Below are 461,373 nucleotides of genomic sequence, written 5' to 3'. Positions count from 1 at the left end.
CCGCCTGCTCCAGGACGACCTCGGCGGTGTTCGAGTAGCGGACGAGCGAGATCCGATCGGTCGGCCCGAGCGCGTCGATCATCTCGACCAGCCCCGCCTTCAGGTAGGCGATGGGGGCGCCCTGCATCGAGGCGCTCGTGTCGACCGCGATGACGAGGTGGAGCGGCGGCCGCTCGAGCGCGCCGAGATCCACGGGCGAGTTCATCCCGATCTGGATGAGCGTGCAGGGCGACCCGCTGATCATGTTGCCCATGATCCCGAGCAGGCCGTGCATGCACACGTCGTCGCCGCAGGTCGGGGCCGGGTAGTCGAGCTTGTGCTCGGCGAAGAAGCCGACGTCGTCGAGCGTGTCCGGCCCGGGGATCTCGCCGTCCTCCAGGATCTGGCGGAACAGGCCGAAGTCCTGCGAGCCGCCCTGGGAGACACCCACGCTGCCCGGGGGCGCCTCGGGCGAGGCGAAGCCGCCGGAGTCGCCCTCGTCGGAGCTGCAGCCGATCGCGCCGAGCGCCGCGGCGGCGCCGAGCGCGAGGACATGATGGATTCGAAGCTTCATGGCGTGATCTCCTACGGCGCCGCGGTGGCGGCGATCCAGACCGACTCGAGCAGGCGGGGTTGATCGATGGGAGCGGTGAAGCACTCCGCGTTGCGGACGGGCATGTCCTCGGCGCGCACGACGAGGAGCGTCTCGGCGCCCTCGGCGAGCGCCGCGCTCTCTCCGGCGCGCAGGGAGACGACCCCGGAGACGCCGTCGCCGAGGAGCGACACCTCGAGCGGCGCGACGAGGCTGCCGCACGCGTCGTGGAACCCGCTGCAGCCCTTGAGCGGGGTGAGCTCGGCCAGGAAATCGGTGGACGCCTGCCGGCCGACCATCGAGCCGCGGGCGAGCACGTTGCCTTGCAGCACGAGCACGGCGTGCGTCTCGCTCTCGATGTGGATGCCGCGCGCGAGCGCCCGCTCGTTTTCCGGGCGCTCCGGATAGTCGCCGCCGTCGATCGCGACCCGGCTCACGTGGAGGAGCTCGCCTTCGCTGAACGGGATCGCCTCCGCGGGAGCGCAGAGGAAGAACGTATCACCGCGATCGCCGCGCTCGAGCGCGAGGGCGTGGCACCCGTCCGGAGACGACGTGATGCCGGTGAGGACCGCCGCCTCGGAGACGGGCAGGGTCCAGTCGAGGCGGCTCCCCTGGGTCGAGACGCCGCACGCGTCCGCCGGCGGCGGGGGCTCGGCGGGCGGCGCGTCGAACACCGCCGGGTGCTCGGCGAGCTCGAGCCTGGCCCCGGCGCGCTGCAGCGCGATCATCCGATCCGGCAGCGAGTTCTCCGTCGTGGTGACGAGGAGCTGCTCCGGGAACTGCTCCGCCGACCACGCGAGCAGCGTGAGCGGCAGCCCGTCGGCGTCGATCAGGTAGGCGTCGCACCCCGCGTTGCCCAGCGGGAGCGCGCGGCCTGGCGCGATGAGCCAGGTCTCGGCGTTCGCGAACAGATCGCGCGAGAGGGTGCCCGCCGGATCGGCGAGCATGGCGCTGCAGTCGACCCGCGCCGTCTCCCGGAGCCGGCGCACGCGGAAGAGCTGCTCGGTCTCGGTCGCATTGCCGATCACGAGCGACGCGAGCTCCTGCGGCTGCGGCGGCAAGCAGCCCTCGGCCTCGCCGCACGGAGGCGGCTCGTAGCTCGTGGCCACGCACGAGAGGCTGCCCGCCATCAGCGCCAGCCGGTGCGCGATCGGGCGCTGCGCGGGCTCGGGCCGCCGCGCGGCCTCGCCGAGCACGCGGTACGACACGAGGAGCACCGGCAGCGCGAGGAGGTCGGTCGGGTCGACGGTGATGCGCCACGGGAGCGGCGTGAGCGCCATGAGCCCCTCGACCGCGCGGGCGGCCTCCGGAGCGAGCTTGATGGCGGAGAAGACGGCCCCGGTGGCGACGTGCGCCCCGAGGAAGCCGCGGCGCGAGGAGACGCGGAGCAGCGAGGCGAGGACCGCGGGCGCGACAAGCATCCCGGCGAAGTCGCTGAGCTTTCCGGTCACCCATCCGGGGAGCAGGCCGGATCCCTTGAGGGCGTGATCGTTGAGGACGAGGAGCGCCAGGGCTCCTATCCATAGGGGGTGAAGGAGCGATCGATACGAGCGCAGATCTCGATGCATCAGAGCTGTCCTTCCGTGCGATGAGGGGCCAGCACGGTGGCCAAGCAAGCGAGCGAGTGGCTTGCCGAGGACCGCCCCAAAGCAAGGGACATACCCCGAAAAAATATTCACAAAATCAATAGGTTAGGTGACGACACCGCGGCGCGCCCCCTGACGCCGATGTCAGGCGGCCGGTCCGCGCGCCGCGCGCCGCGTGCGCCGGGGCGCGCGCTGGGCGCGCGGAGGGCGGTGGATCCGGGTCAGGGCGTGAGGACGACCTTGACGCAGTCCTCGAGCTTCTTGTTGAAGATCTCGTAGCCGTGCGGGGCGCGCGAGAGCGGCAGGCGGTGCGTGATGATGTCGTCCGCCCGGAGATGGCCCTCCTGGATGTGCTTCAGGATCGGGTCGACGAAGTTGTGCGCCGGCGCCTGGCCGGCCCTCATCCTGAGGCCCTTGTCGAAGAACTGGCCCAGCGGGAAGTTGTCGTAGGACACGCCGTAGACGCCCACGACCGGAACGACCCCGCCCCGGCGCACGGCGCTGAAGGCGAGCTTGAGGGCCGAGATCGTCCCGACCTGGCCGTGAAGCACGTTGGCGGCCTTCTCGAGGACGGTGCGATGCGCCTCCATCCCGACCGCGTCGACGCACACGTCCGCGCCGCGCCCGTGCGTCATCGAGCGGATCGCCTCGACGACATCGACCTTGTCGAGCTGGAGGGTCTCGGCCCGGGCGACCTCGCGGGCCTTCTTCAGGCGGTACTCCTCCCGATCGACGCCGATGACGCGCCCCGCGCCGCGCAGCCAGGCGCATTTCATTGTCGCGAGCCCGATCGGCCCACACCCGAACACCGCGACCGTCTCTCCGCCCTTGAGCTCGGCCCACTCGATCGCCGTCCACCCGGTGGGCAGGACGTCGGTGGCGAAGAGGACCTGCTCGTCGGTGAGCCCCTCGGGCACCTTCCGCGGCCCGAAGTCGGCGTACGGGACGCGCACGAGCTCGGCCTGGCCCCCGTCGTAGCCGCCGTAGAGGTCCGTATACCCGAAGAGGGCGGCGCCCTTGCTCTCGATCACGCCGCCTTCGGGGCCATAGTGCTTTGGATTCGATTGCTCGCAGTGGACGGGGAGCTCCGCCTGACAGAAGAAGCAACGTCCACACGCGATGGGGAACGGGACAATGACCCTGTCCCCCTTCCTCAGCTTCGTGACCAGCGGGCCTGTCTCTTCCACGATGCCCATGAACTCGTGGCCGAGCACCATGGGCCTCACCTGGGGGAAGAAGCCGTTGTAGATATGAAGATCGGAGCCGCAGATCGCGGTCGCGGTGACGCGCACGATGGCGTCGGTGGGCTCCTCGATCCTGGGATCCGGGACGTCTTCGACGCGGACGTCGGAGGGTTTGTGGAAAACAAGCGCCTTCACGATGCCTCCTCCTCTGGTGAACCACCGGTACAGGGCGATCGACGGCTCTGGCCGGTCGAGCCCACGCACGAACAGCTGGACCGCTGCGTGGCTCGCTGTGGCTGGCATAAAGCGAGCCACGGAGGGAAGGCGCGCCAGCGGACGAAACCTGGAGGGCCACGGCGAATCCAGATGTGGCGCCGCGCCCCAGGGTGACGGTTTGTCTCGGAGCCGGCGCGGCATCCGTGGGCCGGGCCCGCCCGCCGCCTCTCGCGGCGCGCGGGCAGCCGTTCCTCGGCGCGCGGGCGGCCGTTCCTCCGCAGCCCGCTGGCACCTCCGCCCGCGCCGAGGTCTACTCGTCTCCGGTGCTCCGCGCTTCTTCGTCCGATCCTTCCGATTCCGGTCCCGAGCCGCTCCTCGGCGCGAGCTTCGTCCGCGAGCTCGAGGTCCTGCAGCGGCGGCTCGAGATCCGCGCCCGCTCCGGGGGCGCCGGCGAGCACCTCGCGCGGCGCCGCGGCGGGTCGGCCGAGTTCAAGGAGCACCGGGCCTACGCGCCCGGCGACGACATGCGGCGCATCGACTGGGCGGCCTACGCGCGCACCGGCGAGCCGGTGCTCAAGCTGTTCCGCGCCGAGGAGGACGTCATCGCCCGGATCGTGTGCGACGCGTCGGCGTCGCTCGACTTCGGGGAGCCGACGAAGCTCGACGCCGCCCGGCGGCTCGCGGCCGCGATCGGCTACATGTCGCTCGCGCGCTCCGAGCGCGCGCAGCTCTTCGTGGCGGGCGACGGCATCGCCCGCAAGCACGCGCCGGTGCGCGGGCGCGCCGGGCTGGCCGCGCTCCTCCGCGCCCTCGACGGCGTGAAGGCGGCCGGCGGGACCCACCTCGCCCGGGCCATCGACGCCGTCGTGCGGCAGAGCGCCCGGCCGGGCCTCCTCTGCGTCGTCTCCGATTTCTTCGACCCCGGCCCCGTCACCGCCGCGCTCGGGCGCGCGGCGCAGGCGGGCCACGACGTCGCGGTCCTCCAGGTCGTCGCCGCCGAGGAGCTCGCGCCGAGCTTCGAGGGGGATCTGACGCTCGAGGACGCCGAGACCGGGGCGCTCGTCGACGTCACCCTGGACGCCGCGGCCCTGGCCGCCTACGCGGCGCGCTTCGCCGGCCTGTGCGAGGCGCTGCGCGGCTGGGCCCGCCGCCACGGGGCGACATACGTGCGGGCGCGAAGCGACGAGCCGCTCGAGGGCGCCGTCCGCCGCTTCGTCTCGAGGAGCGTCGACTGACGTGGCCGCGCCGCTCGCCCAGGCCTCCGCGGGGGCTCCGCTCGCGCTGCTCTCGCCCGGCGGCCTCTGGCTGCTCGCGCTGCTCGGCCCGCTCGTCCTGCTCTACATCCTCAAGATCAAGCGGAGCCGCCGCCGCGTCCCCTCGACGTGGCTCTGGGCCGCCGCGCAGCGCGACCTCATGGCGCGCGCGCCCTTCAGGAGGCTCATCGCCCAGCTGCCGCTCGTCCTGCAGGCGCTCGCCCTCGCGCTCCTCGCGCTCGCCCTCGCCCGCCCCGCCTCGCGCGGGCGCGAGCTCACCGGCGATCACGTGGCGATCGTCCTCGACGCGAGCGCCTCGATGTCCGCGGCCGCGCGGGGGCCGTCCGGCGAGCCGACGACGCGCATCGAGCTCGCCAAGCAGCTCGCCAGGGACCTCCTCGCCGGCCTCGCCCCGGGCAGCGACGCGCTGATCCTCGAGGCGGGGCGCGACGCGCGCCTCGTCGCGGCGCTCGATCGCGATCTCGTGCGGCTCAGGGCGGCGATCGACCCGATCGCCGCGCGCGACGTCGAGGGCGACCTCGGCGCCGCGGTCGCCCTCGGGGTCGACCGGCTCCGGCAGCTCGGCGGCGCCCGCCGGATCGTCGTGATCACCGACGGCAACCTGGCCCGCCCCGGCTCGCTGCGCGGGGTGTCAGTCCCGCTCGAGGTCATCACCGTCGGCGATCCGGTGGACAACGCGGCCATCGTCCGCGTCGACGTGCGCTCCGGGAGCGAGAGCGCGGGCGCGAGCGGCGCGGCCGGCGCGAACGGCGAGCGACCGGAGGGCCGCGAGGAGGTGCAGGCCTTCCTCGTTGTCGCGAACTTCGGGGCGCAGCCGCGCGACGTCTACGTGACGATGCGGCAGGACAGCGCCGTGGACGTGCTCAGCTCGCGGCGCGTGCTGGTGAAGCCGGGCGAGCGCCTGCCGGTCGTGCTCACGTTCCGCCCGTCGCCCGGCGACCACCGCAAGGGGCTCGTCTTCGAGCTCTCGCCGCCCGACGCGATGCCGCTCGACGACGTCGCCTACGGCCGCGTGCCGGCAGGCGACAGGCTCCCGGTGTTCCTCGCGTCGGGCGGCGCGGGTGAGGGCGATCCGGGCCGGGGCGGGCAGCCGGCGACGGCCTCGGGCAGCTCCGCGTGGCTCGAGCGGGCGCTCGCGTCGGACCCGATGACCTCGTTCACCTCGGGTGGGCTCGCGGATCTCCTGGGGGCGCCCGGGCTCGATCCCGACACGTTCGTCGTGATCGACGGCGCCTGTCCGCCCGATCCGCCGGGCGGCGATCTGCTGATCGTGAACCCGCCGCCCGGGCGCTGCTTCGGCACGCTCGTCGGGCAGACGCTCGAGCGCCCCACCCTCACGTCGTGGGACACGGCCGATCCGCGGCTGCGCTTCCTCACGCTGGACGGCGTGCACCTCCGCGCCGCCTCGTCCCTCACGCCGGAGGGCGCGGCGCAGGCGCTCATCCGCGCCCAGGAGGGCACGATCGCGACCGACATCTCCACCTCGTCGCGGACCGGCACGCTGCTCGGCTTCGACGTGGGCGAGAGCGACTGGCCGCTCAAGGCGTCGTTCGTGCTCTTCGTGCGCAACCTGCTCGAGCAGGCGCGGGCGCACCGCGCCCATGGCATCACCGGCCCGGCGCGCACCGGCGAGCCGCTGCGCGTGAGCGTCCCCGCGACGGCGCGGGATCTCCAGGCCACCGGCCCTGCCGGCGAGCGGCTCGACGTCGCGCAGCGCGCCGGCGTCGCGGTGATCGCCGAGACGCCGCGCGCCGGCCTCTACCGCCTCGCCTGGCAGGGACCGCAGGCCGGGTCGGTCGTCGTGCCGGCGAACCTCACGAGCGTCGCCGAGAGCGATCTTGCGCCGAGGCCGCTCGTCACGGAGGGCGGCGGCGAGGTCGCGGTCTCCAGCGCGGCGGGCGAGCCGGACGCCCACATCGAGTGGACCTGGCTCGTCGCCCTCGCGGCGCTCGCCTTCGTGCTCTTCGACGTCTGGTACTTCACGCGCATACCGCGGCCGGTGGGTGGTGGCCGGATTTGAACATGAAGGCGGAAGGCGGGAAGAAAGATCAAGGATCTTCCCGCCTTACCGCCTTCATGTGAACTCTCTCCGGGCAGATGTGAGCACTACCCACGGGGGTCCGAGGCGAAAAGGGCGCCTGACCAGGGGGCCACGGGGGGTCCGAGGCGAAAAGGGCGCCTGACCGGGGGGCCACGGGGGGTCCGAGGCGAAAAGGGCAGCCGTGGAGCCCTTCAGGGGAACCGTGGAGCGGTTCGGGGCAGCGAAGAGGCGGTTCAGGGCAGCGAAGAGGCGGTTCGGGGCAGCGAGGAGGCGGTTCAGGGCAGCGAAGAGGCGGCTCGGGGCGGTCGTGTCGAGGACGAGTGCGCCATGGCGGCCGGATGGGCTCTCAGCGCCGCCTCGCGCGCGCCGGGCACGCGAGTCCGCCCTGCGCGTTCGGCGCGGATGGGTGGTGGCTCTATTTGCCCCGGAGTGATTCACATGAAGGCGGGAAGACGGGAAGTTCATTGATCTTTTCTTCGCGCCTTCCCGCCTTCATGTTCAAATCCGGCCACCACCCGCGGATGGCTATCTGCCACCAGGAGCTGACCAATGGTCGCGCGTACACGCCTCCTCCGCCGCTGGCGGCCTGGATGCGGGCGAGCTCCTGTCCTCACCCATAGATCGTTGGACGGCCACGCGGGGTCCGGCGTCCGGGCAGCAACACGGAGGAGGTTCATTGCCACGCACCGAGAGGCGATGTAGGCTGAGCCCGGAAGGGCGCGCTCGAACACTTGCACGTCGCAGTCGAGCAACCCGGAGCCACCATGAGCCGCCCTCGCACACGCCGCCTGTTCGTCATCTCGGACCTGCACCTCGGCGGAAAGCCGCCGTGCATGATGTCTCGCCCGGACCGCCTCGCGACGTTCATCCGCTCCATCGCCGAGCCAGGCGCGGATGAGACCGTGGAGCTCGTCATCGCCGGTGATTTCGTCGATTACCTCGCAGTGGCTTTGCCCGGAGGCGCGGCTTCGCCGTGGACGCCGCGTCCCGCCGAGGCCGTCGCGAAGCTCGACGTGGTGATGAAGGACCGCTCGTTCGGCGACGTGTTCGACGCACTTGGAGCGTACGTGGCGCGGCGACACCCGCTGACGATCTTGCTCGGCAACCACGATGTGGAGCTCGCATTGCCGCAGGTGCAAGAGGCGCTCCTCCGGCGCCTCGGGGCCACGCCCCACGACGTCCTGTTCGTCGACGATGGCCGCGCCTACCGGGTCGGCGGCGTGCTCATCGAGCATGGCAACCGGTACGACGACGCCAACCAGAACGACCTCACGCACCTCCGCGCGATCGCGTCGGCGCTCTCGCGAGGCGAGGAGCCGATGGACGAGCTCGAGGTCTCTGCCGGCAGCCTCCTGGTCCATCGCCTCGTCAATCCGCTGAAGAAACACTATCCGTTCGTCGATCTCCTGAAGCCCGAGGGCGAGCTCCTCGTGCTCCTCTTGCTCGTGCTCGAGCCTGCCGTCGTCCGCTCGGCGCTGCCCCAGATGGCCCGCGTGGTTCACGCGCAGCGACTCGCCCGGAGGAACGTCGACGGCCGGCCCCCCGGAACCACGACGAACGTCGGAGCGCGCGACGAGGAGGAGGACGTGGAGCTCGCCGCGGCGTTTGGCGACGAATATCGAACGCTGCGCAGCCCACCGACGCAGGTCGGCATGGCGGACTTGATCCCGATCGTCCTCGACCTGCCCGTCGCTGACAGCATGAAGGTGCTCCTCGACCAGGGAAAAACGATCCCGAAGGCCCGGCTGCAGCGCATTCGCACGGCAATGCGGAGGATGCTCGCGATCGACCGCACGTTCGAGCGAGACTGGAATGACCCGAAGGACGCCTTGCTCGGCGCGGCAAAGCGAATGCTCACGGGCGACGTGGAGGTCGTCGTCATGGGACACACGCACCTCGCCCGCGAGATTCACGTGGGGGCGGGGCGGATGTACATCAATACGGGTACGTGGGCCGATCTCGTGTCCGTGCCGGCGGATGCGCTCGCGGAGGGCAAGGACGCGGAGCTCACCGATTTCTTGAAGAGGCTCTGCAAGGACGAGGCGAGGACCCAGATACTCACGTTCGCGGATATCACGCTCGGCGAGGACGGGCGCGTGCGCGAGGCGCGGCTGCGAGACCACGAATGAGGCCGAGCCTGCGGATCGTCGCGGCCTCGAAAGGGGGGCGTCGGGAGCACGGGACGGCCTGGGCGCTGTACCCGGATCTCATCGTGACGGCATTTCATGTCGTCGGAGGCACGGCGACGCGCCTCTGGAAACACGAGGACCCCCTCTGGTCCGGCTGCACGTACGTCCTCGAAGGTGTCTCCTCGGCGTCGCTCGAGCCCCTCCTGTACGATCCACGGGCGGACGTGGCGATCCTGCGCATGCCGGAGCCCTCGAAGCTCGGCGAGCCGTGTCTCCTCGTCCCGTCGCCGATCCCGCCGTCGCCGGGAGATCCATGGTTCGCCGAGGGATACCCCGATTTGCCGGGCCTGCGGCGAGAGCGGGGCGTGGGGCTCGGGGGCGTGGTCCAGCGGGCCTCCGCCGATCTCGACAGCAATGCATTCCAGCTCCACGTTCGTCAGGGCACGGTGGCGACCTGGGAGGGGATGTCGGGTTCGGCCGTGCGCAACCACAACGACGAGGTGCTCGGGATCATCACCCAGACGTCGAAAGACGTGGCGACCGTCCATGCGGCGCCCGTGGAGGCCGTCGAGCGATTGCTGCGCCTCCGCGATGGCGGCGATCTCGCGAGCCGCGTTCGAGAGCTCTTCCGCGGGGCCGAGGACGAGGAGGCGCTCGCGGCGGACCTCGCGGACGCGATGAGCTGGAGCGTCCTGGGCCATTCCCTCGACGGACTCGTGCGTCGGGCGGCGATGGAAGGCGGCGATGGCTGGCTCGACCTGCTCGCGAAGGCCGAAGAGCACCGCGGTACGGCGCTCCCGGGTGCGGAGGACCTCCGCCGTGAGATCCGCGATGCGTCGCGCGACGGCGCCTCGGAGGCGGAGATCCTGCAGGTGCTCCACGCATTCATGCCCGACAAATCGGAGGAGGAGGCAGCCCTCGTGGATCGAATGGGCGGCGTGGTCTCCTCGCCCATCGTGACGAACGCCGTCGCGCGGATGATCGAGCGCGGGTGGGTAGAGCGGCGGCGGGATGGGACGCTCACGCTGAAGCCGGAGGGGGCGAGGCGCGCGGCGAGGCGGGAGCATGTCCTGGCCGTGCTGCGGCAGCTCCGGGGCGGGCCGAGGCTCTCGCGCGAGGAACTCGCGGGGCGTTTGCCGCGGGTATCGCCTCTCGCGTTCGCGCGCGCTCTCGAGTGCGCCATCCAGGTGGGGTGGGTGGAGCGGCAGCCTGGAGGCGCCGTTCGCGGAACGAACGCGGGCGAGCAGCTCCTGGAGACGGCCGAGCGGGGCAGCCGCTTCATCGTGGGAATGGGGCCATGGCCATCGTGATTCTCGACGATCGTCCGGTCGACGCGGACGGTGATCTCCTGTGGAAGAGCCTGCCAATCCGGAGGGAGCTCGAGCGGATCGCGGAGACGATCGTCCGGTCGAAGGAAGATCCCCTGTCGTCGTCGATGACGTTCGCGGTGCACGGGAAATGGGGGACGGGCAAGAGCAGCGCGCTCAAGATGCTGCGCTCGTTCGTGCAGGAGAGGTCGGAGGCGGCGGGCAAGCGCCCGGTGTTCTGCGAGTACCAGGCGCCCGCGCTCCAGGCCTCGCGGCGGGACGCCCGGACGACCCTCGCGATGCGGATCCTGCAATCGATCGCGATGGCGGGCGACGCGCGGAAGATCTCGCAGCGGCTCGAGGATTACGCGCGGATCATCGATCGGGAGCGGACCGAGGGCATGACGAGCGCGGAGGGCGCGACCGCCGAGACGGTGTGGGACGCGGCGATGTTCGACCGGATCTCGGCGGTGCTCACGAGCATCCCGGATCTGTGCGGGATCATCATCCGGCAGGAGCTCGCTTCGTGCGAGAAGGGCCCGCGCCTGCTCGTGGTCCTGCTCGACGACCTGGATCGCTGTGGCTCCGATTTCGTGCTCTCGCTCTTGCAGGAGATCCAGTACCTCAGCGACATCGACAACCTGTTCTTCGTGATGGCGGTGGACGAGGAGATCCTGCGCAGCGCGGTGCGGTCGCAGGGCGGAGGGAAGTCGGTGATGGAGACGGACCGCGAGCTGGAGAAGTATCTGCAGCACGCGGTCTGGGTGCCGACGCTCGACGGGGCGCGGGCGAAGGAGTACGTGAAAGGCCTCGCGGAGAGGGCGCCGCGGGTCAAGAAGCTGGTCGAGCCGCTCTGGCCGCAGGACGATACGAGGGAGGCGTTCGATCTGCTGCTGGAAGGGCTGCACGAGATGACGCCTCGGTCGGTGAAGCGGTACCTGAACCTGCTCGCGCCGAAGATCGACGGGGCGCTGGAGGTGAGGGCGGTGCATCCGAGCGACGTGCTCGGGAAGCGGGCGATCTTCAAGGAGAAGATGATCGAAACGACGTGGCCGGATTTCCACCGGAACGTGCTCGCGAAGGCGGTAGGGGAGGCTTCGTCGAAGGGGGATCCGAAAGCGGTCAACCTCGTGGCGGAGCTCGAAGGAATCGGGCGGGACGCGCGGGAGAGGAACGCGCCTGACACGAAGGTGCTGCACGATCTGAAGTACGTCTGCGAGGAGTATCCGCACATGGGGCTCGGCGAGGTGCCGGTGAAGCTCGTGCGGTATCTGGCGATCGCGCCGCCATTGCCGTATTTGTGGTTGACCGAGATCGACCCCCTGAAATCGATTTCCCTTGAGGAGCCACGAACCCTGCCGGAGGTCGACCCCGGGTCGGGTCTCGCGGACGACGAGGAGGAGGAGGCGGCGGCGAAGTCGCTCGATCCGGCGGGGACCGAGAAGCCTGCTACACGCGGAGCACGAGCGCTTTCACTGGAACCTGCGGGGCCGCCTGTCAAGGAGGAGGACTCGGCGGACGACGGTACGGGGCCGCCGAACCCGCTGCGCCAATTCCAGGGCATTTATTTGTCTATCGGCAAAACGTTCGCTCGCGATCAGCAGCGGGCCTTGCAGAACGCGCAGCGTGCCTATGACCTCGTACAATCGAATCGAGTACGGTTCGACCGACGGCATGTCAACAGGCTCATTGAGATCGCAAACGCCATAGCATCAACAAATAATCACAGCATCGCGAGCAAGCTCTGTGAACTTGCACTCGAGCTGGGCCCCGAGATCATGGAGGCAGCGCAAAATTACCTCGACTTGATCGTGCGCCTGCAGATTGCGGAGTTGTATCCAAGGGCAGGTGAGCTCGTTCAGCGATTGCGGTCCAGCGGCACTGATCCCTGCCCCGAGCGCACGCTCTATTACGAGCTGAGGCTCGGCAATGCACAGGGGAGCCTGGCCGGGGTCGATGAAGAACGGCTGCGAAGTGCGATCAACGACTTCAAGCGGATGGCCGGGGACGGGCTTCGGTACCTGTGGCTCATGCGGGCGCTCGCTCAGGTCGGCGACAGGAAGCTGGCGCGGGAGGTCACAAAAGCTCACTACCACGCCGTGCTGGGTGCGGATGCGGTCACTGCGCTTTTTAGGATGGCGAGTCTCGACGCCGCGTCCCCCGACGTGAACGATGAACGCGAAGCCCTGGAGCTGTATCGGTACGCGTTTTGGACGCATCGAGCAAATCTCATTCGGGGAGGTACCGCGCCCGGGCGCGGTCTTCAGCGCGGTCTTCACGAGTACGCGGCCCTTCTGTTCAAGCATGAGTATGAGCAGGCGGCAGGAGAGGCATGGTTTCGGGCTTATCAGCGAGGTCGCGGAAGCGAGGACATCCGTCGCGAATACAGTGCCTACCTGATGCGGGCAAACGCGCCCGATCTCGCGCGCAAGGTCTCGAACGGCGAGCCCATCGACCGGATGGTCACCTTGGCCAAGCGGAAGGAGCTGCCTGCTTCGTTCGTCGGACCCGACGTGGAGCGGTGGTGGGAAAAGGAGCACACGGAGGGGGATGATCTCGAGGCTGGCCTGGAGGACGACTTCCCGCAGGGCAGCCGCTCCTGACTCTGGCGGCTCCGCCCCACCCCGGAGACCGCCAGCGCGCCAGCTCCGCCGCTTCCTGCTGCGGTGGGGCCGTCCTCGGATCGCGCCGAGCAGGAGCGAGAGGCGTCCGCTTCGGCCGCTGCGGGGGCACCTTCCCGTGCGGCTCAGGCCTCGTCGTCCAGGTCCTCGTCGAGCCCTTCCCACCACTCGGCCAGGTCGATCTCGACGTCCTCGAACGGCGCGGCGCGCACCTTCTCGTCTCGCCCGTGGAGACCCAGCTCCACCCACCGCCCGTTCTCCAGCTGGCTGACCAGCAACGTCCGTCGGGCGGGATCCACGTACCAGAGGTGCGGCACGCCGATCTCGGCGTAGAAGCGGCGCTTTACGAGGTTGTCGTAGCTCGCCGTGCGCGGCGAGAGGATCTCGCAGCACCAGTCGGGGACGAGCGCGATGGGCTCCTTGGGCTGCGGCGGCGCGGGCATGCGCGCCCGGCGCCAGCCTGCAACATCGGGCGAGATCTCGGGCGCGCGCTCGACCTGGATGCCCGGCTCGGAGAGGATCCACCATCCCCCCGGACCGCCCCTGCCCCGCTGGTAGGGGTTCTTCAGGTCGGCCGTGATCAGGTCCTCGATGTTCGCGTGGACGAAGCGCGGACGAGGAAAGGCGTACAGCGTGCCGTCGATGATCTCGCCCTGCCAGCCGGGCGGCAGGTCGTCGAGATCGGCGAGCGTGGCGGGCCGGACGAGCTTGTCAGCGAGGTTCATGCGCGACCGGCGCGAGCATACACCGCCGCCGGCTCCGGGGCCGGGGCTTCCCGGACCGCTCAGCGGCGCGTCCTCGTCCTCACTGGCAAACCACCTGCTCGGCAGACGACCGGCCCCGGTGCAGCCGGTGCCCCCGGCGGCGCGACGACCACCGGCGGCTCGGCCGGCCCCGCTCTTCCGCCCAGGAAAGGCGTGGCGCCATGCCACAGCTCACGGGCGCGCAGGTCTCTTCCGGCGGGAGCCACTCCCCCTCGAGCGACACGCCCCGCACATCCTCCCGGACGCCCCGCGACCGGAGCCACGCGGCGAGCGCCTCGCCGAGCTCGCGCATGCTCGACCAGCGCGAGGTCGCCTCCTTCTGCAGCCCGCGGTCCAGGATCGCCCAGAGATCCGCGTCGAGGCCGCGCGTATCGACCAGGGACGGCACCGCGTCCTGCAGGACCGCGCGCAGGCCGTCCAGCGCGTTCCTCGACGAGAACGGCGGGCGGCCCGACAGCAGCTCGTACAGCATCGCGCAGAACGACCAGATGTCGGCGCGGCGATCGAGGTCGGGGGCGGCGAGCACCTGCTCCGGCGGCATGTAGTCCGGGGTCCCGAAGACATCGAAGCTCCCCGACGCCTGGCTCTCCTCGCGCTCGGAGACGAGCTTCGCGACGCCGAAATCGACGACCTTCGGCTGCAGCCGGCCGCCGCCGCGGCGCACGAGCATCACGTTGTCCGGCTTGAGATCGCGGTGGACGACCCCCTTCTCGTGCACCGCATGCATCGCGCCCGCGACCGGCAACAGCAGCGCGATCGCCCGCTCCGGCGTCATCCTCCCCTCGCGCGACAGCACGCTCCTCAGCGACTCGCCCTCGATGAGCTCCATCACCAGGTAGGGATCGCCCTGGGCGTCCTCGCCGAAGTCGAACATCCGGACGACCTCCGCATGATTCAGCCGGCCGGCGGCGCGCGCCTCGCGGAGGAAATACTCGGCCAGCTCCGCCGACCGGAGCTCGGGCCGCATCAGCTTGATCGCGACCTCGGATCCGAGCACGACGTGGGCCCCGACCCAGACCGTGCCCATGGCGCCCTCGCCGAGCTTGCGGACCAGCCGGTACTTTCCCGCAACGAGATCCCCCTCCTGGTAGTGCACGCTGGACGGGGGCTCGCCGAACCCCTCGTCCAGGTCCCATGAGCCGTCGTCCGAGGTGCTCCAGGCGTCCGTGGTCTCGATGCGCGACATGATCTCTCCTGCCCCCTGCTGCGCGGCCTCGCCGCCCGTGCCCGCGCTCAAGCAGACAGCGTGCCATCTCGGACAAACATGGAAATGGGGACAGGAGGGGCCAAAATGCCGCCTGATTTCCGCTCTAAACCGACAGGGGCGCCGCACGGCTGCCTCGATGGGGCACTCGGCCACACCCCGCCGAAGCGGCATCCCCGGGCGCCGCAAAGATGATTTACTGCGCCTCCACCGCATGCGGATCGAACGGAGGCCTCCCTGATCCCGGCGGCCGCGCTGCGCGCCCTGCCCTACGCCGCCACGCTGGCCGGCGCGCTCCTCTTCGCCGCGCTGCTCCGCCTCGCCCTCCGACGCGGCGCGCTCCGCCGCCCGATCCTGCTCGCCTGGATGATCGCAGGCGTGTTTCCGGCGCTCTACGTGGGCCTTGTCTGGTGCGGGCTGCTCCCGGACGCCCATCTCCGGCTCGCGCGGCCCTGGGGCGCGCTGCTCGCGGCGGGCGCGACGTCGTTCATCGCGCTCCGGTACCTCGGGCTCGCGCTCGCCTCGGCGCGCGCCCGCGGGCAGGGGGCGTGGCGCGCGCGGCTCGGTGACCTCGTCACCCCCTTCGCGGCGTTCGCGGCGGCCATGGCCGTGGCCGGGCCGGAGATTGGCCGGCCACTCGACCGGCTCACCGTCCTGCTCGCGATCGATCGCAGCCGCTCGATCGACCTCGTGCCAAGCGCCGACAAGCGCGTCGCGCAGGAGCTCTCCGTCGCCGAGCTCGGCATGCGCGAGGACGACCGGATCGCCACCATCGTCTTCGCCGCCAGCGCGGCGACCGAGGATCCGCCGCGCCCGCGCTCGCAGCTCCCCGCCCCGCAGCGGGTCGCGCTCGGCCGCGACGGAACCGATCTCGCCGCTGGCATCCGGCGCGCCCTCGCCGAGGTGCCGCCCGACTCCGCGGCGCGCGTCGTGCTGCTCACCGACGGGGTCGCCACCCGCGGCGACACGATGGCCGCGGCCGCCGCCGCCGTCGCCGCCGGAACGCCGATCGACGTGCTCCCGCTGGAGCAGCGGAAAGTCCCCGACATCCGCGTGGTCGCCCTCCGCGCGCCCTCGCGGGCCGACGAGGGCGAGGCGCTCGATCTGCGGCTCGTCACGTCGTCGCCGTCCCCGGCCGAGGTCGAGATCCGCCTGCGCCGCGACGGCGAGCTCATCGCCCGCGCCGACGCCTCGATCGCCGCGGGGGAGGACGTGCTGCGCATCCGCGAGAAGGCGCCGGGGCCGGGGCTGCACCGCTACGACGTCGAGATCACCGCGAAGGATCCGAGGCTCGACGAGGCCGCCGAGGACAACGCGGGGAGCGCGTTCGTGCGCGTGCGCGGGGCCGCGGCCGCGCTCGTGCTCGAGGGCGACGCCGGGCAGGGCGCGTTCATCGCGCGGGCGCTCGCGGACGGCGCGTTCCGGGTGGACGAGGGAGGCCTGAGCCGCGTCCCGGCCGATCTCGGGACGCTCGCCGGCTACGACGTGGTGGTGCTCAGCGACCTCCGCGCGGCGGACCTGTCGCCGGGCCAGATCGACGCGCTCGCGAGCTACGTCCGCGACCTCGGCGGCGGCCTGCTCCTGATGGGCGGCGATCGGAGCATGGGGCCGGGCGGCTACGCGCGGACGCCGCTCGAGGACGTCTCCCCGGTCTCGTTCGACCTGAAGCAGGAGCGCCGCCGGGCGAGCCTGGCCGAGGTGATCGGCATCGACATCTCCGGCTCGATGGCGGCGACCGCCGGCGCCCAGACGAAGCTCGAGCTCGCCAACGAGGCCGCGTCCCGGTCGGCGTCGCTGCTCGGCCCCGGCGACCGGCTCGGCGTCGCGCACGTCGACACGGCGGTGCAATGGAGCGTGCCGCTCGGGCCGGTCGCGGACAAGGCCGCGATCGACAGGGCGATCCGCGCCGTGGGCCCGGGCGGCGGCGGGATCTACGTCGACATCACGCTCGAGGCGGCCTACCGCGCGCTCGACCGGGACGGCTCGAACCTGAAGCACGTGCTGCTCTTCGCCGACGGGTCGGACGCGGAGAACATGGGGCCTTGCCGCGCGATGGTGGAGGCGGCGATGCGCCGCGGGATCACGACGAGCGTCGTGGCGCTGGGCCAGGGCGACGACGTGCCGGAGCTGGAGACGCTGTCGCGCCTCGGCGGCGGCCGCTTCTACCTCGTCGAGGACGCCGGGCGGCTGCCCGCGGTGTTCACGCAGGAGACCATCCTCGCCGCGAGGAGCGCGATCGTGGAGGAGCCGTTCCACGTGGCGCTGGGCGCGCCGTCGTCGATCACGGCGGGCGTGCCGTTCGGCGAGGCGCCGCCGCTCGCGGGTTACGTGGTGACGGTCCCCAAGAGCCGGGCGACGGTGCTGCTGTCCGGGCCGGAGGGGGATCCGGTGCTCGCGGTGTGGTCGGCGGGGCTCGGCCGGGCCGCGGCGTTCACGAGCGATCTCAAGGACCGCTGGGGGGCGGCGTGGACGCGCTGGCCCGGCGCCGCGCGGATGATCGCGCAGGCGGCGCGCGACGTGACGCGCAAGGAGGAGGATCCGCGCGTGCGCCTCGAGGCCGACGCGTCGGGCGGCGAGCTGTCGGTGCGGGCGAGCGTGATCGGCGACGACGGGCGGGCGCAGTCGTTCCGCCGGCTTGTCGTGCACGTGGCGGGGCCCGACGGCTTCGCGCGCGAGCTCCCGCTCGAGGCGACGGGCGCGGGGGCGTACACGGCGACGCTGCCGCTTTCGCGGCCGGGGACGTACGTGGCGGTGGCCCGGGACGAGCTCACGGGGGAGGCCGTGGGGACCACGGGGGCGGCGATGACGGCCGGCGAGGAGCTGCGCCCGACGGGCAGCGATCTGTCGCTGCTCGGGCGGATCGCGGAGTTCACCGGGGGCAAGCGGCGCGACACGCTCGCGGGGATCTTCGAGGACCGGGCGTCGAAGCGCTTCGCGTACCGGGACGCGACGCCGGGGCTTGTCAGCTTCGCCGCGCTCGCGCTGCTGCTCGCGGTGGCGGCGCGGCGGCTCGCGCTGCCGGAGGCGGCGGCGGCGTGGGCCGCGCGGGCGGGAGAGCGGCTGCGGGCGAGGCGGTGGGGAGCCGCGGCGGAGGCGGCCAGCGCGGGGGCGACGGTGGGGGCGCTGCTGTCGGCGCGGGAGCGGGGACGCGCGCAGCGCGGGACCGCGCAGGGCGGGGCACAGCGCGGGACCGCGCAGGGGGCGCAGGGGGGGCCGGCGCCGCGCGATGACGGCCGCGGCGGGGGCGAGGGCCGCGACGGGGGCGGGCCGACGTGGACGGCGCCCCCGCCGAGGCCGGCGCAGACGGGATGGGGGACGCCGCCCGAGGGGCCCGCGCAGCCGGAATCGCCGGGGGAGCAGGCGGCCGCGCGGCCGGAGCAGCGCGGAGCGGCCGGAGCGCCGGCGGCGGGGCGAAGCACGCACGGGACAGCGGCCCCCGCGGGCGGCGAGGCGGCGCCCGAGGGGCGGCCGCTCAGCGCGGCGGAGAAGATCCTGGCGCGCCGCCGCGGGCGCCTGTGACATGGCCTGTCGGCCGCTCATCACCGGATCGGGGATGAACCACCCGACAGGTCACCTGGCCGGCACGAAGCGCAGCGACGCGAGGCGCAGCAGCTCGCCCGTGCCGCCCGTCACCTTCAAGTAGACCTCGTGGGTGCCCGCGGTGGGCTTCACGTCGCACGTGGTGGTCGCCCACTCCTCCCAGCCGCCGGTGCCGGGGATGTTGCACGTGCCGATCGCCGAGCCACCGGCCAGCGGATCGATCCAGACCTCGACGGCGCCGCCTTGCCCGGCGCTCGCGGCCTTCAGCTCGATGGCCTTCGAGCTGACTCCGCCGCTGCCGAGGTCGACGCTGCCATACATGGCCCAGTCGCCGTTCTCCAGCTCGCCCAGCACCGATCCCGCCGACTCGCTCGACACGACGCCGGCGCCGGACTCCTGGTTCGCCTCCGCGGCCGGGATCGGGGTGAAACCGTCGCGGTAAGTGAACAGGTCGAAGTCGGCGCTCCTGTTGGTCGCGAACATGCCAGCCTGGTTGCCAATCCAGGTGTGGGCCATGGCATAGAAGTGGTCGAGCGTGGAGAGGTCGATCTCGGTGCCTACCTGGGTCCAGTCGACGCCATCGGAGCTGAACCAGCCCGTGGCCATGTGGCCGGTGCGGACAAGCTTCAGCCAGACCGCCGCGCCGGAGGGGGCCGGGACCGAGGCGCCCACCACGACCGGCTCGGCGAGCTCGGTGTACGCTCCCCCCTCTTCGGTCGGGGGCATCACCGAGCGCGAGCGGAAGGAGAACCGGATCTTGTCGGCACTGTCCTCCATGACCCGCGCCACGGAGACCTCCATGATGGCGGGGAGCATGAACTTCTCGTCGCTGGCCATCCACGTCGGGGCAGAGAGCACCTGCTCGTCCTGCCAGTAGCCGTTGCCCAGCCGGACGCCCGCCGCGTCGCCGTCGGCCTCGGGCGTGAACTCCATCTTCACGGCCATGGTGCTCGAGCGCAGCGCGTCCTTCTGCACCACCCACGTGGTCTCCGCGGCACCCGGCTTGATCCGCAGCCACTCCGGGCGGTCGGTCACCGAGTACCTGTCCTCCGACTGGCCGTAGGAGGTCCAGGCAGGTCCGATCTTGTCCGACGAGAACTCGTCGTTCACGGGCAGCAGGAAGGGCGCGTCGCTCCGCGGCAGCTCGGGCGCCGGCAGATCGCGCACCTGGGTCACGAACCGCGGGACCGGGATGGTCTGCTCGCCGACTTCCTGCTCGACCCAGTCCACCGACAGGAGCAGCCCTTCACGGCCCAGCCCCATCCAGTCGCCGTTCTTCCAGTCCTGGGTACCCACCCCGCTGCAGTCGTACGAGTGGGCAAGGGTCCACCAGGTGCCATCCTCGAGCTCGAACGGAGCCGTGATGTGCTGCACGCCAGCGTACGGCTCCTCGCCGGTCAGGACATAGCCGAGCCATGACCAGTCCTCGGAGGTGCTGCCGACAAGCTTCTTCGAGGCCCAGGCGTGCAGCTGCCCGCCGCAGGCCGTGTGGGTCGACACGAAGTAGTAGTACCACTCGCCGCGCTTGGCCATGGTCGGCCCCTCGGCCCACTTGCTCCAGTCAGGATCGGTGAAGTCCCCGCAGCCGCCGGTCTCCTGGTCCCAGTTGATGAAGCTCAGATCGATGGTCGACTCCGGCACAAGCATCCCGGTGGCAGGATCGATCTCCGTGGCCAGGTTGATGCCAAAGTCATTGGGATGGTCTGCGTCCCATTTGCACAGTCCATTCTTGATGAGCATGAAGGTCTTGCCGCTGTCCGGGTCGACGAACACGGAGTTGTCGGAGCCGGTCCCTCGTTCGTACGAGGTCTCGCTGCCGGGCGGCGTGTAGGGGAAGACGTCGACCTTGGTGGGCTCTGACCATGGGCCCGCGAGGCTCGGCGCCGAAGAGAAGTGCTGGGTGGCCCCGATGGAGTAGTAGACCCGGTACACATCGTCGGCCTTGGTGATGAAGCCGCCCCAGGTGCCCTTGCCAGGGCCGATCTGCTCGTCCAGCGCGGCCGCGGTGGCGTGGACCACCCGGGTCACGCGCTCCCAGTGCACGAGATCCGTCGAGCGCAGGATCTCGAAGGCCGGCATCATGTGGAAGGTGGACCCGACCAGGTAGAAAGCGTCGCCTTCCCGGTAGATGTTCAGGTCCGGGTGATCCCCGGGCAGGACGGGGTTCTGGTAGGTCGTGGGCTCGAAGGCCGCGCCGAACGTGGCCGTCAGCGTCTTGTTCGCGTCCAGGGGGATGGACACGGGGTTGTCCAGCCCGGCGCCGGCTCCACTCCATCCCAGGAAGTTGCGGCCCGCGGCGGGCGTCGCGGTCACGGTGACCCAGCTGCCAGACGGGTATGTGTAGGTTCCAGGCGCGGGATCGGTCGTGCCCTCGCCGCCGGTCTCGATGGTGAGCGTGTAATCGCCGCCCTCTCCGCACGCCGCGACCAGAGACCCGACCAGGAGAATCGCCATGACAGGCGCGCTGTATCGTTTCATCGTCTGCTCCTCCACTGACGTCGTGCCGGCGCCATGGCTGTGCCTCGGGTACCGGCAGCGACAGTCCGCACCTCGAAGACCGTCACCCGGCAATAATCCGTCAGCACAACAATGTGAACGTTAACACGATCGACGGGATGGCTCTATGCACTCCTGATGGCGCGCGTCAACGGTTTATGGCCCGGATAGGTACCGTCGAGAAGCACGACGTGGAGATGGGGGTTCAATCGGAGGTCGCTCGACGTGCGTTGCCCCACCGTCATGACGACGGCAGTCCTGGGCAAAGCCGGAGCGGCCGGCAGGCGCGTTACGCGCTCGCTGCCCCGGCGTGCGCCGGCGCTCTCGGGTGCCCGGGCGGGAGCCCGAGGCGCTGCCGCACCTGCGCGAGGCCGACGCCGACGCCCCCCGCCGCGAGCGCGAGCGGCCAGGGCTTGCCGGTCGTCTGCTGGATGAACGCGCGCACCCGCCCCACGTCCTCGAGGACCGGCGTCAGCTGAGCCGGATCGTTGAAGTTGTTCACGAAGGCGTTCGCGAGCGCCTGCTGCCTGCTGGCGTTGTCCCCTCGCCCGTCGCTGCCGTACTGCGCGAAGAGGAGGTGGAAGATCCCTGCCGACGCTCCGGAGAGGAGGAGGTTGTTGAACCGGTCGGTGGGCCCGCCGTGCCGCGCATAGAAGCGATCGAAGGTGCGCGTCATCCACTCGGCGTCGAAGGGGCGGTCGCCGTGCTGAACGATGCACTCGACAAGGTTGCGCGCCATCTTGTTGCCGCTGTTGGCCCCCTGGCCGCCGATCGGGTCGAGCGACATCGCCGTGTCGCCCAGCGACGTCACGATCCGGCCGGAGGGCAGCCGCCCGACCGGCTTGCGCACCGCCGGGACGACCCGCCCTTTCTGCCATCCATGCTTGTCCGACAGCTCGGCTGTCCTGAACCACTCATGGTCCCAGGGGATGAGCTCCTTCACCAGCTCCTTCGTGATCGCGAGGATCTCTTCTCCCGACGTCGCGCCCTGGAACCGATCCATCCGCCCTCCGGGGATCGCCTCGACGATGCAGTTCCAGCTCGGTCCCACGTCCTTGTGGTGGTAAGGCACCCAGAACGCCTCCCCGAGGCCCCCGAACAGGTTGAACTTGACCGGGAGCAGCGGGACGCCGTCGAACCCGAGCCTCGGGCCCGTCACGCAGAGCATGACGAGGTTGCGCTGCGCTTCGGTGTGGACGCTGCGCGCAGGGTCGCGCTCGAACAAACTGCACAGGTCGCCTCGTCCAGCAGCGACGATGGTGAGATCGTGCTCCGCCGCGATCGCGTCGAGCCGCGGGACCGTGACGGACTCGATCGCGATCTTGCCTCCCCGCCGCTCCAGCTCGAGCATCCACCGGTGGCTCTGGAGCCGCAGGTCGATCGCCATGAAGGGCCGCTCCAGGCGGCCTGCCAGCGTCAGGAGGCGGTTGCCCGGGGCGGGGCACGCGGTCAGCTGAACGCCCTGGCCCGGGGGCGCGGCGTCCTCCCAGAAGGCCAGGCCGAGCTCGCGCTCGAACTCGAGCGCCCTGTCGAACCGGGCGGCGGTGCCGGTCGGCTTCGATTCGTTCAGCCACTGCTCTGGCGTGCGATCCGAGGTGAGCGTCACGTCGTAGCCGGCCTTCACGAGGGCGTGCGCCGCGAGCAGGCCAGCCTGTCCAGATCCCACGATAGCTATCTTCCGCATGAGGAACCCCCGGGTTGCGTTGGTCTTCGCTCGCCCCACGGACGACGCGCGCTGAGCCGTCCAAGTCGGTTCGCCGTCAGGGGCACCGGAGGCGTCGCGAGCAAGGGAAGCCCAGTCAAGAGAGACCGTATCACCTCGACCAGGAGCGCCGGAAGCCTCCCCCCGAGGGCTCCCCTGCAGCGCGCGGAGGCCGCCCCGCACCGAGGCCGCCCCGCGAGGCCACCCCGCGAGCCCACCCCGCACCGAGCCCGCCCGCCGGTTGCGAGGCGCAGCGCCTTGGAGTAGCGTCCGCGCCGCCGCAGGGCCGGGCGATGTCGCTCGCCCAGCTCCAGCGGACGAGCCGGGCCTCAGGTGCGCGCCCCGGCTCGCGCGGCCCCCACCGCGCACTGGAGACGAGAATGGCCCGAGGCTCGACAACCACGCACCGCGAATCCGACGCCGCCGAATCGCTCATCGGAAGGGGCGCCCGCATCCGCGGGCGCGTCCACGGCGACGGCGCGCTCCGGGTCGAGGGGAGCGTCGAGGGGAACATCCAGCTGACCGGCGATCTCGAGATCGAGGACGGAGCGTCGGTCACCGGCGACGTCGAGGCGAGCTCGCTCGTCGTCTCCGGACAGCTCACGGGCGACGTGACGTCGCGCGGCCCCGTCACCATCCGGGCGACCGCGCAGTACGCCGGGAACGTGGGCGGCAGCGAGGTGATCCTCGAGGAAGGCGCGGCGTTCGCCGGCCGCATCGAGGCGGAGTTCGACCTGCCGGCCGAGCTCTCGGAGCGGACCGGCGGGCGCGCACAGAGCCCCCGACGCGAATCGGCGGGGCGGTAGCGCGCGTAGACGGACGAAGAATCGCGCCGCCAAGGCGCGACGAGGAGCACGAACGTGGCGGGTACGATCATCGGAAACGGGCTCACGATCGAGGGCGAGATCACCTCCGACGAGGAGGTGATCGTCGCCGGGACGGTGCGCGGAAAGCTCACCGTCGAGGGGCCGCTGACCATCGACGCAGGGGCGCTGGTCGAAGCGGACATCGGGGCGGCGTCGCTCCAGGTGGGCGGCAACGTGACCGGCAACGTCACGGCAGCCGACCGCGTGGACCTCCTCGCGGGCGGTCGCCTCGTCGGCGACGTGAAAGCGTCGCGGCTGACCATCGCGGACGGAGCCTCGTTCAAGGGCAACGTCGACATGGACGTGTAGCCGATGGCCGCCCAGTCCTCGATCGGGCCGACGACGGCCATCCGCGGCAACGTGCAGGGCGACGGGGATCTCGAGATCCTCGGCCACGTCGAGGGGAGCGTCGTCATGACCGGCGACGTGACCATCGGCGAAGGCGCGCTCATCCAGAGCGACGTGCGGGGGCGGCGCGTGGTCGTCCGCGGCGCGGTCGCCGGGAACATCTCCGGCGAGGAGGCCGTGATCCTCGAGCCCGGCGCGCGCGTCGTCGGCGACCTCGGCGCGCCGCAGATCGGCATCCACGCCGGGGCGCTGGTGCGCGGCAACGTCACCACCGGCGCGCCGCTCGCCGCGGCGGCGCCCGCCCCGGTCCGGGCCGCCGCCGCCGCGGTCGCGCCGCGCGCAGCGGCCGCGCCTGCGGCCGCGCGGCCGGCGCGGGCCCCGGCGGAGCAGCGCGCGCCCGCGCCGGCCGCGCGGCCGGCGGCCCGCGTCGCGCCGGCGCCTGCGCGCCCCGCGCCTGCGCCCCGCCCCGCGCCGGTCGAGGCGAGGCCCGCGCCTGCGCCCGAGCCGCGCCTCGCGGCGGTGCACGACGACGAGGAGGCCGACCTGTCGGCCTCGGCCGCCGGCGAGGGCGACGAGCCCGACGCGGCGGAGGGCACCGGCGGGCCGCCGCCGCCCGTCGTCCCCGCGCTCCGGAAGGGGGCCGCGAAGGCGTCGCTCCGCAAGCGGGGCGGGCGGTGAGCGCCGCCGGCGCCTCGGAGCGGGAGCGGCTCGTCGCGCTGCTGCGCGAGCGCTCGTTCGAGCAGAAGCACGTCGTCCTCGCGTCCGGTCGCGAGAGCGACTTCTTCATCGACTGCAAGCAGTCGGTGCTGACGGCCGAGGGCCACGCCCTCGTCGGCTCGCTGATGTTCGAGGCGCTCGACGCGCTCCCCCGGTGCGAGGCGGTCGCCGGCGTCGAGCTCGGCGGGTGCCCCCTCGCGAGCGCGGTGTCGCTCACGAGCTTCCTGCGCGGCCGCCCCCTCCCCGCGCTGTACGTGCGCAAGGACGTCAAGGACCACGGCTCGCGCCGCCTCGTCGAGGGGGATCGCGGGCTCGTGCCCGGGATGCCCGTCGCGATCCTCGAGGACGTGATCACGACGGGCGGCTCGACGCTGAAGGCGGTCGAGAAGCTGCGCGCCGCGGGCGCCTCGGTGGTCGGCGTGATCGCCCTCGTCGACCGCCTCGAGGGCGGCGCCGAGGCCATCCGCGCCGCGGGGCTGCCGCTCGTCGCGCTCTGCACGCGCCGCGACTTCCTCCCGGACAGCCCGCTCGCCTGAGGCGGACGGCCGCCCGGCGAGGCGGCGCGCTGCTCCGTCGCCTCCGCCTGCGGCGCGCTACTCCGCCGCCTTCGCCTGCGGCTCGTCGAGGAGCGGAAAGCCGAGCGCCTCGCGCTGCGCGAGGTACGTCTCCGCGACCGCCCGCGCGAGCGCGCGGACCCGGCCGATGAAGCGCTGCCGCTCGGTCACGCTGATGGCGCCCCGCGCGTCGAGCACGTTGAAGCGGTGCGCCGCCTTCACCACGAAATCGTAGGCCGGGAGCACGAGCGCCTTCTTCGGATCGATCGCCGCCCCCTTCGCCGCCGGATCCGCGCCCCGGTAGAGGAGCCGCTTCACCTCGGCCTCGCACACGTCGAACGCCGCGAAGTGCTCGGGGATGTCGGCCTCCTCGAAGTTGTACGTCGACCACTCCCACTCGGCGCGCTGGTAGAGATCCCCGTAGCGCACGACCTTCCCGCCTCTGTCCGAGTAGACGACGTCGTAGATGCTGTCCTTGTCCTGCAGGTACATCGCGATCCGCTCGAGGCCGTACGTGAGCTCGCCGGAGACGGGGCGGCAGTCGATCCCGCCGATCTGCTGGAAGTAGGTGAACTGCGAGATCTCGAGCCCATCGATCCACACCTGCCAGCCAAGCCCCCACGCCCCGAGGGTCGGCGACTCCCAGTCGTCCTCGAGGAACCGGACGTCGTGATCGAGCGGGTTCGTGCCGATCGCGCGCAGCGACTCCAGGTAGAGGTCCTGGATGTCGAGCGGGCTCGGCTTGAGGATCACCTGGAACTGGTGAAACTGCTGCATACGGTTCGGGTTCTCCCCGTAACGACCGTCCGCGGGCCGCCGGGAAGGCTCGACGAAGGCCACATTCCAGGGCTCGGGGCCGAGCGCGCGCAGGAACGTCGCCGGGTTGAAGGTGCCAGCGCCGACCTCCGAGTTGTACGGCTGCACGATGAGACAGCCACGATCGGCCCAGAACTTCTGCAGGGTGAGAATGAGGTCTTGAAAGGTCATGGTGGGAGGGCCGGTTCTTAGCCTGGATCGCCCGCGCAGGCGACGCCCCGCGAAGGATCCCCCGCACGGTCCGCCCGATGGGCGGTCTTCCACGTGGACGCGCGGCGCGCGGCGCGCGCCCACGTGGAAGGCGCCGCACGCCCACGTGGAAGACCGCCTCTGCCGCCCGTCCCGGCGTACCCCGTCGAGGACGGCCCCGCCTCGGCCCCCGCGCCCCCGCGAGGCGCCGCACGCCGCTTGCGCCCGGTCGGCGCGCGGCGTAGCTTCCCGTCAAATATATGGGCTCCCATGCATCTCCACCAGCGCGCCGGAAGGTCGCCGAGCGGCAGGTCCCCGGCGGGCCGGACGCGCAGCGGGTCATGGACGCGATCCGCGCCATCGTGCAGCGCCTGCGCGTCTCCTCGCGGGCGTGCGAGCGGCGTCTCGGCCTGAGCAGCGCGCAGCTGTTCGTGCTGCAGCAGCTCGACCAGGCGGCCGCCGCGTCGGTCGCCGAGCTCGCGCGGCGCACGCTCACCCACCAGAGCTCGGTGTCGGTCGTGGTGACGCGCCTCGCCGAGCGCGGGCTGGTCACCCGGCGCCCCTCGCCGGAGGACGCGCGCCGGACCGAGATCTCGCTCACCCCCGCCGGTCGCGCGCTGCTCCGCCGCGCGCCGCGCACCGTGCAGGCCGAGCTCATCTCCGCCGTGGACCGCCTGCCGGAAGACGAGCGCCGCGGGCTCGCGCAGAGCCTCACCACCCTCGCCCGGGCGCTCGGCGCCGGCGACGAGGCCCCTCCCCTGTTCTTCGAGGGCGAAGAAGCCCTCGCCGCCACCGCCGGAGACGAGAGCTGACATGTCGAGCGTGAACGCCCCACACACCGCGGTCGCCGAGAGCATCCCGGTCGCCCCCTCGATGGGCCCGGCCCTCGAGGTCCTCCACGTCCCCGCCCCCAGGGCCGCCGTCGATCGGCGGGTCGTCCTCGTGAGCGGCCTCGCGATCGCGGTCGCCGGCGTCGCTTTCCTCGCGGCGGAGCTGCTCACCGCGCTCATCGCCGTCATCACGAACCTCGCGTTCTTCGGCCGGCTGTCCGCCGCGCCCGCGTCGCCCGCCGAGCACCACGTGGGCGCGCTCGTGCTCGTCGTGCCGATCGCCGGCGCGCTCGTCGTCGGCGTGATGGCGCGCTACGGCTCCCAGGCCATCCGCGGCCACGGGATCCCGGAGGCGATGGAGCAGGTGCTCTTCAACCAGAGCCGCATCCCGCCGCGGATGACGCTGCTCAAGCCGCTCTCCGCGGCGATCGCGATCGGCACCGGCGGGCCGTTCGGCGCGGAGGGGCCCATCATCGCGACCGGCGGGGCGCTCGGCTCGCTCGTCGGGCAGCTGCTCCGGATCACCGCGGACGAGCGCAAGACGCTGCTCGCCGCGGGCGCGGCGGCGGGCATGTCGGCGACCTTCGGGAGCCCGGTGGCGGCCGTGCTGCTCGCCATCGAGCTCCTGCTCTTCGAGTACCGCCCGCGCTCGGTGATCCCCGTCGCCCTCGCCGCCTCCACGGCCGCCGCGGCGCGCCTGGCCGCGGGCGAGACCGCGCCGGCGTTCGAGATGGCGGCCGTGGCGCCCTCGACCGGCCCGGCGCTCGTCTTCTACATCGCGCTCGGCGCGGCGCTCGGCCTCGCGGCGATGGGCGCGACCCGCGCGATCTACGCGATCGAGGAGGCGTTCGAGCGGCTGCCCCTCCACTGGATGTGGTGGCCGGCGATCGGCGCCATCGCGATCGGCGCGGTGGGCTACGTCGCGCCGCAGACGCTCGGCGTGGGGTACGACAACATCGACGACATCCTGAGCGGCCGCCTCGCGCTCGCCGCGCTCGTGTCGCTCTCGCTGCTGAAGTTCGTCTCCTGGTCGATCGCGCTCGGCAGCGGCACCTCGGGCGGGACGCTCGCGCCGCTCTTCACCATCGGCGGCGGGCTCGGCGCGATCCTCGGCCTCTCCGCCGCCGCGCTCTTTCCCTGGCTCGGCGTGGACGCGCGCGTCGCCGCGCTCGTCGGGATGGCGGCGATCTTCGCGGGCGCCTCCCGGGCGCTCCTCGCCTCGGTCGTCTTCGCGTTCGAGACGACCCGGCAGCCGATGGGGCTGCTGCCGCTGCTCGGCGGCTGCAGCGCGGCGTTCCTCGTCTCGAGCCTGCTGATGCGGCACTCCATCATGACCGAGAAGCTCGCCCGTCGCGGCGCGCGCGTGATGGCCGAGTACGCGGCCGATCACCTGGCGCAGATCACCGTGCGCGACGCCGCCTCCCGCCCCGCCGTGACGCTCGCCGCCGACGGCACGGTCGAGGCGGCCCGCGCCTTTCTGCTGTCGCAGGCGGAGGGCTCGCGCCACCAGGGCTTCCCGGTCGTCGACGGCGGAGGGGAGCTCGTCGGCGTGGTCACCCAGCGCGAGGTGCTCACCGAGCAGCCCGGCGCGCTCGCGATCCGCGACCTCATCCGGCGGCCGCCCGCCGTGGTGTTCGACGACAGCTCCCTCCGCGAGGCCGCCGATCACATGGTCACCGAGGGCGTGGGCAGGCTCCCGGTCGTGTCCAGGCAGGCGCCCCGCAAGGTGCTCGGGATGCTGACGCGCAGCGACCTGCTCGACGCGCACCGGAGCCGGATCGAGGCCGCGCAGCGCCGCGAGCCGGCGCTCACCGCCGCGACGCCTAGCGAGAGCCAGGTGATCCCTCCCCGGACCGCCGGTGGCGCCGGCGGGCGGAGCTAGCGGCGCCGGCGGGCGGAGCTAGTCGACGAAGTACTCGCGATCGCCCGCGAGCCCCTGCTCGAGCGCGGCCATGCCCTCGGAGACGTCGAGCTTCACGCCCTCGCGCTGGAAGCTCATGCCCATGGCGTAGAGCGTCTTGAACAGGTTGTGCGAGCGGCACTGCTCGCCCATCTGGCCGACGCGCACGATGTTCAGGCCGAAGGCGCCCGAGATCTCGACGCGGAAGGCCTTGGTCATGTACTCGCGGATCCGGGCGCTGTCGGCGCCGGCCGGCAGCTTGATGGCGAGCACGCTGTTGAGGCGCACGTCCTTCGAAGCGAACAGCTCGAGCCCCATCGCCTCGAGGCCCGCCTGCATCGCCAGGGAGCTCATCTCGTGGCGGCGGAACCGCCGCTCGAGCGTCTCCTCGCAGACGAGGCGCAGCGCCTCGTGCAGCGCGAGCACGCCGGGCACCGGCGCGGTGTAGTGGTACTGCTGGTAGCCCCAGAACCGCTGCGCGCGCGTGGCGTCGTAGCACCAGTGCGGCCGCGGCGAGGGGCGCTCCTCGACGACCTTCCACGCGTCCTGCGAGAACGCACAGGCCGACACGCCCGGGATCGACGACAGCGCCTTCTGCCCGCCGACGATGCCGACGTCGATGCCCCACTCGTCCATGTGCACCGGCATGGCCGTGAGCGTGACCACCGCGTCGACGATCGTGAGGGTGCCCTGCGCCTTCGCGAGCTTGCAGATCTCCGGCAGCTCCACCATGCGGACGCCGCAGGACGTCTCGCCGTGCGCCATCGTGACCACGTCGTAGCGCTGCTTCTTCATCGCCTCGCGCACGTCCGCGAGCGTCACGGGCCGGCCGGGCGGCCCCTCGAGGAAGGTCACGTCGGCGCCGACGCCGAGCGCCATCTCGCCGAGGCGCCCGCTGAACGTCCCCACCTTCAGGCAGAGGACCTTGCGCCCGGGCCAGCACAGGTTCGAGACGGCCATCTCCATCGCCGCCGACGCGGGCCCGGCGAGGCCGATGATCTTGTCGCTGCGCGTCTGGAACGCGTAGGCCGCCATGTACTTCACGTTCTGGATGACGCGATCCATGGTGGGGCCGAGGTGATTGATGATGACCCCGTTCGCCTGGGCGACCGCCTGCGGGATGGGCACCGGACCGGCGCCCATGAGGAGCAACGGCTCGGACGGCAGGATCGCGGCGAGGGGCGTGATCGGCGGGGGCAGAATGGAGAACGACATGGCCAGGACCTTGGGCGAGAGCGCGGAGCGCGCTAGCAAGCCCAAAGCATCCTGCCGCGTCAAGCTCTACCGGGCAAGCCGGCCAGAGGAGGTCCTGTTCGTCGCACGACCCTGGGGGGGATGAGCCATGCGACGAGCAGGGCCCCCTCCGGCCTACCGCGAGGGGGCGGAGAGCGCCGCGGCGCCTGAGCCCGAGATCGGGCTCATGAACAGCGACGCCTCATCCGCCGCTCGTCATGCGGTCGACCCGAGGCGATCCCGGGCGCCACAGGGCACTGCAGCGGAGCGAGAGCTCCTCCACGTCGCGCCCCGGGACCAGCTCGGGCGTAGCGCCTCATGAGAGGGTCAATCGACCCTTTCATACCACCGAACGGCGCCGCGCGATCGCCTGATACCCGGCGGTGAGCAGGATGGCGCCGATCAGGGACATGAAGAACCCCGCCGGCTCGCCCTCGCGGTACATGAAGAGCATGCGGCCGAGCAGCCCGCCGACGAACGAGCCGACGACGCCGATGATCATCGAGACGACCCACCCGCCAGGCTCACGCCCCGGGACAATAAGGCGCGCCAGAGCGCCGATGACGAGGCCAAACAGGAGAAAGAGAATGAACGACATGATGAACCTCCCGGATTGGAGCGAAGCGCTCCTGGTTGCTATGCAGCCTGTTCAGCAAGCGCCGCGCCATGCCGTGGAGTCCGGCCTCTCCACAGGCCCACAGGCGAGCTGAGCGCCGCGGACAGAGCGCCGGGGCACCTTTCCGTCGCGAAATCCGACCGCGGCGCAGAATGCGTTCTGGAGAGCCAGGACGGTCGGCTTGCGCTGTGCGACGGCTTGCCTGAGGGCAGCGTGGCGTATTGTCTCAGGCGAGCTGAAAAACAGAGGGCGAGCGAGGTAGCCTGCCCCAATCGCCTTCACGACCTCGACAAGACCCGGCGCGCCGCGGTGGCGCAGCGGTTGCTAGATGATGTGGCCAGGTGCCAGGTGCAGAGGCCATGGCGCACCGCAGACAGGTTCTGCGGGTGTCCACCCGGAGGAGGGTACAATGAGCAACGCGAGCGACCGTAATGAAGGGGCTGCCGACGAGCTGGGCGGCAAGATCAAGAAGGGCCTCGGCAAGCTGATGGGAGACGAGCAGATGGAAGCGGAGGGCCGCGCCAAGGAGCTCCGAGGAAAGGTCCAGCAGGAGGACGCCAAGGCGGATGAGCGCGCGCAGGGCGCGCTCGAGGAGGCCGCCGGCGCCATCAAGAACCGGATCGGAAAGCTTGTCGACAACGAGCAGATGGCCGCGGAAGGGAAGGCCAAGGAGCTCAAGGGAGAGAACCGGCAGAAGGCCAATCAGTAGACGGCGCCCCCTGCTCGCCCGCAGCAGCGGGCGGGCGCTGGCTCGCCCGACGGAGGTCCGGCCGGGGAAGGCCGGACTTCCGCGCAGCTTCGCGCCGTCACACCTCGGTCGCCGAGACGCTGTGTCGCTGGAGGAGCTCGCGCAGGTGGCTCCTGTCCATCCGCGCCGCGCGGGCGGCGCGCGAGAGGTTGCCGCCGTTCTCGCGCACGAGCGCCCTCAGATACATCCGCTCCCAGCGCGCCACGGCGCGCTCCTTCGCCTCTCGGAACGACAGGCTGAGATCGTCGTCCCGGAGCGCCTCGGGCGCCGGGGGGCCGCTCTCCCGCTCCCCCGAGCCCATCACCGCCTCGCGGAACAGCGCCGGATCGATCATCAGCACCGCGCGCTCCACCGCGCCGCGCAGCTCGCGGACGTTGCCCGGCCAGTCCTGGCGCATGAACGCATCGAGCAGGTCGCCTGGCGGGGTCTGGTCCGTCCCCTGCGCGAGCTGCCGGTAGAAGTGCGCCGTGAGCAGCGCGATGTCGTCGGGGCGCTCGCGCAGCGCGGGGACGCGGAGCCGAACGATGTTCAGCCGGTAATAGAGGTCCGACCGGAAATTCCCGCGGTTCACCTCCTGGCGAAGATCGCGGTTTGTCGTCGCGATGATCCGGATGTCGAGCTTGATCGGCTCGATCGTGCCGATGCGCCGGATCTGTCGCTCCTCGAGCACGCGCAGGAGCTTCGGCTGCATGTCCAGCGGGAGCTCGCCCATCTCGTCGAGCAGCACGGTGCCGCCCCGCGCGGCCTCGAACGCGCCGGCGCGCGCCGCCTGCGCGCCCGTGAACGCCCCCTTCGCGTGGCCGAAGAGCTCGGCCTCGATCAGCGTCGGCGGGATGGAGCCGCAGTCGATCACGACGAACGGCCCGCCCGCCCGCGGGCTGCTCTCGTGGATCGCCTCGGCGAGCAGGCCCTTGCCCGTGCCCGTCTCTCCCTCGATGAGCACCGTCGAGTCCGACGCGGCGATCCGCGGCAGCGCCGCGAAGATGCGGCGCATCGCGGTGCTCTGCCCGAGCACCCGGCCGTACCGCTCCTCGTCGCCGAGCGGCTCGCGGATCTCCTCGGCGAGCGGCTCGAAGCGGAGCGTCGATTGCCCGAGCCCGAGCGTGGCGCCCGGCTGGAGGTAGGCCGCCTCGACGCGGAAGCCGGAGAGGGTCGTGCCGTTCTTGCTGCCCAGATCGCGGAGCAGGAAGCCGCGCGGGGTGACGGTGATCACGCAATGGTGCCGCGACACCGCCCGGTCGGCCAGGATGAGCTGGTTGCCGGGCGCCGTGCCGATCACGAACTCCGTCGCGTCCGACACCTGGGACGCCCCGGCGTCGGGGCCGGCCGTCACCTGCACGCGGAAGCGGCTGAACGCGATCTCTCTGGAGCGGACCTTGAGGAGCGCCGTCTCGGCGCTCGGGTGAACCTTCGGCTCGGAGCCCATCTCGCCAGCCTACCACGACGGTGCGGCGCATGGCCGGGGCCGCCCGGCGATCTTCCCCGGGGCGCGCGGCGCCCTGCCCTCGCGAACGTGCTCCCGCAGGACCTCCGCGCGCCGCTCGGCGCCGCCCGGGCGCGCCGCCGCGGCTCGACCGGCCCGGGCGCGATCTCGTCCACCGCGTCGCGGCTGAACGCCTTGCTCGCCGCGTACCCGCGCGCGGCGGACCGGATCTCCTCGATCCGCGCCGCGTCGAAGGCGGCGGGCGCTCCGGTGCGCGTGGAGCTCATCACGTGGCGATCACGGCTCGGCGGGAGACCATGGATAAGACCCTGTACCCTCGCCGCCCGACGATCGCGAAAGCGCCCGTGACCGCCGCGCGCCGGGGCGCGAGAGGCGATGTAACGGGGCCCTCCGCGCCCGCTCGCTCCGCTTGTCGCTGCGGCGCGCGGCGGGTAGAGGTCTCTCCATGATGCGAGGCGCGCTCAGCGATATCACGAGAGCCGTCGGCAACACGCCGATCGTCAAGCTGAACCGGGTCACGGAGGGGATCGAGAGCGACATCTATGTCAAGTGCGAGTACCTGAACCCGGGCGGCAGCCACAAGGATCGGGTCGCGCTGAACATGATCCGCGACGCCGAGGCGAGCGGGCTCAGGCCGGGCGGGACGATCGTCGAGGCGACCAGCGGCAACACCGGCGCCGCCCTCGCCATGGTCGCCGCGATCCGAGGATACAAGTGCATCTTCGTCATGCCAGACAAGATGTCGCAGGAGAAGATCGCGACCCTGCGCGCCTACGGCGCCCGCGTCGTGGTCTGTCCGACCGCCGTCGAGCCCGACGACCCGCGCAGCTATTACCAGGTAGCGAAGCGCATCGCCGACGAGACGCCGAACTGCTTCTATGCGAACCAGTACCACAACCCGTCGAACCCCGACGCCCACGTCGGCTCCACCGGCCCCGAGATCTGGGAGCAGTGCGGCGACGAGCTCGACGTCTTCGTCGCCGGCATGGGGACGGGAGGCACCATCAGCGGCGTTGGCAAGTTCCTCAAGCAGCGCAAGCCGGACATCAAGATGGTCGGCGTCGACCCGGTGGGATCGCTCTATTACGATTACGTGAAGACCCAGCGGATCACGAAGCCTTTTGCCTACAAGGTCGAGGGGATCGGCGAGGATTTCTTTCCGAGCACGATGAACCTCGAGATCATCGACGAGATCGTCCGGGTCGACGACAAGGAGTGCTTCCTCATGACCCGGGATCTCGTGCGGCTCGAGGGCCTCTTCGTGGGCGGCTCCGCGGGCGCGGCGGTCGCCGGCGCGATCAAGTATGCGCGGCAGAGCGGGAGGAAGGAGAATCTCCTCGTCCTCTTGCCCGACGGCGCGTCCAAGTACATCTCGAAGATCTTCAACGACGACTGGATGCGAGAGAACGGCTTCCTCGAGGAGGACAAGGGCCTCGGGACGGTGCGCGATCTGCTCGCCGTCAAGCCGAGCGGGGCGGTGGTCACCGCCGACGCGAACGCCCGGGTCCGCGAGGTCATCGACATGATGAAATCGCACGGGATAAGCCAGCTCCCGGTCACCGAGGGCGGCAAGCTGCGCGGGATGGTCCACGAGGTCGACCTGCTGCGGCACCTCGTGAAGGGGAGCGGCACGCTCGACTCGAGCATCGGCGGGCTCGTCGAGAGCGACTATGCGACCGTGACGCCGGCGACGAAGGTCGAGCTCCTGAAGGGCGTCCTGAGCGACGCGAAGATCGCGCTCGTCGTCGACAAGGAGACGGTCCTCGGCGTCGTGTCCAAGATCGACCTCATCGACTATCTTGCCCGCAAGGCGACGCCGGCGCTCGGCTGAGCGCCCGGACAGGAAAGGGCTCATCGCGGTGACACAAGACCTCGAGGCGGTGCGGCGCGCGCTGCACGACCATATCGTGAACGAGATCCTCCTTCGCAAGGCGCCGCTCGCCCTGGACGAGGATCTCTTCGAGGGCGGGTCCGGGTTCGACTCCATGTCGCTGACGCGGGTGCTCGTGTTCATCGAGCAGCGCTTCGGCGTGAAGATCCCGGACGAGGAGGTGGACCTCGACGAGGTGTCGACCGTGGACCGCATGGCGCGCTTCGTCGCCGGCCGCATCGCGGCCGCGCAGGGCTAGCGAGGCCGCGGTGGCCGGCCCCTACCGGCTGCGCGTCGAGGACCTGGCCGCGCGCGGCGACGCCGTCGCGCTCGCGTCGCGCGGCGCCGCGGTCACGTACGCCGAGCTCGCGTCGCGCGCGGCGGCCGTCTCCGGGGCGCTCGCCGGGGCGGGCGTGCGCCCCGGAGACCGGGTGGCGCTGCTCTCCTCGGGCCGCGCGCACGACGAGCCGGTGGCGCTCGCCGCGGTGCTCACGGCCGGCGTCGTGGCGGTCCCGCTCGACGCGACCGCGCCGCCCGCGCGGCTCGGGCGGATCGCGCGGGCCCGGGGGTGCCGCGCGCTCGTGCTCGACGCCGCGGCCGCGGCCCTCGCCGACGGCATCGGCGCCGAGCTCGGCGGGGGCCTTGCCCGCGTGGAGCTCGACGCCGAGGGCCGGGTGCTGCGCGGGGCGGCGCCCGCCGGCGCGGGCGGCGAAGCCGGGGCGCAGGAGCTCGCGTGCATCCTGCACACCTCCGGCAGCACCGGCGAGCCGAAGCCGGTCCCCATCACGTGGGCCGGGCTCGACGCGTTCACCGCCTTCTGCATCGACCTCATCGGCCTCGCGCCGGCGGATCGGGTCCTCCGCGTGGCCGAGCTCGTCTTCGATCTCGCGTGGTTCGACCACCTCGCGACGCTCCGCGCCGGCGCGACGCTCGCGACGATGGCGCGGCGCGATCTCGCCTCGGGCCGCGCGCTGCGCGACGCGGTCTCCGCGCTCGCGCCGACGGTCATCTACGGCGTGCCGTCGATGTTCATGAAGCTCGCCGCGGCGCTCTCCGCGGCGGACGCGGGCGCGCCGGCCGGGGCGCTCTCCCCGCCGGTGCGCGCCCTCCTGTTCGCCGGCGAGGTGTTCCCGCCGCGCGAGCTCGCGGCGCTCGCGGCGCGCGTCCCCGGCGCGGCCCTCTACAACCTGTACGGCCCGACCGAGACGAACGTCTGCACATTCCACCGCGTCGACCGCGCGGCGCTCGACGGGGTGAGCGAGCTCCCGATCGGCGTCGCGTGCCCCTACGCCGCCTGCGCGCTGCTCGCCGAAGGCGAGGACGGCCGCGTCATCGAGGGCCCCGGCACCGGCGAGCTCATGGTCTCGGGGCCGACGACCGTCGGCGGCGGCCCGTACCGGACGCGCGACCGGGTGGAGCGCAAGGCCGACGGGCTCTTCTACTTCCGCGGCCGCATCGACCGGATGGTGAAGGTCCGGGGCTACCGGGTGGAGCCGGGCGAGGTCGAGGCGGCGCTCGCGTCGCACCCGGCCGTGCGCCAGGCCGCCGTGATCGCCGTCGAGGACGCGCGCCTCGGCAAGACGCTCCGCGGCTTCGTCGCCCTCGCAGGGGACGCGGACGACCGCGCGCTCAGGATGTACCTCGCCGAGCGGCTGCCTCCCTGCATGATCCCGGAGAAGATCGTCACGATGGACGAGCTGCCGCGGACCGCGACGGGGAAGATCGATTATCGCGCGCTGCCCGGGTGAGCGGCTCCTTCCGGAACACGGCCGCGCGACGCGCGATGCGCGTGATCTGGCCGATCCACGGCAGCGCAGCGCGCATGCGCAAGACTTCGCACAAGTGAGCGGGTCCTCGCGCAATTGACGGCCTCCAGCGCGCCACGACGCGCAACGCGGGACCGTCCCGTAGTGCAGATCAATCGACCGACGAGCGGCGCGCGCGGGCCGTGAAGGCTGCCGCGCGCTGCGCCCGAGCGCTGGCCCGAGGGTTGCTTTCCTCTCCGAGACGCCGCTTTGACCGGGCACGCAGAGACGAGCCTCCCTTCATCGAGGTCGAAGCGCGTGTTCGCGCGCAGCGCTGTTCATGACCAACACAGGGCATGACCCGTTCATAGCCAATCCGCTCAGGGAGACATCACATGAAATCGACTCATGCTTTCGCAGCCGCCTTCTCTTTCTCTGTGCTCGCCACGAGCGGCTGCGCGATGGATACCGAGGGCCCGACCAGCAGGAGCGAGCTGGAGATCGAGGGCGCCGGCGAGGTGGGCGAGGCGCCGCAGCCTCTCACCAGCTCGCCCGCGACCACCGCAGAGCCGTGGATCGTGAACCTGACGTTCACCGGCATCGGGGCCCGCTGCACGGCGTCCGTCCTCACCGCGCACTGGCTGCTCACCGCCGCTCACTGCGTCGACAGCCTGGCCCAGGGCGCGCTCACGACGGTCAGCGTCAGCACCCGCAACACCGCCGGCTCGGTCGTGAACGTCTACACCGGCAACGCGCGCACGTACCAGCACACGTTCTATGGCTCCGGGCTCTCGCCGGACGTTGATAATGACATCGCGATCGTCCGGCTCACGGGCGCGTCCGGCGTCAACCTCGGCGTCACCGGCACGGCCAGGCTCTTTGGCTACACGTCGCCCTGGACGTCGAACTCGACAAGCGACCGCGAGTTCTCGATCATCGGCTATGGCCTGTCGGACCCGGGCTGCGGCGGCTCCGACAGCACGAAGCGCATCGCCACCGGCTTCGTCATGGACAAAGAGTCGTTCGATGTCCGCACCATCAAGTCGTCCTACGGGAGCAAGCACACCTGCGGCGGAGATTCGGGTGCGCCCTGGCTCCTCACCCGCGACGGCGTGCGCGCGATCGTGGGCGTCCACTCGGGCCGTTACCTCGACGCGCCCTCGTTCTCGATGAAGCAGCAGGCCGCGCTCTTCCCGCCCAATCGGACCTGGATGTACGAGACCTCGAAGAACACGGGCCTCATGCTGAATTGCGGCACCGTGTGCACCGAGCGCGTGTACGACCCCGAGCCGCCCCCCGGCCCCGCGTGCCCCTCGGGATTCCACTGCTGCGAGCCCGGCGGCGGCACGACCTGCAACCAGTGCTTGCCGAACTCGGTCTCGTGCCCATGAGCGCCTGTTGACCCGCGGTGCGCTCTCCGACGTCTCGGAAAAACCGGCGGAAGGAATGGGAGGAAGGGCCCGCGCCGCGCGCCCCTCCCCCCGGGGCGCGCGTCAGTGCGCGCCCACCTTCGCCCCCGCGCTCGCGCGCGCCGAGGCCGGCGCTCGCCGACGGCATCGGCGCCGAGCTCGGCGGGGACCTGGCGCGCGTGGCGCTCGACGCCGAGGGGCGGGTGCTGCGCGGGGCGGCGCCCGCCGGCGCGGGCGGCGAAGCTTGCCATCATGGGCTCACGGCCTTGGCCTTCCCTTTGCATCCCACTTCGCCCTCGAGGGCGGTTCCCTCGCGCGTCCCATGGATCTGCGACGTGCGCGGTGAACATCGGCCATGAGGGAGCGACCGCAAAGTCGCAATGAGCAGCACGTGCCCCTCCCCCGCTTCCGTCCGTCCCCCGAAGGCACCAGGAGACCGTGATGGATGGAGAAGTGGAGGAGCAGGAGGGCGTTCACGCCCGAGCCCGCTGGAGGGCCCGACTCCCCGTCCAGGACGGCTCCGACCAGGCACCGCAGCGCTCGACCGGCACGCCGCCTTGCCGAGGTCCTCGTGCGCTGCGGGCGAGCAGCGGTGAGCGCCCCACAGGAGCGATGCGATGCGCGCGTTGACCGTACACCCCGGCGTTCCTGGCTCGGCCCGGATCGAGGAAATTGCCGAGCCGCACGCGTCCGCGGGATCGGTCCTGGTGAAGGTGCTGGCGGTCGGCGTATGCGGCACCGACCGCGAGATCATCGAGGGCAGCTACGGCGCGGCGCCAGCCGGCGAGGAGCGGCTCGTGCTGGGCCACGAGTCGCTCGGGCGCGTGCTCGAGGCGCCGCCCGGCGCCGAGCTCGCGGCAGGCGACCTCGTGGTGGGGATCGTGCGCCGCCCCGATCCCGTGCCGTGCGCGTGCTGCGCCATCGGGGAATGGGACATGTGCCGCAACGGACGTTACACCGAGCGGGGCATCAAGGCGCTCCACGGCTACTGCGCCGAGCGCGTCCGCATCGAGCCCGAGTTCGTTGTCTCGCTCCCGCCCCACCTCGACCGCATCGGGGTCCTGGTCGAGCCCACCAGCGTGGTCGCCAAGGCCTGGGAGCAGATCGAGCGGATCGGACGGCGCGCGGCCTGGTTCCCCCGGAGCGTGCTGGTCATCGGCGCCGGGCCGATCGGCCTGCTCGCGGCCCTGCTGGGCGTCCAGCGCGGCCTCTCGGTCCATGTGCTCGACCGCGTCACCAGCGGCCCGAAGCCGCAGCTGGTCCGCGACCTCGGCGCCACCTACCACGCCGGCGCGGTGAACGAGGCCTGTCCCGGGGTCGATATCATCCTGGAGTGCACCGGCGTCGGCCAGCTCGTCTTCGACGCGATGCGCTCCACATCGCCGGGGGGCATCGTCTGCCTCACGGGCATCTCGTCGGGCCAGCGGCTCCTCGAAGCCAACATCGCGGCCCTCAACCGCAGCCTCGTGCTCGAAAACGACGTGGTCTTCGGCACGGTGAACGCCAACCGCCGCCACTACGAGGAGGCCGTCGGCGCCCTCGCGCGGGCCGATTCCGCGTGGCTCGAGCGGCTGATCACCCGGCGCGCCCCCCTGGAGCGCTGGCGCGAGGCGATCGACCGCGGGCCGGAGGACGTCAAGACCGTGATCGACCTGTCGCCGCCGCCCTCCCCTGCGCCGCTCTCCCGCTGAGAGGAGCCGCCCCATGCCTTCCCGGATCGAGGACTACGCGCTGATCGGCGACCGTCAGACGGCGGCCCTCGTGGCCCGCGACGGGTCGATCGACTGGCTCTGCTTCCCGCGCTTCGACTCGGGCGCTTGCTTCGCGGCGCTGCTCGGCACGCCCGAGCACGGCCGCTGGCAGATCGCGCCGGCCGAGCCCACGCGCAGCGTGCGCCGGCGTTACTGGCCCGGCACGCTGATCCTCGAGACCGAGCACGAGACCGAGCGCGGCGTGGTCTCCGTCATCGACTGGATGCCGGCCCGCGACGCCGCCCCCGACGTGATGCGCCTCGTCGTCGGCCGCCGCGGCGTCGTGCCCCTGCGCATGGAGCTGATCATCCGCTTCGACTACGGCTGGGTGGTGCCGTGGGTCCAGCGCACCCCCGACGGCATCCGGGCCACGGCCGGGCCCGACACCCTCTTCCTGCACACGCCCGTCCCGCTGCACGGCGAAGATCTGCGGACGGTCGCGGAGTTCACCGTCGCCGCCGGGGACCGCGTGCCGTTCGCGCTCACCTGGTCGCCCACGTATGCGCCCGTGCCCTTCGCCCTCGACCCGGCGCACGAGCTCGACGCCACCGCGGCCTGGTGGCGCGTCTGGTCGGACCGCTGCACCTACGAGGGCGCCTATCGCGACGACGTCCTGCGCTCGCTCATCACGCTCAAGGCCCTCACCTACGCGCCGACCGGCGGGATCATCGCGGCGCCGACCACGTCGTTGCCCGAGCTGCTCGGGGGCGTGCGCAACTGGGATTACCGCTACTGCTGGCTGCGCGACGCGACCTTCACGCTCTACGCCCTGATGGCTGGCGGCTACCTCGACGAGGCGCAGGCCTTCCGCGCCTGGCTCGTCAACTCCGCGGCCGGCGAGCCGGCGAAGCTGCAGATCCTGTACGGCCTCTCGGGCGAGCGCCGCATCACCGAGCTCACGCTCGGCTGGCTGCCGGGCTACGAGGGCTCGGCGCCGGTGCGGATCGGCAACGCCGCCTACGATCAGCACCAGCTCGACGTCTACGGCGAGCTGATGGATGCGCTCCACCTCGCCCGGCGCTCCGGGCTGACCCGCAGCGACGAGGCCTGGCAGGTGCAGCGGGCGGTGATGGGCTTCCTCGAGACGGCGTGGCGCGAGCCCGACGAGGGGATCTGGGAGATCCGCGGGCCGCGCCGCCACTTCACCCACTCCAAGGTGATGGCCTGGGTGGCCATGGACCGGGCGGTGAGGGCGGTCGAGCGCTTCGGCCTGCCGGGCGATGCGGCCACGTGGCGAAGGCTGCGCGACGAGATCCACGCCGAGGTCTGCGCGCGGGGCTTCGACCGGGGGCTGAACAGCTTCGTGCAGCACTATGGCTCCACGGACGTGGACGCCAGCCTGCTGATGCTGCCGCTCGTCGGCTTCCTCCCCGCGACCGATCCCCGCATGGTCGGCACCGTGGCCGCCATCCAGGCGCGCCTGAGCCGCGACGGCTTCGTGGAGCGCTACCCGACCCACTCCGGCGTCGACGGGCTCCCGCCCGGCGAGGGCGCCTTCCTGCTCTGCTCCTTCTGGCTGGCCGACAACCTGGCGCTCCAGGGGCGGGTCGGCGAGGCGCGGGCGCTGTTCGAGCGGCTCCTCTCGCTGCGGAACGACGTGGGGCTGCTCGCCGAGGAGTACGACCCGAGCGCCGGCCGGCTGGTGGGCAACTTCCCCCAGGCCTTCTCGCACGTGGGGCTGATCAACACGGCGCGCAACCTCGACCACGCGGGCGGCCCCGCCGAGGACCGCCAGCACCCGTAGGCAGCCCGCGGGAGAGAGCTCGCCGGGCGGCCCGCGCCGCCCACCCCTCCCCCCGGGGCGCGCGTCAGTGCGTCCCCACCTTCGCCCCCGCGCTCGCGCGCGCCGAGGCCGACGCCTTGAAGCTCGGCTTGGGGATCGAGATGCTGGGCGCCTTGATCTTCACGTTCACGCTCGGCGGCGTCACCCGGACGCTCGGCGCCTTGACGTTCACGTGGGCCTTCGCGTTGGCCTTCGCGCCGGCCCCGGTGTGGACGTGGACCTTCGGATCGAGATCGGCCTTCGCCTTCAGGTCGGCGTGCGCGTGCGCGTGCGCGTGCCAGTCGGTCTTCATGCGCACCTTCACGCGCGGGGCGCGCGCGTGGACGGCGAACGCCGCCCCGGCCCGGTAGCCGCACAGGGCCACCGCCGAGCGACCCGCGTTCCGCACCGCGATGGTCACCTTCAGCGGATCGGCGGCGAGCGCGAGCTTGCCGGTCAGGTACGCCCCCGCGGCGACGCCCGCGGTCGCGGCCACCGGGGCGAGCACGACCACCTGCGGCGCCTCGGCCACCACGCCGAGCGTGACCTTGCGCTCGCCGATGTCGATGGGCTTCAGATCGACGTCGAGCGCGAAGACGCGGACCTCGCCGGTCACCTCGTCGACAAGGAGCTCGAGGCGGTCGTCGCCGACGATCTCGATGCGCCCGCCGTGCGGGCCGAGCTTCCCCTCCGGGAGCCCGAGATCCGCCGCCCCCTTGGCGTTGGCGTAGAGCTCGGCGGTGCCGCCGGCGGGGACGTGCAGCGTGCCGCTCCACGGCTTGCCGGCGACGCTGAGCGTGTAGCCGATCTCGGTGAGGTCGGCGTCGAGCTTGGGGCCCGCGGCGACCAGGACGCCGGCCTTCGCGTCGAACGTCAGGGGCACGCTCTTCTCCCCGGACGCATCCTTCCACAGCAGCGTGCCGCTCACGTCCTCGCGGATCGGCTTGCCGTCCGGCCCGGTGACCGCGGCCTTGACGTTCCCATCCGCGGCGACGTTGAAGGCGGCCTTGCCGCTCTCGTGCTCCTCGACGTAAGCGCCCTCGCCGATCGTCGACTCGGCGGTGGCGGTCGCCTCGACCGTCGCGCTCGCCTCGGCCGGCTGCTCGTCCTTGCCGCATGCGGGCGCAGCGGCGATCAGCAGCAGGGCGAACACTCCGGAAAGCTTGGTGATCTTCATGAAATCCTCCTCGGTTCGAGCGAGCCCCCGGCGGGAGCCGCGGCCTCGCTCGTGCCGGTGCGCCGGGGCCGAAAGCCCCCCGGACGCGCCGGCGTCGGCGCCCATCCTACGACGAGTTGCCCTCGAAGGCGCGGACGAGCGCGAATATCGGTGGGAATCAAAAGATCCACGAGAACGGAGGTGGGATAAGGGGGTTCACGGCCGCTGAGCGGCCGTGTCGGGCCTACCCGCAATTCGTTCAGGCAGCGAGGCGCGCGCGCCTCGGTCGGTCGGTCGGTCGGTCGGTCGGTCAGTCGATCGAGCGCCGACGATTGCCAATCACCCGCTCCGCGGCGCCGCGGTCAGGGGTCCTCGGCGCCCTGGCCTTCGCCCTCGGTCGCGACGAGCTGCGGGCACTTGCGCGCCACCGCATCACACTCGGTAGGAACGGCGTCCAGCGAGCTCAGGGCAGAGTCGCACGTGAGCGCCCGGACCAGCTGCGTCTGGGCGACCAGGCAGACCTCGTACTCCGCCACGGTGGCGGTGCAGCCCACGCGCTGGTCGGTCGGAGGCATGCAGTCCGCGTGGATGCTCGCATCCTCGGCCGGATCCGCCGCGGAGACGCACTCGTCCCTCAACGTGCCGCACGGCTTCTCGAGGGTGGGAGCCGCGAGGAGACCCATATATTCACACGCATCCTCCTTGGAGAGCTTCACCCTCGCCTGGAGCGAGTCGCAGGTGGACTGGACGTCATCGGCCGTCAGGTCCTTGAGCTGCTTGCTGCTCATGGCGGTGTCCGTCGGGGCGGTATCTGCACCTTCGCCGCCGCACGCGACGAGGGACAGGACGGTCAGAAAGGCCCCGATACGAGTCGTTCGATTCATTCGCTATCTTCCTTTCTAAGTGCGGCCGCGAGCGCGGCCGTGGCGCACCAGGGAGCAAGCCATGTACCGCGAGCACAGCTGTGCACGATTCGACCGCTCGGCGCGGCGACGGCCCGGCAAAAGAGGACATCGACCTCGGAGATGCGGAATGCACCGAGCGAGAAAAGAAAACCATTCTTGACAACCCGAGCGTCCGCCCGAGCGTTCAGAGGGGTCGAGACGTCCTGGCCCGAGCGCCGCCCCGGGAGGCTCTCCGCGACATCGCGAATCGACGCGCGACTCGACGTAGAAGCGCGGTAGACGCGCGCTCGGGTGTGGTTGCCTGTCGGTGCAACAGCCACAGAACGCGGCGCTCGTGCGATGATCGGGGCTCTACACGGACTTGTTGTAGGGTCGGCCGCCTCGTGACATCATTGCAGCCCCTCGGGTGGATGTACTCAGTCCCAGCGGCGATGTGGGGGGACCGCCTTTGGCCTGCCACCTGGAGCTCATCCCGGCCCAGGCCCCGAGGGCCTCGGTCCCCAGATGATCACGACGCCGAGCTCGGGACACGCCAGGCCCCCTCCGGATCTCCCCGTGTCCATCGGGCCGTGGCGGGTGCTCGCGCCCCTCGGCCGCGGCGGCATGGGGGTCGTCTACCGCGCCCAGCACGGCGGAACGGGCGCGCTCGCGGCGCTGAAGACCGTCTGCGTCGGCGACGCGAGCCTCGTCTCCAGCATCCGCCGCGAGATCCACGCGCTCCGGGGCGTCGAGCACCCGGGCGTCGTGCGGATCCTCGACGAGGGGGTGGAGGGGGGGATCCCGTGGTACGCGATGGAGCTGCTCGAGGGGCGCACGCTCCGGGATCACAACCAAGAGCGCTGGCGCGCCCGCGCGACCGTGAACAGCGAGGTGACCGTGAGCGTGTCCGCGAGCGTCGACGGGCACGCGCACGCGCAGACGAGCACCGCCACGGCCGAGATCGCGCCCGCCTCGGTCATCCCGCGCTCGTACCAGCCGTTCGCGCCGCGCCCGTTCCACCGCGCGGCCGGCGGCGCGCTCCGCCAGGCGCTGACGCTCCTCCGCGCGATCTGCCGGCCGCTCGCGTATGTCCACGGCCGGGGGCTCGTCCACCGCGACCTCAAGCCGGACAACGTGTTCATCCGCGCGGACGGGGCGCCGGTGCTCTTCGACTTCGGGCTCGCCTTCCGGTTCGAGGGCCAGAAGGGGCGCGACGAGCTCCAGGCCGGCGGCAGGCTGATGGGCAGCCCCGACTACATGTCTCCCGAGCAGATCCGCGGCGACCTCGTCGACGCGCGCGCGGACCTCTACGCGCTCGGCTGCATGCTCTACGAGGCCGTGACCGGGGCGGTCCCGTTCCTCGGCGACTCGAGCTCGGTCGTGCTGTCCATGCACCTCTACGCCGAGCCGCTCCCGGCCTCGGAGCTCGTCGCCGAGGTGCCCCCCGAGCTCGACGCCCTCATCGCGCGGCTCCTGAAGAAGCGCCCCGAGGACCGGATCGGCTACGCCGACGACGTGGCGACCGCGCTCGCCGAGCTCGGCGCCGACGACCCGCCGCCGCCGCGCGACGAGGCACCCGCGCCGCCGGCGCAGCCGTACCTGTACCGGCCGCGCCTCGCCGGGCGCGGGGAGGCGCTGCGGCAGATCAACGAGGCGATCGAGCGCGCGAACGAGCGCCGCCAGGGCAGCCTCGTCCTCGTCGGCGGCGAGAGCGGCGTCGGCAAGACGCGCCTCGCGGTCGAGGCGGTGCACCAGGCGGCGCTCGTCCACATGGCCGTGGTCACGGGCGCGTGCGCCGCCGTGTCCGCCGAGGGCGATCGCGAGGGCGCGGTCAAGGCCGCGCCGCTCCACCCGTTCCGGCCGCTCCTGCTCGCGGTGGCCGACCGGTGCAACGAGCTCGGGCCCGGGGGCTACGACGCGCTGCTCGGCCCGCGCGGCCAGATCCTCGCGCCATACGAGCCGTCGCTCGCCCAGCTCCGCGGCCACGAGCGCGCCCCGGAGCCGCCCGAGCTGCCGCCGGACGCGGCCCGCTACCGGCTGCGGACCGCGCTCGCCGACACGCTCGCCGCGTTCGCGGCGACGAGGCCCGTCCTGCTCGTGCTCGACGACCTCCAGTGGGCCGACGCGAGCTCGCGCGACGTCCTCGAGCACCTCGACGCCGCCTACTTCGCGGCCCACCCCGTGGTCCTGCTCGGCGCGTACCGGACCGAGGAGGCAGCGCCCGCGCTCGCCCCGCTGCTCGGCGCGCCCTGGGCGTCGCGGATCGAGCTCGGGCGGCTCGACCGCGGCTCGGTCGGGCGGATGGTGCGCGACATGCTCGCGCTCGACGAGCCGCCCGAGGCGTTCGTCCGCTATCTCTTCGAGCAGTCGGAGGGGAACCCGTTCTTCATCGCCGAGTACCTCCGGGCCGCGATCCAGGAGCGGATGATCTACCGGGACGAGGCCTACGTGTGGCGCATCCGCGCGAGCGCCGAGGGCGCCGCCGCGCAGGCGCTCGCCCGCGCCGCGCGCGCGAGCCAGCCGCCCGCGTCGCTGCCGCTGCCGGGCTCGCTGCGCGAGCTCGTGGCGCGCCGGCTGTCGGGCCTGAGCCGGAAGGCGCTCGCGCTCGCGCGGCTCGCCTCGGTGCTCGGCCGCGAGCTCGAGGAGCGCCTGCTCCTCGGCGCCGCCGGCCTCGCCGAGGTCGAGGCGATGGACGCGCTCGCGGAGCTCGCCGGCCGCCACGTGCTCGAGGAGACCGAGCCGGGGCAGCTCCGCTTCGTGCACGACAAGCTGCGCGAGGTCGTCTACGCCGGCACCCCCGAGCCGGAGCGGCGGGCCCTGCACGGCGCGGCGGCGCGCGCGATCGAGCAGCGGCACCGCGACGCGCCGGACCTCGCGCTGTCGTACCCGCTCCTCGCCCACCACTGCGCGATCGCGGGCGTCGTCCAGAAGACGCTCGAGTACCTCGACAAGGCGGGCGACCAGGCCCTCACGACCGGCGTGTCCGGCGACGCGGTGGATTTTTACAGGAGGGCTCTCACCCTGGACAGCGCGCTATCGGCGGAGGAGCGCGCGTCGCCGCTCCGGCGGGCGCGCTGGGAGCGGCGGCTCGGCCAGGCCCACTACAACGTCGGCCACCTGCTCGGCGCGGAGCGGCACTGCGCGGCGGCGCTCGAGCTGCTCTCGCAGGGCGAGGCGGCGTGGCTGCGCGCGGCGGGGGGTCGCGCGCCGCTCCGGGAGCGGCTCCCCGCCGCGACGGCCTCGATGAAGCAGCTCGGCCTGCAGCTCGCGCACGTCGCGGGCCTGCCGATCCCGGTCGCGCGCGGCGCGGCCGAGCGCGAGCGCCTCGCCGAGGCGTCGCTCGCGGCGGAGACGCTGTCCAAGACCTACCTGTTCCGCAACGAGCCGACGCTCGCCTTCCTGGCCGCGCTGGCCTCGACGAACGCCGCGGCGCGGCTCGGCCCGTCGCTCGCGCTCGCGCGCGGCTACGCGACCCTGAGCGTCGCGTTCGGGTACGTGCCGTGGAAGGCGGTCGTGGACGCCTACGCCGCGCGCGCGACGGAGGCCGCCGCGGCGCTCGACGATCCGCGGGGCGTCGCGTTCGTGTCGTTCCTGCGCGGGCTGACGGCGCTCGGCGAGGGCCGGTGCCGGGACGCGCGGGCGCTGCTCACCGAGGCGGAGCGGCTCGCGGAGGCGCTGCAGGACCGCCGCCGCAGGGAGGAGTGCATCACGCTGCTCGCCGGCGTGGCGCACACCGAGGGCCGCTGGATGGAGGCGCTCGATCGGTACAGCGCGCTCGCTGTGGCGTCGCGCGCGAGCGACAACGCGCAGGGCCACCTCTGGGCGGAGAGCGGGCGCGCGCAGTGCCGGCTGCTGCTCGGCGACGGCGAGGGCGCGACGGCCCTCTTCGACGCGCTGTCGGACGAGGTGCAGCGGCTCGGCGACCGCACGCAGCAGATCACGCACGGCCAGGTCGCGCTGGGGCACCTGCTCCGCGGCGCGCGCGGCGAGGCGCGCGCGGCCGCCGAGCGGACGCTCCCGATGATCCGCGACGGACAGCCGGCCGGCTATCACTGCCTGTACGGCTATGCGGCGACGAGCGAGGTGCTGCTCGCGCTGCTCGAGGAGGCCTCTGCCCCGTCGGAGCGGCGCGAGCTCGGGCGGCTCTCGGCGGAGGCGTGCCGCGCGCTCGACCGGTACGCGCGCGTCTTCCCGCTCGGGCGCTCGATCTCGCTCCGCCTGCGCGGCCTCGCCGCGTGGCTCGCCGGCGGCCGCGCGCGCGCGCGGCGGCTCTGGGCCGCGGCGATCGACGAGGCCCTGCGGCGCGGCCTGCCCGTCGACGAGGCGCGCGCCCGCTTCGAGCTCGCGCGGCACCTCGCGCGCAGCGATCCGCAGCGCGAGCGCCAGATCGCGCGCGCCGTCGCGCTCTTCTCGACGCTCGACCTGCAGTACTGGCGCGACCGGGTGGCCCGGCTGCGCGAGCGCTAGCGCGCAGGGCCGCGCCGGACATGTGTCTGGAGCGGAAGGTCCGACAGGCACGACAGGCACGGATGACCGCTTTGGGCCGTGATCACAACCACAGAATCGCCGCGTTCACCGCATCACGAGCGATGCGAAGACAAGCGCTGAATCATCAAGCTCACGAGAGCGTCTAGCACCGCGCAGGATCGCGTCTCCGATCCACCCGATCGCGCCGCGCGCCAAGGCAGACTGGGCAACAGGAAAAGTGGCTCGCCCCGCGGCGCACACGCGCCGTCGGGCCGCAGGACGTCATGTAGGCAGAGCCGCCATCCACCCGGAGCTCCGGAAAACCCATCTGACCAGGACGTCTCCAGGACCGCCGCGACGGAGCACAAAGGTGCGAGAACGTCGAGCCAATCCCTGCTTTGTCCGTTCGACAATGTATCAACCCAGGGTATACACCGACGATCATTGCCGGCGTGTCCCCAACACACGGGCAAAACACACAGGGAATCCATGCATTATCTCCGGAGCCCGTGCCCTGGACGACGAATTTCCGCGTCGACTGGGAGACTATAAGGTCTCATAAAGGAAGGCGAGCGGGCGTCATCCCGCATCTCGCGGAAGAGCGGAAAGTCCTGCAAGACAGAGGGCCACAAGCCATCATCGACACAGGTGATCCAAAGTAACCAGGATGGGCCACGTCCATAATCACCGACGACCGCGCGTGAGCCCAGGGCGACACCAGAAACAGGCACACTCAACGTGCGGCACGCGATCTCGTGAAACCTATTCAACCCATCTCCACCCGACTGCCTTGCCTGCCCGCTGCGGCGCCGGCGTCGGAGCGGACTGCTTACCAGACCATCTCGGCGGTCGTCGGCTCATCGCACTATCGCGCACTGTCCGACGACGCATTGAAGGACGAGGACAACGCCGCCTGGGTGCTCGGCCTCGAACCGGACGTGAAGCGGGCGTGGCTCGACCGCATCCGCTGGATCCGCATCGTCGACCGGCTCGCCGAGAACGAGCGCATCGAGCCTCACGAGCGGCGCTTCAGCCGGTTCATGGAGGCCTGGAGGCTGCTCCGTTCACGCGGTTTCGTCGATCCGAGCTGCGCCTTCGCCGGCGAGCTCTCGGCCATCCGCGCGCTGTGGCTCCGGGACGCGGCCTGCCCCGGGCACGATCCCGCGCGCGACCAGGACGACATGCAGGCGCGCTCGCTCGCCGCCTGGCACGCCTACCTGCTCGCCCTCGCCGACTACCACGCTCCCGACCTCCTCATCCGCACCATGAAGGAGCACGACATCATGCTGGGGCGGCTGTCGGGGCATATCTTCCAGCTGGTTCCGTTCCTGACGAAGGAGCACTGGGATGCAGCCGGGGAGTTCGGCCGGCTCGACCAGTTCTTCAACAACCTGAGGGACATGCAGGAGGACGCCGATCGCGGCCTCTGCTATCTGCCCGAGGAGGAGCTCGCGCGTCACGGCGTCACGCGCGCTCAGGTGATCTCCGGACGGTGCGTCGATACGCCCGGATACGAGCGCCTGATGCGGTCCTGGCTCGATGACGTGATGCCGTCGCTCTACGCGCGGGCAGCGCCGTTCATCGACGCGCGCGGGCTGCACCCCTCGCTCGAGATCATGAGGGAGTGGAGCCTGCGCCGTTATGCCCGCATCACCCGGGTGTTCCGCGCGATCGGCTTCGATCACCGCCGGTTCCCCGCGCGGTACTGGGCCGAGGTGCGGCGCGACCTCGCCGAGCGGCGGCAGCTCCCGCGCGCTCACCCGGTGTAACGCCTCACCGTCGAGAGCAGCGCGTCCGGGTCGAACGGCTTGCCCAGCCACGCGTCCGCGCCGACCTCGGCGGCCCGCCGGTGCGCGTCGGCCGCGGCGGTGAGCACGATGATGGGCGCCTGCCGCCCGTGCCGGACCTCGAGCTCGCGGGCGAACTCCGGGCCGTTCATCACCGGCATCTTCATGTCGAGCAGGATGAGATCCGGGAGGTCGTGCTCCAGCTTGGCCAGCGCCTCGCGGCCGTTGCACGCGATCCTGACCCGGTAACCGCCCTCCTGGAGCACGAGGGAGACGAGCGCCACGAGGTCCGCGTCGTCCTCCACGAGGAGCACCGTCTTTGCGTGTCTTTCGCTCATTGTCGGTCGACCGCGGGGGCCTCGCTGCTGAGTGGAACGGTGAAATAGAAGGTGCTGCCCTTGTCCTCCTCGCTCTCGAACCAGATGCGACCACCGTGACGGGTGATCATGTCCTTCGCAAGGAACAGCCCGATCCCCATCCCACCGTAATCATGTCGTGTGTCCGTGTGGGCGCGGAAGAAGCGCTCGAAGATGCGCTCCTGCTTGTGGCTCGGGATACCGACGCCCTGATCGCGCACCGACACGACCGCCTCGAAGCCCGGCGAAGGGCCGTGGCGCTGCGAGAAGAGCGCGGCGTCGCAGCGGGGCGAGGACACCGGCGCGCGCTCGGCCACGGCGACGCGGACGTCGATGTCGCCGCCGTCCGGCGAGTACTTCACCGCGTTGTCGAGCAGGCTCGCGAGCACCTGGCGCAGCCGCTCCGGATCGGCGCGCACGACGGGCGGCCGCGCGGCGTCGAGCGACAGCCGCACGCGGTGGCGGCTCGCCGACTTCGCGACGCGGTCGACCGTCTCGTTCAGGAGCGCCCTTAGGTCGACGTCCTCCTCCGAGACGTGGAGGACGTCGAGCGTGACCTGCGAGATGGCCAGGAGATCGTCGACGATGCGGTTGATCCTGTCCGCGCCGCGGTCGATGGCCTCGAGCATCTTGCGGCGGGGCGCCGGCAGATCGTTCGTGTTGCGCAGGAGCGCGAGCGCGTAGCCCTTCATGATCGCGACCGGCGTCTTGAGCTCGTGCGCGCCGACGCGGATGAACTGGTCCTTGACGAGATCGAGCTCCATGAGCTCGGTCACGTCGCGGGCGACCGTGACCGCGCCGAGGATCGCCCCGCCCTCGCTGCGGATCGGCGCCGCGCTGGTGCGCAGGAAGACGTCGCGGCCCGCGCGGCCGTTCGCGAGCACCTGCTCCTCCTGCACGATGGTCTCGCCGGCGAGCGCCCGCACCATGGGCAGCTCGTCGCGCGTGAAGGGGCGGCCGTCGCTGTGGCGCATCCGGCTGAGGTCCATGACCTCCTCGACCATCCGGCCGTCCTGCTCCGAGCGACCCGACAGCCCGAGCAGCCGGAGCCCCGAGGCGTTGATCATCGTCAGCCGGCCGTGGCGGTCGCACGCGAACACCCCCTCGACGAGGTTGTCCAGCACGGCCCCGAGCTGCGCCGCGCGCTGCGCCGCGTCCTGCAGCAGGCGCTCGCGCTCCGCCAGGTAGCTGCGCCTGCGCCGCGACGACTCCTCCAGGCGATCGACCATCGCGTTGACGCCGCCGGCCAGGGCGCCGATCTCGTCCTTGAAGTAGACAGGGATCCGCTCCAGCCGGTCGACCTCGCCGCGCTGGACGATCTTCTGGATGACGGCGGCGACCTGCTGGAGCGGGCCCGCCAGGGCGCCCGCGAGGAAGCCGGCGCAGACGGGCGCCCAGGTGACCGCGACCATCGAGAAGATCGCCAGCGTGAGCTTCAGGCCGGGCTTGGCCGGCCCCGCCGTCTCGCCGAGCACCATCGCCGCCATCCAGCTCGTCGGCGCGATGGCGAGGCAGGCGCCGAGGATCACGAGGCGGACGGCGAGCGAGTAGCCCCTGCCGGGTACGGAGAGGCCGCGCTCGCGGGCGATGAGCGAGATGACGCCGGCGGCGGGCGAGAGCAGGCGGCCGAGGATGCTGTAAGCGAGCGGCAGCGCGGCCGCGAAGAGGGCCAGCGCGAACAGGGCCAGCGCGACGGCGCGCTGGACGTCGAGCGGGCTCTGGGCCGGCGCGATGTAGTAGAACGCCGCGGTGACGGGCAGGTACAGGAGCGCCCACGAGACGGCCCAGACCGTCGCGAACGCGAGCGGCGTGTCATAGGCCGCGTTCGCCGCGGCGAGGATGAGCTCCTCCGGCGGCGCCGCGCCGCTGCCCGGCTCCTCGACGCCCGCGCCGCTCTGGAGGGGGTGGCCCACGGCGTACCGCCGCAGGTGCTCGATCGGGCGCAGCATGTGGACGAGCAGGGCAATGAGGCCCGCGGTCTTCACGATATACATGAGCCCGATCAGCCCGAGCATGCGCGCCTGGACCGACGAGTCCACGACGCCGAGGAGCCGCAGGTGAGCGACCGGGACGAGCAGGCTATACGGCAGCTCGATGCCGAACGCATAAGCCACGACCCGGGGCGTGAAGGACGGAGTCCGCACCCTCCCTGGATTCCAGATTCTAGACCAGGCGGCTCGGCTGATCGCCACGTCCGTCACCCCCCGTGTTGAAGCATGGCTGCGGGGCCCACGCCTGTGGGGGCACGCCGCGCCAAGCCGATGAGTCAGGTCGCCAGGCAGCTTTGCTATGGAACCAACGGGCGGATTGTCGACCTTTTTACGCGAGGGTTCCTGTCGATTCCGTCAACTTCGGTCAACTTCGGTCAACTTCGGTCAACTTCGGTCAACTTCGACTCACGCGTTCCGTCCTGGCCTGGGCGATCTGCGATTTCCCTGATGGGCTCAGGCGGTGCCTTATGGCGTTCCTGGCAATCAGGAGAAGGATGGTGAGCACGTGGCGCGCGCGCAAGCCGCTCGCCTCGCCGCGGTAGACGGGGCGCACGGTGACCTCGCGGACGCGGAGGCGGCGCGCCGCGAGGGCGGCGAGCAGGTCGTTCGGATAGCCGTAGCGAGGCCACAGGCCGTCGAGATCGAGCGCGTCGATCGCGCGGGCCGAGATGGCGGTGTATCCGCACTGGCTGTCGGAGAGGGCGTCGAGCCCCGCCGCGCGGCGGGTGAGCGCGGCGAGCGCTGCCGTCGCGGCGAGCCGCTGGAGGGGCATGACGCGAAAGACGTCGGGGTGCCGCAGCCGATCGCCCTTCACATAATCGGCTTCGCCCGAGGTGATCGGGGCGACGACGCGCGGGAGGTCGCGGGGGTCCATCTGCCCGTCGCCGGCCATGACGGCGACGGCGGCGGCGCCCAGGGCGCGAGCGCGCCGGTAGCCGCCGACGATCGCCGCGCCGACGCCGCGGCACTCCGGGTGCACGAGCACCTCGAGGCGCTCGTCCCCGGTCCCGCGAGCGATCTCGGCCGTGCTGTCCCGGCTGGCATCGTCCACGACGATCACGTGGTCGACGAAGGCGGGGACGGACCCCACCGCCTCGGCGATCCACCGCGCTTCGTCCCGCGCGGGGATGACCACTGCGACGCGCGCACCGTGGAGCACGCGGGTTCCTAGCGGAAGGCGCGGCCCCCGGCAAACCGCGGATCCGGAGCGGTCGAAGCGGCTCGCGCTGTACAGGGCGCACGACGAGGCGCCCGACGGCGCGGACGGCCGGGTCGCGATGCCGGCGCGGCTCGGCTGGATCGCCCGCCTGCGCCGGGATCTCTCGGCGGGGTCGTTACCTGCCGGCCTTCTGCTGGAGCTCGGCGTACGACGCGCCCGGCGTGGTCGTCTCGACGGGCAACCCGGCCGGCCCCCACCCCTTCTCGGTGAGCGCGCCGAACGCGTCGCGCGGCCCCTCGAAGCCGGCGCGCTGATCGATGACAGCCGTGTAGCCGGCCGACACCATGGCCTCGGCTGCGCGCATCGAGCGCTGTCCGGACCGGCAACCCACGATGATCTTCGCGTCCTTCGGGTAGAGGGAGCAGACCACGTCGAGGAAGTCCTGGTTGGGCTTCATGCCGCCGGCAGCGGCGTGCAGGAGCGGCACGTTGTGCGCGCCGCTCGGGTGCCCGGCGGCGTATTCGGGCTCGCTCCGGACATCGAGGTAGAGATACCCCTCCTCGTCGATGAGCTTCTTTGCCTGTTCGGGTGATACGCGCTTGATGTCCGCCATGGGCGCAGTCTACCCCCGGCGCGGCGCTTTCGTCAGAACGTATGGATGAAGAGCCCGCTGCGGAGCTTCGGCTCGAACCACGTGCTCTTCGGCGGCATGAGCAGCCCCGCGTCGCTGACCGCGAACAGCTCGCCGATCTGCGTCGGATGGAGGTGGATCGCCATCGTGAACGCGCCCGAGTCGACGCGCTGCTCGAGCTCGGCGATGCCGCGGATGCCGCCGACGAAATCGACGTGCTTGTCCCGGCGGGGGTCGCTGACGCCGAAGATCGGGCCGAGGATCTGGTCCTGGCAGATGGAGCAGTCGAGCGAGGCCACCGGGTCCTTCGCGTCGAACGACCCCGGGCGGGCCTTCGCGGTGTACCAGCGGCCGCCGAGGTAGAGCCCGAACGACCGCGGGCTGGCCGGGGTCGCGGCCGCGCCGTCGCTGGCCGGCGCCACGTCGAGCCGCTCGCCCAGGGCGCCGAGGAGCGCCTCGGCGCTGCGGCCGGCGAGGTCTCGCACGACGCGGTTGTACGGCATGATGTTCATCTGGTCGTGCGGGAAGACCACGGCGAGGAAGACGTCGTGCTCGCCGCCGTCGCCGCGCAGCGTCCTGTGGACGCGCGCCGCCGCGGCGCTGCGGTGGTGGCCGTCGGCGATGTAGAGCGTCGGGATCGCCTGGAAGTGCTCCTCGAGCTCCGCGGTCGCCTGGCGGCCGAGGACCCAGAGCTTGTGCTCGACCCCGTCGGCCGTCGTGAAATCGTAGATGGGCGGCGACTGCGTGGCCTGCGCGACCGCGCCGTCGATGCCCGTGTCGGCGCGGTACGTGAGGAACACCGGCTCGTCGTGGGCGCCGAGCTCCTCGATGTGGCGGGTGCGGTCGTCCTCCTTGTCGGGGCGCGTCTTCTCGTGCTTCTTGATGACCTCCTGCTCGTACTCCGCGACCGAGGCGCAGCCGACGACGCCGATCTGCCGGTGATTGCCCATCTTCTGGGCGTAGAGGTAGAGGTGCGGCTCCGGGTCCTGCGCGAGATCGCCGCTGGCGATGAGGTCGGCGAGGTTCTGCGCGCCGCGGGCGTAGACGGCGTCGTCGTGCTCGTCCGTCCCCTCGGGCAGGTCGATCTCGGGCCGGGAGACGCGGAGGAAGCTGTGCAGGCCTCCGGCCGCGAGGGAGCGCGCCTCGGCGGTGGAGATGACGTCGTACGGCGGGCTGGCGACGCGGGCCGCGTGCGCCTGGGGAGGTCGGTAAGCGCGGAAGGGTCGGACGGTGGCCACGGCGAGCGACTAGCCCAACGGCCGGGGCGCGTCGAGACGGCTCCGGCTGGGCCGGGCGGCGCGGGCAGACGGCGCGCGCGCCCGGGCCGAGCCCCGGCGACGGCGGCGCTGATGGCGGCGCGCGACGCGTGCTAGGAGGGACACGCGCGCTTCACGAGCAGCGCGCAGGTGGATCGACACCGCACGCCGCACGCCGCCCCCGCCCGTCGCACGAACCCGCCTGTCGCACGAAGAGGAACCTTGTCCAGCTCCGGTGAGTCCTACCCTCCGTCGCGCTTCTCGACCCTCCCGCCCGGCTCGTCGGACGACGACCTCGCCCTGCCGGGCGAGGCCCATTCGTTCTCCAGCTCGCGATCCCGCCGCGTCATCGCCGTCGGGGGCGGCCGCGGGGGCGTCGGGAAGGCGACGCTCGCGGTCAACCTGGGGGTGTACTTCGCGCAGCTCGGGCGCGACGTGGTCATCATCGACACCGACGCCTACAGCCCTGGGCTGCACGCGGCGCTGGGGATCCAGGCGCCGCCGCTCGTCACGCGCGAGGACATCGAGGAGGGCAAGGCCGAGCCGATCGCGACCACGGTGCCCGGGCTCCGGCTCGTCCCGACCGCGTACGACCCGATGACGGCCACGCCGCTCCGGCCGAGCCGCGCCGCCTACTGGATGAAGATGATCCAGGAGCTCGACGTCGACTACGTGATCGTCAGCCTCGGCGCGGCGACGGGCTCCTCGACGCTCGACCTCTTCCTGCACGCCGACGTCAGCATCTGCGTCACCACGCCCGAGCCGCTCGCGGTCGAGCACTCCTACCGCTTCTGCCGCGCGCTCTACCAGCGCACCCTGCGCCGGGCGCTCATGAAGGAGCGCTTCAAGATCCGGCTCGTCGAGAAGGTGGCCTCGTCGCTCCCGGCGCTCGCGACGCCGCGCGACTTCATCATGGAGGTGAAGCGGTTCGACGAGGGGGTCGCGTCGCTCGCGGCCGCCCAGCTGCCGCGGGTGACGCCGCACCTCGTGGTCAGCCAGACGCGGCACCGCTCGGACCTGGAGCTCGGCCCGGCGATGAGCGCCGTCTCGGAGCGCTTCCTCGGCATCTCCCTCGACTACCTCGGGCACATCGAGCACGACGACGCGGTGTGGCTGACCGCGCGGCGGCGCCAGCCGCTCCTCATCGACAGCCCGACCTCGAAGAGCGCGCGCAACCTCGAGCGCGTGGCCCGGCGCATCCTCGCGCTGCTCGCCGCGCGCGACTCGCGCCCGGCCGAGGCGCACGCGCGCGCCCTCGCCGCCGCCGCGAAGAGCGCCGCGCCGGCCACCCTGTACGAGGCGCTCGGCCTCGCCCGGACGGCCGCCGACGACGAGATCCGGCGCGCCTACAAGCGGCAGCGCGACACCTACCGCGAGGGCAGCCTGCCGGTCGTGAGCGTGCTGAGCCCCGCGGTGCTCCAGCGGGAGCAGGCGCGCATCGAGGAGGCGCACGACACCCTGCTCGATCCGGTGCGCCGCCGCGCGTACGACCTCTCGACCTACCCGGACGACCCGCGCACGCCGCTCGGCCCGGCGCGCGCCGAGAACGCCGCCGCCGCGGCCGAGCTCGCCATGCTCCAGGGCGAGCTCGCGCGCGAGATCAACGCCGAGACGCAGTTCAGCGGCGCGCTGCTGCGCAAGGTGCGCGAGTCGCAGGGGGTCGAGCTCACCGACATCTCGCAGCGGACGAAGATCTCCCTGGCGCACCTCCAGGCGATCGAGAACGAGTCGATGGGCGACCTGCCGGCGCCCGTCTATGTGCAGGGATTTATTCAGGAATTTGCAAAATTCCTGCGGCTCGATCCGGCCCAGGTGGTGAAGACGTACATGCGTCGCCTGCGCGAGATCTCCGCCGGAACGCGCGCCAGGCAGCATGGCTGAGGCGGCGCGCGCCGGCGCCGAGGCGGCGCGACCCGGCCGCGCGCCGCCTCGCGCCGGCGGGGATCTCGCGTTCTCGGCGCTCGCGTTCGTGCTCGCGCTGCTGCCGCGGCTCTACGTGGCGATCGCGTGGGCGCGCGAGCCGGTCTGGGACGGCCATTACTACGACTTCGGCGCGCGCCGGATCGCCGCCGGCCTCGGCTACTCGGACGATCTCATCGTCGGCGGCCAGCCGGTGTGGCACCCGTGGTGCCATTATCCGGTCGGCTACAGCGGGTTTCTGGGCCTCGTTTACCGGCTGTTCGGCGCCGGGCCGCACGTGGCGACCGTCGCGAACGCGGTGCTCGGCGCGCTGCTCGTCGTCGTGGTCCATCGCCTGGCCCGGTACGCGACCACGCCGGCGCGCGCCCGCGTGGCGGCGCTCCTCGCGGCGCTCTCGCCGGGGCTCGTCCTCTACGCGGCGCTCGTCATGACGGAGCCGCTCGCGGCGCTCGGCCTGGTGACGGCGCCGTGGCTGCTCGCGCGCGGCGTCGCGCGCGGGCGCCCCCTCCGCGGCGCGGTCCTCGCGGGCGTGGCGCTCGGGCTGGCGACGCTGGTGCGGCCGCAGAGCTTGCTCTGCGCGCCGGCGTTCGCGCTGCTCGCGCGGGGTGGCCCGGGCGCGGCGTCCGGCGGGGCGCGGGCCGGGTGGAGGCGCGGCGCGCTCGCGGCGGCGCTGTCGACCGCGACGGCCCTCGCCGTGGTGGCGCCGTGGACGATCCGGAACTGCCGCGTGATGGACGGCTGCGCGCTCGTCTCGACGAACGGCGGCTGGAACCTCGCCATCGGCGCGTTCCCGCGCGCCACGGGCCGCTTCGAGACGCTGCGCGCGGGCGACGGCTGCCCGATCGCCCGCGGGCAGGTGGCGCAGGACCGCTGCTGGATGGCCGAAGGGCTCAAGTGGATCAAAGAGGATCCAGTCCGCTGGCTGGGCCTGATCCCGAGGAAGCTGAGCTTCACGTTCGATCACGAGTCGTTCCCGATCGGCTACCTGGGCGAGGCGAACCCTGCGGCGTGGCCCGAGGAGCGTCGCGCGGCCGGGCGCCGCGTGCTCACGACGTCGCACCTCGCCTTGCTCGCCGTCGCGGGGCTCGGGGTCGTGGCGCGGCCGCGGTGGAGGCCGTGGCGGGGGCTCGTCGCGCAGCTCCTGGCGCTCGCGGCGGTGCTCGGGCTCATTGCGTGGGGGGTGCTCGGGGACGAGCACGCGTTCTGGCCGCTCGCGGTGGCGATCCCGCTCATCGCGGCGCTGCCGCTGCCGGGCCGGCCGGCGAACGGGGGAGTCGTCGGCTATCTCGCGTTCGCGGTCGCCTCGGTGGCGCTGACGCACGCGGTGTTCTTCGGCGAGGACCGGTATCACATGGTCGTGACCCCGGCGCTGTGCATCCTCGCGGCGTGCGCGCTGCGGCGCGGGGAGGCGGCGCCGGCTCCGGAGCGGGCGGCCCCACAAGAGGCGTTCACCATGCGGATCAGCCGCCTGCTACGGTAGCTCCCTGCGAGAACAAGGCCGGCTTGCGGCCGACGTACAGCGCTACGCAGACAGGTCGCGCGTCACGACGCCTTGCGATGTTGGGCCGCGGGATCCGTGGACCCGCCGCCGGCTCGGCACATGTCGAGCAGCGGCTCTCATGCCATCACGGCGCCGCCACAGCCCCCTTCGCGCCGGCGGCCTTCCCCGTCTCGCCAGGCGGCCCAGGCGGCCCAGTCTGTTCCGGTTCCGCCACCAAACCGATCTCGATCCGCCGGTTCTTCGCCCGCCCTGCCGCCGTGTCGTTCGGCCCGACCGGGCTGAACTCGCCATATCCGACGGCCGACAGGCTCCGCGACGACATCCCGCGCTCGACGAGCCGCTTGACCACCGCCGTCGCCCTCGCCGCCGAGAGATCCCAGCTCGACGAGAACCGCGCGCTCTTCATCTGCTTCCGGTCGTTGTCCGTGTGCGCGGCGACCTGGAATCGCCACTCCGGCATCGTCCGGAGCACCCCGGCGATCTCGTCGAGCACCGCTCGCCCTGCCGGCGTGAGCTCGGCCCTCGCGGCGCCGAACAGCACGTCGCCCGGCACCTCGATCAGCAGCTGCCCGGCGCGCAGCCCGACGCGGACCTTGCCGGCGTCGACCTGCTCCTTGAGCTGCTCCATGACGTCGCGCATCCGCGCCGCCCGCGCCTCGGCCGCCGCCTGATGGCGGCGCAGCTCGTCGACCTTGGCCCGCGTCTCGGCGAGCTCCGCCGACAGGCTGCCGCGCTCGTTCGCGAGCTGACCCACGCTCTGCCCCGCGTTCCGGAGCCGCGCCGACAGCTCCTCGTTCATGGCGGCGAGCTCGTCCAGCCGCCGCGCGAGCCCGGCCTCCGTCGTCGTCACCTCGGACAGCCTGAGATCGCGCGCCCGGAGGTCGTCCGCGAGGCGCGAGAGCTCGGCCTCGATCGCGGCGGCCTGCACCGACCGCTGCTCCGCCTCGGCGCGGGCGAGCTGGGCCTCGGCGCGCGCCTTCTCTCCCGCCTCGCGCTCTCTCTGGATCTCGGCGCGCGCCTGGTCGTACAGGTCCTGCCGGACGAGGCAGCCCGGCGTCGCCAGCCCGAGCAGACCGGCCGTGAGGAGCCGCGCCGCGGCGGGCGAGCGCCGCGACAGCCACGCCGGGATCTTGCCGGCCGTCGTCGTGGTTTTCATGCTTCGCGCGCACTCTGACACGAAACCGTCGGCGCGCCGAAATCGCGGCGAACATCCCGTCAGCGCCGCCGAACGAGCCGTCCCACGGCGGGCAAACCCCTGGTATCCTCGCCGGCGTGAGCTCTCGGCAAACTTGGTTTTCCGTGGGCGCCCTGGCCGCGACGATGCTCGCAGCCAGCGCCGCGGCGGCGTTCCCGCACGTCGTCCGTGAGGGCGAGACCCTCGCGCAGATCGCGGAGCGCACCTACGGGCGCGTGCAGATGGAGCAGGTGCTCGTCGCCGCGAACGCGCTCGACGCGGGCGCCGGCGTGCCGATCATGCCCGGCCTGCGGCTGGAGGTGCCCGCGCTCGGCCACCACCGCGTCACCGCCGGCGAGACCTGGGCGATCCTCGCGGAGCGGATGCTCGGCGCCGCCGACCGGAGCGACGTCCTCGCGCTCTCGAACGACACGATGCCCTGGATCGAGCCGAGCGACGGGCAGGAGATCATCGTCCCGTACAACCTGCGGTACGTCGTCGGCCAGAACGACACGCTGCTCACCATCGCCTATCGCTTCCTCGGCAAGCGGGACAAGGCGTGGATGCTCCACAAGTACAACCACTTCAAGAAGGACACGCTGCGCCGCGGCGCGGTGATCCTCGTGCCGCTCACGGATCTTCCGCTCACGACCCAGGGCAAGGCCGAGGCAGCGAACGCCGGCGCGCTTGTGCGCTCCGAGGGGGCGGGCCGCGCGCGCGAGGCCCAGCGCCGGGTCGACGCCGAGCTGCCGCAGCTCGCGAGCGACGTGCGGAGCGGCCGGTACATCGACGCGGTGGCGCGGGCGAGCCGCCTGCTCGGCTACGGCGAGCTCGCCCGGATGCAGATCGCCACGCTGCACCGGCACCTGCTGGAGGCCTACGTCGCGCTCGACGCCGCCGGGCTCGCCGAGACCGCCTGCGCCGCGTGGCGCGAGCACGATCCGACAGCCCGGCTCGACCCCATCGAGCTCAGCCCGAAGATCGTGAGCGCCTGCACCTCATCGACCGAGCTGCACCTCAGGCTGCCTCCGCCGGAGCCTGCCCCGCCGAACCCCGCGGACGCGGGTGGTGCGCGGTGACCTCGCAGCCCATCGCGCCCGAGCGCCTGCCTCCCGGGCACCGCGTCGCGTCGCAGTACACCGTGGAGTCGGTCGTCGGCGAGGGCGCATCCGGCGTCGTCTACCGCGCCGCGCGCGACGAGGACGACCGGCGCGTCGCGCTCAAGGTGATCCACAGACACCTCTCCGGCACACCGCAGATCTTCAGGCGCTACCACCGGGAAGCCGCCATCCTGAAGCGCATCGAGGGCCCCCACGTCGTCCGGATGCTCGACTTCGTCGAGGAGGGCGGGCTCCTCGTGATCGCCCTCGAGCACATCGACGGCAGCTCGCTCGAGGAGCTCCTGCAGGAGCGCGCGCCGATCGAGGTCGACCGGGCGATCGAGATCGCCCTCCAGATCTGCTCCGCGCTGGAGACCGCGCACGCGGCGGGCGTGGTCCATCGCGATCTCAAGCCGGCGAACGTGCTCGTCGAGCGCCCGGGCGCGCCGCCTTCGGGCGGGCATGCCGGCGGCGCGCCGTCGCCGCTCGCGGGCCGCGTCCGCGTGGTCGATTTCGGGCTCGCGAAGGTGGTGCACGGCGAGCAGATGACGACCGGGCTCACCGAGCAGGACATGATCTTCGGGACGCCGGAGTACATGGCGCCGGAGCAGGTGCGCGGCGAGGACGTCGATCCGCGCTGCGACATCTATGCGCTCGGCTGCATCCTCTACGAGATGGTGGTCGGCGCCGTGCCGTTCAGCAAGCGGACGCCCATCGCCGTGATGACAGCGCAGATCGCCGAGCAACCGCTGCCCCCGCGCTCCAGCAAGCGCGACGGGCTCATCTCGGCCGGGCTGGAGGCGGTCATCCTGAGGGCCCTCGCCAAGGACCCGGCCGAGCGGCACCGGAGCGCCCGGGCCTTCGCCGACGCCCTGCGCGCCTGCCGCGAACGGCGCGTCGTCGGCCACACGCCAGCGAACCTCGCGGACGCCATCTCGATCACCGAGCTGGAGCTCGAGCGGACCGGCCTGGATCACGCCGCGACGCCCCAGAACGACGCTTCCACCTCGGACGTCGGTCGTCCCGTTCCGCCCCGGGAGAGCGCGGTGGTTAAAGCGCTGCCCGCGGGCCGATCCGCGATGTTCGAGGCCCCGTCCGGCAACGGCGCGCTGGCGGCGGCGAGCCCCTCGCGCGAGCGGTTCCTGTGGACCGTGGTGGCCATTCTGTGTGCGGCCGCCGGAATCGTGGTCGGCACGCTGTTCGGGGCACGTTAGCGACGCCGTCATCGTGGAATGCGGCCATGGCGTGGAGCGCGCGGATCGTGGTAATCGTTATCATGCGCTCTCTGCTGCCCGGCGACGCTGCACTCACGGCCTCCCGCGCGGCTCGGCCCCGGCGCGCTCTCCCCTGCGCCGCCGCCGCGCTCACCCTCTTCGCCCCCGCGGCCGCGTCGGCCTACGACTCGCTCGCTGCGCCGTGCGTCGACAACCCGTTCTATTGTGAGCGGGGGGCGGTCGCCTTCGAGCGCAGCGAAGCCATCCCGCTCGAGCTCGACTTCGAGACGGGCTGGGTCCCACCGGGCTCACCGTTGCAACTGAACCTCCGGGCCGCGGTCTATGCGAACACGAAGGTCTCGCTGAGCGGAGCGCTCGAGGCGTCGTGGCCAGAGGCGCTCGCGCTCACGGCCCCCGGCGACCAGGACGGAGGCATGTTCAGCTGCGATTACGGGCTCGACGTCAGCGCACAGGGGCGTATCAGCGTTTCCATCCTGGGCCAGGACTTCGACTGGACAGGCGAACTCCCCTATGTGCCCCAGCTCGATTTCCAGGTGCACGCCAGCGCGCCGTTCGACGCCTGGGGCTGGGAGCCGGGCATTGCGCTGGCGAGCTCGACCGAGCCGCAGCGGCTCGCGTCCGTCGCCCTCGGCGACCTCATCGGCGGGTCGATCCCCGGTATCGAGGGGAGGTTCGAGCTCGACGTCGCCATGGATGTCGCTGCGCGGTACGTGACCCACCGCGTGGCCATCGAGACGCTCGATCAGGCGACGGTGAGCGGAGGCGACATCACCTCGGAGCGCAGCCCCTCCTCCACGGAGTACCTGGGCGGCCCGTCGGTCGAGCTCAACGTCCGTCCGGAGGGCTCGGTGCGCTACGAGGGCACGCTCCACCTCATCCCCGCGTTCAGCGTCAGCCTGCTCGGCCGCGAGTGGTCGATCCCGATCGTCGACCTCCCGCTCGCCTTCCCGCTCACCGAGCGGGAATGGCGCTTCGAGAGCGAGCGCGTCCATGTCCCGCTCCCGGATCTCGCGCTGGACACCCAGGAGATCGACTTCGGCGCGGTGGAGGTCGGGCAGGCCAACGTGGAGATCGTCCAGCTGTCGAACGCAGGGGAGGCGCTGCTCGACGTCGCCGTGACGACCGACGATCCGGCGAGCTTCGAGCTCGCGAACGCGGCGCTCGAGGTCGACCCCGAGACGGCGGTCGACTTCGCGATCCGCTTCGCGCCGAAGGCGAGCGGCGCGTTCGCGGCGACCGTCCTCGTCGAGTCGAACGACCCGAGCGATCCGGTCCAGGAGATCACGGTGAGGGGGATCGGCGTGGCGGCGCCGGACGACGGGCCGGACAGCGGTGAGCCGACGGATCAGGACGGCGGCTGCGCCTGCCGCGCGGCCGGAAGCGCGCCGCGCGGGGGCGCGGGCGGCGGGGCGTGGGCGGCCGCAGGGCTGTCGCTCGCCGCGCTCGCGGGCGGCCTCAGGCGCCGGCGCCGCGCGACCTGAGCCTCGTGCCTGGAACCGTACGGCCCTGGCCGCGAGCCCCGGCGCCGCGCGGCCCCGAGCTTCAGGCCGCGCTCGGCGACCCCACGGAGATCTTCCGGCGCGCCGACACGGCGGCGATCTGCTCCAGCTCCTCGCCGCGCAGGGTCTCCTTGAGCACGAGCGCCTCCGCGGCCGCCTCGAGGCCCTCGCGGCGATCGACGAGCAGCTGCTTGGCCTTCAGGTACATCTCGCCGAGCCGCTCCCTCACCTCCTCGTCGACCTCGCGCGCGGTCTCCTCGCTGCACATGCGCTCCTCCTGGATCACGCCGAGCATCGGCGCGCCGACGTGGCGCGAGAGCGCGGGCAGCCCGAGGCGCCGGCTCATTCCGAGGCGGGTCACCATCTCGCGGACGAGCGCCGTGGCCCGCCCGAGATCGTCGTGCGCGCCGCTCGAGACCTGGCCGAGCGCGATCTCCTCCGCCGCCCTGCCGCCGAGCATCACCGTGACGCGCGACTCGATCTCCTGCTCGGTGACCAGCTGGCGCTCGTCGCGGGGCACCTGGATCGTGACGCCGAGCGCGCCGATCGTGCGCGCGACGATGGACACCCGCTCCACCGGATCGGCGGCCGGCAGCGCGAGCGCGACGAGCGCGTGCCCGGCCTCGTGGTACGCCACGCGCCGCCGCTCCTCCGCGGTCATGATCTGCCCGCGGCGCCGGAGCCCGAGCTGCGACCGATCGAGCGCCTCGTCGAAGTCGGCCTGGCCGATCTCCCTGGCGCAGCGCCGCGCCCCGGCGAGCGCCGCCTCGTTGACGATCTTGGCGAGGTCGGCCCCGACCATGCCCGGCGTGCGGCGCGCCACGAGCCCGAGGTCGACGTCCTTCGCGAGCGGCACCCGCCGCGCGTGCACCGCGAGGATCGCCTCGCGGCCGCGCAGATCCGGCCGATCCACGATGACCTGGCGGTCGAAGCGCCCGGGCCGCATGAGGGCCGGATCGAGCACCTCGGGCCGGTTGGTGGCGGCCATCAGGATCACGGTGGTGCGCGCGTCGAAGCCGTCGAGCTCGGCGAGGAGCTGGTGGAGCGTCTGCTCGCGCTCGTCGTGGGTCGCGAGGGCGCTGAGGCCGCCCCGGGTCCTGCCCACGGCGTCGATCTCGTCGAGGAACACGATGCTGGGCGCGCTCTTGCGCGCCTCCTCGAAGAGCTCGCGCACGCGCGCGGCCCCGAGCCCCACGAACATCTCGACGAACTCGCTCGCGTTCAGCGAGAAGAACGGCACGTTCGCCTCGCCTGCCACGGCGCGCGCGAGCAGCGTCTTGCCGGTGCCGGGCGGCCCGACGAGCAGGAGGCCGCGCGGGATCCGCCCGCCCAGCGAGCGGTACCGCGACGGCTCCTTGAGGAAGTCGATCACCTCGACGAGCTCGTCCTTGGCCTCATCGACCCCCGCGACGTCGGAGAAGCGCACCGGATCCTGCCTGGATCGATCGTAGATCTTCGCCTTGCTGCGCAGGAACCCGAGCGGCCCGCCGGCCCCCTGCCCCACCCGGCGCAGCATCATGAAGAACACCGCGTTGATGAGCAGGAGCGGCAAGAGCCAGATCGCCACCTGCGTCCACGCCGCGGCCCGGGCGCTCTTCGCCTCGATGCGGACCTGCTGCTCGAGCAGCGCCCGCACGATCGGCTCGTCCTCGACGCCGGGCAGCCGCGTCACGCGGACGCGCTCCTCGGTTCGCTGCGCGCCGCCGCGGCGGACGAGCTCGATCTCGTCGGACTTCACGACCGCCGCGACGACCTCCCCGCGCCGCACCTCGGCGACCGCCTCGTCGTAGGGCACGAGCGGAGGCCCCGGCGGCTTGACGATCCCGGAAAAGGCCAGGACCGCGGCGGCGATCAGCAGGTACCCGAACCACGTGCGCGACGCCGGCCTTTTCTCGTCAGCCATCCCATGGAGCGGATGTGTGGCGGACGTCGCCTCGGCAAGCCCCGGGCCCCGGAAGAACCGGAAATCACACGGTAAAGCCGCGCGATGGAGGGAGCCCAGGGGTCTGGCCGGGAGCCGCCCGCCGCGGTTCTACAGTCCGGGACCGCGCGTCTACCGCCGCTCGGTTCCGCCGCTCTACCGCGCGCCTGCTGCCCGGTCGGCACGGGGTGATCGCCCCGTGGATCCAGGCTAAGAACCGCCCCTGTGCCGCTCGCTTCCGACCGCGCCTCGCTCGCCACGTTCCCCATCGACTGGGGCGGGCTCGCCCCGCTCCGGCTCAAGGCGCGCGCCGTCGCCGAGGGCGTCTACGCCGGGATGCACCGGAGCATCCGCAAGGGCGCCGGCGTCGAGTTCGGCGGGCAGCGGCCCTACGTGCCCGGCGACGATCTCCGCTTCTTCGATCGCCGCGCCCTGCTCCGCCACGATCGCCTCATGGTGCGCGAGTTCGAGACCGAGACCGATCGCGCCCTCTGGCTGTGCGTCGACGCGACCGCCTCGATGTCCTACCGAGGCCGGCGCGCGCCCGGCGCCAAGCTCGCGTACGCAGCGCTGATCGCCGCGGCCATGGCCCGCGTCGCGCTCGCCACCGGCGACCCGGTAGGGCTCGCGTGGCTCGGCGGCGCCGGCACCCACGGCCTGCCCGCCATGGCGGGACGCGAGGCGTTCGAGCGGATCGTGGGCGCCCTCGAGGCCACCTCCGCGGCCCAGGACTGGAGCGGCGACGCGGGCGCCATCGAGCGCGCCCTCGCGCCCATCGCGAAGAAGGCCCGCCGCGGCGCCGTCGTCCTGCTCATCTCGGATCTCCTCGATCTTGCTCATGAATCCGGCACGGACCGCGCGCTCTCCGCGTTCACGCCGCTCAGCACGGGCGGCCGCACGCTGATCGCCCTCCAGGTCCTCGATCCGAGCGAGGCGGAGCTCGACTTCGAGGGCAACGTGCGCCTCCGCGCGCTCGAGGGCGGCGCCGTCATCGAGGCCGACGCGGGCGCGGTCCGGGCGCAGTACAAGGCGCGCCTCGCCGCCCTGACCGAGGTCTGGTCGCGCGCGCTCGCGTCGCGCGGCGGCCGCCTGCTACGCGCGACGAGCGCCGATCCCCCGACCGACGTCGTCCGCTCCCTGGTGCAGGCGATCGCCGAGGTGCGGCGATGAGCTTCGTCACGCTGGGCGCGCTGCTCGTCGCGCTGCTCGTCGGCGCGCCGGTCGCCGCGCACCTCCTGCGCCGCCGCCGCGCCGAGGAGCGGCCGTTCCCGCCCGCGCGTCTGGTCCCGCCCACGCCGCCGACGGCGCGGCGCCGGAGCCTCCTCGAGGACCGCGCCCTCTTCGCCACCCGGGCCGTCTCGGTCCTCGCGCTCGCGGTGCTCGGCGCCACGCCGCTCCTGCGCTGCTCGCACCTGGCGCTCAGCCGCAGGGCCGGCGCGTCCGTCGCGCTCGCCATCGTCGTCGACGACTCGCTCAGCATGCGCGCGCGCCCTGGCGCCGGCGGCGTGGAGCGCGCCGGCCCCGCGCGGTTCGAGCGCGCGCTCACGGCCGCGCGCGAGCTCGCCGGCGGGCTCGCGCCCGGCGACGCCGCGGCGCTCGTCCTCGCGGGCGCCCCGGCCCGGGTCGCCCTCGCGTCGACGACCAACCTCACCGCCGTCACCGAGGCGCTCGCCGCGGTGACGCCGTCGGACCGCGCCACCGACCTCGACGGCGCCCTCGACCTCGCGCGCGATCTGCTCCGGGGGCTGCCCCAGAGCGACAAGCGCATCGTGCTCCTCAGCGACCTCGCGGACGGCGCGCCAGGCGCCCCGCCCATCTCGGGCACCCCCGACATCGCCACGTGGGTGCCGCTCGAGGAGCTCGAGGCGGCGGGAGAGGACTGCGGGATCGTGCGCGCGGATCGATCCAGCCAGAAGGCGCGCATCCGCGTCGTCTGCACCGCCGCGTCGACCGCCGCGCCCGGTCCCGACCCCGCCGCCGCGGAGCGCGACGGCGGCGCGGCGGCGCCTGCCGCCTCCGCCGCGGGCGCCTCCGCCGCCGCGGGGCGATCCCTCGAGGTGCGCGCCGGCGACGCGGTGCTCGGCAAGGTCGCGCTCGATCCGGCGCTGCGCGCCGAGGAGCTCACGATCGACCTGCCCTCCGGGGCGCCCGAGCTCCTGCTCGCCGTGCTCACCGGCGGCGACGCGATCGCCGAGGACGATCGCGCGCCGATCATCTCCGCCGGCGGCCCGCTCTCGATCGCAGTCGTGGTCGACCCCGCGACCACGCACGTCGAGACGGGCGGCCCGCCGCCGCTCGAGCAGGCGCTCTCTGCGCTGGATCTCGACGCGCAGATCAGGCCGCTGCCATCGGTCCCGGAGCACGCGGACGAGCTGGCCGCGCACGCGGGGCTCATCGTCGACGACGCGCCCGGCTTCACGCCGGAGGTGCGCCGCTCGCTCGCCGCGTGGGTCGAGCGCGGCGGCGTCGCGCTCCTGACGCTCGGCCAGCGCGCCGCCGCCGCGCCGCTCGGCGCCGGGTTCGAGCCGCTGGTGCCCGGCGTCGTCCGCTGGTCGGCGTCCCCGGCGCCCGGGTTGGACCCCGCCACGGCGGGCTGGCTCGGGCCGTCCGCGGCTGGCCTCGCCGACGTCGCCCCGCGCGGCCGGGCCACGCTGGGCGCGGAGGCCTCGGAGGGCGCCGAGGTGCTCGCCCGGTGGACCGACGGCGCCCCATTCCTCGTGCGCCGCCCGCTCGGGCGCGGCGTCGTGCTGTTCATGACGCTGCCGCTCAGCACGGAGGAGAGCGACGTCGCGCTGCGGCCGGCGTTCCTCTCGCTGCTCGACGGGTTCGTCGGCGCCGCGCGCGCCCGCGGCGGCGCGCGGCGCCTCGCCGCGGGCGAGGCGTGGACCTTCGACGGCTACCACGACGTCAAGGTCGAGCGCGTGCGGGTCGACCGCGGCCAGGGCCCCGTGGGGCGTGAGGCGCTCCCCGTCGTGGAGGTCGATCGGCGGCTGCGCGTCTCGCCCCCGCTCGCCGGGCTTTACGAGCTCACCCTGGACGGCGAGCGCTCGACGCGCGTCGTGTCGGTGCCGGAGCGCGAGATCGACCTTCGCCCCCGGCGCGTCGCCGAGAGCGCCCGCGCGGCGGAGCTGGGCGGCATGTCGGCATCCATCGACGGATCGCCCTACGTGGCGCTGCTGCTGCTCGCGCTGCTCGCGGCCGAGCTCCTGCTGCGCGCCCTCGGAGGCCGGCGGGAGCCGGCCGAGACCCAGGCGAGCTGAGGCCGGCGGGAGCCGGCCGAGGCCCAGGCGAGCTGAGGCCTGCGGGAGCCGGCCGAGGCCCAGGCGAGCTGAGGCCGGCGGGAGCCAGCTCCCGCCGCTACCGCGCTCAGTGCGTCTGCCAGTGCGGCGGGATCTCGTCGGCCGGCGCGAACTCGGGCTTGGCCGGCGAGGCGGGCACGGCGGCCGCCCGGCGAGGCCCGTTCGGCTTGAAGCTGTGCTCCGCGGCCGGGAACGTGCGCGACTGCACCTCGTCCACGTAGGCGCGCGTCGCCTCCACGATCTGGTCGCCGACCTCGGCGAAGCGCTTCGCGAACTTCGGCGTCAGCTCGCGGAACATCCCGAGCAGGTCGTAGCAGACGAGCACCTGCCCATCGCAGCCGGCCCCGGCGCCGATGCCGATCGTCGGCACGGAGACCGCCGCCGTCACCTCCTGCGCGAGGTCCGGCGGGATGGCCTCGAGCACGATGGCGTAGGCGCCCGCCTCCTCGAGGATGCGCGCGTCGGCGAGGAGGCGCTCGGCCGCCTCGTCCCCCTTGCCCTGCACCTTGAAGCCGCCCATCGCGTGCACGGACTGCGGCGTGAGCCCGAGGTGACCCATCACCGGGATGCCCGCGGCGACGATCCGGCGCACGTGCTCCGCGATCTCGGCGCCCCCCTCGAGCTTGATGCTCTCGAAGCTGCCCTCCTTCATCATCCGCCCGGCGTTCTCGAGCGCGTGCATCGGAGAGAGCTGGAAGCTCATGAACGGCATGTCGCCGACGACGTGGGCGCGCCGCGCGCCGCGCGTCACCGCGCGCCCGTGATAACAGATCTCCTCGACCGTGACGGGGAGGGTGGTCGGGTGCCCTTGCACGACCATCCCGAGCGAGTCGCCGACGAGCAGCAGATCGGCGCCGCCCTCGTCGAGCAGCCGCGCCATCGTGAAGTCGTAGGCCGTCACCATCGCGATCGGCGAGACCCCTTTGCGGGCGCGGATCTCGGGGACCATGACCTTCGTCGAGCGCTGCGCTGGTCTGCGCGCGCTGCCGCCACCATTGCCTTGCGGACCGTACATGTGCCTCCAGGTCGCGGCCGTACCTGCGGTCCACGCCTCCGGAAAGGCTAGAGCCGCGCCCGCTACAGAGCAAGACGCGGCGCGCGGCGGCCGCGGCCGATCTCGTCACAATCACCAAGGATCGTGGAAAGTTACCGACGGAAGCAGCCGCGGCAGGTAGGGGCCCCGGGCGCCGTTCGGCGGTCGCTGCAGCGCCGATCGATCATCCGCGGCGCTGGCCGGCGCCGCCGGAAGAGAGCGCCGCGGCAGGCGCCCGCGATGCGCCCGGGGGCGCCGGCCTGGGGTTCGTCAGCGCGGTCAGGATGTGGTCGCGCCAGGCGCCGTCGATGAACAGGTAATCGCGGGCGTACCCCTCGACGACGAAGCCGAGGCGCCGGAGCAACCGACCGCTGCGCTCGTTGTGCGGCAGGTAATTCGCCATCACCCGGTGGAAGCCGAGCGTGCCGAACATGTACGCGATCGCCGCCTCGATCGCCTCGAACATCACGCCCGAGCCCACGACGCGCTGGTCGAGCGAGTAGCCGAGGGTCGCGGCCTGGAAGACGCCGCGAACGAACTGGGTGAAGTTGCAGACCCCGATCACCTCGCCCGCGGGAGCGCCGCGCCACTGCAGCGCGAGCCGGAGCGCCCGGTCCGCGACGAAATCGTCGCGATCGCGGAGGAGGCGCTCGCGCCAGAACGCCTCGGTGTAGAAGCCCTCGGGTCGCGGCGGATCCCACCGGGCCAGGTGCTCGCGATTGCGCTCGAAATAGGCGAGGTAGCGGCCGGCGAAGTCGAGGGGCGGGATGAGGAGGCGCAGCCGCGGGGTCTCGATGCAGACGGAGCTCTTCAACCCGGCCTCCCCGCGCGCCGCTCCTACGACAGGGTCCCTTCATCGAGGCGGCGCATCCCCTCGAGGAGCAGGGCCTCGGGCGAGGCGGTGATGCTGCGGGTGCTGGGCGAGAAGCTCGGGTCGAGGCGGAAGTCGCCCTCCCGGAGCGTGAGCATTCTGTAGAACGCGTCCTCGCCCAGCGCGCCGGCCCAGAGCGCGTGGACGACCTGCCCGTCGGCGAAGTGAATCTCGCCGGCCATGGAGTTCGCCTGGATCTTGAGCGCGCACGTCTTCCGGCCGTGCCAGAGGATCTGGATCATGTCCGGCAGGCCCATCTCGGCGAGCGAGCCGGACACGCCGCGGGGGACGGCGGTCGCGGAGCGTCGCTCGATGAGCTGGCGGAGCTTGGCGGCCATGACGTCGGTCGACGCCGGCTTCGAGACGAAGTCGTCGACGCCGAGATCGAAGGCGCGCTGGGCGGTCTGCCGGTCGGTCTTCGCGGTGAGGATGACCCACGTCTTGTCGCGGCCGAAGCCGAGCTTCAGCGCGTCGGCGCGGAGCACGAGGCCGGCGTCGGGCTCCTCGAGGTCGATCTCGCTGACGACCACCTCGATGTCCTTCGTCTCGAGCTCGCGGCGCGCCTGCGCCACGTTGCGCGCGATCGAGACCTCGAACCCCTGCTCGAGGAGCCGCAGCTCGAGCACCGTCGTCTCCTCGGGATCCGGGTCGACGATGAGCGCCTGATGCCGGTCGGCGAGGAGCTTCGCGCGCATGTCGTCGCCGGTCATGACCTGGCGGAAGAGATCGACGATGTTCGGATCGAAGATGGTGCCGCGGTACTGGGCGAGCACGTCGCAGGCCTCGGGCGGGCGGAGCGCCTTGCGGTAGGGGTTGCGCGGGTTCTGGGTGAGGTCGGCGTAGGTGTCCGCGACCGCGAGGATGCGCGCGCCGAGCGGGATCTCCTTGCCGGACAGACCGTCGGGGAAGCCGCTGCCGTCGTAGCGCTCGTACATCAGGTTGATCGCCGAGACGACGTCCTGCGGCAGGCCCACCGACTCCATGAGGTGGGCCGGGAGGTCGACGCTCTTCGTCGCGGCGAGCCGGTGCCCCTCGTACTCGGCGACGTTGAGCGCCGTGAGGTGGTACGGGCCGTTCTTGCCGAGGTCGTGCAGGTAGGCCGAGGCCACGTAGCTCGCGACCGTCGGCGGCGGCAGGCCGATGCGCTCGCAGAGCTTGCGGACGATGCGCGCGACCGTGGAGGAGTGACCTCGGAGGTCCTGCCGCGCGTTCTCGAGCAGGCTCACGAGGACGTTCAGCGTCTCGACGTATGCGTGGCTCGTGGTCGGGTGCGGCGGCGGCGGCGCCGCTGCCACCGCGATCGGCACGGAGATCGGGGCGACCTGCGGCGGAGCGGGGGGCGAGGGCGGCACGGGCGTGGGCGGGGGCCCGGCCGGGGCCACGCGCGGCGGCGCGGAGGGCGCCCGCATCACCGCGGGAGCCTGCGGCGCCGTGACGAGCGCCGCAGGCATAGGCGCGAGCTGCGGCGTCGCGTGCGCCGGCTGCCCGTGCATCGTCGTCTGCCCGTGCATCGTCGTCTGCCCGTGCATCGTCGTCTGCCCGTGCATCGGCTGCGAATGCGTGGCCGGCGCGTGCACCGGCTGGCCGTGCATCGGCTGCGAATGCGCAGCCGGCACGTGCGTCATCGACGCGCGCTCGTGCGTCATCGACGTGCGCTCGAACGGGTTATTGCTGTTGCTGTAGAGGATCTCGTCGAACGAGCTGACCGGCCGCAGCAGCGAATTGAAGGCGGTCGTGTCGCCCCGGTAATGGAAGGCGATGGCCGCGCGCACTGCCGCCGGCCTGGCGACGATGGCGCGTACGTCCCGCACGCCCGCGGCCAGCCGGATCTCGTGCAGCGCGACGTCGTTGTCGGGATCTGCAGTCGCGACCGAGAGCGTCGTGTTCCGTTCGTCGAGCAGGACCGGGAAGACGCCGTGCAACGTCGCGGTGATCGCCGAGACCTTGGCGAGCACGCGGGGCTCGATGATCGCCTTCGAGAGCTTCTCGGTCGAGACGAAGCGGGTGTTGTGGACGGTCGCGATGAACTTCAGGAGCTCGGCCTCGTTGACGATATCGAGCTCGATGATGGCGTCCTCGATGCGGCCGCGGGTACGCATCGCGTACTCCACCGCACGACGATGATCGTCCGGGGTGATGCGCCCCTCGAGGACGAGGCGATCGGCAATCCGCTGGTTCAATCCGTGAACGGAAGCCATCGAAACCTGATTCTACTCGGAAATTGGAGGTAGGCGCGCCCAAGAACCCTCGCGGAACGAAAGCACGCGGGGAAAGCTGGCCAGCCGCTCGCGGCGTGTGCAGCCATGGGGTGCGCTCGATGGATGAGAGCAGAGCTCGGCTCGGTGCGCGAGCCCCGTGAGCATCCCGGCCAACGCCGGTTGACTCCCGAGACCCCGCTCGACCCGATGCGCTGCTACGTGTGGAGGTGAAGGCTGACCCCGGGTAGGCGCGCACGCCACGTCCGGCGCTGCTCGCCAGGCCGGCAAGCTCGAGGCTGTAAGAGGAAAGCCGCCCCCGGATTGGTGGGTATCCGGGGGACGGACGGCGCGCCCGGAGGCGGGGGTCGACCCCGCCCTGGGCGCGCCGGCGGCCGTTACTCCTCGTTCACCGCCGTGAGCGTCTCCTCGGGACGCGGCCGCGGGGCGACGTACGGCGCCTGCACCACCGGCTCGCCCTCGACCACGACCTGGAGACGCTTGTAGGCGGGCAGCCCCGTCCCGGCCGGGATCAGGCGGCCCATGATGACGTTCTCCTTGAGACCGCGGAGATCGTCCGTCTTGCCGTTGATCGCGGCCTCGGTGAGCACCTTGGTCGTCTCCTGGAACGACGAGGCGCTGATGAACGACTCGGTCGACAGGCTGGCCTTGGTGATGCCGAGGAGGAGCGCCTCGGCGATGGCGGGCTTGCCGCCGCGCTCGAGGACGGTCTCGTTCTCCTTCTCGAAGATGTGCTTCTCCACCTGCTCGTCGACCAGGAAGTTCGTATCGCCGACCTCGCGCACGCGGACCCGCCGGAGCATCTGCCGGACGATGACCTCGATGTGCTTGTCGTTGATGCCGACGCCCTGGAGCCGGTAGACCTGCTGGATCTCGTTCACGAGCCAGGCCGACAGCTCCTTCTCGCCCTTCACCCGGAGGATGTCGTGCGGGTTCGGCGGACCGTCCTGGAGCGGGTCACCCGCGCGCACCCGGTCGCCCGGCTGCACCTGGATGTGCTTGCCCTTGGGGATCAGGTACTCGCGCGCCTGATCGCCGAGCGCATGCCCGTCCGGCGAGTACGGCGTGATGATGACCTTCCGCTTGCCCTTCGTGTCCTTGCCGAACGTGACCTCGCCGTCGATCTCGCTGATGATCGCGTGATCCTTGGGCTTTCTGGCCTCGAACAGCTCGGCGACGCGGGGCAGACCGCCGGTGATGTCCTGCACCTTCGTCGTGTCGCGCGGGATCTTCGCGATGACCTCGCCGGCCTCGATGAGATCCCCCTCCTGCGCGACGATGTGCGCGCCGACGGGGAGCAGGTAGCGCGCCTCGAGCTCGCTGTTCGGCAGCTTCAGCGTCCTGCCGGTCTCGGGGTCCTTCAGCGAGATGCGCGGGCGGACGTCGGCCGCCTTCGACTCGATGACGACCTTTCGCGAGAGGCCCGTCACCTCGTCGAGGCGATCCTGCACGCTGACGCCCTCGATGAGGTCGCCGAACTTCACCACGCCGGAGACCTCGGTGAGGATCGGCGTCGCGAACTGGTCCCACTCGGCGAGCAGCTCGCCGGCCTTGGTGCGCTCGCCGTCGGCCTTCTTGAGGATGGCGCCGTAGACGAGGCGGTTGTGCTCGCGCTCGCGCCCCGTCTCGTCGACGACCACGATCTCGCCGTGGCGGTTCATGACCACCATGGTGCCGTCCTTCTTCTTCTGGACGACCGCGCGGCGGAGGCGGACCGTGCCCTCGGTGCGGGCCTCGAGGTAGCTCGCCTCGATCTTGCCGCGCGCCGCGGTGCCGCCGATGTGGAAGGTGCGCATCGTGAGCTGCGTGCCCGGCTCGCCGATCGACTGGGCGGCGATGATGCCCACCGCCTCGCCGATGTTGACCCGGTAGCCGCGCGCGAGGTCGCGGCCGTAGCAGAGCGCGCACACCCCGCGGCGGAGCTGGCACGTGAGCACCGACCGGATGACGACCTCCTCGATGCCGGCGTCCTCGATGGACCGCACCGCAGCCTCGTCGAGCTCGGTGTTCGCGGTGATGAGCACCTCGCCGGTGAGCGGGTCGACGACGTCCTCCAGCGCGACGCGGCCGAGGATGCGGTCGCCGAGCGGCTGGATGACCTCGCCGGCCTCCTCGAGCTTCGCCACGCGGATGCCGTCGAGCGTGCCGCAGTCGAACTCGGAGATGACCGCGTCCTGCGCCACGTCGACGAGCCGCCGGGTGAGGTAACCCGAGTTCGCCGTCTTGAGCGCGGTGTCGGCGAGGCCCTTGCGCGCGCCGTGCGTCGAGATGAAGTACTGGAGCACGCTGAGACCCTCGCGGAAGTTCGCGGTGATCGGCGTCTCGATGATCTCGCCGGACGGCTTGGCCATCAGGCCGCGCATCGCGGCCAGCTGCCGGATCTGCTGCGTGGAGCCGCGCGCGCCGGAGTCGGCCATGATGTAGATCGGGTTGAAGCTCGGCTCGATCGAGGACTTGCCCGTCTCGTGATCGACGATCGTCTCCTTGCCGATGCCGGCCATCATCTCGGTCGTGACCTGGTCGGCGATGCTCGCCCAGATATCGACGATCTTGTTGTACCGCTCGCCGTCGGTGATGAGCCCCTCCTGGTACTGCTCGACGACGCGCTCGACCTCCTTCTGGGCCTCGCCCAGGAGGACCTTCTTGGCCGCCGGGATCACCATGTGATCCATGCAGATCGAGATGCCCGCCCGCATCGCGTGGTCGAAGCCGAGCGTGCGGAGCCGGTCCGCGAGGAGGACGGTCTCCTTGTTGCGGTGGATGCGGTAGCAGACGTCGATGAGCGCCGAGAGCGCCTTCTTGTCGAGGGTCTTGTTCGCGTACTCGAACGCGACCCCCTTCGGGAGGACCTCGGAGATGATGACGCGGCCCACCGTGGTCTCGACGATGCGGCGCTTCACGTGGCCGAACTCGTCGAGCTGCGGATTCCCGTCGTCGTCGATGATCGGCACCCGGACGCGGACGCCGGCGTGCAGCGCGACCTCGCCGTTGTCGTAGGCCATCCGCACCTCCTCGGGGGAGGCGTAGATGCCCCGGAGGTAGCCCTGCGCCACGCCGTCCTCGCCGAAGGAGAGGGTGTCCGCGCGGTACGACCCCTTCTCGAACTTGCGCTCGCGGGTCGCATAGTAGAGCCCGAGCACGATGTCCTGGGTCGGGTTGATGATCGGCTTGCCGCTCGCGGGCGAGAGGATGTTGTTCGTGCTCATCATGAGCACGCGCGCCTCCATCTGCGCCTCGACCGACAGCGGCACGTGGACCGCCATCTGGTCGCCGTCGAAGTCGGCGTTGAACGCCGCGCAGACCAGCGGGTGCAGCTGGATCGCCTTGCCCTCGATGAGGACCGGCTCGAACGCCTGGATGCCGAGGCGGTGGAGCGTCGGGGCGCGGTTCAGGAGCACCGGGTGCTCGCTGATGACCTCCTCGAGGATGTCCCAGACCTCCGGGCGCTCCTTCTCCACCATCTTCTTCGCGCTCTTGATGGTGTTGACGTAGCCGCGCTCTTCCAGCTTGTTGTAGATGAACGGCTTGAAGAGCTCGAGCGCCATCTTCTTGGGCAGACCGCACTGGTGCAGGCGCAGCGTCGGGCCGACGACGATGACCGAGCGGCCCGAGTAGTCGACGCGCTTGCCGAGCAGGTTCTGGCGGAACCGGCCCTGCTTGCCCTTCAGCATGTCGGAGAGCGACTTGAGCGGGCGCTTGTTCGGGCCGGTGATCGTCTTGCCGCGGCGGCCGTTGTCGAACAGGGCGTCGACCGCCTCCTGCAGCATCCGGCGCTCGTTCCGGATGATGATCTCCGGCGCGTTCAGCTCGAGGAGCCGCTTCAGGCGGTTGTTGCGGTTGATGACGCGGCGGTAGAGGTCGTTGAGATCGCTGGTCGCGAAGCGGCCGCCGTCCAGGGGCACGAGCGGGCGCAGATCCGGCGGGAGCACCGGGATCACGGTCAGCATCATCCACTCCGGCCGATTGCCGCTCTCGCGGAAGGCCTCGACGACCTTGAGCCGCTTCGCCAGCTTCTTCCGCTTGGCCTCGCTGGTCGCCGCGCGCATCTCGGACCTGAGCAGCTCGGCAAGGCCGTGGACGTCGACCTGCTTGAGCATCTCGAGGACCGCCTCGCCGCCCATCCCGGCGCTGAACTTGTCGTCACCGTACTCGTCGAGCAGCTGCAGATAGCGCTCCTCGCTCAGGAGATCGCCCCTCATGAGGCCGGTCTCCTTCGGATCGATGACGATGTAGGCCTCGCAATAGAGCACCTTCTCCAGGTCCTTGAGCGTGATGTCGAGCATGTTGCCGATGCGCGACGGCAGGCTCTTCAGGAACCAGATGTGGGCGACCGGCGTGGCCAGCGAGATGTGCCCGAGCCGCTCGCGGCGGACCTTCGACTGGATGACCTCGACGCCGCACTTCTCGCACACGATGCCACGGTGCTTCATGCGCTTGTACTTGCCGCAATTGCACTCGTAGTCCTTCACCGGCCCGAAGATCTTGGCGCAGAACAGACCATCTCGCTCCGGCTTGAACGTCCGGTAGTTGATGGTCTCCGGCTTCTTCACCTCGCCGTGGGACCACTCGCGGATCTTCTCCGGGCTCGCGAGCGAGATGCGGATGGCGCTGAACGACAGCGGGTCTTTGGGCTTCTCGAAGAAGCTGAAGATGTCACGCATGGAGACCTCCGGAAACGAAACCGATGAACCTGTCCGCGCCCACCGTGTCGGCGTTCGGGAGCGCGCCGCCCGCGCGACGCGCCTCCCTCGCCATCACCGACCCGGCGCGCGGCGCTCGTGACGTGACGAACTGCATCACTCCTCTTCCTCCGCGGCCGAGGCCTCCACGCCTCCGGTCGACTCGACAAGCTCGACGTTCAGGCACAGCGACTGGAGCTCCTTGATGAGCACGTTGAAGCTCTCCGGCAGCCCCGCCTCCAGGGTGTAGTCCCCCTTCACGATGGCCTCGTACATCCGGGTGCGGCCCATCACGTCGTCGCTCTTCACGGTGAGGAACTCCTGCAGCGCGTAGGCCGCGCCGTAGGCCTCCATCGCCCAGACCTCCATCTCGCCGAGCCGCTGCCCGCCGAACTGCGCCTTGCCGCCGAGGGGCTGCTGCGTGACGAGGGAGTAGGGCCCGATCGAGCGCGCGTGGATCTTGTCGTCGACCAGGTGGTGGAGCTTCAGCATGTACATGATGCCCACCGTGACGTTCTGATCGAACGCCTCGCCCGTGCGCCCGTCGAAGAGGATCGCCTGGCCTGAGGTCGGGAGATCCGCGGTATCGAGAGCGCCCTTGATATCCGACTCGTGAGCGCCGTCGAACACCGGCGATCCCATGAACACGCCCTCGTCGACCGTCTTGACGAAGCGCTTGACGTCGCCGTCGTCGAGGTCATCGAAGAAGCCGTCCATCGACTCGTCGCCCGCATAGATGGCCTTCAGGTGCGCCTTGATCTCGGTGGTCGCCCGCTGCTGCTCGACCATGCGCTGCAGCTGGTTGCCGAGCTCGAAGGCGCCCCACCCGAGGTGGATCTCGAGGATCTGACCGACGTTCATGCGGCTCGGCACGCCGAGCGGGTTGAGCACGAGATCGACCGGCCTGCCGTCCTGCAGATACGGCATGTCCTCCTCGGGGAGGATGCGGCTGATGACACCCTTGTTGCCGTGACGGCCCGCCATCTTGTCGCCGACCTGGAGCTTGCGCTTGATGGCGATATAGACCTTCACCATCTTGATGACGCCCGGCGGCAGCTCGTCGCCCTTGGAGAGGCGATCGATCTTGTCGCGGAAGTGCTCCTCGCGCGTGCGGACGAGCTCCTCGAGGTCGCGCAGGATCTGCTGGACCCGCTCGGCGTCATCGACAGGGATCTCGCCCCAGTACTTGCGGGGGATCTCGGCGAGCGAGGCCTCGTCGATGATGGAGCCCTTCTGGAAGAGCACCTTGCCCTTGTCGTCGACGAGCTTGCCCGACGCCTCCCTGCCGACCAGGAGCTCGCGGATGCGGCGGAAGAACGAGTCGCGGAGGATCTTGATCTCCTCGTCGCGCGTCCGCTCGATCCTGGCGCGCTCCTGGTCCTCGATGTCCCGCGCGCGGTCGTCCTTCTCGGTCCCCTTGCGCGAGAACACGCGGGCGTTGATGACGATCCCGCCGACCCCGGGCGGCACCTTGAGCGAGCTGTCGCGGACGTCGCCCGCCTTCTCGCCGAAGATCGCCCGGAGCAGCTTCTCCTCGGGCGAGAGCTGGGTCTCGCCCTTCGGGGTGATCTTGCCGACCAGGATGTCGCCGGGACGCACCTCGGCCCCGATGCGGACGATGCCGGAGTCGTCGAGGTCCTTGAGCGCCTCCTCGCCGACGTTCGGGATGTCGCGGGTGATCTCCTCCTTGCCGAGCTTCGTGTCGCGGGCGACGCACTCGAACTCCTCGATGTGGATCGAGGTGAACACGTCGTCCTTGGCGATGCGCTCGGACACCAGGATGGAGTCCTCGAAGTTGTAGCCCTGCCACGGCATGAACGCGACGAGCACGTTCTGGCCGAGCGCGAGCTCGCCCATGTCCGTGGACGGGCCGTCGGCGAGCACGTCGCCCTTCTTCACCACCTCGCCCGTCCTGACGACCGGCTTCTGCGTGTAGCAGGTCGACTGGTTCGAGCGCTGGAACTTCATGAGGTGGTAGATATCGGGCACCTCGGCGCCCTCGCCCTCGGCCCGGACGACGATGCGCGTCGCGTCGACGCTCTCGACGACCCCGGGGCGCCGCGCGATGACGCAGACGCCGGAGTCGCGGGCGAGCCGCTCCTCCATGCCGGTGCCCACGAGCGGCGCGTGCGACTGGACCAGCGGCACGGCCTGGCGCTGCATGTTGGCGCCCATGAGCGCGCGGTTCGCGTCGTCGTGCTCGAGGAAGGGCACGAGCGCGGCGGCGACCGACACCATCTGGTTCGGCGCGACGTCCATCAGCTCCACCATCTCGGGCGTGACGATCTTGAACTCGCCGTTGTAGCGGGCCGAGACGAGCGACTCCTTGAAGCGCCCGCTCTCGTCGAGGTTCACGGTCGCCTGCGCGATGTACTTGCCCTCCTCCTCGAGCGCGGAGAACCAGATCACGTCCTCGGTCACGCGGCCGTTCTCGACCTTGCGGTACGGCGTCTCGACGAAGCCGAACTCGTTCACGCGGGCGAACGTCGACAGCGACGCGATGAGGCCGATGTTCGGCCCTTCGGGCGTCTCGATCGGGCAGATGCGGCCGTAGTGGGTCGCGTGGACGTCGCGCACCTCGAACCCGGCCCGCTCGCGCGTGAGGCCGCCCGGCCCGAGCGCCGAGAGGCGGCGCTTGTGGGTGACCTCGGAGAGCGGGTTGGTCTGGTCCATGAACTGCGAGAGCTGCGAGCTCCCGAAGTACTCCTTCACGACCGCGCTGACCGGCTTCGCGTTGATCAGATCGTGGGGCATGAGCGTGTCGATCTCCTGCGACATGCTCATGCGCTCCTTGATCGCGCGCTCCATGCGGACGAGGCCGATGCGATACTGGTTCTCCATCAGCTCGCCGACCGCGCGCACGCGGCGGTTGCCGAGGTGGTCGATGTCGTCGACCGAGCCGCGCCCGTTCTTCAGCTCGATCAGGTGCCGCACCGTCTCCAGGATGTCCTGCGGCGTGAGCACGGTGAGGTCGAGCCCCGGCCGCTCGTCCTCGGGGACGTCACGGTAGAACTTGTAGTTCAGCTTCAGCCGGCCGACCTTCGACAGGTCGTAGCGCTCGGCGTTGAAGAACAGGTTGTGGAACAGGGTCTTGGCGGTCTCGAGCGTCGGCGGATCCCCCGGACGCAGCCGCCGGTAGATCTCGAGGATCGAGTCCTCCATCGTCTTCACCTTGTCGGTGAGCAGCGTGTCGCGCAGGTACGATCCCACGTTCAGGCCGTCGATGAAGAGGATGCGGAACTGCTCGATGTTCGCGTCGCGCAGCCGCTCGAGCTTCGCCTCGGTGAGCTCCTCGTTCACCTCGACCACGACCTCGCCCGTCTCCGGGTCGACGATGTCGTGCGCCGCGACCTTCCCGACGAGCTCCTCCGGCTCGAGGCTGAGCCGCTCGAGCTTCGCCTCCTTCATCTTCCGGATGGCGGCGCGGGTGAACTTGGTGTTCTTCTTGACGATGACATCGCTGCCGATCTTGATGTCGCGCGTCGTCCGCTGGCCGGCCAGGAGGTCGTACTCGATGCTCTTCGAGTACTTGCCCCCCTGCTCGAGATACACGGTCTCGGTCGAGTAGAAGTAGTTGAGCAGGTCCTGCGTCGAGTACCCGAGCGCGCGCAGCAGCACGGTCGCGTGCATCTTCCGCCGGCGGTCGATGCGAACGTAGATGATGTCCTTCGGGTCGAACTCGAAGTCGAGCCACGAGCCGCGGTACGGGATGACGCGCGCGGAATAGAGCAGCTTGCCGCTCGAGTGCGTCTTGCCCTTGTCGTGGTCGAAGAAGACGCCGGGGCTGCGGTGCAGCTGGCTGACGACGACGCGCTCGGTCCCGTTGATGATGAACGTGCCCGTCTCGGTCATCAGCGGGAGCTCGCCGAAGTAGACCTCCTGCTCCTTGATGTCGCGGACGATCCGCTCCCCGCCGTCGCGGGTGTCGTAGATCATCAGCTGGTTCGTGACCTTGATCGGCGCCGAGTAGGTCATGCCGCGCTGGCGGCACTCATCGACGTCGTACTTCGGCGGCTCGAGGTTGTACGAGACGAAGACGAGCTCGCTCGTGCCGTTGAAGTCTTTGATCGGGAAAACCGAGCGGAACACCGCCTGCAGCCCGATCTCCTCCCGCTCGTTCGGCGGAACGCTCATCTGGAGGAATTTGTCGTAGCTCGACTTCTGGATGTCGATCAGGTTGGGGACGTCGATGATGCGACGAACGCGACCCAGGTTCTTACGGACGCGGAAGTTGGATTGGACGACCGACGGCATCGATTTCCTCCGGCTCACACGAGCCGTGCGGGGCGGGCGCACGACTCGAACCGAGCAACGAACACGAAGCTACGCACCAATGGCGAGCGAGCGTCCCCAGGGTGTGAGGACCCAAAACATCTTGGCTGTGGGGGCAGAGCGGACCGCGTGGCGACCCATTGAGCTCCGGCATTGGTCGAGGACCCGCACCCGCGGTCCTCGTCAGAATTGACCGAGGACCCGTAGCCGCGGTCCTCTACAGCAGCGTTGCGCAAGGACCCGCACCCGCGGTCCCTTTCTTCAGACAAAAGCGGGACGTGCGGCAGGGACGATCGCCCTGCCGCCGTCCTCCGGCGGATCCCGATTTCCCCTGGCAGGGAACGGTGATCGTTACTTGAGCTCGACCGTAGCACCTGCCTCGACGAGCTTCTTCTTCATCTCCTCCGCGTCCGCCTTGGAAACCTGCTCCTTGACGGTCTTCGGCGCGGCCTCGACCAGGTCCTTCGCCTCCTTCAGGCCCAGACCGGTGATCTCGCGGATCGCCTTGATGACGCCGATCTTGTTGCTGCCGGCGCTCGCAAGGATGACGTCGAACTCGGTCTGCTCCGGGGGCTTCTCGGCCGGAGCGGCGGTCGAGGGGCCGGCGGCCACGGCGACAGCCGCGGGGGCAGCCTTGACGCCCCACTTGTTCTCGAGGTCCTTGATGAGCTCGGCGATCTGGATGACAGGGAGGTTGGAGAGGTAATCGACGACCTGCTCGCGCGTGATCTCAGCCATTGCAAGACTCCTTCAAACTCTTCTGCGCGCCCCGGGGAGGGGGCGATGTAAACCAAAACCAGACGGGCGCAAGGCCCATTTGTTACGAAAGCGCCCTCTCAGGCCGACGTACCCGCCGCGTCTTCCTTCGCCTTCAGGAGATAGGCGAAATTCTGGAGAGGCGCGTTGAGCTGCTGTACGAACTGCTGGAGCGGCGCCTGGAGCGTCGCGAGCAGCGTGGCACGGAGCTCATCCTTGCCGGGCATCGTCGCGAGCTGCGTCTCGACGGCGTCGCCCGAGAGGATCTGCCCCTCGATGAGCCCCGCCTTGATCTGGAGCTTCTGGTTGTCCTTGCGGAACGCCTTGACGACCTTGGCTGCCGCGCTCGGATCCTCGTAGCTCCAGGCCACGCCGGTCATGCCGGTCAGGCTCTTCGCCAGCGTGTTCGCCCAGGGATGCTCCTTGACGGCGTGGCGGACGAGCGAGTTCTTCACGACCCGGTACTCGACGCCGGACTTCCGGAATTCATCGCGAAGCTTGGTGACCGCCTCGACGTTCATTCCCTTGAAATCCAGGAAGACCGCGGAAGACATCCGCTCGAATTTCTGCCGGACTGAGCCGACAACCGCTTCCTTCTGGGACCGTTCCATGGGCTACGCCTCCTCTGCCTTGCCGACGAAGTGGACCGGGTCAATGCGAACCCCCGGGCCCATCGTCGAGGACATCGTGATGCTCCGGAGGTAGATGCCCTTGGCTGTCGCCGGCTTGGCCCGGACGAGCGCCTGGATCAGCGCGTCTGCGTTGACCTGGAGCGCGTCCTCCGCGAAGGAGACCTTGCCGATCCGAGCGTGGACGATGCCCGCCTTCTCGACGCGGTACTCGACCTTGCCGGCCTTGGCCTCCGAGATGGCCGTCTTCACGTCAAACGTCACCGTCCCCACCTTGGGGTTCGGCATCAGGCCGCGCGGACCGAGGATACGGCCGAGCTTGCCCACCAGGCCCATCATGTCGGGCGTCGCGATCACGCGGTCAAAGTCCATGAAGCCTTCCTGGACCTTGTTCACGAGATCCGCCTCGCCGACGAAGTCGGCTCCGGCAGCCTCGGCCTCCCTGGCCTTCTCACCCTTCGCAAACACAAGCACACGGAGCGACTGCCCCGTGCCATGGGGGAGCACCACGGCGCCGCGGACCATCTGGTCTGCGTGCCGCGGGTTGACCCCCAGCCGGACCGCAACGTCCACCGTCTCGTCGAACTTGGCGGGCGCGGCTTGCTTCACGAGCGCGCACGCCTCCTGCAATGTGTACTTTCGCGCGCGATCGACGAATGTTCGCGCTGCGAGTTTCTTCTTGGCGACTTTCGGCATATGCCCTCCTTCGTAACGGCTCTCGCCTCCCACGGTGCGCCTAAAACTACCGTGGTAAGTCTTCTCTCAGTCCGCCGGAGCGCCCTCGATCGGAGCGCCGCCAGGGCGGCACGCATCCCCGACGGCGGGGAGCGCTGCGACCCACCTCAGTCGACGATGTCGATGCCCATCGAGCGGGCGGTGCCCGTCATGCTGCGCATCGCGGCGTCGAGGTTGGTCGTGTTCATGTCCTGCATCTTGAGCTGGGCAAGCTCCTGCACCTGCTGCTGCGTCACCTTGCCCACCTTGACCTTGTTGGGTTCCTTGGAACCCGCGCCCGGCTTCTTCTTTGTCTCGAGCCCCGCCGCCTTCTTCAGGAGCACGGAGGCCGGCGGCGTCTTCATGATGAACGTGAACGAGCGGTCCGAGTAGACCGTGATCACCACCGGGATGATCATGTCTCCCTGTGTTGCCGTCCGCGAGTTGAAGTCCTTGCAGAACGCCATGATGTTGACGCCGTGCTGGCCGAGCGCCGGACCGACGGGGGGCGACGGGTTGGCCTTGCCCGCCGGAAGCTGCAGCTTCACGTACCCAGTGATTTTCTTCGCCATGATGAATCTCGCACCCTATCGAACCGCCGCCCGACGGGCGGTCTACTATTCAGAGAAACAGCGATGCACCGCGGAGACGCGGTCCTCGCCCGCAGGTTTGCAGCCGTTCGCCCCCGACTAGCGCTTCTCCACGGCGGAGAAGTCGAGCTCCACGCTGGTGGGTCGGCCGAAGATGCTGACCTTCACCTTGAGCTTCTGCTTGTCCATCTTCACGTCGTCGACCGTGCCGGTGAAGTTCGCGAAGGCCCCATCCAGGACCCGCACTTCCTCACCCACCTCGAACGTGAGCCGGGGCTTCGGCTTGACTGCCCCCTCGACGATCCCCCGCCGCAGGCTGTCGATCTGTACCAGCGGGACTTCCTGCGGCGCCTGGTTGCCGATGAAGCCGGTCACCTTGGGCGTGTCCTTGACCAGGTGCCAGACCTGCTCGTTCATCTCCATCTCGACGAAGATGTAGCCGGGCAAGCTGAGCTTTTGACGAACGCGCGTCTTGCCGCCAGGACGGTTCTCCGTGACCGTCTCGCTCGGGATGAGGATCTCGCCGAACCGATCTTCCAGTCCGTATTGCTTCACGCGCTGCTGGAGCGCGTCGCGCACCTTCGCCTCGTATCCCGAGTAGGTATGGATGACGTACCACTTCTTGGCCATGGCGCTTGATTCCCTCAGGGTCTCCCTGCTTCAGCTTCCATCGCCGTAAACGATGTTGGTCACGAATGCCCAGAAGCGGTCGAGCAGCGCCAGATAGAGGGTCGCCACGGTGGTCGTGGCGATGACGACGAACGTCGAGTTCGTCACCTCTTTCTTGGTCGGCCACTTCACCTTCGCCAGCTCGGAGGCAACCTCGTCGCTCCAGGTGCGGAGCTCCGCGTTGCGGAACATTCGCAGCACGACGATGAGCGCGATGACGCCGCCGACGACCATGCCGTAGGTCACCTTGTCGTCGTCACCCACCGCGGAGACCGCCGGCAGCGCCCGGCTGAACCAGTCCTTGTTGGAGAGGGTCGCCCAGACGCCGTGGACGATCTTGCCGAGGAGGTAAGCGAGCAGCATCCCGGCGGCGAAGAAGCCGGCGAGCACATAGCGCTCCGTCCCGAGCTGGGTGGCCGCGATCTCTTCCTCGGCCTCCTCGGGCTCACCGACGCGGAGCGCCTCGGCATCTTCGTCGTCAGCGGCCGCCGGCTCTTCGCCCTGCGTCACGAGGGACGACGCTTCGGTGGGCTCGGCCGATCCAGATTCGTCCGGCTCCCCATCCTCCGCGACCTTCGGCGTTTGCTTGTCTTTTTGACCCTTCGCCATAACCACACCAAACGCGCCGGCCCGCGGCAGACAGAAGCCTGCTCGATGGGGCTTCGGAGGCGCCCCCTGGGCGCCCACATTCCCCGGCAGGGGCAGAGAGGCTCGAACTCCCGACCTGCGGATTTGGAATCCGCTGCTCTACCAACTGAGCTATACCCCTAGAATCGCTGCGCCTTCCTGAGCACCCGTTCACTTGGTTTCGTTGTGAACCGTGTGCTTCTTGCACTGCTTGCAGAACTTCTTGAGCGAAATCACCTGATCAGGCGCCTTCGTGGTCTTGTAGTTCCGCGACTTGCACTCGCAGCAGGCCAGTGAGACGGCGATGCGCGCCGCACGCCACCCACCGGCCTGCTCGCTCATGTCCGTCTCCTACGCGAGGATCTTGGTGACGACGCCGGCGCCCACCGTCTTGCCGCCCTCGCGGATGGCGAAGCGCATCTGCTCCTCCAGCGCGACCGGGGCGATGAGCTCGATCGTCATCGTGATGTTGTCGCCCGGCATCACCATCTTCACCCCCTCGGGGAGGTTCACCGTGCCGGTCACGTCCGTCGTCCGGATGTAGAACTGCGGCCGGTAGTTGGTGAAGAACGGCGTGTGGCGCCCGCCCTCCTCTTTCTTGAGGACGTACACCTCACCGGTGAACTTCGTGTGCGGCGTGATCGACCCGGGCTTCGCGAGCACCTGGCCGCGCTCGATCTCTTCCTTCTCCACGCCGCGGAGCAGACATCCGACGTTGTCGCCCGCCTGCCCCTGGTCGAGCAGCTTCCGGAACATCTCGACGCCGGTGACGATCGACTTCTTCGTGTCCTTGAAGCCGATGATCTGCACCTCGTCGCCGACCTTGATGATGCCGCGCTCGATGCGGCCCGTGGCCACGGTGCCGCGGCCCTTGATCGAGAACACGTCCTCGATCGCCATCAGGAACGGCTTGTCGATGTCGCGCACCGGCTCGGGGATGTAGGTGTCCAGCGCGCCGAGCAGCTGCTGGATCGTCTCCTCCCACTTGGGGTCGCCCTGCAGCGCCGGCAGCGACGCGCCCCGGATGACCGGCGCGTTGTCGCCGTCGAACTTGTACTTCGACAGGAGCTCGCGGACCTCCATCTCGACGAGGTCCAGCATCTCCGGGTCGTCCACGGCGTCGCACTTGTTGAGGAACACGACGATGTGGTTCAGGCCGACCTGCCGGGCGAGCAGCACGTGCTCGCGCGTCTGCGGCATCACGCTGTCGAGCGCCGACACGACGAGGATCGCCCCGTCCATCTGCGCCGCGCCGGTGATCATGTTCTTGATGTAGTCGGCGTGTCCGGGGCAGTCGACGTGCGCGTAGTGGCGATTCACCGACTCGTACTCGACGTGCGCCGCCGCGATGGTCACCGTCTTGGTGTCGTCACGGACCGTCCCGCCCTTCGCGATGTCGGCGTACGAGATCGCCTTCGCCAGGTTGCGCTTCGACTGCACCTTGACGAGCGCGGCCGTGAGCGTGGTCTTGCCGTGGTCGATGTGGCCGATGGTGCCCACGTTCACGTGCGGCTTCGTACGACTGAATTTCTCCTTGGCCATCGAGATGTCTCCTGCCGAAATGAAGTTCGCGGCTGCGTTGCGCTGTCCTCGCTGGAGCCCACCATCGGGATCGAACCGACGACCTCGTCCTTACCAAGGACGTGCTCTGCCAACTGAGCTAGGTGGGCAAACGACCGACCACGGAGCGGGCGACCGGGTTCGAACCGGCGACGTTCAGCTTGGAAGGCTGACGCTCTACCAACTGAGCTACGCCCGCGAGCGGGGGGTTCCACCGGGAGCGACCCCGGCGGAGCTACATCTTGGTCGGACCGCTATCGGAGCGAAAGCTCACTCCGGTGGAGGGTGATGGATTCGAACCATCGTAGGCATTGCCGGCAGATTTACAGTCTGCTCCCTTTGGCCGCTCGGGCAACCCTCCAGATTATCTCTGTATTTCGAGCTTACCGCTCCCTGTCTCTCCCGTGACCTCCCGAACCGTCTACCTGCTGCCTTGCATCGGAGCTGGCGAGGGGACTTGAACCCCTAACCCCCTGCTTACAAGGCAGGTGCTCTACCGATTGAGCCACGCCAGCGACATCGACCCGCTGCCCGTCCCCGGGGGCTCCCGGAGGCGAGCGTGCTGACCTAGCGAAATGTCCCAAGACCGATCACTTCTGTGCGAGCAATCAACTCCCGGTCCTGCTGGACCGCCTGCCTGCGCGGCCCGGGAGTTAAGTGTCCCGGCCAGGCTGGACCGTAGCGAGGTGAAGGTGCTGGTGCCGTTCACGTCGTTCCGAAGGTAGACGAGTCCCGCGAAGGGAGGAGGCTCTTAGCCCCCTGCAAGAGACGTGTCAAGCGGTGTGCATCGTTTTCGTCCGTTTCGCTGGAACCGGCTGCGAGAGCGCGGGGCAAGCGCGCCATCGAGCTGCGGCGGGCCGGAGCTCCCGCTTCGTCCGGCAGCGCCGATCTCGCTCGAGTGCCGACCGTTTTCAAGGTGGACGTCGAGCTGAGCGCACCCGCACAACGCGCGAGGCGGCGCGGCGCGGGTGCGCGTGGGGGCCCGAGCTCGCCGTCGTCGCACGCCGCGCGACGCGCACGCGCTCACGGGGGAAGCCGTGGCAGCACCTCGGGCGCGCAAGAGCTCCCTTGCGCTCGGCGCGCCGCTGCTGCGATCCTGCCCGGCGCACGTTCGCTCGGGCGCGCAGCGAAGCAGCGCCGGGCGGCCGTGGCATCTCGTCATGCTTCGGGGGTAGAGGTTCGATCGCATGGACTGTCCCGCTTGCCATCAGCCAAACATCGATGGGGCGCGCTTCTGCGCCACGTGCGGCGCGCTCCTCCCTGTCGCGCCGGTGGAGGCAGATCCGCTCATCGGCACGATCGTGGGGGGCCGGTTCCGGATCGTCGGGGTGCTCGGCGAGGGCGGGATGGGCCGCGTCTACGACGGCGAGCAGCCGATGGGGACGTCGGTGCGGAAGGTCGCCATCAAGACGCTCCTCTCGCAGCACGCGAAGGATCCGCAGGTGGTCGCGCGCTTCATGCGGGAGTGCGGCACGGTCAGCGAGCTCGAGCACCCGAACACGATCAAGGTCTACGACTTCGGGCAGACGAACACCGGGGAGCTCTACATCGCGATGGAGCTCCTCACCGGGCAGTCGCTGGAGACGGCGCTCGAGCGGGGCGGCGCGCTCTCGCCCGAGCGGGTCGATCGCATCGTCGCGCAGGCGTGCGGGTCGCTCCAGGAGGCCCACGAGAAGGGGATCGTCCACCGCGACCTGAAGCCCGCCAACCTCTTCCTGACCAGGCGCGCCGGCGAGGAGGACTACGTCAAGGTCCTCGACTTCGGCATCGCGAAGCGCGACGAGCGCAGCGCCAGGGCCGAGCAGAAGCTGACGCAGCAGGGCACGGTGCTCGGCACGCCGCCGTACATGAGCCCCGAGCAGTTCACGGGCAAGGAGCTCGACGCGAGGAGCGACATCTACTCGCTCGGCGTGCTGACCTACGAGATGCTCACCGGGCGCTTGCCCTTCGACGCCGATACGCCGTGGGCGTGGGCGACGCAGCACATGACGGCGCAGCCGTTCCCGTTCGAGGCCGTGCCCATGGGCGCCGCGGCGCCGGCGAAGATGAAGGCGGCGGTCATGAGGGCCCTCAGCAAGAACCGCGAGGACCGCCAGCAGTCGGCCCGGGAGTTCTACGAGGACCTCACGATCGGCGCGGGGCCCCGCCTCTCGGTGCTCGCGACGGCGCCCCGCACCCACGTCGGGCTCGAGGCCCCGACCAGCGGGACCGCGCTGATGCCGTCGCGCTCGGGTCAGACGCAGATGGGCGAGCCGCTGTTCGTCGCGGGACCGTCCACGGGACCGAGCAAGACCGTCGTCAACCATCACCATCACGGCGCCGCCACCGTCATGGACCAGGCGGCGATGCCGGGAGGCGCCGTGCCGGCGCACCCGCCCGTGAACACGGGCAGCGGCCAGGTGTTCCCCGCGCCGCCGCCGCCGGCGCAGAAGAACAAGACAGCCCCGATCCTCGCCGCGGTCGCGGCCGTCGCGGTGCTCGGCGTCGTGGGCATCGTCATGATGACGAAGGGGGACAGCGGGAGCGCGACCGAGGAGAGCACATCGACCGCCATCCCCCCGCCCTCGGGCACGCCGCCCGTCACCGTCACGTCGGACCCGATCGTGGCCCTGCCGACGAGCGAGCCCTCCACCCCAGAGCCCCCGTCCGAGCAGGCCGGTCAGGTCAAGGCGCCCCCTGACACTCCGAAGAGCACACCGACCGCGACCACGGGGCCCAAGACCCCGCCCGCCGGCAACGAGAAGGCCGAGCAGGAGTGCAGGGCCGCGATCAACCTGGCGAACGGCGGCAACACGGATCTCGCGGTGAAGCGCTTCGCGGGCTGCGACGGCTCCAGGAAGGCCGAGGCCAGGGCCGCGATCGGCGCGAGCGCCAAGCGAGCCGTCGCCTCCAAGGGGTGCGCGGCCAAGTCCCACGCCGTGGCTGCCGCGCGCATCGGGGCAGGCGAGGCGATGTCCCAGTTGCCGTCAAAATGTCAGTGACAACGGAACTAAGTCGGTGAACGTGACGTGGCGTCTGGGACGGCTGTGAGCGATCGGGCGCAACGTCGGACGGGTCCGGACTGTTCCAGGCTTGCCTTGACGCCCGATTTTGACCGGTGCTAGATCCTGCCCTGATGGTTCTGAAAGTTCAGTGAACGCCACGATCTGACTTAGTAGGTCGGCGCTTGACTTTGGAACATGGGGGAGAAGGTCGCTCACGGGAAATGGGCAGTAAGATTCGTTTGGCCGCGCCTCGAATGACGTGGCGAGACATATGTCGCTCTGAAGAGTTTGCTGGGCGATGGATCGCCCTTGACAATGTAAAATACGCGCAAGGCTGTTCCCAGCCGGCCGAGGCCGACGTCGTGGACGCCGACGATGACCTGGCCGATTTATGCGCGAGGATGCGCGAGGCCGACCGCACGGCCTGTGCGATCCTCTTCGTCGAGCAGGAGGCCGGGGTACCCGCGCGGGTCCAGCGCCTGCCGCAGCTCTGGCGCCGCGTCGCACATCACTGATCCGCCCGAACAACCTCATCGTTCCAGCCATCCGACGTAGCGAGCGCTCTCCGGGGCAACACAGCTGGCCAGGTGTTACTGGCCAGCTCAGCTCCTGGAGCTCGCAGCCGTGGGTTTCGTGCGCGCGCCCGCTCCCTCGTTGGCGGGTCGCGCCCGCCCGGCCACCTGGAGCTGCGCCGGTGACGTCCGGCTGCGGGACGACGTCGGGCTACTTCAGGATCGGCTTCAGCAGCGTCTTGCCGTCCTTGACGACGACATCGTAGTCGACCGACTTGGCCGGGTTCGTCGCGCGTAGCTTCGCGGCCTGTGCGCGGAGGCTCTCGGCCAGGCGTTCGTAGGTGACGCCGGCCGTCGACTCCCGCGCGGCGCGCTTGGTCTCGACGTACTTCGCGTAGATCTGGCGCAGACGCTGCTCCGGGAGCTCATCGTCGCGCGCGGCAGGCCGCTGCGGGGGCGGCCCGGGCCGCGGGCGCTTCGCGACGTCGAGGCCGGCGCGCGCTGCGTCCGGCGGGCGCGAGGACGCGTGCGGCGCCGCGTGCCGAGCTCCGCCTGCCGTGCCGGTGTCCGCTGCAGGCGGCGCGGTGGAGCGACGGCGCCGGCTCGGCGGAGGACGCTCCGAGTGCACGCGCTCTTGCCGCCTCGCCCCAGCAGCCGCAGCGCCGGGAACCACCGCCGCGGTGGCTGCCGGCGCCGCGGCTGCCGGCGCTGCGGCTGCCGGCGCTGCGGCTGCCGGCGCTGCGGCTGCCGGCGCTGTGGCTGCCGGCGCTGCGGCTGCCGGCGCTGTGGCAGGGCTCCGCGGAGGTTTGATGGGAAGCGGAGGCGGCGGTCGCCTCGGTAGAGGGGACGGCGGCTCAGATGCGACGTCCGTCAAGGCCCCCGGCGGCCCGCCGGCGACCGCCGCCGCATCGCCGTTCTTGGCGCTCTGCGAGCGCTGAGCACGCATCTCCGCCGCGAGCTCGGCCAGTCGCTGACCTCTGGCGCCCGCCGCCGCAGGCTGGTTCCGGTCGGCGGTGGGGCGCGCGGCTGTCCTGGTCCCCGCTCCAGATGCCTCGGTCGACTTTGCCTCCGCCGGCTTGACCTCCGGCGGCTTCTGCTGAGGCCTGGTCAGGCCGAGCCCCCGGGGCAACCCGCCCAGCGGCGCAGGCTTCACGGCCGCCGCCGCCTGCGGCGTGGCGGGCGGCACGAGCGCGAGGCGCACCTGTGGACCGGCGGGCGCCGCGCTCGACGCCTCCGGCACGGTCGACGGCACGACGGCCTCGCGCGACAGGGCCTCCTCGGCGGCCAGCGCGGCCAGCGGCTGCTTTCGCGCCGCCGGCGCGGCGGGCAGAGGCGGGGGCGCCAGCGTGACCGCCTCGTCGTCGACGTCGATCTCCTCGTCGCCGTCGTCGCGGCGCGCCGCCTCGTGCGCTGCCGTCTGCTGCTCGGCGAGCTCCGCGTAGCGCTCCGCCCGCTTCCGGCCGACGATCGTGAGCGCCTCCTTCGTTCCGACCCGCTTCGCTGCGCGGATGACGTCGCGACGGTACGTCCCGTTCTCGATCTCGCGCGAGATGCGGCCCCAGTACTGCTGGAACGTGTTGTAGCGCTGGATCAGCATCTGGAACTTGAACCGGAGCCCGGTGTTCCTGATCTGCTCGCGCCGCATCACCCAGATGCGGCGCTCGACGTCCTTGCGCGGGATGAGCGGCTCGAGCCGCTCGATCCCCATGAAGTACTGCTCATACAGCGCGCGCAGCCGCTCGATGCGCGTCTCCAGCTCCCCAAGCTCCCGTTCGACCTCGCTCGATTCCATCGCGGCTAGAGGGGCGTGATGCGCAGGTTGTCGAAGCAGACCGGCGCATCCCATTCGTTGAAGCCCAGGTGCTCGTGCCCCGGGCCGGTGAGCGGCGCGGGATCGTTGAGCTCCAAGTACTCGACACCGTCGACCGACCAGGCGAGCGTCCTGCCGTCGTGACGCTCGATCCGGAAGCGATACGGCTGCCCCGGCGCGACCGGGCGCGCGCGCTCGTCATCGCTCTCCGGATCCACGTCGATCTCCAGGCGGTCTGCGCCGTGCTCATCGAGACGGGCGAGAACGTGCTTCGTGTTCTTCCATCCGCCGAGGATCACGAGGTAGCTCGTCGCGTTCGTGTAGCTCGCCGCCGTCGCTCCGCTCCGTCCATCGCCCCAGAGCTCCACCTTGAGATCGCCGTCGGGAGCCTCGGCGATGGCGTCGAACTCGATCCGGGCGTTCTCCGGCAGCGGGCGCTTCAACCACACGCCGCGATTCCTCGCGCCGCGGACGCAGAGACGCCCCTCCTCGATCTTCCACTTGGGGCTGAGCGCGTTCCAGTCGGAGCCGAGCGTTGACCGGTTGAAATCGTCCTCGAACACGCCCGCACGCTGCACCCCCTGAACGCCCCCCGCGGTCGACGCGGACGCCGACGTCGCGACCGTCCCGGCTGGCCGCGTGCTCGTGTCACCGGTGGCCGGCCCCTCGGGGACGCACGACGCGCTCACGAGCAGCCCAGGCACGGCGAAGACGCTGACGGTGGCACGGCCAGAGAGCACGGAATCGATGCTAGCAGCGGCGCGCGCGGACTTCGAGGCCGCTCGCGGACGCCGTCGCCGGGATGGAGGACGGAGCTGCGCCGCGCTGCCAGCCCGGGCGCATCGCGACCGCCCGATGCGGCTGGACCCGCGTCCGCGAGCGCCTTGGCTCGCCGCGTCATGCCCGAGAGACGGCGCTTGATGGTCCCCAATCGCAGGCGTAAGGAGAGGCGCCATGCATCCCATCCTGTTCCGCGTCCCGCTGCCCGTCTGGACCGTGCCCCTGCTCTGGGTCTTCCTGATCGCTGCGGGCATCGCCTTCGCGGGCGCGATCGGGCTGCTCGTCGGCAAGAACAGACCAGGCGCCGCCGCGGCGGGCATCGCGGGCGTCGCGCTCGCCGTGCTCGCGTCCCAGTTCAAGGAGCAGACCTACACCCTGGGTCCGATCCCCATCTACAGCTACGGGGTCATGCTCGGCCTCTCGCTCGTCGTCGGCTGGTACCTGACGCTCGGGCTCGCGGAGCGCGACGGCCTGCCGAAGGAGACGATGGCCAACTGCTACGTCGTCACCGCGCTCGCCGCGGTCCTCGGCTCGCGCGTGCTCTACATCCTCACGAACCTCGACGAGTTCGACTCGTTCGGCGCGATGTTCGACATCCGCCGCGGCGGGCTCGTGGCGTACGGCGGCTTCCTGGGCGGCTTCCTGGGCTCGTACCTGTTCCTGCGCTCCCATCGCCTCCCGCTGCTCCCCTGGGCCGACGTCGCCGTCCCGAGCCTCGCCTCGGGCCTCATGATCACGCGCATCGGCTGCTATCTCTTCGGCTGCGATTTCGGCCGGCCGCTCGGCGAGACGGCGCCAGCCTGGCTGAAGAAGCTCGGCACGTTCCCGCACTGGGCCGACGGCACGCTGGAGCACGGCAGCGGGTCCCCGGCGTGGGTGCAGCACGTCAAGGAGCGCGGGCTGGATCCGACCTCCGAGGCGTCGCTCGCCGTGCACCCGACGCAGATCTACGAGTCGCTCGTCGGCGCAGGGCTGCTCGCGCTCCTGCTCCTCGCGCGCCGGCGACAGAAGTTCCGCGGCGAGATCTTCCTCCTCTTCACGTTCTCCTACGGCGTCTGCCGCTATCTGCTCGAGCTCCTGCGGGACGACGCGGAGCGCGGCTCGATCCCGCCGACGCTCCCGGAGCACGTGCTGCTCCCCGCCGGCCTGGTCGTCTTCGCCGTGGGGTACACGATCGGGTTTTCCCACGTGATCCGCGACAACGTGGCGCGCAAGGTGACGCAGGCGCTCTCCTTCGTCCCCGCGGTCGCCCTGTACCTGGCCCTCAAACCCGAGACGTTCGGCGCGTCCACGTCGCTCCAGTACTCGACCTCCCAGGCGGTCGCTCTGGCGACCGGGCTCGCCGCGTCGATCGCGTTCGCGATCTACTACAAGGCCGCCCTGGACCACCCGGAGCAGGCGATGGCGCTCAACCTCCCGGAGAGCCGGACCGTCGCCGCTGACGAGGAAGACGAGGACGACGCGCCGGGCGACGGGGAGGACGAGGACGGCACGCCGAGCGAGAAGCGGGGCGCGCCGACGGAGGCCGGCGACAAGCCGTCGCGGGCCAGGCGCGGCAGCGCGAAGGACGGAGACCGGGCGACGGCCCGCGAACGCGGCGACGCTGCCGAGGCGCCCGACACCACCGGAGAGGCATAGGCTGTGAAGATCGCATTCGGAGAGGGCAAGCTCATACCGGCCGTCGTGCAGGATCGGCTGACGGGACAGGTCCGGATGCTCGCGTACATGACGCGGGAATCGCTCGCCCGGACGCTGGAGACGGGGCGCGCCACGTTCTTCAGCCGATCGCGCGGCGAGCTCTGGGAGAAGGGGGCGACGAGCGGCAACACGCTCGCCGTGACCAGCATCCACGCCGACTGCGACGGGGATGCGCTCCTGATCCTCGCCGAGCCCCACGGTCCGACGTGCCACACGGGCAGCGCGAGCTGCTTCTTCCGGCAGGTCGACGCCCGCGGCGACGGCGAGCCGGAGGCCGCCGACGAGGGCCAGGACGCGTCCGCGCTGCTCGAGTCGCTCGAGCGGGAGATCGAGGCGCGCAAGGCGTCGTCGGCGACGAAGAGCTACAGCCGGAAGCTGCTCGACGGCGGCGCGCCGCTCATCGGCGCGAAGCTGCGCGAGGAGGCCGGCGAGCTCGCGCAGGCGATCGCCGGGGAGAGCGACGAGCGCGTCGCGTCGGAAGCGGCGGACGTCATCTACCACCTGCTGGTCGGCCTCGCGTCGCGCGGCATCCCGCTGCGCGCCGTCCTCGCCGCGCTCGCGTCGCGCATGGGCACGAGCGGCCTCGTCGAGAAGGCGCTGCGGGCGCGGAAGGACCAGGCGGGAGCGCCGTGATGCGCCGGCCGTCGCCGCCTCAGCGCGGCGACGGCCCGGGCGGAGGCATGCCCCCCACGCATCGCGCGACACACTCGTCGAGCTGCCGGGAGCGGCCGGACAGCACGTCGTCACAGGTCGCTGTCGCATAGCACGCGTACGTGCATCGAGACGGCCCCGCGCACGGGGCGGGCTCGAACAGCCCCCCCGCACAGTCCCGTACCCTCTGCGCGCCCCGCTCGCAGAGGGGGCCCAGGAGGGGCACCCTGACGCCGCACGTCGCGAGCGCGTCCTTCTCTGTCTCGCAGCGCGTGGGCTCGGCAGCGTTCCTGTCGCCCATGCACTCGATGTCCGCGTCCACGCAGCGCATGAAGGCGTCTGCCGCTTCCGGGCAGCCCCTCCGCTCGGCGCTCTGAACAGCGTCCTCCACGTCGTCCACGCACTCTTCGTACTCCGAAGCGCTGCACTGCCAGCAGTCGCAGAGCCCACCGTCGCCGCTGCTCCGCGGCGCGCCCTCCGCGCCGGCGAGGGATGGGCTATCCTGGACGCGTGAGCCCGTTCCGTGAGCCGCCCGGCGTCGAGCTCGGCCCGCTGGAGGTTGGCCTTGGGCGCGCGGCGCGGCGAGCCATGGTGGGCCTCATCCCGAGCGGCGGAAGGCTCATCGCGCCCGACGGCTACGCCCGGCTCATCCAGGGCGAACGCGGCTCCTGGCGCGACCGTTCGCATGCGGCAGGCACGCTGGGCTCGCTGGGGCTCTTGCTCGTGGCCGCCTGCGCCTTCGTCGCGGCGACCGGCGGCTGGAAGCTGCACGGCGTTGAGGCGACCGCCGCGACCGTGGCGCTCGTGATCGCGGGAGGGCTCTCGCTGGCCGCGGTGCTGCGCGCCCTCGATGCGCCGCGCGAGCGGCTCACCGTGCGCGGCGCCGTGGTCGGCACGACGGCGAGGCGCGCGCTCCGCAGAGCATTGCGCCTCGCGCGCCACGCGGCGCGCGCGCCGGAGCGGTTCGGCCCTCGCCACGTCACCGCGCTGCGCAGGACACTCTCCATGCTCGCGGATCCGCTCATCGCCGACTGGATCCCCGCCGACGTGCGCGGCCGCGGGGAGCTCCTCCTGGCCCGCGCCATCGCCGCGAGCGCCGGCGCGCGCTGGACGCGCGACGTCACCGTCCGGACCGAGGTCCGGACGCTGCTGCTCGCAGCGGCCGATCACCTGATCGAGCCGACACCGGCCCGGCTGGACCTGCTCGTGCTGACGGAGCACACCGATGCCGCCCCGACCTCGCGCGAGCCACCGCGGCAGCAGCACGAGCCTGCGGGGGCACGGATGCGCCGCGGGACGCCGTCGCGCCATGCCCCTCCGGACGCCGTCGCCGAGGACGCCGCGCCGGTGGTCGAGCTCGACGCGGCCGATCCCGCCGGAGAAGGAGTCGATCGTGTTACGGTGCGTCTCTGAACGGTGCGCCGTTGAACGATGCGCCGTCGAAGGGCGCGTCGCTGAAGTCGCAGGAGGCTCCGGCGGTGTCGCAGGGATCCTGTGAATCCTCCTCGATTCCGGAGCTCTTCACGCTCCCCCGCCATTCTCCTGCCCCCGGTGCTCCGCCGCGCGCTCCTCGCGCTCTGTAGCGCGCTGCTCGTGGGGTCGCACCCGGGTCGCGCGCTCGGTCAAGACGCGGAGGACGCCGCCGGTGCAGGGCCCGCGGCGCCGGCGCCGGCACCTCACGCGGCCGCGCGCACCCGCGCGGCCGGGCTGTCCGCGGGCGCGACATCCCAGGAGAAGCACCGCGTCCGGTACACCCTGGATGGCATCGAGATCCGAGGCAACGTGCGCACCGCCGCGCGCGTGATCCTCCGCTACGTCAGGTTTCGCGCGGGGGACGTGCTCGACGTCGAGGATCCGGGGATCGAGCTCACGCGCTACCGCCTCCTCGGCACCGGGTTCTTCACCTCGATCGGGCTGTCGCTCCGCAAAGGGGCCGAGCGCGGGAGCGCGACGCTCGTGATCGACGTCGTCGAGCGCAACACGTTCGTCGTGCAGGATCTCTGGCTCGGCATCGCGGCCGACGAGGACACGGCGGGCAACGCGCGGCCGCTCTCCGCGTTCACCGGCGTGCAGGTCGCCGAGACCAACCTCGCGGGGACCGGGATCACGCTCGGCGCCGGCGTCGGCCTCGCGGCGGACCAGCTCGCCCTGAGGACCCGCTTCGCCGATCCCGCGTTCGTCGGGAGCCGCTGGTCGGCCACGGTGACGGTGCTCTACAACGACGCCCGCGACTTCTTCGGCAACCGGGACGTCTCGTTCGAGTCCCCGCTGCTCGAGCAGCGGGAGGTCACCGGCTACGCGGTCGTCGCCTACAAGCGCTTCGGCGCGACGCTCGGAACGGGCCACGACGTCTCCTCCTCCTCGCGGCTGTCGCTCGACTACCACCTGGAGCAGATCGACGCGACCGTGCCCACGGTCGCCTCCCACATGCGCGGAAATAGCCGCGAGCCCATCGATTTCGACATCCTGGGCGGCAAGACGGTGCTCTCGTCGCTGCGCGCCGCGATCGACTACGACACGCGCGACGCGCCCTTCCTGACGACGCAGGGCACGCTCGCCTCCGTCTCGGTCACGGTGGGCGTCCCGCCGTTCGGCAGCGATTACGGCTACCAGAAGTTCGAGTTCGCCGCGCAACGCTGGTTCCGCCTCCCGCTGCGTCACGTGCTCCGCGTGGAGGCGTTCGCCGGCGCCGTCGCCGGGGACGCGCCCTTCTTCGAGAAATTCTACGTCGGCGATCTCACCGATCTCCTGCCGGATCGGCTGCTCGACCTTGCCCCCGATCGCAGGCAGCCGCCGAACTTCCTCAGCACGGACATCATCGAGGTCCGGTACGGGGACTTCGCCGCGAAGCTCGAGGCGGAGTACCGGATCCCGGTCTATGCCGGCCGTGGCTCGATCTACGGCGTCGACCTCTTCGGCGCCGCGGGCCTGTACGGGCTGGCGACCCGCCGCGAGCTCACCGATGCGCCGACCGGATACGAGGGCTTCGCTCGCGTGCCCGTGGACATCACCTACAACCTCGGCCTGCGGGTCGACACGGCGATCGGCGGCGTGACGCTCGCCTTCTCGAACCTGCTCGGGCTGATCCCGGCGCGGCGCGGTGAGCGGAAATGACTTGCCCGGGCGCAGGTCGCGCCGCGGCACGCTGGCTCGGGATCGCGCTGCTCGCGGCGCTCTCCCTCGGCGCGCGCCGATCGGCGGCCCAGGACGGGCCCGGCGGAGCGGAGGGCCGGCAGGGGCCGAAGGAGATCGCTGACGCAGACGCGCAACAGGCGCTCGGCACGCCGGCCGCGCTGCCCATCCGCGTGGCGAGCCTCTCGCTCGACAAGACGATCGTGCAGCTCACCGTCGGCTTCCGCGACGTGGTCGACGGCGAGATCTCGAAGAAGCTGCTCAGCGGGCTCCCCACCGTCATCACGATGCGCGGCTACCTCTTCCACGAGAGCGGGGGCAACCCCGTCGCGCTCGCCGCCAAGAGTTGCCGGATCGTCTATGACCTCTGGGACGAGGTGTTCCGGATCCAGCTGATCCAGGCGGGAAGTCCGTCGAGCACGGTCGCGATCAACGTCGAGGGCGTGCTCCGCAACTGCGCTGAAGCCCGGAAGCTGCCGCTCGTCGAGCGGTCCCTCGTCCGCGACGGCAGCCGCTATTTCGTCGCCGTGCTGGTCGAGGTGAACCCCATGAGCGCCGAGATGCTCGATCGCATCAAGCGGTGGGTCACCCGCCCGCCCGGCTCCACCGCCATTGGGCCCGGCGACTCGCTGTTCGGCTCCTTCGTCGGCCTGTTCGTGACGCGCATCGGCAACGCCGACAGGAAGCTCGCGTTTCGCACGCAGGCCTTCCTCCCGCCCGCTCCGCCGCCGAGCCCTCCCCCGCCGCCCCGGAGCCCCCCCGGCCGCTGAGCCGCGCGTGACGGCGAGCTCGCCCGCCGTCACGCGCGCCGCGCCCGCCGGTCCACAATCGCTGCGCGGCCGTCCCCGTTCGTGTCTACTCCACCCTCATGCGCCTCTTTCCCATCGCGCTCGACCTCAACGGCCGGCGGGCCCTCGTCATCGGCGCGGATGGCGAAGTGCCCTACACCGTGGAGCGGCTCCTCTCGGCGGGCGCCCGCGTCTCCGTCGTCGCGCCGGGGCAGGTCGACGCGTCGATCGAGCGCGCCAGCCGGGAAGGGCGGCTCGAGCTGCACCGGCGGCCGTTCGTGGACGGCGACCTCGCCGGCGCGGCGATCGTGTTCCTCGCGCCGGGCGACGACGCGCTCTCGCGGCGCCTCCACCGCGAGCTCGCGGACGCCGGGCGCCTCGTCTGCACGCTCGATCGCCCGGAGGTGTCGAGCTTCGTCAATCCTTCGGTGGTCTCCGCCTCCGGACTGACCATGAGCTTCAGCAGCCACGGCGTCAGCCCAGGAACGATACGGCGCATCCGGGAGGACCTCAGCGCGCTCTTCTCGGATCCTCGGTTCGCGCGCTACATCGAGGCGCTGCGGCGGCTCCGCGAGAGCCTCCCTCGAGGCGCCGAGCGGGCCGCGCGAATGCGCCAGGCCACCTCGGGCTTTGGCCTGGAGGCGAGGCTTCGGTTCCCTCCATGGCTGGAGCGAGGCGATGAGCCTTGATGTCCGGAGACGCCGCGGGCGAGCCGGGGCGCCGTCGCCGCGAACGCGAGGGCGCGCGCGACCCAACGAACGCGAAAACCCTTGTGTAAAGCGGCCTTCAAGGCTTAAGTGGGCGCCCACGCGACACTATCTGCGGAGGAGGGCTTACGGTATGCGTTCACGATCGGGCCGGCTGACGATGTTGACCTCGGCGGCGATGGTCTCTGGGCTCCTGACGCTGACGAACGTCAGTCCGGTATCTGCGCAGGCGCCCGCCGGGGCCGCGCCGACGCCGGGTCCTGCGAAGCCCGCCGCAGCCGCGGCGCAGGCGGCTCCCCCCGCCGCAGCGCCGCCCGCGACCGGCGCGACGCCGCCTGCGGCCGGTACGCCCGCGACGGCGGCGCCCGGAAAGGCCGCCGAGCCCGCGGCGAAGGTGACCACCACCAAGCCGAAGAAGCCGCTGACGGAAAAGCAGAAGAAGGACGAGGCGAAGAAGCTCTACAAGGAAGCCGAAGCCAGGTTCGAGAAGGCCGAGTACGCCGTCGCGGCCGACCTGTACCGCCAGGCGGACGAGCACGTGCCCGGCGCCGCACCGAAGTACAAGCTCGCCCTCGCGCTCGACAAGCAGGGGCTCGTGACCGAGGCGGTCGCGGCGTGGCAGTCGTTCCTCGACTCGAAGCCGGACGCCGAGAAGTTCAAGGACAAGATCACCGAGGCGCAGGGGCGCGTGGAGTCCCTGAAGAAGACGCCGGCGAAGGTGAAGGTCGCGACCGTTCCGGAGGCGCCGCAGGGACTCAAGATCATGGTCGATGGCGTGGCCCAGACCGGCCAGGAGCTCTCGGTCCCGCCCGGCAAGCACACGCTCACCGTCTCGGCCGAGGGGTTCGCCGACGCGAGCCAGGAGCTCGAGGTCACCTTCGCCGAGACGCGCGAGGTCAGCGTCGCGCTGACGCCCAAGGCGCCGGCGCCGATCGCTGCGGCGCCGGCGCAGCCTCCGACCCCGCCGCCCGCCGCCGAGATGCCTCCGGCTCAGCCGCCGCCGCCTGCACCGTCGGTCGAGCCGCGCTCTCGGGTGCCGGCCTACGTGACCCTCGGGCTCGCCGGCGCCGGCGTCGTGGTCGGGACGATCTTCGGCATCCAGGCGCTCGGCGCGAAGGGCGACTTCGACGAGCTCCCGACGACCGACGCCGCAGATCGCGTCGACCGCTTCGCGCTCATCTCGGACATGTCCTTCGCGGTGGCGCTCACGTTCGGCGTCACCGGCGCGGTCCTGCTCCTCACCGATGACGCGACGGCCGAACCGAAGGCCGCAGCTTCGAGCGTGACGAAGAGGGCGTTCGTCACTCCGTTCGTCAGCCCGACAGGCGGCGGCGCCGCCGCGCGGTTTACCTTCTAAGGGGACTACTATGTGGAAGAACCAGTACCTTCTCGCGATGGCGCTCTGCGCCGGCGCGCTCTCGACCCTCGGGATGGGCTGCGAGCTCATCGCCACGGTCGACCGCTCGCGCATCCCGGGGGACGAAGGCGTCACCAACGGCTGTGCTGACGGTACGAAGAACGGCGAGGAGACCGACGTCGACTGCGGTGGCACCACCTGCCCGCAGTGCGAGATCGCCAAGGCGTGCAAGGCAGAGGACGACTGCGCGAGCGGCTCCTGCGCCGACGGCGTCTGCTGCGACGACGCCTGCGACGCGGAATGCGACGCCTGCACCGCCGAGCTCAAGGCGTCGGGCGAAGAAGACGGCACGTGCGGCCCCTCGAAGGCCGAGGCCGAGTGCGGCGAGGCGACGTGCTCCGAGGGCGTCCAGACAGCCAGCGGCACCTGCGACGGGACCGACGTGAAGTGCAAGCCCGGCGAGGCGACGTCGTGCGAGACGTTCGCCTGCGATACGGAGGCCAACGCGTGCTTCGCCGAGTGCTCGGAGGACACACAGTGCGCGAAGTGCCATGTCTGCGACGCCGACGCGGAAACCTGCGCGCTGGCTCCGGCGGGCACGCCGGGCCTCGGCTGCGAGGAGAAGCAGGCGTGCGACGCCATGGGCGAGTGCAAGGCCGCGAACGGTGAGGAATGCACGGACGCGACCGATTGCGGCAGCGGTAGCTGCGTCGACGGCGTCTGCTGTGACACCGGCTGCGACTCGGCCTGCCAGGCCTGCAACATCGAGGGGTCGGAGGGCACGTGCTCGAACGTCCCGCTCGGCGGCGAGGACGGGACGGACTGCAGCGACGTCAACGTTTGCGACGGCGAGGGCGCTTGCAAGCTGGCGGCCGGCGAGCGGTGCGGCGAGGACGTCGAGTGCGCGAGCGGCAACTGCCTCGGCACCGTCTTCACGTGTGACGAGATCCCGACGCCCTGAGCTCTCCCCGGCTCCCGCCGGGCTCCTCGAGGAGCCCGGCGGAGCTCACGCCTCGAACGTCCCTCTCACACGCGCGCGGATCTCCCCGGCGCCCGATGGCGGACCGAGCACCGTCATCGACTCGGCTTCTCCCTCGAACAGGCCGCCGTCCTCCGGCTCGACGCCTTCGGCCTCGGCCTCGGCCTCGTAGACAGGCACCGTCGCGGCCTCGTCCCAGCGGCTCTTGAGCCGAGCCGCGAGCTTCATGAGCAGCTCCCGCGTCGTCTCCCTGTCCGTGGCGGACAGGAGCACCGCGTCTGGATGCCCGAGGAGCAGCCGCCGCCCCTCCTCCGGGGCGATCAGGTCCGCCTTGTTGAACACCACGATGCGGGGGATGCCGATGAGATCGAGCTCGGTCAGCAGCGCCTCGGTCGTCTCGATATGCTGATCGCGCGCGGGATCGCTCACGTCCACGACGTGGAGCAGGAGGTCGGCGTCGGCGGCTTCCTCGAACGTCGCCCGGAAGGCGGCGAACAGGTCCTTCGGAAGCTCCCGGATGAAGCCGACCGTATCGGTGATCACCACCTCGCGCTCCTCGGGGAAGCGCAGCCGCCTCGAGCGGGTGTCGAGCGTCGCGAACAGCTTGTTCTCCGCGAGCACATCGGCGCCGGTCAGCGTGTTCAGCAGCGTGCTCTTGCCGGCGTTCGTGTAGCCCACGATCGAGACCACCGGCACGCCGAGCCGGGCGCGGCGGCGGCGGCGCTGCTCGCGCTGCCGGGAGAGCCGCTTCAGCTGCGCCTCCAGGAAGCTGACGCGCTCCTTCGCGCGGCGGCGCCCGATCTCGAGCTTCGTCTCGCCGGGGCCGCGCCCGCCGATGCCGCCGGTCAGGCGGGACAGGGAGTCGTCCTTCTGCCCGAGGCGCGGGAGCGTGTACTTCAGCTGGGCCAGCTCGACCTGGAGCTTGCCGTCCGACGACTCTGCGCGCTGGGCGAAGATGTCGAGGATGAGCTGCGTCCGGTCGAGCACCTTGAGGTCCGTGTGCTTCGCGATCGCCGAGGCCTGCGAGGGGGTGAGATCCCGGTCGAAGACCAGCGTCTCCGCGTCGAGCTCCGAGGCGCGCAGCACGACCTCGTCGAGCTTCCCCTTGCCGAGCACGAGCCGCGGATCGATGCGGTCGCGCAGCTGAAGCACCCTGTCCGCGACGTCGACGCCGGCGGTGCCGGCGAGCTCGGTCAGCTCGCGCAGGCTCTCCTCGGCCCGCGCGAGCGCGCCCGTCTTGGCTTTCTCGGCGACATGCACGAGGATCGCCCGGCCGTCCTTGGCGGCGACCGACCGCGTGCGCGAGCGCTTCGCGAACTCGTCCTCGAGCGCCTGGATGAGCGCGCCGAAATCGACGTCGACGCGGCCGACCGCGACGGGGCCCACGGTCCGGTACGGAAGCTCCGCCTTCCCGCGGCCGTCGGCGTCGCCGTCGGCGTCGTCCACGGTCACCGTGATCGCTTCCTTCCCGCGGACCGGCACGTTGTACGCGTACTGGATGGTCTTCGGCTCGCCCTGCGGGGTGAGCTGCACGGCCGCGACCAGATCGAGCCGGAGGCGGACGAGGTCGACAAGGTCGTCCCGCGTGAGCGGCTCGTTGAAGAGGTGCGTGTGGACGAGCCGGAGCGCCCTGAAGCGCCCCTGCGCCGCGCGGAGGCGCCCGATGTCGGGCAGCATCAGCCGGGTCGCGTCGCCGACGACGACATAGTCGACCTCGCCCGAGCGGTGGACCAGGGCGCCGACCTGGCGCCCCGTCTCGTGCGACGCTTCGGCGAGCGCCTTGATGAGCTCGGGCGTGGCGAGGCTCGCGAGCGGCACCTTGCGGCGGTAGATGCGCTCTAGGGTCTTGGTGGCGAGGGGGCTGAGTCCGGTGGTGTTTCCGTAGATGGTGGGCATTCGATAGTCGAAGGGGATGTTGCTCCCGCTCATTCATAACGCACGCGGAACCGGTCTGCGACCTGGGCCACCGCGGATCTTCACGTGGGGCGCGCATTTTCTCGTCGCTCCTCGTTCCTCTTCCCTCCCTCTTCTCCCTCCCTTCCCCCTCTCTACTTCCCCACTTCCCCCCTCTGTCGCTTCCCCCTCCCCTTCCCCTTCGTCATTCCGCCTCGTCGCTCGCCTCCGTCGACCCTCTCTCCGTCGAGCCTCTCCGGATCCCCGCCTCGTCGCGTCTCTCGCCCGGCGTGCTCCTCCAGGTTCCTGTGGAGGCCGCGCGCGAGCCGTGGCAACCGTGCCCACGATGGCCATCCTGACCCCCCTCTCGCTCGCAGATGCCCGCCGCATCGGCGCGCTCTACGGCCTGGAGATCGCCGACGTGCGCGGCCTCCTCGCCGGGAGCGTGAACTCGAACTTCGCGCTGACGCTCGCCGACGGCCGCGGGCAAGCGTTCCTGCGGGTCTACGAGGAGCAGCAGCTCCATGCGGCCTCGCGCGAGGCGCACATGCTGGAGCACCTCGCGGCCAGCGGCGTCGCCACGCCGCAGCCGCTCCGGCGCCGGGATGCGGCGTCCGGGTCGGAGGGCGCCGCGTTCATTGCAGAGCACGCCGGCAAGCCGGTCGCGGTGTTCCCGTGGGTCGCGGGCGACTCGATCTGCCAGGCGCGCGTCACGCCCGACGCGACCCGTCGCGTCGGCGCGGCCCTGGCGCGCGTGCACCTCGTCGGCGCGTCGTTCGAGGGCGCGAACGCGAGCCGGTTCGACCTCGACAGCCTCGACCAGCGGCTCCAGGGCCTCCGTGCGCCCGGCCCCGCCGCGAGCGCCGGCCTTCCCGCCTCGACCCTCCCGCCCGAGGTGGCCGCCGCCGTCGACGAGCTCACCGGCCGGCTCCAGCGGATGCGCGCCGCGGCGCCGCGGACGTCCGGACCCGAGACGCTGATCCACGGCGATCTCTTCCGCGACAACGTGCTCTGGCAGGACGGCGAGATCTCGGCGCTGCTCGATTTCGAGAGCGCCTCGCGCGGGAGCGCCGTCTTCGATCTCGCCGTCACGATGCTGGCGTGGTGCTTCGGCGACGACCTCGACCCGGATCTCGCGGCCGCGCTCGCCGCCGGTTACACGTCGGTGCGGCAGCTTTCAACCGAGGAGCGCGGCCGGATCTTCCACGAGAGCCTGGTCGCCGCGCTGAGGTTCTCCATCACGCGGATCACCGACTTCGAGCTCCGCCCGAAGGGCAGCGGTGTCTACAAGGACTTCCGGCGCTTCCTCGCGCGGCAGCGGACGCTCGAGCGCCTCGGCCCGGAGGGGCTGCTCGCGCTGCTTCGCGTCTGATCGCGTCAGCTCGCGTCGGCTCTCGCCTGATTTGCGCCAGCTCGCGTCCGACGCGGGTGTGCGCGAAGGTCGCCCCGTGATTTTGCGTTAAGTTCGCGGCGCCGGGCGAGGGCGGCGTTGCGCGTCCGCGGCCTGGCCATTACCTTCGCCGGATGGCACAGGTCGGAACGCTCGATTTCAAGGGCTTCATCGAGAGACGGAAGGGCCAGCGCGCGGGCGGCGGGGACGGCGCTGGAAACGCGTATGCCTACGTGTCCGATAAGAACACGCGGCTCGCCTTCGAGAAGATGCGTCCGGTCGAGCTCGCCGTGACCGCCGCGGTCAGGCTGTTCAAGACGGTCGGCAAGAACGAGCTCCTCGGCCACGCCGTGAAGGTCGGCCCCACGCAGTTCCCGCGCGTCCACAACCTCGCGCTCCGCTGCGCCGACACGCTCGGGATCGCGATCCCGACGCTGTACATCGTCAACAGCCCCTACCTCAATGCCGCCACCTACGGCACGAACGACGACTCGTTCATCATGGTGCACTCGGCGCTCGTCGACCATTTCACCGACGACGAGCTGCTCAGCGTCATCGGCCACGAGTGCGGCCACATCCACAACAGCCACGTCGTCTACCTGACCGCGATGCACTACCTGACGCGGATGGCGTCGGTCTTCGTGAAGTGGATCGTCGGCCCGGCGATGATCGCGCTCTCCGGCTGGTCGCGCCGGGCCGAGGTCACCTGCGACCGCGCCGGGCTGCTCTGCGCGAAGAGCCTCGACGTCTCGACGCGCGCGCTCACCAAGCTCGCGCTCGGCTCGACCAAGCTCTACGAGGAGCTGAACCTCGAGGCGTTCATCGCCCAGCACGAGGAGGGCAAGGGCGGCATCGGCAGGTTCGCCGAGTTCACGGCCAACCACCCGTGGCTGCCAAAGCGCGTCCTGGCGCTCCGGGCCTTCGCCGAGAGCGAGCTCTACCAGCGCCACGCCGGGCTCGGCGCGGGCGGCCTCTCCATGGAGGAGGTCGACGAGAAGGTGCACGAAGTCATCAAGATCTGGGGCTGAGGGGCTCTCTCCTCCTGGCTCCCGACCCAAGGCCGAGGTCCAACGCACATGCTCGAATCCTTCCACAGCCGCAAAGACGACGTGACCGGGGCGCTCCGGGAGCTCGTGGAGTTCGCCGAGGCCCTCGGCGCCAAGAGCGTCGCGACGCGCATCGCGAACGATCTCGTGAAGAAGCTCGAGGCCGATCGGTTCCACCTCGTCGTGGTCGGCGAGTTCAACCACGGCAAGACGACCTTCGTGAACGCCCTGCTCGGCGCCTCGATCCTGCCCGTCGGCGTGACGCCCACGACGGCGGTGATCCACCACCTCGAGTACGCGGCCGAGCCGCGCGCCGAGGTGGTCTACGCGTCGGGCGAGCGCGTGGGCCTGCCCTTCGAGGACGTCCGGGCCTTCACCGTCGGCGGAGAGCGCTCGTCGAGCGCCGGCGAGGTCAAATTCCTCGAGGTAGGGTACCCGGCCGAGCTCCTGCGCGAGCGCGTGGTCCTCGTCGACACCCCCGGGGTGAACGATCTCTCGCTCCAGCGGGCGGACATCACCTACAGCTACATCCCGCGGTCGGACGCCGTGCTGTTCCTCATCGACGCCGGCCAGCCGCTCAAGGAGAGCGAGCGCGTCTTCCTCCAGGACAAGCTGCTCGGGCAGTCCCGCGACAAGATCCTCTTCGTCGTGACGAAGCGCGACATCTGGAGCCAGGACGAGGAGGTCGAGGCGCTCGCCTACATCCGGAGCGAGCTCGGGAAGCTCGTCAAGACGCCGGTGGTCTTCCCGATCTCGAGCGAGCGGGCGCTGGAGGCGGACCGGGCCGGCAGCGGGATGCCGGAGCTGCTCGATCACCTGACCCGGTTCCTCGCCGAGGAGCGCGGGCGCATCCTGCTCGACAACGCGCTCGGCGAGGGCCTCGAGTCCTCGCGCCTGCTCGGCAAGGGCGTGGACGCGCGGCGGCGGGCGGCCGCGATGTCGCGCGAAGAGCTCAGCCGTCGCATCGAGATGATCGAGAAGGATCTGGCCGGCCAGTCGCGCACCATCGAGGAGCGGCGCGCCGGCATCCGCGAGGAGGTGAGCGCCATCCGGGCGTGGGTGCGCCGCGATCTGGAGCGCTTCGTCGACGACGTGCTCCGGCAGCTGCCGGCGATCATCGACGAGGCCCAGACCGACGAGATCAAGGTCTACCTCGGCGCGTTCCTGGAGCGCACCTTGGCCGAGTGGGCGCAGGCCGAGACGAAGGAGATCGCCACGGCGCTCGAGGCGCTCGCCGAGAAGACGATCGCGCTCGTCCGAGAGGACGCGCACGACGTGGCGAAGCGGGTCAGCGAGGCGCTCGGGGGCGACGTGAAGACGCCGAACGTCGAGGTCGACACGTTCGGCTACGACGTCGGCGTCTTCGCGCTCTTCACGATCGGCCTCGGCGTGATGTTCACGAACGCCCTGCTCGGCGGGATCCTGGCGCTCGCGGCGCCGGTCCTGGCCGTGTACGTGAAGGACAAGGTCGAGGCCGAGACCCGCAAGAAGGCGAAGGAGATGGCGCCGATCGCCCTGCGCGAGGCCGCCACCCGGATCGGGCCCAAGCTCGACGAGATGATCCAGGAGTTCGCGAGCCGGCTCGACGCGTGGGTGGTCACGGCAGGCCAGGAGCTGCACCGGGAGGTCATCGAGGTGCTCAAGGCGGCCCGCGAGGAGCGGGTCCGCTCCGAGCCGAGCAGCGAGAGCCAGCTCCAGGCGTGCGACGCCCAGGCCGAGGCGCTCCAGACGCTGACGGGGCGCCTGGAGGGGCTGCGGAGCGCGCTCTGGACCGTCGAGAACGGCGAGAGCAAGCTGGTCCCTCCCCCCGTGTCCAGCGTGCCCAACGCGCCCGGCGGCTCGGCCTGAGCGAGGCGCACGCCTCCTGACAAGGGAGGAGGCGCTGCCCCGGCCCGGCCTCCTCGGCCGGGCGCCGTGGCCATATCCAATCGTCCAGCGCTCATGCGAGAATGCGGCGGTGCAGCTCGACTTCGCAGCCCGTGAAGTGACGATCAAGCTCGTCTATTACGGCCCGGCGCTCAGCGGCAAGACGACGAACCTCGTCTCGCTGCACGGGCTCGCCGGGTCGGACGCTCGCGGACGGTTGATGACGCTCGAAACGCAGGACGATCGCACGCTGTTCTTCGATCTCCTGCCGCTCACCTTCCGCGCGAAGGACGGCGACGTCTCGCTCCGCATCAAGCTGTTCACCGTGCCCGGTCAGCCGATGCACGCCGCCACGCGGCGGCTCGTGCTCCAGGGCGCGGATGGGGTCGCGCTGATCGCCGACTCCCAGCTCACGGAGACGCAGCGCAACGCCGACGCGTTCTTCGACCTTCGCCAGAACCTGCGGGAGAACGGCCTCGATCTCGCGCGGATGCCGCTCGTCATCCAGTTCAACAAGCGCGACCTCCCCGATATCCGGAGCGACGAGGAGCTGGCGCGCCTCGCCGCGCGGGGCAAGGAGCCGGTCTACAGGGCCATCGCGACCCGCGGCATGGGCACGGTGGAGACGTTCATGGGCCTGCTCCACCTCACGTGGGAGACGCTCGATCAGACGCACCAGCTCTCGAAGCGGCTGTCGATCAGCGGCGAGGAGCTCCTCAACAGCGCGGTGCGCCAGCTCGGGGTGACGAGCTCGGTGAGCGAGCTCCTGGCGAGGCGCATGGGCGGCAGCCTCGAGAAGAGCTCCCGGATCGTTCCATGAGGCCCGACGCCCACAAGGGGACGCCGGCTGATTTCGGCCTCGACGACGAGGATCTCCTCCATGTGCCGAGCTCCGCGCTGCCGTCGGCCCGCGTCGCGGACGCGCCCAGCTCCTCGAAGCGCGACGGAGCGCCGAGCGCGCCCGAGCCCTCGACGTTGCCGCCCCCTGCGGCTGCGCCGGTCGTCGATCTGGTCGGCATCGGCCCGCTCTCGCTCGAGGATCTCGTGGATCGCCAGGCCCTCGGCGAGATGGCGGCCTCGTTCCACAAGCTGTTCGGCCTGCCGATCCGGATCCAGTCGATCAGCGGCACGACGCTCGCGGAGTCCGGCGCGCTCGCGACGCTCGCGCCGCCGGCCGGCCCGGTCGGGGACGAGCCGGAGACCGCGCGGGCCGGCGCGGCGCCGCCGGAGCGGGCGCAGCGGCGCGGCGCGGCGGCCGTCGGCGAGCACACGGATCCCCGCTTCGCCGGCGCGCTCTACCAGGTGTTCCCGATCGAGTACGACGGGCGCGCGATCGGCCGGTCGATCCTCGGCCCGTACCTGCCCGAGGGCGTCGATGAGCCTCCCGCTGCCGAGCTCGCGGCGGCGGCGCAGACCCAGCTCGCGCGCGCCGCGGAGGGGCTGCCGCGGCTGCCGAGGCTCCGGCCGGAGCGGCTCGGCGAGATCGCGGATCACCTCCGCTCCGTCCTCGATCTCATCCTGTTCAGCGGGCACAAGTCGCTCCTCACGTCGACGATGCACGTCGCGTCGATCCGCGAGAGCTTCCGTGAGCTCTCGCAGAAGAACGCCGAGCTGGAGCAGGCGTACGAGCGGCTGAAGGAGCTCGACCGGCTCAAGTCGAACTTCCTCGCCACGGTGTCGCACGAGCTCCGGACCCCGCTCACGTCGATCATGGGTTACAGCGAGATGCTCGCCGAGGGCATCGGCGGGCCCCTGACCGGTGAGCAGCGCGAGTTCATCGATACGATCCGGTCGAAGAGCGAGCAGCTGCTCGGGCTCATCATGAGCCTCCTGGATCTCTCGAAGCTGGAGAGCGGCACGCTGATCGTGCACCGCACCGAGGTGGCGGTCGGCCCGGTGCTCGTCGAGGCGGCGTCGACGATGACGCCGGCCGCCTCGAAGAAGGGCGTCGAGCTCCGGATCCGCGCCGAGAGCGATCTGCCGCCGGTGCTCGGGGACAGCGACCGGCTGCGGCAGGTGTTCATCAACCTCGTCGAGAACGCGGTGAAATTCACCGAGGCCGGAGGCGAGGTGCAGCTCGTCGCGCGCGCCGTGAGCGACGACACGGACGACCTCCCCGGGCTGGTGCTCGTCGCGCCGCTCCAGCAGGCGGTCGAGATCCGCGTCGTGGACACGGGCATCGGCATTCCTCCTGGCGAGCGGTTGAAGGTGTTCGACCCGTTCTACCAGATCGATCAGAGCTCGACCCGGGAGCACGGCGGCACGGGCCTCGGCCTCTCGATCGTCAAGCGCCTGGTCGAGGCGCACAGCGGCACCGTCCGCATCGAGCCGAACGAGCCGCGCGGCACCGTGTTCGTGGTCAAGCTGCCCACGGTCGCGGGCTCGCCGGCGAACAGCGTCGTGCCGCCCATCTTTCAATGAGCGGGTTTCCATGAGCGGGCGCTCCGAGTGGAAGCGCATCGAGCTGCTGCGCGCCGTGCTCGGCGGTGCGGCCGGCGAGCACGTGCTCTGCGGCATCGGCGACGACGCCGCGATCCTCGCGCCCGCGGCCCCGCAGGGCGGGGCGCTCCCGGGCGCCGCGGCGCCGCTCGTCTGGACGGTCGACAGCGCCGTCGAGGGCGTGCATTTCCGGCGCGATCTCCTGAGCTTCGAGGATCTCGGCTACCGGGCGACGATGGCCGCGGCGAGCGATCTCGCCGCGATGGGGGCGCGCCCGGTCGGCCTGCTCGCGGCGCTGGTGCTGCCTCCGGACGTGAGCGACGACGAGCTCGGCGCCCTCGCCGCGGGCCAGCGCGCCGCGTGCGACGAGATCGGCACGGCGGTCATCGGCGGGAACCTCTCCCGGGGCGGCGAGATCTCGATCACCACGACGGCGCTCGGCGTCGCGGCCGCGCCGCTCCGGCGCGACGGCGCGCGCCCCGGCGACGCGCTCGCGCTGGCGGGGCCGGTCGGCCTGGCCGCGGCGGGGTTCGCGCTGCTCGACCGGGGCATCGCGCCGTCCGGCGCGGCGGCCGCGCTGGCGATCCGGGCATTTCGCCGGCCGGCGGCGCGCATCGACGCGGGCCTCCGCGCGGCCGCGAGCGCCCGCGCGGCGATCGACATCTCCGACGGCCTCGCCGCGGATCTGGCGCACCTCGCGCGCGCGAGCGGCGTGCGCGTGCTGCTCGACCCCGGGGCGCTCGTCGGCGCTGATCTCCGCGAGGCCGCCGCGCTGCTCGGCGCTGATGCGCTGGAGCTCGCGCTGTACGGCGGCGAGGACTATGCGATCGCGGTCGCAGGTCCCGACGTCGGCGCGGTCCCCGGCTTCGTGACGATCGGCCGCTGCGCGCCGCGCGAGGAGGGCGCGAGCGACGTGGCGCTGGTCGGACCGGACGGGCAGCTCACGAGCCTCGCGGCGCGGGGGTACGACCACTTCGCCTGACGCCGCGCTCCGGCGCTCGCCGCGCCCGGCACAGGCTCATTTGCACTCGGCGGGCGGTGTGGTTCCGGCGAGGCTCGCTCGGATCTGGGTGAGCGCCTTGGCGCGCGGGGTCTTCCCGCTCTTCACGAGCTTATCGATCCCGGCGCAGAGATGGGATGCCGTCGCCGCCTTCGACTTGGCCTCCGGCGACTTGCCCGACTTGGTGGCGACCGCGTGGAGCGCCGTGCAGCACGCCTGGATGGAGGCGCCTCCCCCGCGGGATGTCCCCGCTGCCGCTTCGGCCGCCGCCGCTCCCGCGTCTGCCTCTGCAGCCGCCGCCGCAGGCTCGGCGGACGCCGCTGCGGCGGGCTCCTGGGCAGCGGCGGGTTCCTCGGTCGCAGCGGGCACTGGATCGGCGGCCACCGGCGCGACCGATGGCGCGGGCGCGGGGATCGTCTCCGGCTCGGCTTCTTCTTTCTGGCAGGCGCTGGACAGGATGCCGCAGGTGAGAACGACGAAGGCCAGGGACGAGCGCAGCCGGATCATGCCCCGTCTTCTACAAAGCTTCGCAGAGCACAGCCATACGGTTGGCAAAGTAGAACCGCGTACGGACGTACCCGCAGATCTCCCGCGCAGCACGACCCGCCCGAGGCGCGAGGTCGTGGGAGGGGCCCCCCGCCGGCCCCTCCCTCACCCCCCCTACCCCGGTCCGTCGCCCCTCAGCTGCAACCCATGCTGTTGCCGCAGTTGAGGCACTTGTAGCAGGCCCCGTTGCGCACGGTGATGTGCCCGCAGCCGTCGCAGACCGGCGCGTCGCCCATCATGTCCTCGAGCTGCGCGTCGAGCGCGCTCGACGCCCGTCCCCCGCCCTCGAGCAGCGCCGACGCCGGGGAGGCCTGCGAGAACGACGCCACGCCGCTCTCCTGCGCCCGCGACTCGACCGGGTCCTCCATGGCCGAGGTGACCGGCTGCACGTGGGCCAGATCGTAGCGGTTCAGGTACTCGACCCCGAGCACGCGGAAGAGGTAGTCCACGATCGAGGTCGAGAACTTCACGTAGTCGTGCCCCTCGACCACGCCCTGCGGCTCGAAGCGGGTGAAGGTGTACTGCTCTACGAAGGTCTCGATCGGCACGCCGTACTGGAGCCCGATCGACACCGCCATCGCGAAGCAGTTCATCATCGAGCGGAACGCGGCGCCCTCCTTGTGGAGGTCGATGAAGATCTCGCCGAGCGTCCCGTCGTCGTACTCGCCGGTGCGGAGGTAGATCTTGTGCCCGCCGACGCGCGCCTCCTGCGTGAAGCCCTTGCGCTTCCTCGGCAGGCGGAACCGCTCGGGCGCCGCCGCCGAGGGCGAGCGCGGGCGCGCCTGGCTGGCCAGCGCGGTGGCCGCCTGGAGCACGGGACCGGCGATCTCGGCCTTGTCCGCCTTGCCCTTGGTCTCCGTCGACTTGCTGTCGCTCGTGGACGAGAGCGGCTGCGACGCCTTGCAGCCGTCGCGGTAGAGCGCGACCGCCTTGAGCCCGAGGCGCCACCCCTCCTCGTAGATCCGCTGCACCTCCTCGACCGTCGCGTCGTTCGGCAGGTTCACGGTCTTCGAGATGGCGCCGGACAGGAACGGCTGCGCCGCGGCCATCATCCGGACGTGCGACATCGGCGCGAGGTAGCGCCGGCCCTTCCTGCCGCAGCGGTTGGCGCAGTCGAACACCGCGTAGTGCTCATCGCGCAGGTGCGGCGCCCCCTCCACCGTCATGCGGCCGATGATCGTCTCGTTCGCCTCCTCGATCTCCGCGGGCGAGAAGCCGAGGTGCTGGAGCAACGAGAAGCTGAAGCGCGCCCGCGACTCCTTGGAGACGCCGAGCCGGTCGTAGGTCTCCTCGCCGAGGATCCAGGGGCCGAAGGCGAGATCCAGATCGAAGACGCCGGGGATGGCGGCCTCGATCTTCGCGAGGTCGTCGTTGTTGAGCCCCTTGGTCTTGAGCGACGCCCGGTTCACGTGCGGCGCCGCAAGGAGGGTGTTCGTGCCGGAGACGAAGGCGACGATCTCCTGCACCTCGGCCTCGGGGTAGCCGAGCCGCCGGAGCGCCTCGGGGACGGACTGGTTCACGATCTTGAAGTAGCCGCCGCCGGCGAGCTTCTTGAACTTCACGAGCGCGAAGTCGGGCTCGATGCCCGTCGTGTCGCAGTCCATCAGCAGACCGATGGTGCCGGTCGGGGCGAGCACCGTCGCCTGGGCGTTGCGGTAGCCGTGCTCCTGCCCGATCCGGATCGCCTCGTCCCAGTCGGCGCACGCCGCCCGCCAGAGCGACTCCGGGCAGCGGTCGCGGTCGAGCGCGTAGGCGGCGTCGCGGTGCATGCCCATCACCCGGAGCATCGGCTCGCGGTTCCTCGCGAACCCGGCGAACGGCCCCTTTGCGGCGGCCATCTCGGCCGAGACCCGGTAAGCGTGGCCGCACAGGATCGCGGTGAGCGCGCCCGCCACCGAGCGGCCCTGGTCGGAGTCGTACGGGATGCCCTGCAGCATGAGCAGGGTGCCCAGGTTGGCGTAGCCGAGCCCGAGCGGGCGGTAGTCGTGCGAGTTCTTCGCGATGCTCCGGGTCGGGTACGCCGAGAAGTCGACGAGGATCTCCTGCGCGACGAAGAACACCCGCACCGCGTGGCGGTAGCCCTCGATGTCGAACGAGCCGTCCTCGCCGAGGAACTTGGTGAGGTTCAGGCTCGACAGGTTGCAGGCCGAGTCGTCGAGGAACATGTACTCGGAGCACGGGTTCGAGGCGTTGATGCGCGCCGTGTTCGGGCAGGTGTGCCAGCGGTTGATGGTCGTGTCGTACTGCACGCCCGGATCGGCGCAGCCCCACGCCGCCTCGGCGATCTGGCGCCAGAGATCCTTCGCGCTCAGCGTCTCGACGACCTCGCCGGTCGTCCGGGAGCGCGTCTCCCACGACGCGGCCGTCGCCGCCGCGCGCATGAACTCGTCGCTCACGCGCACGGAGTTGTTCGAGTTCTGCCCGCTCACGGTGTGGTACGCCTCGCCGTTGAAGTCGGAGGGGTACCCCGAGGCGATGAGCGCCATCGCCTTCTTCTCCTCGCGGACCTTCCACTGGATGAAGTCGACGATCTCCGGGTGGTCCATGTCGAGGCAGACCATCTTGGCGGCGCGCCGCGTCGTGCCGCCGCTCTTTGTCGCGCCGGCGGCGCGGTCGAACACCTCGAGGAAGCTCATGAGCCCCGAGCTCGTCCCGCCGCCCGAGAGCTTCTCCTGCTTCCCGCGGATCGTGCTGAAGTTCGTCCCCGTCCCCGACCCGTACTTGAACAGGCGGGCCTCGCTCTTCACGAGGTCGTAGATGCTCATCAGGTCGTCCTGGATCGCCTGGATGAAGCACGCCGAGCACTGCGGCCGCTCGTAGGCGTTCCGGGTCTCGATGATCTCGTCGAGCGCGCCCGCCGCGCTCGTTCGGCTCGTGGACGCGCCCGACTTGGCCACGGCGCCCCCGTTCCCGGCGTCGGCCGAGGCCTCGTTCCAGGCGTAGTTGCCGCCCGAGCCCTCGATGCCGTAACGGTGGAAGAGCCCGCAGTTGAACCACACGGGCGAGTTGAACGCGCCGTACTGGTGGACGAGCAGGTACGAGAGCTCTGCCTCGAAGGAGTCCGCGTCCTTCGTGGAGGCGAAGTAGCCGCCGAAGTGCTCGCCCGCCTCGCGGATGGTGCGCGCGAGCCGGTGGACGACCTGGCGGACGCTCGTCTCGCCGAGCTCCTTCTTGCCGTTGATCCCAGCCTTGCGGAAGTACTTGGAGACGACGATGTCGGTCGCGAGCTGCGACCAGCCGGCGGGGATCTCGGCCCCTTCCATCTTGAAGACGACCGAGCCGTCCGGGTTGGTGATGATGCTCGAGCGGCGCTCCCAGGTGACCTCGTCGAGCGGGTCCACGCCGCGGTGCGTGAACCGCCGGTCGAACCCGAGCCCGCGCGGCCGCGAGGCCCCCTTCTTCGCGGCCTTCTTCGCGGCCGCGCCGTTGGTCTGCGCCTTGGCAGCCCCCCCGGTCACCGGACGGGCCCCTGCATCTTCCTTCGTCCGCGCCGCCATCTTGCCGTTCCCGGCGGGAAGCTTACCGCCGTCACCCACAACTGCCGACTGGGCCATTTCCAAGTCCTCCTGTGAGCTACCGCACCTGGCGGTGACTCGCGTCCTACCGAAAGCACGAATAGTTCCCGGGAGAACGCCGAGGCCTCATCGCCTCGGATCTCCACAGGTCCCGTCGCTTCTCCCCTGCTACCTGCTCAAACGTTCCGTCTACCGGCCAGTGAGCATAGGTCCAGGTGCCATGCCTGAAAGGCGTGCGCCGACATTCGGGAGCGCCTGACCGCCAGCTAGTCAAACCCGCGAAGGGCCTGTGCGTCAAGGAGAACCGCTACATCTTGGGATCCCCGGCCGAACAGGGCCCACATATGGGGTCTGCCCGTTCGTCGCGGGATTCGTAGCGATCCCTGAGCAGTTCTGAACAGGTGCTACCCACCGGGCGCACAGATTACGCACAGCTTCTCCCCGACAAAATCCTCTCCATCCTGGAATGGGTCCCAGATCGTCCCCTCCCTCGAAAGGAGCCGGGCGAGGTGTGGGTGCGCGCGGGGCGCGCGCTGGGGAGGGGCCGCTGTGTGAGCACCTCGCCCGGCCGCTGCGCCCTAGTCGAGCTCCGTCGCCTCCGCGCAGTAGGCGAGCACCCTCTCCCCCTCGCAGTGGATCGCGAGCGCCACCTCCCCCGCGACCCCTCGCAGCCCGACGAGCTCGAGCAGCGTCGGCACCGGCGCCGGCAGCAGCGGCGGAGGCGGGATGTACCGCGACGCGCGCACGATCACCGGCTCGATGGCGGCCGCCTTCGGCCCGATCATCTGGCGCAGCTCGTGGAGCGCCCGCTCGAACCCGCCGAGCATGTCGACGAGCCCGCGCGCCTGCGCCTCGGCGCCGCTGTAGACGCGCCCCTGCGCGAGCGGCTCGATCTCCTCGACCGGACGCCTCCGGCCGCGCGCGACCACGCGGAGGAACGTCGCGTAGATCGCGTCGAGCTCGCGCTCCATCACCGCCCGCTCCCCCGCGTCGAGCCTGCGCGACGAGGAGAACAGGTCGGCCCGCGCGCCGCGCTTCACGACGTCGGTCGAGACGCCGAGGCGCTCGAGCAGCGGACCGAGCGCGAAGCGCGCCGAGACCACGCCGATGCTCCCCGTGATGGTCTGCGGCTGCGCGATGATCGCGTGCGCGGCCGCCGCCACGTAGTAGCCGCCGCTCGCCGCCACGTTCGACATGCACGCCACGACCGGCTTCACCTCGGCGAGCCGCGTGACCTCGTGGTGGATCCGATCGGACGCGAGCGCGGAGCCGCCCGGCGAGTCGATGTGGAGGATGACCCCCCGGATGCGCGGGTTCTGCCGCGCCGCGCGCAGGCTCGCGACGAGCCGCTCCTCGCTGGCCAGCGAGGCGCCCCGGAAGCGGGCGCGGCTGACGATCGCGCCGTGCACCTCGACGACACCGAGGATGGGGCGCGGCAGCATGGGCCGCAGCGACAGCCCGCGCCGCGCGCTCAGGTAACGGCCCGCTGCCACGAAGCGGGCCCGCGCGTCACGACCCACCGCCAGCGCTCCCACGCCCGCCGAGCCGCCGGCGGAGGCCTCGGCGCGGCGCGGCGCGGTCGTGCCCGGGAGCAGCCCCGACGCGAGCATGTGCTCGAGCTCGTCCTCGTACGCGACCGCGTCGATGATGCCCCGCGCCACGGCCTGCTCCGCGCCGTAGGGGGCCTCGTCGATCCACCGCGCGGCCGTCTCGCGATCGACGCGGCGCCCCTGGGCGAGCGCCGCGATCAGATCGCCGAGGCGCGCGTCGAGCAGGGCGCCGACCTGCTCGCGCTGCTCCGCGCTCATCGTGTCGCGCACGAGCACCTCGCCGGCGTTCTTGTACATGCCCTTCGCGAACACCTCGGGCTCGACGCCGACCTGCTCCAGCGCGCGGCGCACGTAGCGGCCCTCCACCGCGAACCCGAGCGGCGACACAAGCGTCTCGGGCCCGACGACGACGGCGCGCGCGGCCGAGGCGAGCAGGAGCATCGCGGTGTCGGCGCCCCTCGGCAGGTACGCCACGATGTCCTTGCCCCCTGCCCGGATCTCGAGGAGCGCGTCCCGCAGCGAGGCGAGCACCGCGGGCCCCGCATGGACCGACCGCATCCGGAGCAGCAGCCCCGCCGGGCGCGGGTCCTTCATCAGGTGCTTGCCGAGCTCCCGGACGCGCTCCACCGAGAGCGGAGCCCTCTTCCGGGGACGCCACCCGAGGCCGAGACGGACCCGGGGAGGCTGCAAATCGACCACGCGGCCGTCGATTTCGAGGACGACATACCCGCCGCGTGGTGCAGCAAACGCCCAGCGAAGCGCGCTGACCGGGAGCAGCAGCAGGCGGAGGAGATTGACGAACAGGGCAGCGATCACCGGTGTCTCCTCGGAACGTTCAGGGGAAAGGGGGCTCGGCCTCCGCCCTCGGGCGGAGGCCAGACGGCGGAGAAGACAAGGTGCGCAGGAACCGGTCCGAGCGGGGCGAGGCCGGCGCCGCCAGGTTCACGCCGGCGCTGGAAAGAGAGAGCGTGACGCAAGGGGCCACCCTGTGGCTACACTGTCGCTCCAAGTTTCGAAGGGGACGGCGAGCCGATATCGGCTAGGTCTTGAAGAAGCCGTCCTCTCTCTTACAGACCAGCTCAGCAAGCCGCGGGCCGTGGGCCCCCGGCGCCCTGGGTGGCAGACCCCCCTCACCGAACGTGCATCCCGAGCAGAGCGCCCCCGTCCCGAGCCAGCTCCCCCCGCCAGCCCCGTCCACCCTGCGGCTCGTGCCTCTCGGAGGGCTCGGCGAGGTCGGGATGAACTGCCTCGCGCTCGAGCAGGCCGATGGCGTGCTGCTCATCGACTGCGGGGTGACGTTCCCGAGCTCGGACCTCGGCGTCGACGTGTACCACCCGCGCTTCGACCACGTGCTCGCGCTCCGCGACCGGGTGCGCGGCATCGTGCTGACGCACGGCCACGAGGACCACATCGGCGGGCTACCCTTCCTCCTGCGGCACCTCGACGTCCCCGTCTGGGGCCCGCCGCACGCGCTGGAGCTCGTGCGCTACCGGCTCGCGGAGCACGCCCTCGAGGACAAGGTGAGGCTGCTGCCGACGCAGGTCGGGCGCGAGGTCGCGATCGGCGGCTTCGTCGTGGAGCCGCTCCGCGTGACGCACTCGATCGTCGACGCCACGGCGCTCGCGATCCACACGACCGCGGGGCTCGTCGTCCACACCGGGGACTTCAAGCTCGATCCGACGCCGCTCGACAACGAGCCGACCGATGAGGCCCGCTTCCGCGCGCTCGGCGACGCCGGGATCCGGCTGCTCCTGTCCGACAGCACCAACGTGGACTCGCCCGGCGAGGCGGGGAGCGAGCGCGACGTCGCCCACGCGCTCGCGGAGCTCGTCGAGACCGCGCCGGCGCGCGTCGTGGTCGGCGTCTTCGCCTCCAACGTCCAGCGCCTGCTCGCCCTCGGCCAGGCCGCGGTCCGCGCGCGCCGCAAGATCTGCCTCCTCGGCCGCAGCGTGCAGACGCACGTGCGGGCCGCGCAGGCGGTGGGGCGGCTCCCGTGGCCGAGCGATCTGCTCGTCCCGCCCGAGGTCGCCTCCTCCATGCCGCGCGAGCGGCTCCTCGTTGTCGCGAGCGGCACCCAGGCCGAGCGGTCCTCCGCGCTGATGCGGTTTGCGTCGGGGACGCACCCACTGCTGCGCCTCGAAGAGGGGGACAGGGTCGTGCTCTCGAGCCGCGTCATCCCTGGCAACGACCGTCCGGTGGTCGACATGATGGCCGGTCTGCTCCGCCTCGGCGTCGAGCTCGTGACGTGGTCGACGGACCGGCGCGTGCACGCGAGCGGTCACGCGCACCGGACAGAGCAGGCGCGCATGATCGACCTCACCCAGCCGCGCAGCTTCCTCCCCGTTCACGGCGCGCTGCACCACCTGACCCGGCACGCGGCGCTCGCGCGGGAGCGCGGCGTGGCCGAGGTGCTCGTCGCCGAGAACGGCCACGTCGTCGAGATCGGCAAGACGCAGCCGCTCGGCCGGAGCGGCCGGGCCGTCACCGGCCGCGTGGCGACGGCGGGAGGCCAGGAGCTCGGCGAGGAGGTCCTCCGGGAGCGCGCGAACCTCGGTCGCGCCGGGGTGGCCTTCGTGTCGCTTGTCGTCGACGTGCACGGCGCCCTCGCGGCGCCGCCGCAGGTCCTCGCCCGCGGGGTCACCGGGGAGCTCGAGGGCAACGCGCTGCGGGCCGCGGCGCGCGCGGTCGCGCAGGCGGTGAACGACTGCGAGCCGCGCGCGCGGCGCCGGGACAACGACATCATCGAGGTCGCCCGGCTCGCGGCGCGCCGGACGATCGAGGCGAAGCTCGGGAGGCGACCGCTTGTGACGGTGGCGCTCACGCGGCTGTGACGCCGCTCGAGGGGGGCGCCCCGAAGGCGAACGGCGGCGGGGAAGGCGGCGGCCGGGCGAAGCTCTCCGCGCGGAATTTCCTGGGGCCGGTGCTGCTCGCCCACGTCGAGAACGTCCGCGCCGAGGCGCGGCGCGTCGTCGCCACGAGCGCGCAGGGCGAGGGCGCCGAGCCGGACGCGGAGGCGGTGCACGATTTCCGGGTCTCGCTGCGCCGGCTCCGGACGCTGCTCAAGCCGGCGCGCCGCATCTACGGCAGGAAGCGGATCGGCCCCGTCGCCGACGGGCTCCGGGAGTTCGCGCGGGCGACCGGGACGCTGCGCGACGAGGAGGTGCTGCGCGAGACGCTCACCGCGCTCGATCTGGGCGAGGCGGCGCGGGCGGCCGTCGCCGCCTGGGTCGCGCAGCGCTCGCGCCGCGAGCACGAGGCGAGGGCCCACATCGTCGAGCTGCTCCGGCGGGACCACCCGCGCGACGAGGGCGCGCCGCGGGCGGACGCGCCGGCGGGCGGCACCGGAGAGACGCGGACCGAGGCGCCGGCGGGCGACACGCGGACCGACGCGCCCGCAAAGGGCCGGAGGCTGCGGCTGGAGCCGCACCTCGCGCGCCTCGAGCGGCGCATCTCGCGCAAGAAGGCGAAGAAGCGCGGCGCCGAGGCGCTCGCGCGGCTGGCGATCGGCGACGCCCTGGAGGACGTGCGCGCGCTCGCGGCGAGCGATCCGAACGACGGCGCGGCCATGCACGTGCTCCGGATCCGCTTCAAGCGGCTGCGCTACTCCGCGGAGACGTTCTCGCCGCTCTTCGGAGAGCGCGCCGAGCGCATCGCCAAATCCGCGTCACGGCTGCAGCGCCGCCTCGGCCAGCTGCACGACGTCGATGAGGCGCTCGCACAGATGAGGAAGGCGGAGGAGCTGTCGTCCGACGAGCGCGCGGCCATCGTCGAGGCGCTCGACGCGGAGCGGGCGCGGCTCGCTCGCAAGACGACGGAGGAGCTCGCCCAGGAGCTCGAGGCGCTCACCTCGCTCTGGTCGGACGAGCCTCCGGCGCTCCCGCCTGGGTGACGCGGCGCGCGGGGCGCGGTGCAGCAAGGAACGCCGCAGCATGAAGGCTTCGAACGGCACGGCGCCTCGCCGACCGAGGAGCGCGCCATGACGGCAGGCGGTTCGTGATACCGTCGCCATCGCTGCATTCACCGAGACGAAGCTCGCCATCCCGGAGGTCGTGTTGCGCCGCTCTGCCCTCCAAAGCGCCACCGCGTTCGTCGCTCTCCTCGCGGCGAGCGCCTGCACCCTGGACTTCGATCAGTTCGAGCCCGAGCTCTTCCCGGCGTCGTCCGGGAGCGGCTCCGGCGGCGCCGGCGGTGATGGAGGCGGTCAGGTGACGACCGCGAGCACCGCGAGCACCGCGAGCAGCGGCGGAAGCGGGGCCGAGCACTGCCTGAACGGCGACGACGACGACGGCGACGGCGCGATCGACTGCGCCGACGACGACTGCGGCGGGTTCGCGTGCGTCGCCGTGCCCGAGGACTGGCGAGGGCCCGGCATCCTGTACCAGGGCCCCGCGGCCGCGGACGTCGCCTGTCCCGAGGGCCTCCCCACGCGGGTGGACGTGGGCGGCCGTGATGTCCTCGACACGCCCGCGACCTGCAGCCCGTGCGCGTGCGGCGCGCCGACCGTGGCGTGCGAGACGCCGGCGGTCACGGTGTACGGGGGCGACGCGTGTGACGGGGCGAGCTTGACGCTGCCGGTAGAATCGGAGAACTGCATCGACCTCGGCGATGGCTTCCAGCCCGGCAGCTACAGCGCCGGAGCGCCCGACGTGGATTCGGCGACCTGCCCTGCGTCGGGCGGCGAGGCGACGTTGCCGCCGCCGCGCTTCGGCACCGAGGGGGTCGTGTGCGCCCCCGGTCCGGACACCGGCGGCTGCGCGGCCGCCGAGGCCTGCGCCCCGCGCGAGATCGACGCGCCGTTCGAGCAGGGCGTCTGCATCTGGCGCGAGGGGGAGCGGCGCTGCCCTGATGAATTCGGCGAGCGACACGTGTTCGCGAGCTCCGTGATCGACGACCGCGACTGCACGCGATGCACATGCGACGCGAGCGGCGTGGCCTGCGCAGCGACGCTGACGCTCTTCGAGCGGTCCCGCTGCCGGACGCCCGTCGAGACCGTGTCGTTCAACGGGGCCTGCGCCGGCGATCCGCCCCCCGCCGCCTCGGTGTCGCTCGAGGTGACCGGAGCTGGCAGCTGCCAGCCGCGCGGCGGCGCTCCCAGAGGGGAGATCGAGGAAGGCGAGGACAGGATCACCGTCTGCTGCGCCCGCTGATCGATCGAAGCGCGGCGCGCCTCCCGTTGTGCGCGGGAGCGCGCAGGAGAGCGGGCGGATCGGAAGAAAATTGAACGTTCTTCCTGACTTACGCCTTCCTTCCGACCTCCCGCAACCCGGCCGCCGTCCGCCGGCGGCGCTGGCCGCGCCGCGCGACGCTGGAGGCCATCGCGCGGCGCTCGACGCGGCTACTGCCGGAAGATCTCGACGCGCTCGATCACGACGTCCTGGTTCGGCCGATCGCGCGTGGTCGCCACGTTGGCGATGTTATGGACGACGTCCAGCCCGATCACGACCTTGCCGAACACCGTGTGCCGGTTGTCGAGGTGCGGCGTCGACCCCTCGGTGATGAACCACTGCGCGCCGTTCGTGTTCTTGCCGGAATTGGCCATGGAGAGCACGCCGGGGCCGTCGTGCCGCAGCTCGGGGGTGAACTCGTCGGCGAACTTGTAGCCCGGGCCGCCCGTGCCCCAGAGCGCCGCCTTGTCCGGGTAGCGCGAGAGCGGATCGCCGCACTGGATCATGAACCCCGAGATGACGCGGTGAAAACGGACGCCGTCGTAACAGGGCGTCCCCTGCATCCCCTCGCCGGTCTTCGGATCGATCCAGTTGATGGCGCCCGTGGCGAGGCCGACGAAGTTCTTGACGGTCTCGGGGGCGCGCTGCTCCTCGAGCCGGAGGGTGATGTCACCGAGCGAGGTCTTGAGTCGAGCGTGAAGCTGGCCGGTGCCGGGCACATTGATCGGGGGGAAATCCATCGGGCCTTTTCTCCTGTTCCTTGCCGCCGAGGCGGCGCCGTCAGCCGAGGGAGGAGAGTCGCGAGACCCCCTCCTGCGTTCTGCTGCGGCGGTCTTATCTCATCTGGCGGCGCGAACGAGCGGCGAAATCACCTCAGGCGCGCTCGAAGAGCGTCGCGATGCCCTGGCCCACGCCGATGCACAGCGAGGCGACCCCGACCTTGGCGCCGCGCGCGCGCATCGCATGCACGAGGGTGCACGCGATGCGCGCTCCCGAGCAGCCGATCGGGTGTCCGAGCGCGATCGCTCCGCCGCGGACGTTGACGCGCGCCGGATCGAGCTCCAGCGAGCGCGAGCATGCGAGCGCCTGCGCCGCGAACGCCTCGTTGAGCTCGAAGAGGTCCACGTTGGGCACGCGCAGCCCGGTCCGCTGGAGGAGCTTCTTCACGGCGGGGATCGGCCCCTCGCCCATGAGGTTGGGATCCACCCCCACGGTCGCGGTCGCGACGACGCGCGCGAGCGGCGTCACCCCGGCGGACTGCACGGCGTCGCTCGAGGCGAGCAGGAGCGCGGCGGCGCCATCGTTGAGGGGCGACGCGTTGCCCGCCGTGACGGTGCCGCCCTCGCGGAAGGCCGGCCTGAGCTTCGAGAGCGCCTCGAGCGAGGCATCGGCGCGCACGGCCTCGTCGCGCTCGAACAGGACGGGCGCGCCCTTCTTCTGGGGGACGGAGACAGGGACCACCTCGGCGGCGAACCCGCCCGACTCCCAGGCGAGCGTGGCGCGCTCGTGGGACAGCAGCGCGAACCGGTCCTGATCCTCGCGGCTGACGCCGTGCTTCTTGGCCACGTTCTCGGCCGTCTCCCCCATCGACAGGAGCTCGAACCGCGCGGCCATCCTCGGGTTCGGGTAGCGCCAGCCGAGGGTCGTATCGTGGACCGTCGGCGCGCTCCGGTCGAAGCGCTCGGCCTGCTTGGGCATCGTGAACGGCGCGCGCGTCATGCTCTCGACGCCGCCCGCGATCACGCAATCGGCCTCGCCGGTGGCGATCATGCGCGCGGCGTCGGCCACGGCTTCGAGCCCCGAGCCGCAGAGGCGGTTCACCGTGACGCCCGGGACCTCGTAGGGGAGGCCGGCGAGCAGGGCAGCCATGCGCGCGACGTTGCGGTTGTCCTCTCCGGCCTGGTTCGTCGCGCCCAGGACGACCTGGTCGAGCCGCGGCGCGAGCGAAGGCTGGCGGCGCACGAGCGCGTCGAGGACGAGGGCCGCAAGATCGTCCGGGCGGACCGTCGCCAGGGCGCCGGCGTAACGGGCGATCGGAGTCCGGACGGCGTCGACGATGAAGACGGGGCGCAGGGCAGCAGCCATGAAGAGAGCGTAGCTTCGCCTCGTCGGAGCGCCGCCTGGAGATCGCGCGCACCCGAGCCTTCGTTCCGCGCCGGGGCGGTGGCCAGGTCACGCCTGCCCGCCGGGTCACGCCCGGTGGAGCACAGCTCCGCAGGCCGACGTCGCGGCGACCGAGCGGCCCGTTCCGTTCAGCACAGGACGAGCTGGCGCGGCGCAGCGGCTCAGTAGCTGTCGCTGGATCCGCCGCCGCCGGAGCGACCGCCGCCGCCACCGCCGAACCCGGACCCTCCGCCGCCGCCTCGGCCGCCTCCGCCGCCTCGGAAGAGGAGCGCTTGCAGGGCGAACCACAGGAACCAGCGGAAGGCGGGTGAGATGAGCGCGAGCAGCAGCGCCGCCACGATGGCGACCAGGGTGACGCCGATCTTGATCGGCGAGACCGGGGTGGGCGCCGGCTGGGTTCCGGGCGCCGGCCGCCGCTCCTCCTCGGGCGTCCCGGCGATGAGCGTCCGGGCGATCTCGGTCGTCCCCTGATCGATGGCGTCGCGGAACCGATCCTGCCGGAGCAGCGGGTTGATGGTCTGCCGGATGATGTCGTTCGACTGGAGATCCGTGAGCGCCCCACCCACGCCCTTACCCGTCTCGATGCGGACGCGCCGCTCGGACGGGGCGATCACCAGGAGGACGCCGTTGTCGGCTCCACGCTGGCCGAGCTGCCACGTGTTGAACGCCTCGTAAGCGACGTCCTCGATCGTCTCGCCCTCGAGCGATCCCGCCATGAAGGCGACGATCTCGAACCCGGTCTGGCGACGGATGCGGTCGAGCTTCTGGTCGAGGTAGAGGAGGTCGGACGGGCCGAGCCGCCCCGAGGTGTCGACGACGTGCCCCGTGAGCTGCGGCGGCGTGAAATCGGCGAGGGCGGGGCGGGCGACGAGCGCGCAGACCAGCGCGACCGCGGCGGCGACCGCCCTGGCCACGGCCCGCAGCCGAGCTCCGCTCGAGACAACCTGGCGCATCGCCGCCCCCCTCGTCATCAGAACGAAACCTTGGGCGCCGTCTGGACCTCGGGAGAGGCGGTGAAGTACACGCGCGGCTTGAACGGCTGGCCCGTCGCCTTGTTCACCACCTGGCCCCGGATCTTCAGGAGCTCCGCGTTGTACTCGCGCGCTGCCTGGTTGTACTCCTCGCGCGCTCGGAGGATCCGGTTCTCGACGCCCTCCAGCTGGACCTGGAGGCTGTGGAAGCCCTGGTTGGCCTTGAGATCCGGGTATTGCTCCTGCACCACGAGGAGCCGCGAGAGCGAGCCGCTGAGCTGCTCCTGCGCCTTCTGGAAGGCCTGCACCTTCTCGGGATCCGTCAGGTCCTCGGCCTTGAGCTGGATGCCGGTGGCGCGGGCGCGCGCCTCGGCGACGCTCGAGAGCGTCTGCTCCTCATGCTTGGCCGACCCCTTCACCACCGCCACGAGGTTCGGGACGAGGTCGTAACGCCGCTGGAGGTTCGCCTCGAGATCCGACCACTTCTGGGCCGCGATCTGATCCTTCTCGACGAGCACGTCGTAGCGCTGGCAGCCCACCACCGACGTCATGAGGGCGAGCACCGCCAGGAAAAGGGAGACCACAGCGAGGCGCTTCCGAAATGCCGCTTTGTGAACAATCCGCATGACTGGCTCCAGGATCGCTTGCATTACCCGCCGGGGACGGCGTCGCGCCACGTCATGCAAGACCCCGGCCCCGTGCCGCTCGCGGGGGTGCCGCGCCACCGGGACTTCGGTGCACGTGATACCCTTCGCCCTCGTGATCGTGCCCGCAGCCCGGCGCTCTCGCCGCAGGAGGGCCACACGCGTGGCACACCGCCACAGCCGCCCGTTCCGATGAGCCACCGCCCGCGCATCGCAGCCCATTCGCTCAGCCCTGCAGCCTATGCGCCGTACGGCGACATCCTCATGGCCTCGCCGCACGGCCAGCCCGGCAGGCCGGCCAACCAGGGGACCGCCCGTCGCTTCGATCACCTCGCCGCGATCGAGAACCTCCGCCCCGCGCAGGCCGCGCTGAACGTCTCGGTGTTCCGCTGCGCCCCGCGCTCGAGCTTTCCGCTCCCGATCGCGCTGCTCGAGAAGCACCCCGGCTCGACGCAGGCGTTCGTGCCGATGAACGCGCGGCGCTACCTGGTCGTGGTCGCCCTGGGCGGCGACCGGCCCGACCTCACGACGCTCGCCGCCTTCGTCGCCCACGGCGCCCAGGGCATCACCTATCGCCCCGGCGTGTGGCACCACCCCATGATCGCGCTCGACGCCGAGGTCGACTTCGTCTGCCTGGTCTGGGAAGACGGCTCCCCCGGCGACTGCGCCGTGGTCGAGTACGGAGAGGGCGAGCGGGTCGCGATCGCGATCGACCCCTGACCGCCGGACCGCTCCGCCGTCGCTCGGGGTCCGGCAAAGCGCGGCGCCGGCGCCGCAGGCAAGGACCGCGGCGGCGGGAGGCGGTCCCAAAGGCCGCGCGGCGCCGCAGCCTCCGGGCGCGCGCCGCGCTATAGAGGCGCCCCGAACCGTCCATGCGCCGCTCGACCCCCAATTGCTCGTTCGTCGCGCAGGAGCAGCGAAGGCTGCTCGCCGCGCTCGATGCCCTCGATGTCGCCGCCGTCGCCCGCACCCTCGAGGAGTTCGTCACCGACGAGCGCAGGGCCCGGCTGCGCGGGGTGATCGCGTCGCGCCTCGACGCGGTCACCGTGGCCATGGACGCGCCGCACGACCCGCACAACGGGGCCGCCGTGCTCCGCTCGTGCGACGCGTTCGGCTTGCAGCGGCTGCACATCATCGAGCGGGCCGAGCCGTTCCTCGTCTCGAACACCGTCTCGCGCGGCTCCGAGCGCTGGGTCGACGTGCGCACGCACGCGACCGCCGAGTCCGCGATCGCCACGCTCCGCGCCTCGGGGCACGAGCTCGTCGCGACGCACCCCGACGGCGAGCTGACCCCGCGCGATCTCGCAAGCATCCCCCGCCTCGCGCTGGTGCTCGGCAACGAGCGCGACGGGATCCGCCCCGACCTGGCCGCCGCGTGCGCCCGCGCCGTGCGCGTCCCGATGCGGGGCTTCGCCGAGAGCCTCAACGTGAGCGTCACCGCGGCGATCCTGCTCGAGCACGCGACGCACGGCCGCCCGGGCGATCTGCCCGAGCCAACCCAGACCAGGCTCTACGCCCGCGCGCTGGTGCTCACCGTCGCCCACGCGGCGGAGATCCTCGCCGCGCGGGGCATGCACCTGCCCTTGCCGCTCGGAGGAGCGCCGTCCCCTCCCCCGAAGCCGCGCGGCCCCAAGGCGCGGACGCCGCCCGCGGCGCCCGCGCGGGAAGAGCGCGGCGCCGGCGCCCCGAAGGAGCCGGAAGGCGGGTAGCATGCAGCACCCCATGCGAAGCCCCGGTCCCCCGCGGCGCGATCGCCGCGCCCGCGGCGCCGTCCCGCGCCCGCCAGCCCCCCGCGGCCTCCTCGCGCGCCTCGCCGTCGCGCGCGCGGCGCTCGGCGGCGCGCTGCGCGCGGCGCTCGTCGCCCTGCCCCTCGCCGGCTGCATCGAGGTGCCGCCGCCCCCGCCCAGGCCGCCCCTCGAGCCGAAGGACCTCCGGGTCCCCGAGGGCGTGGGGCTCGAGATGGCCTGCACGCCGACCGGGGTCGAGCTCTGCTTCGACGCCCGCGACAACAACTGCAACGGCGTGATCGACGAGGGGTGCGGGCTCCACACCGGGATCCTCCAGTTCACGATCGCCTGGGAAGAGGCCGACGCCGACGTCGATCTCAACGTCTACGACCCGTCGGGGGAGCTCGCCCGCGTCGGGGAGCCGACGGCGAGCGGCCTGATGAAGGACCGCGACTGCCCGCGCGTGAGCGGCGAGTGCCAGGAGCAGAACGTGGAGAACGTCTTCCTCACCGAGGGCGAGCCGGCCCGGGGCCGCTACCGCGTCGTCGTGCGGCTCGACAAGCTGAACGACGCGACGGCGCCCATCCGCGTCCGCCTGAGCGCGCGGGTCGGCCAGCGCTCGTACAGCATGGCGCTCGACCTGTCTCCCTCCGCCGCGAGCGAGGAGAAGAGCGTCGAGTTCACGCTCTGAGCCGCTGACGAGGCGCGCGAGGCGCACCGCCGCGCCTCCCGGCCAGAGCGCGACGCGACCCGCGATGCGATCGCGCACTGCGATCGCGCACCGGCGTATCCGCCCTTGCAGGAAAGGGATCCGGCGACAGCGCTCCGCGCGCTTCGCCGCCGCCGCGCGGTTGACGTCCACCATCCCCCCACCTTAAAAGATGTGGCCATTTTACACCCGGAGACGTCCCGCGAATGAATCCCATCTGGATGCTCACATTGCTCGTCGGCCTCTTCGCGGCCTTTGCGTGGAGCGCCAACCGGCGTTGGCAGCTCCTCAAGGTCGGGCGCGGGGAAGGCCGGCTCGACCGGCTCGCCGAGCGCCTCAAAGGCACCTGGGAGTACGCCTTCCGGCAGCGGAAGATGGGTTACTACCCGCTCGCCGGGCTGGCGCATAAGCTCATCTTCGTTGGATTCCTGGTTCTCCTGCTCCGCACGCTGATGCTGTGGGGGCGCGGCTTCGATCCGGCGTTCGACCTCTGGATCCTGGGGCATGATCCGGTGCGGCTGCCGGGCATCGGCGCGGTGCCGCTCGGCGGCATCTACGAGTTCGTGAAGGACGTCATGGCCGTGCTGGTCGTCGCCGGCGCGCTCGTGTTCATCTACTACCGGGCGATCAAGCGCGAGCGGCGCATGACCCTGTCCGGCGAGGGGCTCCTCATCCTCGGCATCATCGTCACGATGATGGTGGCCGACATGCTCTATGACGGCGCCGCGCTGGCGCTGCACCACCGCGGGTCCACGGCGGCGTGCGGCCCCGACGACGCGACGCTCTGCGAGCGCATCGCCACCGTGACCGCCCCGTTCGCGGGCGTCCCCGCGGACCCGGCGGCGCTCCGCTGGCACCTGTTCCCCGCCCCGGCGGGCTCGCTGTTCGCCGTGCTCCTGGGCGGCGCGAGCCCGGGGACCCTCGTCGTCCTCGCGCACATCGGGTTCTGGACGCACGTCACGCTGGTGCTCGTGTTCATGAACCTGCTCCCGCACTCGAAGCACTTCCACATCATCACGGCGATCCCGAACGTCTTCACGCGCGCCCTCGACCCGCGCGGCCGGCTGCCGCTCGTCGCGGGCAACGCCGAGGCGATCGGCGAGATGGTCATGAAGGCCGCCGAGGAGCCCGAGAAGGCCGCGCCGGTCGGCATCGGACGCATCGAGGACTTCACCTGGAAGGCGATCCTCGACTTCTACACGTGCACCGAGTGCGGCCGCTGCAGCGACAACTGCCCGGCCCACAAGACGGGCAAGATCCTGAGCCCCAAGCAGCTCACGCTCGACCTGCGCGACCACCTGTACGGCCGGGAGAGCGAGTTCATCAACAGGCCGGGCGGCCCGAGGGGCCTCGCCGGCGACGGCCACGCGACCCAGGCGAACGGGCAGGCCGGCGACGGCGCAGCGGCGCAGGAAGGCCAGGGAGCGGAGGCGCAGGAAGACGCCGGGCACGCGGAGCAGGCGGCGCAGGAGAACCCGGTCCCGGTCCCGGAGGCGGGGTACAAGCCGGTCGACCTCGTGGCGAACGTCGTCCACCCGGACGTGCTCTGGGCCTGCACGACGTGCCGGGCCTGCGAGGAGCAGTGCCCGGTGATGATCAGCTACGTCGACAAGATCGTCTCCATGCGCCGCCACCTGGTCCTCGTGAAGGGCGAGTTCCCGGCCGAGCTCGGGAATCCGTTCAACGCGATGGAGGTCAACGGCAACCCGTGGAACCTCGCGCGCATCGATCGCGGCAACTGGGCCGAGGGGCTCGAGATCCCGACCCTGGCCGAGAAGCCGCAGGCGCCCGTGCTTTACTGGGTCGGCTGCGCGGCGAGCTACGACGACCGCGCGAAGAAGATCGCGCGCGCGACCGCCAGGCTCCTGAAGGCGGCCGGCGTCGACTTCGCGATCCTCGGCCAGGAGGAGACCTGCACCGGCGACCCGGCGCGCCGCGCGGGCAACGAGTACCTCTTCGCGATGCTGGCCGAGCAGAACGCCGCGACCCTGAACGGCTACAAGGAGCAGGGCGGCATCCGGAAGATCGTCACGACCTGCCCCCACTGCTTCAACACGCTCGCCAACGAGTACCCGGACTTCGGCGCGAAGTTCGAGGTCGTGCACCACACGGACTTCTTGCTCGGCCTGGTCGCCGAGAAGAAGCTCGTCCCGAGGAAGCCGGTCGAGGGGAAGGTGGTCTTCCACGACTCCTGCTACCTCGGCCGCTACAACGACGTGTACGAGCAGCCGCGCGACATCCTGAAGCGCATCCCCGGCCTGCAGCTCGTCGAGGCCGAGGGGTGGAACCGGCAGAAGGGGCTCTGCTGCGGCGCCGGCGGCGCGCAGATGTGGATGGAGGAGCAGAACAAGGACCGCATGAACGTCAAGCGGACGCTGCAGCTGCTCCAGACCGAGGCGAAGACGATCGCGACCGCCTGCCCGTTCTGCCAGACGATGATCACCGACGGCCTCAAGGATCAGTCCAAGGAGGAGTCGATCCGCCAGCTCGACGTTGTCGAGCTGCTCGAGGAGAGCTGCGCCCTCGACCGCTCGACCGGCAGCCACGCCGCCTCCCAGGACGCCGCCGGCTCCGAGACGGCCGCGTCCGCCACCGTCTGATCCCTCTATTTCCGTTGTGAGCGCACGGGGAGCCGCCGCGTCGCGGGGCTCCACGGCGCACGTTCCGCGTATTTGCCTACATTTGCGCCCTGGAGCACGCCTGACGAGGATCAGGCGCAGCCTTCTCGTGCGTCCCGTCTCGGCCTGAGCTAGATTCGGCCGTGCCGCCGGAGGTGGATGTGATTGAAGGCGCTCTGAAGGGGACCGCGAACGTGGACCCCCGCCCTACGCCGGAGGGAACCGCAAGCGCGGAGTACCGGCTCACGGGGACATTGATTCATCCGATCTGCATCTCGGTCGACGCGATCGCCGACAGCGCGCTGCGCGCGCATCAAGCAGCCTCGGGCGCCACGGAGCTCCGCTGCGACGTGTGCGACGCGGCCATCGAGGGAGAGCCCGCCGGGCGCGGCCTCTACGTGTGGTCGCGCGGCGATGAGCTCCGGATCGAGGAGCCGGCCCTGTGCGGCGGCTGCGCCGTCGCCATCGGGATGACCGCGCTGTCCGCCTGGAACGTCGAGGAAGAAGAGGGCTGAGCCCGCCTCCGCGGCGTCAGGTGCGGGCCGCGCCGCCGCCCGCCGGGCGGAGCCCTGGACATCAGAACGCCTCGCCGATCGCCAGGTTCACGGCGACGGGCAGCACATCGAACAGCTTGCCCGGGCGCCTCTCGTCGTCGGGCCAGCCATCTGCCTGGGTTTCATGGCAGACGCCGAGCACCTGCATGCAGGGGACGCGGTAGCCGACGTCGAACCGCAGCGGGCCGACGGGCGTGGTGTAGCGCAGCCCGATGCCCGCCGAGAGGTGCAGGCGCTGCGCGTCCGGGCGGAACAGCCGGTGCTCCCGGGTGACGTCGCTCGCGTCGGCGAAGATCACGGTGCCGAAGCTCTCGCCGAGCGGTATCCGGAGCTCGAGGCTCGCCTCCCAGAGCAGCCTGCCGCCGATGGGGACCAGGGGGGCGTCCTCGGCGTTCGCATTCTCATCGGCTGTCAGGCTCGGCACGCGGGCGTGCGGGCCGACCTCGTTGTACCCGTATCCGCGGTTGCTCGTCGCGCCGCCGCTGAAGAACCCGCGGAACTGCATCAGCTGCAGGTCGGCCCCCACATCTCTCTGGCACGTGTTCCTGTCCTCGCCCCCGAGGGCGTCGCACGCGGCTGGATCCAGGGAGGCGTCGCCGTAGTCCCCCGTGAACAGCCACCCGGTCATCAGGCGGAAGCCGAGGGTCCATCGCCTCGAGACGGGGAGGTAGGCGCGAAACTCGGGCTGGAAGCGGATGTCGCGCGCGGCGTGAAACCGCTTGTTGCTCTCGTCCTGCTCGCCCACCACGGCCCTCGCCAGCGCGGTGTCGAACCCGAGATAGCCGGCCAGCTGCGTGTCCAGCGCGACGTAGTAGCCGTGATGGGGGGTGAGCCGGTCGGGCTTCCCCGCCCGGTTCAGACGGCGGTCATAGGACACGAGCGCCTGGAGGTAAGGAATGAAGAGGGTCCCGAAACCCGGGGGCAACGGCGCCGGGTTGTAGGTGAACGGGCTGTTCAGCTGAATGTTGTAGAGGAGGGCCGCGTTCAGGTCCGATTTCAGAAAGGGCCGCTCGAGGCCGATGGAGCCGACGTACTCGCGGTAGCCGACGATCGCGTGGTCCAAGGGCTCCTGAGGAGGGTTTGAGGCGCTTCCTGGCTCCCCCTCGTCCGTGTCGGCTTTCTCATCAGGCTTGGTGCAGAACTCCCCGGTCTGCGGGCAATAGAGCTTGAACGAGCCGCGCAGCACCGCGGCCGTGCGCCGCTCGAACGCCCCCGGCTGGCGGAGCTCGGACCGCAGGTGGATCTCGGGCAGGAGGCGGAACGTGTCCCCGAGCTCCTTGCCGAACAGGTTCGCGAACTCCATCGGATAGAAGACCAGCCCCGGCCGGGCCTCGATGTTGAAGCGGCGCAAGCCGCCGAGGAAGTTGCGATCCTCCCACCCGGCGACGAGGTGCGCCTCGACGCGCGAGCCGACCTCGGCGCCGCCGCCGAGCTTCACGGCGCGCAGCGCGGCCGGCTCCACGGAGAACGTCACGGGGACGACCGGGTTCCTCGGCTGCCCGGGGGGCGCGAGCTCGGGCTTCACCGCAACGGCGCCGAACACGCCGAAATCGGCCAGCGCCTGCTCCGCGTCCGCCAGCGCCGCGGTAGAGAAACGCTCGCCCTCCTCGATGCCGATCGCCGTCCTGACGGGCGCCTCCGGCAGCTCGCCGAGCCCCTCCAGCTTGACCTCGCCGAACGTGCTCTCGGGGCCGAGCTCGATCGTGTAGCGGACCCGCGCCTCGTTCTTCACGAGGTCGACGTCGACGTGCCCCTCGACGGTCGCGTAGGCAAAGCCGCGATCCGTGAGGACCCGGAGCAGCGTCTTCTTCAGCTCCTCGTACTCTTCCTCGTCCAGGCGCTCGCCGACCCGCAGCCGGCCCTTCGCCTCGGTCACCGGCCGGGCGATGTCCTTGCCCTTCTCCAGGGTCCAGTCCCGCCACTGGAGATCCACCGACGCGATCGTCACCGGCTGTCCCTCGGAGACGACGATGCGCACCCGCACGCGCCCCTCCTTGCCGGGGCCGCCGGTGCGCTGCACCCGCGCCGCGCGCGCCCGCGCGTTGTAGAACCCGCGCGCCCGGTAGTACCGCTCGATGCGGGCCATGTCCCGCTCGAGGACGAACCGATCGAACCGCTCGTACTCGACCGTGAGCGCGTCCCAGATGCTCAGGATCGGCACGGGCTCGAGCGCGCCGCCGAGCAGATGCGAGCTCTCGGCCGTCGCGATCCGCTCGGCGAGCTCGTCGCCGCTGATCACCTCGTCACCGTCGAAGGAGACCTCCTCGATGGCGCACCCGCCGAGATCGGGACGCGTGCACGCCGGCGGCTGACGCGAAGCGGCACAGGCGGAAACCCCGAGCGCCGCGCACGTCGTGAGCGCTGCGGCGACGAACCGAGCCAGCGGGACCGGAACACCTGAAAGAGAACTTTCGGTTGGGCCGGCGGCGATGCGATGGCCTCGGTGGGCGCGATGGCGAGGATTCAACGTTACGCCTGTGTTTTCGATATGCTGCCGTCCGCTTCGGCCGCCGGAGGCCCGCTCCGAGTCTGGGTGGGCCTCCGGAGAGCGGCGCGAGCGAGGGAGAGCCTACGAGATGGCAGAGCCGACGCAAAAGGAACCTGGTGCCGCGGGGTACCCGGGATATGGATTGCCGCACGAGCCTGGGGCTGGGGTGCCCGCGAGCGCAGGCGCGCCCTTCGGAGGTCCGCCCCCCGAGGAGCGGCGCGGCGCCCTGAAGGCGCTGGTGGCGCTCGGCGGCCTGGCCTACGCCGGCGCGATCGCCGTGCCGGCGGCGAGCTTCATCGCCGGTCCCGCCGCGGACAACGCCGGCTCGGCGGGCGGGCGCGAGCGCTGGGTCCGGGTCGGGCGCCTCGCGGATCTCCCGCCGGACGAGCCGCGGCGCCTCAAGGTGATCGGCGAGGAGCGCGACGCCTTCACGGTCGCGAAGGACCAGATGCTCGGCGCGATCTGGGTCATCCGGGAGGGCGAGAAGATCCGCGCGATGAGCGCCACGTGCCCCCATCTCGGCTGCGGGATCGAGCTCAACGGCGACAAGAAGACCTTCAACTGCCCGTGCCACTCGTCGCGCTTCGCCCTGTCGGGGGCGCCGGAGACGGGACCGTCCCCGCGCCCGATGGATCCGCTCGCGACGCGCGTCGTGGACGGCTGGGTCGAGGTGGACTACCGGCGCTACCGTGACGGGACCGCCGCGCTCGAGGAGATCGCAGGATGAGTCTCGGCGACTGGCTGAACGAGCGCATCGGGTACCGCGAGCCGCTCCGTCGCCTGCTGGACGCGCCCATCCCCGGCGGCGCGCGCATCGGCTACGTCTGGGGAGGCGCGCTCGCGCTGCTGCTGCTCGTCGAGGCCGTCACGGGCGCGCTGCTCATGTCGGCCTACGCGCCGAGCGCGACCACGGCGTGGGCGAGCGTCGCGCACATCAACTTCACCCTGCGCGCCGGGTGGCTCATCCGGGGCCTCCACTACTTCGGAGCGCAGGCGCTCGTCATCCTGATCGCGGTCCACGTGGCGCAGATCGCGATCCACGGGGCGTACCGCGCCCCGCGCGAGGTCGGCTGGTTCCTGAAGCTCGGCCTGCTCGGGGTGATCCTCGGCTTCGCCTTCACGGGCAACCCGCTCCCGTGGGACCAGGACGGCTACTGGGGAACGCGCGTCGAGACGGGCATCATGGGCGCGGTCCCCGTCGTCGGGCCGCTCACGCAGGAGCTCGTCGTCGGCGGCAGCTCGCTCGGCCACATGACGCTGACGCGGCTCTACACCCTGCACGTCTTCGTGCTGCCGGCGGTCACGGCCTTGCTGCTCGCCGCGAGCTTCGCGCTGTTCCGCAAGCACGGCTTCGGTACGCCCCACGGCGCCAACCTCACGAGGGCGGACCGGTTCTACCCGAAGCAGCTCGGCATGATCCTCCTGGCCGGCGCGGTCGTGCTCGTCGTCCTCTTCGATCTCGCGGCCATCGAGCACGGCGCCCCCCTCGAGGCGCCCGCGGACCCGGTCAGCGACTACAACGCCCGCCCGGCGTGGTACTTCCGCCCGCTCTTCGAGCTGCGCAAGTTCTTCCCCGGCTCGCTGGAGCTCATCGCGACGGTCGGCCTGCCGGGGGTGATCGGGCTGTACCTCGCCCTGCTCCCGTTCATCGACAGGAAGCCCGGCCCGCTCCGCGCGCGGCTGCCGGCGCTCGCGCCGCTGTTCCTGATCGGCCTCGGGGCCGTGGCCTTCCTGGCGAAGTCGTACGCGTCCGACGCGAAGGACGAGGGCTTCCAGCGCTCGCAGGTGCAGAACGCCCAGCGGACCGCGCGCGCGATGGCGCTGTTCAAGCAGGGCGTCCCGCCCGAAGGCGCGCTCGCGATGCTCCGGAACGATCCCGAGATCCGCGGCGAGGACCTCTACAAGAAGGAGTGCGCGAGCTGCCACCGGCTGAACGATCTCGGCCCGCCCAAGGACAAGCAGACGGCGCCGGACCTCACCGGGTTCGGGACGAAGGCCTGGGCGCTCGAGGTGCTGAGGGATCCCGACGCCGACCACCTCTTCGGCAAGACGGCGTTCAAGGAGATGATGCCGTCGATGGTCAAGCCGCCCGCGGATCCCGAGGCGGCGAAGATGTTCACGCCGATGAGCGCGGCCGACCAGGAGACGATCGCGGCGTTCCTGGAGGCGCAGGCGCGCGGGGAGCGGAGCGCCGGGACGCAGGGAGAGACGCTGGTCCGGCAGCGGTGCACCAGCTGCCACCGGCTCGACGGCAAGACCGACGACGAGGAGTCGGCCGCGCCCGAGCTCCGCGGCTGGGCCTCGGTCGCGTGGATCGAGGCGCAGATCACGAACCCCGGCAGCGGCAAGGCCTACCCGCCGGCGGCGATGTCGAAGGATCTGGAGGGCCACATGCCGGCGTTCGAGGAGAAGATCTCCGCGAACGACCGGAAGGTCCTCGCCGCCTGGGTTCACCGCCGCGGCCGCGGCGAGCCCGCGGCCGCCGCCAGCGCGCCCGAGAAGAAGCCCTGAGCGATCCGCTCGCGGGCTGACGCCGTCCCAGACCTCCCTCCCTGCACGCTCTCTCGATGAACGCCGGCGCGGCGCTCGCCGGAGCGCGCGGATCCGTTCGGGTCAAGGCGCGCGCTGGCCGGTGATCGCGCGCGCTGCCGTGTCGCGGCACGCCGGCACGCGCGGTGCTCTGCGCTCCGAGAGGGGGAGCCGGTGGCGGCATCTTGCACGGTCGCCTCCACACCTGCGTGCGCGCGGCGCTCGCCCCGGCGGCGGCGCGCGCGAGCCCAGAAAGAGCAGGATCCGTGGACCTGGATGCGGCTGTGAAGCATCACTTCCCGTGGATCGCGGGCACGCTGCTCGCGTCCGCAGCCTATTTTCAGGCAGCGGGGGTCTCGCACCTGCTCGGGAGGACGATCATCCCGGACAGAGCCTCCAGGATGGCTTCCCGGCCGCAGGTCGAAGGCCGCGCGCAGCGCGACGATCTCCACGCGACGAACGCCGACCCGATCCTGCAGCGCAACCCGTTCGACTCGACGACGGGGCCGCTCCTCCCGCCGCCGGGCGGCGATCCCGAGGAGCGCACGCCCGAGGCGGGCGGCGATCCGTGGAGCGATCCGCTCTGCGATGCCGGACGCGTGGTGCTCATCGCGGCCTCGCAGGACGACGCGTGGTCGTTCGCGGCGATCGAGGGCCCCGACGGGCGGACGCAGCTCCGGCGACTCGGCGGCGACGCGCCGGGCGGCACGCTCGCGCGCATCACCTGGGACCGCGTCTGGATCGCCGCGGGCGGCGCGCGCTGCCAGCTGCAGCTCGGGAAGACCGCGCGCGAGGAGGCGCCGGAACCGCAGCCGCCTCTGCGGCCTCAGGCGAGGCCGGTCGGGAGCGAGGACGGCATGAGGTCGATCCCGCCGGAGATCGCCGCCCGCATCCGGCGGGTGAGCGCCACGGAGATCCACGTCGACCGGGCGGCGGTCGACCAGATCCTCGAGCAGCAGGCGCTCCTCATGCGCTCCGCCCGGGTGATCCCGGAGAGGCAAGGGGGCCGGGTCGTCGGGCTGAAGCTCAGGATCAAGCGGGGCTCGCTGCTCGAGTCGCTCGGGCTGGAGAGCGGAGACTCGCTGAGGTCGATCAACGGCTTCGACATCACCGATCCGCAGAAGGCGCTGGAGGCCTACGCGCGGCTCCGGACCGCGGACCACCTGTCCGTCGCGATCGAGCGCGGCGGCCAGCTGATGACCGTCGACTTCAACATCCGCTGAGGACCTCGGCCCGGCGCCCGCGGGGCTCAGCCGAAGGCGTCGACGGCCGCCTTGGCCGCCCGGCCCGCCAGCGACGGCGGCGCGACAGACTCCCACCACGCCCCCGCGTGCCGCTCGGTCCACTCGGCGTCCATGCGGAGCGCGGCGAGCCGCTCGGACAGCTCGCGCGCCGACTGCGGCCGCCTCGCCGGATCCTTCTCGAGGCAGTCGAGCACGAGCCGATCGAGCGCCGGCGGGATCGGGCGCGCCGCGCGCTTCGACGGCGCGACGGGCACCTCCGTCGCGTGGAGCAGCACCGTCTTCATCGCGGTCTCGGCCTCGAACACGAGGGCGCCCGTGAGCAGCCAGTAGGCGACGCACCCGAGCGCGTAGATGTCGGTCCGGCCGTCGACCGGGCGATCGCCGAGCACCACCTCCGGGGCCATGAAGGCAGGCGTCCCGGTGATCGCGTTGTCCGCGGTCAGCGTCGAGGGGGCCGCGTCTTTCCTGCGCTCGGCCACGAGCCCGAAGTCGAGCACCTTCAAGAAATCGAGATCCGCGCCGTAGCGGCACAGGAAGAGGTTGGCCGGCTTGATGTCGCGGTGCACAAGGAAGGCCTTGTGCGCCTCGTGGAGCGAATGGCAGGCCTGCCGGAGCAGGTGGACCACCCGCGCGGGCGGCTGCGGGCCGTCCAGCTTGACGAGGGTGTCGAGGTCCATGCCGTCGAGCAGCTCCATCACGTAGTAGAACGACCCGTCGTGGGCGACGCCGAAGTCGAAGATGCCGATCGTGTGCGGCGACCGGAGCGCCGCGGTCGCCTGCGCCTCGCGCTCGAACCGCGCCTTCGCGTTGCCGCTGCTCGCCGCCTCGCCCAGGAACACCTCCGGGCGGATCAGCTTCACGGCCGCGGGGCGCGCGAGCATCCGGTGCTTTGCCCGCCACACCTCGCCCATGCCGCCGCCGCCGAGCCGCTCGACGAGGCGGTAACTGCCGAGCTCCCGCGCCGCGTCGAGCTTGCGCCCCAGCCCGAAGACCACGCGCGACACGAACACGGACAGCGCCAGCGCGATGACGCTCGGGAAGAAGCGGCGGAACATCGCCTCGCGCGAGGGCACCTCCATGAAGTCCGACCGGACGAGCACCCAGAGGCACGCCGGCTCGGTGAGGATCGCCATCGTCGAGGTGAGCAGCGTGCGCACGCTCGGGGCCGGGACGATGATGGGGAACATCAGCACCCAGATGGCCACCGGCGACCAGCCCGGCAGCATCGGCCCCTCCGGCCACGGCTGCGCGTTGGTGACGACCGCGATCGAGGCGGCGCCCAGGATCTTGTAGGCGAACGAGAGATCGACGATCCCCGACGGCGAGAGCAGCCGACGCCGCGCGACGACGAAGAGCGCCGCCGAGACGAGCATGAACGGCAGGTAGACCGCGAAGCGGATCAGGTGAGGGCCGAGCTCCAGGCCCGGGATGAGCTCGGACACGATGAAGCCGAAGGCGCCCACGAGGAGCGTGCAGAGCGACATCCACGCGACGCGCCGCACCGCCTCCTGCTCGAGGTCCGGGGGGAGCCGCGGCGCCAGCCAGTCCCAGCGCGACCTCGCGCAGGTCCTGCTGGCATCGGGGCCGAGAAATACGGTCTCGCTCATGGCGTCGCGCGCGGCGCAAAGCCGCGTCCGCCTGCATTTAGGGGAGCACGCAGGCGGCGGGAATAGAAGAGCAGAGCGGCGCCCTCGCCGCGCGCTCCGCCGGCTCGCTCTCCCTGCCCGCGCGCGGCGCCGTTACTTCACTTGGAGAAGACCTGCGCGGCCGCGAGCCCGGCGCCCTTCGTCGCCTTGAGGATCACCTTGCCCGGTCCGCCGACCGGCAGCGGGTTCTTCCAGCAGCCCGAGGCCTTGCCGCCGAGCGTCGCCGCGGCGCCGGTGGTGCTGTCTTGCGCGAGGACGACGGGCGGGAGCGCGGGCGCCGGCTGCGACACGAGCTGGATGTCGAGCTCCTGGACGCCGATGCCGATGCCGACGACCGTGTAGCACTTGCCGGCCGAGATGTTGATGTCCTGCTCGAGCGTCTGGCCCTCCTGGAACTGCCCCGCGAACGGCCCGCCGTCCGCCTTCATGCCCGGGGCCTCCGTCGTGCCCATCCCCTGCAGGATCGGCGTCGCGGCCACCGCGGCGACCGGCGGGATCGGCGTGGCGGTGGGGCCCGCGGGCGCGACCGTGGTGGTCGTGGGCACCGCCGTCGCGGTCGTGGTCGGCACCGCCGAGGCGCACCACTGACCCGGCGGGCACGGGTTGCTCGGGTCGATCGTCGGCTCAGGGGTCGACGAGCACGCGAGCGCTCCGAGCGCTGCGAGGGAGAGCGGGAGTACCTGGAAGACACGCATCATGAGAATGCTCCTTCGATGGGCATGAGCTCGCCCGATCACAGGACGAGGTGCCGGCGCTTCTTACACCGGCTGCGGTTCGACGTGTGGGTCGAGCTCGCGAAGCAGCGACCTCGACAGCGAACGCGCCGCGCAGCGCTGCGCGGCGCGTTCGCTGTCACCGCGCCGCTTTGCGCCCCGCGCGTGGCGTGCTATCCGAGGTCGGGCCTGCGCGGTCTTGCAATTCCAAGTAGTTAAACTATACACGTGTTCTGCGTCACCTGCGTGGGACGGCAGTGCGCGCCCAGTGGTGGACCTCCGCAGCGTGCCTTGCCTTCCTGGCCTCCTCTGGCCCGGGCGGCGTGCACACGCCGCATCAGGCCCGTACCGCTGTGTCCTGAGCGCCCGGCGTCGTCGCGCGGATTAACGCGCATCCGTCGGAGCAGCCATGAGCCAGGATCAAAAGCCCCCGCCCGCCGAAGGCAGCGCCTTGTGGTACAAGGACGCGATCATCTACGAGGTCCATGTCCGCGCGTTCAGCGATTCGAACGCCGACGGCATCGGCGACTTCGAGGGGCTCGTCGACAAGCTCGACTACCTTCAAGACCTCGGCGTCACCGCGATCTGGCTCCTGCCTTTTTATCCATCGCCGCTTCGCGACGGCGGATACGACATCGCGGACTACGCCAGCATCAACCCGTCTTATGGGACCCGGCGCGATTTCGCCCGCCTCCTGCGCGAGGCGCACCGCCGCGACATCCGCGTCATCACCGAGCTCGTCCTGAACCACACATCGAACGAGCATGAGTGGTTCCAGCGGGCGCGGACCTCGCCCAAGGGCTCACGCTGGCGCGACTTCTACGTGTGGAGCGACACGCCCCACCGTTACAAGGACGCCCGGATCATCTTCAAGGATTTCGAGACGTCGAACTGGGCCTGGGATCCGGTGGCCAACGCCTATTACTGGCACCGCTTCTATTCCCACCAGCCCGACCTCAACTTCGAGAACCCGGACGTGCACGCCGCCGTGTTCAAGGTGATCGACTTCTGGCTGGAGATGGGGGTCGACGGGCTGCGGCTCGACGCCGTGCCGTACCTCTACGAACGCGAGGGGACGAACTGCGAGAACCTGCCGGAGACGCACGAGTTCCTGCGGAAGGTCCGGCGCCACATCGACGCGAATTTCGCCGATCGCATGCTCCTCGCCGAGGCCAACCAGTGGCCCGCCGACGCCGCGGCGTACTTCGGCGACGGCGACGAGTGCCACATGAACTTCCACTTCCCGCTGATGCCCAGGATGTTCATGGCGGTGGAGCTCGAGGACAGCTTCCCGATCGTCAACATCCTGAAGCAGACGCCCGTGGTCCACGAGACCTGCCAGTGGGCGACGTTCCTCCGGAACCACGACGAGCTGACGCTCGAGATGGTGACCGACGAGGACCGGGACTACATGTACCGCGTCTACGCGCAGGAGCACACGGCGCGGATCAACCTGGGCATCCGGAGGCGGCTCGCCCCGCTCATGAAGACGCGGCGCAGGATCGAGCTGATGAACGGGCTGCTCTTCTCGCTGCCGGGGACGCCCGTCCTCTATTACGGCGACGAGATCGGGATGGGCGACAACATCTATCTCGGCGACCGCGACGGCGTGCGCACGCCGATGCAGTGGAGCGCGGATCGGAACGCCGGCTTCTCCCGGGCGAACCCGCAGAAGCTGTACCTGCCGATCATCATCGACCCCGAGTACCACTACGAGGCGATCAACGTCGAGGCGCAGCAGCAGAACCCCGCCTCGCTCCTCTGGTGGATGAAGCGGCTCATGACCCTGCGCAAGCAGCACAAGGTGCTTGGCCGCGGCACGATCGAGTTCCTGCACCCGGACAACAGCAAGGTGCTCGCGTTCATCCGCGCGCACGGGGACGAGCGGCTGCTCATCGTGGCGAACCTGTCGCGGTACGCGCAGTACGTCGAGCTCGATCTCGCGCGCTTCGAGGGCATGGTGCCTGTCGAGCTGTTCGGCAGGAGCCGCTTCCCGGAGGTCACGAGCCGCGGCTACTCCCTTTCGCTCGGGCCGCATGACTTCTTCTGGTTCGCGCTGGAGCCCGCGACGCCGGCGGCCTCCGCGGGCGAGAGCCAGGCGGCGCCCGCGATCTCGACGAAGGGCTCGTGGCGGGCGCTGCTCTCCCCCGACGGGCGCAGGGCGCTCGAGCCGGCGCTCGGGAAGTTCATCGCGGCACGTCGCTGGTTCCGCGGCAAGGCGCGCACCCGGCGCGCCACGACGCTCGCGGACGTCGTCCCGATCGTGCGCAACGAGCAGGCGGTGGCGGAGCACTACCTCCTGCTGGTGCGCATCGAGTACACGGACGGCTCGCCGGAGACGTACGTCGTGCCGGTCGGCTTCGCCACGGGCGAGCACGCGCGGGCGCTCGCGACGCGCACGCGCCACGCGGTGATCGCGGACGTCACGGTGCGCGATCCGGACCCGGAGAGCGCGGCGTCGCCCGAGGGCGTCCTATACGACGCGCTGACCACCCCGGAGTTCGCCGCGCTGATCCTCGCCGCGATCCGGGCGCGGGGCGTCGCGACGGGCGCCGCCGGCGAGCTCCATGCCCTGCCGCTCGGGACGACGCTCGAGGCGCTCGGCGCGGAGGGAGAGCTCACGGCGCGCATCGCCGAGAGCGAGCAGAGCAACACGACCATCATTTACGGCGACAAGCTGCTCCTCAAGATCTTCCGGCAGGTCGAGGAGGGCATCAACCCGGAGATCGAGATCGGCAGGTTCCTGACGGACCAGCAGTTCCCCGCGACGGCGCGGCTCGCCGGGGCGATCGAGTACCAGGGCCGCGGTCGCGAGACGACCACGGTGGCGATGCTGCAGGAGTTCGTGCAGAGCCAGAGCGACGCCTGGAAGACCACGCTCGAGTCGCTGAACCGCTTCTTCGAGCGGGTGCTCGCCGACGAGGAGTCGGTGAAGGGGAGCGCGCCGCCCATGCCGGCCGGCACGCTCGTCGACGCGTCGCGCGCGACGCCTCCCCCCGTGGTGAACCAGCTGATGGGCACCGATCTCGTGCGGATGCGGCTGCTCGGCGAGCGCACCGCGCAGCTTCACCTCACGCTCGGGAAGGAGAGCAAGGATCCTGCGTTCGGGCAGCAGCCGTTCACGACGCTGCACCAGCAGTCGCTGTTCCAGTCGGCGCACGGCATGCTCTCGCGCACCTTCACCGTGATCCGGAAGCGCGAGCGCGCGCTCCCCGAGAACGTGCGCGAGCACGCGGCGGCGCTGCTCGCGCGCGAGGCCGAGATCAACGCGAAGCTCCAGCAGATCCTGTCGCGGAAGTTCAACGTCACCCGCATTCGCTCGCACGGAGATTTCCACCTCGGCCAGGTGCTCTCGACGGGCGACGACTTCATCCTGATCGATTTCGAGGGCGAGCCGGCGAGGCCGCTCAGCGAGCGCCGCTACAAGCGGTGCCCGCTCCGGGACGTGTCGGGGATGCTGCGCTCGTTCGACTACGCCGGCGCCTCGGCGCTCCGGGACAGCCGCATCCGGCCGGAGGACGTCGCCGTGCTCAAGCCGTGGACCGACGCCTGGGTGGCCTGGGTCTCCGCGAGCTACCTCGCGGGCTACCTGGAGACGATCGCGCGCGCCCAGGCCACGGCAGAGGCTCGGACCGACGACTGGGCGCCGTTCGTGCCCGCGAGCGACGCCGACACGGTGCTCCTGCTCGACTTCTACATGCTCGAAAAGTGCATCTACGAGGTCGGCTACGAGCTCAACAATCGGCCCGACTGGCTGGACATCCCGCTGCGCGGGCTGGAGCAGCTGATTACGCCCAAGGCGTAATCCACGACCTGCCCCCTCCTCTTTCTCTCCGTTCAGCCGGTCAGAACGCATCGGGCGCGCCCTGCCGAGCGCGCGCCCGACGTACAGCGCTCGCGGAGACCTGACGGAGGCGCGCGGTGCGGCTCGGTGCCCCGAGCCCGCCCGCGTCGCGCGGATGTATCCGGCGGCGCTCGCATCGGGGCTCGACAGGGGAAGGTGCTTTGGTGTGGAGCGATTGGCCCGCTCGACAGGCGAAGAGTCGAGTCGTGCGGCGGCTGTCTCTGCTAGGCTGCCAGCCTGCGCGGCCGACGGACAGCCCCAGGAGCGCGGTTGACCTGAACCTCGGGCCAGGAGGTCCTACCCAGTGAGCACGATGTCGCAACTCGGCTTGGGACTGCGCATTGCCGCCGCTCTTCTGATTTTCTCATCCAATGTACACGCCGAGCCCGCAAATAATGACGCGGTGACCCGCTTGCGTGCGCAGGCGAACGCCGCGCAGGCGGAGGGTCGTTTCGCCGAGTCGCGGGAGCTCTGGGAGGCGATCTGGAAACTGGAGCGCTCGCAGGTCGCCGCCTGCAATATCGGGGCGCTCGCCTACCGGATCGGTGACGCGCCCGCTGCCGTGCGCTGGCTGTCGCTCTGCAAGGAGATCATGCGGCCGCCGAGCACGCCGGAGGAGCGCGACCTCTACGAGTCGCGGATCTTCGACCTGGCGCGCGCGCGCCAGCTCGTCGGCGAGCTCCGCATCGTCCTCCCTGCCGGGGCGACCTGCACCATCGACGGCGAGCAGGTCTCGGTCGAGCGCGACAAGACGATCCCCGTCAACCCGGGGCGCCACGCCGTGGTGGCAACGCTGAGCGGCGCCGCCGTCCGGGTCGACGTCGATGTCCGCCGCGGGGAGATCCGCGACGTACGGCTCGATGTGACGGCTCCGGCGCTCAGGCCCACGCCGACGAGGGGTCCTGCGCTCGCGAGCTCGCCGCCGGCTTCCGGGCTGCGGACCGGCCTCATCCTCGGGGGCGTCGCGGCCTCGACGCTCTTCCTGGCGCTCGGCGGCGGGCTGATGGTCGTGGCGCACGACGCGGAGATGAGCCGGAACGAGACCGCGCGCAGCGTCGGCGGCAACAACTGCCTTCGCCTCATCGCGCCGGAGTGCAAGCGGGCCGCCCGGTACGAGAACACCATGTTCACGGCGCGCGAGCTCGGCGCCGCCAGCTTCATCGCGGGCGGCGTGCTGGCCGCCGGCACGCTCGGGTTTGCGCTCTTCACCCACCCGCGCGCCGAGATCACCGCGTCGGCCAGCGGCATGACGCTCAGCGGGGTGTGGTGATCCCGGTCCTCCGCTGAGGGCGCCGGCGCGCTGGACGAAGCGGGATGCGCCGTTATCCTCGAGCGCTGGATGATCCGGCTGGAGCTCGCAGGTGCGCATACGCGGTTGCACTCGACCTTGTGCGGCGCCTGCCCGCAGGGGCCGACGGGCTGCTGCGCCAGCCCGCCGGGGGTCGAGTGGTCGGACATCGGGAGGATCGTGTCGCTCGGCGGCGCAGGCTGGCTGCTCGATCAGATGACCGCAGGCACCCTGCGCCCCGGCCGGCGCGGCCTGCTCATCCTGCGCGTCGAGCCCCGGGGCAGCGACGGCCACCCGCTGCCGAAGAGGTGCGCTTTCCACGGTCCCGAGGGTTGCACCATCCCGCCGCAGCGGCGCGCGGCGACGTGCAATTACTATGTCTGCGACGACGCCTTCGCGCACGGGGGCGAGCTTCGCGGGGCCCCTGAAGCGCTGGCCGGCCGCAGGGCCCATGACGCTCTCGTGGACCTCTACGGGAGCTGGGATCTCGAGCTCGCCGATCGCATCCGTGCAGGCTGGCCAGAGGGCCCTCCCTGGAACCAGGGTTTTCTCGCCTGGCTCGGTCGAGAGGTGGATCGTCTCGCTGCCAGGGCAGTCTCGTCCACGCGGGCGCTCAGGGCTGGATAGCCCACCGCGCTGCGGAGCGCCGAAGCAAGGCGACCTGGCCACATCTTTCTATGATCGACGCAATTTCGTCATCGGACGAGCGATGCATGCGCGATTTTTATGACGGAGCTGCTTGGACGCTCGCCATGTTAGGACATACTCGTGCCCTCGATGGCTTGGTCGCGTCCGGGGGGGCAACTGCCTGTCCGCTCGGGTCGCGCCCAGAAAAGGAGACTTATGTCACGGTGGTTGAAGCTCTCGTTGCTCGCCCTTGGCGCTGGCGCCCTCTTGACCGCGTGCGGGGATGACGGCGAGTCGTCCGCTGGCACCAGCAGCACGTCGTCCACGACCGGCTCGGGTGGCGGCGACGCCTCGACGAGCACTTCCGCGTCGGGGAACGGCGGCGGCGACGGCGGGAACGGCGGCGGCGACGGCGGGAACGGCGGCGGCGCGTCCCTGCGGGCCGAGGCGGAGATCCAGGGGTTGAACGCGAGCGACCTGACCGGGACCGCGGCCTTCACGCAGATCGGAGAGGAGGTGACGCTCACCATCACGCTGTCGGGCTGCCCTGCTGGCGAGCACTCCGCTCACATCCACGAGAACAAGAGTTGCGGCAGCAACGGTGATGAGGCGGGCGCCCACTGGGTGCCCAACGGCGAAGGATTCGGCAGCTTCACGTGCGATGCGAGCGGCCTCGGCACGCAGACGGTCAAGCGCGGGACCGACGTCTGGACCATCGGCGACGACGCGGACACCGACGTGACGAAGTACGCGATCGTCGTGCACGCCGCGGCAGACCCGGACGCCGGCGGCCGCATCGGCTGCGGCCTCATCGAGCAGGAGTAACCCTCCGCGGAGCTCGCCCGTCCGGTCCCTCCGGGGTGGGTGGCCTAATTTGCCCCGGAGTGATTCCCATGAAGGCAGGAAGATCATTGTTCTTTCTTCCCGCCCTCCCGCCCTCCCGCCCTCCCGCCTTTTCCCGCCTCGGTGGTCACCCGCACAGGAGACGGGCCCAGATCGGCGTTTTCGGCGCGGAAGCGCACTCCAGTGCGCTGAGCACCGAAAACGCCGAGGTGGGCCCGTATCCGAAGCGGGTGACCGCCGCTCTAGCGAGGTTCGGAGTCTCGTTTGGGCATCACCGTGACCTCCTGACGACGGAGGGTGACGGTGCGCTCGATGACGTCCGACGCAGAGAGCTGGAGAAAGATCGATTCGTCGAACCAGCCGGACCTGGACACCACGACGACCTGCATCCCCTGCGGCAGCTCGACGCTGAGCGGCGTCTTGCCGAGCATGCTCCCGTTCCAGCTCACGTTCGCGTCCGCAGGCTCGCTCCGGATCGTGACCTTGGCCTTCGCCACGTTCGGTTCGACCACCTGCTCGGCCCTGGAATCGACAACAGGCCGGTCTGACGAGGCAGTTTCCACCGGCCCCACCGACCTCTCGAGGATCATCGCGCCGGCGCCGGCAGCCAGCAACGCCGCCACGCCGAGCGCGGAGGCGAGATAGCCGCGCTGCCGCCAGGACGAGACCCGCCCCACCGTCGCGCCCAGGCTGTCCGGATCGACGGCCGCAGGCTCGTGCTGGTAGTTCACGGGGCTGCTGTGATCGCTGAGGACCGGCAGCCCCGCCGCGGTCGCGGAGGGCCACATGGAACGGTTCATCCCCATGACCATCGAGGCGCGCGGGAACTCACCGAGCATCGAGGCGCGCTGGATGTCGCCCGTGACGTCCAGCGAGCTCAGGTACTCGAACTGCGTGGTGACCTGCTGGCGCACGAGCGCCCTGCTCTCCGCGAACATCTCGAGCACGTGCGCGCCGAGCTGCTCCGTCCGGATGTCCTCGCCAGAGGCCCGCAGATAGCTCTCCAGCGCGTCGCCCATCTCCTGCGCGGTGGCGAATCGTCGCGCCGGGTCCCGCTGGAGCGCCCGCGCCACGATCTCCTCGAGCTCCGGATCGATGTCCGGCACGACGGTGGAGAGCCGGGGGATGTCCCGCGAGAGCAGCTGGTGCATGACGGCGACATGATCGCCGTCGAACAGCCGCCGCATCGCCAGGAGCTCCCAGAGCACGATGCCGATCGCGAAGAGATCGGCCCGCCGGTCGACATCCGCGCTCGCCATCGCCTGCTCGGGCGCGGCGTACGCCATCTTGCCCTTGAACGTTCCATTCTCGGTGTGCGCCGCGTTCAGGGACGCCTTCGCAACGCCGAAATCGACGATCTTTACCGCGCCGTCGTACGTGACGAAGATGTTGTGCGGCGAGACGTCGCGGTGCACGACGCCGATCAGGTCGCCGTCGAAATCCGTGAGCTCATGCGCGTAGTGCAGCCCGCGCAGCGCCTCGGCGATGACCCTGACCCACGTCGCGCGCGTGAAGCTCGCGGCGCCGGGACAGCCGCTGACCACCGCCCTCACGATGTCCTTGAGCGGCTGCCCCTCGAGGTACTCCATCACGATGAAGTACCCGCCGCTCTCGCCCCCGATCTCGTAGGTCTGAACGACGTTCGGGTGATTGAGCCGGGCCGAGAGCTTGGCCTCGTCCAGGAACATCAGGACGTAGCGCGGGTCCTCCGCCATCCCGACGCGGAGACACTTCACAACAACAAGCTTGTTGAACGACCCAGGCCCGCGGGAAACGGCGAGGAACACATCCGCCATTCCACCGCGGCCTAATTTTGCAATCAGGCGGTATCGACCAAGCAAGCTACTGCTCGCTTGCTTGTTCGTCGAGATGGTTTGGCCGCCTGCATTCACGACATCCCCCGCTATAAGAGCTTAATTACCCCGTTGACCGGAAGTTTGCAAAGACTTTTATGTTTGGAAACACGCCGCGCACCTCCCGGACGCGTGCCGCATCGCTCCATCGTCCGGCCGTCACAGCGTGGCATTTTGCGCAGCGCTCCATCGCAGCCCTGAGGGGAAACGCCGCCGAGGCAACGAATGTCAGGGTCCTAACGAACTGGCCCCCACTGGACCGGTCTGCATGTGATCATGCACACGGAGTTCGCCCCGAGCCCGGGGGGCTCAGCAAGAACTCGACGTCCGCCCTGCGCAGAGCTGCCCCCGCGCTGTCCTGGTCGTTCTTCGAGGAGCGTCTACCAGGGGTCCTGCGCCCAGAACCTGCGCACGACCTCGAGCGTGGCGTCGAGCTGCTCGAAGTGGGGGAGGCCCCGCGTGGGCGCGACGCGAGCGACCTCCACACGCGCGTTCTGCTGCTGGAGATCGTCGAGACGATCGAAGCGCGAATAGGGGTCCTGATCGTGGACGATCAACGTGGGGACGGGCAGACGCGCATAAAGGCGCTGGAAGGCGCCCTCCGTGAACAGGGCGCCGGAGATGAACGCGAGGGGGGCGCGGTGGGCGCCAGGCTCCTTCGAGGTGCGGATGGCGTAGTCGACAAGGCCGGGATCCGGGGCGCCGACGAAGCTCTTCTTCAGGAACCAGCGAAGGCTCGGCGGCGACGCCAGCACGCGATAGAGCGCCTCCGCGACGGGGGGAACGTGCGAGACGGCGCGGAGGACGACGTTCGCGCCGGGCGCCTCGCGGCCGAGCCCCGTCGGGGAGACGAGCACGAGGCTGTGGACGAGGCTCATCTCCTCGCAGGCGACGGCGGCGACGAACTCCGAGGAGAGGGAGAGCGCGATGACGTCGGCGCCGCCCGGCTCGCGCACCACGTCCGTGAGGAAGCGGCGCACGGCGGCGCGGTAGAGCTCGCGATCGTAAGCGCGGTCCGATCGCTCCGAGAGGCCGAATCCCGGGAGATCGAGCGCATAGACAGGCCTCTTCCGGCGCAGCGCATTGAACAGGGGAGCCATCTCCTTGGACGAGGCGGCCGCGTCGACCCCGTGAAGGAGCACGACGGGACGCCCCGCCGCGCGCGTGTCCACATAATAGGCGAGGCGCCCCGCGCTCCACGTGTCCACGTGCCGGACCTCCGCGTCCAGCGCACCGGCCAGGGGCGCGCGCTCCGTCCTGCGAAGCGCGCTCGGCACGAACCGATCGACGACCCCATCAAGGCTCATCGCACGCGCTCCCATCACGTCTCCTCCGGCGAGGGCATCCCCTCATCCGCCGCGCGCTCGAGATCGGCGATGCTCGCGGTCCTCGGAGCCGGACGCGCCTCGACGCCGCCAGCGTCAGCCCGTCCACCCTGCCCAGCGTCGCGGCGCTTGTCGCGCTCTCCCTGATCCGAGACCTCCTGAGCCGCGCGCACCAGCCGCTCCAGGCGCTCCTCCTCCATGTGATGGCGAGCCCCGTCCGGACCGCCGTGCCGATCCTCGAAACGGTGGTGCCCGGCATCTGCAGGGCCATGGGACACCGTGCGATCAGGTCGAAGTGTCATTCTCAGCTCCTTCCGCACGAGGTCAAAGCACGGACCGTGCCCCCGCGGACCGCAGATCCAGGGACGCTCGTGGAGCCGAAACCGGACTGAACAGGCGCAAAGACGCCTCGAATGTGACCTTTTGCCACGGTCGACCCCCGTTCATGGCAGCAGGTCAGGAGCCGCGTCACGAGTGGACGAAACAGGGACCCTCCGCGATCCGGAGGACACGATCGTCAGTCCAATTCGTTATTTCCGCGCCTCCGACGCGGAGCGCCCGCAGGTCCTGGAAGATCGGGTGCACGCAGAGAGCGGGCGACCGGGCCGCGGCGGCGCTGAAGGTCGAGCGCGCGCTGCCCGGCCGCGATTCCAGGGCTCGGGAGCTCAGCCCGCGACGTCGAGCTTCCGGCCGGTCGGCTTGTTGATGTCGGCGAAGAAATCGTTGCCCTTGTCGTCGACCACGATGAAGGCGGGGAAATCCTCGACCTCGATCTTCCAGACCGCCTCCATGCCGAGCTCGGGGTACTCGAGCACCTCGACCTTCTTGATGCAGTCCTTGGCGAGGCGCGCGGCCGGGCCGCCGATCGAGCCCAGGTAGAAGCCGCCGTGCTTCTTGCACGCCGCGGTGACCGCGGGCGAACGGTTGCCCTTGGCGAGCATGACGTAGCTGCCACCGTTCGCCTGGAAGAGATCGACGTACGCGTCCATCCGGCCGGCCGTGGTGGGCCCGAACGAGCCGGAGGCATAGCCCGCCGGCGTCTTCGCGGGCCCCGCGTAGTAGACCATGAACTCCTGCATGTAGCTCGGCATGCCGTCGCCGCGATCGAGGCGCTCCTTGATCTTGGCGTGCGCGATGTCGCGCGCGACGATCATCGGCCCGCTCAGCGAGAGCCGCGTCCGGATCGGGGACTTCGAGAGCTCGGCGCGGATCTCGCGCATGGGGCGGCGGAGATCGAGCTTCACGACCTCGCCCCCCAGCTCCGCGTCCGTGGTGTCGGGCAGGTACTTCGCGGGATCGGCCTCGAGCTGCTCGAGGAAGATGCCCTCGCGCGTGATCTTGCCGAGGGCCTGCCGGTCCGCGGAGCACGAGACGGCGATGCCCACCGGGCACGAGGCGCCGTGCCGCGGCAGGCGGATGACCCGCACGTCATGACAGAAGTACTTGCCCCCGAACTGGGCGCCGATCCCCGTCCGCTGCGCGAGCTCGAGGACCTTCTGCTCGAGGTCGCGATCGCGAAAGCCGCGCCCGCGCGCGTTGCCCTCGGCCGGGAGCGTGTCGAGGTAGCGCGCCGAGGCGAGCTTCGCGACCTTGAGCGTGTGCTCGGCCGAGGTGCCGCCGACGACGATGGCGAGGTGGTACGGCGGGCACGCCGCCGTGCCGAGCGCGCGGATCTTGGCCTCGACGAAGGAGAGCAGGCTCTCGGGGTTCAGGAGCGCCTTGGTCTCCTGGTAAAGATAGCTCTTGTTCGCGGAGCCGCCGCCCTTCGCCATGAACAGGAGCTTGTAGGCGTCGCCGTCCGTCGCGAAGATCTCGATCTGCGCAGGGAGGTTGTCGTTCGTGTTGACCTCCTTGTACATGTCGAGCGGCGCGAGCTGCGAATAGCGGAGGTTCTGCACGCGGTAGGTCTCGAAGACGCCGCGCGCGATCGCCGCCTCGTCGCCGCCGCCCGTGAAGACGAGCTGGCCCTTCTTGCCCATGACGATGGCCGTGCCGGTGTCCTGGCACGACGGAAGCACGCCCCCCGCGGCGATGCTCGCGTTCTTGAGGAGCTCGAGGGCGACGAAGCGATCGTTCGACGAGGCGTCGGGATCGGCGAGGATCCGCGCGAGCTGCGCGAGGTGACCGGGCCGGAGGAGGTGGGCGATGTCGCGCATGGCCTCGCGCGCGAGCAGCGTGAGCCCCGCCGGCTCGACCTTGAGGAAGGTCGAGCCGGCGGCCTCGAAGGTGGAGACATGGTCGCGGCTGACGAGGCGGTAAGGCGTCTCGTCATGGCCGAGGGGCAGCATGTCCTGGTACTGAAAATCGGTCATCGTTCGGGTCTCCGGAGGGCAGAGAGGCTGCGGGTCCCCCCTTTTTTGCATGGCTCCGGCCCCGGGCTCAACACCCACCCAGCGCCGGCCGTCACGCGGGCAGCTCGCGCTCGGCGCCGTCGAGGAGGGCTCCGATCGACCGAAGGAGCGGCTCCCGGGCGCTCCGCAGGAAGAAGTGCCCGCCGGGGAACATCTCGACCCGGAAGGGCCCGCGCGTGTGCTCGCGCCAGGCCTCGAGATCGGCGCTGCCCGCGCGCTCGTCCTCGAGGCCCCCGAAGGCGGAGATCGGGCAATCGAGCGGGGCCTCGGGGACGAACGGCTCGGCCTCGTTGACCGCCACATCCGCGCGCAGGGTGGGCAGGAAGAGCGCCAGGAGCTCCGGCTCGCGCAGCACCTCGTCGGGCGTGCCGCCCATGCGGCGGAGCCACGCCAAGAACTCGCGATCGGGCAAGCCGTGGAGCGGCGCCGGGCAGGGCAGGTGGGGCGCGCGCCGGCCCGACAGGAGGAGATGGCGCGGCAAGGGGGCGCCCCGCCGGCGCAGCTCGCGCGCGAGCTCGAAGCTCATCAGCGCGCCGAGGCTGTGGCCGTAGAAGGCGAACGGCTTCGTGAGCCAGCGCTCGAGCGCGGTCGCGAGGGCCTGGACAAGCGGGGTGAGGCGCTCGAAGGGCGGCTCGCTCAGGCGCGCCTCCCGGCCGGGGAGCTTGATCGCGCAGAGCTCCGTGTGCGCCGGGAGCTCGCGCCACCAGGCGCCGTAGACCGACGAGCCGCCGCCGGCATAGGGAAAGCAGAAGAGGCGAAGCCGGGCAGCGGGGTTCGGCCGAGGGCAGCCGACCCAAGGGTCGGAAATTGAGCTCGTGGTCATCGTGCGGCGCTCAGCGTAGCTCGACGCTGCCGCGCTCGCCTCCTACCATTTGCTGCCGAGGGCGACGCGGATGGTGGCGACTTTCCCCTGGTCCAGGCCGAAGCCGAGGTCGTCGTCCAGCGCGACAAGCGCGCCGACGCGGGTGAAGGAGCCCTTCACGAGCGGCTCCCAGCCGATGAACGGCTCCGCCGCCAGCTGGGCGGAGTTGCTCGACGAGAGGGGGAAGGCCGCCTGGAGGCGCATGCCGATGCCGAAGTTGCCGAACGGGCGGAACTCGATCTCGTTGCCTTGCTCGATCACGGTCTTCGTGAAGTCCCCTTCCCGTTCCCGGGTCGGCATGAAGATCTGAGTCGCGACATCATGGGTGAGGAACAGGACCTTGCCGAAGTGGATCTCGGTCCCGACGCGCGCCCGGAGGGCCCAGTGCCCGAGCAGCACGCGCTGCGCGTCGAAGTAGGCCCGCGCGGGGAAATTCGCCACCGCCGCGGCCTCGAGGCCCGCGCCCGGGTGCGGGTGGAGCGGGACCGTCACGCTCATGCCGCCGAAGAGCGCGAGGTTCGGCAGCGCGTTGAGGGCGTAGTGCAGGCCGAACGTGGGATTGCCGAGGAAGAAATGGCTGTAGTCTGCGGTGCTCGAGAAACGCGTGCCGAACAGGTCCGTGGAGTGGGGGCCCGAGACGTCGCCGTAAGCGAACGGCATCTCCGCGTCGAGGTGGAGACCCGCGAAGAGCTGGTACTGCATGGCGGCGGTGATGGCGACACCGAGCCGATCGGACTCCGAGAGCGTGACCTCATCCGGCCCCGGGCGCGCCTCGACGATCTGCTCCTGGTACGACGAGGCGAGGACGTCGACCTCGAATCCGAACCGGCCTCCCTGGGTCTTCGCCCAACGCTCCTTCGTCTTGTCCGTGATGGGCTGCCGCGGCGCCGCCTCCTGCGCCAGCGCAGGCGCGGCCAGGGAGAGCATGAGGAACAGGGTGCCAAGAGACGCTTTGGTCGTGCTCACCTGGTGTCTCCCATCTCGTTCTCGACTCACGGGCTCTGCGGGCGATTGACCACCTTGTCGCACTGTGCCGCCGCGTCGCACGGGCGAGGCCCCATGACCGCGGCGCTCGCCCGGATCAATGCAGCCCGAGGGGGCTGGATGCAAGCTTTTTGACCGACGCGACCGTGCGTTCGCCCGGATGCCGCCGCGGGGAGCGCCCGCGCTCAGCGCTGGCCGCGCGCGCTCAACGCTGGCCGCGCGCTCAACGCTGGCCGCGCGCTCAACGCTGGCCGCGGGCCGGGCCGGACCGGCGCTCCAGCCGCGCGGCGAGGTCGCGGCGCTCCTGCGACTCCGCGCCTCCCCGGGCGCGCAGCGCGAGCGCGAGGACGCGCGGGAGATCGAGCGCCTCGCCGCGCGCGCGCATCTCGGAATAGGAGCGCTCGTAATCGCGGGGCACCCGCAGCGACCAGTTGTGATCGCCTATCGTCCCGGGAGCGTTGTAGATCTCCTTCACCCCGAGCAGATCGGAGAAGAAGACCATCACGTTCGACGCCCGGCTCGCGAAGAGGTCGGCGAACTTGGCCTGCGCGAGCGCGCGCGGGTCGGACGCGAGCGCGCGCGCCATCGCGCCCTCCTCGGCCGGCGAGGGCGCGAGCCGGGTGGCGAGGTACGCCGCCTGCCGCTCGAGCGCGGAGGCGCGCGCCCACGTGTCCACGAGCCGCCAGAGCGGCGGCGTGTCGTGGGTCCCCACCATGATCCAGTCGGAGGGCGCGGCGTTCTCGCTGCGATAGACGTCCTTCGGGTTGTCGAGATCCGCCTTCTGCGTGACCCGGAAGCGCCCCAGCCCGTGCCGCTCGAGGACGGCCCTGAGCGGGTACGGGAGCGTGCTCAGGACCTCGCACACGACGTCGGTGATGGCGCGCCCGTGGGCCTCCGCGCAGCTCGCGATGGTGTCGAAGATCACGCTGTAGCGCCCGACCTGCTCCGGCGTCAGCGAGGAGACCCAGTCGTCCGCGTACCGGGGCACGGCGCGGTTCAGCTGCGCAGGAGAGACGATCGCGTAGCGGGCGAGCAGCGGGTGGTCCGGCAGGTCGGGCGACGAGAAGAGCCGCGCCCCGCCCTGGACCGCGCGGAGCGGATCGGGGGCGCCGGCGGCGTACACCCACGGGCAGACGAGGCCGTGCGGGTGATCGAGGCGCACCCCGTCGAACTCGTCGAACATCTTGTCCATCCGCGCCCGCACGAGCGCGAGCGCGCCGGAGGAGCCGTCCGTGTACTGCGCCGGATCCAGGACAGGGTAGTTCCACACCTGGCCCTCCGGGTTGGTCCGGCTCGGCGGCGCCCCCATCAGATAACCCTTCAGGAAGACCGATTGATGGGCCCAGGCATCCTGAGGCGAATAGCCGATCTGCAGATCTCCATAGAGCTTGAGACCGAGCTCCGCCGTCACCGCCCGGAGCGCCGCGTGCTGCTCGTGCGCGAGGAGCTGGCAGAAGGCGTAGAGGCCGAGCTCGTCGCGGTACCGGTCGAGGAGCTCCCTCCTGCGCTCCGCGCAGGCGACCACCTCGCCCGGGCCGGGCGCCCAGAGGCGGCGATCCAGCTCCGGCGCGCCGGACCAGCCGTGAAACCAGCCGCTCCGGTGCTCGTCGCAGAGCGGGCCGTAAAGCCCGTCCCGCTCGAGCCACGCCGCGTTCCGCTTCCTGAACGCGTCGAGCCGATCGGCGAGGGCCCCGAGCTCGCCGCGCCTCCGCCCGTCGACGAACGACGCGTACGCCTCGCGCAGCGCGGCGCGCTGCGCGCGGTGGGCGTAGCCGTGCAGCGCGCGCCCCTCGCTGCCGCCGGGCTTCCCGGCCACGATCTTCGTCACCGACTCGGGGCGGAGGAGCGCGCCCCAGGGGCCGTCCTCCGCCAGCCGAGCGAGCGCGATCGACAGCGTGCTCCGCGAGAAGATGGTGCCGTCGTACGGAGACGCGTTGTCGGCCGAGGTCTCCCCCTGGGGCCCGAGCTGGACGCCGTTGAACCCGAGATCGCGCGCAAACCGGAGGAACCGGCGCCCCCCCTCGGTGTACGGGGACCCGCGCCCGGTGTCCTCGGCGTCGTCCGACGGAAAGCTCGGATCGTGGATCGCGAGCACCAGGTTGCGGATGCCCAGGAGCTGCAATGCGGCCCCGACGAGCCCCCGCTCGTCCTCGTCCCCGCGAGCCTGGGCCCCTGCCGCGTTGCCCCTGTCGTCGCCGACGTCCTTCATCGCGGTAGGTATAGCGATGAACGGATCGGCCCGCCAAGGCGCGAAATCAGGGACAGATGCGCCTAGGTCGCATGATTACATCGCTGTCCGGCGAAACCCGATCACCGCGATCAGGCGCCGAGGCGCGTGCCCGCCGCGACCCCCGCGGTCGCGCCCGCGGCCTCCGCCGCCGGGAGCGTGAAGAAGAACGTGCTCCCCTCGCCCACCTTGCTCTCGACCCAGATCCGCCCGCCGTGCACCTCGACGAGCGCCTTCGCGATCGAGAGGCCGAGCCCCGTGCCCTGGTGGGCGGTCTCCTTCGCCTGCCAGTAGCGCTCGAAGATCCTCGCCCGCTGGTCCTCCGGGATGCCCGGGCCGGTGTCGCGCACCGAGAGGCGCACCTCCCTGCCCCACGGCTCGGCGCGGAGCGCGACCTCGCCGCCCGCGGGCGTGAACTTGATCGCGTTGCCGACGATGTTCGCGATCACCTGCAGGACCCGCTCGCGGTCGCACAGCGCCCGATCGACGCCGAGCTCGATGCTCTGCTCCAGGCGCAGCGACTTCTCCGCCGCCTCCTCGCGCAGGAGCTCGAAGGCGTCGCTCAGCAGGACGGCGACGTCGTGCGGCACCGGCTGGATCGAGATGTGGCCGCCGTCGAGCTTCGCCAGATCGAGCAGATCGCGGATGAGGCGGTTCATGCGATCGGCCGACTTCTGGATGCGCTCGACCGGGCGCCGCAGCTCGGCCGCCTCGTCCGAGCTCGGCAGCTTCCGGCGCAGGAGGCTCGTGTTCATGACGATGGTCGCGAGCGGGCTCTTGAGATCGTGCGACACCACCGCGACGAGCTCCTCGCGCGCCCGGATCGCCCGCTGCGCGCTCTCGTAGAGCCGCGCGTTGTCGATCGCCAGCGCGGCCCTCCGCCCGAGATCCTCGGCGAGCGCCCGGTCCTCGACGCCGTACAGGAGATCGTCGCGGCCCGAGGCGATGGTGAGCACGCCGAGCATCGTGCCGCGCGTGACGAGCGGTACGGAGATGTAGCGCCGGAGGCCGAGCTCCCGGAGGAGCGCCTCGCTGGCGGACACCGGCGGCTCGCTGTCCACCGCGCCGCGCTCGCCCTCGGGGGCGGGCGCGCCGGCGATCTCGCAGAGCACCGCCTCGCCCGTCTGCAGCACGCGCGCCACGCCGGACGGAAGGACCACCTCCATCGGCATCTGGCCCTGCAGCAGGCGCGCGAGCTCGCTCTTCTGCGGGTTGGCGTGGACGACGACCGCGCGCCGGAGCATCGCCTCGCGCTCGATGATGTCGACCATGCACCAGTCCGCAACGAACGGGACCGGCAGCCGCGCGACGCGGACCAGCGTCGCCTCGTAGTTGAGCGAGCTGGAGAGCAGCCGGCTCGCCTCCGAGAGGAACGCGGCGCGGCGCTGCGCCGCCTCGGCCGCGGCGCGCCCCGCCTCCGCGGCGGCGAGGTTCCGCGCCCGCTCGAGCTCGTTCTCGATCATGCGCGCGTAGAGCAGGCGGTGCACGAGCGCCGTGCGGAAGGTCCCCGCGAGCCGGCGCATCATGCCCCGGTACCGCGGCGCGAACGGGGGCTCGCCCTCGAAGCAGAGGAGGAGCCCGGAGGCGCCGCTGTCGCCCTGCCCCTCCAGCGAGAAGTGCCACGTCACGAGCCCGGGCCGCGCGAGCTCGGGGTACGGCAAGCGGAGGCCCGCGCCCTCGCCCGCGGGCTCGCCCGCCGCGGCCGGCGACCGCGGCGGGATGGGCAGCGCGCGCGAGCTCGCCGATAGCCCCGCGGCGTCGAGGAGCCGCGGGGCGAGGGGCGTCGGCTCGACGAGCACGAGCACCGCGATGCAGCTCAGCCGCTCGGCGAGCCGCTCCAAGAAGATCGCCATCGACTGGCGCGGATCGAACAGGTCGAGCGCTGCGACCGTGAGCTCCTGGAGGACGCTGAGGAGCGCCAGCCTTTCCTCCTGGATCTCGTGATCTGAACCGCTCGGCATACAGGGCTCCCGCCGCGCCTGGCTCAGGCCCCCAGCGCGAGCACGACGGCGGTCTTGTTGTGGAACTGCGGCACCCCCCGGCCGAGCGTGCCCACCTCACCGAACGTCAGACAGCCCATCACCGGGACGCTCTGGCCGAGCTCGCTCTCGAAGGTCGCCAGCTCGTCGCGCACCGTGTCGCCGAGCATCATGCACCGCGAGATGCAGTCGAACACGAACGCGCCGGCGATCGGCCCGGCCACCGCGTCGCGCGCCGTGGTCGCGGCCTCGCGCGCGGCGCCGACGAGGCCGATGGGGTCGCCCTCCATGACGCGGATGAGGCAGCCGTCCGGGACCTCGCCGACGCAGTAGAGGCCGCCCGGCGAGACCACCCGCAGCGGGTCGCGGATGACGTGCTCGCCGTCGGCCTGCGGGATGCCGAGCGGGTGGGTCATGGCGAACGTGGCGAAGCCGTCGAGGTTGACCTGATCGCCCCTCGCCCGCGCGGTGCGCTGGTAGACCGAGAAGGCGCCCTCGTACTCGAGCTCCGCGAGGACCGTGCCCTCGGCGCGGGTGACCATCGTCGGCGGCCCATAGGGCCGGAAGCCGTGGCGGATCCCGGTGGCCATGCGCGCCGGCGAGTCGATCGCGACCACGACGGCGCTGTCCGAGTAGGCGCGGCCGCCCGCGAACTGCGCGGTGCGGACGAAGCGGAGGTTGTCGCCCGCGCCGCCGCCGGCCCAGACGACGCCCGTGCCGCCGACCTCGACGGCGCCGCGCACGACGTCGGCCGCGTTGCCCGTGAGCGCGTCCGGCAGCACGATGAGCGCGCGGCTCCACCCCGCCGGAACGGACGAGGGGAACGCCTCCAGGGCGCGCGCGGCGGCGAGCACGCCGGCGCGCCGCCCGTCCTGGCTCACCGGCTGCGCGACGCCGACGCCGACGCGCACGGTCTCCGAGACGACGAGCCCCACGACGAGCCCCTGCCGGAGGAGCCGGCTGCCCGCGAAGACCCCCGCCGTGCAGCACCCCGCCCACGGGACCCCGGGCAGCTCGCTCGTCATGGCCGCAGCGAGCGCGTCGGCGTCGTATTGATCCGTCGACAGGACGAGCGCGAATGCGGGTCGCGCCGGTCCGGGCGGCGGTGAAGCGTGCGCGGAGCGCGCCGCCCCGCGGAGCGCCGCGGCCACGGCCTCCGAGGCAGCCTTCTTTGCATCCGCCGTGGAGCTCGCCCCGACAAACACCTGTGTCGCCATGTTCTCTCCCCCCCTCGGAATGTAGGCACTCGCGTTATACTGGAGATTCACCCGAACGTCACGACGCGCGCATTCTCCTGGGATGTCGTCCGTACAGGGCGCTCCCGCTCCTCACTCGACTCGCGATTTTCCCGGCACGACGCCCTCGGAGAAGAGCCGGACAGAGCCGCGGAAGGGCCTGCGAGACGAGACCTGCGGAGCAGAGGTAGACGCCCGAGACCGAGGGAGCAGAATCCTTATCCTTCAATACGACAACGTCCCCTGCAAGCTCGTCGGCACGCCGGACACCCCTGAGTCGATTGCACAGAAGCAATCAAGGTCGTGCGCAAACGCCGGACAACGCAGCGCACCACGCGAGCCAACGTGGGATTGCGAGCCGCTGTCGACGACGTCTTGATGCCCAAGGCGGAATTGCAGCGCGTCGCCTGGGAGCGGCCGGACGGGGTGTGGCTGAGCGCCTGACGGGGCGGCCAGCGCGGGAGTCCGGAGAGGGGAGGATCAGGACCTGCTCAGGGATCCGCCCACAGCAGCGCGTACGTCAGGGGGTGCCAGAACCCGCCGCGCGCGGTTTCCGGGGCAGCGCCGACGGCCACGAGCACGAACCCCTGACCGTTCGCGATGCTGTCCGCCGGCACGTCGCTGTTCGCCAGGATCTCGCGCATCGGCACCGAGGACGTCACCTTCGCCTCGAGCGGATCGTAGGTCTCGATCTCGATCTCCTCGATCGCGCCGAGATCGCCGCGCGAGAGGCCGGTGAACGGCGGGAAGGGCGAGATCGCGCCGTACGAGAGGTCCTGCGCGACGGCCGCCGCGCTCGCCTCCGCGCGCCCGGGCGCGAGCCGCACGTGGATCCCCGGCGTCGCCGCGCTCGCGTGCGCGACCTGGAGGCTCAGCCTGTCGAAGCTCGTCCGCCGCGACATGGCGACCGCCACGAGGCCGGCGGTCGGCGTGTCGGCCGTGTAGGCGTCGCCGCAGCCCTGCTTCTCCCTGTCGTGCGTGTGCCCCTCGCCGCCGAGGCAGCCGGTGGCGACCAGGAGGAGGCTCTTCTCCTCGGCGAACACCGGCGCCGGCAGCACGGGGAGCCCCGCGGCCACGACCTGCGCGGCGGGCTCCGCGGCGAGCGCGAGGATCTCGGCGCAGTCGAGCCCCTCGGTCGCGTCGAGGTCGCCGGCGATCGCGTGCGCTTGCACGCGGGTCCCCTCGGGGATCGCCGCGCCGACCGGCTCGATCACCCGGGCCTGGGCGAACGCGAGGCCGGCGCTCGGCCAGGGCTCCACGCCGACGCCGGTGCCGTCGGGGTAGGCGAGGAAGCAGAAGCGGACCGCGTCGTGATCGCCGACGCCGTTCACCACCGTGAGCTTCGTCGGCCCCGGCGGCTCGACCGCATCGCCGCCGCCCGTGCCGGTGGTGGTCGCGCTGCTCGCGGTCGCTCCCGTGCCGCCGCCGGCGCCGGACGTGCTCGCCGCGCCCGGCGGATCTCGGCCGAGGAGATCGTGGTCCTGCGTGCAGCCGGCGCCGCCGAGCGCGGCGAGCAGGATCCCTCCGAGGCAGGCCCAGCCGATCGAGAGAACACGGTGCAGCACGCTGCGAGCTTACCGTGCTAGGCGGGGTCGATGCGGGTCCATCTCACCGCGACAGCCGCCGCCGCCGTCCGCCGCGGCCACCCGTGGGTGTACCGAGACGGCATCACAGGCGGCGGCGGGAGCGCCGGCCCTCCCGGGGAGCGCCGGCGCGGGGAGCGCTCGCCTCGCGGCGGCGGCGCCGCGGCCGCCGCGTCGGGGGACGTTGTCGAGCTGTCGGCCGAGGGCGCGTTCCTCGGGCGAGGGCTCTGGGACGCCGACTCGGCGATCGCCGTCCGCGTCTTCCAGCGCGCGCAGGCGCCGGCGCTCGACGAGCGCGCCATCGCCGAGCGGCTCGAGCGCGCCTTCGCCCTGCGCGACGGCTGGTTCGCCGGCCGCGACACGACGGCCTACCGCCTGTGCAACGGCGAGGGGGACCGGGTGCCCTCGCTGGTCATCGATCGGTACGACCGCGTCGCGGTGCTCCGCCTCGACGGCGGCATGCTCGCGCCGTGGCTCGATCGCCTGCTCCCGCACCTCGCGCGCGCGCTGGGCGCCTGCGGCGTGCGCTCGATCGGCCTGCGGGCGCGCGCGCCTTCGGCGAGCGGGGACGCAGAGGGGAAGGAGGGGAAGGAGGGGAAGAAGCTCGCGCACCTGCACGGACCGCCGCTGCCGGATCGCCTCTTCGTGAGGGAGACGGGGGTCGCGATGGAGGTCGATCTCGCGCGAGGGCAGAAGACGGGGGCGTTCCTCGACCAGCGCGACAACCGCGCCCGCGTGCGCGCGCTCGCGGCGGGGCGCGGGCGCGTGCTGAACCTGTTCAGCTACGCGGGGGGCTTCTCGGTGGCCGCGGCGCTCGGCGGCGCGGGGCGGGTCACCTCCGTGGACTCGGCGCCGGCCGCGCACGCGTCGGCGCAGCGCACGTTCCGCGAGAACGGCGTCGATCCGGCGGCGCACGACTTCGTGACGGCGGACGCGTTCGACTTCCTCGAGAAGGCCCGCGGCCGCGGCGACCGGTACGATCTCGTCATCTGCGATCCGCCGAGCTTCGCGCCGAGCGAGCGCGCCAAGCCGCGCGCGCTCGGCGCCTACCGGCGGCTGCACACGGCGGTCGCGCGCGTGCTCGATCGAGGCGGCGTGCTGTGCGCGGCGTCGTGCTCGAGCCACATCACGATGGAGGACTTCCTGGCGACGCTCGACGACGCCACGCTGGAGCGGGACGACCTGCGGGTCCGGGCGATCCACGGGCAGCCGGAGGACCACCCGACGCTGCCGGCGTGGTGGGAGGGGCGGTATCTGAAGTTCGTTGTGCTGGAGTGAGCTCGTCGATGCGCTGCGGCCGGAGGTGCGCGGGCGCGGTCGCTGATGTGGGAGCTCTCGTGGGTGCGGAAGATGGGCCTCGAGGACATCAAAGATTCGCTGTCCTTTCTTCCCGCCTCCCCGGCTTCATGTTCAAATCAGACCACCACCCAGCTCCGGCTCAATCCAGCTGACTGGCCTCGACGAGCCCGCAGGCCCGCGGCAAGCGCTGGCCGGCCACCACGCAGCGTGCCTCGCTCGCCGTGCGCTCTCGATCAACCCAACCTCACCTCGCCGAGGCGCGCCGCCCTAGCAGGAACGACGCCAGCGCCTCCGCCTTCGGCACAAGAGTGCTCACCTCGATGAGCTCGTCCTTCGTGTGGAAGCCACTGCCCCGCGGCCCCAGCCCGTCGATGGACGGAATCCCGATCTCGGCCGTCGAGCTCGCGTCGGACCCGCCGCCGATGAGCGGCGCCTCGGCGTCGCCAAGCCCCGCCGCCCGCGCGCAGGCCGCGTACTCCCGGCAGAGCGCCGCGCTCGCCTCGGTCCGCACGAGGGGCGACCGCGCGATCTCGCCGTCGACGTGCACCGCGGTGCCGGGCACCTCGAGCGCCGCCTCGTGCGCCGCCGCGGCGAGCGCCGCGAGGATCGCCTCGCCTTCCGCGAGGCTCACGAAGCGGAAATCGACCCCGGCCTCCGCGGCGTCAGGCACCGTGTTCCTGCCCTGCCCGCCGCTCACCTTGCCGACGTTGACCGTCACCCCCCGGCCGTAGTCCGTGAGCCGCTGCGCCCAGTCGATGAAGCGGGCGAGCGCCCAGATGGCGTTCGCGCCCTGCTGGTGCGCGTTGCCAGCGTGCGCCGCCTTGCCCGTGGCCCTCACCACCGCGGCGCCCGTGCCCCTGCGCGCGGTGATGATCCTGTCGCCCTCGCGCCCGGCCTCGAACACGAGCGCGCACGCCGCGCCCGCGAGCTCGCGCTGCAGCAGCGGGCGACCCTCGGGCGACCCGACCTCCTCGTCCGACACGATCGCGAGCCGCACCGCGATCTGCGGCAGCGCGCCGATCTGCTCGAGCACCCGGAGCGCCTCGATCGCCACAACGAGCCCGCCCTTCATGTCGAGCACGCCGGGGCCGCGCGCGAGGTCGCCGTCCAGGCGGAAGCCCTCGAAGACGCCCGGGGGGAACACCGTGTCGAGGTGCCCGACGAGGGCGACGTGCCCCGCCGGCGACGCCTTCGCCGCCTCGCTCTCCACCACCCAGTGCGCCGCGAACCGCGCGCTCGCGTGCCGCCGCACGCACAGGCCGGGGATCGTCGAGAGCTCGTTGGCGATGACCTCGCCCACCGCGTCGCCGCCGCGCGGGTTGTCCGTGAACGAGTTGAGGTTCACCAGCCGCTCGAGGAGCGCGAGCATCGGCTCCGCGCGGCTGGACAGCGCCTGTCGGAGGGCCTGGATCACCACGCCAGCATGCCACGGAAGCCCGGGCGCCGCCGCGCCGCCGCGCCCCCGTGAGGCCGGGCGCGGAGAGGACCCGGCGACCTCTGCCCTGCCCGCTGCAGAAGTGGTACGTGTTGCGCTCATGAACCGTCCCAGAGCAGCGCGGAGGCACCCGTGAGAGCGTCGGAAGGGCCGCTCGTCATCAAGCTCGGCGGCGAGGTCGTGGGCAGCCCTGCCCTCGCCGTGCTCGCCGGCGACCTCGCGGCGCTCACCCGCGACGGCGCGCGCGCGATCGTCGTCCACGGCGGCGGCGCGCAGGCGAGCCGGCTGCAGGAGCGCCTCGGCATCCCCGTCCGGCAGGTCGCGGGCCAGCGCGTCACCGACGCGGACACGCTCGACGTCATGAAGATGGTCGTCGCCGGCAAGCTCAACGTCGACCTCTGCGCCGCGCTCGTCGCCGCGGGCGCGCGGCCCGTCGGGCTCCACGGCGCGAGCGGGCCCGCCCTCTCGGCCGTCAAGCGGCCGCCGCAGGTCTACAGGAGCGCCGGGCCCGAGCCGGTGGACCTCGGCCTCGTCGGCGACATCACGGGCGTCGACCGCGGGCTCCTCGAGCTGCTCGGGCGCGCCGGCTACGTGCCCGTGCTCGCCTGCCTCGGCGCCGGCACGGACGGGCAGGTCTACAATATCAACGCCGACACGGTCGCCAACCGGGTCGCCATCGAGCTCGGCGCCGCCGGGCTCTTCCTCGTGAGCGACGTGCCGGGCGTGCTGCGCGACGTCGCGGATCCCGCCTCGCGCATCCCGAGCCTCACGGTCGCCGAGGGGCGCGCGCTCATCGCGGGCGGCGCCGTCACGCGCGGGATGATCCCGAAGCTCGAGGAGTCGTTCGCCGCGCTCGCGGAGGGGGTCCGCCGCATCCACATCGTGGGACGGCTGAGCCCGGGCGATCTCGCGCGCGAGGCGAGCGCGCCGGGCTCGATCGGCACCGTGCTCGTCCCCTGAGCCGCGCGGCCGGCCTCGGCAGCGCGGTCGGCCTCGCCCCGGCTGACCGCGCGCCGTATGCTCCTCACCTCCTCGAGCATGGATGCCGTCCGATCAGCGGTCTTGTTCGTGCAGGCGCACCGCGACCAGATCGCGATCGGGGCGGGCGTAGGCGTCGTCAGCTTCGTCGTGGCCACAGCGCTTGTCGCGTTCGTGCTCGTCCGGCTGCCCGAGGACTACCTGGAGAAGCACGAAGACGAGCCCTTCCTGCCAGGGCGCCCCGCCTGGATGCGCGTCTCGGGGCGCATCGGGAAGAACCTGCTCGGCGTCGTCGCGGTGGCGCTCGGGATCATGCTCTCGCTGCCCGGCATTCCGGGCCCGGGCGCGCTGGTGATCCTGATCGGCGTGATGCTCCTCGACCTCCCCGGCAAGCGGCGCATGGAGCGGCGGATCCTCGGGACACCGAAGATGCTCGCCGTCGTCGATCGCGTACGCGCCCGCTTCGGCCGCCCGCCCCTGCGCGTTCAGGCGGGCTCCCGCGGCTCCTCGCCCGGCGAGCCCTGAGCGCCCGCGGCGCCCGGCGAGCCCTGAGCGCCCGCGGCGCCCGGCGAGCCCGCCGCCCGCACACCCCTCTGGGCCCGCGCGCGCAGCCGCAGGTGCCACGCGAAGAGCGCCGCCGCGAGCGCGAGGGCGAGCCCCGCCGAGACCCACTCGCGCGGCGCGAGCAGCATGCAGCCAGCCAGGGAGGCGCAGGCCGCGAGCGCGAGGCGCTCTTCCGCGTCGGGCATCGGGGGCACTCTCGCTCCTCGTTACCGCCCCGCGCCGCGCGCATCAAGCGCGCCGCGCCGCCGCCGCGGTGAGCCCGCGCGCATCGAGCGCGCCGCGCGATCTCCAGGGGGGCCGGCGCGCCCGCGCGGCGCGACCCTGGTCGCCTCGTGCGGCGCCAGCGCGGTTGCGGTAGGTAGGAGCCGGGAACCCGCGAGCGCTGCGCTCGCATAGAATCGACCTCGACGCCTTATGAACGCAAACGACGATCGCGACGAGCGCGGGCCCGAGGGCGCGCTCCGGGACGAGGACCCCAGCGGGAGCCGCGGAGATGGCCGCAAGGCCGCTGCCGCCGCGGGAGGCTCCGGCGCAGGCGAGGGCGCGCCCGCGGGCGACGCCGCCGCGGACGGCGAGGGGCGCGACGCCGCCGCGGACGACGACCGCGAAGCCGAGGGCGAGGACGGCGCCCCGCCGCCGGCGCCCCCCCGCCCGCGCGGGCCCTCGATGTGGGACATCCTCCGGGACAGCTTCTTCACGTTCGACCGGCGGACGCTCGGCTTCACGCGCATCCTGCTCGGCTTCTTCCTGATCGGCGACCTGCTCCGCCGCACGTGGGCGTGGACCGACATGTTCGCGGACATCGGCGTCCTGCCGAACCACGTGAACCTCTGGCGCCCGCAGGGCAGCGGGAACTTCTCGCTCGTCAACGCCTTCTCCACGTCGGGCGAGGTCTGGGTCCTCTGGGCCGTGATCTTCGCGACCTACGTCTGCCTGCTCGTCGGCTGGAAGACGAAGCTCATGCAGGTGCTCTCGCTCGTGTTCGTCACGAGCATGAACGGGCGCGTCCTGCTCATCGAGAACGGCGGCTACGTCGTCCACAACCTGCTCCTGCTCTGGACGTGCTTCCTGCCGCTCGGCGATCGCTTCTCGGTCGACGCGCTCCTCGCGTCGCTGAAGCGGAGCCGCGAGCGGACCGCGGACGATCTGAACGACCGCACCACGGTCGACGACCCGCTCAAGCCGAACGATCACGTGACCGTCCTCGGGCCCGTCCTGCTGATCCAGATCGCGGCGATCTACTTCTTCAACGTGGTGCACAAGACCGGCCCCGCCTGGAAGAACGGGACCGCGATCCACTACGTGCTCTACGTCGACCGGATGGTGACGCCGATCGTGGCGGACGTCCGCGACTACGCGCCGAGATTCCTCATCCTGTTCATGACGAAGATGGTGATGGCGTTCGAGGCGGCCCTGCCGGTGTGCCTCCTGTCGCCGCTCGGCCGCGTGTGGGCGCGGCGGCTCGCGCTCGTCATGATGAACATTCTCCACATCGGCTTCGGCATGACGTTCGTGCTGGGGCCGTTCGCGTGGGCGCTCTGCGTGCTGTCCACGCTCCTCTTCGGCCGCGAGGACTGGGAGATCGCCGCGCGCACGATGCGGCGCGCGCACCGGGCCCGCGTCGTGCTGTTCGATCCGCGGTCGCCGGGCGCGGTCCTCGCCTGCCGCGTACTGAAGCGGATGGACCGGTTCGGGCTGCTGACCTTCGAGGCGTCGAGCGCCGCGGCGCACGGGCTCGCGGTGCGGCGCCCCGACGGCGCGTCGCTCGAGGGCGCCGGGGCGCTCGCCGACATCGTCGCGGCGATCCCGCTCGGCCCCGCCGTGGCGTGGGGGCTCCGCCTGCCGCTCGCGCGCGACGCGGCCACCGCGGCGATGGCGGCGGCGCACCGCCGCAGCCTGGGCCGGGCGCTCGGCGCGCGGATCCCGGAGCGCTCGGAGGTCGCCGCTCCGCCGGCGCCGCTGCGGCTGGCCGGCCGGAAGGCGCTCGCCGCGCTGCGCGAGCTCGCCGTGCTCGCGATGTTCGCCGGCGCCGTGAACCAGGCGGCGGTCGAGCTCTGGGTCATCAAGAACCGCTGGAAGGTGCCTCACCCCGAGGAGACGCGGGTCCTCGCGCAGAAGCTCCGGTTCCTCCAGGGCTGGTTCATGTTCTCCCCCAACCCGGTGATGGATGACGGGACGATCGTCGTCGACGCCCTCACGGTCGACGGCCGCCACATCAATCCTTTCACGGGCAAGCCGCCGAACTTCGACCTCCTGCACGCGAAGAGCTTCGCGTACACCCAGATCTGGTGCGACTACTTCGCCCGCATCAAGCTGCCGGCCAACACGTCGTACCGCGACGCGATGAAGGAGTACATGTACCGCTACCCCGAGCGCACGGGCCGGCCCGAGGACGCGATCGTCTCCGGGGACGTGTACTGGGTGAAGGACTGGAACCCGAAGTGGGGCAAGACGGAGAGCTACGGGGAGGAGCGCGAGCGGCTCTTCTCCTTCCACAACCCGAAGGCCCAGGCGCTCACCCCGGCCGAGCCGCCCGGAGCGCCCGCGCAGCCGGACGAGAGCCCCGCGGACTAGAACCAGGAGCAGGGCAAGGACAAGGAAAGGACCAGGGGGGCGCGCGCGCGCAGGCGAGGCACAGGGACGCCGGACAGAAAACCGCGTCCTTCGCTTGACAGCCGCGCCCCGGCGAGTAGAGTCCGCGCTCTCGAAAGCGAGGGCCTGTAGCTCAGTTGGGAGAGCGCTAGAATCGCACTCTAGAGGTCGCAGGTTCGATCCCTGTCAGGTCCACCCTCGAAGCCGTCCAGTTCTCTTTCTTAGCAGTTCTTTTTTCCCCTCCGCACCGCCGCTGATCGCTGATCCCCGGCGAGCGTGAGCTCGCGGCGAAGCGAGCCAGGCAAGCCTTCGAGCGCGTGCCTTGCGTGAGCCGGTCCGGTGTCGGATCCACGGTCTCCGCGCGCCGAGCGGCCCGCTGCAAGGGAGCTCGCATCAGCGTGGGCTCAGGATCGCAGCGCGCGGAGCTCCTCGCCCTCACGGCACCGTGCTTGTCACGCGCCGCGCGCGGCACACGGAGCGAGCCGCGATGCACAGAGAGGCACGGAGGCGGACGACCGATGTGTCCGCCCGCCCGTGCCTCCCGTGCTGCCCGCGGCGCTCGCCCCGTCGAGACGGGGGAGGAGCGGCTCGCTCAATCCTCGATCGGCTCGAAATCGGCCTTTGTCGCGCCGCACTCCGGGCAAGCCCAGGTGTCCGGCAGGTGCTCGAACAAGGTCCCCGGCGCGATGCCGCTGTCAGGGTCGCCGACCGCCGGGTCGTAGATGAACTCGCAGACCAGGCACCGATATTTCTTCATCCGTGGTTCTCCTCAGGGGGCTTGGCGAGCCGCGAAAGACGCTACCACAAGGGCTGTCGCCGCCGGAGGCGAACCTGCCGCGCCGCCCCGCAGCGCGGCGGCCCCGGCCGGCTCATCGGCGCTGCGCGCGCTGCGTGGCCGCGGCCGCGACGGCGCGCCTCAGGGCGGCGCCGGAGCGCCGCGCACGGCGAGCTGCTTCTTGCGCAGCAGGCGCGCGATCGGCCGGTAGACGAGCCGCAGGAGCCAGCGGGGGCAGAGGGCGCCGAGGTACACGACAAACCACGCCACCACCCCCGGCACAACGAGCGCGCGCCCCCGGTCCACCGCGCGGACGAGGGCGCGCGCGCAGCGCTCCGGAGAGATCGACAGGAGCGCGGGGGGCTCGAGGCCCGTGAAGTTGCCGGCCATCTCGGCGAACTCCGTCTGCACCGGCCCCGGACAGACCTGCGTCACCCGCACGCCGGTGCCGGCCAGGTCGATGCGGAGGGCTTCGGTAAAGCTCGTGACGAAGTGCTTCGTGCCGACGTACGAGGCCATCCCCGGCCCGAACGTGAGCCCGAAGCCGGAGCTCACGTTCGCGATCGCGCCGCGCCCGCGCGACACCATCGGGCCGACGAGCCGGTGCGTGAGGTACGCGAGGCTCGTCACGTTCAGCGCGATCATCTGCTCGGTGCGCGACCACGCCGAGAGGTCGAACAGGCTGAGATCGCCGAAACCGGCGTTGTTGACGAGGACGTCGACCGGCCCGAGCTCGGCCGCGACGGAGAGGAGCATCGCGTCGAGCGCCGCCCGATCGGTGACGTCGCAGCCGAAGACGAGCACGATGAGCTCCGGCCGCGCCGCGGAGAGCTCGGCGCGCAGCGCCTCCAGGCGCTCCGTGCGGCGCGCGACAAGCACGAGCGCCCGGGCGCGGCGGGCGACCTCGCGCGCCAGCGCGCGGCCGATGCCCGACGACGCGCCGGTGATGAGCACGACCCCGCTGTCGATCGGCGATTGCACGGCCGCAAGGGTTGCCCAGCGCCCCCGGGCGGCGCAAGAGGCCCGTCGACGGGCGTCCTCTCCCTCTCGTCCCGGACCGCCCGCCCGGCTCCCGCCCGCCGGGCGGGGGCGCATCGCGTGCACCTGGACAAATCGGTCGAGACGGGAATGCGCACCTCGGAGGGAGACAGGCGCTCCGGAGGCACCTCAGCACCCCTTGCGCTACCTTCGAGACCAGGAGTCGCAACCCCGCCGTAACACACATCGCGCCACAAGGCGCCCCTCGCGGCGACCGCCGAGCCGCGCGCCCTGGCCGGCGGCGCGGCGGCGCGGCCGAGGCGCGCGTTGACGTGGCAGGCGGCTCTATCTACCGTGGACGTCGTCCTCACGAGCCAGGAGACATCATGCGTTGGCCCTCATCTCTCATCTGTGTGCTCCTCGTCACCGCCGGGCTGAGCGCCTGCGAACGATCCGCGGATAACCAATATCAGGCCCCCCAGCCCTCGACCGCGGCAAAGCCCTCCACGACGGGCGACGTGAAGCCGCTCGTCTTCGATCCGAACGACGTCAAGTCCTTCAAGGTCCTGCCAGCCAAATTCGAGTACGACAAGAACCCGATCACCGATGAGAAGGTGACCCTGGGCAGGATGCTCTGGTACGAGGCGCGCCTCTCGAAGAACCACGATATCTCCTGCAACTCGTGTCATGACCTCTCGGCCTACGGCGTGGACAACAAGCCGTTCTCCTCCGGGCACAAGGGCCAGCTCGGCGGCCGCAACTCGCCTTCCGCCTACAACGCGGGCCACCACGTCGCCCAGTTCTGGGACGGCCGCGCGGCCACGCTCGAGGACCAGGCCAAGGGGCCTATCCTGAACCCCGTCGAGATGGCCATGCCGGACGAGAAGCGGGTCATCACGACGCTCAAGTCGATCCCCGAGTACGTGAAGCTCTTCAAGACCGCCTTCCCCGACGACAAGGAGCCGGTCACCTACGACAACATGGCCAAGGCGATCGGCGCGTTCGAGCGCGGCCTGGTCACGCCGTCGCGCTTCGACAAGTACCTCGACGGCGACGACAAGGCCCTCACCGCCGAGGAGAAGGCCGGGTTCCACAAGTTCATCTCGCTCGGCTGCCCGACCTGCCACACGGGCGTCGCCGTCGGCGGCTCGACGTTCCAGAAGCTCGGCCTCGTGAAGGAGTTCGCCGGCCTCAAGGACAACGGGCGCTTCGATCACACGAAGGACGAGAAGGACAAGTTCTTCTTCCGCGTCCCGAGCCTCAGGAACATCGAGAAGACCTTCCCCTACTTCCACGACGGCTCGATCACGACGCTCGACGACACGGTGACCAAGATGGCGTGGCACCAGCTCGGCGTGGAGGCCAAGCCCGACGAGGTGAAGGCGATCGTCGCCTACCTCAAGGCGCTCACCGGCGATCTCCCGACCGAGTACATCAAGAAGCCCGAGCTGCCCGCGAGCACGCCGACCACGCCCAAGGCCGACCCGTCGTGAGCTGAGCGCCGATCCGATTGCGCCGGACAGGCCGATCGGGTCTGCTCCGCCCTCTCGGATGAGCACGAGCTCCGGCGACGACGACCGATCCGCGCCCGCTCCCGACGACGGAGCGGGCGCCTCCGCCGAGGGCGCTCCGGAGGCAGGCGAGGGGCGCACCGCGAGGGCGCTCGTCTTCGTGCGCGAGCGCTTCGACGGAGCGTGCGTCGCCTTCCCCGTCGCGGCGCCCGATGCCGCGAGCTTCGGCCGCGACGAGGACGTCCTCGTCGAGCAGCAGCTCTTCCTGCGCGAGCACGCGGCGCGCGCCCAGCCCGAGGCGATCTCCCGGCTGTCGTTCCCGGAAGGGACCGCGCTCCTCTCCGTGGACGTCGCCGTCCCGCGCGACGATCTGCCGCGCAAGCTGCGGAGCGAGGCGCCGGTGAGCTTCCCCTGCGTCGTCGTGCCCGCCGGCGAGCGGGCGGCGCGCGCGGCGCCGAGGCCGGCGGCGCGCGACGAGCGCGACGCGTGGGTGCTCGTGCCGAGCCTCGGCCACGCGTTCTACGTCGAGGCCGGCGAGCCGATCGAGCCGGCGATCCGGCACGAGGTGCGCCGGCTGCTCGCCTCGCAGACGCTGTCGACGTGGGAGCACATGGGGCTCCTGCCCGGGAGCGCGCACCGGCTGGAGGTGCTCCACGCCCCGCTGCCCGAGCCCGAGCCCGCGGGCGGGCGCGGGCCGCGGCGGGGCGTCTCCATCGCCGAGCGCGCGCGGCGGAAGACGGCGGTGGACGCGCTCGTCGCCGTCGCGACGCCGCTCCACGTGGCGGCGCAGCGGAGCCCGACCGCGACGCCGCCGCTCGCCTGCCGCGACGCGGAGCTCGCGCGCCTCGCCGCGCTGCTCGACGGAGAGGAGCGCCTCGGCGTGCTGCTCGTCGGCCGGGAGCACGCGGGGAAGACCGCGCTCATGCAGGCCTACGTGGCGCGCCAGACGCGGCTCGTCTACGCGACCTCGGGCGCGCAGCTCGTCGCGGGCATGAGCGGGCTCGGGCAGTGGCAGGAGCGCATCCACGGCGTGATGGAGGCCGCCGCCGCGCTCGACGCGGTGCTCTACTTCGAGAGCCTCGACGACCTGCTGGCCGAGCGCTCCGAGGGGGGGCACGTGGACCTGGCCGGCGCGATGCGGCCCTACCTCGACGAGGGGCGGGTGCGCGTCGTGTGCGAGCTCCGGGACGACCGGCTCGACGCGCTCGAGGGGCGGCACGGGGCCTTCTTCGCCGGCCTGAGCCGCATCCGGGTCGAGCCGCTCTCGGCCGAGGACACCCGCAGGGCGCTCGCCGAGCGCGCCGAGCGCGACCGCCGCGTCGAGCCGCACCGCCCCTCGGTCGCGGGCGACGCGCTGACGGCGCTCGTCGATCTCGCGGAGCGGTACCTCCCCTACAGCGCCTTCCCGGGCAAGGCGGTGCGCCTCTACGACGACCTGCGCACCGTGCACGAGCGGGAGCGGACCGCGCAGGGGGAGCCGGTCACGCTCGGGCGGAGCGACCTCTACGAGCTGTTCTCGACGCGCACCGGGATGCCGGCGTTCCTGCTGCGCGACGATCTGCCGCTCCGCGTCGACCGCGTGGCGCGCGAGCTCGGGGCGAGCGTCATCGGGCAGGAGCGCGCGGTGCGCGCGCTCGCCGAGACGATCGCGGTGGTGAAGGCGGGGCTGTCGCCGCCGGACAAGCCGCTCGCGACGTTCCTGTTCGTGGGGCCGACGGGCATCGGCAAGACCGAGCTCGCCCGCGCGCTCGCCGGGCTCCTCTTCGGATCGCCCGAGCGGCTCGCGCGGTTCGACATGAGCGAGTTCTCGAGCGAGGGCGCGGCCGATCGCCTGATCCGCGGGGCGGACGGCGCGGGCGGGCTGCTCACGCAGCGGGTGCGCGAGCAGCCGTTCTGCGTGCTCCTGCTCGACGAGATCGAGAAGGCCCACCGGGCCGTGTTCGACCTGCTGCTGCAGGTGCTCGGCGAGGGGCGCCTCTCCGACGCGCGCGGCAGGACGGCGTACTTCCACAACGCGATCGTGATCATGACCTCGAACCTCGGCGGGGCGGAGCGGCGCGCGCAGGCGGGGTTCGCCGGCGATCGGGGCGCGGCGCCCGCGGAGGAGCGGGCCGCGCTGGACGAGGCGCACTACCAGCGCGTGGTCGCGGGCGCGTTCCGGCAGGAGCTCGTGAACCGCATCGATCGCGTGGTGCCGTTCCGGACCCTGACCCGCGCGGAGCTGTCCGAGGTCGCGCGCCTCACGACGCAGCGCCTGAGCCAGCGCCGCGGGCTCGCCGAGGCGGGCGTGGCGCTCGAGGTCTCGCCGCGGGCGCTCGCCCGGCTCGCCGAGGACGGCCACGCGCCGGCCTACGGCGCGCGGGCGCTCCGGCGCCACGTCGAGGAGCACCTCGCGGCGCCCCTCGCGCGGCTGCTCGCGGGGCTCGGCGGCGACGCGCGGGAGCTGACGGTGTGGGTCGCCGAGGCGGGGGAGCCGGAGGCGCCGGTCGAGGGCGTCGTGGTCGGCCGCGCGGAGACGCCCGCGCTCCGCCTCGTGGCGCGGCGGCGGCGCGCGGCGCGGGCGGCGCAGCAGGCGTTCGGCGTCGAGCAGGTCGGCGATCTCCGGCGCGAGGTGGACCAGTGGATGGGCCTCGGGCCGGTCGAGCAGCTCCGGGAGCAGATCGAGTTCCTGCTGACGCAGCTGAGCCTGGGGAGCGGTCCTTCGCGCGACCGCCGGAACGAGATCGACACCGCGGGGCTGCAGGCCGAGCACCACCGGCTGAGCGAGCTCTGGGGGCAGCTCGCGGGCGCGCAGGAGGAGATGCACAGCGTCGAGGAGCTCGCCCTGATGGCGCTGCTCGAGGGCGAGGAGGTGCGCGAGCTCGCGCGCGAGGCGCGCGCGGCGTGGGAGGGCGTCCGCAAGGTGCTGCCGCGCGCGCTCGTCGCGACGGAAGCGCGGCGCGACGCGATCACGCTCGTCCTGGAGGAGCTCGACGAGGGGGCGTTCGCGCGGTGGCTCGCGCCGCTGCTGCGGGCGCTCCCGAGGCGGGGGTGGAGCGCGACGCTGCACATCGACGGCGACCGGGCCGGGCCCGGCGACGGCGTGTGGCCCGCGAGCCGGCGGTGGGGCCCGCCGCGCTCTCCGGGCGACGTGCTCGAGGCGCTCGATCAGCCGAAGCGGGGCTTCCGGAGCGTGCTCTTCCGCTGCACCGGCGCGTACGCCGGCGCGTTCCTCTCGCTCGAGCGGGGGCACCACGAGCTCGTGGTACGAAAGCGGGACGCGGGCGCCGCGCGCGACGCGTCAGACGACGGCCGGCTGCACGTGTTCGTGCACTTCGTCGCGCACGCGGCCAGCATCGCCGAGGATCAGTGGGAGCATAAGTCGCTCGCGCCGCCGCCCGCCGGCTCGACCGCGGCGCGGCGGCGCGGGGCGGCCGCGCGCGAGCACGACGAGGTCGAGGGCGCGGTGCTGATCGCGGGGCGCCGGGCGCGGATCGCCATGGATCCGGCGTGGTACTGGGAGCGGCTCGACGAGGTTGCGCTGGCGCACCTGCTCCTGTTCGAGGACGAGGGGAGCGGGCTCGATCGGAGCGAGTACTTCAGCGCGGGCGGGGACGGCGCGGCGTCCGAGTAGCGCCGGATGTCCCCGTGATCGCACGTAGCAACCCTGCGTCGTTCCCGGGGACATCGACGCGACAGACGTTGAGGGATCTTCGACGAGCTGATCTGGAGTTGCAACTCCCCCCGTCGGCCTCGTTGGAGGTCCTGGCTGAGTAACGACCGCGGCTCGCCGGCGGCCACCCCACCATCGACGCGCCGCCGACATCCACCTTTACGGACACCGCCACTCGATCGTTTCGAGATCCGCCGCTGTCTTCATCGATTTCTAGAACAGAACTCGCTCGCTCTCTCCACGATTTCTCGTGCATCGCCCTGCACATCAAGGCATGAGCCGCGCCTGGCCACTCGGCGAGCACGCCAGTGCGCGAGACGCGCCTGCATCAAGAGGGGTTGTTGGTTTCATGCGCGAACGCTCCGACCAGTTCATCAAGAGCCTGCTGCGCGACGCGCTCCGGCGCATGGCGGAGTCGGACACCGAGGTCGAGGTCGCCGCGGCCACCCAGCGGATCGACGTCTGGTGTGTGCCCGATCCGGCGCGCGAGGCGGTGCGGCGCGAGCTCGGGGTGCTCGGCGAGCTGGCGGCCGGGCCATGCATGTTCGAGGTCTTCCGCAACACCCCGGGCCTGCGGCACATGCGCGATTGCCTGCGCAAGCAGCTCGCGTGGCATCACGAGCTGGAGCGGCGGGCGCGGACCGCGCTCGATCGGACCGAGGTCGAGCCGGCGTCTCGCAACGAGGTGCCTTTCCCGTGGCTCATCGTCGTCAGCACGGGGCGGCCCGAAACGGTGCTCGACGGGTTCGGCTGCCAGGCGCTGAGCCCAGGTGTGTACGGTCCGGCGCCGGCGCTGCACGTGCGCGTCGTGGTGCTCTCGGAGCTGCCTCGCACGCGCAGCACGCTCATCCTGCGGCTGATGGGTGCACGGCGGGTGCTGCACGAGGCGCTGCAGGACCTGATGGCGCTGCCGGAGGACGCCTGGGAGCGGAGCGTCGCCCTGCCGCTTTTGGTACACTTCGGCTACGAGATCCCCGGGCAGCTCCCGGAAGACGTGGAGGATGACGTCATCATGGAGATCCAGGAGTGGTTCAAGAGCTACCAGGCGGAGCAGCGACAGCTCGGCCTGGACGAGGGCAAGCGGCTAGCGCTGGGGCGGCTGTTCGAGAAGCGGCTCGGCAGGACGATGACGGACGACGAGCGCAGCACCCTGGCCGAGAGGTTGGCGCGGCTCGGGGAGGAGCGCCTGGATGAGGTGGTCTTGACCCTGGACGGCGAGACCCTCGCGGCATGGCTCGCGAACCCCGAGGGGCACTGACGCTCCGCCGCCCGATCTCGGAAGAACGCCGCCGCGGTGGCCGGCCGCATAGCCCACTACACTCGCCGCCGTGCACTTCACCATCCCGCTCTTCGAACGCCGGACCACGAACGTCGAGTGCGTGACGCTTGGCCTCGGCCCGAGCACGCGATCGCGGGCGGGGCGGCACCCGGAGCGCGTCCGGCGCCTGCTCGCCGAGGAGCTCAGGCCCCTCTTCGAGAAGGCGCGCGCGGCGCAGCTCGCGCGGCTCGAGATGCCGCGCGGCCTCCGGCTCGAGAAGGTGCGCCTCGAGCTCTCGCTCTCCGGGTCCGGCGAGCGCCGCAAGGTGAGCGGGCTCTGCCCCGTCGTGCTCGAGCCGCGCTGGGCCTCGGAGCACGAGCGCATCGTCTTCGCCTACCACCCCACCCGGCAGGGCGACGCCGCGCCCCTCCGCGACGATCTCCCGCTCGATGAGCAGCTCCGCGCGCTGTTCCAGGTCGCGTGGGCCGGGCTCGACGACGACGAGATCGCGCGGCTCTGGAGCCAGGGCAAGGAGCGCATCACGGCGCTGTCGTTCTCGTGCACCCCGCGCTCGGCGCTCGCGGATCTGCCGGATCGACCGGGCGACGACGACACAGGCGCCGACCCGGCGTTCCGCTGGAAGAAGCGCCGCGGCCTGAAGGTCCTGCCGAGCCTCGGCGTGAGCCTCACCCAGCGCGCGGCCGAAGGCGGCCTCGACGCGGGCGCGCCGCGATCGCCGCAGCGCGAGCAGCTCGCGCTGCTGCTCGGCGCGGGCCGGGCCCAGCCGGTCCTCGTCATCGGCCCGCCGGGGTGCGGCAAGACGACCCTGATCCACCGGGCGGTGGTCGACCTCCTGGAGGCCGACGGCTACGGCGCCCACAAGAACCTCGACCGCGCGCGCGACGTCGTCGCCGTGAGCGGCCGCAGGCTCATCGCCGGGATGAGCCACCTCGGCGACTGGGAGAAGCGCTGTGTCGATCTCGTCGAGGACGCGCGCAGCCGGGGCGCGATCCTCGTCGTCGACGACATCCAGCACTTCGGCCGGATCGGGAGGTCGCGCGAGAGCGAGCGCTCGCTCGCCGACTTCTTCCGCGGCCCGCTCTCCCGCCGCGAGATCGTGATGGTCGGGGAGTGCTCCCCCGAGGCGTTCCGCCTCCTCGAGCAGGACGCCCCCTCGTTCACGGCCCTGTTCACGCCGCTCTTCCTCCCCGAGGCGACCCCCTCCGAGACGTTCCGCCTCATGGTGCGGGAGGTCCGCGCCCTCGAGCAGCGCCACGCCGCCCGCGTGAGCCCGTACGTGCTGCGGACGATCCTCGACCTCGGCGGCTCGCTCCTGTCGGCGCAGGCGCTGCCGGGCAAGGCCATGGATCTCCTGCGCGAGGTCGTCCGCGCAGGCGGGAGCCCCTCGCCCTCCGGGGAGCAGGCGGCGGCGCGCGGCGACGCGCCGCGGCCGGTCGCGTCGCAGGACGTGCTCCGGCTCCTGTCGCAGAAGACCGGGGTGCCGAGGCTCCTGCTCGGCGGCGACGAGCCGCTCGACGCCGGCGCGCTGGAGGAGGAGCTCGGCCGCCGGATCATCGGCCAGCCGGAGGCCGTGCGCGCCGCGGCGGATCTCGTGGCGCGCATCAAGGCGGGCCTCGTGGATCCGCGGCGCCCGTACGGGGTGTACCTCTTCACCGGGCCGACGGGGACCGGCAAGACCGAGCTCGCCAAGTGCATGGCGGAGCTCATCTACGGCAGCGCGTCGCGGCTGCTCCGCTTCGACATGAGCGAGCAGAGCGGCCCCGACGCGCCGGCGCGGCTCATCGGCGATCGCTACGCGCCCGACGGGCTCTTGACGCAGCGGGTGCGGGAGCAGCCGTTCTCGCTGGTGCTGCTCGACGAGATCGAGAAGGCGCACCCGTCGGTGCACAGCCTGCTGCTCCAGCTCTTCGAGGACGGCCGGCTCACCGACGCGGCGGCGAGGCCCGCGCACTTCAACCACGCGGTGGTGGTGATGACCTCCAACCTGGGCGCGCGCGCGCGATCCTTGGTCGGCTTCGGCGCCGGCTTCGGCGCCGGCTTCGGCGGCGCGGGGCTCCCGGAGGCGCGGGCGCTCGCGATCGCGGAGGAGTCGGCCCAGGAGGTCGCGCGGGCCGTGCGCGAGTTCTTCCCGCCCGAGCTGTTCAACCGGATCGATCGCGTCGTGCCGTTCCGGCCGCTGACGCCCGAGGTGGCGGTGCGGGTGGCCGAGAAGGAGCTCGACCGGCTGCTCTGCCGGCGCGGGCTCGCCGAGCGGAGCGTCTTCGTGCGCCGGGGCGCCGGCGTGGCCGAGCGGATCGCGCGCGAGGCGTTCGTGGCCGAGGACGGCGCCCGCTCGGTGAAGCGGTTCATCGAGGACGAGATCGGCTCGCTGCTCAGCGACGCGCTCACCCGCGGCGCGCCCGCCGCGATGCAGCTGCTCCGCATCTTCACGACGTCCATGCCCGCCGGGAGCGACGGCGCCGCGGCGCCCCCGTTCGCGCTGCACCGCGAGGCGCTCGAGGAGGCCGAGCCCGCGGCCGCGGCGTGGGCGCTCGCGCCGCTCATGACGAGGCCGCTCGACGCGCTCACGGCGGAGCTCTCGCCGCTGCTCGAGTTCGTCGACGACCTCGAGCGCGGCGACGGCCTCGCGCGCCTGTCGGCGCGGATCCGCTACCACCTCGCGGAGCACGGCCGGACCGCGGAGGGGCCCGAGGCGCACGAGCACGCGGAGGCGGTCTACAACCTCGACGCGATGCGCGGCGCGATCCAGGCGTTCCGCGAGCGGATCGAGCTCGTCCGGCGGCGGAGCGGCGACGACGACGAGCAGCAGCAGCTCGACCTGGAGATGCGGCGGTTCGGCTACGTGACCCTGGGGGAGGACGAGTGGAATCGCTCCCGGGTGCGCCTCTTCCACCGGCGCCAGCTGCCGGGCCCGCTGCGCCGGCTGGCGAAGCAGGAGGTGCTGGAGTGCATCGCCGAGGGCCACGCGCTCCGGCGCGCGCTCCGCAAGGTGGACGAGCCGGGCCAGCACGCGGTCCTGATCGAGCTGCTCCGCGCCGCGCACTTCGAGGAGGGGCCGGCCGGCGGCCCGGGCGGCGCGCGGGAGGAGGGGCTCTTCGAGGCGCTCGCGCGCGCGTACAGCGAGGCGGGGGGCGAGGTCGAGGGGTGGGCGGGCGCGCCTCCCGGCCGCGCGCCTTTTGGGGATCGGCACGGGCACGCGCCCGCGATCGCGCAGGGCCGCGGGACGGCGGGGCTCGACGCGATGCTCACGGGCGGGGCGGAGCTCCTCGTCCTGAGCGTCGTGGGCCTGTGCGTGCTCGACTTCTTCGAGCTCGAGACCGGCGCGCACGTCTGGACGTCGCTCGCGCGCGGCCCCGAGGTGGTGCGGGTGCGCGTCCTTCCGGCCCGGCCGGGCCTCTCGCCGGCGGTCGCGGTCCGGGAGCACCTCGAGCGGCAGGCGGCGTTCGACGAGGCGGCGCGGCACGGGCGCGCGCTCCCGCCGAACCCGGCGGCGCTCCTGCCGGTGGTGCGGAGGATCCGGTTCGACCCGCCGCGCCGCCCGGGCAGGGCCGCGCCGATCGAGATCGAGGACTACGCGATGGGGTACGCCGAGGCGGCGCTGGTGAGGAGCCTGTCGCAGGCGCTCGCGCCGCTGTGGCTGCTCAGGATGAGCCGGGAGGACGTGGCGTAGCGGGCGCGCTTTTCCGAGCGACCTCGAGCGCCCGACGCCTCAGGGCAGCCGGAACAGCGGGCGGCCGTAGGGCAGGAACGGCCAGGGGATCGCGGCGAGCACGATGAGCAGCGCGAAGAGGATGCCGAGCGCCATGCGCCGGTGCCGCGCCGTGGGATCCGCGGCCCGCTTCGCCCGGCTCAAGGCGATGTGGGCGACCGCCACCGCCACGATCATGGTGAAGATGTGCTCGACGGCGAAGAAGCGCAGCGCGGCGATGGGCATCGCGGCCTTCAGCGCGGCCATCGAGGTGGGCCGGAGCGGGCTGAGCACGACGTACAGCAGGAGGCCGAGGAGGAGCTGGGTGTCGAGCGAGCCGATGAACGCGGCGCTGATCTTGCGATCCGTCTCGGTCCACGGCCTCCGCTGGGCCCAGCCCCGGACCGACCGCACCAGCGCAGCCAGCCCGAACAGCAGGACGGCCCAGCGCAGCCACGAGTGCACGACGAGGACGAACGAGTAGATCATGGACGCTGCTTTCCGGCCGCGGTGCCGGCCTCGATGATGTACTCCGCCACGTCGGCGAGGTCCGACTCACGGACGCCGCGAAAGCTGGGCATCGGGGGGACGTCGGTGCGCTTGCGGCCCGGGGTCACGGCCCAGCGGACGATGCCCTCGGGGTCGGTCGCATAGAGGGCCGCCATCTCGCTGAGCGGAGGGCCGACCAGCTTGGCGGCGGGGGCATGGCAGGCCGCGCAGAGGGTGGAGAACAGGGCCTTGCCCTTCGCGGCGCGGGGCGAGAGCGCGAGGCCCTCGTCGGGAGCCGGCCCCTTGCACGCGGCCACGAGCACGAGCAGGAGCAGGAGCAGGGCGGCGAGGATCGGCGACCGTGTCATGCGGGCGGGCCGGAACATAGCGCGCCCGCGGGCCCGGGTAACGCGACGTTGTGACGCAGGGCTCGCCAGGGCGCCGGGCCAGCTCGCTCGAGGCCGCAGGGCGGGAGCCCGAGGAGGCGCACGGCACGCCACGGCGATCACTGCGTCTTGAACAGGTCCAGGATCCCCTGCCCGATCGCGGCCGGGTCCGGCAGCGCCACGCCGGCCGGCTCGGTGCCCTCGAGGAACACCTCCTCGACCGCGTTCTCCTGGCCGGGCATCGCGAGGCCGCCCGTCTCCGGGTCGATCTCGAGGCGGACGATCCCGAGCGGCTCCGGGAAGTCGGTCGCCGGTCGCCCCGCGTGCGCCTTGTCCATGAACGCGATGAAGGCTGGCAGGGCGGCGCTGCTGCCCACCTCGCGCGCGCCGAGCGGCGTGGCGTCGTCGAAGCCGGTCCACACGGCGCACGCGATGTCGGTCGAGTAGCCGACGAACCACGCGTCCTTCGCGCTGTTCGTCGTGCCGGTCTTGCCCGCGATCGGCCGGCGCAGCGAGAGCGCCTGCTTCGCCGTGCCGACCTCGACGACCGACGCGAGCAGGTCCGTCGTGATGTACGCCTCCGCCGCGGTCATCGCCGGCCGCGGCGGGGGCCGCGCGGGCACGGGCAGCGCCTCGCCGCGCGGGCCCGTGATCTTCGTCACGAGGACGGGCTCCTGGTACGCGCCGCCCGCCGCGAACGTCGCGTAGGCGGCCGCCATCTCGCGCGGGGTCACCTCGTAGGAGCCGAGCGCGAGGGACAGGTCGGCGCCGAGCTTCGAGGTGATCCCGAGCTCGCGCGCCCACGCGACCACGGCCTCGGGGCCCACGTCCCGGAGCGCCGACACGGCGGCCACGTTCACGCTGTGCGCGAGCGCCTCGCGCAGGCGCTTCGGGCTCTGCCCCTCGCTCTCGTCGTAGTTGCCGGGCTTGTAGCCCTCGAGCGCCGCCGGGTTCGTCTCGAGCATCGACACGGCCGTGAGCTTCCGCGCGTGGACGCCGTAACCGTAGACGATGGCCTTGAACGTCGAGCCCGGCTGCCGGTGCGCGTGGCTCGCCCGATCGAGCCCGCCGCGCGCGCCCTCGTAGCCGCCGACGAGCGCGACGATCTCGCGCGTGCGCGCGTCCAGCGCGATGAGCGCGCCCTGCGGTCCGAGGTCCAGCCGCAGCTTGCCGGCCTCGATCTCGCCCGCGAAGCGCACACGCAGCACCTTGCCGACCTCGGCGAAGCGGCTCGGCGGCAGCCCGCGCGGGTTGTACCGGCGCTCCTTGCGCAGGTCGGCGGTCCCCTGCGCCGTGCCCACGCGGATCGCCAGCGTGCCGCGCGCGTCGTCGGCGCCGGTCACGACGCCGAGGTAGACGCGGTTCGGGTCCCTGGGGGCGCCCTGGAACGGCGCCGGATCCGCCTTGGCGCGGGCGAACGGCGCGGCGAGGCCGTGGCGCGCGGCGTAGGCGTCGAGGTTCTGGCGCACCGCCGCGCGCGCGGCGGCCTGCATCTTCGGATCGATCGACGTCACGACCGTGTAGCCGCCGTACCTGGCCTCGGGTCCGACGGCCTTTCGCAGCGCGCGCTCGGCCTCGGCGAGCACCTCGGACGCGAGCTCGTCCGAGGGCTCCGGCTCGGGGGCGAGGCGGATCGGCTCCGCGAGGGCGGCGTCGATCTGCGCGGCGGGCAGGAAGCGCTTCTCGCGCATCTGGCCGAGCACGAAGGCGCGGCGCTTCTCGGCGCGCTCCTGGTTCACGCGCGGCGAGTAGATGGAGGGCCCCTTCACGATGCCCGCGAGGAGCGCCGCCTCGGCGAGCGTCACCTGACGGATGCTCTTGCCGAAGTAGAACCGCGCCGCCTCCTCGACCCCGTAGCGCCCGTGGCCGAAGTAGATGTGGTTCAGGTAGAGCTCGAGGATCTGGTCCTTCGTGAGCTCCTGCTCGATGCGGCGGGCGAGGAGGAGCTCGCGCATCTTCCGGTCCAGCGTGCGCTCGTGCGTGAGCAGGACGTTCTTCACGACCTGCTGGGTGATCGTGCTGCCGCCCTGGCGCGCCTCCGCCGAGCGCAGGTTCACGATCAGCGCGCGGAGCATGCCGAGGTAGTTGAGGCCGTCGTGTTTGTAGAACCTGGCGTCCTCGGCCGCGAGCGCCGCGAGGCTCATCGCCGGCGGGATCTCGGTGACGGGCACGAGGGTCCGGCGCTCGACGAAGAGCTCGCCGATCACCGTGCCGTCGCGCGCGAGGAACCGCGTCACCTGCGGCGGATTGTAATTTTTCAGCTCCGCTGTTGTCGGCAGGTCGGCTTCGTAGTGCCGGACGACGAGGAAGAACGCGATGACCGCGGCGGCGGCCAGGCAAGCGAGGGCGATCGCGAGCCGCTTGCCCCAGCGGACGAGCTGCGGGCGGAGCGGCGGCCTGGGTCCGGCGCCGTGGGGCTTCCGCTGGAAGACCGCGCGGAGCGCCGCGAGGGCCGCGCGGAGCGCCGCGGCGGCCCGCGTCTGCAGCGCGTGCCCGGCCGCGGGCGGTGCCGCCGGCGGGTTCCCCGGCGCGGGCGGCGCCGGCGCGGCGTGCTGGGGCGACCAGCGCCGCGTCGGTGCGCGCTCGCTCGGCGTCGGGTCGGAGCTCGCCGCGCCTGCGTCGTACGGCAGCGTGGGCTCCAGCGGGGCCGGGCGGGCGCTCGGCCCTTGTTGGGGGCCGGGCGCCTGGGGCGGCACGGCGGGTCTTCGCGGGGGATCCGAGGCCATCTGTCAGCGCGCCGGGGTCAGCAGCGCCATGACGGCGCAAGTGAGGTGTTCCGAACGCGCCACGGTATCACGAGCCGGACGCCGGCCTGGACTACGGCCGCACCGGGTTCGCGCCTCGCTGAGCCGAGAGCGCCAGCACCAGGGTGAGCGACGTGCCGTTCCGGCCCGCGTCGACGAATCCAAGGCGCCGGTACAGCCGTATTGCAGGGTTGTCGGGCGAGACGCTCAGAGAGATCGCCGGATAACGGTTCCGTGCCGTGTCCAGCAGGGAGGTGAGCAGCCGAGTGCCCAGCCCTCGTCCCCGGTGCTGGGGCAGGAGCGCGATGGCGAGCTCCGGGGTCTCGTCGTCGACGTGGCCGTACCCTCGCAGCGCGCCGGTGAGCCGCCGGAGCCATGCGGCGCCTGCGGCCTCGCCCTCCTGGAGCGCCACGACGCCCAGATCGTCCAGCTGTCCCCAGCCTTGCACGTACCTGGAGAGCTCGGGCCGGTGCACGATGTCCCGTGGAGGCGGCGGGCTGCCTTCCGGGACATGGATGGCCTGGTAGAGCATCTCCCAGAGCAAAGGCTCGTCGGCCGGGGTCAGGAGGCGAATCATGAGCCTTCCGAGGATCCCGTCGCCGGCGATCGTGCTCCAGCCTGGCCCACCGCTCTTCGCTCGCCCCCTCGGGGGCTGTTTCAGCGCGCAGGCCGGACTGTCATCCTTGCGGAGGTGAGGACGGGATTCGAACCCGCGTATAACGGTTTTGCAAACCGTTGCCTAACCACTTGGCTACCTCACCGACTGTTCGAAGCGGCGGGAGGTCATGCCTCAGTTCTGCCCAGCTGTCAACGCCTTCGCCGCCGCCCTCGCCCGCATTTACACATTTACACGCCCGGGCGGCCTTTACCGGCATTTCGCACGGGCATTTCGCCTCCGTGAGCCGGCGGAGGTCGGCCGCTTCCCTCCGCCGGCCTCTGCCCCCGGGAATACCCCCTTACCGCTCCCGCTCGCTCCGCCGCTCTCCCCGCGCTCGCCGCTCTCCCCGCGCGCCCGGCATCCGTGCCCGTGCCCGTGCCCCGAGCGTCCGCCCGAGGTAGCTGGCCGCGTAGGTCGCGAGCCGCGTCGCCTGGAGCAGCCCGCTCGGCGCGATCCCCTTCCCCGTCTGGAACGGGTTGAAGCGAAGCGTGTTCTGGTCGATGTCCACCGGCTCGTACAGCTCGATATCGGCCACTGCCATCCAGCGCGCGCGCGCTCCCCCGCGCCTGACCTCGAGCCGCAGCAGCGCGAGCCCCGCCGCGGCAGCGCGCTCCAGCCTCTCCCGGCGATTGCCCTTCGTCGTCGACGCGCGCAGCGGCACCAGGCGGAACCTCGCGCGACCGAAGCCCTCCACGTCGAACGGCAGCTGCGCGTAATAATCGTTGTCCAGGAAATCACGCCTCCTCGTCGTGAAGATGGCGATCGGAAGCAGCGACAACCGGCGCGCGCTCAGGAAGATGAGATCCTGATCGCCGGCGCTCGCCGTCGGCGTCACCTCTTCGCTGGTCCGGAAGCGCACGGCGACCCCCAGCACGTCCGGGCGGCGCTCGCCCTTGCCGCCCCGCCACCGCCAGATCCCGCCCGACAGCCGCACCAGCGCCGGCCCCGCCAGCCGCTGCGCCAGCGCGCCGACCTCGCCCTCCATCGCGAGCGCCTTCACCCCCGCGCAGTAAACCACGCCGTCGGGATGGAACAGCCTCGCTCCCCGGACAAGGCTGCCTTGCCAGACGAGGGGAGACAGAACTCCCCCGATCGCACGACCCATCGCTTCAAAGATCCGCATGGTGCTCCCCTCGCTCGAACCTGGAGCGCAGGCGGCCAATCGCAAGCTGGGCGAAGCCCGACGGCGCTCCTCGCTATCGCTCGCGCGACGAGGCCGCCCATGAAGGCGGGAAGGCATGAAGATCCTCGAGCGCTTCTTCCCGCCTCCCCGCCTTGCTGCTCGGCGGAAAGACCCAGCCCGACAGCGCGCCTGTCGCCGCGCTCACCCGGGGCGGAGCGCCGAGATCTGCTGTCTACCGCGCGGGCGCGTCACCCTGCGCCGGCGTTCGCCTTCTCGAGCTCCGGGCCGGTCTCGCGCTGCGCCCGGTGCTCGATCAGGCGCTTCACCACGAGCGTGAGGAGCGCGAGAAGGACGAGCAGCGAGGCGACGGCGAACGCCGCCGAGAAGTGGAACTCGTTGTAGAGCACCTCGACGTGCAGCGGCATCGTGTTGGTCTGCCCCCGGATATGGCCGGAGACGACCGACACCGCGCCGAACTCGCCCATCGCCCGCGCGTTGCAGAGCACCACCCCGTAGAGCAAACCCCACTTCGCGTTGGGGAGGGTGATGCGGAAGAACATGCTCCACCCGCTCGCGCCGAGCGACAGCGCCGCGTGCTCCTCGTCGGCCCCCTGGCTCTCCAGGAACGGGATGAGCTCGCGCGCGACGAAGGGAAACGTCACGAACGTGGTCGCGAGGATGATCCCGGGGCGATCGAAGATCACCTGGATGTCGTGATCCATCAGCCAGGGGCCGATCACCCCGTGCGCCCCGAACAGGAGGACGAAGATCATGCCGGAGATCACCGGCGAGACCGCGAACGGCAGGTCGATCAGCGTGACCAGCAGGCTCTTGCCGGTGAACTCGAAGCGCGCGATCGCCCAGGCCGCGGCCACGCCGAAGACCAGGTTGAGCGGCACCGCGATGAGCGCGGTCGTGAGCGTCAGCTCGATGGCGGCCACGGCGTCCGGCGCGGTGATCGCCCGCCAGTAGCCCGAGAGGCCGTCCTTCAGCGCCTCGATGAACACCGCCACGACCGGCAGGAAGAGGAAGAACCCGAGGAACGCGAGCGCCACCGCCGTGAGCGCCCAGCGCACGAGCGGGGGCTCGGAGGTCGCGCCGCGCACCGCCCCGCGCGACCTCACCCGCAGCTTGCCCGCCGCGCCCGCCATTACGACGCGACCCCGGACGCGCCCGGGCCCGCGGGCGCCGCGCGCGGCGCCTCGACCGGGCTCCGCGACGAGCCGCGCGCGCCGCTCCAGGACTGGAGCCGGTTGATCACGAACAGAAGCACGAAGGAGCAGAGCAGCATCACGAGCGCGAGCGCCGTCGCCCCCGCATAGTCGTACTGCTCGAGCTTCGTCATGATGACGAGCGGCGTGATCTCGGTCTTGAAAGGCATGTTCCCCGAGATGAACACGACCGACCCGTACTCGCCGAACGCCCTCGCGAACGACATCGCGAAGCCGGTGAGGATCGAGGGCCAGAGCGCCGGCAGGAGGATCCGACGGAAGATCTGGAAGCGGCCCGCGCCGAGCGACGCCGCCGCCTCTTCCTGGTCCACCTCGAGCTCCTCCATCACCGGCTGGACCGTCCGCACGACGAACGGGAGCCCCACGAAGGTGAGCGCGATGACCACGCCGAGACGGCTGAACGCGCTCTGGATCCCGAGCGGATAGAGGAACTGGCCGACCCACCCCTGCTGCGCATAGATGGCCGTGAGCGCGATGCCCCCGACCGCCGTCGGGAGCGCGAACGGTAGATCGACGAGCGCGTCGACGATCGACTTGCCCGGGAAGCTGTAGCGCACGAGCACCCACGCCACGAGCACGCCGAAGACCGCGTTGATGCCCGCCGCGATGAGCGACGCGGCGAAGCTGATCTTCAAGGAGGCGATGGCGCGCGCAGAGGTCACCACGGCCCAGATCTCGCTGGGCGAGAGCGTCGCCGTCCTGAGGAAGATCATCGACAGCGGGACCAGCACGAGCAACGACAGGTACGTTACCGTGATCCCCATCGCGAGCCCGAAGCCGGGCAGAACGCTCTGTCGCCGCCAGAGGAGAGCCACCGAAATTTACTTGCCGGCCTGGTAGATCTGGTCGAAGACGCCGCCGTCGGAGAAGTGCGCCTTCTGAGCTTTTTGCCACCCGCCGAACAGCTCGTCAATCGAGAAGAGCGCGACCTTCTGGAAGACCCCCTCCGACTCGGCCGCCGCGAGGACCGCCGGATGGCGCGGGCGATAGAAGTGCTTCACCGCGATGCGCTGCCCCTCCTCCGTGTAGAGGAAGTTGAGGTACGCCTCCGCCGCCGCCCTCGTCCCGCGCTTGTCGACCACCTTGTCGATCACCGCGACAGGAGGCTCGGCGAGGATGCTGATCGACGGCACGATCACCTCGAACTTGTCCTTGCCGCTCTGCTTCACCGCGAGCAGCGCCTCGTTCTCCCAGGCGATCAGGACGTCGCCGAGCCCGCGCTCGACGAACGTCGTGGTCGAGCCGCGCGCGCCCGTGTCGAGGACGGGCACGTTCTTGAAAAGACGGCCGACGAAATCCTTCGCTCTGGCCTCGTCGCCGCCCGCTCGCTTCAGCTCGTACCCCCACGCGGCGAGGTAGTTCCACCGCGCGCCGCCGGAGGTCTTCGGGTTCGGCGTGATGACCGCGACGCCCTCCTTCACGAGATCGTCCCAGTCCTTGATGCCCTTCGGGTTGCCCTTGCGCACCAGGAAGACGATGGTCGACGTGTAAGGAGCGCTGTTGTCCTTGAGGCGCGCCTGCCACCCCTCCTTGAGACGACCGCTCGGCACGAGCGCATCGACGTCATAGGCGAGCGCGAGCGTGACAACGTCCGCCTGGAGCCCGTCGATCACCGAGCGGGCCTGCTTGCCCGAGCCGCCGTGCGACTGCTTGATGGTGACGCCCTGTCCGCTCTGCTCCTTCCAGCGCTTCGCGAAGGCGGCGTTCACCTCTTCATAGAGCTCGCGCGTCGGGTCATAAGAGACGTTCAGGAGCTCCACCGAGCCCGATTTGCTCGCCTCGCTCTTCGAGCACCCGGCCAGCGAAAGCACGCAGCAGAGCACCATCATCAAGCATCGCATCGGTCGTACTCTCCGTTATCCGGTCGCCAGAAACCGCGCTTCCCGCTGCGCGAGCGCGTCGAGGAGCTGCTGGAAGCGCGAGGCGCCGCAGCGGCGCGCCATGAAGGCCGCGCGGCCGAGCTTGTGGCAGAGCTTCTTGGCGAGCAGCACGCCGCCGTGGCTGTTCACATCGGTGAGCACGATCACAAGATCGGCCCGCTCGATGGCCGCCCGCAGCTCGGCCGCCCCGCGGCCCCCCGTGTTGCCGGTGTGAAACTCCAGATGGTGCCCGGCCTGCAGCGCCATCCGCTCCAGCTGCGCCTGGTTGCGATCCAACCCACCGATCCAGGTGATCCGCATCGCCCCGTCTCCTTGCTACCCGCAGCGGGTGACCGCCGCTATAGCGGACATATCTCACGCTAAAGCAGAGGGCGCAAGGGAGATCTGACAATATAACGGACGACACGTCTTGGATACCGGAGGGACACGGGGCCGCTGGAGCTCGTGAAGCCCGGGGGGGGTTACCCGCGCGATCCGTAGGTCATGACGAGGTACATGACGGCCTCGGAGCTGCCCAGGTTGCGGTAGCTGTGAGGGCTGTCGGCCTCGAAGAGGATGGCGTCGCCGGTCTCGAGGACGCGCCGCTCGCCGGCCACGATGATCTCCACCGAGCCCTCCGTGACGACAAGGTTCTCGGAGGTGCCGGGGGCGTGCGCGTCGGCGTTCTCCACCGAGCGCGGCGCGAGGCGGAGCTCGTAGAACTCCACGTTGCGCGGCCGGTCCGTCGGGAAGAGCGCCCGGGAAGAGAAGTCGCCGTCGCGCGAGCGCAGGATGCGCGCGTGCGAGACCTGCATGACGGTCGTGACGGGCGAGGCCGCCTGGCTCATCAGCGCCGAGAAAGGGACCCCGAGGGCGCGCGCGATCTTCCAGAGGACGTTGATGGTCGGCGTGCTCTGGCCCAGCTCGATCTGCCCGAGCATCGCCCGGCTCACCCCGGACGCCTTCGCCAGACGCTCGAGCGACAGGCCGCGCTCGGCCCGGAAGCGCTTCAGGTTGGAGGCGACGACCGGCGTGAGGTCCGAGGACTCGTCGAGCACCGGGTCGTCAACGCCCGGATCGCTCGCCGGGGGCGGCGGCGGCTCGGGGGTCGCCGGTCGCGCGGATGACTGAGCTCTGCGTGCCTTCACTGGAATCGTATCCGCCATGGTGGAGGCCGCGCGTCAAGCAAGCGAGCGCCGAGGCGCTCAGGCGACGTCAGAGGCGACGTCGGAGGCGACGTCCGCCACCGCGCGTCGGGCCGGTGATGGGCCGGGCGCCGGGGGCGCGACCGCGGGCGCCGCCGCGGGGAGCGCGGTGGCGGTGTGACCGGTGATGAGCCGGGCGCCACGCTTAAAGGTGATGTACTGCCACATCCACGCGAACATGACGGCGAAGCGGTTCTTGAAGCCGATGAGGAAGAGCACGTGGACGCCCAGCCAGGCGAGCCACGCGAGCGTGCCGGACATCTGCAGGCGCCCGACCTTCGCGATGGCGCGCGAGCGGCCGATGGTCGCCATCGTCCCCTTGTCGCGGTAGGCGAACTGCCCGCGCGGGAGGCCCTCGAGGTCGCCGAGGATGCAGCGCGCGACGAAGCGCCCCTCCTGGATCGCGGCGGGGCTGAGGCCGGGCACGTCGACGCCGTTCCGGTCGCGGAGCAGGGTCATGTCGCCGATCGCGAAGGCGTTCGGGTGCCCGGGCAGGGAGCAGTCCGGCTCGATCTTCACGCGGCCGATGCGATCGAGCTCGACCCCGAGCGAGCGCGCGAGCGGGGTGCCGCGGACCCCCGCCGCCCAGATGACGGTCGTCGCGAGGAGGCGCTCGCCGTCCTCGAACTCGACCCCCTGCTCGTCGATGGTCCGGAAGCGGCGGCCCTTGATGACCTCGACCCCGAGCGACGTGAGCTGCCGCTCGGCGCTCGCCGAGAGGCCCTCGGGGAAGGCCTGGAGGATGCGCTGGCCGATCTCGACGAGCACCACGCGCGAGAGCGAGGCGTCGAGGGAGCGGAAGTCACGGGCGAGGATGTAGCGCGCGAGCTCGGCGAAGGCGCCGGCCATCTCGACGCCCGTGGCGCCGCCGCCGATGACGACGAACGTGAGCAGCCGCCGCCGCACGGCGGGGTCGTCCTCGCGCTCGGCGGCCTCGAAGGCGAGCAGCATGCGCTCGCGGATGGTGAGCGCCTCGTCGAGGTTCTTGAGCGCCGGCGCGAAGCGGGCCCACTCGTCGTGGCCAAAGTAGTTGTTCGCCGCGCCGACCGCGAGGATCAGGTAATCGTACTCCATCGCGTCGGCATCGACGGTGATGCGCCGACCGGCGAGGTCCACGCCCGTCACCTCGCCGAGCAGGACCCGGACGTTGCGCTGGCGCGACAGGACCGATCGGATCGGAACCGCGATGTCGGCCGGCGAGAGGCTGGCGGTGGCCACCTGGTAGAGCAGCGGCTGGAACAGGTGGTGATTGGTCCTGTCGACGAGCGTGACCCGGACGGGCGCGTTGCGAAACGCCTTCGCCGCGTTCAGGCCGCCGAAGCCTCCACCGACGATCACGACGTGGGGCTCTTTCGCGGTCGATGCCATGGCGCCTCCTGGCGAGGAACGCTTCCTCGGTGGCACGCCGATGGTAGGGGCCGCCGATCAGTGCGGCAAGCGGGCGCGATCTGCGTCGGTCTGCCCGTCGATCTTCGCGTCGTTCACGTCGTTCCTCGGGCCTTCGGCCTCGCCGCGTAGCGCCTCGGCGAGCAGCTTCCGGCCGCGGTGCAGGCGGCTCATGACGGTGCCGACCGGGACGCCCAGCTGCGTCGCTGCGTCCTTGTAGGACATCTCCTCGAGGTCCACGAGCACGACGGTGTCGCGGAAGGTGGGCGGGAGCGTCGCGAGCGCGCGCCGCACGCCGGGCGACAGGAAGTGCACCTCGGCGCGGCGCTCCGGCGCGGTCCACGCGCACGGGTCGGTCGCGAGCACGTCGAGGGCGTTGCGCTCGCGGCGGCTGCGCCGGCAGCGGGTGATGAAGACGCTGAAGAGGATCTGATGCACCCACGCCCGCAGGTTGGTCCCTCGCTCGTAGCTCTCCGCGAACCGGATGGCGCGCTCCACCGTGTCCTGCACGAGATCCTCCGCCGTCGCGGGCGATCGGGAGAGCCGCAGGGCGCGGCCGAAGAGCTCCGGTGTCATTTCGACAAGGCCCCGGAGCAGCTCGTCGACCGCCGCCCGCGAGCCCTCGCCCGGTGCCGTCCGGGCCGCGCCGAGCGACGGCCCGCGCCCGGCCGCGCGTGTCCCGCCGGGCGACAGCGGCGCTGGGTTCGGGGACCGGGCGGGGACATGGGCAGCGTGGACAAGCATGGCGGGACCTCCTGCGCATCGACCCTGGCAAGGCAGGTGCCACCGAGCGGACCGCGCGAAAGACGCGAAAAGCGCGGGATGGCGCGGGCGGAGGCACGCGGGGCGCGTGTCAAATCGACAGCAGGTCGCCGAGGCTCGTCAGAGTGGCGAAGAGGCCCGCGGCGCGGGAGCAGGCCGAACGTCAAGGCCGCCCGCGCCGGGCGCGAGCGGCGCAGGCGTCGGGTTCGTCTCGCTGGGCTGGGCAGCGGGCGCATCAGGTCATCGCCGGCTGGAACACGGTCGCGCTGCAGTCGAGCCCCCGAGGTGCTGCCCTGCACCTCGAGGCCGATCCGGGCGCTGGAGCCCGGCTCCATGGGCGTGCGATGATCCTGCCATGAACAAGATCGCGGTTCTCGGATCAGGGATTGTCGGGCAGACGCTGGCGGACGGGTTTCTCAAGCACGGTCACAGCGTCATGCGCGCCACGCGCCAGCCCTCGAAGCTCGCGACCTGGCTGGCGGATGCGGGTGCGAAGGCGACGGTGGGGACGTTCGCGGAGGCGGCGCAGTTCGGCGAGCTCGTCGTGCTCGCCGTGAAGGGGACCGCGGCGGAGCAGGCGATCGACCTCGCGGGCCCCGGGGCGCTCGCGGGGAAGACGGTCATCGATGCGACGAACCCCATCGCGGACGAGCCGCCCGTCAACGGGGTGCTCAAGTTCTTCACGGGGCCGAACGAGTCGCTGCTCGAGAGGCTGGTGCGGCGCGCGCCCGACGCCCATTTCGTGAAGGCCTTCTCGTCGGTCGGCAGCGTGTGGATGGTCAATCCAGACTTCGATGGCGTCCGGCCGACGATGTTCATCTGCGGCGACGACGCCCGCGCGAAGAAGGAGGTGGAGGGCATCCTCGACGCCTTCGGGTGGGAGACCGAGGACCTGGGGAGCGTGGAGGCGGCGCGCGCGATCGAGCCTCTCTGCATGCTCTGGTGCATCCCCGGCCTGCTGAACAACCGGTGGACGCATGCGTTCAAGCTCCTGAAGAAGTAGCCGGACAGATCGAGTGAGGAGGATAGGAACCGTCAAGGCGCCAAGAGAAGAGAGCAAATCAGCAGGACGCCAAGATAAAGAGATCTTCTGGGTTCCCCTGGCGTCCCTGGCGACCTAGACCTGCCCGGACAGCGGATCTTCCCCGGCGGCCAGCGCGGCGATCAGGCCCGGGACCAGCTCGGCGATCTCGCCCGCGAGCAGCCCCCGATCGCTGCCCGTCTGCGCGCTCCACACGTCCCCGGCGAGCGCGTGGATCAGCACCCCCGCGCTCGCGGCGGCGGAGGGCTCCATCGAGCACAGGAGGGCCGCGATCATCCCGGTCAGGACGTCGCCCGAGCCGGCGGTGGCGAGCGCCGGGTTGCCCGCCATGCAGATGAGCATGCGGCCATCCGGGAGCGCGATGACCGTGCGCGCCCCCTTCAGCAAGACGATCGCCCGGGTCAGCGCCACCGCCTCGCGCACCGCGCCGAAGCGGTCCTCCTCGACGGCCCGCGCGCTCCGGCCCAGCAGCCGGCCGAGCTCGCCGGAGTGCGGCGTCAGGATGAGGCTCCCGCGCGCGGTCGCGAGCGCCTCGGGGCGGCCGGCGAAGTGCGTCAGGGCGTCCGCGTCGACGACCTTCAGGCCGTCCCAGCCGAGCACGACGTGATCCACCGCGGCCCGCGCCCGCTCGTCGAGGCCGAGGCCCGGGCCGATCGCGACCGCCCGCCGCCCGGCGAGCGCGCCGTCGAGCGACGCCGCGATGCAGGCCGGATCGATCGCGGTCGTCATCAGCTCCACGACGCGCGACTCCATCGCGGGCGCGGCGTCGGCCCAGGTGCAGATCGTCACGAGGCCCGCGCCCGTGCGCATCGCCGCGCGCGCCGTCAGCAGCGCGGCGCCGAGCTTGCCGGACGAGCCGGCGATCACGAGCACGTTGCCCGCCTGGTGCTTGTAGACGGTCGCCTCGCGCGGGCGCAACGACGCGCCGATCGTCTCCTTGCGGATGACCTCCGCGACGTGCCCCACCTCGGCGAGGATCGGCCGGTCCGGGACGCCTAGATCGACCACGTGGACGTTGCCCGCGAGCCGCGCGCCCTCGGGCGTGAGCAGGCCGATCTTGAGGTGGCCGAACGTGACGGTCTCGTCAGCCTGCACCGCGGCGCCGAGCGGCGCGCCGCTGTCGGCGTCGAGGCCCGAGGGCACGTCGAGCGCGATGCAGAGGCAGGTCACGGTGTTGAGGACGCCGATGACGTCGGCGAGGTGGCCCTCGATGGGGCGAGCGAGGCCCGTGCCGAAGATCGCGTCGACCACGAGATCGGCCTCCGCGAGCGCGGCCTCGAGCGGGGCGAGCGACGCGCCCGGGGGGAGCTCGGTCAGCGCGCCGCCGAGGTCGACGTACGCGTCGTGGTTGATGCGGCTGTCGCCGGTGACCTTCTCGGACGGGGCGGTCAGAAAGACCTGGACCTCGGCGCCGCGGGCGAGGAGGTGGCGCGCCACGACGAAGCCGTCGCCGCCGTTGTTGCCGGCGCCGCAGACGACGACGACGCGGGCGTGGAGCGGGTACGTCGCGGGCTGCCCGGGGCTCGGGACGTGCCGCACCGGGAACGAGCGGACCCGCGCGGCGCGGGCATCGTCGGCGTCGCGGCGGCCGTTCGGCGGCGGCGGGCGGCTCCCGGAGCGAGGGCCGCCTCCGGAGGGCAACGTCGCCGGCCAGCGCGCCCGCGCGGGCGCCTGGCCGGGCGCGGGCAGGTGCGGCGCGGGGCGCGCGGCGTGGCCGGGGAGCCCGGCGGCGCCGGCCTGTGCGGCGCTGCGCGCCTCGATGATCGCCGAGATGACGTCGGCGGCGCCGCGGCCCGCGTTCTCCATGAGGACCACGCCGGGGACGTGGCAATGGTGGATCGCGTGCTTGTCGAAGGCGCGCATCTGCGCGCGCGAGAGGACCGGAATCACGAGCGCTCTTTCCCTTCGTCGTCCAGGCGGGATCGGCCTTCGCCGTCCTCGTCATTCGTGGTCGGGGATCGGCCTTCGCCGTCCTCGTCATTCGTGGTCGGGGATCGGCCTTCGCCGTCCTCGTCATTCGTGGTCGGGGATCGGCCTTCGCCGTCCCCTTCCAGGATCACCACCGCCGCCGCCACCCCGGCGTCGTGCGTGATCGACAGGTGCACCCGCTGGACGCCCATGCGGTCCGCGAGCGCGCGCGCCGGGCCGTGGAGCGCCATCGTCGGCGGCATGCGCGGCGCGCCCCGCACCTCCAGGTGGTGCCAGCCGACCCCCGGCGCCCCGGCCAGCGCCTTCACCACCGCCTCCTTCGCGGCGAAGCGGCCCGCGAGCGCCGTCGCCCGGTCGACACGGTGCGCGAGCGAGCGCCGCTCGGGCTCGGACAGCACGCGCTCCCAGAACCGCTCCCCCCATCGCGCGAGCGCCTCCTCCATGCGTCCGATGCCGCAGACGTCGATGCCGATGCCGAGGATCATCCAGCCACCTCGAGGGGCCGGCAGCCCGGCCCGGCGGCCCGCGAGGGCGCCGCGGCGCCCTCGCGGGCGGCGCTCGCCCCGATGCGATCGGCAGAAGAGAGACGCAGGGGGAAGGCCATGAGGCGACTCTACCCTATTCAATCGCGACGCCCGTGATACGCGAGCCGCCTCTCGCCCCGATCGCGGAGAAACGCTTTCGCGGGCCGCGCGCCGGCGGCCCGATGCGAGGCAGGCGGCCGCGGCCCGATGCGCCGCGCGGCTGACGGCGAGCGCGGCGAGCGCGGCAGCGGCGCATCGCGCGCCGCCGGAGCGCGCCGGCGTCGCCGTCATCGGAAGCGACAGTATCGACATCGTCGCCGGCGGCGACGATGTCGATACGAGGCGATAGCGCGCTATCAGGCGTCGGGCGCGGCGTGATACCTTCGCGCTCCCACACAGCGTTCGCGGGCGAGGGACGAACGGATGACGGCGGAGAAGATCGAGTGCGCTAGCCGTATCGAGGCGGTCGTCGTGTACGCGCGCGGGGCGATCGTCACCCGACGCGTCGAGCTCGCGGAGCCGCTCCCTCGCGGAGCGATCGAGATCGCGGTGCCGGGCATCACGCCGCTGGCCGAGCCGGGGAGCTTCCGCGCGCTCGTGGCGGCGGCGGGCGCCTCGCCGGACGCGGCGGCCGCGCCGCGCGAGGTCGTCGGCGTGCGGGCGCGCCTCGTCGTGCCCCCGGCGCCCGTCTCGAGGAGCGCGCTCTCGGCGCAGCTCCGCGAGCTCGAGCTCGCGATCGAGCGCCTGTCGGCCGAGCACGACCACCTCCGCCGCTGGCGCGACCAGCTCGCCGCCGTCGCGCTCGCCCCGGAGCTCGCGCGGCGCTTCCGGCCGGGCGACCCGGCGGCCCGCATCCGCGACGCGCTCGCGGTGAGCGGGCTGCTCTCGGACGAGCTCGCCGCCCTCGACGCCCGCACCGCGGCGCTCGAGGCGGAGCTCGAGCGCGCCCGCAAGGAGCTGCTCTCCGCGCAGCTCGACGCCGCCCAGGCGACCCGCGGCGAGGTCGAGGAGCGCGCCCCGGCGCGCCTCGACGTGGTCGTGCGGCTCGCGCCCGCGCGCGGCGGGGCAGGCGGCGAGCCGGCGCTCCGGCTCGAGTACGCCGTCGGCGCCGCGCGGTGGTGGCCCGCCTACGCGGCGCGGTTCTCGCGCGGCGCGACGGAGGTCGCCCTGCAGCTCGACGCCCTCGTCGCGCAGGCCTCCGGCGAGGACTGGCAGAACGTGCGCCTCGCGCTCGCCACCGCCGATCTCGTGCAGGACACGCGGCTGCCGGAGCTCGCCTCGCTGCGCCTGAGCCGCGCGCAGCGCCCCCCGCGCCGCGGTTACCGCCCGGCGCCGGAGGGGCTCGACGCCCTGTTCGAGGGGTTCGACCGCTTCGTCACCGCCCTCCCCCAGCCCGCCGCGGGAACCACGGTCGCCCCGGGTCAGCTCCCGCCCGCGTCCGACGAGAACGACGATGACGACGACGACGAGCCCACGCTGAGTCGGCCCGTGCCGAGCCAGACCCGACAGGAGATGCGGGAGGCGATGGACAGGATCGCGCCGCCACCCGGCGGGGCCGCGCCGCCGCCACCGACGACGTGGCCGGAGCGCGGCTCGGCCCCCGAGCCGCCCCCGATGCCGGCCGCTGCGCCGCTCCCCATGCCGCTCGCCGCGCCGGCGCGCAGCAAGTCGCGCGGGCTGGCGCTCCCCTCGTTCGGCGGCAGCTTCGGCGGTTCGCCCCCGCCGCAGGCGCTCCAGGCGAGCGCGCCCCAGGCGCCGAGCGCCGCCTTCGCCCGCGTGGCGAGCGCCGAGCGCACGGCCGGGCTGGCGGAGGATTCGCTCGGCCACGACGAGGAGCTCGAAGGCGCCGGCGCGGCCTCCGCGCCGCTCGAGCCCGCGCAGGTCGAACGGTGGCTCGACTTCGACGCGCTGCACCTCCCCCGGACGGGCCCGCAGCGCGGCCGGCTCGCGCACGACAAGCCGGGGCCTTCGAGGCGCGCCGCGCGCCGGGCGCAGATGGACATCGACCACCTCGGCGCGCCGCCCCGGGCCGTGGACCCACGCGCCTCGCGCGGGCAATTCGATCACCTCTACGCCGGCGAAGGCGCCGCCGACGTGCCGTCGAACGGCAGGCGCCACCGCGTTGCGCTGAGCGCCGCACGCGCCCCGGCGGCGCCCCGGTTCGTGACCGTGCCGCGCGAGGCCGCCGAGGTCTACCGCGAGGCGCACGTCGAGAACCCGTTCGACGCCCCGCTGCTCGCGGGGCCGGTCGAGGTCTTCGTCGACGGCGCCCTCGCGGCGCAGTCCTCGCTCGGTCACGTCGACCGGGGCGGCCTCCTCCGCGCCGGCCTCGGCGTCGAGGAGCGGATCCGGGTCGCGAGGAACGCGCGCGTGGAGGAGTCGAGCGCCGGCCTGCTCGGCGGCTCGCTCGCCGTCGAGCACACGATCACCATCGATCTCTCCTCGTCGCTCGGCGTGGGCGTCGAGGTCGAGGTCCTCGACCGCATCCCCGTGACGGACGACAAGGACGTCGAGATCAAGCTGGTCTCGTCGCAGCCGAAGGCCGAGCCGTTCACCCAGGAGGAGCTCGGCGAGCCCGTGCGCGGCGGCCTGCGCTGGCGCGTCGCGATCGCGCCCGGCGGCAAGGCCTCGGTCGCCTTCACCTACCGCGTGGTGTTCTCCTCCAGGAACGAGGTCGTCGGCGGTAACCGACGGGAATAACAGGGGAAATAGGCGCACCATGGCAACGGATGCGGACGGTTCGGACCGGGCGGAGCGGAGCGCCGGCGGAGGGGACGAAAGCGAGGTGATCGGCAGCGGAGCGAGCGCCGCGCTCGGGTGGGGCGCGCCCCACCCGAGCGCGGCGCGCGTGGTGACGCTGTTCGAGGATCGCGCCGAGGTCGTGCGCGCCGCGCGCGTCGAGGTCGCGGCCGGGGCGCAGTGGATCGCGATCGGCGGCGTGTCGGTGTTCGTCGACGAGCGCACCGTGCAGGCGCGCGTCGCGGGCGCGGGCGTCGAGGGCGCGGGCGCCGACGGCCAGGGCGCGGTCCGGGTGACGGCGGCGCGCGTGCGGTGGAGGGCGCACCGGGAGGCGGCGCTCGGGCGCGAGGCGATCGACGCGCTGGAGCGCGAGCAGCGCGAGGCGTCCCGCCGGGCCGGCGCCGCCGAGCGCGCGCGGGACCGGGCGTCGCGCCGCGAGGCGCACCTCGACCAGCTGCTCGCGAAGTGGGCGCACGCGATGGGCGAGGCCCCGAAGGACGCCGGCGAGCCGGCGCGCCTCGCCTCGTGGCGCGCCGGTGTCGAGGCCCTGCACGCGGCGCTCACCGAGGCCCTCGGCGCGTCGGCCGACGCGCGCGCGGCGCGGGCGCACGCCGAGGACGACGCCCGGCGCGCCGCGGCGCGGCTGCGTGAGGGGTCGATCGAGCAGCCGCGCTACGAGGCGGTGATCGAGGTCGAGGTGCACGCGCCCGCGCCGCAGCCCATCGAGATCGAGCTGACGTACCGCGTCGCGTGCGCGATCTGGCGCCCCGAGCACCTGGCGCGGCTCTCGGCCCACGCCGCCGCCGGCGCGGGCGGCCCCGAGGCGCAGGGAGCAGGCGGCTCGGTCGAGCTCACCACGTGGGCCGCGGCGTGGCAGGCGACGGGCGAGGCCTGGGAGAACGTCACCGCGCGCTTCTCGACCGCGCGGCCATCGAGGAGCGCCGAGGCGCCGCTCCTCGCGGACGATGTCCTCCGGGTGCGGCGCAGGGCGGAGGTCGACCGCCGCCGCGTCGTCGTCGAGGCGCGCGACCAGGCGATCGCCATGGCCGGGCTCGGCCGCGGGGCGCGGGCCGTCGACGAGATGCCGGGCGTGGACGACGGCGGCGAGCCGCTGATCTTCGAGGCGGCGGAGCCGGTGACCCTCCCCTCCGACGGCCGCCCGACGCGTATCGAGATCGCGCGGCGCTCGATTCCGGCCGAGCTCGCGCTCGTGCTGTACCCCGAGGCCCACCCCGCGGCGCACCTGCGCGCGACCGTGACGCTGGACGGCGGCGGCGCCGGCGGGAGGCCGCGCCCGCTGCTCGCGGGCCCGGTGAAGGTCGCGCGCGGCGGCAGCCTCATCGGCCGTGCCCGGCTCGACTTCGTCGGCGCCGGCGAGCCGTTCGAGCTCGGCTTCGGCGTGGACGACGCCGTGCGCGTGCGACGCACCGTCGACGAGGAGCAGGAGACCTCGGCGATCACCGGGAGCCGAAAGATCCGCCGGCGCGTGAAGCTCTCTGTTTCCAACCTCTCCAGCAGCGTGAAGCGGGTGCTCGTCACCGAGCGGATCCCTGTCAGCGAGGTGGCCGACGTCGAGGTCGCGCTCGGCGAGGCCCCCGGCTGGACGCTCGATGAGGACGAGAAGGACGGCTTTCTCCGCGGCCGCATCGAGCTGCCGCCGAAGGGGCTGAGGACGATGTCGTTCAGCTACGAGCTCCGCGCCGCCTCGAGCGTTGTGTTGCCTTTTTGACATGCGACCGCCGCCGTCGCGATCCTCGCCGTGAAGCGCGTTGACAGGACGCCGTGCGCTTCTGTAACTGATGGATTCTCCAGCAGCTTCACTCGCGGAGGAGGAGGATCGCCATGAGGCAGCAGATCGACGGGGCCGTGGTGCTGACCGCGGCCGACGAAGACGGCATGGAGTATTTGCCCAACAGAGGGGTCTTCCTGGCACAGCTGCTGGGAAGGGGGCTCGGTCAGGGCTTCGGCTTCTACAAGGGCAAGATGGACCCCGGCTGTGAGATCTCGCGCGAGCTCCACACCGAGACCAGCGAGACCATCTACATCCTGGCCGGCAAGGCGCTCGGCATCGTCGGCGACCGCGAGGTGCCGCTCGGCCCCGGCCAGATGATGCACGTCGAGAAGAACGTGCACCATGGGCTGCGCAACGCGGGCGCCGGGCAGCTCGAGTTCCTCGTCATCGGCCACCCCGACTTCTGACTCGCGCGGTCCGCCCGTGAGGTGCACCGCCGCCCTACGGCCCGCCTCCGGCGCGGCGGCGCTGCTCGGCGCGGCGGCGCTGCTCGGCGCGGCGGCGGCGCAGGCCGAGCCGGCCGCGGCGCCGCACGGCGCGGCGGCGGCGGCGCGCGCCGCGCAGGCCGCGGCGCCGCCGGAGCGCGCGCGGCGCGAGGTCGCGTGGGACCCGCGCTGGACGGGCTTCCGCGCGAGCGAGTACGTGGCCACGGGCCTCCTGGCCGCGACCGCCTTCGGGACGCTGGCCATCCCGCCGTCGGAGGGCCGGTGGACGGCCGTGAACGGCTTCGACGGCTCGGCGCGCCACGCCCTGCGCATCCGGAGCGAGCGCCAGCGCGAGATGGCGCGCGACGCGAGCGATCTCCTGCTCACGCTGATGACCAACCACCTCGCGGTGGACGCCCTGCTCGTCACCTGGTGGGGGCACGGGCGCGGCAGCGTCGCGTGGGAGATGGCGATGATCGACATCGAGGCGCTCGCGTTCAACGCGGCCCTGAACGGCGTCGTCGCGGGGCTCACGAGCCGCGAGCGCCCCTACCGCGCCGGGTGCACCGGGCCGGAGGAGCAGCAGGATCGCGACTGCCGGGGGAGCAAGCGGTACCGGAGCTTCTTCAGCGGCCACAGCTCGACCGCGTTCACGGCGGCGGGGCTCGTGTGCTCGCACCACGCGCACCTGCCCCTGTACGGCGGCGGCGCGCCCGACGCGCTCGCGTGCGCCGCGTCGCTCGGGACGGCGGCCGCCGTGGCGACGCTGCGGGTCGTCTCGGACCAGCACTTCGCGACCGACGCGCTCACGGGCGCGACCCTCGGCGCCCTGACGGGCTTCGGGCTCCCGTGGCTCCTGCACTACCGCGGCGGCGCCCCGGCGGCGGACGCGCCGCGCGGGGACGGCGTCTCGATCCGCTTCGTGCCCGCGCCGCTCGGCGGAACCCTCGTGGGCAGGTTCTAGCGATGGCGCCGCGCCGCACGCTCGCCGCCGCCGCGGCGCTCGCCGCGCTCGCCCTCCCGCCCGCCGGGGCCCGCGCCCAGGACCCGGCCGACCTGCCGCCGCCCGCCGTCGATCCGCCGCCGGTGCCCTCGGGGGTCGATCTCCTGCAGAAGCGCTCGTACTGGGCGCGGAGCGCGGGCGCGCGCCCGTTCGTCTCCGCGGTGATGGATCTCGGCGTCATCTATTACAGGCCGAGCCTCGCGGTCGGCTTCGGCAAGCCGCACTGGTCCTGGCTCGGGATCGAGGGCTACGCGAGCGTCTCGCCGAGCGGCGGCGCGGAGTACGTGGGCCTCCGCGCGGCGCTGCCCGGCGTGGAGATCCGCGGCGGCGCGCGATACGCCTTCTCGAGGAGCCAGTACTTCCTCGAGCCCCGGGCGTCGTACACGCGCAGGGACACCGAGCTCATGCTGGGCCCCCTGTCGCGCTACGTCGCCGGGGAGATCGAGGTGTCGGGCTCGATACCCCTGCTCGGAGGCAACCTGTTCGGCGTGGCGACCGGCTATGCGGTGCTGGGCGCGCCCGAGGGATTCACTCTCTACGAGGAATCGCTCCACACGGTGATGAAGCCGCCGTATCTCTACCGCGCGCGGCTCGGCTTCCTGGGGGAGATGGACCGGTACGGCGAGCTCCGGCTCGGCGCCGCCGCCGAGGTGCTCGGCAACCCCGGCCGCGGCAGCGTCATCGTGCGCATCGGCCCGGTGCTGGCCGTCTCGCTGACACACCACCTGGACGCAGTCGGGACGGTGATGGTGGTGGCGGCGACGCCCGATCAGCTCGGCTTGCTGGGCGCGGATCTCGGGCAGCTCGGCCTGCGGTACCGGTGGGCGACCGGCGATCGCTGGCCGGAGTTCCCGTGACTGACGCATGCGCCCGTCGCGGGGCGTGGTAAGCGTCTCGGCATGACCAAGCTCATCCCCCTGACCTTCCTCGCCGCGGCGCTCGCGGCGTGCACCCAGCCCGGCGAGGCCAGCGCGCCCGCGGCGGCCGGCGCCGTTGCGGCGCAGCCCGCCAAGGCCGACGCCCCGAAGGCGAAGCCCGCCGAGGCGAGCGCGGCCCAGGCGCCGGCGACGCAGGCGAAGAACGCGAAGATCGGCCAGCCCGCGCCCGATTTCACGCTGCCGGACCTCGACGGCAAGCCCGTCAAGCTGGCCGACTACAAGGGCAAGACGGTCGTCCTCGAGTGGTTCAACCCCGGTTGCCCGTTCGTGCAGCTCTCGCACCGCAAGGGCGGTCTGAAGGACGCGCCGGCGCAGCAGGCCCAGAAGGGCGTCGTGTGGCTCGCCATCAACTCGGGCGCTCCGGGCAAGCAGGGCACCGCCAAGGACGAGAACGCGAAGGCAAAGCAGGAGTTCGGGATGAGCTACCCGCTCCTCGTCGACGAGAAGGGCGATGTCGGGCGCGCGTACGGCGCCGAGCGCACACCGCATATGTACATCATCGACCCGCAGGGCACGCTCGTCTACGCGGGCGCCATCGACAGCACGAAGGGCGGTGAGCCCGAGCCGGGCGAGCAGGTCACGAACTACGTCGATGCAGCGATCGCCGAGCTCGCCGCCGGCAAGCCGATCTCCACGAAAGAGACCGAGGCGTTCGGCTGCACCGTCAAGTATTGAGCGACCCGTCAGCGGACCCATCCGCCGCATCGCAGCTTGACCCACCTCGGCGTCACGTCGCGCGCCCCACAAATAGCGCCACGGACGTTGTCTCCCCTCGTTGATCTCCTCCGTCGCTCGTAGGTCGACAGCGCACCCGGCACCCGCTCCCGCCGCGTAGGACATCACCGCACGGGCCGCGTCGCACCCGCGCGCCCTCCTGGAAGGTTCCACGACACGCGGACACGGAACGTCCCGGGTGTTGACATGCGCGTAAACCCCGGTTTACCGTTGCACGACAGTTCTGTAACAACATCGCTCGTAGCTGACGCCCCAGGCGAGACGCTCACTGGCAAGCGACCAGGCGGTTCGGGAAGATGGCGAGTCGAGGCCATCGCGCTGGGAGCTGCCGAGGCAGGTGCGGATGCGAAGGTTCATGTCGATGCGCGCGCCGGCGATGGGCTATGCAGAGCGCTGCCGTTCGGGCGCGGTCGCCGCGCCCCTCCTCGGACGGGCTCGGCGCCCCGAGCCCGGGGGCCTCCGCCTTCGATGTTGAAGAGGGTCCGATTCATGAGCCGGATGGGAAGAGCGGGCCCGGAGAACGCGAAGGTCGCGAGGCCCACGGACGAGGAGCTCACGTCGAGGTCCGTCCCGCTCGCGCCCCAGAGCCGGCCGTCGCGCACCGCTCCGCCGGGGAGCTCGGGCGCCGGCCAGGACACGGTGTTCGAGTGCGTCGATCCGCCCTCGTCGCGCGTGCCGAGCCGGTTTCCCATCCGCGACTGGGACCGGTACGAGTGCGTGTCCCTCGTCGGCAAAGGGGGCATGGGGACGGTCTACAAGGCCAGGGACCCGCGGCTCCAGCGGTACGTGGCGCTCAAGCTGATCCGGGGCAACGACCCGGCGCTCGCCCAGCGCTTCATCTGGGAAGCGCAGGCCCAGGCCCGCGTCGAGCACCCGAACGTCTGCAAGGTGTACGAGGTCGGCGAGGCGCAGGGCCAGCCGTTCATCGCCATGCAGTACATCGACGGCCAGCCGCTCCACCGCGTGGCGCAGCAGATGTCGCTCGAGCAGCGGGTGAAGATCGTGGCCGACGTGGCGGACGGCCTCCACGCCGCCCACCGGCTCGGGCTGATCCACCGCGACATCAAGCCGGCGAACATCCTTGTCGAGCGGACGGCCGACGGCGCCTTCCGCCCCTACCTCCTCGATTTCGGGCTCGCGCGGGACACGGCCGTGGACGTCCGCGCGACCATGAGCGGCGAGGGGACGCCGGCTTACATGGCGCCCGAGCAGGTGTCCGGGGGCCAGCGCCAGCTCGACCGGCGCACGGACGTCTACTGCCTCGGCGCCACGCTCTACGAGATCCTCGCCGGGCGCCCTCCGTTCGTCGACCCGTCGGTGGCAAGCCTCGTCTTGCGGGTCGCGCACGAGCTGCCCGTGCCGGTGCGCCAGATCGACCGGGGGATCCCCCTCGATCTGGAGACCATCGTGATGAAGTGCCTCGAGAAGGAGCCTCTGCGGCGGTACGACTCCGCGAAGATGCTCGCCCTCGATCTCGGGCGCTACCTCGAGGGCGACCCGATCGACGCGCGGCCTCGGAGCCTCGTTTACCGCGCCCTGAAGCGGGCGCGGAAGCACAAGCTCGCGGTCGCGGCGGGCGCCGCGGCGCTGCTCGTGCTCGCGCTCTCGGGCGTCGTCGCCCTCCGCGCGAAGCTCGCCGCGGCGCGCCAGGCCGAGCTCTCGGCGCACGTGGCGTCCCTGGCCCAGGGCTTCGGCCAGGACGTCAAGGAGATGGAGCTGTTCATGCGCTATGCGTACGCGCTCCCCCTCCACGAGGTGTCGCGGGAAAAGGAGGTCATCCGCGCGCGCATGGGCGAGATCGACCGGAAGATGCAGGCCCTGCGCGAGACCGCGGGCGACCTCGTCGAGGGCCCGGGCCACTACGCGCTCGGGCGCGGGCACCTCGCGCTGCACGAGCCCGAGGAGGCGCTGGCGCACCTCGAGGCGGCGCTGGAGAGCGGGTATGCCGCGAAGGAGGCGAAGTTCGCGGCGGGCCTCGTGCACGGGATGCTCTACAGGAAGGGGCTCGACCGGGCGCGGCGCCTCGCCGACAAGGGGGAGCGGTCCGCGCACCAGCTCGATCTGGAGGCGCGACACAGGGCCCCGGCGCTCAAGTACCTGAGGGACAGCGTGAGAGCGGCCGCGGCGCCGTCCGCGTACACCGCGGCGCTCATCGAGCTCTACGAGGGGCGGTTCGACGAGGCCCTCGCCGACGCGCGGCGCGCGTTCGCGCGGTCGCCCTGGGAATACGAGGCGAGGATGCTCGAGGGCGACATCCTGTTCGCGAAGGGGGAGGCGGCGCGCGACCTCGGGGAGCACGCGGCGGCGCTCGCCGAGTTCCGGAGCGCCGTCGTCTCGTACGAGGCCGCGGCGGAGATGGCCGAGAGCGATCCCGACGTCCACGAGGCGGCCGCGCGCGCCCTGAGCGAGATCATGCTGATCGAGTCGCAGCGCGGCGGGGACGCCGAGGCGATCTTCGCGCAGGTCATCGCCCGCTGCGACAGGGCGCTCCGCGCGAGCCCGCGCGCGAGCGGCGCCCACGCGAAGAAGGCCTGGGCCCTCGTGCACCGGGCCAGGCGCGACCTCGCGCGGGGCGCGGACCCGAAGCCGGACCTCGCGCAGGCGATCGCGTCCAGCGAGCAGGCGGTCGAGGGGGACCCGTCGGACGCGACCGCGCACGGCGCGATGGGGGCGAGCCTCTTCCTCCTCGCGTCCCACGAGAGCGCCCTCGGGCTCGACGTGTGGCCCTCGCTCGGGCGCGCGGTCGAGAGCATGCAGCGGTCGCTCGCGCTCGACCCGAGCTCCTTCTGGGCGTGGAACGACGCCGGCATCGCCTACGGCATGATGGCCGAGCACACAGCGTCCCGCGGCGCCGATCCCCTCCCCCTCTTCGCGCTCAGCGCGTCGCACACCGAGCGGGCGATCGAGATCGCCCCGAACGACGCGCCGCCGCTCCTCCACCAGGGCTGGTTCTACGCGCAGCGGGCGCAGTACGAGCTCGACCACGGGACGCCGCCCGAGGAGTCGCTCGAGCTCGCCAAGGACAACCTCGAGGCGGCGCTCAGGCTGCGCCCGGACAGCCATCCATCGCATGGCGCCCTGGCCCTGGCCTACCTGATCCAGGGCCGGCACGAGCGGCTCGCCGGCGGGAGCCCGGAGGTCTGGCTCGCGCGGTCGCTCGACGGCTACGGCGCGGCGCTGCGCCTCCGTCCGGAGGATCTCGAGGCGCAGCAGGGGGTGGGCCTCGCCCACCTGGAGACGGCGCGGTGGGCGCTCGACCGCGGCGAGGATCCGACCGCCTCGCTCCGCGCGGCGAGGGGCGCGATCGATCGCGTCCTGGCCGCGAGGCCGCGCAACGCGGGGGCGCTCCTCGCGCTCGGGCACATCGACCTGCTCTCGGCGCGGTGGCTCGCGTCCCGGGGCAGGAGCCCTGCGCCGCCGCTCGACGCCGCGGAGCGCTCGCTGCTCCGCGCCCTCGAGGCGAACGAGCGAAACGCGAGGATCTTCGGCGCCCTGGCCGAGGTCCACCGGCTGCGCGCCGCCTCGCTCGGCCCCGGCCCCCTCGACGCGCGCGCGGAGGTCGAGGCCGGGCTCGCGCTGATCGATCGGGCGCTGGCCATCGATCCGGACCTCCCCGCGGCGAGCGCCGAGCAGGGCGCGCTGCTCCTGCTGAAGGCGAAGGCGGAACCCGAGCCGGCGCCGCGCCGGGATCTGGCCCGGCACGCCGGGGCGCGGCTCGAGCGAGCGCTCCGCGACGCCCCCCTCCTCGCGCGCGAGTACGCGCGCTTCCTCGACGAGGCGCGGAAGGTCGCGGAGGCGGGCGGGGACCGGCCGTAGCGCACGCGCTGCCGGGCAGCGCGTGCGCTACCGGCGTTGGGGACGCTCGCGCTGCCGGGCAGCGCGGGCCGCGCGCGCTACGGGCGGCGCTTCGGGCGCGACAGCCTGGACATGACCTCGTCGTAGGCCCACTTGGCGCGCATGAACTCGCGGGCGTCGCCGCCGCGATCGGGGTGCGTGACAAGCGCGAGCCGGCGGAACGCCCGGCGGACCTCGGCCGCGCCGGCGGCCTCCGTCAGGCCGAGCACCGCGAACGGCGAGACGCCGCGCGCGGAGGCGGGCCGCGACGGGGCGCGCCGCGGCGGATCGGGCGGAGGCGGCGGGGGCGCCTCCTTCCGACCCGCCGCGCGCGGCCTGGGCCAGGGGGGCTCGCCGCGCAGGATGCGCGTCCAGGCCGTCGCCCACGCCGGCTCGATCTCGACGAGCGGGCGCCCGGCGGCGCGCTCGGCCTGCGCCCGCGCCTCCTCCGCGGTCCGCGCGCCGCCCTGGCTCGCGTCCGGCGGGCGGAACGGCTCGCGCGCGGGCTCATCGGTCCACCAGGCGGCCCACAGGAAGCGGCGGCGGCGCGTCGGGGTCACCGCGTAGACGCCGCGGAGCGGGAGCGTCATCGGGGCCGGGCCCTCAGAAGATCTCGGGGCACCACGGGGCGCGCGCGGCGCGGAACAGGCGATCCGCGCGCTCGATGGCGCCCTCCGAGAGCGCCTCGACCTGGCCGGCGTCGGCGAGGCACCGGAAGGAGACGCCGCCGAGGTACGCCGAGCCGAGCGCCGAGATGTCGAGGCGGACGTCCGGCGCCTCGCGGGTCCGCGCCGCGCGCCGCTCGCCCCCGTGCAGCCGGAACCGGCCGGCGTTCGAGGGACAATCGCGGTCGGAGATCTCGAGCGTGAGCGGCTCGCCGCTGCCGTAGGCGCGCGCCGCGAGCGCGGCCTCGACGTCCACGATGCGCACCCAGAGCCCGTCGCTCGCCGTGAGGCGCAGGCGCCGCGGCTCGACGAGGAGCAGGCCGAGCGGGTGATCCGGCGGCAGGAGGCTCGCCTCGATCCGCTGCGCCAGGTCGAGGTCGAAGAGGTAGCGCCAGACGAGCCGGGTCCCGAGCGGCGTCGCGCCGATCGCCTCGATCACGCGGATCGAGCCGATCGGGATATGGGACGAGTCCCACCGGTGGTGCAGGCAGTAGAGCGCATACGCCTCCGCGCGCCCGTCGACCTCGATCACGACGCGCTGCACGGGGCCGCCCCCCTGGCGGGAGAAGTCGTCGTCGGCCAGCCGGCGGACCTGCCACCACACCTCCGAGCGCGCGAGCATCCCCGGGGCGAACGCGCGGGCGCGCTCCCAGACGGGCGCGAAGGCCGCGAGCGCCTCCGCCTCCCCGAGCAGCCGCGCCCGGCCCTGCGCGCCCGTCTCGTGGCGGAACGCGGTGCGCTCCCGCTCGATCGAGATGGAGCACGCCTGCGACGCGAGGCCGTAGCCGAAGCGGCCGTAGATGGCGCCCTCGGTGGCCCAGAGCGAGGAGATCGGCTGCCCCTCGGCCCGCGCGTCGTCGAGGTGCCGGCGGATGAGGGACGTGAGGATGCCGCGGCGGCGGTGCGTCGGGGTCACCCCGACCGCCGTGAGCCCGGCGGCCGGGACGGTGCCGCCCGGCGTGGTCATCGTGAGCGAGAACGAGCCGGCGGCTCCGACGAGCGACTCGCCGTCGTAGGCGCCGAGGCGCGACGTGAGCTCCGGGAGGCGACTCATGGCCTCGAGGCGCTCGGGGTTGGGAACCGCGCCGAACGCCGTGAGGATGGGCTGACTGAACTCGGCCTGTTGCTCGGCGGTCATCTGCCGGAGCTCGATGTGCATTCGGCCACGATACCAAAGAAGCCGCGCATCCCGGCGCCGAGATCTCCGGCGGCGCCGTGCGCGCGGCGGCCTACGCGCTCAGCCGCTCCCGCTCTCGCGCGGCCGCACGCCGGATGCGCGTCTTCAGCCAGGCCTCGATGAGCGGCCACACCGTGAGCGGCGCGTCCCTTCCGACCACGACGTCGAGGTGGCCGCGCGGGAACTCGCGGTACGTCTTGTCCGACGAGCGGCTGAAATTGTAGGCGGGCTTCACGGACGCCGGCGGCGCGAGGTCGTCGCGCGTGCCCGCGATGATGAGCAGCGGCAGGTCCAGCTGCTCGAACCGCTCGGCGTAACCGAAGAGGCTCCCCATGTGGTGGCCGCTCTTCCGCGACGCCGCTGCGTCCAGGAACATGTTCCGGAGCACCGTGATGCTGCCGCTGTCCATGGCGAGCGACATGTGCTGCGTGAGCACCCGGGTCTCCATCGAGCCCGGGACGAACCCCCGGATCGGCAGCGGGAAGATCGGGCTCTCGATGAACGCGCGCACGAACCGGAACGGCTCCCCCCACGCCGACAGCGCCAGCGCGCCCTGCCCGAGCGGGACCCGCTGGTCGACCGTCAGCATCAGCCGGCCGAGCAGCGCGAGCGCCCGCGACCCGTGCGTGAACAGGTAGGGGCTCCCGAGCGTGACGATCCCGCCCACCGCGTCGCCCATCGTCGGCGCGGTCGCGTAGCTGACGAGGCCCCCGAGCGAGTGCCCGATGAGGTACACGGGCCGCGGCCCCGAGATGCGCCGGATCTCCTCGATCGCCGCCGGCACGTCCTCGCGGACGAAATCGGTCACGTGACCCGGCCGCCGCGCCCCGAGGTGCCGCGACCGCCCGTGCCCCCGCAGATCCAGGTTGAAGACGTCGAAGCCCGCCCGCGCCAGGTAGTTCGAGAAGCTGCGCGACGGCAGGTGCCAGATGTAACGGTTCTGGCCGTACCCGTGGATCAGCAGCACGCTCGCCACCGTGCTCCGCAGCCGCGCGCTCCGCTTGCGGATCATCGCGAGCGGCACATCGTGGACGATCGCCTCCCTGTCGCCGACCGACTCCTCCACCCCCGGCGCGCGCGCCCCCTCGATCCCACGGCTCGCCGGCGCGATCTCGTGCGCGGTGCTGCGGACCCGCACCACCACAAGCTCCTTGATGAACCTGTCCCGCTCATCGCGGTCGACTGTCTGCTCCACGTGAGACTGGTGCAGGATCATCCTTTCCGTCTATTGCGGATTATTTTGCTGTGCGCAACCTCGGCCAGGCGCGCTTCGACGCCGTGCGACACCGGCACCGTGACGGCCGCCCGCGTCGTCGTCGCGCGGCCGCTCGTGCCGGGCGCGGGCGGCCGCGCTCTGGCATGCCCTGGCGGAAAAAGCTCTGCCTCGGGCGGTCCGCAGGCGTCACACGGCGCTGCGTCTCGTGTACCCTCCCCTCGGCTGGTACCCGGTGCACCGGGGCGCGCGGAGAGCCGGAGTCTGGCCTCGGCGCGTTCGTTCCGTGCATGCCCGGGTCCGGCCCTGACCTTACGCATCGCTAGGTGACCTACAATGTACCACTTGAAGATGGGTCGGCAGCTCGCGGTCGGGGTGCATGCCAGGGCCGCCGCGCTCGCCGCGCTGCTCGGCGCCGTGTGCTTCGCCGGGACTGCCCGCGCGCAGTCGGAGGACGGGCTCGACAGCAACCTGGACGAATCCCTCGCCGCGGACAAGCAGGCCAAGGACGAGCAGGCGCAGGGCGACAAGACGACGGGTGAGAAGGACAAGCTGCCGGAGACGCCGCCGGAGGCGCTGCCGGAGGCGGCCGACGACAACAGCCCGCTCGAAAAGGACGGCAAGGCCCACAAGTTCATCGGCCTCCGGCTCCGGAACGTCATCGTCCCGAAGTTCATGATCAACCTCTTTGCCGACGGCGGCGCGTCGGTGAACGTCTTCATGATCGGCCCGGAGTTCACCTCGCGCAAGAACGGGCTCGAGATCGATCTGGCCGTGTCCTACGCGGACTACTCGATGGATCCCTTCCTCTTCAAGGGGAAGAACGACGACCAGTTCGCCTGGGAGATGGTGTCGAGCGACATGAAGCTCGTCTATTTCACGAGCGATCTCCTCTTCGACGTCCCGATCGACGAGAAGGGCCGTTTCTCGTTCCTGGTCGGCGCCGGCGTCGGGATCGGCGTCGTGTTCGGCAACCTCTACCGCGCCCAGGCGTACCCGGGCGGCACGGCGTCGAACCCGAGCCCCGACGACGTGAGCGCCTGGAACAAGTGCTCCGGCGCGGGCAGCGCCTACTGCGACGCCTCCAACAACCATTACGGCGACTACGACGAGCCGAGCTGGGTCAACGGGGGCTCGAAGCCATCGGTGTTCCCGTGGATCTCCTTTCCGCAGGTGAGCTTCCGGTACAAACCGATCAAGCAGCTGCAGACGCGGCTCGACGCCGGCTTCTCCATCACGGGCTTCTTCATGGGACTGTCCGCCGGGTATGGCCTCTGAGCGAGGGATCAGGTGACGCCGCCTCCGCTGTTCCCCCCGCGGTATGAGCCGATCGGGACGCTCGGAAAGGGCGGCGGCGGCGAGGTGTGGGCGGTGCGCGACCGGATCACCGGCAAGGCGGTCGCGCTGAAGACGCTCGGCGAGGACGCGGACGAGCCGGAGGTGCTCGCGCTCGTCCGCGAGGCGGCGGCGCTGTCGGGCGTCGAGGGCCTCGGCGTGCCGCGCGTGCTGCGCTTCGGCCGGCTGCCCGCGTCGGGGCGGCCCTTCATGGTGCGCGAGCTCGTCGAGGGGACGAGCCTCGCCGATCTGCTCGCGCGCAAGGGCGACCTGGCCAGAAACGTCGCGGCCATCGCCGACGCGGCCGACCAGCTCACGCGCCTGCACCGCGCGCTCCTGCTGCACGGCGACGTGAAGCCCGCGAACATCATCGTCGGCGACAGCGGGCGCGCCACGCTCGTCGACCTCGGACTCGCCGCGCCGTTCCGTGACGACGGCTCGCGGCCCGTGGGCCTCACGCCCCGCTACGCCGCGCCGGAGCTCTTCAAGGGCGACCCGCTCACCGTCCGCGCCGAGGTGTTCGCCCTCGGCGCGACCCTCTCCGAGGCCCTCCGCGACAGCGCGGTCCGGCGCGATCCGAAGGTCGTCGACGCGCTCCAGGAGGTCGTCGACCGGGCCACCGCCAGGGACCCCAACGCGCGCTACCCGAGCGCGGACGAGCTCGCGAACGCGCTCCGGCGCGCCGCGCGGCTGCCCTGCGGGCAGAACGAGGAGACCGCGGGGCCGGCCGACGCGGGCGCGCGGCCCGACGCGGGCGCGGACGCGGTGGTCTGGCCGATCGTCGGGCTGGACGCGCCGTCCACGCGGCTGCTCGCGCAGATCCTGGCGCTGCCCGCGGGCGGCGGTCTCTCGATCGCCGGGCCGCCCGGGTCCGGGCGGAGCGCGCTGCTCCGGCGCATCGCGTGGTCGCTCGAGGTCGGCGGGTACGCCGTCGCGTGGGTCGAGGCGGCCGGCGGGGCCGACCCGCGCGAGGCGCTCGCGATCGAGCTGTCGGGGCACGACCTCGGCCGGGTGACGGCGCTCGTCGACGACGCCGACCGGCTCGGCGACGCGGAGCGCGAGCGGCTCGACGAGGTGCGGAGGGCCGGCGGCAAGCTCGTGTTCGTGCTCGGGGAGCCGCCGGAGCGCGGGTTCGAGCGCTTCGAGATGGCGCCGCTCGACGAGCAGGTCGCCCGCGAGCTCGTGCAGCGCACCATCCCGTCGCTGAGCGACGCGGTGGCCGCGCACGTCGTCGCGCGCGCGGGCCGGTGGCCGGGGCGCATCCGCGAGATCGTCGCGCGCATCGCGCGCGCGCCCGTCGCGTCGACCGAGGACGTCGATCGGCTGCTCGACGCGCCGCCCGCCCCCCGGGCGGAGGCGTCCGGACCGGGCGGCGCCGGCGAGGAGAGGGCGGCGCTGCCGCCCGCGGAGATCCACCGGCTGCTCGACCGCGGCCACTTCGACGCGGCCGCGGAGGCGCTCGGCCGGTACCAGGGCGACTGCTCGCCCGTCGTGGTGTCCATCCTGACGATCGCGCGCGCGCGGCTCGCCATGAACCGCGGCGACACCGCGCGGGCGCTCGCGGAGCTCGCGCGCGTGAAGGACCAGGTCGAGGCCTCGGGCGACCCCGCGCTGACGGCGTTCTGGTCGCTGCAGATGGCCCGGGCGCTCGTCCGCACCGGCGACTACGGCGAGGCGGAGCGCCGCGCGGGCGAGGCCGTCGAGCGGGTGGGCCCGGTCAAGCTCGAGGCGGAGCTCGCCGGGGGGTCGCGCTCGCAGATCGCGACGGCGGCCGCGTTCGGCGCCTCGCCCGAGGCGATCGTCGCCGAGGCGGTGGCGACGCGCGGGCTCGCGCAGAGCTTCGCCTCGCGGCACGAGGACGCGAAGCGCACGCTCGAGCACGCGGTCCGGCTCGCGCGGCTCACGGGCGAGCCGCGGATCCTGTCGGTCGCGCTCGTCTCGCTCGCGTTCGCGCTCCAGCGGGACGACCGCCTCAGCGAGGCGAAGGCGGTCTACGAGGAGGCGCTCACGGCGGCGGAGCAGGCCGGCGACGCGGGCACGCTCGCGACGACCCGCCTGAACCTCGCCGCGCTCACGAAGCTGCAGGGCGACCTCGGCGCGGCCATCCGCCACCTCGAGGCCGCCGTCGACCTCGGCCGGCGCTCGGGCCGCGTGGCGACGATCCGGCAGGGGCTCCTCAACCTCGCGAACCTCGAGCTCTACCTCGGGCGGCTCGCGCGGGCCCGGGTGTCGCTCGACGCGCTCGCCGCCCAGCGCGCGGATCTCGCGCCGCAGCAGCACGCGCAGCTGCTCGCGCTCGAGGCGGAGCACGCGGCGCGCTCCGGCGACCTCGAGCGGGCCGAGCGGCTCTGCCTGGAGTGCGCCGAGGCGTACGAGGCGATGGGCCGGCGGATCGACGGGGTCGAGGCGCGGCTCGAGCGCGTGCTCTTCGCGGTGGCGCGCGCCGGCGCGGACCCGCGCGTCCTCGGCGAGGAGATCGACGTGGCGTCGGAGCGCCTGGGGACGACGGGCGCCCACCGCGCGCTGCTCTCGCTGGCGCGCGGGCGCGTCGCGGCGCTCGCGCGCGACGAGCGGCGGGCCCGGGCGGCGTACGACGAGGCGCTCGACGCGGCGCGCGCCGCGGGCCAGCGCGACTGGATCTGGCGCGCGCTGGAGGCGCGGGCGCAGCTCGAGACGGAGCGGGGGCACCTCATCCGGGCGCGCCACGACCGCGAGGAGGCGCTGAGCACGCTGGAGGAGATCGCCTCGAAGCTGCCGCGCGACCTCCGGGAGGTCTTCTGGAACGACGGGCGGCGCAAGGAGATCCGGGCGGCGGCGATGCTCGAGCTGATGAGCAGCCGCACGGTGCCGTTCACCCAGCCGGGCGCGGCGCCCTCGCCCGGCGCGGCGCCCCAGCAGGGCGAGGACCGGCTGGCGCGGGTCCTCGAGATCAACCGGGCGATCGCGGGCGAGCACGATCTCACGCGCCTGCTCGCGAAGGTGACCGATCACGCGATCGCGCTCCTCCAGGCCGAGCGCGGGTTCATCATCCTGCAGCGGCCGCCGCGCGACGAGCCGCCGCCCGCCGCCGGCGAGGCCGCGGTCGACGTCTCGATCCACGCCTCGCGCGACCAGGCCGCGGCCGACCTCTCGATCCACGCCTCGCGCGACCAGGCCGGGGACGACCCGCACGCGCGCTTCTCCAGCTCGATCGCCGAGCGGGTGATCTCCACGGGCGAGCCGGTCGTGACCACGAGCGCGCGGGACGACGCGCGCATGAGCGATTACGTCTCGGTCCACCAGCTCATGCTGCAGTCGGTCGCGTGCGTGCCGATCCGGCAGCGGAGCGGGCAGGTGATCGGCGCGCTGTACCTGGAGACCCGCCTGAGCGCGGCGGCGAAGTTCGAGGCCGAGCTCCCGACGCTGACGGCGCTGGCCGATCAGGTGGCGATCGCGATCGAGACCGCGCGCCTCGTCAGCGAGAACGAGCGCCGCGCCCGCGAGCTCGAGCGCGCCAACGAGGAGCTGCGCGCCGCGCGCGCCAAGCTGGAGGAGCTCCTCGGCCACCGCACGGCGCAGCTCGCCGCGACGCGGCGGGATCTGCGCTCGGCGCGCGCGGTGATCCGCGGCCACTTCGGCTACGAGGGCCTGGTCGGCACGAGCGAGGCGATGCGCCGCGTGTACGCGCTGATCGACCGGGTGAAGGACACGGACATCCCGCTGCTCATCACCGGCGAGAGCGGGACGGGCAAGGAGGTCGTCGCGCGGACGATCCACAACGCGAGCCCGCGGGCGAAGAAGCCGTTCGTCGGCATCAACTGCGGCGCGATCCCGGAGCACCTGCTGGAGAGCGAGCTCTTCGGGCACGTCCGCGGCGCGTTCACGGGCGCCGATCGCGACCGCAAGGGGCTCTTCCGGGAGGTGACCGGCGGCACCATCCTGCTCGACGAGATCGGCGAGATGCCGCAGAAGATGCAGGCGGGCCTGCTCCGGGTGCTGCAGGAGAAGGTCGTCCGGCCTGTCGGGGGCGCGCGCGAGGAGCCGGTCGACGCGCGGGTCATCGCGGCGACGCACCGGGACCTCGCCGACATGGTCTCGCGCGGCACGTTCCGCGAGGACCTCTTTTACCGGCTGCACGTCGTCGAGGTGCGGGTCCCGGCGCTGCGCCAGCGGATCGAGGACATCCCGCTGCTCATCGACTACTTCCTCGGGATCTTCGCCGCGCGCTACGGCCGCGATCGGCGCAGCGTCTCGCGCGCCGCGCTGAAGCGGCTGTCGGCGTACAGCTGGCCCGGCAACGTGCGGCAGCTCGAGAACGTGCTGCTCAACGCGTGGGTCCTCTCGGACCGCCCCGAGCTGGAGAGCGACGATTTCGAGCTCCCCGACGCGGCGCCGCGGTCGCTGCGGAGCGCCGAGGCCGCGCCGCCGCCGCGCGCGCCGCTCGGCGGCGGCGGCGGGGCTCCTGCGAGCGCCGGCCGGGCGCCGCCGTCGAGCGACCTTCACCGCCTCGAGACGTCGCTCGACGCGCACAGGGCGAGCGAGCGAGAGCGGATCCTTGTTGCGCTCTCGAGCTGCAACTGGAACCGGGTGAAGGCGGCGCAGGTGGTGGGCCTGCCCCGCCGGACGTTCTACCGGCGCCTGAAGGAGTACGGGATCCAGTGAGCGATCGATCGAACCTCGCCGCCTCCATCGACGGCGCGCCCCTCCCCGACGAGGAGGCGCGCGATCTGTGGACGCGGTTCAGCCGGTACATGGATGAGCACCGCGGCGACGCGGCGGGCTTCGCGCGCGAGAACGGCTACGTCAGCGTGACGCCGACCTTCGAGCGCGGACAGGCGCTGCTCGTGGTCCGGACGACGGAGGCGCCGCCGGAGAAGCCCCCGCCGCGCCGCGATGACGCCGGCTCGCCGGCCCCGCGCGGCGGCGCCGGCAAGCCGCCCGCACGCCGCAGCGGCAAGCCGACCCCGCGCGGCAGCGGCAAGCCTGCGCGCGGCAGGCGGCGGCGCTGAGCGCCCGTCAGCCGGCGCGATCGCGGGCGCCGGACGCTCTCGGGTTCGATACCGGTCTCGCTAGAAGCGCCTCGGGCTGTTCGGCACCTTGGAGTCGCGCGTGGCGCGCTCCTCCTGGCGCTCGGTGATCCGCCCGGAGAGGACCGCCTCCGCCAGCTCGCGGACCTCGGCGCTCGTCGCGCGATCGACGCGCGCGAGCGCCTGCTCGGCCGCGGCGCGGGCCTCGGCCGCGCGGCCCCCGAGCGCGTGCGTCCGGGCAATCTCGGCGAGCGTCGCGGAGAGCTCCGAGGCGTTGCCGGCGACGTCCAGCAGCCGCTTCGCGCTCAGGTAAAGCTCGAGCGCCGCGCCGAGATCCCCCTGGATGCGCAACAGATCGCCGCGCGCCCGGAGCACGCCGGCCTGGCCTGCGCCGTCCTCGAGCACCTCGAACAGCGCGAGCGCCTGCTCGTAGTCCGAGAGCGCGCCCTCCAGGTCCGACGCGTCGGCCGCCGCGACCCCCACGAGCTCGGCCACAAGCTCGAACTGCCTGCGGCGGAGATCGCCCCGCGCCTTGAGCGTCGCGGCCTGGCCCCGGCGCTCGAAGCCGGTGCGGAACAGCGCGAGCGCCCGATCGTAGTCGCGCACCGCGTCCACGAGATCCTCCTGCAGCGAGCGCAGATCCCCCCGCGCCTTCAGCACGGCGGCCTGGCCCAGCACGTCGCGCGTCGCCGAGAACAGCTCGAGCGCCTGATCGTAATCGCGCTCGGCGCCCAGGAGATCCCCCTGCCGGGTCCGGAGGTCGCCGCGCGCCTTGAGCACGCCGGCGTGCCCGAGGTGGTCCTCGGTGGCCTGGTACAGCGTGAGGGCCCAGTCGTAGTCGCGCGCCGCGCCCGTCACGTTGTCCTGGCCGAGCCGCATGTCGCCGCGCCCCTTGAGCACGCTGGCCTGCCCGCTCCGATCCCCCGCGCCCTGGAAGAGCGCGAGCGCGGTGCTGTAGTCGCGCGCCGCGCCCGGCAGGTTGCGGAGGCGGACGCGCAGATCGCCGCGCGACTTGAGCGCCCGCGCGTGCGCGGCGCCATGCGGGCGGGCGCGGGGCGACTCCGTGGGCCCCTGGCCGTCGGCGCCTTCGGCGGCCCCGCGCGACCCGGCGCGGGGCTTGAGCGGCTCGCGATCGCCGAGCTGCAGGAAGACGTGGACCGCCAGATCGTAGTCGCAGACCGCGCCGCCGAGATCGCCCTCCTCGGCGCGCGCGAAGCCCCGCGCCCGCAGCGCGTCGCCCTCCCCCGCGCGGTCGCCCGCGGCCTGGAACAGCGCGAGCGCCTCGTCGTAGTCGCGCGCCGCCTGGACGGGGACGCCCTCCCGCAGGCGCAGCGCGCCGCGATCCATGAGCACCTGGGCCTGGCCGAGCACGTCGCCCGCGGCCTGGAACATCGCGAGCGCCTCGTCGTAGTCGCGCCCGGCGCTCACGGTGTCGTTCCGCCGGAGCAGCAGGTTGCCGCGCTCCCGCAGCGCGTGGCCGCGCGCCTCCGGCGCCGTGCCGTTGAGGCTCGGCGGCGCGGCGCTCGATCGGGGCCCCCGCATCGCGCTGTCACCGAGCACCTCGGCCAGCGATCCGCTCTTCGAGGCGCAGCGATCCAGCGCGCTGTCGAACGAGCGCTGCGTGGGAGGATCTCCATCCACGCCCTTCAGCTCGGACTGGGCTTCTGAGCGGCGACGCATGATAGACGGAACATCCTACCGCGGCGGCGCCCCCCTCGTGGAGACATTGCGCCGGCGGCCGCGCGCTCACGCACATTCCGCGGCCGCGCCTTCCACGCCGTTGGTCCATTCCCGTACGCGCGTCCACGCGTCCACGTACATTCCAATCTGGCGCTTTTCGTCGCGGTCAGCGCGGCGCTCGGCCGCGCCGTCCCGGTCGCGAGCGGCGGCGCGCTGGCCGCCGCTCGCCACGGTTCGCTCCCTCACGCAGGCGGGGCCGGCGCGACCTCGCGCGGGCGGCGCGACCTCGCGCGGCGCGACCTCCGCCGCGCCGCGGCGGTCAGAGGCCCTTGCGCGAGATGAGCACCGCGTCCCGCTCGACCTCGTGCATCGCCTGCGTCACGAGCGCCGCGGCGGTGCGCTCGCGCACGTGCATGACGCGCAGCTCGGCGTAGGTCTCGTCCGGCAGCAGCTCCTCGTCGACGCCGAACTTCGGCGCGTCGACCTGCGCCGGCCGCTCGTCCTGCAGCCGCGGCCTGAGCGTCGCCAGCTTGCCGGCGCCCCCGAGCTGCTGCACCCAGCGGTCGCCGCGCCGGACCGCGAAGAAGCGCTGCCCCACCTTCACGCCGTCCTTCTCGCCCTTGTCGATGAACACCACCTGGTGCTGCCCGAAGAGCTGGTAGGGGTAGATCGCCGCGATGATCCTCGCCTCGAGGTCCTGCTCGGCGCTCGCCGGCGGCACCACGTCGAAGCGGCGCATCACCGAGCCGACCCTGTCCCCGCGCTCGACAACGTCGAGCGACTCGATGAGCCGCGCGCGCACCATGTGCGTCTTCGGGTTGTAGCGGTCCACGCGCGCCGTGCCGCGCACGGTCACGAGCTCGCCCTTCGGGTCGCCGCCGCTCCTCACCTTCTTGATCTCGCGGAAGATCGTGAGCTCGTCGCCGATCGCGACGTCGTGATCGTCCGAGAGGCGGAGGTAGACGTCGTCGCCCTCGCTGAGGAGCATCTGGTCCTCGGGGCTGGCGACGAGCTCCCCCCACGTGTCCTTCTTGACGTCGTCGACCCAGCCGAGGTCGCGCAGGAAGATCGTCTTCGCCGGCACCCGCGACCCGCGCCCCGCCTGCCTGGCCCCGAGCCCGATGCTGCCGCGCGTCGGGCCCTCATTCGGGTCGCGTAGCCGGATCCGGTCGCCCGGGTAGATCCAGTGCGGGTTCTGGAGCTGCGGGTTCAGCGCCCAGACCTGCGGCCACGCGTAGGGGTTCGTGTGGTACCTGCCCGAGATGTCCCAGAGCGTGTCGCCGCGCCGCACCGAGTGCGACTCGGGCACGAACTGCCCCTCGACGACGTAGCTCCCGCCCGCGCTGCCCCGCACCGAGGCGGGGCCCTCGCTGCGGCGGCCCAGATCGAAGCCGTCCGACGGGCGGGACGTGTCCGTGGTGCCCCGCGAGCTCGAGGGCAGATGGCCGTTCGGATCGAACCCCGGCTGCGGGTAGCCCGGCACCACGACCTGCGTCTCGACGGTCGGCTCGGCCTGCGGGAGCTGGACCACGGTGACGCCCGGACCCTGGCCGGCGCCGGCGCCCTCCTCCTGGGCCAGCGCCAGCGTCGACGCCGCGGCGAGCGCCAGGGAGACCGGGACCAGCGTTGCCTTCGCGTGGAACTTCATCGATTGCGCCTCGACAGGGTGGAGGGTGGCGGGCTCGGCGGCGTCGATCCGCCGCCCGGAGGCTCGTCAATCACGACGCCTTTCGCGGTCGAGCGGAGCACCGGCGGCCGCGCGCCGCCGTCCTCCGGCGCGAGCCGCACCACCTCGAGGTCAGGCCTGTCCGGCTCCTCCGGGGCCGCGGCGCGCGCCTCGGCCTCGCCCGGGCGCGCCGCGCCGCGCGGGGCGGCCCGCGAGCGCTCCAGCGAGCCCACCCGGTCCGAGAGCACCGCGTTGTCCGCGCGCACCCGGACGAGCTCCGCGCGCAGCTCGGAGAGCTGCTGTCCGACCGCGTCCCGCCCGCCGCCGCATCCGGCGGAGAGCGCGGCGAGCGTGAGCCCCATCGAGCAGATGCCCAGGCCAGTCCTCATGCAGCGCCCAGCCTACCCGTCGCCGCGCCGGCCGGCCAAACGCACGGCGATCTCGCGCGTTACAGAGCGCGCGCAGTTCTGCTAGGGTCGCGCCTCCCAGATGGAGCTGCGAGGGGTGAACGTGCGGAAACTCTTCTTGATTTTCCTGATCGCGACGGCGGGCGCCGCGTGCGGCGACGGCGACCCGGAGCCCGCGGCGACCGAGTGCTTCGATTACAGCAGTTTCGACGGAGCGACCCCCGAGGTGAGCTTCGCGACCGACGTCCTCCCGGTCTTCCAGCGGTCCTGCTCGTTCAGCTCGACCTGCCACGGCGCCGAGGCCGGCTCGGCCGGGTTCACGTACCTCGGCCCGGGGCTGAGCGAGCAGGCCACGCCGGCCCAGATCGACGCGATCGTGGCCCAGAACGTCGGCGCCGCGTCGCGGGCGCCGTCCGGGATGCCGCGGATCGCGGCCGGCGACCCCGCGAACAGCTTCCTCATGCACAAGATGGACGACACCCTGAGCTGCGGGGACCTCGAGTGCGCCCCCGATCAACAGTGCGGGGAGCCGATGCCCTACACCGGCGACACCCTGGCCGCGGCGGAGCGCGACGCCGTCCGCCGGTGGATCCAGCAAGGGGCCAAGGTCAATTGATCGGCCGGCTCTCCGGCCACGTCGTTGAAGAGGGCGACGAGGGCACGGTGGTGCTCGACGTCGGCGGGGTCGGCTACGAGGTGACGGTCCCGCTCGGCGCCCTGGGGCGCGCGCGCGGCATCGCCGCGCCGGCCGGATCGGACGCGATCACCCTGTTCGTCCACACCCACGTGCGCGAGGACGCGCTCCTTCTCTACGGCTTCGCGACGCGCGAGGACCGGGCGGCCTTCCGCATGCTCATCGGCATCTCCAGCATCGGCCCGAAGATCGCGGTGGCCATCCTCAGCGCGCTCGGCGCGGGGGAGCTCGCCGCGGTGATCGCCCGCCGGGAGACCGCGCGCCTCACCGCCATCCCCGGCGTCGGCAAGAAGACCGCCGAGCGGCTCGTGCTCGAGCTGAAGGACAAGCTCGTCCACCTCCCCTCGGTCCCGCTCTCCTCCGCGGGCTCGCCGCCCGCGGTCAGCGCCGCGAAGCAGGACCTCCTGCACAGCGCGCTCACCCGCATGGGCTACCGGCCGGCCGAGGCCGAGCGGGCCGTCGCCGCCCTCGGCGCGCGCGTCGACAGCGCCCCGCTCGGGGACCTCGTGCGCGACGCGCTCGCGATGCTGTCCAAGTGATGCGCCCGGGCGAGGCGAGCCGCCGGCCGCTCCGGGCCCTGAGCGCACACCCTAAGCGCATCGAGGAGCGACAGACAGTCGACAGAAGGCGGCCGCGGCGAATATGCTCCCGCCGCCGTTCGCCTGGGGACCCCGTCGGTCGCTCGTTGTGAGGAGGCCTGGTGATCACCTGTCCGAAGTGCTCTAAGGAAAATCAGGACCATTACAAGTTCTGCCTCGGCTGCGGCGCCGAGCTGCCTCGCGACGTCTCGCCGAAAAAGTTCGCGCCGGGCACGCCGCCCCACGGCGTGCCGGCGGCTTCGCGGTCGAACAACAGCTACGGCGATGAGCCGACCGCCATCGGCACCGGCGCCCACAAGGGGGCCCCGGGCGCGCTCCCGCCGCCCGCGCTCGTCGACCCCGCGGCGTTCATGGCGCCGGTCCGGGGCGAGGACACCGGCACGAGCCGGAAGGCCGCCGCCGCGGCCGCCGCGCAGCCGTCGACGCCCGCGGCGTCGGCCGGCGCGGGGACGGTCGTCTGCCCGCAGTGCCAGGAGCCCAACCCGCCGTCGAACAAGTTCTGCGCGCTCTGCGGCTTCAAGCTCCTCAAGCCGACGGGCCTGTCCGTGCAGCCGCCCGCGCCGGTCGTGTCCACGTCGGGCGCCGCGAGCGTGGTGCTGACCGCGCTCCGGGCCGACGGCACCGAGGCGGGCACGTACACCCTGCCCGCGAACCCCACGACGATCGGGCGCGACGCCGGCGCGATCTTCGGCGGCGACAGCTACCTCTCCCCGCGCCACGCCACGTTCTCGATCAAGGGCGGGCGGCTGTTCGTCAAGGACGAGAGCTCGCTGAACGGCGTCTACCGCAGGCTGCGCAGGGACACGCCGGTGCAGCTCGACACCGGCGACATCTTCCGCGTCGGCCAGGAGATCGTCCGCCTGGAGTCGCTCGCCCCCGCGCCCGCGACGCCCGACGGGGTCGAGCGGCTCGGCAGCCCCTCGAAGGGCTACGTCGCCCGGCTGGCGCTGATCATCGGCAGGGACGCGACCGGCAACGCGTTCCCCGTCCCCGACACCGGCCTGCACCTCGGGCGCGAGCGCGGCGACATCCTCTTCCCCGAGGACGGCTACGTCTCGGGGCTCCACTGCCAGATCTCGCTCCAGGGCGGCCGGCTGTTCCTCACGGACCTCGGCAGCTCGAACGGCACCTTCCTCCGCGTCCTCGGCGAGACCGAGATCACGGGGGGCGACATCCTGCTCATGGGTCAGCAGCTGTTCCGCGTGTCCGTGTGACGCCGCGCGACCTGGGCCCCGAGGACGCGACCGTCCCGCTCGCACAACCCCGCGCCCCGTCGTACGCTGGGCGTCGCTGAGGCACTCGCCATGGAAATGGTCCGCACCATCCGCGTGGTCGCCGCCGTGATCGAACAGGACGGCCGCTACCTCATCACCCAGCGCCGCCCGACCGCCGTGCTGCCGATGCTCTGGGAGTTCCCGGGTGGACGCGTGGAAGAGTCCGAGACCGACGCGGCCGCGCTGAAGCGCGAGGTCCGGCACCGGCTCGGCGTCGAGATCGACGTGCGCCAGCTGATCTCGTTCGTGAGCCACCCGTACGAGCGCTACGTCGTCGACCTGTACCTCTACGAGTGCCACATCGAGAGCGGCGAGCTCGCGTCGCTGGCCGTGAACGCCTTCCGGTGGGTCACGAGCGCCGAGTTCGATCGCTACCCGTTCACGCCGGCCGACGAGGCCAGCATGAACAAGCTCCTCGGCATGGCCTGACGCCCCCGCGCCGGTCCGACCTCGGCCCGGCGCGCCCCCTTCACATGCGCGGCGAGCGCCGCAGCAGCGCGAGGAACAGCGGCCCGCCGAGGACCGCGGTCACCGCGCCGACGGGCGGCTCGGTGCCGAGCCACCGGAACAGGAGCCGCGCGACGAGGTCGCACGTCGTCAGCAGCACGGCGCCGGCGACGAGCGACAGCGGCAAGAGCCGCCGGTGATCCGCGCCGACCAGCCGGCGGACCGCGTGCGGGACGATGAGCCCGACGAAGCCGATGAGGCCGGTGCGGCTGACGATCGCGCCGACCACGCACGAGGACGCGAAGAAGATCCGGCGCTCGACGGCGCGCACGTCGACGCCCAGGGTCCCGGCCGACTCGTCGCCGAGCGAGAGGAGGTTCAGGCGCGCGGCGTCGGCCAGGAGCACCGCGCAGCCCGCGACGACGTAGGCGGCGACGCCGAGGAGAGCCGAGGTCGTGGGCAGCTCGATGAAGCCGATGAGCCACCGGAGCAGCTGCTGGGAGCGCGAGGGGGAGACGACCGTCTTGAGGAAGGAGATGAGGCCGGCGGCGATCGAGTTCACGATCACGCCGGCGAGGAGCATCGAGGCGCCGGAGGTGCCCTGGGCCGCGCCGCGCGCGATGGCGTAGACGAGCACCGTCGCGACAAGGCCGCCGACGAGCGCCGCCGCGGGCAGGAGCGTGGCGCCGAGGACGGTCGCCGAGCCGACGCCGAGCGCGATCGCGACCGAGGCGCCGAGCGCGGAGCCGCCGGAGACGCCGAGCACGTACGGCTCGGCGAGCGGGTTCTGGAGCAGCGCCTGGAACGCGGCGCCCACGGCCGCGAGGCCGGCGCCGGAGATGGCCGCGAGGAGCACGCGCGGCAGGCGCACATCGAGGAGGAGCGTCCGGTCGAGGCCCGGGCCCGCGAGGGCGCGCTCGACCGAGACGGGCTCGGCGCCGAGGAGGACCGCGAGGAGCAGCGCGCCGACGAGCACCACGGGCGCCGCGACGACGGCGAGCGAGCCCCGGGGCGCGCGGCCGGACGCGGGCGCCGCGGCGGGGGCGCGCGCGGGGACGCGGCCGGACGCGGGCGCCGTCAATCCTGGCCGCCTCCGCGCGCCGCGGGCGGCTGCGTGGCGGGGCCGCTGTTGCGCTCGGCGTTCCGCTCGTAGATGAGGCGCAGCCCGGTGAGCGTCAGATCGTCGTCGACCTCCTCGATCGTCTCGGTCTGCGGCGCGATGAGCCGCGCGAGGCCGCCCGTCGCGATGACCCGGCACGGGTAGCCGAGCTCCCGCCGGAGTCGGGTCACGAGCCCGTCGACGAGCCCGGCGTAGCCGTACACGATGCCCGACTGCATCGAGTGGACGGGGTTGCGGCCGACGACCCGGGGCGGGAGGGCGATCTCCACGCGGGACAGCCGCGCGGCGCGCGAGAAGAGCGCCTCGGCGCTGATCTGGATGCCCGGCGCGATGACGCCGCCCAGGTACTCGCCCCTCGGGGTCACGCAGTCGAACGTCGTCGCCGTGCCGAAGTCGACGACGATGACGCCGGTGGCGGCGTGATCGCCCCGGCCGGGATCGGCCGCGGGCTCGCGCGCCGGCGCGGAGCGGGGCGCGGGCTCCGGCAACCGCTTGATCCACTCGTGCGCCGCGACCGCGTTGACGATCCGGTCGGCGCCGACCTCGCGCGGGTTCTCGTAGAGGATGGCCATGCCGGTCTTGATGCCCGGGCCCACGACGAGCGGCTCGATCCCGAACGCCCGCTCGACGAGCCCCACCATCGTGTCGGTCAGCGTCGGCACGACGCTGGCGATGATCGCGCTGTCGATGCGGGCGAGATCGACGCGGCGGAGGTCGAGCATCTGCCGGACGAGCACGGCGTACTCGTCCGCGGTGCGCGAGCGCGCGCTCTCGCACCGGAGGTGGTGCTGCAGCACCGCGCCCTCCAGCACCCCGAAGCTGATGTTGGTGTTCCCGACGTCGATGGTGAGCAGCATGCTGGGCTGGACTTTAGCGCCGCGCGCCCTGGATTCCGGCAGGATTTCGGACGCGCGCGGGCCGGCGCCTGCGCGGGCCGGCCCGCGCGGTGGGCCCTGGCCGCTCAGCGCTTGCGCGCGAGCGTCACCCCGTCGCGAACGGAGAGCATGACCTTCTCGACCCGGGGATCGCGGTAAACGAGATCGTTGAAGGCCGCGAGGGCGCGGCCGTCGACCGTCTGGGGGGCGAGGACCTCGCCGCTCCAGAGGGTGTTGTCAGCGACGATCAGCCCGCCGCGGCGGACGCGCGGGAGGACCTCCTCGTAGTAGGTCGAATAGCGCTCCTTGTCGGCGTCGATGAACACGAGATCGAAGGCCGGGCTCGCCGGCAGGGCGCGGATCGTGTCGAGCGCGTCGCCGAGCGCGATCCGGATCTTCTTGCCGTGCTCGCTGCGGTCGAAGAACGACCGGGCGACGCGGCTCACGTCCGGGTCGCGGTCGCAGGTGATGAGCTCGCCGTCCGGCGGGAGCGCCTCGGCCATGCTGAGGGCCGAGTAGCCCGTGAAGGTGCCGATCTCCAGCACGCGGCGCGCCTGCATGAGGGCGACGAGCAGCTTGAGCAGGGTGCCCTCGACCCGCCCCACTTGCATGCCGGCGCTCGGCTCGTTGGCGAGGGTGTGCTCGCGCAGCTCGTCGAGGAGCGCGGGGGGCGGCTCGGTGTGGTCGTGGACGTAGCGCTCCAGGTCTCGATCGATGATGAGGGCCATGAGGACGTTCCTTGGTCGGGCCACGGTAGCACGCGGGCTCCGCCCCCCACCTTGAGCTACCGCCGGCCTTCGGGGTAGCGTCGACCATGGCCCGTTCTTCCTGGAAGAAGTGCGCTGTTGTGGCGCTCCTCGCATCGGCCTGCAGCTCGGCGCCGGGCAGCCCCGGGACGGGCGGGGCCGGCGGCGCGGGCGCGGGCGGCGCCGGTCCGGCGGGCGCGGGCGGCGCGGGCGCCGGGGGAAGCGGCGGGGCGAGCTCCGTGACGACCGGCGGCGGGGCGGGCGGCGGGGCGGGCGGCGGCGGCGGGGCGGGCGGAGCGCCGGAGTACGCCTGCGCTTCGCTCGGCGACCCGTGCACGACGTGCCTCGCGCTGCGCTGTCAGGAGAGCTATTGCGCGTGCCAGCGGAGCGCGGAGTGCGACGCGCTGGCCAACTGCTTTCTCGGCTGCGCCACGGGAGACGAGCCGTGCCGGCAGACGTGCATGACCGCGCACGAGGCGGGCATCTCTGACGTCTTGCTCGAAGGCGGCTGTGCGGCCGAGCGGTGCGACGCGCAGTGCCCGTCGCGCGCTCCGCTGTCTCCCTGCGGGTCCTGCCTTTACGCGCGGTGCGCCGCCGAGATGAACGCGTGCGTCGCCGACCCGGTGTGCAGGGAGCTGCTCGCGTGCACCGACGCGTGCGCCGCTGACGACGCCGATTGCCCCGGGGTATGCGCCATGGTGTACGAGAGCGGCGCGCCGGCCGCCGCCGAGGTCTTCGCGTGCGAAGGGGCGCAGTGCAGCGTCGATTGTGAGCAGCGGTGAGCCGCCGCGGTCCGCGGCGCGGCGCCGCGGGGGTCGACGCCAAAGGGGAATGGGCCTAACATCGGGCGGTGCCTCTCCGCGGATTGATCGAGCTCGAGCGGAACCCGTACACGGCCGTCTACCACGACCCGGCCCAGCAGCTCGTGTTCCTCAAGCGGTTTTCGCCGCCCTATCCGAGCGTCGGGGAGGTCGAGCAGAACTTCCAGCGCCTGGAGCAGGCGCTCGGGATCATCTCCAGACCGCGCTCTCTCCTGCTCGTGGACGCCCGGGACGCACCGATGCGCAACGACGACCGGTTCGAGGCGACGTTCGTACCGTCTAACACGCGGTTGATGCAGGGGTTCAAGAAGACGGCGGTCCTCCTGAAGAGCGCGATTGGGGTGCTCCAGGTGGAGCGGCTCTCGAAGGGGCAGGTCAGGCCGGTGGGCACCTTCACCCGGCCCGAGGAGGCCCTCCTCCACCTCGGTGTCCGCATCGATCTGACGCAGTTCAGCGGCTCCTAGAGCGGCTTGCCGCCCGTGACGCCGAGCACCTCGCCGTTGATGTAGCTGGCCTCGTTCGAGGCCAGGAACACGAACGCAGGGGCGAGCTCGGCCGGCTGCGCAGGGCGCTGCATCGGGGAGTCCTTGCCGAAGGTGGCCACCTTCTCCTCCGGGAACGACTGCTGGATGAGCGGCGTCCATACGGGGCCGGGCGCCACGGTGTTGACCCGGATGCCGCGCTGGATGAGGTCCTGCGCCAGGCCCTTGCTGAAGGTGACGATCGCCCCCTTCGTGGACGCATAATCGAGGATGGTCGGGCTCGGCTGATACGCCTGGATCGAGGCGACGTTGATGATCGAGCTGCCTTCCTTCATGTGCGGCAGCGCGAGCCGGACGAGGTGGAACATCGCGAGGATGTTCACGCGGAACGTGCGCTCCAGGCGCGCGGCGTCGATGTCCTCGAACCGCTCGACGGCCTTGCCCTGCTCCGCCGCGTTGTTCACCAGGATGTCGATCCGCCCGAACTTGCGCGCCGTCTCCTCGACCACCTTCCGGCAATGGGCCTCGTCGGCCAGATCCCCGGGGATCGTGATCACATCGCGCCCCGCCTCCTTGACGACCCGCGCCGTCTCCTTCGCGTCCTCGTGCTCGCTCAGGTAGGAGAGCGCCACGTGGGCCCCCTCCCGGGCGAAGGCGAGCGCGACGGCGCGACCGATCCCGCTGTCGCCGCCGGTGATCAGCGCGACGCGGTCCTTCAGCCGGCCGAGCCCCTTGTACGACGACTCGCCGTAATCGGGCCTCGGCTCCATCTTGGCCTCGATGCCGGGCCGGTCCTGACTCTTGCCCTCGAAAGGCGGCTTCGGGCCCGCGCCCTTCGGATCCTCGCTCGGTCCAGTGTTCTGCATGGCTCCTCCTGATGCCGTTTCGTGGTGGGAGGCCGATCGCCCTCCCAGCGGTACATGGCAATAAGAACGGCAGGCCAGCCCGACCATCGGTCGCAGCCTGCACTCTGGATCAGAGCTCCCCCTACCCGGCCGCACGAGCGGCCATCACCGCCGGGGCCCCCGCGCGCCGTGACGCGCGCCGTGAAGGGCCTGCCAAGTCAAGGCTTGACAGCGGACAGCTGCTCCTGTGTCGTCGGCCTGCGTTGTTCCGCGGCACACCGCCCGCGCGAAGGCGAAGAGGAGCATCGGTTGCCATGAAACACATCGACGAGAAGCTGCTGGAGTCGGATCTCGAAACCAGGTTCGGGTATCTCATCGAGTTCATCGGCTTTGGACAGGCGGACATCGCCGCGATCCACGGCGCCGCGCCGCACCTCGCCCCGCGGGTCGAGGGGCTCGTCGACGCGGTGTACGAGAAGCTGTTCCTCTACGACGCCACGAAGCGCCACTTCGTGCCGAAGCAGCACGGCTACGAGGGGCAAGCCCCGGTGGACCTCCTGTCGCTCACGCTGGATCACGAGCAGGTCAAATTCCGCAAGAAGCACCTCGCGGACTACCTCGTCCGGCTCGTGACCCATCCCTACGACGTGAAGATGGTCGCCTACCTCGACATGGTGGGGCGGATCCACACGGCCAAGGCTGGCAATCCCGAGCTCGTCGTCCCGCTCGTGCAGATCAACGCGCTCATGGGCTTCGTCGCGGACGCCCTGCTGCAGACGATCCTGTCCCTCGGCCTCGACCGGCAGACCGAGGTGAGCACGCTGCGCGCCTTCAACAAGCTGCTCTGGATCCAGAACGATCTCCTCGCGCGCCACCACGTGCAGGGGGCGTGAACCTGCGAGGTGGAGCGCCATGCGTCGATCCTTCCGGCAACCCGCGCTCGTTCTCCTGCTGTCGTCCATTCCCCTGATCGCCGGCTGCGGCGGCGGCGACGATGACCCCGCGGCCAGCCGCTTCGCCTGGCTCGCCACGCGCGCCGAGCAGGTGCGCGAGCTGTCGTTCGAGCGCGAGGTGCCGGTCCGCACCGTCTCGCGAGACGAGGTCGACGCGGAGGCGGCGCAGGCCGCGGCCGCGATCGCGGAAGAGGCGCTCGCCACGCTCGCCGCCACCTACGGCCGGCTCGGCTACTTCCCGCCGGACATGGACCTGCACGCCACCTTGGGCCAGTCGATGGACCTGTTCGCCGCCTGGTACTCGCCCGAGAACAAGGCGATCTCGCTCATCGGCGAGGTGGACGACCAGGTGCTCATCCACGAGTACGTCCACGGGCTCCAGGACCAGCACTTCGACCTCGGCGGGCTCCTCGAAGCGACGCTGACGAGCGACGCGCACCTCGCGCTGAGGGCGGCGGTCGAGGGCGACGCGATGCTCGCCGAGGTGCGCTTCCTCCTGCAGGAACAGAGCGACGCCGATCTGGACCAGATCAACTGGGCTGTCCTCATCAACGCAGCCCGCTCGGCGGGAGAGCAGATCCTCGAGAAGAACGAGCTCCCCGCCCTGTTCGTCGACTATCCGTCGTTCGCCTACGGGTTCGGGTTCGAGTACTGCGTCCACAACCTCACCGGCGCCAGCGCGGCATCGCCCAGGTCCGACAGGCCGTCCCCGTTCGACTGGTCGCGAGAAGACGCGCTCTTCTCCGATCGCATCCCCGCGACCACCCAGCAGATCCTCACCCTCGACGGCCAGGATCCCGTGGTGCGCGTCGGGCTCGAGGAGGTGCCGCCCGAGCTCGCCGACCGGCTCGATCCGCTCGACTGGGACTCGCTCGGCGAGTGGCTCTCCTACCTGCTCCTGCGCCCGCTCGACGGCGCGCCCGCGCTCGGGGACATGCGCGCGCTCGCCGCGACCTGGGACGGCGATCGCGCCCTGTTCGTGCGCGATCGGCAGACGGACGCGACCGGGACCGCGTGGGCTTCGGCGTGGGACGACCCCGAGGCCGCGGCGGGCATCGAGGCCGCGCTGTGGCAGCTCTACGGCGGCGCGGCGATCGACGAGGGCGAGCCGCGCCTCGGGCGCGCCGAGGACGGCGAGCTCGTCTGGATCGAGCGGCGCGACGAGCGCGTCGTCGCCCTCAAGAACGTCGACGAGGGCCTCATGCCCGCGCTCGCCGAGGCGGCCTTTCCCTCCGGGATCAAGCCGATGCGCCTCAGGCTCCGGACGCGCCCGTCGCTCGCGGCGTGGCTCTCGCGTCGCCTGCCCGGGCTGCCCTGATCTCCGGGCTCAGATGCACAGAGAATCGCAGTCGTGATCCTCCTCGCACGCCGAGATGCAGTCGCCGTCGTCATCGCACGCGGACACGCAGTCGTCGCGCTCCGTCGAGCACGTGGTGATGCAGTCATCGCCGTCCTTGTCGTCGTCCGCATCGACGAAACAGCCAGCCGCCAGAGGAATCGTCGAGACCAGAAGCATAGCGAACATCTTGCGAATCATGGGTTGTCCTCCTTCTTTGTGTGCTGTCCGCATGCGATGCAGGGGACATCGACCACCCAAGCAGGGGACGTACCAATCGCTCTTCTCACGCGACGCACGCGACGCACGCGACGCACGCGACGCACGCGACCCCCCGAGACGCGCGGCGCCGCGTGGGGCGAGCCCGACGCCGGATGTCGCGTCGCCGCCGCCGCCGATGGACGCAGGATGTCATTCGAAGACAAATCGCCACACGGCCGCAGGCCACGGCCGGGCTCGGACTCCCTGCGTCCCGGATTTCCCGTGCATCGGCGCGCGGCGCGCGCTTCGGGAGCGCTGGGCTGAAATGCCACACTCGGCTCGACCGTGGGCGCCTGACATCCGTCCAGGCGCCCACCAGGTCTCCCACGTCGATCCCGGTCAGAGCCGGAGACCGGCAGCGCGGAAGCCTCTCGACAGGAGGCCGCCGCGCTGCCGCTCACCGAACACCGCCGCGCCGGCTCACCCCTCGTCGTCGGGCGTCGGCGGCTTCACCGGCTTCGGCGGCGGCCGGTCCACCGGGTAGCGCCGCAGATCCAGCGTGTACGGCGCGTCGCCGTGGGGGGACGCCGGCTTGCCCGTCACCGGCCAGGGCGTCGGTCCCTCGATCGTGAACCGCTGCGCGCGCCGCGCCGACGCCTCGAACCGCGTGAGCGGCGCGGCGTCGTAGGCGCGGCCCTCCGGGTGCCACACGTGGTAGGCGCACGCGCCGATCGAGCGCTTGGCCCACGTGTCGAGGAGGTCGAGGTGGACCGGGTGGTGGATGCCGAGGTGCGCGTGCAGGCTGTGCGGCGGCGCCCAGGCGCGGAACCGCACGCCGCCCACGAGCTCGCCCGCCGTCCCCGTCGGCCGGAGCGGCAGCACGTGGCCGTTCACGAGCACCGTGTGGCGCTCCGGCGTGAGCCCCCGCACCCGCACCTCGATGCGCTCCATCGACGAGTCCACGTAGCGCGACGTGCCCGTCGTGGTCAGCTCCTCGCCGAGCACGTTCCACGGCTCGATCGCGTTGCGCACCTCCAGCATCACGTCGCCGGCGTGCAGCGTGCCCACCACCGGGCAGCGCAGCTCGATGAACGGGCGGTACGCGTCCGCGGGCAGCGCGAGCCCGCGCTGCTTCAGGTGATCGAGCACGTCCTCGAAGTCGCGCCACAGGTAGTACGGCAGGAGGAAGCGGTCGTGCAGCGCCTGGCCCCAGCGCACGAGCGGGCCCGTGTACGGCTCCTCGGCGAACGAGGCCAGGAGCGTGCGGACGAGCAGCGACTGCGCGACCGCCATCCGGAAGTGCGGCGGCATCTCGAACGCGCGCAGCTCGATGAGCCCCTGCCGGCCGTGCGCCGTCTGCGGATCGAACAGCTTGTCGATGCTCACCTCGGCGCGGTGCGTGTTGCCCGTCATGTCCACGAGCAGGTGGCGGAACAGGAGGTCCGAGAGCCACGGCGGCTCGCCCTCGCGCCGCTCGAACGCGCGCGCGAGCGCGATCTCCAGCTCGTAGAGGGTCTCGTGGCGCGCCTCGTCCACGCGCGGCGCCTGCGACGTCGGGCCGACGAACAGGCCAGCGAACATGTACGAGAGCGACGGGTGGTGCTGGTTGAAGGTGAGCAGGCTCGCCAGCAGATCCGGCCGGCGCAGGAAGGGGCTCGAGCGCGGCGTCGGGCCGCCGAACGTGAGGTGGTGGCCGCCCCCGCTCCCCGCCATGCGCCCGTCGACGAGGTACTTCTCGCAGTGCAGGCCGCTGTGGAGCGACGCGTCGAACACCGTCTCCAGGAGCGACGCGTATTTGCGCACCCCGTCGGTCGGCGGCAGGTTCACCTCGAGCACGCCCGGGTCCGGCGTCACCGAGAAGCGGAGCACGTCCGCGCTGGGCGGCGGCGGGTACCCCTCGAGCAGCACGTCGATGTCCGTCTCCTGGCGGGTCGCGTCGATCGCCGCGATGAGCTCGAAGAAGTCGGCCGGCGCGAGGAGCGGCGGCAGGAAGACGTGGACCGTGCCGTCGCGCGTCTCGACGCAGAGCGCCGTGCGCACCCCGTAGCCCGATCGCCCCGCGGCCGGCGCCGCGCGCTGGGCCTGCGCCTCGCGCTTGCCCTCGTGGGCGTGCCGCTGCGCCGCCCGCGCGCGCGCCGTCTCGGCGTGCTCCGGATCGCCGTCGTCGACCAGCCGCTCGACGCGGCGCTGCTTCTCTTCCTCCTCGTCGGCCTCGGGCTCGCCGCGCCGCGGATCGGGCGGCGACACGAGCTCCTCGAGGGGCGGCGGCGGGGCCACCGCGACGAGCGAGCGGAGCGGCAGGCGCAGGCCGAGGGCGCTGTCGCCCGGGATCAGGAAGAGGTTCCCGCGCCGGAAGCCCCAGCGCTCGCTGATCCACGCCCCCCACTGGCGCGTGAGGGGCAGGACGAAGCCGGCCTCGCTGCCGAGCCCCCGCTCGAGCACCCGCGCGAGGCGCCGCCGCTCCTCGGGGTCGTCGAGGTTCGCCTTGAGCGGGTCGACCTCGGTGGGCAGGCTCGCCTCGTCCTGGAGGTGGCGCCAGGGGTCCTCGTAGGCGGGCAGCAGGAACTCGGTCAGCCCGAGCCGCGTCGCGAGCGCCTCGGCGAACTTCCGCGAGAGCGCGACGTTCTTCCCGCGCGACGAGCGGCTCGGCGCGACCGCGGGGTCCGCGTGGCGCGCCCCGGACATCTCGGTCCAGAGGGGGACGCCGTCGCGCCGGCCGACGATCTCGAGGGCCCAGCGGGGCAGGCTCTCGCCGGGGTAGTGCTTGCCGGCGCGGAGCAGCAGGAGGCCGCCCGGCGTGATCCGGCGCCGGAGCTCGTGCGCGAGCCGGAGCCCCTGCGACCACTTCGTCGCGCCGAGCGCGCCCTCGCGCCACTCCGGCGCGTCCGGGTACTCGCGCGAGTTGAAGGTCGGCTCGCCGCCCATGGTCAGGGTCAGCCCCGCGGCGGCGAGCCGCTCGTCGGCGCGATCCGCCACCGAGAGGAGCTCCTGCCACACGGGCTCTTCGTAGGGCGTCGTGGGCCGCGGCTCGTGGCCGAGGCGCCCGACCTTCATCTCGAAGGTCACGTCGCTCGCGCGCGTGTCGCTCGTGCCCTCGACCGGCGACGCGAGCGCGGGCGAGGCCGTGCAGGCGAGCGGGATGTGGCCTTCGCCGCAGAGCAGGCCGCTCGTGGCGTCGAGGCCGATCCAGCCCGCGCCGGGCAGGAAGACCTCGGCCCACGCGTGCAGGTCGACGACGTCGCGGCTGACGCCGCGCGGCTGGTCGGGGATCATCCCCTCGTCGGTCAGCTGCACGAGGTAGCCGCTCACGAAGCGCGCGGCGAGCCCGCGGGATCTGAGGGCGGCGATGAGCAGCACCGCCGAGTCGCGGCAGCTGCCGCGCCCTTGCGCGAGCGTCTCCTCCGGCGTCCAGATGCCGGCCTCCTCGCGGATGACGTACTTGATGCGCCGGTTCACGGCGGTGTTGAGCGCGACGAGGAGCGTCACGGTGTGGCCCTGCGACGGCAGCCCGGCGAGGAACTCGTCGAACAGCGGGCCGCGCGCGATCGACGGATCGGCGCTGTCGAGGAAGGGGGCGAGGTCCTGCTTGAGCTCGGCCGGATACGCGAACGGGACGTGCTCCGCGCGCTCATCGACGAAGAAGTCGAACGGGTTGACGGGGCGCACGCTGACCGCGAGCTCGACGAGGATGTCGAGGTGCGAGGCGCGCTCCCCCGCGGGCAGGAGCACCCGGGCAACATGGTTGCCGTACGGGTCCTGCTGCCAGTGCGCCGCGATGTGCGGGTCGAGCTTCAGGCTGTACGATTCGATCTTTGCCTTCGCATGCGTCGCGGGCCGCAACCGGATGAGGTGCGGGCCGAGCGAGGCGGGCTGGGGATAGGTGTAACGGGTCCGGTGCTGGATGAGCAGGCGCACGGTGGTTCTCTCCGGGGGTGGCCCTATCCAACCAGAGTTGCCCCCGTTCCGTCTCGCTCTCCGCGACGTGTTCTGGACGCACGGCGCGTTCGTTTCCTGAAGGATTCGGCGAGAATGCGGCGGTGTAGCGACGCGAAGACGCGGGCGTGCAGCGGGCGCGGCGGCGCGGGCGTCCGGAGGCGGCGCGACCGTGCGACGGCGGCGCGGGCGTGCGGCGGCGGCGCGGGCGTGCGACGGCGTCATCGTGCGCGGAGCGGCGGCGCGCGTTGCTGCATCTTTCGCGTTGTCCTGCCGGCCCTGCGGCGCCGCGGCCCACCACCGGCGCCGCGCGCTTGCCGTCCGAGGGCGAAGCGGTGATCATCGCCCGCTGTGTCGGGTTCCGAGACGAAACAGCCCTCGCTGCCCCCGGTCGAGCCGGGGACCGTGCTCGCCGGCAAGTACCGCGTGGAGCGGATCATCGGCCAGGGCGGCATGGGGGTGGTCGTCGAGGCGCGGCACATCGTGCTCGACGAGCGGGTCGCGCTGAAGTTCCTGCTGCCCCAGCTCAGCCAGCACCCGGAGGGGGCGGGCCGCTTCCTGCGCGAGGCGAAGGCGGGCATGCGGGTCAAGAGCGAGCATGTCGCCCGTGTTTCGGACGTCGGCACGCTCGAGAACGGCGCCCCGTACATGGTCATGGAGTTCCTGACCGGGAGCGATCTCGCGCGCCTGCTCCGGGACCACGGCGTGCTCGGCCTGGAGGACGCTGTCGACTACGTCGTCCAGGGCAGCGAGGCGATCGCCGAGGCCCACGGGCTCGGCATCGTGCACCGCGATCTCAAGCCGGCGAACCTGTTCCTGACGACGCGCGTCGACGGCTCGCCGCTCGTCAAGGTGCTCGACTTCGGCATCTCGAAGATGGCGACCGGCGCCGTCGACGTCCTGACGGGCACGGACGCGGCGCTGGGCTCGGCGCTGTACATGTCGCCGGAGCAGATGCGGCAGACGCGCTCGGTGGACCACCGGACCGACATCTATGCGCTCGGCGTCTCGCTCTACGAGCTGCTCGCCGGCCGGCAGCCGTACTACGCGGAGACGCTGCCGCAGCTCTGCGCGGAGGTGCTGACCGGCACCCCGACGCCGCTCCGGGACATGCGCCCCGACGTGCCCGCCCCGCTCGCGACCGTGCTGGAGAAGGCCTATGCCCGCGATCGCGATCAGCGGTACGCGTCGGTCGCCGAGCTCGTCGTGGCGCTCGCCCCGTTCGCGCCCGCGCGCACGTACCCGACGCTCGTCCGGATCGCGCGCATGGGCGGCCTGTCGCTGCACGCCGCGGCCGCCGGCGGGCACCGCGCGTCGCAGCCCTCGTTCTCGGTCGTGGACGCGCGGGCCTCGTCGCCGGCGTTCCGCGAGCCGTCGTGGCCGGGGCTCTCGTCGCCTGCGGCGGCCGGTCAGGCCGCCGCCGCGCCGCCGCAGCACCCCGGGACGCCGCACCCCGACGCGGCGGCGCCGTTCTCGCAGCCGTCGCCAGTCGCCTTTGCGGCGACCCCCTACCCCCACCCGCCGTCGCCCTTCTCGCCGTCGCCGGTCGCCCACGGGACGACGCCGATCCCGCACCCGTCCTCGCCGTTTGCCCGGCCGTCTTCGTCGCCGGCCTTCGGCCCGGGCGCGCCGCCCGGCGATGGCGGCAGGCTGAGCCCGGTGCCGCCCGAAGGTGCCGCGCCGCATCAGCAGATCGTCCCCGGTCCGTACAGCGCGCCGATGAGCTCGCGCGCCGCCGCGACCTTCGCCTCGTCGACCCACCTGGGGATCTCGTCGGATGGACGCCGGATCCCCGGGTTGCCGGCCTCTCCTGCCGTGATCATCGCGATCACGCTGCTCTCGGCGACGCTCGTCCTCGGGGTGCTCGCGGTCAGCGTGTTCATGCTCCGCCGGGGCGACGCGGACGACGCGGGCGGCGCGGCGGCGACGCAGGCGGTGACCGCGAGCGCGACGGAGACCGCCGCGCCTGCGCCGACGCCGACCGCGGAGCGGCCGGTGTCCAACCCCGGGGCGGCGACGCCGGACGGGCCGACGATCCTGCCGACGGGGGCGGCGACGGACACTGCCGCGGCGAGCGCCTCGGCGTCGGCGAGCGCCTCGGCGTCCGCCTTGCCCGCAGCGGTGCCGACGAGGGCGGCGCCTCCGCGTGCGCCGGCGGGGCGCAGCGGGGCGGCCGGCCGCCCCTTGCCACCTCCAGCGACCCAGCGTCCTCCGCAAGGCATCGACCTGAACGATCCGCACTGAGCCCACCCCATGATCTTCTCGAGATTGCATGCGCCCCGCGCGATCCGCCGCGCTCGACTCGTCCTCGCCTCGGTCGTCCTTGCCTCGGCCGCCCTGCTCGCGCCCGCGGGCGCTGCGGCGCAGGGCATGGGCGGCGATCCGACGCTGGCCCAGACGCTGTTCGAGGAGGGGCGCCGCCTGATGGAGGCGAAGTCGTACGCCGAGGCGTGCCCCAAGCTGGCGGAGAGCCAGCGGCTGCGGCCCGGCACGGGCACGCTGCTCAACCTGGCGCTGTGCAACGAGGGGCTCGGCAGGACGGCGACGGCGTGGGGGCAGTTCAAGGAGGCGCTCTTCGCCTCGAAGAAGGAGGGCAACGCCGCGCGCGAGGCGTTCGCGCAGGAGCACATCAACGCGCTGGAGCCGAGGCTCTCGAAGATCCAGCTCGTCGCGGAGGGCACGCCGGGCCTGCTGGTCCGCATCGACGGGTACGACATCCCCGCGGCCGCGCTCGGCACGCCGATCCCGATCGATCCTGGGTCGCACCAGGTCGAGGCGACGGCGAGCGGCTACTCGGTGTGGTCGACGACCGTGCAGGTCGGCGAGAGCGCCGATCTGAAGGCGATCTCCGTCCCGAAGCTCGATCCCGCGCCGCCCGCGAAGACGACCGCCGCGCCGCGGGGTCCGGCGGCGGGCGGCGACGCCGGCGGCGGCGCCGGCGGCGGCGGAGGACTGCGCACCGCGGGCTTCGTGATCGGGGGCGCCGGCGCGGCGGTGCTCGGCGTCGGCGCCGTGTTCGGGATCCTCGCTGCGGGGCAGGCTGGCGACGCGGAGAAGGACGCGGCGCTCTGTCCGGGCAAGCAATGCTCCCCTCTGGGTCGCGCGGAGATCGACGCGGCGGAGACCAAGGCGCTCGTGTCGACGATCGGCATCGGCGTGGGCGTCGCCGCGATCGGCGCGGGGGCGATCCTGGTGCTGACGTCGGGCCGGTCGGGACCGGAGGGCGCGAGCGCCGCCGGTGCGCGGCCGGGGCGCGTGCAGGCGCGCGTGGTGCCGCTCATCGGCCCGGACGGGGGCGGGGTCGGCGTGCTGGGGGCGTTCTAGACTCGACCTGGGCGCTTTTCTTGTGGGGGGCGGCGCGGCCTCAGAGCTCGCCCACCTGGCTGTGCTCGTAGAAATCAACCAGCGCTTGGCCGCTGCGGCTGAGGCCCGCTTGGGCATTGATGTAGGGCACCGCGTCTCGAATCGCCTTCATCGTCAGCTCGATGTTCTTGTGCGTCCCGACCACGAGGGCGGTGTGGTGCTCCACCGCCCGCTCGGGCTGCGTCAAATAGCGAAAGAGCTCCTGAATGCGCGGGATCTGGATGCGGCCGCGCGTGCCGAAGGTGTCGATGCCTTCTTCGCTGACCCGGCCCACCCCGCCGTAGAGGAACACGCTGCCTTCGCGCGCGTTGGTGCAAGGTCTCAGAAAAGCGCAGGTGCCCGCCTTGAGCTCGCCGTCGACCGCGCCCCAGGTGTTCTCCGCGCCGATGTCGGCCTGGGTGGCCAGGATCTCCTGGCGGGTGATGCGGGCGCCGGGGCGCATCACGCTCCTGGCCCAGACGCCGCAGTGGAAGAGATCCACCTCCTCGCGCTCGTCATCGTACATGTTGTTCCAGTCGCCGAGCAGCGGCACGAGCCCGGAAGCGCACTGGAGCATGTACATCCCCATCCAGCCCGCGATGTCGGTCTCGCAGGCGGCGGGGATGAGCTTGTCCGAGAGCATGCTCATGCAGGTGCAGGGCATCACGCCCACCTCTCCACCAATCTGGTACTTCTGCATCTCCGTCCAGCAGCGCACCGCGATGCCGTCGAGGTCATTCTCTTTCACGAAGCGATCGAAGACGACGCCCATCCGGGCGATCGCCTCCAGTGAGGCGCGCGGAACGTCAGTCGCTGCCATGTAGCCGGAGACCGCTTCCAGCTGAGTGGAGAGCTCGCGCGGCGAGACCTTACGCATCTGTCGATCGAGCGCGATAAGCTCCAGGCCGACCGTGCTCAGGCCCATGTGCCCCAGCAGCTCGGTGGAGACGTTGGTGACCGTCTGGAACGCGTCGGGCCCCGAGCCCACCAAACCGAGGCGCACGCCGCGGCCCCGGCGACGGAACTTCGATGCCAGAACGCAGCTCGCGTAGAAGGCGTGAAGATCGTCCGCGAAGGCTGCCGAGCTCACGGCCTCGCAATGCTTGGACGTGAGGGTGTACGGGTAGCCGATGTGGCGGAGCGCGTTGGCGGCCGAAAAGCGCCCGCACGCCCCGTCCCGCCGGCCCTTCTGTCCCATGCGTCCCAGGCCGCGCACGTCAGGCTCGGTGTGCAGCAGCACCGGCACATCGAGGTCGGCCAGCCGCAGAAAGTCCCGAATCCCGTTTTCATCGGAGAAATTGTACATCGAGCAGATGACGCCGATGGCCCCGCCGCCGTCGGGAGTGCGGCGGTACTGCTGGGCGACGCCCGCGGCCGCGCGCGCGTCGGCGTAGGTCTCGACGTTGCCGAGATCGACGTAGCGCACGCGCCCGCCGAGCACATGGCCCACAGCCGATCGGGTGGCCTTCGCTCCGTCCTCCGCAAACTCCGTCGGAAAGAAGCCCCGGTTGCCCATGAAGCCCAGAATCACCGGTTCACTCTGTGTCATCGCTGTCTCCTGGAGCAGGCGAGCTTGAGCCAGAACGGTCTGGTGGATCCGTAGAATCGCTGCCACGGCTCCCTCGCGCGCGGGGGACCGCAAACACCGACCGTGTATTCCGCTTCAAGACTATGCATGTCCGTGCTAGCGTCAACAGCTAATCCGAATTAGCTGAAGGGAGCGCGCGCTTGAACGATCCCCCCGACCCTGACCCCCCGCACGTGCCCGGTCCGCGTCCGATCCGTATGAAGGACATCGCCGAACACCTGGGGTTGTCCCAGACCACGGTGTCTCACGTGCTGACGGGCAAGCATGCGAAATTTCGCATCAGCGCCGCCACGGTGGAGCGGGTCTGGACGCTGGCCCAGAAGCTGGGTTATCGGACCAACGCCATGGCCCAGGCGTTCCGGGAGCAAAAATCGTACGCGATCTCCCTCGCCGTCGAAGATCTGTCGAACCCGATCTGGGCCGGGATCGCCGTCGGCGCCGAGCGCGAGGCCGAGCTCCACGGCTACGCCCTCGTGGTGAGCCACCTGGCCGGCAACGCGGGGCGCCAGCGTCGCGCGTTGCAGCTCGTGCACGAGTCCCGGGTGGATGGGCTCATCGTGTCTCCGGTCTCCGGAGGGGATTGCGATCTCATCGCGGCGCACAAGCAGGGGCTTCCCTTTGTGCAGATCGACCGGGCGGTCCCGGACCTCGACGTGGCGTGCGTGCGCACCGATCACGCCGCCGGTTCGGTGCTGGCGCTCCGCCACCTTCTCCGGCACAAGGATCGGTCGCTCGTCTACATCGGCGGCCCGCTCGACATCCCCACCTACCGACATCGTCTCGACGGGTTCCGGGCGGAGCTGACGCGGAGCGGCGTCACGGCGGCGGCCATCGAGGAGTTGAAGGAGGCCACCCCGGAAGAGGCCGAGACGCGCATGGTCGAGCTTCTCCAGCGGCTGCGTGGACCTCTGGCCGTCTACGCAGCAAATTTCTGCACCACTGTCGGGACCCTGCGGGCCATCCGCGCCGCCGGCCTCTCCGTGCCCGACGAGATCGACGTCGTCGGATTCGATGACATCCTGATGGCCGATCTCTTGCGCTATCCCGTCGCGACCGTCGATCAGGACGTCGGCGCGATAGGACGCGAAGCGGTCCGGCTGCTCCTTGAAATGCTGGCGGGCGGGAAGGTCGCGCGAGAGGTCCTGCTCCCCCCTCGCCTCACCGCGCGAACATCGGACGTGCCGCGCAGCGAAGGGCGAGCTCGCGCGCGGAGCGCCGGCCGCTCACCGGATCCATCTCGGCGATCCAAGAGCGGCGGTCCCGGAAAGAACAAGGACAAGAAGTCCCTTTGAAATTATCGATATTTCGGCCACCTCCGCCTCGTCGTCGTCCGCAGAAATCCTGACGGGATTTCTGACGCACGGAACCAGCGCGGTGCCTGGCCGCGCCGGGTGAAGCGACCCGGAGAAGAGCAGAAAGGCGTCGAGGGCGCTCGGAAGCGGATTTCCGGGCGCTCTGGGCGCCTCGGCGATCTGTCTCCCTCTCTTTCCTTCTTCTCCTCCTGGCGTCCTTGGGGTCTTGGCGGTCAATCTCCCGGGCGCGAGGCCGTATGACGGCCACCGACGCGTCAATCAGGGGGTGTCCTCACGTGACATCCGCGCTGGCGCGCGCTCGCTTTTGAGGCGATGGATGACGCCGGTCCGCCCGTGGAGACCTCCCCTGCCGCCAGGCTGCGCAGCTGCAAGCGCGACGTGCTCGAGCGCTGGACACGCCGGGTGCGCGACGATCCGAGGGCGGCGGCGCAGCGGAACAGGGGTCCGGTGCTCGTCGACGAGGTCCCGAGGCTCTTCGAGCACCTCATCGAGGCGCTCGCGGCGAGCGGGCGCGCCGAGCCCCTCGCCGGTGAGGACGGGGAGCTCCAGAGCGCCTACGCGCGGGTCGAGGGCCACGCGCATCACCACGCCGCGCAGGGCTGCTGCATCGCGGCGGCCCTGCGCGAGCTATCGCACCTCCGGGCTGTGCTCATCGAGGTGTGCGCCGCCGAGGGGATCTCCCTCGGCGTGAGGGAGGCGCAGATCCTCCACGCGGTGGTGGACGCGAGCATGTGGACGAGCGCCCGCGAGATCGAGACAGCGGCGCGCGCCGCGCTCGAGGACAGCGCCGCGCGCCTGCGGCTCGCCACGCAGGCCGGCGGCGTGGGCGTGTGGGATTACGACACCGTGACCGGCAAGCTGCGCTGGGACGACCGCTGCCGGCAGGTGTCCGGGCTGGGTCCGGAGCCGGACGTCGATTACGAGCTCTTCGTCTCGGCGATCCACCCGGACGATCGCGCGCGCGTGCAGGAGGCCGTGCTGCGGTCGCAGGACCCGGAGAGCGGCGGGGAGTACAGCATCGAGTACCGCCTCGTGGGGATCTGCGACCGGATCGAGCGCTGGGTCTGCGTGCAGGGGCGTGCGTTCTTCGACGCCGCGGGGCGCAGCGTCCGGATGATCGGCACGGTGATCGACATCTCGGATCGCAAGCGGGCGGAGGCTGAGCGGATCGACGAGCTCGCGTTTCGCGATCGGTTCCTGGGCGCGCTCAGCCATTATCTGCGCACGCCGCTCACGTCCGTCACGCTGGCGGCCAGCGTGCTGATGCACCACGGCAACGTGACGCCGCGCCAGGCGAGGAGCGTCGAGCGCATCGCGGCGAGCGCCCGCCGCATGGCGCGGACGATCGACGACCTGCTCGACCTGACGCGGAGCCGCTTCGGCGGAAGCATCCCGATCGCGCCGAGCCCGGGGAACCTCCATGTCCTCTGCCAGGGGGCGATCGACGAGCTCAGGGCCATGCAGCACGAGGTGCCGATCCGGCTCGATCTGCAGGGGAGCGGCGCCGGGCTGTGGGATCCCGAGCGGATTGCCCAGATGGTGACGAACCTCGTGCAGAACGCTGTCGACTATGCCGACCCGGGGAGCGCCATCCGCGTGGCGATCCGGCCGCGCGGGGAGGACGTGCAGATCGAGGTGCACAATGAGGGGCCGGCGATCCCGCCGGAGCGGCTGGAGACGCTGTTCGATCCGTGGCAACAGCCGCCCGCGGACGGCCGGTCGAGCACGGGGCGCGGGCTCGGGCTCGGGCTGTTCATCGCGCACCAGATCGCGAAGGCGCACGGCGGGGAGATCGAGGTCGAGAGCAAGGCGGAGCGGGGGACGACGTTCACGGCGCGGCTGCCGCGGAGGGTGGCGGCGGGGTGTTGAAGTGGGGCGGGGTGTTGAGGCGAGAGCGGCGCGCGCGGCGAGGGCGGCGGTACGACGCAGCCCGGAGAGGAGCTGCTCCCGGGGGGGGGAGCTCAGGCGATGCAGCAGAACGTGGAGGGCGCGCTCGGCTGGAGGTCGCCGACGGGCTCGCCGCCGTGCGGAGCGCACGCGCCCGGCTCGACGGCGGCGATCACGGCCGACTTGCTGCCCAGGCTCACGCCGGGAGGCGTCACGACGCAGAACGGGACGCTCGAGCTGACGAGGCTCGACGCGAGCAGGTCCGTGCAGGCGGCGTCGCGGTACACGGAGGCCATGAGGGTGCACGAGGCGCCGGTCGGATCGCCGCAGCCGCAGGGGGTACAGTCGCGGCCGTCGATCACGTCCTTGAAGAAGCGGTGCCTGACCGCGTACCCCTCCGGACAGGCGGCGTCGTCCCCCTCGTGGAAGACGCAGGTCAGAAAGCCCGAGGGCGCCGCCGGCGCGCACGTCGTCGCGTCGCCGCACTCGGAGTACGCCCCGGCGAGGCACGCCCTGGCCCGCGTCGCCCACAGATCGAGCCTGGGCACGGGCGGCGGGACGTCGAGGCGCGGCGTGCATGCGCCGGCCGTGACCAAGGGGGCGGCGATCGTGAGCGACTGCACGCAGGGCTCGCCGTCGCAGAGCTGATCGGCGGGGATAGGGTTCGCCGCGGTGCAGGCGCCGTCCCAGCCGCCGGGCGCGGCGAAGGAGGTCGCCACGGTGCCGGGCGCGTCGCCGGGGCACGAGGCGGATGAGGTTGCGGCCCAGTCGGTGGGGAGGGTGCAGGAGGCTTCGGGCGGATCGCACGCGCAGGTCGCGCACTCCAGGAGCGGCTGCCGGAGATCGGCGAAGCCCTCGTAGCCGAGCGTCGGCGCGTCGGCGGGACAGTCGGGAACCGCCCTGGGTGGGCCGAACCAGAGCAGCGCCGGGCCGAACCAGCCGAGCGGGGCGGGCGGGGCGCACTGGCCGGAGCAGAGCGAGCTGTGCGCGTCGCCGCCGGCGCCGGTGTCGCCGCCGGCGCCGGTGTCACCGCCGGCGCCGCCATCACCGCCGTCATCGCCGGTTCCGGCGTCGGGCAACTCGCAATACCCCAGCTTGGCCTCTTCAGGCTGACACGGGCCCGTGATGATGATGGGATCTACTTCGCAGCCAGCGATGAGCAGCAATCCCGGAAGGACGAAGCGTGACGTGCGCATGTCCGAGACCTTACTCAGACGCGAGTCCCCGGCACAAGAAGGATGATTGACGAACATTCTCATGGGCACCATTCCCGTCATCGAGAAAATTTTCTCATTTTCTCAGCGCTGCTGAGCTTCGTTGCGTTGCGTGCCGGTTCGCTCTCACAGGTTCGCCTGGAGACCGACTCCGAGTGCCACGGCGAAAGCAGGAGCGCCCCAGACGGGTCGCTCGCGTGCAGGAACGCCTGAGTGGCGGAGGATTGGGGCGCCGATCACGGGGTGAACGACCTCGGCGTGTGCCCGCACGGATAGATTCTCCGAAACAGGCCACTCGATGCCCGCCCGTACGCCTGTACCAACGCGGGGGTTCAGCCGCGGTGCCGCGTCGTACGGAGCGCTGGGTGCCGCGCGGAGCACGCCGATCTCTGCGAGACCGCACGCAAACAGGGCGCGGCGGTTCAGGCAGAGGACGACATCCGTCGTGACGATGGACACCGACACGGCCACGGCGTCGACCCTCCCCGACAGCGCGGAGAGCCCGCGGACCTCCAGCGCCGCGGACCACGCCGGCCAGCGTCCCCCGACGGACAGCGCCGGCCCCACGGCAACGCCGGGCGTCAGCCCGAAGCCCGTCACCGCGTCGAGGCCGGCCACCCAGCGGAAGCGCTCCGCCGGAGCTGGCGGCACGCTGCTCGCGGACGGCGCGGGCGTGGACGGCGTCTTGTCGGGGAGCGGCGTCTTGCCGGGGAGCGACGCCGGTGCCGGAGCATGGCCGGGCTGCGGCGGGCAGGGGCGGTCCGGCGAGCAGGGTTTCTCGGGCCGCATTGTCTGCTGGGCGGGCTCCTGCGGTGCGGGCGGTGCGCCCGGCACAGCAGAGAGCTCGGGCGGTGCGGTCGGTGCGCCCGGCGCAGCAGAGAGCTCGTCGTCGTCGAGCAGCACGGCGATGGACACGGCCATGGCGGTGACGAGCACCTTGCAGTCCTTGCCGGCGCTGAACCCGTCGGCCCAGAGTCCGCGGCCGTCGCGATCGAGGAGGAACAGCGCGGCGGTGAGCTCGCCGTGCCGGCGCTGGATGGACGCGGTCATCGTGAGCGGCGCCTCTGCGTCGTAGGGATCGACCCCGTCCATCTTCCGGATCGTCTGTGCGCGCAGGAACTGCTCATCGGGACAATCCTCGATGCCTGGCCCTCGGATGAACTCGAGCCGCACGCGGGTCGGCGTGGCACGCGGCTCGGCCTGGACCGGAGCGATCCCGAGAGCCGAGATCGCGGCGGCGGTCATCGCCGCGAGCCCTCCGCGCCCGGCCCGCGTCGTGATCGCGCTCTCGCCGTGCGATGTCCGGCGCGCGCGCCTCGTTCGCGCCATCACGGGAGCTCCTGCTGCGTGGCCGCGCTGCCGGCCGGCGCGGACCGCCTCGCGTCCACCTTCGATCGCAGCCGTTCGCGCAGCAGCTTCAGCCGGCCCTGCGGGAACCGTCGCTCGTGGGCGGCGATGCGATCCATCGCGGTTGCCCGGTCGCCTTGCAGCAGCGCCTGCCTGGCCGCGTCGAGCAGGCGCAGCTCCTCGGCGAGCGGATCCTGCTCCTCGTCGGAGCGAGCCTGCTGCATCGGCGCGGCGGGCTTACGCTGGCCGGAGCCCTTCGCCGGCGCGGGTGAGGGTGTGAGCGTTCGGGAGGCTGGCGCTTCCTTCGGGGCGGAGGCTGGCGTTTCCTTCGGGGAGATAGCGATCTCCCTGGTAGCGATAGAGATCGCCTCGCGTCGCGGCGTTCCGGAGTGCGGAGCCTCGCCGGGATCGGTGGCCGGCTGTGCATTCGTGTGGACGGCGCGCGCAAGGAGGATCTGTGTCGCTACCGGAGCCAGGTGGTCCGCCCAGGGGACCGGCGCTTTAGCGAGCGCCGCGGCCATGGCGGCGCCGCCGATGCCTGCCGTTCCCCACTCCAGCGCCGGGCGGAGGAACCGGGCGAGGGGGCGGGCGAGGCGCGCCAGGCGGGCGAGGCGCGCGGATCGAGCGGGATCCCCGGACGGATCGGCGAGGTCGTGTCGTCCGAGGTCGCTTTGCGGGCTGGCAAGGGTCGCGGGCGGGTTCGTGTCGGCGATGGCCGAGGCGCCGGAGTGGGCGGGGTGCGACGCGACGGAGGCGCTCGAGGAGGCGGAGGTGAGGGAGAAGAGCGGGAGCATGAACAGGCCGGACCGGAGCGTCTGCTGCTCCTCGGGTCGCAGGCGCTTCACGGCGGCGCGGTAGTCCTCGCGCGCGAGGCGCAGCCGGCTCGCGGCGGTGTTCTCGTTGAGCTCGAGGGCGCGCGCGATCTCGTGCATCGGGATCTCGTACGCGTCGGCCAGGAGGAGGACGGCGCGCCGTTCGGGCGCGATCTTCGCCAGCAGGCAGGTCGCGAGCGCGCCCCGCTCTTTCCGGGCGATGTGCTGCTCGCTGCTCGGCGCGACGCCGGCGGTCTCGAAGCACGCCGCGTCCACGAGGCCCACGGGCACTTCGCGCCGCCGGTAAGCGCGCTCCAGGTGGTGCCCGACCTGGCGCCAGGCGATCCCGAAGAGCCAGGCGGCCTCGGCGCGCCAGCGCGGGCCAAGGCCGTGCGGGAGCGATGGCTCGGAGGGCGTACCGGGCGCCGGCGGAGGGGGCGAGGCGGGGTCGTACCGTGGGAGGCTTGTGTAGGCGCCGAGCAGGACCTCCTGGGAGAGGTCGTCGATGTCGTCCTCGGCGACCCCGAGGTACCGGAGCATCCCCGGGAGGACGTGAACGGCGGTCGCGTGCATGGACGTCCAGGTGCTGTGCTGGACGAGGTCGGGGGGCGGACGCGGGGGAAGAGGAAGAGGGCTCATGTTTAGAATTGCGGACCAGCCCCCGGGCTCGTCACGGAATCGGCATGAGCGGGTGCCGAGGGGGGCGGGCGCGGCGCCGATCGGTCGGGGCGGGACGCTGCGCTTGCGCTTCCACGGCTTGAGCAGCAGCGCGCGCAGCGGTCCGCCCCTCCCTCATCGCGCGCTCCGTGCGCTCAGGGAGGGGTGCGTTTGTCTGGTACCTGCGGCCAGGGTGCGAGGTCCGGAGCAGAGAGAGCGTGCACGACCTGCGTCAGGACATCAGACCGAGTAAGAAGAGGGCGTCGGCCCAGAGCGGCCAGAGCGTGCGGTATGGGTGGGTCGCCAGCACCACGCCGCCGCTCGGGAGCCGCCGGACGCGGAAAGTGGCGTGGTCTTCGAGGAAGCGGACGTGCCCGCGCGTCGTGAGGTTCACCTGCCAGGCAGGCGGGCCCCCGCCCGGGCCTGTAATCTGGCTGGTAAGCTCCATGATCTCCTTCGCGCGCGGTTCGGCGGCACACCACGCATCGTCGGGCACCGCAGACGCTTCAAGGGCCTCGATCAGCGTTGCCCGCGGTGTTGCGAGCGCCTTGAGAAGCGTCTCGCGGGAGATCGAGCGATAAAGCTCGCTGCTGCCTTTCATAGCGACGCGGGCGCCGTGCGGCGCGGCGTCGACGCGCGCGTGGAGCGCCTCCAGCGACATGCCCGCGATGCGCGATACACTGTCCTTGTCGTGGAGGTGTACCCACGATAGGGCGAGGTCGCGCGCGAGCTCCGCGGCGTTCGCGTTGTAGGTCGCGCACATCTGGATCGGGGCGATCCAGTCCCAAGCGTTCGTGCAGGCACCCGTCGGAATGCGCCCGCTCGCGTCCGGCGCGCACAGACGGAGCAGCAGGTCCTCGAGGTCGTCCTGAACCGCGAGCCAGGCGACGGCGGCCTCAGCCTCGATAGAGCGCGGACCACTGCCCAGGGCGAGGTCGAGCTGGCTCGGGAGAAACTCCGCCTTGTCGCACGGGTGCAAGTCGAGGGGGCCGCAGGGAGCGCGACGTTCGCTTTCTTCGGGGTAGCATGCGATACTGAAACATATGACGCGCTCGGAGGCGCTTGGCATCACACCGGACAGTATGTGAGCGCCCTTCCATCCTCCGAAGTGAGCGCGGACCATCGCGAATGCCTCGTCCATGGAGGATGTCTCGCACTCTATGCTGGTGCTCATGCTCACGCTCATGAGATCCCCTGGGATGACCAGCGCAGACAGCGCCGCCGCGAGCGCATCGATTCGCTCCGGCTCGTCACACCAGGCGAAGAAACAAGGTCCTGATTCGCTCATAGCCGGATCACCATGATGAAGTTGTCGAAGTCTTTCAGGGTCACAGTCTTGCCCTCGTCCGTATCAAACAGGTAGCCGTCCTTGACGATGAACTTTTTCGGCTTGAGCTCCGCCCCCTGCTCCATGATGAGCTCGAACCGCTGCACGTCTCCGGCGCGCCCTTTCTTCTTCGCTGCCGCCATCCCATTCGAGAGCTGCTTGCGCACCTCGAAGACATCGATCGTTCCGCCCTTCGCCTCGCTCAGGATGAGCTTGTGCCCGCTGGACACCGACACGAAGTCGGGAGCCATCGCCTCGTAGGTACGGGGGCGCGACTCCTTCGGAATGCCGAGCACCCAGCGCACACCGTCGTCGCCGACCCCGAGGATCGACCTGCCGTCGTCCACCAGGAACTTGGCCGCCTTTTTCTCGAAGATGTTCACCGGCTTCGTCGTGACCGGGCGCTCCCGCAGCTCGCACACGCAGCACCGCTGCTGGCACGCGGCGAGCGTGCGCCGGCGGAGGTAGGCCTGGTGGGGCCCTGAGGAACAGCACGATGTCGATCACGCGCGCGTGTCGGCGCAGGTCGAGGCGAGGCGTCCGGCGCCGCCGGGCGAGCTCGAGGAGAGCATCTCACAGGCGCGATCCGGCTGACGTGCCCCGGGCAGCGGGAGGTCACATCACCATACCGCTCGGGGCGCGCGCGTCGCGCCGCTGCTCTCTGCTGACAGCACCATGATGTCTGATAGATTGCGCCCGTGATCAGCGACTCCATCGAGCTCCACGCAGGGCCGTTCACACCTTCGGACCTGCGCGTCGTCTCCTTCCGCGGGCGTGAGGCGCTCTCCGAGCTGTTCTCGTTCCAGCTCGTCGTGCGAGCCACCCCCGAGCTCGAGGGCCGCGACGCCGAGCTGCTCGGCCGCCTCGCCGCCTTCGTCCTGCGCGATGGGCGCGGGGCCGAACGCCGCATCGAAGCGCTCGTCGACCAGGTGCGCGCGGATGCCGCGTTCATCGCGCGGACCGGCCCGACCTGGCACCTGCGCCTCGTTCCCCCGCTCGCGCTGCTCCGGCGCCGGACCACGAGCCGCATCTTCCAGGACGAGACCGTGCCGCAGATCCTCCAGCACGTCCTCGCCGCGGCCTCCATCCCGGTCGAGCTCCGCCTCTCGCGGACATATGCGGTCCGCAGCTACTGTGTGCAATACCGCGAGAGCGATCTCGCGTTCGTGCGGCGGCTCGCTGCCGAGGAGGGGATCGCGTTCTGCTTCGCCGACGCACCGCCAGGCACCGCGGGGCCCCGCGCCCCCGTGATCTTCCTCGACGACCCTGCGCACTACCCCGCAGCGTTCGGCGTCGAGTCCGTCGCCCTCATCCTGCGTCCCGAGGAGGGCCTCACGCCGACAGGGCGCGAGATCATCTCCTTCGGTCTGCAGCGATCCATCAAGCCAAGCTCGGTACACCTCAGGGACTATGACTTCCGCCGGCCAAACCTGGTCCTGAGCGAGCGGGTCGTGCCCAAGGCGAGCGGGGCGCCGCCGCTGGAGGTGTACCAGCACCACGCCGACTACGACACGCCGGACGTCACACCCGATCGCGCGCGGGTGTTCCTGGAGCAGGCCCAGCGCCGAGCGGAGGTGGGCAGCGGCGAGAGCTGGGTACGCGAGCTCGCGCCGGGGCGTCGCTTCGAGCTCAGCGCCGAGGCCTCCCCCGGGATCGAGGGAGCCTACGCCGTGACCCGCGTCGTCCACGAGGGCCATACCCCCGAGCTGTCCGGGCGACCCGCGGAGCGCACCTACCGCAACCGATTCGAGTGCATCCCCGCGACGGCGCTGCTCCGGCCGCGTGCGCCAACACGCAAGCCGAGGCAGGTCCTCGAGACGGCGGTGGTCACGGGGCCGGCCGGGCACGAGGTTCACACCGACGAGCACGCGCGCGTGAAGGTGCAGTTCCACTGGGACCTCGAGGGGCGGCGTGACGAGAAGAGCTCGGCCTGGCTGCGTGTCGCGCAGAGCTGGGCGGGAGCGTCGTTCGGCTCGCAGTTCGTCCCGCGCGTGGGCATGGAGGTGCTGGTCGGCTTCCTCGGCGGGGACACCGACTGCCCGGTGGTGCTCGGGTGCCTGTACAACGCCACCCATCCACCGCCCTTCCAGCTCCCTGCCGAGAAGCTCAGGAGCGGCTTCCGAAGCCAGAGCTCACCGGCTGCCGCCGGCTCCAACGAGCTCAGCTTCGATGACACCGCGGGCGACGAGCAGATCTACGTGCATGCGCAGCGCGACCTCGACGAGCGGATCGAGCGGCGCCGAACGACGTTTATCGGCGAGGACGAAGAATCCGACGTGCGCGGCGACCAGCACAATCACGTCGCTGGTGAGCGGCGCGAGCGTATCGGAGGAAACCGGCGGGGCAGCGTCGGCGGCGATCACGAGGAACGGGTTCAAGGCCACCAGACCGTGCGCGTGGACCGCGACCAGACGAACGAGATCGGAGGGAGTCGGCGGCTCGTCGTGGGCGGCGTATCCAAGGAGGTTTTCATGGACGACGCGGTCACGCTCTGCCAGGACACCTACACGCTCCACGTGGAGCGCCAGGCGGCGGTGACCGTCGGCTCTCGCGGTGATTCGTCCCGGAGCGACTTCTACGTGTTCGGCGATCACACGACCGGAGCCGCGGGCAGCCTCGTACTCACGGCGAGCCGCTCGCTCACGCTACAATGTGGCGACAGCATCATCGCCCTCACGCCCGAGGGCGTGAAGATCGGCGGCAACGTGCTCGCGATGGCCGGAGCGAACGGGGCGAGCATCAAGGGCAAGGGCCCTGCCCTCGATCTGGGCGAGGAGGCCGAGCTCGTCGCCAAGAAGATCCGGATCTTCTCCCCGAACGCCTCGCTGGATCTGGACGATGATGCGCACCTGCGCGGCAAGCTGGTCAAGCTCAACTGCGACTCGGCCGACCTGCTCTCCGGCGATGAGAACGAGGAGCCGCCGAGGACCCGGCCGCTGCGGCTCAAGCTGTCGGACGTCGCGATGGCGCCCTACGCGGAAAAGCACTATCGCCTCACGGTCGACGGTCACGTTCACGAGGGAACCACGGGCCCGGACGGTGAGCTCGAGATCGAGGTACCGGAAGCCGCAAAAAGCGCGGTGCTCGTTGTCTGGATCGAGAGTTACCCGGAGGGGCCACGCCAGCAGTGGACCCTCAGCCTGCGCGAGAGCGCGCCGGCGGACTCGGTGCCCGGCGCAGCGCTCCGGCTGCGCAACCTCGGCTACTACGAGGGATCCTCGAGATCACCCAGACGCAGGACGCCGCCGATCTGGAACTTACCCACCCCAAGGGCGGGCCGACCACCAAGCGAACCGTTCGGCTCTACTGGTTCCGATTTCTTGGCGTCGGTTTCCTTTCTGGCAATGTGATGGGTGTCAATCGGGAGCTCCTCAAGAAGCTCCTGCGCGCGCAGGAGGATCTCTATCGACAGTACCGCGAAGCGATGGGCGCTCCGGTCGACGACGCCGATGATCAGAAGAAATTCAAGGAATGGTGCGCGGCGAAGGAGCATGTCGGAGGTCAGGGGAAGCGCGGCGGGGGAAACCACCGCGATGGGAGCGCGATCGACATCGAGTACACGGCCTCACCATGGGTGCCGATCTACGGCGGCAATGGTTCAACCGGCGAGATTCACAACAACAGGAACGTCGAGTGGAGCAGGGTCGACGTGTGGGAGCCCTGTTTGGAGGTATATCAGCGGGCCACGCTCTTCTGCTTCGGCCACAGCATCCAGCCGCGCAAGTCGAGCGACGCATCACGCTCCTACGATACCTTCAAGAAGGTCCATGATGGGCTGGTAGGTTACCTCGCCTACCGTTATCCGAGCGGCGCACAGGGGGACCTGACCGAGGCATCCCTGAGCGAGTTCGTCAACCGCGTCAAAACTGAGAAGGACACAACGCTCAGCGGTTGCAAGATCTCACTCCGAGATGGGAGCGGAAAGCTCGCTGAACGGAGCCCATACGACGAGCAAGGGGGCCTCGATGAGCGGCTCCTGGGCGAGGCGTACGCCCAGATCGAGGCCGATCGCAAAGTGATGCGGTACGGCATGGTGAAGAACGCCTTGAAGATCAACGCCGACCGAATCGATGAGAGCGCGACAAATTTCCGAGAGCCCTGTCGAGGGTTTCTGATGCTCAAGAAGGAAGTCGTGCTGGCGCTGATCAAGGTGGGCCTGCGCTGGGGAGGACAAGATTTTGGCGACATGATGCACTTCGACATGGGATTCGAGGTGCTCAACGAGTTCTACGATATCGCCGTCGCACACAAGGCATCGCAGTCCTTGAATATGTTGGGGACGAAGGACGATGTCGGCCTCCAAAAGCTGAGGGATGCGGCTGCGGCAGTCAAGAGTGCAGCAGAGACGGCGGGGCCAGCGGCCAGCCAGGCAAGCCTCGCCGGCAACACGGCGAAGGAGGACGCATGCCGTGCGGCGGTACGCTCGGCGGACGCAGCGCTCAGCAAGGTTGTCGCTGCCGGTGATGCCGTGAAGAGAGCAGCTTCCAGCGAGAAGACGCCAGAAGACAAGAGGCAAAAGGCCCTGGATGCTGCAGATGCGGCGCTGGCGGCAGCCAAGCAAGCCGAAGCCGAGGCACAACAGGCGGCCGCGATGTAGGTCGACGCCGTGTCCCAGCCGTTCCGATGGGGTATCATGAGGCGCGAGATGAGTCGTCTTGTTCTCCTGGGTCTGTTTGTTGCGGTCGGTGTGACCTCCTCTGCCTGCCGGCCAACGGCGCGACAAGCCCAGCCCGAAGCCGGCGTCGCGCACGCCGCTCCTCGTCCGTCCGCAGCGTCGAGGGAGCAGGTCGGTCTATGTCCACCGATTCAACGCGCCCGGGTGGTCACGTTCAATGAAGAACAACGCACCCATGACAAGCGCTGGCTCTTACCCGAGAGGGTGGAGGATCAGCCCAGAGAGCCGGTGCAGGAGGACTCCGAGGTACCGCTCGACGAAGCCAGCGCCCGGGCACGAGGTGCCACGTCAAGCGACGAGCCGGTGTGGATACTGGGCGACGGGGTTCCGCCGTGCCGGATGACGCCGGGGCAGTATCTGCTCCAGCGCGAAAGCTGGGGATCCCAGATCGAGAGGGTCGTGCGGGTGCTCGAGGGGGTGTGCCCTGAGCAGGGTCGGACGACGCGGTCGGTCGCGTTTCAGCAGATCGAATCGCCGGACCGGTGCCTCTTGCACAGGAAAGAGACATTGACCCAACGTGCTCCACACGAAGGTCTCATTCCCAAGAAGCGTTGCGAGGAGCCGGAGTGCCGCTACATGGAGGCGGTGGGCGGCGGTGAACTACCCGGTGGTGGCGGAAGCGCGGTGCTCGAAGTTACAGCCACCTGGCTCTACCCTACGGAAGAGCATGAATGTTCCTGGGCGCATGACGACTTCTACGGCATCTTCGTCCAGGCGAGAAAGGACCTACCGTTTACCAAGATCCCCAACGTAGACGGCCTTTTCGGTGTCCTGGTCGATGGTCGAGGGCTCCGTGCCGTGATCGGTGACGCGCTATGGATCATGACTTTCGTGCCTATTGCTCCGTCTGGGCAGCCGGAGAAGCCGCTCAGCGTGACGGCCCATGTGGCCCATCATGATGAGAAGACCTGGAACTCGCTCGCGCCCTACTGCGGGCCGTGAGCCGGTGGTTGCTGCGAGAGAAGGAGAAGCGAGCATGCCAGCGCATGGGCCGAAGGCGGGCAAGCCCGCGGCAAAGCGAGGGGACAAAGTCGTCGGCATCGACACGCACGTGGTGATGATCCCCTCGCCGGGCGGGCCGGTGCCCACGCCGACGCCGATGCCGTTCAGCGGAACGTTGAGCGACGATCTGAGCCGGGATGTGCTGATCGAAGGCAATCCGGCCGCGATCCAGGGCAGCACCGCGGCGAATGCGCCCGCGCATGTACCTCCAGCGGGCACGTTCCAGCGGCCGCCGTCGAATCAGGCTCGGGTCCAGGCGGGCAGCAACACGGTGCTCATCAACAACAAGCCGGCCGCGCACCTCGGGGATCCGGCGATGACCTGCAACGACCCGGCCGACGCGCCGAACGGGAGCGTGATCGCCTCCGGAACCGTGCTGGTCGGCGACTAGGGGTCCGGGGGATGGCGGCAGCCACGAAGCCCGCAGCAGGGGCGCAGGAAGCGAGCGCAGGGATATCGCTGGCGCAGTACGCGGCCGTCAGGGCGGCGGTGGCGGAGGGGTTCCCGCTCGCGGACGTGCTCGCAGTCGAGGGGCTGACGCCGCGTACGTTCGCGCGGGCCGATCTTGCGTGGAAGCAGCGGCTGGCCGCCGAGCCGGAGCTGCTCGCGGCGTACGAGCAGGAGCTGGCACAGGCGGAGGACTGGCTGGATCGACAGGTCGAGCCGCTCGCGGAGGACGCAGCCGCTTGGGCGAGCTTCCTTGCTGTCTTCGCGGCGCACCCGGCCCCGTTCGATCTGCTGCAGGAGAAGGACCTGGGCATGAACGACGTCGCGCGACTCCGCCGCCGATGGGTGCGGCGCGTTGACGAGGACGCGAAGGTCGGCGAACTCCTCAAGGATCTGCACGCGAGACCGGGGGAGCTGGGATCGCTCCGGGTCGGCCCCCGGGTGCTGCAGCCGTCGAGGGTGGCCGAGGCGCGGGGCTCGGGGAAGGCGCCCGCAGAAGAGCATGCTGCAGCGGTGCCGCTGGGCGAGCCCGGGTTGGGCCTGGCCGAGTACGCTGCGCTCTGCGCGGAGCTCGACGCGCTGCCGGAGCAACGCGAACGGGTGCTGCGGCGCCACGACCTGGCCGATGAGGAGATGCGGGCCGCGCTGGATCGGCGCTGGCAGGCGGCGCTCGAGCGTGATGCGGCGCTGGCGAAGGACTTCGAGCGGCTCCAGGCGCATCACGCGCGTCGGCTGGAGATGCTCCTCGCCCGAGCGCGGGAGGTTGACGGTGCCGAGCGCTCGCCAGCATCTGTCGCCGCCCCGTCCGCGCCTGCCGCCCTGTCTTCCGGGGCGATCGCCGGCCCCAGGGCCTCGATCGTGAGCCCGGCGGCCCTGCAGGGCACGGGGCCCCTGCTGGATGTCCCCCGAGGCGCAGTGGTCCCCTTCGTGCCCATGCACGCCGAGCTCGCGACCGTGACAGCCGAGCCGAAGCCTCCTCGCGCTGCGGAGTCGCTCACCGGCACCGCCCCCTTGCCCGACATTCCGCGAGGGCCGGAGCTGCCGTTCCCTCGATCCAGTGCGGCGAAGGTGGTGAAGCGCCCGCCTCCTGCGATCGCGGACACCGCGCCGCTCTCGGACATTCCCCGTGGCCCCGCTCTCCCGTTCACGGCCGGAGCATCGGGGACTCCCGTGCCGTCCACACCGACAGCCCGGCCGCAGCAGCCGCGAGCCCCCCGGGAGGTCGCAGAGACGTCACCGTTGCAGACTCCCCCTCGCGGCCCGGTGATCCCCTTCGAGGCAACGGACCCCGCGAGGCGTGCCGAAGCTCTGGCAGCGTCGACGCCCGCTCCTCAGGCGGCAGCAGACCTCCGGGAGACGTCGCTGCACCTCGCGATCCCCCGTGAGCTGCTGACGCAAACTGCGTCCTCGCCGGCTTCTGTGACCGGAGCAGCCTCCCAGACATTCAAGGCATCGCCGCCTTCCACGCCGTTGAGCACGGCCGGCGACGCAAGTACAGCGCCCCTCCACGAGGCGCCGGACATGATCCTTCCGCTCACCCAGTATGCCGCGCTCTGCGCGGAGCTGGCCCTGTCCCCCGCCACGGCCGAGGAGATCTTCCGGCGCTACGGCCTGGGTTCCGGCGAGATGCGATCGGCGGTCGATGCGGCCTGGAAGGAGCGGCTCCGCGGGGACCCGGCGGAGTACTCGAGGTGGCAGGACATCTACCAGCACTACTACGCCCACTTCGCCAGGCGAGGTACACCCCCGCGGTGAACCCTCTCGATTTGCGATACCCGATCGCCGGGATGGATGTTCACCCAGACGTCGTCCGCGGACCTTGGTGCCCCGCATGCGGCATGGAACGAGGTGCGCGCCCCCGGGCGAGCTCAGCAGACCGTGCCGCGAACGTCTGGACACTTTGCCCAGAAGTTCGAGAGGGACGCTGAACCGTCGGACGCCCCCTCGACGATCTGCACCGCCTCGATGCCGGCCGGCTCGAGGTGGCGGATGCCCCCAAAGCACCTCCGCCACCTGGCGCCCAGCTCCTTCGCGAGGGCCACGGTCCAGACATCCGCCGCGGTGGTGGCGGGCACCGTGGTACATCCGAGCACGTGCCGACGCTCATCCTCTCCCGCCGCTACAGCCCTGACTCGAACGCGCTATTCGCCGCGGCGCTCGCCGCCGGCTGGGACGTCGAGCGCCTCCAGTCGTTCCGCTGCCCCGAGGGCCTCGCGGCGCGCGACCCGGTGTTCTACGGCGAGACGATCCTCGCCGACGCGATCCAGGACGATCTCGGGATCGCGCTGCTCGAACCGACCGCCGACTGGCTGCCGCGCCTGCCGCAGCGCCATCGCCTTCGCGACGTGCGGCTTACCACGCTCGAGGATGTCCTGGCCCTCCGCGATCGCGCGTTCATCAAGCCGACCGACGAGAAGATCTTCCCCGCACGCGTGTATGCGGACGGCGCTGCGGTGGACCCGGACCCACGGCTACCGCCGGATCTGCCTGTTCTCGTCAGCGAGCCGGTGGTGTTCGAGGTGGAGCTCCGATTCTTCGTGGTGGAGCGCGAGGTGGCGGCGCTCTCGCCCTATATCCGAGGCGGGGAGATCGCGCGCAGCGCGGCGGGCGACTGGGAAGCGGATCGAGCGGAGGTCGAGGCAGCATCCGCGTCGATCCACGCGCTGCTCGCCGACGCCGACGTGGAGCTACCGCCCGCGGTGGTCGTGGACATCGGACGAATGGCGGGGCGAGGTTGGGGCGTCGTCGAGGCAAATCCCGCGTGGGCCTCGGGGCTCTGCGGGTGCGACCCGGCGAGCGTGCTACGCGTTCTGCAACGGGCAGCCGTGCCACGGGGCATGGTGTCGGAGGCAGACCAGCGCTGGGTGCGGCGCGTCGGATGAGGGCTCGGGCTCGTCCCGGCGGAGAGATACAACACCGAGGCGATGGCGGTTGCGCAACTGCTCGAGCTTGTCGAGTCGAGGCCCCTGGTCGCCCAGGGCCCCTCTCACGGAACCGGACTTGTGGGCCTCACATCCGGCTCTTCGGGACGCCGGCGTTCGAGGTCGCCCTCGTCGTCCGGCGCCGGTGTTTCCACCCGCAGCTATCCCAGCGGCAGCGCAAGCTGCGCCGGGGCGATGATGGCTCGGCCTTGCTGTTCCCTCCACTTGGCCGCCAGAGAAACGAGCCCACGCTCGGCGAAGTACGCGTTACGCAGTCCCCGACCCACGGGCGAGCTGTGGCTGAGCGCCCACCAGGAGCGATGCCCCTCGTAGACCTTCCACACCGTCTTGGCTTGGGCTTCACGCCGAGCCGGATGAGCCGGTGTGCGATCGTGCGCTTGCGCTTCCACTGCTTGAGCAGCAGCGCGCGCAGGCGCCGCCGGATGGGCGCGTCCCGGATGGGCGCGTCGAGGTTCGATAGCATCCGCGCCGCGGCCTCGGTGCAGATCCAGAAGAAGCCGATCCAGCCGAGCAGGTACGCGTTGAGCTGGAGGATGCAGTCGCGGAGCGACCTTCCCCAGTTGCGCGGCACCAGCTCGCGGACCTTTTCGTCGACGCGGGTCTTGGACCGCTTCGACAGCCCCACCTCGACGCTCCCATCCTCCGGCTCGCGCCGCAGGTTGAAGCCGACGACGTGTCGCTCCTCCGGTCGCGCGACCGCGCTCTTGGCTGCGCGGACCGAGATCGACCCTCCACTCGTGACCCTCCTCCAGATGCCGCACGGCGTCCGCGATCGCCGTGTGACAGCTCCTTCCCGGCCGGAAGCCATGGCTGCTTTTGTGAAACGTCGGCTCGTAATGCGGGCTGAGCACCAGGTGCACCGCCTGCTGTACGATCCGATCGACCACCTTCGGAATGCCAAGACCCCGCTGGCCGCCTCCTGCCTTCGGGATCCACACCCGGCGGATCAGGCCGGGACGATAGCTCCCATCCAGCAGCTCGCGTCGCAGCACCGGCAGCACGCTGCCGAGGTGCGCGCGCACCTCGTCCACGCTCTGCCGATCCGGTCCAGGGGCGCCGTCGTTCTGCGGCACCTTCTCGAACGCACGCATCAGGTTGTCCTCGGACGCCACCTCCTCCATCGTCATCGCCGGCAGGGCCATTCCCTTCGTGTTCCGAGCCTTCGGCACCGCGCGTGGCGCAGGCACGGGCCGGCCCGTGTCCACCCCGCCGTCGGACCCTTGCGGGTTGTCGGCTGTTGCTCGGAACAGTTCGAGCTGTCCTGCCTGTTCGCTGGCCGTGGTCGCCTTCCCTCCCCGCGTCGCCGCGGTTGGGACCGCCTTTCGGCGGCCTTCCGGTAGTACGCGACCCTCCGACTCCTCCCGTCCCTTCACCACTTTGTCCTTTCGTTCTCCGTGGTTACCGCTCGCGGTCGCCCGCGGCGGAAGCCGGGAGGTCTCCCCGGGTAAGAGCGCGAAACTTCGTGCCGAGCCCGTCGCCTATACGCACGCCGCCCGACGGACATTTGGGCTTCGCCGCCGTTGGCCGGCTCACCCCGCGGTACGTGCGCCTCGTCAGCGCTTCGCTTTTCGCTCGGTTCGGCACTGCACCTTAGACTTCCACCAGACGACCCCTCGCGGGCTCGCCCTTGTCGCTTCGGTGTTGGGTTCCTTTCCGCCTGGGTCCCAAGAGGACTTTCACCTCCAGTTCCGCGCCCATGCCGGGCGCACCAATGGGGCCGCCGCCTTTCGGCGGCGGAGAGGCTCGAGGCGATCGCCACGCGGAGCGCCAGCGGGTGCTTCAATGGGGCCGCCGCCTTTCAGCGGCGGAGAGCTCGGCTGGGCAAATTCGGCAACTATCGGGTAACTTGCTTCAATGGGGCCGCCGCCTTTCAGCGGCGGAGAGAGCTACTCGACCGTCCGGCTGCGCATCGAGGCGTAGCTTCAATGGGGCCGCCGCCTTTCAGCGGCGGAGAGATCGAGCCGGTCATCGTTCCGGAGATTCCGCTGGACTGGCTTCAATGGGGCCGCCACCTTTCAGCGGCGGAGAGTGCACAAGCGGCCGCGCCTCCGGACGCACAGCTACCTGCTTCAATGGGGCCGCCGCCTTTCAGCGGCGGAGAGGCGAGCGCGACGAGCTCGACGCGGCCATGGGCATCCGGCTTCAATGGGGCCGCCGCCTTTCAGCGGCGGAGAGATCGTGGGCAAGTGCCGCTATCTTGTTACAAGACTTTTCAGCTTCAACCTGGATTTCGCGCGTGCTGAGCCATTCAGAAATAATGGCAAACTGATGGCGCAAAGCGGAACGCCTTGAAGACAAGGCTCGGCGTGCGCAGCCGTTGCGTTTGCTATGACCCAAGGCAAGCGCACGCCGAGCACCTCGAAGGTGCGACGGCGCATCCGCCGAAGCAAGCCCAAACCGATCCCGCCGCGACGCACTCGCGTCCGCCGTCCCGACCCGCGCGCGGTGCACATCCGCGCGACGGAGACGACCCTCACGGCGGTGGCTGGGCTGGTCGGCTTCGGTGTTTTCCTCCGTGAGCTCGATGTCGACGCCGAGCTCCGGCGCACGTTCGGTCGACTCAAGCCCGACAGCCGGGTGCTCTATCCCATGGCCGCCCAGATGCGGCTGCTCATCGACGCCGCCGTGGCCGGGGAAGCGCGGGTGTTCGGCCTGGAGGCCCTGGCGAACGACCCGCTCTTCGCGCATCTGGCCGGTGGCGTCGTGCCCAGCATCGACACGGTCTATCGTGACCTTTGCCGCTTCGACGAGCAGGCGCTCGCCGCGCTCGATACGATGCTCTCCGAGCACGGGCTCGCTCCGCTCGCCCAAGCGCCGCCCGAGATCGTCCATCTGGACGTGGACACCACCGTCGAGCCGCTGTTCGGCTCGCAGGAAGGAGCCCGACCGGGCCCCAATCCTCGCTACCACGGCCGGCCCAGCCATCACCCGCTGCTCGTCCGCGTCGCCGAAACCAACACCGTCATCGGCGCCCTTCTCCGGCCGGGAGACACGAGCTTCGGCAACGACGACGTGCCCTACGTCGAACGTTGCCTCGATCGCGTCCGCGCGGCCGCCCCCGAGGCCGCCGTGTACGTGCGCATCGACGCCGCCGGCGACTGCACCCAGCTGCTCCGGGCCATCGCCGACAAGGCGGCCTTCTTCCTGACCAAGCCCAGGCTGACGCGCGATCTCGCGGGTGCGATCTCGCTGGTTACGCGCTGGAAGACCGTGGACTGGGACGCCGACGGTCGGCCTCGCCGCCAGGTCGCGGAGGTCCCGTTTCGACGCCGCGAATGGGGCAATCTCGAGGCTCGCGTCATCGCCGTCCGGACGCTCGACCGGACGTATGCCAGGCACATCTATCTCTGGGACGATCTCGACTACACCGTGCAGGTCTACCTCACCAACGAGATGGCCGAAGCGCCGGAGGACGTCGCCGCCCGCTACGACCCTCGGGCTGGCATCGAGGTGCTGATCCGCGACCTCAAGCACGGTTGGGGCTGTGGTCAGGTCCCGAGCCATACCTTCGCGGCGAACCACGCGATGCTCCTGCTGAAGCTCCTCGCCCATAACCTGATGCGCCGTTACGTGCTCCGGCGCTTCCCCGAGCTCTCGCGCTGGACCGTGCCCTGGCTTCGCCGGGAGCTCATCCTCGTTCCCGGGCGCCTGCTACGAGGCCCAGGACGTGAACGCATCCTCCGCGTGCCGGAGATGTCGTTGCTCGGACGCTGGCTCAACTGATCAGCAGACCAGCATGGCGACTGTATTGGGGGAAAGGGGGAGGTGTGCCCTCGCCTCGCGACAATGCCGCAAGAACCGGCATTCTCGCGCATTCGCGGTCCGGCGCGCCGCGGAATGTCTGATCGCCCGTCCACTGCCGCTCCGACGCGCGAATGTGAAGTTCAATGGGGCCGCCGCCTTTCAGCGGCGGAGAGCGATCCGATCTTCATCAACACGGAAGGGCGCCGGATGAGCTTCAATGGGGCCGCCGCCTTTCAGCGGCGGAGAGTCGTGAAAATCTGGTCGTGCTTCGCCGCAGTCGCGGCGCTTCAATGGGGCCGCCGCCTTTCAGCGGCGGAGAGCGCGGAGCGCGCGCACGATGCGGCGATGGGGTGGGTGCTTCAATGGGGCCGCCGCCTTTCAGCGGCGGAGAGACGCACGGGACAGCCGTCGACACGCGGTGGGAGCGGCTTCAATGGGGCCGCCGCCTTTCAGCGGCGGAGAGAATAAGACGCGAAGTGTCACACATTCCGATATTGTGGCTTCAATGGGGCCGCCGCCTTTCAGCGGCGGAAAGCTTCGATAGCGGCGGCGGGCCAGACGGCGACATGTACAGGCTTCAATGGGGCCGCCGCCTTTCAGCGGCGGAGACAGCAGTGGCAGTGCATCGATTCGCTCTTTGAGAGCGGGCTTCAATGGGGCCGCCGCCTTTCAGCGGCGGAGAGTACCGCGTCACGGTCTACGGCGACACCATCCGGCCGCTTCAATGGGTCCGCCGCCTTTCAGCGGCGGAGAGCGGTCGTTGACGGCGAAGCCGTGCGCGCGGGCGTAGGTGCTTCAATGGGGCCGCCGCCTTTCAGCGGCGGAGAGACGCGGAACTCGCTGCCGGTGTTCGCCACTTCGTTGTGCTTCAATGGGGCCGCCGCCTTTCAGCGGCGGAGAGCTGCCAGGCGCACCGCGCGCTGCACGGTGGCGACGGGGCTTCAATGGGGCCGCCGCCTTTCAGCGGCGGAGAGAAGAAGTCGCTTGAGCAGAACCTCGACTGCGTGGTGCTTCAATGGGGCCGCCGCCTTTCAGCGGCGGAGAGGCACCAAACTTCCCGTTCTCGCGCCCATGCTCCGCGCTTCAATGGGGCCGCCGCCTTTCAGCGGCGGAGAGGGCATTCCGCCGAAGGTGGCCAGGGCTACCGGGCTCGCGCTTCAATGGGGCCGCCGCCTTTCAGCGGCGGAGAGTGGCTGCCAAGGACATCGCCACGCGCCTGCAACTCGCTTCAATGGGGCCGCCGCCTTTCAGCGGCGGAGAGCTGCGGTTCTGCTCGTCGATGGCCGATGAGCTGGCGCTTCAATGGGGCCGCCGCCTTTCAGCGGCGGAGAGAGCCGGTGACGAGCGGGGCGACGGTCGAACTGATGGCGGCTTCAATGGGGCCGCCGCCTTTCAGCGGCGGAGAGCATATGCTCTGCAACGCTGCACGTGCGGGCGTGCCCGCCGCTTCAATGGGGCCGCCGCCTTTCAGCGGCGGAGAGCGTGACGAGCTCGTCACCGGAGTCGAGGAGGTCACCCGGGGAGCTTCAATGGGGCCGCCGCCTTTCAGCGGCGGAGAGTAGGGGTCGGCGTCGGGTACGGCAGCAGCTTTATCGTGCTTCAATGGGGCCGCCGCCTTTCAGCGGCGGAGAGCTGCACGCGTGCGGGCGGATGGGGCGTGGAGGAACATGCTTCAATGGGGCCGCCGCCTTTCAGCGGCGGAGAGACACGCTCATCATCCTCGAGGGCGACCAGGGCCTCGGGCTTCAATGGGGCCGCCGCCTTTCAGCGGCGGAGAGGGCGCATCCTCCGGGGTGCGGACGCGGTGGTCCAGACCATGCTTCAATGGGGCCGCCGCCTTTCAGCGGCGGAGAGGGCGAGAGGCGGACAGCGGGGCTTTCTGTTCTAAGGCTTCAATGGGGCCGCCGCCTTTCAGCGGCGGAGAGGATGACCGAGGCCGAATTCAACCAGCTGATCGACGCCACGCTTCAATGGGGCCGCCGCCTTTCAGCGGCGGAGAGAGGCCTAGGCCGTCCTTTGGACGCAATAAGCACGGTAAGGCTTCAATGGGGCCGCCGCCTTTCAGCGGCGGAGAGCTTGATGCGCTCTGCCTCTTCGGGATGATAGAAACCGCTTCAATGGGGCCGCCGCCTTTCAGCGGCGGAGAGCTTATCCCTGTCGACAATAGTGTGTCTCCAGCCGCAGGCTTCAATGGGGCCGCCGCCTTTCAGCGGCGGAGAGAGGGTCGGCGGGGCCGATCTTTTCGGGTGCCACCGTCGCGCTTCAATGGGGCCGCCGCCTTTCAGCGGCGGAGAGCGGTAAGCGGCGTCGACACGCCCGCCGCGGTAAGCTCGCTTCAATGGGGCCGCCGCCTTTCAGCGGCGGAGAGCGCCTGGATCGGCTTGACCCGCGGCGAGCGAACCGCGCTGCTTCAATGGGGCCGCCGCCTTTCAGCGGCGGAGAGGGTCAACGACAGGCGGGGCACTCGCATGCTCCGCCGGCAGCTTCAATGGGGCCGCTGCCTTTCAGCGGCGGAGAGACGGACAGGAGCACCGTATCTACCGCGACACTGAGGCTTCAATGGGGCCGCCGCCTTTCAGCGGCGGAGAGGCGGCGCGGGAGCTCCGGGCGATGTCGGTCGCCTCCGGGCTTCAATGGGGCCGCCGCCTTTCAGCGGCGGAGAGGGGCCTCCCAGGCCTACCTAACATTTCGCGCACTTGCAACCCGGTTTGCGAGAGGTCCCCGTTCCACCCCCCGCTCCGGCCACCCGGGGCCGCCCCGAGCGCCCCCGGCCATTTCGAAATCCATCGTCTTTTCAAATACCTGCCGGCCTTGCGAGCGCCCCCCGGGGTTTTCGCGTCACTCCACCGCTCGCAGCCGGTGCTCCCGCCCTCTTCTACCACATCCCCTCCTCCACTCGCCCAGCCATTCCGTTCTCCCCGGCCGCCTTGCCGCTCCCTGCCCCACCTCGCCCGACTCATCCCCCACCTCGCCCGGCTCATCCCCCTCGAAGCGCTCACCTCCCGAGCCGGGGACGACCCCCGGCCGCCCCGACGCCCCCGCCCGCCGACCCCCGCGACCCACGGCCCGCGCCGGGCTTCGTCCCCTTGACCGCCGGCGCCCTTGTACTCCAGCCGCAGGTCGCGAGATCTCGGCGGATTTCGATGAACGGGCGGACGATCGGGACGCTTGCCTCGTTCGCACACGGGTGGAGCCCAGCTCGTTCGGTGCTCACCGATGTGCGGCTGGAGTACGAGCGTGCGGACAGCGGTCGCCATGGGAGTCGTCGCTGCGCTCGCCGTCCTCGTCCCGGCGTTCGTCCTCGTTGCCGGCCGCGGGGCCTGCGGAGGGCGTTCTCAATGGCTTTTCTATAGCCACCGGAACCACCCCAGGTGTCTCTATCACCCGCAGTGGGTCTGCATGGACTGTCCGCCTCCCCGGCTCCAAGCATGTTGGGTCGAGAGCTTAACCTCACACAGGGGGCTTCGGACATCCTGGATGGATAGCTTAACTTTACGCAGGAGGCTTCGAACATCCGGGATGGAGAAATTAATTTTACGCAAATGGCTTCGAACATCCGTTATGTAGAATTTAACTTCACGATCGTGACAATTTTCCTCGATCCACGTGAAAATTATCGCATATATAGGTCCAGTTCCCGGCAAACCCCGGCCTCAATCCTGTCAAAATTCATGGCGGCTTGCCGCTTTCCCAGGCTAGGCTCTGTCCGAGGAGGCGGCCCATGCCGAGGAACGACGGGTACACCATCGGGGAGATCGCCGAGGAAGCCGGAGTGAGCGAACGCACCATTCGCTACTGGTACAAGCGGAACCTCTTCGTGCCGCCGCCGTTCGCCGGACCGGGGACGCGGTACTTGCGCGAGCATCGGCTCCAGATCCTGTCGATCCAGAAGCTCCGCGAGCAGGGGCTCAAGCTGCCCGAGATCAAGCGGAAGCTCGTGACGATGTCCCCCGCCGACATGGAAGCGCTGCTCGTGCCGCCGCCCCCGGCGGTCCGGCCGCCGCCGCCCGAGCCGACCTACGCGGCGGAACGCTGGGAGCGTGTCGTGCTGGTGCCCGGCCTGGAGCTCCTCGTGAGCAGCGCGGGCGGGCCGGTCCTGCGGCAGATCGCGCAGCAGATCGTGAATCACTTCGGCGGCGCGGCCCCCGGACCGCACCCGCTCCAGGACTCCAGCCGCACGTCGCGGGATCTCCGCAAATTTCGATGAGCAGGCGGACGATCGTGACGCTCGGCTCGTCCGCACCCTGACGGAGCCCAGCTCGTTCGGTGCTCACCGACGTGCGGCTGGAGTACTTGCCCCGCACCCCGGCGCGTTCCTCACCGGCGCTCCTGTCCGCGCCCCGCGCCCCGGCCGCCGGGCGCAACGGGCGCTGAGCCGCGCGGGCGCGTCGCATTCACTCCTCTCCCCTGTCCCCTGCCTCATATCCGCTCCTACCCACCTCGGATGGCGGCGCCCCGCCGCGCGCCCGAGCTCGGCCGGTAGCCTCAAGGGAACCACGCGGCCACCCGCTGAACCTCGCGTGCGGCCTCCATCAGGCCCTGATCCCCCGCCAGGCTCGCGAGGAGCGGAACGAGCTTCTCGAGGCTCACGCCGTCGCCCGCGAGCGCGGCCGAGCGCAGGTCGGACGCCGCGTCGTCGAGCAGGCGGGCCAGCGCCTGGGCGGCTCCGGCGCGCGGGAGATGCGGCGCGAGCGGGACGAGGTGGAGCAGGCGGGGCGCGTCCTCGGACGGGAGCGCAAGTCCCAGGGAGAGCGCATGCCGGGCGAGCTCCGGCGCGCGGACAGCGTCGTGCCGCGCGAGCAAGAGGAGCGCGACGAACCGGGCGCGCTGGTCGAACGTCTCGGCAACGGCGACGAGCTCGCCCGTGGCGCCGGCGGCTGCGAGCGGCGGGGCCACCTGGAAGAACAGGCCGAAGCGACCTCCAGGCGTGCGCGGCGCGCTCGTGGAGGCGCCGAGCGCATCGAGGAGCTCGGCGCGGAGGCGCCCCGGATCGGGCGTGGAAGGAAAGGCCAGGGTGCGGGCAAGGACGCCGAGGTGCTCCTCCTCGTCGCGCTCGTCGCGCAACGCCGGGAGCAGAGCGCGGGCCGGCTCGCCAAGCTCGATGAGCCGCAACACCAGCGCCCGGAGCGCGTCCCGCCCGAGATCGCCGAACGCAGCCGCGAGGCGCAGCGCGCGGCGGGCTTGATCCAGAGCGAGTCGCGGGGCGAGCCCCAGGAGGTGGTGCGGCTTGCCGCCGAAGGCGTCGTCGCCGCCGCTCTCCAGATACGCCGACACGACGTCGAATGCGGCGCGCACCCGGTCAGGATCACCGATGCGCGCGGGCGAGGGCGGCGAGCGCCTCGCGAGCGAGCGAATTGCCCTCTTCGGGCGGGAGGAGCGGTGTCGCGGCTAGCAGGTTCCATGCGGCCTAGGGCACACCCCGGTAGACGTCCACCACCTCGCGGGCGAGCGCGCGCCGCTCCGCGCTGTCGTCCTCCCACGCCGAGGCGAGCGCGTGGATCGCGCAGGCCCGCTCCTCCGCCACAGGAATGCGCCTGGCCGCGTCCAGGGCCGCCTGGAGCACCTCGGTCTCGGCGCACGAAGCCCAGGGTGAAGAGTTCGACGAGGAGGTCGAGGACGACGGCGACGCCGCCGCAGCGCAGCGCAGCGCGACACGACGCCGGCGCTAGCGGCGGCAGCCAGCGCTGGAGACACGATTCCGGCACCATATCGACGCGATCCTCGTAATACCGATACCGCTGCTCCCATTCCCGCTCCGGCTCCTCCGCATACGTACACACGCACTTCTTCATTTCGCAAAAACAGCGCGCAAAGCACCGAAATTGCCTTGCTGAAGCGCTCGCGAGATCCCATGCTCGCCCCCGGATCGATGCGCAGCAGATTCGACGCCTTCGGCAAGAACGTCCTGCGCGACACCCTCGCGCGCGCCGGCGCCGCCGACACCGCGGTCGAGGTCATCGCAGCTTCCCAGATCATCGACGTCTGGTTCGTGCCCGATCCCGACCGCGCCTCCGTGCGCGCCGAGCTCGGCCTCCTCGGCGAGCTCGCGGCGGAGCCCTGCCAGTTCGAGCCCTTCCACGACACCCCCGGCCCGGCCGAGCTGCGCGGCTGCGTCCGCAAGCAGCTCCACTGGCACCACGAGCTCGAGCGCCGCGCCGGCGCCGAGGTGCCCTTCCCGCGGCTGTGCCTCCTCAGCAGCGGCCGGCCCGCGACCGTGCTCGACGCGTTCCGCTTCGAGCCGGAGCCCGGCCGTCCCGGCCTCTACCGCGCCGCGCCGGGGTGGCAGGTCGACCTCGTGGTCATCTCCGAGCTCCCGCGCACCCGCGACACGCTGCTCCTGCGCCTGCTCGGCGCCCGCGCCGTGCTCCGCGACGCTATCCGCGAGCTCACCGCCCTGCCTGACGACGCCTGGGAGAGGAGCATCGCCCTGCCCTGGCTGGTACGCTTGCGCTTCGAGACCCACGCCGAGCCCTTGGCGCGCACGGAGCAAGACGCGGAAGAGGAGGAGATCGTGACGGAAGTTCAGCAGTGGTTCGAGCAGCTCAAGCAGTCGATCCGCGACGAGGCGCGGAGCGAGGCCCTGCAGGAGGGGCTCAAGGAAGGGCAGATCCAGACGCTGGCGACGCAGTTCGAGAAGAAGCTCGGCCGACCGCTCGCCGAGGAGGAGCGCTCCGTGCTGGCCGAACGGTTCGACCGCCTCGGCCTCTCTCGCCTCGACGATGTCCGGCTGGAGCTGTCCGCAGACGCCCTCGCCGCGTGGCTCGCGGATCCGGTGGCGCGCTGAAGGCGCAGCTCGCCACCGGCACTCCCTCCGCCCTCGTCGTCATACCCCCGGCGTGGCCTCGCGCCGGGCCCGGCGCGCCACGCCCCACCGCTCCCGTCTGCGCTTCCCTGCCGCCGCACGCTAGAACGGGGAGCCCAGCAATCGCCGCACGCGATCGATGGCATGCGAGGAACGGCCCCCCGCGTCCTCCCGTAGGGCGCTCCCCATCTCGTCTGCTGCCCTCCGGCAGTGCTCGGCGATGGCCTGCCGCTTGGCCTGGTCCAGGTAGGCGTCGAGCTGCCCTCCGCTCAGGCCGGGATCGCCGCAGGACGAGCCCACGGCGCCCGAGATCGCGAGCAGCACATCACGAAGCCCCTGCGCGAAGCTCGTGGGCTTCTGCCCGAGGGATCGCAGCGCCATGACCTCCAGGTGGAAGGACTTCAGTCCAATGGACTTGTTGACGTTCCAGACCTTGAGCGCCTTGACGAGATTCGCAGCGACGCCATCCGTCATACGGTTCTTCTCCCTGACGAGCTCCTCGTGCTTGATCGGATCCGTATAGATCCACCTCTTCGCCAGCACGTCCGGGATACGGAACCCGCCCTGACGCCGCTCCAGCACGGGGACGACATCCAGGCCGAAATCCACGAAGCACAGCCCGACCGAACGGCGCTGCACCCGCGTGGCCACGTCCGGGTAATCGCGGGCGAGCCCGGCGCACAGATCCCGCAGGAGATCATCGATCGCCGGCTCCTCGGGGCCGGTTCGGTTCAGCACGACCATCCGATCGACATCGTGTAGCGGAGGAATCGACGTCCCGCGAGCGTGCGAACCGATCGGAACGATCTTCATCGGCTTCCAGTTACGCTGGATGAGCTCGATGAAGCGTGCCGTTCGCTCGCTAACCTGCTGAATTTGCCCCTGCGAAGGACTCAGGCGTTTCAGAAAATCCGTAAAAGCGTCGTTCAACGTTGCCATGGTCACTCTCCTGTTGAGCCGTATCTCCCCCACGATTTGCTGAGACGATCAAGCGATCTCATCCTCGCCGCCGAGCTGATGCGCAGTGGATTCGGCGCCCTCGGCAAGGACGTATTCCAGAAGGATCTGGGCAGGCCGCCGGGGACGGCGCTCAACCTTCCCGGCTCGGCCGGCGGATGGCCGCGATCTTCTTGCCGTCGCGCTGCCCCTCGACCCCGACGGGCGCGTCCGGTCCCGCAGCGCGCAATGCCGCCTCGAGCCCTTCCTCCTCTATCTTCACGTCCTTCCTGTTGCGCTCCTCCAGCTGCCGGCCGGCCGCGCCGATGAAGTAAAGCGTCAACCGGTTCTTCTGGTCGCGAGCGAGCCAGGCAAGCCCATTCTGCCACGCACCGGCGCTCGACGGCGTCGGCGCAGCTTCCGGGTGGGCCGCCGTTTTCTTCGGAGCGTCGACGGAGCCCATCTCGAACCGCGCGGCAAGCGCCTGCTGCTCAGGATTGGCATCTCTCTTCAGCCAGTCACGCCAGCAGGCGCCGTCCTTGTCGTAGAGCTCCCGCAGCGCTCGCCTCACGTCGTCGCGCAGCGCTTCGTCCGCGGAAATCCGCTGAATCTCCTCGAAGATCTGCCGTGCGTTCGACTTGCCCCTGAACGTCCCTACCAGCTCGCTCAGCCGGCGCCGCCTCGCTTCGATGCGCTTCTTCTCCTGCTCGCGCCGCTCCCGCTCGGCCTCCTCCCTCGCCTCCCGCTCGCGCTGCCGCGGGGACTTGTCGAGGCTCATCCGCCCGTACCCCGCGGCCGTCTTGGCGCCGATCCCATCGTGATTGAAACCCACATCGAGCCAGTCGAACGCCGCCTCGACCCATTCCTCGGGTCCGGTGAGCGCGATCAGGAACGCGCCCCTCGCCGTCAGAAAGGCCACCGGATTCGGCTCGTCGTGGTCCGCCGGCGGACTTCCGTCTCCCTGGTAATAACCGCGGTGATGCACGGTCATCGTATCGAGATCGAGCGGCAGCTGGCTTCCTTCCGGGATCCACCACGCGTCGTGGAATACGACGCAGCCGCTCTCGGTCGTGTCGCCGAACAGCAAGCGGTGGTCTTCCCCCTGAAGCATGTTCGTGCGCTCGTCCGGCTTCTGCCAGGCAGGCACGCCGGCTCCGTGGGCCGCTGCGCTGGCCAGCCCCTTGAGCGCGCTGCCGGGGATGTACGGGACACCCCACGTGTGGAGCAGCGCGATGTTCGTCTCCCGCGCCGCGGCCGCGCCGAGGTTCACCACGAGCCGCCCTTTCGCCGTCGCGCACCGCAGCTGCGTCGCGCCACGCTCGACGCCGCCGGTGAGCTGCTCGAGCCGCGATCTCCTCTGCGCGAACGCGCGCGGGTAGCCCTCGGGCACCTTGATCCGCACCGCCTGCTCCAGCAACGCGCGGAGCGCCTCCTTGCCCGGCTCGACGCCGGACGATCTCTCCGGGGCCGGGGGGTCAGGCCAGACAAGCATCTTGTCCAGCAAGAGGCCCGCGTGTTGCACATTGACGCCGCGGACCTTCCTCAGCGCTTCCCGGCGCCCATCACTCGCTGTCATCGTCCTGCTCCCCCGCCTCGATGCCGAGCTCCCCCTGCACGAGCCGCCGGTACCAATCCACGCAGGCGAGCGCCTCGCGTGTCAGCGCGAGGTATCTCGGCAGCTCGGCACGGCGGACGGCGTCGAGCAGCGCCGCGCCGCCCTTGATGCTCGGGTCGATGTGCTTCAGCTGGTCCGCCAGGTGTTCCAGCACGAGCTTCTGCTCGGGCGGCTTGCGCGACGACACGAAGTGCAGCGCCTGACTCAGCCCCGCCGACCGCACGAGCGCCGGCAGCCGGTGCACCATGCCGCCGTACCTCTTCCGCTGCTTCTCGTCGGGCAAGGCCTTGACCGCGGTGATGTGCTCGTGGGCCAGGAGCGCGCGTTGTTGATCCAGGGACGGCATGTCTCACCCCACCATCGTCATGCGGCAGAGCCCTCGCCCCACCGTCGCCTTGCCGCCGAGCTGCACCATGCCGCCTCCGGCGAGCCCCTGCACATGGCCGAGCAGCTCCTTGGCCTCATAGCGATCCGCGCCTCCCTCGCGCACGGGCTTCGGCTGCTTCACCGGCGTGGCGAGGACGAGCCCCGCGAGGATCGTCTCCACGGGCAGAGCCTCCTCGGTCCACAACGCGCCCTTCACGACCGTCTTCTTGTCCGCGTCGAGGCGGACCCGTGTCGTGATCTCGAGGCACGTTTGAAGCAGGAGCGACATGACATCATCGTGCACCACGCAAACGCGTGCGACGAAGTGACTGCGGTCTTCCGCGGCAACATCGCCCGCTCCCCAGATCACCGTCGCCAGCGCCCCGGCGAAGCGCTCGAGCTCCTCGCTCACGGTGGACTGGAGATCGTAGTCCTCGAACACGACCTTGCCCCCGAGATCGTCGAGCCGGAGAGCGCCTCCCGTCACGATCGCTTGGCCCTCGTCCGGCGCGATCGCCGGCGGCGCGAGGTCGACGCGTCCCGCCTCCCGCGCGTCGCGCCCGAAGCGCCGCAGGACGTACGGCGAGGTCACCCACGCGAACGTCCCGCGCGCGCTCCGCACCGGCAAGAACAGCAGCGTCGCGTCCGCGATCTGCACGCTGCCGGCATGCTCGCTGGCATTGGCAGTATCGGGCCCGAACACCGCCCTGTGCAGCCCCGCATCGGCGCTCGCTGCGCTGCGGAGCACGCCTTTCAGCGTCGAGCCCGGGATCAGCGGGATGCCGGTCGGCTTCTCGCGGGCGATGGGCAGGTCGATGCCGCCCACCGACTCTCCCGTGCCGCAGTGGACGGGCGAGAGCGCATGGATCAACAGGAGGTTGATGGATTCACTCATTGAAGATCTCCAGGAAGCGGTCGAGAGGGTCGGTAACGTTGGCGCCCATCGGAGACGTCTTGCGGGCCTCCTCGGCGGACAGCGCGCGCTTCACTCGCCATCGGTCACGCTCCCGCTTTCCACGCAGCTCGAGCTCGTCCGGTATACGCGGCTCGAGCAAGAAGGCGATCGCCTCGATTCCGGCGGGCCCCCGGTGCGGGCGGAGGACGAGCGGCGAGCTCCATCGGCTGTGCCCGCGCGGGACCAGCGTCGTCTGCGCTGGCTCACCGCTCTTCTCGTCCTTGAAATGGAAAATGATGGGCAAGCCGAACGCGGCGCGCGGAAACGCGTGCGCCGGGTGCTCGGGCCTGTGATTCGGATGTGCGCGCCCGGTGAGCCGCCGGATCTCGTCAGGCTCGGGCCAGAAGGAGCGACCTGCCTTCCTCGTGCCGCCGCTTCTTCGACCCATGGCGCCCTGCCGAAGCTCGCGCAGCTTGCCGAGGAGGAACTTCTGGGCTGACAGGCCGCTCTGCCAGCTTGGCTCGCGGTGAACGATGAGCGTTCGCGCGGCCTCCGGCCATGCCGACAGGTGAGGCCATGGCACGTCGACCCCGCGAACATGGGACGCCCATTCCTCCGCAATCGAGAGCTTCGGCGCGGAGCCAGGCTGTACCTCCAGGATAGCTCCGAATCCACGCCGCGTGCGCGCGCCCAGCCCGCCGAGGTGAGCGAAGGCCCAGAGCGCCGCCGCCATATCGGGTAGGACACGACTCGGATAGCGGAAGCGCACCTGCCATGGACCGGAGAACTGGTGCAATACGCCGTGCGTGCTTCCAGCTCCAGCCCCGGCATCCGCACGGAGCGGGAAGGCTCCGTACGCGATCTCCTCCATCCCGCGCACGGCGTCGAATTTACCCGCCAGCACCTCCATCGGCGTATACGTCGCCGGTTGCGCGACGACTTCCACGGTCAACCGGCTCGGCTCCGTCGTCGACCCGAAGACCGCGTCCTCCGCCGCGCGCAGCGCCTCGACCGTCGTGCATCTGCCCGGATTGCACGCCCGCCACCAGAACCGGAGCTGTCCTCGGATCGAGGCCGCCCGGATCGGCGTCACCGGGTCGGCGCGCTTGTGCTGGCCCTCGACCCTCACCCCACCGCCGAAGACCGGCGTGAGGAACTCGTAGGTGCGCACCTCGTCGATGATGCCGGGCGCCGTTCGTTCCTTCAGCACCGCCGACGGCGCTCGTTCCGGCCCTTTCCTCATGTTGCGCCTCCCTCCTCCAGCACATTGCCGATCGCCGCGATCCCGAACCCGTCGCGCCGGTCCTCCTCCGCGTCGCTCGTCGCCTGGGCCCACGCCCGCTCGACCCAGGCGCGCCGCGCAGCCTGCGGCCCCGAGAGCTCCAGCCAGTACACGCTGCCCGCCGGCGCCGCGCGCCTCACCCGCTTCGGTTGCTGCTTCGCGAGGTCCCATCCCGAGACCGCGAGCGGCCGCCCCACGCACGCCGCCACGAGCCGCACGCATGTCACGCCCGCGCCCGGCCCGAGCGGCGTCCGCTCCGACAGGCTCGGCCGCCAGCCGTCCTGGAAGAGGCCCGGCGTGAGCAGCACCACCCGGACCTGAGACCGCGCAGCTCCGAGACTCGCTCCTTGCAGCACCGCCTCGGGCGCCTCCGGCAGAGGCTGAGTCGCCCTCGCCCAGCGCACCAGCCGGCGTTTCCCCCCCATCGGCGCCAGGCCCGCGTGCAACGAACCGATCTTCGCCGCCGCCGCATCGTCCACTTCCACGACCAGCGCGAGCGGTGCGCGCGTCCTCGGATGCACGAAGCGCAGGCCTTCGACCTCGAACAGCATGCCGTCCTCGGCCGTCTCGTGCGCACCTACCTGAACATGGAGCCGGCTCTCGCTCGGCAGCGCGTCGATCGCGCCCCGGAGGAGATCTTCCGCTTCCTTGCCCTCGCGCGGCCCCGGCCGAACGAGCCATCGTGCGAAGGCGTCCCAGCGGAGGAAGGCCGGTGGATCTTGCGGTTTGCAGCCGCTCTCGTGCCGCCGCGCCGACACGGGCGAGAGGTCGCCGGGCAGGCCCTCGTCCATCACGGCCGATGCAGCGCGCGGCGCGGGCGCGAGCACGTCGAGGATCCGTCGCTCCCCCTCGCCGAGCAGCGCGAGGTCCGCTGGCGCCGGCGCATAGAACGTCCCCGTGTCCGGCTCGACCAGCCACGGCCCCCGCACCGCCACGGCGCGAAGCGCCGCGAGCTCGTCCGCGCTCGTCCTCGCGAACACCCCGTCAGGCCCGAGCCCGAGCCGCGTCCGCACCGCGCCCGCGAGCGTCGACGGCAGCGGGAACGCGCGCGTCGCGCTCTCGCTGCGCGCCTGGTTCGGCCGCCCATCGCGCACCACCAGCGGATCGCGCGGCTCGATCATCCACGTGCTCATCCCTTCGCCTCCTTCGCCGCGCGCGCGAAGACCCGCGCCACCGCCACCTCGCGGCCCAGCGCGGGGCCGTCGATCTCGCCCTTCTCGATCCAGCATCCAAGCTCTTCCAGGACCGCGCGCTCGATGTCCTTGCGGCCAAGGATCCGCCGCGCCTCCGCGCGCTGCACGGCACGCGCCTTGTCCAGCGCACCGCCGTCGAGCCCCACGATCAGCCGATCCAGCGCCGCGAGCTCCTCGATCATGGTCCCTGGCAGCTCGCCCTCGACCTGCAGCTCGGCGATGCGCTGGAGCCGCGGCACCAGCGCGTCCCAGCGGTCACATACCGTCAACGGCTCTCCGGAGCGCTTGTGCACGGCGACCGCGAGCGCGTCCTTCCCGTTCCGCGCCTTGGCTCGCCGCTCCGCCGCGCGCGCCGCCCCGAGCCCCACCTCGAGCGGGCTCCACGCGTGGACCACCGCGAGCCCGGCCGACAGGGACGGCGAGCGCCCGGAGACGGCCCACGGCGCGAGCTCCTCCCGGAATGCCTGCGCCACGCGCAGCGCCGCCGTGAGGGCCGTGTGCAGCGGCAACAGCGCCAGCACGTCGTCGCCGCCCGCGTAGAGGAGCGCGCCCTCGCCCGCCTGCACCAAGGCGGGCACGCGCGCTCGCGCGAAGCGCGCCAGCGTCGCGGAGAACGCCCGCTGCGCGCCGGGCGTCTCGATCGTCGCGATGAGCTGACCCATCGAGTCGCCGTCTGCGACCAGGATAGCGTAATAGGCGCTGGGCTCGTCACGCCCGGCGGACCTGAGCAGCGCGCGGCGCCTCTCCTCCACGCCTCGCCGCACCGCCTCGCTCGCGCCCGCGTCGTCGAGCGCCTCGCGCACGCGGCCCGGATACAGGACGCCGCCGTCGACCTTCCCCAGCAGGTTCGAGCGGAGCGGCAGCGGCGCGTCCTGGAACTCGCCGAGCACCCGCGCGTCCTCCAGGGCGGCCCGGTAGTCACGCCATGCGCGCCGGATCGCCTCCTGCCGCGCCTGCTCCTGATCCAGTCCGCGCAGGAAGGGCAGCGTCGAGAGATGGTTGGTGCTGGGGATGCGCTGGGCTTCGTCGTTCTCGTGTCGGCCGAAGCGCTTGAGCAGGCCGACGCCGCAGAGCCGCTCGCTGCCATGCACCTCGTAGAGACGACGCCGCTCCTCCGGACCGAGCGCGGCCGGGCGCACACGGCCCGTCATCGGTCTATCGTAGATGCGCTCATCGAGGACCGAGTCGCGCAGGCCGTCGAGCGACGACTTCGGCACGCCGTCTCTGGCCCATGCGGGCTGGCGGAAAGCGCGCGTCCGCCTGCGCGCGTCGAGGAGGCGCGCGGCCTCAGCGCGCGCCGCGGGCAACCCGCCGTCGAGCGGCACGGCGACCCAGCTCGTCTCGAACAGCTCCGCGACCTGGGCGCGCGCGGTCTGCTCGTGGAAGTGCTCGGCGCGCCGCGGGTCGCCCTTGCCAACGCGCCTGAAGACCTCGACGGTCCATCGCTCGCGCGCCTGCTCGAACGCGCGAGCGCCTGCGCGCCCCACCTCGACCGGATCCCGGGCCTCGGGCACGAGCGCGAGCACCTTGTTCGCGACCGTGAGGTCCGACGAGGGCGCGAGCTCCTCGATCGACGCGGGCGCAGGAAACAGCAGCGCTTCGTGGCCAGCGGGTCCGATGGCCTCGGCGATGCCACGCGCCACGGCCTTGCTGAGGGCGGCGACGAGCCACGAACCGAACCACAGGTCGTGGCAGCGCCGCGCTCGCGAGATGAACTCCTGCAAGCTCTCGTGCGCCGGCCCCAGGGAGACGACCAGCAGGTGTACAGGCATCGGACCTCCGTCGTGGGTGCTCATGAATACGAAACCATCGCTGCGATCAACCGCTCATGATCCATGGAGCGAGCTTGTCCCTGTGCTCGTCAACCAGGAAAGCCATGGCTTCCTGGATCGGGTCGCGGGAGTAGCTCTTCACGGCCTCCACGAGATCGCCCGGCTCGAACCGCGGACGCCGGGCCTGCCTGACCAGGTGCCCACCGATGGCACAGAACAGCTCTGTATCGGGCAGCGCGCGGGTGACCATCTTCTCGTAGCGTTCCGTGTCGAGCTTACCCGCCAGGGGCGCCAGCTCGACGGCCAGCGGCGGGCGCAGCATCTCATCGACGTGCGCCGGTTCCCAGATGGTTGCCGCGCGCGCGAGCTGTAGATGCCACATGAGGTATCGGCGCAGGCGACGCTCGGCGAGCCGTGTCATCTTCATCCCAGGCTGATCCATGATGTCGAACGACGAGATGCCATGGAGCACCATGTCCAGCCAGCGCTGAAGTCGAGCGCGTACCTCGTCACGAGCCACGTCACCGCCCCTGGCGAGATCCATCTTCATGAGCGCCCGGACCGCGAACGCATCCGCCGCATAGTCGACCTGCTCGAGCACGACGCCGGCGCCGCCCACGGCGGAGTAGTTCGTGCTCCGGAGTGCTTGCCAGTCGTGGAGTAGCTCGTGGACGATGAGCAGCTTCGCAAAATCCTTCTGATCGGGCGGGGCGCTATTGCGGAGCGCATGAAGGATGCCTGCACCGAGGGTATAGTGGCCCTCGATGACTCGCAGCCTGAACCCGTCGTCGCGCTTCGCATCGGTCGCTTGCTCAAGCCGGGTCAGGCGGTCGATGAACCGCTGCCGCTCGCGCTCCGACAGCACGTCGTCCGGCAGGTGCTCGGCTTTCATGTTTCTCTTCAAATCCGCGATCCCAGCGGCCATCGCATCGAGCACCTTCCGGCGCTGGTTCTCGTGTTCCGCACCCTGGGGGATCTCGGGCCTGCTCTCGGTTGCGAACGGGAGCGTGTAGACGCGCTCGTACGCAGGGTGCCGGTACTCCGTGAGCCAGATGTCTTTGCCGAGGACGGTCGGGTTGAGGGCGCGACCGACCGCGAAAGCGACCTGCGCCGGTCCCCCCACGAAGAGCGAAAGGCCCGAGCGGCGCCGGTAGCGCGCGGGAGCCCGTGACAGGAACTGAGTCAGCTGCAGAACGAGCGTGGAGATGTTGTCCGGCGAGACGAGCAGCGCCTGCGCGGAGCGAAGCCTGATGACCCCGGCCACGCTGTCGCCCTCGTTGACGATGAAGTCCTCGAAGACGTCCTCCGACGGGTTCCTGCCGGCCGTGTCGAGGTAGATGCCGACGCGTCCCGGTCTGGACACCTCCTCCACGGGCAGGCCGGCCACCTGCTCGAGCAGGGGCGGGCCCTCCACCTTGGCAGCTTCCATGGGGAAGTGCTCCCACGGCCCCCCGCCGGGCGCTTGGTTCAGGACCACCTGCGTGCCCCCGAATTTGGAGAGCAGGTAGCCCAGGTGGACGAAGACCGCGAGCGGGCCACGCCCGCCGATGAAGATGACCGTGGGATTCGTCTTCTCGTCACGGATCTTCTGCACCTCGCTCATGACCTGCTCCACCGCACGCCCGATGCCCGGCCAGTCGATGGGTGACGTGTCAGGGGGAGGCGAGAGCCGGGGCGCGCCGAGCTTGGTCAGGCGAAGGACCTGGAGCCCCTCGCGCTCGGCCGGGAGCGCGTCCCGAAGCTCCTCGATGCTCGCAGAAGGGTAGAGATCTACCGCGATCAGTATCTGGATATCGTTCTTGGCCATGACGGTTGACTCCTCAGCAGCCGCTCTACCGGCGTTGGATTGCTCTACGGGCGGTTCAAAGTGCCTCCCGACAGCACCATGAACCAGTCTCCCTCAACGTCGAGATAAGATCCATCGGATGAACTGCGCGATTGACTCGCGCGACGCTCCATGCATGCACACTCCGGGTGCCCACGATGACGAAATAAAGGGCGTCACCATCGAACGCATCCGTCCGAAGGCGACGGATCCAGTCGTCCACGTCGATCGATGATGGCTCCGGTATCGGTTCTGGATGCGTGTGCCACTCGCCGAGGTAGACGCACGTGCCACGGCTCGCCTTCCAGACCTCGTCGATCCGGCGCTGGTGACCCTCTTGCTCACGTCGGAACGCGAAGCGGGACCGATGGTCCCCACGCATCGGCTCCGTGACTTCATCCACCACGAGGTCCGAGGAGTCGAGCAAATGTCGGCCGAGGAGCACCCCCCCGGCCTCTCGATCCTTCGGGGCCACCTGGCGATACCGGGCGAGGCGCTCGATGACGGCGTGGTCGAGCTTCAACCGTTTGCCGTCGTAGGTCTTGAACACGAGGCCGCTGTTCATGATGTGCGCCCGCACACGATGCAGTTATCCCGCGCGTAACCGAGCCGCCCGTCGTGCAACTCCATCTCGCCGAGCTCGTGCCGATCCGACGTATGGAAGCCAGCCGCGCGGAAGGCATCGCCGTCGCCTTTCCACGAGAGGAGGGGGTGTCCGACCCCACGCCCTTGCATGAAGTCGAGCGCCATTCTCGCAGCGAGCTCGGCCGTGCGCGCCGCGTCGAGATCAGCATAGGGTGTGTACATCGTGGCGCATCCCGAGACGTCCTTCGCGAAGTGCTGGTCTGGCGCGGCGAAGTCGGCACGATTGTGCCGCTCTTCGTCACGAAACGGCGAACTGAACAGGCACTCGAAGCAGCCCCGAGCGTCCGCGCGACGGGTGTTCGCGAGCAGCGCATGCCCGCCGATGCCGTGAGGCTCGAGCCAGGCGAACAGCAGCGCGGGGGCGCATGCCGCCCGGCACATCTGCCCGTTCACATACAGGCCTATGGTGGGATCTCCGGCCGCATAGACGAGAAGATCAACGTTACCGATCTCGAGCTCCCGGCTCTGGAGCACCTGCTCGATCCGCTTGCGGTGGAGGTCGATCCGGACGTAGGGCACCTTGCCTGCGATCTCCCCCTTCAGCGCATCGACCTTGGGAGTTCCAATGGCGCTATGTCCGAGCACATGGCGGAACGTGTTCTCGGCTGTAAGTTTATCGGGATCGATCAAGCTCAGGTGCCCGACCCCGGCCCTCGCGAGCAGGAGCGCGAGGTGCCCTCCCACGGCGCCGCAGCCGGCCAGCGCCACCCGCTTCTTCGACAGGTGGAGCGCTCCGCCGCTACGGGCCGTGATGACCGCGCGGTCTCGACGCTCGAGGGCGATAGAGCGGACAGGTCGCCGTGTCGTGCCGCCAAGGAACGGACTCCCGCCGGTGACTTCATGGTATTCGAGGGCGATGAGGCCCTTGCCGCCTCTCGGGCGCGGCACACTGACGGTGACGAGGGTTCGCGGGTAGTTCCTCACGCCCAGGCGTTCGAGCTCCTTTCGGTTCTCGCGGGAGAGATGTCTCAGGACGAACGAGCGCGTCCACTCCTGCGACATGAGCTGGCGCGGGTTGAACCGCTCCTCCAGCACAGTGTTCGAGAGGGGCACATAATGCGCCGTCCACAGCGGCAGCCCGATGGCTCTCCTACCGTTCCAGAACGCGCGCATCTCTGCGGAGGAGTCCGCGACGAAGACAGGTTTCCCCCTGGACGATCGACCGACCTCGATACGCCTGAGCCTGTCGTCCGGCTCGACATAACAAGGCAATGGATCAGCGCCGGCGAGCTGCCTCCAGTACGCCTCGATCTCGTCCACGAAATCCAGCCAATTGCCGCCGGATAGGCCGTCGATGACCGTCTGGGTGGCGGCGTCGAGAGCCTCCTCGAGGATCTGGAGCGGTGCTCGGCAATTGAGGAGGAGCCCTTCGCTCGGCCGGTAGCAGATCCGGCCGTCCTCCTCGACGTGTGGGATCGCGCCCGGAGGGTCGGGCAGCGTGACGAATATCTGGGGGAGGACGAGCGGAAACCGGGCGCAAAGGCCCACGCGCAGCGGGATGCGGCGGCCGCCGAGCTCGATGTTTCCCTCGACGGCCACCTCGAGATTGCGCGCTCTCCCCCAGCCGAGCTCATCGTGGCGAAGCACGCGCGCATGCCCGAGCCTGCCGCTCGCGGCAAGCGCCTCCAGAAGCTCGTTCCGCTCGTCCGCGCCGATCACGGGGCCGTCACGCCGAGTTGCCGGACGAGATGATGGCACGATCGCGCTTCTGCGCAGTGTCGCTCTTCTCGGGGACGTGGAAGTCCTCACCGAGGTGCTCCCGGAGCTCCTTGCACGCGGTGTGTGGATCCACGTCCTCCTGGGCCTTCCTGAGCGCAGCGAGGAGCATCTCGAGGCGCTCCTTGAAGCTGCGCATGCTCGCCCCCGACATGTTGTCGCACAGGTCGGAGTGCGGCGAGATCGGGAGCGCGATGCTGAGCCGCTGAACGAACTGCTGCTCGCCGTCGCTCCAGACGGGCTGGAACCTGCTCAGCATTCCGGCCACGAGGTTGCTCAGCGCTTCCAGATCGTCGTACTTCGTCACGTTCGCGAAGGCGTCATGCCGCTTGGACAGGCGGAGCCAGTGGTAGGCGGCGACCGTCAACGCGATGCCCTTCGGGGCGGCCCTGCCGAAGCTCGAGAATCGGAGGTCCTTCCAGCGCTTCAGCGCGCGGACAATGCGACGGAACTGCTGCGCATCCTCTCCGGAATGCGCGCTGGTGATGAGGTTCTGGAGCTCCTGCGCGTTCGACAGATCCCAGAAGCGTTCACTCGCGCTCGACTCGAGCTTGCCCTTGGCTACGTAGTCCTTGCCGTCCCCGTTTCTCGCGCCGCTCGAGTAGACCACGAGATCGACGTGATAGATATCCTCCCCGTGCTCCTGATAGTACACGGTCACGCACGAGCGGCGCACGACGACCTTCTTCGTGTGCTTTTCGAGCGCGTTGTGGACCCACGCCTTGGCGACGACGGGATCCGGGTAGTCCGCCGTCGACAGATCGAAGCGCAAGCCGACGTCGATGTCGAAGTCGCCGTTGACGGGCTTCACGCCGATGTTCATCGCGTAGCTACCCTGGTTGAATGCCTCGTACGAGGGGATCTCTGTGCCCTCCTGGCGCTGCCGCTTGATCCCCTCGCTCAGCCGGCGGAGAACGCGCTCGCGCTTCTCGACGAGGATCGCCTTCTCATCGTCGCGCTCGAACCGGATCGCCTCGTCGAACTGCACGAAATATTTCTGAATGTCTGCCACGATGTCTACCTCCAGGAACAGCTCCGCGGGAGCGCAGGGTCACGGGCACTCCGGCAGCGAGAGCAGGTTATTCGGCTGCTCTCCGTCGGATTTCGTCTTCAGGTACTCATGCCCGAGGGCGGACCTGCCGACGATGACGTCTACGCGGTGCCCTTCGGGGCGCTCGACGTAGTAGCTGCAAGTTCTGTTATTGATGTTCCTGATCGCATCCTCCTGCGTGTCCTTCCAGGGCTTGCCTTCAGGGGTGGTCCCCCCGACGAGGCGGATGCGCTCGTGCGCATTGGTACGGTCACTCTTCCTGACGCAGCGGATGCGCTTGTCCTGAGCCATGCCTGATTCTCCCGAAGAAAAGGTGACCCTCGTGGGGCGCATCTCACGCGCGTTCCACCTCGTTCACCGTCGCTGATGAGGAAGACGCCGTTCCGGGGAAGATCGATCGCCGGTGCCGTCGATTTTGTCGACGGCGCATCCCGCTCGGCTACCGCAGGCTGTCCAGCTGGCCGATCACCTCCTGCATCGTCGGCCTCGTCGACGGTACCTTGTTCAACATCCGGCCGACGAGCTCGCGCAGCGCTGGAGGTGTTTGCTGACCGAGCCGACTTATCGGCGGGCGCTCGAACAGGTGGAGCGCCATGAGGTCCTTCGGCTCCTCGGCGACGAACGGCAGGCGGCCTCCCAGCATCTGGAACAAAAGCACGCCGAGGGAGTACACATCCGCCTGCGCGCCGGCGGTCTTGGCCTTGATCCACTGCTCGGGTGCCATGTAGTCCCAGGTCCCGAGCAGCGCGCTCCCGCCGGTCGAGACGTGGCCTACGGCGATCTGCTCGGCGCGCGCTTCGGACGGCACCTTGGCGAGCCCCAGATCGGCGAGCCGGGCCTGCGCCGCGTCGAGCTCGTGGGCGTCCAGCAGCACGTTGGCCGGCTTCAAGTCGCGGTGGACGATCCCGCGGCCGTGTAACGCGAGCAGCGCGCTCGCGATCTGGGACCCGAGACGCACCGCCGTCCTCGACGGCAAGGCGCCATCCGCATCGACAAGCGCGCGCGCGAGGTGGGTCGGCAGCCGTTCCAGGATCATGTAAGGCGATCCCGACGGCAGCATCCCGGAGGCGAGCAGGTGCACCACATGGGGGTGCTGGATGCTCCGGAGGACGCTCGCCTCGTTTCGGAACCGGTTCACGATCTCGTGGTCGGCGCACCACGCCTCGTGCAGGACCTTCACCGCTACCGGCTGCGCGGTGCCGTCGGCGCGAGCCTCGTAGACATGACATATCGCCCCGATGGCCAGGACGCTCACCACCTCGTAGCCCTCGATCCTCACGCCTGGCGCCAGCATCAACGCTCCCCACTTTCCTCTTCCCCGAGGTTCGCCGGCCGCAGCGCCTCGATCCGTTCGACCCACTCGAGCATGGGTCGGAGCTCCGCGGCGCAGGAGGTGTGCTCGGTGATGAACGCGCCGGCATCGACGCGCTCTCCGGCATCACGCCGTCGCAGGTACGATAGCAACGCGGCCCTGGCGTACTCCTTCGGCTGGGTCGCGCGAGGAGCGCCATGCGCCGCCGAGGCTGGCGCCGCAGCGCTCGTCACGCTCTCCTGCAGCACCTCGATTCCTCGCTGCAGGAGACCGCGGATCGCCGCATCAGTCTTTCCCATGCACCGCGCGACCTCGGAAACGGAGAGGCCGCTCAGGTGGCGGAGATAGATCGCCGTCTTCTGCTGCTCCGGGAGCTCGAAGATGCGACCGAACACCTGCCGCCACTGCTCCTCGTCCGCGACGGCCTGACTCGGGCTCAGCTGAGGCACGAAGTGCTCCTCCTCGTCGAGCGACACCTCGCCGGCCCTGTCCCGCTTCTTGCGCGCGGCGGCGCGGAAGGACTGGATCGTGCAGGTCTCCACGATGCTCTCCAGCCAGGACAGCCACTCGGCTGCCGTCGCCCCCTTGAAGGAACAGATGGCACGAGAGGCCCTGTCCGACGTCTCCTGGACGATGTCGGACGGGCGGGTGATATCCGGCTGCTTCCTCCTCAGCCGGCGCGACGCCCACTCCTCGAGGAGCGGCGCGGACCACTTGAGCAGCCGCATCATCGCGGCCTGATCCCCCGCTCGCGCGCGCGCGATGAGCTCCTCCAGAGGAACGACTTCCTGGCTCATAGAACAATGCGACCCATCGTACGCCGCTGGGCGGGTACTGCAAGGCCGGGCCGTGGGTAGAGGCCCCGCGCCGGGAGCCCGCCATCGTCGAAGAACGCGACGCGCACCAACCAGGAGCCGACTCCGGGGCACGGGCGCACGGGGGGCGCTGTCAGGTTGCTCTGCCCGGACGACGTTGGCCCCGGAGGGCGGGAGATGGGTGCCGATCATGGAACGAACGCGGAAGCGCGCCTCGATCCGGATGGATGCCGTTCCGCGGAAGATCGATCGCGGACCGATCACTTTTTCTGCCAGCTCACGGACAGGCCAGACGATGGAACCGGACGTCCTCGGGATCCCGCGTCACAAATCTGTGAACCAATTTACATCTTCGTGCATGCGCTTCTGCGGCGCGCTCCCCGCCGCCTCGGATCCCCGCCAGCGCCTCCACGCCCAGCAGGCTCTGGCACAGCAGCAACCCGTACTCCTTGTGGGTCGGGTCCCCGAGGAGCAACGTCTCGCCGGTGCCGGCGGCCTGCGCATAGAGGCGCGACGCCTCGGCTATCTGCATCTCGTCCGCGCGCACGGCGGCGAGCGCGGCGTCGAGCTTGCCCAGGATCCAGAGGGAGAACGCGTTTCCTGGTTCAGCCTGAACCTGCTCTTCCTGGGTCCTCCGTGCCTGCTCGATGTGCGCGGCCGCCGCGCGCAGGTCTCCGCTCCTGCGCATCGCTTCCCCCAGGAGGCCCGATGTGTGCGCGAGCAATGCCAGGTTGTACCTCCTTGTGTCTTCATTCGGCTCGTCGAGCTGCTGGAGCAGCGCGATGGCCCTTCGGTACAACGCCGCGGCGGCAGGGGTGTCGCGGCGATCGAGCTCGACGTCGGCCTGCTCCGAGTAGCTCGTCGCGAGCGTTCGTCTGTAGTCATCGGTCTCGATGACCTGCAGCATCATCAGCTCGGCCACGGAACGCTCGAGCTCCGCGCGCGCGCTCTCGAGCCGCCCGCTCGCAAGCTCCAGCTTCCCTCGCTTCGAGTAGTTGAGCGCAAGCCTGAGGCGCAGGTTGTCGGACGAAGGCGCGATCGCGAGCCCGAACCGGATGCGGCTCTCCGCCGCGGAGACGAACGCGTACGACTCGGACAGGCTCCCGTTCAGCCGAGCAAAATCGCTGCGCCGTTGCTTCGTCTTCACCACGGCGTCGATGACCGCGAGGTCGTTCTTCTCCTCGTCGCTGAGCGAGGACAGATTGCTGTCGAGGTTGGCGAGGAGCCTCGATCGGATATCCGACGTGTAGAGCAGCCTGCCGAGCCTCCAGTCCAGCGATGCGACCTCCTTTGTCGCGTGGAGGATGCTTTCTCGGTTGACCTCCGCACGTTCGCGTTCTCGCCATGCCCACAGCGATGTTGCGGCCATGAGCAGCACGATGGCGCCGAGCACGAGAGCGAGCATCCGCCGCCCCCGGAGCCGCCGCCGCTCGAGCCTCTCCGCCTTCCCGACGAACGTACGCGCGCGCTCGCTGGCCATCCGCAAGAGCCGCTCCGGGTTGCGTGCGGCGCCGATCTTCCCGCGGTAGTGATCCAGCAGCGAGCCTGCTGGCAAACCGTCATCCGGCCTCCCCGATTGTTCCCACGCGTGCGCCGCCACCTCGAGATCGGCATACCGCTCGAGCAGCGCGCGCTCGGCCTCGATCCACCCCACGATGGCCGGGACCCGCTGCAGCAACGCCTCGTGCACCAGGTCGACGCGCTGCCGGGACGGCTCCGCCGGAGGATCTGCTGCCATCACGAGGAGCCGCAGGTTCTCGGAGTCCCCCGTGGAGCGCCCGACCGGCATGCCAGAGAGGCGCATGAGCACCTCCTCCGCCAGCGCGTCGTCCCCCGCAGCGGCGAGGACTTCCTCGCGGGTCCTCGGGCGTCGGGTATCCGGGGCGCCGCGGCCCACTTGAACGAGATCGAGGAGGATCCATTTGGCCCGCTCCCTCCCCTGCTCGCCGAGGCCATCGAGAAGCAGCGCGGCGTGCCGCGCCAGCGCGCCGCTGACCCCGCCGATCTGCTCGTAAGGTTCGTGGGTCAACTCGCCCGCTGCGCGCGACGACCAAAGACTGCGAAGCGTGTGTCCCAGGAGCGGCAGCCGGCCGTCCGTCCCGGCGGCGTCGCGCACCATGCGCTCGGGCAACCCATCGGAGAGCCGGAGCCCGGCCCGCGCTGCCATGCCGCGGATCACCTGCGCGAGCGCCGCTTCGTCCATCGGCCCGAGGTGATAGCGGAGCGCCTTGCTGTTCAGCAGGCGCGCCAGGCCGGGCATCTGCTCCAGCCGATGGAGGTAATCGCTCCGCAGGGTCGTCAGCAGCCGGAGCGGGGATCGTTCGTCCGCGAGGCTCCTCGACAGCAGCGCATCGACATGGCGCACGTGAGCGCCGCCCAGCGCGAACAGCTCCTCGAGCTGCTCCACCACGAGCAGCAGCCTCGCGCCCGCGGGGACACAGCGCGAGAGGAGCGCGTCGAGCGCGTCCGCGTCCGAGCGCAGCGCGCTCTCGACCTCTACCGTGGATCCAGCAGGATCGTGCGCCGCACACACCGGCGCGATGGCGGCCGCGAGGCTCTTGATCGGGTCATCGGACGGCCGGAGCGTCGCGACGACCCACGGCGCTGCGACCGGAGGTCGCTCCGCCAGCCGCGGCAGGAGCCCGGCCTGCACGAGCGATGATTTCCCGGCGCCGCTGGGCCCCTCGATCAGGAGCCAGCGCCTGGTCTCTCCATCGCGCATCTCCTCGAGGTGTTCCAGGAGCTCTCGTGTCTCGGCGTCGCGCCCGAAGAACAGCTCGGCCTGGGCCTCCGTGAACGGCTGCAATCCCGGGAAGGGGCACTCGTTCTTCTCGCTCGCCCACGGCCGCGCGAGCATGTCCCGGCAGCGGATCATCGTGGGGCGCTGATCGGGCGCCTTGGCCAGCATCGAGGCGACGAAGGCGCTCAGCGGGGGAGGCACCGTGGGCACGAGCTCCTCCAGGTGCGGGGGCTCGGCGTGCACGTGGTAATAGAGGAGCTCGACGTCCTCGGTCGAGACGAACGGCGGTCTCCCCGCGATGAGCTCGAACAGCACCACGCCGAGGGCGTAGACATCGGCCCGATCCGTGACCTCCGCGGCGTTCTTGCACTGCTCGGGCGCCATGTACGCCGAGGTCCCCAGGAAATTGTGGGCGGCGGTCTGCACGTGCGTGTCCGCGCGCTCCTCGCCCGCCGGCGGCGGCATCTTGGCGATCCCGAAGTCGACGATCTTCGGCTGGAGGCCGAGCGGGCTCGCCCCGTCCGGCACGAGGAGGACGTTCTCGGGTTTGAGGTCGCGATGCACGATCTGTCTCGCGTGGACCTCGACCATGGCGTCGGCGAGCTGCCGGCAGATCGCCAGCGCGGCGTCGAGCGGCGCCGGCCCGTCCTGCCGCTGCATCCACGCGCGGAGCGTGGCCCCGTCGAGGAACTCCATCACGAGGTAGGCGATGCCGTCCTCGTGCTTGTCGCAGTTGTGGATCCGCACGACGCCCGGGTGATGGATCTGGGCGAGGGCGCGCGACTCCTGGACGAAGCGCGCCACGAGCTGGGGATCTCCGGCCGACTCCTGCGAGAGGACCTTGAGCGCCACCTCCTGGCCCATGTGCTGGTGGACCGCGAGGAAGACGCGCCCGGCGCCGCCGCGACCGATCGGCCGGAGGAGTCGATACGGACCGAACCTGTCGTCGGGGAGGTCCATCGTCTGGTGGGCCACTCTACCTGATGGGCGTCCGGCAGCACCAGCGCCCGGCCGCGAGGGGCGCGCGCTTGCCGCCGCGCTTCGGTGGCTGCAAGCTGGCGAGGAGATCACCTCGAGGGAAGGACGAATGAGCCTCAGCGCTGCTGGAGCCGCGCTCCAGGGACACGATTATCAGCATCTTTTTGCCTGGTATCACGCTCTCCGGACGTTGAACCCGGCCGAAGAGGTCACCGGGGTGGAGATCGAGGCGAAGAACGCCGGCAATGTCGATGACGTCGTGGTGCGCCGCCGTGGGTTCCCCGACGAGTTTTATCAGGTGAAGTACTCGGTGGACGGCCGTCACCCGATCGACCAGGCCTGGTGGGTCACACCGGCGACCAGCAAGGGCAAGAGCCCATTACAGAGGTTCTGGGGCAGCTGGCAGACGCTGTCGCGGGACGGGCACCGGCCGCACATGGGCCTCTACACGAACCGGCCGCTCGACGTCTCCGATCCGGTGCTGGCCCTGCAGGACGGGCGCACCGGCACCCTCGGCCCGAGGCTGCGGCTGGCGACGTCGAGCTCGAAGGCTGGGCGGGGGCGGAAGCGCTGGGCTACCCACCTTGGCGTCGCGGAGACCGATCTGCTGGAGATGCTCGATTATCTCGTCCTGCTCACGGGCCAGTCGGGGTGGGCGGGTCTTGCCACGAGCGTCTCGGATCGCATGGCTGCGGTGGGGCTGAGGAGCGATGAGCTCGCGGTGGAGCAGGGGGTCCAGGCGATCCGTGCGTGGGTGACGGGGGCACGCCGCGAGGAGGTGGACCGGCAGGCGCTGGCCGCAGAGATCGCGCGCCGCGGCCTGCACGGCGAGGCCCGGCAGGCGACCGTCGTGGTGCAGGCCATCGATCGCGATCCCTGGGCGGCCGGGGCGACGGTCAACCTCGACTGGGTTGATCGTTTCGAGGGGGACCACCCCCGCGCGCGCCGGCAGCTCCGCGATCCGGGGGACTGGAACGGGCGCCTGCTCCCCGAGCTGGAGGGTGCCGAGCGGACCCTCCGTGCGCTCGGTTTTGACCGGGTGCTTGTGCGCGGCCACATGCGGTTGCCGGCGTGGTTCGCGGCGGGCGTCGCGTTCGGCGACACGCGCAACGTCCGGGTGGCCTGCGTGCAGGGCGGCCAGCGCTGGGGAAGCGAGGTGACGCCAGGCGATTTCCCGGTCCACGTCGGCTCCCCCGTGGCGCTCGGGGCGGGGAACGAGCTGGCGGTGGGGCTCAGCGTGACAAACGACCTCTCCGAGGACGTGCTCGGCTACCTGCGAGGCAGCGCGCTTCCGGTCGGGCGCTTCATCACGATCGCGGCCGCGCCGGCGCCGAGCCGGACGGCGATCCCGGACGCCGCGAGGGCGATGGGCTGGGCGCTCGCGGTGCGGCAGGTGGTGCGCGATCAGGTGCGCGCGACGGGGGCGCGCAGGGTTCACCTGTTCCTGTCAGGGCCGGCGGGAGGAGCGCTGCTCCTGGGGCACCTCTGGAATCGGATACCGAGCACCCAGCTGTACGAGGATCTGAGCCCGGGCTACGCGCCTGCGTTCCTCATCCCGGGCTGAGCCGGACGGCGCCGCCCGGTCACGGTCGCGCTCGGGCGGGGCTGGATCCGGAGGATTCGTCGATCACGCGAGGCAACGCCGTCGAATCTCGAGAGCTTGATCCACGAGCGCAATCGCAGCCGCGCGGACGATCTCGAGACGACCGATGCGCGACAGATAAAGGAGGGGCGTCGTGTCAGCGATGACGATCACGAGGAGGATCCGAGCTCTTGCCTGAAATCTTCGCGATCATAATCGATCGCATCGATGCCATGCGCCGCGGCCTCCCGCAGGAACGCGTCGATCCCGATCCCGACGATCTGCGCTGCGCGCGCGCGCGTCATGCGCCCCTGACGCACCTCGTCCAGCGCCCCGAGCAAGCGCAGCCGTCTGGCCAGGGCATCGATCGGCTCACTGCCCGCGTCCGGCGGAAGATCGACGCTCACGGTGATGTGCGACTGGGCCATGGCTAGGCCGCAAGCATACGCCGCCCCGGGGCGGTCCGCGAGCGGCCGAGCTCCGTCGCGGTCCGGGAGTTTCCGTCGCGGCGCGCCGCCGCCGGGCGCGCCGCGGCTCGCTCCGGGCGCCATCCGCCTGGCTGGAGGGCTCGGGCTGCGAGGTCACCGTAGCGCCCGCGTCCAGCCGAGCGCGGCGATGTCGAGCGCCAGAACCTCACGTCGATCGTGGCTCACGAGCTCGACCGCGGGCCACGCGGCGAGCTGCGCCTGAGCACCCGCAGGTACGAGGTGCCCTCCGAGGAGGAGCCGCGCGAGGTGAGAGAGGGACGGGCGCAACGCGAGGAGATCCTCGAAAGGGAACCTCTTGGCGTCGTCTGCCGACCAGATCTCGAGCGATCGAAGTCGCCGGACGAGAGGATGCGCTGCGAGCGCACGGAGTCCCTCGGGGCGCGTCGGGCGGTACCAGAGCGCGAGGTGTTCAAGCGACGGGAGCTTTTCCGGGTCGAGCGGCGCGAGGGCTCCTCGTACGTCATCGTCACCGCGAAACACGGTCAGATAGCGAAGCGCCGGCGCGGGCTGGGCGAGCAGATTTGCGAGGTTGCGCTCCGGCGCGCCCAGCCCGCGTAGCCCAGGGAGCGCCGCGCCGACCGACGGACTGGCCCCACGGACGACGAGCGATGTGACCGCCGACGCGCAGCTGTGCGCGTTGAGCAGATCGAGGAATGGTCCGAGAGCACCAGAGATCATGAGGCGGAGGGATCGGAGCGAGCGTCCGGCGGCGCTCGCCAGGAATCGGCGCAGCCGATGCAGCCCGACGACGCCGAGCGAGACGTCCGAGTCGTCGGGCGAGAAGCCGAGCGTGTCGCGGCCGATGAGCGCGAGCTCTGGCCGGAGCGCATCCTCGATGGTGGCCGCATCCTCGTCGTAGGCCCACGCGAGGAGGCCGTCGTGACCGTCATCGATGCACGCGAAAGGCTCGCCGAGATCGGGGATCGGGCCGAAGGTCATCGCCGTGAGCGAATCGAGGAGCTCACGTTCCATGGCGCGCGCATCGTCTCCATCGCGAAGCAGCCGCTCGACCTGAAAGGCGAGCAGGGTGCCCGTCGGATCGCCCCGCCGTTCGAGTTGTGCGCCGATCAGGCGGGGCGCGGCGAGCATGTCTTCCTCGAAACGCACGTTGGTGATGGGTTGAGCGCCAGCGGTGAACCCCTCGGCGCGGAGTCGAGCAAGGCGGTGCTCGAAGACGATCTCGGCGAACTCTGTCCTGAGGAAACGCCGTTCGAAAGGCGCGCGGCGGCTCCTCCCGACCGGACGCTCCACGACGCGGGCGCCGTCGATGCGCAGATCAACGTGCTCGTCACGGCGGTCTAGCCGCAACGCGAGGCCGGCCGGTGGCTTGATGAAGTCGAGGCCGCGGTGAAACGCCTTCCTGGAGCTCATCGCTGCCTCACGAAATTGCCGTTGTCGGTGCTCCACGTACCAAGATTCATGGATCCGTGTGCGTTCGGCCGGCTGAGGTGGCTCGTGGGATGAGATGAATAATCGCGGCTTGCGTTTGTGCCTCCGCCAATCACGCGCCCGTTCGGCGGGGATTGTCCAGCCATCGTCCAGAGCCGCGGGATGAGCTGAGAGCAGTTCGGGCACGCCGGTACGGCATCGTTCGATCCGGTCTCCGAGCGGATCGTGTCGACCTCGCGGAGCGCCCTCTTGAGATTCCGCTGCCCTCGTCGGCGTACTGTCCTGGGAGCCTGAGCGGCGTGATCCCCGCCTGCTCGGCGGGCACGTCGCCGTACAGCCCGGGATCGATCCCCGCCGCGACGCTCCCATCCCCCTCGATCAGCGCCTCGGGAAGGCCGTTCGTCCCATGGACGAAGTACCTGAGCGCCCCCGCGGCGCCGTCCCGCTGGGCGAGCGGCAGCACGCTCTCCGGCAGCGTGACGTAGCTCCGCTCCTCCACGACGGGCGCCTCCCCCTCCCTCGCGCGCTCGGTGCGATCGAGCACCATCACGTCGCCACGCCAGGCATACCGGGACACGCTCTCGACCTGCCCGACCCGCGCCACGCGCTTCTCGATCCTGCGGCCGAACGCGTCATAGGCGAACGAGATGGTCCTCCCCTCCGGGGTGCGCGCCTCCATGAGCCTCCCGTCGCCGCTAAAGGCGTAGGCCCACACGAGCTCGCGCCGCACCTCGCCCTGGCCGTCCAGCTCGCTCACGCGCTTCCGCACCACCTCGCCGCGCTCGCTGTAGTCGTACCGCACGGTCTCTTGTCCTGTCGTGCGCGCCGTGATCATCACCACGTGCGTGTCGATGCCGACGACCTTGTCACCCTGCTTGGCCGCGGGCTTGCCTGGTCCGTGAGATCGCGATCGCATTGTTCCTCCGAGCCCTGTCGCGCCGATCGAGCGTGCGCGCGACAGCCAGCGTCAGCTTTCCTCGCCGCTCGGCGTCTTCGGCGCGTCGACCCGCAGGGGAGCATCGAGGGGCTTGCCCGTCTGCGGGTCGAACCGCGGGGGCCGCTTCCCCTCCGGCGCGCTCTGCCCTGCTGACTGCGCCTGGCAGGCCTGGAAGGTCAATGCGGGCCGCGGAACGAACTCCGCGATGTCCGCCGTGCCTTGGGGGACGCCGGCGCGCATGGTTTCGGGCCGGGCGCTCGCGTGCGCGGCCCAGGGCGAGACGTCGGCGCGCTCCGGCGACGAGCGCGGCAGGACGAACGCCGGCCCTTGCGGCGACGCGGGCAGCGCTGGCCGTGGTGCGAGATGCGCCGGTGCGGCGTTTTCTGTCGCCGGCCGCTGCGGCGGGCCGAGCGACTCGAGCGAGGGCCGGCGCGCCTCGAGGCTTCGCCGCGTCCTCGCGAAGACCGAGCTGAAGCGAAGCGCCTGGATGCCCTGGTTGCGCTTCGCCGAGAGCGCGAGATCGGCCGTGTGCTCGGCGTCGGCCCGCGCCCAGTCCGCCGGCGCGACGCCGAGGCGCGCGAGCACCTCGTGGAGGTCCGCGCCGCGGAAATAGACCACATGGGCCAGGACCTCGGCATACCGCTCAAGCCGCATGACGCTCCCGTCCTTTTCGCTCACGTTTGCTCTCCCTCGTCACGGCGCGTCCGCGTCGGGCGGTACGGGCCTCTTCAGGCGGCGGAGGTTGTCGCACGACTCTTCTCGATAAGGGCACACAGCCGTGAAGAGCTCCACCGCCTTCTCGACGTCCTTCTGCGTCCCGGTGCCGGTCTCGTACATCCCCGCGAGCCGCTCGCAGCTCCTCAGCCAGCCCACGTCGCGATCATCGATGCGGCAACCCATCTTCGTGACCTCGAAGATCTTCTTGTCGACCTCGGGGCCGCTGCCCTGCTTCTTGAGACGGAGCACCGTATTCCAGCACGCTAGCTCGCGACCGTGCTGACAGGCGGCCATGTCGAAAAAGGCCGCTTTCTCCGGGTCCTTGGGCACGCCCTTGCCGCGCTCGAACAGACCCGCGAGCTCCTCGCACCGCTTGAATTCTCTGTCGACGACGCATGCGCGGTAGGTGAACTCCGCGACCGCTTCTGGTCCTTGCGGATCGAAGCCGTTCTTGTCGACACAGCCCATAGCCCACGAGCATCTCGCCCCTCGACCAGCGCGGCATTCGGCCTGAGAGAACTTGCACAACTTGAGGCCGAGCTCTTTCGTGAGGCGGCTCCGTTCAGCCGGCGTCTTGTCCTTCCAGGGATAGCCGAGCACGGGCCAGCACGCGCTCATCTCACCAGCGTCGCACAATGCGAGGAGCTTTGCTCCGAGGGCCTCCGCTCGGGGCTTGTCTCCGCTTAGCTGAGCGATTCCCATCAACGTGGAGCACGCAGCGACATTGGACGCTGCGCAGGCATCCTCTGCAGTCTTCTGAGCGGTCTTTCCTATGCCATCTCGATAATTCTTCAGCTCATCCGGATGGCGGAGCACATCCAGGGCGAGAGCAAGGCAGCCCTGCTGATCACCGTGATTGCAGGCCAGCTCGTGTTGAGCAGCCTCTGCCACAAATTCCATTGCTTTGCTCGGCCAGTCGTGCCAGTGGTAGTACTCCGCGGCAAATTCCATGCATGCCCTGGTGTTCTTGCCCTGACACGCCTTGACGTAGAGGTCGTCTGCGCGATGCCCGTCCTCGACCACGCCGAAGCCGTGCAGGAAGAGCCAGCCGGCCATCCGGCACCCCTCCATATCGCCCCGCTCGCAGCGCAATAGGTACGGCGCGGGGTCCTCCGCTGCCGGCAACGCGAATAGTTCGACCTCCGGAGCCTGTGCTGGCCCGGGAGAGGCGGCGCTTGGCGCCGATCGTGGCGGCGCGACGCTCTGCCGAACCTCGACATCCCTGGATGGCGCATTCGAAGCGCCGCAGCTGGCGAGCACGATCGAGAGGGCCGCGACGGCCACGGCCGAATCGTCACGAAAGTGCTTTAGCATCTTCATCTCCATCGAACGAAGCAGCGCCGTCGCGGAACATCGAGGGCGTGAGCGCGTCGATTCGCTCCCTGGCATCTTCCTTGAAGCTCGCGTGCACATGGATGGAATTCCAGGCAATCTCCTTGAGCTTGCGCTCGATCGGTGGCGGCCATGCGGCGCTCGGTTCTGCTCTGCCTGAGCTGCCGGACATGTACTTCCATCGGCATTGGAACTGCGCCTTGCCCGCGTAGTCCTGGTGCTGCAGCCCGCTGTTCGTGATCGCCACGGCGGGCAAGTAGTGCTTGTACAACGTCAGGCCTGTAGCTTTCCCGAACTCCTCCTCGAACCGAGGTGCGACATAGGACATGAACATGTCCAGCGTCATCTCGCGCCCGCCGCGTGCCCACATCGACCGGGCGAGGATCCCGCGCGGAATGAAGAAGATCACCCACGGCTGCACGTTCGTGAAGCCGGGGGTGTTCCGGATTCCCCAGAGCATCTGCGCGATCGTGTAGTTCTGCTCCGGCAAGCTGCCATACATGCGCGCGAGCCGGCTGACATAGAGCACATCGTCGTCTGTCATCGACCCCTTGCTAGGCCGCCGCGTCAAGACGAGACGAAACAGGCCGATCGGACGCGCCTTCTTGATGAACGCGGCCATCTCGCCGAGGTCCTCGGGAGGGGGTGGCGTGACCCCCATGCCGCAGAAGCCGAGCATCTGCCCAGGGCCGACCTGCTTCTGCGCGTTTCCGTCGACGATGCCGGCTTGCATGAACTCGACGAGCGCCCCCCGCCCGGGGTTCTCCCGGCTCTCCTTCTTGATCTTCGACCAGAAGTTGGCGCCGTTGCCGGTGTCCATGAGCTGCACGAGCGGCTTGTCCTTGTGCACCCGGAGGATGTAATGGATATGCGAGCCGTCGAGCTGCTTCCGGAGATCGATGACCACCTCCTTCGTTCTGATGTCGCGCGCCAGCGCTTTCTGGTTCTCCCAGGCTTGAAGCTCCTCGTTGAGCTTCGCCTGTATATCGGCCCGCGTCTCCTCCGCCTTGGCCTTCATCCCGCGCTTCTCATAATATCGAAGATCCGCGAGAAGCTTGGGGTCCTCCTTTGGCTTCGCGAGCTCCAGCTCCCGCTGGTAATCGGGCGCGACCCTGTCCTTCTGCGAGTAAGGGCTCTCGATCTCTTGCACTCCAGGGGTCTTGCGCTCCGCGAGGTGTTTCATGAGGATCTTCTCGCGGATGTACTGATCCTCATACGCGGATAGGTAAAGCGTGACCTTCCGGGCTCCGGCGTCGGGATCGAATACGAAGATGGTCCCGGGCGCGAGCGGCGGGGAGAGCTGCCGGGCGCGCTCGACCTTGAGGAGGTCCTCATAGGTGACGACCGGGGGCGAACCATTGGCTGCTTGCTCCGCGCTCGCCGGTTCTCCGTCTCCGGTTGCGGTCGGGAGCGTGTACCAGCGCCCGCCCTGCGGGGGCACCTCGTCGCCGGGCGTTGCTGGTTTTCCCGAGAAGATGGCGAAGCCGCCGGTTCCGAACTCGGCCGCGTACCCGACGCCGTTCAGGTGCTCGACGCGAAAACCTCGCGTCAGGGCCCCATAGGTCGCGAGGTGCTGGCAGGCGGCGACGATGGGCACGGCCGGATCGTCGTTCTCCTGCGCTTTCCAGCGGGGCCCCATCGGGTCGTCGAGGAGTTTGCCGTCCCGGGTCGGACCCACGACCAACGGGTTGTCGTTGGACGCCACCGAGCCTTCAAAGAGGCTCGATGCGTCACTGGGAGGCGGAGCATTGTCCAGGTCATCACGAATCGGACGCGGATTCCGCCAGGATTCGATGTTGTAATGCCCATACATGACCTTGTGCCTCGCCGATCGACGCTCGAGCGTGCTCCGGTATCGCCGCTGGATCCGGCTGAAGATGTATGTCTCCCAGTTCTCCGAAGCGGGGAACCGCGCCACGCCCTTCTTTGTGCCCATGTCGTAGCAGCTGCCGGGGCCGCCGTACGTGGCGCCGAAGAGGACCTCCGTGACCGCCTGGGCCCATTGCTCCTCCTTCGGGTCCGCGCACCAGTTCATCAGCGGCCCTGCCTGCGTGAGCCACACCTGATCCATCGGAAAAACGCGGATCCGCTGGTCGATCCACGCGAGCACATCGCCGATCGTCTCTGGCCAGAAGATCGCCTCCTTCGGCACCTCGTGGCGCCGCGGGCGTATCCCGTCGTCGCCGAACTCGGTGCCGTCCGGCGCCCCCGCGGCCATGTCGTTGATCGCGACCGTCAGCCGCGGCGGCTCGTCCCCGTAAGGGTACGCCTCGGAGAGCTTCGTCAGGAAATCGCCAGCCGGCGCCTGCGCCGGCCCACCACCGCCCTGGTTCCCGTCCGCCATGTCGATGCTCCTCAGCCGCCGTGTACCCGCGCGAGCTCGCTCGCCGTCTGCGCGCCGAGCTCCCCCGTCTCCCCGAGCTCGTGGTCCTTCTGGAACCACGCGAGCGCCGCCCGGAACCCCTTGTCCGCAGGCGGGTTGTCCTTGATAGCCCCCTCATAGTAACCGAGGTTCTTCAGCCGCCGCAGCGCCCCTTCCACCGTCGTGACCTCGGGAAGCGCGGCGACGCGCACGGTCCACTTCTTCTTCGGGCCCGTCGGGTACTTCCCCGGCCACATGGTGATCTCGACGAGCTGCGCCGTCTCCGGGATCTCCACCGCGATCGCCCCGTCCGCGTCGGTCTCGCCTTCGAACCGCCGGCCCTCGGCGACGAGCTGGTAGCGCTTGCCTCCGTACGGCTCCAGCTCCTCGTCCGTGAGCTGCACCTTGAACGGCTTCGTCTTCTCCTCGTCATCCTCCCCGCCGGGTGGCGGCTCGTCGCGTGAGCAGTTCAGCTTCACCAGCTTGCCCCACAGCGCGGCGTCCTCGTCGAGCTCCAGCGCCGCGTCGGTGGAGAGCATGCGGATCTTCTTGGCGGTGAGCTCCGCCTCTTCCCCGAGCGACAGGGTCGGTCCCTTGCCCGCAAGCGAGAGCGCCTGGGTGCCGGCGATCTCCACCCTGCCGGCCATGATCCGGATCCCCTCCGGGTTGATCTCGAGGGAGCTCTCGCCCGCCGAGAGGGTGAGGCTCCCCTGCGTGATGAGGCGCAGCGACCTCGAGCCGCCGATCACCAGCGAGCCCGAGACGTTGATCTGCGCCGCGCCCGCGTCATCGCCCGTGCCGACGTCGACGCTGTACTCGCCCGTGACGCGGAGGATGGACGGCCCCTCGACGGTGAGCACCGAGCCGCCGAGGAGGTTTGTCTTGTCGATCCCGTCGACGCGCAGCGCGCGGTCGCCGAGGACGTGCTCCTCGCTCTCGCCGAAGACGCGGACGCTCCTCCGGCCCTCGACCTCGAGGTCGTCGTCGCGGCGAACCTTCGTGAGCCGATCGCCGGTGTCGAGCGCGTCGCGGCCGGCCACCGTGACAGAGCGGTTGCTTCCGACACCGACCCGCTGATCGGTCCCGACGCGGACGTCGAGCTCGCGCTCGGCGCGCAGGTGGACGAGCTCGCTGCCCTTCCGATCCTCGAAGCTGAGCTCGTTGTGGCCGCCGCCGTTCGGGCTGCTCCGCGTCTTCACGCCGCTCCGGGTCCTCGCGTCCGGGAGCTGGAACGGCGCGCGGTTCACCGCGTTGGCGACGCAGCCGGTGACGATCGGGCGGTCGACGTCACCGCCGAGGAACGAGACGACCACCTCCATGCCGACGCGCGGAACGAACTGGGTACCGAAGCCGCGCCCCGCCCAGAGCTCGGCGTGGCGGATCCAGCACGAGCTCCGGTCGTCCCCCTGGCCGTCGCGGTCCCAGTGGAACTGGACCTTGATGCGCCCGAAGGCGTCGGTGTGCACCTCCTCGCCCGGCGGGCCCACCACGGTCGCGGTCTCGACGACCTGCTGGATGCGCCGCGGCGCGGGGCGCGGTCGGACGCAGACCGTGTCCGGCGCGCAGGCGAAGCGGGCGCGGTAGGTGGGCGAAGCGCCCGAGACCTGCGGCGCCTCGCCCTCGTGGTCCACGCGCGTCACGACCCAGCCCTGGTCGTACGCCGCGACGTCGTGCCCCTCCAGGAAGAAGCGGTGGCCGGGCACGAGCCGCCGGCACCCGGTCTCCCCGCGGGCGACCACGGCCTTCCGGCGCAGCTGCTCAAGCCGGATCGCGGCGTCCTCGCGAGCGACCTCCACCCTCTCGTAGTCGCCATGGTGCTCGTAGTGCTCGTACCGGCCGTCCTCCGCGCCGCCCTTGAGCTGCGCCGTCCTCGCGGACGAGGAGGGGTGGAACAGCGGACGCTCGAAGTCGTAGTCGCGGACGACGGCTGCCGTCGGCCGGACCGAGCGCGCCGCGACGAACTGCTGGACGTGGTCCTCGCCGGGCGTGAGGGCGCCGGTTCCTGCCGGCGCGCTTCTGTAAACGAGCCGCGGGGCGCCGGGGATCGGCGGATAGATGCTCGCATCGTCGCCGATCACCATCCGCTCGGCGCCTTCGCCGGGGTCGTGCTCGAAGTAGTAGAAGAGCCCTTCCTCCGCGAGGAGGCGTGTCACGAAGTCGCGGTCGGTCTCGCGGTACTGCACGCAATAGGCGCGCTTCGGAGAGGCGCGGACCCGCGCGAAGCGGCGGGGGATGCGCCATTCCTCCAGGACGAGGTCGACGATCGCGTCGACGGTCCTGTCCTGGAAGATGCGGCTAGCGCGGCGCCTGCCGAGCAGCGACAGGCGCGAGGCGAGGCGGAGCCGGTACACGCTCCGGCCATCGTCGAGGGCTGCGCTCCACGCCACGTGGGTGCAGACGCCATGAAACACGCGGAGCGGAGCGCCCTCGCCCTGGAGCGCGAGGTGCATCGGCTGCTCGAGGACCTGCGGCTCGAACGCTGCCGGATCGGCGAACGGCGCCGCAACGTCGATGTCGACCCGGTAGCCGCGCGAGATGGACTCGCGGCCGCGGAACGAGAGCACGGTGAGGTCCCGCACGGCGAGAGGGCCAGCGCGGAGCTCGAAGGTGGATGGATGAGGCGCCCCATTCGACATGGAGCGATCCCTCTATCACGACCGAGAGTCGTCCTCCCAGCTCTCAGCATCTTTCTCACGCGCCGGCCTCCGACGGCAGGCCGCATCGGCGAAGGTGAGGTTCAATGGGGCCGCAGCCTTTCAGGGGCGGAGAGCATATGTGCGAGTGCCTCGACGAGGACGGCCATCCGGACACTTCAATGGGGCCGCCGCCTTTCAGCGGCGGAGAGTGATCTTGCAGCTGGATCCCACCTTCAAGATTGAGGGGCTTCAATGGGGCCGCCGCCTTTCAGCGGCGGAGAGTGTGGATGACGGCGCAGCAAATGCGGGAGTCGATCACGCTTCAATGGGGCCGCCGCCTTTCAGCGGCGGAGAGAAGGGGGCCTCAAGACCGTTGGTCTGCGTTTGCAGAAGCTTCAATGGGGCCGCCGCCTTTCAGCGGCGGAGAGTCGAGGTCATCAGCGAGCACGGCCATCGGTGGACGCCGCTTCAATGGGGCTGCCGCCTTTCAGCGGCGGAGAGTCGCGGACGACGTAGCAGCCGCCGTCCTCGGTCGGAGCTTCAATGGGGCCGCCGCCTTTCAGCGGCGGAGAGGTCAACAAGGGCGTGTGGACCGCCATCACCACCATGCTTCAATGGGGCCGCCGCCTTTCAGCGGCGGAGAGTCGACGAATCGCGCCGCTGCGCAGGCGTCCGTCGGAGGCTTCAATGGGGCCGCCGCCTTTCAGCGGCGGAGAGCGAATCACTCATGAGTTCTCAAAAAGGCCAGGAGTCGAGCTTCAATGGGGCCGCCGCCTTTCAGCGGCGGAGAGCGATGAGGTCCACGGCTGCGGACCGGGCGAGGACTTGCTTCAATGGGGCCGCCGCCTTTCAGCGGCGGAGAGCGTGAGCCGATCGCGCGGTTCGTCATCTCGATGTTATCCGCTTCAATGGGGCCGCCGCCTTTCAGCGGCGGAGAGCTCTCAATCGGGCGGGTGTCGATCCAGCACATCGCCGGCTTCAATGGGGCCGCCGCCTTTCAGCGGCGGAGAGGTGGAGGCGGCGGTCGACTTCCTGCGATGGACCTGGCCTCAATGGGGCCGCCGCCTTTCAGCGGCGGAGAGACCCGGCGCGGCTGCTCTGGGAGGGCGTGCGCGAGGCGCTTCAATGGGGTCGCCGCCTTTCAGCGGCGGAGAGGTGGTTCGACCTCGATCCCCTGGCGTGGTTGATGATGCTTCAATGGGGCCGCCGCCTTTCAGCGGCGGAGAGGAGAGGCCGAAGTGAGGCACGCGGTGCACGACAACCTTGCTTCAATGGGGCCGCCGCCTTTCAGCGGCGGAGAGCTGATTCGAGCTGATATCTGCCACCTGTTCCGTTAGTTGAGCTTCAATGGGGCCGCCGCCTTTCAGCGGCGGAGAGATCGGCGAGAGGCGAATGCGATCGGAGGATCGATGAGGCTTCAATGGGGCCGCCGCCTTTCAGCGGCGGAGAGCGGCGGCTCCCTCGTCGCATCCGACGGCCTCAATCAGGCTTCAATCGGGCCGCCGCCTTTCAGCGGCGGAGAGCTCGCGCGCTTCCGCATGAGGGTCGCGATCCGTGGGCTTCAATGGGGCCGCCGCCTTTCAGCGGCGGAGAGACCTCGAGCAGGACAAGATCCGCGCGGTCGCGAGAGCGGCTTCAATGGGGCGGCCGCCTTTCAGCGGCGGAGAGGCAAAAGGGGCAGAGCCCGTCGCCCGTGGCGATCCACTAGCTTCAATGGGGCCGCCGCCTTTCAGCGGCGGAGAGGTCAAGTACAATGGCGACATCATGGCTGGAGTCGTGCTTCAATGGGGCCGCCGCCTTTCAGCGGCGGAGAGGAAGACCGGGCCGAGCGACAAGTACGAGTGCCTCGTGCTTCAATGGGGCCGCCGCCTTTCAGCGGCGGAGAGCTCCGCGCCGGCGCCCGCGCGGAACCACAAGAGCGCCGCTTCAATGGGGCCGCCGCCTTTCAGCGGCGGAGAGGCTCGGATGAGCCCGGATGGGAGCAGCTCAAGGCGTGGCGGCTTCAATGGGGCCGCCGCCTTTCAGCGGCGGAGAGGTTACCGCGTCTGTGTACGAGCCGACCACCTATCAGGAGCTTCAATGGGGCCGCCGCCTTTCAGCGGCGGAGAGTCGACGGCGAGGACGCCGCGCAGGAGGGTGACCAGATGGCGCTTCAATCGGGCCGCCGCCTTTCAGCGGCGGAGAGAAGCTCAAGAGCAGGTTGAAGGAGTTCCTCTACAAATAGGCTTCAATGGGGCCGCCGCCTTTCAGCGGCGGAGAGTGTGGATCACGGTCATCATCTCGGCGACCGAGTGGTCGCTTCAATGGGGCCGCCGCCTTTCAGCGGCGGAGAGACGCGCTCAAAGGTTCTGCTGGCGGTCAGCCAGAAAGCTTCAATGGGGCCGCCGCCTTTCAGCGGCGGAGAGGCGAGAGTGCAGCCGGGGAAGCCATGCCTCTGCGTCGGGCTTCAATGGGGCCGCCGCCTTTCAGCGGCGGAGAGACACCACTATGTGGCGGGTGTGCCGCGGAATCGTCGAGCTTCAATGGGGCCGCCGCCTTTCAGCGGCGGAGAGGTGCCACATGGATGCAGTCACGTCCCCAGAGTTCCGGCTTCAATGGGGCCGCCGCCTTTCAGCGGCGGAGAGAAAGGCTCTTGCAATAGTCGATTTAGCCTCAGAGTTCGCTTCAATGGGGCCGCCGCCTTTCAGCGGCGGAGAGGACCACGGCGCCCGGGCTGTGCCGCGCACTGGGCAGCCGCTTCAATGGGGCCGCCGCCTTTCAGCGGCGGAGAGTCGCCTTGAACGGCGGCGAGAACACTCTGATGCTCGGGCTTCAATGGGGCCGCCGCCTTTCAGCGGCGGAGAGAGCCGCTGAGCTCGGATGAACTCACGCGCCGGGCGAACGCTTCAATGGGGCCGCCGCCTTTCAGCGGCGGAGAGGAACAGGCCAGCGCCGATCTCGGAGCCGGTGTTGTTGCTTCAATGGGGCCGCCGCCTTTCAGCGGCGGAGAGGTCCTGCCCGCGGTCCGTGTTGACGGCCCAGTAGGCCGCTTCAATGGGGCCGCCGCCTTTCAGCGGCGGAGAGATCGATCGCGTTGCGCATCTTGGGCACCAACCACCGGCTTCAATGGGGCCGCCGCCTTTCAGCGGCGGAGAGTGCTGTGGTACTGCCTGGCCTGGGCGATCATCGTCTTTGCTTCAATGGGGCCGCCGCCTTTCAGCGGCGGAGAGTTACGAGCACAACCACAGGGAACCGCTTTCCAGCGGGCTTCAATGGGGCCGCCGCCTTTCAGCGGCGGAGAGAGGCGTCCGGCACGACCTGCACGTGGTCGAGTACCTGGCTTCAATGGGGCCGCCGCCTTTCAGCGGCGGAGAGGAGTACCGGCTCAAGTTCTCATACCTGTTCAGGATGCTTCAATGGGGCCGCCGCCTTTCAGCGGCGGAGAGTCCCTCCCCGTCGCCTTGAGCCGCCGCGCCGCCGCGCTTCAATGGGGCCGCCGCCTTTCAGCGGCGGAGAGTGGCGGCGCCGATCGCGTCTCGCGCCGGGCCCTTGCCGCTTCAATGGGGCCGCCGCCTTTCAGCGGCGGAGAGAGGAAAAAGATCGGGCACGAGCCCGGCGGCGCTTGACTGCTTCAATGGGGCCGCCGCCTTCGGCGGAGAGGGCTCGTGAAGTGGGCTGACATGGTGCTGCTCTCGACCGCTTCAATGGGGCCGCCGCCTTTCAGCGGCGGAGAGTTCTCCACGTAGGTCTGCTGCGTGGCAGTTGCGACGCTTCAATGGGGCCGCCGCCTTTCAGCGGCGGAGAGCCACGGCAGGCTGTTCATCGAGATAGCGCGCCTCCGGCTTCAATGGGGCCGCCGCCTTTCAGCGGCGGAGAGTGGGGTAGGGCATTCCATCGGATGCGCATGCGACGGCTTCAATGGGGCCGCCGCCTTTCAGCGGCGGAGAGGGTACTCGTTCCCGACGTCGAGGACGTCCCAGACCTCGCTTCAATGGGGCCGCCGCCTTTCAGCGGCGGAGAGTCATCGAGGCCGCGCGCCGCGGCCATCGCCGACACGCTTCAATGGGGCCGCCGCCTTTCAGCGGCGGAGAGCACTGTCATAACCGGCGAGTCTAGCACTGCGCGCCAGTCCAGGCTTCAATGGGGCCGCCGCCTTTCAGCGGCGGAGAGCGAGTACAACGCTACACGCCTGTTTCACGAGAAAGTGGGCTTCAATGGGGCCGCCGCCTTTCAGCGGCGGAGAGAGCGGGACGAGGCCGCACGCATCCGCAGGCGCGACGAGCTTCAATGGGGCCGCCGCCTTTCAGCGGCGGAGAGGGGTGTAGCCAGCGCCCTGCACAGCGCGACCTCTACGCTTCAATGGGGCCGCCGCCTTTCAGCGGCGGAGAGGTGCCCCTGATTCGCGGGGTCCACTCCCCCCACCCGAGGCGTCAATGGGGCCGCCGCCTTTCAGCGGCGGAGAGCGCCATCGGGTGATCGTGTTCGGCACACCGGCGGCCTTGCTTCAATGGGGCCGCCGCCTTTCAGCGGCGGAGAGGCCGTCGCGTCGAGGTAGTCGGGCTCCGTCTCCGAGCTTCAATGGGGCCGCCGCCTTTCAGCGGCGGAGAGTTGGCCAGCCGCTGCGCCAGCGTCCACTGCTCCTTGGTGCTTCAATGGGGCCGCCGCCTTTCAGCGGCGGAGAGGACTGGAACGCCGGCGCTGCCTCCCAGCGGGGACAGCGCGCTTCAATGGGGCCGCCGCCTTTCAGCGGCGGAGAGGACGGCCACGTCAAGACCTTCAACGTGGCCTTGCAGCTTCAATGGGGCCGCCGCCTTTCAGCGGCGGAGAGGCGACACCGAGGCGGCGTGCCGGGACTAGGCGACCAAGCTGGCTTCAATGGGGCCGCCGCCTTTCAGCGGCGGAGAGACGTACCTTGGGCTGACCTCGCTCGCGATCGACGGCGAGCTTCAATGGGGCCGCCGCCTTTCAGCGGCGGAGAGAGAGGCCTCCCAGGCCTACCTAACATTTCGCGCACTTGCAACCCGGTTTGCGAGAGGTCCCCGTTCCACCCCCCGCTCCGGCCACCCGGGGCCGCCCCGAGCGCCCCCGGCCCTCTCGAAATCCATCGTCTTTTCAAACACCTGCCGGCCTTGCGAGCGCCCCCCGGGTTTTTCGCGTCACTCCACCGCTCGCAGCCGGTGCTCCCGCCCTCTTCTACCACACCCCCTCCTCCACTCGCCCAGCCCTTCCGTTCTCCCCGGCCGCCTTGCCGCTTCCTGCCCCACCTCCCCCGCTTGCCTCCCCACCTCGCCCGACTCATCCCCCACCTCGCCCGCCTCATCCCCCTCGGAACGCTCACCTCGCGAGCCGGGGACGACCCCCGCCGCCCCGGGGCTCCCGCCCGCCGACCCCCGCGACCCACCGCCCACGCCGCGGCTTCGTCCCCCCGACCGCCGGCGCCCTTGTACTCCAGCCGCACGTCGCCCGATCTCCGCGGATTTCGATGAGCGGGCGGACGATCGGGACGAGTGGCTCGTTCGCACACGGGTGGAGCCCAGCTCGTTCGGTGCTCACCGATGTGCGGCTGGAGTACGAGCGTGCGGACAGCGGTCGCCATGGGAGTCGTCGCCGCGCTCGCCGTCCTCGTCCCGGGGTTCGTCCTCGTTGCCGTCGCCGTCCGCGGGGCCTGCGGAGGGCGTTCTCAATGGTTTTTCTATAGACACCGGAACCACCCCAGGGGTCTCTATCACCCGCAGTGCTTCCGCATGGACTGTCCGCCTCCCCGGCTCCAAGCATCTTAGATGGAGAGCTTAACCTCACGCAGGGGGCTTCGGACATCCTGGATGGAGAGCTTAACTTCACGCAAATGGCTTCGTACATCCTGAATGGAGAGCTTAGCCTCACGCAGGTGGCTTCGGACATCCTGGATGGAGAGCTTAACTTCACGCAAATGGCTTCGTACATCCTGAATGGAGAGCTTAGCCTCACGCAGGTGGCTTCGGACATCCTGGATGGAGAATTTAATTTCACGATCATGACAATTTTTTTCGACTCACGTGAAAATCATCGCACATATAGGTCCAGTTCCCGGCAAACCCCGGCCTCAATCCTGTCAAGATTCATGGCGGCTTGCCGCTTTCCCAGGCTATGCTCTGTCCGAGGAGGCCGCCCATGCCGAGGAACGACGGGTACACCATCGGGGAGATCGCCGAGGAAGCCGGAGTGAGCGAACGCACCATTCGCTACTGGTACAAGCGTAACCTCTTCGTGCCGCCGCCGTTCGCCGGGCCGGGGACGCGGTACTTGCGCGAGCATCGGCTTCAGATCCTGTCGATCCAGAAGCTCCGCGAGCAGGGGCTCAAGCTGCCCGAGATCAAGCGGAAGCTCGCGACGATGTCCCCCGCCGACATGGAAGCGCTACTCGTGCCGCCGCCCCCGGCGGTCCGGCCTCCGCCGCCCGAGCCGACCTACGCGGCGGAACGCTGGGAGCGTGTCGTGCTGGTGCCCGGCCTGGAGCTCCTCGTGAGCAGCGCGGGCGGGCCGATCCTGCGGCAGATAGCCCAGCAGATCGTGAATCACTTCGGCGGCCCGGCCTCCGGACCGCACCCGCTCCAGGACTCCAGCCGCACATCGCGGGATCTCCGCAAATTTCGATGAGCAGGCGGACGCTCGTGACGCTCGGCTCGTCCGCACACTGGCCGAGCCCAGCGCGTTCGGTGCTCACCGACGTGCGGCTGGAGTACTTGCCCCGCACCCCGGCGCGTTCCTCACCGGCGCTCCTGCCCGCGCCCCGGCCGCCGGGCGCAACGGGCGCTGAGCCGCGCGGGCGCGTCGCGTTCGCTCCTCTCCCTGTATCGTAACAACCTTTCATCCATCGAACACACGCTGTCGCAGCACCGCGCGACTCGGGGCGCCGCGCGACTCGGGGCGGGCACGCAGCGGCGGCGGACGGCGCTGGCAACACGATTCCAGCACGACAGCGATTCCAGCACGACATCGGCGCGATCCACGTAATACCGCGGCTCGTGTTCCTGCTCCGGCTCCCCCGCATACGTGCTCACGCCCTCTTTCGCCTCGCAAAAACAGCTAGCGAGGCACCACGATTGCCTTGCCGAACCGCTCGCAAAATCTCACGCTCTCCCCCGGATCGATGCGCAGCAGATTTGACGCCTTCGGCAAAAACGTCCTGAGCGATACCCTCGCGCGCGCCGGCGCCGCCGACACCGCGGTCCAGGTCATCGCAGCTCCCTAGACCATGGATGTCTGGTACGTGCCCGATCCCGACCGCGCCACCTCGCGCGCCGAGCTGGGCCTGCTCGGTGAGCTCGCGGCAGAGCCCTGCCTGTTCGAGCTCTTCCACGACACCCCCGGCCCGGCCGAGCTCCGCGGCTGCGTCCGCAAGCAGCTCCACTGGCACCACGAGCTCGAGCGCCGCGCCGGCGCCGAGGTGCCCTTCCCGCGGCTGTGCCTCCTCAGCAGCGGCCGGCCCGCGACCGTGCTCGACGCGTTCCGCTTCGAGCCGGTGCCCGGCCGCCCCGGCCTCTACCGCGCCGCGCCGGGGTGGCAGATCGACCTCGTGGTCATCTCCGAGCTCCCGCGCACACGCGATACGCTGGTCCTGCGCCTGCTCGGCGCGCGCACCGTGCTCCGCGACGCCATCCGCGAGCTCACCGCCCTGCCCGAAGACGCCTGGGAGAGGAGCATCGCCCTGCCCTGGCTGGTACGCTTGAGCTTCGAGACCCAGGCCGATCCCTCGGCGCGTGCGGCGGAAGACGCGGAAGAGGAGGAGATCGTGACCGAAGCTCAGCAGTGGTTCGAGCAGCTCAAGCAGTCGCTCCGCGACGAAGCCCGCAAGGAAGCCCTGCAGGAGGGCATCAAGGAAGGCCTCAAGGAAGGACAGATCCGAGCCGTGGCGGAGATGTTCCAGAAGAAGCTCGGCCGGCCGCTCGCCGAGGCCGAGCACCCTGTGCTGACCGCTCGGTTCGAACGCCTCGGCCTCTCTCGCCTGGACGATGTCCGGTTGGAGCTGTCCGCGGACGCCCTCGCCGCATGGCTCGCGGATCCGGAGGCGAGCTGAAGATATCTCGCTCGCCTCCGGCTCATCTCTGCCTGCGGCTCCGCCTTCCTCTCGACACGGGGCCGTCCGCTGCCGTCCGACGGACCAGGGCAACGACCGCTCCCACACTCCCCTCCCTTCCACCCCCACGCGCGCCTTGATCGGCCGGAACTCCTCCATCCGATCCAGCGCCAGCGCCGACCGGTCAAAGCGCGGCTGGTGATAGAACCCGAGCAGCGGATCCAGCCCGACCGCGCCCAGCGTCGTCGCGAGCTCCTTCGCGAGCAGCGCGTACGCAAACGACAGCAGCGCGTTCACCGGATCCCGCGGCGGTCGGCGATTGCGCCCCTCCAGATCGAACTCGCCCTACCCTGGCTGGTACGCTTGCGCTTCGAGACCCACGCCGAGCCCTCGGCGCACACCGCGGAAGACGCGGCAGAGAAGAAATGATAATTTTGAACGGCCACCGCAAGTCCGCGCGGGTTCCCTTCTCTCCGGTCTCCAGCGGCGCGGAGAGCAAGCCGCAGGACGGGCGCGGCAGCATCCGCAGATCCCACTGCACAGCAGGGCGGCCGCTCAGCGGGGGTGACCCCATGGCGCTGCCGCGGTATGCTCGTACCGTCATGCCGAGCACAGGGTATACCGCACTCGTCGATGGCCCCCGGGTGGACATCCTGCGGGACGGAGTCGTCGTGGCGACCGGGCGATGGACCGGTCAGCGGATCGAGCAAAGCGCGGCCTGCCTCGTCCAGGGAGACATCGCGGATCTGGACGAAGCGCTCGCTGCCTCGGACGCGATCTACGCGGAGCTGGAGGAACGGCTGGCCGCCGAAGAGGCCGCCGCGCTGGCCGCTCCCGCATACGACGAGGAGGGCGTCGACCTGACCCTGATCGACTGGGTACTCGACATGACGCCGAGGGAAAGGCTTGAGATGATCGAGTCGTACGCGGGTGTCCCGTTCGGTCGTATCCTCGATGTCCTCGAGGACCACGAGGTCGAGTTCATCGTCATCGGCGGCGTGGCCGCAAGCCTGCAAGGCGCAGACTGGAACACGAAGGACCTCGACATCTTGTACTCGCGCAACGCCCGGAACATCCGCCGGCTGCTGGACGCGCTGTTCGTCCTCGAGGCCCGCTTCCGCGATCTCACAGGCCGCCGCATCGTTCCCGCGGAGTCGCACCTCCTGACGCATGGCCCCAAGCTCTTGCTCACGAAATTCGGTCCGCTGGACCTCCTCGGGACGCTGAGCATGCACGATGATGACGAGACCAGTTACGAGGCGCTCCTCGACCAGACGATCACGCTGGAGACACCGCGGCATTCGATTCGCGTCCTCTCCCTCGACGGACTGATCGAGGTCAAAAAAAAGGCCGCTCGTCCTCAGGACCTCCGGACGCTGCCGATCCTGCGCGCAGCGCTCGAGCGCTCAAAACAGCGAGGATGAGCCGGCGCCGGCACCGATATCTCGCTTCCCCTGCCCTCGCTCTTCTGCGAAGCTCTTCTGGCCGACAGGAGGCGCCTCCCGGCGCGCCCGGCACCCGGAACGTCCCCACCCGATGACTCCGCCGCCCTACGCCGCCTGGTTCCAGACCGTTGCCGGCTTCCGGCCCCACGACTGGCAGCGCGCGCTCGGCGAAGCGACAGACTGCGGGCACCGGCTGCTCCGCATCCCGACCGGCTTCGGCAAGACAGCCGGCGTCGCGCTGCCCTGGCTCTACCATCGCGCGCTCCGCGGAGATCTCGGCTGGCCCACGCGCCTCGTCTTCTGCTTCCCGATGCGCACGCTCGTCGAGCAGACCGAGGCCGCCATCGCGGCCTGGCTCGAGCGCTCGGGGCTGTCCGTCGCCGTGCATGTCCTCATGGGCGGCGTCGAAGGCCAGCGCTGGGAGCTCGCTCCCGAAAAGCCGGCCATCCTGCTCGGAACACAGGACATGCTGCTCTCGCGCGCCATGAACCGCGGCTACGGCACGGGCCGCGCGCGGTGGCCCATGCCGTTCGGCCTCGTGAGCCAGGACGCGCTCTGGGTCCTCGACGAGGTCCAGCTCATGGACGTCGGGCTCGCCACGAGCGCGCAGCTCGCCGCCTTCCGCGACCACGATGCGACCGCGCGACGGAGGCTGCGGCCCACCCATGCATGGTGGATGAGCGCCACGCTCCAGCCCGGGTGGCTCGAGACCGTCGACTTCGGAGGACAGGTCGCCGCCCTCGACGCACAGGCCGTGCGCATCCCCGAGGCGGAGCGCCAAGGAGGGCTGTGGGAGGTGAGCAAGTCGCTCGAGCTTGGCGACGCCGCCGCCGAGGCCGACGTCGCCAAGCTCGCGCTGGAGATGCACCGGCCAGGCACGCTGTCGCTCGTCGTCGTCAACCAGGTCCAGCGCGCCATCGACCTCTTCCAGGCGCTCGACGAGCGATGTCACGAGCGCAAAGGAAAGACGCGTGTCCGGAGGGCCGGCGCGCCGGAGCTCAAGCTCGTGCACAGCCGCTTCCGCGGCGCCGAGCGGGCGCGGTGGAGCCGCGACTTCCTGAGCCGCGCCGCGAGCCGCCCCGAGGCGCTTCCCGGCGAAGGGCGCATCCTCGTGGCCACGCAGGTCGTGGAGGCGGGCGTCGATATCTCGGCGCGCCTGCTGATCACGGATCTTGCGCCCTGGTCGAGCCTCGTTCAGCGATTCGGGCGCTGCGCCCGCTACGAAGGGGAGTCCGGCGCCATCGTCGTACTCGGCAAGACGAAGACCGCCGCGCCGTATGCCGAGGCCGAGCTCGACGCCGCCGCCGAGGCCGTCGCGACGCTCGCCCGGAGCGCCGGCGACGCCTCGCCCCGCGCCGTCGACGCCTTCGAACAGGCGTGCTCCCCGGACCTGCTCGGCCGGCTCTACCGCTATGCGCCGGCCCACGTCCTGCGCCGCCGCGACGTCGACGATCTGTTCGACACGACACCCGATCTCACCGGCAGCGATCTCGACGTAGGACGCTACATCCGGAGCGGGGAGGACCGCGACGTCCGCGTCTTCTGGAGGCCTGTCGAGCCGGCGAGCAAGACCTTGTCCCGCGAGCACGTCGACCGGGTGGACCGCGCCGAGCTCTGCACCGTCCCGGTCCGCGATCTGCGCGACTTCGTGCGCGCCGATCGCGGCGGACGCCCGGTGTTCGCGCTCGACTACGTGCTCGGCGCCTACCGCAGGGTCGAGGACGTCGATCGCATCCCGTCGGGGAGCACGCTGCTCCTGCCCTCGTCCGCGGGAGGGTACAGCGCGGATCTCGGCTGGAACCCGAAGGCGAGCGCCGAGGTCGTGCCCGTGGCCCGCCCGGCGGAGCCGGCCGACAGCGCGGCGCTGCGGCTCGATCGGAGCGCCGAGGCCGCGGAGGACGACAGCCTCTCGCAGGCGGCATGGCAGAGCATCGCCACGCACGGCCGGGAGACAGCCGGAAAGCTGCGCGACATCGCGACGGCGCTCCGGTTGCCGGAGCGGCTCGTGGAGCTCCTGGATCTCGCGGCGCGGTGGCACGACGCGGGCAAGGCACACGCGGTGTTCCAGGGCGCCATCGGGCAGGACGCGCGCGCGAAGGCCGGCGAGATCGGCCAGCGACGAGACCTCGCCAAGGCGCCTGACGAGGCGTGGACCGGGAAAGGCTACCCGACCCGGCCGGGCTTCCGGCACGAGCTCGCGAGCGTCCTCGCCCTGTTCTCGCTGCTCCGCCGCGCGAACCCGCGGCACGCCGCGCTGCTCGGAGGCTGCGCGGAGCTCCTCGCCGTGCTGGGCGAGCCCCCCTCGGCGACTCCGCCGGAGGACTCGATCGACGCGGACCACCCGCTCGCGCGCGAGCTCGCCAGTCTTTCGGAGGAAGAGCTCAACCTCGTCGCCTTCCTCGTCTGCGCGCACCACGGCAAGGTGCGCACGGCCTGGACGAGCACGCCGCTCGATCAGAGGGCGGGCCACGGCGGCATCCATGGCGTGTGCGAGGACGACGCGCTCGGTCCGTTCGAGCTCCCCGCCACGGAAGGCGACGCTCCGGTGCCGTCGCTCACGCTGTCCCTCGAGCCCGCCGCGCTCGGCGTCGGCGCGCGGTTCGGCGCCTCCTGGGGCGAGCGCGTCGCGGGCCTGCTCGAGGCGTGGGGTCCATTCACGCTGGCCTACCTGGAGGCGCTGCTCCGCTCCGCCGACGTGCGCGCCTCGATGGCGGCGACCTCATGAGCCTGCACCTGCACCACCTCGCCGGCTGCACGCCCGAGCCGATCGCCGGCTACCTCAAGGCGCTCGGCGTCCACCGCGCCGTCGCCCACCAGGCGGATCGCGGGGCGCGGACCCGCTGGAACAGCGGGCGGTTCGAGCTCGTCACATCGCTCGATCGCGATGGCCTGACGCGCTTCTTCCTGGAGGCGTACGCCCCTTCGCCGATCATCGCGCCGTGGAACGGCGGCAGCGGCTTCTACCCGAAGGACACGAAGGACGGCATCGAGCCGCTCTCGTCCTCGCCGGCGGACCGCTTCGCCGCCTACCGCGAGGCCATCGCCGCGGGGCGCGCGATCGTGGCTGCGCGAGCCGAGAGCCCGAAGGGCGAGGAGAAGCTCGAGATGATCCGCGCCTGCCGGCGTGCGTGGCCCGAGGCCATGCTCGCGTGGCTCGACGCCGCGGTGGTCCTGGCCGGCGACGTCGCGAGGTATCCCGCGCTGCTCGGCACGGGTGGCAACGACGGGCGGCTCGACTTCACAAACAACCGCATGCAGCGCGTGGTCGAGCTGATCGATCCAGCGACCGGCGACCCGCGCCCTGCTGCGCGCCCGCTGCTCGCGGCCGCGCTCTTCGGCGAGCCGGCGCCGGGGCTCGAACGGCGCGCCGTCGGTCAATTCCTGCCGGGGAACGCCGGCGGACCGAACCAGGCATCGGGCTACATGGGCGAGTCGCTCGTGAACCCGTGGGACTTCGTCCTGTTGCTCGAAGGGGCGCTGCTCCTGCCCGTCGCGGCGGTGCGGCGGCTCGAGAGCTCCGGCCTCGTGCAGGCGGCCGCGCCGTTCGCGGTGCGCGCGCGGGCCGGCGGCTACGCCAGCGCGTGCGCCGTCGACGAGGGCAACCAGCGCGGCGAGCAGTGGATGCCGCTCTGGGACGGCGCGGCGACGCTCGCCGAGGTGCGCGCCCTCTTCGCCGAGGGGCGGCTCGTCGCCAGCGCGAACAAGCGGCAGGCGGGGCACGCCATCGACGCGGCGCGCGCGGTCTCCGGCCTGGGCGTCGCCCGCGGGGTCCGCGAGTTCGTCCGGTTCGGCTACATCGAGCGCAACGGGCAGGCGAACCTCGCGGTGCCGCTCGGCCGCTGGACGGTCGAGGCGGGCGATCGCGCCGGAGCGCCGGAGCGGTCGCGCCTGCTCGACGAGATCGACCCCTGGGTCGAGGGCCTGCGCAGCGTAAGTCAAGGCGACGGCGCGCCCGCGGCGCTCGGCCGCGCGCTCCGGCGCGTCGAGGCGGCGATGCTCGCGGTGTGCCGCGACGTGTCCCCGGAGCGCTGGCAAAGGCTGCTCCTCGGGCTGGCCGAGGCGGAGAGCGCGCTCGTCTCCCGGCCGAAGGTCGCGGCGGCAGCGCCCTGGCTCGGGCCGATTCCACCGCTGTCGCCGGCGTGGTGGCGAGCGGCCGACGACGGCTCGGCCGAGCTGCGCATCGCTGCCGCCATCGCATCGCAGACAGGCCCGGTAGGGCGCGCCGGCGCGAACGAGATCGGTCCGATCCGCGCGCACTGCCTCCCGCTGGACCCGCGCTCTGGCTTCCGCCGTCTCGCCTACGGTGCCGAGGGCCTCATGCGCGACCCACGCGTCGTATGGACCGGTCGCGACCTCGCCGACGATCTCGCGGCCGTGGCGCAGCGCCGCATCATCGAGGCTCCGCTCCACGGGGCGCATGCCTTCCCCCTGCGCGGCCGCGCGTACGCGTCCCTGGATGACGTCGCGCTCTTCCTGGACGGCGCGCTGGACGAGGCGCGCATCTCCGGTCTGTCGCGCGCCTTCATGGCGGTCGAGTGGAAGGGGACGCCGCGTCCATCGCGCGCGCCTCGCGCCGAGCGCCCGTCGGCGCTGCACGCGCTCTTCCGGCTCGCCTATACGCCCGACGCGGTGAACCCCTCGCCTGCAGCCGGCCGCAGCGGCGCGGAGAGCGACCTGTCCCCGATCGAGCCGCGCCTCGATCCGGCGCCGCTGCGCTTGCTCGTCGCAGGCCGCCTGCACGACGCGGGAGCCGCTGCGGTGCGGACGCTGACCGCAGCGGGCGCCCGCCCGAAGCTGCGCCTCGTTGCGGGCTCCCCCGAGCTCGCGCGGCGTCTCGCCGCGGCGCTCGCCATCCCGGTTGCGCCCGACGATCTCGTGAAGCTCCTTGGTCTGGTCTGCAAGCCGGCCGGTCCCACGGTCAAGGACGCGCCGTCCACGCCGCCGCCCGCGACGCCTACGATGTCGGAGTGATCATGCCCATCGATCTCAACGCCCTGCTCCCCGATCGTGCCCCGTACCCCTCTCGCCTGCTGCTCGAGCAGGAGCTGCGACCCGTGCAAGGGGTTCGCTTCCAGCCGACCGGCTTCCCGGATCTGGGCGCGAGCGTCTTCGAAGATCCTCTCAGCGGCGGGCAACGGTTGCTCGTCGAGAGCGCGCAGAGCATGGCCAACCGGCTCGAAGCGGTGTGCTGGGATCGGGCTGCGCAGGATCTGGTCCCGGAGCTCAAGGGGCTCTCGTATGTGCGCGTGCTCCGGTCGGACAAGAACTATCTCACGAGCTCGATCACGGAGGCGCACCGCCTCAATTCGCCTTACATCCTGGAGAGCAAGGACAGGTCGTTCTTCAACCAGCTGAAGGACGAGACCGCGGCCCTCGCGGAGGGTCCGATCGATCGCAGGAAGCTCGCGGCCATCGTGTTTCGCTACGACGCGAACACGTTGCTTCACGGCCTCTTCCTTGCGAAGCCCGACCTCGTCGGCGGACGATTGCGCATCGAGCGCGCGCTGTCCTCGTTCATCGAGGCCGAGGACGTGCGCGTGGCCGCTTCAGGTGGCGTGAAGAACGATGCGGTCAACCCGAGCGGCGATACGGGCAAAGGATTCGGCAACGTGCCGTTCCACCGCGACGAGTACACCGCGAAGCGCATCGTGGCGTTCTTCAGCCTCGATCTGCACCAGCTCCGCGGCTACGGCCTTGGCGCGGCGGCGGAACGGCTGCTCACGCTGCTCGCGCTCTACAAGGTCGCGGCGCTGCTGGAAGGCGACCTGCGCCTGCGCACCGCGTGCGATCTCGCGCCCCAGGGGCCGCCGCGCGTGGTTCGCCCCGAATCGTTCGTCGTGCCGCCCGCGGCCGCGCTGCGGGCGGAGCTGCCTTCGGCGATCGCGGCATGCAAGGATCTGTTCGCGGGGGCCGGCGCTCCGACGACCGTCACGTTCTCTTCCTGATGCTGCGGCTAGCAATTCGGTTCCTGGCCGGCTCGTACCACGCGACTCCCTGGGGCCGGCACGTCAACGAGGGAGACATCGAGTGGCCGCCGAGCCCGTGGCGCCTCTGCCGTGCGCTCCTCGCGACCGGCTTCGCCCGGCTCGGCTGGACGGCGGTGCCGCCGGAAGCGCGGTCACTGATAGAGCGGCTTGCAGCGTCGCCGCCCGTCTATCATCTGCCGGCGGCATCGACGGGCCACACGCGCCACTACATGCCCGTCAACAAGGGCGCCACGGCGAAGGTGCTCGACGCGTTCGCGTTCGTCGGACGCGACGACGGCGCGGTGCTCGGCGTGACCTGGGAGGTGGAGCCCTCGCCGGCGGAGCGATCGCTCTTTGCGGTGCTCGCGGAGCGTTTGAGTTACCTGGGACGGGCGGAGTCCTGGGTGGCTGCCGAGGTCACGGAAACCCTGCCTGGCGGGCTGTCTCCGTGCCATGCATCGGAGTGCGCCCCGGGGCCGGAGTACGAGCGCGTTGCGCTGCTCGCGCCGCTCGATGCCACGGCGTACGCGGCGTTTCGCAGAGAGCGCGTGGGCGCGACGAGCATGGCAGCGCAGGACGAGCCGGCGCGCCGGGGCGCGAAGGTGCCGAAGAAGAACGCGGCTTCGAAGGAGGCCGCGAAGCTCGACGCGCTCTATCCGGCGGACATCCTCGCAGCGCTCCTCAAGGACACCAGCGAGCTCCAGCGTGACGGGTGGAGTCAGCCGCCCGGCAGCCGGTGGCTGTCGTACTGGCGCGAACGCGACGCGCTCGGGAAGGCGCCAGCACGAGCGACGCGCGCTGCTCACCGACATGCACCGCGGGACGACACAGCGCTCCTCGCTCTCGCGTCCGACACCGCGAGGGGGGAGGTCCTGCCGTGCCTCGAGGACGGCCTGCTCCGCATGGAGGCGCTGCACGCGAAGCTCGTCAGCCAGTCGGACCGTCACGACGGGCTCGGCCCCTCGCCTTGCCTGAGCGGCAAGGACGAACGCAGAGAGCGCCTCAAAGGCCACGCACACGCCTGGCTCTTGCCGGCGTCGCTGGATCGCGAGGGTTACATCGATCACGTGCTCGTGCATGCGGCAATGACGCTCGACGGACGTGCGCATGAGGCTCTCTCCAAGCTGCGGCAATTTCACGCGAAAGACGTGAACACGTTCCTCACGCTGGTAGGGGTCGGCACACGGGAGGACTTCGAGCAGGCGGTGCCGTATGTCAGGGCGGCGAGGGTATGGAAGAGCGTGCTGCCTTTCGTACCTCCACGGCACCTCAAGCGGCAGGGAGCGAACTCGCTCGAAGGCCAGGTCCAGGCGGAGCTCGCATCCCGCAACCTGCCGCCCGCCAAGCGGATCGAGGTGGAGCTCGACGGGGGCGATTACCGCGCCGCGAGCGAGTTCTGGGAGCTATGGCAGCGCCGTCATCCCGGTGAGGTTCGCATCGCAGCGCCCGAGGGGGGCGCACCACTGCCGGAAGAGCGCCTCGCGACGCGCTGGCGCCACTTCCGCAACGCGCGCCTGCTCAAGCCCGAGCAGCGCCCTCCCGTCGCGACGAACCTCGGCCTGCGCCTCACCTTCGCCGAGCCCGTCCGTGGCCCGATCGCCCTCGGCTACGCCTCGCACTTCGGCCTCGGCACGATGACCCCGGCGCCCTGATCCGCGGCCTCGGATCTTCTCCAGCCCCCTTCATCCCCTCCCCCCTCCGCCGTATCCTCCTCGCTGGAGGCCCCATGCCGACCGCGACGAGACCCCAGAACGCCACGCTCACCGGCGCGCTCCCGCTCGACCGCCCCACGGCGGAGCGGCCGCACCGGCTCTACGTGGCCACCTCGAACCACTGCAACCGCGCGTGCCCTTGGTGCTGCACCTGCTCGTCGCCCCGGGGCCGGACCTTCCTCGCCCTCGACCGCTACAAGGCGAGCTTCCCGGCCGAGGGCCCCTTCGAGGTGCAGCTCGAGGGCGGCGAGCCCACCATCCACCCGCACTTCGACGAGATGGTGCGGCTCGCCCGCGCCGAGCCCCGCTGCGCGCGCGTCGTCGTCGTGACCAACGGCGTCGAGATCCCGCGGGACCCGGCCGGGCTCGACGCCTGGCTCCAGAAGCTCGGCGAGCCGGCCACGATCAAGCTCTCGATCAACCACCACCTCCTCGAGCACGACAGCGATCTCCTCGCCCTCGCGCGCGCCCTGCTCGAGCGGCTCTCCGCGCTCGGCGGCGACCGCCAGCTCGTCCTGAACGTCCGGCTCCGGAAAGACGAGGCCGACGGCGACGCGTGGGTCACGCAGGCGGTGCGCGACGCAGGGCTCATCGAGCTCGCCAACGTGTTCCACCTGCAACGCTACGGCTTCGCCCAGAAGCGCGAGGACTGGGACGAGCCCTTCCTCGTCGGCACCCATTTCACGATGCTCAACCCGGACGGCCGCGCCTTCGGCCCCGACCTCGTGGCGCGCTCCGACGCCATGCGAGACCTGCCGTGAGCGCGCGCCCCTTCCACGAGGAATGGCGCCGCCTGAAGAGCCGCGCCTTCGATCTGACAGGCAACAGCACCGCCGGCGAGACGGTGCGCTTCGACCTGTGGGGACAGCCGGTCGAGATCTACCGCAATGCGAACTTCTCCATCTACAGCCGCCAGCCCTGCAATGCGAAATGCCACTTCTGCGTCGAGGAACTCAGGCCGGCATCGCGCGGGCGGAGCCTGTCGATGCAGAAGACCGTCGAGGACGACGACGAACGCTATTTCGACGCCATGGCCGAGTCCCTTGTCGCGCTCCAGCCGCTCGATCCGACGGTATCCATCACCGGCGGCGAGCCGAGCCACGATCCGCGGCTGCCCCGCATCCTCGCCCTCGGGCAGGCCCGCCGAGGGCGCAAGCGGACGCTCACCACGAACGGGTCGGGGCTGCTGCAGCGGCGCGAGGGAAAGCGGGTGATCGACTGGATCGTCGAGACAGGCGTCCAGCACCTCAACATCAGCCGCGCCCACCCGGATCACGACAGGAACGCAAAGCTGATGGTGATGAAGGACGGCCTGAGCGTCGACGAGCTGCGCCAGGTCGTGGAGACGGCAGCGGCGGGCGGCACCCGGGTGCGCCTCTCCTGCGTGCTCCTGCAGGGGCAGATCGACTCGGTCGAGCCCATCGTGGCCTATCTGCGGTTCGCCCGGTCGCTCGGCGTCGACAACGTGATCTTCCGCCAGCTGATGAAGACCGACAAGGCCGCGGTGGTCGAGAACCACGTCGTGAAATACAGCGATCGCTCCCGCGTGCGGCTCGAGCCGCTCCTCGACGCGCTCAGCGCCGACCCGCGGTTCTCGTTCGAGCGGCAGATCGTGGGCTATTACTACTATGTCGAGGTGTTCCGCTTCGAGGACATCGATGTGGTCTTCGAGGAGGCCGACCTCGCCCAGCTCGAGGAGACGAAGCGCTCGGGCCCAGGCATCGTCCACGAGCTCATCTTCCACCCGAACGGGAGGCTCGCTTCCACCTGGCAGCCGTGGGACGGCATCCTGGGCCCACCCCCGGCGGCGCGTGCCTCGCTCGACGCCTCATGACGCCTCCGGTCATCCCCCTGCCCTACATCGGCCGGAACCTGCTCTTTCTCGAGGAGGTGCTGGACGAGCTCGACGGGCGCGGCATCACGGGCCCTCTGCTGTTCCGCGCGAGCGAGACCGACAAGCTGGCTCGCCTCCTCGAGCACGGCACCGACCGCGCCGGATACCCCGGAGAGAGGCCGTGGACCGACGGCCCGGATCAGGGGCGGCCGATACGGCACGAGGACGTGATCTTCGGGACCACCGCCGACGAGATCCGGTCGGGAGAGCGGGAGCCCGAGCGGTCCACGTCGCTCAAGAAATTCGCCGTGATCCAGCGGCCCCTGTTCGTCGCGCACGACGCCCGCTGCTTCGTCAAGCTGTGCGACCGGCAATACGAATACAGCGATCCAGCGCAGAAGCAGGCGGCGCTCCTCGCGCTGTTCCCGGTGACGCGAGTCGACCCGATCCAGGGCTGGTTCTTCGAGGAAGACGGCCTGGCGTACCGAGCGCTCGTGCGCTCGATCCGGGGTGGCGCGATGGTCGAGGTGGGCTCCTGGAAGGGGCTCTCCACGGCCTACGTCGGGCGGCTCGCGGCGAGGAACGGCGTCGCGCTCCACTGCGTCGACACGTGGGAAGGCTCCAGCGACGCGTACGACGGGCGGTATCGCGCCCTGCTGGCCGCGGAGGACGTGCCGGGCGCGTTCCAGGCGAACATGGAGGCGCTCGGGCTCCGGCCCAGCGTCCTGCGGATGCCGTCCACGGACGCGGCGGCGCGCTTCGCCGACGCGAGCCTGGATCTCGTGTTTCTCGACGGCTCGCACGACCGCGCGGCCGTGCTCGCCGATCTCGAGGCCTGGTGGCCCAAGCTGAGACCGGGCGCCGTCCTGGCCGGCCACGATCACAACGACAAGCACGCAGGGGTCATGGACGCCGTGGCTCACTTCATGTCCCTGGCCGGACGACCGGCCGAGCGCGGCGCCGGCTCGGTGTGGTGGGCGCGGCGATGAGATGATGGTGGATGATGGCGACGAACAAGCGCCTCTTCGTGGCGACGGGAGCCTACGCGTGCGGCAAGACCACGACGCTCCGGCATCTCGCGTCCACGCGGGGCCACGGCGTGCACGGTGAGGCGCACCGGCGCGTGCTCGACGAGCTCGGCGCGCGCACCCACGGCCATCCGCCGGACGAGCCGTTTCGGCCGATCGACGCGCCGGACCACTTCTGTCCCATGTGCCGAAAGCGGGAGTTCGCCGCGCGGGTGCTGGAGACCCAGAAGACGATCGAGGCGGAGGCGCGGGATGGCGACTGGCTGGAACGCGGGGCGCTCGATCCGGTCGAGTACTACCTGCGCACGAGCGGAGAGGCCGAGTATCCGTGGCCGCCCGGCGAGCCCGCGTTCGAGCGGTATGCGCTTGTGTTCCTGTTCGCCGTGATGCCCGAGCTGCAGACGCCGCGCTGGGGCAGGAGCAGAGAGGCGCGCGCCGCCGAGGCGGAGCGGATCAACCAGCGGCTCGGCGCGCTCTACCGCGCGGCCGGCTTCGAGGTGGTCGAGGTCGGCCCCGGCACCGTGGAAGAGCGGGCGGAGCTCCTGGCTCGGGAGGCGCGTGCTACCTTGCGTGAGAGCCCATGGTAGCCGCCGCCCACATGCCGTCTCGGTCCTCGATCGCGCCCGCGGGTGAGCAGCGGTTCGTGATTTACGGGGTCCCCTGGCAGACCTACGTGAGGCTGCGGGACGAGCTGGACACTCCGGGCCTGCGAATGACCTTCTGCGAGGGAACGCTGGAGCTCATGCGCCCCTCCATCGATCACGAAGCAACGAAGAAGAGCATCGCCCGCCTGATCGAGATCTTCGCGCTGGAGCGCGATGTGCCCCTCCACGGCTACGGCTCGACCACGTTCCGTCGCGAGGCCAAGGCACGCGGCCTCGAGCCCGACGAGTGCTATTGTGTCGGCGAGCCGCTCAAGGAGTTCCCCGACATTGCGATCGAGGTGGTGCTGACGAGCGGTGGGCTCGACAAGCTGTCTGTCTACAGCGGTCTCGGCGTCCGTGAGGTCTGGTTCTGGGAGCGCGACGCATTCCAGCTCCATGCATTGCGCGGCGAGGCGTACGAGGCCATCGCGACAAGCGAGCTCCTTCCGGATCTGGATCTCGCCGCGCTCGCGCGCTTCGTGCGCTGGCCGGATCAGCACGCGGCGGTCAAGGCGTTCCGCAGCTGGCTGCGGGACGGCGGCTGAGCTCGCTCGCGCGGCGGCGCGGGGCGCTCAGCCCTCGGCGAAGTCCTGAGAGAGCCGCACGTCCTTGAGCTCCGCGCCGAGCAGCTCGATCGCGGCCGTGACGAGCGGGTGGTCGGCCACGGCGCGCCGGGCGGCCTCGACCCGCGCCTTGCGCTCGGCGGTCTCGACCTGCGCGAGCGAGGGGCCGGCGCTGCCGCGGGTGATCGTCTCGAAGACAAGCTCGGCGGGGCCGCCGAAATGGGCGCGCAGGACCCGGGCGAGCAGCTCGCGGGCCGCGGGCTCGGTGGCCTGGCCGGACAGGAACGAGTTCGCCTCGTAGCCGAGGACGACGCGGGTCGGCTGGAGCTCCAGCACGGCCGCGTGCTCGAGCACCGAGGCGAGCGCCGGCCGCAGCGCCCGGACCCCGGTGATCACCGCGCGCCAGGTGGCGAGATCGCCGGCGCTCATCGCGGGCGGCGGCGCGCTCGACCGCGGCGCCGGGGCCTGCGCCGCCGGCGGCGGCGCGCTCGACCGCGGCGCCGGGGCCTGCGCCGCGGGGGGCGGCGCGCTCTGCGGAACGGAGTACAGGGCGCCGCGCGGCGAGGGAGGCGGCGCGCTGTCGGGGCGGTACGCGGGCGCGGCTGCGCCGTTCGCGTAGGCCGTGGCCTTCGCGAAGGCCGGCCCGGCGCCGCCGCCCGCGAAGCTGGCCGCCGCGCCATGCACGCCCGGCGCGCCGTTCGCGAGGGCCACGACGTTCGCCGACGACGTGCCGTTCGCCACCACGCCGCCCGTCGCCCTCGCCATCCCCCCGGTGTACGGCGCGCCGTGCGCCGCTGCGCCGTTCGCCCTCGGCGCGCCGTGCGCCGCCGCGCCGTACGAAGCCGCCGCGCCGTTCACCGCCGCGCCGTACGAAGCCGCCGCGCCGTTCACCGCCGCGCCGTACGAAGCCGCCGCGCCGTTCACCGCCGCGCCGTTTGCGTTTGCCCCGGCCGCGCCGCTCCCCGCGCGCGCCGCCCCCGGGACCGCGCCGCCCTCTGCCGCGACGTCCGAGGCGCGCCCATCCGCCCGCGCCTCGTCGGGCGCTGCCTCGGACGGCGCCGCGCCGCGCCGGGGCGCAGCCGCTCCGCCGGACGGCGCGCCGGGCCGCTGCGGCGCGCGCTCCGGCGCACCACCACCGCCGCCTCCGCCGCCTCCGCCGCCGTTCAGGCGCCGCTCGAGATCGCCGAGGCGGCGCAGCAGCTCGTCGATCGGCAGGAGCGGCGGCCGCCTGGCGAGCCGGACGAGCGCCATCTCGAGCGAGGCCCGCGGCTGGCCGCTCCGGACGATGTCGTCGAACGAGCGCGAGAAACCCTGGTGCAGCCGCGTGAGATCGTCCGCGTCCGCGCGCGCCGCGAGCGCCCGCGCGTCGGCGACCTCCTCGTCGGCGAGATCGAGCAGCGGCGCCGGATCCTCGCAGACCTTCGCCACCACGAGATCGCGCAGGTGCGCGAGGAAGTCGCGGGCCACGTGCGGCAGGTCGTACCCCTGCTGCGCGAGCTCTCCCACGATGCGCACGCACGCCGCAGGATCGCCGTCCACGAGCGCCTCCGCCAGCCGGTGCAGCACCACGCGGTCGGCGACGCCGAGCACCTTCGCCACGCCCTCGGCCGTGATGCGATCGCCGCTCGTCCCCACCCACGCGATCACCTGATCGAGCAGGCTCATCGCGTCGCGCATGCTCCCCGCAGCCTCCCGCGCGAGCGCGCTGAGCGCCGGATCGTCGGCGGGGATCTTCTCCTGCTCGAGCACCCAGCGGAGCCGCGCCGCGATCGCCTGCGCCCCGATGAGCTTGAAATCGTAGCGCTGGCACCGGCTCAGGATCGTGACCGGGACCTTGTGCACCTCCGTCGTCGCGAAGATGAACTTCACGTGCGGCGGCGGCTCCTCCAGCGTCTTCAGGAACGCGTTCCACGCCGCGTTCGAGAGCATGTGGACCTCGTCCACGATGAAGATCTTGAACCGGTCGCGCGCCGGCCGGTACGGCAGGCTCTCCTGGAGCTTCCGCACCTCGTCGACGCCGTTGTAGCTCGCGCCGTCGATCTCCTGGACGTCGACGTCCGCGCCGACGGTGATCTCGGCGCACTGCGGGCACGTCTGGCACGGCTTCGCGGTGGGGCCGTGCACGCAGTTCAGCGCCTTGGCGAGGATGCGCGCGCTCGTCGTCTTGCCGACCCCGCGGACGCCCGTGAAGAGGAAGGCGTGCGCGACACGATCCCGCGCGATGGCGTTGCCGAGCGTCGTCGATACGTGCTCCTGGCCGACGAGATCCTCGAAGGACTGCGGGCGCCATTTCCGCGCGAGGACGACGTAGCTCATACGCTGCTCGACTAGCACCTTCTGGCGAGCGCGTCGCCGCAGCTGTGGCCGACACGGACGTCGCCCTGCATTCCGGTGAGTTTGCCAGAGTTGCCGCGCAAAACGCACCCTTCTCCGCCGGGACCGGGGCCGGCCTCCCTGCGCAAGGGTGCGCAACGGAGTCCCTGGAGAGGCGGAAGCGCCGCTCGACGTGAGACGCGACCGGACGGGGCCGGACAGGCCGCGCTCTCCGCATCCCCTTCCCGGTTGCGGCGCGGCGCCGTTCACGGCATAGACCGCCGTCTCATGCAATTTCGCGGCGGAATGAATGAGCTGGTTCGCCAGGCGGCGCGCATGCAGCGCAAAATCGACCAGGTGAAGGACGAGCTGAAGGAGCGCGAGGTAAGCGCGACCGCCGCCGGGGACAAGGTCACGGTCGTGGTCACCTGCGAGGGAAAGGTGCGCCGGATCGACGTCGACCCCGCGTTCCTCGCGAGCGAGGGCCTGGAGATGGCGCTCGACGCCATCGTGGCCGCGTCCAACTCGGCGCTCGAGACGGCCGACAAGCTCGTCGAGAGCGAGATCGCCAAGGTGACCGGCGGCGTCAAGCTCCCCGGCATGCACACTTGATTGCGTTGCGTCCCCCGGCCTCGCTCCCCGGCTCCTCGAAGCTCCCGAACGGCGGCCCCGCCGGCTTTCGCAGCGCGCCTGGCGGCCTGCCCGGCCGGCTGTCGCGCGTCGCCCAGCTGCTCGCGCGCCTGCCGGGCGTCGGCGAGAAGACGGCGCAGCGCTTCGCCCTCTTCCTCGTGACCGCCGGCGACGGCACCGCGCGCGACCTGGGCGGCGAGCTCGCGGAGCTCTGCGACCACATCGGGCCGTGCGTCCGGTGCGGCCACATCGCCGAGATCGACGACAGCGGCGGGGCGCTCTGCGCCATCTGCCAGGACACGCGGCGCGACGGCGGCCTCCTCTGCGTCGTCGCGCGCGTCCAGGACCTCCTGGCGATCGAGCGGAGCGGGGCGATGCGCGGGCGCTACTTCGTGCTCGGCCGGCTCCTCTCGCCCCTCGAGGGGGTCGGCGCCGAGGAGCTGCCGCTCGAGGCGCTCCGGGCGCGCGTGCGCGACCCCGAGCAGCCGGTGCGGGAGGTGCTCGTCGCCACCCCGCCCTCCGTCGACGGGGAGGCGACAGCGCTCCTGCTCGCGCGCGAGCTCGGCGCCCTGGGGATCCAGGTCACGCGGATTGCCAGCGGCGTGCCGCACGGGGGAGATCTGGAGTTCGCCGACCAGGTGACGCTGGGGCGAGCCATCGAAGGCCGGAAGAGCTTCGGCTAGAGGGAACCGCGTAGACCGGCCCCCGACCCACGTCAGCGAGGGCCGGGCGGGCCTTCCGCACGCCGAGGCGCTCCACCATTCAGAGGTCGACATGTCCAAAACCGCAATCACATCCGATCGGGCCCCGCGCGCCATCGGGCCGTACTCGCAGGCCGTCAGGGCCGGCGATCTCGTGTTCTGCAGCGGCCAGATCCCGATCGATCCCGCGACGGGCGAGCTCGTCGCCGGGGGGATCGAGGCGCAGACGGCCCAGGTGATCAAGAACCTGAGCGAGGTGCTGTCCGCGGCCGGCGCGAGCTGGAACGACGTGGTGAAGACCACGATCTACCTGACGAACCTCGCGGATTTCGCCGTCGTCAACCAGGTATACGGGGCGGCCGTCGGCGGCGTGCTGCCCGCGCGGGCGACGGTGCAGGTGGCGGCGCTGCCCAAGGGCTCCGCCGTCGAGATCGAAGCAGTTGCCCATCTATCGCGATAATCGGGGAGCCGCGGCCGCGGTCCCCCTCTCCAAAATGTCCCCGGGAGCCTCGACATGAGCACAAAGAACGAGAGCGAGAGCACGGAGCGGACCGCCAGCGCAGTTCCCGAATCTGCGCACGAGGGCGCCCCCGATGCAGAGAGCGGAGACAAGCCGCGCGCGCGGAAGGTCGTCCGCTCGGCGAGCACGTCGAGCGCGAGCGGCGCCAAGCGAGCCGACGAGCCGTCCGAGGGCGCCTCGGCGCAGCCCGCGGGCGAGGCGCCGCGCCCCTCGGCGAAGGCCGCCGCAAAGGAGCCGCAAGGCTCGCTGCTGGACCTGATCGCGCCCCGCAAGCGCCCGGCGCTGGCGGACGCGCCGCCGCCGGCCCCGACCGAAGACGCTGCGCCGCCGCCCACCGTCGCGCCGCGCGTCGTCCGCGACTACCGCGCGCCCAGGCCCGAGCGGACCGCCGCGGCATCCGGCGCGCCGAGGCCCGACCGGGGACCCAGGCCCGACCGCGGCCCGCGACCCGACCGGGGGCCCAGGCCCGACCGCGGGCCCCGGCCCGAGCGCGGCCCCAGGGTGGAGCAGGGACCTGGCGCGGCGCAGGGAGCCGGAGGGGAGCAGGGCGCGAGGCTCGATCGCGGGCCCGGGCCTGACCGCGGACCCAGGCCCGATCGCGGGCCGAGGCCCGACCGGGGGCCGAGGCCCGACCGGGGACCGAGGCCCGACCGGGGACCGAGGCCCGATCGCGGGTTCTCGGCGCGACCGGTCGCGGAAGGCGGGCGGGCAGACAGCGGGCGCCCGCAGGGCGCGCGGCCCGGGACGCAGGGCCCGGGGGGCGCCGGGGGACGAGCGCCCGCTGCGGCGAAGCAGCAGCAGAGCGACCGGATGGTGACCGTGGTCGGCCAGGGCGCGAGCGCGACGGTCGTGACGGGCAAGGGCGCCCGGCAGCCGCAGGGCCCGGCCAGGCCGGCGCACCTCCTGTTCGCGCTGCCGGCGGCCAAGGCGACGCAGGTCGCGGCGACGGACAAGCCGGCGCTCACGGCGCGCGAGGCGCTCAGCGCGCGCACCGCCAAGGCGAAGCAGGCGACGGCGGCCGCGAAGAGCAAGGCCGACAGCGGGGCGCGCCCGGAGGGCAGCGCGGGCGCCGAGGCGGCGAAGGTCGACTTCGACGCCGAGGTGCTCGCGGCGGGCTGGGATCGGGCCATCGAGGCGCTGCGGGCGGCGGGCGACGCCGCGCCGGCGCTCGTCGACGCCTGGATCGGCGCCTCCAACGCCGAGGCGATCGCGGCGGCCGCCGAGTCGGAGGACGCCTCCGGCGCGGCGCGGAAGGCGGCGCGGCGGGCGCTCAACGTGCTGAAGTCGCGCGGGGCGGCGATCCCGACGCGGCCGCGCGTGGTGCGGCTCGCCGAGGAGCGCGCCGACGTGATCCAGGCGACGCTGATCCCGCCCGACTCGAGCGGGACCGAGGCCATCGCGATCACGAGCCGCGACACGAGCGGCCGCTACCGGATCGCGGAGGTGATCGTGCGCGAGTCGGTCGGCGTGCTGCACGCCGGCGCGGGGTGGCTCAGCGGCTCGCAGCTCAAGGAGGGCCGGGCGCGCGCGTACGACAACCTGGGCACGGCGCCCGTGCCCGTCTCGCTGGAGTGGGCCCGCCACCGGGTCGCGATCGCGAAGCGGCAGAACGCCGTGTCGGGGCAGGTCGTGCCGCTCGGGCTCGAGGGGTGTCGCGATCTCATCGAGCCCGCGCCGGAGACCGAGCCGCGCCACCCGGTGGCCGACCTCGAGGAGAGCCTGACGGACGAGCAGGTGGCGACGCTCATCGCCGGCTCCGCCTCCCTGCACGACGAGCCGGAGTTCCGGCACTGGCTGCCCGCCCGGCCGGCGCTCGACGAGCTCTTGCAGAAGGTCGGCCAGCGGCTCGGGTCCGCCGGGATGCGCGATCCCGCGCAGGTGAACACGGCGCTGCGCGAGGAGCTCGAGCTCGCGACCGACCGGTTCTTCTCGCCCGAGGTGCGCGGGCAGCTCGCGACGCGGATGCGGAGCAGCGCGGTCTCGCTGCGCGCGCGCAAGGGGGACGCGGCGGCCACCACCGCCCTCGCCGTGGCGCGCGCCATCAGGGAGGCGGGGCTGATCACCGCGCCGCCGCGCGAGATCCCGTTCCTGGCGGCGTTCTTCCAGAAGGCGCTCGGCGTGCTCGCGCAGCAGGGCGGCGGGCAGCTGCGGGTCCCGGTTCCGGCCGGCGCGGCCGGGCCCTCCTCGGGCGCCGAGGCCGCGAGCGGCGAGGAGCCTGCCGAAGGCTCGGGCGCCGAGGCCCCGAGCGGCGAGGGCTCGGGCGGCGAGGCCCAGCAGGCGGCCGGCGGGTGATCGGGCGCGCCGGCCACGCCGGCGCGTGATCGCGCGCGCCGGCCACGCCGGCGCGCTGGGAGACAAAAGCGAGAGGCGAGCCCGGAACGACCCGGCGCTCGCCTCTCGGCTTTTGTGTGGCGGAGCTACTTCACGGTGACGGTGATGTCGCCGTTCTCGGTGAAGAGCTCGAGCAGGCCGCCGTCGCCGTCGCCCATCGTGTACGACGTCGCGCTGCCCTCGCCGGCGGTCGCCCACGTCGAGGGGATGCCCTGCTCCACGACGTCGCCGTTGAGCGTCTGCGCGGTCATCGTCCCGTCCACCCCCGCCGGCACCGAGAGCTCGACGGCGCCGTTGCCGGAGCTGATCGCCCCGTCCGAGCTGCTCCACGCGTCGAGGTCGACGAAGACGCCGCCGTTGTCGGTGGCCACGTTGATCGCACCACGCGCGCCGACCACGTCGATGCTGCCGTTGTCGCTCAGGACGGTGGTGCCGCGGGACGGGGCGCCGTCGAGGTCGATCTCGACGCTGCCGTTGTCCTGCTCGACGCGGAGCCCGCCGTCGAAGCCGGCGGGCAGGACGACCTCGATGTCGGCGCCGAGGTATCCGGAGGAGCCCGCCCTGCGCTGGGTCGTGATGACGACCTCGCCCTCGGTCTTCGCGGCGAGATCGAGGTCCTCCTCGATCTCCTGCACCGCGAGCGGGTTCTCGTCCTTCTTGCGCATCGTGAACGGGGAGAAGGTGACGACGACGTCGCTCACGTTCCCCGTGCGGACCTCGACGTCACCGTTGTCGCTCACGATGCGGATGCTCTGGGTCGGGAGGTACTCGACACGCACGCTCTCGTCGGTGCCTTCGTAGCGCACGAGGGTCTCGGCGGTGACGACACACCCGGCCGCCGCTGCGGCGGACGCAGCGCTGATCAGGAAGCAGGCGATTCGAAGCGAGCGATTCATCATGGATTCCTCTCGGGCAGATTGTACGGCGGGCGAGGTTCGAGCCCCGTCCGACCGCGCAGGGAGCGTGCCAGCCCGTTTCTTGGACGCGCGCTCCGAGCAACACATCATGGATCGCAAGATTTCGACGCGGTCCGGTCGGTCGCCGAGGCTCAGGGCGCCTCCCACGGGAGGGGCGCCTCACCAAGACCCACCTTCTTGCGGAAAGCGACGTGCAGCGCCCGGGTCTTCGGGCCGGGGAGTCCCGCGCCGAGGGTGTGCCCGTCCACGCGCACGACCGGAACGATCTCGCGGAGGCTCGAGGTGATGAACACCTCCTCGGCGGCCAGGAGCCGGGCCATCGTGACCGGCTCGCAGCACACCGGGATGCCGAGCTCGCCCGCGACGTCGATGACGTTGGCCCGGGTGATGCCGACAAGGATCCCTGCCTCCCTGGGCGGCGTGATCAGCAGGTGTCCCGCCTCCTCCGCGCCCTCGCGCGCCGGCGGACGCCGCTCCACGAGGAAGACGTTGGACGTCGTGCCTTCGACGACGTGGCCCGACGGGTCCAGGATCAGCGCCTCGTGGGCCCCGGCGGCCCGCGCCTCGCGCAGGGCGAGGAGGCTCTCGAGGTAGTTCGAGATCTTGGCCCCCGGCGCCGCGTCGCCAGCCCGCTGGGTGCGCGTCGTGACGACCGAGATCCCCTCGCGGTAGAGCGCGCCCGGCAGCGGCTTCAGCGGCTCGACGAGGACGACGCGGAGCGGCGCGCCCGCGAGCGCCGGATCGAGCCCGAGCGGGCCGCTGCCGCGGGTCAGCATCACGCGGATGTAGCTCTCGAGCGGCGCGGCTGGGCCCGTCGTTCCCGCCGAGCCCGCCGTGGCTCCGGCGCCCTCCGGCGCGCTCGCGGCCCGGATCAGCGCGCGCACCTCGCGGGCGAGCGCGTCGCACGGGATCGGCAGCGCGATCGCGATCCGCTCAGCCGAGCGCTCGAGGCGGGCGAGGTGCTCTTCCAGAGCGAACGGCTCGCCGCCGTAGGTACGGATGGTCTCGAAGACACTGTCGCCGTAGAGGAAGCCGCGGTCGTAGACCGAGACCTTGGCCTCCTCCGGCCGATGGATGACACCGTCGATGCTGACAAGCCGCGTCACGCGGCGAGATTACGTCACTTCTTGAGCTGCGCCAGGAGCTCCTTCGCCGGGGCGAAGTCGCGGTCGTTGTCGAGCGCGCGCTCCAGCATCTGGATCGCCTTCTTGTCGTCGTTCTGACGGTGGCTGATCACGCCGAGGTAATAGAAGACCTCGCCCTTGCTGATCGGCGCGCCCTCGTCGAGCTTCTGGAGGAGCAGCGCGCGGAAGGTCTTCTGCGCGCGGTCGATGTGCGCCGTCCTCGCCGCGTCGTCGCCCGACTCCGACAGCTCCAGCGCCAGCACGCCGAGGTCGCGGAGGATGGCGATCGAGCCCGGGTCGATCTTGAAGGCGACGTCGAGCTCGGTGAGCGCCCGCTCCCGCTGCCCCTCGGCCAGGTAGGCCTTGGCGAGGCGGTGGTGGATCGCGGCGAGATCCTTCGAGCGGCGGCCGCCGTAGGACTCGACGATCTGCTGCAGCGCCTCGGCGGCCTTCTGGCCGCGGCCCGAGGCGCTGTACGCGTCGCACAGCGCGAGCAGGAGCTCGCGATCGCCCGGCACGAGCTCGGTCGCCTTGACCAGGAGGTCCGCGGCGCGACCGGGATCGCTCCGCTTCGTCAGGTGGATGCCGGCCGCCTTGCGGTAGAGCGCCACCTTCTCGGCCGGCTGCCCGGCCGTCTCCGCGTCGCCGGTGATGAGATCGGCGAGCTCGGTGAAGGCCTGCTGCTTCTCGTAGAGGGCGAGGAGCTGCTTCCTGATGTCCTGCGCCGACGCGTCCGCCGCGAGGCCCCGCTCGAGCACGCGCCGGACCGCGCCCTCGTCGCCGAGGGACCGGTGCAGGTCCGCGAGCCGGAGCGAAGTGCTCACCGCCTCCGCGGCGCGGGCGTCCTCGAGGATCACCTCGAGCCGCTGCGCCGCCTCGGCCTTCTCCCCGCGCTGCTCGTGCAGGCGTGCCAGCGCGAGCAGCGCGCCGGCGTGGCGCGGCTCGCGCTCGAGGACCGCGCGGTAGGTCTCGATCGCCCGCGCCGTGTCGTTCAGCCGGGTCTCGTAGACCTCGCCGAGGCGGACGCTGTACGACAGCTCCGCCGCGACGTCGCCGCGGTCCTTCGCGCGCTCGATCTGCGTGACGAACAGATCCGACAGCTCCTGATCGCGGCCGGTCTTCTCGAGCAGCTGCGCGAGCAGGACCGTCGCCTTCTCGTTGTCGGGCTGCTCGTCGAGGACCGCGCGCAGGTGCTCGGTCGCCTCGCTCACGGCGTCGAGCCGCGAGAGGCAGATCTCGGCGCTCTCGAGCCGCAGCGCCGAGCGGGCCTCGGGGGACTCGGCCAGGTCGGTGAGCCGCTCGAGCAGCGAGAGCAGCTCCTTGTGCTTGCCGGCCTTCGCGTAGAGCTCGCGCAGCGCCGTCGCCGCGCGCGCGTCGCCCGGATCCGCCTCGAAGAGCGTCTCGTAGAGCTCGATCGCCGCCGCGTCGTCGCCGAGCTTCTCGCGCGCGACCGCCGCGGCGGCGTGCCGCGCGTCGCGGACGCGATCGGCCTCGGCGTAGAGCTCGGACTGGCGCACGAGCAGCCGGAAGACCTCCTTGGGGTCGCCCGCCTCCTCCCGCACCTTCGTGAGCTCGGCGAGCGCCCAGGTGTCCCCCTCGTCCGCCGCGAGCATCTCGCGCAGGATCGCCTCGACGAGCTCCCGGTCGCCCAGCGCGCGCTCCGCCAGCTGCTTCGCCTCGCGGCGGAGCTCGCCCGCGGTCCCCTCCATGCCGTCGAGGGCCGCGATCCGGCGGAGCGTGCCGATGAGGTCGCGCTCGCGCCCGGGGGCCCGCTGCAGCTCCTCGATCGACCGCAGGATGTGCTCGCTCGTGGGATCGTGCGTGAGCGCCGCCTCGTACGCCGCCTCGGCGGCCTTCGGGTCGCCCACCTTGTTCTTCTGCCACTCGGCGATGCGCATCCAGAGATCGCGCGCCGTGTCGCCGTCGAGATCGGCCCCGGCCCGCACCGCCCGCTCCAGCGCGGAGGCGGCGCTCGCCCAGCCGCCCGTCAGCGGGGCGAGGCGCTCGATCTCGCCGAGCACGTCCGGGTCCGACGGGTCGTCGGCGAGCGCCTTCTCGAGGGTCTCCAGGGCCGCCCGCGGGTCGTTGGAGCGCACCTCGAGCACCTTGGCCAGGTCGAGGCGCATCCGGATCCGCTCCACGCCGGTCGGCGCGAAGCGGATGCGCTTCTCGTAGAGGCGCGCCAGCGCGGCGTTGTCGCCCCGCGTGCGGTAGACGCCCTCGAGCGCCTCGGCCGCCTCGTCGAAGAGCGTCGGATCCTCGGTGAGCGCCTCGATCGCCGCGCTCGCCCGCTCGTGATCGACCGCCCGATCGAGCGCCTGCCGCAGGGTGTTCAGGCCCTGGGGCTTGTCGCCGAACGACTCGATCTGGATCACCGCGAGCCGGTAGAAGAGATCCGCCTGGTCGCGATCGCCGCTCGTCACCGCGCCGCGACGCTCGAGCACGTCCGCGAGCGCCTTCTCGTCGCCGAGGCGGCCGTAGAGCCGATCGAGCGCCTCGAGGAGCTCCGGCGTGTCGCCGGCGTGCTCGACGGCCTTGGCGTAGGCCTGGGCGCTGCGCCGGTCGTCCTTGAGCTTCTCCTCGGCGATGCGGCCGATCCGGAGGAACAGGTCCTTCGCGATCGTCGCGTCGAAGGTCGCCGAGGCCCGCTGCGCGAGCGCGTCGCAGTAGCGGCCGAAGCCGTCCGTGCGCTCCGCGAGCCGCTCGATCTCGCCGTGCAGCGACGCGTCGTCCGGCGCGTCCTCGAGGGCGCGGAGCAGCGCCTCCTCCGCCTCGAGCGGCCGCCCGAGCTGCACGTCCTGCACCACCGCGATCGCCCGGAGCGTCTCGGCCCGGTCGGTCGGCTCGGTCTGCGCGCGCAGGCGCAGCTCGAGCGCGGCCGCGAGCTCCTCGTGGCGCCCGGCCGCGCGGAGGACGGGCTCGAGCACCTGGGCGGCGTCGAGGCGCAGCTCCTCGCGGCCCTCGCCGATGGCGCGGACCGCCCGGATCGCGTGATCGTTCGCCTGATCCTCGTCGAGGACGAGCCGGTACTGCTCGATCGCGTCGCTCGGGCTCTCGAGCTCCCGCGCGTAGAGATCGCCGATCGCCGTCCGGAGCTTGATGCGCGCGCCCCGCTCCGTGGCGGCGCTCGCCTGGAGCATCAGGTTCGACAGGAGCTCGTCCCACATCCGCTCGGCCCGGTAGAGCCGCTCCAGCGACGTGAGCACCGCCGGATCGCCCGGCTTCGCGTCGAGCGCCGCGTTGAGCGCGGTGATCGCGTCGCGCGGGCTCGAGAGGTCCCTCTCGTAGCGCTCGGCGGCGCGCACGTTGAGGTCGTAGCGCAGCTCCTCCTCGTCGGGGCCCGCGAGCTCGACGCGGCGGCCGTAGAGCTCCACGAGCCGGCTCGCGGCGCCGCGGGGCTCGTGCAGCTCGATCAGCGCGTCGATCGTCATCGCGCTCTCGGGGTCGAGCTCGAGCGCCCGCTCGTACGCCCGGATGGCGCCCTCCGTGTCCTCGAGCATCTCGAGCTTTGTCTCGGCGATGCGCCGGCAGATCGAGGCGTTGTCCTCGTCCGACGCCATCTCGCTCTTCTTCTCGAGGACGGCGATGAGCGTGTCCCAGTCGCTGAGCAGCACGGCCAGCGTGTCCATCTGCTCGAGCGGCTCGGGGTCGCTCGGGTCGAGCGCGGACAGGCGCGCGTAGGCGCGGAGCGCCCGGCGCGGGTCGTCCACGCGCGTGTCGTAGACTCGGGCCAGCGACGAGAGCAGCTCGCGCTTCGTGAGCTCGTCGGCCGTGATGGTCACGCCCTCCTCGAGGCTCCCCGCGAGCTCCTCCCAGGCGCCGAGCTGCTCGGCGAGCCGCTCGAGCTCGCCGCGCGTCTCGCCGTCGTCCGGATCGAGGCTGAACGCCGCCCGGATCGCGTCGAAGGCGCGCAGCTCATCGCTGCCCCGCGTCTCCCAGAGCTTCGCCGTCTCCCGCAGCACCGCGACCTTCTCGCGGGCGTCTGACGCGAGGCCGAACCGCTCCTCGTTGAGCCGGATGAGCTGCCGCCAGTCGTCCGCCCCCTCGTAGAGCGGCCGGAGGATCTCGACGACCCGCGCCTTGTGCTGCAAGTCCTGGATGAGCGCCTCGAGCGCCCGGATCGCCTCGGCGTGCGAGGGCACCTCGCCGACGATCGCCTCGAGCTGATCGATCGCGCCCGCGGTGTCGTCGAGGCGCGTGCGCAGGAGCTCCGCGAGCGCGAGCCGGTAGGGCGCCGCGCGCTCGCCGTTCGAGGCGGCCTCGGCCCGGCGCAGGTAGAGGTCGGCGAGATCGCGCGGCCGATCGAGCTCGCGGTAGAGCTCGGTCAGCGCGTCGAGCGACCGGGCGTCGTCCTCGTCGACGTCGAGCGCCGCGCGGTAGGTGTCGATCGCGAGCGCGGGCTCGCGGAGCTCCGTCCGCTCGAGGCGCGCGATCGTGTGGAGGGCGTCGAGCCGGTCCTCGTCCTTCCGGTAGTCGAGCGCGGCGCGGTAGAGCTGGATGCGCTCGGCGTGGCGCCCTTCCTTGATGAGCAGCCCGTCGATCGCGTCGAACAGATCGCGCGAGTCCGGCTCGAACTCGTGCGCGCGCCGGTACCACTTCAGCGCGTCGGTCACGTCGCCGAGCTGGGCGTAGAGCTCGCCGGTGCGCCGGCTGAGCTTCGCGCTCGACGCGTCGTCCGAGGTGAGCTCGCCGAGCTCCGCCGCGTAGATCTCGGCGAGCCGCCGCTCGGCGCTCGCCACCTTCGCGAGCCGCTCGAGCTCCGCCCAGACCCCCTCGTCGGTGAGATCCTCGTGGAGGAGCTTCGCCACCGTCTCCAGGGCCGCGCGGTAGTCCTCGAGCTGCTCCTCGTGCAAGGTCGCGAGCCGCTGCAGGAGGTCGCGGCGCTCGACGGGGTCCTGGCTCGCGGCGAGGCGCGCATCGAGCGCGATCTTCACCCGGTTCCAGTCCGCCCGGCGCAGGTACACCGGCTCGAGCATCTCGCCGGCGCGCGCCCGGTGCTCGGCCTCGGCCGAGCCCTCGAGGATCGCCTCGAGGAGCGACACGGCGCCCTCGTGCGCCGGATCGAGGAGCAGCGCCTCGGAGAGCTCGTCGAACGCGCGCTGCAGGTCCTCGGTGTGGCGGTGCGCGACGAGCGCGATCTTGACGTGCAGCTCGGCGAGATCGCCGGCGCGCACGTCGAGCTGCCGCTCGTAGAGCCGGATGAGGTCCTGAAAGCGCCCCGCCGCGCGGTAGAGGCTGTCCAGCGCCGCGAGCGCGTCCGGGTGGAGCGCGATGTCGAGGATCGTCTCGTAGGTCGCGATCGCGCTGGCCTGGTCCTCGAGCGGGCCCCGCTCCAGCTCGGCGATCCGGAAGAGCAGCCCCGTCTTCTCCTCGTCGCTCTCGGCGTGCTCGACCCGGAGCTTCAGGATCTCGAGCAGCCGCCCGGCGTCGTTCGCCTCGCCGTAGAGCTCCTCCAGCGCGATCATCGCCCGCCGGTCGTCGCCGCGGGCCTCGAGCGCCTTCTTGTACTGCTCGACCGCGAGCTCGCGGTCGTCGAGCTTGTGCCGCGCGAGCTCGCCGACCCGGAGCCGGACGTCCTGCTGCACGTCGCCGTCGAGGATGTCGGGCGCGATGCCCTGGAACAGCGCGCAGACCTCGGACCAGCGTCCGGTGGCCTCGCCCAGCCGCTCGACCGTCTCGATCCAGGTCGTCACGTCGGGCTCGCCCGCCGCCTCCCGGACGCCGCGGAGCGCGTAGCCGAACGCCCGCGAGGTGTCGCCGAGCGGCCCCTCCGCGGTGCGGAGCGCCTTCTGCAGCGTGGCGAGGCGCTCGCCCGGGAGCTCCGAGGTCTCGACCTTGATCTCCAGGACCCGGAGGAGGCGCTCGGCGTCGCCGTCCGCCTCGTAGAGCGGCTCGAGCGTCTCGGCCGCGTCCCGCCGCGCGTCCTCCCGCTCGAGCATCGCCTCGAGCGCCGCGCGGCAGCGCGCGTTCGACGGATCGAGCGAGAGCGCCTGGCGGTATGCCTCGAGCGCCCCCGTCGCGTCGGCCTGGTGCAGCCGCCGCACGTCGCCGAGCCGCGCCAGCAGATCGAGCCGGGCGGGCGTCTCCACCGCGAGCGACAGGTCCGTCTCCAGCGTGTCGGCGAGGTCGACCCAGCGCTCGTCGAGGTCGTAGAGCGCCTCGAGGGCCGCGAGCGTCGGGCGCTCGGGCCCGAACTCGTCGAGCACCGCGCGCCACGCGTTGATCGCCTCGGGCACGTCGGCGAGCCGCTGCGCGAGCGTCTCGGCCGCCTTGGTCATCGCGCGCCGCCGCTCCTCCGGGTCGGTGGTCGCCTGCTCCCGCGCCCGGAGCACCGAGACGAGCTCCCGCCACTGCGAGGTCCGCTCGTAGAGCCGCTCCAGCGCCGCGAGCGCCGCCGTGTCGGCGCTGTCGTCGCCGAGCCGCGCCTGCCAGGCCTCGATCGCCTTGGCCGGGTCGTCCAGCACCGTCTCGTACAGCGTGCCGATGCGCTCGTAGAGCGACCGCCGCGTCTCGACGTCCTCCTCGAGGCGCACCTCGATCGCGAGCACGCCCGCGAGCGCCAGGTGCTCCTCCTTCGCCGCGTAGATGCGGCCGAGCGCCTGCGCCGCCGGGATGACCAGCGACGGATCGGTCGGATCGATGGAGAGCACACGCCGGTAGACCTTCTCGGCCCGGTCGGCGTCGCCGAGGAGGTCCTCGCAGATCCTCGCGACTTCCATCAGGATCTCGCCGCGGATCGAGGCCGTCCCGCACGCGTCCGCGGCCGCCGTGAGCACCTCGGCGACCTGCTCGTGCTCGCCGAGGCGCCGGCCGATCTCGATGAGCCGCTCGCGCGCCGCGAGGTCCTCCGGCTCGAGCGGCAGGAGCTCCGACAGGCTGGCGAACGCGCCCGCGTCGTCCTTGAGCCGCTCGTCCTGGAGCACGCTGACGCGGCGGAGCAGCTCGCGCCGCTCCGACTCGGTCTCCGCGCCCTGGCGCCGGATCTCGAGGACCCGCACGAGCTGCCGGATCTCGTCCCGCGCCTCGTACACCGCCTCGAGCACGCGCGCCGCCCGGAGCCGGAGCGCCCCGATGTCGAGCAGCCGCTCGACGAGCTCGCGCGCCTTCGGATCGTTCTGGCGGATCCGGAGCACGTCCTCGAGGTGCCCGAGCGACCCGTCCGGCTCGTGCAGCCGGTCGAGGTAGATGCTGCCGAGCGACAGCTTGATCTCCACGCTCTCGGCCTCGGTCGCCGTCTTCAGGCGCTGCTCGAGGAGCGCCGCGAGGTCGCGGAAGCGCCCCTCGCGCTCGTAGAGCTTCTCCAGCGAGTCGAGCGCCGCCGTGTAGAACGGATCGAGCTCGAGGATGCGCTCGTAGTAGCCGATCGCCTTGGCGGCATCGCCGATGATCTCCTCGGCGATCAGCGCGACCTCGTTGAGCAGCTCGATGCGCTCGCTCTGATCAGTCGTGCCCTTCGCGGCGCGGTCGTAGAGCTCCTCGAGCTCGCCCCAGCGCTCGGCCGCCGTCAGGATCTGCTTCAGCCGCTCGAAGGCGCGGTGGCTGTTCGGATCGAGGCTCAGCACCCGCTCCAGGTAGGGCTTCGCGCCCTCCGGATCGCCGAGCTGCTCGTCGTGCAGGCTCGCCGCGCGCTCGCAGAGCTCGACCTCCACGGCGCTCCCGAGCACCTTGTCGCCCTCGGTGCGCCCCGCGACGAGGTGCACCCGGTAAGCCTCCGCGAGGTCGGTCGGCCGGCCGGCGCGGCGCGACAGCTCCGCGGCGCGGTCCCAGAGCTCGATGTCGTCCGAGAACTCGTGCAGCGCCCGGAGCAGCGCGTCGAACGCCGTCCCGGCCGCGTGCAGCTTCGTCTCCTCGACGTTCGCGAGCGTGAGGTAGAGCTCTCGGCGCCGCGCCGGGTCTCGCTCCGCCTCGAGGATCACCCGCAGGGCCATGGCCTCGCGCCGGTGGTTGCCCGTCTCGGCGTACTCGACGGCGAGCACCCGGGCCGCGCGCACGCGCGTCTCCGGGCGCTCGACGAGCCGCGAGAGCACGGCGATCGCGTCGGGGTCGTGCGCCGACAGCTCGAGCGCGCGCACCGCCGCCTCGAACGCGTCCGACGGACGATCCAGCCGGTCCAGGTAGAGCGTCGCGAGCTCGATCTCGCGCCGCGCCCGCTCGTCGCCCTCGCTGACGTCGCGGTGCGTGGCCACGATCTCGGCCGCCGCCTCGTACTCGCCCGCGGCGTTCAGGAGGCGCGAGAGCACCCGCAGCGCGTTGATGCGCCCGGGCGTGAGCGCGATGACCTTGCGCAGGAGCTCGATCGCCTTCGCCGGATCGCCGAAGACCTCCTCCTCGAGCGTCGCCCACTCCTCGAGGATCTCGGCGCGCGCCTCGCCCTCGACCTGGCTCGCCCTGAGATCGAACAGCCACCTGAGGTCGGCCTGCCGCTCGTTCGCGCGGAGGAGCGCGTCGAGCGCCCGCACCGTGTCGTCGTCGGACGGGTCGTCCTCGACGAGGCCGCGGTAAACGGTCACCGCCTCGTCGAGCTTGCCCATCTCGCGCGCGTACACCTCGGCGAGCTTCAGCCGGAGCGTGCGCTGGACGTCGGTCGTGAGGTCCGTCGCCGTCCGGAGCCGGCCCTCGACCGCCTCGACGAACGGCCCCCAGGAGCCCGCCGCCCGCGACCAGGCCTCGAGCAGCTCGAGCCCCTCCTCGTCGGGCTTGAGCTCGTAGGCGCGGCGCGCGTAGCCGAGCGCGCTCGGCTTGTCCGAGAGCGGGCCGCCCGTCGCCGCCGCGAGCTTGCGCAGCATGCCGACCTGGGCCTCGGTGTCCTCGGTCGCGTCGAGGAGGATCTCGTAGAGCGCCGGCAGCCGGGCCCACTTCTCCTCGTCCTCGTAGATCGGCACGAGCGCCGCCGCGGCGCGCGCGTCCTTCGGCGAGACGCTGAGCACGCGCTCGTACGAGCGCGCCGCGCGCTCGGGCGCCTTGAGCTGCTCCTCGAAGATCCGCGCCGCGCGGAAGGAGATGTCGAGCTTCGTGGCCGGGTCGGTCGCCTTGTCCGCGGCGCCCGAGAGGAAGTCGACGAGGCCCTCCCAGTCGTTCTGCGAGGCGTAGAGCTCCTCGAGCCCGTCCCAGTCGCCCGCGGTGAAGTACGCGTCGCGCAGGACGCGGAGCGCGCGCGCGTGCCCCGGCGAGAGCGTGAGCACGCGCCGCCACGTCCGCGCCGCCTGGGCCGGATCCTTGAGGCGCTCGGCGTACACGGCCCCGAGCTTCTGCAGCGAGACGAGCCGCGCCGCGTCGTCGGCCGCGAGGTCGACGCGCCGCTCGAGCACCTCGGCGACCGTGGCGAAGTCCTTCTCGCGCTCGGCCTGCTTCTCCAGCGCGTCGAGCACCCCGGGGGCGCTCGGGTCGAGCTCGAGGATCCGCTTCTGCAGCGTGATCGCGTCCCCGCCGCGATCGAGCCGCTCGGCGGCGAGCTTGGCCATCTCGCCGAGGAGCTCGATCTTCGCGGCGCCCTCGGCGCTGTCGAGCTTGCGCTCGTAGAGCGAGTAGAGCTGCGGCCAGGCGCGCCGCTTCAGGTAGAGCTCGCGGAGCTTCTGCTGCGCCTCCTCGTCGATCGGCTCGACGGTGAGCAGCGCCTCGTAGGCCGCGATGGAGTTCTGGACGTTCGAGAACTGGTCGAACCAGCGCCGCGCGACGGCGCGGTAGAGCCCCGCCTTCTCGGCGCGGCTCTCGGTCAGCTCGGCGAGGCGCTGCTGGTACGAGAGCAGGTCGCGCCAGCGCCCGAGCGCCTCGTAGATGCGGGTGAGCTCTCGCACGGCGCCGACGTCCTTGTCGTCGAGCTGGACGATCTGGGTGAGGACCGTGACGAGCGCCGCGTCGTTCTTGGCGCGGTCGCGGTAGATCCCGGCGATCTCGCCGAGCACCGCGACCCTGCCGGCGACGTCGTCGACGGGCGTGCGCTCGAGGTCCTGCCGGTAGAGCTCGACGAGGGCGTTGTACCCCTCGGTCTGGAGGTACAGGCGCTTCAGGGCGTCGCGCGCCTGGCGGTTCTCCGGATCGGTCCGGAGCACGGACTTGTACTGCTCGATCGCCTTGGCGGCGTTCTCCTGCGACTCGGCGAGCCGCGCGAGCTCGGTGGCGAGGGCGCGCTTCTCGGCGCCGTCGGGCACGGCGCGCTGCGCGTCCGTGAGGATGGTCGTGAGCCGCGGCTTGTCGCCGCGCTGCTCCAGGACCTCGCGGTAGAAGTTGAGCATCCCGGCGTGCGCCGGGTCGGCGCGCCGCACGCGGTCGAAGTAGGGCTCGGCCGCCTGGGGCTGGGCGCGCATGCGCCAGTGGACCATGGCGATCTGCACGAGCATGCCGAGCTCGTCGCCCGGCTTCACGCCGCCGCTGCGGAGCTGGTCCTCGTAGAGGGCGACGAGGCGATCCCAGTCGCCCGCGGCGGAGTACGCCTCGGCCAGGAACGAGAGCGCCTCGGGCTGGCCGGGCGAGAGATCGAGCACCTCCTCGTAGGCCGCGATGGCGCGGGCCGGGTCATCGAGGTGGGCCTTGATGGTGCGCGCCGCGCGGACGCCCGCCGCGATGCGGTCCTCCTTGAGCTCGGCCTCGGCCTTGACGAGCGACTGGACGCGGACGACGGCGTCCCAGTCCCCCGCGGAGGCGAAGGCGATCTCGGCGAGGTTGGCGGCCCGGCGGTTCTTCGGGTCGAGCTGGAGGGCGAGATCGATGAGCTCGCCCACCTTCGCGCCGAGCTCGGCGCGGCCGTAGCGGTAGCCGATGTCGGCCGCGCTCGTGGTGAGCGCGCTCTTGAAGGCGCCGTCGGTCGCGGCCTCGGCCTCGGCCACGTAGCGGTCCACGAGGTCGCGCCACCGCTCGCGCTTCGAGGCGTCGGTCTCGAGGGCCTCGGCGGCGTCGTCGTCGTCGGGGCGCAGCTCGAGCAGCCGCTTGTAGGCGGCCGTCGCGCGTTCCACGTCGATGAGCTCCTCGTGGTAGACGCGGGCGAGCTCCGCCTGCATCGCGCCCTCGACCGGGCTGCCGGCGGCGAGCGCGATCTCCAGCTCGAGGAGGCGAGCGACGGCCTGCCACTCGCGCCGCTCCTCGTGCCGCCCGCGCGCCGCGCCGAGCAGGCGCTCGACGTCACCGGCGCCCGCGCCGTTGTTCGGAGCAGTCACGGCCTCCGCGAGCTCGTTCCAGGCTGCCTCGTTCTCGGGCTCATCCTGCAGGCGCCCGAGGGCCATCCGAATCGTCTCAACGCTCATCGTATCTCCGCGGACCTCGCGAATTCGGTCCGGTCCGTTCACGGCCGGGCGAAGATAGCCGGGCAGACGACACGGTTTCAAGGATCCTCGCCCCCGCGGCAAAAGCGCGGGCGCAGCTTTCGCGCGCTTCTGCCGCGGGGACGGCCAGCGGGCGGGCCGTCGGCATGGGCGGTTCACCGCGCCCTCGGCTTCGGGTATCCACCACGGGCATGGAAGCTACGACGATCAAGCGCTTCGGGGTGATCGGCGCGGGCCAGATGGGGCGAGGCATCGCCCAAGTCGCCGCGGCCGCGGGCCTCGAGGTGGTCCTGTGCGACGTCTCGAGGCCGGTGGCGGAGTCTGGCAAGGCTCAGATCGCCGCGATCCTCGCGAAGCAGGTGGAGAAGGGGAAGATGGCCCCGGAGGCGCGGGAGGCGCTCCTCGGCCGCGTCGCGGTCGCGGACGGCATCGCCGGCCTGTCGGGGGTCGACCTGGCCGTGGAGGCGGTGACCGAGAGCTTCGACGTGAAGAGCCGGATCTTCAAGCTCGCGGACGCGGCGATGCCGCAGGGGGCGATCCTGGCGTCGAACACGTCGTCGATCTCGATCACGCGGCTCGCGGCGGTGACCGGCCGGCCTGAGCTGGTCATCGGGATGCACTTCATGAACCCGGTGCCGCTGATGAAGCTCGTCGAGCTCATCCGGGGGGTGCAGACGTCGGACGCGACGTACGAGGCCGTCCGGGCCCTCACGGTGGGGCTGGGCAAGACGGTGATCACCTCGAAGGACCAGCCCGGGTTCATCGTGAACCGGATGCTGATCCCGTTCCTGAACGAGGCGTGCTTCGCGCTCCAGGAGGGGCTGTCGACGCCGGAGGACATCGACGCGGGGGCGCGGCTCGGGCTGAACCACCCGATGGGGCCGCTGGAGCTCGCGGACCTGATCGGGCTGGACACGGTGCTCTCGATCGCGGAGGTGCTGCACCGGGAGTTCGGGGACTCGAAGTACCGGGCGCCCACGCTGCTGCGGAACCTCGTGGCGGCGGGGTGGTACGGGAAGAAGAGCGGGCGGGGGTTCTACGTGTACGACGAGAAGGGGCAGAAGACGGGGAGGGCCGTGTAGGCGGCTGCGCTGCGGCGCGCGCGGCGGCGCCAGCGGGGGCGGGGGTGGAGGGACGCCGCGCTATCCGCGAGATGCGAACATTTTTGGCGGTCCGGGAGACAGCCTGTCCACGCGATTGCCCACGACCGCGTGCGGTCTGCGTCCAGGAACGCAATGAATACATAGCAGGCCCAGACGGGCACGAAATGACGCCTTCCGGGGCGCAAGGCAGGCGCTTCCCCCCGGCGCCGGGCGCTGCTAACCCCACCCCATGACCGCTCAAGAACAGCAGCCGGGGATCTCTGCTCGCGGTACGCTCCAGTTCGTCGCCGTCGAGCGCGCGGGCCACGTCGCCACCGTGACCATCCAGCGGCCCGACAAGCTCAACGCCCTGAACCCCGCCGTCCTCGGCGAGCTCACCGCGGCCTTCCGCGACCTGCTCGCGCCCGCCGAGGGCAACGAGGTCCGCGCGGCGGTGCTGACCGGCGCCGGCAAGGCGTTCGTCGCCGGCGCCGATATCGCGGAGATGGCCGCCATGAACAGCATCGCCGCGAAGCGGTTCGCCGACGCAGGCCACCGCCTCGGCGACCTCATCGAGACCGCCCCGTTCCCCGTGATCGCCGCGGTCAACGGCTTCGCGCTGGGCGGCGGCTGCGAGCTCGCCCTCGCCTGCGACTTCATCTACGCCGCGGAAGGCGCCAAGCTCGGCCAGCCCGAGGTGAACCTGGGCGTCATCCCAGGGTTCGGCGGCACCCAGCGGCTGCTGCGACGGGTCGGGCCCGGACGCGCACGCGAGCTCATCTACTCAGGCGACATGATCACCGCCGAGCAGGCGCTCTCGATCGGGCTCGTCAACGCCGTCTTCCCGGCGACCGAGCTCCTCGCGCGCGCCCGCGACACCGCCCTCAAGATCGCCTCGCGCGGGCCGCTCGCCGTCGCCGCCGCCAAGCGCGTCCTCCTGCGCGGCGAAAGCCTCGACCTCGCCGCCGCCAACGAGCTGGAAGCCCAGGCCTTCGCCGCGCTCTTCGGCAGCGACGACCAGCAGCTCGGAATGAAGGCTTTCCTGGCGAAATCCCAGGCCGCATTCATTGGAAAGTGAGTTTCCGAGCCGCCCGCCAGATGGCAAAAAAATACCGCGCATCATGCTGGAGGGGGGCCAGACATGACCGCGGCAGGGGGACCGCGGCGACGTGGTGAACGTCCGCCGCGGTGCTCAAGAAAACCCGCACGCGCTCCGGGCCGGGGGGGGAAACCGCGCCGGTGCGCATGCGGTGATCAGAGTGTGGCACCCGAGGGCAGGTTGTCGATAACAAAGTGCAAGGCATGCACGCGGGTGAGCGAATTGCGCCCGGCACGAGGACAGCCAGACGACCGCACAGCGCAGACGCCGCCCATTCCCGCGAATGCGCGTTCGAGCCGGGCATACCCGTGCACGGGAGACAGCCTCCGGTGGAGTCCATTTTCGCGTTCTCGGAAAGGAGAACACGAGAGCCCGCCGCCCCCTCTCACGGCAGGCGCCGCGACAAAGGGAGCCAGGCACGGAACACCTGCTCACAAGTAAAGAGCCAGGACGAACAAGGCACACTGCCGCGAGAAAACCACCGGAGCGGGCGCTGCGCGCACCAGGCGCGCACGCTCCGAGAGGGCCCAGCACCCGCGCCGCGCGCACGGGGCGGCGCCGCCCCGAGAGGACGCCGGAGCCAGCAGCGACCCTGAGGTGAACAAGTAAAGAGACTTTAACTACAGAAGCACAAGGCTTGCAGCATTTTCGAGAAAGCTTTGCCTCGTGCGTCTCGGTCAATTTCTCCTTCTCCTTCTCGTCCGCGCCTCCGATTCCACCATTGCACAGGGCGCGATCCCGTGTGGCGCTGCCGGTCGGCTCGACAGGGCGGCGCCATCAGCGCACGGCACACCGCGGCAGCGCCGGGACCGTCCGCTCGCCGCGCCGCGAGACGAGCGCCTCCCCGCGATCGCGGCGCGACGTCCTTGACGCCGGGCGCGAAACGGGACTACCGAGATCCATCTGACAATCTACGCCTCGGGTGCCCTCAGGGCATAACAGGGAAGCCGGTGCAAAACCGGCGCGGTACCGCCACCGTGAGTGGGGAGCTGCCTCCGAAGACCACTGGGCCTCATGAACGGGCCTGGGAAGGTGGACGCAGCGCTGGGAGCTCGAACAGCTCCCTGAACCCATGAGCCGGGAGACCTACCCGAGCCCCCCACGAGGTGCAGCTTGCGCACGTCTTCGTGGCGTTCGGGTGCGGACCTCACCCGGAGCGCCGAATTCGGTCCCCACGGCCGTGCCGTGTCCATCGCCTGCGTGTTCCTGGTGACGCTCCTCGCGGCCCGGCCCGCGGCCGCCATGCACCTCGCGGAAGGCGTCCTGCCGCTCGGCTGGTGCGCGGTCTGGAACGCGATCGCCCTGCCCTTCGTCGCGATCGCCCTCCACCTGCTCCGGCAGCGCACCCAGCAGGACGTCTTCTACAAGCCGTTCGTCGGCCTCGTCGCCGCCGCCGTCTTCGCGATCTCGTGCATGCCCGTGCCGGTGCCGACCGCCGGGACCTGCTCCCACCCGTGCGGCACCGGGCTCGCCGCGGTGCTCATCGGCCCCTGGATGGCCGTCCTCGTCACCGTGGTGGCGCTCCTCATCCAGGCCCTCTTCCTCGCGCACGGCGGGCTCACCACGCTCGGCGCCGACGTGGCGTCGATGGGCATCGCGGGCGCGTTCACCGGGTACCTCGCCTTCCGGCTCGCGCAGCGCTGCGGCGCGAGCCTCTGGGTCGCGGGGTTCCTCGCCGGCGTGACCTCGGACTGGGCCACGTACGCGACCACGGCGCTCGAGCTCGCGCTCGGGCTCGCTGGCGAAGGGTCGGTGACGTCCATGTTCACCGGCGTCGCCCTCGCCTTCGTCCCCACCCAGCTGCCGCTCGGCCTCCTCGAGGGCGCCATGACCGCGGGGGCCCTCGTCTTCCTGCGCGCCCGGCGGCCCGACATCCTGGAGCGGCTCCGGGTCGTCCCGCTCGCCGCGGGGGCGTCGTGACGCGGCGGGTCGCGCAGCGCGCGCTGCCCGCGTTCGCACGGCGCGCGCGCGCCGCCGCGCCAAGGCTCGCCGCCGCGCTCCGGCTCACCGCCGCGCTCCCGGCTGCCGCCGCGCTCTGGCTCGTCGCGTGCGGCAACGCCTCCTGGGACGGGGTCGACGAGGCCGTGATCCGCCGCGTCGCCGAGGACGCGGGGCGCCACGACACGGGGCCGCTGTTCGCGGGCTTCGAGGGCGATCTCCTGCTCTTCGCGTTCCTCTGGGCGGGGCTCCTCTCCGGCTTCGCCCTGGGCTACTTCTCGCGCGTGCTCTTCGTCGAGCGCGCCGGTCAGCCCGCCGGCGAGCCCGGCGGCAAGCCCGGCGTCGAAGGCCTCCGTGCCGACTGATCTCCCCGCGCGGCTCCGCGACGTGGATCCCCGGCTCCGCCTCGGGGCCGCCGTGGCCGCGTGCTGCGTCGCCGCGGGCGCGCGCTCGCCCTGGACGCCGGCCGCGCTGCTCGTCGTCGCGTGCGCGGCCCTCCGCCTCCAGGGTGTGACGGCGGGCGCCGTCCTCCGCGCGTTCGCGCCCGCCGCGTGGGTCGGGGGGCTCGCGGCCGCGCTCGCGCTCGCGCTCACCCCGGGGGAGCCGCTCCTCGCGGGCGCGCCGTTCCCGCTCGACGCCCTCACGCGCGAGGGCGCCGGCCGCGCCGCGGCCATCGCCGCGCGCGTCCTCGCGGCGGCCGCGGTGCTCCGATGGCTCGCCAGCGCCGCCGCCCCCGCCGAGATCGAGGCGGCGCTCGCCGGGCTCGGCGCGCCCGCGGCCCTCGTCGAGCTGCTCGCGCTCGCGCGGCGCTTCGCCGGCGTGCTCCAGCGCGCGGCCGACGGCGCGTGGAGCGCCGCCGCGCTCCGCGGCGGGTTCGCGCACCCGCGCGCCGCCGCGCGCTCGGCCGGCGCCATCGCGGGCGTCGTGGCGCTCCGGACCCTGGAGCGCTCCGAGCACGCCGCCCTCGCGATGCAGCTCCGCGGCTACAAGGGAAAGCTCCCCGTCGCCGACCGCCGGGCGAGCGCGCCCGCCGCGAACCTCGCGTTCGCCGCCGCCGCCCTCGCGGCGCTCGGGCTCAGCGTCGCCGCCGGCGAGGCGGGATGAGCGCCATCGCCCTGCGCGCCCCCCGCATCGGCTATCGCGGCGCCGAGCCCGCGCTGCGCGACGTGCGCCTCGACATCGCCGAGGGCGAGTCCGTGGCGGTGCTCGGCGGCAACGGCGCCGGCAAGACCGCGCTGCTCCGGACGCTCGTCGGGCTCCTCCCCGTGCCCGGCGGCAGCGTCGAGATCTCGGGCCGCCGCGTGGGCTCGCCCTCGGACGCCGTGGCCGCGGGCGCCGCGCTCGTGCTCCAGGACCCGGACGACCAGCTGCTCGGCGCGACGCTCCTCGACGACGTCCTGTTCGGCCCGAGGAACCTCGGCCTGCCCGCGCCCGAGGCGCGGCGCCGCGCCGAGGCGGCGCTCTCCGCCGTGCAGATCGCGCACCTCGAGGGCCGCGCGATCGAGGCGCTGAGCTTCGGCGAGCGCAAGCGCGCGTGCATCGCCGGGATGCTGGCGATGCGGCCGCGCGTGCTCTTGCTCGACGAGCCGACCGCGGGCCTCGACCCGGAGGGCGAGCTCTCCCTCTGCCGGACGCTGCGCGCCCTCTCCGAGCAGCAGGGGACCACGCTCGTCGCCGCGACGCACGCGGTCGATCTCGTGCCGCTCTTCGCGACGCGCGCGATCCTGCTCGGCGACGGGCAGGTCCTCGCGGACGGGCCGCCGCGGGAGGTGTTCGCGCGCGGGGAGCTCCTCGCGCGGGCGCGGCTCAGGCGGCCCTGGGTCGCGGAGCTCTGGACCCGGATGAGCCCGTCCCCCCCGCGGGGCCACGCAGGCCTTCCGCTCACCCTGGAGGAGGCGCTCGCATGCATGACGATGGGCTCCTGCTGATCGGCCACGGCAGCCGCGACGCCGCGTCGAACGCCGAGTTCGAGGCGCTCGTGGCCGACTACCGCGCCTCGCGCTCCGGGATCGTCGTGCAGCACGGCTACATCGAGCTCGCGACGCCCTACCTCGCCGACGCGCTCGCGGCGCTCGCGGCGCGGGTGTCCCGGGTGGCGGTCGTGCCGCTCTTCCTGTTCGCGGCGGGTCACGTGAAGAACGACATCCCGCTGGCGCTCGAGCAGGCGCGGGCCGCGCACCCCGGCGTGCGCTTCTCGGCGGCGCGGCACCTCGGCGTGCACCCGGCGCTCGCGGAGGTCGCGTTCGAGCGCGCCGCGTCCGTGCTGCCGGACGACCCGGCGGCGCGGGCCCGGACGGCGCTCGTCGTGGTCGGGCGCGGGGCCAGCGACCCGGACGCGAACGGCGATTTCTGCAAGATGGCGCGCCTCATCGGCGAGGGCCGCGGGCTCCAGCTCGTCGAGCCGACCTTCATCGGCATCACGCGGCCCTCGGTCGAGGAGACGCTCGATCGCGTCGCGCGCCAGCGGCCCGAGCGCGTCGTCGTCCTCCCCTACTTCCTCTTCGCCGGCCGGCTCATGACGAAGCTCGCCGAGCAGGTCGATCGCTTCGCCTCGACGTACCCGTGGATCCGCGCGTCGCTCGCGCCCCACCTCGGCCTGTCGAGCGCGCTCTTCGGGCTCGTCGACGAGCGCGCGCGCCAGGCGCTCGCCGGCGAGTCGCCCCTCCCCTGCGACACGTGCATGTACCGCACCGCCATGCCGGGGCTCGCCCAGGAGGTCGGTGGGCTCAAGGCGATGCTCTACAGCGTGCGCCACACGCTGACGCACACGCAGGCGTCGAACCACCTGCACGCCCACCGCCCGCTGCGCAAGCACGTGCTCGTCTGCGGCAATGCCGACTGCGTGGACCGCGGCAGCCTGGCGCTGCTCGAGTCGCTGCGCCGCCGCCTGAAGCAGGCCGGCCAGCAGCAGCAGATCCGCGTGACGAGGACGTCGTGCATGGGTCGCTGCGGCGAGGGGCCGACGGTCGCCGTCTACCCCGACGGGGTGTGGTACCGCGGCGTCCGCGAGGAGGACGCCGAGGACCTCGTGGAGGAGCACCTGCTCGGCGACCGGCTTGTGGCGCGGCTCGTCGACGACATCATGCAATGAGGCGCGGCGCCCGGAGCCGCGCTCGAGCATGGATTTCTGACCCGCGGAAATAGTCCTCGAGGTCGCTCTCGATGAGGGCATCCCGAGCGCCGGCCAATTTGACTCATTTGTCCTATTGAGTCATATGAGTTCTGTGGCAGTTCGGCGCCCCGACAAACCCCGCGACCCTGCGCGGCGCACCAGGATCCTCGAGGCCGCCAAGCGCCACTTCGTCGAGCGCGGCTTCAAGGGCACCCACCTCGACGCTGTCGCCGCCGAGGCCGGCTGCGCGAAGGGTGCCCTCTACCTCGAATTTGCCGACAAGGAGTCCCTCCTGCGCGAGGTGGTCGAGCAGTCCTTCGCCACGATCCGCGTCCGCTTCGCCGCCGAGGTGATGGGCCTCGAGTCCCCGCTCGATCGCCTCGTCGCGACCCTCCGCTTCGCCTACCGCCAGCAGGCCGCCGAGCCCCTCTTCGGCAAGCTCCTCCGCGAGGACCCCGACCTCCGCGCGCTCCGCCTGCTCGACGACGCCGCGAGCGCCGCCGCCGCGAAGGCGCAGATCGCCCAGATCAGCGGCTGGGTCGACGAGGGCATCGCGCGCGGCGAGATCCGGCCCGACGTCGATCGCGACGCGATCCCCTTCGTCCTCGGCGTGCTGCGCTTCGCGCCCCAGCACCTCGGGCTCGTCACCTCGTCCGGCCTCTTCGCCGGCGAGCGCACGCTCGACGCGATCGTCGACATCTTCCGCGCCGGCCTGGCCGCGCGCCCCGCGGCGCCCCCCACGGAGACGACCTCCACGAACGCGATTCCCACAGAGCAGCGCGCGACCGCGTCGCGCGCGAGGAGCAAGCGATGAACCAGGCGATCGAGGTGAATGCGCTCGGCAAGCGCTTCGGGAAGGTCACGGCCGTCGACGGCGTGACCTTCGCCGTCGCGGCCGGCGAGATCTTCGGCTTCATGGGGCATAACGGCGCCGGCAAGACCACGACGTTGCGCATGCTCCTCGGCCTGACCCGGCCGACCGCGGGCTCCGCGCGCGTGCTCGGGCGCGACGTCGTCCACGAGACGCTCGAGGTCCGGCGGAACGCGGGTTATCTGCCCGCGTCGTACTCGCTGCCCCCCGACATGACGGCGCGCGGCTTTCTCCACTACGTCGCCGCGATGTTCGCGCTGCCCCGCGGCGTCGCGGCCGCGCGCGCCGACGCCCTCCTGCGCCGCTTCGGGCTCGAGCGCGAGGCCGACCGCCCCCTGCGCGGCTTCTCCACCGGCATGGCCCAGAAGGTCGGGATCGCCCAGGCGCTGATCAACGAGCCCGCGGTGCTCCTGCTCGACGAGCCGACCTCGGGCCTCGATCCCCTCGGCCGCCACGAGCTCCTCGAGATGCTCCGCGCGCTCGCGCGCGAGCGCGGCGTCACCATCGTGTTCTCCTCGCACATCCTCTCCGACGTCGAGGCCCTCTGCCAGCGCGTCGCGGTGATGCATCGCTCACGCCTCGTCGCCTGCGACGAGGTCGAGCGCCTCAAGGACGCGCACGGCGCGCGCACCATGGACGATCTCTACCTCGCGCTCGTGCGCAGGGAGGCCGCGTGATCCGCCTCCTGTGGCTCGACTACCTGGCGACGCTCCGCGAGCGGAAGACCTGGCTCTGCGTCGCGATGCTCGCTTACGCCCTGGTCGCGATCCCCGTCGTGCTCGCGCGGCCGCCCGATCACGTGCGCGCCGCGATCGCGGCCTGGTTCGGCGACGCCACGCCGTTCCAGATCTTCATGTACGTGTGGATCGACCTGACGATGAACAAGGTGATCGCGTTCCTCCCCGTGGTGATCGCCAGCGGCGTCGTGCTCCGCGAGCGCGACACCGGCGTGCTGCCGCTCCTCGCCAGCAAGCCGCTCTCGATCCCTCGCTACTTCGTGGTCCGCGCGCTGAGCGCGTGCGCGGTGATGGTGACCCTGCACGTCGCGACCCAGCTCGCCGGCGCCCTCTACTTCACGGCGCGCGTCCCCGGCTTCCGCCCCGGCCCCTTCCTCGGCGCGATGTCGCTCCACGCCTTCGCGGCGCTCTTCGCGACCGCGCTCTGCGCCGCGATCGCCGCGTGGGTGAAGCACCGCGGCGCCTCCGCGCTGATCGGGTTCGCCACGCTCGGGGGCCTCGTGGGCCTGTCGCTCATCGGCTTCTATCAGCCCGCGTGGCGAGGCATCACCCTCGCGAACCCGATCACCCTCGGCGCGCTCGGCCTCGGGAGCCTCGACCGCCTCGGCCCCGCCGTGCTCGGCCCGCCGATGCTCGCGCTCGCCGCGCTCACCGCCCTCACCATCGCGGTGGGCGCCGCGGGCGTCCGGAGGATGGAAGCATGACCCCGACGACCGCCCCCGCCGCGGGCTCGCTCCGCGGCTACTTCGCGCTCGAAGCGCGCCACGCCCCGCGCCGCACCTCGCTCGTCGCGGCGATCGCCGGCGTGCTCGTGGTGCTCGGCACCCACGCGCTGCTCGTTCGTGTACCGGCGCAGGTCGTCCGCTTCCTCGAGCAGGCCTTCGAGATCGAGGGGATGGCCGCCGTGCTCTTGATCAACGATCTCCTCGCCACCTATTTCGTCGCGTACTTCGTCGCCCTGACAGGCCTCGTCAACGCGACGGTCACGGCGCGAGAGGAGCATCGGCTCGAGCTCCTGCTCGCCAAGCCGATCCGCGCCCGCGTCCTCCTCGCCGCGCGCACGGCGCCCTCGCTGCTCGCCGGGGCCGGGGCGGGCGTGGTGGTCGCGGCCTGTACCGCGCTCGCCGTCGCGCCGTACATCGAGGCGAACGATGGGGTCAGCGTGGCGGGCGCGCTCGGCGGCGGCCTCTTCCTCGTCGCGCTCGCGGTCGCGCTGCTCTCGGCGCTCCTGCCGCTGCTCGTGCGGATGCGAGACGGCTTCCACGCGCTCCTTGTCGCGTCGGCCGTGTGGGTCGCGCCGCTGATGCCCACGGCGGCATTCATGTACCGGCCCGACGCGTTCGAGGCGCGCGAGGGGCTCAGGGACGGGCTCGTGCTCGCGTCGCTGCTCTGGAACGACGCCACGTCGGCCTGGCTCGGCCCGGCCGCGCTGGCGATCGCGGTGCCGCTCGCCGTGATCGCCGTCGCGGCCGCGGGCGAGCTCCTCGAGCGCACCGACGCGCTCTGACCCCGAGGAGCTCGCCGCTCCTCCCCGCGGCGTGCCTCCGCGGGGAACGCTCGTCGAACCGCGCGCCGCAGCTCGCGCCCTCCTCCCGCCTGCTCCTTCCCGCCCTGTTCCCTAGCTGGTAGGAGGGGGCCGATTAGGAGAGAACCTGTATGGCCTGTCACGAAGTCGCCGCGCTCCGCCTTGGACTCATGAACATCCTGGGCATCGACGACCCCGCCGAGCGCGCGCACGAGCTCGCCGAGCTCGGCCCTGCAGCCGAGGCGCCGGGGCCGGTCTCGGCGATGCTGCGCGCCGGAGATCTGAAGAACCTCTCGCGCCTGTTCGAGGGGTCGCTCGTGGAGCTCCAGGAGAAGGTCGCGAAGACCCCCGCGGGCGACGCGAAGCTCGCCTACCTGCGCTCGCTCCTCATCCTCACGAAGCAGGTCGAGCTCGACCTCCGCGCCCAGGTCGACGGGCTCGGCCGGCTCTACCGCGAGCTCGAGGAGATGCACGACTTCGTGCACGAGATCTACCCGGCGGAGTGAGCGGAGCAGACCGATGGCTCAGGGCAACCCGAAGATCAGGATCGCCCGCGCAACGCCGCTCGGCCACGGCGCCCGGCTGCTCCGCGTCGAGCGCGTCGACGGCGCCGAGCTCGGCTTCGCCGGCGGGCAGTACGTGATCATCAACACCGGCGTCACCCTGCCCGGCGGCAAGCTCGCGAAGCGGGCCTACTCGCTGCTCTCCAGCGACGCCGAGCAGCGCGCCGTCGAGCTCGCCGTGAAGCGCATCGGCGCCGGGCCGGGGTCGAACGTGCTCAACGACCTTCCCGTCGGCGCCGAGCTCGAGTGGAGCGGCCCCTGGGGCAAGCTGCGGCTCCCGCCCGGCTTCTCCGGCCGCGCGCTCGTGATCGCGACCGACACAGGCATCACCGCCGCGCTCGGCATCGCGCGGAGCGCGGCCGCGGCCGGCGCGGCGCAGCTCGACCTGCTCTGGCTCGTCGAGTCCGAGGACGACTTCCTCTCCGAGCCGTTCGTCCGCGAGCGCCTCCCCGCCCCCGTCCGCCTCTCGGTCGCCCGCGACCTCCCCCCGGTCGGCCACCCCGAGCGGCCGGCGCGCGCGTGCGCGCTCGTCAGTGAGCTGCACCTCGCGGCCGGCCCCTACGACGCCGTGCTCTGCGCGGGCGACGGCGCCGTCCTCTACCCGCTCCGCGACCGGCTGACCTCGCTCGGCGCGCCGGAGGGCAGCGTGCTCCTCGAGAGCTTCTTCAACAACCCCCTGAAGAAGTCCTTGTAATCGTTCAGGATCCTGGATGGCAGAGGTCCGGCCGAGAGACCCGAAAGGGCAGCGCGAGGGGTTCACGACGGGCGCGTGCGCGGCCGCCGCGGCCAAGGCGGCGGCGCGCGTGCTCGCGCGCGGCGGGGCGCTCGACGCCATCGAGACGACCCTGCCGAACGGGCAACGCGTCACCTTCCCGCTGAAGCGCTGCGACCGCGACGGGCCGCGCGCCACCTGCAGCGTCATCAAGGACGCCGGCGACGATCCGGACTGCACCCACGGCGCCGAGCTCGTCGCCGAGGTCGAGCTCCGCCGCGAGCCGGGCGTCGAGATCCGCGGCGGCGACGGGGTCGCCGTCGTCACGAAGCCCGGGCTCGGGCTGCCGGTCGGCGCGCCGGCCGTGAACCCCGTGCCGCGCCGGAACATCACCGAGATGGTCCTCGAGGAGCTCGAGGGCTCGGATTTCGCGGGCGCCACGGTCACGATCAGCGTCCCCCAGGGCGAGGAGATGGCGAAGCAGACCATCAACGCGCGCCTCGGGCTCCTCGGCGGGATCTCCATCCTCGGGACGAGCGGGATCGTGAAGCCGTACTCCACCGCCGCCTTCCGCGCGAGCGTGGTGCAGGCGATCGACGTCGCCGCCGAGCGCGGCATCGCGACGCTCGCGCTGACGACCGGCGGCAAGTCCGAGGCGTACGCGATGAAGCTCTACCCGGAGCTCCCGGAGGACGCGTTCATCCAGGTGGGCGACTTCATCGGCACCGGCGTCCGCCACGCCGCGCGGCGGCGGATCGCCCGCGCTGTCATCGTCGGCATGATCGGCAAGCTCTCGAAGATGGCCGACGGCAAGATGATGACGCACGCCGCCGGCTCGGAGGTGAGCATGGAGCTGCTCGCGCAGATCGCCGAGGAGCTCGGCGCGCGGCCGGAGATCGCGGCGGAGATCCGGCAGGCGAACACCGCGCGGCACGTGCTCGAGCTGTGCCAGCGCGAGGGGCTCACCGGCGTCGCGAGCGGGATCTGCCGGCGCGTCGTCGAGCACACCTCGGCCCACGCGGGCGGCGCCATCGAGGTGCACGCCTGCCTCGTCGATTTCAACGGGGCGCTGCTCGGCCGGTACCCGGCCGGGGCCGCCTGCACAGACAGAGCGGAGGAGCCATGAGCGGTGCCAAGATCGGTGAAGACGCGCGCGCGGTGAACGACATGCGGCAGATGACCGCGCTCGGGCGGCGCATCGAGGACAAGAGCTTCGCGATCATCGACGAGGAGGCCGGCGCGCACGGCTTCCCGCAGGCGGAGTGGCAGGTCGTCCGCCGCGTGATCCACGCGACCGCGGACTTCGAGTTCTCGTCGCTCATGCGGCTCCACCCCGAGGCGATCCCCCGGGGGATCGAGGCGCTCCGGGGCGGCGCGCCGGTCCTCGTCGACGTGAAGATGATCGGCGTCGGCCTGAACGAGCAGCGGCTCGCGTCGTACGGCTGCAAGATCCACTGCTTCATCTCGGACGACGACGTCATCCAGGCCGCGTCGGCGGCCGGCTCGACCCGCGCCATCGAGTCGATGCGCAAGGCGCACCGGCTCGGGCTCCTCGACGGGGCGGTCGTCGCGATCGGCAACGCGCCGACCGCGCTGCTCGAGGTCGTGCGCCTCGCCCGGGAGGAGGGGGCGCGGCCGGCGCTCGTGATCGGCGTGCCGGTCGGGTTCGTGTCGGCCGCGGAGTCCAAGGAGGCCCTGCTCGAGTCCGGGCTCCCCTACATCGTCGCGCGCGGGCGCAAGGGCGGGAGCCCGATCGCCGTCGCGATCGTCCACGCGCTGCTGCTCCTCTCGGCGGACCCCCCGGATCCGACGCTGCCGTCCGGCCCGTCGGCCCCGGCGACGGTGGCGCGATGAGCGCGAGCGCGCGCCGCGCCGTGACCGTCGTCGGCATCGGCGACGACGGGTGCGCCAGCCTCTCGAGCCGCGCCGCGTCCGCGGTCGCCCGGGCCGAGGTGCTCGTCGGGGGCGAGCGGCACCTCGAGTTCTTCCCGCAGTTCCGCGGCGAGAAGATCGCCCTCAAGGGCGGCCTGTCCACGGCGCTCGACCGCGTGGAGGCCCTCTCGGCCGAGCAGAACGTGTGCATCCTCGCCTCGGGCGACCCGCTGTTCTTCGGCGTCGGCGCGCTCGTCGTCCGGAAGCTCGGCGGCGACCACGTCGAGATCATCCCGACCCTGAGCTCGGTCCAGTGGGCGTTCGCGCGCACCGGCATCGCCTGGGACGACGCCGCGTTCGTCTCGGTCCACGGGCGCTCGCCCGAGGGGTTCGCGACGCGCCTCCGCCGCCTCTCGAAGATCGCGGTGCTGACCGACGGGGAGAACAGCCCGGCCCGCCTCGCCGCGCGCCTCCTCGAGCACGGCGAGACAGGCTGGAAGGCGTGGGTCTGCGAGAGCCTCGCGGGCGCGGGCGAGCGCGTGCGCGCGTTCGACCTCGCCGCGCTCGCGTCCTGCGACGACATCGGCCCGCTGAACGTGCTCCTGCTCCTGCGGAGCGATCCGGCGTGGCGGCCGCCGCCGGCCGTCCCCTACCTGCACGAGGACGCGTTCGCGAAGCGCATGCCGAAGAACGGCCTCATCACGAAGCGCGAGGTGCGCCTGCTCTCGATCGCGTCGATGGCGATCCGCCCCGACGCCGTCGTCTGGGACGTCGGCGCCGGCTCGGGGTCGGTCTCGATCGAGGCGGCGATGCTCTGCCCCCTCGGGCGCGTCTACGCGATCGAGGTCGACCCGGAGGGCGTGGAGATCTGCCGGGACAACGTCCGCACACACGGGGTCGACAACGTGCGCGTCGTCGCGGGCCGCGCGCCCGAGGCGCTCGCGGCGCTCGAGGACCCGGACGCGGTGTTCGTCGGAGGGAGCAAGGGGAGCATGGAGGAGATCATCACGGCGGCGCTCGAGCGGCTGCGGCCGGGCGGCCGGCTCGTGGTCAACGCGATCACGATGGAGAACGTGGCCGAGACGTACCGCGCGCTCCGGGCGCGGGGGCTCGATCCCGAGGTCACGCTGCTCTCGGTCTCGCGCGGCGTGCCGCTCGCGCGCTACATGCGGTACGAGGCGCTGAACCCGATCCACGTCTTCGCCGCGACGAAGCCCGCGAGGCCCGAGGAAGCGGATCAGGCGCAGGCGCAGGCGCGGTCGCAGGCGGCCCGGCCGGCGCCCGCCTCGGAGGCGTCATGAGCGGCCTCGGCAAGCTCTACGGCGTCGGCGTCGGCCCCGGGGCGCCGGACCTGCTCACGCTGCGCGCCGTGCGCGTCCTCGAGGCCGCGGACGTGCTCGCGCTCCCCCGCAGCTCGGACTTCGGCGCCTCGATGGCCTACCGGATCCTCTCGCCCGTCGTCCCCAGGCGGCCGGACCAGGAGCGGCTGCTCCTCACCTTCCCCATGAGCAAGGACCCGGATCGCGTCCGCCCGTACATCGACGCGGCCGTGGGCCAGATCGGCGATCGGCTCTCGCGCGGCCTCTCCGTCGCGTTCGCCACCGAGGGAGATCCGTCGCTCTTCAGCACGTTCGTCTATGTCCGCCGCGAGGCGCTCCGCCGCTTCCCCGGGCTCGAGGTCGAGGTCGTCCCCGGCGTCACCTCGGTCACGGCGGTCCCGGCCGTGAGCGGGCTCTCGCTCGCCGACGGGCAGGAGCGGATCGCCATCCTCCCCGCCACGTACGGCGTCGACGACCTGACCGACGTCCTCTGTCGCTTCGACACCGTGGTCCTGATGAAGATCGGCTCGGAGATGCCGAAGGTGACCGAGGCGCTCACGCGGGCGGGCCTCCTCGATCGGGCGGTGTTCGTGTCCAAGGCGACGATGCCCGAGCAGCGCATCGTCCGGGACCTCCGGGCCGCGCAGGACGAGCGGGGCGACTGCTTCGCCATGGTCGTCGTCACGCGCGGGGAGCGGAGCGGGCTCCTCGTCGGCGAGGCCGAGGCCTCGCTGCCGGGCAGCTTCGAAAAGACACTTAACGAACCGGAGGCGCCATGATCGCCGCGCGCAAGCCCTACGCCGTCTACGCCATCACGCGCCACGGGATCGACATCGCGCGCCGGCTCGTCCCGGGCCTCCCGGGCGCGGATCTCTACGTGTCGCAGAAGCTCTTCGACGGGGCGCCGGAGGGCGCGAAGCCGCTCCCGCTGCCGATGGGGCCGCTCTTGAACGAGGCGTTCACGGCCTACGACTGCCACGTCTTCGTGATCAGCGTCGGCGCCGTGGTGCGCATGGTCGCGCCGCTGCTCAAGAACAAGAAGGTCGATCCGGCGGTCGTGTGCGTCGATGACGCGGCCCGGTTCTCGATCTGCGTGCTCTCCGGCCACGTCGGCCGGGGCAACGCGTTCACCGACAAGGTGGCCGCGCTGCTCGGCGCGCAGCCGGTGGTGACCACGGCGTCCGACGCGCTCGGGACGCTGACGGTCGACATCCTCGGCCGCGAGCTCGGGTGGACCCTCGACGACCCCGATCGCAACGTGACGCGCGGCTGCGCCGCCGTCGTGAACGCCGCGCCCGTGCTGTTCGTCCAGGAGACGGGCGAGCCGTCGTTCTGGCCCGAGGCGACGCCGCTCCCGCCGGGCGTGCGCTACGCGACGTCGCTCGACGGCGTGGATCCGGACGCGTGGGAGATGCTCCTCGTCGCGAGCGATCGCGATCTCTTGCGCTCGCACCCCGCGGTCGTCGAGCGCGCCGTCGTCTACCGCCCGAAGAGCCTCGTCCTCGGCGTCGGCTGCGACCGCGGCGCGCCGCTCGACATGGTCGAGCGCGGGGTCGACCGGCTGCTCGACGAGCACGGGCTGTCGGCGAAATCGGTGAAGGCGCTGGCGACGATCGACAAGAAGGCCGACGAGGAGGCGCTGCTCGCGCTGTCGGCGCGGCGGGGGTGGCCGCTCGTCACGTTCACGGCCGAGGAGCTCGACGCGACCGAGGGGATCGAGAACCCGTCGGAGACGGTGAAGAAGCACGTCGGCGCCCGGGGCGTCGCCGAGCCCGCCGCCCTGCGCGCGGCCGGGGCCGCGAGGCTGCTCGTGCCGAAGCGGGCGTACACCGAGCCGGGCGTGGGCCGGTCCATGACGCTCGCCGTCGCGCGCGTCCCGTTCGCGAAGCGAACCATCGAGGAGAGCCATGGGTGACAAAGGAGTCCTGTCGATCGTCGGGATCGGTCCCGGCGCCGAGGCGCACGCGTCCCGCGCCGCCCTGGAGGCGATCGCCTCGTCGGATCTCATCGTGGGGTACACGACGTATATCCGGCTGGTGAAGCACCTCATCGAGGGCAAGGAGGTGGTCAAGACCGGCATGACCGAGGAGATCGGCCGGGCGCGCGCCGCCGTGGAGCGGGCGCGGGACGGCGGGCGCGTCGCGATCATCTCCTCGGGCGACGCCGGGGTCTACGGCATGGCCGGGCTCGTCTTCCAGGTGCTCCAGGAGATCGGCTGGAAGCGGGGCGAGTCGCCCGAGCTCCGCATCGTGCCCGGCATGACCGCGCTCAACGCGTGCGCGTCGCTCGTCGGCGCGCCGCTCGGGCACGACTTCTGCGCCATCTCCCTGTCCGACCTCCTGACCCCCTGGCCGGCCATCGAGCGGCGGCTCGAGGCCGCCGCCTCCGCCGACTTCGTCATCGGTCTTTACAATCCGGCGAGCGGCCGGCGCACGCGCCAGATCGTGCGGGCCCAGGAGATCATCCGTCAGCACCGCGCGGGCACGACGCCGGTCGCGCTGGTGAAGAGCGCCTATCGCAAGCTGGAGAGCGCCGTGATCACCGATGTCGATCACTTCCTCGACTACGAGATCGGGATGCTCACCACGGTGCTCGTCGGGTCGACGAACACCTTCCTGTTCGAGGGGTACATGGTCACCCCGCGCGGATACACAAACAAGTACACATGGGATGGAGCGGCGCTCCCGGGCCAGACGCCGGGGCGCACGCTCGTGCTCTCGGACGAGATGCTCGCTTCATCGGACGAGAGGCTCACTTCGGAGGAGGTCTAGATGGCACGCGTAGGGAGGCTGGGCGGCGCGATCCTCGCCGAGACCCAGGGAGAGTATTACCTCGTCGGCAACACAAAGGCGCCTGTCGACTTCCGCGCGGCGGGGTTCGAGCCGCCGGACGAGGTCGAGCTCGTGAAGGGGGTCTATCTCCGGCTCAAGCCGCTTCGCGAGATCAAGGTCGAGGCGCCGGTGCTGCTCCTCGACGTCGAGGGCGAGGAGCTCGCGAAGAAGCTCGTCCACCGCTTCGTGATCGACCGGAACGGCTCGGTGAGCGAGCGGCTGTGGCGGCTCGTCTACAGCCCCGACGACCCGCTCGACGACGCCGAGACGCCCGTCGAGCGCGACGCGCGCTGGCTGGGCGACATCCCCGAGACCATCTGGCAGCTCGTGCGCGACAACGTGCTGCGCTGCCTGTAGTACCGCGGGTCAGAAATCCTGCCACGGACCTGCCTCGCGAGAGGAGAGAGATTTCAACGCAAAGGCGTGAGGACGCAAAAACGCACGTCCCCCGGAGCGCAGGGCGATGGCGGCACGGGCGGCGGCTCCGCAGCCGGCCACGGCGGCCAAGCTGGCAGCCCGGAGCAGGGGGGCAACGGAGCGGCCGGGAGCGATACGCACGGTTGTCGGGCCCATCGTGAGACGATCGGCTCGATCCGTGGGGGCGAACGACCGAGGTGAACCAGCAAGCCGATCGCCGTCTCCGTCGCCCGGCCGGCTGCCGGCTGGGTGGGCGCCCCCTGGACGGCAGCCTCGGGGATCCGCGCAGCCGGTGATGCGGGACGGGACGTTCCGGGCTATGGTCCAGCACGAGCAGTGGACAATGTCGACGACATGCAACCACAGACGGCAGAGGTCTGGCACGGCGCGGCGCAGAGCCCCAGGACACAGCCTTGGAAGCCTGCGCACGGTGGGCCCAGGACGCTCGACGAAGCCATCCAGATCGCCCGAAGGAACAGCATCACTATTTCCGAAGACGTCTTCTTCGTCGTCGCGGATGATCTCGTCCCGCCGGATGCGTACGCGCTGTGGTGTGTCGTTCAAGCCCACGGATCCATGAGGTGGGAGAACTTCTACGCCAGGGGACGGATACCCGTGAAGATCCGGCAGGCAGTCCTCGAGAGCGACGAGGCGATCGTGGCGGTGTTCGCCCACGAAACCTACGAGATCGAAGGACTACGAAAGCTTTTCGAGCACCGCGAGGCGATCCCCGGCGCGGAGATCATTCGGCTGATCCGCACTGGTATACGGGGTAACCTGCACGATCAAGCGTGGGACTACGCCGACCTCTTGGTGGCGGCCCTGCGGGAGGAGGCACGATGACACTCGATCGACTGCTCTCGGCGTACGGGATCGGCCACCTGACGAGGAACGAGCTGTTCGCTCGATTGGTCGATCTGCTCTCACCAGACACCCTGGAGCGCATTCGGATCGCGCTCCAAGCAGAGCCCGGGTTCCAAGAGGCGTTCGAGGGATGGCTGGCCGGCGTCGAGGCGGGGGCTGAGGTCGTGTCGGGCGGCAAGGTCGTGCCGGTCTCCGATGCCGCCCGTGCCGCGGTCAGCCTTTGGCGAGCACGAGCGACGAGCGAGAGCGGTCGCCTCGCCTCGGCCTCGCTCCCGCCTGAGCTCGTCGCCGAGGTCTTCGAGTACATTCGGGCGCACCCCGGGCAAGGACTCAAGGGGATCATGGCGGCACCGAGGTCGCCGGGTGCGGCGCCGCCTCCATTGGGGGACGAGTTCTTCGAGGGGATGCACTCGCCCGAGGAATGCATCGAACGGCCATCGCCAGCATGGTCGGTCCTCGTTGGAGTAGGTTGATGAACCATGAGCACCACGAACGACGCTGACCGTGCTGCCGAGGAGCTCACCGGATGGTTCGGCGATTTGCTGCGCCTGTGCGATGCGACCGTCTTCGCTGTGGCGTCCGAACCGGCCCATCGAAAGGCCGCGGTGCTCGGCGTTCTCACGCGCAATGCCAAGCGGCTCTACGAGAGAGAGAGCGATAGCACGGGCAAATTGTTCACGCCTCTGTGCCTGGTGCTCGCCTCGGCGTGCCGCTCGCTGGACCTTGTCCCTGATGCCGGGCAATGGAAGGCGGCTATCGAGAATGTGCTGGTGCTCGGGCCGCAGCTTCGCAAGGTGGTGACAAACATGCCTGTGATCGTCTCCGTAGCAGGAAGCCCGGCCGCCCTCCTCAAGGAACATCTCGACGAGTCTCTCGCGCAGGCGGGTGTGACGGACCGCGCGACCATTCTGGATCATCGCAATCGAAGGATTGCGTTGGGGCTGGCTATCAATTGGGGCATGCGGTTCCTGGTTGCCTATGCGCTGGAGACGACGGATCCGCCTGAGGCGGATGCAATCAGCACACGCGGCCTCTCGTGGATTCGCAAGATTATCCAGCCGATCGTCGTGCGCGCGGCTTGATCGCTTGGGACTCGGTCAATCAACGACCTCGGAGCGATCCGCTGAGCTGGCGTCACGGCCCGCGCCGCTCCGGAAGCCTTCGCGCTCGCGCCGAAAGCTGGCTTCCCCGAGGCTCCACCCCGAAGCCAGTGCCGCGCTCTCCCCGTCCGGCGGAGGAGGGCTCGTGGGCGCGGAAGGCGGCGCCGGCGCGGGGACGGCAGGGAAAGAGGCTCGTCATCGTCTATACGGGCCACGGCAAGGGCAAGACGACGGCCGCGCTCGGGATGGTGTTCCGGGCGCTCGGCCGGGGCATCCGCGTCGCCGTTGTGCAGTTCATCAAGGGGAAGTGGAAGACGGGAGAGCGCCTGTTCGCCGAGACGCGATCCGCCGGGCCCCCGGAGGGCTCAGACGTCTTCGCGATCGGGCGCTCGTGCGGCCGGCGACTCCGCCGCGCTGAAGGCCGCGGCCGCCTGGAGGCTCGGCGCCGCCTCGGCGGCTCCCGCGGAGGCACGCCGGGTGCGCCGTCTTGCCTGCACCATGTGCACGATCTGGTCGAGGATCACAGCGACGAGGATCACGGCGCCGATGATGATGAACGTCCAGTTCGGGTCCAGGCGCCAGATGCGTCGTATGCCGTCAGCGTCCTCGTACGGCATCTGGAACATGTTGATGCCGTTGTCGATGACGCGCATCAGCGCGGAGCCGATGAGGATGCCGAGCACCGTGCCCTCACCGCCGCGAAGCGAGCAGCCGCCGAGCACGGCCGCGGCGATCGCGTACATCTCGTACGCGATGCCGACCTGTTGCGACATCTGCCCGATGTACGACGCGTAACAGACGCCAGCGACGCCGCCGAGGCCCGCCGAGATCATGTAGGTGGACGTCTCCACCCGCTTCACGTTGATGCCGGAGTACTCCGCTGCGTCGCGATTGCCGCCGATCGCATAGACGTACCGCCCGAACACAGTGAAGTGCAGCGCGTAGGTCGAGACGCCGATCACGGCGAGGAAGATCAGAAACGGATACGGGATGAGCGCGTCGCTGCCCACGTGGAACAGCCCGCCGTTCGCGAGGTGGAGCAGCGGCGAGCCCCCGAGGCTCAGGGTGCCGCCCTCGGCGATGGTCTGCGAGACCCCGCGCAAGAACAGCATGCCGCCGAGCGTGACGATGAACGGCTGCAGCTTGAGCCGCGTGATCAAGAGCCCCTGGCCGAGGCCGATCAGCAGCGCCACGCCGAGCGCCGCCGGAATGCCGATCCACAACGAGTAGCCCAGGCCGCCGGCCTGGCTCGACGAGAGCTTCGCGATCAGGACGCCCGTCAGGCCGATCACGGACCCGATCGACAGATCGATGCCGCCGGTGATGATGACGAAGCCGATGCCGATCGCGAAGATCCCGAGCATCGAGATCTGCCGCAGGGTATTGATCGAGTTCGACTGCCCGAGAAAATCCGGGTTCGAGAGGTAGAGACCCAGACACATCACGGCGAGCGCGATGGTCATGCCAAGCTCACGCCTCACGACAGAACCTCCACGTCGGCCTGGCCCGTCATCAACGTCGCGATCCGCTCCTGGCTGAGCCGCTCCCGCGGCAATACCCCCTTGATGCGTCGCTCGTGCATGACGGCGACGCGATCGCTCATTCCGATGATCTCTCCCATGTCCGAGCTGACCATCAAGATCGTGATACCTCCATCCGCGAGGGCGGCCATGTGGCGGTAGATCTCGGCCTTGGCGCCGACGTCGATCCCGCGTGTCGGCTCGTCCACGATGAGCACGCGCGGGCTCATGGCCAGCCATTTTCCGAGCACCACCTTCTGCTGGTTTCCGCCGGAGAGGTTCGCGACGCTCTGACGAATGCCAGGCGTCTTCGTCCGCAACCGCTTCACCTCCGATTCGGCGACGCGGCGCTCCGTCTTCCTGTCCAGGAAGCCCCAGCGGTTGTAGTTGCCGATGTCGGGCAGGGAGGTGTTCTCTGCGACGCTGAGCGGCAGCACGAGGCCGTGCCGCTTGCGATCCTCCGGCGCCAGGTAGACGCCGCGGTCGATGGCGTCTCTGGGCCTTCGAGGAGCGAACGCCTCGCCCTCGAGCGCCATGCGTCCGCCGAGCGCGGGAGTCACCCCGAAGATCGTCTGCATGAGCTCCGTGCGACCCGAGCCGACAAGGCCGGCGAAGCCGAGGATCTCCCCGCGTTCGGCCGAGAAGGAGATCGGCGCGGGCGCGCCGGGCACGACGAGGCCCTCGACCACAAGCACGGGCTCGGTCGACCTCCGCGGCCGCTTCTCCGGGAAGTAGTGGGCGCTCAGCTCGCGGCCCACCATCATGGAGACGATCTTTTCGTGCGTCGCTTCTGCGCGCGTGAGGTCCCCGACGTAGCGGCCGTCGCGCAGGACCGTCACCCGATCCGCCAGCGCCAGGACCTCTTCCATCCGGTGCGAGATGTAGACGATGCCGATCCCGTCCGCCCGGAGCTTGCGGATGATCTGGAAGAGATGCTCGGACTCACCGCTCGTGAGCGACGAAGTCGGCTCGTCCATGATGAGGATACGCGCGTCCAGGGCGAGCGCCTTGGCGATCTCGACCATCTGCATCTGACCGGCGGTCAACAGGGACACCGGGGTCGAGGGCGGGAGCGACAAGCCCACGCGCTGAAGCAGCTCGTGGGCGCGGGCGTACATGCCGCCCTTCGGCAGCGGGCGGAGGAGCGCTCGGGTCCCGCCGCCTTCGTTGCCGAGGAAGATGTTGGCGGCGATGTCCAGGTTCGGCGCCAGCATCAACTCCTGGTGGATGAGCGCGATGCCGAGGCGCTTGGCGGCGCGCACGCTCTCGAGGGTGACCTTCTTCCCTCCGATCCGGATCTCGCCTTCGTCGGGCTGCTGGGCGCCCCCGAGGATCTTCATCAGCGTGCTCTTCCCGGCGCCGTTCTCGCCCATCAGGGCGAGCACCTCCCCCGGCTTCAGCGAAAGAGAGACGCCCTGGAGCGCGACCACGCCGGGGAACCGCTTGTTGATCGCGCTCATCGCGAGCAGATTCGGTAGCGCCGCGGTCACGCTCACCTCTTCATCTCGGCGAGCTTCTGCTTGAACTCCGCCACGTTGGCCTTCTCGATCACCTCGATGCCGGTGTCGATGCCTTTGCTCTCCGGGATCTGCGCCATGGCCGCGTCGGGCTTCGTCGCGAGCTCATGCGCCCACTTGCTCGCCATGTACCCGAACTGAAACGGCTTCTGGACGACCGTGACCGAGATCGTGCCGTTCTCGATGGCCGTGAGCGTCCCCTCTTCCTCGTCGAACACGGCCGCGAGGACCTTGCCCTTCTTCCCGAGCGCCTCGATGGCCGCCGCGATGGCGGGACCGTTGTAGGACCACAGGCCCGCGACGAGCTTCAGGTCCGGGTGCGCATTGATGATGTCCTCCACGTTGGAGCGCGCCTTCGCGCGGTCCGTATTGTCCTCGCGCTTGTCGACGATCTCGATGTTCTTGCCGGCGATCGCGTCCTGGATGCCCTGGAGCCGCTGCTTCGCGTTGTCCGCGGACAGCATGCCGACGAACACGGCCATCTTCCCGCCGCTCGGGAGGAGCTTCACGATGTGGGCGCCGAGCGCCTTGCCGGCCTCGTAGTTGTTTGTGCCGATGTAGAGCAGTCGGTTCGACTTCGGGGCGTCCGAGTCGAACGTGATGAGCTTGCTCTTCTCGGCCGTCTTGTTGAGCACCGGGACCTGATCGCCCGGCGCGATGGCGCTCACGGCGATAGCGTCATAGCCCTGGCTCGAGAGGTTCTCGAGGATCTGGTTCTGCTCCTCCGTGGTGCCGTTCGGCGGCATCTTCACGTCGACCTGGACCTTGCTCTCTTGCTCGTATTTCCGGACGCCTGCCTGAGCGATCTTCCAGAACTCGCTCGCGTTGTTCGTGACGAAGGCGAGCTTGACCATCTTCGGCTTCGAGCCGGCCCCCTCGGCGGGCGCGGCGCCCGTCCCCTCGCTCTGCTTGCCGCACCCCGTGATCGCGAGCAGCGCCAGCAGGAAGAGCGCGGTGATCGCCCGACCCTTGCCCCAGGACTTCATCTCTTCCACGGCATGTCTCCTTGATGATTCAATTTTTAGCGCGTCGACACCACGCGTGGCGTCCACGACCCGACAACGCTGACTGCCCTGAAGCGCGCGCGTGAAGCCACGCGCGACCCCGCCCGTACCGATGACACCGAAACAGAGCATGGCCGCCCCTCTCACTCCGCCGTGAAGCGGTGAATCATTGTGTGTTTGTAGGTCTGCCCCGGCTTGAGGATCGGCTGCTCTCGCCAGGCCGGCACGTTGATCGCGTTCGGAAATTTCTGGGTCTCCAGGCAAAGCGCCGCGTGCTGCACGTACGTGGCGCCTTTGCCCGCCTTCGAGCCATTCATGTAATTCCCGGAGTAGAACTGCACCCCGGGCTGATCCCCCTCCAGCGTCATCACGCGGCCGGACTTCGGATCTTTGAGGCGCGCCACGGGTCGCAGGGCGGCCGGGTCTCCGTTGACGACGAAGTTGTGATCGTACCCGACAGGGTCTCCGCCAACGGCCTTCAAGTCCTTGCCGATGGGCTTGGGCGCCGTGAAGTCGAACGGCGTACCTTTGGCGGGCTTCACGGCTCCGGTCGGGACGCCCGGATCGCCGGGCGTGTAGCTGTCCGCATGGAGCGTGAGCTCGTGATCGAGGATCGTGCCGGAGCCGTGCCCGCCGAGGTTCCAGTACGAATGGTGGGCCATGCTGACGAGCGTCGTCTTGTCCGTGACCGCCTCCATCTCGACGCGGAGCTCGTTCCGGTTCGTGAGCGTATAGACGGTCTTCGCAGACACGGTGCCAGGATACCCCTCTTCTCCGTCCTTCGACACGTACGTGAGGCGGATGCTCGGGCCGTCAGGGGTCTCGGCGGTGGCGGCGCTCCACACCACCTTGTCCCAGCCCCTGGCGCCGCCGTGCAGGTGGTGCGGCTTGTCGTTCGAGGCCAGGGTGTGCTCCTTGCCCTCGAGCTTGAACTTCGCGTTGCGGATGCGGTTGGCGACGCGGCCAACCGTCGCGCCGAAGAACTGGTTGCCGGTCAGATAGCCGTCCAGGCTCTCGAAGCCGACGACGACGTCGGCGAGCTTTCCGGCCTTGTCGGGCACGTGCAGCTCGGTGATGATCGCGCCGTACGTCATCACCTTGAGCACGAGGCCGTTTGCGTTCGTGAGAGTGTAAATATCCACGCCTTGCGCCTCGATCTCGCCATGACGAGCCCTGGTGATGGCGAGGGGCTTCGCGGGCGCCACGTCTGGCACGGGCGGTGGCACGCTCGGGGTCGTCGCCGGCGCGGGGGCGGGCGTCACGGGCTCTGCGGCGGGAGGAGGCTGCGTTCCCGAGCAGCCGAGCATGAGCAGCAACGCCAGCGCGGTGCTCGCTCGACGTTGCCTGACCCAGGTCCGGCTCACTCGTCCAGCTCTGCTGCGCTGAGCCCGCCGTTCGAGAAAACTCGCAATTCGCATGGAACGCCTCCTCTCTCCTGCACGCCAGCGGCGCGCTCTTACCGCATTGCGCCTCCGCGGCGGCGCCGGAAACTAGTATTCGTGACGGCCGAACGAACGGAATCGGCGCCGAGATCGGCCGGGACGACGAAGGTCTCGGTGCGCACGACGCCCCACCCAGGAGAGAGCAAAAGGATGCCCACCCCGGCGCATCGTGAACGGTCACATATTCGGTGTCAACTCCATTGAAAGGACCGCGGGTATCTTCGAGCCAGTCGGACGCCCGCGATGACCGCGGTCCGGCGCCCCCTCCTCTTGACGCGACGCTCCGGAGGACCCGCTGGCTTTGTCCTCCCTCGGGCTACTCGGGCTACTCCGGCTAGAGGATACCCGCGGTCCTTTCAATGGAGTTGACACCTGGCATGTGACCGCTCACGATGCGCCCGAGATCCATCCTTTTGCTTCACCCTGGGTGGGTCTTCCACGACGCGCGGCGCCGGGAACGTCGGACGGTCGATCCACCAGAGCGATCCCGACACCTCCTGTTCAACAGGCCCTTCTACGCCGGCGCCCGCCAGTACAGCTGCTCCGGCGTGCACCCGGAGCGAGGAGCGACAACGTGAGTGAGACAAAGCGAATTCTGGTCACCGGGGCGGCGGGCAAAGTCGGCCAGGCCTTCATCCGCAGGTTCCTGTCGGACCCCAGGTTCGAGGGATGGAAGGTCCGTGCGCTGTGCCACAACCGCATGCTGGAGCCGACGGCGCGCCTGGAGGTGGTGCGTGGGTCGATCGAGCACAGCGCCGTGACCAGCGAGGCGGTGGAGGGAGTGAGCCACGTGCTGCACCTCGCGACCAGCAAGGAGACCGCCGACAGCATCATGGACGTGGCCATCAAAGGCATGTTCTTCCTGCTCGAGGCCTGCCGCGTCAGTCCTGCATTCAAGCAATTCATCCTGGTCGGGGGCGACGCCGGGATGGGCCACTTCTTCTATCCACACCCCGTCCCCGTCACGGAGGCGCAGAAGCACAGCGCCTACCCGGGTTGCTATGCGCTGTCCAAGGTGCTCGAGGAGGTCATGCTCGAGCAATACTACGTCCAGTATAACCTGAACGGATGCTGCCTGCGTGCGCCGTGGATCATGGAGAAGGACGACTTCAAGGCCCAGCTATCGTTCGGTGACGACGTGTTCGGAGGGCCGAGGTGGCGCGATTGGGTCGGAGCCGAGGCGGCGGAGGGTCACGTCCGCTCGGGCGCCGTCCCTGTGATGCTCGACCCTGACGGCAAGCCGGTGAAGCGTAACTTCGTGCATGTGGAGGATCTCGTCGCCGCGCTCCTCATGGCGATCGACAACGAGAGAGCCCGCCAGCAGACCTTCAACGTCTGCATGGATGAGCCGGTGGACTACGGTGACCTGGCGTCTTACCTGGAGACGACCCGGGGCCTGCCGAGCGTGAAGGTGAAGACGCCCTACCATTCGACCTGGCTGGACAACACGAAGGCCAAGTTCCTGCTCGGCTGGCGGCCGCAGTACAATCTGGCGCGGCTCGCGGACGCCGCCTTTGACTACGTGCGCGCGCCCGATGATCCGCGGATCACGTGGTACCCCGGTTAGCACGGCTGCGGGAAGCCGGGCCGCCATGACGCCCAGGTCGCCAAGAGACCAGGGGAGCAGGAGGGAACCTTGCCGGGAACACTCCTCCCCTGTCCTCTTGGCGGCCTTGGCGTCATGGCGGCTTCTCTGCTGAACCGGGGCAACTTCCCGCGGTCGTGTGGTGACCGTCACCGTCGAACCGAGGCAAGTTGGCCAGCGGCCTGGGCGCTCAGGCCGGCATGAACAGGCCCTGGGTCGCCGTCGTGTGCAGGTCGGCATCCCCGATGACGAAGTCCGGGAGGCCGAACGCCCCCGCGCACGCCATCCACACGTCGTTTGTCGACCGGAGGCCACGGCCGCCGTTGTCCCACACGCGCCCGCCGAGGAGCCCGGTGTTGGCGCCGCCGAAGAGCAGCCAGGGCACGTTGTCCCAGTTGTGCTTGCGGGTGCCGACCTCGGTCACGTAGGGAATGAGCGTGTTGTCGAGCAGCGTCCCGCCGTTCACGTCCTGGGTGGCCGCGAGCTCCTCCAGGAACCCCACCATCTTGCGGGCGTAGAACTCCTCCACGCGCGTGAGGAACTCGAGCGTATCTCGCGTGTCGGGATCATGGCTCGTCGTGTGGTGGACCTTGAAGATGCGCGAATCCGGCGGCCACAGGTCGCCGAAGCTCACGTGGTTGGTCCCCGGGGCCCACTGGAAGGTCACCACGCGCGTCAGGTCGCACCGGAAGGCCGCCTTGAGCACGGCGAAGTGCAGGGCGCCGATGCGCGCGTGCTTCTCGTCGTCGCGCTCGTTCACGACGTGCGACGAGCTGTAAGGGTCGATGTACTCGCTCACATTGACGATCTCGGGCGGCTGCTCCATTCCGCAGAACGCGGCGTTGCGCGGGTCGGCATCGAACTCCTTTTCCACCTCGCGGATCGCCTCGAGGTGCCCGTCCAGCATCTCGCGCTGCGCGCTCGGCGCGAGCTCGTGGAGCCGGCCGATGTCCCTCGTCGCGAAGTCGAGCACGCTCTTCTTCTGCCGGCGCGCCCTGGCGAGCGCCTCGAGGTTGTCGCTCGTCGGCCCCCCGGGCATCAACGTGCCGAACACCCGCTGATAGACGTCGAGCGGCTGGTAGTACGGCGTCATCGGGCTCCGCGGGCCGGAGTACGACATGTGGCGCGTCGACACCTCCGGCGTGTCCGCGCGCTTGTCGCACGAGATCTGGAGCGACGCGATCGGCGCCCCCTGCAGATCGGCCGACTGCTTCACGAGCAGCTGGTCGATGCTCGCCCCCTCGGCCACCGGGTCGTCCCCGCCGTTGCCGGGGTAGAGCTGCTTTGTCCGCTGGCCGGTCGCCATCAGGACGGTCCCGCGCTCATGGCCGCCGCCGACCGAGCCCTCGTAAGGCAGCTTCAGGTCGCGCATCACGATCATCCGGTCACGCACCGGCTCGAACGGGCGCAGGATGCGGGACAGCGTGAAGCTCGTCCCGTTCCCCTGCGGCCACCAGTTCTCGTAGACGGTGCCCACAGGCCGCTGGACGATGAGGAGCCGCTTCGGGCTCGGCGCGCCCTCCGCGGTCCGCTCGAGGCCGCGGAGGATCGCGAACATCCCCGCGGCGGCGCCGATGCCCTGGAGGAAGCGACGGCGGGACGAGACATAGGGCAGGTTGCGGTTCATTGTCACTCCTCCTCGGTGCGCTCGATGAGCGCGCTCGACGTCGCGATGGCTCTCACGATGGCAGGCAGGGTGCGCGCGCCCTCCGGCAATGCCTTGATCACGCGCTCGACCTGGCAGTCGACCGGCGAGAGGTGCTCGTCGTCGGTGCCGTAGGTGATGAGGTTCCGCGCGAGGCACGCGGCGAGCTCCTCCCTTTGCGCGATCGCGCCGGCGAACTCGACAGCGTTCGCGTAGCTCTCGTGCAGCCCGAGGATCCCCCCGAGCTCGATGCGCGCGTCGATGGGCGCGCCGTCGAGCGTGTCTCGATAACGACCCAGCGCGTCGTAGTTCTCGAGCGCCAGGCCGAGCGGGTCGATCCCCCGGTGGCATGCGCCGCAGGTGCGGTTCGCTGCGCGCGCCTCGGCGCGCTCGCGCTCGGTCATGTCGGCGTTGAGCAGGTCCGCGACCTCGTCCGCGAGGTCTTCCGGCGGCGACGCGAGCTTCGGCAGGCAGAGCAGCGCGCCTCGAATGAACAGCCCCCTCGCGACAACGCTCGTGTTGTCCGTGCGGGAGAGCGTCGCGAGGACGCTCGCTTGCGTGAGCAGGCCGGCGCGCTGGTCGGCGGGCAGGGTGACCGGCGCGAACTCCTCCGGCGCGCCGGTGTGCTCCACGCCGTACACCGCGGCGAGCGGCTCGTTCGCGAACGTCTCCCGCGACGTGAGCAGCTCGGAGACGTCGGCGCCGCGGCCCCAGAGGGTCGCGTCCACGAACAGCTCGGTCTCGTGGAACATGCTCGCCTGGAGCAAGGGACCGTATTCGGGGAACATCCCCGGGTCCTTCACCGTGCCGAACAGGTTGCTGAGCCCCCACGCCGCGAGCAGCGTGGTGCTCAGGCTGCGCCGCGTCGCCGGCAGCGCGAGCAGCCGCTCGGTCTGCCGCGCCACCTCTGCCGGGTCGCGGAGGGCCCCGGAGTCGGCGGCGGCCATGAGCTCGGGGTCCGGCGGGTTGTCCGTGAGGAAGAACGAGAGCTCGCTGGCGAGCTCGTGCGGCGACAGCCTCACGACGCCCTCGCTCCCCTCCTCGCCGAGCTCCGTCCGGTAGGAGAAGGAGGGCGACGCGAGGATGGCCTCGACGGCGAGCATCACGCCGCGCTCGTAGCTCTCTTCCTTCCCGAGCTCGACCACCTCCCACAGATCCGCGAGCTCGGTGGCCCCGAGCGGCCTCCGGAACGCCTGCGCCGCCAACCGGGTCAGGAAGTCGCGGGCGCACGCGTCATCCCCGTCCGTCGCGCAGCCGGTCACCTGCTCGAAGCGCCCTTCGAGGCTCTCCGCGGCGTAAGCGGCCGCGTCGAGCCGAGTGCGCACAAGCGATGTGCCGACGACGATCCCCTTCTTCATGAAGGGCTTTGTCTTCTCATCGGGCGCCTGATCGGCCCGCACGGCCGCGTCCCCGAGCAGCGCACGCACGGAATTCGTGAACTGCAGATCGGCGAGCAGCACGACGCGGCGCGCGAGCCGCGGCGCGCACTGCGCGTCCTCGCCGGGTTGCTCGTCGCCGGGTTGCTCGTCGCCGGGTTGCTCGTCGACGTTGCTCCCGAGCGCGCCCGTGCACGCCGCCGCCACGAGGGCCGAGGCGCACGCCGCGAGCCACGCCGAGCGGCGCCAGGCGCCGGAGCGCTCCCGGGCGGCCTGCCCCTGCCCCGAGGCGGGGGACGCCGTGCGCTGAATCCAATCCCAAACCCGAGGTCGCTGCATGATCAAGCCTCCCAGTCCATCCCGCAGCGCGAGTGTCCGTCGACCCACCCACCGCCCGCCGCTGCCCCGGACGAGGTGCTCCACGTTTCCGGGACGGGCTCCGTATACGACGAGCCGCAACCCACCTTGCTCAATCCAACGAGAGCAGCGATTTGTGCTGCATATGAATGCACCGCAGCCTCCACGAGGCAGGTTGTGTGCGGCTGCGACTCCAGTGAACCGGTGCGCGCGCGGGTCGCAGGTGAAACCTCGGGCCCGGCCCGGGTCGAGCGCGAGTGATCCCCCGCGACGTCACCGTTGCTCGCGCCCGCGACGGCCGAGCGAACGAAATCAGCGCAAAAATCCACCCCAATCCCAGGAACGAAGGGCCCGGACGCGCACGACGTCCCACCCGCGGCAAAGCGGAAGGAATCTTCGAGAGCCGAATGTGAACGTTCACATAGCGGGTGTCAACCCAAATGGACCCCGCGTGTCGCGATGTATGTGGGGGCTGTGCTGCAGGACCTGCGAGGCCGTCCGGTACGAGAGCCGGCGAGCTTGTCCGCGTCGACCACGAACGCGGCCCGCTCGGCCTCTCCTGACGCGCCGCTCCGGAGCGGACTCGCCAGCCATCCGGGTCCGAGCTTGTCCGTGGACGGGCGGATTGAAGTCGACGCGGCCTCTGTGAACGCTCACAAATGATTGCTCCTTCGACTTGGCCTTGAGTGGGTCATCCCGTGCACCGGCGCCTTCGTCATCGGGACCGATCTCGGCACCGATTCCGCAGCGCTCGCCGGGGCTCCGGCGGGCGTATCGCGGCCGGGCTCGCGCTCGCGTGAGTTTGCCTGAAGGATCGGCGAGGTCGGCGGCATCCATGCGGCAGGAGACGATCTCGATGACGCTGGCCCAACCCACGGCGGCCCGCGCGGGCGCCCCGCGATTCCTGGCCGTCCTTCTCTCGACGGGCACGGCGCTCGCGGGGTGCACCCCCGAGACCGCCATCATCGGTCGCGACATCGGCGCCACGATGACCTCGCCGTTGCCCGCCTCGTCCTCGTCCTCGTCCACTTCCACCGCCGACGGCGATGACCCCGGCATCCTCGAGCCCGGCGCCGGCGGCGGCTTCCCCCAGGGCACCGCCGGCGCCGGCGGGGACGAGGGTTGCAAGCCGCGGCTCGTGGGGGTGGTGCGCGACTTCAAGGCCTTTGACTCCGAGGGCGGGCACCCCGACTTCGAGTACTTCGCGGGCGACGTCATGAGAGGCCTTGTCGAGCCCGAGCTCGGCCCCGACGACAAGCCGGTCTATGCCCATGAGGGCGGCACGGATCACACGACCGGGCCCGAGGCGTTTTATCAGTGGTATCACGACGACCCCGCGGTCAACGTACCGATTCCGTACGTCGTCCCGCTCAAGGCGAGCGAGCGCGGCCTCGGGCACTTCGTGGGAGAGCATTTCTTCCCCATCGACGATCAGGGGTGGGGCAACGAGGGGCGGGAGCACAACTACGGCTTCACGTACGAGCTCCACATGACGTTCGAGTACCGGCCCGGCGACGTCTTCTGGTTCGCCGGTGACGACGATCTCTGGGTGTTCATCAACAGGCGCCTCGCGATCGATATGGGCGGGCTCCACTCCGCGACCCTGGCGACCGTCGATCTCGACGCGAGCGCCGAGGAGCTCGGCATCGAGGTCGGCAAGGAGTATCCGCTCGACTTCTTCCACGCGGAGCGCCGCGGCTTCGGGTCGATGTTCTCGATATCGACGTCGCTCACGTTCACGAACTGCGACCCGATCCTGAGGTAGCGCCGAGGGCGCGCTGCGCGCCAGCTCGGCGCGCTACATTCGAATCAGCGGCTGCCCTGCGAGCGCCGCAAGGAAGAGCCCCAGCGCGACGGCGCCGTAGCCGACGCCGAACGCGACCACCCATCGCACGGCCCGCTGCGTGCGCGACGCCGACCCCGACGCCCACGCCGACAGCCAGTACCCGAACAGCGGGGCGGCTTGCAGCGCGTGCATCCCGAAGAAGTGCGCTGTGCGCAGGTCGCCGCCTCGCGTGCTCCAGTTGACGATGGGCAGCCCGGGCCCGCCGTCCGCGACGCCGACGCTGTGCGCGTCGAGCGTCGACATGAAGCCGCCTTCCGCGCAAGCCAGCAGGAACAGGAGGAAACCCAGACGGATGCCCCAGAGATAGGGAGCCGGCAGCGGGGGTCGCGTCGTCCAGAACCTGTACGCGAGGTACGCCGCGAGCGCCGTGTTCACCAGGATGGCGATGCCCATGAGCGCGAATACCGCCACGTCGAACGGCGTCGTTCGATTGAAGTGCGACGCCACCCCCCGCGCCGCCTGCATGGCGATCGCGATCATCTCGAAGCTCACCATCGCCACCGTGCCCCAGACGACCGCCCTCCGGCCTCTCGGCGGGAGCGTGACATCGCCGATGAGCCAGTTGATCGTCAGGAGGTAGATGGCGATCGAGGCGGCGAATTTCGCCGGCTTGATCCACGGGTTCACCCCCAGCACGAGGCGCGCGTCGAGCGGGGCGACGCCGAGCAGCACGACGAGCAGCGCGACGTGGGCGACGGCCGCCATGAACAAGACAGGGCTTCGCCTGAGGAGCTCCTCGATCGAGCGAGGGAGCTTTAGCGGGGTGCTCGCCGAGCGCGCGCGCATCTCAGACCTCCTCGACCCGGCGCCTGGCCGGTGGCTCGCCGCGGGCGCGCGCCGATCGAGCGGCCATGGCGCGGACAGCGAGGTAGAGCAAGAACCCCATCGGGCCGAGCATGAGCGTCAGATAGAGCACAGGGGCCATGAGCCAGGGCGAGATCTCACGATCGCGGCTGTCGAGGTACACCCACCGGCCCACGAAGAGATCAAAGGCGAGGAAGTGAACCCAGCCGATCGTGGCGCCGGCGGGCGAGCCGAGCAGCGAGGCCACCGCCGGGAGGCTCGGGCGGTTGACGATCGGCAGCACCTCGCGGATGGCCGGCAAGACGAGCGCCGTATAGAGCAGCGCGGGCGCGACGATCACGAGCGGCGACTCCATGATCCGCCGCGTCCAGCGATAGCGGGGCAGGAAGATCATCAAGCCCCAGAACGGCAGCACGAGGAAGTTACTCAGTCCAAAAATTCCATCCATCACACCCTCCATCCATGGCCACATATAACGACGAAACTAATAGTAACAGTGTTAACTTCACGAGAAAAAAAGAGAGCGATCAGGGGCGCAAGCCTTGAACCATCATCTTCATGGCGATCTCCAGGGTCCGGTCGACGTCATCGGCCGTGAAGCGGCCGCGGTCGGCCAGGCCGAGGGAGGTGATCCCGTGGACCAGGGCCCAGACAACCTGGCTGTGGAGCTCCACATCGCCGCGCTGCACCACGCCGGCATCCATCGCGGACGCGACCGCTCTTCGCAGCACGTCGAAGGAACCGATCATCGGCTGCTGCCGCTCCTTCCGCTGGTCGAAGACGAAGTCGAACCGCTGCATGAACATCAGCCGATAGTGCACCGGGTTCTGCATGCCGAAACGAACGTACGCGGCGCCGAGCGCCTCGATCCGCCCGATCGGGTCCGCTGTGCTCTCGGCAGCCGCGACGAGCGCCCGCTGGAACTCGGTGAACCCCTCGTGGACGATGGCGAACAGGAGATCATCCTTGTCCTCGTAATAGCGATAGATCGTCGTCGCCGAGTAGCCGATGCGCTCGGCCACCTGGCGCATCGAGAACGCCTCGTACCCCTGCTCCAGAAACAGCTCGCCCGCCGCCGCCAGGATCGCGCCCCGCAGGCTCTCTTTCTGCTGCTCGCGGCGCTGCAAGCTCGACGCTTGCAGGCGCTCCGCCTGGCTCGTGCCGCCGGTCTTCGTGGTCTTCAGGCGCGTGCTCCCCATGTCCGTGTCGTCGGGCCGCTGGGCGGCGCCGTCGCTCCCGTCGTCGTCGCTCGTAACAGTGTTACTTTTTATAACAACGAGCCGCACACCGTCAAGGATCTTCTCACGGGCGCGTTGCGGCGGCCGCTCCGCTCGAAGGGCTCGCGCCCGTGCCGAGCTCGGCCAGCAGCTTCGCTGCCTGTGGATGCGCCAGGAGGTCACCGAGGCCGACACCCTGCGGAGATCTTGATCTACGCTCCTCCCGATGCCTAGCGACGCTCCTGTCGATCTCTACTCGCTCGCCTTCACCTGCAGCGTCGACCCGCTGCTCTTGCTCGATGAAAGCGGCCGGATCCTGGCGCTGAACCCCGCCGCCGAGCGCCTCTGCTCCACGCCCGGGGCGACGGCGCGCGGCGAGCCGATCGACGGGGCCCTGCGGCCCGATCCGCCCCTCGGCGCGCTGCTCGAGCAGGTGCTCCGCGATCGCGCCCCGCGCGCCCTGCCGCCCGACCTCGCGCTCCACCTCGCGAACGAGCGCGTCGTCCTCGCCGAGGGGAGCCTCAGCCCGCTCGTCGACCCCGCGGGCGGGTGCGCCGCCGTGCTCCTCGCGCTGCGCGACGTGACCGAGCAACGTCGGGCCGAGCAGGCGGCGCGGGATCAAGGAGCGCGCCTGCACGCGGCCGTCGAGGCGCTCGACGTCGGCTTCGTCATCTACGACGCCAAGGAGCGGCTCTGCTTCTTCAACACGACGTACAGATCGCTCTACCCCGAATGTGCCGCCGCCATCCAGGTAGGCAATACGTTCGAAGACGTCGTCCGCGAGGGCTGCCGGAACGGGATCCATTTCCACAGCGGCCTCAGCGAGGACGAGTGGGTCGCCGGTCGCATCGCGGACCATCGCCGCTCCGGGGACATCTACATGCGGCGGTTCGGGGACCGCTGGCTCACCCTCAAGAGCAGCCGCCTCGCCGACGGGAGCGTCGTCGGCCTGCGGATCGATACAACCGAGCTCAAGGAGGCAGAGCTCGCCCTCGATCGCGAGCGGCAGTTCATCCGCCTCGTGCTCGACACCATCCCGATCATCGTCACGGTCAAGGATCGGGACGGCAAGATGAAGCTCGTCAGCAAGGGCTACGCCGAGCTGTACAACACCACGCCGGAGGGGGCGGTGGGCAAGACCGTGGCCGATCTGCCGCCCTCCAACGCCGAGCTCGCCATCATCAGCGAGATGGACCGGGAGGTGCTCGCGCGCATGCAGCCGGTCTCGCGGGTTCAACCCGTCTCGCGCCCGAACGGCAAGGTGCGGTGGATGTCCATCATCAAGGTGCCCCTCGTCGAGCAGGACGGCACGGCGCACATCCTCGCCATCGGCACGGACATCACGGCGCAGCGGGAGCACGAGGAGCACATGGCGGCCACCATCGCCGAGCTCGAGCTGCAGAAGGAGGCCATCGCCGATCAGCTCGCGGTCATCCAGCGCCAGCAGGCGCTCATCCGCGCCCTGTCCACGCCCATCCTCCAGGTCGCCGAGGGCGTGCTCGCCGTGCCCGTCATCGGCGCGCTCGACGAGGCGCGCGCGGCCGACGTCACCGGCAAGCTCCTCGACGAGGTCGTGCGCACAGGCGCTCGCTTCGCCATCATCGACGTCACCGGCCTCGAGAGCGTCGACGCCGCGACGGCCGAGCACCTCGTCCGCATCGTCCGCGCGATCCGCCTGCTCGGCGCGAGCGGCGTCCTCACCGGCATCGGGCCCGCCGTCGCCCAATCCATGTGCGGCCTCGGGGTCGACCTCTCCGGCGTCACGACGCACGGCAACCTCCGCGCCGGGATCGAGGTCAGCCTCCGCGGCCTGCCCGAGCGGCGCTGAGCGCGGACGGCGCTCCCCCTCCTCCGCGAGGGCGACGAGGAAAGGCGCGTGGACTGGAGGGGGCATGGAGGCCTGGCGTTCGCTTCGCGACCGCTCTAGCTTCGCGCGCCAGCGCTCCCCGGCAGGATGGCCGGCGCACGAAACGAGGAGAGAACCCCCATGCGCGTCTACATCATCGGCGCGGGCCCGGGCGACCCCGGGCTCATCACGGTCCGCGGCGCCGAGCTCATCGCCCGCTGCCCTGTCGTCATGTACACGGGCTCCCTCGTCCCGCGAGAGGTCGTGGCCACAGCGCGGCCGGACGCCCGGGTCATCGACTCCGCCGGCATGACCCTCGACCAGATCGTGGCGGTCTTCGTCGAGGCGAGGGAGGCGGGGCACGACGTGGCGCGCGTGCACACCGGCGATCCGGTCCTGTTCGGGTCGACCGCCGAGCAGATGCGCCGGATGGACGAGCTCGGGATCCCCTACGACATCATCCCGGGCGTCTCGTCGTTCACGGCGGCGGCGGCGGCGCTCGGGCGCGAGCTCACGCTCCCGGAGCTCTCGCAGACCGTGATCCTGACGCGCGCCGAGGGGCGCACGCCGGTGCCGCCGGCCGAGCGGCTCGAGGAGCTCGCGCGCCACAAGGCGACGCTCTGCCTGTTCCTGAGCATCACCCTGCTCAAGGACGTGACCGCGGCGCTCATCCCGTCCTACGGCGCCGATTGCCCGGTCGCGGTGGTGCACAAGGCGAGCTGCCCCGATCAGAAGATCGTGACTGGCACGCTCGCCGACATCCGGGAGAAGGTGCGGGCCGAGGGGATCAAGACGCAATCGATGATCCTGGTCGGCCGGGTGCTCACGTCCACGGATTTCGCCGACTCGCGGCTCTATGATCCGGAGTTCAGCCACAGGTTCCGCAAGGCCGAGAAGCCGCGCGCTCCCCGCCCGGCGGAGGAGGGCTCGTGAGCGCGGAGCAAGGCGCCGGGGCGCCGGCGGCAGAGGGAGGCGCCGGGGCGCCGGCGGCGGGTCGGAGAGGGCTCGTCATCGTCTATACAGGCCACGGCAAAGGCAAGACGACGGCCGCGCTCGGGATGGTGTTCCGGGCGCTCGGCCGGGGCATGCGCGTCGCCGTCGTGCAGTTCATCAAGGGGAAGTGGAAGACGGGAGAGCGCCTGTTCGCCGAGACGCTCCCCGGCCTCACCTTCCTCGTGATGGGGCGCGGCTTCACCTGGGAGAGCGATGACCTCTCGCGCGACAAGGCGGCTGCGCGCGCGGCCTTCCAGGAGGCCGCGGCGCTCATCGGGGGCGGCGAGCAGGACATCGTCGTGCTCGACGAGATCACGTATGCGCTGCACTACGGCTTCATCGCGGAGGACGAGCTCCTCGCGGCGCTGCGCGGGAGGCCCGCGCACGTGCACGTGGTGATCACCGGCAGGAACGCCCCCGACGCGCTCGTGGCGCTCGCCGATCTGGTGACGGAGATGAGGTCGGTGAAGCACCCGTTCGAGCAGGGGGCGAAGGCCCAGATCGGGGTCGATTTCTGATGAGCCTGGCCATCCCCCGGCTCGTCGTGGCCGGCACGGCGAGCGGCGTCGGGAAGACGACCACCACGGTCGCGATCGCGCGCGCGCTCCGCGCCCGCGGCCTGCGGGTCGCCCTGTTCAAGTGCGGCCCCGACTACCTGGATCCGACGTACCACGCGCGCGCCGTCGCCGGGACGTCGCACAACCTCGACGGCTGGATGATGGGCCGGGAGGCGGTCCTGTCGACGTTCGCGGCGGAGGCCGCGGGCGCCGATGTGGCGCTGATCGAGGGGGTGATGGGGCTGTTCGACGGGGCGAGCCCGACCGGGGAAGAGGGCTCGACGGCCGAGATCGCGAAGTGGCTCGAGGCGCCTGTCGCGCTCGTCGTCGACGCGTCCGGGATGGCCCGCAGCATCGCGGCGCTGGCGCAGGGCTTCGCGGGCTTCGATCCGGGGCTCCGCGTCGCCGCGGTCGTGTGCAACCGGGTCGGCAGCCGGGGGCACCTCGACATTCTTCGACAGGCGCAGCGCTCGCCGCCCGTGCTCGGCGGCCTGCCGCGGGACGAGGCGCAGAGCTTCCCCGAGCGCCACCTCGGCCTGCGCACGGCCGACGAGGCCGCGCTCCCGGAGGAGCGCTTCGACCACTGGGGCGCGCAGGCCGAGGCGTGGATCGGGCTCGACGCGCTGCTCGAGATCGCGCGCGGGGCGCCGCCCGTGCCGCAGACGGCGGAGGCGGCCGCGGCGGCGGCGGCGGCTGCGCCCGGGATCGCGGCGGGCGGAGCCGCGACAGGAGCGAGCGGCGGGGCGCAACCGCCCCGGGTGCGCCTCGGCGTGGCGTTCGACGAGGCCTTCCACTTCTACTACGCGGACAACCTGCGCCGCCTCGAGGCCGCGGGGGCCGAGCTCGTGCGGTTCTCACCGATCCGCGACGCGCGCTTGCCCGACGTCGACGCGCTCTACCTGGGCGGCGGCTACCCCGAGGCCCACGCGGAGCGCCTGACCGAGAACGCCGCCCTGCGCGCCGAGATCCGCGCGTTCGCCGGCCGCGGGGGCCCGATCTACGCCGAGTGCGGCGGGCTCATGTACCTGACCGAGGCGATCCGCACGCTGGACGGGCGCGCGCACCCCATGGTCGGGCTCGTGCCGGCGGAGGCCGTGATGTGCGAGAAGCTGCAGGCGCTCGGCTACGTCGAGGTCGAGACGCAGGCGCGCACGATCCTCGGCGGAGCGGGGCTCCGCTTCCGCGGGCACCAGTTCCGCTACTCCGAGCTCCGCCCCACGCAGCCCGCGCAGGCGCCGGCATCGCCCGAACCGCCGCCCTCGCCCGCCGCGCCGCCCGCGCCCGCCGCGCAGGCGCCCTTGCCGATCGAGCACGCCTACTCCGTGCGGCGCCGGCGCGGCGGCCAGGTCACGCGCGAGGGGTACTTGGCGCAGCGCGTCCTCGCCTCCTACGTCCACGCGCACTGGGCCTCGAACCCGCTCGTCCCCGAGGGGCTCGTGGCGAGCGCCGCCGCGCACCGGAAGGAGCAGGGGCGATGAGCGGCGCGCGCGCGGCGCCACGGCGGATCGCCCTCGTCGGCGGCGGCGTGCGCTCCGGCAAGAGCGCGTTCGCGCTGTCCCTCGCGCGCTCGCTCGGGGCGCGCCGCGCCTTCATCGCGACCGCCGAGCCGTTCGACGACGAGATGCGGGCGCGCATCGCCGCCCACGCCCGCGAGCGGGGCGACGAGTTCACCACCCTCGAGGAGCCGGTCGCGCTCCCCGAGCGCATCGCCTCGCTCACCGGCGTCGACGTCGTCGTCGTCGACTGCCTCACCCTCTGGCTGTCGAACCTGCTGCTCCGCGACGAGACCGAGGGCCGCGAGCTCGATCGCATCGAGGCGCGCATCGAGGATCTCGCCGCCGCCGTCGAGTCGGCGGCGCCCCACGTCGTCCTCGTGTCGAACGAGGTGGGCATGGGCATCGTCCCCGAGAGCCGGCTCGGCCGCGCCTTCCGCGACCTCGCCGGACGCGCGCACCAGCGGCTCAACCGGTCGGCCAGCGAGCTCTACGTGGCCGTGATGGGCGCCATCCTGCGCCTGCGCCCCGGCCCGGTCGCCGTCATGGGCGAGGACGGGCGATGACCGCCGCCGCCGCGGTGCTCGTGGCGGTCGCGCTCGACCTCGCCTGCGGCGAGCCCCCGGCCGCCGTCCACCCGGTCGTGTGGATGGGCTCCGCGATCCAGGCGCTGAAGCGCCGCGCGCCGCGCTCCGGCCGCGTGGCCGAGCTCCTCTTCGGCGCGCTCATGGCCCTCGCCGTCCCGTGCCTGTTCGCGGCCCTGGGCGCCGGGCTCGCCGCGCTGATCGCCCCGCACCCGGTCGTCTGCATCGCTTTGTCAGGGCTCCTTCTGAAGCCGACCTTCGCCCTGCGCGCGCTCCGCGACGCGGCCTTCGGCGTGCGCGACGCGCTCGCGGCCGGCGACGTCCCCGCGGCCCGCGGCGCCCTGCGGAGCCTCTGCAGCCGAGACCCGTCGGCGCTCGACGAGCCCGCGCTGGTCGCCGCGTCGATCGAGTCGGTCGCCGAGAACGCGTCGGACAGCTTCGTCGCGCCGCTCTTCTATTTCGCCCTCTTCGGGCTGCCGGGCGCGCTCTTCTACCGCGCGGTGAACACCCTCGACGCGATGATCGGCTACCACGGGCGCTACGAGTACCTCGGCAAGGCGTCGGCGCGGCTCGACGACGCGCTGAACTTCGTGCCCGCGCGCCTCACCGCGCTCCTGCTCCTCGCCGCCGGCTGGCTCCGCGGCGCCGACGCGCGCCGCGGCCTCGCCGTGCTCCTCCGCGACGGCGGCCGCACCGAGAGCCCGAACGCCGGCCGGCCGATGGCGGCGATGGCGGGGCTGCTCCGGGTCGAGCTCGAGAAGCGCGGCCATTACCGCCTCGGCGACGCGGTGGAGCCGCTCCGGAGGGAGCTCATCGACGAGGCCTGCCGCATCGTCGTGCTCGCGGCGCTGCTCTTCGCCGGGCTCGCGGCGGCCGCGCTCGCGGCGACATCCTTCGGACAGGAGCTTTGGCGATGACAGCGCTCACGGTGATGGTGCAGGGCACCGCGTCCTCGGTCGGCAAGAGCCTCCTCTGCACGGCGCTCTGCCGGATGTTCCAGCGGCGGGGGCTCCGGGTCGCGCCGTTCAAGTCGCAAAACATGGCGCTGAACTCGTTCGCGACCCTGGACGGCGGCGAGATCGGCCGGGCTCAGGCGGTGCAGGCCGAGGCGGCGCGCGTGGCGCCGACGGTCGACATGAACCCGGTCCTGCTCAAGCCGGAGGGGGACTCGCGCTCGCAGGTGGTCGTCCTCGGCAAGCCGATCGGGAGCCTGCACGCGCGCGACTACTTCGCCTATCGCGGGGAGCTCAAGGACATCATCGCCCGCTCGCTGGGGCGGCTCCGGGAGGCGCACGACGTCGTGGTGATCGAGGGGGCGGGCAGCCCCGCGGAGATCAACCTGAAGGACCGCGACATCGTGAACATGCATGTCGCGCGCGTCGCCGACGCGCCGGTGCTCCTCGCCGGCGACATCGATCGCGGCGGGGTGTTCGCGGCGCTCGTGGGGACGATGGCGCTGCTCGAGCCCGACGAGCGCGCGCGGGTGGCGGCGTTCGTGATCAACAAGTTCCGCGGCGACATCACGCTGCTCGAGCCGGGGCTCGAGATGCTCACCGCGCGGACGGGCGTCCCGGTGCTCGGCGTGGTGCCTTATCTGAAGCACCTGCGGATCGCGGACGAGGACTCTGTGTCGCTGGAGGGCCGGCGGCGGCGAGGGGCGGCGGGCCCGGGGCAGCTCGACATCGCGGTGGTCGGGCTGCCGCGCATATCGAACTACGACGACGTGGAGCCGCTGGAGCACGAGCGGGACGTGGTGGTGCGGTTCATCGAGCGGCCGGACGAGATCGGCGGGGCGGATCTCGTGGTGCTCCCCGGGACGAAGAGCACGATGGCCGACCTCGCGTGGCTGCGCGCGAGCGGCCTCGCGGAGGCGGTCGCGGCGCGCGCCCGGCAAGGCGGGTGGACGCTCGGGATCTGCGGCGGCTGCCAGATGCTCGGCGGGGCGATCGAGGATCCGGAAGGCGTCGAGTCGGCCGAGCCGGCGGCGCGGGGCCTGGGGCTGCTCGACGTGGCGACGCGGTTCGAGCGGACCAAGACGACGGCGCAGGTGCGGGCGCGGCTCGCGGGCGATTCGTTCCTGGGCGCGGGGGACGCGGCGGGAGAGGGAGAGGGAGAGGGAGAGCTGACCGGCTACGAGATCCACATGGGCCGGGTGGAGCGGGTGGGCGGCGCGCGCGCGGCGTTCGCGATCGGGTCCAGGAGCGGCAGGGCCGAGGCGGCGCTCGATGGGGCCGTATCGGCGGACGGCGCGGTGGTGGGCACGATGATCCACGGGCTCTTCGAGAACGACGGGCTCAGGCGGTCGCTCCTTGCGGCGCTGCGCGGGCGGCGGGGGCTCCCGGCGCCCGCGGGGGAGACGGCGATCCCGAGCCGTCACGAGGAGTACGACCGGCTCGCCACGGCGGTCGAGGCGAGCCTGGATCGGGCGCTGCTCGATCGGATCGTGGGGCTCGACCGGCGCTGAGCGGCGCGACTCTCCGCTCACGCGGGGATACCGATTGACCGAGATCGTCGGTCCCTGGAGACGAGAATTCAACGCAAAGGCGCAAAGGCGCTCGGGTAGCCCTGGGGGATTGCTCCCCCAGGGCCCCCACAGATCCGGACGTGCGGGGCTACCGCATCCGGCTCTTCGCGACATGGATTCGCTACGCGGGTGAGTACGGCCTCGCGACCCGGGCAAGTGGGAGGGGGTAGCGTTCCAGCAGCATGTGCCTGCGGTCCCAGTTGATCCGCGCTCTCTGGGAGCGACGACCGAGCCACTTGCACCAGATGCCGATGACCCGCTCACGGAAGCGGCTGATCGCCTCGGAGTTCCCCGTGATGCCGAAGTACCCGAAGTGACCTCGCAGCTTCTGCGAGAGCGAGCGCTGCTGCTCCCCGATCGCCTGGTGCCGATGCTGCCGACACCACTCCGCGATCCGCTTCAGCGCGCGGCGGAAGCGATCGGAGGCGGTCTTCTGCTTGACCACCCACCTGCCTCGACGAGACAAGCCCCAGTAGTGGGTGAAGCCCAGCAGGTCGAACGTGTTGGGTCCACGATCCGATCGATCCTCCGGGGGAGGCCGACGGTCGGGCCGACGGAATTCGACGAGCCGGGTCTTGTCCGGGTGGAGCGCAAGGCCGTACTTGCCGAACCTCTTCGGGAGCACGGCCAGAACGCGACGAGCGTCTTCCTCGTGCGAGAACGCCAGGACGAGTCGAGTAGCCCGGGGGAATCGCACCCCCGGGCCCTCCCAGAACCGGACGTGAAGCTCTCGCCTCATCCGGCTCCTACGACCCAGCCTCGGGCCGGACGCCGAGCTGCCACAGGACGAACAACTTCGGATCCCGCTGCGCGATGCGCCCCAGCCAGTGCATCGACGCGCGCTCTCGACGTCGCAGCCGCTTGTACTTCCGTCGCGCCCATGCTGCGAGGGCCTCGTTGAGATGGCGAAGGACCTGGACGCACTTCGAGCGGTAGAACCGCCCGTAGTAGTTCATCCAACCCCGCACCACCGGATTGACGAGCTGCGCGAGATCTTCCAGGCGCTGGTTGTTCCTGGTCGACGCCATCCGCCATCTGCGGATGGTCTCGCGGACCGCCTTGGCTGCCTTGGTGCTCATCGCTGGCAGGAAGCTCACGAAGTGCTTCCCCCAGCGATTCTTCGCCCGTCGAGGTTGGAAGGTGTAGCCCAGGAAGTCGAACGCGACGTGCTCGAACTCCCCGCACCGATCGTCGTCCTTGCAGTAGACGATCCGGGTCTTCGTCGGATGAAGCTCCAGACCGCACTGCTCGAACCGACGACGGATGGCCTCCAGCACCATGCGGGACTGCCGCTCGCTCCTGCAGTGGACGATGGCATCGTCCGCGTAGCGCTCGAACGGGACGCTCGGGAAGGTCCTCCGCATCCAGTGATCGAACGCATAATGCAGGAATAGATTGGCCAACAGCGGACTGACGACCCCGCCTTGCGGCGTGCCCCTCGTACGCTGCTCCACCGTGCCATCCGGCTTCTGCACGGGGGCGCGGAGCCACCGGGCGATGTACAGCCGGATCCAGGGGTTGTCCGTGTGGTGCGCCACGGCGCGCTCGACCAGCTCATGGACCAGCGCATCAAAGAAGCCCTTGATGTCAAGGTCGATGATCCAGTCGGCGCTCCAGCATCGTCTCCTCGCCACCGCCACCGCGTCGAGCGCCGACCGACCGGGCCGATAGCCGTACGAATCCGGATGGAACATGGGCTCCACGACCGGATCGAGGACCATCTTCACGACCGTCTGCGCCACGCGGTCCCCCACCGTGGGGATGCCGAGGGGACGTGTGCCTCCGTTGCCCTTCGGAATCTCGACGAGCCGCACGGGCGGCGGAAAGTACGAGCCCGACGACATCCGGTTCCAGACCTTGTAGAGGTTGCCCTTCAGGTCCTTCTCGAACATCGCAAGCGACTCGCCGTCCACGCCCGCTGCGCCTCGGTTCGCCTTTACCCGCTGGTACGCATCCCAGACGAGCTGCTTCGGAATGTCGTAAGGCTTCGCCTCAGACATGGGCTCCTCCCGTTGCCGGTTGACCCATGCCCGCGGCCAGGTCGTTGGGCCCCTTCGCTCCGCCCGCGTTACCAGGCTTCAACGCTACTACGAGCCCATCCGCCCCTGCGCCCCGCATCGGTACTCTTCCCCCTCGTGGGTCCACCACTCGGAGTTCTCCCTTCGCATCGGAGCGACAGGTTCCCACGTTCCGCACGAGAGCCTGAGCCGGGCTCGCGCCGCCTTCATGCCGGTCACCGCTCGGGCAGCAAGCAGGAATCCCCCGAGCTTTGTCCCAGGCCAACGACTGGAGCCTGGTTTCGATGACGTCCCTACGCTTTCGACACGTCGTCAGCGGTTCACTCACGTTCGCCTTCCCGGCTCTCACCTGACGGGTTTGTCCCGCCTTTTCCGTGAACGCTCACCACCCGGGCCATTGGGCCCAAGCAGCTTCCGGTGGTTTGGGACCTGGCCCTGCGACCCGATCCCGAGGGGTCCTCCCTCATCTCTCGTGCAGCAAGGCTGCTTCAGGCGGCCATCAAGGCCTCCTTTCCGCGCCGTCGTGGCGCACAATCGTCCGCGTACCGGATGAGAAACGCGCGGCCTTGCAGCCGCGGCTTCACCTCCTGCTCGAACCACACGTCCAGCACCTCGTGCAGGTAGACGTTCGACAGCAGCGGCGAGATCACGCCGCCTTGAGGCGAACCAGACTCCGGGAAGGACACGGCCCCGGATTCCAGCACGCCCGCATGCAACCACTTGCCGATGAGCCGCAGCAGCACCCCATCGCGCACCCTTCGACGAAGGATCTCCTGGAGGTGGCCATGGTCGAGGGTGTCGAAGAACTTCCGGATGTCGACCTCCAGGACCCAGCCGCCGCCCATGCGCATCACCTGGTCACGGAGCGCGTGCAGCGCTTGATGCGCCGAGCGCCCCCTCCGGAAGCCATACGAGCCGTGTAGAAAGTCCTGCTCGTAGATCGCCTCCAGCACCATGACGACCGCGCGTTGCAGGACCTTGTCCTCGAAGGTCGGGATGCCGATGGGCCGCGTCTGCGACCCGTCCCCCTTCGGGATGAGGACCCGCCTCACGGGCGGCGCGCGGTACGTGCCGGACTTCGCGCGTTCATGCAGCGACCGGAGGTTGTCCTCCAGGTGCGCCGCGTACTCGTCCGCGGTCTGCCCGTCCACGCCCACAGCGCCGTCCTTGCGCGTGCGACGGTACGCCTCGCGCAGCCACTCGATATCGATGTGGTGCGCGAGCGTCGTGAACGCCGTACCAGGCGCTTCCCTCGCCAGCTTCGCTATCTGCTCGAGTTTCGTGGAGATGTTCTGGGAGCCCGGTGTCTCCTTCATCTTTCCCTCCAGCAGCCCCATGCCCCGGCACCCCCTTCCCTCCACGGGGTCCCTCGGGACGGTTCCCCCGCTTCATCGGTACTACGAGGTGCTCGGACGCCTCGTCACCCTTCCCGCCTCGCTTCGTTCCCTTCGCTCGGCGGTACCGCACCCGCCGTTGCGGCGGGCTCTTCTCGGAGGCGACGGGGCCTCCCAGGTTCCTGGGGAACCCTTGCGTGCACGCCCTGGTCTCCGACCCCGGGGGGTCCAACGCGCCGAGCCCTTCGCCGCGCGCGGCGTTCCAGCGCGCCGGTGTTGCCTTCCGCTCCTTTGACAGCTTGGGCACCCGCCGAGCATTGCATTTCGAGGCTCAATACAAGGCTTTCACGCTCGCTGTCTACGCTTCGCAGCCCGGGGTCTGCCCTCCGGACCACGCAAGACTCGCTTCCGGCTGGGGGCTAGCCTTGGCCGGGGAGATCCGCAGGACCTCCATGGGTTCCATCGCAAGGTTTCAGCTTTCTACATGAGCTTCCTCCTCGCCCAGGCTTGCCTGGCGCACCAAAGGCGCAAAAAGAGGGGGGGGAAACGGGCATTCACTCTTGCAGGTCGTTGACCCCGCGGTGAATGCCCTGTCTCGTCGAACGCTCGCCGTCGGCTACCAGCTGGCGCTGTAGCAAGCGCCGCTGTCGGTCGCCGCTTCGTCCGCCCCGTCGCCGTCGACGCCCGTGGCGCTGCTGTCCTCCCCGGCCGCGGCGACGACGAGCGTCGTGCCGTGCAGGTCGAGGCGCGCCCCGAAGGCGTCCGACGCCCCGGTGTTCGCCGCCTTGATGTACGCGTCCTGCGCCCAGGCGCCGCCGGAGCGCTCGAACAGGTACGCGGCCCCGCCCCCGGGAGCGCCGTTGTCCGACTCGAGCCAGCCCCACTCCGTGGAGCTGCTGTCCTCGCCGGGCGCGCCCGCGATGAGGAAATCGTTGTCGATCGAGACTGCAGACCCGAACGCGTCGCCGCTCTCCGCGTTGGACGCCTTGAGATAGGCCTGCTGGGACCAGCTCGTCCCGCTGCGCGTGAACACATAGACGGCGCCGCTCCCGGGGGCGCTGTCGTCCGCCTGCGCGCCGTTCACGCCCGTCGCAGCGCTCGCCTCGCCTGTCGCGCCCACGGCGAGGGTGTGCGCGGAGATCGCGACGCTGGCGCCGAACGCGTCGCCCGCGCCGGTGTTCGACGCCTTCACGTACGCCTGCTGGGTCCACGTCGTCCCGCTGCGCGTGAACACGTAGACGGCGCCGCTCCCGGAAGCAGCGTTGTCCGCCTGCGCGCCGTTCACGCCCGTCGCGGCGCTCGCCTCGCCGGTCGCGCCCACCGCAAGCGTGTCCCCGGAGAGGGTGACGCTGGCGCCGAACGCGTCGCCCCCGCCGGTGTTCGACGCCTTCAGGTACGCCTGCTGGGTCCACGTCGTCCCGCTGCGCGTGAACACGTAGGCAGCCCCGGCCTGCGACGCCCCGTTGCTCGTCTGCCCGCCGTTCACGCCGGTGGCATTGCTGTCCTCGGTAGGCGCGCCCACGACGAGGGTGTCTCCCTCGAGCGCCACCGCATAACCGAACTGATCCTGAGCCTCCGTGTTGGAGGCCTTGATATAGGCCTCCTGGGCCCACACTGTTCCGCTACGACTGAAAATGTACACCGCGCCGGCGTTCGGCTGAGAGTTGTTCGCCTGGTTGCCGTCCATGCCACGGGCGTTGCTGTCCTCGCCCTGCGCGGAGACCGCCAGGGTGTCCCCGGACAGGGAGAGGCTGTAACCGAAGTTGTCGTTCACGTCGGCGGTGGTCGGCTTCAGATACGCCTGCTGGACCCAGGAAACGCCGTCGCGCACGAACACGTACACTGCGCCGCTGGTCTTCGAGTTGTCGGTCGGGTCGCCATCGACCCCTGTCGCGGCGCTCGCCTCCCTGAGCGCGGACACCGCAAGCGTGTTCCCGTCGAGCGCGACAGCGAAGCCGAACTGGTCGCCCGCGTCCGTGTTGGAGGCCTTGAGGTACGCCGAGACGACCCCGCCGCGAAGGACGACCACGCCATAGGTCGTCACGTCCCCGCTCGGCGCGGTCACCTCGATGGTGATCGCGGTGCTCCCGCCCTGGATCAGCGCGATGGGCGACGAGGCGCTCCCGGAGGCGACGGCGGTCCCGTTGACCTCGATCGCGGCGCCCGCGGCCGACGCCGTCGGCGTTACCGTGATCGAGGCGATGCGATCCTCGACGGACACGAGATAGACCGCTGACGCCGGCTCGAAGGCCGGGCTCAGGGCCCCGCTGGAGACCGAGAGGCCGGAGAGGCTCGAGTCCGTGCTCGCGCACGCCCCGGCGACGCACGCCTCGCTCGCGCTGCACGTCGCGCCCGCGCTGACCCCCGCGCAGTCGCCGGTCGCGCCACAGTAGGCCTCGTCGGTCGACGGGTCGACGCAGGCCCCGCCACACGCCACGAGGGGCGGCGCGCAGGAGGCCTCGCACGCGCCGCCGCTGCAGATCTCGCCCGCGCCGCAGACCGCGCCGGCGTCGCTCCCGCTGCAGTCGCCGCCGGCGCCGCAATGAGCGCGGTCGGTGTCCGGGTCGATGCACGTCCCGTCGCACGCAACGAGCCCGCTCTGGCACGACAGCTCGCACCGCCCCGCGCCGTCGCAGATCTCCCCGACCGCGCACGCGATCCCGGCGTCGCTCCCGATGCAATCGTTGCTCGCGCCGCAATGGTCGCGGTCGGTGTCCGGGTCGATGCACGTGCCGCCGCACGCGACGAGCCCGCTCTGGCACGACAGCTCACACCGCCCCGCGCCGTCGCAGATCTCCCCGGACGCGCACGCGATCCCGGCGTCGCTCCCGATGCAATCGCTGCTCGCGCCGCAATGGTCGCGGTCGGTGTCCGGGTCGATGCACGTGCCGCCGCACGCGACGAGCCCGCTCTGGCACGACAGCTCACACCGCCCCGCGCCGTTGCAGATCTCCCCGGACGCGCACGTCACGCCCGCGTCACTCCCGATGCAATCGCTGCTCGCGCCGCAATGGTCGCGGTCGGTGTCCGGGTCGATGCACGTGCCGCCGCACGCGACGAGCCCGCTCTGACACGACAGCTCGCACCGCCCCGCGCCGTTGCAGATCTCCCCGGACGCGCACACGATCCCGGCGTCGCTCCCGCGGCAATCGCTGCTCGCGCCGCAATGATCGCGGTCCGTGTCCGGGTCGATGCACGTCCCGTCGCACGCGACGAGCCCGCTCTGGCACGACAGCTCGCACCGCCCCGCGCCGTCGCAGATCTCCCCGGACGCGCACACGATCCCGGCGTCGCTCCCGCGGCAATCGCTGCTCGCGCCGCAATGGTCGCGGTCCGTGTCCGGGTCGATGCACGTCCCGCCGCACGCGACGAGCCCGCTCTGACACGACAGCTCGCACCGCCCCGCGCCGTCGCAGATCTCCCCGGCCGCGCACGTCACGCCCGCGTCGCTCCCGCGGCAATCGCTGCTCGCGCCGCAATGGTCGCGGTCGGTGTCCGGGTCGATGCACGTCCCGTCGCACGCGACGAGCCCGCTCTGGCACGACAGCGCGCACTCCCCGGCGCCGTTGCAGATCTCCCCGGACGCGCACGTCACGCCCGCGTCGCTCCCGCTGCAATCGCCGCTCGCGCCGCAATGGTCGCGGTGCGTGTCCGGGTCGATGCACGTCCCGTCGCACGCGACAAGCCCGCTCTGGCACGACAGCGCGCACTCCCCCGCCCCATCACAGACCTGCCCCTCCGGGCAGGCGACGTCGCACGCCCCGCAGTGCGCCGCATCGGTGGCGAGGTCTACACACACATCGCCGCACAAAGACTGCCCTGGCCCGCACAGGGGTGCCCCGCCGCTGGTCGCCCCGGGGGATTCGCTCGTGCAAGCGGCGAGGAAGAAGGCGAGACCGACGAGCAAGAAGATCCGCAGGTGGGGCATGGTCAACCTCGATGTGAAGCGATGGCTCCGTCGCTCGAACCACGGTCGGAATAGAAGATTTCGCTGGACGAAGGGCCGCGATTCGATGTGCTGCCTGGCCGGTGCGCTCCGACTCCGGATCGAGCACGACGTGAGGCGGCGCTGCGCCGCGCGCGCTCGGAGAGGGAGCGGTCGTCGAGACTAGACGATTCGCGCGCGGCGGGGCCAACAGGAACGACACACGTGGTCCCGGCGCGTAGCCCCGGTGGGCCGCCAGGACGATCCGGCAGGGGGCCGGCGCGCCCACGCGCTCGCGACCGGGCCGTGGATCCGGTACGGCTCGTCACGCTGGAGGATCGCCCAGCGCCCGTGGATGCGCGGCGGCCGCCGGATGGCGCGCCGGGTCACGGCCGCCATCTCCGCCTCGAGCTCGCGGCGCTGGGCGGCCGCCTCGCGGCCGCGCGCGAGATCCGCGAGGCGGTCGGCCTCGCAGACCCGACCGGCGGACAGCCTGGAATTTAATTCGCTGTGATCCCGATGCCGGCGAGTCGTGGACGACACACCCTGTCGACATGATCCGACTCGGCTACATCTGTCAGTCGCTCGGAATGCCGGAGCCCTCGTTGAAGACCGCCCAGCTCGGACGCTATCTGATGGGCCTGGTCGCTCTGAGGCCGATCTACAGATACAACGCCGAGTACGTCCGCCGATCCCTTGTGCACTCGCTCGACCTCGGCCTCACGGCGCACCGCATCTCCAGCGCTCTCTTCCCGCTGCTCGACATCGCGCCGGGGGCGCGCATGCTGGTGCCGGATCTGCGATCCGTCCGCCTCGCAGCGGAGCGGGGCGGAGTGCACCTGTCGAATCATCCGAGCCAGTTCGTGGTGCTCTCCTCGCCGCGCGAGGAGGTGCTGCTGAACTCGCTCGCCGTCATGGACGACCAGGGCTGGGTCATGGACCTGCTCGGCGCGCAGGGCTCGATCACCCTGCACGGCGGCGGCGTTCACGGGGACCGCGAGGGCACCGCCGCCCGGCTGCGGGAGGGCATCGCCCGGCTCACGCCGCCGGCGCAGGAGCGGCTCGCGCTGGAGAACGACGAGCGCTGCTGGACGGTGCCGGAGCTGCTCGAGGCCACGCGAGGCGAGGTGCCCATCGTGTTCGACAGCCTTCACTGGGCCGCGAACCCGCGGAGCGCGCCCCGCGAGACGGAGCTCGACGCCGCGCTCCGCTCCTGGCCGGCACACCGGCTGCCGGAGCTCCATTACAGCGAGCAATGGGAGGGCAAGCCGGCCGGGGCGCACGCCCAGCACATCACCGGCCGCGGGCTGCTCCGCTTCTGCGACGAGGTCGAGGAGGCGTCGGGCGGCCGCGAGGTGGTGGTCCTCGTGGAGGCGAAGCAGAAGGATCTCGCCATCGGCCGCGCGCTCGGGGAGCTGACCCGGCGGCAGCGGGCGCGCATCGAGGCGCTCGTCCCGGGGCTCTCCGTCGCGCGGCCGCAGCAGGCGTGCTCCGCGTGATCGGAGGCCGCCAGCCATCCGCCCGCGCGCCGAAGGTGCCCGCCCCCGTCGTGGTGGTCTCCTCCATGATCCGGGTGCACGCGCAGCCCGCGGCCGGGTGGTGGGGTTATTACCCCACTCGGCTTGAAACGACCCCACTTTTGTGGGCGCAAACGACGCCACTACTCCGCCGTCGGGTCGGTGGGCGGATCCCCGAACAGCGACATCTGCACCGGGGCCCTCGGCTTCGGACGCCAGGACAGGAGATCGAGCTGCCTGGGCTGGTCCGCCGACAGTGCGGCGGGCTCGACAGAGCCGGCGCAGCGACGGGCACGGTAGCGGGCGGAGGTGGTGCGGGGCAACGGGCGGGCTCGGTGCGGCGCCGCCCTGGACCACGCGCAGGAAGCCACGGCCGCCAGGGAGCTCCCGCGCGGTGCCCTCTGGCTTGCGCGGGGCGAGCGGCCTGGCGATCGGCGCTGGCGTCTCGGGGACGGAGAGCAGCGCGTCGAGCAGCTCCGCGAGATCCCACACGTGGCGAGTCACGCCAGCTGCTACTGCGGGGGTGACGCGGATCATGCTGACGATGTGGCACAGGTTGTAGTGCGTCAACCCGAGCGACACGGCCGCCCGGTGGTGCTCCGGCGCCTTGCTGAAGGCGCAGACGAGCCGTCTCATGCGCCCGATGTGGTGCCGCAAGGTGTCGTTGTGCCGCTCGACGTGCGCGGTCGTCGCGGCGTCGATGTTCGGGGCGCCGAACACGACGCGCCGGGTCAGGAACGGCGAGCGAGGCGGTTCGTAGCGGTGGTCGTCGTCCCGCTGGCCACCCCGCGAGAAGGTCTTGATGACCTGGGCGAAGTCGACGCCAGGACCGAAGCTGGCACCGATCGCGCCCGGGTAGGCGGTGAAGCCGTCGGAGGTGAGCGACGGCATGACGATGAGCCGCGCGCGCAGGTCAGCGATGAACGCGGCGGCGCTCGTCTCGTCGCGCTTGCCGACGTACCACGTCACCACGTACCGGCTCGGCATCGCGAGCGCCGTGAAGGCGTACGCCTCACCAAGGCCAGCCGCGTGTTCCGCCGGGGTGACGCGCGATTGCTTCTTCTTCACGAAGGACCAGACTTCATCGTTCTCGATCAGGGAGAGCGAGAGATCGCGCGCGATGGTGTTGTGGAGGCTCTGCGCGGCAGTGCCGAGCCGCAGCGTGAACCGGCGGATCGTCTTCCGTTCGACGCCGGTCATGCGCTCGGCCGCGCGCTCGCTGTTGCCGTCCACCAAGGCCGCGAGCACGCGCAGGCGCTTCTCCTCCGGAAGCACGTTCGCCACGGGCCCCTTGCCTCTCCCCAGGCGCGGCCGTACCCTGCGCGTTGCGACCGGCGCGAGGTAGGACACTGCCTGGCGTTTCGCAGCCCTGCTCCGGGGGACCAGCCCGGGGCGGGGCGCTTTCGTCTCAGGTCCTCAGATTATAGCGACTTTTCCGGCGAAAACCGCTGCGGGCCAGGCGGAAGAGGGGGCGCTAGGACAGCAGATGTCATAGGTGCGCGGCGCCGTGACGGGATTGCACCACCAGCGGCTTCCCCCAGCGAAGCGCGTCCACAGCCGAACCCTACTGCGCAGGGACATGCTCCGCGGCTTCCGCGATCTGTAAGCCCACATCGACGCCGCCGTGCCTGCGCCCGTCCCCCCGCCCCGTAGCGAGTCGGGCATGCCCCCCCTATACTGATTGTGCGTGCACCATAGCCAGCATCAATCAGGAGGTTCCGTGATGGGATCTCCGACGATCGCGAAGGCGACCGCTCCCATACCTGACCGACCGTACACTGCCAGTCCGTCAAGCACCGCAAACTCTATCGCGGCTCGCTCTGACTTTCTGGTAACGTCCGAGGCTGTGATTCAACGGCCCGCCGCCATCACTGCAACCACGACGACCACCGCCTCCCCCAACGCGGCGGCGGGCTCTGCCGCTCCTACGAGCCAACGCCACATCGTAGGGTGGGTGGTCACCTTCATTCTGGTGCCGTTCTTGCCGCTCATGCTAGCCGCCCTCTTTCGCGCCTTGCGTGGGTCGCCCGCACCAGGATCACTTTGGTGGTGCTCTGAGGTGCCGTTCTTCTCCATCACGCTGTCCGCCGCCGCTTTTCTGAAATGCAGAGACCTGGCGACCGTAAAAGTAACGCAAAGGACTGTCGCTCAGAGCCTCATGCCGTGGCTCGAACTTCTTCTGGGCTCAAACGGGTTCATGAGCCTTGTTTTTCTGTCGGCATATTACTCGGACACGTACCTGACCGCATACTCGCCAGATGTCCGCACACAAGCAACGATTCTAAGCGTGGTCTTCGCTATCAGCGCTTTTGTATTAGCGCTCATGGGCATGCTGCTTGAGTTGTTGGTCCAGCGCGCAAAGGAAAAGCGGTGACTCTATTTCTGAATATCAGCTCACTAATCGCGTGCGGAATCGCTATGTCTGCGGCGATTCTGGCATCTCGCATGTTCAGGCGTTCTGTTATCAAGGAACATGCGTTGGCCGAACTGGACGCTGCGGCTCGCCGATTCGAGGAATTTGACAAATCGATCGAAGATCGCATGCGAGAAATCGAAAAACATGGACGTACATGACATTGTCTACATCGACGTACCTAGATTTGAGTCTCTGGCTTCTCAGCGAATGTCCGGCCTGACGCAGATTACGACGATTAGTGAGGTCGTGCAACGTGGAAAGGGCTCCACGTCCGAGTCCGGAGCCAGGGCGATTCAAGAGGGCAGTGGACATCAAGTCGGTTCCACGCGCGAGGTTAAAAATCTCGACAATAGTTTCCGTGAGTTTCTCGAGAAGCTCAACAGCGACATTCTCGACATCACATCGAGCACCCCCAAGGATGCCAGGGCGGCATGTGAAGCCGCCATTTCGAGCGGCCAATTCGTGCTCGCTCGCGGTCCGTTCTTCTACAATGACTTCAAATGGCTCAGATCCCTCACCGATATCTGGCTGAAGTGGCAGAAGGTGAATCACGAAGCAAATCCGCCAACGAAGGAGCAGCGCCTCGAGGCGGAGGCCACAAAGAAGAGTATTATCGTCTCGTGGGCTCTGTCAGACTTCGCGTTTGGCGACTCGATCGAATGTGGGGTAGCTCTTGGTCAGAGCGAGAATGGTCTGCTTGTGAAAGCAGTGCTGGACCGTGTGCACATGCGCTTAACATCAGAAGGAATCATTGGCAGATTCGGAACGAAGACACATTGTCACTTTACGGTACTAGGTACCGTCGCTCGTGTGGGATGGCATGACGATGTGACGATCATCGAAAACCTGACCGCTGTCCTCGACGAGGATACGCAGGCGTTCAAGAAGTCGATCGAAGGCGTGCAAGAGATGGCTGTCAATATCAGACGTAACATGGACGGTGGCGATCGTCATTCCGTGCATCTCATGCCGCTGGCGGTATACCGAACATCCACTCTGCAAGATCCCAAAGAACCGGAAGCGAGAGCCGTCCGGGAGTAGGACACCAAACAATGCGGAAAGAGCTTGGCCCCACGGCTACAGAACACCACGAGGTTCACAGTCGCCGGCTCTCATACAACGCCGCGCTCTGGCGGCAGAACTCCTCTGGGAGATCGTCCTGGCCGCGCACGAGCCCACTCTCCGCAATCTCGGCCCAGAACTCCCGCAGCCGACGCGCAGCCGCTGCCTCTGCAAGCGCATGTCGACCGCCGCGAGCACGAACATCGCCTTGGTGAGGCTCGGGTCGCCAAGCTTCGCGACAGCCCTGTCGAGCCTGGCGGCGTCCCACGGGCGCACGCCGGGCAGCCCGTGGAGATCCGGAACCTCGTCGGCGATCTCGGACATGTCCTCGCGGGCGAGGTGGGGGCTTGGTGTCCACAACCGCGCGCCCCGGGTGGGACGTTCAGACGGCCGCGAGGCGCTTCCCGGCGCGGGCCCGGGAGCGCTGCAGGGCGTACTTCCCGGCGTGCTTGTCAAAGCCCGCATCGACGGCTGCCTCGTGGGCGAAGCGGATCGCACCGCCAACGTCGAGCATCGCAAGCAGGAAGCGCTGCGCCTTCGGCGGCTCCGCGCGGATCTCGGAGGCGAGTTCAAGCGCCGGCTCGACCTCGTAGGTTCGCGACTCGATCACCTCCATGCGGCCCTCGCGGGCATGCCGCCGGAACACGTCCTTGAAGCGCCTGCGGTTGGAGACCATGCGCCAGGCCATGGTGTGCATGTACGCGCCGAGCTGCGCCTCGTACTTGGCGGCGTCCGCGCAGAGGACGAGCGCCCCGTCGGCGATGTTACGGTAGGTGAGGCAGGCGCATTCGAGCGTGAAGTCCTCCACGTCGCCGGAGGGCAGGCCGCGGCGGCGCAGGTACCTCTCGACGCGGGCGATCCCGCGCATGAGGGCGCGGCCCCACGGCGTCTTTCACGGCGGGCGCAAGGTGCGGCGGGGCGGCGGTCGGACGGGTTCCTCGGTTCTTCGGAGGGCGACGGCGCGCGGGCGCACCGCTCCCTTGGCCCGCGGACGGCGGGCGTTCTACGGTCGACATGTCGGGACCTCGGGGAATGAGGTTTCGGCCAGACCCCCGGACGCCGGCAAGGGTCGCGGGGGTCACTACTTCCGGCCGAACTTAGCCTCTCAGCGCGAGGTCGGAGTCAAATGACCCCACTTTCGGTCAAATGACCCCACCACCCGCGGCCGCGCACGACGCCGATGCGAAGGGCGCGTCGCCTTCCGTCAGGAGCTGCTGCAGGAACGTGTCGAGCTGCGCGCACGCGACCGTGACGCCCTCCGCGGTGAGGCACGACGGCGGGTACACGATCTTCAATCCGGCGACCGCGCCGCGCGGCGTGAGCCGCCTCGACGTTCTGCCTTCTCCTCGCCGCCGTTTCGCTCCATCGTGCTCGGGAGCATGAGCGGGACACGGACGATCCACGGCGGTCGAGCACGGCGGAAATCCTGCGCGTTCGCGGCGCTGCCGGCGCTGCTCGCCCTCCTTGCGGGCTGCGGGGACCGGCAACGCCAGCCGGGCGGCGCGCCCGGCGACGGCGAGCCCGCCGCCGCGCAGCCGCCGGCGTCGAGCGCCGCGCCGGCGCCGGCGGCGAGCGCCTCCTCGTTCGCCGCCGCCTCCGCGCACCCGGCCGTGCCCACCGCCGCGCCGGGCGCGTCGAGCGACGTGGTCGCGGGCGCGTCGCAGCGGTACGAGGCCGGCCCGTCGGTGATCGCGTCGGACAGCATCGACGGCGCCGCCCTCAGGAAGCGGCACATCGAGCGCCTCAAGGCCGACGACTCGCCCGTCACCGTGCTCCGCGGCGAGGAGCCTCTGGAGCTCGGCAAGCGCATCTGCGAGGCGGTGGTGCCCAGGCGGCCCGCGGCGACTCCGGTGCTCCTCAAGCCGAATATCTGCGGCTTCGACAGCGTGAAGGACCCGGCGAAGTCGAAGGGCGACGACGGCGTGACCGGCCGCATCACGCAGCCGGAGTTCGTTCGAGGCGTCGTCCAGTGCCTCAAGGCGCGCGGGCACACGAAGATCACGATCGCCGAGGGCTGCGGCCACTCGCACAAGTTCTGGAAGGACCTCGTGCAGCGGACCGGCTACGAAGCGATGGCCGCGGAGGAGGGCGCCGCGCTCGTCGCCATGGACGACGATGGGGTCTTCGATGTCGCCGGAGATAAGCCCGGAGCGCCCCTCGCCATCCGCGGAATCGAGGCGACCCACGTCCCGACGCTGCTCATGCCGAGGGTGCTGGCCGAGCACCTCGACCGCGGGCTCTTCCTGTCGCTCCCGCGGCTCAAGACGCACCGGTACTCGGTCATCTCGGCCGGCATCAAGGGCATGCAGGGCACGGTCATGCTGTCGGACAGCGCGCCTGCCTACAAGCAGAAGTGGAGGATGCACCGGGAGCTCAAGACGTACCTCGACACGAAGGCCGCCGGCCAGGAGGACCGCGCCCTGTACCTCGCGTCGCTCCGCGCCTTCGCCGATCGGATGGTCGACGTGCTCGAGATCTCGACGCCGGACGCCGTGCTCGGCGACGGAGCGCCGGCGATGGGCGGAGACGGCTTCCAGGTCCTGCGCCCCACCGCCGAGAGGGTGGCGGTCGGCGGCACGAACCCGGTGCGGGTCGACCGGGTGGTGGCGGAGCTCCTCGGCGTGTGGAACAGCCCGGCGCTCGCGCGCGAGCTCGGCGGCCACCGGACATCGCCGCTCATCGACGCGGCGGCGAAGCGCTTCGGACTCGACCTCAAGGCGACGGCGATCACAGGGGACGGGGCGGATCTCCTGAAGACGCCGAGGCCGGTCCACTACAAGGCGATGGCGCCCTTCCGGCTCGACTGGGAGCCCGGGCAAACGCCCCTGCCCGGCGGGCCGGCAACGGGGCCAGAGCCCGCGCCGCCGGCCTCGCAGAAAGCGCCCGAGGGCGGGCAGGACGGCGGGACCCCGGCGAGGCCGGAGGCGCGCGCGCCGCGGCTGCCGCCGGGAGAGCAGATCGTGCTCGACGGGAAGGCGGACGACGCGGCCTGGAGCCGCGCGAAGGCCGTGCAGTGGGACACCGATTATGCCGGCCAGCGCACCGGATTCCCCACGCGGGCGCGCTTTCTCTGGTCGACGGCGGGGCTCCATGCGCTCTTCGAGCTCTCGAACGCCGGGCTCAACACGGATCGCTCGAAGCCCGTCGGCGAGGAGCGGAAGGGGCTTTACAGGGAGGACTGTATCGAGCTGTTCCTGACGCCGGATCCGGGCGCGCCGAAGCGGTATTTCGAGGTCGAGATCGGGCCGTTCGGTCACCTCTTCGATATCGCGATCGACCACGAGGCGCGCCTGGAAGACACGGCGTGGTCGAGCGGCGCGACGATCGCGACGAGCCAGAGCGCAAGCGAGCGCACGGCCGTCATCGAGGCGCGGATCGCGGCGCCGGGGATCGTGAAGGCGCTCGCCCCGGACGCGCGGCTGCCCATGAACCTCTACCGGATGGAGGGCAAGGGGCCGCGGCACTACCTCGCGTGGAGCCCGCCCCGCACGACAAAGCCGGACTTCCATGTCCCCGAGGCGTTCGGCGTGCTCGTGCTCGATCCCTGACTCGAGCTCCGAGAGGAGCGAACAGGCGGCCGATCGCGGCGGTCGCCGGCCGGCGGGCGCGAGGGCGCTTGCGGCCCGCGCGGGCTGCGCCATCGTGCTGCCCCGCATGCCGATCATCACGGGGATCGTCCCCTCGCCCGACAAGCCCGGCCACGTCGTCATCCTTGTCGATGGGGTCGCCTTCGCCACGGTCCCCGAGGCGAGCGCCGCGGGCTTCGCGCCCGGGCAAGACAGCCCCGCCGCCGCGGCGGAGCCGCTCCGGAAGGACGGCGAGGGCGCCGGCGCGCAGAAGACCTACGAGCGGGCGCTGCGGCTCCTGTCGTTCCGCGCGCGGTCGGCCAGGGAGCTGGAGAAGCGCCTGATCGAGAAGGGAGAGCCCCGGGAGCACGTGGTGAGCGCGATCGCGCGCCTCACGGCGAACGGGCTGCTCGACGACGCGCGCTTCGCCGAGGCGAAGGCGCGCTCGGGCATCGTGGGCAAGCCGCGCTCGCGCCGCAGGATCGAGCAGGACCTGGCCCGGAAGGGCGTCGCGCGCGACGTGGCCGACGCGGCGATCCGGCAGGTGATGGCCGATGAGGGGACCGACGAGCTCGCCGTGGCCGAACGGGCAGCGCGGAAGAAGCTCCGCTCCCTCTCGGGCCTCGCTCCGATGGAACAGCGGCAGAAGCTGTACGCGTTCCTGGCGCGGCAGGGCTACGCGCCCGACGTGACGCGCCGGGCGCTGCGCGCGGTGCTCGACGCGCCGCCGCCCGACGACGAGAGCCCGTAGCGCAACTGCCCCGCTCGCCGCGCGCCGGGCCGCCGATTCCCCCGCAACGCACCCATCTTTCTGCTCTTCTCCGGCCACCTGCCGCACGCTACAAGGAGCCATGTCGCTCAAGCAGGAGGGCCCGCCGCCCGATCGCGCGGACGCCCACGCTGTGCTCGCCGGCGGAGGAGAGATGGGCGCGCGCATGCGCGCGATCGACTGGTCGAGGACGCCGCTCGGTCCGGTCTCGTCGTGGCCACAGAGCCTGAAGACGTGCGTGCGCATCATCCTGACCTCGCGCCAGCCGATGTTCGTCTGGTGGGGCGACGCGCTCATCAACCTCTACAACGACGCTTACAAATCGATCGTCGGCGGCAAGCACCCCGAGGCGCTCGGACAGCCCGCGTCCGTCGTCTGGCGCGAGATCTGGGGCCAGGTCGGGCCGCGCGCCGCGTCGGCGATGCGCCGCGACGAGGGCACCTACGACGAGGCGCTCCTCCTCATCATGGAGCGGCACGGCTACCAGGAGGAGACGTATTACACGTTCTCCTACAGCCCGGTGCCGAACGATCAGGGCGGGACGGGCGGGATCCTCTGCGCCAATACCGACGACACACAGCGCATCATCGGGGAGCGGCAGCTGGCGCTCCTCCGCGACCTCGCGGCGCGGACCGCGAACGCGCGCACGTGGGAGGACGCCTGCGAGCGCAGCGCGCGCTCGCTCGCGACCGACGCAAAGGATCTCCCGTTCGCGCTCATCTACGTCGTCGACGCGGACAGACAGCGCATGCAGCTCGCCGGGACCACGGGGATCGCGCCCGGGCACGCCGCGGCCCCGGAGACGATCGCGCTCACGGGCGAGCCCGGCTGGCCGATCGCCGGGGCGCTGCGCGAGCACGAGACCTGCCGCGTCGTCGAGCTGCCGTCCGACCTCGGCGACCTCCCGACCGGCGCGTGGCAAAGGCCGCCGGCGCGAGCCGCCATGCTCTCCATCTCCCCATCCGGCGAGACGGGGCGCGCGGGGGTCCTGATCGTCGGATTGAATCCATTCCGCCTCTTCGACGACGACTACCGCGGCTTCCTCCACCTCGTGGCCGGCCAGATCTCGGCCAGCATCGCCAACGCGCAAGCGTACGAGGAAGAGAAGCGGCGGGCGGAGGCCCTCGCCGAGCTCGATCGCGCGAAGACGACCTTCTTCAGCAACGTGAGCCACGAGTTTCGCACGCCCCTCACCCTGATGCTCGGGCCGCTCGAGGACGCGCTCGCGTCGGGGAAGCGGAGCCTGTCGGGCGCCGATCTCGAGACCGCCTACCGCAACGCGGTCCGCCTCCTCAAGCTGGTCAATGCGCTGCTCGACTTCTCGCGCCTCGAGGCGGGCCGGATCCAGGCGTCCTACGAGCCGACCGATCTCTCCGCGCTCACCGCCGACCTCGCGAGCGCCTTTCGCTCCGCGATGGAGCGGGCCGGGCTCGCGTTCGAGGTCGATTGCCCGCCCATGCCCGAGCCCATCTATGTCGATCACGACATGTGGGAGAAGATCGTGCTCAATCTCCTCTCGAACGCGCTCAAGTTCACGTTCGATGGCGCGATCGCGATCTCGCTCCGCGCTCATGACGATCGCGTCGATCTCACCGTGAGAGACACCGGGACGGGCATCCCGGATCACGAGCTGTCGCACCTGTTCAAGCGGTTCCATCGGGTCCAGGGGGCGCGGTCCCGCACCCACGAAGGGTCCGGGATCGGGCTCGCGCTCGTCCACGAGCTCGTCCGCCTCCACGGCGGGACCCTCCGCGTCGCGAGCGAGGCCTCCGCGGGGACGTCGTTCACGATCTCGCTCCCTCGCGGGACGGCGCACCTCCCGCAGGACCGCGTGAACGCGAGGCGGGCGCTCGTGTCGACGGCGACGGGCGCCGTGCCCTTCGTGCACGAGGCGCTCCGCTGGCTGCCCGGGGCGGAGCCCGGCGAGGACGTCCATCCCCTCGCGCCGGCGGGGCTCTCGCCGCCAGCGGCCGCCGCGCTCGCGGCGGGCACGGCGGCGCGCATCCTCCTCGCGGACGACAACGCCGACATGCGCGAGTACGTCGGGCGCGTGCTGCGCGAGCGCTGGGCGGTCGAGGCGGTCGCCGACGGCGCCGCGGCGCTCGAGTCCGCGCGCGAGAGCCCGCCGGATCTCGTGCTCACCGACGTGATGATGCCGAACCTCGACGGGTTCGGCCTGCTCCGGGCGCTGCGCGAAGACGAGCGCACGAGCCGCGTTCCGGTCATCATGCTCTCGGCGCGCGCAGGCGAGGAGTCGCGCGTCGAGGGGCTCGAGGCGGGCGCGGACGACTACCTCGCCAAGCCGTTCTCGGCGCGCGAGCTCGTCGCCCGGGTCGCCACGCACCTGCAGATCGCGCGCCTGCGCGCGGCGGCCGAGCGAGAGCGCGAGAAGCTGTACGACCTCTTCATGCAGGCGCCGGTCCCCATCGCGGTGTTCGCCGGCCCCGAGCACCGCTACGAGTTCGCGAACCCGCCGTACTGCGACATGCTCAGCCGCGCCGAGATCGTCGGGAAGAACGTGCGCGACGTGTTCCCGGAGATCGGCGAGCACGAGGTGATAGCGACTTTGGACCGCGCGCTGAGCAGCGGCCAGCCGCTGCGCGTGACCGAGCTGAACATCCCGATCCTGCGCGGGGGCGTGGCGAGCGACGCCTTCTTCAACTACGTCGCGCAGCCCATCCGCGACCCCTCCGGCGCCGTCACGGGCGTCATGGTCGTCGCCTTCGAGGTGACCGATCAGGTGCTCGCGCGGCGGCGCGTCGAGCACCTGAGCCAGCACCGCGAGGAGCTCATCGCGGCGCTCGCGAAGACGAACCAGGAGCTCGACCAGTTCGCCTATGTCGCCTCGCACGACCTCAAGGCGCCCCTCCGGGGGATCGCGAACCTGTCGGAGTGGATCGAGGAGTCGCTCGCGGGGAAGCTCACCGGCGAGACGCAGGAGCACCTCCAGCTGCTGCGCGGGCGCGTGCGCCGCCTGGAGACGCTCATCGACGGGATCCTCCACTACTCGCGGGCGGGGCGCCTGAGGGGCGACGTGGTCAGCGTCGAGACCGGCCAGCTGCTCGCGGAGGTCGTCGAGCTGCTCTCGCCGACAAAAGGCGCGGAGGTCGAGATCGCCCCCGGGATGCCGACGATCGCCGCGGAGCGCGTCCCGCTGCAGCAGGTGTTTCAGAACCTCATCAGCAACGCCCTGAAGCACGCGCGCCGCAGCGACCCCCGCGTCGAGGTGACCTGCAAGGACGCCGGGGCGTTCCACGAGTTCGCCGTGAAGGACAACGGGCCCGGCATCGCACCCGAGTACCACGATCGCATCTGGGACCTGTTCCAGACGCTCGAGTCGCGCGACAGGGTGGAGGGCACCGGGATCGGGCTCTCCGTCGTGAAGAAGATCGTGCAGAGCCGCGGCGGGAGCGTGTGGGTCGCGTCGCACCCCGGCGCAGGAGCGACGTTCTTCGTGCGATGGCCGAAGCGTGCGAAGGAGGAGGCGTGAGTGCGCGAGAGCTCCCGTGAGGACGCACACGCCCGGACACCTTCTCCTCGAAAGTTGGCGAGTTCGATTTTCCCCTTGGCGTGAAGTCACGCTGTCCGCATACTCGCGGTCTACCCGTTAGGGTGGCAGCACACTCGCTCGCTTCGTGACGCGCGAGCTCTGCCCGTCGGCGGGACCGTCCGGGCGGCAGCGCTCATCTATCGGGCCGCGGGCGCGCCGGAGCCAGGGGGCGCTCGGGGCCTCGCGGACCTCGGGAGTCCCCTGCGGCCGCGCTGGGCGCAGCGGCCCCGGGGTGCGCTCCGGGCAGGCGCTGCGGCGAAACCCGGGGCGCGCGACGCGTCATGCCCTGTCCCGACAACGTGGCTCGCCGACGAGATTCATCACATCTGGAGGGTATATGCTCGAACAGCTCGCTCGTATCGCTCGCATCACTCGTATCCTGGCGCTGCCGCTCACCGCGGCTTCGCTGGCCGCGGTCGGCCTCGCCGGCTGCAGCACCGCGGGCCCCGACGAGGCGGCGATCGGGGAGGTGGACGCCTCGAACGTGCTTGTCGACGCCCGGAGCATCGCGCGCCTCGCGCCTGGCCAGCGGCTCTCGGTCGACCTGAGCGCGCGAGGGGTGATGGTTCACTTCGCGTTCGACGGCCTCGATTTCGACCGGATCGACCTCGCCTTCGGCGATCAGGGCAGCGCGTCCATGGCGGACGCGATGGCGCCCCTGTTCTCGCACCCGTACAGCCCCCTCGAGGCCGCGGGAGGGCGCTTCGTGGTCACGGCCGATCCCGCGAACTTCCCCGCGCTCGGCGCGGACGACATCGCGGCCCTCGAGCAGGAGCGGATGATCGCGCGGGAGCACGGGAGCGGCGCGCCGAGGGCGCAGCCCCAGTCGGTCGACGACTGCGTCGAGCAGACGATCTACTTCTACGTGGACATCGTGATCAACGGGACGGTGCAATCGGTCCTCTGCGCGCACACCATCCTCGTCTGCGGCTCGACGACGTGCGACAAGCAGACCCACAACGAACACGATTACCTGTTCTGCGACGGCCAGGAGTCGTGGAACGACGCGAAGGCGAGCTGCGCGGCCCAGGGCATGAGCCTGGTCACGCTCGACGACGCGGACGAGGAGGCCTGGGTCTACAGCCTCGCCTCGGCGCACTCGACCCAGAAGTGGTGGATGGGCCTGAACGACAGGGCCTCCGAGGGCGACTTCGCCTGGGACAGCGGCGCGCCCGTGTCGTACACCAACTGGTACCCTGGGGAGCCGAACAACGCCGGAAGCGAGGACTGCGGCCAGCTCAACCGGTTCTATCCAGAGCTCGGCTGGAACGACGAGCCCTGCTCTCTGCACCTGCGCTACATCTGCGAGTCGTCCGACTGACGGCTCCGGCCGGTCCTCGCGGTTGACGCAGGCGCCGCGCCGGTCGAGGGTGCGGCCATGCAAGCGCGCCGAGAGTCGCTCGAGCCGTGGCTGCGGAGCTTCATCGCCGACAACGGGGGCATCGCCGGCACGGTGCACCTCGTCGAGGGCGACGCGCTCGCGCTGGCCGCGGCCGTGAACATCCCCGAGAAGGTGCAGGAGATCACGCGCCGCGTCCCGCGCGGCAAGGGCATGGCCGGGCTCGCCTGGGAGCGCGGCCAGCCTGTGCAGACGTGCAACCTCCAGACAGACACGTCCGGCGACGTGCGGCCGGGGGCCAGGGCGGTCGCGGCGCAGGCCGCGGTGGCCCTGCCGGTGCGCGACGCCTCGACGAGCGTGCGCGCCGTCGTGGGGATCGCGTTCGCCGGCGAGCGCGAGCTCGGCGAGGACGAGCTCGCCGGGCTCGCCGAGGGCGCGGGCGCGCTGCCGGACTGACACCCCCGTTGCGGGCGCCGTCCCTTGTCTTTCGCGGCGCCGATGCGAGGATGGGCGCCTTCCCATGGTGACGAACGGCCGCAGCGCCCCGGAAGCAGCGAGCGTCGATCCCCGCGATCCCCGCGATCCCCGCGATTCGCGTGATTCGCTTGATTCGCGCGACCCGGGCAGCCGGCCGCACGTCCGCGTCGAGGACCTCGTGCGCGGCGCGGCGCCCGCGGGCGAGCGCGCTCCTGCGGAGGCGGGAGAAGGCAGCGCCGGGGGCGAGCGCGCCCTCGCCGAGGCGGGAGCAGACAGCGCCGCGGGCGAGCCCCTCACGGCGAAGCTCGCCCGCCGCACCGTGCCCGGGGTGCTCTACGAGCGAGGGCCCGAGGAGGGGTATCTCCGGTGCACCGCGTGCGCGCACCGCTGCGTCCTCTCGCCCGGGCGCGCGGGCGCGTGCGGGATCCGCTTCGAGAAGGACGGCGAGCTCCGCGTCCCGTTCGGCTACGTCGCTCGCCATTACGTGCGCTCGGTCGAGACGAACACGATCTTCCATGTGCGCCCCGGCGCGAGGTCGCTCACCTTCGGCATGTTCGGGTGCGACCTGCGCTGTCCTTACTGCCAGAACTGGAAGGTCTCGCAGGCCCTCCGCGAGCCCGAGGGCGAGGGCGAGCCGATCGACATCAGCGCGGTGGATCTCGTCGAGGTGGCCGTCGCTGCGGGCTGCGGGGTGCTCGCGAGCGCCTACAACGAGCCGATGATCACGGCCGAGTGGGCGCGCGCGGTGTTCACCGAGGCGCGGCGGAGGGGGCTCGTCACGGCGCTCATCTCGGACGGCAACACGACCCCCGAGGCGCTCGCGTACATGCGCCCGGTCACCGACGTGTTCCGCGTCGACCTGAAGGGGTGGAGCGCCGACCAGTACCGGACGCTCGGCGGCCGCGTGGAGCCGGTGCTCGCGGCGATCGGCGAGGCCCGGCGCCTCGGCTACTGGGTCGAGGTCGTGACGCTCGTCGTGCCTGGATTCAACGACAAGGCGGCCGGCCTCCGCGCCCTCGGCGCCGAGATCGCCGGCGTCGATCCCGACATCCCGTGGCACCTCAACGCCTTCTACCCGCGCTACAAGATGCGCGATCGGCTGACGACCGATCCGGCGTTCCTCGTGGACGTGGCCGGCGTCGCGTACGCGCGCGGCATGAACTACGTCTACGTCAGCAACGTGGCCGACCGCGTGCGCGAGCTCTCGCATACCCGCTGCCCGGGTTGCCACGAGGTCGTGGTGCGGCGGTTCAACTACGAGACGCAGGAGGTCCTCCTCTCCGGCGGCGCGTGCCCCGCGTGCGGGACGCACGTGCCCGGCCTGTGGGGCCCGGCGGCCGCGTAGGGCTGCCACCAGAGCTCCTGTCCGGCGACCAGGCACTCCGGCAGAGCCGTGTGCGTCCCGATTGAACTCATCCGATCACGCCGGCTTCCCTGCCAGGCTGGCCGGCCAGCCCGACAGACCTGCAGACCCGCTGACCGGCTGGCTGGCCCGCCTGCTGACCGGCTGACCGGCTCGGTCCGCTGCTCCGACGGACCGTACTGGCCGGACTGGCCGGCCAGTCGAATGGGCCAATTGGCCGGTCTGGCCGGCCACTTCGAGTGACCCTCTACGCCGTGGAAATCTGAACAATGGTTCTTGCGCGCGCGCCGCGTGTGATAATTTCTGAGCATGTCGTCGTCGTCGCCGTCGGAACGTCTCGCTCAGATCCTCAGGGAAGGCCGATTCGTCGCGATTCGCGAGCTCGGCGAAGAGTGCGCGGCGGAGCTCCACACGCGCGCCAAGGAGCGGTACCTCGCGCTGGAGGCGACGATACCGCCGTTCCAGAGCAGCATGGATCGCAAGCTCTTCGAGCTCGGCCCGCCCGTGCTTGCGATCTACCAGGCGCTCCTGCACGACCTCGGCGTGGACCGCGAGCCGGCCCTGCGCCTCGCCGAGGACATGCTGCTCGCGTTCTACCGCAAGCAGCTTCACCGGAGCCCGCTCCTCGGCGCCGCGATGGATATCGTGTTCCGGCTGAAGCCCGCGCGGCGCCTGCTCATGAAGGGCATGCTCGCGGGTGAGCCGGGCGGCTTCCGCGTCGACAGGGCCAGCGAGGTGCGCGAGTGCCCGCTCGTGACCTTCGCGCGGCGGCACGGCGTGCCGGAGGTCGTCCCCATGATCTGCCGGCTCGACGACCTCAAGGTGAAAGAGCTCCACGGCATCGGGCTGCACCGCGCTGGCACGCTCGTCACGGGCGCCGAGCGCCGTGGCTTCCGGTACGTGATGGCGAAGAAGTAGCGCCCCCGCTCCGCGGCGCCCCGCGCTGATTCACGGATCTCGAGAGAGCGTGATCGTGTTAATCGTTGAATGATCCCCCGATCTCCGATCGCTCCCTGAAGTCGCTCGCTCGAGGAGGCCCCATGCAGTCATCGTCCGCCCTGCGAAGGGTCGCCGCCGGACTTCTGTCCGCAGCGACATCCATTGCGGTTCTCGCGTCCAGCGCTCCGGCCCTGGCCGACTCGTCTACCACGCTCTTCGAGAGCGGGCAGGTGCGCCCGCTCGCGCTGTCTCCCAGCGGAGACTTGCTATTCGCGCTCAACACGCCGGACGGCCGCCTCGAGGTCTTCCGCGTGCACGACGGCGCGCTGGTCCACCGGAGCTCGATCCCGGTCGGGATCGATCCGGTCGCCGTGGCGGCGCGGAGCGACACGGAGGTGTGGGTCGTGAACCACGTGTCGGACAGCGTGAGCGTCGTCCAGCTCTCCCCCGGCGGATACGGCGGCCGTGTCGAGCGCACGCTGCTCGTCGGCGACGAGCCGCGAGACATCGTGTTTGCCGGTCCGGGGCGGCGCCGCGCCTTCATCACGGCCGCGCACCGCGGCCAGAACAACCCGAACGATCCTGAGCTCACGACGCCCGGCGTGGGCCGGGCCGACGTCTGGGTGTTCGACGCGAACCACCTTGGGACGTCGCTCGGCGGCGCGCCGCTCACGATCCTCACCCTCTTCACGGACACGCCGCGCGCGCTCGCCGCCACGCCCGACGGCACCCGCGTCTACGCCGCCGGCTTCCACTCGGGCAACCGGACCACCGTGGTCACCGAGCTGCTCGTGCCCGACGGCGCCTCGCCGGGACCGGCCACCAACGCCGACGGCGACCCGGCGCCCGAGGTCAGCCTCATCGTCAAGTTCGACGGCGCGCACTGGGTCGACGAGCTCGGCGACCCCTGGGACCCTCGCGTGAAGCTCTCGCTGCCCGACAAGGACGTGTTCGCCATCGACGCGATGGCGAGCCCGCCCCGGCCCGTCGCCGGGCCCTCGGGGGTCTTCACCGGCGTCGGGACGGTCCTCTTCAACATGGTCGTCAACCCCGTGAACGGGAAGATCTACGTCTCCAACACCGACGCGAGGAACGAGCGGCGGTTCGAGGGCCCCGGCGTCCTCGCCGGGCAGAGCCTGCGGGGCCACCTCCACGAGAGCCGGATCACGGTGCTCCGCAAGAGCGGCGCCCCGCGCGTCGCCCCGCGGCACCTCAACAAGCACATCGACTACGCGGCCTGCTGCACCCCGACGCCGAACGCGGAGAGCGAGGCGAGCCTCGCCCAGCCGGTCGACATGGCCGTCACGAGCGACGGCGCGACGCTCTATGTGGCCGCGCTCGGCTCGAGCAAGATCGGCGTGCTCAGCACGGCCGCGCTCGAGGACGACACGTTCGTGCCGGACGCGGCCGACCACATCGAGGTGAGCGGCGGCGGCCCGTCGGGGCTCGCGCTCGACGAGCCGCGAGGCCAGCTGTTCGTGCTGACCCGCTTCGACAACGCGATCTCGATCGTCGACACCGCGACCGGCGCCGAGACGGCGCACGTCGCGATGTACAGCCCCGAGCCGCCGAGCGTCACGCTCGGGCGGAGCCAGCTCTACGACGCGCGATCGAGCTCGGCGCACGGCGACTCCTCGTGCGCGAGCTGCCATATCTTCGGCGACCTCGACAGCCTCGGGTGGGACCTCGGCAATCCGGACGCGGCGGTCACGAACAACCCGGGCCCGTTCGTCGGCCCGCTGCTCAACCTGTTCACGCAGCAGCCGATGCCGCAGCAGTTCCACCCGATGAAGGGCCCGACCACGACCCAGAGCCTGCGCGGCATGGCGAACCATGGCCCCATGCACTGGCGCGGCGATCGCACGGGCGGCAACGACGCGCCGACAGCCCAGCCGGACAGCGGCTCGTTCGACGAGCGCGCCGCGTTCATGAAGTTCCAGGCCGGCTTCACCGATCTGCTCGGCCGGAGCGGCCCGATCCCCCCCGCCGCCATGGAGGCGTTCGCGGACTTCATCCTCCAGGTGACCTATCCGCCCAACCCGATCCGCCGCCTGGACAACTCGCTCACGCCGGACCAGCAGGCCGGGCGTGACACCTTCTTCAACAGCAACCTGGACGGGACCGCCATCTGCAACGGCTGCCACGTCCTCGACCCGGACGGCAACCCGGGCACCGATAAGCCGGGCTTCTTCGGCACGGACGGCAACATGACGTTCGACTTCCAGCCGCAGCTCATCAAGACGCCGCACCTGCGCAACCTGTACCAGAAGGTCGGAATGTTCGGGATGGAGGCCCCGGAGTTCGGCATCCTGCCGGGCGACAACGACCCCATGGGAGACCAGGTGCGGGGGTTCGGGTTCCTGCATGACGGGAGCTTTGATACGCTGTTCCGGTTCTTCCGCGGGATGGGGTTCTCGCCGTTCACCGGCTTCACAAACCAGTTTGGCACGTTCCCCGACAACCCCGACGGCCTGCCGGACTCGCCGGCCGGCGACGCGGTCCGGAGGCAGCTCGAGGCGTACCTCCTCGCCTTTGATTCGAACGTCGCGCCGATCGTCGGCCAGCAGGTGACGCTGCGCTGGGAGAACCAGGCCGCCGCCGGCCCGCGCGTCGATCTCCTGATCGAGAGGGCGAATGCTGGCGAGTGCGACCTCGTCGCGAAGAGCCACGTGATCTTGCAGGAGATCGGCTTTCTCTACACCGGAGCCGGGAAGTTCGCCGCCGACCGGATGGCGCTGCCGCCGATCCCGGACGCCGTGCTCCGCCAGATCGCCGTCGCGACGGGGCGCCCGCTGACGTACACGTGCGCGCCCCCGGGCTCGGGCTACCGCACAGGCCTCGATCGCGACGAGGACGGCTTCCTCGACGGCGACGAGCGGAGCGCCGGCAGCGACCCGGCGGACCCCGCAGACACGCCCTGAGCGCCGTCGCCGATCACTCCTCCACGCCGTCGTCGTCGAGGGCGCAGTCCGGGTCGGCCGGGGACACGCACGCGAGCGCGCACACCCCATCTGCGCCGCAGTGAAGATCGGCGCAGTCGGGGTCGACAAGATCGGGGCCGACATCGCACGTCGCGTCGCAGAGGCCGTCCGCGCGGCACGGGTTGTCCGCCTCGAACTCGTCGATCGTCGGCTGGATGAACCGGGAGATCTGGTCGAGATCGGTGCGCGCCTGCACCCCGTCCAGGGTGCAGGGGTCGTCGCCGAACGACGTCACGCCGGCGTGGCGCTCGACGCCCGACCGCACGAGGAACGCCGGACCTCCGGAGTCTCCAGCGCACGTGTTCATGGCGGGGACCTGGTAATAGAACTGGGTCGCGTCGATCGTCCCAGGCGTCCCGCCGACCTGGGCCGGGCCGATCGCCAGGATCGGGAACGTCACGACGCGGCGCATGCCGAACCCCGTCCCGGCGGCCCCGTCGGAGACCCCGTATCCGACGAATGTGTAGTCCGGTCCGACGTACCACCCGCTATTTTCCATCGATTCGCGCAGGAGCGGCGCAGGCTGCACGGGCGCGTCGCTCTCCAGCTTGAGGAGGGTGAGGTCGTTCTCGAGGGTGCCCGGGTCGTACTCGGGGTGCCGCCGCGACGCCTCGATCCGCACGCTCTCCGAGCGCCGCCCGAGGCTCGTGCCGAAGTAAACCCGCGTGAGCGTGCCGTGGCAGTGTCCCGCCGTGATCACGGTGCGCCGCGAGATCACGGTCCCGCTGCAGAACGCCCGGCTGCGGGTGCCCACGCCCACGACATAGGCGTGCGCTGTGTCCACGGCGCCTCCGACGATGCGCTGTCGGGACGTGAGCAATGGTTGCTCGCCCTCGTCCCCAGCAGGCGTATCCGCGCAGCCGAGCCCGCCGAGGCACAGGATCGCAATCGGGATAGCATTCTTCATACTGCCACCTTTCCGTCTAGAAATGGTGTCTAGAGCGGCCGATCGTGAGGGCGCCCACAATTCGGCACCGCTCGGCTCCGCGGGTGAGCGGAGGGCATAACAAGCGTGGTGCCAGCGCCGTGCGCGCGGAGCGCCCCTGTCGGCCCCGGGGCGGCGGGGGTCCTCGCGTGGCGCGCGAGGGGGGTGGCCCGATCGGAGCACGAGTGCGGGATGGCAGAAAGGCGGAAAGGCGAAGAGGAACGCTCAACGATCTTCCCGATTCCCGCCTTCATACGAGCTCTCTCCGGGCGACGGGGTCACGACACGCGCGAGCGGGGGGATCGCGCCCGGTCGATCGCCCCCGCCGGGGCGGCGGGGACGTTCACTCGCGCGGCGCGTTCAGGGCGCTGTGCTCGGCCATGCTCGCGATGTAGGCGCGGTTGAGCTCGCGGCACGCGAGCTCGCGGACGCCGATGACCACCTCGGCCCCGGCGCTCTCGAGCATCGCCACCCCCTTGCCGGAGACGAGCGGGTTCGGGTCGATCATGCCAATGACGACGCGCCGGACGCCGGAGCGGACGATCGCGTCGGTGCATGGCGGCGTCCGGCCGTGGTGGCAGCACGGCTCGAGGTTGACGTAGAGCGTGGCGCCCTCGGCGCGGCCGGCGAGCTTGCGGAGGGCGTCGACCTCGGCATGGGCCAGCCCGGCTCGCTCGTGGAATCCCTCGGCGAGGAGCTCCCCGTCGCGCACGATGACCGAGCCGACCATCGGGTTCGGCGCGGTGCGCCCCGCGGCGCGCCCTGCGAGCTCCAGGCAGCGATCCATCCAGCGAGGGTCGACGTCGTTCATGCCGGCCCCGGGGCCCGGCGGGCCGTGAAGGGACGGCCGGCCTGCCTCGCCGCAACATCGCACAGCATCACGCGGCCAGTATAGCGGAGGGTCGTGGGCGAGGTAGCGACCGTGAGCGAGCCCGCCCGCTCGTCGGAGCCGCGGCCGCCTGCTCCCGGCCTACGACGCGGACAAGCTGCACCCGAACGACGCCGGGTACCAGACGATGGCGAACGCGGTGGACCTGGACGCGATCATCGGCGCCGTCGTCGAGGGCACCTCTCCGTGAACATCGAGCTCCCGGCGCCGCCGGCCCGGGGCGCTCGGCGAGCGTCCGTCAGCGGCGCGCTCCGGCTCAAGCTCGCTTCGCGGCGGAGAACGGATCCACGTACGTCGTGGCGCCGATCTGCGCCCAGGTGTCGTGACGCCCGTCGAGGTACACCACCGGGACGCCGGTGAGGTCCGCGTCGTCGAGGCAATTCAGGTTCACGGAGCAGAACTCCCCGCCGAGCTCCGGGATGTCCCCGTGCCCGAAGACGCGGATGCCGCACGTCTTGCAGAACCGGGCATGGCCGGCCTCGAACCGCGAGTAGTCGCCGAGGACCTCCTCGCCGGCGCGCAGGCGGAAGGCGCTCGGCTTCACGAGGACGCCCCACCACCTCGTCTTCGTGCAGATCGTGCAGTTGCACTGCGTCGTCCCGGCGCTCGGGTCGAGGTCGGCCTCGAAGCGGACGGCGCGGCAAGCGCAGCTGCCCTTGTAGGTCCGGACGCCGGGGGTCGTCGTGGTGTGCTCGGAAGCGGCGTTGCTCATGGGCGGTGGCTCCAGGGATTGGGGGGCGGGGCGCCTTCGGGCGCGCCTCGCCCGCGGGATGAGAGGAAGCTAGACCGGATTGCGGACAGATTCGGTCCGCAATGAGACAGGCGGCACATGGTCCAGACGTCCGCGCGGCTGCTGAAGCTCCTGTCGCTGCTGCAATCCCCCGCGAGCACGCGCGCCGTCGAGCCGTACCGACTCGTGCACACGAGCCGCCGCTGGTACCTGCTCGCGTACGATCTCCAGCGAGACGCCTGGCGGACGTTCCGCGTCGATCGCATCCAGGGCAGGCCGAAGGCCGCAAGCCGCTTCGAGCCGCGCCCGCTGCCCGCGGAGGACGTGGCCGCCTACATGTCGAAGTCGGTCTCCACGGACGCCTACCCGATCGGCGCGCGCGTGACCGTGCACGCCCCCGCGCAGGCCGTCTCGGAGCGCCTCTCGGGCGAGGAAGCGCGCATCGTCGATCGCCTCCCCCAGCGCCGCGCGCGGCCTCGACGCGCGCCTCGAGCGCCGGCCGCTCGGCCTCCGGCGAGCCGAACAGGCCGAGCGGCGTCGAGGAGGGCTTGCGCCCGCCGCTCGCGCCGGCGGCGAAGCTCGCCTTCAGCCAGGCATCGCGGGAAATGCCTACGTGAGGTTCGTGAGCGGCCCGGTGCAGTACACCGGCACGCCGAACCTGGTCCGGGGGTCGCCGAACAGGTTCAAGATCGAGACGAGCAGGTTGTTGTGCGGGAGGCTCGGGTACCGGACCCAGCGCCCGGTGCGCAGGCCCCCGCCGCCGCCGGCCAGCAGGAACGGCATGTCCGTCTTGTTGTGGCTCGCCGGATTCGAGATCTCGGAGCCGAAGAAGACGACGCTCTCGTCGAGCAGCGAGTGCCCGCCCATGTCGACCTTGTCCATCTCCTGCAAGAGGTAGAGGTGCTGCTCCGAGTACCAGGTGTGGATGAGCTCGCACTCGGCCGGCCTGAAGCCGCCGTTATGCTGGTAGTAATGGTGATTCTCGGTCAGGTTCAGCCACGGCAACGTGTGCTTCGCCTCGGTGTCGCTCCACTGCAGGGTGCCGACCGCGGTGATGTCGCAGGCGAGCGCCATCACCAGCATGTCCGTCATCAGCTTGCCCACCTTGGGGATCGCCGCGTCGGTCGAGCTGTCCACGATCGTGCCGTCGTCGTCCGAGTTGAGCCCCGTGCTCGGGTTGTAGTCGGACGTGTCGATCCTCGCCGGGGCCCGGCAAGCGCCCGTCGCAGCCGGCGTGCTGCCGAGGCTCTGCTCGATCTCGCGGATCTTCGTCAGGTGCTGATCGATCTTCTGCCGGTCGGCCGCGCCGAGCCGCGCGGAGAGGGCAGTATAGCGCCCGTCGAGGAAGTCGAGGATCGATCGCCTCCGCGCGAGGCGGAGGGCGGCGTCGTCGCTGGCGCCGGGGTCCAGCGTACCGAAGAGCTCGGTGAAGATCTCCACCGGATCGAGGCGCGGCGGGATGGGGCTGTACGGCGCGGTGTCCTCGAAATTGGCGACGTTCATCGGCGACATCAGGCCGTGGGACTTGCCCGTCGCCCAGCGCACCGCGAGCTGGATGCTCGGCTTCGCCTTCCGACCGGCGGAGATCCGCGAGGCGATCACCTGATCGACGGACGGCCCCCTCCCGTAGCCGGTCTCCGTCTGATCCGTGCCCGTGAGCCAGGCGATGATCCCGCTCTGGTGCTGCTCCCCGCGCGCGCTCTTCATGTCGAGGCCGTCGACGACGAGCAGCCGGTCCTGCACCGGCGCGAGCGGCGCCAGGATGGGGCCCAGGGTGAAGCTCGTCTCGGTGCCGGTCGGACGCCAGCGGTCGATCACGGTCCCGCCGGGCGTGTAGACGGCGAGGAAGCGCCGGGCGGGGGCGGGTTGCGCGCGCGCCAGGCGCTCGGTTCCCATGATCTCCAGCCACGGGAGCGCGACGGCGATGGCGCCGGCGCCTCGCAGCATGGCACGTCGGCTCAAGCGGAATTTCGACATACTCCTCGCTCCTGTCAGGCAGCCATGGTGAAAAAACCGTCCGTCTGGGTGAGCTCGATCAGGAGCTGCTTCACGTCGTACCCGGACGCCTTGAAGGCGGCCTTGACGGCCTATTGGTGCGCTCGTCCTCGGCGCGCAGGGTGAGGCCATAGGCGTACTCGGCCCAGCGCGTCGCGAAGCAGCTCTGCACGTCTTCGGTCTCGGCGAGCTCCTCCGGCGTGGCGGTCGCGCGCTGGGTGACGCCCTCCGCGACGGTGCCCAGCTGCTCGGCCAGGAGGCTCGAGACCGACAGCCTGTCCGCGTCGATGCCAGAGCCATCTCCGACGCCCTCGCCCCCCGAGCGGACACGCCTGCTTTGCTGTCACTCCTCGTCCGCTCCGGATGCACGGAAGCTTCCTCATCGAACCACAGGCGTTCTTTACAAGGAGTTCGAGGTCATCGCGCAGGCCCCGAACGGAGCTTGCGGCAGAGCAGAGAACTCCAGCATCGTTCTGGCGAATCGCCGGTTTCACCAATGGCAGTAGCAGATCGCCATCGGACCGGCTCACCACGAGAGCAGATATTGCCGGAGCGAAGTTTTCCTGTCGCAGCGTGAGCCTGCTGCTCGCCGCGACGTCGCATGCCTCACACCGCCGCGCCGGCCCGCCCGCCTCCGCATCGAGGACCTCCGCGTCGGTGGCGGCGACACGTCGGCTGGCGGCAGCGCAACCGGCGGAGCCGCCGCCGCTGCAGGAGCCGGAGAAGCGGCAGCGGACGGGGGAGGCGGCAGCGCCGGCGCGATCGCCGGCGGCGGAGCGGGCGGCGGCGACGGCGGCGAGGTTCCAGACGAGACCGGGACGCGGCAAGCGGCGTACTACGTGTCGCCCTCCGTAGCGACGACGATCCAGGCACGGCCAGCGCGCCGTTCAAGACGGTCACCAAGGCGCGCGACGTCGTCCGCACCGTCAACGCCAACATGACCGGCGACATCTACATTTACCTCCGAGCGGGCACGTACAGCCTCACCGACGCCATCACGTTCGCGCCGTCGGACTCGGGCACGAATGGCCATCGCATCTACTATCAAGCTTACCCCGGGGAAAAGCCCGTCTTGAGCGGCGCGACGAAGGTGACCGGATGGACGCCGGACGCAGGCAATATCTACAAGGCCAGGCTGGACCGAACGACGAAGCTGCGCAACCTGTACGTGAACGATGCTCGTGCCCTGATGACGAGCAAGCGGGTCACGTCGCGCGGAGGGGTCGGGACTTACAGCGTGACGGCTGGGCAGCACAGCTGGGCCTGGGCCTGGGCGAGCGGCCGCGGCAGTGACGGCGCCAAGTACGACCTCGACGCGGTGCCCGCCATCGCCAGCAACAAAGACGACCTCGAGATCGTGAACGGCACCACCTGGAACGAGAATATCGTCTGCGTTCGCGATGTCACCACCACGCCAGACAGCTTTCGCGCGCTGCTCTTTCAACAGCCCTACGGCGCCATCGCGCAAACCCCCGGCTGGAGCTCGGGCTTCAGCGTTTCTGGCACCCACACGATTTACAACGCGCGCGAGTTCTTGAGCTCACCTGGTCAGTTCTATTTCGACAAGGCGACCGGCACCCTCTACTACTACCCGCGGCAGGGCGAAGACATCGATCAGGCCGACGTGCAGGCGCCAATCGCAGAGAAGCTGATCGACGTCGCCGGCGCCTCCACCGCTAGCTAGCCGCGTCGAGAACCTCACGTTCCAGGGCATCACCTTCGCCAACACCGACTACAACCTGTACAGCGTGGACATGTCGCGCGGCAAAGCGACGGTGCAGGGCGCCACCATCTACGTCGCTTACGGCGACGGCAACTGGCACAACAGCAAGTACGAAATCACCGATACGCTGCCCGGGATGATCACGGTCAACAACGCCGACTCGATCGACTTCATCGGCAACGTGGTGAAGCACAGCGGCAATGAGGGCATCGCCTTCGTCAACGACGTCGTGAATTCTCTCATCGTCGGCAACTACATCACCGACATCGCCGGCAGCGGCATCCTTCCAGCGCTGCCGCGTCGCATCGTGGTTGCCGAGCCGGACTCCCATGTCGGTCGACGTCGGGCTCGCGCTCACGCCCAGGACATGGGTCCATTGCTTGATGGCTTCCGTGTGGTTCGGGTACCTGATGATACTGTCCTGATGCATCCCCTCATATAATCCCAAGAATTTCACGGGTCACGGCGTGCTCACGGAGAACTTCGCCGTACCCCACTACGAAGCGAACCCATGCGTCGAACAGAAGCCATGGGGACACATTGTTGTTACTCAGCAGCCGATCAACCCGTTTGGTCGTGTGCCTGGGGCTACCGTCTCTTGCCCACGCCAACCCTCGCCCGATTACGTGAATGCAAAGGGAGACGGAGCGCAGAACGCCCAGGGTTGCAAGCGACAAGGACAGCACGGTCTCGACGTGCAGGTCGACTTTCACAGCGGCGTGAAGAAACCGCTCGACGCTACTCGCGCTGAGCCCTACGCGCTCGATCTGCCTGCGAGCCCTCATGGAATGAAGGCCGCTCCTCCGAGCGCGTCGTCGTCAAGTGCCCCTTCACCTCGCCTTCCGTGCACGCGTCGACGCCCGCCGATTGTCTCATACTGATACGATTCCGACCGGCGACCGCAGATTCTCACGTGTCCTTCGTCGGCTCGCCCGAAGCAACGGAGTTCGGTGGGTTCATGTAATCAATAACCACACATTCACAATCCGTGGGAGCGGCGTGCCTGCGGCGCGCGAATCGACGTATTTTCCGTATAAAATGAGGGGATCTGTCAGGCTCGCGGGCCTTGGCCAGGCAGCGTCGACTGGCCCGGAGCCGGCGGCCTCGACCGGCCGCGCGCCAGCGCCGTCCTGCTCGGCGGGTTTCCTCCCCCTCCGTTCTGCTTCACACTCCGCCGTCCTGCACCGTCGTGCAGCGGTCCTCACCGCGGCCCGCGCCGCCCCGCGCGGCCCCCGCCGCCTTCCCCAGCGCCCTCGTGCCCCACGCCCTCATCACCTCGCCCAGCGCCGCCGCCCGCCTCGATCGCGCCGTGGGCTGGCTGCGCCGCCGGCGCCCCGCCGAGCGGGTGCTCCTCGTCGGCGCCTCGGTCGAGGCCGTGAGCGAGCTCGCCCGCGCGTCGGTCCGCGGCCGCCGCGCCACCTTCGGCTGGCACCGGCTCACCCTGGGGCGCGTCGCCGCCGCGCTCGCGATGCCGGCGCTCGCCGCGCGCGGCCTCGTCCCGGCCAGCCCGCTCGCGCTCGAGGCCCTGTGCGCGCGCGCGATCGGCGGGCTCGCGCAGGACGGGCTGCTCGGGCGCTTCGCCCGCGTCGCGGATCGGCCCGGGCTGCCGCGCGCCGTGGCGCGGACGCTGGACGAGGTGCGGCTCGCCGGCGTCGATCCGGACGCGCTCGCGCCGGCCGATCTCGACCAGATCGCCCGCGCCTTCGACGCCGCCCTGGACGAGGCGGGGCTCGCCGATCGCGCGCTCGTCCTGCGCCTCGCGGCCGAGCGCGCCCGGGCCGAGGACGACGGCGACCCCCGCGCGAGGCACCCGCTGCTCGGGCTGCCGATGCTCCTGCTCGACCTGCCGGTGCGGTCCGCGCTGGAGCGCGATCTCCTCGAGGCGATGGCCGCGCGCTCGCCCGACGCGCTCGCCACCGTGCCCGCCGGCGACGCCGCGTCGCTGCGCCACCTCGAGGCCGCGCTCCGGTCGCCGCCGCGGCGGGTCGCGCTGGCCGCGGTCTCGGCCGCGCACGACGGCCTCGGCGCGGGCACCGACGCGGGCACCGACGCGGACGACCCGGGCGACGGGCCGCCGCCGGCCGCGCCCAGCACCTCGCTCGCGCGCCTGCAGGAGCACCTGTTCGACCCGCTGACCGACGAGGCCCCGGGGCTCGGCGACGAGGTGGAGATCCTCTCCGCGCCCGGGGAGAGCCGGGAGTGCGTGGAGCTCGCGCGCATCGCGCTGCGCGAGGCGGGCCGCGGCGTGCCGTTCGAGCGGATGGCGATCCTCCTGCGCGCGCCCGAGCAGTACCGCGCGCACCTCGTCGAGGCGCTGCGCCGGGCCGGGATCCCCGCGTACTTCGCGCAGGGCTCGGTCCAGCCCGATCCCGCGGGACGCGCGCTCCTCGCGCTGCTCGCGTGCGCGGCCGAGCACCTCTCGGCGTCGCGCTTCGCCGAGTACCTCTCGCTCGGGCAGGTGCCCGACGCCACGCCCGCGGGCGAGCCGCCGCCGGCCGCGTCCGAGGCCGACCGGTGGGTGCCGCCGGACGACGACTTCTTCCCCGCGCTCCTGCGCGGCGAGCTCGACGAGGCGCCTTTCGACGACACATCGGCCGAGAACGAGAATCCCGATCTGACGGGCAATAACTCCCCATCAACGGGCAATAACTCCCCATCAACGGGCAATAACTCCCCCTCGGGAGGCCAAAACTCCCCCTCGGGGGGCCAAAACACCGATCCGACAGCCGCCACCCCCGACCCGACAGCCAGCACCGCCGACGCCCCCGTGCAGGACGGCACCCTGCGCGCCCCGCGGCGCTGGGAGCGGATCCTCGTCGACGCGGCGGTGATCGGCGGGCTCGACCGGTGGAAGGCGCGGCTCTCCGGCCTGGAGCGGGAGCTCCGGCTGCAGCTCTCGCGCGCCCCGGAGGAGCGCGACGCCGCGCGCGTCGCGCGGACGCTCGCGGATCTCGCGGCGCTCCGCGACTTCGCGCTGCCGCTGCTCGCGGCGCTGCCGAGCCCGGGCGAGCGCGCGACCTGGGGCGCGTGGCGCGAGCGGCTCTCGGCGCTCGCGACGCGCGCGCTGAGGCGGCCCGAGCGCGTGCTCGCGGTGCTCGCCGAGCTCGCGCCGATGGCCGACGTCGGCCCGGTGGATCTCGGCGAGGTGCGCCTCTGCCTCGCGCACCGGCTCACCGACCTCGTGCTGCCCCCGGCCGCCCGCCGCGACGGGCGCCTCTTCGTGGCGCCCATCGAGGCCGCCCGCGGGCGCTCGTTCGACGTGGTCTTCGTGCCCGGGCTCGCCGAGCGGATCTTCCCGCAGAAGGTCACCGAGGACCCGATCCTCCGCGACGCGCTCCGCCGGGCGATCGACGGGGGCGCCTCGGGCCTCGACACGAGCGACGACCGGGTGGCGCGCGAGCGGCTCGCGCTCCGGCTCGCGGTCGGCGCGGCCCGCCGCAAGCTCGTCGTGTCGTACCCGCGCGTCGACATGGACCAGTCCCGGCCGCGCGTGCCTTCGTTCTACGGGCTCGAGCTCCTGCGCGCGGCCGAGGGCCGGCTGCCCGGCTTCGGCGAGCTCGAGCGCCGCGCCGAGCAGGGCGGCGCCGCGCGCATCGGCTGGCCCGCGCCGGCGCGGCCCGAGGACGCCATCGACGCGGCCGAGCACGACCTCGCGCTCCTCGAGACGCTCTTCAGCCTGCCGGAGGACCGGACCATCGGCACCGCGCGCTACCTGCTCGGCGCGAACCCGCACCTGGCGCGGGCGCTCCGGTTCCGGGCGCGGCGCTGGATCCCGGGCTGGACGAGCGCCGACGGGCTGTTCAAGCCGATCGCCGAGGCGCGCGAGGCGCTCGCGAAGCACGCCTTCGGGCGCCGGTCGTTCTCGCCGACCGCGCTCCAGCACTTCGCCGCGTGCCCCTACCGGTTCTTCCTCTACGCCGTGCACAAGCTCGCGCCGCGCGCGGCGCCGGCGGCGATCGAGGAGCTCGACCCGCTCCAGCGCGGCCGGCTCGTGCACGACGTGCTCTACGAGGTGCTCGTCGCCCTGCGCGACGCGGGCCAGCTGCCGGTGAGCGTGGCCTCGCTCGACGAGGCGCGGGCCGAGCTCGATCGGGCGCTCGACCGCGTGGCCGCGCGCTACGCGGACGAGCTCGCGCCGGCGATCCAGCGCGTCTGGGACGACGGCATCGCGTCGGTGCGGGCCGACCTCCGCGAGTGGCTGCGGCGCGCCGCGGAGGACCGCGACTGGGAGCCGATCCATTTCGAGCTGTCGTTCGGGCTGCCGCGCCGCCTCGCCACCCGCGACCCGGGGAGCTCGGACCAGCCGGTGGCGCTCGACTGCGGGGTCAGGCTCAGGGGGTCGATCGACCTTGTCGAGCGGAGCGTGTGGGGCGCGATGCGGGCGACCGACTACAAGACGGGCAAGGCGCGGGCGCCGCGCGACGCGGTCGTGAGCGGCGGCGGCGCGCTCCAGCCGGTGCTCTACGCGCTCGCGCTGGAGAAGCTCATGCCGCCGGGGACGCAGGTCGAGTCGGGGCGGCTCTATTACTGCACGTCCGCCGGCGGGTTCGCCGAGGTGCCGATCTACCTGGATGCGCGGGCGCGCGAGGCGGCAGCGCAGGTGGCCGGGATCATCGGCGACGCGATCGACAAGGCGGCGCTCCTGCCGATGCCGGCCGAGGGGGCGTGCGCGCAGTGCGATTACCGGCCCGTGTGCGGGCCGTACGAGGAGCTCAGGACCGGGAAGATCAAGCGGCGCGACACCGACCAGCGCAGGCGCCTGGAGCAGCTCCGCAGGCTGGCGTGAGCGCGGGCGGTGCGCTCGGGCGCGCGCATCCAGGTTACACTCGGCCATGCACAGCAAGATCGCCTTGCCCTGCGCGCTGCTCGCGATCGCAGCGGCGGGCACCGGTTGCAATCTCCTCTTCGGCATCGAGCCTGGCACGGACGCGATCACCACCTCGTCCTCGACGACGACAGGCGCGGAGTCCGGGGGCGGCGGATCGGCGACGACGACATCGGGCTCCGGCGGCCATGGCGGGTCGGGCGGGTCGGGCGGGTCGGGTGGGGGCACGCCCTCGTGTGCCCCGTCGCGCTGCACCGCGGGCCAGTGTCCGGTGACGCAGGTGCCGGGCGAGCTCGGGAAGAACGCGAAGGGCATGGTCGTCACCCAGGACGCCGTGCTCCTGGCGAACGGCGAGGGCATCGTCTCCATCCCGAAGGACGGCGGGACCGCGCGCACGCTGCCCGGCACCGTCGGGTTCGGAGACGCGTCCTGGGTCACCTACTCGGGCGGACAGCTCTCGTGGCTCAACTGGAGCAACGGGAACGTGCTCGGGATCTCCATCGAGCCGCCGAGCACGAGCCCGATCCATATCGCGGAGGTTCCCCCGCCTGCAGAGGGGCCTGTGCAGCCCGCCTTCGGTCGGATCGCTTCGTTTGGCGACAGCGTCTACTGGGTGACCCAGACGCCTCCAGCCGTCTGGCGGGCGAAGGCCGACGGCAGCCAGAGCCTCGCCCAGCAGGTCGCCTCCGGAGACCACCCGGTCGGCGTCGCCGTCGACGCGACGCACGTCTACTGGTCGGACGTGGCCGCGGGCCAGATCCTTCGCACGACGAAGGACCCGCTCAGCACCACCGCCGAGGTGTTCGCGGAGACGAACGGCGGCCCGACCGAGATCCTCCTCGCCAAGGGGGTCGTGTACTGGGTGACGGACGGCAACGGCGCGGTCCAGTCCAAGGCCACGAACGCTGCTCTCGACGCCCCTCCCTTCACCTACACGGTCGACGATGAGGCCGTCTCCAAGTCGATCGCGGTGGACGATGAGTTCGTCTACTGGACCGTTTACGCGAACGGCGCAGGGCACGGCGAGGTGCGGAGGGCGCACATCGGCATGGGCGACCCGATCACCCTCGCGACGGGGCAGCCGTACTTCTTCCAGATCGCCGTCGACTGCGGGTCCATCTACTGGACCATCAACCAGCTCGACGCCGACGAGGAAACGATGATGTTCCAGATGCCGAAGCCCTCGAACTGAGCGCATCGGCGGCGCGCCCGCGGCCGGCTCACGGCGCGGCTCGGCGTCGCGCCGCTTGCCGCGGTCACGCCGCCCCCTGCGCCTCTTCCCTCTTCGGCCACGTGAACCGGAACGTCGCCCCGCTCTTGCCGTCCGACTCCACCCAGGCCCGCCCGCCGCGGCTCTCCACGATCTTCCGCACGATGGCAAGGCCGATCCCCGTGCTCTCCACCTTGTCCCGCGCCTGCAGCGTCTGGAACATCCCCCACACCTTCTCCTGGAACGCAGGCGCGATACCCGTCCCGTTGTCCGACACCGCGATCTCGTACCTGTCGCCCTGCTCCCGGGCGGAGATGAACACCGTCGCATCGTCGCGGCCGGCGTGCTTGAGCCCGTTGGTGATCAGGTTCATCAGCACCTGTTGCAGCGGCACCCTGTACGTCTTCAGGATCGCGGGCGGCACGTCGAGCGTGACCCGCGCTGGCGGCTTGGGGGCGATGAGCTCGACCACCTCCCGCGCGAGCTTCTCGAGGTCCACGCTCTCCGGCTTCTCGCGGAACCTCGTGGCGCGGGAGTAGGCCAGTATCCCCTCGATCAAGGCCTCCATGCGCCGCACGCGCCCGCGCAGCATCTCCATCTGATGGCGCGTCTCGGCGGTGAGCCTGTCCGACAGGTCCTCCTCGATCCACTGGGCGAGGCTCGCGATACCGCGGAGCGGCGCCTTCAGGTCATGGCTCGTCACATACGCGAACTGGTCGAGCTCGGCGTTGGTCCGCTCCAGCGCGCGGATGAGCGACTGCGCCTCACGGAACAGCCGGGCGTTGTCCATCGCCACCGACGCCTGGGCGGCGAGACCGACGGTGACGCGCTCGGAGCGCTCGGTGAAGACCCCAGGCCTCGGGTGACCGAAGAGCATGCCGCCGATGACCTTGCCGCTCCGGGAGACGACGGGGACGGCCAGGTAGCTCGCGACCGGGAGGTGCCCTTCCGGCGGGCCCTGGTCAGAGGGGTCCGCGCCGTGACGCGGATCCCGGGTCACGTCGTCGAGGCGGATCACCCCCTCGACGCCGAACGTCGGCGCGAACACCGCCGTGCTCCACGGCATCGGGAAGCGCGAGAAAGCCTCCTTCGGCGCCCCCGAGGCCGCATACAGCATGGATCGGACGCCCTGCGCGTCGCTCACGTTGTAGAAGAACGCGCCGAACGCCGCGCCGGAGAGCTTCGTCCCGGCGTCGATGACCGACTGGACGAGCGCGTCGAGCTCGAGCTCCGCCGACAGCGCCTGCCCCACCTCGTGGAGCGTCTCGAGCACCTCGGCGTGCTCTCGAGTGAGCCGCTCGGCCTCGCGCTGCTGGCTGATATCCATGTTGCAGCCCACGTACTCGCGAATGCTGCCGTCCGTCGCGCGGACGGGCGCCGCGCGCGCCACGGTATAGGCATACGTGCCGTCCCGCCGCCGGAGCCTGTACTCGGCCTCGTAAACGGCCCCGCGCGCCGTCGCGTCCGACCACGCCCGCGCCGTCGCCTCCCGATCTTCCGGGTGAATCACCTCCATGAAGGCGCCGCGCAGGTACTCGGCGTCGTCCTGGCCAGTGAACTCGCCCCAGCTCGGCGAGCTCTCGATGATCTCCCCGTCCGGCGTGGTCGTCCACACGATGGCCGTGGTCGCCTGGACCAGCGTGCGGAGGCGCGCCTCGCTCGTGGAGAGCTCGATCGCGAGCTGCTCGACGTGGCGGCGCGCCAGCACCTGGTCGGTCACCTCGAAAGCGAACGCCATGACGCCCTCGGTGCTGCCGCCCTGCGCGCGCATCGCCTGATAGACGAAGTTGAAGAAGCGCTCTTCCTCCAGGCCGGCGGCGCCGCGGCGGAGGCGGAGGGGCACGGACGTGCCGACGTAGGGCTGCCCGCTCCGGTAGACCCGATCGAGGAGCTCGAAGATGCCCTGGCCCTCCAGCTCGGGGAGCGCCTCCCGGATCGGCCTGCCCATCACCTCTCGACCGCCGAGGATGTCGTGATACGTCGGATTCACCAGCTCGAAGACGTGCCGAGGGCCGCGCAGGATGCAGATGCCGGCGGGCGCCTGGTTGAACAGGCCCGCGAGCTGCTGGCGGGACGCGTCGACCTGCTGGAACAGCCTCGCGTTGTCGATCAGCAAGGCCACGCGGTTCGCGAGCTCCTCGGCGAGCGCGACGTCGGCCTCGCTGAAGCGACGGCCCGACTCGGCGTGGACCAGCGTGAGCGCGCCGATGGTCCGCTCGCGCCCCCGGAGCGGGACGACGACGTAGGACCTGAGCCCGAGCGACCGGATGAGGCGCAGGTGCTCGGGGTTCTGCGCGGCGGACTCGAGCACGGAGCCCGGGATGTCGGCCACCCACTCGGGGCGGCCGGTGCGGATGACCGCGGGCACGCCCGTCGCGGCGTCGGGCCGGGGCGGTGACATCGCCCGCAGGCGCTCGCCCAGCTCGATCTTCGCCGGATCGCCGTGGTGAACGGCCACGCGCTCGATGGTGTCGCCGTTCAGCATGTCGACAGCGCACCAGTCCGCCAGCGTGGGGACCGCGAGGTGGGTCAGGTGCGTGAGCCGCGCCTCGTAGTCGAGCGAGTTCGAGAGCACGGCGCCCGCCTCGCTCAGCAGGCGAAGCGTCGCCTGCTGCCGCTCGAGCTCGGCCGCGAGCATCTCGGCGCGCGCGCGGGCCTCGCGCTCCTGCTCGAGCAGGCGCGCTCTGTCCAGCGCCGATGCGCACTGCGCGGCCACGCTGAGCAAGAACTCGCGCTCTTCATCGGTCCACGCCCGCTCGGTCGCGAACGAGAACGAGAGCCCGCCGAGCAGCGCTCCGTGGGTGAGGATCGGCAGGACGGCGAGCGCCTCGATGTCGTCGCGAGCAGGCCTGAGCGCCGCGAGCTCGGGGTACCCGGCGTGCAGGCGGCCCTTCGTACCCACCCAGACCGGCCGGCGCTCGCGGAGCGCCTCCGAGAGCGGCAGTCGGGCGTCGAGCGGCACGGTCACGTAAGGAGTCGTGCGCTGCGCCTCGAGCCCACAGTGGCCGATCAGCGTCGCGACCCCGGCCGCCTCGTCCGCCGCGTACATCATCGTCGTCGAGGCGTTGAGCACGCGGTGGATGTCGCGGAGGACGGCGGTGGACATCTGTTCGACCGTGACCGCGCCGCTCAGCGCGGAGCTGACCGCGAGCAGCGCCTGGGTGAGCCGGGCGCTGCGATCGAGCTCCTCGACGCGCCTCGTGAGCTGCGCCGCGAGCTCGCCGCGCTCCGCCTCGACCTGCTTCAGGCGGGAGATGTCGGCGAACACCGAGATCCCCCCCTCGAGCTCGCCTCCGGGCCCGAGGATCGGCGCGGCGCTCCCGAGGACCATGCCCCGCGTCCCGTCGAAGCGCTGGATCCGGGTCTCCTCGCTCTCGATGACCTGCCTTGCGGACATCGCGCGCGCCATCGCCCAGTCGGCGGCCTCGTAGGGGCGGCCATCCTCGTGAAAGGCGCGATACAGCGTCCAGTCCTGGATCGACTCGGTCGAGGCGCTGCCGGCCCAGATGCGCTCCGCCGCACGGTTGTGCAGGACGAGCTTGCCGGAGGCGTCGCAGAGGATGACGCCGTGCGGGCTGTGCTCGAGCACGGCGTTGAGCCACCCGCGATCGCGGGAGGCCGCGACGCGGAGCCGCTCGATCTCCCGCTTCAGGGCTTCGATGTCCGTCGCGTCAACGCTGTTCGAGGGCCCGGAGGGCGGGCGGGGGTGAGCAGAGGTTCCCATAGAGTGACCGCAACCGGAGGCTCGGAGCAGGGCCGAGGCGTCGCTCGGTCGGACGTCGCCCGGAGCTTACGCTCATCGGCGGCGCGGCGAAAGGCGGCGCGAGAGCGGCGCGGACGGGGGCGGACGGCGGCTCTCAGCGCGGCGCCCCGGGCGGGCCGGTGCGGAGGCAGGTCGTCGTGGGAGGACCGCTGCTGCGGGCTGGCTGCTTTGGGACGGCCAGGGTCAACGTGGAGCGGGACTTCGATTCTCGCGGTGATCGCGCCGGTGGCGCGGGGGCTCTCGGGGAAAAGACGATGCTGGCTTCGGGCCCCACCTCGCTCACCATCCCCGTTGCGCGAACCCAGATGTTGGGGGCCGATAACCGGCAGGTGAGCGCGACAGCGCGCCGATATCGAGCAAGGAGCAAGCAGATGTTGGGCTATCGTTCAGGTCGCCTCATGGCGATCATGTTCGCTGGGAGCATTGTACTCGCCGGGGCAGGCGGCTGCATCGGCGGCGAGGAGGATGCCGAGACGGACCGCGACGGGACGGCCGGCGACGAGGGGACCGGCAGGGGCACCACGGGCGCCGACGGCAGGAGCGGCGGCCAGACAGGCGGAGAGGGCGCGAGAGGCGCCGACAGGAGCGGCGGGCAGGGAGGCCGCGGGCAGCCCGGCCAGCAAGGCGGCGAGCAGCGCGGCGGCGAGCAGGCCGGCGGCCAGCGCGCGGGCGGCGCGCAAGCGTGCGGCGAGCAGGCCGGCTATCAGGGCGGCAGGCAGGGAGGCCGCGGCGAGATCGGCAGTCGAGGCGACAGGGAGGGAGACCGCAGGCAGCCCGGCCAGCGAGGCGCGATGCAGCAGGGGTCGGAGGCGGAGATCACGATGCTGGTCTCGCTCATCCACCAGAAGGAGCTCGAGCTGTCGGAGATCGCTCAAGACAAGGCGGAGTCCCCGGAGGTCCAGCGCTACGCCGAGCAGATCATCGAGGAGCACTCCCAGGCCGGGCAGCGCGGGGTGGACCTGTCGCAGGGCGGCAGGGTCAACTTCGAGGCCTGCTCGCGGTGCCAGCAGCTGGAGACCAGCTCGACCGAGCTGACCGAATCGCTGGAAGACCAGAAAGGCACCGAGTTCGACATCGCCTTCATCTGGGCGCAGGTTTCCTTCCATCGTCGCGCGATCGAGCTCCTCGACCTGCCGATGGTCGCGAGCACGGACAACGCGAGGCTCCGTTCTCAGGTGAAGGCGATGCGAGCGCACGTCGAGCAGCACCTGAGAGAGGCGGAGCAGCTCTTCTGCTCGCTGCTGCAGGAGCAGCAAGAGCAGCAAGGCGGCCAGCAGCAACGCGGCCAGTACGGGCAGCAAGGCGTCCAGCAGCAGGGCAACCAGAAGCAAGCGCAGCAGCAGCGCGACCAGCAGCAGGGCGCCCAGTACGGGCAGCAACGCGTTCAGCAGCAAGGACAGCAGCAACGCGGCCAGCAGCAGGGCGCCCAGTACGGGCAGCAACGCGTTCAGCAGCAAGGCGAGCAGCAGCGCGGCCAGCAGCAGGGCGCCCAGTACAGGGAGCAGCAAGGCCAGCAAGAAGGCCAGCAGCAGCGCGGCCAGTACGGGCAGCAAGAAGGCCAGCAGCAGCGCGGCCAGCAGCAGGGCGCCCAGCTCGGGCAGCAGCAGCGCGGCCAGCAGGCCTACGCGCAGCAGCAAGGGAGTCAGCGGGACCAGTAGCAAGTAGCAAGGCGAGCCGCAGAAGACCCTATCAGCCGCGCCTTCTCACCGCTCGCGGGCCGCATCGGCCCCGTCGCGCCCGCGATCTCCGGAGCGGCGCGCGGCTTCGAAGGAGATGAACCGCCAGGACGCCAGGGACGTCAAGCGAAGAGGTCCATGATCTCTCCTGGTGTCTCGGCGGTCTTCTTGCTCCGGACCGCGTCCGAAGAACGCGATCGCCGTCCTCGTCTGGAACGGCTCTGATCGTCGCGCTCGCCGTCGCCCGAGCTGGTATCCTCGCCGGCATGCCCGTGATGGCTCCGTGCGCCCTTCACGCCTGCCGCCCGAAGGCCCCATGATCGCCCGCCGCCGACTGCACCGCGTCGTCTTCTCGCTCGCCGCCCTTTACAACGCCTGCTGGGGGCTCTACGCGGCGCTCGACCCGCAATGGCTGTTTCGCTTCGCGGGCATGCCGCCCCTCAACCACCCCGCCATCTTCGCCTGCCTCGGGATGGTGGTCGGGGTGTACGCCATCCTCTATGCGGAGGTCGCGCGGGTCCCGGAACGCGGCTTTCTCCTCGCGGCCGTCGGCCTGCTCGGCAAGCTCCTCGGGCCCATCGGCCTCGCGGCCCTGGTCGTGACCGGGCAGTGGCCGCCCCGGTCCGCCGTGCTCTGCCTGACGAACGATCTCGTCTGGTGGGTCCCCTTCGGCCTGTATCTCCACGACGCGTGGCCCTTCTTCGTGCGTCGGTGGAGCGCCCCGCCGGCGGGCGACCTCGTCGAGACCCGAGGCGGGTCCCCCTCATGACACCGGGCTCGTCACCCGCCTGGACGAGGAATCGGCTCCAGGCGGCTCCGTCGCGCACCGCCGCGAGCCCCCGACGCGGGTAACCTGCCGGCGTTCGGCGTTCGCCGGGCGCGAGGTCGAGATCGACGTGCGCCCGTCGACGGAGACGTTCCGAGCCCCGTCAGCGATCGATCCACCTCGTGGGGAAGTCGACCTTCACGAGCGTGTCGACGCCGTCGAGCACGTCGACGCCCTCGACGCGCACGATATCGCTCATCGCGTATCCGTCGAAATCCACGAGCCAGACATCGACGTCATAGTACCCCTCGTAGAGGCCGTCGAGGGTGAGGCCGAAATCATCGCAGTCCACGGCCCCATCGACCACGTAGCCATCCTCGTCCTCGACGCTGACCGCGAGCCCGCTCACGTCGTGATCGAAGCACTCCCACGGGTCGTTGCTGCCGTCGATGGTCAGCGCGACGGTGAGCGAGCCGCTCGTGAAGGGCTCGTCGTCATGATCGACGATGACGCACCCCGTGAGCGAGGCGGTGGCGAGGACGCAGCCAGCGAGACCGGAAAGCACCTTCGAGAGTTCCATGGGGATCGTCTTCCTTTATCCAAGTCTGGCGCTGTCGCGCCGATGCGCGAAGGGTCAGCAAGCGCTATACCAGGAGCAGGCGCGCTGCCAGGCGCAGGCGCCGGCCCCCGGGCCGCCGGGTGGCACCGCAGTTGCTCCTGTGAACCCCATGGAGACGAACGTGACAGTCCTCGATACCTCCTTCGCCAGAGCCACCGCGCATGCCCCGCAGCGCAGCAGGCTCGCCGTGCTGGCCGCGCTCGTCGCGCTCGCGCTCCTCGGCGCGACCGGGTGCGCGGCGGAAGTCCACACCAGGGCCGCCGCGCCCGCGACCGTCACGTACCAGGAGTTGGCGGTGTACGAGGAGCCGGTCGTTCACATCGCAGCGGCGCCGGTCCAGGTCGAGACCTACCCGCGCGTGTACTACCGCGGGACCTACGTCTACTACGTGGACGGTCGCTGGTACTATCCATCGCGCCACGGCTGGGTCTACTACCGCGACGAGCCGCGCGCGCTGGTCCACTACCGCGTCGACTTCGACCGGCGCCGAGCCCATCACCACCCTCACCACGTGCAGCGCGGCCACGTGCAGCGCGGCCACGTGCACCGCGATCACGTGCAACGCGGCCACGTGCAGCGCGATCACGTGCAGCGCGGCCACGTGCACCGCGACCCCGTGCAGCACGGCCACGTACACCGCGCACCCGCGGCCCCGGTCCGACCAGGGGTCAAGGTCAGGGCGCGGGCGACGGTCAAGGCGGGGGCGACGGTCAAGGCGGGGGCGTCGGCCAGGCCGGCGACCCCGGCCAAGCCGACGAAGAAGCCTCGCGCAGAGCGTCGACGGCACCACGTCGAGGAAAAGGAAAAGCGCCACGAGCGCTGACCGCGGCCGCGCGCCCGAGCGATGACGGCGATGACGGCGATGACGGCGATGACGGCGCGCCCGCACCGGCCTACAGGCCCCCGCCGCGCGGCAGAGGGCCTCGAGCGCCGCCGTCCCGTCGAGATCAACTTGGCACCCGAGACGCACTTCGGTACACTTGGGACTGCTGGACCCCGGGCACCCTACGGGCGGGCGAGGCGACACGCTCAGCGGAGATTCGGCGCACCCCCTGAGGAGCAGATGTCGGCGACGAGACGCGATTCATTCTACCCGGGAACGCTCGATGGCCCCAAGAGCGCGCCTCCTCCCGGGTCAGGTCGCACGATCGACGGCCCCAAGAGCGCGCCTCCTCCCGGGTCAGGTCGCACGATCGACGGCCCCAAGAGCGCGCCTCCTTCCGGGTCAGGTGGCACGATGAGAGCGCCACCGGACAGCGAGCAGCGTGTAGCACAGCAGTGCGTGGATTGCGGTACACCTGCGCCAAAGACCGAGACGAACTACACGCTCATCAGCTCTCGCTATGGCTGGCGGCTGACACGGACCGTCGACGCGAACGGGCTAAGAATGATGGAGTGGCGCTGCCCGGGTTGCTACTCACGCTACCGTTCGAGGAAGCCGCTCTGATCGCCGACGCGGCGCGCCACCGGCGGTCAGGCGTCGCTGACGCGCGGCCCCCTCGGCGTGCCCCGCTCGGGCGCGTGGCGCCGTCCTGGAGACGACAGGACGGTCGAGCCGTTCGCCGTCCCCGTCCGTTCTTCGATCCCATCGACAATGCCTTCTGGGAGCTCGTGAAGGACAGGAACGTCGAAAAGAGGATCCGGGCGATGAAGGCGCATGGCGACATCCTCCAGGACTACCACGCTCGGCGGTGACCTCCCCTCGCCGGGTCACGCCGTGAAACGAGGGTGCGGCGGGCCCGGCGCCGCGCGCCGCTCCGGGAGCCGGACCGCGCGGCCGAGCCTTCCGCGCGCCCGGCGAGGCACCTAGGCTCGGTCACGTCGACCGGACAGCCAGCATGCGCGCAGCGGACCTCGATCTCTCGGAGCTCCTCACGGTCGACCCCCAGGCCGGCGAGCTCCGCTTCTCCGGGGCGCGGGCGATCCTGCTCGATGCCGTCGCGATGGGCCTCCTGCGCAAGCAGCTCATCGACGCGCTGGGGGCCGCGGCGGCCCGCGCGATCCTCACCCGCTTCGGCTTCGCGCACGGCTTCCGCGCGGCCGAGGCGGCGCGCGCCGAGCTCGCGCTGGAGAGCGACGAGGAGTGGCGCAACGCGGGCGGGCGCATCCACACGCTGCAGGGGATGATCCGCCTCGCGCCGGGCGCGGACGGCCCGCTGTCGCCCGAGGGCGCGGCGGTGGAGGCCTCGTACGAGGCGGAGCAGCACCTCTTGCACCTCGGCCGCGCGGACGCGCCTGTGTGCTGGACGCTCGCGGGCTTCGCGAGCGGCTACCTGAGCTGCGTCGAGGGCCGGGACATCTACGTGATCGAGCGCCGCTGCCTGGGCCGCGGCGACGCGAGCTGCCTGTTCGCCGGCCGCACGGCCGAGGCCTGGGGCGCCGAGCTCGAGCCGCACCTGCCGTTCTTCCAGGAGGATCGCCTCGACGCCTCGCTGCGCCGCGCCGCCGAGGCGCTGGGGCGCGCCGAGCGCAGGCTGAAGGCGCGCGCCGAGACGCTCCTGCGAACGGCGGAGGCGGGGGCGAGAGCGGCGGATCCGGGCGGCATCGTCGCGTCGAGCCCGTCCATGCAGCGCGTGCTGGAGCTCGCGCGGCGGGTGGCGCAGGTGGACGCCACGGTGCTTGTCACGGGCGAGAGCGGCACCGGCAAGGAGCGGGTGGCGCGGCTCGTCCACGACGCATCGCCCCGCGCGCGGGGGCCGCTCCTGGCCATCAACTGCGCGGCGATCCCGGAGCCGCTGATCGAGAGCGAGCTCTTCGGGCACGCGCGCGGCGCCTTCACGGGCGCGGCGCGGGACCGCGCGGGCATCTTCGAGGCGGCGGCCGGGGGGACGCTGTTCCTCGACGAGGTGGGCGACCTTTCGGCGGGGGTGCAGGTGAAGCTGCTCCGGGCGCTGCAGACGCGCGAGGTCCGGCGGGTGGGCGAGAACCGGAGCCGCGCTGTCGACGTGCGGGTGGTGGCGGCGACCCACCGCGAGCTCGCCGCCGACGTGTCGGCCGGCCGCTTCAGGAAGGATCTTTACTATCGGCTCAACGTGATCGAGCTCCGGCTCCCGCCGCTGCGCGAGCGCCGGGAGGACATCCTGCCGCTCGCGCGGGCGCTGCTCGCCCAGGCGGCCGCGCGCATGAGGCGGCCGGCGCCGCGCCTCAGCCCCGGCGCCGCCGATCGCCTCGTGCGGTACGCCTGGCCGGGCAACGTGCGCGAGCTGGAGAACGCCATGGAGCGCGCCGTCGCGCTCGCCGAGGGCCGGCGGATCGAGGCCGGCGACCTGCCCGAGGAGGCGCGCTCGGCCCTGCCGCCGCCGGACGCCGGGCCGCGCGACGAGCGCGCGCGGACGCTCGGCGACGTCGAGAAGGAGCACATCCTGGCGGCGCTGGCGCGCCACGGCGGCAACCAGACGCGGACCGCGGCGGAGCTCGGGATCGGCGTGTCGACGCTGTACCGCAAGCTCAAGGAGTACGGGCGCGCGCCGGCGGGGTGAGGACGAGCGGTGGCAGGCGCGCCCGGGTACCGGGGCCCCGGACACGATGTCTGCCCGCGGCGAGGTGGGGAGAAGCTCGCGGCGTCAACAACGTGGCCGCGCGCCTCTCGAGGCCCCTGGGCGGCCGTCCCCTGGGCGCCTCAGCCGGCCTTCGCGGCCTCCGCGAAGGCCTTCCACGTCGCCTCGGCGTGGCCCACGCACGCGCGCGCGCCGTCGCGCACGATGGGCGTGCGGAGCAGGAGCGGATCGTCCACGAGGAGCTCGGCGAGCCGCGCCTCGCTCGGGCCGAGGTGCTGGAGGCCGCGCTCCTTCACCCGCGCGCCCTCGGCGTCGTAGAGCGCGCGCATGCCGCCCACCGCGCGCGCCACGCTCGCGAGCTCCCCCTTGGAGAGGCCCTTCTCGCGCAGCTCGACGAGCTGCACCTTGATGCTCCGGTCGGCGAAGAACCGCTGCGCCGCCCGCGTCGCCTTGCACTTGGCCGTGCCGAAGATCTGGATCATCCGCGTCGCTCCTTCATCGACTGGCTCCCTGCGCGCCCCGGAGGGCAGCGCGGGCGTGAAGCATAGGCGCGGACGCGGCGGCCTACCAGGCGGCGGCGAGGCGGGGAGCGCCGGCAGATCACGCGCCGCGCGCGAGGGTGGGATCGGCGGGCCGGACCGGGGGCGGGCCGGGCTTCGGGAGCGAGCGGGCGCGGGCTTCGTGGAAGATCACTCGCCAGACGCGGCCGCTGCGCCGCAGCGCTCGACCGTGTAATCGCCGTTCACCTGGTCCCTCATGCCGGCGCCGCGCAGCTTCACGAAGAGAGAGGCCTCGTCGCTGCTGACGATCTCGAGCGTGCCCGCGTGGTAGCCGGCGAAACCTGCCCCGCGCCCGAAGCTGCACCCGGAGTGGTTCTCGGATAGGGTCTCGCGGAAGCCGATCCTCGGATCCGTCAGATCGATGAGCCCCGGCATGTCCATGTCAATCTCGGATGGTATGATGAGAATGAGCTGCCAGATGGGTGCGTTGTCGCACCTCGCCTCGATCAAGGTGGGGATGCACTCCTGGGCATCGCTGTCGAAGATGAGGAGCGTCGTCTCGGGGTCTTCCCACGTCCCGAAACCGAAATCGGGAGGCACGTCGCCGGCCCGCATCGCGACGGCGCCCGGCACCGGAGGGTCGCCCTCTTCAGGAGGCGGGGGAGGGTCAGGCGCGGGGCCCGGATCAGGGGGGTCCGTCCAGTCCACCTCCGGCACGAACACGATCTCGTCGCACCCGGCGCTCGCGATCGCCAGCATTCCGAGAGCCATGATGAAGCGCTTCATTGGTCTACCTCCGTGACAGGTTCTTCAGCCTCCACGACAGCTCTTCATTTGAAGTCCCTCGGACGCGTGGGGATCAACATGGCCACGGCTCCGAGAACCATCATTCGTCGCTTCATTCGCTGACCTCCGGATCAGGTTCCTGATATGGAGTCCCTCGGGGGCACGGAGACGGCTCATCAAAACCACCCGAAGTCGACGCCGGCCGAGGTGAGCAGGATCGGTTGTCCCCAGGTCACGGTGTCGTGCTCGGTGATCTGGATCGAGACCCCTTGAGCGATCACGCTGGCGAGAACGTCGGCGCGGAGGCGGAACGCTGGTGTCACGGCGAAGGCGACGCCGAGGCGCGCGAAGGGGGCGACGATCCACACCTCGACGCCGCGCCCGGCGCGGACGGCGCGGATCGCGGCGATCGCGCCCGCCCGGCGCGCCGAGGCCTCGAGGGACGCGCGCGTGGCCGGCTCGGCCGCGGGGTCGACGATCTCCGTGCGGAAGCCGAGCGACTCGAGCTCGGCGACGATCCGCAGGCCGAAGCGATCGCCCGGCGGGCAGAGGACGGCGAGGGTCGAGGGGGCCTCTTCGCGGACCTCGTCGGCGTGCGCGCCCGCCGCGAGCGCGGCCCCCGCCGCGAGGGTGGCGAGGGCGAGGACGAGGGGCACCGGGGAGCGGCGTGTCACGGCGGCGGGGGATCGGGGGCAGCGCCCGGAGGGCCGGACGAGCCGCCGGGGGCAGCGCCCGGATGGCCGGACGAGCCGCCGGGGGCGGCCGGCGTCGAGCTGCGCGCGAGCAGGCGCCTGGCGTACACCGCGTGCGAGCCGCTCGGATACGCGGCGAGGTAGCGCTCCGCCGCGCGGCGAGCGCCCGCCTCGTCGCCACGCTTGTCCTCTGCCTCGACGAGGCGTCCCGCAGCATCGGCAGCGAACGCGCCGGCCGGGTGCTCGCTCAGATACCGGGTGAACCAGCCCGCAGCGCCGGCGTCGTCCTTCAGCTGGTCCTGGGCGATCCGCCCGAGGAGGAACGCTACTGACGCGGCCTCAGGCGAGCCGGGGAATCGCCTGCGGAGGGCGGTGAAGGCCTGGACGGCGCGCGCCGAGCTGCCGCCGAGGCGGGCTGCGTCGCCGAGGGCGTGCAGGTCGCCGGCGGTCCCCGCCCCGCAGATGGCGTCGAAGCCTTCGCGCTCCGCCGCGGCGAGGGCTTCCTTGTACCTGGCGTCGAGGGCGAGGGCTCGCCAGCGGGGCGTGTCCGGGGGCGCCAGCGACGGGGTGGCCGCCGGGGGGGTGGACGAACCCTCGGCGCCTGCATGAGCGCTCGGCGGATCCACGCCGCCGCCCGGGGTTGCGCCGCCGACCGGGGTTGCGCCGCCGACCGAGGTTGCGCCGCCGACTGCGCCGCCGACCGAGGTTGCGCCGCCGACCGGGGTTGCGCCGCCGACCGAGGTTGCGCCGCCGACCGGGGTTGCGCCGCCGACCGGGGTTGCGCCGCCGACCGAGGTTGCGCCGCCGACCGGGGTTGCGCCGCCGACCGGGGTTGCGCCGCCGACCCCGCCGACCGAGGTTGCGCCGCCGACCGGGGTTGCGCCGCCGACCCCGCCGACCGAGGTTGCGCCGCCGACCGGGGTTGCGTCGGTCAACGTCGCGTCGATCGGCCCCACCTCGAGCGTATTCGTCGCGGGCGAAATCACGAGCCGCTCGCCGGCACGGACGGCGCGCGAATCTCCCACGACCGGCCCGGAGACGGTGATCGCCCCCTCGCGCAAGGCCACCCCGAACTGTTCGGTCACCGGGTCCCACCGGGTCTCGAAGCGCGTCCCGATCACGTGCACCTGAAACGGACCCACCCGCACCGTCCAGCGCGAGCGCTCCCGGTGGACGACCGACAGGTCGAGCGCGCCCCGCTCCAGGGCGACCTCTGCGCCCTCCGCGTCCACCGCGACGACGCGGGCGCGCCCGCCCGGCGCGAGGCGGAGCAGCGACCCGTCCGAGAACCGGATCGGGAGCTCCGCCTCGGGGGGCGCCGCGATCCACGCCCCGACCACCCCCGCCTCGGTCGTCCCGAGCTCGAAGCCCATCGGACCGCGCGAGCGCTTCACGAGCACCACCGCGATCGCGGCGAGGAGCAGCGCCGCCGCCAGCGACGCGGCGAGCCGGGTCGCGCGCGACCGCGCAGGCGCCCGGGCGATCGCCCCGCTCGCGCGCCCCTCGCCGGAGGTCCTCACAAACCGCGGCGCACCGGGGTTCCCGCCGGCGCGGTCCTCCGACCGGCGATCGGGCAGCTCCGCCTCGATCAGCCGCGCGCGCCCGCGCTCCAGGTCGAGCCGCGCCGCCGCCGCCCGGTCCTGCAGCTCGGCCACGTGCCGCCCGAGGGCGGTCAGCGATCGCTCGGATTGCCCCACCGGGTACCTCCATCGAGCCACGCCTCGAGCACGGGTTGCTTGCGCGCCTCGGCCCCGAAGCGGGCGCACGCGCGGGCGAGCCGCCGCTTGATCGTCGCCAGCGAGGTCTCGCACGCCGCGGCCACCTCGGTGAGCTCCATGCCGTCGATGAACCGGAGCGCGAAGGCGATCCGCTCCTCCACCGGGAGCGCGTCGAGGACCGCGTAGGTCGCCCGCAAGGCGTCCAGCACCTCGCCCGACGCCGCGCCGGACTCGACCTCGGGCAGCTCCTCGCTCGGCAGGAACCAGAGCCAGCTGCGCCGCTTCCTGCGGGTGATCGACGAGCGCGCCACGTGCACCGCGATCATCGTGAGCCAGCCCTTGAGCGCGCTCGGGTCCTCCAGTGTCGGCAGCGAGCCGAGCGCGCGCACGAAGACGTCGTGGTGCAGGTCCGCGAGGTCGCGGTGGAAGCCGATCAGCCGGTAAAGCACCCGGTGGACGTGCTCGGCGTACCGGTCGTACAGGGCGGAGCGCGCCCGCAAATCGCCCCGCCGGAACCCGTCCACGAGCGCCGCGTCGTCCCCCGCGAAGGCGTACCTGGGAGACGGCGGCAGCGATCGGACGAGCTTCAGGGGGCGGGTCAAGCGAGGCTCCTGCCCTGAAGTCCCCGCAGGCGCGGCGCACGGCTCAGGAGGGCGCACGATCGCGGCCGAGCTCGCCGAACGCACCCGCGACCCCGGTGAGCACGAGCATCACGTCGACGTGACCCTCGATGTGCTCCAATCCATGGAGCGCTTTACGTACAACACGCGTCCAGGAGAGCCCAGAACGCCCCTGTCAGATCCTCCCTGGCGAGAGCAACCCGTCCTCTGAAGCGCATGGGCTTCACTGCGCTCTTCGTTGAACGGTGGCTCCGCCACGTCGTGACCTCCCGGCGCCCCCTCCGAGGCCCTCCGGTTCGGCTCCCGATCGCTCCGACCCCCCTCGCCAGGCGGCTCCACCACGTCGCCACCTCCCCCTGCCCCCTCCGAGGCCCTCCGGTTCGGCTCCCGATCGCTCCGACCCCCCCTCGCGAGGCGGCTCCGCCACGTCGCCACCTCCCGGCGCCCCCTCCGAGGCCCTCCGGTTCGGTTCCAGCTCGCTCCGACCCCCCTCGCGAGGCGGCTCCGCCACGTCGCCACCTCCCGGCGCCCCCTCCGAGGCCGTCCGCTTCGGTCTCCCCCTGGCCCCTTCGCGGCGCCGCCGTGTCCGTCCGGCGCCGTCCTCACCACGTCCGGCGACAGGCTCCAACGGCAAGCGACGACAAGACCGCATCGGGGTGAAACACCGACGACGCCAGCAGGCCGTGCCCGCTCGTTCGGCCATGCGCGACCGCGCGGCCGCCTGCGCCGGCGCAGAGACGCTCCGCTCCAGCCGGCGGACGACCTCCGAAAACGCCGTGGAAATGCGCCAAATCAGCGAGCGATTCGTTTTCCTATTTACGTCCTTGGCGGTTAGGATAACGAGGCGCCTCGATGATCGTGCCCCTTCACACCCTTCAAGGTCAGGCACGAAGCAGCGGCAACACTGGAGCGCATTGAATGAGGTTCCGTTCCTCGCTACCGGCGAGCGAGTCCGAATCGAGTCCTCCCGTTTCCATCGATTCCGCGCCCGGGCGCGGGTCCGCGGCCGGGCGCGGAGCCGCGCCCGGCCGCGGGGGCGAGCGCGCTCCGGCGCGCCGCCCGAAGTCCGCTGGCACGCAGGCCTCGCTCGGGGCGACGGAGCTGTACTTCCGGTCGCTCGCCGGCAGCCAGCCGCTCACGCGCGAGGGCGAGGTCGCGCTCGGCCGCCGCATCGAGGCGGGCGCGCTCGCGTGCTTCGAGGCATGGGTCCGCTCGCCCGTCGCCCTGCGCGAGCTCGCCTTCACGGCGGAGGACGTCGAGAACGGGGCGCTCAGCGTCCGGGACCTCCTGTGCGAGACCGACGCGAACGATCCCGACGCGGACGCGTGCACGACGCGGCTCGTGGGGCTGCTCGGCGTCGCCCGGGCGCTCGTCGCCCGGCAGCAGGACGCAGAGCTCGTCGCACGGCGGCGGGATGAGGAGGACGTGGAGATCGCCCTGGCGGGCCTCGCCGCGGGCCTCGCCGAGCTGCGCCTCGATCCGACCTTCGAGGAGCGCATCGAGAGGAGCCTGCGCACGGCGGCGGCCGAGGCCGACGGGGCGGAGCGCGCGCCGATCGCGGCCACCATCGCGGCGATCGCCCGGGGGCGTCGCGCGGTCGCCCAGGCGAAGTCGGAGCTCGTCCAGGCGAACCTCCGGCTCGCGGTCGCCATCGCGCGGGAGCACCAGCGCTTCGGCGTCCCGCTGCTCGACCTCGTGCAGGAAGGGAACCTCGGCCTCATCCGCGCCGCCGACAAGTTCGAGTACCGTCGCGGCCACCGCTTCGGCACCTACGCCGCGTGGTGGATCAAGCAGGCCATCAAGCGGACGATCCTCAACCAGGGCAAGCCCGTCCGCATGCCGGTCCACCTCACCGCGATCCGGAGCCAGGTGGTGCGCGCCCGGCGAGATCTGGTGCAGGAGCGCGGGCGCGAGCCCTCCGTCGAGGAGGTCGCGGAGCGCAGCGGCCTCTCCGTGGAGAAGGTGCGCGTGATCGGCGAGCTCGCCCTCGAGCCGCTCAGCCTCGACGCCCCCGTCGGCGAGGAAGGCGACACGCGGTTCGGCGATCTGCTGGCCAACGAGGACCCCACGCCCGCCGAGATGCTGGCCCGGCGCCGCCTGATCGAGCAGACGCGCGAGCTGCTCGACTCGCTCCAGCCGCGCGAGCGCGAGCTCCTGCGGCGCCGCTTCGGCCTCGACGGCAACGAGGACGAGACGCTCGAGGAGATCGGGCAGTCGTTCTCGCTGACGCGGGAGCGCATCCGCCAGATCGAGGCGAAGCTGCTCGAGAAGCTCCGGATGCGCTCGCGGCAACGAGAGCTCGGCTCCTACCTCGAAGGGTGACGGCGCGAGGAGCGCGCGGGCGCCGCGCCGGCGCTCGGCCAGGGGTCCGCTGGAGCGACCCGGCAGGGCCTCCCCGAAGGCCGCGGCCCGGGTCGGGTCGTCGCCTCACTGCTCCGACGGCGACGGGGCCTTCACCGGCTCCGGCGCGTCGACCGGGGGCTTCTTGATGTTCTGGCGCATGTCGGGCCTTTGCTCCGGATGGAGCGGCGGGATCGCCTCGACCCTCCCGCTCGCGGCGGAGCTCTGGATCGCGAACATCACCCGCACGTCGGCGAGCCCTTCGAGGCCCGACGGCTCGGGCTCCTTGCCCTCGAGGAGGCAGCGCGAGAAATAGACGAGCTCGGGAGCGAACTGGTCCCGCTTCTTGAACGTCTTCTCCTCCGTCTTCCCGCCCACCGTCAGGTAATGCTTGATGTCGGCCGTGTAATCGAAGGCCGGCTCCACGCGGAGGTCGCCCTCGGTGCCCGCGAGGCGGAGCGTCGACACGCTCGCGAGCCCCTGGCTGACGGTGAATTGCGCGACCGCGCCGCTCGGGAAGCGCAGGATGGCCGCGGTGGTCTCGTCGACGTCCCTGGCGCGCTTCTCGTCGAGCCGCAGGCTCGTGGCGAGCACCTCGGTCGGCTCCTCACGAAAGAGGTACCGCGCGGCGTTGACGCAGTAAACGCCGAGGTCGAACAGCGCACCGCCGCCCTCCTCGCTCCGCGTGCGGATGTCGCCGGGGCGCACCACCTGCGTGAACAGGGAGGTGAACGCGCGCACCTCACCGAGCTTGCCCGAGCGCGCGATCTCGATGGCCTGCAGGTTCGCCTCCTCGAAATGGAGACGGTAGGCGATCATCAGCTTCACGCCGCGGTCCTTCGTGGCGCGGATCATCGCCTCGCAGTCCTCCTCGGTCATGGCCATGGGCTTCTCGCAGAGCACGTGGACGCCGGCCGCCGCGGCGCGCTCGGTGTACGCGCGGTGCATCGCGTTGGGCAGGGCGATGTACACCGCGTCGGCGCGCGCGCGCTTCAGGATGTCCTCGAGCTCGTCGTACCCGCCGCGCTCGGTGACGCCGTAGCGCTCGCCCAGCGCGGCGAGCTTCTCGGGATCACCCGAGACGAGCGCGACGAGCTCCGAATTCTCGGCGGCGTTCTTGAACGCCGGCAGCACGGCGACCTGCGCGATGTTGCCCGCCCCGACGACCGCGTAGCGGATCTTCCTCGTCTCGTTCGACGCTGTCCTGGACATGGTTCCTCCGTGCGCGGGCAACCCGCGTTCACGGGGAGCATGGAGAGATGACCGCGAGCGTCAACCGGCGGGGTGGCGTCGACGGCGCCCCCAGGCAGCGAGAGGTCAACCTCACCGGCGATCCGGCCTCCGCCATCCAGGCCATGAGCTTCAGCCACGCGACGCAGGACCTCCTCGACGCCATCCGGCCATCGCTGTCTTTCCTGCAATGGCGAGCTCGACAGCTCCGAGCACGCAACGCTCCCACTGTAAGGCAGGTGTTGTCGCCTGCACCTGAATGCCGCGCAGCCGGATGACATCGAAGGCTCCCACGGAGCTCTCCGCGGTGGGGGCGTGGACGCGGCCCGCGCCGGGCTCGGGCCCGGCAAAGGATCGCTGAGCGAACCGAGGTGCCGCACGAACGCTCGTGTTAGTCTCGCCTCGCGCCCGCCGGGATCCTGGCAGAAGGCGCGAGGGGCGGAGTGAACAGCGACGACGGAGGGCGAGGAGCCGAGCGGGGAGGACCGTCCGGAAAGGGACGTCGCCAGGACCCGCCCACGTCGAGCGGCGCGCTGGCCCGCATCGTGGCCGACGCGTCGCTGGCCCTGCTCCACGCCGGCGAGGACGGCACGCCGCGCGCGATCGTGGCGGCGACGTCGCGCCTCCTGCACGCCGACATCGCCTGTCTCTACGAGGTCGCCCAGGAGCCGGGAGCGCTCAGGCTCGTCGCCTCGGAGGGCGGCGGCGCGGGCTCGCTGGACGCGCTCCAGCGCCTGCCGCTCGACGACCGGAGCCTCGCGGCCAAGGCCGCCCGCACGAGGATCGTGCAGGTCGCGCCCGAGGGCGAGACCGCGGCGGCGCTCCTGGACGCCGGCCACCTGCGCGCCCTCTGCGGCTGCGACCACGCCATCGCGATCCCGATCGCCTTCGCCGGCGACCTGCGCGCGGTGCTGCTCTGTGCCGCGGCGCAACCCCCCCTGCCGCAGCCCGAGATCGTCGAGACCACAGGCGCGCTGTCGCGCCTCTTCGGGATGGCGCTCGCCGCCGCCGAGCGCCGCGCGCTGCGGGCGCGGATCGAGGAGCTCGAGCGGGACAAACGCGCGCTGGAGCGCGCGAGCGAGCAGCTCAACGAGGCGATCGCGGATGCCAGGAAGACGGAGGCGGCGCTCCGGCTGAGCGAGGAGAGCCTCGCGCGGGCGCAGAAGATAGCCAGGCTGGGCAACTGGGACTGGCACATTCCGACCGACGAGCTGTTCTGGTCCGACGAGTGCTATTCGATGCTGGGGCTGTCCCGCGACGCCGGCGCGCTCACGTACGAGCGGTTCCTCGCCTGCATCCACCCGGAGGACCGCGAGGGCCTGATGCGCGCCGTCGACCTCGCCCTCCACGGGGAGAGGCCGTACTGCATGGACTACCGGATCCTCCGCCCGAGCGGCGAAGAGCGCCTCCTCCACACCGCGGCGGACGTGATCCGGGCCGAGGACGGAACCCCGCTCCGGTTGATCGGCACGGCCCTCGACGTCACCGAGCAGCGGCGCGCCGAGCGGGCCCTGCGGCTCAGCGAGGAGCGCCTGCGGGTGATCGCGGAGCACGCGAGCGACGTCATCTTTTGCATCCGGTTCGGCCCGGAAGGAGGCTACGAGTACATCAACCCCGCCGTCCTCGAGCACACCGGCTATCCGCCCGAGGCCTGGTACGAGAATCCTCAGCTGTTCCTCTCGCTGGTCCACCCCGAGGACAGCAGGCGCTATGACGAGTTCGTCGCGCAGATGGCCGCGGCCGGCGGGCGGATCACGTTCCGGATCATCGACAGGAGCGGCCGGATCCGCTGGGTCGCGACCCACATCACGATCCAGCGCGACGAGCACGGGGCCCCGGTCGCCGGGATCGGCATCTCGCGCGACGTCACGACGGAGAAGCTCGCCGACGAGGAGCGCGAGCGGCTCCTCAAGCAGGTGGCGGCCGAGCGGCGCTGGCTCGACGCGGTCATCGAGCGCTCGCCGGTCGGCATCCTCCTCCTCGACCCGGCCGGCGCGCCGATCGCCTCGAATCGCCGCGCCCAGGAGCTCGCCGGGACCGACGCGCCGCCGGGGCTGCCGGGCGCATGGAGCCTGCGCTCGCTCGACGGGCAGCCGCTCCCGGACGACGCGCTGCCCTCGGCGGGCGCGCTGCGCGGCGAGGTCACGACCTCGAGGGAGCTCGCGCTCCGGCGCGCCGACGGCAGCATGCTGGCGGTGCTCGTGAGCGCCGGGCCCATCGTCGACGGAAATGGGCAGCGGCTCGGCGCGGTCGTCGTGTTCGACGACATCACGCGGCTCAAGGACCTCGAGCGGCTCAAGGAAGAATGGACGTCGGTGGTGGCGCACGATCTGAAGCAGCCCGTGACGACGATCCTCGGCTATGCGGCCCAGATCGAGCGGAAGCCGCAGGTGGCGGCCGCGGTGAAGACGAGGGCGGGGCATATCGTGGCGAGCGCCAAGCGGCTCGGGCGGATGGTGTCCGATCTGACGGATATCTCGCAGATCGAGTCGCGGCGGCTCGCGATCGAGAGCGCTCCCGTCGATCTGCCGGCGCTGCTCCTCGCGGTCGTGGAGCGGATGGCGAGCGAGGCCGAGGGGCACGCTGTCGAGGTCGAGATCAGGGGAGAGATCCCGGTCGTGCACGCGGACGCCGGGCGCGTCGAGCAGGTGCTCAGCAACCTCATCTCCAACGCCGTGAAATACGGGGATCCGGAGGCGCCGATCCAGGCGTCGCTGGAGCGGCGCGGCGACGAGGTGCAGATCTCCATCCGGAACAGCGGCCGCGGGATCCCGGCCGAGGACCTGCCGCTGCTGTTCGAGCGGTTCTTCCGGGGAAAAGCGAGGGAGGAGCGCGCGGTCGGCCTCGGGCTCGGGCTGTACATCGCGAAGGGGCTTGTCGAGGCGCACCACGGCAGGATCTGGGTCGAGAGCCCCAAGGGAGGGGACACGACGTTCCATTTCACGCTGCCGGTGGGGGCGGCGCCGTGACGGGACGCGGCGTGATCAGGAGAGGGGCTCGTCGAGAGCTGCCCTGGAGCATGAGCCGCGGAGAGCACAGAGGTTGTATTTGCGCTGTGCCTCTGTAGCTCAGATCCTCTGTGCTCGGGCCGAGGCGGGGGTCCACGAGGGTGGCTCGGACGCGTCCATCCCCCGGACGCCCGCCGGCACAGCATGGCTCCGCCCGGCGAGGCGCTCGAACTCCACGACGTCGTGGGAGCACACGAGGGTCACCTCGTGGCCGCTGTCCTGGCACAGCGCACGCAGCCGGCGCTGGTTCTCGAGCCGCGCGCCGCGGTCCTTCTCCATCATGAACTGATAGAGACGCAGGCCGGGCGTGCAGGTCGGTCGAACCGGGTCCATCTCGCGGTGATAGAAGTAGGCGTCGCCGGCGAGGAGCAGCCACCCGCCATCGCTCCGGACAGCCACGCCGGCGTGACCCAGCGTGTGACCGATGAGCGGGACGAAGAGCACCTCGTCCTTCAGACCGCCCACCGGCCGCGCCCCCTCGAAGCCGAACCAGCGCTCGCCGCCGTGCGAGGGATAGGCGATCCAGCTCGGCTGCGTCGACCACTGGGCCGGCCGGTAACGCATCCTGTCGAGGAGCGTCCGCCGGGCGACCGCGGCGTCACGCTCGGCGGCGAGCAGGTGCACCTCGGCGCCGGGAAAGTCGTCGAGGCCGCCGGCATGGTCGAAATCGAGGTGGGTGAGCACGATGTGACGGACGTCCTCGGGCCGGAGACCGAGGCGCTGGATCTGCCGGTACGCCGTCATCTCGGCGCGAAACTCCGGTCGCACGAGGAAGAGAAAGAACCGGCTGAGCCGCTTCCTCGCCATCGAGACGTCCAGCAGCCCGAGCCCGGTGTCCACGAGGACCAGGCCGCTCTCCGTCTCGAGGAGCAAGCAGTGGCACGTCAGCCGCCCGCGGAGCCCCAGCGTCTGGCCATCCATCAGCGCGCCGCCGATGGGACAGGTCGAGATGCAGTTGAGATGATGGATTCGCACGCCTCTCTCCTTTCACGGCGACCCTGCCCCGACGACCGCCGCGCGATGGGCCGGCGCCGAGACGGGCGCACCGCGCGTCGTGCGCTCGACCTGCTCATCGCGATCCGCTCGCCAGAGATCACGAGACAAGAGCCTGGGCTCCCCGGAGCGCATGAAGGACGGTGAGTGCATGGAGCATGCCGTTCGCCGGGCCCCAGGCTGCGCGAACGGCGGGACGGCCGAGGCCCGGCCGCGGACAGACGCGCCCTGTCTGGACACGCGACGTTCCCGGCGGCCCGGCAGGAAAGGACGACCTTTCTGCCCTACCGGGACACTCCGCGACATCGGCACGCGAGCGCCGCCGAGCGCGAAGGGCGTGCTCTACAGCTGGGTACCCGCCTCCGGCGGCCGGGCCGCCCGGGGGACGGAGTAGACCGGCGCCGCCGCGCACCGCACCGGCAGCCGGGTGAGCCCGCGCAGGGGGAGCGACGGCTTCCATGTCAGGGACGAACGCGGCACGGCGAGCCGCAGCTCGGGGAGATCCCGGACGATCGCGGGGAACGCGATCTGCGCCTCGAGCCGCGCCAGCGGCGCGCCAAGGCAGTAGTGCACGCCGTTGCCAAAGGCGAGGTGGCGGTTGGGGTCCCGGTCGAGCGTCAGCCGCCCGGGGCTCGCAAAGACCTGCTCGTCGTGGTTCGCCGAGCCGAGCACCGCGATGAGGCGCTGTCCCCGCGGGACCACGTGCTCGCCGAACGCGACGTCCTCCATCGTGTACCGCTCGGTCGCGAGGTCGACCGGGCTCGTGAAGCGCAGGAGCTCCTCGACCGCCGGCTTGATCAGCCCAGGCTCGCGCCGCACGCGGTCGAGCGACTCCGGATCGTCGAGCAGGGCGAGCGTCCCGCTGGCGATCAGGTTCACCGTCGTCTCGTGCCCCGCCACGACCAGGAGCATGACCATCGCGAGCAGCTCGTCCTCGCTCAGCCGACTGCCCGCCTCCTCGGCGCGCACGAGCGCCGCGAGGAGATCCTCCCCGCCCGCGCGGCGGCGCCGCTCCACCAGCGCGCGCAGGTAGCGCACGAACATGTAGAGAGACGGCATCGCGCGGACCATGTCCACCTTCGTGACGACCCCGGTCAGGCGGTTCGTCCAGGTCCGGAAGCGCGGCCAGTCCGCCTCGGGGATGCCGAGCAGCTCGCAGATCACCGCCATCGGCAGCGGCAGCGCGAGCTCCTCCAGGAGATCGAGCGCCCCGCGCGCCCGGGCCCGCGCCACGAGGCGCTCGGTGATCGCCTCGACGCGCCCGCGCAGCTCCTCGACCCGCCGCGGCGTGAAGACCTGGTGCACAAGGGCGCGCAGGCGGGTGTGATCCGGAGGGTCCTGATCGAGCATGTTCTTCGACATCGGCCGGAGAAACCCGGGCATCCACGGCACCTGCCTGGCCCGCTCCTCGGCGCTGAGCGCGCGGAGCGGGTCCTTGCCGAGGCGCGGGTCCTTGAGCGCAACAGCCACGTCGGAGTAGCGCGTCACGAGCCACGCGGGCTTTCCGTCTCCGAGCACGGTGCGCACGACCGGCGCCTCGGAGCGCAGCCGCGCATAGAGCGGATGGGGGTTCGCCTTGTGCTGAGCACCGGAGATATCGGGAATGGACATCACGCTGGACCGCCTTTCTTTGAAGCTCGTGGCCGCCTGGGCCGGCGCCCCGCGCCCGCCTCCGGCTGCGCCAGCGCGAGGAGCGCGTCGCGCAGCGCCCGCAGCTGGCCCTCGGTGAGCGCGGCCGTGCCGAGCGCCTGGGAGAACCAGAAACCGTCGAGAGCAAACTGGATCGCGATGGCCCGCCCCTCCGGGATGTCCTCGGCCGCGTCGCGCGCGAAGGCCTCGGCGATCAGCTCGCCGGCGCGGCGCGCCACCGCAGGCTGGGCGCTCGCCGCCTCGATGAGCGCCAGGAGCAAGGCGCGAGGCGCGGCGGTCTCGCACCTGTCCGCGTCGAAGGCGAGCGCGATCTGCGCCCGCAGCCGGGCGCCCCGGGGCTCCGGGTCCCGAGCCGCGCGCTTCGCGGAGTCATCGCTCACCCGCGCGCTCAGCCGATCGAGCACCGCTGTCAGGAGCGCGTCCTTCGTCGCGAAGTGGTGAAAGAAGCCCCCTTTGCTGATCCGCGCGTCGGTGATCACCGCCTCGATGGTCAGCTGGTTCACCCCGCGCGAGGCGAGGAGCCGCTCGGCCGCGTCGAGGATGCGCTCTCGCGCGCTGGAGTAGGTCCGCGCCGGCATCGGGAAGGTATACCGACCGGTCGGTCTGTATGCAAGGCGATCGCTCCCTCCCCTCGAGGGCGCAGCGCGGGAGGCTCGTCCCGGAGCAGGCCTCCCCGGGCGGGAGGCCGCGCCGGGGGCGCGGGCCGCCTTGACTTTCGCAGCGCGCCTGGACACTTCCTGGGCCCTCGAGCGCCCGCATGTCCTTCGCCGCCTTCGCCCGCGCCACCGCGCTCCACCCCGAGTTCCGCAGCGGAGCGCGCGAGATGCTGCACGTATCGCTCGGCGTCGCCGCCTGGGGCCTCGTGACCGGCGTCGCGATGGTCAAGAGCGGGCTCACGGCGCCGCTCGCGGTGCTGATGTCGCTCCTGGTCTTCGCCGGCAGCGCGCAGCTCGCCGCGATGCCGCTGATCGCGTCCGGCGCGCCGATCTGGGTCGTCTGGGCCACCGCGACCTGCGTGAACCTGCGGTTCGTGATCTTCAGCGCGATGTGGCGGCCCTACTTCGCGCGGATCCCGCGCTGGCGGCGGTGTCTCTGCGGCTACTTCAGCGGCGACCTGAGCTACGTGATCTTCATGAAGCGCTTTCCCGTGCCCGACCCGGCGCCCGAGCAGGAGCCCTATTTCTGGGGCGGCGTGGCGACGAACTGGGCTGCATGGCAAGGCTCCTCGCTGGGCGGCATCGCGCTGGCCAACGTGATCCCTGTCGAATGGGGCCTCGGCTTCGCCGGCGTGCTCGCGCTGCTGGGCGTCGCCTGCTCGCTGCTCCAGGACAGGGCCACCTGGCTGGCGGCCGGCACCGCCGCCGGCGCCGCGGTGGCGGCCTACGCGCTGCCCTTGAAGCTCAACATCCTTGTCGCGATCGCCGCCGCGGTCGCGGTCGGCCTGGGCATCGAGGCGGCCGAAGAGGCGCACAGGCGCGCGCGCGAGCGGACCGAGGAGGCCGGGCGATGAGCGCCTGGCAGACCTTCGCGGCCATCCTCGGCCTCGCGCTGATCACGGCGTTCACCCGCGCCTTCTTCCTGTACCCCGAGCGGGATCTGCCGATGCCCGGCTGGCTCAGGCGCGGGCTGCGCTACGCGCCGCTGGCGGCGCTGGCGGCCGTGATCGTGCCCGAGGTGGTGATGACGCAGGGGCAGCTGATCGCGACCTTCCAGGACGCGCGGCTGCCCGCGAGCGTCGCGGCCAGCGTCTACTACATCTCCCGCCGCGACATCCTGGGCACCATCGTGACCGGCATGGCGGTGTTCCTGCCGCTGCGCATCGGACTGGGCTGGTAGAGGCGCAGGTCCTCCTGAGGCGTTGAGGCGCGGCACGCTGGGCGAATGTTGGAGGAGAGCGCCCGCCGACCGGAAGGCCGGCGCGTGAGATCGCCCGCGGTGAGCCCGAGGGCCGCCGGCAAGGCGCCGCGTCCTCTGCCCGCCAGCGATCGGCCGGAGGCGCGCGGGGCGTGTGGTAGGCTGCCGGCCCTATGACCGAGCTACTTGGCCTCGTGTTCTCTGCGTGGACCGAGAAGGCGCGCTGGGCGCTCGACGTCCGGCGCGTCCCGTACACCTTCCGTCACTACCAGCCGCTCATCGGCGAGCCGGCGCTCCGGGCGAAGCTCCGCCGGCTCACGGGCCCTGTCTCCGTGCCGGTGCTCACCACCGACGACGGGCGCGTGCTCGCGGACTCGGCCGACATCGCGCGCTGGGCCGACGGGCGCGGCGCCGGTCCGACCCTGTTCCCTGCCGAGCACGAGGCCGCCATCGCGCGGCTCATCGATCTGTCGGAGCGCGCCCTCGCCGCCGGGCGCGCCCGCGCGCTGTCGCGCATGCTGGCCGACGACGAGGCGCTCGCCGAGATGGCGCCCGGGCCGCTCCGCCGCGCGCTCGGCCCCCTCGCCTCGCGGCTCGGAGGGCTCGGGGTCCGCCGCACCCTCCGCAAGTACGGCGGCCACGAGACCGGCGGCGAGGCGCACCTGCAAACGCAGGTCGAGGCGCTGGGCGAGCTCCGCGCGATGCTCGCGCGGGGCGCGCCGTCGGGAGACGCGCCGAGGACGCTGCTGGGCGGCTTCACGTTCGCCGACATCACGATGAGCCAGGTGCTCGTGAACGTGGCGCCGCCCGCCGCGCTGAAGCTCGGCGCCGCCAGCCGGCGATGCTTCTCCGACCCCGACCTGCGCGATCGCTACGATGATCTGATCGCTTGGCGCGACAAGCTCTACGGCGCGTTCCGGACGAGCTGACCGGCCCTGTCCGGAACGCGCGGGTTCAGCGGCCCTTCGGAGAAACCGCGTCGCGCCTTCACCAGCGTGCCGTGGCGTGCTCCGCTGCCTGTCTGGCCTGGGCGACCCCCGGCGCGATGAGGCTGGCGATCCGCTCGACAACGACCGCGGGCGCGGACTCCGGCGTGCCCGCCTGGAACGGCGGGTCGGGGGCGTACTCCATGACGAGCTGCGCCGCCTGCGCGGCCTCCTCGCCCCGCATCTTGGCGGCGATCCGGAGGCCGAAATCGATACCTGACGTCACGCCGCCTCCCGTGATGCGGTTGCGGTCCTCGACGTAGCGCGCGTCGACGCGCTCGGCCGAGAGGAGGGGCAAGACCTCGCGGAATGCCCAGTGTGTGGTCGCACGGTAGCCGCGGAGCAGCCCCGCCGCGCCGAGCACGAGCGACCCCGTGCAAACGCTCGTCACGTAGCTCGCCTGCTCCGCCCGCGCCGCGAGGAAATCGAGGACCTCGCCGTCCTCCATCACGGCGATCGTGCCGGCGACGCCGCCCGGGACGAAGAGGATCTCGAGCTCCTCGGGACACGTCCCGAAGGTCGCCGTGGGAAAGAGGGTGATGCCCGAATCCGTCGTCACGGGGTCGAGCGTCTTCCACACGAGGTGTATCTGCGTATCGTCAAGGATGCTGAACGCGGTCTGAGGACCGATGAGGTCAAGCGCGGTGAAGCCCGGATAAACCAGCATGGCGATGTGCTGCATGGGGGAGCTCTCTCCTTCAGGTGTTGCGGGCGACGGCCCGGGGGCGCCGTCATCCTGCGCGCACCCGCCGAGCGTTTGCAATGTGGCGAGCGCGGCGCTCGCGGCAGCGAGATCCAAGATCTGTCGGCGTCTCATGACGCCTGTGTACGCGCTGTCCTGCGGCGCGACCCTGCGACACGCTGTCCTGCGGCGCGATGTCGCATGTCCGCGCCCGGTGGTGGGGGTATCGCCCAGAGAGACGTCACATGAAGGTGGGATGAACATTGACGATCCTCGCCGGACCCGCCCCCGACTCCTCTCCAGCGCAACTTCTACAGAATGCGCCCGCGATGCCCCAGCTGGTACAGCGGCGCACGATCGCGACGCGTATCCGCGGCGCCCGGCCTCGGTCGCCCAGGACGCTCGACGATCCGCGCCGGATCTGGTAGCGGTGGAATTTACCATGAACCAAGCGTGGCAGATGGACGAGCTCGGCCGATTCTTCGAGCTGTCCGTGGATCTGGTGGGCATCGCGGGGACCGACGGGCGCTTCAAGCGGGTTGGCCATGCGTGGGAGCGCACGCTCGGGTTCTCGCGCGAAGAGCTCTTGTCGAAGCCCTTCATCGACTTCGTGCACCCCGACGATCGAGAGCGCACGGTGGCCGAGTCGGCGCGCTCGTTCGCCGGCTGTGGCACCGTGACGTTCACGAACCGCTACCGGTGTCGCGACGGCTCTTACCGGTGGATCGAGTGGAACTCGTCGTTTCATCCGGGGGAGGAGCTCGTCTATTTCGTCGCGCGTGACGTCACGGATCGCAAGCAAGCGGAGGAGTCGCTGCTCGCGGCCGAGTCCCGCTTCCGGGCGGCGGTCGACGGGAGCCTGGACGCCTTCTTCGTGCTCCGGTGCGCGTTGGACGAGGCCGGGACGCTCGTGGATTTCGTGTTCACCGACGCCAACCAGCGGGCCGTCGAGGGGATGTCGATGCCGCGCGAGGAGATCGTCGGCCGGCGGTTCAGCGAGGTGGTGCCCTCCGCGCGCCAGCGCGGGCTGCTGGACAAGTACGCGCGCGTCTTTCAAACCGGCGAGCGGCTCCTCGAGGAGCAGGAGAGCCAGAGCTCAGGACACGAGGGCCGGTGGCTCCAGAATCAGGTCATCCCGCTGAGAGACGGCGTCGCGATCGCGGTCAGGGACATCACGCCCTTCAAGCGGCTGGAGACCGAGCTCAGGGAGGCGCTCCAGCGCCGGGCGGTCCACGCCGAGGAGCTCGAGGAGAAGAACCGGCTGCTCGCGGCGGAGAACGCCGAGCGCGAGCGCGCCGAGGCGGTGATGCGGCAGCAGCAGGAGACGATGCTCGCCATGTCCTCGCCCATCATCCAGGCGTGGGAGGGGATCCTCGTGCTGCCGGTCATCGGGACCGTGGAGACCGCGCGGGCGAATCACATCATGGAGCGCCTCCTCGCCGAGATCGTGCGGACGGGCGCGCGCTTCGCCATTCTCGACCTGACCGGCGTGAGCGCGGTGGACGCCGCGACCGTGGCCCACCTCCTCGCCGTGGTGCGCGCGGCGAACCTCCTCGGCAGCACCTGCCTCGTCTCCGGCATCTCGCCCGGGATCGCGCGGACGATGACGGAGCTCGGCGCGGCCGAGGGAGGGTTCACGACCTTCGGCGTGCTCCAGAACGCCTTGCGCTACGCGCTCTCCCGCTGCGGCGCCGAGGGCGCGCGGTGAGCCGCCCCGAGCGCGGCGTCCCTTCCCACGTTGCGCACGGTGGGCTCGAGCACTATGGGGAGCGTATCCGAACGGCTGCCCGGCCGGCCCTGCCCAGCGGGGACGAACCCTCCGTGTCCGGGCACGTCGTCACGAAAAGGAGCGCTCCGATGCCTGTCGACGTGAAGTACACGACCCAAGCCACCGCTCACGGCGGCCGCGATGGCCACGCCAAGACCGCGGACGGCGCCCTCGACGTGAAGCTCTCGACGCCGAAGGAGCTTGGCGGCGCGGGTGGTGAGGGGAACAACCCGGAGCAGCTGTTCGCGGCGGGTTACGCGGCCTGCTTCCTGGGTGCCTTGAAGTTCGTGGCCGCGCAGGAGAAGGCGCGGATACCTGCCGACGCCACCGTGACCGCGACCGTCGGCATCGGCCCCCGCTCCGAGGGCGGATTTGGCCTCGATATCGGCCTGCGGATCGCGCTGCCGGGCCTGGAGCGGCCGCAAGCCGAGCAGCTGGTCGAGAAGGCGCACCAGGTTTGCCCTTACTCGAACGCCACCCGCAACAACGTCCCCGTCCGTCTAGAGGTCGCCTGATCGCGATCCCCCTCTCCCCCGATCGATAGAGTTCACCCCCTCCCAATCAATTCCCTCTCAGGGGGCCGGCGCCTCGTTCGCCAGCTCCCGGTGAAGCGCCGCAAACGCCCCTCCCCGCGCGAGCAGCTCCGCGTGCGTCCCCTGCTCCACGACCCGCCCGTGGTCGAGCACGACGACCCGATCCGCGTGCCGGATCGTGCTCAGCCGGTGGGCCACCACGAAGCTCGTCCGCCCTCGCAGGAGCCGCCCGAGCGCCGCCTGCAGCCGGGCCTCGGTCAGCGCGTCCACCGAGCTCGTCGCCTCGTCGAGCAGCACGATGCGCGGATGGGCGACCATCGCCCGCAGAAAGCACACGATCTGCCGCTGCCCCAGCGACAGCCCCGTCCCCCGCTCGCCCACCTCGGTGTGGAGGCCGTCCGGCAGCGCGTCGAGCACGTCGAGCGCGTCCAGGCTCCGCGCCGCCTCGCGGATCTCGGCGTCGGTCGCCGCCGGATTGCCCAGACGCACGTTGTCCAGCACCGTGCCGCTGAACAGGAAATTGCTCTGCAGCACCAGCCCGAGCTGCGCCCGCAGCGACGCCGACGAGGTCGTCGCGAGATCGTGCCCGTCGACGGTGATCGACCCCGCCGTCGGCAGATACAGCTTCGCGAGCAGGTTCAGGATCGATGTCTTGCCGCTGCCCGTGTGCCCGACCAGCGCGATCATCTCGCCCGGCTCGGCCACCAGATCGACCCCGTGGAGCACCGGCTTGCCCGGCTCGTAGGCGAAGCACACCCCCTGAAAGACGACCCGGCCGCGCACCGGCGGCAGCGCCGGAAAGCCGCCCTCGTCGGGCCAGGCGGGCTCCGCGTCGAGCACGCGAAAGAGCCGCTCGGCGCCCGCCATGGCCGTCAGGGCCTGGTTGTATTGATTCCCGAGGACGGGGATCGGGTTGAACAGCAGGTTCGCGAGGAAGAAGAACTCCACGAGCACGCTCAGCTCGATCGCGCCGTGCAGGGCCTGATAGCCGCCCACGACCACGAGCACGGCCAGGAACAGCTGCCCGTTGAACTCCAGGAGCGGGAGGAAAGCGGCCGAGTGGCGCGCCGCATCCATGTTGTAGCGCGAGTGGTCGAAGATCAGCGCCCGGAACAGCCCGCCGTTGATGTCCTGCCGCACGAAGCCCTGCGTCACGCGCACCCCCGTGACCGACTCGGCGAGCGTCGCCGTGACCCGGCTGAAGCTCTCCTGCGCGCGCTGGTGCGCGGCCCCGAGGCGCTTGTGGAAATAGACGATCAGCCCCCAGAAGACCGGGACCATCGCCGCCACCACGAGGAAGAGCGGCCAGTGCGCGTGGGCCATCAGCGCCATCGCCACCGCCATCGTGCCGAGCTGCACCGTGCTCACGAACACGACGTCCTGCACCGCCACCCGGATCGCGTCGATGTCGGAGGTCATGCGGCCGATGAGGCGCCCCACCCTCGTCTTCACGAAGAAGCTCATCGGCATGCGCAGGAGGTGTCTTTGCAGCCGATCGCGCATGTCGAACACCACGGCCTCGCCGAGCTCGAGCGCGAGGCGAGCGCGGTAGTGGAAGACGACCGCCGTGAACAGGGCCAGCGCCGCGAAGCCGAGGACGGAGAGCAGCGTGGCGCGCGCGTCGCGCCGGGCCACCGGGCCGCTGATGATGGCGCCGACCGACCAGGTCAGGATCGGGAGCTGGATCGACCTCACCACCACGAGCACGAAGAGCGCGTTGCGCTTCTTCGTGTACGGGCGGGTGAAGGAGAGCACCCGCCGCACGAGCCCGAGATCGAGCCCGCGGTGGGCGTGGTCCCGCTCGTCGTCGAGCGAGGCGCGCGCGAGGCCGAGGCGCACGTCGATCGGCGCCGGCTCGGCCGCGGGGCGCGCCGGCCCCGCCGCCTTCGCAGGGCGGCGCGGCGCGAAGGCGGCGCGGCTCACGCCGGCTCCTCGGCCGGGCCCGGGGCCGCGGGGCGCGCGCCCGCGCCGTCGCGGCGCGACGGGCTCTCGTCCCCGCGCGCGGCGTCGGCGGTGTGGGCGTCGTGCAGCGCCAGCGCGCTCGCGTAGTGGCCGCGGCCCCGGAGCAGCTCCTCGTGCGTCCCCCGCTCGGCGATGCGGCCCCGGTCGAGCACGATCACCTGGTGCGCGCGGCGGAGCAGGTGGGCCCGGTGCGTGGCCATGATCGTCGTCCGCCCCCGGGTGGCGCTGAGGATCGCGTCGAGGATCTCGCGCTCGGTGCTCGCGTCCACCGCGGCGGTCGGATCGTCGAGCAAGAGCAGCGGCGGGTCGAGCAGCACGGCGCGCGCGATGGCGAGCCGCTGCCGCTGGCCGCCCGAGAGGTTGGCCGCCGATTCGCCGAGCTCGGTGTCGTAGCCCTCGGGCAGCTCCCGGATGAACTCGTGGGCGCAGGCGATGACCGCGGCGCGCTCGATCTGCTCCCGCGTCGCGTGCGGGGCGCCGAACGCGATGTTGGCCGCCACCGTGTTGCTGAAGAGGAAGTTGTCCTGGAAGACGACCCCCATGCGCCGGCGGATCAGGTCGAGGTCGTGCCGCCGCAGGTCGATGCCGTCGAGCAGGATGCGCCCGGAGGTCGGATCGTAGAAGCGTGGGATCAAGCTGAGCAGCGTGCTCTTGCCCGCGCCGGTCGGGCCGATCACGGCGATGAACTGCCCGGGGGCGACGTCGAGGTCGATGCCGTGGAGGACGGGCCTCTCCGGGTCGTACCCGAAGGTGACGCGCTCGAACGCGAGGCGCCCCTCCACCTGGGCGGGGCGCGTGGGCGCCTCGGGGCTCGTGATCTCGACGGGGGTGTCGAGCACCTCGAAGACGCGCCGCGCCCCGATGAAGCTCTGCTGCGCGGTGTTGACGAGGGTCGCCATGCTCGCGATCTGCCCGGAGAACTGCTGCAGGATGCCGGCGAACACGACGAGCTGCCCGAGCGTCATCCGGTCGCGCGTGACGAGCAGCCCGCCCATGCCGAGCAGCAGGACGAGGTGGCTCTGTCCGAGCAGGTCGATGGTCGGGCTGAGCACGCTGATCTTCCGGAACGTGCCCTGCTGCTGGTCGCGCACCTCGCGGTTGCGCTCGTCGAAGCGGCGGTGGGCCTCGCGCTCCCGCCCGAGCCCCTTGATGACCTGGATCCCCTGCATCCCCTCGGTGAAGCTCAGGACCATGCGGTCCACGAGCTCCCGGTTCTGCAGGTAGGCGGGCCGCACCCACCGGGCGAAGAGCGTGCTCGCGATCCAGAGCAGCGGCGTCGGCGCGAGGCACACGAGCGTCAGGAGGGCGTGCGTGCGGAGCATGTACGCGACGTACACGGCGAGCGACAGGACCATGATGACGCTCTGGAGCAGCACGCCGTCCACGAACGAGCGCACGAGCTGCACGTCCCCGGTGACGCGGTTGATGAGCGAGCCGCTCTTGTTGGCGTCGTAGAACCGGAAGCTCAGCCGCTGGAGGTTGTCGTACACCCGCGCGCGGAGATCCGGGACGATCTCCATGTGGACGAGGTGGCCCACCGAGAGCGCGTAACCGTAGTTGAGCACCGCGCGGGCGGCCGCCATGGCGAGGATCGCAGCGCCGATCGAGAGGACCGCGCGCATGGGCTCACGCTCCAGGTCGAGCAGCCGGCCGATTCCGAGCGGCAGCGCCGGCGGGCGGATCGACGGATCGAGCCGGTGGCGGAGGATGTCGATGGCGAGCCCGGTCAGGCCGAGCCCCGCGAGCCCGAGCGAGAGCAGGACGATCTGGTAGCCGAGGACGCGCGCGACCCGCCCCCGGTACGCCCAGCTCAGCCCGAGGAGCCGCAGGAGGAGCGAGCGCCCCGCGCGGGAGCGCGCCGTTTCAGGGGCAGAGAGCGCGCCGAAACCAGAACGTGAGCCGGACGACATCAGAGCAGGGCACCTGGCAGACCGGCCACGCCGGGGGCCCGTAAGCTACTGATTCGCGCGGCGTTGGCCAGGGGCCCTGACGCGGATGGGCGCTTGTCGGCGACCCAGGTGAGAGAACCGCCAGGATGCCAGGGACGCCAGGATAGCCGGGAGAGCTCGCTGCATGACGGCCCTGGCGCCCTGCGGTTCGTTGTCTCGTCCGGGCGCGGCCCCTAGTACATCAGGTTGCCCTGGCCGAGCTGGAAGGTGATGTTGGAGCCGAGCGGATCGCGCGCGTTCTGGACGCGCAGGAGCGCGGTCGCGATCCGGCCCTCGCGCGCCGACCAGGCCGCCGCCGAGAGGCCCGCCGCGATCTCGTCCTTCGCCTGCCGGAGGCGGTACCGCGAGACGGGGTGCAGCGGCGTGCCGGCGACGCCGAGGACCCGCAGCGCGTCGTCGATCTCGACCTCGGCCAGCTCCATCAGGCGCTTCTGGACGTCGTCCCGCGTGTCATGGAACTGGCCCGCGAGCTCCCGGGCGGCGCGCAGGCGCTGCTCCGCGAGGTCGAGGTTGAACGCGGCGCTCAGGACGCGGAGCAAGCGCCCCATCTTGATGATGTCGGAGTCGGGGAACTGGATGGGGGCGCCGAACCGCGCCTCCAGCTCCCGGCCCGCCAGAGACTCCTTGAAGAACGACGAGACATAAAAGGCGACCGCGGCCTCGATGTCGTCCCCGAAGGCGTTCGTGTGGAAGAACGGCGGCGTGTCCACGGCCTCGATGAGGGGCGGGGTGTTGAACGTGCCGTCGCCGAACCCGTTCAGGAACCCGAGGTCGAGGACGTCGATGTTCGGCTCGGCCAGCCCGACGCCCCCGAACCCGCCGTCGAACGCCCCGAAGGTGCTTGTCGCCGGCGCCTTCCGGGTCCCCGTGTCCAGGTTGCGGTTCCGCCCCGTGTCCATGTGGTTCGCGCCCGCGTTCGCGTGGCACACGTTGCAGCGGCCCCGCTGCGGATCGAGGAACGAAAGCCGCCCCTCGTTCGCCTCGGGATCGGTGAGCTTCACCCGCGTGAGATCGAGCTCGTTCATCCGGCCCAGGCTCATCTGGTAGGCCAGCGTGAGGTCGAGCTCCTGCTCCGTGGGGAGCCGGAACGAGACCCCCGGCTCACGGCTCAGGTCGGTCGGAAAGTGCTGGGTGATCGCCCCGGTCAGGAAGTCGCGCAGCGACCCGGCGCCCGGGGCGCCGTCGCCCGACCAGCCCGTGCGCTCGAGGGGCAGCTCCGCCCCCTCGTGCATCGGGTCGGGCGCGAGGGTCGTCGCCAGCGAGAGCGTGTGCGGGACCCCGCGCATCACGTACTTGTCGTCGAGGTCGTCGAAGCCGTCGATGTTCTCGCGGATCAGGCCGAGCGTCTTCAGCTCGTAGATCTCGAGGTCGATCAGCTCGGGCTCCTGCTCGTGGACGAACAGCGGATCAAAAGGGTTGATGTCGAGGAGCGCGTCGATGAAGGGGATGTCAATCGTGAAGTTGTTTTCGACAGGATGACAGGATCCGCAAGAGCGGCCGTTGCCCTCGAAAGTTTCGCGAAAGAAGATATCAGCGCCTGCGCAAATTTCGCTGGTCACGAGCCCGGCGACCACGCGAGGGTCGTTTTCGCAAGCAGCGAGCCTGTCCTCGGCGTTGAGCGCGCTCGACACGGCGGCATGGCGCTCGCCCTCCGCCCGGGGAGCGCACGAGGCGAGGGCGACGAGGGCGACGAGCGGAGCGAGGATCAGGGAACTCCGATTCGGACTTGGCATGGCGCGCTCTCTTCCTGTTACCGTATGTTCCATACAGCTGCCGAAACGCTACGTTCATGGGTGCCGCGCGCCGCTCGGCGGGCAGCACCGGGGAAACGCGGTGGAAACCGGCTCGGCTGGACTCGGCAGGAGTCGACCGTCAGCGTGACTCGGGCCGGCCATGCGGGCTCATCCCTGGACGGGATGGCCAATCCAGGTCATCCATGCCGCCTTCGAGGCAACCCGGCGACCCGGGGTCCGCTCCATGCAACAAGGACACTCTGGCCGCTCCGTGGCCGGCTGCTCGACCTGCAACAGGGTTGCGATCGCGGGCGAAGCGGGCGCGAGGAGGGTGCGGGCTCCTGGTCGTGCTCGGGAAGATCGAAGCGAGACATGGGCACGACGACCGGCGGCATCCGCCCCGCCGCTCCCTCGGCGGGGTCAGCGACCGTGCCGGTTCAGTGAAAAACGTCTAGACCGGCCCATGGCGCGCCTCCAACTCATTCGTAGCATGGGCCCCATGCATCCCGTGCATCTTGCCTCGATCGACCTGAACCTGCTCGTCGTCTTCGACGCCCTCCTGGCGGAGGGGAGCGTCACGCGCGCCGCGGCGCGCGTCGGGCTGAGCCAGTCGGCCATGAGCCACGCCCTCGGGCGCCTCCGCGCGCTGATCGACGATCCCGTCCTCGTGCGCACGCCGAGGGGGATGATCCCGACGCCGCGCGCGCAGGAGCTCATCGGCCCCATCCGCGCGGCCCTCGCCCAGATCGAGGCGACGGTCGCGCACAGCCCCCGCTTCGACCCCGCCACGGCGCGCCGCTCGTTCGCGGTCGCCACGGTCGATTACGTGGAGCTCATCCTGCTGCCCCGGCTCGTGCAAAAGCTCTTCTCCGACGCGCCCTTCGTCGACCTGATCGCGCGCCCCTACGACGGCGAGATGTGGAGCTCCATGGAGACCGGCAAGGTCGACCTGGCGATCGGCCTGCTCCCCACCGTGCCCGCCGGGTTCTACCGGCAAAGGCTCATCGAGGAGCACTACATGTGCGTGGTGCGTAAGAATCATCCCGTGGTGGGCAGCAAGCTGACCCTCAAGAGCTACACGAGCTTACCTCACGCGCTCATCAGCCCGCGCGGCGACGGCGGGGGCCGGGTGGACGAGGTCCTCGCGGAGCGGGGGCTCTCGCGCCGTGTGGCGCTGCAGATCCCCCACTTCCTCGTGGCGGCGCACATCGTTGCCCAGACCGATCTCGTGCTGACCGTGCCGGCGCGCATCGCGCGCGTGTTCGCCGAGATGGAGGCGCTGCGCATCATGAAGCCGCCCGTGGAGCTCGGCGGGTTCTCGCTGGATCAGGTGTGGCACGAGCGGCAAGCGAAGGACCCGGCGCACATCTGGCTGAGAGGGATCTTCGCGGAGATCGCCCGCGACAGCTGACGTGCCCTCCGGCGGCCCGCCGCGGTCGAGTCTCCAGGGAGAGCTGTCGACAAGACGATGGACGGAGTTCTGAACCGGTTAAGTTGCTTTCCCCTTCCCTCGGCCTGCCCGTTCAGGTCTGGCCGCCGGGCGCGGCGATGAGCTCGACGCCCTCGGTCTCGGCGAGCTGCCGGTGGAGCGCGGTCAGGCGGGCGGTGACCGGGCCGCGCTCGCCGCGGCCGATCGCGCGCCCGTCGAGGCTGCGCATCGCGATCACGCCGGCGCCGGTGCCCGTCATGAACGCCTCGTCGGCGGCGAAGAAGTCGAGCCGGCCGAGCGAGCGCTCCACGACGGTGAGCCCGAGGCCGCGCGCGAGCTCCATCACGGCCGCGCGGTTGATGCCCTCGAGGCAGCCGTCGGTGGCGGGCGGCGTCGCGAGCACGTCGTCGCGGAGCGCGAACACGTTGGCCACGCTGGCCTCGGCCACGTGGCCGCGCGCGTTCAGGAGCAGCGCGTCGTCGGCGCCGCGCTGCCTGGCCTCGAGCTTCGCGAGGGCGGAGCCCAGGTAGTTCAGGCTCTTGATCCGCATGTCGAGCGCGTCCGCGTCCGGCCGGCGGTGGCTCGACGTGATGAGCTCGAGGCCGCGCCGCCGCTGCTCGTCGTCGAAGAGGCGGATGGACCCCACGATGCAGAACAGCCCCGGCCGCTCGCAGGTGGTCGGGTCAACGCCGAGCGGGCCCACGCCGCGCGTCACAACGAGGCGGACGTAGGCCTCGCGCTCGGCGTGGGCGCGCGCGGTCTCCTCGACGATCGCGCGGAGCCCATCGAGCGGGCGCGGCAGCGCGAGGCCGAGCGCCTTCGCGCCGGCCGCGAGCCGCGCGAGGTGGCGCTCGATCCGGAAGAGCCGCCCCGCGGCGACGCGCATGCCCTCGAAGATGCCGTCGCCGTAGAGCAGCCCGTGATCGGTCACGTTCACGGTCGCGTCCTTCGCGTCGACGATTCGCCCATCGATCCATGTCTTCATGCCGTTCACCTCCTGCTGTCTCCCTGGAGAGCGCGCGCGACGCGCTCGGCGGCGTCGCGCGTGTGGCGCACCGCGGCGTCGTGACGATCGCCGCGCAGGCTCTGGGCGGCGGCGGCGCAGGCGATGCAGCCGTGCAGGCTGCCGCGCGCGAGCACCGGCGCCGCGATGACGGTGAGCCCGTCGATCCACTCGCCCTCGTTGACGTCGTAGCCGCGCCTGGCGGCGCGCTGCGCGGCGGGGCCCGCGCAGGGGGCCCCCACGAGCTCCGGCGCGTGCGCGAGGTAGAGCCGGCCGCTCGCGGTGACGTCGACGGGGACCTCGGCCCCGACCGTCGGCGCCGCGCGCAGGAGCCCCGTTCCCTCCGCCTTGTCGAGCACGACGAGCCGCCCCGCGCGCGCGGCGACGAGGAAGAACGTCTCGCCGAAGGCGCGCGCCGCCCGCTCGAGCTCGGGCTTCGCGACGCGCGCGACGGGGTCGAGCCCCTGCGCGCCGAGCCCGAGGCGGATGAGGCCGACGCCGAGCCGGTAGCGCCCCTCCCCGTCCTGCTCGACGAGCGCGTGCGCGGCGAGCGACGCGAGCAGCCGGTGCAGCGTCGCCTTGGGCATGCGGAGGCGCGCCGCGAGCTCCGCCAGCGAGGCGCTGCCGCCCCCCTCGCGCAGCGCCTCGAGGGCGCGCACCGCCTTGTCGACCGTTCCAGATCGTTCCATTATCCGGAATGAAGTTCCGATAACTGGTTTACTCCGATCCAGGGCTGCAGTCCAGGGCGCGCCGTCCTCGCGCCGTGGCGACGCGCGGCGGAGAGCGGGCGAGGGGCGCGCTCTCCTCGGGGGCTAGGCTCGCCGCGGCTTCGACGATGCGGACCGCGCGACCTCGACGATCTTGCCGCGCACGAACCGGCACGCGTCGTCGTCGTCGGTGCTCGACGGCCACACGAGCTCCGTCGGCGTGCCCTCGATCGTGAACGGCAGCGGGCGCGTGGCGAGGTGCCGCCGGGTCTCGCGGATGTACGCGGCGATGTTGGTGGGGACGGTGGCGACAAGGGCGCTGCCGTCCAGCAGCGCGCCGAGGTTCGCGAACGTCGAGACCGAGCAGCGGACCTTGCGCGAGCGCTGCACCACGTCCTCGACGATGCCGCGCAGGTCGCCGTTGTAGCTGACGATCACGTGATCGAGCGCGAAGTAGTCCTCCGTGGTCAGCGTGCGGCGCAGGCGCGTGTGGCGCGGGTCGAACAGGCACACGAAGCCGCCGCAGTACAGCGCCTGGCGGCGCACGGTCGCGGGCAGGTCGTCGGCGACGGTGACCGCGGCGTCGAGGCCGCCCGCGAGCGCCGCCGCGATCGTGCGGAACTGCACCGGCACGGCGATCACGCGCATTCGCGGCGCCTCGGGCGCGAGGGCGCGGAGCAGCGCGGGCAGCAGCCAGAACTCGGCTGTATCGGACAGGCCGAGGCGCAATGTGCGCTCGCTTGTCGCCGGGTTCCATTGCGGCTCGTTGAGCGCGGCGTCGACGATCGCCTGGAGGTGGGGCACGAGCGTCGCGCGCAGCCGCTCGCCCCGGCCGGTGAGCGCGAGGCCGCGCCCGCGCCGCACGAACAGCGGAGCCCCGACGGCGGTGGCCAGCCTGCGCAGCGCCGCGCTGACCGCCGGCTGGGTCAGGTAGAGCCGGCCCGCCGCCGCGGTGACGCTGCCCGTGTCCGCCACCACCGCGAACACGCGCAGGAGGTTGAGGTCGAGGTCTCTCCCATAACTGGGGTTCATAGGACTCATATATCCTATTCACTGGCATGGTGGGGTGCGCGGGCGCATGGTCACGACAGGACGAGTCGCGTTCAGCCCG

At 71.4% G+C, this 461,373-nt stretch carries 339 protein-coding genes, 7 tRNA genes, 6 pseudogenes, 4 CRISPR repeat arrays and 1 riboswitch (1 of these 357 cut by a window edge); of the genes and pseudogenes, 180 read left to right on the top strand and 172 right to left on the bottom strand.

The features are described from left to right. The 3 genes from WME75_RS02885 to WME75_RS02875 form a co-directional block, all read right to left on the bottom strand. Positions 1–553 carry the beginning of a vWA domain-containing protein gene (locus WME75_RS02885; protein WP_437486176.1) on the bottom strand. It extends 1,013 nt beyond the left edge of the window, so 553 of the gene's 1,566 nt are visible here — the first part of the coding sequence; the start codon lies at positions 551–553; its stop codon lies beyond the left edge, outside the window. A gap of 11 nt (positions 554–564) precedes the next feature. After that, positions 565–2,139: a hypothetical protein gene (locus WME75_RS02880; protein WP_437486174.1), complete on the bottom strand. Its 1,575-nt coding sequence runs from the start codon at positions 2,137–2,139 to the stop codon at positions 565–567. 239 nt (positions 2,140–2,378) lie between these two features. Further along, on the bottom strand, positions 2,379–3,536 hold the full coding sequence (locus WME75_RS02875) for a zinc-dependent alcohol dehydrogenase (protein ID WP_437486172.1): 1,158 nt from the start codon (positions 3,534–3,536) through the stop codon (positions 2,379–2,381). Positions 3,537–3,880: 344 nt separating this feature from the next. Here WME75_RS02875 and WME75_RS02870 point away from each other — a divergent pair, with 344 nt between their 5' ends. From WME75_RS02870 to WME75_RS02850, 5 genes are all read left to right on the top strand, one after another. Further along, positions 3,881–4,792, top strand: coding sequence for a DUF58 domain-containing protein (locus WME75_RS02870; protein ID WP_437486170.1), 912 nt, complete (start codon positions 3,881–3,883; stop codon positions 4,790–4,792). Position 4,793: 1 nt separating this feature from the next. Continuing rightward, a complete protein-coding gene (locus tag WME75_RS02865) occupies positions 4,794–6,851 on the top strand; it encodes a VWA domain-containing protein (protein WP_437486168.1) in 2,058 nt (685 codons plus the stop codon). Positions 6,852–7,636: 785 nt separating this feature from the next. Further along, the gene (locus tag WME75_RS02860) at positions 7,637–9,001 is read left to right on the top strand and encodes a metallophosphoesterase (RefSeq protein ID WP_437486166.1); all 1,365 of its coding nucleotides are present in this window, start codon (positions 7,637–7,639) and stop codon (positions 8,999–9,001) included. Then, positions 8,998–10,311, top strand: a complete 1,314-nt coding sequence (locus WME75_RS02855) for a trypsin-like peptidase domain-containing protein (protein ID WP_437486164.1) — start codon at positions 8,998–9,000, stop codon at positions 10,309–10,311. The genes WME75_RS02860 and WME75_RS02855 overlap by 4 nt, the downstream gene beginning before the upstream one ends. Continuing rightward, complete coding sequence (locus WME75_RS02850; RefSeq protein ID WP_437486162.1) at positions 10,299–12,911, top strand: P-loop NTPase fold protein; 2,613 nt, start codon at positions 10,299–10,301, stop codon at positions 12,909–12,911. The genes WME75_RS02855 and WME75_RS02850 overlap by 13 nt, the downstream gene beginning before the upstream one ends. Before the next feature lie 143 nt (positions 12,912–13,054). Here WME75_RS02850 and WME75_RS02845 read toward each other — a convergent pair whose 3' ends face one another. Both WME75_RS02845 and WME75_RS02840 read right to left on the bottom strand, forming a co-directional pair. Next, complete coding sequence (locus tag WME75_RS02845; RefSeq protein ID WP_437486160.1) at positions 13,055–13,654, bottom strand: Uma2 family endonuclease; 600 nt, start codon at positions 13,652–13,654, stop codon at positions 13,055–13,057. A 79-nt stretch (positions 13,655–13,733) separates the two neighbouring features. Further along, complete coding sequence (locus WME75_RS02840; protein WP_437486158.1) at positions 13,734–14,930, bottom strand: serine/threonine-protein kinase; 1,197 nt, start codon at positions 14,928–14,930, stop codon at positions 13,734–13,736. A gap of 333 nt (positions 14,931–15,263) precedes the next feature. On the opposite strand from WME75_RS02840, the gene WME75_RS02835 reads away from it, so the two are divergent. Continuing rightward, positions 15,264–18,416, top strand: coding sequence for a VWA domain-containing protein (locus tag WME75_RS02835; RefSeq protein ID WP_437486156.1), 3,153 nt, complete (start codon positions 15,264–15,266; stop codon positions 18,414–18,416). A 51-nt stretch (positions 18,417–18,467) separates the two neighbouring features. Here the strand turns inward: WME75_RS02835 and WME75_RS02830 are convergent, their stop codons facing one another. Further along, the gene (locus WME75_RS02830; RefSeq protein WP_437486154.1) at positions 18,468–20,915 is read right to left on the bottom strand and encodes a family 43 glycosylhydrolase; all 2,448 of its coding nucleotides are present in this window, start codon (positions 20,913–20,915) and stop codon (positions 18,468–18,470) included. Between the two features lie 307 nt (positions 20,916–21,222). Continuing rightward, entirely contained in the window at positions 21,223–22,617 is a 1,395-nt protein-coding gene (locus WME75_RS02825) for a styrene monooxygenase/indole monooxygenase family protein (protein ID WP_437486152.1), read from the bottom strand. A gap of 398 nt (positions 22,618–23,015) precedes the next feature. Between WME75_RS02825 and WME75_RS02820 the strand changes: the two genes are divergently transcribed. Genes WME75_RS02820 through pyrE form a run of 4 tightly spaced genes read left to right on the top strand, consistent with a single transcriptional unit; the run spans position 23,016 to position 25,102 of the window. Further along, positions 23,016–23,441, top strand: coding sequence for a bactofilin family protein (locus WME75_RS02820; protein ID WP_437486150.1), 426 nt, complete (start codon positions 23,016–23,018; stop codon positions 23,439–23,441). A 54-nt stretch (positions 23,442–23,495) separates the two neighbouring features. Then, a complete protein-coding gene (locus tag WME75_RS02815; RefSeq protein WP_272097558.1) occupies positions 23,496–23,810 on the top strand; it encodes a bactofilin family protein in 315 nt (104 codons plus the stop codon). A gap of 3 nt (positions 23,811–23,813) precedes the next feature. Continuing rightward, positions 23,814–24,527: a bactofilin family protein gene (locus WME75_RS02810; RefSeq protein ID WP_437486148.1), complete on the top strand. Its 714-nt coding sequence runs from the start codon at positions 23,814–23,816 to the stop codon at positions 24,525–24,527. Beyond that, entirely contained in the window at positions 24,524–25,102 is a 579-nt protein-coding gene (gene pyrE / locus WME75_RS02805) for an orotate phosphoribosyltransferase (RefSeq protein ID WP_437486146.1), read from the top strand. The genes WME75_RS02810 and pyrE overlap by 4 nt, the downstream gene beginning before the upstream one ends. A 57-nt stretch (positions 25,103–25,159) precedes the next feature. Here pyrE and glyQ read toward each other — a convergent pair whose 3' ends face one another. Next, positions 25,160–26,107, bottom strand: a complete 948-nt coding sequence (glyQ, locus tag WME75_RS02800) for a glycine--tRNA ligase subunit alpha (RefSeq protein ID WP_437486144.1) — start codon at positions 26,105–26,107, stop codon at positions 25,160–25,162. Between the two features lie 278 nt (positions 26,108–26,385). Here glyQ and WME75_RS02795 point away from each other — a divergent pair, with 278 nt between their 5' ends. Together WME75_RS02795 and WME75_RS02790 are read left to right on the top strand one after the other, a co-directional pair. Then, positions 26,386–26,937, top strand: coding sequence for a MarR family winged helix-turn-helix transcriptional regulator (locus tag WME75_RS02795; protein WP_437486142.1), 552 nt, complete (start codon positions 26,386–26,388; stop codon positions 26,935–26,937). Between the two features lies 1 nt (position 26,938). Continuing rightward, the gene (locus WME75_RS02790; RefSeq protein ID WP_437486140.1) at positions 26,939–28,837 is read left to right on the top strand and encodes a chloride channel protein; all 1,899 of its coding nucleotides are present in this window, start codon (positions 26,939–26,941) and stop codon (positions 28,835–28,837) included. 18 nt (positions 28,838–28,855) lie between these two features. Here the strand turns inward: WME75_RS02790 and WME75_RS02785 are convergent, their stop codons facing one another. Both WME75_RS02785 and WME75_RS02780 read right to left on the bottom strand, forming a co-directional pair. After that, entirely contained in the window at positions 28,856–30,070 is a 1,215-nt protein-coding gene (locus tag WME75_RS02785) for a pyridoxal-phosphate-dependent aminotransferase family protein (protein ID WP_437486138.1), read from the bottom strand. Between the two features lie 358 nt (positions 30,071–30,428). Next, positions 30,429–30,686 carry a GlsB/YeaQ/YmgE family stress response membrane protein gene (locus tag WME75_RS02780; RefSeq protein WP_437486136.1) on the bottom strand — a complete coding sequence of 86 codons (258 nt, stop codon included), beginning with the start codon at positions 30,684–30,686 and terminating at the stop codon, positions 30,429–30,431. A 427-nt stretch (positions 30,687–31,113) separates the two neighbouring features. Between WME75_RS02780 and WME75_RS02775 the strand changes: the two genes are divergently transcribed. Next, on the top strand, positions 31,114–31,413 hold the full coding sequence (locus tag WME75_RS02775; protein ID WP_437486134.1) for a CsbD family protein: 300 nt from the start codon (positions 31,114–31,116) through the stop codon (positions 31,411–31,413). A 97-nt stretch (positions 31,414–31,510) separates the two neighbouring features. Here WME75_RS02775 and WME75_RS02770 read toward each other — a convergent pair whose 3' ends face one another. Then, on the bottom strand, positions 31,511–32,878 hold the full coding sequence (locus tag WME75_RS02770; RefSeq protein WP_437486133.1) for a sigma 54-interacting transcriptional regulator: 1,368 nt from the start codon (positions 32,876–32,878) through the stop codon (positions 31,511–31,513). 463 nt (positions 32,879–33,341) lie between these two features. Between WME75_RS02770 and WME75_RS02765 the strand changes: the two genes are divergently transcribed. The 6 genes from WME75_RS02765 (at position 33,342) to WME75_RS02740 (ending at position 41,415) form a co-directional block, all read left to right on the top strand. Next, the gene (locus tag WME75_RS02765) at positions 33,342–34,727 is read left to right on the top strand and encodes a cystathionine beta-synthase (protein WP_437486131.1); all 1,386 of its coding nucleotides are present in this window, start codon (positions 33,342–33,344) and stop codon (positions 34,725–34,727) included. A 28-nt stretch (positions 34,728–34,755) separates the two neighbouring features. Then, positions 34,756–35,025: an acyl carrier protein gene (locus WME75_RS02760; protein ID WP_437486129.1), complete on the top strand. Its 270-nt coding sequence runs from the start codon at positions 34,756–34,758 to the stop codon at positions 35,023–35,025. A 10-nt stretch (positions 35,026–35,035) separates the two neighbouring features. Then, entirely contained in the window at positions 35,036–36,514 is a 1,479-nt protein-coding gene (locus WME75_RS02755; RefSeq protein WP_437486127.1) for an AMP-binding protein, read from the top strand. Between the two features lie 458 nt (positions 36,515–36,972). Then, a complete protein-coding gene (locus tag WME75_RS02750; RefSeq protein ID WP_437486125.1) occupies positions 36,973–37,902 on the top strand; it encodes a trypsin-like serine protease in 930 nt (309 codons plus the stop codon). A 635-nt stretch (positions 37,903–38,537) separates the two neighbouring features. Continuing rightward, complete coding sequence (locus WME75_RS02745) at positions 38,538–39,611, top strand: glucose 1-dehydrogenase (protein ID WP_437486123.1); 1,074 nt, start codon at positions 38,538–38,540, stop codon at positions 39,609–39,611. A gap of 13 nt (positions 39,612–39,624) precedes the next feature. Further along, a complete protein-coding gene (locus tag WME75_RS02740; protein WP_437486121.1) occupies positions 39,625–41,415 on the top strand; it encodes a glycoside hydrolase family 15 protein in 1,791 nt (596 codons plus the stop codon). 64 nt (positions 41,416–41,479) lie between these two features. Here the strand turns inward: WME75_RS02740 and WME75_RS02735 are convergent, their stop codons facing one another. Continuing rightward, positions 41,480–42,610, bottom strand: a complete 1,131-nt coding sequence (locus WME75_RS02735) for a hypothetical protein (protein ID WP_437486119.1) — start codon at positions 42,608–42,610, stop codon at positions 41,480–41,482. 341 nt (positions 42,611–42,951) lie between these two features. Further along, positions 42,952–43,473 carry a hypothetical protein gene (locus tag WME75_RS02730; RefSeq protein ID WP_437486117.1) on the bottom strand — a complete coding sequence of 174 codons (522 nt, stop codon included), beginning with the start codon at positions 43,471–43,473 and terminating at the stop codon, positions 42,952–42,954. Positions 43,474–44,049: 576 nt separating this feature from the next. Here WME75_RS02730 and WME75_RS02725 point away from each other — a divergent pair. Continuing rightward, positions 44,050–47,940, top strand: a complete 3,891-nt coding sequence (locus WME75_RS02725) for a serine/threonine-protein kinase (protein WP_437486115.1) — start codon at positions 44,050–44,052, stop codon at positions 47,938–47,940. Positions 47,941–48,695: 755 nt separating this feature from the next. Continuing rightward, positions 48,696–49,709 carry a squalene/phytoene synthase family protein gene (locus tag WME75_RS02720; protein ID WP_437486113.1) on the top strand — a complete coding sequence of 338 codons (1,014 nt, stop codon included), beginning with the start codon at positions 48,696–48,698 and terminating at the stop codon, positions 49,707–49,709. Here WME75_RS02720 and WME75_RS02715 read toward each other — a convergent pair. From WME75_RS02715 to WME75_RS02695, 5 genes are all read right to left on the bottom strand, one after another. Beyond that, positions 49,697–50,065, bottom strand: a complete 369-nt coding sequence (locus WME75_RS02715; protein WP_437486111.1) for a response regulator — start codon at positions 50,063–50,065, stop codon at positions 49,697–49,699. The genes WME75_RS02720 and WME75_RS02715 overlap by 13 nt on opposite strands. Beyond that, a complete protein-coding gene (locus WME75_RS02710; RefSeq protein WP_437486109.1) occupies positions 50,062–52,227 on the bottom strand; it encodes a HAMP domain-containing sensor histidine kinase in 2,166 nt (721 codons plus the stop codon). The genes WME75_RS02715 and WME75_RS02710 overlap by 4 nt, the downstream gene beginning before the upstream one ends. 241 nt (positions 52,228–52,468) lie before the next feature. Further along, on the bottom strand, positions 52,469–53,233 hold the full coding sequence (locus WME75_RS02705) for a glycosyltransferase (protein WP_437486107.1): 765 nt from the start codon (positions 53,231–53,233) through the stop codon (positions 52,469–52,471). A 175-nt stretch (positions 53,234–53,408) separates the two neighbouring features. Further along, the gene (locus WME75_RS02700) at positions 53,409–53,846 is read right to left on the bottom strand and encodes a rhodanese-like domain-containing protein (RefSeq protein WP_437486105.1); all 438 of its coding nucleotides are present in this window, start codon (positions 53,844–53,846) and stop codon (positions 53,409–53,411) included. Positions 53,847–53,878: 32 nt separating this feature from the next. Beyond that, on the bottom strand, positions 53,879–55,102 hold the full coding sequence (locus tag WME75_RS02695) for a DUF1015 domain-containing protein (protein WP_437486104.1): 1,224 nt from the start codon (positions 55,100–55,102) through the stop codon (positions 53,879–53,881). A 240-nt stretch (positions 55,103–55,342) separates the two neighbouring features. Here WME75_RS02695 and WME75_RS02690 point away from each other — a divergent pair, with 240 nt between their 5' ends. Together WME75_RS02690 and WME75_RS02685 are read left to right on the top strand one after the other, a co-directional pair. Then, positions 55,343–57,001, top strand: coding sequence for a helix-turn-helix domain-containing protein (locus WME75_RS02690; protein WP_437486102.1), 1,659 nt, complete (start codon positions 55,343–55,345; stop codon positions 56,999–57,001). Then, entirely contained in the window at positions 56,994–58,520 is a 1,527-nt protein-coding gene (locus WME75_RS02685) for a glycosyltransferase family 39 protein (RefSeq protein WP_437486100.1), read from the top strand. Before WME75_RS02690 ends, WME75_RS02685 begins: the two co-directional genes overlap by 8 nt. A gap of 145 nt (positions 58,521–58,665) precedes the next feature. Here WME75_RS02685 and WME75_RS02680 read toward each other — a convergent pair whose 3' ends face one another. After that, a complete protein-coding gene (locus WME75_RS02680; RefSeq protein WP_437486098.1) occupies positions 58,666–59,697 on the bottom strand; it encodes an OmpA family protein in 1,032 nt (343 codons plus the stop codon). A 116-nt stretch (positions 59,698–59,813) separates the two neighbouring features. On the opposite strand from WME75_RS02680, the gene WME75_RS02675 reads away from it, so the two are divergent. The 3 genes from WME75_RS02675 (at position 59,814) to WME75_RS02665 (ending at position 63,531) form a co-directional block, all read left to right on the top strand. Next, complete coding sequence (locus tag WME75_RS02675; RefSeq protein ID WP_437486096.1) at positions 59,814–60,794, top strand: LysM peptidoglycan-binding domain-containing protein; 981 nt, start codon at positions 59,814–59,816, stop codon at positions 60,792–60,794. Continuing rightward, complete coding sequence (locus WME75_RS02670; protein WP_437486094.1) at positions 60,791–62,029, top strand: serine/threonine-protein kinase; 1,239 nt, start codon at positions 60,791–60,793, stop codon at positions 62,027–62,029. Before WME75_RS02675 ends, WME75_RS02670 begins: the two co-directional genes overlap by 4 nt. A 62-nt stretch (positions 62,030–62,091) precedes the next feature. After that, on the top strand, positions 62,092–63,531 hold the full coding sequence (locus WME75_RS02665) for a choice-of-anchor D domain-containing protein (RefSeq protein WP_437486093.1): 1,440 nt from the start codon (positions 62,092–62,094) through the stop codon (positions 63,529–63,531). Positions 63,532–63,592: 61 nt separating this feature from the next. Here the strand turns inward: WME75_RS02665 and ftsH are convergent, their stop codons facing one another. Continuing rightward, positions 63,593–65,452 (bottom strand): ATP-dependent zinc metalloprotease FtsH, encoded by a 1,860-nt coding sequence (ftsH, locus tag WME75_RS02660; protein WP_437486091.1) that lies wholly within the window; start codon positions 65,450–65,452, stop codon positions 63,593–63,595. Between the two features lie 243 nt (positions 65,453–65,695). Here ftsH and WME75_RS02655 point away from each other — a divergent pair, with 243 nt between their 5' ends. Both WME75_RS02655 and WME75_RS02650 read left to right on the top strand, forming a co-directional pair. Continuing rightward, entirely contained in the window at positions 65,696–66,640 is a 945-nt protein-coding gene (locus WME75_RS02655; protein WP_437486089.1) for a DUF58 domain-containing protein, read from the top strand. Beyond that, the gene (locus tag WME75_RS02650) at positions 66,637–68,730 is read left to right on the top strand and encodes a VWA domain-containing protein (RefSeq protein WP_437486087.1); all 2,094 of its coding nucleotides are present in this window, start codon (positions 66,637–66,639) and stop codon (positions 68,728–68,730) included. The genes WME75_RS02655 and WME75_RS02650 overlap by 4 nt, the downstream gene beginning before the upstream one ends. A gap of 106 nt (positions 68,731–68,836) precedes the next feature. Here the strand turns inward: WME75_RS02650 and panB are convergent, their stop codons facing one another. From panB to WME75_RS02560, 18 genes are all read right to left on the bottom strand, one after another. Beyond that, positions 68,837–69,784: a 3-methyl-2-oxobutanoate hydroxymethyltransferase gene (gene panB, locus WME75_RS02645; protein ID WP_437486085.1), complete on the bottom strand. Its 948-nt coding sequence runs from the start codon at positions 69,782–69,784 to the stop codon at positions 68,837–68,839. 202 nt (positions 69,785–69,986) lie between these two features. Further along, positions 69,987–70,616 (bottom strand): GNAT family N-acetyltransferase, encoded by a 630-nt coding sequence (locus tag WME75_RS02640; RefSeq protein WP_437486083.1) that lies wholly within the window; start codon positions 70,614–70,616, stop codon positions 69,987–69,989. 23 nt (positions 70,617–70,639) lie between these two features. Next, complete coding sequence (locus WME75_RS02635; RefSeq protein ID WP_437486081.1) at positions 70,640–72,871, bottom strand: HD domain-containing phosphohydrolase; 2,232 nt, start codon at positions 72,869–72,871, stop codon at positions 70,640–70,642. Between the two features lie 395 nt (positions 72,872–73,266). Continuing rightward, positions 73,267–77,550: a DNA-directed RNA polymerase subunit beta' gene (rpoC, locus tag WME75_RS02630; protein ID WP_437486079.1), complete on the bottom strand. Its 4,284-nt coding sequence runs from the start codon at positions 77,548–77,550 to the stop codon at positions 73,267–73,269. A 135-nt stretch (positions 77,551–77,685) separates the two neighbouring features. Continuing rightward, entirely contained in the window at positions 77,686–81,822 is a 4,137-nt protein-coding gene (gene rpoB, locus WME75_RS02625; protein ID WP_437486077.1) for a DNA-directed RNA polymerase subunit beta, read from the bottom strand. A 369-nt stretch (positions 81,823–82,191) separates the two neighbouring features. Then, positions 82,192–82,578 carry a 50S ribosomal protein L7/L12 gene (gene rplL / locus WME75_RS02620; RefSeq protein ID WP_437486075.1) on the bottom strand — a complete coding sequence of 129 codons (387 nt, stop codon included), beginning with the start codon at positions 82,576–82,578 and terminating at the stop codon, positions 82,192–82,194. Positions 82,579–82,676: 98 nt separating this feature from the next. Then, positions 82,677–83,207, bottom strand: coding sequence for a 50S ribosomal protein L10 (rplJ, locus tag WME75_RS02615; protein ID WP_437486073.1), 531 nt, complete (start codon positions 83,205–83,207; stop codon positions 82,677–82,679). 3 nt (positions 83,208–83,210) lie between these two features. After that, positions 83,211–83,921, bottom strand: coding sequence for a 50S ribosomal protein L1 (gene rplA / locus WME75_RS02610; RefSeq protein ID WP_437486071.1), 711 nt, complete (start codon positions 83,919–83,921; stop codon positions 83,211–83,213). 146 nt (positions 83,922–84,067) lie between these two features. Next, positions 84,068–84,511 carry a 50S ribosomal protein L11 gene (gene rplK, locus WME75_RS02605; protein WP_437486069.1) on the bottom strand — a complete coding sequence of 148 codons (444 nt, stop codon included), beginning with the start codon at positions 84,509–84,511 and terminating at the stop codon, positions 84,068–84,070. A 117-nt stretch (positions 84,512–84,628) separates the two neighbouring features. Continuing rightward, positions 84,629–85,159, bottom strand: a complete 531-nt coding sequence (gene nusG, locus WME75_RS02600) for a transcription termination/antitermination protein NusG (protein WP_437486067.1) — start codon at positions 85,157–85,159, stop codon at positions 84,629–84,631. Positions 85,160–85,189: 30 nt separating this feature from the next. After that, on the bottom strand, positions 85,190–85,708 hold the full coding sequence (gene secE / locus WME75_RS02595) for a preprotein translocase subunit SecE (RefSeq protein WP_437486065.1): 519 nt from the start codon (positions 85,706–85,708) through the stop codon (positions 85,190–85,192). Between the two features lie 186 nt (positions 85,709–85,894). After that, positions 85,895–85,967: transfer RNA gene (locus WME75_RS02590), tRNA-Trp, on the bottom strand. Positions 85,968–85,996: 29 nt separating this feature from the next. Further along, a complete protein-coding gene (gene rpmG, locus WME75_RS02585; RefSeq protein WP_437486063.1) occupies positions 85,997–86,167 on the bottom strand; it encodes a 50S ribosomal protein L33 in 171 nt (56 codons plus the stop codon). Between the two features lie 9 nt (positions 86,168–86,176). Next, the gene (tuf, locus tag WME75_RS02580) at positions 86,177–87,367 is read right to left on the bottom strand and encodes an elongation factor Tu (RefSeq protein ID WP_437486061.1); all 1,191 of its coding nucleotides are present in this window, start codon (positions 87,365–87,367) and stop codon (positions 86,177–86,179) included. 52 nt (positions 87,368–87,419) lie between these two features. Continuing rightward, a tRNA-Thr gene (locus WME75_RS02575) sits at positions 87,420–87,495 on the bottom strand. A gap of 16 nt (positions 87,496–87,511) precedes the next feature. After that, positions 87,512–87,584 (bottom strand) — tRNA-Gly (locus WME75_RS02570). 80 nt (positions 87,585–87,664) lie between these two features. Next, positions 87,665–87,746 (bottom strand) — tRNA-Tyr (locus WME75_RS02565). 81 nt (positions 87,747–87,827) lie between these two features. Then, a tRNA-Thr gene (locus tag WME75_RS02560) sits at positions 87,828–87,900 on the bottom strand. 672 nt (positions 87,901–88,572) lie between these two features. Here WME75_RS02560 and WME75_RS02555 point away from each other — a divergent pair. Together WME75_RS02555 and WME75_RS02550 are read left to right on the top strand one after the other, a co-directional pair. Continuing rightward, complete coding sequence (locus tag WME75_RS02555) at positions 88,573–90,366, top strand: protein kinase domain-containing protein (protein ID WP_437486059.1); 1,794 nt, start codon at positions 88,573–88,575, stop codon at positions 90,364–90,366. Between the two features lie 365 nt (positions 90,367–90,731). Then, positions 90,732–90,884 carry a hypothetical protein gene (locus WME75_RS02550; protein ID WP_437486057.1) on the top strand — a complete coding sequence of 51 codons (153 nt, stop codon included), beginning with the start codon at positions 90,732–90,734 and terminating at the stop codon, positions 90,882–90,884. Between the two features lie 208 nt (positions 90,885–91,092). Here the strand turns inward: WME75_RS02550 and WME75_RS02545 are convergent, their stop codons facing one another. Then, positions 91,093–92,673, bottom strand: a complete 1,581-nt coding sequence (locus WME75_RS02545) for an MXAN_5187 C-terminal domain-containing protein (RefSeq protein ID WP_437486055.1) — start codon at positions 92,671–92,673, stop codon at positions 91,093–91,095. 5 nt (positions 92,674–92,678) lie between these two features. Beyond that, on the bottom strand, positions 92,679–93,431 hold the full coding sequence (locus WME75_RS02540) for a hypothetical protein (RefSeq protein WP_437486053.1): 753 nt from the start codon (positions 93,429–93,431) through the stop codon (positions 92,679–92,681). A gap of 214 nt (positions 93,432–93,645) precedes the next feature. Between WME75_RS02540 and WME75_RS02535 the strand changes: the two genes are divergently transcribed. Beyond that, positions 93,646–95,109, top strand: a complete 1,464-nt coding sequence (locus WME75_RS02535; protein ID WP_437486051.1) for a prolipoprotein diacylglyceryl transferase — start codon at positions 93,646–93,648, stop codon at positions 95,107–95,109. A 3-nt stretch (positions 95,110–95,112) separates the two neighbouring features. Beyond that, positions 95,113–95,802, top strand: a complete 690-nt coding sequence (gene hisIE, locus WME75_RS02530) for a bifunctional phosphoribosyl-AMP cyclohydrolase/phosphoribosyl-ATP diphosphatase HisIE (protein ID WP_437486050.1) — start codon at positions 95,113–95,115, stop codon at positions 95,800–95,802. A gap of 19 nt (positions 95,803–95,821) precedes the next feature. Here hisIE and WME75_RS02525 read toward each other — a convergent pair whose 3' ends face one another. Continuing rightward, positions 95,822–96,211 (bottom strand): hypothetical protein, encoded by a 390-nt coding sequence (locus WME75_RS02525; RefSeq protein ID WP_437486048.1) that lies wholly within the window; start codon positions 96,209–96,211, stop codon positions 95,822–95,824. Between the two features lie 119 nt (positions 96,212–96,330). Here WME75_RS02525 and WME75_RS02520 point away from each other — a divergent pair, with 119 nt between their 5' ends. The 6 genes from WME75_RS02520 (at position 96,331) to WME75_RS02495 (ending at position 102,765) form a co-directional block, all read left to right on the top strand. After that, entirely contained in the window at positions 96,331–97,233 is a 903-nt protein-coding gene (locus WME75_RS02520; protein ID WP_437486046.1) for a hypothetical protein, read from the top strand. Positions 97,234–97,371: 138 nt separating this feature from the next. Then, a complete protein-coding gene (locus tag WME75_RS02515; RefSeq protein WP_437486044.1) occupies positions 97,372–98,934 on the top strand; it encodes a BamA/TamA family outer membrane protein in 1,563 nt (520 codons plus the stop codon). Next, the gene (locus WME75_RS02510) at positions 98,931–99,722 is read left to right on the top strand and encodes a hypothetical protein (RefSeq protein ID WP_437486042.1); all 792 of its coding nucleotides are present in this window, start codon (positions 98,931–98,933) and stop codon (positions 99,720–99,722) included. The genes WME75_RS02515 and WME75_RS02510 overlap by 4 nt, the downstream gene beginning before the upstream one ends. A 98-nt stretch (positions 99,723–99,820) precedes the next feature. Then, a complete protein-coding gene (locus tag WME75_RS02505; protein WP_437486040.1) occupies positions 99,821–100,429 on the top strand; it encodes a precorrin-2 dehydrogenase/sirohydrochlorin ferrochelatase family protein in 609 nt (202 codons plus the stop codon). Positions 100,430–100,580: 151 nt separating this feature from the next. Next, positions 100,581–101,804, top strand: a complete 1,224-nt coding sequence (locus WME75_RS02500; protein WP_437486038.1) for a PEGA domain-containing protein — start codon at positions 100,581–100,583, stop codon at positions 101,802–101,804. Between the two features lie 10 nt (positions 101,805–101,814). Next, positions 101,815–102,765 (top strand): hypothetical protein, encoded by a 951-nt coding sequence (locus WME75_RS02495; protein ID WP_437486036.1) that lies wholly within the window; start codon positions 101,815–101,817, stop codon positions 102,763–102,765. Positions 102,766–102,810: 45 nt separating this feature from the next. On the opposite strand, the gene hflX is transcribed toward WME75_RS02495, so the two are convergent. Next, positions 102,811–104,679, bottom strand: coding sequence for a GTPase HflX (hflX, locus tag WME75_RS02490; RefSeq protein WP_437494731.1), 1,869 nt, complete (start codon positions 104,677–104,679; stop codon positions 102,811–102,813). A gap of 343 nt (positions 104,680–105,022) precedes the next feature. Between hflX and WME75_RS02485 the strand changes: the two genes are divergently transcribed. The 6 genes from WME75_RS02485 to thiL all read left to right on the top strand — a co-directional run bounded on the left by WME75_RS02485 (position 105,023) and on the right by thiL (position 112,399). Continuing rightward, positions 105,023–106,048: a homoserine kinase gene (locus WME75_RS02485; protein WP_437486034.1), complete on the top strand. Its 1,026-nt coding sequence runs from the start codon at positions 105,023–105,025 to the stop codon at positions 106,046–106,048. A 152-nt stretch (positions 106,049–106,200) separates the two neighbouring features. Then, positions 106,201–107,094: a M48 family metallopeptidase gene (locus WME75_RS02480; protein ID WP_437486032.1), complete on the top strand. Its 894-nt coding sequence runs from the start codon at positions 106,201–106,203 to the stop codon at positions 107,092–107,094. A 48-nt stretch (positions 107,095–107,142) separates the two neighbouring features. Beyond that, on the top strand, positions 107,143–108,960 hold the full coding sequence (locus WME75_RS02475) for a dynamin family protein (protein WP_437486030.1): 1,818 nt from the start codon (positions 107,143–107,145) through the stop codon (positions 108,958–108,960). Positions 108,961–109,069: 109 nt separating this feature from the next. Further along, a complete protein-coding gene (locus tag WME75_RS02470) occupies positions 109,070–109,798 on the top strand; it encodes a GTP-binding protein (protein WP_437486028.1) in 729 nt (242 codons plus the stop codon). Further along, a complete protein-coding gene (locus WME75_RS02465; protein WP_437486026.1) occupies positions 109,795–111,399 on the top strand; it encodes an ATP-binding protein in 1,605 nt (534 codons plus the stop codon). The genes WME75_RS02470 and WME75_RS02465 overlap by 4 nt, the downstream gene beginning before the upstream one ends. 10 nt (positions 111,400–111,409) lie before the next feature. Then, the gene (thiL, locus tag WME75_RS02460; protein ID WP_437486024.1) at positions 111,410–112,399 is read left to right on the top strand and encodes a thiamine-phosphate kinase; all 990 of its coding nucleotides are present in this window, start codon (positions 111,410–111,412) and stop codon (positions 112,397–112,399) included. 36 nt (positions 112,400–112,435) lie between these two features. Here the strand turns inward: thiL and WME75_RS02455 are convergent, their stop codons facing one another. From WME75_RS02455 to sppA, 3 genes are all read right to left on the bottom strand, one after another. Continuing rightward, the gene (locus WME75_RS02455) at positions 112,436–112,924 is read right to left on the bottom strand and encodes a hypothetical protein (protein WP_437486022.1); all 489 of its coding nucleotides are present in this window, start codon (positions 112,922–112,924) and stop codon (positions 112,436–112,438) included. A 173-nt stretch (positions 112,925–113,097) separates the two neighbouring features. Next, positions 113,098–116,517, bottom strand: coding sequence for a vitamin B12-dependent ribonucleotide reductase (locus WME75_RS02450; protein WP_437486021.1), 3,420 nt, complete (start codon positions 116,515–116,517; stop codon positions 113,098–113,100). Positions 116,518–117,056: 539 nt separating this feature from the next. Beyond that, positions 117,057–118,844 carry a signal peptide peptidase SppA gene (gene sppA, locus WME75_RS02445; RefSeq protein ID WP_437486019.1) on the bottom strand — a complete coding sequence of 596 codons (1,788 nt, stop codon included), beginning with the start codon at positions 118,842–118,844 and terminating at the stop codon, positions 117,057–117,059. A 323-nt stretch (positions 118,845–119,167) separates the two neighbouring features. Between sppA and WME75_RS02440 the strand changes: the two genes are divergently transcribed. The 3 genes from WME75_RS02440 to WME75_RS02430 all read left to right on the top strand — a co-directional run bounded on the left by WME75_RS02440 (position 119,168) and on the right by WME75_RS02430 (position 123,175). Beyond that, positions 119,168–120,859 carry a ribonuclease J gene (locus WME75_RS02440; protein WP_437486017.1) on the top strand — a complete coding sequence of 564 codons (1,692 nt, stop codon included), beginning with the start codon at positions 119,168–119,170 and terminating at the stop codon, positions 120,857–120,859. Then, positions 120,856–121,917, top strand: a complete 1,062-nt coding sequence (locus tag WME75_RS02435; RefSeq protein ID WP_437486015.1) for a CHAD domain-containing protein — start codon at positions 120,856–120,858, stop codon at positions 121,915–121,917. Before WME75_RS02440 ends, WME75_RS02435 begins: the two co-directional genes overlap by 4 nt. A gap of 163 nt (positions 121,918–122,080) precedes the next feature. Continuing rightward, complete coding sequence (locus WME75_RS02430; protein WP_437486013.1) at positions 122,081–123,175, top strand: hypothetical protein; 1,095 nt, start codon at positions 122,081–122,083, stop codon at positions 123,173–123,175. Between the two features lie 188 nt (positions 123,176–123,363). Here WME75_RS02430 and WME75_RS02425 read toward each other — a convergent pair whose 3' ends face one another. From WME75_RS02425 to WME75_RS02410, 4 genes are all read right to left on the bottom strand, one after another. Further along, positions 123,364–123,933, bottom strand: a complete 570-nt coding sequence (locus WME75_RS02425; RefSeq protein WP_437486011.1) for a peptidylprolyl isomerase — start codon at positions 123,931–123,933, stop codon at positions 123,364–123,366. A gap of 133 nt (positions 123,934–124,066) precedes the next feature. Further along, positions 124,067–125,278 carry a thiolase family protein gene (locus WME75_RS02420; protein ID WP_437486009.1) on the bottom strand — a complete coding sequence of 404 codons (1,212 nt, stop codon included), beginning with the start codon at positions 125,276–125,278 and terminating at the stop codon, positions 124,067–124,069. A gap of 200 nt (positions 125,279–125,478) precedes the next feature. Then, the gene (locus WME75_RS02415; protein ID WP_437486007.1) at positions 125,479–126,270 is read right to left on the bottom strand and encodes a TPM domain-containing protein; all 792 of its coding nucleotides are present in this window, start codon (positions 126,268–126,270) and stop codon (positions 125,479–125,481) included. A gap of 17 nt (positions 126,271–126,287) precedes the next feature. After that, a complete protein-coding gene (locus WME75_RS02410; protein ID WP_437486005.1) occupies positions 126,288–126,872 on the bottom strand; it encodes a LemA family protein in 585 nt (194 codons plus the stop codon). Positions 126,873–127,124: 252 nt separating this feature from the next. Between WME75_RS02410 and WME75_RS02405 the strand changes: the two genes are divergently transcribed. The 5 genes from WME75_RS02405 to WME75_RS02385 all read left to right on the top strand — a co-directional run bounded on the left by WME75_RS02405 (position 127,125) and on the right by WME75_RS02385 (position 132,501). Next, entirely contained in the window at positions 127,125–127,652 is a 528-nt protein-coding gene (locus WME75_RS02405) for an ureidoglycolate lyase (protein ID WP_437486003.1), read from the top strand. A gap of 152 nt (positions 127,653–127,804) precedes the next feature. Beyond that, positions 127,805–128,641 carry a TrmH family RNA methyltransferase gene (locus tag WME75_RS02400; protein ID WP_437486001.1) on the top strand — a complete coding sequence of 279 codons (837 nt, stop codon included), beginning with the start codon at positions 127,805–127,807 and terminating at the stop codon, positions 128,639–128,641. Between the two features lie 13 nt (positions 128,642–128,654). Next, on the top strand, positions 128,655–129,350 hold the full coding sequence (locus tag WME75_RS02395; RefSeq protein WP_437485999.1) for a hypothetical protein: 696 nt from the start codon (positions 128,655–128,657) through the stop codon (positions 129,348–129,350). 239 nt (positions 129,351–129,589) lie between these two features. Further along, positions 129,590–131,968: a (Fe-S)-binding protein gene (locus WME75_RS02390; RefSeq protein ID WP_437485997.1), complete on the top strand. Its 2,379-nt coding sequence runs from the start codon at positions 129,590–129,592 to the stop codon at positions 131,966–131,968. Positions 131,969–132,147: 179 nt separating this feature from the next. Beyond that, positions 132,148–132,501, top strand: coding sequence for a hypothetical protein (locus WME75_RS02385; RefSeq protein WP_437485995.1), 354 nt, complete (start codon positions 132,148–132,150; stop codon positions 132,499–132,501). 61 nt (positions 132,502–132,562) lie between these two features. On the opposite strand, the gene WME75_RS02380 is transcribed toward WME75_RS02385, so the two are convergent. Then, on the bottom strand, positions 132,563–134,923 hold the full coding sequence (locus WME75_RS02380; protein WP_437494730.1) for an autotransporter assembly complex protein TamA: 2,361 nt from the start codon (positions 134,921–134,923) through the stop codon (positions 132,563–132,565). A gap of 271 nt (positions 134,924–135,194) precedes the next feature. Here WME75_RS02380 and WME75_RS02375 point away from each other — a divergent pair, with 271 nt between their 5' ends. The 3 genes from WME75_RS02375 to gspC all read left to right on the top strand — a co-directional run bounded on the left by WME75_RS02375 (position 135,195) and on the right by gspC (position 138,780). Continuing rightward, positions 135,195–135,755, top strand: a complete 561-nt coding sequence (locus tag WME75_RS02375; RefSeq protein ID WP_437485993.1) for a ubiquinol-cytochrome c reductase iron-sulfur subunit — start codon at positions 135,195–135,197, stop codon at positions 135,753–135,755. Continuing rightward, on the top strand, positions 135,752–137,539 hold the full coding sequence (locus WME75_RS02370; RefSeq protein WP_437485991.1) for a cytochrome b N-terminal domain-containing protein: 1,788 nt from the start codon (positions 135,752–135,754) through the stop codon (positions 137,537–137,539). Before WME75_RS02375 ends, WME75_RS02370 begins: the two co-directional genes overlap by 4 nt. A 302-nt stretch (positions 137,540–137,841) precedes the next feature. Next, a complete protein-coding gene (gspC, locus tag WME75_RS02365) occupies positions 137,842–138,780 on the top strand; it encodes a type II secretion system protein GspC (RefSeq protein WP_437485989.1) in 939 nt (312 codons plus the stop codon). Between the two features lie 26 nt (positions 138,781–138,806). On the opposite strand, the gene WME75_RS02360 is transcribed toward gspC, so the two are convergent. After that, entirely contained in the window at positions 138,807–140,408 is a 1,602-nt protein-coding gene (locus WME75_RS02360; protein ID WP_437485987.1) for a serine/threonine-protein kinase, read from the bottom strand. A 137-nt stretch (positions 140,409–140,545) separates the two neighbouring features. Then, the gene (locus tag WME75_RS02355; RefSeq protein WP_437485986.1) at positions 140,546–141,145 is read right to left on the bottom strand and encodes a hypothetical protein; all 600 of its coding nucleotides are present in this window, start codon (positions 141,143–141,145) and stop codon (positions 140,546–140,548) included. Between the two features lie 424 nt (positions 141,146–141,569). Between WME75_RS02355 and treS the strand changes: the two genes are divergently transcribed. The 4 genes from treS (at position 141,570) to WME75_RS02335 (ending at position 147,744) form a co-directional block, all read left to right on the top strand. After that, a complete protein-coding gene (gene treS, locus WME75_RS02350; protein WP_437485984.1) occupies positions 141,570–144,965 on the top strand; it encodes a maltose alpha-D-glucosyltransferase in 3,396 nt (1,131 codons plus the stop codon). A gap of 442 nt (positions 144,966–145,407) precedes the next feature. Continuing rightward, positions 145,408–146,274 carry a hypothetical protein gene (locus WME75_RS02345; RefSeq protein WP_437485982.1) on the top strand — a complete coding sequence of 289 codons (867 nt, stop codon included), beginning with the start codon at positions 145,408–145,410 and terminating at the stop codon, positions 146,272–146,274. Between the two features lie 105 nt (positions 146,275–146,379). Further along, positions 146,380–146,919 carry a hypothetical protein gene (locus WME75_RS02340; protein WP_437485980.1) on the top strand — a complete coding sequence of 180 codons (540 nt, stop codon included), beginning with the start codon at positions 146,380–146,382 and terminating at the stop codon, positions 146,917–146,919. 216 nt (positions 146,920–147,135) lie between these two features. After that, positions 147,136–147,744, top strand: coding sequence for a superoxide dismutase family protein (locus WME75_RS02335; RefSeq protein ID WP_437485978.1), 609 nt, complete (start codon positions 147,136–147,138; stop codon positions 147,742–147,744). A 260-nt stretch (positions 147,745–148,004) separates the two neighbouring features. Here WME75_RS02335 and WME75_RS02330 read toward each other — a convergent pair whose 3' ends face one another. The 10 genes from WME75_RS02330 to WME75_RS02285 all read right to left on the bottom strand — a co-directional run bounded on the left by WME75_RS02330 (position 148,005) and on the right by WME75_RS02285 (position 162,143). Next, a complete protein-coding gene (locus tag WME75_RS02330) occupies positions 148,005–149,654 on the bottom strand; it encodes a protein kinase domain-containing protein (RefSeq protein ID WP_437485976.1) in 1,650 nt (549 codons plus the stop codon). Positions 149,655–149,995: 341 nt separating this feature from the next. Continuing rightward, positions 149,996–150,922, bottom strand: coding sequence for an alpha/beta fold hydrolase (locus WME75_RS02325; protein ID WP_437485974.1), 927 nt, complete (start codon positions 150,920–150,922; stop codon positions 149,996–149,998). 14 nt (positions 150,923–150,936) lie between these two features. Next, complete coding sequence (locus WME75_RS02320; protein WP_437485972.1) at positions 150,937–151,242, bottom strand: hypothetical protein; 306 nt, start codon at positions 151,240–151,242, stop codon at positions 150,937–150,939. 363 nt (positions 151,243–151,605) lie between these two features. Further along, a complete protein-coding gene (locus WME75_RS02315) occupies positions 151,606–153,252 on the bottom strand; it encodes a fumarate hydratase (RefSeq protein ID WP_437485970.1) in 1,647 nt (548 codons plus the stop codon). Positions 153,253–153,343: 91 nt separating this feature from the next. Continuing rightward, positions 153,344–154,114, bottom strand: a complete 771-nt coding sequence (locus tag WME75_RS02310) for a thioesterase II family protein (protein ID WP_437485968.1) — start codon at positions 154,112–154,114, stop codon at positions 153,344–153,346. A gap of 42 nt (positions 154,115–154,156) precedes the next feature. Further along, positions 154,157–155,119 (bottom strand): hypothetical protein, encoded by a 963-nt coding sequence (locus tag WME75_RS02305; RefSeq protein ID WP_437485966.1) that lies wholly within the window; start codon positions 155,117–155,119, stop codon positions 154,157–154,159. 259 nt (positions 155,120–155,378) lie between these two features. Further along, positions 155,379–157,346 (bottom strand): 4-alpha-glucanotransferase, encoded by a 1,968-nt coding sequence (locus tag WME75_RS02300; RefSeq protein WP_437485964.1) that lies wholly within the window; start codon positions 157,344–157,346, stop codon positions 155,379–155,381. A 110-nt stretch (positions 157,347–157,456) separates the two neighbouring features. Beyond that, positions 157,457–159,325, bottom strand: coding sequence for a GAF domain-containing sensor histidine kinase (locus tag WME75_RS02295; RefSeq protein ID WP_437485962.1), 1,869 nt, complete (start codon positions 159,323–159,325; stop codon positions 157,457–157,459). Between the two features lie 23 nt (positions 159,326–159,348). Next, on the bottom strand, positions 159,349–160,560 hold the full coding sequence (locus tag WME75_RS02290) for an FIST signal transduction protein (protein ID WP_437485960.1): 1,212 nt from the start codon (positions 160,558–160,560) through the stop codon (positions 159,349–159,351). Positions 160,561–161,069: 509 nt separating this feature from the next. Next, a complete protein-coding gene (locus tag WME75_RS02285; RefSeq protein ID WP_437485958.1) occupies positions 161,070–162,143 on the bottom strand; it encodes a hypothetical protein in 1,074 nt (357 codons plus the stop codon). A gap of 30 nt (positions 162,144–162,173) precedes the next feature. Here WME75_RS02285 and WME75_RS02280 point away from each other — a divergent pair, with 30 nt between their 5' ends. Next, entirely contained in the window at positions 162,174–163,439 is a 1,266-nt protein-coding gene (locus tag WME75_RS02280; protein ID WP_437485957.1) for a class I SAM-dependent rRNA methyltransferase, read from the top strand. Positions 163,440–163,704: 265 nt separating this feature from the next. Here the strand turns inward: WME75_RS02280 and WME75_RS02275 are convergent, their stop codons facing one another. Beyond that, positions 163,705–164,874: a M20/M25/M40 family metallo-hydrolase gene (locus WME75_RS02275; RefSeq protein ID WP_437485955.1), complete on the bottom strand. Its 1,170-nt coding sequence runs from the start codon at positions 164,872–164,874 to the stop codon at positions 163,705–163,707. A gap of 153 nt (positions 164,875–165,027) precedes the next feature. On the opposite strand from WME75_RS02275, the gene argB reads away from it, so the two are divergent. Next, positions 165,028–165,855 (top strand): acetylglutamate kinase, encoded by an 828-nt coding sequence (gene argB, locus WME75_RS02270; RefSeq protein ID WP_437485953.1) that lies wholly within the window; start codon positions 165,028–165,030, stop codon positions 165,853–165,855. 78 nt (positions 165,856–165,933) lie between these two features. After that, positions 165,934–166,398: a hypothetical protein gene (locus tag WME75_RS02265; protein WP_437485951.1), complete on the top strand. Its 465-nt coding sequence runs from the start codon at positions 165,934–165,936 to the stop codon at positions 166,396–166,398. Here WME75_RS02265 and WME75_RS02260 read toward each other — a convergent pair. After that, on the bottom strand, positions 166,359–166,622 hold the full coding sequence (locus tag WME75_RS02260) for a hypothetical protein (protein ID WP_437485949.1): 264 nt from the start codon (positions 166,620–166,622) through the stop codon (positions 166,359–166,361). The genes WME75_RS02265 and WME75_RS02260 overlap by 40 nt on opposite strands. A gap of 229 nt (positions 166,623–166,851) precedes the next feature. Here WME75_RS02260 and WME75_RS02255 point away from each other — a divergent pair, with 229 nt between their 5' ends. Then, positions 166,852–169,011 carry a hypothetical protein gene (locus WME75_RS02255; RefSeq protein WP_437485947.1) on the top strand — a complete coding sequence of 720 codons (2,160 nt, stop codon included), beginning with the start codon at positions 166,852–166,854 and terminating at the stop codon, positions 169,009–169,011. A gap of 140 nt (positions 169,012–169,151) precedes the next feature. After that, a tRNA-Ala gene (locus WME75_RS02250) sits at positions 169,152–169,224 on the top strand. 397 nt (positions 169,225–169,621) lie between these two features. On the opposite strand, the gene rd is transcribed toward WME75_RS02250, so the two are convergent. Both rd and WME75_RS02240 read right to left on the bottom strand, forming a co-directional pair. Beyond that, complete coding sequence (gene rd / locus WME75_RS02245; RefSeq protein ID WP_437485945.1) at positions 169,622–169,786, bottom strand: rubredoxin; 165 nt, start codon at positions 169,784–169,786, stop codon at positions 169,622–169,624. 159 nt (positions 169,787–169,945) lie between these two features. Continuing rightward, positions 169,946–170,785: an SDR family NAD(P)-dependent oxidoreductase gene (locus WME75_RS02240; RefSeq protein WP_437485943.1), complete on the bottom strand. Its 840-nt coding sequence runs from the start codon at positions 170,783–170,785 to the stop codon at positions 169,946–169,948. A 383-nt stretch (positions 170,786–171,168) separates the two neighbouring features. On the opposite strand from WME75_RS02240, the gene WME75_RS02235 reads away from it, so the two are divergent. The 4 genes from WME75_RS02235 to WME75_RS02220 all read left to right on the top strand — a co-directional run bounded on the left by WME75_RS02235 (position 171,169) and on the right by WME75_RS02220 (position 180,894). Then, complete coding sequence (locus WME75_RS02235) at positions 171,169–172,275, top strand: cytochrome-c peroxidase (RefSeq protein WP_437485941.1); 1,107 nt, start codon at positions 171,169–171,171, stop codon at positions 172,273–172,275. Positions 172,276–172,333: 58 nt separating this feature from the next. Next, the gene (locus WME75_RS02230) at positions 172,334–175,906 is read left to right on the top strand and encodes an AAA family ATPase (protein WP_437485939.1); all 3,573 of its coding nucleotides are present in this window, start codon (positions 172,334–172,336) and stop codon (positions 175,904–175,906) included. Between the two features lie 388 nt (positions 175,907–176,294). Then, positions 176,295–177,203 carry a hypothetical protein gene (locus WME75_RS02225; RefSeq protein ID WP_437485937.1) on the top strand — a complete coding sequence of 303 codons (909 nt, stop codon included), beginning with the start codon at positions 176,295–176,297 and terminating at the stop codon, positions 177,201–177,203. 70 nt (positions 177,204–177,273) lie between these two features. Then, positions 177,274–180,894 carry an AAA family ATPase gene (locus WME75_RS02220; protein ID WP_437485935.1) on the top strand — a complete coding sequence of 1,207 codons (3,621 nt, stop codon included), beginning with the start codon at positions 177,274–177,276 and terminating at the stop codon, positions 180,892–180,894. 39 nt (positions 180,895–180,933) lie between these two features. On the opposite strand, the gene WME75_RS02215 is transcribed toward WME75_RS02220, so the two are convergent. The 13 genes from WME75_RS02215 to WME75_RS02155 form a co-directional block, all read right to left on the bottom strand. Then, the gene (locus tag WME75_RS02215; RefSeq protein WP_437485933.1) at positions 180,934–181,401 is read right to left on the bottom strand and encodes a hypothetical protein; all 468 of its coding nucleotides are present in this window, start codon (positions 181,399–181,401) and stop codon (positions 180,934–180,936) included. Then, positions 181,398–181,769, bottom strand: coding sequence for a c-type cytochrome (locus tag WME75_RS02210; protein WP_437485931.1), 372 nt, complete (start codon positions 181,767–181,769; stop codon positions 181,398–181,400). Before WME75_RS02210 ends, WME75_RS02215 begins: the two co-directional genes overlap by 4 nt. Positions 181,770–181,906: 137 nt before the next feature. Beyond that, positions 181,907–184,483, bottom strand: coding sequence for a penicillin-binding protein 1A (locus tag WME75_RS02205; protein WP_437485929.1), 2,577 nt, complete (start codon positions 184,481–184,483; stop codon positions 181,907–181,909). Between the two features lie 121 nt (positions 184,484–184,604). After that, positions 184,605–185,108 (bottom strand): N-acetyltransferase family protein, encoded by a 504-nt coding sequence (locus tag WME75_RS02200; RefSeq protein WP_437485927.1) that lies wholly within the window; start codon positions 185,106–185,108, stop codon positions 184,605–184,607. Positions 185,109–185,220: 112 nt separating this feature from the next. Further along, positions 185,221–185,292 (bottom strand) — tRNA-Cys (locus WME75_RS02195). A 195-nt stretch (positions 185,293–185,487) separates the two neighbouring features. Beyond that, complete coding sequence (locus WME75_RS02190; protein WP_437485925.1) at positions 185,488–186,312, bottom strand: hypothetical protein; 825 nt, start codon at positions 186,310–186,312, stop codon at positions 185,488–185,490. A 248-nt stretch (positions 186,313–186,560) separates the two neighbouring features. Continuing rightward, complete coding sequence (cysW, locus tag WME75_RS02185) at positions 186,561–187,463, bottom strand: sulfate ABC transporter permease subunit CysW (RefSeq protein WP_437485923.1); 903 nt, start codon at positions 187,461–187,463, stop codon at positions 186,561–186,563. Next, positions 187,463–188,359: a sulfate ABC transporter permease subunit CysT gene (gene cysT, locus WME75_RS02180; protein ID WP_437485921.1), complete on the bottom strand. Its 897-nt coding sequence runs from the start codon at positions 188,357–188,359 to the stop codon at positions 187,463–187,465. Before cysT ends, cysW begins: the two co-directional genes overlap by 1 nt. A 6-nt stretch (positions 188,360–188,365) precedes the next feature. Next, entirely contained in the window at positions 188,366–189,385 is a 1,020-nt protein-coding gene (locus WME75_RS02175) for a sulfate ABC transporter substrate-binding protein (RefSeq protein WP_437485920.1), read from the bottom strand. Between the two features lie 15 nt (positions 189,386–189,400). Then, positions 189,401–189,724, bottom strand: a complete 324-nt coding sequence (locus WME75_RS02170) for a DUF2325 domain-containing protein (protein ID WP_437485918.1) — start codon at positions 189,722–189,724, stop codon at positions 189,401–189,403. A 161-nt stretch (positions 189,725–189,885) separates the two neighbouring features. Next, positions 189,886–190,551 (bottom strand): helix-turn-helix domain-containing protein, encoded by a 666-nt coding sequence (locus WME75_RS02165; RefSeq protein WP_437485916.1) that lies wholly within the window; start codon positions 190,549–190,551, stop codon positions 189,886–189,888. 57 nt (positions 190,552–190,608) lie between these two features. Next, a complete protein-coding gene (locus WME75_RS02160) occupies positions 190,609–191,976 on the bottom strand; it encodes an NAD(P)/FAD-dependent oxidoreductase (RefSeq protein WP_437485915.1) in 1,368 nt (455 codons plus the stop codon). Positions 191,977–192,033: 57 nt separating this feature from the next. After that, positions 192,034–192,738: an RNA polymerase sigma factor gene (locus tag WME75_RS02155; RefSeq protein WP_437485913.1), complete on the bottom strand. Its 705-nt coding sequence runs from the start codon at positions 192,736–192,738 to the stop codon at positions 192,034–192,036. 373 nt (positions 192,739–193,111) lie between these two features. Here WME75_RS02155 and WME75_RS02150 point away from each other — a divergent pair, with 373 nt between their 5' ends. Beyond that, positions 193,112–193,759 carry an NADPH-dependent F420 reductase gene (locus tag WME75_RS02150; RefSeq protein WP_437485911.1) on the top strand — a complete coding sequence of 216 codons (648 nt, stop codon included), beginning with the start codon at positions 193,112–193,114 and terminating at the stop codon, positions 193,757–193,759. 114 nt (positions 193,760–193,873) lie between these two features. Here WME75_RS02150 and WME75_RS02145 read toward each other — a convergent pair whose 3' ends face one another. Genes WME75_RS02145 through WME75_RS02135 form a run of 3 tightly spaced genes read right to left on the bottom strand, consistent with a single transcriptional unit; the run spans position 193,874 to position 196,331 of the window. Continuing rightward, positions 193,874–195,688 (bottom strand): NAD(P)H-hydrate dehydratase, encoded by a 1,815-nt coding sequence (locus WME75_RS02145; RefSeq protein WP_437485909.1) that lies wholly within the window; start codon positions 195,686–195,688, stop codon positions 193,874–193,876. Beyond that, positions 195,685–196,212: a holo-ACP synthase gene (gene acpS, locus WME75_RS02140; RefSeq protein WP_437485907.1), complete on the bottom strand. Its 528-nt coding sequence runs from the start codon at positions 196,210–196,212 to the stop codon at positions 195,685–195,687. Before acpS ends, WME75_RS02145 begins: the two co-directional genes overlap by 4 nt. Further along, a complete protein-coding gene (locus WME75_RS02135; RefSeq protein WP_437485906.1) occupies positions 196,209–196,331 on the bottom strand; it encodes a hypothetical protein in 123 nt (40 codons plus the stop codon). The genes acpS and WME75_RS02135 overlap by 4 nt, the downstream gene beginning before the upstream one ends. A gap of 343 nt (positions 196,332–196,674) precedes the next feature. Between WME75_RS02135 and WME75_RS02130 the strand changes: the two genes are divergently transcribed. From WME75_RS02130 to WME75_RS02100, 7 genes are all read left to right on the top strand, one after another. Beyond that, a complete protein-coding gene (locus tag WME75_RS02130) occupies positions 196,675–198,951 on the top strand; it encodes a DUF4139 domain-containing protein (RefSeq protein ID WP_437485904.1) in 2,277 nt (758 codons plus the stop codon). A 19-nt stretch (positions 198,952–198,970) separates the two neighbouring features. After that, positions 198,971–200,719: a DUF4139 domain-containing protein gene (locus WME75_RS02125; RefSeq protein ID WP_437485902.1), complete on the top strand. Its 1,749-nt coding sequence runs from the start codon at positions 198,971–198,973 to the stop codon at positions 200,717–200,719. A gap of 113 nt (positions 200,720–200,832) precedes the next feature. After that, positions 200,833–201,189: a cupin domain-containing protein gene (locus tag WME75_RS02120; RefSeq protein WP_437485900.1), complete on the top strand. Its 357-nt coding sequence runs from the start codon at positions 200,833–200,835 to the stop codon at positions 201,187–201,189. Positions 201,190–201,205: 16 nt separating this feature from the next. Then, on the top strand, positions 201,206–202,171 hold the full coding sequence (locus WME75_RS02115) for a phosphatase PAP2 family protein (RefSeq protein WP_437485898.1): 966 nt from the start codon (positions 201,206–201,208) through the stop codon (positions 202,169–202,171). A gap of 2 nt (positions 202,172–202,173) precedes the next feature. After that, positions 202,174–203,067, top strand: a complete 894-nt coding sequence (locus WME75_RS02110; protein ID WP_437485896.1) for a hypothetical protein — start codon at positions 202,174–202,176, stop codon at positions 203,065–203,067. 42 nt (positions 203,068–203,109) lie between these two features. Beyond that, on the top strand, positions 203,110–203,823 hold the full coding sequence (locus WME75_RS02105) for a thioredoxin family protein (protein ID WP_437485894.1): 714 nt from the start codon (positions 203,110–203,112) through the stop codon (positions 203,821–203,823). Positions 203,824–204,372: 549 nt separating this feature from the next. Next, positions 204,373–207,699: a protein kinase domain-containing protein gene (locus WME75_RS02100; RefSeq protein WP_437485892.1), complete on the top strand. Its 3,327-nt coding sequence runs from the start codon at positions 204,373–204,375 to the stop codon at positions 207,697–207,699. A gap of 77 nt (positions 207,700–207,776) precedes the next feature. Here WME75_RS02100 and WME75_RS02095 read toward each other — a convergent pair whose 3' ends face one another. The 3 genes from WME75_RS02095 to WME75_RS02085 all read right to left on the bottom strand — a co-directional run bounded on the left by WME75_RS02095 (position 207,777) and on the right by WME75_RS02085 (position 210,775). Beyond that, entirely contained in the window at positions 207,777–208,307 is a 531-nt protein-coding gene (locus WME75_RS02095; RefSeq protein WP_437485890.1) for a J domain-containing protein, read from the bottom strand. A 13-nt stretch (positions 208,308–208,320) separates the two neighbouring features. Further along, complete coding sequence (locus WME75_RS02090) at positions 208,321–209,541, bottom strand: GNAT family N-acetyltransferase (protein ID WP_437485888.1); 1,221 nt, start codon at positions 209,539–209,541, stop codon at positions 208,321–208,323. Positions 209,542–209,611: 70 nt separating this feature from the next. Further along, entirely contained in the window at positions 209,612–210,775 is a 1,164-nt protein-coding gene (locus tag WME75_RS02085; protein WP_437485886.1) for an alpha/beta hydrolase, read from the bottom strand. Positions 210,776–211,108: 333 nt separating this feature from the next. Here WME75_RS02085 and WME75_RS02080 point away from each other — a divergent pair, with 333 nt between their 5' ends. Genes WME75_RS02080 through WME75_RS02070 form a run of 3 tightly spaced genes read left to right on the top strand, consistent with a single transcriptional unit; the run spans position 211,109 to position 217,095 of the window. Continuing rightward, positions 211,109–212,050, top strand: coding sequence for a hypothetical protein (locus WME75_RS02080; protein WP_437485884.1), 942 nt, complete (start codon positions 211,109–211,111; stop codon positions 212,048–212,050). A gap of 12 nt (positions 212,051–212,062) precedes the next feature. After that, positions 212,063–216,748 (top strand): sigma 54-interacting transcriptional regulator, encoded by a 4,686-nt coding sequence (locus WME75_RS02075; protein WP_437485882.1) that lies wholly within the window; start codon positions 212,063–212,065, stop codon positions 216,746–216,748. After that, positions 216,745–217,095, top strand: a complete 351-nt coding sequence (locus WME75_RS02070) for a hypothetical protein (protein ID WP_437485880.1) — start codon at positions 216,745–216,747, stop codon at positions 217,093–217,095. Before WME75_RS02075 ends, WME75_RS02070 begins: the two co-directional genes overlap by 4 nt. Positions 217,096–217,155: 60 nt before the next feature. Here the strand turns inward: WME75_RS02070 and WME75_RS02065 are convergent, their stop codons facing one another. The 4 genes from WME75_RS02065 to WME75_RS02050 form a co-directional block, all read right to left on the bottom strand. Further along, entirely contained in the window at positions 217,156–218,793 is a 1,638-nt protein-coding gene (locus tag WME75_RS02065) for a tetratricopeptide repeat protein (protein ID WP_437485878.1), read from the bottom strand. A 66-nt stretch (positions 218,794–218,859) separates the two neighbouring features. Further along, on the bottom strand, positions 218,860–219,024 hold the full coding sequence (locus WME75_RS02060; protein ID WP_437485877.1) for a hypothetical protein: 165 nt from the start codon (positions 219,022–219,024) through the stop codon (positions 218,860–218,862). An 88-nt stretch (positions 219,025–219,112) separates the two neighbouring features. Then, positions 219,113–220,441: a LysM peptidoglycan-binding domain-containing protein gene (locus WME75_RS02055; RefSeq protein ID WP_437485875.1), complete on the bottom strand. Its 1,329-nt coding sequence runs from the start codon at positions 220,439–220,441 to the stop codon at positions 219,113–219,115. Next, positions 220,438–220,848, bottom strand: a complete 411-nt coding sequence (locus tag WME75_RS02050) for a hypothetical protein (RefSeq protein WP_437485873.1) — start codon at positions 220,846–220,848, stop codon at positions 220,438–220,440. The genes WME75_RS02055 and WME75_RS02050 overlap by 4 nt, the downstream gene beginning before the upstream one ends. A 115-nt stretch (positions 220,849–220,963) precedes the next feature. Between WME75_RS02050 and WME75_RS02045 the strand changes: the two genes are divergently transcribed. From WME75_RS02045 to WME75_RS02030, 4 genes are all read left to right on the top strand, one after another. Then, on the top strand, positions 220,964–221,482 hold the full coding sequence (locus tag WME75_RS02045; protein ID WP_437485871.1) for a hypothetical protein: 519 nt from the start codon (positions 220,964–220,966) through the stop codon (positions 221,480–221,482). Then, complete coding sequence (ruvA, locus tag WME75_RS02040) at positions 221,479–222,099, top strand: Holliday junction branch migration protein RuvA (protein WP_437485869.1); 621 nt, start codon at positions 221,479–221,481, stop codon at positions 222,097–222,099. Before WME75_RS02045 ends, ruvA begins: the two co-directional genes overlap by 4 nt. Positions 222,100–222,260: 161 nt before the next feature. Continuing rightward, entirely contained in the window at positions 222,261–223,373 is a 1,113-nt protein-coding gene (locus tag WME75_RS02035) for an FHA domain-containing protein (RefSeq protein ID WP_437485867.1), read from the top strand. A 90-nt stretch (positions 223,374–223,463) separates the two neighbouring features. Continuing rightward, positions 223,464–223,862: a (deoxy)nucleoside triphosphate pyrophosphohydrolase gene (locus WME75_RS02030; protein WP_437485865.1), complete on the top strand. Its 399-nt coding sequence runs from the start codon at positions 223,464–223,466 to the stop codon at positions 223,860–223,862. A 40-nt stretch (positions 223,863–223,902) separates the two neighbouring features. Here WME75_RS02030 and WME75_RS02025 read toward each other — a convergent pair whose 3' ends face one another. The 3 genes from WME75_RS02025 to WME75_RS02015 all read right to left on the bottom strand — a co-directional run bounded on the left by WME75_RS02025 (position 223,903) and on the right by WME75_RS02015 (position 226,603). Next, a complete protein-coding gene (locus WME75_RS02025; protein ID WP_437485863.1) occupies positions 223,903–224,961 on the bottom strand; it encodes a FecCD family ABC transporter permease in 1,059 nt (352 codons plus the stop codon). Next, on the bottom strand, positions 224,958–225,857 hold the full coding sequence (locus tag WME75_RS02020; protein ID WP_437485860.1) for a type III pantothenate kinase: 900 nt from the start codon (positions 225,855–225,857) through the stop codon (positions 224,958–224,960). The genes WME75_RS02025 and WME75_RS02020 overlap by 4 nt, the downstream gene beginning before the upstream one ends. A 104-nt stretch (positions 225,858–225,961) precedes the next feature. Next, positions 225,962–226,603 (bottom strand): O-methyltransferase, encoded by a 642-nt coding sequence (locus WME75_RS02015; RefSeq protein ID WP_437485858.1) that lies wholly within the window; start codon positions 226,601–226,603, stop codon positions 225,962–225,964. Between the two features lie 86 nt (positions 226,604–226,689). Here WME75_RS02015 and WME75_RS02010 point away from each other — a divergent pair, with 86 nt between their 5' ends. Continuing rightward, positions 226,690–227,403 (top strand): hypothetical protein, encoded by a 714-nt coding sequence (locus WME75_RS02010; protein WP_437485855.1) that lies wholly within the window; start codon positions 226,690–226,692, stop codon positions 227,401–227,403. A 68-nt stretch (positions 227,404–227,471) separates the two neighbouring features. Beyond that, entirely contained in the window at positions 227,472–227,906 is a 435-nt protein-coding gene (locus tag WME75_RS02005) for a hypothetical protein (protein WP_437485853.1), read from the top strand. Here the strand turns inward: WME75_RS02005 and WME75_RS02000 are convergent. Then, the gene (locus tag WME75_RS02000; RefSeq protein ID WP_437485851.1) at positions 227,903–228,790 is read right to left on the bottom strand and encodes an SDR family oxidoreductase; all 888 of its coding nucleotides are present in this window, start codon (positions 228,788–228,790) and stop codon (positions 227,903–227,905) included. The genes WME75_RS02005 and WME75_RS02000 overlap by 4 nt on opposite strands. A gap of 293 nt (positions 228,791–229,083) precedes the next feature. On the opposite strand from WME75_RS02000, the gene WME75_RS01995 reads away from it, so the two are divergent. Together WME75_RS01995 and WME75_RS01990 are read left to right on the top strand one after the other, a co-directional pair. Continuing rightward, complete coding sequence (locus WME75_RS01995) at positions 229,084–229,662, top strand: protoglobin family protein (protein ID WP_437485849.1); 579 nt, start codon at positions 229,084–229,086, stop codon at positions 229,660–229,662. A 19-nt stretch (positions 229,663–229,681) separates the two neighbouring features. After that, positions 229,682–231,040 carry a hypothetical protein gene (locus WME75_RS01990; RefSeq protein WP_437485847.1) on the top strand — a complete coding sequence of 453 codons (1,359 nt, stop codon included), beginning with the start codon at positions 229,682–229,684 and terminating at the stop codon, positions 231,038–231,040. A 9-nt stretch (positions 231,041–231,049) separates the two neighbouring features. On the opposite strand, the gene WME75_RS01985 is transcribed toward WME75_RS01990, so the two are convergent. Both WME75_RS01985 and WME75_RS01980 read right to left on the bottom strand, forming a co-directional pair. Then, positions 231,050–231,259 carry a hypothetical protein gene (locus WME75_RS01985; RefSeq protein ID WP_437485846.1) on the bottom strand — a complete coding sequence of 70 codons (210 nt, stop codon included), beginning with the start codon at positions 231,257–231,259 and terminating at the stop codon, positions 231,050–231,052. 480 nt (positions 231,260–231,739) lie between these two features. Continuing rightward, positions 231,740–235,174, bottom strand: a complete 3,435-nt coding sequence (locus tag WME75_RS01980) for a DUF2126 domain-containing protein (RefSeq protein ID WP_437485844.1) — start codon at positions 235,172–235,174, stop codon at positions 231,740–231,742. 369 nt (positions 235,175–235,543) lie between these two features. Between WME75_RS01980 and WME75_RS01975 the strand changes: the two genes are divergently transcribed. Then, the gene (locus tag WME75_RS01975) at positions 235,544–237,436 is read left to right on the top strand and encodes a serine/threonine-protein kinase (RefSeq protein WP_437485842.1); all 1,893 of its coding nucleotides are present in this window, start codon (positions 235,544–235,546) and stop codon (positions 237,434–237,436) included. Between the two features lie 9 nt (positions 237,437–237,445). Next, the gene (locus WME75_RS01970; protein ID WP_437485840.1) at positions 237,446–238,516 is read left to right on the top strand and encodes a hypothetical protein; all 1,071 of its coding nucleotides are present in this window, start codon (positions 237,446–237,448) and stop codon (positions 238,514–238,516) included. Positions 238,517–238,556: 40 nt separating this feature from the next. Here WME75_RS01970 and WME75_RS01965 read toward each other — a convergent pair whose 3' ends face one another. Continuing rightward, entirely contained in the window at positions 238,557–240,083 is a 1,527-nt protein-coding gene (locus WME75_RS01965) for an L-fucose/L-arabinose isomerase family protein (protein ID WP_437485837.1), read from the bottom strand. Positions 240,084–240,262: 179 nt separating this feature from the next. On the opposite strand from WME75_RS01965, the gene WME75_RS01960 reads away from it, so the two are divergent. Continuing rightward, positions 240,263–241,414 (top strand): LacI family DNA-binding transcriptional regulator, encoded by a 1,152-nt coding sequence (locus WME75_RS01960; RefSeq protein WP_437485835.1) that lies wholly within the window; start codon positions 240,263–240,265, stop codon positions 241,412–241,414. Positions 241,415–241,747: 333 nt separating this feature from the next. After that, positions 241,748–243,304 (top strand): ATP-binding protein, encoded by a 1,557-nt coding sequence (locus WME75_RS01955; protein ID WP_437485827.1) that lies wholly within the window; start codon positions 241,748–241,750, stop codon positions 243,302–243,304. A gap of 92 nt (positions 243,305–243,396) precedes the next feature. On the opposite strand, the gene WME75_RS01950 is transcribed toward WME75_RS01955, so the two are convergent. The 5 genes from WME75_RS01950 to WME75_RS01930 all read right to left on the bottom strand — a co-directional run bounded on the left by WME75_RS01950 (position 243,397) and on the right by WME75_RS01930 (position 249,101). Continuing rightward, positions 243,397–244,518: a hypothetical protein gene (locus WME75_RS01950; protein ID WP_437485824.1), complete on the bottom strand. Its 1,122-nt coding sequence runs from the start codon at positions 244,516–244,518 to the stop codon at positions 243,397–243,399. A 144-nt stretch (positions 244,519–244,662) separates the two neighbouring features. Further along, on the bottom strand, positions 244,663–245,865 hold the full coding sequence (locus WME75_RS01945; RefSeq protein WP_437485822.1) for a hypothetical protein: 1,203 nt from the start codon (positions 245,863–245,865) through the stop codon (positions 244,663–244,665). Further along, the gene (locus WME75_RS01940; RefSeq protein ID WP_437485821.1) at positions 245,865–247,334 is read right to left on the bottom strand and encodes a sigma factor-like helix-turn-helix DNA-binding protein; all 1,470 of its coding nucleotides are present in this window, start codon (positions 247,332–247,334) and stop codon (positions 245,865–245,867) included. Before WME75_RS01940 ends, WME75_RS01945 begins: the two co-directional genes overlap by 1 nt. Before the next feature lie 250 nt (positions 247,335–247,584). Further along, complete coding sequence (locus WME75_RS01935; protein WP_437485819.1) at positions 247,585–248,640, bottom strand: hypothetical protein; 1,056 nt, start codon at positions 248,638–248,640, stop codon at positions 247,585–247,587. Further along, positions 248,637–249,101: a hypothetical protein gene (locus WME75_RS01930; protein WP_437485818.1), complete on the bottom strand. Its 465-nt coding sequence runs from the start codon at positions 249,099–249,101 to the stop codon at positions 248,637–248,639. The genes WME75_RS01935 and WME75_RS01930 overlap by 4 nt, the downstream gene beginning before the upstream one ends. Before the next feature lie 276 nt (positions 249,102–249,377). On the opposite strand from WME75_RS01930, the gene WME75_RS01925 reads away from it, so the two are divergent. The 5 genes from WME75_RS01925 (at position 249,378) to WME75_RS01905 (ending at position 256,558) form a co-directional block, all read left to right on the top strand. Beyond that, the gene (locus tag WME75_RS01925; RefSeq protein ID WP_437485816.1) at positions 249,378–252,029 is read left to right on the top strand and encodes a type VI secretion system Vgr family protein; all 2,652 of its coding nucleotides are present in this window, start codon (positions 249,378–249,380) and stop codon (positions 252,027–252,029) included. Then, a complete protein-coding gene (locus WME75_RS01920) occupies positions 252,029–253,276 on the top strand; it encodes a hypothetical protein (RefSeq protein ID WP_437485814.1) in 1,248 nt (415 codons plus the stop codon). The genes WME75_RS01925 and WME75_RS01920 overlap by 1 nt, the downstream gene beginning before the upstream one ends. Positions 253,277–253,498: 222 nt before the next feature. Next, a complete protein-coding gene (locus tag WME75_RS01915) occupies positions 253,499–254,296 on the top strand; it encodes a hypothetical protein (protein ID WP_437485812.1) in 798 nt (265 codons plus the stop codon). Positions 254,297–254,330: 34 nt separating this feature from the next. Continuing rightward, positions 254,331–254,747 (top strand): PAAR domain-containing protein, encoded by a 417-nt coding sequence (locus WME75_RS01910; protein ID WP_437485809.1) that lies wholly within the window; start codon positions 254,331–254,333, stop codon positions 254,745–254,747. Positions 254,748–254,758: 11 nt separating this feature from the next. Beyond that, the gene (locus WME75_RS01905; RefSeq protein WP_437485808.1) at positions 254,759–256,558 is read left to right on the top strand and encodes a hypothetical protein; all 1,800 of its coding nucleotides are present in this window, start codon (positions 254,759–254,761) and stop codon (positions 256,556–256,558) included. Positions 256,559–256,671: 113 nt separating this feature from the next. Here the strand turns inward: WME75_RS01905 and WME75_RS01900 are convergent, their stop codons facing one another. Continuing rightward, entirely contained in the window at positions 256,672–256,896 is a 225-nt protein-coding gene (locus WME75_RS01900) for a hypothetical protein (protein ID WP_437485806.1), read from the bottom strand. On the opposite strand from WME75_RS01900, the gene WME75_RS01895 reads away from it, so the two are divergent. Next, complete coding sequence (locus WME75_RS01895) at positions 256,897–257,685, top strand: ATP-grasp domain-containing protein (protein WP_437485804.1); 789 nt, start codon at positions 256,897–256,899, stop codon at positions 257,683–257,685. It begins immediately after the preceding gene. A 127-nt stretch (positions 257,686–257,812) separates the two neighbouring features. Here WME75_RS01895 and WME75_RS01890 read toward each other — a convergent pair whose 3' ends face one another. Continuing rightward, positions 257,813–258,553: a group II intron maturase-specific domain-containing protein gene (locus WME75_RS01890; RefSeq protein ID WP_437494728.1), complete on the bottom strand. Its 741-nt coding sequence runs from the start codon at positions 258,551–258,553 to the stop codon at positions 257,813–257,815. Further along, positions 258,504–258,836 (bottom strand): annotated as a pseudogene (locus tag WME75_RS01885) (reverse transcriptase domain-containing protein); the annotation flags it as partial. The gene WME75_RS01890 and the pseudogene WME75_RS01885, both read right to left, overlap by 50 nt. A gap of 614 nt (positions 258,837–259,450) precedes the next feature. Then, positions 259,451–259,920: a CRISPR direct-repeat array (repeat unit 36 nt; unit sequence GCTTCAATGGGGCCGCCGCCTTTCAGCGGCGGAGAG). Positions 259,921–260,073: 153 nt separating this feature from the next. On the opposite strand from WME75_RS01885, the gene WME75_RS01880 reads away from it, so the two are divergent. Both WME75_RS01880 and WME75_RS01875 read left to right on the top strand, forming a co-directional pair. Then, positions 260,074–261,468, top strand: a complete 1,395-nt coding sequence (locus tag WME75_RS01880) for an IS1380 family transposase (protein ID WP_437485802.1) — start codon at positions 260,074–260,076, stop codon at positions 261,466–261,468. 158 nt (positions 261,469–261,626) lie between these two features. Further along, positions 261,627–264,152: a CRISPR direct-repeat array (repeat unit 36 nt; unit sequence GCTTCAATGGGGCCGCCGCCTTTCAGCGGCGGAGAG). A 1,058-nt stretch (positions 264,153–265,210) separates the two neighbouring features. Then, positions 265,211–265,696, top strand: coding sequence for a helix-turn-helix domain-containing protein (locus WME75_RS01875; protein WP_437485800.1), 486 nt, complete (start codon positions 265,211–265,213; stop codon positions 265,694–265,696). 278 nt (positions 265,697–265,974) lie between these two features. Here the strand turns inward: WME75_RS01875 and WME75_RS01870 are convergent, their stop codons facing one another. After that, complete coding sequence (locus tag WME75_RS01870; RefSeq protein ID WP_437485798.1) at positions 265,975–266,784, bottom strand: hypothetical protein; 810 nt, start codon at positions 266,782–266,784, stop codon at positions 265,975–265,977. 112 nt (positions 266,785–266,896) lie between these two features. After that, positions 266,897–267,052 carry a hypothetical protein gene (locus WME75_RS01865; protein WP_437485796.1) on the bottom strand — a complete coding sequence of 52 codons (156 nt, stop codon included), beginning with the start codon at positions 267,050–267,052 and terminating at the stop codon, positions 266,897–266,899. Positions 267,053–267,358: 306 nt separating this feature from the next. Between WME75_RS01865 and WME75_RS01860 the strand changes: the two genes are divergently transcribed. Further along, on the top strand, positions 267,359–268,273 hold the full coding sequence (locus WME75_RS01860) for a hypothetical protein (protein WP_437485794.1): 915 nt from the start codon (positions 267,359–267,361) through the stop codon (positions 268,271–268,273). 120 nt (positions 268,274–268,393) lie between these two features. Here the strand turns inward: WME75_RS01860 and WME75_RS01855 are convergent, their stop codons facing one another. The 15 genes from WME75_RS01855 to WME75_RS01785 form a co-directional block, all read right to left on the bottom strand. After that, positions 268,394–269,230 (bottom strand): SMODS domain-containing nucleotidyltransferase, encoded by an 837-nt coding sequence (locus WME75_RS01855; protein WP_437485792.1) that lies wholly within the window; start codon positions 269,228–269,230, stop codon positions 268,394–268,396. Between the two features lie 151 nt (positions 269,231–269,381). Further along, a complete protein-coding gene (gene cmr6 / locus WME75_RS01850; RefSeq protein ID WP_437494726.1) occupies positions 269,382–270,860 on the bottom strand; it encodes a type III-B CRISPR module RAMP protein Cmr6 in 1,479 nt (492 codons plus the stop codon). After that, a complete protein-coding gene (gene cmr5 / locus WME75_RS01845) occupies positions 270,790–271,188 on the bottom strand; it encodes a type III-B CRISPR module-associated protein Cmr5 (RefSeq protein ID WP_437485790.1) in 399 nt (132 codons plus the stop codon). The genes cmr6 and cmr5 overlap by 71 nt, the downstream gene beginning before the upstream one ends. Positions 271,189–271,191: 3 nt before the next feature. Next, on the bottom strand, positions 271,192–272,103 hold the full coding sequence (gene cmr4 / locus WME75_RS01840) for a type III-B CRISPR module RAMP protein Cmr4 (RefSeq protein WP_437485788.1): 912 nt from the start codon (positions 272,101–272,103) through the stop codon (positions 271,192–271,194). Then, positions 272,096–273,346, bottom strand: a complete 1,251-nt coding sequence (cmr1, locus tag WME75_RS01835; RefSeq protein WP_437485786.1) for a type III-B CRISPR module RAMP protein Cmr1 — start codon at positions 273,344–273,346, stop codon at positions 272,096–272,098. Before cmr1 ends, cmr4 begins: the two co-directional genes overlap by 8 nt. Beyond that, positions 273,343–274,518, bottom strand: a complete 1,176-nt coding sequence (locus WME75_RS01830) for a type III-B CRISPR module-associated Cmr3 family protein (protein ID WP_437485784.1) — start codon at positions 274,516–274,518, stop codon at positions 273,343–273,345. The genes cmr1 and WME75_RS01830 overlap by 4 nt, the downstream gene beginning before the upstream one ends. After that, the gene (gene cas10 / locus WME75_RS01825) at positions 274,515–276,350 is read right to left on the bottom strand and encodes a type III-B CRISPR-associated protein Cas10/Cmr2 (RefSeq protein ID WP_437485782.1); all 1,836 of its coding nucleotides are present in this window, start codon (positions 276,348–276,350) and stop codon (positions 274,515–274,517) included. The genes WME75_RS01830 and cas10 overlap by 4 nt, the downstream gene beginning before the upstream one ends. 46 nt (positions 276,351–276,396) lie before the next feature. Next, positions 276,397–278,157 carry an SAVED domain-containing protein gene (locus WME75_RS01820; RefSeq protein ID WP_437485780.1) on the bottom strand — a complete coding sequence of 587 codons (1,761 nt, stop codon included), beginning with the start codon at positions 278,155–278,157 and terminating at the stop codon, positions 276,397–276,399. Between the two features lie 55 nt (positions 278,158–278,212). Then, the gene (locus WME75_RS01815) at positions 278,213–278,740 is read right to left on the bottom strand and encodes a Mov34/MPN/PAD-1 family protein (protein WP_437485778.1); all 528 of its coding nucleotides are present in this window, start codon (positions 278,738–278,740) and stop codon (positions 278,213–278,215) included. Beyond that, positions 278,737–280,479: a ThiF family adenylyltransferase gene (locus WME75_RS01810; protein WP_437485776.1), complete on the bottom strand. Its 1,743-nt coding sequence runs from the start codon at positions 280,477–280,479 to the stop codon at positions 278,737–278,739. Before WME75_RS01810 ends, WME75_RS01815 begins: the two co-directional genes overlap by 4 nt. Before the next feature lie 7 nt (positions 280,480–280,486). After that, entirely contained in the window at positions 280,487–281,548 is a 1,062-nt protein-coding gene (locus tag WME75_RS01805; protein WP_437485774.1) for a cyclic GMP-AMP synthase DncV-like nucleotidyltransferase, read from the bottom strand. Positions 281,549–281,587: 39 nt separating this feature from the next. Further along, the gene (locus WME75_RS01800) at positions 281,588–281,878 is read right to left on the bottom strand and encodes a DUF3892 domain-containing protein (RefSeq protein WP_437485772.1); all 291 of its coding nucleotides are present in this window, start codon (positions 281,876–281,878) and stop codon (positions 281,588–281,590) included. Between the two features lie 148 nt (positions 281,879–282,026). Next, positions 282,027–282,881 carry a serine/threonine-protein kinase gene (locus WME75_RS01795; protein ID WP_437494724.1) on the bottom strand — a complete coding sequence of 285 codons (855 nt, stop codon included), beginning with the start codon at positions 282,879–282,881 and terminating at the stop codon, positions 282,027–282,029. Beyond that, positions 282,881–283,696 (bottom strand): sigma-70 family RNA polymerase sigma factor, encoded by an 816-nt coding sequence (locus tag WME75_RS01790; RefSeq protein WP_437485770.1) that lies wholly within the window; start codon positions 283,694–283,696, stop codon positions 282,881–282,883. The genes WME75_RS01795 and WME75_RS01790 overlap by 1 nt, the downstream gene beginning before the upstream one ends. Positions 283,697–283,991: 295 nt before the next feature. Further along, positions 283,992–287,414 carry an nSTAND1 domain-containing NTPase gene (locus tag WME75_RS01785; protein ID WP_437485768.1) on the bottom strand — a complete coding sequence of 1,141 codons (3,423 nt, stop codon included), beginning with the start codon at positions 287,412–287,414 and terminating at the stop codon, positions 283,992–283,994. A 208-nt stretch (positions 287,415–287,622) separates the two neighbouring features. Between WME75_RS01785 and WME75_RS01780 the strand changes: the two genes are divergently transcribed. Further along, complete coding sequence (locus WME75_RS01780; protein ID WP_437485766.1) at positions 287,623–288,996, top strand: SAVED domain-containing protein; 1,374 nt, start codon at positions 287,623–287,625, stop codon at positions 288,994–288,996. A 63-nt stretch (positions 288,997–289,059) separates the two neighbouring features. On the opposite strand, the gene WME75_RS01775 is transcribed toward WME75_RS01780, so the two are convergent. From WME75_RS01775 to tssI, 8 genes are all read right to left on the bottom strand, one after another. Continuing rightward, the gene (locus WME75_RS01775) at positions 289,060–289,188 is read right to left on the bottom strand and encodes a hypothetical protein (protein ID WP_437485764.1); all 129 of its coding nucleotides are present in this window, start codon (positions 289,186–289,188) and stop codon (positions 289,060–289,062) included. Continuing rightward, complete coding sequence (locus tag WME75_RS01770) at positions 289,185–289,442, bottom strand: UPF0175 family protein (RefSeq protein WP_437485762.1); 258 nt, start codon at positions 289,440–289,442, stop codon at positions 289,185–289,187. Before WME75_RS01770 ends, WME75_RS01775 begins: the two co-directional genes overlap by 4 nt. Positions 289,443–289,595: 153 nt before the next feature. Continuing rightward, positions 289,596–291,077, bottom strand: coding sequence for a hypothetical protein (locus tag WME75_RS01765; RefSeq protein ID WP_437485760.1), 1,482 nt, complete (start codon positions 291,075–291,077; stop codon positions 289,596–289,598). Next, positions 291,004–291,807 (bottom strand): RHS repeat domain-containing protein, encoded by an 804-nt coding sequence (locus WME75_RS01760; RefSeq protein WP_437485758.1) that lies wholly within the window; start codon positions 291,805–291,807, stop codon positions 291,004–291,006. The genes WME75_RS01765 and WME75_RS01760 overlap by 74 nt, the downstream gene beginning before the upstream one ends. 51 nt (positions 291,808–291,858) lie before the next feature. Then, positions 291,859–292,506, bottom strand: a complete 648-nt coding sequence (locus WME75_RS01755) for a hypothetical protein (protein WP_437485756.1) — start codon at positions 292,504–292,506, stop codon at positions 291,859–291,861. 15 nt (positions 292,507–292,521) lie between these two features. After that, positions 292,522–293,871, bottom strand: a complete 1,350-nt coding sequence (locus WME75_RS01750; protein ID WP_437485754.1) for a hypothetical protein — start codon at positions 293,869–293,871, stop codon at positions 292,522–292,524. Next, positions 293,840–296,221, bottom strand: a complete 2,382-nt coding sequence (locus WME75_RS01745; protein WP_437485752.1) for a hypothetical protein — start codon at positions 296,219–296,221, stop codon at positions 293,840–293,842. Before WME75_RS01745 ends, WME75_RS01750 begins: the two co-directional genes overlap by 32 nt. A gap of 11 nt (positions 296,222–296,232) precedes the next feature. After that, a complete protein-coding gene (gene tssI / locus WME75_RS01740; protein ID WP_437485750.1) occupies positions 296,233–298,875 on the bottom strand; it encodes a type VI secretion system tip protein TssI/VgrG in 2,643 nt (880 codons plus the stop codon). A gap of 98 nt (positions 298,876–298,973) precedes the next feature. Beyond that, a CRISPR array of direct repeats spans positions 298,974–302,444; the repeat unit is 36 nt; unit sequence GCTTCAATGGGGCCGCCGCCTTTCAGCGGCGGAGAG. A gap of 107 nt (positions 302,445–302,551) precedes the next feature. Beyond that, positions 302,552–303,833: direct repeats of the CRISPR family, unit length 36 nt; unit sequence GCTTCAATGGGGCCGCCGCCTTTCAGCGGCGGAGAG. A 1,171-nt stretch (positions 303,834–305,004) separates the two neighbouring features. On the opposite strand from tssI, the gene WME75_RS01735 reads away from it, so the two are divergent. Continuing rightward, positions 305,005–305,490 carry a helix-turn-helix domain-containing protein gene (locus tag WME75_RS01735; RefSeq protein ID WP_437485747.1) on the top strand — a complete coding sequence of 162 codons (486 nt, stop codon included), beginning with the start codon at positions 305,005–305,007 and terminating at the stop codon, positions 305,488–305,490. 429 nt (positions 305,491–305,919) lie between these two features. Here WME75_RS01735 and WME75_RS01730 read toward each other — a convergent pair whose 3' ends face one another. Continuing rightward, complete coding sequence (locus tag WME75_RS01730; protein WP_437485745.1) at positions 305,920–306,072, bottom strand: hypothetical protein; 153 nt, start codon at positions 306,070–306,072, stop codon at positions 305,920–305,922. Positions 306,073–306,088: 16 nt separating this feature from the next. Here WME75_RS01730 and WME75_RS01725 point away from each other — a divergent pair, with 16 nt between their 5' ends. After that, a complete protein-coding gene (locus tag WME75_RS01725; protein WP_437485743.1) occupies positions 306,089–306,910 on the top strand; it encodes a hypothetical protein in 822 nt (273 codons plus the stop codon). A gap of 132 nt (positions 306,911–307,042) precedes the next feature. Here the strand turns inward: WME75_RS01725 and cas1 are convergent. Further along, positions 307,043–307,249 (bottom strand): annotated as a pseudogene (cas1, locus tag WME75_RS01720) (CRISPR-associated endonuclease Cas1); the annotation flags it as partial. A 233-nt stretch (positions 307,250–307,482) separates the two neighbouring features. Between cas1 and WME75_RS01715 the strand changes: the two are divergent. The 10 genes from WME75_RS01715 (at position 307,483) to WME75_RS01670 (ending at position 320,084) form a co-directional block, all read left to right on the top strand. Then, positions 307,483–308,334 carry a hypothetical protein gene (locus WME75_RS01715; RefSeq protein ID WP_437485741.1) on the top strand — a complete coding sequence of 284 codons (852 nt, stop codon included), beginning with the start codon at positions 307,483–307,485 and terminating at the stop codon, positions 308,332–308,334. Between the two features lie 112 nt (positions 308,335–308,446). Next, the gene (cas3g, locus tag WME75_RS01710) at positions 308,447–311,080 is read left to right on the top strand and encodes a type I-G CRISPR-associated helicase/endonuclease Cas3g (RefSeq protein WP_437485740.1); all 2,634 of its coding nucleotides are present in this window, start codon (positions 308,447–308,449) and stop codon (positions 311,078–311,080) included. Beyond that, on the top strand, positions 311,077–313,326 hold the full coding sequence (cas8g1, locus tag WME75_RS01705) for a type I-G CRISPR-associated protein Cas8g1/Csx17 (protein ID WP_437485738.1): 2,250 nt from the start codon (positions 311,077–311,079) through the stop codon (positions 313,324–313,326). Before cas3g ends, cas8g1 begins: the two co-directional genes overlap by 4 nt. Before the next feature lie 2 nt (positions 313,327–313,328). Continuing rightward, positions 313,329–314,300 carry a type I-G CRISPR-associated RAMP protein Csb1/Cas7g gene (gene cas7g / locus WME75_RS01700; protein ID WP_437485736.1) on the top strand — a complete coding sequence of 324 codons (972 nt, stop codon included), beginning with the start codon at positions 313,329–313,331 and terminating at the stop codon, positions 314,298–314,300. After that, positions 314,300–315,973, top strand: a complete 1,674-nt coding sequence (gene csb2, locus WME75_RS01695; protein WP_437485734.1) for a type I-G CRISPR-associated protein Csb2 — start codon at positions 314,300–314,302, stop codon at positions 315,971–315,973. The genes cas7g and csb2 overlap by 1 nt, the downstream gene beginning before the upstream one ends. Positions 315,974–316,047: 74 nt before the next feature. Further along, the gene (locus tag WME75_RS01690; RefSeq protein WP_437485732.1) at positions 316,048–316,794 is read left to right on the top strand and encodes a radical SAM protein; all 747 of its coding nucleotides are present in this window, start codon (positions 316,048–316,050) and stop codon (positions 316,792–316,794) included. Continuing rightward, positions 316,791–317,867, top strand: coding sequence for a radical SAM protein (locus tag WME75_RS01685; RefSeq protein WP_437485730.1), 1,077 nt, complete (start codon positions 316,791–316,793; stop codon positions 317,865–317,867). The genes WME75_RS01690 and WME75_RS01685 overlap by 4 nt, the downstream gene beginning before the upstream one ends. Beyond that, the gene (locus WME75_RS01680) at positions 317,864–318,856 is read left to right on the top strand and encodes a class I SAM-dependent methyltransferase (RefSeq protein WP_437485728.1); all 993 of its coding nucleotides are present in this window, start codon (positions 317,864–317,866) and stop codon (positions 318,854–318,856) included. The genes WME75_RS01685 and WME75_RS01680 overlap by 4 nt, the downstream gene beginning before the upstream one ends. Before the next feature lie 11 nt (positions 318,857–318,867). Next, complete coding sequence (locus tag WME75_RS01675; RefSeq protein ID WP_437485725.1) at positions 318,868–319,482, top strand: ATP/GTP-binding protein; 615 nt, start codon at positions 318,868–318,870, stop codon at positions 319,480–319,482. Continuing rightward, positions 319,476–320,084 (top strand): Uma2 family endonuclease, encoded by a 609-nt coding sequence (locus tag WME75_RS01670; RefSeq protein WP_437485723.1) that lies wholly within the window; start codon positions 319,476–319,478, stop codon positions 320,082–320,084. The genes WME75_RS01675 and WME75_RS01670 overlap by 7 nt, the downstream gene beginning before the upstream one ends. A 27-nt stretch (positions 320,085–320,111) precedes the next feature. On the opposite strand, the gene dnaX is transcribed toward WME75_RS01670, so the two are convergent. Next, positions 320,112–322,418 carry a DNA polymerase III subunit gamma/tau gene (gene dnaX, locus WME75_RS01665; protein ID WP_437485721.1) on the bottom strand — a complete coding sequence of 769 codons (2,307 nt, stop codon included), beginning with the start codon at positions 322,416–322,418 and terminating at the stop codon, positions 320,112–320,114. 285 nt (positions 322,419–322,703) lie between these two features. Here dnaX and WME75_RS01660 point away from each other — a divergent pair, with 285 nt between their 5' ends. From WME75_RS01660 to WME75_RS01645, 4 genes are all read left to right on the top strand, one after another. Continuing rightward, a complete protein-coding gene (locus WME75_RS01660; protein ID WP_437485718.1) occupies positions 322,704–323,027 on the top strand; it encodes a YbaB/EbfC family nucleoid-associated protein in 324 nt (107 codons plus the stop codon). 5 nt (positions 323,028–323,032) lie between these two features. Continuing rightward, positions 323,033–323,728, top strand: coding sequence for a recombination mediator RecR (gene recR / locus WME75_RS01655; protein ID WP_437485716.1), 696 nt, complete (start codon positions 323,033–323,035; stop codon positions 323,726–323,728). 91 nt (positions 323,729–323,819) lie between these two features. Continuing rightward, a complete protein-coding gene (locus WME75_RS01650) occupies positions 323,820–324,206 on the top strand; it encodes a RidA family protein (RefSeq protein WP_436624726.1) in 387 nt (128 codons plus the stop codon). Between the two features lie 54 nt (positions 324,207–324,260). After that, positions 324,261–326,558 (top strand): hypothetical protein, encoded by a 2,298-nt coding sequence (locus tag WME75_RS01645; RefSeq protein ID WP_437485714.1) that lies wholly within the window; start codon positions 324,261–324,263, stop codon positions 326,556–326,558. Positions 326,559–326,683: 125 nt separating this feature from the next. On the opposite strand, the gene WME75_RS01640 is transcribed toward WME75_RS01645, so the two are convergent. The 3 genes from WME75_RS01640 to WME75_RS01630 form a co-directional block, all read right to left on the bottom strand. Beyond that, positions 326,684–327,496 (bottom strand): hypothetical protein, encoded by an 813-nt coding sequence (locus WME75_RS01640; protein WP_437485712.1) that lies wholly within the window; start codon positions 327,494–327,496, stop codon positions 326,684–326,686. A gap of 149 nt (positions 327,497–327,645) precedes the next feature. Further along, positions 327,646–328,620: an aminotransferase class IV gene (locus tag WME75_RS01635; protein WP_437485710.1), complete on the bottom strand. Its 975-nt coding sequence runs from the start codon at positions 328,618–328,620 to the stop codon at positions 327,646–327,648. Between the two features lie 14 nt (positions 328,621–328,634). After that, positions 328,635–339,875, bottom strand: a complete 11,241-nt coding sequence (locus tag WME75_RS01630; RefSeq protein ID WP_437485709.1) for a tetratricopeptide repeat protein — start codon at positions 339,873–339,875, stop codon at positions 328,635–328,637. 209 nt (positions 339,876–340,084) lie between these two features. Between WME75_RS01630 and WME75_RS01625 the strand changes: the two genes are divergently transcribed. The 23 genes and pseudogenes from WME75_RS01625 to WME75_RS01515 form a co-directional block, all read left to right on the top strand. Next, a complete protein-coding gene (locus WME75_RS01625) occupies positions 340,085–340,975 on the top strand; it encodes a 3-hydroxyacyl-CoA dehydrogenase family protein (protein WP_437485706.1) in 891 nt (296 codons plus the stop codon). Positions 340,976–341,225: 250 nt separating this feature from the next. Beyond that, positions 341,226–342,053: an enoyl-CoA hydratase/isomerase family protein gene (locus WME75_RS01620; protein ID WP_437485704.1), complete on the top strand. Its 828-nt coding sequence runs from the start codon at positions 341,226–341,228 to the stop codon at positions 342,051–342,053. A gap of 924 nt (positions 342,054–342,977) precedes the next feature. Then, positions 342,978–343,182: riboswitch (cobalamin riboswitch) on the top strand. A gap of 77 nt (positions 343,183–343,259) precedes the next feature. Next, complete coding sequence (locus tag WME75_RS01615) at positions 343,260–343,994, top strand: energy-coupling factor ABC transporter permease (RefSeq protein WP_437485702.1); 735 nt, start codon at positions 343,260–343,262, stop codon at positions 343,992–343,994. After that, the gene (locus WME75_RS01610; RefSeq protein WP_437485700.1) at positions 343,991–344,377 is read left to right on the top strand and encodes a hypothetical protein; all 387 of its coding nucleotides are present in this window, start codon (positions 343,991–343,993) and stop codon (positions 344,375–344,377) included. The genes WME75_RS01615 and WME75_RS01610 overlap by 4 nt, the downstream gene beginning before the upstream one ends. Continuing rightward, positions 344,367–345,116, top strand: coding sequence for a CbiQ family ECF transporter T component (locus tag WME75_RS01605; protein WP_437485698.1), 750 nt, complete (start codon positions 344,367–344,369; stop codon positions 345,114–345,116). Before WME75_RS01610 ends, WME75_RS01605 begins: the two co-directional genes overlap by 11 nt. Continuing rightward, positions 345,113–345,940, top strand: a complete 828-nt coding sequence (locus WME75_RS01600; RefSeq protein ID WP_437485696.1) for an energy-coupling factor ABC transporter ATP-binding protein — start codon at positions 345,113–345,115, stop codon at positions 345,938–345,940. The genes WME75_RS01605 and WME75_RS01600 overlap by 4 nt, the downstream gene beginning before the upstream one ends. Then, entirely contained in the window at positions 345,916–347,103 is a 1,188-nt protein-coding gene (locus WME75_RS01595) for a CbiX/SirB N-terminal domain-containing protein (RefSeq protein WP_437485694.1), read from the top strand. Before WME75_RS01600 ends, WME75_RS01595 begins: the two co-directional genes overlap by 25 nt. 133 nt (positions 347,104–347,236) lie before the next feature. After that, positions 347,237–347,938 (top strand): TetR family transcriptional regulator, encoded by a 702-nt coding sequence (locus WME75_RS01590; RefSeq protein ID WP_437485692.1) that lies wholly within the window; start codon positions 347,237–347,239, stop codon positions 347,936–347,938. Then, on the top strand, positions 347,935–348,672 hold the full coding sequence (locus tag WME75_RS01585; protein ID WP_437485690.1) for an ABC transporter ATP-binding protein: 738 nt from the start codon (positions 347,935–347,937) through the stop codon (positions 348,670–348,672). The genes WME75_RS01590 and WME75_RS01585 overlap by 4 nt, the downstream gene beginning before the upstream one ends. After that, positions 348,669–349,436 (top strand): hypothetical protein, encoded by a 768-nt coding sequence (locus WME75_RS01580; RefSeq protein WP_437485688.1) that lies wholly within the window; start codon positions 348,669–348,671, stop codon positions 349,434–349,436. Before WME75_RS01585 ends, WME75_RS01580 begins: the two co-directional genes overlap by 4 nt. Next, complete coding sequence (locus WME75_RS01575; protein ID WP_437485686.1) at positions 349,433–350,239, top strand: hypothetical protein; 807 nt, start codon at positions 349,433–349,435, stop codon at positions 350,237–350,239. Before WME75_RS01580 ends, WME75_RS01575 begins: the two co-directional genes overlap by 4 nt. A 149-nt stretch (positions 350,240–350,388) precedes the next feature. After that, on the top strand, positions 350,389–350,763 hold the full coding sequence (locus WME75_RS01570) for a DUF3209 family protein (RefSeq protein WP_437485684.1): 375 nt from the start codon (positions 350,389–350,391) through the stop codon (positions 350,761–350,763). Positions 350,764–350,776: 13 nt separating this feature from the next. After that, positions 350,777–351,514, top strand: a complete 738-nt coding sequence (locus WME75_RS01565) for an FAD-dependent oxidoreductase (protein WP_437485682.1) — start codon at positions 350,777–350,779, stop codon at positions 351,512–351,514. A gap of 16 nt (positions 351,515–351,530) precedes the next feature. Further along, complete coding sequence (locus tag WME75_RS01560) at positions 351,531–352,658, top strand: cobalt-precorrin-5B (C(1))-methyltransferase (protein WP_437485680.1); 1,128 nt, start codon at positions 351,531–351,533, stop codon at positions 352,656–352,658. Next, positions 352,655–353,386 carry a precorrin-8X methylmutase gene (locus tag WME75_RS01555; RefSeq protein ID WP_437485678.1) on the top strand — a complete coding sequence of 244 codons (732 nt, stop codon included), beginning with the start codon at positions 352,655–352,657 and terminating at the stop codon, positions 353,384–353,386. The genes WME75_RS01560 and WME75_RS01555 overlap by 4 nt, the downstream gene beginning before the upstream one ends. Continuing rightward, complete coding sequence (gene cbiE, locus WME75_RS01550) at positions 353,383–354,705, top strand: precorrin-6y C5,15-methyltransferase (decarboxylating) subunit CbiE (RefSeq protein ID WP_437485676.1); 1,323 nt, start codon at positions 353,383–353,385, stop codon at positions 354,703–354,705. Before WME75_RS01555 ends, cbiE begins: the two co-directional genes overlap by 4 nt. Next, the gene (cobI, locus tag WME75_RS01545; protein WP_437485674.1) at positions 354,702–355,502 is read left to right on the top strand and encodes a precorrin-2 C(20)-methyltransferase; all 801 of its coding nucleotides are present in this window, start codon (positions 354,702–354,704) and stop codon (positions 355,500–355,502) included. The genes cbiE and cobI overlap by 4 nt, the downstream gene beginning before the upstream one ends. Further along, a complete protein-coding gene (locus WME75_RS01540) occupies positions 355,499–356,638 on the top strand; it encodes a cobalt-precorrin 5A hydrolase (RefSeq protein WP_437485672.1) in 1,140 nt (379 codons plus the stop codon). Before cobI ends, WME75_RS01540 begins: the two co-directional genes overlap by 4 nt. Beyond that, positions 356,631–357,911: pseudogene (cobJ, locus tag WME75_RS01535) on the top strand (precorrin-3B C(17)-methyltransferase). Before WME75_RS01540 ends, cobJ begins: the two are co-directional and overlap by 8 nt. A 396-nt stretch (positions 357,912–358,307) precedes the next feature. Beyond that, positions 358,308–358,814: a hypothetical protein gene (locus WME75_RS01530; RefSeq protein WP_437485670.1), complete on the top strand. Its 507-nt coding sequence runs from the start codon at positions 358,308–358,310 to the stop codon at positions 358,812–358,814. After that, entirely contained in the window at positions 358,811–359,308 is a 498-nt protein-coding gene (locus WME75_RS01525) for a hypothetical protein (RefSeq protein WP_437485668.1), read from the top strand. Before WME75_RS01530 ends, WME75_RS01525 begins: the two co-directional genes overlap by 4 nt. A 6-nt stretch (positions 359,309–359,314) precedes the next feature. After that, positions 359,315–359,917, top strand: coding sequence for a hypothetical protein (locus WME75_RS01520; RefSeq protein WP_437485667.1), 603 nt, complete (start codon positions 359,315–359,317; stop codon positions 359,915–359,917). A 215-nt stretch (positions 359,918–360,132) separates the two neighbouring features. Further along, a pseudogene (locus tag WME75_RS01515) lies at positions 360,133–360,273 on the top strand (cob(I)yrinic acid a,c-diamide adenosyltransferase); the annotation flags it as partial. 27 nt (positions 360,274–360,300) lie between these two features. On the opposite strand, the gene WME75_RS01510 reads toward WME75_RS01515, so the two are convergent. The 4 genes from WME75_RS01510 to WME75_RS01495 form a co-directional block, all read right to left on the bottom strand. Further along, complete coding sequence (locus WME75_RS01510; RefSeq protein WP_437485665.1) at positions 360,301–361,416, bottom strand: ABC transporter permease; 1,116 nt, start codon at positions 361,414–361,416, stop codon at positions 360,301–360,303. Continuing rightward, positions 361,413–362,915: a sugar ABC transporter ATP-binding protein gene (locus WME75_RS01505; RefSeq protein WP_437495083.1), complete on the bottom strand. Its 1,503-nt coding sequence runs from the start codon at positions 362,913–362,915 to the stop codon at positions 361,413–361,415. Before WME75_RS01505 ends, WME75_RS01510 begins: the two co-directional genes overlap by 4 nt. 32 nt (positions 362,916–362,947) lie before the next feature. Continuing rightward, positions 362,948–363,958, bottom strand: coding sequence for a sugar-binding protein (locus tag WME75_RS01500; RefSeq protein ID WP_437495081.1), 1,011 nt, complete (start codon positions 363,956–363,958; stop codon positions 362,948–362,950). 161 nt (positions 363,959–364,119) lie between these two features. Beyond that, complete coding sequence (locus tag WME75_RS01495) at positions 364,120–365,118, bottom strand: aldose epimerase family protein (protein WP_437485663.1); 999 nt, start codon at positions 365,116–365,118, stop codon at positions 364,120–364,122. Between the two features lie 874 nt (positions 365,119–365,992). On the opposite strand from WME75_RS01495, the gene WME75_RS01490 reads away from it, so the two are divergent. After that, positions 365,993–366,985: an NAD-dependent epimerase/dehydratase family protein gene (locus WME75_RS01490; protein ID WP_437485661.1), complete on the top strand. Its 993-nt coding sequence runs from the start codon at positions 365,993–365,995 to the stop codon at positions 366,983–366,985. A gap of 208 nt (positions 366,986–367,193) precedes the next feature. Here WME75_RS01490 and WME75_RS01485 read toward each other — a convergent pair whose 3' ends face one another. Continuing rightward, positions 367,194–368,630, bottom strand: coding sequence for a DUF1552 domain-containing protein (locus WME75_RS01485; RefSeq protein ID WP_437485659.1), 1,437 nt, complete (start codon positions 368,628–368,630; stop codon positions 367,194–367,196). A gap of 2 nt (positions 368,631–368,632) precedes the next feature. Beyond that, positions 368,633–370,363, bottom strand: coding sequence for a DUF1592 domain-containing protein (locus tag WME75_RS01480; RefSeq protein WP_437485657.1), 1,731 nt, complete (start codon positions 370,361–370,363; stop codon positions 368,633–368,635). A gap of 874 nt (positions 370,364–371,237) precedes the next feature. On the opposite strand from WME75_RS01480, the gene WME75_RS01475 reads away from it, so the two are divergent. Further along, the gene (locus tag WME75_RS01475; protein ID WP_437485655.1) at positions 371,238–372,146 is read left to right on the top strand and encodes a fibro-slime domain-containing protein; all 909 of its coding nucleotides are present in this window, start codon (positions 371,238–371,240) and stop codon (positions 372,144–372,146) included. Positions 372,147–372,179: 33 nt separating this feature from the next. On the opposite strand, the gene WME75_RS01470 is transcribed toward WME75_RS01475, so the two are convergent. The 3 genes from WME75_RS01470 to WME75_RS01460 all read right to left on the bottom strand — a co-directional run bounded on the left by WME75_RS01470 (position 372,180) and on the right by WME75_RS01460 (position 374,317). Further along, positions 372,180–373,013 carry a hypothetical protein gene (locus WME75_RS01470; RefSeq protein ID WP_437485653.1) on the bottom strand — a complete coding sequence of 278 codons (834 nt, stop codon included), beginning with the start codon at positions 373,011–373,013 and terminating at the stop codon, positions 372,180–372,182. A 1-nt stretch (position 373,014) separates the two neighbouring features. Continuing rightward, complete coding sequence (locus WME75_RS01465; protein ID WP_437485651.1) at positions 373,015–373,479, bottom strand: ABA4-like family protein; 465 nt, start codon at positions 373,477–373,479, stop codon at positions 373,015–373,017. A gap of 79 nt (positions 373,480–373,558) precedes the next feature. Then, entirely contained in the window at positions 373,559–374,317 is a 759-nt protein-coding gene (locus tag WME75_RS01460) for a TetR/AcrR family transcriptional regulator (protein ID WP_437485649.1), read from the bottom strand. Between the two features lie 157 nt (positions 374,318–374,474). On the opposite strand from WME75_RS01460, the gene WME75_RS01455 reads away from it, so the two are divergent. The 7 genes from WME75_RS01455 (at position 374,475) to WME75_RS01425 (ending at position 382,185) form a co-directional block, all read left to right on the top strand. Further along, positions 374,475–376,076, top strand: a complete 1,602-nt coding sequence (locus WME75_RS01455) for a PAS domain-containing protein (protein WP_437485647.1) — start codon at positions 374,475–374,477, stop codon at positions 376,074–376,076. A 159-nt stretch (positions 376,077–376,235) separates the two neighbouring features. Next, positions 376,236–377,027, top strand: a complete 792-nt coding sequence (gene cobM, locus WME75_RS01450) for a precorrin-4 C(11)-methyltransferase (protein ID WP_437485645.1) — start codon at positions 376,236–376,238, stop codon at positions 377,025–377,027. Next, on the top strand, positions 377,024–377,605 hold the full coding sequence (gene cobO / locus WME75_RS01445; RefSeq protein WP_437485643.1) for a cob(I)yrinic acid a,c-diamide adenosyltransferase: 582 nt from the start codon (positions 377,024–377,026) through the stop codon (positions 377,603–377,605). The genes cobM and cobO overlap by 4 nt, the downstream gene beginning before the upstream one ends. Beyond that, positions 377,605–379,122, top strand: a complete 1,518-nt coding sequence (locus WME75_RS01440; protein ID WP_437485641.1) for a cobyrinate a,c-diamide synthase — start codon at positions 377,605–377,607, stop codon at positions 379,120–379,122. The genes cobO and WME75_RS01440 overlap by 1 nt, the downstream gene beginning before the upstream one ends. Further along, positions 379,119–379,703 carry a bifunctional adenosylcobinamide kinase/adenosylcobinamide-phosphate guanylyltransferase gene (cobU, locus tag WME75_RS01435; protein WP_437485639.1) on the top strand — a complete coding sequence of 195 codons (585 nt, stop codon included), beginning with the start codon at positions 379,119–379,121 and terminating at the stop codon, positions 379,701–379,703. Before WME75_RS01440 ends, cobU begins: the two co-directional genes overlap by 4 nt. Continuing rightward, entirely contained in the window at positions 379,700–380,638 is a 939-nt protein-coding gene (gene cbiB, locus WME75_RS01430) for an adenosylcobinamide-phosphate synthase CbiB (RefSeq protein WP_437485637.1), read from the top strand. Before cobU ends, cbiB begins: the two co-directional genes overlap by 4 nt. Continuing rightward, positions 380,635–382,185: a cobyric acid synthase gene (locus tag WME75_RS01425; RefSeq protein WP_437485635.1), complete on the top strand. Its 1,551-nt coding sequence runs from the start codon at positions 380,635–380,637 to the stop codon at positions 382,183–382,185. The genes cbiB and WME75_RS01425 overlap by 4 nt, the downstream gene beginning before the upstream one ends. Positions 382,186–382,366: 181 nt before the next feature. On the opposite strand, the gene WME75_RS01420 is transcribed toward WME75_RS01425, so the two are convergent. The 4 genes from WME75_RS01420 to WME75_RS01405 form a co-directional block, all read right to left on the bottom strand. Next, positions 382,367–382,984, bottom strand: a complete 618-nt coding sequence (locus tag WME75_RS01420; protein WP_437475747.1) for a group II intron maturase-specific domain-containing protein — start codon at positions 382,982–382,984, stop codon at positions 382,367–382,369. Between the two features lie 7 nt (positions 382,985–382,991). After that, the gene (gene ltrA, locus WME75_RS01415) at positions 382,992–384,245 is read right to left on the bottom strand and encodes a group II intron reverse transcriptase/maturase (RefSeq protein ID WP_437475748.1); all 1,254 of its coding nucleotides are present in this window, start codon (positions 384,243–384,245) and stop codon (positions 382,992–382,994) included. 506 nt (positions 384,246–384,751) lie between these two features. Next, positions 384,752–385,579, bottom strand: coding sequence for a reverse transcriptase domain-containing protein (locus tag WME75_RS01410; protein ID WP_437475749.1), 828 nt, complete (start codon positions 385,577–385,579; stop codon positions 384,752–384,754). Between the two features lie 634 nt (positions 385,580–386,213). Continuing rightward, positions 386,214–389,525 (bottom strand): cadherin-like beta sandwich domain-containing protein, encoded by a 3,312-nt coding sequence (locus tag WME75_RS01405; protein WP_437485633.1) that lies wholly within the window; start codon positions 389,523–389,525, stop codon positions 386,214–386,216. A 303-nt stretch (positions 389,526–389,828) separates the two neighbouring features. Here WME75_RS01405 and WME75_RS01400 point away from each other — a divergent pair, with 303 nt between their 5' ends. The 5 genes from WME75_RS01400 to WME75_RS01380 all read left to right on the top strand — a co-directional run bounded on the left by WME75_RS01400 (position 389,829) and on the right by WME75_RS01380 (position 394,496). Beyond that, entirely contained in the window at positions 389,829–390,026 is a 198-nt protein-coding gene (locus tag WME75_RS01400; protein ID WP_437485632.1) for a hypothetical protein, read from the top strand. A 50-nt stretch (positions 390,027–390,076) separates the two neighbouring features. Beyond that, a complete protein-coding gene (locus WME75_RS01395) occupies positions 390,077–391,021 on the top strand; it encodes a hypothetical protein (protein ID WP_437485630.1) in 945 nt (314 codons plus the stop codon). Between the two features lie 880 nt (positions 391,022–391,901). Beyond that, a complete protein-coding gene (locus tag WME75_RS01390) occupies positions 391,902–392,384 on the top strand; it encodes a hypothetical protein (RefSeq protein ID WP_437485628.1) in 483 nt (160 codons plus the stop codon). A 609-nt stretch (positions 392,385–392,993) separates the two neighbouring features. Further along, positions 392,994–393,413: a hypothetical protein gene (locus WME75_RS01385; RefSeq protein ID WP_437485626.1), complete on the top strand. Its 420-nt coding sequence runs from the start codon at positions 392,994–392,996 to the stop codon at positions 393,411–393,413. A 99-nt stretch (positions 393,414–393,512) separates the two neighbouring features. After that, entirely contained in the window at positions 393,513–394,496 is a 984-nt protein-coding gene (locus WME75_RS01380) for a DUF6414 family protein (protein WP_437485624.1), read from the top strand. A gap of 403 nt (positions 394,497–394,899) precedes the next feature. On the opposite strand, the gene WME75_RS01375 is transcribed toward WME75_RS01380, so the two are convergent. Further along, entirely contained in the window at positions 394,900–395,385 is a 486-nt protein-coding gene (locus WME75_RS01375; RefSeq protein ID WP_437485623.1) for a hypothetical protein, read from the bottom strand. A 274-nt stretch (positions 395,386–395,659) separates the two neighbouring features. Next, positions 395,660–395,812 carry a hypothetical protein gene (locus tag WME75_RS01370; RefSeq protein WP_437485621.1) on the bottom strand — a complete coding sequence of 51 codons (153 nt, stop codon included), beginning with the start codon at positions 395,810–395,812 and terminating at the stop codon, positions 395,660–395,662. Positions 395,813–395,896: 84 nt separating this feature from the next. Here WME75_RS01370 and WME75_RS01365 point away from each other — a divergent pair, with 84 nt between their 5' ends. The 8 genes from WME75_RS01365 (at position 395,897) to WME75_RS01330 (ending at position 409,441) form a co-directional block, all read left to right on the top strand. Beyond that, entirely contained in the window at positions 395,897–398,065 is a 2,169-nt protein-coding gene (locus WME75_RS01365) for a DUF362 domain-containing protein (protein WP_437485619.1), read from the top strand. Between the two features lie 106 nt (positions 398,066–398,171). Beyond that, positions 398,172–398,834: a regulatory protein RecX gene (locus tag WME75_RS01360; protein ID WP_437485617.1), complete on the top strand. Its 663-nt coding sequence runs from the start codon at positions 398,172–398,174 to the stop codon at positions 398,832–398,834. 100 nt (positions 398,835–398,934) lie between these two features. Next, complete coding sequence (locus tag WME75_RS01355) at positions 398,935–402,342, top strand: ATP-binding protein (protein ID WP_437485615.1); 3,408 nt, start codon at positions 398,935–398,937, stop codon at positions 402,340–402,342. Between the two features lie 397 nt (positions 402,343–402,739). Beyond that, positions 402,740–403,723, top strand: a complete 984-nt coding sequence (locus WME75_RS01350) for a C-type lectin domain-containing protein (RefSeq protein WP_437485613.1) — start codon at positions 402,740–402,742, stop codon at positions 403,721–403,723. Between the two features lie 57 nt (positions 403,724–403,780). Continuing rightward, positions 403,781–404,197 carry a GAF domain-containing protein gene (locus WME75_RS01345; protein ID WP_437485611.1) on the top strand — a complete coding sequence of 139 codons (417 nt, stop codon included), beginning with the start codon at positions 403,781–403,783 and terminating at the stop codon, positions 404,195–404,197. Between the two features lie 64 nt (positions 404,198–404,261). Then, entirely contained in the window at positions 404,262–405,563 is a 1,302-nt protein-coding gene (locus tag WME75_RS01340) for a radical SAM protein (RefSeq protein WP_437485609.1), read from the top strand. Between the two features lie 327 nt (positions 405,564–405,890). Further along, complete coding sequence (locus tag WME75_RS01335; RefSeq protein ID WP_437485607.1) at positions 405,891–406,499, top strand: L-2-amino-thiazoline-4-carboxylic acid hydrolase; 609 nt, start codon at positions 405,891–405,893, stop codon at positions 406,497–406,499. A gap of 122 nt (positions 406,500–406,621) precedes the next feature. After that, complete coding sequence (locus tag WME75_RS01330; protein ID WP_437485605.1) at positions 406,622–409,441, top strand: hypothetical protein; 2,820 nt, start codon at positions 406,622–406,624, stop codon at positions 409,439–409,441. Positions 409,442–409,454: 13 nt separating this feature from the next. Here the strand turns inward: WME75_RS01330 and WME75_RS01325 are convergent, their stop codons facing one another. The 3 genes from WME75_RS01325 to WME75_RS01315 form a co-directional block, all read right to left on the bottom strand. Next, entirely contained in the window at positions 409,455–410,408 is a 954-nt protein-coding gene (locus WME75_RS01325) for a S1 family peptidase (protein WP_437485603.1), read from the bottom strand. Positions 410,409–410,769: 361 nt separating this feature from the next. Beyond that, positions 410,770–411,237, bottom strand: coding sequence for a bifunctional diaminohydroxyphosphoribosylaminopyrimidine deaminase/5-amino-6-(5-phosphoribosylamino)uracil reductase RibD (ribD, locus tag WME75_RS01320; RefSeq protein ID WP_437485601.1), 468 nt, complete (start codon positions 411,235–411,237; stop codon positions 410,770–410,772). A 334-nt stretch (positions 411,238–411,571) separates the two neighbouring features. Then, positions 411,572–412,027: a GFA family protein gene (locus tag WME75_RS01315; RefSeq protein WP_437485599.1), complete on the bottom strand. Its 456-nt coding sequence runs from the start codon at positions 412,025–412,027 to the stop codon at positions 411,572–411,574. A 171-nt stretch (positions 412,028–412,198) separates the two neighbouring features. On the opposite strand from WME75_RS01315, the pseudogene WME75_RS01310 reads away from it, so the two are divergent. After that, positions 412,199–412,510 (top strand): annotated as a pseudogene (locus WME75_RS01310) (WYL domain-containing protein); the annotation flags it as partial. 144 nt (positions 412,511–412,654) lie between these two features. Here the strand turns inward: WME75_RS01310 and WME75_RS01305 are convergent. Continuing rightward, a complete protein-coding gene (locus tag WME75_RS01305; protein WP_437485597.1) occupies positions 412,655–413,992 on the bottom strand; it encodes a DUF1552 domain-containing protein in 1,338 nt (445 codons plus the stop codon). Positions 413,993–414,801: 809 nt separating this feature from the next. Between WME75_RS01305 and WME75_RS01300 the strand changes: the two are divergent. From WME75_RS01300 to WME75_RS01290, 3 genes and pseudogenes are all read left to right on the top strand, one after another. After that, positions 414,802–416,091, top strand: a pseudogene (locus tag WME75_RS01300) (carbohydrate-binding protein); the annotation flags it as partial. Between the two features lie 927 nt (positions 416,092–417,018). After that, positions 417,019–420,549: a PD-(D/E)XK nuclease family protein gene (locus WME75_RS01295; protein WP_437485595.1), complete on the top strand. Its 3,531-nt coding sequence runs from the start codon at positions 417,019–417,021 to the stop codon at positions 420,547–420,549. Positions 420,550–420,595: 46 nt separating this feature from the next. Then, complete coding sequence (locus tag WME75_RS01290; RefSeq protein ID WP_437485593.1) at positions 420,596–421,780, top strand: ABC transporter permease; 1,185 nt, start codon at positions 420,596–420,598, stop codon at positions 421,778–421,780. A 64-nt stretch (positions 421,781–421,844) separates the two neighbouring features. Here WME75_RS01290 and WME75_RS01285 read toward each other — a convergent pair whose 3' ends face one another. Continuing rightward, positions 421,845–425,522, bottom strand: coding sequence for a GAF domain-containing protein (locus WME75_RS01285; protein ID WP_437485591.1), 3,678 nt, complete (start codon positions 425,520–425,522; stop codon positions 421,845–421,847). A 437-nt stretch (positions 425,523–425,959) separates the two neighbouring features. Here WME75_RS01285 and WME75_RS01280 point away from each other — a divergent pair, with 437 nt between their 5' ends. Together WME75_RS01280 and WME75_RS01275 are read left to right on the top strand one after the other, a co-directional pair. Beyond that, positions 425,960–427,219, top strand: coding sequence for a DUF4142 domain-containing protein (locus WME75_RS01280; protein ID WP_437485589.1), 1,260 nt, complete (start codon positions 425,960–425,962; stop codon positions 427,217–427,219). Positions 427,220–427,553: 334 nt separating this feature from the next. After that, positions 427,554–428,006: a hypothetical protein gene (locus WME75_RS01275; protein WP_437485587.1), complete on the top strand. Its 453-nt coding sequence runs from the start codon at positions 427,554–427,556 to the stop codon at positions 428,004–428,006. A 160-nt stretch (positions 428,007–428,166) separates the two neighbouring features. Here the strand turns inward: WME75_RS01275 and WME75_RS01270 are convergent, their stop codons facing one another. Further along, the gene (locus tag WME75_RS01270) at positions 428,167–428,583 is read right to left on the bottom strand and encodes a hypothetical protein (protein WP_437485586.1); all 417 of its coding nucleotides are present in this window, start codon (positions 428,581–428,583) and stop codon (positions 428,167–428,169) included. Positions 428,584–428,743: 160 nt separating this feature from the next. On the opposite strand from WME75_RS01270, the gene WME75_RS01265 reads away from it, so the two are divergent. From WME75_RS01265 to WME75_RS01255, 3 genes are all read left to right on the top strand, one after another. After that, positions 428,744–429,445: a hypothetical protein gene (locus tag WME75_RS01265; protein WP_437485584.1), complete on the top strand. Its 702-nt coding sequence runs from the start codon at positions 428,744–428,746 to the stop codon at positions 429,443–429,445. Between the two features lie 572 nt (positions 429,446–430,017). Continuing rightward, the gene (locus tag WME75_RS01260) at positions 430,018–430,317 is read left to right on the top strand and encodes a hypothetical protein (RefSeq protein WP_437485582.1); all 300 of its coding nucleotides are present in this window, start codon (positions 430,018–430,020) and stop codon (positions 430,315–430,317) included. 143 nt (positions 430,318–430,460) lie between these two features. Beyond that, positions 430,461–432,101, top strand: coding sequence for a sigma 54-interacting transcriptional regulator (locus WME75_RS01255; RefSeq protein ID WP_437485580.1), 1,641 nt, complete (start codon positions 430,461–430,463; stop codon positions 432,099–432,101). A gap of 140 nt (positions 432,102–432,241) precedes the next feature. Here WME75_RS01255 and WME75_RS01250 read toward each other — a convergent pair whose 3' ends face one another. The 5 genes from WME75_RS01250 to WME75_RS01230 form a co-directional block, all read right to left on the bottom strand. Further along, positions 432,242–432,601, bottom strand: a complete 360-nt coding sequence (locus WME75_RS01250) for an arsenate reductase family protein (protein WP_437485578.1) — start codon at positions 432,599–432,601, stop codon at positions 432,242–432,244. Positions 432,602–432,808: 207 nt separating this feature from the next. Continuing rightward, positions 432,809–433,405 carry a hypothetical protein gene (locus tag WME75_RS01245; RefSeq protein ID WP_437485576.1) on the bottom strand — a complete coding sequence of 199 codons (597 nt, stop codon included), beginning with the start codon at positions 433,403–433,405 and terminating at the stop codon, positions 432,809–432,811. Between the two features lie 176 nt (positions 433,406–433,581). Further along, a complete protein-coding gene (locus tag WME75_RS01240; protein WP_437485574.1) occupies positions 433,582–434,079 on the bottom strand; it encodes a hypothetical protein in 498 nt (165 codons plus the stop codon). Then, positions 434,076–435,794, bottom strand: coding sequence for a FecR domain-containing protein (locus tag WME75_RS01235; protein ID WP_437485572.1), 1,719 nt, complete (start codon positions 435,792–435,794; stop codon positions 434,076–434,078). Before WME75_RS01235 ends, WME75_RS01240 begins: the two co-directional genes overlap by 4 nt. Further along, positions 435,770–436,417, bottom strand: a complete 648-nt coding sequence (locus tag WME75_RS01230; RefSeq protein ID WP_437485570.1) for an RNA polymerase sigma factor — start codon at positions 436,415–436,417, stop codon at positions 435,770–435,772. The genes WME75_RS01235 and WME75_RS01230 overlap by 25 nt, the downstream gene beginning before the upstream one ends. Before the next feature lie 936 nt (positions 436,418–437,353). On the opposite strand from WME75_RS01230, the gene WME75_RS01225 reads away from it, so the two are divergent. Then, entirely contained in the window at positions 437,354–438,757 is a 1,404-nt protein-coding gene (locus WME75_RS01225) for a sigma-70 family RNA polymerase sigma factor (protein WP_437485568.1), read from the top strand. 105 nt (positions 438,758–438,862) lie between these two features. Here WME75_RS01225 and WME75_RS01220 read toward each other — a convergent pair whose 3' ends face one another. Then, entirely contained in the window at positions 438,863–439,987 is a 1,125-nt protein-coding gene (locus tag WME75_RS01220; protein WP_437485566.1) for a Gfo/Idh/MocA family protein, read from the bottom strand. 47 nt (positions 439,988–440,034) lie between these two features. On the opposite strand from WME75_RS01220, the gene WME75_RS01215 reads away from it, so the two are divergent. Continuing rightward, the gene (locus tag WME75_RS01215; RefSeq protein ID WP_437485564.1) at positions 440,035–440,283 is read left to right on the top strand and encodes a hypothetical protein; all 249 of its coding nucleotides are present in this window, start codon (positions 440,035–440,037) and stop codon (positions 440,281–440,283) included. Positions 440,284–440,448: 165 nt separating this feature from the next. Further along, positions 440,449–442,974 carry a PAS domain-containing protein gene (locus WME75_RS01210; RefSeq protein WP_437485562.1) on the top strand — a complete coding sequence of 842 codons (2,526 nt, stop codon included), beginning with the start codon at positions 440,449–440,451 and terminating at the stop codon, positions 442,972–442,974. 99 nt (positions 442,975–443,073) lie between these two features. Here WME75_RS01210 and WME75_RS01205 read toward each other — a convergent pair whose 3' ends face one another. The 3 genes from WME75_RS01205 to WME75_RS01195 form a co-directional block, all read right to left on the bottom strand. After that, positions 443,074–443,988, bottom strand: coding sequence for an MBL fold metallo-hydrolase (locus WME75_RS01205; RefSeq protein ID WP_437485560.1), 915 nt, complete (start codon positions 443,986–443,988; stop codon positions 443,074–443,076). A gap of 360 nt (positions 443,989–444,348) precedes the next feature. After that, a complete protein-coding gene (locus tag WME75_RS01200) occupies positions 444,349–445,617 on the bottom strand; it encodes a cytochrome P450 family protein (RefSeq protein ID WP_437485558.1) in 1,269 nt (422 codons plus the stop codon). Continuing rightward, the gene (locus tag WME75_RS01195) at positions 445,617–446,234 is read right to left on the bottom strand and encodes a TetR/AcrR family transcriptional regulator (RefSeq protein WP_437485556.1); all 618 of its coding nucleotides are present in this window, start codon (positions 446,232–446,234) and stop codon (positions 445,617–445,619) included. The genes WME75_RS01200 and WME75_RS01195 overlap by 1 nt, the downstream gene beginning before the upstream one ends. Before the next feature lie 179 nt (positions 446,235–446,413). Between WME75_RS01195 and WME75_RS01190 the strand changes: the two genes are divergently transcribed. The 3 genes from WME75_RS01190 to WME75_RS01180 all read left to right on the top strand — a co-directional run bounded on the left by WME75_RS01190 (position 446,414) and on the right by WME75_RS01180 (position 448,439). Continuing rightward, positions 446,414–447,166 carry an AzlC family ABC transporter permease gene (locus tag WME75_RS01190; protein ID WP_437485554.1) on the top strand — a complete coding sequence of 251 codons (753 nt, stop codon included), beginning with the start codon at positions 446,414–446,416 and terminating at the stop codon, positions 447,164–447,166. After that, positions 447,163–447,492, top strand: coding sequence for an AzlD domain-containing protein (locus tag WME75_RS01185; RefSeq protein WP_437485553.1), 330 nt, complete (start codon positions 447,163–447,165; stop codon positions 447,490–447,492). The genes WME75_RS01190 and WME75_RS01185 overlap by 4 nt, the downstream gene beginning before the upstream one ends. 191 nt (positions 447,493–447,683) lie before the next feature. After that, on the top strand, positions 447,684–448,439 hold the full coding sequence (locus WME75_RS01180; RefSeq protein ID WP_437485551.1) for a glutathione S-transferase: 756 nt from the start codon (positions 447,684–447,686) through the stop codon (positions 448,437–448,439). Between the two features lie 58 nt (positions 448,440–448,497). On the opposite strand, the gene WME75_RS01175 is transcribed toward WME75_RS01180, so the two are convergent. Beyond that, on the bottom strand, positions 448,498–449,178 hold the full coding sequence (locus tag WME75_RS01175; protein WP_437485549.1) for a DJ-1/PfpI family protein: 681 nt from the start codon (positions 449,176–449,178) through the stop codon (positions 448,498–448,500). Between the two features lie 442 nt (positions 449,179–449,620). Between WME75_RS01175 and WME75_RS01170 the strand changes: the two genes are divergently transcribed. Both WME75_RS01170 and WME75_RS01165 read left to right on the top strand, forming a co-directional pair. After that, positions 449,621–450,886 (top strand): PAS domain S-box protein, encoded by a 1,266-nt coding sequence (locus WME75_RS01170; protein WP_437485547.1) that lies wholly within the window; start codon positions 449,621–449,623, stop codon positions 450,884–450,886. A 149-nt stretch (positions 450,887–451,035) separates the two neighbouring features. Further along, complete coding sequence (locus tag WME75_RS01165; RefSeq protein WP_437485545.1) at positions 451,036–451,461, top strand: organic hydroperoxide resistance protein; 426 nt, start codon at positions 451,036–451,038, stop codon at positions 451,459–451,461. Between the two features lie 57 nt (positions 451,462–451,518). Here the strand turns inward: WME75_RS01165 and WME75_RS01160 are convergent, their stop codons facing one another. The 3 genes from WME75_RS01160 to WME75_RS01150 all read right to left on the bottom strand — a co-directional run bounded on the left by WME75_RS01160 (position 451,519) and on the right by WME75_RS01150 (position 457,123). Next, complete coding sequence (locus WME75_RS01160) at positions 451,519–453,402, bottom strand: ABC transporter ATP-binding protein (protein ID WP_437485544.1); 1,884 nt, start codon at positions 453,400–453,402, stop codon at positions 451,519–451,521. Beyond that, complete coding sequence (locus WME75_RS01155; protein ID WP_437485543.1) at positions 453,399–455,351, bottom strand: ABC transporter ATP-binding protein; 1,953 nt, start codon at positions 455,349–455,351, stop codon at positions 453,399–453,401. The genes WME75_RS01160 and WME75_RS01155 overlap by 4 nt, the downstream gene beginning before the upstream one ends. A 212-nt stretch (positions 455,352–455,563) precedes the next feature. Continuing rightward, the gene (locus WME75_RS01150; protein ID WP_437485541.1) at positions 455,564–457,123 is read right to left on the bottom strand and encodes a hypothetical protein; all 1,560 of its coding nucleotides are present in this window, start codon (positions 457,121–457,123) and stop codon (positions 455,564–455,566) included. Between the two features lie 499 nt (positions 457,124–457,622). Here WME75_RS01150 and WME75_RS01145 point away from each other — a divergent pair, with 499 nt between their 5' ends. Continuing rightward, positions 457,623–458,534: a LysR family transcriptional regulator gene (locus WME75_RS01145; protein WP_437485539.1), complete on the top strand. Its 912-nt coding sequence runs from the start codon at positions 457,623–457,625 to the stop codon at positions 458,532–458,534. A 112-nt stretch (positions 458,535–458,646) separates the two neighbouring features. Here the strand turns inward: WME75_RS01145 and ilvE are convergent, their stop codons facing one another. The 3 genes from ilvE to WME75_RS01130 form a co-directional block, all read right to left on the bottom strand. Beyond that, a complete protein-coding gene (ilvE, locus tag WME75_RS01140; RefSeq protein ID WP_437485537.1) occupies positions 458,647–459,537 on the bottom strand; it encodes a branched-chain-amino-acid transaminase in 891 nt (296 codons plus the stop codon). A 5-nt stretch (positions 459,538–459,542) separates the two neighbouring features. Beyond that, on the bottom strand, positions 459,543–460,244 hold the full coding sequence (locus tag WME75_RS01135; protein ID WP_437485535.1) for an IclR family transcriptional regulator: 702 nt from the start codon (positions 460,242–460,244) through the stop codon (positions 459,543–459,545). 123 nt (positions 460,245–460,367) lie between these two features. After that, positions 460,368–461,294 (bottom strand): LysR family transcriptional regulator, encoded by a 927-nt coding sequence (locus WME75_RS01130; RefSeq protein WP_437485533.1) that lies wholly within the window; start codon positions 461,292–461,294, stop codon positions 460,368–460,370. Between the last annotated feature and the right edge of the window lie 79 nt (positions 461,295–461,373).

Source organism: Sorangium sp. So ce1014 (assembly GCF_051521505.1).
GTDB lineage: Bacteria > Myxococcota_A > Polyangia > Polyangiales > Polyangiaceae > Sorangium.
Note: the sequence above shows the minus strand (reverse complement) of the source record. Positions and strands in the feature narration are given on the sequence as shown.

Excerpts from the sequence above, each read along its gene's own strand:
- WME75_RS02880 (WP_437486174.1), bottom strand. The coding sequence starts at position 2,139 with ATGCATCGAGATCTGCGCTCGTATCGATCGCTCCTTCACCCCCTATGG.
- WME75_RS02860 (WP_437486166.1), top strand. The coding sequence starts at position 7,637 with ATGAGCCGCCCTCGCACACGCCGCCTGTTCGTCATCTCGGACCTGCAC.
- WME75_RS02855 (WP_437486164.1), top strand. The coding sequence starts at position 8,998 with ATGAGGCCGAGCCTGCGGATCGTCGCGGCCTCGAAAGGGGGGCGTCGG.
- WME75_RS02850 (WP_437486162.1), top strand. The coding sequence starts at position 10,299 with ATGGCCATCGTGATTCTCGACGATCGTCCGGTCGACGCGGACGGTGAT.
- WME75_RS02845 (WP_437486160.1), bottom strand. The coding sequence starts at position 13,654 with ATGAACCTCGCTGACAAGCTCGTCCGGCCCGCCACGCTCGCCGATCTC.
- WME75_RS02835 (WP_437486156.1), top strand. The coding sequence starts at position 15,264 with ATGATCGCAGGCGTGTTTCCGGCGCTCTACGTGGGCCTTGTCTGGTGC.
- WME75_RS02830 (WP_437486154.1), bottom strand. The coding sequence starts at position 20,915 with ATGAAACGATACAGCGCGCCTGTCATGGCGATTCTCCTGGTCGGGTCT.
- WME75_RS02825 (WP_437486152.1), bottom strand. The coding sequence starts at position 22,617 with ATGCGGAAGATAGCTATCGTGGGATCTGGACAGGCTGGCCTGCTCGCG.
- WME75_RS02820 (WP_437486150.1), top strand. The coding sequence starts at position 23,016 with ATGGCCCGAGGCTCGACAACCACGCACCGCGAATCCGACGCCGCCGAA.
- WME75_RS02810 (WP_437486148.1), top strand. The coding sequence starts at position 23,814 with ATGGCCGCCCAGTCCTCGATCGGGCCGACGACGGCCATCCGCGGCAAC.
- glyQ (WP_437486144.1), bottom strand. The coding sequence starts at position 26,107 with ATGACCTTTCAAGACCTCATTCTCACCCTGCAGAAGTTCTGGGCCGAT.
- WME75_RS02795 (WP_437486142.1), top strand. The coding sequence starts at position 26,386 with ATGGGCTCCCATGCATCTCCACCAGCGCGCCGGAAGGTCGCCGAGCGG.
- WME75_RS02790 (WP_437486140.1), top strand. The coding sequence starts at position 26,939 with ATGTCGAGCGTGAACGCCCCACACACCGCGGTCGCCGAGAGCATCCCG.
- WME75_RS02785 (WP_437486138.1), bottom strand. The coding sequence starts at position 30,070 with ATGTCGTTCTCCATTCTGCCCCCGCCGATCACGCCCCTCGCCGCGATC.
- WME75_RS02780 (WP_437486136.1), bottom strand. The coding sequence starts at position 30,686 with ATGTCGTTCATTCTCTTTCTCCTGTTTGGCCTCGTCATCGGCGCTCTG.
- WME75_RS02775 (WP_437486134.1), top strand. The coding sequence starts at position 31,114 with ATGAGCAACGCGAGCGACCGTAATGAAGGGGCTGCCGACGAGCTGGGC.
- WME75_RS02770 (WP_437486133.1), bottom strand. The coding sequence starts at position 32,878 with ATGGGCTCCGAGCCGAAGGTTCACCCGAGCGCCGAGACGGCGCTCCTC.
- WME75_RS02765 (WP_437486131.1), top strand. The coding sequence starts at position 33,342 with ATGATGCGAGGCGCGCTCAGCGATATCACGAGAGCCGTCGGCAACACG.
- WME75_RS02750 (WP_437486125.1), top strand. The coding sequence starts at position 36,973 with ATGGATACCGAGGGCCCGACCAGCAGGAGCGAGCTGGAGATCGAGGGC.
- WME75_RS02745 (WP_437486123.1), top strand. The coding sequence starts at position 38,538 with ATGCGCGCGTTGACCGTACACCCCGGCGTTCCTGGCTCGGCCCGGATC.
- WME75_RS02740 (WP_437486121.1), top strand. The coding sequence starts at position 39,625 with ATGCCTTCCCGGATCGAGGACTACGCGCTGATCGGCGACCGTCAGACG.
- WME75_RS02735 (WP_437486119.1), bottom strand. The coding sequence starts at position 42,610 with ATGAAGATCACCAAGCTTTCCGGAGTGTTCGCCCTGCTGCTGATCGCC.
- WME75_RS02730 (WP_437486117.1), bottom strand. The coding sequence starts at position 43,473 with ATGAATCGAACGACTCGTATCGGGGCCTTTCTGACCGTCCTGTCCCTC.
- WME75_RS02715 (WP_437486111.1), bottom strand. The coding sequence starts at position 50,065 with ATGAGCGAAAGACACGCAAAGACGGTGCTCCTCGTGGAGGACGACGCG.
- WME75_RS02700 (WP_437486105.1), bottom strand. The coding sequence starts at position 53,846 with ATGGCGGACATCAAGCGCGTATCACCCGAACAGGCAAAGAAGCTCATC.
- WME75_RS02685 (WP_437486100.1), top strand. The coding sequence starts at position 56,994 with ATGGCTGAGGCGGCGCGCGCCGGCGCCGAGGCGGCGCGACCCGGCCGC.
- WME75_RS02680 (WP_437486098.1), bottom strand. The coding sequence starts at position 59,697 with ATGAAAACCACGACGACGGCCGGCAAGATCCCGGCGTGGCTGTCGCGG.
- WME75_RS02665 (WP_437486093.1), top strand. The coding sequence starts at position 62,092 with ATGCGCTCTCTGCTGCCCGGCGACGCTGCACTCACGGCCTCCCGCGCG.
- ftsH (WP_437486091.1), bottom strand. The coding sequence starts at position 65,452 with ATGGCTGACGAGAAAAGGCCGGCGTCGCGCACGTGGTTCGGGTACCTG.
- WME75_RS02650 (WP_437486087.1), top strand. The coding sequence starts at position 66,637 with ATGAGCTTCGTCACGCTGGGCGCGCTGCTCGTCGCGCTGCTCGTCGGC.
- panB (WP_437486085.1), bottom strand. The coding sequence starts at position 69,784 with ATGTACGGTCCGCAAGGCAATGGTGGCGGCAGCGCGCGCAGACCAGCG.
- WME75_RS02635 (WP_437486081.1), bottom strand. The coding sequence starts at position 72,871 with ATGGCTTCCGTTCACGGATTGAACCAGCGGATTGCCGATCGCCTCGTC.
- rpoC (WP_437486079.1), bottom strand. The coding sequence starts at position 77,550 with ATGCGTGACATCTTCAGCTTCTTCGAGAAGCCCAAAGACCCGCTGTCG.
- rpoB (WP_437486077.1), bottom strand. The coding sequence starts at position 81,822 with ATGCCGTCGGTCGTCCAATCCAACTTCCGCGTCCGTAAGAACCTGGGT.
- rplL (WP_437486075.1), bottom strand. The coding sequence starts at position 82,578 with ATGGCTGAGATCACGCGCGAGCAGGTCGTCGATTACCTCTCCAACCTC.
- rplJ (WP_437486073.1), bottom strand. The coding sequence starts at position 83,207 with ATGGAACGGTCCCAGAAGGAAGCGGTTGTCGGCTCAGTCCGGCAGAAA.
- rplA (WP_437486071.1), bottom strand. The coding sequence starts at position 83,921 with ATGCCGAAAGTCGCCAAGAAGAAACTCGCAGCGCGAACATTCGTCGAT.
- rplK (WP_437486069.1), bottom strand. The coding sequence starts at position 84,511 with ATGGCGAAGAAAATCACTGGGTACGTGAAGCTGCAGCTTCCGGCGGGC.
- nusG (WP_437486067.1), bottom strand. The coding sequence starts at position 85,159 with ATGGCCAAGAAGTGGTACGTCATCCATACCTACTCGGGATACGAGGCG.
- rpmG (WP_437486063.1), bottom strand. The coding sequence starts at position 86,167 with ATGAGCGAGCAGGCCGGTGGGTGGCGTGCGGCGCGCATCGCCGTCTCA.
- tuf (WP_437486061.1), bottom strand. The coding sequence starts at position 87,367 with ATGGCCAAGGAGAAATTCAGTCGTACGAAGCCGCACGTGAACGTGGGC.
- WME75_RS02555 (WP_437486059.1), top strand. The coding sequence starts at position 88,573 with ATGGACTGTCCCGCTTGCCATCAGCCAAACATCGATGGGGCGCGCTTC.
- WME75_RS02545 (WP_437486055.1), bottom strand. The coding sequence starts at position 92,673 with ATGGAATCGAGCGAGGTCGAACGGGAGCTTGGGGAGCTGGAGACGCGC.
- WME75_RS02535 (WP_437486051.1), top strand. The coding sequence starts at position 93,646 with ATGCATCCCATCCTGTTCCGCGTCCCGCTGCCCGTCTGGACCGTGCCC.
- WME75_RS02510 (WP_437486042.1), top strand. The coding sequence starts at position 98,931 with ATGACTTGCCCGGGCGCAGGTCGCGCCGCGGCACGCTGGCTCGGGATC.
- WME75_RS02505 (WP_437486040.1), top strand. The coding sequence starts at position 99,821 with ATGCGCCTCTTTCCCATCGCGCTCGACCTCAACGGCCGGCGGGCCCTC.
- WME75_RS02500 (WP_437486038.1), top strand. The coding sequence starts at position 100,581 with ATGCGTTCACGATCGGGCCGGCTGACGATGTTGACCTCGGCGGCGATG.
- WME75_RS02495 (WP_437486036.1), top strand. The coding sequence starts at position 101,815 with ATGTGGAAGAACCAGTACCTTCTCGCGATGGCGCTCTGCGCCGGCGCG.
- hflX (WP_437494731.1), bottom strand. The coding sequence starts at position 104,679 with ATGCCCACCATCTACGGAAACACCACCGGACTCAGCCCCCTCGCCACC.
- WME75_RS02485 (WP_437486034.1), top strand. The coding sequence starts at position 105,023 with ATGGCCATCCTGACCCCCCTCTCGCTCGCAGATGCCCGCCGCATCGGC.
- WME75_RS02480 (WP_437486032.1), top strand. The coding sequence starts at position 106,201 with ATGGCACAGGTCGGAACGCTCGATTTCAAGGGCTTCATCGAGAGACGG.
- WME75_RS02475 (WP_437486030.1), top strand. The coding sequence starts at position 107,143 with ATGCTCGAATCCTTCCACAGCCGCAAAGACGACGTGACCGGGGCGCTC.
- WME75_RS02465 (WP_437486026.1), top strand. The coding sequence starts at position 109,795 with ATGAGGCCCGACGCCCACAAGGGGACGCCGGCTGATTTCGGCCTCGAC.
- thiL (WP_437486024.1), top strand. The coding sequence starts at position 111,410 with ATGAGCGGGCGCTCCGAGTGGAAGCGCATCGAGCTGCTGCGCGCCGTG.
- WME75_RS02455 (WP_437486022.1), bottom strand. The coding sequence starts at position 112,924 with ATGATCCGGCTGCGCTCGTCCCTGGCCTTCGTCGTTCTCACCTGCGGC.
- WME75_RS02450 (WP_437486021.1), bottom strand. The coding sequence starts at position 116,517 with ATGGCCCAGTCGGCAGTTGTGGGTGACGGCGGTAAGCTTCCCGCCGGG.
- WME75_RS02425 (WP_437486011.1), bottom strand. The coding sequence starts at position 123,933 with ATGGATTTCCCCCCGATCAATGTGCCCGGCACCGGCCAGCTTCACGCT.
- WME75_RS02420 (WP_437486009.1), bottom strand. The coding sequence starts at position 125,278 with ATGGCTGCTGCCCTGCGCCCCGTCTTCATCGTCGACGCCGTCCGGACT.
- WME75_RS02415 (WP_437486007.1), bottom strand. The coding sequence starts at position 126,270 with ATGCGCCAGGTTGTCTCGAGCGGAGCTCGGCTGCGGGCCGTGGCCAGG.
- WME75_RS02405 (WP_437486003.1), top strand. The coding sequence starts at position 127,125 with ATGAGCCACCGCCCGCGCATCGCAGCCCATTCGCTCAGCCCTGCAGCC.
- WME75_RS02400 (WP_437486001.1), top strand. The coding sequence starts at position 127,805 with ATGCGCCGCTCGACCCCCAATTGCTCGTTCGTCGCGCAGGAGCAGCGA.
- WME75_RS02395 (WP_437485999.1), top strand. The coding sequence starts at position 128,655 with ATGCGAAGCCCCGGTCCCCCGCGGCGCGATCGCCGCGCCCGCGGCGCC.
- WME75_RS02390 (WP_437485997.1), top strand. The coding sequence starts at position 129,590 with ATGCTCACATTGCTCGTCGGCCTCTTCGCGGCCTTTGCGTGGAGCGCC.
- WME75_RS02370 (WP_437485991.1), top strand. The coding sequence starts at position 135,752 with ATGAGTCTCGGCGACTGGCTGAACGAGCGCATCGGGTACCGCGAGCCG.
- WME75_RS02360 (WP_437485987.1), bottom strand. The coding sequence starts at position 140,408 with ATGAGCGAGACCGTATTTCTCGGCCCCGATGCCAGCAGGACCTGCGCG.
- WME75_RS02355 (WP_437485986.1), bottom strand. The coding sequence starts at position 141,145 with ATGATGCGTGTCTTCCAGGTACTCCCGCTCTCCCTCGCAGCGCTCGGA.
- treS (WP_437485984.1), top strand. The coding sequence starts at position 141,570 with ATGAGCCAGGATCAAAAGCCCCCGCCCGCCGAAGGCAGCGCCTTGTGG.
- WME75_RS02335 (WP_437485978.1), top strand. The coding sequence starts at position 147,136 with ATGTCACGGTGGTTGAAGCTCTCGTTGCTCGCCCTTGGCGCTGGCGCC.
- WME75_RS02325 (WP_437485974.1), bottom strand. The coding sequence starts at position 150,922 with ATGAGCCTTGATGGGGTCGTCGATCGGTTCGTGCCGAGCGCGCTTCGC.
- WME75_RS02320 (WP_437485972.1), bottom strand. The coding sequence starts at position 151,242 with ATGACACTTCGACCTGATCGCACGGTGTCCCATGGCCCTGCAGATGCC.
- WME75_RS02315 (WP_437485970.1), bottom strand. The coding sequence starts at position 153,252 with ATGACCGATTTTCAGTACCAGGACATGCTGCCCCTCGGCCATGACGAG.
- WME75_RS02310 (WP_437485968.1), bottom strand. The coding sequence starts at position 154,114 with ATGACCACGAGCTCAATTTCCGACCCTTGGGTCGGCTGCCCTCGGCCG.
- WME75_RS02300 (WP_437485964.1), bottom strand. The coding sequence starts at position 157,346 with ATGAAGGACGTCGGCGACGACAGGGGCAACGCGGCAGGGGCCCAGGCT.
- WME75_RS02295 (WP_437485962.1), bottom strand. The coding sequence starts at position 159,325 with ATGCCGAGCGGTTCAGATCACGAGATCCAGGAGGAAAGGCTGGCGCTC.
- WME75_RS02290 (WP_437485960.1), bottom strand. The coding sequence starts at position 160,560 with ATGGCGACACAGGTGTTTGTCGGGGCGAGCTCCACGGCGGATGCAAAG.
- WME75_RS02280 (WP_437485957.1), top strand. The coding sequence starts at position 162,174 with ATGCGGGTCCATCTCACCGCGACAGCCGCCGCCGCCGTCCGCCGCGGC.
- WME75_RS02265 (WP_437485951.1), top strand. The coding sequence starts at position 165,934 with ATGGATGCCGTCCGATCAGCGGTCTTGTTCGTGCAGGCGCACCGCGAC.
- WME75_RS02260 (WP_437485949.1), bottom strand. The coding sequence starts at position 166,622 with ATGCCCGACGCGGAAGAGCGCCTCGCGCTCGCGGCCTGCGCCTCCCTG.
- WME75_RS02255 (WP_437485947.1), top strand. The coding sequence starts at position 166,852 with ATGAACGCAAACGACGATCGCGACGAGCGCGGGCCCGAGGGCGCGCTC.
- rd (WP_437485945.1), bottom strand. The coding sequence starts at position 169,786 with ATGAAGAAATATCGGTGCCTGGTCTGCGAGTTCATCTACGACCCGGCG.
- WME75_RS02235 (WP_437485941.1), top strand. The coding sequence starts at position 171,169 with ATGCGTTGGCCCTCATCTCTCATCTGTGTGCTCCTCGTCACCGCCGGG.
- WME75_RS02230 (WP_437485939.1), top strand. The coding sequence starts at position 172,334 with ATGAGCACGAGCTCCGGCGACGACGACCGATCCGCGCCCGCTCCCGAC.
- WME75_RS02225 (WP_437485937.1), top strand. The coding sequence starts at position 176,295 with ATGCGCGAACGCTCCGACCAGTTCATCAAGAGCCTGCTGCGCGACGCG.
- WME75_RS02215 (WP_437485933.1), bottom strand. The coding sequence starts at position 181,401 with ATGATCTACTCGTTCGTCCTCGTCGTGCACTCGTGGCTGCGCTGGGCC.
- WME75_RS02210 (WP_437485931.1), bottom strand. The coding sequence starts at position 181,769 with ATGACACGGTCGCCGATCCTCGCCGCCCTGCTCCTGCTCCTGCTCGTG.
- WME75_RS02200 (WP_437485927.1), bottom strand. The coding sequence starts at position 185,108 with ATGATTCGCCTCCTGACCCCGGCCGACGAGCCTTTGCTCTGGGAGATG.
- WME75_RS02190 (WP_437485925.1), bottom strand. The coding sequence starts at position 186,312 with ATGCGGATCTTTGAAGCGATGGGTCGTGCGATCGGGGGAGTTCTGTCT.
- cysW (WP_437485923.1), bottom strand. The coding sequence starts at position 187,463 with ATGGCGGGCGCGGCGGGCAAGCTGCGGGTGAGGTCGCGCGGGGCGGTG.
- WME75_RS02175 (WP_437485920.1), bottom strand. The coding sequence starts at position 189,385 with ATGCGATGCTTGATGATGGTGCTCTGCTGCGTGCTTTCGCTGGCCGGG.
- WME75_RS02170 (WP_437485918.1), bottom strand. The coding sequence starts at position 189,724 with ATGCGGATCACCTGGATCGGTGGGTTGGATCGCAACCAGGCGCAGCTG.
- WME75_RS02160 (WP_437485915.1), bottom strand. The coding sequence starts at position 191,976 with ATGGCATCGACCGCGAAAGAGCCCCACGTCGTGATCGTCGGTGGAGGC.
- WME75_RS02155 (WP_437485913.1), bottom strand. The coding sequence starts at position 192,738 with ATGCTTGTCCACGCTGCCCATGTCCCCGCCCGGTCCCCGAACCCAGCG.
- WME75_RS02150 (WP_437485911.1), top strand. The coding sequence starts at position 193,112 with ATGAACAAGATCGCGGTTCTCGGATCAGGGATTGTCGGGCAGACGCTG.
- acpS (WP_437485907.1), bottom strand. The coding sequence starts at position 196,212 with ATGATCCTCGGCATCGGCATCGACGTCTGCGGCATCGGACGCATGGAG.
- WME75_RS02135 (WP_437485906.1), bottom strand. The coding sequence starts at position 196,331 with ATGGCCTTCCCCCTGCGTCTCTCTTCTGCCGATCGCATCGGGGCGAGC.
- WME75_RS02130 (WP_437485904.1), top strand. The coding sequence starts at position 196,675 with ATGACGGCGGAGAAGATCGAGTGCGCTAGCCGTATCGAGGCGGTCGTC.
- WME75_RS02125 (WP_437485902.1), top strand. The coding sequence starts at position 198,971 with ATGGCAACGGATGCGGACGGTTCGGACCGGGCGGAGCGGAGCGCCGGC.
- WME75_RS02120 (WP_437485900.1), top strand. The coding sequence starts at position 200,833 with ATGAGGCAGCAGATCGACGGGGCCGTGGTGCTGACCGCGGCCGACGAA.
- WME75_RS02110 (WP_437485896.1), top strand. The coding sequence starts at position 202,174 with ATGGCGCCGCGCCGCACGCTCGCCGCCGCCGCGGCGCTCGCCGCGCTC.
- WME75_RS02105 (WP_437485894.1), top strand. The coding sequence starts at position 203,110 with ATGACCAAGCTCATCCCCCTGACCTTCCTCGCCGCGGCGCTCGCGGCG.
- WME75_RS02100 (WP_437485892.1), top strand. The coding sequence starts at position 204,373 with ATGAGCCGGATGGGAAGAGCGGGCCCGGAGAACGCGAAGGTCGCGAGG.
- WME75_RS02095 (WP_437485890.1), bottom strand. The coding sequence starts at position 208,307 with ATGACGCTCCCGCTCCGCGGCGTCTACGCGGTGACCCCGACGCGCCGC.
- WME75_RS02090 (WP_437485888.1), bottom strand. The coding sequence starts at position 209,541 with ATGCACATCGAGCTCCGGCAGATGACCGCCGAGCAACAGGCCGAGTTC.
- WME75_RS02085 (WP_437485886.1), bottom strand. The coding sequence starts at position 210,775 with ATGATCCTGCACCAGTCTCACGTGGAGCAGACAGTCGACCGCGATGAG.
- WME75_RS02080 (WP_437485884.1), top strand. The coding sequence starts at position 211,109 with ATGTACCACTTGAAGATGGGTCGGCAGCTCGCGGTCGGGGTGCATGCC.
- WME75_RS02065 (WP_437485878.1), bottom strand. The coding sequence starts at position 218,793 with ATGCGTCGCCGCTCAGAAGCCCAGTCCGAGCTGAAGGGCGTGGATGGA.
- WME75_RS02055 (WP_437485875.1), bottom strand. The coding sequence starts at position 220,441 with ATGAAGTTCCACGCGAAGGCAACGCTGGTCCCGGTCTCCCTGGCGCTC.
- WME75_RS02050 (WP_437485873.1), bottom strand. The coding sequence starts at position 220,848 with ATGAGGACTGGCCTGGGCATCTGCTCGATGGGGCTCACGCTCGCCGCG.
- WME75_RS02030 (WP_437485865.1), top strand. The coding sequence starts at position 223,464 with ATGGAAATGGTCCGCACCATCCGCGTGGTCGCCGCCGTGATCGAACAG.
- WME75_RS02020 (WP_437485860.1), bottom strand. The coding sequence starts at position 225,857 with ATGCTGCTCACCATCGACGTCGGGAACACCAACATCAGCTTCGGGGTG.
- WME75_RS02015 (WP_437485858.1), bottom strand. The coding sequence starts at position 226,603 with ATGGCCCTCATCATCGATCGAGACCTGGAGCGCTACGTCCACGACCAC.
- WME75_RS02010 (WP_437485855.1), top strand. The coding sequence starts at position 226,690 with ATGGCCCGTTCTTCCTGGAAGAAGTGCGCTGTTGTGGCGCTCCTCGCA.
- WME75_RS02000 (WP_437485851.1), bottom strand. The coding sequence starts at position 228,790 with ATGCAGAACACTGGACCGAGCGAGGATCCGAAGGGCGCGGGCCCGAAG.
- WME75_RS01995 (WP_437485849.1), top strand. The coding sequence starts at position 229,084 with ATGAAACACATCGACGAGAAGCTGCTGGAGTCGGATCTCGAAACCAGG.
- WME75_RS01990 (WP_437485847.1), top strand. The coding sequence starts at position 229,682 with ATGCGTCGATCCTTCCGGCAACCCGCGCTCGTTCTCCTGCTGTCGTCC.
- WME75_RS01985 (WP_437485846.1), bottom strand. The coding sequence starts at position 231,259 with ATGATTCGCAAGATGTTCGCTATGCTTCTGGTCTCGACGATTCCTCTG.
- WME75_RS01970 (WP_437485840.1), top strand. The coding sequence starts at position 237,446 with ATGATCTTCTCGAGATTGCATGCGCCCCGCGCGATCCGCCGCGCTCGA.
- WME75_RS01965 (WP_437485837.1), bottom strand. The coding sequence starts at position 240,083 with ATGACACAGAGTGAACCGGTGATTCTGGGCTTCATGGGCAACCGGGGC.
- WME75_RS01955 (WP_437485827.1), top strand. The coding sequence starts at position 241,748 with ATGGATGACGCCGGTCCGCCCGTGGAGACCTCCCCTGCCGCCAGGCTG.
- WME75_RS01950 (WP_437485824.1), bottom strand. The coding sequence starts at position 244,518 with ATGCGCACGTCACGCTTCGTCCTTCCGGGATTGCTGCTCATCGCTGGC.
- WME75_RS01945 (WP_437485822.1), bottom strand. The coding sequence starts at position 245,865 with ATGGCGCGAACGAGGCGCGCGCGCCGGACATCGCACGGCGAGAGCGCG.
- WME75_RS01940 (WP_437485821.1), bottom strand. The coding sequence starts at position 247,334 with ATGAGCCCTCTTCCTCTTCCCCCGCGTCCGCCCCCCGACCTCGTCCAG.
- WME75_RS01935 (WP_437485819.1), bottom strand. The coding sequence starts at position 248,640 with ATGAGCGAATCAGGACCTTGTTTCTTCGCCTGGTGTGACGAGCCGGAG.
- WME75_RS01920 (WP_437485814.1), top strand. The coding sequence starts at position 252,029 with ATGGGTGTCAATCGGGAGCTCCTCAAGAAGCTCCTGCGCGCGCAGGAG.
- WME75_RS01910 (WP_437485809.1), top strand. The coding sequence starts at position 254,331 with ATGCCAGCGCATGGGCCGAAGGCGGGCAAGCCCGCGGCAAAGCGAGGG.
- WME75_RS01905 (WP_437485808.1), top strand. The coding sequence starts at position 254,759 with ATGGCGGCAGCCACGAAGCCCGCAGCAGGGGCGCAGGAAGCGAGCGCA.
- WME75_RS01890 (WP_437494728.1), bottom strand. The coding sequence starts at position 258,553 with ATGGCTTCCGGCCGGGAAGGAGCTGTCACACGGCGATCGCGGACGCCG.
- WME75_RS01880 (WP_437485802.1), top strand. The coding sequence starts at position 260,074 with ATGACCCAAGGCAAGCGCACGCCGAGCACCTCGAAGGTGCGACGGCGC.
- WME75_RS01875 (WP_437485800.1), top strand. The coding sequence starts at position 265,211 with ATGCCGAGGAACGACGGGTACACCATCGGGGAGATCGCCGAGGAAGCC.
- WME75_RS01860 (WP_437485794.1), top strand. The coding sequence starts at position 267,359 with ATGCGCAGCAGATTCGACGCCTTCGGCAAGAACGTCCTGCGCGACACC.
- WME75_RS01855 (WP_437485792.1), bottom strand. The coding sequence starts at position 269,230 with ATGGCAACGTTGAACGACGCTTTTACGGATTTTCTGAAACGCCTGAGT.
- cmr5 (WP_437485790.1), bottom strand. The coding sequence starts at position 271,188 with ATGCCGTCCCTGGATCAACAACGCGCGCTCCTGGCCCACGAGCACATC.
- cmr4 (WP_437485788.1), bottom strand. The coding sequence starts at position 272,103 with ATGAGTGAATCCATCAACCTCCTGTTGATCCATGCGCTCTCGCCCGTC.
- cmr1 (WP_437485786.1), bottom strand. The coding sequence starts at position 273,346 with ATGAGGAAAGGGCCGGAACGAGCGCCGTCGGCGGTGCTGAAGGAACGA.
- WME75_RS01830 (WP_437485784.1), bottom strand. The coding sequence starts at position 274,518 with ATGAGCACGTGGATGATCGAGCCGCGCGATCCGCTGGTGGTGCGCGAT.
- cas10 (WP_437485782.1), bottom strand. The coding sequence starts at position 276,350 with ATGCCTGTACACCTGCTGGTCGTCTCCCTGGGGCCGGCGCACGAGAGC.
- WME75_RS01820 (WP_437485780.1), bottom strand. The coding sequence starts at position 278,157 with ATGGCCAAGAACGATATCCAGATACTGATCGCGGTAGATCTCTACCCT.
- WME75_RS01815 (WP_437485778.1), bottom strand. The coding sequence starts at position 278,740 with ATGAACAGCGGCCTCGTGTTCAAGACCTACGACGGCAAACGGTTGAAG.
- WME75_RS01800 (WP_437485772.1), bottom strand. The coding sequence starts at position 281,878 with ATGGCTCAGGACAAGCGCATCCGCTGCGTCAGGAAGAGTGACCGTACC.
- WME75_RS01795 (WP_437494724.1), bottom strand. The coding sequence starts at position 282,881 with ATGCTGGCGCCAGGCGTGAGGATCGAGGGCTACGAGGTGGTGAGCGTC.
- WME75_RS01790 (WP_437485770.1), bottom strand. The coding sequence starts at position 283,696 with ATGAGCCAGGAAGTCGTTCCTCTGGAGGAGCTCATCGCGCGCGCGCGA.
- WME75_RS01785 (WP_437485768.1), bottom strand. The coding sequence starts at position 287,414 with ATGGACCTCCCCGACGACAGGTTCGGTCCGTATCGACTCCTCCGGCCG.
- WME75_RS01770 (WP_437485762.1), bottom strand. The coding sequence starts at position 289,442 with ATGGCCCAGTCGCACATCACCGTGAGCGTCGATCTTCCGCCGGACGCG.
- WME75_RS01760 (WP_437485758.1), bottom strand. The coding sequence starts at position 291,807 with ATGCGATCGCGATCTCACGGACCAGGCAAGCCCGCGGCCAAGCAGGGT.
- WME75_RS01750 (WP_437485754.1), bottom strand. The coding sequence starts at position 293,871 with ATGGAGATGAAGATGCTAAAGCACTTTCGTGACGATTCGGCCGTGGCC.
- WME75_RS01745 (WP_437485752.1), bottom strand. The coding sequence starts at position 296,221 with ATGGCGGACGGGAACCAGGGCGGTGGTGGGCCGGCGCAGGCGCCGGCT.
- tssI (WP_437485750.1), bottom strand. The coding sequence starts at position 298,875 with ATGTCGAATGGGGCGCCTCATCCATCCACCTTCGAGCTCCGCGCTGGC.
- WME75_RS01735 (WP_437485747.1), top strand. The coding sequence starts at position 305,005 with ATGCCGAGGAACGACGGGTACACCATCGGGGAGATCGCCGAGGAAGCC.
- WME75_RS01730 (WP_437485745.1), bottom strand. The coding sequence starts at position 306,072 with ATGACCTGGACCGCGGTGTCGGCGGCGCCGGCGCGCGCGAGGGTATCG.
- WME75_RS01725 (WP_437485743.1), top strand. The coding sequence starts at position 306,089 with ATGGATGTCTGGTACGTGCCCGATCCCGACCGCGCCACCTCGCGCGCC.
- WME75_RS01715 (WP_437485741.1), top strand. The coding sequence starts at position 307,483 with ATGGCGCTGCCGCGGTATGCTCGTACCGTCATGCCGAGCACAGGGTAT.
- cas3g (WP_437485740.1), top strand. The coding sequence starts at position 308,447 with ATGACTCCGCCGCCCTACGCCGCCTGGTTCCAGACCGTTGCCGGCTTC.
- cas8g1 (WP_437485738.1), top strand. The coding sequence starts at position 311,077 with ATGAGCCTGCACCTGCACCACCTCGCCGGCTGCACGCCCGAGCCGATC.
- cas7g (WP_437485736.1), top strand. The coding sequence starts at position 313,329 with ATGCCCATCGATCTCAACGCCCTGCTCCCCGATCGTGCCCCGTACCCC.
- csb2 (WP_437485734.1), top strand. The coding sequence starts at position 314,300 with ATGCTGCGGCTAGCAATTCGGTTCCTGGCCGGCTCGTACCACGCGACT.
- WME75_RS01690 (WP_437485732.1), top strand. The coding sequence starts at position 316,048 with ATGCCGACCGCGACGAGACCCCAGAACGCCACGCTCACCGGCGCGCTC.
- WME75_RS01680 (WP_437485728.1), top strand. The coding sequence starts at position 317,864 with ATGACGCCTCCGGTCATCCCCCTGCCCTACATCGGCCGGAACCTGCTC.
- WME75_RS01675 (WP_437485725.1), top strand. The coding sequence starts at position 318,868 with ATGATGGCGACGAACAAGCGCCTCTTCGTGGCGACGGGAGCCTACGCG.
- WME75_RS01670 (WP_437485723.1), top strand. The coding sequence starts at position 319,476 with ATGGTAGCCGCCGCCCACATGCCGTCTCGGTCCTCGATCGCGCCCGCG.
- dnaX (WP_437485721.1), bottom strand. The coding sequence starts at position 322,418 with ATGAGCTACGTCGTCCTCGCGCGGAAATGGCGCCCGCAGTCCTTCGAG.
- WME75_RS01660 (WP_437485718.1), top strand. The coding sequence starts at position 322,704 with ATGCAATTTCGCGGCGGAATGAATGAGCTGGTTCGCCAGGCGGCGCGC.
- WME75_RS01650 (WP_436624726.1), top strand. The coding sequence starts at position 323,820 with ATGTCCAAAACCGCAATCACATCCGATCGGGCCCCGCGCGCCATCGGG.
- WME75_RS01645 (WP_437485714.1), top strand. The coding sequence starts at position 324,261 with ATGAGCACAAAGAACGAGAGCGAGAGCACGGAGCGGACCGCCAGCGCA.
- WME75_RS01640 (WP_437485712.1), bottom strand. The coding sequence starts at position 327,496 with ATGATGAATCGCTCGCTTCGAATCGCCTGCTTCCTGATCAGCGCTGCG.
- WME75_RS01630 (WP_437485709.1), bottom strand. The coding sequence starts at position 339,875 with ATGAGCGTTGAGACGATTCGGATGGCCCTCGGGCGCCTGCAGGATGAG.
- WME75_RS01625 (WP_437485706.1), top strand. The coding sequence starts at position 340,085 with ATGGAAGCTACGACGATCAAGCGCTTCGGGGTGATCGGCGCGGGCCAG.
- WME75_RS01620 (WP_437485704.1), top strand. The coding sequence starts at position 341,226 with ATGACCGCTCAAGAACAGCAGCCGGGGATCTCTGCTCGCGGTACGCTC.
- WME75_RS01600 (WP_437485696.1), top strand. The coding sequence starts at position 345,113 with ATGAGCGCCATCGCCCTGCGCGCCCCCCGCATCGGCTATCGCGGCGCC.
- WME75_RS01595 (WP_437485694.1), top strand. The coding sequence starts at position 345,916 with ATGCATGACGATGGGCTCCTGCTGATCGGCCACGGCAGCCGCGACGCC.
- WME75_RS01585 (WP_437485690.1), top strand. The coding sequence starts at position 347,935 with ATGAACCAGGCGATCGAGGTGAATGCGCTCGGCAAGCGCTTCGGGAAG.
- WME75_RS01575 (WP_437485686.1), top strand. The coding sequence starts at position 349,433 with ATGACCCCGACGACCGCCCCCGCCGCGGGCTCGCTCCGCGGCTACTTC.
- WME75_RS01570 (WP_437485684.1), top strand. The coding sequence starts at position 350,389 with ATGGCCTGTCACGAAGTCGCCGCGCTCCGCCTTGGACTCATGAACATC.
- WME75_RS01565 (WP_437485682.1), top strand. The coding sequence starts at position 350,777 with ATGGCTCAGGGCAACCCGAAGATCAGGATCGCCCGCGCAACGCCGCTC.
- WME75_RS01560 (WP_437485680.1), top strand. The coding sequence starts at position 351,531 with ATGGCAGAGGTCCGGCCGAGAGACCCGAAAGGGCAGCGCGAGGGGTTC.
- WME75_RS01555 (WP_437485678.1), top strand. The coding sequence starts at position 352,655 with ATGAGCGGTGCCAAGATCGGTGAAGACGCGCGCGCGGTGAACGACATG.
- cbiE (WP_437485676.1), top strand. The coding sequence starts at position 353,383 with ATGAGCGCGAGCGCGCGCCGCGCCGTGACCGTCGTCGGCATCGGCGAC.
- cobI (WP_437485674.1), top strand. The coding sequence starts at position 354,702 with ATGAGCGGCCTCGGCAAGCTCTACGGCGTCGGCGTCGGCCCCGGGGCG.
- WME75_RS01540 (WP_437485672.1), top strand. The coding sequence starts at position 355,499 with ATGATCGCCGCGCGCAAGCCCTACGCCGTCTACGCCATCACGCGCCAC.
- WME75_RS01525 (WP_437485668.1), top strand. The coding sequence starts at position 358,811 with ATGACACTCGATCGACTGCTCTCGGCGTACGGGATCGGCCACCTGACG.
- WME75_RS01520 (WP_437485667.1), top strand. The coding sequence starts at position 359,315 with ATGAGCACCACGAACGACGCTGACCGTGCTGCCGAGGAGCTCACCGGA.
- WME75_RS01505 (WP_437495083.1), bottom strand. The coding sequence starts at position 362,915 with ATGAGCGCGATCAACAAGCGGTTCCCCGGCGTGGTCGCGCTCCAGGGC.
- WME75_RS01500 (WP_437495081.1), bottom strand. The coding sequence starts at position 363,958 with ATGAAGTCCTGGGGCAAGGGTCGGGCGATCACCGCGCTCTTCCTGCTG.
- WME75_RS01485 (WP_437485659.1), bottom strand. The coding sequence starts at position 368,630 with ATGAACCGCAACCTGCCCTATGTCTCGTCCCGCCGTCGCTTCCTCCAG.
- WME75_RS01480 (WP_437485657.1), bottom strand. The coding sequence starts at position 370,363 with ATGCAGCGACCTCGGGTTTGGGATTGGATTCAGCGCACGGCGTCCCCC.
- WME75_RS01475 (WP_437485655.1), top strand. The coding sequence starts at position 371,238 with ATGACGCTGGCCCAACCCACGGCGGCCCGCGCGGGCGCCCCGCGATTC.
- WME75_RS01470 (WP_437485653.1), bottom strand. The coding sequence starts at position 373,013 with ATGCGCGCGCGCTCGGCGAGCACCCCGCTAAAGCTCCCTCGCTCGATC.
- WME75_RS01465 (WP_437485651.1), bottom strand. The coding sequence starts at position 373,479 with ATGGATGGAATTTTTGGACTGAGTAACTTCCTCGTGCTGCCGTTCTGG.
- WME75_RS01455 (WP_437485647.1), top strand. The coding sequence starts at position 374,475 with ATGCCTAGCGACGCTCCTGTCGATCTCTACTCGCTCGCCTTCACCTGC.
- cobM (WP_437485645.1), top strand. The coding sequence starts at position 376,236 with ATGCGCGTCTACATCATCGGCGCGGGCCCGGGCGACCCCGGGCTCATC.
- WME75_RS01440 (WP_437485641.1), top strand. The coding sequence starts at position 377,605 with ATGAGCCTGGCCATCCCCCGGCTCGTCGTGGCCGGCACGGCGAGCGGC.
- cobU (WP_437485639.1), top strand. The coding sequence starts at position 379,119 with ATGAGCGGCGCGCGCGCGGCGCCACGGCGGATCGCCCTCGTCGGCGGC.
- cbiB (WP_437485637.1), top strand. The coding sequence starts at position 379,700 with ATGACCGCCGCCGCCGCGGTGCTCGTGGCGGTCGCGCTCGACCTCGCC.
- WME75_RS01425 (WP_437485635.1), top strand. The coding sequence starts at position 380,635 with ATGACAGCGCTCACGGTGATGGTGCAGGGCACCGCGTCCTCGGTCGGC.
- WME75_RS01420 (WP_437475747.1), bottom strand. The coding sequence starts at position 382,984 with ATGAGGCGAGAGCTTCACGTCCGGTTCTGGGAGGGCCCGGGGGTGCGA.
- ltrA (WP_437475748.1), bottom strand. The coding sequence starts at position 384,245 with ATGTCTGAGGCGAAGCCTTACGACATTCCGAAGCAGCTCGTCTGGGAT.
- WME75_RS01410 (WP_437475749.1), bottom strand. The coding sequence starts at position 385,579 with ATGAAGGAGACACCGGGCTCCCAGAACATCTCCACGAAACTCGAGCAG.
- WME75_RS01405 (WP_437485633.1), bottom strand. The coding sequence starts at position 389,525 with ATGCCCCACCTGCGGATCTTCTTGCTCGTCGGTCTCGCCTTCTTCCTC.
- WME75_RS01395 (WP_437485630.1), top strand. The coding sequence starts at position 390,077 with ATGATCCGACTCGGCTACATCTGTCAGTCGCTCGGAATGCCGGAGCCC.
- WME75_RS01380 (WP_437485624.1), top strand. The coding sequence starts at position 393,513 with ATGCGTTGGCCGAACTGGACGCTGCGGCTCGCCGATTCGAGGAATTTG.
- WME75_RS01375 (WP_437485623.1), bottom strand. The coding sequence starts at position 395,385 with ATGCGCGGGATCGCCCGCGTCGAGAGGTACCTGCGCCGCCGCGGCCTG.
- WME75_RS01365 (WP_437485619.1), top strand. The coding sequence starts at position 395,897 with ATGAGCGGGACACGGACGATCCACGGCGGTCGAGCACGGCGGAAATCC.
- WME75_RS01360 (WP_437485617.1), top strand. The coding sequence starts at position 398,172 with ATGCCGATCATCACGGGGATCGTCCCCTCGCCCGACAAGCCCGGCCAC.
- WME75_RS01355 (WP_437485615.1), top strand. The coding sequence starts at position 398,935 with ATGTCGCTCAAGCAGGAGGGCCCGCCGCCCGATCGCGCGGACGCCCAC.
- WME75_RS01350 (WP_437485613.1), top strand. The coding sequence starts at position 402,740 with ATGCTCGAACAGCTCGCTCGTATCGCTCGCATCACTCGTATCCTGGCG.
- WME75_RS01345 (WP_437485611.1), top strand. The coding sequence starts at position 403,781 with ATGCAAGCGCGCCGAGAGTCGCTCGAGCCGTGGCTGCGGAGCTTCATC.
- WME75_RS01340 (WP_437485609.1), top strand. The coding sequence starts at position 404,262 with ATGGTGACGAACGGCCGCAGCGCCCCGGAAGCAGCGAGCGTCGATCCC.
- WME75_RS01335 (WP_437485607.1), top strand. The coding sequence starts at position 405,891 with ATGTCGTCGTCGTCGCCGTCGGAACGTCTCGCTCAGATCCTCAGGGAA.
- WME75_RS01330 (WP_437485605.1), top strand. The coding sequence starts at position 406,622 with ATGCAGTCATCGTCCGCCCTGCGAAGGGTCGCCGCCGGACTTCTGTCC.
- WME75_RS01325 (WP_437485603.1), bottom strand. The coding sequence starts at position 410,408 with ATGAAGAATGCTATCCCGATTGCGATCCTGTGCCTCGGCGGGCTCGGC.
- ribD (WP_437485601.1), bottom strand. The coding sequence starts at position 411,237 with ATGAACGACGTCGACCCTCGCTGGATGGATCGCTGCCTGGAGCTCGCA.
- WME75_RS01315 (WP_437485599.1), bottom strand. The coding sequence starts at position 412,027 with ATGAGCAACGCCGCTTCCGAGCACACCACGACGACCCCCGGCGTCCGG.
- WME75_RS01305 (WP_437485597.1), bottom strand. The coding sequence starts at position 413,992 with ATGCTGCGAGGCGCCGGCGCCATCGCCGTCGCGCTCCCGTGGCTGGAG.
- WME75_RS01290 (WP_437485593.1), top strand. The coding sequence starts at position 420,596 with ATGCACAGCAAGATCGCCTTGCCCTGCGCGCTGCTCGCGATCGCAGCG.
- WME75_RS01285 (WP_437485591.1), bottom strand. The coding sequence starts at position 425,522 with ATGGGAACCTCTGCTCACCCCCGCCCGCCCTCCGGGCCCTCGAACAGC.
- WME75_RS01280 (WP_437485589.1), top strand. The coding sequence starts at position 425,960 with ATGGCGATCATGTTCGCTGGGAGCATTGTACTCGCCGGGGCAGGCGGC.
- WME75_RS01275 (WP_437485587.1), top strand. The coding sequence starts at position 427,554 with ATGATCGCCCGCCGCCGACTGCACCGCGTCGTCTTCTCGCTCGCCGCC.
- WME75_RS01270 (WP_437485586.1), bottom strand. The coding sequence starts at position 428,583 with ATGGAACTCTCGAAGGTGCTTTCCGGTCTCGCTGGCTGCGTCCTCGCC.
- WME75_RS01255 (WP_437485580.1), top strand. The coding sequence starts at position 430,461 with ATGCGCGCAGCGGACCTCGATCTCTCGGAGCTCCTCACGGTCGACCCC.
- WME75_RS01250 (WP_437485578.1), bottom strand. The coding sequence starts at position 432,601 with ATGATCCAGATCTTCGGCACGGCCAAGTGCAAGGCGACGCGGGCGGCG.
- WME75_RS01245 (WP_437485576.1), bottom strand. The coding sequence starts at position 433,405 with ATGAAGCGCTTCATCATGGCTCTCGGAATGCTGGCGATCGCGAGCGCC.
- WME75_RS01225 (WP_437485568.1), top strand. The coding sequence starts at position 437,354 with ATGAGGTTCCGTTCCTCGCTACCGGCGAGCGAGTCCGAATCGAGTCCT.
- WME75_RS01220 (WP_437485566.1), bottom strand. The coding sequence starts at position 439,987 with ATGTCCAGGACAGCGTCGAACGAGACGAGGAAGATCCGCTACGCGGTC.
- WME75_RS01215 (WP_437485564.1), top strand. The coding sequence starts at position 440,035 with ATGACCGCGAGCGTCAACCGGCGGGGTGGCGTCGACGGCGCCCCCAGG.
- WME75_RS01200 (WP_437485558.1), bottom strand. The coding sequence starts at position 445,617 with ATGTCCATTCCCGATATCTCCGGTGCTCAGCACAAGGCGAACCCCCAT.
- WME75_RS01195 (WP_437485556.1), bottom strand. The coding sequence starts at position 446,234 with ATGCCGGCGCGGACCTACTCCAGCGCGCGAGAGCGCATCCTCGACGCG.
- WME75_RS01190 (WP_437485554.1), top strand. The coding sequence starts at position 446,414 with ATGTCCTTCGCCGCCTTCGCCCGCGCCACCGCGCTCCACCCCGAGTTC.
- WME75_RS01185 (WP_437485553.1), top strand. The coding sequence starts at position 447,163 with ATGAGCGCCTGGCAGACCTTCGCGGCCATCCTCGGCCTCGCGCTGATC.
- WME75_RS01180 (WP_437485551.1), top strand. The coding sequence starts at position 447,684 with ATGACCGAGCTACTTGGCCTCGTGTTCTCTGCGTGGACCGAGAAGGCG.
- WME75_RS01175 (WP_437485549.1), bottom strand. The coding sequence starts at position 449,178 with ATGCAGCACATCGCCATGCTGGTTTATCCGGGCTTCACCGCGCTTGAC.
- WME75_RS01170 (WP_437485547.1), top strand. The coding sequence starts at position 449,621 with ATGAACCAAGCGTGGCAGATGGACGAGCTCGGCCGATTCTTCGAGCTG.
- WME75_RS01165 (WP_437485545.1), top strand. The coding sequence starts at position 451,036 with ATGCCTGTCGACGTGAAGTACACGACCCAAGCCACCGCTCACGGCGGC.
- WME75_RS01155 (WP_437485543.1), bottom strand. The coding sequence starts at position 455,351 with ATGTCGTCCGGCTCACGTTCTGGTTTCGGCGCGCTCTCTGCCCCTGAA.
- WME75_RS01150 (WP_437485541.1), bottom strand. The coding sequence starts at position 457,123 with ATGCCAAGTCCGAATCGGAGTTCCCTGATCCTCGCTCCGCTCGTCGCC.
- WME75_RS01145 (WP_437485539.1), top strand. The coding sequence starts at position 457,623 with ATGCATCCCGTGCATCTTGCCTCGATCGACCTGAACCTGCTCGTCGTC.
- ilvE (WP_437485537.1), bottom strand. The coding sequence starts at position 459,537 with ATGAAGACATGGATCGATGGGCGAATCGTCGACGCGAAGGACGCGACC.
- WME75_RS01135 (WP_437485535.1), bottom strand. The coding sequence starts at position 460,244 with ATGGAACGATCTGGAACGGTCGACAAGGCGGTGCGCGCCCTCGAGGCG.
- WME75_RS01130 (WP_437485533.1), bottom strand. The coding sequence starts at position 461,294 with ATGAACCCCAGTTATGGGAGAGACCTCGACCTCAACCTCCTGCGCGTG.